Source organism: Flavobacterium flabelliforme (assembly GCF_017948675.1).
In the GTDB taxonomy this organism is placed as follows: Bacteria; Bacteroidota; Bacteroidia; order Flavobacteriales; family Flavobacteriaceae; genus Flavobacterium; species Flavobacterium pygoscelis.
This window is the reverse complement of sequence record NZ_JAGFBU010000002.1, coordinates 115,343-542,938: the sequence shown is the minus strand read 5'-3', so window position 1 is coordinate 542,938 and position 427,596 is coordinate 115,343. Positions and strand designations below refer to the sequence as shown.

Sequence of the window (427,596 nt, the reverse complement as noted above, 5' to 3'; positions counted from 1 at the left end):
ATCTTACTTAAAGCTACCTATTATATAATAGGTAAATCATTTTAAAGGCTTCTATCTTCTTTAATTATTGCTATTCTTGTCTTATATAGGTAAAATGGCACTAGAATTTACATTAATACTGTTTTGACACCTATATATAGGTAGGAGTTTCTTCTTAGGCACAATCAAATGTCAATATAATATCGCGCTAGGATTGCTATTGTTGTCTTATATATAGGTAAAGCAATACTACCATTTATAAAACTGCTATTTTTTTACACCTATATATAGGTAGGTATTTTTTTTCTTACCTATATATAGGTGTAGTAATCCTATTGAGCAGACTGTGATCTAGAATAGTAAATTGTTTGTTACGCCTAACCTCTTCTAAACGGCTGAGAAAAACAAAATCGCGTTAGGGATAGCAGCGGAAAGCCCACAGTTAAGTGAAGTATAACGGAACTTGACGAGGACTTGAAGCGAATAGCCCGACCCATTCTAAAAAAGAGGCTATAACCGAACTCGGATATAGCCTCTTTTTTAGGATGGGAAACGCCAAAAGGAAAATCAATCGAAACGAATGGCTTTTGTAAACACTACTTGATAATTAATTAGATTTAAAAAAATGTATTAAATAGTATCAGGTGTATTTTCATCTAAATCATTGTGATCATCTCCTCCTAAACTGTAATAATTATTTTCTTCGTCTTCACTACCGATTTGTTCGGCTTGGTCATCCAACTCAGCGCCTGGAACATCTAAATCTGCTCCAGAATTATCCTGATTAAAATCCTTTTCGTTAAAATCACCCGTATTACCTATCTCTACAGGCACTTTGTTTTTAGATATGTTTTCTGGATCTATGTCCGATTCTTTTTTTAATTGTTTGTAAATATCTTCACTTGGTGGGTACAAAAGAGAATCTGGAACTTTATTATCTCTATTTTTTTGCTTATCTAAATTCAATTTATTTTCTATATCATTCATCTTTCTATTGCTTATATTGATTTATAATACACTAAGTTAGGTCTTTTTTTCAAATTAAAAAGTAAAAAAAATAACATTTTAAAGATTTAAATAAGTAATTTTAAATATCTATAGAATATGCATTAAACTTCTCAACTATTTAAAACAATAAAAAATGAGCATAATAACAGACAACGTAATTCCAGGAAATGATGGTAAAAAATTCGGAACAAACGCCATGGAAGATAAAGATTTACTGCAAATCAAGACGATCCTATTAGAACTTGAGGGAATCAAGGAAGTGGTATTGAATATGGAAATTTTTCCAAGAGAATTTACCGTTTTTACTACTAAGATGATTCCTATTACAGAAATCGAGAATAAAGTTCGCGAAGTTGGATTTCACGCCATTCCAAAGGATTTATTTGACCTTTAAATAAATTAAATAATCCATAGGACAAATAATAATTAATACAATTATCATTTGTCCTTTTTATTTGAACATCGTAATATTGCAATATTAATATATACAAACTTGGGAACTACTAAATCAGAATGTTTTACTGAAGAACAAAATCAAATTGCTATATTGACTAAAGCAATAGGACACCCTTCGAGAATTGCAATTATAGAACATCTAATAAAAGTAGACAGTTGTATTTGCGGTGACATTGTAAATGAACTGCCTTTGTCACAACCTACCGTTTCTCAGCATCTAAAAGAGTTAAAAAATGCAGGGCTTATAAAAGGTACTGTTGAAGGAAATAAAATATGTTACTGCTTAAACAAGGAAGGTTTTAGTAAATTAAAAATTTTCTTTGACCATATAAATACCTATTTAGAAAAAAACAAAAATCAATGTTGTTGATTTATAAAATAATAAAAAAATGAAATTATCAGAAATTAAAACGGCGTTAAGTACATTAGAAAATGTTGCTTTTTTATTACCAAACGGTAACTTTGTTCCAGAACATTTTCACGTGACCGAAGTTGGGCTAATAACGAAACACTTTATTGATTGTGGAGGTAAAGTTAGAAAAGAAACTGTTGCGAATTTCCAATTATGGGATGCAAATGACGTTGATCATCGTTTGAAACCAAAGAAATTACTATCGATTATTGCACTTTCAGAAAAGATTTTAGGGATAGAAGACTACGAAATTGAAGTAGAATACCAAGCAGAAACTATTGGAAAATATGATTTGGGTTTTAATGGACAATCTTTTGTTTTAATCAACAAACAAACTGCTTGTTTAGCCGAAGATCAATGCGGTATTCCTGCATCTAAACCAAAAGTAAAATTATCTGAAATCACAAGTCAACCTAATAGTTGTACTCCTGGAGGAAGTTGTTGCTGATTTTTTAAATTAAAGAATGTAGGCGAATTCAATAACCTAAAGCAACAAATGATAAATTTTATATTTGTTGCTTTATTAAAAAAACAGAAGCGAATCAACCTAAAAGAGCGAATAATTACAAACTAACACTGAAATATTCTTTATATTATTTCAAATAAAATCACAAAATGAAATCATCTAAAAAAAGGATAAAATTTCTCGACAAATACCTAACTGTTTGGATATTTATCGCGATAATAATAGGTATTTCAATTGGTTATTTTATACCATCGAGTAGCACTTTCATTAATTCTTTTTCTAGCGGTACTACAAATATCCCTTTAGCAATTGGGTTAATTTTGATGATGTATCCTCCATTGACTAAAATCGATTTTTCGAAAATTACATTGATCTTTGAAAAACCAAAATTATTAGCCTCTTCATTTCTAATTACATGGATAATTGGTCCATTTTTAATGTTTTTATTAGCTACTTTCTTCTTAAGAGATTATCCAGAATACATGACAGGCTTAATAATTATTGGGATTGCTCCTTGCATCGCAATGGTTATTGTATGGAATGAATTAGCAGAGGGAAATAGAGAACTAACTGCCGGCCTAATTGGTATAAATAGTTTAATTCAAGTTTTCTTTTTTAGTTTATACGCCTATTTCTATCTAGAAGTTATGTTACCTTTATTTGGCATAAAAGGTTTAGCGCTGAACATAACAATTGCGCAAATTGCTACCACAGTAGGTATTTATCTTGGAATTCCATTTGCATTAGCTGTATTAAGTCGCTATAGCATTCAGAGGTTTATGGGCAAAAAGTGGTTTGATCAAAAATTTGTTCCATTCGTATCACCTATTACTTTATTAGCTTTACTTTTTACAATTGTAATTATGTTTAGTTTAAAAGGAGAGATGATTGTTGACTTACCAATGGATGTTGTACGAGTTGCAATACCATTAGTAATTTTCTTTACAATAATGTTTTTGTTGATGTTTCTAGTTTCAAAAAAGATTGGAGCTGACTACAGAGATAGTGTTGCACTTTCATTTACTGCTGCTGGAAATAATTTTGAACTTGCCATTGCTGTTTCAATTGGAGTTTTTGGAATCAACAGTGGGCAAGCATTTGCAGGAGTTATAGGGCCATTAGTAGAAGTTCCAGCTCTAATCCTTTTGGTAAATGTTGCTTTTTGGTTAAAGAGGAAATTGTATTAAATTTTCATTTACATCATATAAAATTTTACCAATTTTTTTATACTAACTAAATAAAAAGGAGACTAAAATTATAGGTGTAATATCAAATTTTAATGAGTTCCATACTAATCATTATTTTAAAGTTATCATAATATAATAATTCATTTCCACCTTTTAAGTCTGATTATAAGCAAATACAATATTGTTTATTACCAGACTTTCTCTATTTAAGCCTAATCTTAGGTTACAAAATCCGCTGCAACATATAACTAATATCATTTTTAACCAAAAAAACTAATTATAAAATAAAAAAAAGACTTAAAACATATTTATTTAACAATTTTTACAAAAAACTATTTTTATTTAACATTTTATTTAGATATTTGATACAACTAATCTTAAATAAACCAAAAATGAGAATTAAATTCAAATATTTTTTGAGTATTGTAATTGTATTTATTATGCAATTAACATTTGCTCAAGAAAGTAGGTTTTCAGGCAAAGTCACAGACAGGAGTGGACTCCCTATTCCGGGTGCCAATATTATAGTAAAAGGATCGAACATAACAACTCAAACTGATCTTGATGGTAATTTTACTGTAAACACTAAAAAAGGTCAAATCTTAATTGTTAGTTTCGTTGGTATGAAAACACTCGAAATTGCAGCATCTGCAGGAATGAGTGTAAAACTAGAAGATAATTCAAACCAATTGGATACCGTTTTTGTCGTTGGCTACGGAACACAAAGCAAGAAAAAATTAACAGATAACATTGCGCGTGTCACTGCAAAGGACATGGAAAACGTTCCAGTTGCCAATTTTCAGAATGCAATGGTCGGGAAATTAGCTGGTGTTCAAATCACACAGATTAATGGTAAAGTAGAAGGTGGTGTTAAAATGAGAGTAAGAGGTGTTTCTAGTATTTCTTCATCTCAAGAACCTTTGTATGTAATTGATGGAATGCCTCTCATAAACGATAATGAGAGCGGATCATCTGCACCTATCAACCCATTAATTTCTTTGAATCCGAATGATATTGAATCTGTTGAGATTTTAAAAGACGCCTCTTCGGCAGCTATATACGGAGCAAGAGGAACAAATGGAGTGGTTTTAATTACAACTAAACAAGGTAAATCAGGCAATACAAAAATAGCTATAAATACCTCAGCGGGTTGGAGCGAAGCAACTCATAAAATGAAATGGCTTAATGCCGCACAATATATAGAACTCTACACAGAAGCATCTGCTAATAGATATGGAGCAAATGATTTGTGGTTGACGGAGCCAGGTGGAGTGTTTGATGGATACTCTAACGGGAAAGATTGGAGAACTGGTCAGGTTGATACTGATTGGCAAGACTTAGCTTTAATAAAAGGATCTGTTCAGGATCATACTTTCTCTATTTCGGGAGGAGATAGTAAAACGGTATTTTTTCTCTCCGGGGCTTATAATAAAACAGAGGGAATTGTTCGAGGAAATAGTATGGACCGCTATTCTTATAGAGGAAATTTAGACCATAAAGTCTCTGACAAATTAAGAGTTGGTTTAAATACGAGTTTGAGTAAAACAAAAATTATCAGAATAGGATCTGATAATTCCTTTACTACTCCATTACAAGCAGTTGCGCAAACTCCATTAGCGCCTGCATATCTTGATGATGGTGTTACTCCCAATAATAAAACTACTTTGTATTATAACTTTTTGATGCAACAATACAACGGAAGTTGGGATGCTAATATTTTTAGAACATTAATGAATTCCTATGCAGAGTATAAAATAATTCCTGAATTAAGTTTTAGAACTGAATTAGGATACGACAACAACAACCAAACCGAAGAATATTTCGCAGGAAGTTTAACCGAATCTGCTTCAACAAATGGTTATGCCGATGCCAATGCTATTCAATCGGATAAGTATAGTATTAATAATTATTTTAATTACAATAAAACTTTTAAAGAAGACTACAAATTAGATTTAGTTGTGGGAATGAGTTTTGAAGAAAGCAGTCGAAAAAGACAATATGTTGCTGGAACTGGTTTTGCCTCAGATGATCTTCAAACTGTAGAAAGTGCTGCAGAAATTACAGCAGGTTCTTCTAGTAGAACTAAGTACAACTTTCTTTCTTATTTCGGAAGAGCAACCTTTTCTATTTTAGATAAATATCTAATAAAAGGAAGTTTACGTTATGATGGATCTTCTCGTTTTGGAGCAGCAAATCGCTACGGTGTATTTCCAGCGGCTTCTGTTGGTTGGATTATGTCTCAAGAAGATTTTTTAAAAGACAGTAATTTTATTAATTTATTAAAATTAAGAGGAAGTTTTGGAGTTACCGGAAATGCAGGTATAGGAAATTTTGCCAGTTTAGGTCTTTTTAACGGATCTTCTTATAATAAACAGTCTGCAATAAATCCATATCAATTGGTAAATCAAGATTTAAAGTGGGAAAAAACCAACCAAGTAGATGCTGGACTTGATTTTGCTTTTTTGAATAATAGAATTTCAGGTGAAATTGACTATTACGTAAAAAAAACAAATGATCTTTTGTTAAACGAACCTTTGCCAGGTACCTCTGGATGGAGTTCTCTAACACGTAACGTGGGATCTTTAACTAATAAGGGTTTTGAATTTGTGTTAAATACTACCAACATCAAAACCGATAAATTAACCTGGAAATCCTCTTTGAATCTAGCAACATTAGATAATAAAGTAACTAATTTACCTGGTGGCGATATCGTTTCTGGTCAAAACATCGTAAGAGTTGGAGAAACTATTTCCTCTTTTTATTTAGTAGAATATGCTGGTGTAGATCCTGCAAATGGAGATGCATTATTTTATAAAAATACTTTAAATAATGATGGCTCATTAGACAAATCCACTACAAAGAATTATAGTGATGCTCAAAGGGTAATTTCAGGAAATCCCTACCCGACATTAATGACAGGACTAACAAATACTGTGTTATTTAATAATTTTGACTTTTCATTTACTTTTCAGGGAGAATGGGGTGCCTCTATGTACAACGAAGCTGGGAAATTTCAATCTAGTAATGCTAGATACAAAGACAATCAAACCACAGATCAAATGAACAGATGGCAAAAACCTGGTGATATTACTAATGTACCCCAAGCAAGATGGGGCCGTAGTAATGGAGATCAAGCCTCTACTCGTTATTTAGAAAAAACTGATTTTGTGCGTTTAAGAAACCTATCCTTTGGATACACCTTACCTAAAACAATGATTCAAAAATTAGGTGTAGATAGAATTCGTTTGTACATGACGGGAGTTAATCTTTTAACTTTTACCAATTATAAAGGATACGATCCTGAATCATCTTATGATAATAATGGAGATTCAAACATTCAAAAAGGGATTGCATTTTATTCAGCACCTTCGGCAAAAACGATAATTATTGGATTAAATATTGACCTTTAATAAAATAGACATGAAAAAAGATAACTATAAAATAATTTTAGTAGCCTTTCTAGTACTCACTCTTGTAGGATGTGATGACAATCTTACTATCAGTCCTGAACAAGCGATAACAACTGATATGGCTATTAAAACTCCGTCGAATATTCAGAAAATTTTGAATAATGCTTACGGAGATGCTAGATCAAGTGCCTTATATGGAGGCGGAATTGCATTGGCATCAGAATTATTAGCTAATGATGGTGACCTTTATTGGGACGGTACTTATGTACAACCTTCTCAATATGATGAAAAAGCCATATTAACAGATAATAGTTTTGTAGAAAGTATGTGGTTAAGAGCCTATAAAATAAGCAATCAGACTAATGTAGTACTGGATAATTTAGCGGTTTTCACCAATGCAGCTGATAAGGACGTAGCAAAAGGGGAAGCAAAATTTCTTAGAGGTTTGGTTTATTTCGATTTAGTCCGTTTGTTTGGCAAGCCTTACGTAGCGGGTACAGCAAACAATCAGCTTGGTGTTCCTATTATATTAGAGCCTATTTTAGATCCCGCTAAAATCACTTATCCTTCTAGAAATACTGTAGATGAAGTCTATAAACAAGTACTTGCTGATTTAAAAGATGCTTACACCTTATTACCGGCAACCAATGGTGTATATGCAACAAAATATAGCGTAGCGGCACTTTTGGCACGTGTATATTTGCAACAAGGAGATTATGTAAATGCTCGCAATATGGCTAATATAGTAATTACCGATAGTGGTTCGGTTTTGGCTAATTCGTATTCAAAAGTATTTAATAATTCCGAAAATTCAACCGAGGATTTATTTGCTTGGCAAGTAAGCAGTCAAGATGCAAGCTCGAATGATTATAATGTATTTTGGGCAGGTTCAGATTTTGGGGGGCGCTCTGGAAATCCAGACATTAGTATTGAAAACCAACATTGGGATATTTATGATGATTCTAATGATCAACGTTCTAAATTCTTCTACGAGGCAGATAACTGGTGTACCACAAAATGGAAAAACCAGTACGGTAATATTCCTTTTCTAAGGTTAGCCGAAATGCATTTAATTCGTGCTGAATCTAATTTTAGAGAGGGTACTTCAATAGGTCTTTCTCCTTTAGACGACATTAACCTATTAAGGGAACGCGCTACTGCCAGTTTGTTTAATTCAGTTGACTTAGCCACTATTCTAATGGAAAGAAAAAGAGAACTTTCCTTTGAAGGATTTGCTTTGTTTGACGCAAAAAGATTAAAACAAAACATAGGCTCTCTTGCTTATAATGCAAATAACCTTGTTTTACCAATCCCATTAAGAGAAAGAGATGTAAATAAAAATTTAGTTCAAAATGATGGGTATTAAAAAATATCATTTAAAATAAAAATGAATTCTATGACGGGAACCATTTAAAATAAAAACCCCTTAAAGCAATTGTTTAAGGGGTTTTTATTTATCTAAAAAATCCGTTTAATATTTTAATTCAATTTAATGGTCTCCGTGATGCCTTCTAAAACTTCGAAAGCAATTTCAGCCATTTTATTCCCTTTTGTATCTAGTAAAGGATTCACTTCAACAAATTCGACACAAACCACTTTTTTTGTTTCTATAATTTGATTAATAATAGCAATAATTTCAAGGTGATCAAATCCTTTAGGCACAGGAGTTCCTGTTCCATAAGAAATCATATCACAATCCATCGAATCCACATCAAATGAAATATAAAAAACGTCACATTTTTCTAATTTTGCTAATGCTTCAGCTACACAATTTTGTAAACCTCTATAACGTACTTCCTCTACTTTATAGTTTTTGATTTGTAATTTTTCTATTTGCTTATCCTCTTCCTCTTCAGTGTCGCGAACACCAAAATAAATCAAATTTTCTGCAATTATTTTAGGTCCTTTACAACCTATATTTTTCATATTTTCCCAATGCTGTTGCGTTTCAGGAGCCACATTATTTGTATTTTCCGAAGTTAAATTATCCTCAGAAAGTGCTGCTGACAATGGCATACCGTGAATATTTCCAGATGGAGAAGTATATGGTGAATGCAAGTCTGCGTGAGCATCAATCCAAAAAACACCTATAATTTTTTCTGGATATGCATCCTTTATACCGCTTATAGTACCCAAAGCCGAAGAATGATCACCTGATAAAACAATTGGAAAATTATTTTCGTCCAAATTTTCTTTTACCGCATTGCTAACTCTCGTACACTGTTCTACTACGTGCTCAATTCTTTTTGCAAAAGAACTTTTGTTTTTATCATAGATAGATTGATTGTGGGTCTTTACATCATCAAATTTATATTGATTAAAATAATTACTATTTTTATTAATAGCTGCTATTTCAATTGCATCAATACCCAAATCAGATCCCCGAGTTCCAGCACCAATATCCGATCTGTTTTTTATTAACTTTATAACTTTGTCCATCAGCACAATTATTTAAAATCATTTAATGCTCTTTCAATAATACCTAAACATTCGTGAATCTGAGATTCGGTAATAACTAATGGTGGTGCAAATCTAATTTTATTACCGTGTGTTGGTTTAGCTAATAATCCGTATTCGCTAAACTTCATACAAATATCCCATGCTAAATCAGACTCCTCATCGCAGTTTACAACTATCGCATTTAGCAATCCTTTTCCTCTAACCAATGTGATTAATGGATTTCTAGAAGCAATTTCATTGAGCCCTTTTCTTAAAACTTCCCCTAAATACTGTGCGTTTTTCGCCAAATTTTCTTCTTTCACTACTTCTAGTGCTGCAATGGCTACTGCTGCTGCAATAGGATTTCCTCCAAAAGTAGATCCGTGTTGTCCTGGTTTAATAACATTCATGATAGCATCATTCGCTAAGACTGCAGAAACGGGATAAACACCGCCAGAAATTGCTTTTCCTAAAATAAGAATATCTGGTTTTACCTCAGGTTTATTTTCACAACCATTCTGGCAATCACAATTTCCACAAGTTGCCAATAATCTTCCCGTACGTGCAATTCCAGTTTGCACTTCATCGGCAATAAATAAAACGTTATGTTCCTCGCACAGTGCTTTTGCTTTTGCTAAGTAACCTTCTGTTGGAACATAAACACCTGCTTCTCCTTGAATTGGTTCTACTAAAAAACCAGCGATATTTTTTGTTGATTTTAATACCTGCTCTAAAGCCTCTGCATCATCGTAAGGTATCTTAATAAATCCCGCTGTGAATGGTCCAAAGTTTTTTCGGGCACTTTCATCATTAGAAAACGAAATAATGGTAGTGGTTCTTCCGTGAAAATTATTTTCACAAACAATAATTTGTGCTTCATTTTCAGGAATTCCTTTTACCTCATAAGCCCATTTTCTACATAATTTCAGTGCAGTCTCTACCGCTTCGGCACCGGTATTCATGGGTAATACCTTATCAAAATTAAAGTAATTAGTCACATACTCTTCATAAGGTCCTAACTGATCATTATGAAAAGCACGCGAAGTCAATGCCAAAGTTTGTGCTTGCTTAATCATTGCACCAACAATTTTTGGATGACAATGACCTTGATTTACAGCAGAATAAGCGGATAAAAAATCATAATATTTCTTTCCATCTACATCCCAAACATATACACCTTCTCCTCTTTCTAAAACTACTGGTAAAGGGTGGTAATTGTGAGCTCCATATTGGTTCTCTTTTGCTATCAATGCTTCAGATTTCGAAGAAAGATTTTGTTCTATGTGTGTCATGATATTTGGATTTTTATATAATAAAACACAAAAATAGTACTATTTTTCAATATGCCAATCATTATATTAATTTTGACTTTTTAAAATAAAAAAAACATTACTATTTATTTTAAATATATAAAAATTTAGTCATTTTAAATATAGTAAATCCACTTCAACATATCTTTAAAAAACAAATATAATCTGTACATTTATAGCTACATAAATACTTAAATTAAGAGTTATAAAACATGGATATATTAGACGAATTTGATATTAACATTATTAAAGAATTAGAAAAAGATGGAAGAATGGCCTACTCAGCAATTGCTTCTAATTTAAAGATTTCTAATACAATGGTTCACCATCGTATTAATAGACTTACTGAACAGGGGATTCTAACGGGTATTAAGCCCGTAATTAACGAAAAAAAAGTGGGTTATGACTGGGGTTCCTTCACCGGTATTACCTTGAATAAAGACCAAGATTCTAATAGAATTATAGAAGAATTAAAAAAAGTTCCTGAAATTACTGAGTGTTATTATATTACTGGATCTTTTACTTTATACATAAAAATAATTGCGAAAGATCATGAGCACATGCGCAAAATTCTCTATGAAAAAATAGATAATATTCCTGGTATTGCCAAAACAGATTCAATTATTGAATTAGGATGTGCCTTTAAAAGGAATGTATCGCTCTAAAACACTATTTTACTTTACAACCAACCAAAAAACCACCAATGAAAAAACTATTACACTCCAATTATTTTATAAAATTTTGTATGGCTCTACTTGTGTTTTTATCTTACAACACCGTGTCTGCACAAAATTCAAAAGGTAAATTATTCATTATTGGTGGCGGTAATCGATCTGATGCTTTGATGACACAATTAATCAAAATTACAGATTTAAAGAAAAAAGATTATGTAGTGGTATTGCCCATGTCTAGTGAAGAACCTGATAGCGCTTATATTTATTTTAAAGACCAGTTCCAAAAACTGGTTCCCAATCCTATTATTATGCTGAATTTTGATAAAAACACCGTAAATAATAAAGCGCTGAATGATTCCTTACAGCAAGCAAAATTAATATTTATAAGTGGTGGAGATCAAACTCGTTTTATGAATGTAGTCAAAAATACTCCTGTTTACGATGCCATTCACAAAGCTTATCAAAACGGAAGCACAATTGCTGGTACTAGTGCAGGAGCTGCGGTAATGTGCGAACACATGATTACAGGAAATCAAAAATTAGAATCAAAATACACTGAAACTTTTAACAACATTCGGTATGATAATCTAGAAACAACGGTAGGCTTAGGTTTAGTAAAAAATGTAATTATCGATCAACATTTTCTAAAGAGAAGTCGCTACAATAGATTGTTATCTGCATTGGTTGAATTTCCAGATCACATCGGAATTGGTATCGATGAAAGTACCGCCTTAATTGTACGCAACAAAGAAATTGAAATTGCTGGAGAAAGTGAAGTCATAGTGGTAAAAAATCCTGTGGGAATAAGCAAATCCAAAAAAGAAAATTTAGTGAGTATCAAAAGTTTAGAAATGGGTGTCTATACGGAAGGTCAAAAATTTAAAATCAATTAAAATGAAGTTTTTAAAAGAACATTTACCGTTATTACTTTTAGTTTTTTGTTTTAGTATCACTACTCTTTCACAAAAGTCAAATAGTAAAGAAATTGAAAGATTAGAAAAAATCGCTCAACAAGTCAGCATAATTAGAGACAATTGGGGAATTGCTCATGTTTACGGAAAAACAGATGCCGATGCAGTATTTGGAATGTTATATGCGCAATGCGAAGATGATTTCAAAAGGGTAGAAATGAATTATATCGAAAAACTAGGACGCCTTTCTGAGCTCAAAGGACAATCTGTTTTGTATAATGATTTAGAAATAAAACTTTTAATTGACACAGAAGAAGTCAAAGCAGATTATAAAAAAGCGGCACCTTGGTTAAAAAAATTATTAAATAGTTACGCAGACGCAATAAACTTTTATTTACACAAACATCCAGAGGTAAAACCTGCTTTACTTACCCATTTTGAGCCTTGGTTTCCTTTGCTTTGGACAGATGGTAGCATTGGTGCTATTAGTACCGCTGATCTTACTACTGGAGAATTGAAAAGTTTTTATTCTGGAAATACAGATAAAGTTGCTTACATCGAAAGAGAAAAAAACGTACAAACCGGTTCCAACGGATTTGCAATTGCCCCTTCAAAAACAGCATCTGGTAATGCTATTTTATATATTAATCCACACACTACTTTTTATTTTAGACCAGAAATACAAATGAGTAGCGAAGAAGGATTGAATGCTTATGGCGCTGTAACTTGGGGACAATTTTTTATTTACCAAGGATTCAACGAAAGTTGTGGCTGGATGCATACCTCATCAAATGTAGATGTAGCCGATATGTATGCAGAGAAAATAATCACCAAAAACAACAAATTATTTTACGAATACGATAGCAAGTTACTGCCTGTAATCGAAAAAATGATTACTATAAAATACTTAGAAAACGGACAATTAATTCCTAAAACTTTTAAAACCTATTATACCAATCACGGTCCAATAATGGCCAAAAGAGATGGGAAATGGATCAGTTTAAAATCGAATAACCGCTCGATGAAAAGTCTGGAACAAAGTTGGGTACGCACCAAAGCAAAGGGATTTGAGGAGTATAAAAAAGCTATGGATCTTAAAGCAAATACATCTAATAATACAGTTTATGCAGACAAAGAAGGAAATATTGCTTATTGGCATGGTAATTTTATTCCGATACGGGATAAAAAACTAAATTGGTCAAAAGTCATGGACGGCACTAACCCAGCAACGCAATGGAAAGGATTACATAATGTTTCTGAAACGGTACATTCCTATAATCCTACTAATGGTTGGTTACAAAATTGCAACTCCACACCTTATTCTGTAGCTGGAGAAAATAGTCCAAAAAAAGAAAACTACTTGCCGTACATGGCTCCTGATGGAGAAAGCTTTAGAGGTTTAAATGCAGTTCGTCTACTGAGTAAGGGTAAAGATTATACTTTAGACAAAATAATTGCTGACGGTTATGACACAAAGCTAACCGCTTTCGAAGTTTTAATTCCAGCATTACTTTCTGCTTTTGAAAAAAAAATCAAAAGTAACGATCCTCTTTATTCCGAATTAATTGAACCTATAAATCTATTAAAAAAATGGGATTATTACACCCACGAAAACTCAATCGCAAGTACATTAGCAATAGAATGGGCTTATAAATTAGATCCAATTATTCAAAAAGTATATGTCGATGAAGGTGAAATGGATCAAGTAGAAAACACACATAATTTTGCAAAAAATGCAGTTCCAGAACAACTCATTCCACAGCTACAGCTGGTTATAAAAGAGCTGACAATTAAGTTTGGAACATGGAAAATTCCTTGGGGAGAAATGAATCGTTTTCAAAGAAATTCAGGAGATATTGAACTCGTTTATAAGGATAGCCTTCCTAGTTTACCTATTGGATATGGTCCAGCAATATGGGGTAGTTTGCCTGCTTTCAAAAGTGCTTTTCAAAAGGACACTAAAAAACGATATGGAACCAACGGAAACAGTTTTGTGTGTGCGGTAGAATTTGGACCAAAAATAAAAGCAAAATCATTGTTAGCCGGAGGTAATAGTAGTGATCCTAAATCAAAACATTTTTACGATCAAGCAGAAAGCTATCGAGAAGGAAAATTCAAAGAGGTTTTATTTTACAAGGAAGATGTACAAAAAAATGCAGAGCGAACATATCATCCAGGACAATAATATTTATTTACTATAAGTTTTAAAAATACTTCTATAAATTAAAAAAATAAAAGTGTGAATTACCACAGCGATTAAATGTAGAATTTAGTAGTAATAAAAAAACTCGAAAAATATGAAAAAATCACTATTTGCCTTATTAGGTTTGTTTTTAATTTCTAACTTATCCTTCGCACAATTGAAGACAGTAAAATACAATGACGGAAATCAAAAATTAGATGGATTTTCAATTGCTCCCGTAAAAGGAAGTAAAACTAAGCCTGGAATTTTAATTTTACCGGCCTGGAAAGGGATTGATGCACACTCGAAAAGATCAGCAGAAAAACTTTTAAAATTAGGTTATTATGCCTTTATCGCAGACATTTACGGTGAAGGAAACTACCCAACAAATACACAAGAAGCCGGAAAACAAGCTGGTTTTTACAAAGCTAATGTGACTGATTACCAAAGACGCATTCAATTAGCTTTAGACCAATTAGTAAAATCAGGGGCCAATGCTGATAATATTGTAGTAATAGGCTATTGTTTTGGAGGAACAGGAGCGCTTGAAGTAGCGAGAGCAGGAATAAAAGCGCAAGGAGTAGTTTCTTTTCACGGAGGTTTAGGACGTGATGCTTCTCGCGTGAACAATCCAATAACGACTAGAGTTTTAGTATTACATGGTGCTGATGATCCTTACGAGCCCGTTGCAGAAATCTCTGCTTTTCAACAAGAAATGAGAGATACTAAGGCAGATTGGGAAATGATTTATTATGCCGATGCAGTACACGCTTTTACAGAGCCAGAAGCAGGAAACGATAAATCTTCAGGAGCAGCTTACAATGAAAAAGCAGCTACAAGATCTTGGGAACGTATGAAATCGTTTCTAAAAGATGTTTTGAAATAGTAGTTCAAAACTCTTTTTTTAAGGCAGTAAAAATTGTTTTTTTTAGTTAGTTAAAGAAATTTAAATAGCAAAATCAAACAATTTGTACTGCTTTTTTTTATATCTAAAAGCAAACCTAACAAAGAAGGATTTCTTGTTACCAAATTTATAAATTAGCCTATTATGTTACTAAACCACCTATAAAAAAAAACTACCAGAAGGAGTTTTAAATATATTTATTCCTATTTTTACCTTTTGCCGTTTACATATTTATCAATTTATAAAAAAGAAATGAAAAAAATCCCATTATTAAGTCTGTTTGCTATTTTAAGTTTAAGCTGTACCTCTCAAAAAAATAGCGTAGCTCATACTGATCCTACCAAGTATATGAATACAATTACCGCTGACGAACTAAAAACACATTTATATATCGTAGCTTCAGATGAAATGGAAGGTCGCGAAACAGGTTCAGCAGGTCAGAAAAAAGCAGGTATTTATCTTATTGATCAATACAAAAAAGATGGAATCTCATACCCTGCAAAGGCTTCTGATTTTTATCAAAAAATACCAGCTGCTTTCCTAAATGCCAAACGAAACGAGAACCTTCCCGATTCTGAAAATATTTGGGCCTACATAGAAGGATCAGAAAAGCCAGACGAAGTTTTAGTTATTTCTGCGCATTACGATCACGTAGGTGTAAAAAACGGCAAAATTTATAATGGTGCAGATGATGATGGCTCAGGAACTGTAGCTTTACTAGAAATAGCGCAAGCCTTTCAATTAGCAAAAAAAGAAGGTCATGGTCCAAAACGTTCTATACTTTTTCTTCATGTAACTGGCGAGGAACACGGCTTGCACGGTTCAAGATATTACTCTGAAAACCCATTGTTCCCTTTAGCAAATACAATAGCCGATATTAATATCGATATGATTGGTCGCCGTGATGATTCCCATCCCGATAGCAATAATTACGTATATGTAATCGGTGCCGATCGCTTATCTACTGATTTAGATAAAATTTGTGCTGAAGCAAACGCAAAATACACAAAGCTAAATTTAGATTATAAATACAATGATCCAAAAGATCCAAACCATTTTTACGAAAGATCAGATCATTATAATTTTGCCAAATTCGGAATTCCTTCTGTTTTTCTTTTCAACGGAGTGCATGCAGATTACCATAAACACACCGATACTCCAGATAAAATTGAATATGATGCCTTAGCCAAAAGAGCACAATTTGCTTTCGTAACCGCATGGGAATTGGCTAATAGAGAAAATAGACCCGTTGTAGATAAAAAGTAATATTTGGGCACCTCCTTATAACCACTTCCCGAACGATCGGCAAGTGGTTATAAGGTCGGGCTTTTCGCTACAATCTTTTTATGCTCCTTTCCTCCGCATAAAAAGGATTTTCACTACAATCCCTTGTGCAAAAAAAAAGTAGAAAAAAGTCTGTTTATAAATTCTTAGATTTTAACTTAACAAATAAGTTTTTCTGTTTGTCAGTAGTACTATTTCAAAAACAAAAAAATTTAATAGCTATCATTCAGATTTATGATTTTCTAAAAACTAAAAAAGCTTACATTCAAAATAATCAAAGCCTTGAAGCAATTCAAGGCTTTTTTAATACGAAACTTTATGGCACAAAAAAAGCCTCTCATTTCTGAGAGGCTTTTACTTTCTGGGTGGGAGACGGGGCTCGAACCCGCGACCCTCGGTACCACAAACCGATGCTCTAACCAACTGAGCTACAACCACCATAATGCTTAGCGGTGGCAAAGATACAACATAAGTTCACTTCTGCAAATAATTTTTTCAAAAATTTCAATCTATTTTTTACTAAATATGCTAAGGCATTGACTACCAAATATTTTTAGATATATTTTTTTTTTTCGAATTATTGAAAGTACATCACGATGCTTAAATTTTGATTTAAGAATTAATAATAATGACTCCAAATACAATTCGTTCTACTACTATATTTTACAACACATAAACACAAACACTTCAAAAATACTTTCATTATCCTCCTACCAATAATGAATAGGATAATATACAGTAAATCAATTTTCAATAATGTTAAGCATTGAAAATCTTATGTTAAGAAAATTAAATATCATTTTTTAACAATTAAATTTAGTACAAATAATAACATTTATAACTATATTTGTTGTTACAAATTATAACAAATTCGTTATGTCATTATTTTCTGATAATATTAGAGCATTAAGAGTGAAATATAAAATTTCACAAGAAAAAGTAGCTGAGAGCCTTATGATTACTCGTGGCCGATATGTAAAGTATGAAGATGGAACCTCTGAACCTCGTTATGAAATTCTGAAAAAAATTGCTCATTATTATCATATTAGTATTGACTTATTACTATCCGTTGATGTACGTGAAATTGATGTAAATGATTTATTAAAATTAGAAAATAACCGACTTATTCTACCAATTCAAGTAGATCAAATGGGCGAAAACTGCATCGAAGTCGTAACCCAAAAAGTAAAAGCAGGATACTTAAATGGGTACGCAGATCCAGAATACATCGAACAATTACAGCAAATATCTTTACCGTTTTTAGGTGTTGGTAAATACAGAGGTTTTCCTGTAGAAGGAGATTCAATGCCACCGCATCAAGATGGTGATATTATTGTAGGACGCTACTTAGAGCAATTAGGAGAAGTTTTAGGTGGCAAAACATATATCATTATCACACGATCGGAAGGAATGGTCTATAAAAGATTAAATAAAAACAGGAATGACACCTTGGTAGTTGCTTCCGACAATTTTTTTTATCCGCCCTACGAAGTCAAAGCTTCAGACATATTAGAAATCTGGGAATACCAATGCAGCATCGCTAGATCTGACAAAAGAAATGAAGCTTTAGAAAGTGATTCTATAAAAAATATGTTTGTAGAAATTAAAAATGAGATCACTGATCTAAAGAAGAATATGGTTCTAAAAAATTAATTAACAAAGTTAAGGCTAAGAGTTTTACTCCGAGTAAACAAGTGAGCAACTCCCCTATTATAAAAATGAAAAAGCAAGAATACGCAATAGTAGATATTGAAACCACAGGTGGAAATGCAAGTCATAGCAGAATCACCGAAATAGCAATTCTTATTCATGATGGCGAAAAAGTAATTGAACGATGGGAAACACTTATAAATCCAGAGAAAGAGATTCCGCCAGCTATTTTTGCACTCACAGGAATTACTAATGAAATGGTTAGTGATGCACCCATTTTTGAAATGATTTCGGATACCGTTTTTGAAATGCTATCCAATCGTATTTTTGTAGCACATAATGTCAATTTTGATTATTCTTTTATCCGACACGAATTAGAAAAATCGGGTATTAAGTGGACCGCTAAAAAACTCTGTACTGTAAGAGCTGCACGTAAGATCAAACCCGGATTGCCTTCATACAGTTTAGGAAGGCTTTGTAAATCTTTAGAAATAGATTTAGAAAACCGACATCGTGCTGGGGGCGATGCAGACGCTACGGCTATTTTATTTTCTAATTTATTAGCATGGGATTCGGAACATGAAATAGATAAAATGATTCAGAAGACCTCACAGGATCAAAGGTTACCTCCTAATTTACCAAGAGAAGACTTTGATCAATTACCAGAAAAAATTGGTATTTACTATTTTTATAACGAGCAAAAAAAGGTAGTATATGTTGGAAAAGCAATCAATTTAAAAAAAAGAGTTTCCTCCCATTTTAGTGGTCATAAAATCACTCCTCAAAGACAGAATTTCTTGCGTGACATTTACGCAATTACTTTTGAAGTTTGCGGTACCGAACTGATAGCACTCATCCTTGAATGTACAGAAATTAAAGATTTATGGCCTATTCATAATAAAGCATTAAAACGTTTTGAACCTAAATATGGACTTTTAGAATACGAAGCTAGAAATGGATACCGTTATTTAGCCATAAGTAAATTGGCTAAAAACCAAAACTGTATAGAAACGTTTGACGCGATTTATCCCGGAATTAATTTACTTCGTGAATTAGCCGAAAAGTTTGAAATAGATCAACGATTTTGTAAATACGGAAGTATGTCAGATGGTGTTTTTTCATTGCAAAATGATACTGCTATTTTGCCTGAAATTGAATCTCACAATGAACAAATTCAAATAGCACTAGACTCTTATTTAAACAGTAGACCTAGTTTTGCTATTATTGATAAAGGTCGAAACAAAGAGGAATTAAGTTGTATTTGGATAGAAAAAGGACATTTTTATGGCATGGGCTATTTGCCTTCTGACAATCCCATTTCAGATCTGTCTTACGTTAAAGATCATATTACACGATACCCTTCTAATCAATACATAATGCAAATTATAAATGCATTCGCTTTAAAATATCCCAGTAAAATTCTTTTTTTTCAAGCTGATTCAGAATGAAAGGAATATTAAAATATTTTTTTTCATACATAAATACAAATTCAAAATAGTGCTTAACCTTTTGAATGTTCTAAAACCTATTAAACCAAACAAAATCTCTTTTTTATAGAAAACGGTGTTAAATACACTTTGATTATCAAAAAAAAAATCCAATTCCTTTCATAAAAAGTAAAAAAACAAAGTGATCTTAAGAATTATTACGTATTTTAATACATATAATAATTACATTTAATTACTTTAGACTAATTAAATTATAGGATATAAAAATATTTAATGATTTTAAAATTTATCAACTATTCTAGAACATATTTGTGATTAAAGACTAAAAGAGCTGAAAGAACTATAGAGAAAGTTCATTATTCATTCTTTTACAAAAATACGTAAGGTTTTAAGATACTTAGAGTGGAATAGTTTTTGTTTTACAAGAACAGATTTAAAAATAAATAGCTACTTTAAAGTAGCGTTAAAAAGCAACATTTTGAAAAGAAGAACATTTATAAAAATAACCTCAGCAACTGGTGCAGGGATTATTGCCTCTAATACTTTTGGAATAAATTTAAAGATGAAACATACTGAAGAAAATGTAGAGAACTTAGTAATTGGATCTGGTTACGGCGGAGCAGTTGCGGCTTTACGACTTACTCAAGCAGGCAAAAAAGTAGTAATGCTAGAAATGGGATTAGATTGGGAAAAAGAAGGTGGTAAATACAAACCTTTTTCTAATTTGATTACTCCTAAAAATAATTCTACTTGGCTAAAAAAATCCACACAAGCGCCAATGATGAATATCGCTCACTTTAATAAAAAATTTACAGGAGTTCTCGACCGAATGGATTATGAGAATATAAAAGTATATGCAGGACGCGGAGTTGGTGGTGGTTCTTTAGTAAATGGTGGAATGGCGGTGCAACCTAAAAAATCATACTTTAAAGAAATATTTCCTAATTTGAATGTCGATGAATTCTGGGATAATTATTTCCCGTTAGCAAAAAAAGAACTTCAAGTTAATGAAATTCCTGAAGATTATTATGCACAAACTCCTTATTATAAGTTTGCTCGAGTTGGAGAAAGTGAAGCTCATAAAGCAGGTTTTGAAACGGTTAGAGTTCCCAATGTATATTCTTTTGATTATATGAAAAAAGAGGAAGGGGATGAAGTACCAAAATCTGCTTTGGCAAAAGAAGTAATTTATGGTAACAATCATGGAAAACAAAGTCTTGAAAAAACATATTTAAAAAAAGCAATTCAGACGGGATTATTGCATATTAATGACCTTCATCGTGTTGACTATTTTCAGGAAACAGAAAATGGATATGCAGTTTTTGTTGACGTGATTGATACGGAAGGATTAGTAGTAGCCAAGAAAACCATCAATTGTAAAAATCTTTTTTTGAATGCAGGAAGCATTGGCACTACTAAATTATTATTGACTTCTAGGTATAAAGGAAAAATGACCAATTTTGACGCTAGCTTGGGGAACGATTGGGGAAATAATGGCAACATTATGACGGGTAGAAACATGGTAAATACGCTTTTTAATCGCGTAGAAAATGAAACTACAAACACAAATCATACTACTGGGACAGGCTCTAAACAATCTACAATTCCTGTTTCAGGTATTGATAATTGGGAGGATAAAGAACATTCTTTCTTTGCAGAAATATCTCCTTTGCCAATGGGTGTGGAAGTTTATACCGCATTATATTTAGTAATTAATAAAGTGCCTACTCCAGGAACGATTTCTTATGATCCAACTGTTAATGACATTCAAATTAATTGGGAAAAGAAAAATTATAAACATACCGTTGAAAATGCCAAATATTTCATAAAAAAAATGAATAAAGCAAATGGCGGAACTCCAGCTGGATTACTCTGGAAAGGAGCCTACGGACCGGATATATGTTATCATCCTTTAGGAGGAGCAGTTCTTGGTAAAACAACAGATTTGTATGGAAGAGTAAAAGGTTACAAGAATTTATACATAACCGATGGCGCATTAGTGCCCGCTAGTATTGGAGTGAATCCTTTTCTAACTATCACTGCTATTGCAGAATATTGCATTAAAGAAATCATTAAAAACGATTATTCTGTTAGCACTAAATGATACAATTTAAAATAATGATTATCTGAATTAAATTTCAAGTAAACAATATTTTAAATCAACTATTTATAAATAGATAGTTGAGCTTATAAAATTTAAACAAATACTTTAAAACCCTAATTATACACAATAGTTAGGGTTTATTTAGATTTAAAAGTCAATGATAAAAACTTAAATTATTAGCTAACTAAATCCAAGTTTATTTATTTTAATAATAAAACTAATCTCATGTTAAGAATTGCTGAAGCCTATCTTGACCAAGTTTAGAATTTCCTCCTCTAATTAATGATTTGAAAAAAGTAATAATAGCAATTAATCGTACTAGCTATAAATCTTTCTTATTGGGATTTAAAGCTTTTGAAATCAAAAAAAACTATTTTTGAAAAAACATAATCAAGATTAAATAAACTCTAAAAAAAATCTGGATGTCTATAGAAAACATACCTGAAATTTATCTTAAAAACAAAAAAGGAACTCCTGACCTATTTGTTTACGATTTCAAAATGACAAACGAAATCGTTAAAATAAAAGTCAATTTAGGTATGAATATGTTTAGTTTTTTACAAGTAGGAAAAAAGCAAGTTCACTTTGCAGGAATATCAGTCGGTGTAAATAAAGAGCAATCATTGTTATTAAAAAAAGGGAATTGGCTTTGGACAGAATTACTAGATAATGAAGCTATTTACAACTGCAAACTTCTCTTTTTTTCTGAAAAAAAACTTCAAGAATTCTTAGAAAACCACACTTCAAATCAGGGAATTAGAAATGATGAAAAACCATTTTTTATTATTAAGAATGATGATTATATACTTTCATATCTCAATTCTTTATCAACCATTAGTCAAGCACCTACAATTTTCATGGAAAACTTACTTTCTATAAAATTTGAAGAATTAATGCTTTACCTATTACAAAAATATGGAAAACCATTTGAATCCTATCTCTACTCTCTGATCGTTGGAGAGACCTCAACATTTAAAAAAATTGTTGAAAGTAAAGTACATTCGAATTTAAAATTAGAAGAAATTGCATTTTTATGCAACATAAGCTTATCTACATTCAAACGTCGTTTTAGTAGTGAATACAATATGGCACCTGGAAAATGGCTATTGGAAAAAAGATTACAAAAAGCAAAAGAAATTTTAGAGCAAGGAGAATTAAAACCATCAGATATTTATTTAGATTTTGGATACAACAATCTGTCCAACTTTAGCATAGCTTTCAAAAATAAATTCGGTTGTAACCCAAGTCAACTTTCTCGTAAAGCTTTTTAAAAATTTGACCTTTTATCATAAGTTATTGAACTAAAACAGTAAGCGATTTTAGAAGCTTTAAACTTAAATTTGTGGTATTAAACTAACATTTAAAACACATATAATATGAACATTACATTAGCACAGGCTGAAAAAGCAATTGTAGCAGCCCAACAAAAATCTAAAGCAATTGATACAAAAATGAACATTGCAATAGTAGATTCTGGAGCAAATTTAGTAGCATTTGCAAGAATGGACGGCGCTTGGTTAGGATCTCTTGATATTTCTATTAAAAAAGCAAAAACAGCTCGTTTTTTTGATATGAATACTGGGATTATAGGAGAATTATCTCAACCTGGAGGTTCCCTATTTAATATCGAACATTCAAACAACGGATTAATTACATTTCCAGGTGGAATTCCAATAAAAAATGCACATGGAGAAATTATTGGAGCAATTGGAGTGAGCGGAAGTTCTGTTGAAAATGATCATGCAGTGGCCGAAGCTGGCGCATTAGCAATCTAAATAAAAAAAGGAGTATAATTAAATTTAATTATACTCCTTTTTTTTAATTCTCTTTATAAAAAAGAAATGAAGCTTTTATAAAATATTCGTTAATATCATTTTCTGTAATGTTTCTAGAAATATACTATCTAATGAATATTAAATACTTTTTTAAGCCCAGAAACAGTTCACAATCTGAGCTACAAATCAAAATGAATTTTACTTTAAGTCAGATAAGCTATTTACCGCTACATATCTTTCAACTGTAAAACCTTCGGCATGCTCTACTCCAGAAAGTCTTCCTAAATCTCTTGAACGATAATTTAAACTTTCTAAAAAGTTTTTACTCGTAATTGGCGATTCAGCTTCTTTTGAATTAGGGTCGTAAAATTGAGAACTGTAGGCCAAAATTGCTTCAATCTTTTTATCTGTAAAACCAGTTATATCTACGACAAAATCGGGTTCAATATTTTTCCATTGAATATAATGATATACAATTTTTGGTCGCCATGCTTTTTGCTGTTCTCCATCTAATTCAGTTTCTATTTTCATCAAACCAGATAAAAAACAAGCGTTAGAAACTAACTTACTTCCTTTGCCGTGATCAATATGTCGGTCATCGATAGCATTACACAATACAATTTCAGGTTGGTATTTTCGAATCATTTTGATAATTTCCAATTGATGCTTTTCATCATTCACAAAAAAACCATCTCGCATTTCTAAATTTTCGCGTGCTACCACGCCCAGAATTTTTGCAGCAGCATTTGCCTCTTGATCCCGAATAGCAGCAGAACCTCGTGTTCCTAATTCACCACGTGTCAAATCAACGATTCCAACTTTTTTTCCTAAGGAAATTTCTTTTAAAATAGTTCCGGCGCAACCTAATTCTACATCATCGGGATGTGCTCCAAAAGCTAATATATCTAATTTCATAATTTAATTTTTAATATATAATTTTCTATTCAAGAATTATTTTTCAGCAATTAATTAAACCAATTTTCAAGGAATAATAGTAGTTAATTATTAGAATCTCTATCTGAAATATTTCAAAATTCGTTGCAAATCAGTATCATTTAGATCTATGAAAAAAGAGAATCCAATTAATTACAACACCTTTTTCATTGTCATAGATTTATTAACACTTTCCTCCCACTCTTTTTCAGGATTACTATCTTTTGTAATGCCACAGCCTATATATAAATGAGCTTGTGAATCCTTTATTTGCATACAACGTAAATTTACAAACAAATCAGAACTTATAGTTCCTTTTGCAAAACTACAATTTAATTCACCCAAAAATCCAGTGTAAAAACTCCTATCGTAAGGTTCATTTTTTAAAATAAATTCTTTCGCAACTTCTTTTGGCAAACCACAAACTGCTGGTGTCGGATGCAATAATTTTATGACTTTTTCTAAACTTGAATCTGAATTCATCACTCCTGATACATCCGTTTTAATATGCCATATTGTCCCTGCTTTGATGCTATAGGGTTTGGTGAATTGTACAGACGAAGCTACCTTTTTAAGCCTTTCAACCAAATAATCAGTCACAAACTGCTGCTCTTCTTTTTCTTTTTCTCCCCAAATAATTTCAGACGAACCAGTATCTTTTTGCGTACCAGCTAATGAAATAGTTCCCAATTTATTTTCGCTTACTTTTAATAATTGTTCAGGAGTAGCACCAATCCAATTTCCAATTTTTGGATGATAAAAACAATACACAAAAGCAGTAGGATAAAGATTTACTAATTTTTTAAAAGTTTCGAACATATCAAAATTAGTAACTTCAACTTGCTCCGTTCGAGATAAAACAACTTTTTTGAAATGCTCTTCTTTTATAGCTTGAACCCCTTTTGCTACTAAGATTTCAAAATCTTTTTTTGCAAGAGCGTCTGGCAAAGTATCTTTTTTTGGATAAAACTGAATTTCTGTTTTATCCAAAAAAAAATGAGCTATTTCGGATTCATTTTCAGGAATCAAATAAGTTTTTGATCCATCAAAACTAGCCAAAACAAACCCTTTTTCGCCAAAATCATTGATTTCAAAAACAGAATCGTTATGTTGTAAAAAAACGGTTACTTGTTCTGAATTGGGTTTAGAATACAAAACGAAAGGAAGATTTTTCTCCAGTTGATTCTGAATTTTGCTTTCAATTGTTTCCATTATTTATCTTCACTTTTTCTTTTTGGTAAAATCATATTGGTTAATTTACATAGTGAAATTAGATTATTGCTTTCGTCAGTAATTCTTATTTCCCATAAGTGAATGCTACGTCCTTTATGAACAATTTTGGCAGTTGCAGTAACGATTCCGTTGCGTTTTGCTTTTAAATGATTCGCTGATATTTCTATTCCGCGCACTTCACTCACTTCTGGATTTACAAACAGCATCGAAGCAGCGCTTCCAACACTTTCCGCTAATGCTACTGAGGCACCACCGTGTAATAATCCAACTGGTTGATGTACCGCTGGTGTTACGGGCATTGTAGCTACTAAAAAATCTTCTCCTGCCTCAGTGTAAGTAATATTGAGCGTTCTCATTAATGTGTTTTCAGAAATAAGATTACAATAATTAAGTATTTTTTCTTTGTCAAAAGTCATGTTACAGTATTTTAATTGGTAAAATTAATTAAAAGATATGGTTGAAGACTCCAATTATATTTGTTATTCTAATTTCAATATAGATTTTACCTATTTTTACAAAAAAAACAAACTCAAATGCGTCCACAGATAGTATTATTTTTTATTGGAATGGTATTTTCTATTTGTTCTTGTCGCTCTGATTTTGAAACGGTAGCTAGTAACGGAAAGTTAGAGTTTTCTAGAGATACTATATATCTAGATACTGTTTTTACAAATATTGGTTCTAGTACCTACCGACTAAAAGTTTATAATAGAAGCAAAAATGATATTACAATTCCAAGTATACGATTAGGAAAAGGTCTGAATTCTAAATACCGATTATCCGTTGATGGAATGCAAGGAAACAATGGAAAAATCTTTAATAATGTTGATATACTTGCCAGAGACAGTTTGTATATTTTTATAGAAACCAACGCAAATAGTGCAGACGCAAACCCAAATGATTTTTTATACACGGATCAAATTCAGTTTGATAGTGGGAAAAATCTTCAAAATGTAGAATTGGTAACCCTTATTCAAGATGCCGTTTTCCTATATCCTAAACGTTATGCCGATGGAACGACTGAAACACTTCCTATTGGAGATGAAAAAATTGAAGGTTTTTATTTGGATGAAAATGATCCCATTAATGGAAACGAATTACAGTTTACCAAAAATAAACCTTATGTAATTTATGGTTATGCAGCCGTACCATCCAATAAAATAGCCACTTTTGAAGCCGGAACTAAAGTTTATTTTCATTCAAATTCCGGACTTATTGTTTCTAATAAAGGTTCGATACAAGTGAATGGAACCGTTTCTACAACAGAAAAAATGGAAAACGAAGTGACTTTTGAAGGCGATCGCTTAGAAACTGATTTTACAAATATTCCAGGACAATGGGGAACTATTTGGCTTACTGCTGGCAGCACTAACAATTCTTTCAATCATCTAACCATTAAAAATGCTTCCATTGGATTATTAATTCAAAACAATGATGGCTCAACAGTTTTAATCAAAAACACTCAAATTTACAACTCAACAAACTACGGAATTTTGGCGCAGACCGCAAAAATTGATGCGCAAAATGTAGTGATTAATAATTCCGGTCAAGCTAATTTAGCTTGTACTTATGGAGGTGATTACACTTTTACACATTCTACTTTTAACAATAATTGGAACAGCTCGCAGCAAGTTTCAGTTTATATAAGCAACTACATTACGGGTGCAATTCCCGAGGTTAAAGATTTGTCTGCAGCCACTTTTAACAACTGTATTATTTACGGATCTTATTCAAACGAAATGAGTTTGAATAAAAAAACAGGCGCTACATTTGAATATAAATTCAATAACTGCTTGCTAAAATTTGACAATACCAATACAAAATTCTCCACCAATCCAGATTATCAATTCTTTTCAGATCCATTGCATTACAACGGTATAATTTTAAACAAAGATCCCAAATTTTTTAAAATTTCAAAAAGCAAATTAAATATTGACCCAAGTTCTTCGGCTTTCGCAAAAGGGAATTCGGCCTATTTAATTCCGCTAGACGTTTTAGGAAAAACTAGAACTTTGCCTCCTGATTTGGGTGCGTATCAAAGTATGGAATTTCCCAAGTAAGTCACTCTTTATAAATGGTTCTTGATGTAAAATCAGAAACCTCAAATATAGATTATTGGTGTAATTTTTATTTAATTAGTATTGTTTTTATATAAATTTATTCTTGTTAATAATTTAATGATTAAATAACACAAAGGAATAATTGAGCTTCTTATATTAGCTAAAATTTGCAAAAACAATTTACTTACAATTACATTAACCAATAACCAAATGAAACAAATTTACTCGTTATTTTTTTTATTACTTTTTACAACAATTTTTGCTCAAGCACCTGCAGGATATTACTCTTCTGCAAATGGCAGTGGATATACGTTAAAAACTCAATTATACAACATCATAAAAGGGCATACTGTACTTAGTTACGGTGAATTATATGTTACTTACGAAACATCTGATGTTGATCATTCTTATGAAAATGACGGATCTGTTTTAGACATGTATTCCGAAAATCCAACAGGAACAGATCCCTATAATTTTAGCATTAATGCTACTCAACGTTGTGGATCAAGTGGATACGATGATGAAGGTGATTGTTACAACAGAGAACATATCATACCACAATCTGTATTTAATGAGCAATCTCCAATGGTTTCTGATGCGCATTTCATCACACCTACAGATGGAAAAGTAAACGGAATTAGATCTAATTATCCACATTCAAATGTAACAGTTCCAACTCTTGTAACTCAAAATGGGAGCAAATTAGGTCTTAGTACAACATCGGGCTATTCTGGTTTAGTTTTTGAACCAATAGATGAATTTAAAGGTGACATAGCAAGAATGTATTTTTACTTTGCAACGCGTTACGAGAATACAATTGCTAGTTATACCTATCCTATGTTTAACGGATCTTCAAAAAAAGCATTTACAACATCTTTTTTAAATCAATTGTTAGCGTGGCACAACCTGGATCCTGTAAGTGATAAAGAAATAGAACGCAACAACGCTATCTATGCGCGTCAAAATAATAGAAATCCCTACATTGACCATCCTGAATATGTTGCTGCTGTGTGGACTACTGAATTACCCGATACCGAAGCGCCTACTGCAGTTTCCGATCTCACCATAACTGCTTTAACTTCAAATTCTGCAACTTTGAATTGGACAGCGGCTACTGACAATGTTGCTGTTACTGGATATGACATATATGTAGATAATGTTTATAAATTTACTCAAAATGGCTTAACTTCAACAATTACAGGATTATTACCTTCCACTTCTTATAGCTTTTATATAATTACTCGAGAAGATGAAAGAAATTCATCAATCGCTTCTACAACTGCAATTGGAACTACCACTGCAACTCCAACAGGAGGTTCAGGGGCAACAGAGTTATTTTTCTCGGAATATGTAGAAGGCTCTAGTTTTAATAAAGCATTAGAAATTGCAAACTTCACAGGAGCAGCGGTAAATTTAGCGGGTTATTCAATAAAAAAACAAAGTAACGGGGCTGGAGCATGGACTACAGGATTTAATTTAACAGGAAGCTTGGCCAGCGGTTCCGTATTCGTAGTGGTCGACCCTCAAATAGCAGTTACTTGTTACTCGACTGCTAACGCAAACTTAATTTCTAATAATCAGGAAGCTTACAACGGAGATGATCCAATCGGATTGTTTAAAGATGGAGTATTAATTGACATTGTTGGAACATTCAACGGAGGAACTGCTAAATTTGGAACTGATGTTACTTTGAGAAGAAAACCTAGTATTGTTGCTCCAAATACTACATTTGATAAAATTGGTGAATGGGATCTCTATGGGAAAGATATTTGTGATGGTATTGGTAGTCATGCTGTAACCACTTTAGGAACTAATACTTTTGAAAGTAGTAATTTCAATATTTATCCAAATCCATCAAAAGGTACTATAAAAATAAAATTTGAAGATGCTAATGAAAAACATACCATCCAAATATTTACAATTTTGGGACAAAAAGTTTATGATAAAACTTTAAAAAATAGTCCTTTATCAACAATTGAAAATCTCCAAACAGGAATCTACTTTGTAAAAATAACCAACGAAAACACTACAGTTACTAAAAAAATAATTGTAAATTAAATCCTGGAGATAAAAGAGCGACATTTATTAATTTTGCTCTTTTATTTTAATTCTGTTTTTAAATAACGAAAAGCACATAGGATTTCAACAATTATAAATTCTATTATTTTTGGTACAACTAAAAAAAATATTTTAAACCTCACCTACTTTTTACTTGAAGTGAATTAAAAGCACTTTTTAATCCTAATTTGATATTTATAAACTGAAATTTAAATTTTATTTTTGAAATTTTAATCCTTGCTCGTACTATTTTTTTAAACTAAATTTGCACCTAAAATACAACAAACTACACAACAATGATCCATTTCTTTGAAAACCAAAGCAAAACTGTTTTTGCAGTACAAACGCAAAACGAAATTTCGGCTCAAGACATTTCAAAATTAAACTGGCTTTTTGCCGACTCAAATAAAATAGAAAAATCCGTACTCACGGATTTTTTTGTTGGACCACGTGCCACTATGGTGACACCATGGAGTACTAATGCCGTTGAAATTACTCAAAATATGGGGATTTCAGGGATCATTCGAATTGAGGAATTTCATAAAGTAACTGCCGATTTCACTGATTTCGACCCAATGCTTTCACAAAAATATACGGAATTAAATCAAGATATTTTTACGATAAATGTGCAACCAGAACCTATTTTAGACATTGATGATATCGATGCGTACAATAAAAAGGAAGGTTTGGCTTTAAGCCTGGAAGAAGTAGAATATTTGGATAATTTAGCAACCAAATTAGGTAGAAAACTAACCGATTCAGAGATTTTTGCTTTCTCACAAGCGAATTCAGAGCATTGTCGTCATAAAATTTTCAACGGAACATTTGTAATTGATGGCGAAGAAAAAGAAACCTCTCTTTTCAAATTAATCAAAAAAACATCTCAAGAAAACCCGAACGATATAGTTTCTGCATATAAAGATAACGTGGCTTTTGTAAAAGGGCCAAGAGTGCAACAATTTGCACCAAAAACCGCTGACAAAGCTGATTTTTACGAAATCAAAGAATTTGATTCGGTTATTTCACTAAAAGCAGAAACACACAATTTCCCAACAACCGTAGAGCCTTTCAACGGAGCTGCAACAGGCTCAGGAGGAGAAATTCGCGACCGTTTAGCAGGTGGACAAGGTTCATTGCCATTAGCAGGAACAGCAGTTTATATGACTTCTTATTCTCGATTAGAAGAAAATCGTCCGTGGGAAGATACCGTTCCAGAAAGACCTTGGTTGTATCAAACTCCAATGGATATTTTAATTAAAGCCTCTAATGGAGCTTCTGATTTTGGAAATAAATTTGGACAACCGCTAATTACAGGTTCGGTTTTAACTTTCGAACACGAAGAAAACAATCGCAAAATTGGTTACGATAAAGTAATCATGCAAGCAGGTGGAATTGGATATGGAAAATTAGACCAAGCGCTTAAGAAAAAACCACAAGAAGGCGACAAAATTGTTATTCTAGGTGGAGAAAATTATAGAATCGGAATGGGTGGTGCTGCAGTTTCCTCTGCAGACACAGGTGCTTTTGGTTCCGGAATTGAGTTGAATGCCATACAGCGTTCTAACCCAGAAATGCAAAAACGTGCGGCAAATGCCATTCGTGCCTTTGTAGAAAGTGACAACAATCCAATTGTTTCCATTCACGATCACGGTGCTGGCGGACACTTAAACTGTCTTTCAGAATTAGTAGAAGAAACAGGAGGGTTAATCGATCTAGATAAATTGCCAGTTGGCGATCCTACCCTTTCGGCAAAAGAAATAATCGGTAACGAATCTCAAGAAAGAATGGGATTGGTAATTGGTCAAAAAGACATTGATTTATTACAAAGAGTGGCCGATAGAGAACGTTCTCCAATGTACCAAGTAGGTGATGTAACGGGCGATCACCGTTTTACTTTTCAGTCAAAATCGACTGGTGCTAAACCAATGGATTATGCTTTAGAAGACTTCTTCGGGAGTTCTCCAAAAACCGTAATGAATGATAAAACAATTGCTTACAATTATGCTCCATTAGAGTATTCAGTAAGAAACATTTCGACTTACTTAGAACAAGTATTGCAATTAGAAGCAGTGGCTTGTAAAGACTGGTTAACCAATAAAGTAGACCGTTGCGTAGGTGGTAAAGTTGCCAAACAACAAACGGCTGGACCGTTGCAATTGCCATTGAATAATGTTGGTGTAATGGCTTTAGATTACCAAGGAATAGAAGGTGTTGCCACATCAATTGGACACTCTCCTATCGCCTCTTTAATTGATCCGGTTGCCGGTACACGAACTGCTATAGCAGAATCGTTGTCAAACATTGTTTGGGCTCCTATTAAGGATGGAATGAAAGGAATTTCATTATCTGCCAACTGGATGTGGGCTTGTAAAAACCAAGGAGAAGATGCTCGTTTGTACGCAGCGGTAGAAGCTTGTTCGGAATTTGCAATTGAATTGGGAATCAATATTCCAACAGGAAAAGATTCGCTTTCTATGAAACAAAAATATCCAAATGACGAAGTAATCGCGCCAGGAACGGTAATTATTTCGGCAGGTGGTAACTGTATCGATATTAAAAAAGTAGTAGAACCCGTTTTACAAAAAGACGGTGGTGCTATTTATTATATCAATTTGTCGCAAGACGACTTTAAATTAGGTGGTTCATCTTTCGCACAAACATTAAATGCAATAGGAAATGAAGCACCAACTATTAAAAGCGCAGCTTTCTTCAAAAATGCTTTCAATACCATTCAACAATTAATTTTAGATGATCAAATTCTTGCAGGACACGATATCGGAAGTGGTGGTTTAATCACTACTTTATTAGAAATGTGTTTTGCTGATGTGAATTTAGGAGCTAAAATAGATTTCTCTGTTTTTGAAGAAAAAGACATCATCAAGTATTTATTTGCGGAGAATATCGGAATCGTTTTCCAAGCGAAAGACAATGCCACTATCGAAGCTAAATTAAACGCTAACGGAGTTGCTTTCTACAAATTAGGAAACGCCACTACCGATGCTACTTTAGACTTCGGTCCTTGTAAATTAGATATTGCAAAATACAGAGACATTTGGTTTAAAACTTCGTTTTTATTAGACCAAAAACAATCTAAAAACGGAACGGCACAAGAGCGTTTCAATAATTATAAAAATCAACCGTTACAGTATACGTTCCCTAAACACTTTACAGGTAAATTACCTGTCACTTCGAGCGCAGTCGAGAAGCCAAAGGCAGCTATTATCCGTGAAAAAGGAAGTAATTCCGAGCGTGAAATGGCAAATGCAATGTACTTAGCTGGTTTTGATGTCAAAGACATTCACATGACCGATTTAATATCAGGACGTGAAAATTTAGAAGACATTCAATTCATCGGAGCCGTTGGAGGTTTCTCTAACTCAGATGTTTTAGGTTCTGCCAAAGGTTGGGCGGGAGCCTTTTTATACAACGAAAAAGCAAAAACGGCTTTAGATAATTTCTTCAAACGCGAAGACACTTTATCAGTAGGAATTTGCAACGGTTGTCAGTTGTTCGTCGAATTAGAATTAATCCATTCAGAGCACGAACAAATGCCGAAAATGTTGTACAACGACAGTAACAAACACGAAAGTATTTTTACATCAGTTACGGTACAAGAAAACAAATCGGTGATGTTGTCAAGCTTGGCTGGAGCGACACTAGGAGTTTGGGTTTCGCATGGAGAAGGAAAATTCGAATTGCCATTAGGCGAAGAGCGTTACAACATTGTTGGGAAATATGCTTACGAAGGCTATCCTGCTAATCCAAACGGTTCTCATTATGATGTTGCAATGCTTTGTGATATTACAGGACGCCATTTGGTGACCATGCCGCACATCGAGCGTTCTACCTACCAATGGAACTGGGCACATTATCCAAAAGATAGAAACGACGAAGTTTCTCCTTGGCACGAAGCGTTTGTCAATGCTAGAAAATGGATTGAAAACAATTAATATTTAGTTTTTTATATATGGAAAGCGTTCTCGAAAGAGAGCGCTTTTTTTGTGAAGTTTGTTTTCAAAATTGTTGTGGCATTACGCCTACGCAAAATAGGCAATTCGTTAAAATCTTTCTCATTCAAAAAAAATACGATTTATCTCATTGAAACCTATTCTAATTGGTATTTGATGATTTTCAATTTCATTACTATTCTTCACGCAAACTAGCAGAAATCAATCTGTTAATTTAAAAAATACAATTTGTAATATTATTTTTATAAATTAGCTAAACTAATAATGTACGATGACTGTCACATTAACACCTACAACTAAGCGAAAATTATATGAGAGACTTACTTTCCACATTGACATTAGGTTTATTTATTTGCTTTCAAACAATAATTGCTCAATCAAAACCTGAAAAGTATTATGGTATAAATTTTCAAGAAATCAGCAAACAAGAATTTGAAAAATCTGTAAAAAAAGAGAAATTTTTTAATTATAACCAATATGATATTGAAGATCATATTACTAAAATACTATATAAACGTAAAACGACAGGAAAACTAAATAATGAAGAATTATCATTGTTAAAAAAGGAACTTAGTAAAATTGGACCTTTAGAAAATGAAATTACTATATTAATTTTCTACCCAGGAAAAGATGAATGTAATAATAGATCGAATAGTTTAAGTATAGATTTTTTTAAAACAGAATACAAAAATAAACTTGATAGAATAACAAAATACAATCACTTTTGGATTTATAAAACTGATGAAGATTTAAAATATTATCATCCAGAAAAAATAAATTGGGAAAAGGATAACGATCGAGTAATTGAAAAGTTATTTTTCAAAATGCATTATCCATGTTTTAGTTCCGCAGTAGTAGATAGGTATGGTAATTATCGTTTGAACTTGGCTGAATTCTCAACTGACCAAATTGTAGATGATGTAAAAATAATCAAAAAAAATATCGCTAAAAAATCCATTCAATAATTTTATAAATTGAATCAAAATTCTTTCGTAGAAGTAAAACATTAAAAGTTCAATCTTTAATTGATTTTTATCCAAATCATTATGATACAATATAGATATCAATAGATAAAAGCATTAAATTTTAAGAGAAGAGTTTATTTGTTTTGACTTTATTCAAATTTTAATGATTTGAAAACAAGACACTTTAGAAAGATACTCTCCCTACTTTAAACATAAAATTTCATAAGTATTAAATGATTTGATACCATAAATAAATTTTAGATTAAATTATAATGTAAATAATAAAAATGATATTTAGATACGCAAGACATACTTATGATTTAGAGAAAATTGAAAAATTTTATTTAGAAGTCGTAGGACTAGAAAAAATTGGATCTTTTGAAAAACATAATAATTATAATGGAATTTTCTTAGGTCCTAAAAATGCTAATTGGCATTTAGAATTCACCACTTCAAGTGACCTACCAAAACGTAAGTTTGATCAAGATGATATACTTGTTTTTTATTTGAACTCTGAAATTGAATTAAATAAGATTAGGGAAACGATAAGAAAAAAGAATATAAAAACTGAAGTCTCTAAAAATCCATATTGGTTAAAAAATGGATTAATGATTTCAGATCCGGACGGATTTAATGTTATATTTTCGATCAAAGAACTTTACTTTAATTCCAATGATTATTTGACTAATTTAATCATTGAAAAAGGGATTAAAAACTGGAGTGACTTAATTGAGTTTACGAGAAAACTGGAATATGGAAGAAATTTAAACCGAGAAGATTTCTCACTAGTTCTTAAAGAAAAAAAGGGTACTTGTAGCTCTAAACATTCCTTTTTAAAAAAAGTTGCTGACCTAAATAATTTTCAAAACGTAAAACTCATCTTAGGTATATATAAAATGAACCATTTAAATACTCCAAAGATTGGAAACATACTATTAGATAATAGATTAGAATATATTCCAGAGGCACATTGTTACTTAAAATTAAATAATCTACGAATAGACATAACTAATAATAATTCTGATATTGAAAAGTTGCTACCTGATATTTTCGAAGAAATTGAAATTGAACCTGAACAAGTCAATGTTTTTAAAGTAAATTATCATAAAAATTACATAAAGATTTGGATAAAAGAAAACTTATTAAATAGGGACTTGGATAGCATTTGGCAAATTAGAGAACAATGCATAAAGAAACTGGAAGAATAGGATGCTAAAATTTATTGATCATAAAATTATCATTACGATTGATTTAATTGGAATTCATCACCCATTTATCAAAAGAATAAATTTCAATATTTCCTCTGTTGTCAAAATATAATCTGGTATCATATTTTGAATGGCATTATTCGGCATAAAAGGCATATCAGCTGATGTTGGATTCTGAACCACAACAGTACCTCCTGATTTCTGAATGGCTTGTAATCCCGCAGTGCCATCGGCATTGGAGCCTGAAAGTAAAATTCCTATTACATTACTGCTGTAAATTTCTGCAGCAGCTTCAAAAGAAACGTCAATACTAGGTCTGCTGTAATTTACTTTTTCAGAGCTATCTAAAGCCAGAGTACCATTTTTTTCAAATAGCAAGTGGTAATTAGAAGGAACTACATATAAAAAGCCAGGTTCAAAAGGCATTTTGTCCTCAATAAATTTTAATGGAGTTTTTGATTTTATCTTTAATAATTCTTCTAAAGTTACATCATCAGAATGTTTTCTATGAAGGACAATTACCAATGCAAAGGACCGTATTGCTGGCAAATTAGGCAATATATCCATAAGTACATGCAAGCTACCCGCAGAGCCGCCAATAATGAGAACTTTACAGTTTGCTGCTACTTTATTTTTCTCCATAATTTTTCTTTCTGCACTTGTTTGTATTTTCCTTGACCAATGGAGTATTTTATAGTCTCTTTGGTTCCTAATGCTAAGAAACCAAGTATAGAAAGACTTTGGTCAAATAAATTAATGGCTCTGCTTTGCAAATCGTTGTCAAAATAGATTAAAACATTGCGACAAAAAATCATATCAAATTCATTGAATGAGGTATCTGAAACGAGATTGTGTTGTGAAAAAACCATTTTCTTAATTAAATCTTCACTAAATTTTGCATTGCCATAATTGGCAATATAATAATTAGAAAAATCTTCTTGTCCTCCAGAATCTCTATAGTTTTCAGAATAATCTTTCATCATTCGCAACGGAAAAATTCCTTTTTTTGCCGTTTCTAAAACCTTCGAATTGATATCCGTTGCATACAATATTGATTTATGTAGCAAGCCAGCCTCATTTAATAAAATAGCCATAGAGTAAACCTCTTCCCCGCTAGAACAACCGGCATGCCAAATCCTTATAAAAGGTTTTGTCGCTAAAACAGGTAAAATTTCATTCCGCAAGACTTTATAAAAAGAAGGATCTCTGAACATTTCGGTTACATTCACCGTAATTTCATCAACAACTCTTTTGTAATAATCGGCTTCGTATTTCACTTTTGACAAAAAATCATAAAAACTGGAAAAACCATCTAACTGCATGATTCTATTAACACGTCTTTTTAAGGAAGCCCTAGAGTAATTTCCAAAATCAAAACCATAATATTCATAAACATCGTTAATAAAAGTATCTAATTCTATGTCCTCTATCATAATAAACTTAAATTTTAGATAAGGCTACAAGTAGTTTATCTACATCAACAGGTTTTGAGATATAATCATCCGCACCTGCTTCAAAGCATTTTTCTTTATCACCAGTCATCGCCTGAGCCGTTACTGCAATAATTGTTGTTGACTTGCGAGAAGGAATTTTTTTAATCAATGGAATAGCATCATAACCATCCATATCTGGCATCATCATATCTATTAAAACAGCATCGAAAATTTGATCTGTTTCTAAAAGTACTAACGCTTCTTCGGCACTCAAGCAAGAAAGACATTCATAAGATCTTGCACGTAACGTATTTACCAATGCAAAAATATTCCTTGGATCATCGTCAATAATTAAGAGTTTCTTCTTATTCATAAATTTAAATCAATTTTTAATTAAACTTTATCATACAACCACACTCTTAATAACGAAAGTAATTGGTCTATATCTACTGGTTTTGTTATATAATCTGAAGCGCCTGCTTTGATGCATTTTTCTCTATCGCCTGTCATAGCCTTGGCGGTAACTGCAATCAAAGGTAATGCTATCATTTTAGGATTGTTTCTAATTTTTTCGGCCGTTTCATAACCATCCATATTAGGCATCATCATATCTAGTAAAACAATATCAGTATCGGTATGTTCGGCTAACATTTTGATAGCTTCATTACCATCAAATGCTGTTATTACGTTCATCTTAAAAGCTTCTAAAGCTTTGGTGAGAGAATAGATATTTCTAACATCATCATCGACAATTAGAACTTTTTTATTATGTAAAATATTGTTGAGTTGATTTAACTTTTTAAAATTTTCTTTTTTATCATCGGTTCCTTTGTTCTCTTCCACCAAATGTAGAAAAAGAGAAACCTCATCTAACATTCTCTGATACGAATGAGCCGTTTTTACAATAATAGAATCGGCATATTTTTTAATTTTAACCTCCTCTTTTAGTGACAAACTTTTCCCTGTAAAAACAATTACAGGAAGATTTTCTAATCCAGGACTTTTCTTAACTCCTTCTAAAATCTCGTATGCTTGTTTATCGGGAATTCCCATATCAAGGATTACACAATCGATATCTTTTTTATTTAGCGCGTCTAAACCTTCAGAAACTTCACTTTTTATCTCCGAATTGATATTGTGATTTTCTAAAAAGAAAGCCAATGCTTTGGCATGTTTGGGATTGTCTTCTATAATTAAAACTTTTTGTGATTCCTTACTAATGATATGTTCTATTCGAGTAAAAACCTCTGGAATTCGATCAAAAGCAACCGGTTTATGAAGAAAGTCAACTGCACCTTGTAGCAAACTTTCCTGTTTTAATTTATGTGAGGACATAATATGAACAGGAATGTGCTTAGTTTGTGAGTGATTTTTTATTTCCTCTAATACTTCCCATCCACTTTTTATAGGCAACTCAATATCCAAGAGTATTCCAACTGGTTTGTATAAAATAGCAAACTTTAAGGCATAATCTCCTCGAACAGCCACAACTGTTTTATAGCCGTTTTGCCTGCTAAATGCTAAAAGTGATTTAGCAAAATTCATATCATCTTCGACAATCAAAATAACTTTATCACCAGATAAAATAGAATCTCTATCGTCTTCTATCTCCTCTGGAATTACTTCAGATATGTATTTCTTCTTAGTTTCTTTCTCTACTATAGTATTGTTTTCAGGAATACTTAGCAACGGTCTTTTATCAATTACTACTTTACTACTTTGAGATACAAATCGTGGCAAACATAAAGTAAAAGTACTTCCTTCACCTTCTACACTATTTAATAATATTTCGCCACTAAGTAATTTTGCCAATTCGCGACTGATCGATAAGCCCAAACCTGTTCCGCCATATTTTCTTTTGGTTGAACCGTCTGCTTGCTGAAAAGCTTCAAAAACGAGTGGTTGCATGTCTAACGGAATTCCAATTCCAGTATCTTTTACAATGAAACAGATTATTTTGTCATCATCAGTATTTATTTTAATCTCTAGTGTTACAGAACCGCGATTGGTAAATTTTAATGCATTAGAAATTAAGTTTTTTAGAATCTGTTCTAAACGCATTTTATCTGTTTTAAGAATAATAGGAGCTTCATTGGCAATAATTTCAAAGCCTATATTTTTTTCTTTGGCAACTTGCGTAAACAAACTAGATAAACCATCTGTTATTTCTTTCGTGGTAACATCTATAAACTCAAGCTCCATTTTTCCAGCTTCAATTTTAGATAAATCTAAAATTTCATCAATTAGTCCTAACAAGCTATTTCCTGAACTTTGAATTACTTGTGCAAATTCTATTTCCTCACTGTTCATACTCTGATTATTATTCTCTGATAATAACCTACTTAAAAGTAATATAGAGTTTAACGGAGTACGTAATTCATGTGACATATTAGCTAAAAACTCCGATTTGTAGCGGGTTGACAACTCTAAAGCTTCTGATTTTTTTAAAATTTCAGTATTTTTTTCTTCTAATAAAATACTGCGTTCCGAAAGCTCTTCATTGGTTTGTTCCAATTCTTCTTGTTGTACTCTTAATTCTTCTTCTGAGGCTTGTAGTTTTTCAGTTTGTGTTTCTAACTCTGCGTTCATTGACTCTAATTCACTATGCTGAATGCGTAATTCTTCAGATTGCGCCTCCGTTTCTTCTAGTAATTCGAGTACCCTTTTTCTATTCTGAGTAGATTTTAAAGCAATTCCAATATTATTACTAATAATTTTTAAAAACTCTAAATGCAAGCTAGTAAAACCAGTGATACTAACTAATTCTAGCGCTCCTTCTACTTTATTATCTATTAATGGTAAAGCAACAATATGAGTAGGTTTTATTTCACCTAAGGCATAACTAATTTGAATATCTTCAGATGGAACTCCTTTGATCTCTAGCAGTTTTCCCGAAACAATCGTTTGTCCAAGTAAACCTTCTCCTTTTTTAATTTGTGTTCTATTTTTGTTGGGAACGTAACTATATCCTGCTTTTGCAAAAAGTGTTTCTCCTTCTAAAACATAAAATGCACCCGCACTACTATTGGTGTAAACACACAAAAACTCGATAATATCGTTTGATAGTTCCTCAAGATTTTTATCTCCCAACATGACACTATTAAGATTAGCAATACCCGCTTGTAACCACTCTTTATCAGATAATAAAGTGAAAGATTTTTTTAAAGAAGTACTCATGTTATTTAGTGAATCACCAACACTTCCTAATGCGTCTGCCTTACTATCATCTACTTTGATATCATAATTGCCTTTAGCTATATTTACTGCAATAGTGCTAATAGCTTCAATCCTTTGAGCTGTTTCTTTATCTTTTTGCAACAATTCTTCTTGCAATTTAGCACGTTCTGTAAAATCTCTTAAAATACGAATTAAGAATATTACTGAGATAAAAAAGGCTATGATAAATGCTACAATAATTAGAATTAAACTATAACTACCATAATCTTGTGAACTCTGATTACGATCTTTTAATTGCGTTTGCTCATTTTTTTCTACTTGTTTAAAATTCTCTCTTAATTCGTCCATCAACATTTTCCCTTCATTAAGATCAAATGTTGCTGTCAATTTTCCAAGACGTTTTTTGTCAATTTGCTTATTGAGATATTGAAAATAATTGGCTCGGAGAACCTTTAATTCTTTTAGTGATTTTTGCTGTAAAGAATTGTTTTTTGTCAGATCATCGAGTTTGTTAAAATAGATATTTGATTCCAATTCGGCTTTTTTATACATATCAACAAACTGCTCGTTTCCTGTAATTAAAAAACCGCGCATGCTAGTTTGACCGTCCGTTAATACGGCTTCACCCTGATTCAAATTATAAATAATCTCTTGAGTATGATTGACCCAATAAACACTTTCTAATAATTTTTTTATACTAATATAAGACGCTGTAGAACTTACTACTAATACCAGCAATGAAATCGTAGAACTTATTAATAAATTTCTTTTAAAATTACTTCTCATAAATTTTAATCTAATTGTTTTGAATATCATGTTGTAATGGCAAAACCAGGATAAAACTAGCACCTTTGCCTAATTGACTTTTTGCAGTAATCAGTCCGTTGTGTTTTTCCATTATTTTTTTAGAAATGGCAAGTCCTATTCCGGTTCCTTCGTAAATAGAACGATCATTTAAGCTTTGAAAAATAACAAAAATTCGGTCCAAATAAATTTCATCAAAACCAATTCCATTGTCAGAAATAGTTATTCGGCAAAATTTACCTTCTGGTGAAGCTTGGCCTTCAAAATCCTTGGTTAAAATTAATTCTGAACTAATTTCTATAGTAGGAATAGCAACATTCCCTGAAAATTTGAGCGCATTTCCTATCAAGTTCTGAAACACTTGTCTTAACTGACTCGGAATACTATCAATTACGGGTAAATCACATATTTTTACCACGGCATTCTTATTTTCTATTTGATAATCAAAATCAGAAAGCACTTCTTGTAAAACTACATTTAAGTCTGTTTTTTCTAAAACCACTTTTGACGACAATCTCGAATAAGCTAGCAAATCACTAATTAAAGTTTGCATTCGCTCGGCCGATTTCATTGTCCGATTTACATAATCTATTGCTTTTGGATTGTCCTTTAAATATAAGTCTTTCAGAATTCCGATAAAGATTTGAATTTTTCGGATTGGTTCATTCAAATCATGTGAAACTACCCAAGAAAACTGCTGTAATTCGTGGTTTTTGAATTCTAATTCTTCATTTTTTAAAACTAATTCTTTAGTTCTCTCAATAATTTTCATTTCTAAATTATCTTGAGCTTCGGTTCGAATAGCAATTTCTTTTGAAAGTAAATCCTTCATCACTTTCAATTCGTTCTGCTGATCGTAGATTTTTATAAATGTTTTTACTTTTAGAATTAACAAATCCGAATCTACCGGTTTTGTTATATAATCTACAGCGCCAGTTTCGTAACCTTTAAAAATATATTTCTTTTCTATGTTAATTGCCGACAAAAAAATAACCGGTATGTCTTTTGTTTTTTTGTTGCCCGATAAAATCTTTACTACTTCAAAGCCATCGAGTCCAGGCATCTGAACATCCATTATAATCAGGCTATAATTAATTTTTAAAATTTTCTTAAGCGCTTCCTCACCAGATTCTGCAGTATCAACATCGATATTGTGCAATTCTAATGTTTTTTTTAAGGCAATTATATTTGCTACAATGTCATCTACAATTAATATCATTTAATATGGGAGGTAAATCGTATGGTTTAATTAAAGTAAAACCTTTCCGAAAATTGTTATCAAGTTTGAAAATAAATGAATTGAAAAAATTCATAAATCGTCCAAATTTATAAAAAAAATACAAAATATTCTTTCAAAACAGAGTAAGATAATTACATAATTCCCATGTTTAAAAGTCAAAGTTTACCTTAAATCTTATACTATTATTTTTAATTATTGAAACATTAAATAGATTCATTTACCAATTTAAAATTTATTACTCTAAGACCTTATATATTAAAAACAAAAGATTAAAAAAAAAAAAATCAACATACGCCTTTATTCTAATAGAGATTATAAGAGTAAAACAAAACCGAATTAATAAATCAATGCGTATTTTATCAAAATATCTCAACACTTTAGAGACAAAAAGTCATATTAAAATAAACAATTCGCAATTAGTCATTTAATAGCTTACTTTTGCAAAAAAATTAGCATTGTGAATTACTTATCAGTTGAAAATATTTCCAAGTCTTTTGGAGAAAGAACACTTTTTGAAAACATTTCTTTTGGGATTAACAAAGACCAAAAAATTGCCTTTATAGCCAAAAACGGCTCTGGAAAAACTACAATTATGAGTATCATTAATGGTTTGGAAGAATCAGATACAGGTCAAGTAGTTTTGAGAAAAGGAATTAGAATGGCATTCTTGTCGCAAAACAATAATCTGCAAGAGGAATTAACTATTGAAGAAAGCATTTTTGCGTCGGATAATGAGATTTTAAAGGTGATTGAAGCCTACGAAAAAGCATTAGAAAATCCAGAAGATGAAGAAGCGTACCAAAAAGCTTTTGACGGAATGGACCAGCATAATGCATGGGATTTTGAAACGCAATACAAACAAATCTTGTTCAAGTTGAAATTAGAAGATTTCAAACTGAAAGTAAAAAACCTTTCAGGTGGACAGAAAAAGCGTTTGTCATTAGCTATTATATTGATCAATCGTCCTGATTTATTAATCTTGGATGAACCTACGAATCACTTAGATTTAGAGATGATCGAATGGTTAGAAAGTTATTTTGCCAAAGAAAATATTACCTTATTTATGGTGACGCACGACCGTTTCTTCTTGGAACGTGTATGTAATGAAATCATCGAACTTGATAATGGGAAATTATACAACTACAAAGGGAATTACTCGTATTATTTAGAGAAAAAAGAGGAACGCATTGCATCTGAAAATGCGAGTGTGGATAAAGCACAAAACCTATTCGTAAAAGAATTAGAATGGATGCGCCGTCAACCAAAAGCGAGAACAACTAAATCTAAATCGCGTCAAGACGATTTTTACGATATTAAGGAGAAAGCACAAAGCCGTCGCCGTGAAAACAAAGTAGAGCTTGAAATAAATATGGAGCGTATGGGAAGCAAGATTATTGAGCTTCACAAAATCTCTAAAAAATTCAAAGATCATGTGATCATGGATAATTTTAGTTTCGATTTTCAACCCGGAGAACGTATCGGAATCATTGGTAAAAACGGAACGGGTAAATCGACTTTCCTAAATTTATTGACCGGTACTTTACCGCTTGATGGTGGAAAAGTAGTCATTGGAGAAACTATAAAATTAGGTTATTATACGCAAAGCGGTATTAACCCAAAACCAGGACAACGTGTTATTGATGTGATCAAGGAATACGGAGAATTTATTCCGTTGATGAAAGGAAAATTAATTTCGGCTTCACAGTTACTGGAACGTTTTCTTTTTGACGCCAAAAAACAATATGATTTTGTAGATCGATTGAGTGGTGGAGAATTAAAACGACTGTATTTGTGTACGGTTTTGATTCAGAATCCAAACTTTTTGATTCTGGATGAGCCAACAAATGACTTGGATATTGTGACGTTAAACGTGCTAGAAAGCTTCCTTTTAGACTATCCTGGATGTCTTTTAGTAGTGTCGCATGACCGTTATTTTATGGATAAAATTGTAGATCACTTGTTCATCTTTAGAGGTCAAGGAGTGGTAGAAAATTTTCCAGGTAACTATTCTGATTTTAGAGCCTATGAAGACAGTACTGATGTGGCTCAAAAAGAGGAAAATAAAGCCGAGAAGAAAGATTGGAAACAAAATAATCCTACTGGAAACTTAACTTTCAACGAGCAAAAAGAATATCAGAAAACGGAAAAAGAAATTAAGGATTTAGAAGCTCAAAAAATTTCGATTGAACAGCTTTTTGCAGAAGGAAAAGTAGCTGATGATAGTATCGAAAAAAAGGCAAATGAATTGCAAAATATCATAAACAAAATAGAAGCAAAAGAAGAACGCTGGTTTGAATTGAGTGCTAAGATGGAAGGATAAAACTTCTTATGTCCCAACACAAATAGTATTTCTATTTAGTATTAAAAAACCCAAATAATTTTAGTCAAAACTAAAGTTATTTGGGTTTCTTTTTTATAAAAAAAAGTTTTACTCGTAAGAAAAATGTTAATAAACTGTTACACTAATAATTAGTATGCCGTAATATCTTCTATATTTGGAACGCTAAAAAGAACGATAGTATCTTATAATCAATTCAATAAGGCGCTGAATTAGAAAACATCATTAATCATCAAATCAATTATTCAAAAAAATGCAAAAAATCATCATCCAATCGTTTCTACTTTTATTGCTTCATCAAATAGGAGTTGCACAGAACATCAAAGGTAAAATAATAGATGCCACTACTCAAGAAAGCATTCCCTATGCGAATATCAGAGTAAACGATTCTGAAAATTTAGTTTCTAATGCCGAAGGTTTTTTTACACTTTCAGAAAGTAATAGCTCAGAGCAAACAAAACTTAGTATTTCCTATTTAGGATATGCCAATCAGCAAATTAATGTGGCTGACTTGCAAAAATCAAATTTTATTATTCAACTTGTTCCCGCTGTTTATGAATTGAATGATGTTACTATATCCAACGTAAAACCAAATCCTGATCAGATTATGGCGAATGTCAAAGCCAACTTGAAAAGCAATTATGTAAGTGATGGTGCACCATCAAAAGACATGGTGTTTTACAGACGATCGGACTATTTCAAACCTAAGACAATTGATGTGGAAATAGAAAAATCAACAGGATTTACCAAACAAACCCTTCAAAAAGCAAATGCTGATATCAAAAATTTTTCTAATAATCTAATTACTCACCCGCCTAAAGAATTTACGGATATTCTTGGTAATTATTACACCACCAATGTAAAAAAAGAAAGCAAAACTTCATTCGTATCAAAATTAGAAGTTTTAAAAGCAACCAAGTTAAAAAATGAAGGTAGCGCTACTTCCTCTGAGGATTTAGAAAAAAAAGCGATGAATATGATGTTGCAACACCTTGATTCTACTAAATATTATCGAGTAAAAAGTGGACTTTTTGGCTCTCGTGATTCCATCTCTTTGCGAAAAGATTTTAATAGCAGAAAAAATAAAAAAATAGGTGTTGAAGCAACCAATCAGTTGACTAGCGCTAAAAGGAATATTACATCATTTTTGTCACAAAACAACTTTGCTCAGACCAAGAAATTTAATTTTATAACAGATCCAGATCTTTATAATTATACCTACGAAGGAACGACTTATTTTGCTGATAATGAATTTGCCTATGTTATAACCTTTAAACCTAGAAGAAGTAAAGCAAAGTTTTCAGGAAAATTATATGTTTCAGAAAACGACTATGCTGTATTAAGAGTAGACTATACCTTAGATGAAGGCGAGAAACTAGAGGGTTTTAACATGAAATTGCTATTGGGCATCAAAGTGTCTCAGAATGTGAGCAAGGGAACAATTATTTTTCAAAAAAAATCAGAAGGAAACGGCTATTATTTGCAATATGCAACAATAGATTCAGGAATGTATTTTTATGTGAATCGCCCATTAAAATTTATTGAGTTAGCCAAAGGAGAGAAAGATGTACTTTCACTTGACATGAAAATAGAGGGAAACGCAAACTCTACTACTGAATTCCTAAACATATCAAGATCAAAAATAGCTACTGAAACAATTGAAAAAATAAAAGAAGTTGACTTTAAATTTCTAAATGTAAAATCCTACGATGCTAGTATTTGGAAACAATATAATGCTATAGAACCACAAGAAGAAATGAAGCGTTTTAAAGCTATAAATTAATTATTTAAACTGCACAAATTCTGGATCATTAGTGCTTTATATAGTTTAAAAAAAAATTCGTTAATAATTGTAAAATATTAATACAGCAATTTTGCTATTTTTACAAAAATGAGAAAATTTGAAAATGTTAAAAATTTGATAAAATAAAAAGATGCTTCAACAATCAATTAGTCGACTTGAACATTTAACTGAAACAATTCCTGAAATTCTTAGTAAAATTGAAGATGAAATTTTTTCTAAAAAACACTCTGCAAATAAGTGGAGTAAAAAACAAATTATTGGACATTTAATTGATAGCGCTACAAATAATCATCAAAGATTTATACGTGGACAATTTGAAGAAAATCCAGAAATAAAGTATGATCAAAATAAATGGAATGAATATAATTTCTATCAAGAAATTGAAAAAGAACAAATAATTTCCTTTTGGAAAGTTTACAATAAACAACTCATTGAAATCATCAAAAGAATAACAAAAGAAAATTTAATACGAGAAATAAAAATTAACGATAAAAATTTGACTTTGGAATTTTTAATAATTGATTATGTTGTTCATTTAGAATATCATTTAAAGCAAATATTGAAAGAATAAAAAAGAAACGTAAAACATCCGTTTTCAGTAAGTAAGGCTTTAATGGGATTACAGTTTTTATTTATATCGTTACTTAGCATAAACACTCTACTTCTAAATTTTCCAACCATGGCAAACGAAGAGACAACAAGAAGTTTTAAAATCACTCAATAAAACAAATTATGAAAAAATACAATTCTAAATTTTTTCTAAATAAAGAAATTAAGTTAATACCAACTATTATTCTGGCAGGTATTGTATTTTTTTTCATATTTAAATTAGGAAAAGATTGCGCCAATTATGATAAAAGACATGCTAAAATTACAAATGAATTCAAGTAATTATTTACAGTATTTCGATAATTTATAATAAAAAACCACAACAGAATTAGATTAAGTTGTGGTTTTTTTATTGAATGTTATCTTTTCACCAAGGAATCGGATTGTAGTCTTTTAAGAATTTACCGCACCAATGTTTCCCTGTATTAATTCCGTCAAAAAGCGGATCCATTACTCGGGCTGCACCATCAACAATATCCAATGGTGGCTGAAAATCTTCCTCTTCTTGTTTCTTTTTGGCTAACTCAGCCGGATCTTCGTCAGTTACCCAACCGGTATCAACGGCGTTCATAAAAATTCCAACTTTAGCTAATTCTCCTGCTGCCGTGTGAGTAAGCATATTTAGCGCCGCTTTCGCCATGTTCGTGTGTGGATGACGCGCTTCTTTAAAAAAGCGATGAAACTTCCCTTCCATGGCAGAAACGTTTATAATGTGTTTTTTTCCTGTAATTTCTTTTTTCATCACTTCAGAAAGGCGGTTGCATAATACAAAAGGCGCTACCGAATTAACGAGTTGTACTTCGATCATTTCAGTAGTTTCTATTTGACCTAATTTCAATCGCCAACTATTTGTTTTCCTTAAATCGACTTGCTGCAAGTCGGCATCAAGTTCTCCTTCTGGAAAAACTTCATTTGCCACTAAGGCATTATCAAATGAATACGGAATTTGAGATAATTTAGCCGAAGCTCGCAAACCAATTCCAGGTTCTGGTCCGTGCCAAGTTACTGGCATATTTTGATTGGAAGAGGCGCCAGAAGTCAATATCTTCAATTCATCCAAACAATTCGTATGATCTAATAATAATTCTTGTGCTTGTTTGGGCAAATCAGAAAGTAAGCGTTCTTCATTCTGCATCAAATGAGTATAAAACCCTGCAGGACGTCGTACCGTTTGTGCCGCATTATTAATTAGAATATCCAATCTTTCGTATTTCTGTTCTATAAAATTGCAGAATATTTCGACACTTGGAATATGTCTTAAATCCAATCCATGTATTTTTAAGCGATGTCCCCAATCTATAAAATCGGGTTCTTTAGAAAAACGCAAAGCCGAATCCACCGGAAAACGAGTTGTTGCAATCACCGTTGCTCCACCGCGCAAAAGCATTAGTGTGATGTGGTATCCAATTTTAAGTCGAGATCCCGTAATTACTGCTACTTGTCCTTTTACATCGGCAGTTTGAAAACGTTTGGCATAATTAAAATCACCACAATCGGTACACATCGTATCATAAAAGTGATGCATCTTTGTAAATGGTGTTTTACATACATAACAATTTCTAGGGGTTTCTAATTCTAATTGCTCTTTGCTATTAAGCTCATTAAAAGCCAATAATTTTGGAGCTACAAACACACTAGCTTCACGAGCATAACGAATTCCGGTTTCTTTACGTGCCGTTTTATCTTGCTTTTCTTTCTTGCGTTTTGCCACTAATCTTCCGTCCTTTTTTCTGCGAGAAAGCTCATCACGATCTGGTCTCGAAAACTGTCCCGCTGCTTTTATCAAAGCTGTTCTTTGCTCTTTTTCAATATCAAATATTTGATCGGTATCAGTATTTAACTGTGACAAAATGGCGATACATCTGTCAATTTCATTTGAGGTTATAGCAATCGTAGGCGCTATTTCATCTTTCGTCATCATAAAAAACGGGAATTATTCTTAGTGTAAATTTCAAGTCGGCAAATATAGTTTTTTAAAAGTTTACGAGATCAGTTTAACTCATTTTCGAAAAGAATCACGCCATAACAAAAAATACTTTTTACCCATACTCTTGAAACAATCTGTCGTAATTAGTAAAATTTGTGTTTAATGTAAAGAATTCTCTGAGTATCTTCGCTTTTTTTTGTGCAACTCTGTGTAATAAACCTTTATGTTATTTCAAGTAAAATCATATCTAAAATTTCTTTGGCAGTCCAAAAACGAGCATGCAGTTCATTCTCCATTTGTCTTTAATTTATTGACAAAATGCTTTTATGATCGTAAAACAATACCAGAATATGAGGTTTTAAAAAAGTTTAGGAAATCACTTTTAGAAAACAAAAACACTATTGAAGTCACTGATTTTGGTGCCGGTTCCAAAGTTTTTAAATCTAATAAAAGAGAAATTTCAAAGATTGCTACAACTGCGGGAATTTCAACAAAAAGAGCCGAATTAATATACCGTATTGTAAATTATTTTCAACCATCCTCCATTTTAGAAATAGGAACTTCAGTAGGATTAGCAACTGCTGCACTTTCTCTAGGAAACAAAAAGGCACAAATCACAACTTTAGAAGGCTGCAAAAACACCTTATCTGTTGCGCAAGATCATTTGCAAAAATTAAAATGCATGAATATTGAATTTTTAAATTCAGAATTTAGTCATTATTTAAAAAATAACGATTTAAAATCTAAAACATTTGATCTTATTTATTTTGACGGAAACCACCAAAAACAAGCTACTTTAGATTATTTTGAAGCATTACTTCCTACAGTTACTAACGAAACGGTATGGATTTTTGATGATATTCATTGGTCAAAACATATGGAAGAGGCCTGGAAAATAATACAAAAACAGGATAAAGTTAGCGTAACGATAGACACGTTTCAATGGGGATTTGTATTTTTTAGAAGAGAACAACCAAAAGAACATTTCATCATTCGCGTATAGATTATTATATTTGCAATCTAAATATACTACATGGACATCAAACAGATCTTCGAGAATAACCGCAATTGGATTGCAAAAAAGCTTCAAAGCGACGAAAAATATTTTGACAAATTAGGCGACGGACAAACTCCTGAATTCCTTTATATAGGTTGTTCTGATAGCCGCGTTTCTGCCGAAGATCTAATGGGATTAGAACCTGGACAAGTTTTTGTACACAGAAATATTGCTAATATGGTTCCCAATACAGACCTTAATTCGATGTCTGTTATTAATTATGCCGTAACGAGTTTAAAAGTAAATCACATTGTAGTTTGTGGCCATTATGGTTGTGGCGGTGTACTTGCTGCCATGCAACAAGCCGATTTAGGAATTTTAAATCCATGGTTAAGAAACATACGTGATGTATACCGTCTTCACAGACAAGAGCTTGATGCAATAGAAGAGGAAGGTCAAAAATACAAAAGATTAGTAGAGTTGAATGTTCAAGAACAATGCATCAACGTGATTAAAACCGCTGAAGTTCAGAGAGCCAATAGACAACGCAATCTAAAAGTGTACGGATGGGTTTTTGATATTCACAACGGAGAATTAATAGATTTAAATATCGATGTTGATGCTATCTTTAAAGAAATTACATCCATTTATAAAATAGCGGATTAATAAAATAATCCTCTTCAATTAAAATTTACAACAAAGGCTGTTTCAAAATTATTGAAACAGCCTTTTATTTATTTATTCGTTATCGTAAAAAGGTAACCAAAAAAAAATGACAGCCATTACTGACTGTCATCTTCCTATTGAATTAACTATTCCTTATTCTTTAGCTTATTGTTTAGCTTTTTTCATTTCTTCTGATTTAGCTCCCATTCTATTTAGAGTGTACATCGGTGCAAATTTAATTTTTAAACCAGCAATTTTTCTATTGTCTTCAGAAGAAAGACCTTCTTTTTCTACTGTATTTTTTCTGCTATCCAACGCTTCATACATTGCTTTTACTTCATCCCAATCTTCACGAGAATATTTGTCTTTGTTGTTTTCTACAGTATGAACAAATTGTTGGTAAACACTATGAATATTAGCGGCATTTACCCAACCAAAATTCATATCATCACCTATTTTTCCTTCACCAAACAAAGCATTTCTCATTTGTTGTTTTGGATTTGCAGCAGCAACGGCAGCCATTTTTTGAGCTTCAACTTTAACTTTTAAAGCTTCATATTTTGCTTTACTAGCATCAATTCTTGCTTGAGATTCAGCATTATCTTTCATATCAGCTATAGCAACTTCAGCTTCTCCTACTCTAGTTTGGTATGAAGATTCAATACCTTCCCAATTTTGAGCTGCTTCAGCTTCAGCTACGTTTCCAAGAGAATCTACGTAAGTTACGTACGAATCAACTTTTTTCTTTGCTTGTTCCGCTTTTTCATCTTTACATGATGTAAATCCTATAGCCATTACTGCTAATCCTAATACTAGTTTTTGAGTTTTCATAATTTTTGATTTAATTAATTATTATGAAACAAATGTATATCAGATTGTGAAATATTCAATAATAAAACAATAATTATACAACTAATCTTAAAAATTGTGAAATAATACAAAAACTTAGTTGAATTATAAAAATATTAACTAAAATAATATAAAAGTTTATAACTTGTTTTAGCTTATGAACCACTAGAAAAATCATCTAAATCGCAGTATTAAACTAAACTTAATAATGTAGAAATTAAAATTCATTATTCTAAACAGTGTAACAAATTAAAAAAAAGACTACTTATTAATAGTTCAAAAGTTTTTGTACTTTTAAAATCTAAATTAATAGTAGCCTGAGCAAAGTCTAAGGTTAAAAATCATACATTCTAATGGCAAACCCGCTAATAAAAATAACGAATATCAAAAGAGATTTTGTACTTGGAAATGAAATCGTTTATGTTCTAAAAGGCATTGATTTAGAAATAAATAAAGGCGAATATGTAGCTTTAATGGGACCTTCGGGATCTGGAAAATCTACCTTAATGAACTTATTAGGATGCTTAGACACCCCTACTTCAGGGAATTACATTTTGAACGGAAAAGATGTAAGCAAAATGAAAGATGATGAGTTAGCCGAAATTAGAAACAAAGAAATAGGTTTTGTTTTTCAAACCTTCAACCTTTTACCTAGAACAACTGCCCTAGATAATGTGGCATTACCCATGATATATGCAGGTTTTTCTAAATCAGAACGCAACAAACGAGCTACCGAAGTTCTAGAACAAGTAAATCTTGCCGATAGAATGGATCACCAACCCAACCAACTTTCTGGAGGACAACGTCAGCGTGTAGCAATCGCTAGAGCTTTAGTCAACAAACCATCTATCATTCTGGCCGATGAACCTACCGGAAATCTAGACAGCAAAACCTCACTAGAAATCATGAAACTATTTGGTGACATTCACTCCAACGGGAATACCGTTATTCTAGTAACTCACGAGGAAGAAATTGCCGCTTATGCCAATAGAATCATTCGTTTGCGCGATGGATTAATAGAAAGTGATACCACAAAATAATTTTTTTTCAAGGAGCTAATCCGGCTATCCGCTACAATCTTTATTGCTCTTTCACGCCTCTAAAAAGGCTAAAATAGCAATAAAGGATTTTCACTACTATCCGGGCTAGGAACGAGTTGTAAAAAGAACTTCTATAATAGTAAAAAAGAGTTTTAAACTTTTACAGAAGGCTTAGTTTTAGTAATAAATCCATTTGAAGTTTCTTCTATTTCAAGAATCAAATTAATAGCCTAAATTTGATCCACAACACTAATTCAAAAAAATGAAAGTATATACAAAAACGGGAGACAAAGGAACGACAGCTCTTTTTGGAGGAACTCGAGTACCTAAAGACCACGCCCGAATAGAAAGTTACGGAACCGTAGATGAGTTAAACTCCCATATCGGATTAATTCGTGACCAAGAAATGAATATCCATTACAAAGAAATTTTAATCGAAATTCAAGATCGCTTATTTACAGTGGGAGCAATTCTTGCTACTCCACCAGAAAAAGAGGTCATGAAAAACGGAGAATTACGATTAAAAAAACTAGGAATAATTGAATCTGATATCGAATTATTAGAAAATGAAATTGACGCTATGGAAGAAGCCTTGCCGCCAATGACACATTTTGTACTTCCTGGAGGACACACAACTGTGTCATATTGTCATATTGCACGCTGTGTTTGCCGTCGAGCAGAACGTCTAGCCGTTCATTTAAGTCATAATGAACCCGTTGCCGAGATTGCAATTAAGTACTTAAACCGACTTTCTGACTATCTTTTTGTGTTGGCACGAAAGTTGTCTCATGACTTGAATGCTAACGAAGTGCAATGGATACCGAGGAAGTAAGTTTTCAGTCCTAAAGCTTTAAGAAAAGAGTAATGGTTTTTTAATTTTAGAGGTATTCAAAATGAAAAAATTGTTAATTTAAAGTCAAAAATCTGAAATCAATTTAAACGTTCTTAACTTTAACTAAAAATAAATCATTTTTTACTTGTCTCTTTCAGTAAAAATTTTATTTTTGCACAAAACTAAATCGACAACAAATGTATTGGACATTAGAATTAGCATCCTATCTTAGTGATGCCCCGTGGCCTGCTAACAAAGACGAACTTATTGACTACGCTATTAGAGCAGGAGCTCCATTAGAAGTAGTAGAAAACCTTCAATCTATAGAAGATGAAGGCGAGATATATGAATCAATGGAAGAAATATGGCCAGATTATCCTACTGACGAAGATTATCTTTGGAATGAGGATGAATATTAAAAGGTAACCCAATTAAAAAGTCTCTAAAGAGGCTTTTTTTGGTTTAAAGTCTCAAAATTAAAAAAAATAGAAATAAAAACATATCATGAGTTTCATAAATAGCCTTATTAAAGTCTTTGTTGGCGATAAGTCACAAAAAGATGTAAAAGCATTACAACCTTATCTTAACAAAATTAAAACGTTCGAAACTCCTTTAATGTCATTAACCAATGATGAACTTAGAGGACGCACCCTATTTTTTAAAGAAAAAATAAAACAAGATCGTTCCGAAAAAGATGCCAAAATTGCCTCTCTTAAAAAGGAAGTAGAAAGTATCACGGATATTGATAAAAGAGAAGACATTTACATCGCTATTGATGCTCTTGAAAAAGAAGCTTACGATATTTCTGAAAAAACTTTAATGGAAATTCTTCCAGAAGCTTTTGCTGTAGTAAAAGAAACAGCAAGACGTTTCAAAGACAATTCTCAAATTGTAGTTACAGCAACTCCAAAAGACAGAGAATTATCTGCCACAAAAAGCTACATTACTTTAGACGGAGACAACTCAGTTTGGAGTAACACATGGAGTGCTGCAGGAAAAGAAATTACCTGGGATATGATTCACTATGACGTACAATTAATTGGCGGAATGGTGTTGCACGAAGGAAAAGTGGCAGAAATGCAAACTGGTGAAGGAAAAACATTAGTGGCAACTTTACCATTGTACTTAAATGCATTAACAGGAAACGGTGTGCATTTAGTAACTGTGAATGATTATTTGGCAAAAAGAGATAGTACCTGGAAAGCGCCTTTATTCGAATTTCATGGTATGACTGTAGAATGTATTGACAACTACCAGCCCAATTCTGATGACAGAAGAAAAGCGTATGATGCAGATATAACTTACGGAACTAATAATGAATTTGGTTTTGATTACTTAAGAGATAACATGGCACATTCGCCAAATGATCTGGTACAACGCAAACATAATTATGCTATTGTCGATGAGGTCGATTCAGTATTAATTGATGATGCAAGAACACCATTAATTATCTCTGGACCAGTCCCTCAAGGAGACCGTCATGAGTTCATGGAAATGAAACCAAAAATCGAAAACCTAGTGGCGCTTCAACGTCAATTAGCAAACGGTTTTTTATCAGAAGCTAAAAAATTAATAAAAGAGGGAAATACTAAAGAAGGTGGATTCCAATTATTAAGAGCTTACCGAGCATTACCAAAAAACAAAGCATTAATTAAGTTTTTAAGTGAAGAAGGAATTAGACAATTGCTTCAAAAAACAGAAAACCATTATATGCAAGATAACAATAGAGAAATGCACAAGATCGATGAGGCATTGTACTTTGTTATTGAAGAAAAAAACAATCAAGTAGAATTATCGGACAACGGAATAAAATATCTTTCTGGAGATACTGATGCTGACTTTTTTGTACTTCCAGATATTGGAACAGAAATAGCTGCTATCGAAAAGAAAAAATTAGACAAAGACGTTGAAGCAGAAGAAAAAGAAAAATTATTTCAAGATTTTGGTGTAAAAAGTGAGCGTATTCACACTTTAACACAACTTCTAAAAGCCTACACTTTATTTGAAAAAGACACAGAATATGTGATCATGGATAATAAAATCATGATTGTAGATGAGCAAACGGGTCGTATAATGGATGGTCGTCGTTACTCTGACGGATTACACCAAGCGATTGAAGCTAAAGAAAATGTAAAAATTGAAGCGGCTACACAAACCTTTGCAACAGTAACTTTGCAAAACTATTTCAGAATGTACAACAAACTGGGTGGTATGACAGGAACTGCTGTTACTGAAGCGGGTGAGTTATGGCAGATATATAAATTAGACGTTGTAGAAATTCCTACGAACAGAGGAATGGCACGATTGGATAAAGAGGATTTTATTTATAAAACGACTCGTGAAAAATTCAACGCTGTTATTGAAGACGTAACAGAATTATCAAAAGCAGGAAGACCAGTACTTATTGGTACTACTTCAGTAGAGATTTCAGAATTATTAAGCCGAATGTTAAAAATGCGAGGGGTTACACATAATGTGTTGAATGCCAAAATGCACAAACAAGAAGCTCAAATTGTTGAAGAAGCTGGTAAACCAGGAGTAGTTACTATTGCAACAAACATGGCTGGTCGTGGTACGGATATTAAATTATCTGCCGAAGTAAAAGCAGCAGGTGGATTAGCAATTGTAGGTACAGAGCGTCATGACTCTCGTCGTGTAGACCGTCAGTTACGTGGTCGTGCAGGTCGTCAAGGAGATCCAGGAAGTTCACAGTTTTATGTTTCTCTTGAAGATAATTTAATGCGTTTATTTGGCTCTGAAAGAGTAGCCAAAGTAATGGACAGAATGGGATTGCAAGAAGGAGAAGTGATTCAACATTCGATGATGACAAAATCTATCGAGCGTGCTCAGAAAAAAGTAGAGGAAAATAACTTTGGTGTTCGTAAGCGTTTGTTAGAATATGATGACGTTATGAATGCACAACGTGAAGTAGTTTACAAACGTCGTCGTCATGCTTTGTTTGGAGAGCGTTTGAAATTAGATATTGCTAATATGCTTTATGACACCTGCGAATTAATTGTAGATCAAAATAAAGGAAGTAATAATTTTAAAAACTTCGAATTTGAATTAATTCGATATTTTTCTATTACTTCACCAGTTACCGAAAGTGAGTTCAATAAATTGAGCGAAATGGAGCTAACAGGAAAAGTATATAAAGCGACATTAGAATATTATACTGAAAAAACAGCAAGAAGCGCAAGAGAAGCCTTCCCTATTATAAAAAGTGTTTACGAAGATAAAAACAATCAATTTGAGCGTATCGTAGTTCCTTTTACAGATGGAATTAAATCGTTGAATGTGGTAACTGATTTGAAAATGGCTTATGATTCTCAAGGAACGCAACTAGTGGCTGATTTTGAGAAAAACATTACCTTAGCAATTGTTGATGAAGCATGGAAAAAACACTTGCGTAAAATGGACGAATTGAAACAATCGGTTCAATTAGCCGTTCACGAACAAAAAGATCCTTTACTAATTTACAAATTAGAAGCTTTTAATTTGTTTAGAGCAATGATTGACAACGTAAACAAAGAAGTAATTTCTTTCTTGTTCAAAGGAGATCTACCAGCTCAAGAAAATCAAAAAATTCAAGAGGCAATAGATGTTGCTCCAAGAGAAGATTACGAGTTGAGTAAAGATGAGATTCCTAATAGTGAAGCTGCAAACCGTGAAGCGGGAGAAACCCAACCACGCCAAGTTACGGAAACTATTACTAGAGATATGCCCAAAATAAATCGTAATGATAACGTTACGGTACAAAACGTGGCTAACGGACAAATACAAGAAATGAAATACAAAAAAGCCGAGAGCTTAATCGCTTCAGGACAATGGGTATTAGTGAACTAAAAACCCTTTTATTTCTAAACAATAAAAACTCCACTGCGCAAGTAGTGGAGTTTTTTTATGCTTTTTATTTAGGAGCTATTCCTGCCCTACGCTACAAAGCATTTGGTCTCCCACCCTTTTTTTAGGCGCTTGCAGGAGCTTCTTGCAGTCGCTCTGCAACCACCATAAAAAGCGGCAGGTTACCGCCATGCGTTTTTCGCTGCGGTCAGGGCTAGGGATTTTGTGCTAAATAAGTACGTTTACGTTTTTTTTTTAAAACGATCTTATCCTACAACAGTACATAATTGAGATACTTGTAATATGGTACGATTTTTAAGTAATTTATTACTATAATTTGAAAATCAATAGTGAATGTCACTTTCAAGATTTATATCGTAGAAGTTACCAGAGCTTATAGTTGTTTTCAGAAAAATATAAAAAAGAAATAGTCAGCAAAGCAAGATTCATTAAAAACCTAAAAAAAACAAATACACTCTTATAGTATTCTATTATAACCTCAGTGGTTGCTACTTTGGACAAAATGACTACAACCACTAAATAACAAAAGATTTTTATTTATCTAAATGGGACCAAACCACCTAGATTTCAAATACTAAAGATGCGGATAGCATTTTTTCTATCGAAAAAATTGTTCTTAGACGCAATGTTTTTTTGCAGCAGGAAATAATCAAAACTTTATCATTAGAAAAATATATTTATTCGAAAACAAAAATGCACATTTCATCGATTACCACAATATAAAACCAAATTCAACTAGTACAAAATATTTTATTATCGACATTAAAAATACTAATTATAAGATTTATACCTACACCAGTGAAGAAGATTATCACAAGCACAGAAACCACTTTGAAATTCCGAAGGCATTGAATCATCAATCCTACGCCAAGACCTTGGAATAATGTTCGGTGATAAAAAGCCTTTTAGCAAATGTTACGTGGACAGTTCACTATCACTAGTGCAGCTTTGTACTAAAAATACTGTTTTTATCCCTATATTCGTTTCGGCATAAAAAACGCTGCTACAAAGTCCAAACCATTGCATAACACCAGAAAAAACTTTACGATTCGCTAACGAAAAGTACTAATAAGATAATTTAAATGAAAAAAGCAGTACTTTATATATTCCTATTTTCATCAATAGTGCTGTTAGCGGATTGCTTGATGTACTTTTATTATCAAATAAGCTTTGCAGGTTACTACAGTGACATAGTTTTGTTTTGGCTTTGGCTTTTTACGAGCATAATAGTTATCGTTCTGTACTGGAGAAAGATAATGGTCAAACTATTTTTCATAATTATGGTATTAGCACTGATAGGAAGTATTGTACCAATGATGATTCCATTTTATGCGATACTACTATCAATGACGCCTTCTGGATTACAATTTGACAAACAATTAAACACAAAATATCGAGCGCAAATTGTGGGTTACAGCATAATGACACTGCCTCGCTTTGAACTGATTGAAAAAAAAGGAATACTCGAAAAAAAATTGCTTCACTGCACTGAAATCGACTTTCAAGGGTTTAAAGACGATAGAATAGCTGTAAAATACGAATCACAACTTCGTTCTGACCTTAGAATTAGTGAAGCTAAAGACATCGCTTTTAAATCTGAAACTGATAGTACGGTTACGCTAGCTCTTTTATACGGACAACCTACTATCATTATAACTTTTGATAAAACTACAAAACAACTAAAACAAAGAAAATAAATAAAAAAGCAAAATAATCAAGTACAATCACACAACATAAATTGAGTAAGATAGCGGGCTTTGTTCGAAAGCGAATTAGATGTGCTTTGTAAAAAATTAAGCTATTGTTGAATGTTTATACTTTTTACTCCATTACACAACATTACCACGCTGAAAACCTTTGAAATCAATTTCCATAAAAAAACAAAAAATCATTAAAAATAAAAATAATTTTAACCTTATGACACCAAAACAAGTAGTTAAACTCAGTAATATAATTGGAATTACAGCAATAATTCTTTTAGCTTATTGGGTTTTTACCTTTATAACAATTCAAGTTTTCGGATTGAAAGTCTTTAAAGAAAATATTACGGAAACTTTTTATTTAAGTGTATTGGCAATTCTTGCTTTAATGGTGGGTTCCCTAATTGTCAATGTAATGTTTAACCTTACTCGAATTGCTGAAAATAAAGACAGTTCAGAAAATAAGGCAAACACTAATAAAAAAACATATTTTTTTATTTTAGCAATTTTTCCTTTAATTGCACTTATATTATTCGGTGGAGACTATTTGACATCAAATAAAAAAGAAAAAATGCTAATAAAATCTGCAGAATCAATTCTTTCTAAGAACAAAACCAACACTGCTAAATTATTAAATTATGAATTTTCTGAAAAATATATCATTGAAACCACTGATATTTTAGAAATATACTCTAAAACAGACAAAAATTTTCCAAACGTAAATTTATTGGTAAAAGACACTATAAATGGCTCTCCTACTTATTTAGGATTTAATCGATACGAAAGTGGAAATTTACAGGATACAATTACGCCAAAAAAACAAAATTATATTTATAAAACAACTCAAATAGAACGCGAGTATTTAGACAAAATATTTAGCAGAAAAAGTAATGAAATAAGATACAGTAATCGCAATGGAGAATATGAATTGTTTTATCCTTATATTCAAGGTGAAAAAATAATTGTACTCTATTTTTCTGAACAGCAAAGATATGGGAAAATTGGAAGTTAAAAAGCTGCAATCTATCAAAAGCTTTCCCTTAAAGTTGGAGCTTTTGCTGAATTAGTTTTTTTAAAGTATTGCCGTTTCGGTATAAAATAAGCTTTAACAAAGTCCCTTTTCTCAGAACAAAAAAAGACCTTGTTAACAAGGATAACTATCATGTAACAGAACACGATAGGCGGATTTGTAATCCGTGCTAATTCCAACTAACTTTTCATGAGTTATTCTAAGCCTAATTTTTATCTCAAATTATTCTGAGATATATTATAAAACCCTTTAAATATTTTTAAAAACTAAATGAATGTTATTTAACGTTCTGAACATTAGCACAAAAAATATATTTACACTTGCAATAACGTAACTTTTAAGTTACTTTTAAAAAATGAAAGTATGTGAAGTGATTGCATATGAAAATTACTTTGAAGATTTCCTTCTTGAACAGACTAAAAAAGTTCAGGGTAAAATCTTTAAAATTATTGACGCAATCGAAACTTTAGAAAGAGTTCCATCGAATTATCTTAAATCAATGGAAGGAACAAATGGTTTTTATGAAGCTCGAATTCAATTAGGTTCGAATATTTGGCGCATATTTTGTTTTTTCGATAACGGAAAACTAGTAATCCTACTCAATGGCTTTCAGAAAAAAACGCAGAAAACTCCCAAAAATGAGATTGAAAAAGCGTTGCGATTAATGAAAAAATATTACGAAGAAAAAAACAAATAAATTATGGAAACTAAAAGTTGGAAAGACATTAAAGACAATGTTTACGGGGAAAAAGGAACCGAAAGACGTGACGAACTAGAGAGAGATTTCCAAGGTTTCAAAATTGGCTTGTTATTAAAAAAAGCTCGCGAAGAAAAACATTTAACACAAACTGAACTTGGAGGTTTAGTGGATAAAAAAAGAGAATATATTTCAAGAATTGAAAATAACGGAAGCAATTTAACATTAAAGACGTTATACGATATTGTAGAAAAAGGACTTGGTGGAAAAGTAAAAATACAAATTGAATTATAAAGCTACGTCTATTAACAGCTAGTGTTTAGTTACATTATTAGCAATTACATAATTTACAAAATAACTATTACATTTTGGAAGCAAGAAAGATAAAAAAAGTCGAAAGCTTCTTAGCTTCAGGACAATAAACTTTTAAGAATGTTTAATATTCAGCTAAAAGCTAGTATATTATAATTCTCAATTAACAAAATAACTCCCTATTTTCTTTACATTTGAAATCCTATTAAAAACAAAAAAATGTCCTGGAAAAGCGATCTTACAATTCATACCGATTTACTTCTTACTAAAGAAAAACTTTATGACACCTATAATTTTGAATGTTCGTTTCCTGAAAAGGAAAAAGAAAGCGCTGAATACGGAGCGTATTCATTCCTACTAAATAATAAATCAATTGTATTTCGTGCTGCTAAAATTACTCCAACCAAAATTGGGCAATTTGTAACTTTATGGAAAAGAATTGAAAAAGGACCAATTCAACCTTTTGATTACACTGATGCAATTGATTTAATTGTGATTAGCGTCCGAAAAGAAAATCGTGTTGGACAATTTGTATTTCCTAAAGCAGTCCTTTGTGAAAAAGGAATTATTGCGACAATTACTAAAGAAGGCAAAAGAGCGATTCGAGTTTATCCGCCTTGGGATGAAGCTATCAATAAACAAGCTCAAAAAACGCAACAATGGCAATTGGAGTATTTTTTAGAAATTCCAACTGATGAAAAAGTTAACATCGAACGCGCAAAAATGTTGTACGGTTTATAAAACTGATTTCGGATTGTCAATAAAATAACGCGTTTCGATTCTTTTGATATCTTTTATAGAATTTTTAGCCCAAGCCAAACGTTTTTCTAAAATTTCATCATCCGATAAATGCCAATCAATGTTCGTTTTACGCAACCTACTCGTTAAGTTTTGAATTATTATTGCAGCAGAAACTGAGATATTCAGACTCTCTGTAAAACCTACCATCGGGATTTTAAGAAAACCATCCGCACGTTTGAGAATTTCTTCTGACAAACCGTCTCTTTCCGTTCCAAAAAACAAAGCACTCGGTTTTGAAATATCAAAATCATCCATTAAGCAATCACCTTCATGAGGAGTCGTAGCAATGATTTGGTAACCTTTATCTTTAAGAGTATCTACACAATTCGTAATACTATCAAAAGTATTGATATCAACCCATTTTTGAGCACCCATAGCAATTTCCTTATCAATACTTTTACCGTAACGCTGTTCGATAACATTCAATTCTTGAATACCAAAAACTTCACAGCTACGCATTACCGCGCTAGTGTTGTGCATCTGAAAAATATCTTCAACAGCAATGGTGAAATGTTTCGTTCTAGTTTCCAAAACTTTCAGGAATTTCTCTTTACGGTTGTCAGTCAGAATATTTTCAAGAAAATTAAGGTAATCGATATCAATCATTAGAATAAGTTTTTTGGCAAAAATAGTAAAAAAGAGTAGCTTTATCACTTTAGAATTGGCTTGTTCAATCTTCAATTTTTATTTGTGAATAGAAATTGATTTATGAATTTTTGCAGAATTTGCGTGAGGGATAGAGGCGATATCCTTTTCTGTACTTTTTAGGCCAGCAAAGATAAAGCCAAAAGCCCGGTCGCTTTTGCGAACACGCCCAAATAAAAAAAATATGAAAAAGAAATTAGTAGTCTTAACGGGAGCGGGAATTAGTGCAGAAAGCGGAATTAAAACTTTTCGAGATAGTGACGGACTTTGGGAAGGTCACAACGTAATGGATGTTGCAACGCCGGAAGGTTGGCGTAAAAATCCAGCTTTAGTATTAGATTTTTATAATCAAAGACGCAAACAGCTCAAAGAAGTTGAACCCAATCTAGGACATCAAATTTTAGCGGAATTAGAAAAGGAATTTGAGGTGTATATAATTACTCAAAATGTAGATGATTTGCATGAGCGTGCTGGAAGTACAAATGTTTTACATCTTCATGGCGAATTATTAAAAGTGAGAAGTGAAACAAACCTAAATTATATTTTGGATTGGTATGAGGATTTAAATTTTGGCGATGTGGATGACGAGAAAAATCAATTGAGACCACATATTGTTTGGTTTGGAGAGGACGTTCCTGCGCTTGATCGAGCTTTGGAAATTACACAAAGTGCCGATTTTTTTGCTGTAATTGGAACTTCTTTACAGGTTTATCCTGCTGCTGGATTAATCGATTTTACAGCTCGTGAAATACCGATTTTTTATATTGATCCTAAGCCAATAAAAATCCCTAATCTTAGAAATCCATTGCAAGTAATTCCAGAAGTAGCCTCAAAAGGTGTTGAAATTATGAGAAATAAGTTGCGTTCTTTTATTTAAAAAACAAAAAACAGAGAAAGTAGGGCTTTATCTAATTCAAATGTTATAAATCATACGGCTATTTTCTAATATCTGCTTATATTTGCGACTTTCGAACAAACAACTAAACAATGACTACTTTAAACGAATTGAATGCTATATCACCAATTGACGGTAGATATAGAAACAAGACTATTTCACTGGCTCCATTTTTCTCTGAAGAAGCTTTAATCAAATACCGCGTATTGGTTGAAATTGAATATTTCATTGCTTTGTGCGAAACGCCTTTACCTCAACTTGCAAACGTAAACCCAGATTTATTTGAGAGTTTACGTGCTATTTACAAAAATTTCTCTACTGAAGATGCACTTTGGATTAAAGAAACGGAGAAAGTCACGAATCATGATGTAAAAGCAGTTGAATATTTCATTAAAGATGCTTTTGAAAAACTAGGTTTATCAGAATATAAGGAGTTTATCCACTTTGGATTGACTTCTCAAGATATAAATAATACCGCAATTCCGCTTTCGACAAAAGAAGCTTTTGAGAAAGTATATATGCCATCGTTGATCACTTTGACTTCAAAATTAAAGGATTTAAGCATCGAATGGGCGGCTATTCCAATGCTAGCACGCACGCACGGACAGCCAGCTTCTCCTACTCGTTTGGGTAAAGAAATTGGCGTTTTTGTAGAACGTTTAGAAGAGCAAATGCGTTTGTTGTTTAATATACCTTTTGCAGCTAAATTTGGTGGAGCAACAGGAAACTACAATGCTCATCATGTAGCGTATCCACAAATTGACTGGAGAAAGTTTGGTGGAAAATTTGTGGAAGAAAATTTAGGTTTGCACCACTCCTTCCCTACTACACAAATTGAACATTACGATCACTTTGCAGCATTTTTTGATGCGTTAAAAAGAATTAACACTATCATTATAGATTTAGACAGAGATATTTGGACGTATGTTTCAATGGAATATTTTAAACAAAAAATAAAAGCAGGAGAAATAGGATCTTCAGCAATGCCGCATAAAGTTAACCCAATTGATTTTGAAAATTCAGAAGGAAATTTAGGAATTGCTAATGCTATTTTTGAACACTTATCTGCAAAATTACCATTGTCAAGATTACAACGCGATTTGACAGACAGTACGGTTTTAAGAAACATAGGAGTTCCAATGGGACATACTTTGATAGCATTTGAAGCAACATTAAAAGGTTTAAATAAATTATTATTAAACGAACCTAAATTTCACGAAGATTTAGAGAAAAACTGGGCCGTTGTTGCCGAAGCTATTCAAACCATATTGCGTAGAGAAGCGTATCCAAATCCTTATGAAGCTCTGAAAGGATTAACTAGAACCAATGAGGCGATTGACAAGAAAGCCATTCATGGTTTTATAGCAACACTTGACGTATCGGCAGAAATTAAAGCAGAATTAATGCAAATTACTCCTAGTAATTTCTTGGGAATATAAATACTACATTTTCTAATTAAAATAATCAATTCCCATTAAAAAGAACAAAACACTTCTTTTTAATGGGAATTTTTCATTTAAATCGTACTATAAACGCTCGTTTTAACAAAACATACTGTTATAAAAAAAATATTTTATATATCTTACCAAAATACAGAAAACCATAAAAAAACGAATAAACGCCTATGAGTACCGCAGAAACAGTAGCAAATGTATCACTCCATTTAGAACCCTTAATTAGTGATTTAGGATTAATATTAATGACAGCTGCTGTTGCAGTTTTATTATTTAAAAAAATAAAACAACCGCTGGTTTTAGGTTATTTGATTGCTGGATTTTTAGCGGGAAATCATTTTGATTTTTTCCCTTCTGTAAAAGATTTAAAAAGTGTAGAAGTTTGGGCTGAAATTGGAGTAATCTTTTTACTGTTTAGCTTAGGGCTCGAATTTAGTTTTAAAAAACTAATGAAGGTGGGCGGATCAGCATCAATTACCGCGGTCACACAAATAATTGCGATGATTGCAATAGGATATATGGTAGGACAATGGATCGGCTGGAAACCCATGGACAGTGTATTTCTAGGAGTTATTCTTTCTGTTTCATCCACGACAATTATTCTCAAAACCTTTGAAGAACTAGGTGTAAAAACACAAAAATTTGCTGGAATAGTTATAGGTTCTTTAATTGTACAAGATATTGTTGCTATTTTAATGATGGTATTACTCTCAACTATAGCTGTAAGCCAACAATTTTCAGGAACGGAATTATTACTATCGGTATTAAAATTGATTTTCTTTTTAACCATTTGGTTTGTAGGAGGGATTTTTTTCATTCCCACTTTACTAAAAAAAGCAAAGAACATATTAACTGACGAAATGCTGTTAATAGTCTCTCTTGCTTTATGTTTAATGATGGTTATTCTAGCCGCTAATGTTGGTTTTTCTCCTGCTTTGGGTGCTTTTATAATGGGATCTATTATTGCCGAAACGACACAAGCAGAACATATTGAACATTTGGTAAAACCGGTAAAAGATCTTTTTGGAGCGGTATTTTTTGTTTCTGTAGGAATGTTAATTAATCCAGATACTTTATATGAATATGCTTTTCCAGTAGCGATATTAACAGTTGTAGTTATCATAGGACAATCGATTAGCTCAACAGCAGGCGCTTTACTTTCGGGTTTACCTCTAAAACAATCAGTCCAAACAGGAATGAGTTTATCTCAAATAGGGGAATTCTCTTTTATCATAGCCACACTAGGAATGTCGCTAAAAGTAACCAGTGATTTCCTCTATCCTATTGTGGTGGCAGTATCTGCAGTAACGACTTTTACGACGCCTTTTATGATTAAATTTTCCACTCCATTTTCTGAATATTTAGAAAAGAAATTACCACGAAGATGGATTAAACGAATTGAAAGATATAGTGCCAATGCACAGTCAATCAAATTAGTGACCAATTGGCAAATAGTGGTTCGCGCTTTTTTAACCCAAGTAATTATACACTCGGTAATTATCGTAGCAATGATATTGCTTTCTTCTAAATATATTTTACCATTGGTAGAAGTAACTCAATACGGAAATATCTTTGGCGCCTTAATTACTTTAGTAATAATATCACCTTTTTTATGGGCATTATCCTTACGACGTGTAGCAGTAAAAGAGGTGGCAATTTTAAGAGAAGAACGCAAATACCGCGCTCCAATTTTGATGATGATCTTATTGAGAATGGTTTTAGCACTTTTTTATATTGGCTTGTTACTTAATATCTTTTTTTCGCCTATAATTGCTTTCGTAGCCTTGATAGTAGTGGTATTTGGTTACTTTATTTTCCCTAAAAAACTAAATGCACATTACCATAAAATTGAAGATCATTTTCTAAGAAATCTAAATGCTAGAGAAATCAAAAAAGCAGTTAGAAGCCGAAGTGATTTAACACCTTGGGATGGACACATGTCTACTTTTGAAATTGCTCCAACTTCAAATGTAGTGGGAAAAACACTAGAAGAGTTACGAATTAGAGAGCAATTAGGTATTAATATCGCCTTTATCAAACGAGGTGAATTCACTATAAATATTCCCAATAAAAATGAGCGTCTGTTTCCAGGCGACGAAATTTGTATCATTGGAACCGATAATCAAGTCAAAGATTTTAAACTTTATTTGCATCAAAATGAAATTGAACTTCCTGAAATTATTGAAACTGATATTATCCTAAAGCAACTAGAAATTAAAGAAGAAGAATTTATAGGCGCTACAATTAGGGAATCACAGCTTCGTGAAAAAACAAATGCTCTGATTGTAGGAATTGAAAGAAGCGGAAAAAGAATTCTTAATCCCGAATCAAACATGATTTTAGAAAAAAATGATATTCTTTGGGTGGTAGGGAGTAAAAAATTATTAAATATATTTTTCAAAAATTAATAGTTTTATCTCCTTTTAATGAATCCTGTCACCCTATCTTTTTGTCTGACAGGATTTACTTTTCAATAAAGATTAGAATTAATCAATATTTTATATCTTTCCATCTCATAAAACAAACAAAACGACTATAAATCAACTAAATAGACTTAATCCTAAAGGACTTTATGCCAAAAAATAAAATATTAATCTTGTTTTCCCATCCCTTATTCGAAAAATCTCATGCGAATAAAGCGTTGGTAGAAAATATTCCCAATTCAGAAAACATCACTTTTCATGATTTATATGAGGAATATCCCGATTTTGATATTGATGTAAAACGCGAACAAGCATTGTTAAGTGAGCATGACATCATTATATGGCATCATCCCATGTATTGGTACAGTTGCCCGCCACTAATGAAGCAGTGGATTGACATGGTTTTAGAATACAATTGGGCTTATGGAAAAAAAGGGAAAGCCTTGCAGGATAAAATTATTTTTCAAGTCATTACTACCGGCGGAGATAAAGAAAATTATTGCGAAACAGGTAGTCATCGTTATAGTATTTTAGAACTATTAGAACCATTTAATCAGACGGCAAAAGTGTGTAACATGCTATATTTACCTCCTTTTGTCGTACATGGAACTCACAATATGACACAAGAGGATTATTCTAAAAACGGCATAGTTTATGGCTATTTTTTAGATTATCTAGAAAACAATATTATAGATTCTGAGGGAATTTTGCAATACCATTATTTAAACGAGTGGTTCGCAACAATACAAGTTTAATATGGAAACTGATTTTTTATTACAAGCAATCATCTATTTAGCAGCAGCCGTAATTTGTGTACCTATTGCAAAAAAATTAGGCTTAAGTTCTATTTTAGGATATTTATTAGCGGGAATAGTAATTGGTCCTTACGTACTTGGATTTATTGGTCAAGAAGGTCAAGATATTATGCACTTTGCTGAATTTGGGGTGGTAATGATGTTATTTTTGATTGGTCTAGAACTAGAGCCTCGGAAGTTTTGGAAAATGCGAAAATTCATTCTCGGTATAGGTTCTGCACAATTAGCAGGTACAACACTAATTTTATTCTTGGGATTCCTCTTTTTTATGGATTGGAATTGGAAAACAGGATTGGCTATTTCACTGGCATTAACACTATCCTCGACTGCAATTGTATTGCAAACCTTAAAAGAAAAGGGATTATTAAACACCTCATTAGGAAGATCCTCATTTGCAGTTTTACTATTTCAAGATATTGCCGTAATCCCTATCCTAGCTTTTTTACCACTTTTATCAACAGTTAATATTGATGTAACCAATGACGGACCCCAATCATTGATTGCGGGTTTTCCTAGTTGGTTACAAACGGTAATTGTATTGGGAATCATATCTACTATTTATTTTGCTGGCCGTTATGTTCTTGTTCCTATATTACACATTATTGCAAAAACTAGATTACAGGAATTATTTACTGCCTCTGCTTTATTATTGGTAGTTGGTGTTTCGTATTCCATGCAATTAGTAGGCCTAAGTCCTGCACTTGGTGCTTTTATGGCAGGAGTCGTATTGGCAAACTCAGAATTTAGACATGAATTAGAAGGTGATATTGCTCCTTTTAAAGGATTACTTTTGGGGCTTTTCTTCTTGGGAGTTGGCGCTTCCATAAACTTTCAATTAATTCTCAACGATCCTATTTTTATTTTTGTTTTTGGAGCCATTTTAACATTGGTAAAATTTACTGTTTTATTCTTTATTAGTAGATTTAATAAAAAAAAGACAGATCAAAATTTTCTCTTTGCTTTTGGATTGAGTCAAGCGGGAGAATTTGGTTTTGTGATCATGAGCTTCTGTATGCAATTGAATATCATTCCAACTATTCTAGCCAATCAAGTAATGGCTGTCATTGCCATGAGCATGGTAGCGACTCCTTTTTTGTTGTTAATAAATGAAAAACTCATTTATCCATTTACCAGAAATAGAGAAAGAGCTACTGGACCAAAAAAAGAAAATGATTATATAGATGAACCTACTCCCGTTATCATTGCAGGTTTTGGTCATTTTGGAAGTACTGTAGGACGGTTGTTAAAAGCCAATAAGGTAAAACTAACCATTCTAGATTACGATTCGGAGCGTATTGATTTATTAAGAAAAATGGGGTTTAAAGTCTATTATGGTGACGCCACACGATTGGAATTATTAAAAGCAGCGGGTTGTGAAAATGCAAAACTTTTTATAGCTGCAATTGATAATCCAACGGTCAATTTGCAAGTGATTGAAACCTTAAAAAAGCATTTTCCAAATTTAAAAATCCTAACACGTGCTCGAAACCGAAATGATGCCTATGAACTCATTGATCATCAAGTTAAACATATTTATAGAGAAACGTTATACAGTGCGGTAAATATGGGTGTTGATGCGTTAGTTGCATTAGGACATCGCAAATATTCAGCCACAAGACAAGGACAACAATTTATAAAATACGACGAAATTACAACTAAAAAATTAGCTGAAAAAAGGCACGATAAAATGGCCTATATGATTACAATGAAAGAGGAAGTAGATTTACAAGAACAACTTCTTAAGACTGATATTTATTCGCAAGTTGCCGCAACAAACCACAGTTGGGATAGCGAGCATCTAAAAAATAACTTAGCCGACAATAACGAATAACATGAAAGTTTCGCTTATTTTTTTAAATTTTAAAATGAAATTAAATAAAAAAGCATAATTAAAATCCAAAAGGGAAATTAATTATGCTTTTTTTTATACTTAAAAAATTATTTTACTGGAATATTAGCTAAAATTTCTAAAACAAATTTCCAGAATTTCTGAGAAGAGGTAATACTAGCTCTTTCGTCTGGTGAATGCGCACCGTGAATAGTTGGACCAAAAGAAATCATATCCATTTCTGGATAATTAGTTCCAAGGATTCCACATTCTAAACCGGCGTGACAAGCTACCACCTGAGGTTTTTCGTTATTTTGTTTTTCATAGATTCCAACCAAAACATCTAATATTTCTGATTCTGAATTAGGAGTCCATCCAGGATATGAACCTGAAAACTCTACTTCGCAACCCATCAATTCAAATGCAGAACGCAAAGCGTTAGCCAAATCGAATTTAGAGGTTTCAACAGAAGAACGTGTTAGACATTGTACAGAAAGTTGTCCATCGCCTAAAACTACTTTTGCTATATTATTTGATGTTTCTACCAGATTATCAAAATCGGCACTCATTCTGTAAACGCCATTATGAGCGGTGTACATCGATCTTACAAAATAAAACTGTGCAATAGACGGCATTACTTTAGCAGGAGCAACATCCATTTTTTCAAAAACAACTTCTAAATCAGGTTCTGTAGTTTTGAATTCTGTTTTTATTTCGTTTACAATTTGTTGCATATCAAAAACAAATGCTTCATCATAAACTCCCGCAATACTAACTTTAGCAGTACTTTCACGCGGAATTGCATTACGCAAACTACCTCCAATTATCTCCGAAATTTGCAATCCAAAATTATCAAAACCATCAAATAACAAACGGTTCATGATTTTGTTAGCATTCCCCAAACCTTTGTGGATATCCATTCCTGAATGTCCCCCTTTCAAACCTTTAACCGTAATGGTATATCCTACTGAACCTTCAGGAGTTTCCTCTTCATCATATTCTGCAGTTGCAGTTACATCAATTCCTCCAGCACAACCAATATCAATTTCATCATCTTCTTCAGTATCCATGTTCAACAAAATCTGACCTTGTAAAACACCTCCTTTAAGATTTAAAGCTCCAGTCATTCCTGTTTCTTCATCAATAGTAAACAAAGCTTCGATAGCAGGATGCGGAATATCGGTACTTTCTAAAATTGCCATGATAGCCGCAACTCCAAGACCATTATCGGCACCAAGAGTAGTTCCTCTTGCACGAACCCAATCCCCATCAACATACATATCGATTCCTTGCGTGTCAAAATCAAAAACGGTATCGTTATTTTTTTGATGCACCATGTCTAAATGTCCTTGAAGCACAATTGCTTTTCGGTTTTCCATTCCTGCCGTAGCCGGTTTACGAATAATTACGTTACGGATTTCATCTTCAAAAGTTTCCAATCCAAGGCTTTCGCCGAATTTCTTCATGAATTCAATTACGCGATCTTCTTTTTTAGAAGGGCGAGGAACAGCATTCAAATCAGCAAATTTATTCCAAAGTGCTTTTGGCTCTAGATTTCTTATTTCTTGACTCATTTATTTTAGTTTCAGGTTTTACAATTTAAGATTCCAAAGTTACAAAGTTTAAATTCTTTTTCAGTACTAATTGATATTGTAATTATATTTACATTTAGAAAAACATACTGTGAAACGCAAATACATTCTTCCTTTCTTTTTACTGTTGCAAATAGTACTCTTGAAAATCATTCCCTATTTTCCTGAAGTTGTAGAACATTATTATAGTAACGGAATCTACCCTATTATTTCTAAAATTGAACGAATTGTTTTAGGCATCATTCCCTTTTCTATTGGTGATATCCTTTATTTTGTACTTATTATTCTAGGAATAAAATGGCTATTTGCAAAAAGAAAAACGTGGAAATTAGATTGGAAAAATAATATTTTGGCAGTTTTAAGTTTTCTGTCTATTTTTTATTTTTGCTTTCATATGCTTTGGGGTTTTAATTATTACCGCCAACCTCTCTTTGAAAAAATGTCAATTGAGCGTGATTATTCTGATGCCGATCTTTTGGCTTTCACCAAAAAAATTATTGCTAAAACAAATGCTGTCCATAATCTGATTACTAAAAATGATAGTTTGAAAGTCGTAGTTCCTTATTCTCAAGAACAGGTTTTTAAAATGAGTTTGAATGGATATAAAATGCTTTCAAATCAATATGCATTCTTTGACTATAAAAATCCAAGCATCAAAAAATCATTATTCAGCTTACCACTAACTTATATGGGTTTTGGTGGATACTTGAATCCGTTTACCAATGAGGCGCAAGTAAATTATCTTGGTCCGATGTATAGTTTTCCGATGACAACTAATCATGAAATGGCGCACCAAATGGGTTTTGCCAGCGAAAGCGAATGTAATTTTATCGGTTTTCTATCTTGTGTAAATAATGAAGATTATTATATTCAGTATTCTGGCTATAGTAATGCTTTGCGTTATTGTTTGGGAAATTGGTACGCAAGAGATGAAAAAGTTTATGATGAATTATTAAAAACAGTTCACCCCGGAATTTTGAAAAATTATAAAGAAAGTGAACTTTTCTGGAAACAGTATGACACCATTATTGATGAAGGTTTTCATGCTTTTTATGATCAATTTCTAAAAGCGAATCAGCAACAAGACGGTTTAGAGAGTTATAGCAAATTCGTGAATTTGATGGTCAATTATTATAAGGAAAGAGAGTTTTGAAATCCTCTCCCCCAACCCCTCTCCGAAGGAGAGAGGAGCCGAAACTGGAATAAATTTATTGTATAATTCTAACTTAGAAAAAGAAAAAACAATTTATGATACCATCATGTAATCAGCATCGCTGAGATACTTTCTTCGTCAGTATGACAAAATAAAGCTATAGACTATTTTAAATAATAAGTAAAATTTAATTTTGAACTTGATTTTTGCTACTGATATTGACTTTTGAAATTGTTATCTACTTTTGAAATTGATTTTTGAAATTAAACCCTTTATATCTCGTCGCTAATAAAAGTCGTAAAACTTTTCTTTTTATAAGGTCTAATAATCAATCGGCCTTCACGATCAAAACGGATGTAATTGTAAACCCAATTTAGGAAAACCACGGCTTTATTTTTGAATCCGATAAGTGAAAATAAGTGAACAAACATCCAAACAAACCAAGCAAATACACCACTAAAATGATAATGAGGCAAATCGACCACGGCTTTATTTCTACCAATTGTTGCCATGGAGCCTTTGTCATTATACTCGAAAGCTTTGATAGGTTTGTTTTGAATTAATTTAAGCAAGTTTTCCCCCAATAATCTTCCTTGTTGCAAAGCAGGTTGTGCCATCATAGGATGTCCTTGCGGATAAGCTTCTGACTCCATAGAAGCAATATCGCCCAAAGCAAAAATATCGCTGTAACCCACCACTTGATTGAATTCGTTTACTCGAATGCGTTCTACTTTTTCTACCAATGATTTACTGTCTAATCCCGCAACGATTGCTCCTTGCACTCCTGCGGTCCATATTACGGTAGCGGTATCAAAAATCAAATCAGAATTAGTGGTTATTGTACGACCGTCGTAATTAGTAACACGAACATTTTTCCAAATTTTGACACCAAGATTCGTTAAAAACTTTTCTGCGGCAGCTGAGGATTTCTCACTCATGGTGTTTAGGATTCGGTCTCCGCTCTGAATCAAGTTGATTTGCATTTTGGCAATATCAAGATCGGGATAATCTTTTTGTAGAATCGCTTTTTTCATTTCAGCAAGAGCTCCAGAAAGTTCTACTCCTGTTGGTCCTCCACCAACAAGAACAAAATTAATAAGGCTGTTTTGCTCTGCTACATCTTTAGTTAGAACTGCTTGTTCGAAATTCTCTAAAATCAGACTTCTAATATTAAGCGATTGCGGTATGGTTTTCATCGCCATACTATTGCGTTCCATTTCTTTATTTCCAAAATAATTGGTTTTAGAACCCGTTGCTATTACCAGATAATCATAACTTAATTCTCCAATTTCAGCGATTACTTTTTTGTTTTTGGTATCAATTTCTTCTACATTAGTGAGTCTAAAATAAAAATCATCATATTCCTGAATTACTTTCCTAATTGGATAGGCAATAGAACCTGCTTCGAGTCCGCCAGTTGCGACTTGATACATCAAAGGTTGAAAATTATGATAGTTGTGTTTGTCTAACAGCACAACCTGTACTTTTTTATTTTTGAGTTTTTTGGCTAATGCAATTCCGGCGAAACCGCCACCTATAATCACTATTCTTGGTAAAGTTGAATTTGGGATATTCATATATATTGAGGATGCTGAAATTAAGAGTGGCTAATATACGAAGTAATATCCTCTTTTTTAATTTATCTCCGAAGGTGAGGCGAGTCTAGCCTTGAGAAAAAATAGATTTCTGATTGTAGATCAACGATTTTTGCTTGCAGATTTAAACTAATTATTAGGAACTTTTTTTAAATAATTTACTTTTATTAAAACGTGTAATGAAAATAAAATGATGTAATTAGCCCCGATTGTAGCGGCATCCCTTGCTGATGTTGTGCGGAGCAACAGCAACAGCGAGGATATAGCGTAAAGCGGGACAACTCGTTGTTAAGTATTAAAAAATTGGTGCTCCTAAAAAAAAGACTGTCCTTTGTAACAAAACCGATCATTGGATTACTAACGTATGTATGAGTGATAATCTAGAACATTCTTTTGTAAAGCAGTTGCGCGAAAATCAGAATATAATCCACAAAATATGTAGGTTATATACTAACGACGACGACGCTCACAAGGATTTGTTTCAAGAAATTACGATTCAGTTGTGGAAGGCATTTCCGAAGTTTAGAGGCGACAGTAAGTTTTCTACTTGGGCATATCGAGTCGCTCTGAATACGGCGATCACTTTGTATAGAAAAACCAAACGTTCTATAAACACAGTAGAATTTGAAGGGCGTCAACATTTTCTGAATGATGTAGAATACGATTATGAGGAGGAAGAACAATTAAAACTAATGTACCAAGCGGTTTACCAACTGAATGACATTGAGAAAGCGTTGATATTTATGTATCTTGAAGACAAAGATTATCATGAAATATCAGAAACATTAGGGATAAGCGAAGTAAATGCTCGCGTAAAAATGAATAGGATAAAAGGGAAATTAAAAAAAATATTAAATCCATTAGGAATATGAAAGAGCTGGATTTACTAAAAAAAGATTGGCAAAAGATTGATAATTCTTTTGTACAAGTATCGGAAACTGAGATTTACAAAATGATTCATAAAAAATCATCTTCCATTGTGAAGTGGATTTTTATAATTAGTATTTTAGAATTTATAGTTTTGAATTCGCTGAGCTATTTAATGCCGAATGAAAAAATAAGCGATTCTACAATTGTGGAGCTAGTAATTAGTATTTTAGATTATTTTAGCTACGGAGTGGCACTATTTTTTATGTATTTATTTTATAGAAATTACCGTTCTATATCCGTTACTTCGAATACAAAAAAATTAATGGAATGCATTTTAAACACCAGAAAAACAGTACGCTATTATATTATTTTTAATATATTGCTTGTATTTGTTATGTCAATAGTGGTGTTTTTTAATGAGTTTCAAATTGAATATGCCAACAACAATGGAGCAAAAATGATTTTCATATGCCTGTTAATGCTGTTTTTTATAGCACTTATAATTGGTGTTGTATGGCTTTTTTATCAATTAATTTACGGAATCTTATTAAAGAAGTTGAATAGAAATTATGTAGAATTAAAGAAAATTGATCTGTAAATGATTTCCTTGAATTACAAATTAAAATCTGCATTACTGTATTTCACAAGCTTCTTTTATTTAAATGAATGCTAGTTTTCATGCTTAATCACACTATTTTTACAATACTTTTATATTTTGTAAAGTTTAGACTAACAAACCTTGGCTATTTATTGGTTGTCTTTTTCTAATCATCTATCTTTGCATTCATAAAATTTTAAAAAATGATTAAGATTACTTTACCCGATGGGTCAATTAGAGAGTATGCTTCTGATGTAAGTCCAATGGATGTTGCGAAAAGCATAAGTGAAGGATTTGCTAGAAACGTGATTTCGGCTTCTTTTAATGGTACAACTATTGAGACCACTACTCCATTGACGACGGACGGAAATCTTACATTATACACTTGGAATGATGAGAATGGTAAGAAAGCTTTTTGGCATTCTACTTCTCACGTAATGGCACAAGTTTTAGAAGAAATGTATCCTGGAATTAAATTAACACTAGGACCTGCAATTGCCAATGGATTTTATTATGACGTAGATTTTGAAGATCATAAAATTACAGATGCTGATTTCAAAAAAATTGAAGACCGCGTTCTAGAAATTTCAAGAGGAAAGCACGAATTTAAATTACGTCCGGTTTCTAAAGCAGCAGCTTTAGAATTATACAAAGACAATGTTTATAAAACAGAATTAATTACTAATCTTGAGGACGGAACAATTACATTCTGCGATCATGATACGTTTACTGATTTATGTCGCGGTGGTCATATTCCAAACACTGGAATTATCAAAGCGATGAAAATTATGAGTGTTGCTGGTGCTTACTGGCGTGGTGATGAGAAAAACAAGCAATTGACACGCGTTTACGGAACATCATTCCCTAAACAAAAAGATCTTACAGAATATCTAGCATTATTAGAAGAAGCGAAACGCAGAGATCATAGGAAATTAGGGAAAGAGCTTGAGTTGTTTGCTTTTTCAGCAAAAGTAGGTCAAGGTTTACCATTATGGTTACCAAAAGGAGCTGCTTTAAGAGATCGTTTAGAGCAATTTTTGAAAAAAGCACAGAAAAAAGGGGGTTACGAACAAGTAGTAACACCGCATATTGGTCAGAAAGAATTATATGTAACTTCTGGTCACTATGCAAAATATGGTGCAGATAGCTTTCAACCGATAAGTACACCGCATGAAGGAGAAGAGTTTTTGTTAAAACCAATGAACTGTCCGCATCACTGTGAAATTTATAATGTAAGACCATGGTCATACAAAGATTTACCAAAACGTTACGCTGAGTTTGGAACTGTTTACAGATACGAACAAAGTGGTGAATTACATGGTTTAACTCGTGTACGTGGGTTTACTCAGGATGATGCGCATATTTTTTGTACTCCAGATCAACTAGATGAGGAATTCAAGAAAGTAATTGACCTTGTCCTTTATGTATTTGGTTCTTTAGGATTCGAGAATTTTACTGCTCAGATTTCATTAAGAGACAAAGAAAACAGAGAAAAATATATTGGTACCGATGAAAATTGGGAAAAAGCAGAGAATGCAATTATAAGCGCTGCAGCCGATAAAGGATTGAATACGGTTATTGAATATGGTGAAGCCGCTTTTTATGGTCCGAAATTAGATTTCATGGTCAAAGATGCTTTAGGAAGACAATGGCAATTAGGAACAATTCAGGTAGATTACAACCTACCGGAACGTTTTGATTTGACATACAAAGGTTCTGACAACGAATTACATAGACCTGTAATGATTCACAGAGCGCCATTTGGCTCAATGGAACGTTTTATAGCAATTTTATTAGAGCATACTGCAGGAAATTTCCCATTGTGGTTAATGCCAGAACAGGCTATAATATTGTCTTTGAGCGAGAAATATGAAATATATGCGAAAAAAGTTTTAGATTTGCTAGAAAATCACGAAATTCGCGCCCTCATAGATAACAGAAACGAAACTATTGGTAAGAAAATCAGGGATGCCGAAATGCAAAAAATCCCATTCATGCTGATCGTTGGTGAAGAAGAAGAGAAAAATGGAACAGTTTCTATCCGCCGTCATGGTCAGGAAGGAAAAGGAAATATTACAATTACAATCGATGAATTTGCTGCAATTGTAAATGATGAAATCAGCAAAACATTAAAAGTATTTACAGTTTAACTTAAATTATAAAGTCATAGCAATAAGAAGCAACAGAGGTTACCAACCTCGCGTAGAAAAAAAAGATGCCCATAGAATAAACGGCCTTATTCGTGGTATACAAGAAGTACGACTTGTAGGTGAAAACATAGAGCCTGGAGTTTTTAAACTTACAGAAGCTTTGCGTTTAGCAGATCAATTTGAACTGGATTTAGTTGAAATCTCACCTAATGCAGAGCCGCCAGTTTGTAAAATCATGGATTACAAGAAATTTGTTTACGAACAAAAGAAACGTGATAAAGTCCTAAAAGCAAAGTCTACTCAGGTAACTGTGAAGGAAATTCGTTTTGGACCTCAAACCGATGAGCATGATTACGAATTCAAGAGAAAGAACGCTGAAAAATTCTTAAAAGAGGGCGCAAAATTAAAAGCATTTGTTTTCTTTAAAGGACGTTCTATTATCTATAAAGATCAAGGTCAAATCTTATTATTAAGATTAGCGACGGATCTAGAAGAATTTGGTAAAGTTGAAGCGATGCCAGTTCTAGAAGGAAAGAGAATGATTATGTTCATTGCTCCTAAGAAGAAGAAATAGTCCTCCCCCAACCCCTCCGAAGGAGGGGAGAAAGGATAGGGAGTAAATAATAACACTTCTCGGCTCCCTCTCCTTCGGGGAGGGCTGGGGAGGGGAAAGATAAGTAAGTAAGAATAAATTAAAACACTAGGAAAAAATGCCTAAAATGAAAACCAAATCTAGCGCCAAGAAACGTTTTAAAGTTACTGGTTCTGGAAAGATTAAAAGAAAGCATGCTTTTAAAAGTCACATCTTGACTAAAAAATCTAAAAAACGTAAATTAGCATTGACTCACTCTGCGCTAGTTCACAAAACAGATATGAAAAGTATTAAACAACAATTAAGAATTATCTAATAAGTCTAAAGTTAGAAAGTCTTAAAGTCCAAAGTTAATTACTTTCGACATTTGACTTTTGACATTTGACTAAAGATTTCTTTAGGTTAAAACAATTTAAAATAACCTTGGAGTATGGCCATTAAGTGCTTTTGATTAAATTCAGGCCGCCTGCTACAAAAAAACAATAAAATTATGCCAAGATCGGTAAATTCAGTTGCTAAAAGAGCAAGAAGAAAAAAAATAATGAAGCAAGCCAAAGGTTTCTTTGGTAGACGTAAAAACGTTTGGACAGTTGCTAAGAACGCGGTAGAGAAAGCAATGTGCTACGCTTACCGTGACAGAAAAGTGAATAAAAGAAATTTCCGTGCTTTATGGATTCAACGTATCAACGCTGGAGCTAGATTGGAAGGAATGTCTTATTCTCAATTCATGGGTAAAGTGAAAAAGCATAACATCGAATTGAACCGTAAAGTTCTTGCAGATTTAGCTATGAATCACCCAGAAGCTTTCAAAGCAATACTTAATAAAGTAAAATAAACGTTTTATCAACATAATTTAGATTACTTACTTATATAAAAAACTCATTCGTTACGGCGAATGAGTTTTTTTTTGCTTTACAAAGATTATATTTGTTTTCATGAATAGTTTAATTTCCCACATCCAAAAGTTTATTCCTTTGAATAATGAAGAGGCCGAAATTGTGTTGTCTTATTTTAAAATCGAAAAATTTAAAAAGAAACAACTCTTATTACAAGAAAATCAAATCTGTAATAAACAATATTTCATTGTAAATGGGTGTGTTCGCTTTTACATTAATACTACAAAAGGAACTGAACAAACTACTCAATTTGGAATTGAAAATTGGTGGATAACCGACTATTTAAGTTTTCAATACCTAACGCCTTCCTCTTTTAATATTCAAGCCATTGAGAACATAGAAATACTTTCTATAGAGAGAAATTCATTTGAAGCTTTATTAGAACGATTGCCTAAATTAGAAAAATACTTTAGATTAGTACTTCAAAAATCTTTTGGTGCAGCACAAGTTCGTATTAAATATCTTTTTACGATGTCAGCCGAAGAGCGATTTCATCACATGAATGACTATTTTCCTGAATTTATTCAACGGGTTCCTCAATATATGATCGCTTCCTATTTGGATTTTTCTGCAGAATTTATGAGCAAAATTCGCTCCGGAAAAGTTTGATTTACTTTTCTTGAAGTACTTCAAGTTTTTCGAAAACATATTACCGCAACTTTGTAATGAATTTAAAAACACATTCATGATGCAAACAAGAGTAAACATTTTACAAACGCAACCAGAAGCTTATAAAGCAATGATGGGATTAGAAAAATATATTGCTTCTACGTCCTTAAGTTCTACTCATAAAGAACTCATTAAAATCAGAGCTTCTCAAATTAACGGCTGTGCTTATTGTATTAATATGCATACTAAAGAGGCTAGGAAAAAAGGCGAAACAGAACAAAGAATTTATCTATTGAACGCTTGGAGGGAGACTAATCTATACACAACTGAAGAACAAGCAATTCTTGCAATGACTGAAGAGGTGACTTTGATTCAAAATAAGCTATCTAAAGCAACTTATGAACAAGCAAAATCACTTTTTGATGAAAGATACATTGCAGAAATAATCATGATGATTACAACAATTAATGCTTGGAATCGTATAGCAATTGCAACAACAATGCCTCTTGATTAATTTTTTCTAAAATCCCAATCGAAAAGGTTGGGATTTAGTTTAAAAACATTTATTTATCGTCCTAAATACATAGATTTTTAATTAACCTTGTATTACAATTCAAAACTGAATTTATTTGAAAAATTTTTATTTTATAATAATAATAATAATAATAACCACAAGCAATCACAATCCTTATTTCAAAGCAATTGATAATGTAAGGTTACAATACGGTATGTGAATTAAAATAAATTCAAAATCTATAAAACTTATCAAGAAAGCACTCTTATAAAAAAGATAATAAAATTAGTAATTAAAGAAGACTTTTTGATTTCAAAATAAACCTGTTCTCTGCTAATATTTCATACTAAAACTTAACTAAATATTTTTTATATATGAAATAATAAACGTTATTTGGTTGCTATTTAAATTCTAACAAAGGATATGAAATTACTCTTTTCAATACTTTTTTTCTTTATTTTCTCCTTTGCTTTCCCCCAAGTCAAACTTCTTTCTTGGAATATTGAAAACCTTGGCAAATCTAAATCAGATTCTACGTTAACATTCATTGCTAAAACAATCAAGAACTACGATATCATAGCCATTCAAGAAGTAGTCGCTGGAGTTGGCGGCGCACAAGCAGTTGCAAAACTAGTAGAAAGACTGAATGGAACGGGAGTAAAATGGGATTATACTATTAGTGATCCAACTAGTAGTAGCGCTTATAAAACAGAACGATATGCTTTTATATGGAAAACAAATACTGTAAAGAAAATAGGAAAAGCATGGCTGGAACAAAAATACCATTTAGAGATTGATCGCGAACCTTACTACTGCACATTTCAATATCAAAATAAACAATTTACAGTAGTTAACTTTCATGCCATTACAAAAAACAGACAACCAGAAACCGAAATTAAATATTTTAAGTTTCTACCTAATGAATATCCTGACTTGAACTTAATTTTTGTGGGTGATTTTAATTGTCCTCAATCCCATACTGTTTTTAATCCTTTGAAAAAAATGGGATACAAATCTATTTTAGTAGGCCAAAAAACTTCGTTGAAAAAAGATTGTAAAATTGATATTTGTTTGGCTTCTGAATTTGATAATATGTATTTTAATGTTGCCCAAATTAAGCACCTTAATTCTGGAGTAATTCATTTTTACAAAAACTTCAACTCGCTTAATGAATCCCGAAAAATATCGGATCATATTCCTATTTGGTTTGAATTTTTATTAAATTAAAACTCTATTTAAAAATAGAATTGAGAATCTTAAAAAGTCAGTATAAATTATTTTACTAAAAAGGAATCATATACTCCAATGAATAATAAAAAAACTAAGTTTTCATTTTTTTCTTTCTTGCTGCTGGGAACAATACATTATTAAGAATTAAGCGGTAACCAGGTGAATTAGCATGTAAATCAAGTACAGTAGGCGGATCACCCACTTGATGTTGAAAATCTTCGGGATCATGTCCTCCGTAAAAAGTAAACATTCCTTTCCCTTTTTGACCGTGTATGTAGCGAGCTTCACCATTTAATTCACAACTTCCCATCACCAAGACATTTGATTTTATAAGTTCTGAATCAAAAGCAGTTGTTTGTCCCATAAAACCTTTAACAAGTTGGGTATGATTCTGACAAAGCATACTAGGAATAGGATCCCATTTTGCAGAAAATTCCATGAGTGTAAAATAATCTTTCTCCATCGGAATTTTTCTTTTTGTAGTCATATCTATATCTGAAAATTCATATATTTCAGGTCTTCTTTCTAAAGTAAAATCTTTGAAAGCGAAAGAATTATTATAATTTATCTTCGATTGATAATTGCCTTCGCTTGCATCACCATCAAACATAGCCTCACAAATATCAAGACCATCTGCTGCCAAGGCGATATCAAAACTATCTGTTGCGGAGCACATGGCAAACATGAATCCGCCACCAATTACAAAATCCCTAATTTTTTTGGCAACAGCTCCTTTTTCTTGCGACACTTTTGGATAGCCTAATTTAATAGCAAGTGCTTCAGATTCTTTCTTTTGATCAATATACCAAGGTACATTTTTGTAAGCACCATAAAACTTCCCGTACTGTCCTGTAAAATCTTCATGATGCAAATGCAACCAATCGTAAAGTAAAAGTTGATCACTTAAAACTTCTTCATCATATATAGCTGTAAAAGGAATTTCGGCATAAGTTAATACAAGAGTAACGGCATCATCCCAAGGTTTCTTTCCCTTAGGTGTATAAACAGCAATCTTGGGTGCTTTTTCTAAAAGAACAGATTCCATATTTTGAGAAGGACTCGCTATTTGGTTTAAAATACTTACTTGTTCTGCATCAGAAATAATTTCAAAACTTACTCCTCTAATTTGGCATTCTTTTCGGATTTCTGGCGCATCCGGTAGTAAGAAAGAACCGCCTCTATAATTGAGTAACCAACTCGCTTTGTAGTTCTTGTCGAGACACCAAAATGTAATTCCATACGCTTTTAAATGATTTTGTTGCGTAGTCTCATCCATTGGTACCAGAATAAAGGAACCTCTAACCGAAAAGGAAAGAAAAAGTATAAAAACCCATAGTGACTTTGTGAAAGACATTGCTATTTTTTTATTTCAAAGATAAACGAATTTACGGGACTACATAAATAAAAAAAACGCCCCTTATATCTAAGAGGCGGTTTTTTTTTAATAGGTTTAGCAGTTAAAACGGAACGTCACTGTCGTCATCCGAATCATTAAAATTACTACCAAAAGCCTCATTAGCTGACGGTAAATTTTTTGTAATAAAAGGATTGTCATCTTGGTTCATACTCGAAGGCAAATCATCATAACCACCGCTATGATCTTCTAAATTGTCAAATTTACCAAGGTGTCCAATAAACTTTAATCGAACATTTTCTATACTACCATTACGGTGTTTTGCTATCATTATTTCAGCTTGTCCAGCAGTTGGTGAAGCTTCATCATCATCCCATTCGTCAATTTTATAATATTCTGGACGGTATAAAAACGATACAATATCAGCATCTTGCTCAATCGCTCCAGATTCACGTAAATCAGACAGCAAAGGTCTTTTACTTGATCCACGGGTTTCTACAGCACGAGACAATTGCGAAAGTGCAATTACAGGTACATTTAACTCCTTTGCTAATGCTTTTAAGTTTCTAGAAATGGTAGAAATCTCTTGCTCTCTATTTCCTCCACCTTTTCCGTTTCCTCCAGCAGTCATCAATTGCAAATAATCAACAATAATAATACGGATTCCATGTTGCGAAACTAAACGTCTGGCTTTTGCTCTTAAATCGAAAATCGAAAGCGACGGTGTATCATCAATAAAAAGAGGTGCTTTTTCTAAATTCTTTACTTTAGTACTTAATTGTTCCCATTCATGTTTCTCTAATTTTCCTGTACGCAATTTCTCGGATGACAAACCTGTTTCGGATGAAATTAAACGAGTAATCAATTGTACTGAAGCCATCTCTAAAGAGAATAAGGCAACAGGCATTCCGAAATCTATAGCCATATTTCTAGCCATAGATAATACAAAAGCTGTTTTTCCCATTGCAGGTCTCGCTGCAATAATAATTAAATCACTTGGCTGCCAACCCGAAGTAATCTTGTCTAATTTATCAAAACCAGTAGCTACACCACTTAATCCTTCTTGGCCAGCAATTTCTTCAATACGTTTTTTGGCTTGTAAAACTAAACTCTGAGCAGTCTCAGAACTTCTTTTTATATTTCCTTGAGTAACTTCATATAATTTTGATTCTGCACGGTCTAATAAATCAAAAACATCGGTTGTTTCGTCATAAGAATCTTCGATAATTTCAGTTGAAATTCGAATCAAACTTCGTTGAATGAATTTTTGAAGTATAATTCTAGAGTGAAATTCGATGTGTGCCGATGAAGATATCTTTTGAGTTAACTGAATTAGATAAAAATCGCCTCCTGCTAATTCTAATTTAGCATTTTTTTTAAGTTGTGCAGAAACGGTTAATAAGTCAATAGGCTGTGTTTCTGTAAAGAGCTGAACAATAGCCTCAAAAATATGCTTGTGCGCTTCCTTGTAAAAAGCATCAGGTTGCAAAATGTCTATTACATCATCAACCCCTTTTTTATCAATCATCATCGCACCCAACACAGCTTCTTCTAAATCAAGAACTTGCGGCTGTAATTTGCCTTTTTCAAGACTAATTATAGTAGTTTTATCAACCTTGACAGGACTAATATTTCTAAAGTTTTCCATAAAGCGAAAGTAACAAAAATTAAAAAAAGATAACGTTTGAGTTGTTACAAATACATGTTCATAACTAACTATTTTTTGTTTATAACCCAAAAAAAATCCGCCTCATTAGTAAACGAGACGGATTATATATGCTACTAAATTATTTTACTCCCTGTAAACACCCATTTCGCAGTATTTTTCCATTCGCTTCTCAATCAGTTTCTCTGTTGATAAGTCTTTCAGTTCATTATATCCTTTCATGATATATTGCTCTACCGTTTTAAAAGCAGTCTCTCTATCGTAATGAGCACCACCTAATGGCTCAGGAATAATATCATCTACTAATTTTTGTCTTTTCATATCAGCAGAAGTTAATTTCAAAGCTTCCGCAGCTTGTTCTTTATATTCCCAACTTTTCCATAGAATAGAAGAACATGATTCTGGAGAAATAACAGAATACCAAGTGTTTTCCATCATGTAAACCTTATCTCCTACACCGATCCCTAAAGCTCCACCAGAAGCTCCTTCACCCACTATAACAGTGATAATAGGCACTTTTAAGCGAACCATTTCGAAAATATTTCTAGCAATAGCTTCCCCTTGTCCTCTTTCTTCCGCTTCTAATCCTGGATACGCACCTGGAGTATCTATCAAAGTTAGGACAGGAATTCCAAATTTTTCCGCCATTTTCATCAATCGCAATGCTTTTCTATATCCTTCTGGATTTGCCATCCCAAAGTTACGAAACTGACGCGTTTTAGTATTGAATCCTTTTTGTTGTCCAACAATCATAAATGATTGTCCATCAATTTTTCCTAAACCACCAATCATGGCTTTATCATCCTTAAAACCTCTGTCTCCAAAAAGTTCTAAAAAAGTATCGCCACATAAAGCGCGTACATGATCCATTGTGTAAGGACGACTAGGATGCCTTGAAAGTTGAACACGTTGCCAAGCAGTCAAGTTTTTATATATACTTCTTTTAGTCTCTTCTAGTTTTTTGTTGATTTGTTTGCAAGTATTCGTTACATCAACATCTGATTCTTGTCCAATAACTAGACATTTATCTAACTGCTCTTCTAATTCTTTTATAGGAAGCTCAAAATCTAAATATTCCATAGGATTTTTGCGTTTTTGTTTTATTTGGATTGGCAAATATAAAATTTTAAATCGTTCAAAATGGCTATTTGTCTATTTATGTGTAAAAAATCAATAGTTTAAAGTTACGATATCTTACTTTAATTTTTTCTTTTGATACTGTTTAATCACCCCGTTTAATATTACAGTTAATACAATTATTAAAGCACCGATGTAAAACTCAAAACTCATTTTTTCTTTTCCGCCAAGAATAAAATAAGCCAAAATGATTCCGTAAACCGGCTCTAAATTAGTTGTTAGCATAACGGTGTACGGCGTTAATTTTTGCATTACTTTGACAGATGCAGTAAAAGCATAGGCTGTACAAATAGAGGCTAAAATCAAAATTAAAATCCAGTTATTTGTGGTCAGAATAAAGAAATCTAAACTGAATTTTTGTTGGAACAAAAAGTAAATAGAGATAAAAAAAGCACCTGCCAAAAATTCATAAAAAGAAATTACCGAGGGTTCGTGATCTGCTATTAATTTTCCGTTCATCAAAGTGAATAAAACTCCTAATATTATTGCAGCCAAAGCATATAACATACCTGCTAAATAATTTATTTCTACTTTCATAATTAATGCCAAACCAGCAATAATTATCAATCCAAAGAAAACTTCATACCACAATACTTTTCTTCCATAAAAAAGAGGTTCTAATATGGATGCAAAAAAAGCACCTAATGAAAAAACAGAAAGTGTTATAGAAACATTAGATACATGAATAGCTTTGAAAAAAAAGATCCAATGCAGCGCAATTAGCAAGCCTACAAAAATTAATTTAAGGAATGATTTTAGTGGAATTTTAAATGATTTCTTTTTATAAACAAGAAAAAATCCTAGAAATACAGCTGCAAAAATCATACGATACCATACTAAAGCATCTGCTGTAATGGTGATTAATGCACCTAATATTGCGGTAAAACCCCAAATAAAAACAATTAGATGGAGATTTAAATAACTTTTTAAATTATCGTTTTGCATTTCGTAATAAATAAAGGGCTAATATTCCAAAAGCAATATTGGGTAACCAAACTGCTAAAAGTGGCGGAATACTAGACTTTTCAGCTAATACTCCAAAAATCTTATCAAAGAAAACAAAGGCAAAAGCTAAAGCAATTCCTATTGCTAAATTGGTTCCCATACCTCCTCTTCTTTTCATTGAGGATACTGCAACTGCTATAATCGTAAGGATAAATGCAGATACTGGAACACTGTATTTTTTATACAAAACAACTAAATAGACGTTGATGTTTGAAGAACCTCGTTCTCGTTCTTTCTTGATAAAAGCATTCAATTTGCCTAAACTTAAAGTTTCTGCTATATAAACTACTGGTGTTAAATCTTCTAAATCAAAACTGAAATTAGCTTTTTTCTCCGGTAATTTTTCAATTACGTCATTCAATTCTCCAACGGTCCTTTTTGAATAATCATACATCGTGTAATTTTTCTCTTTAGGATTCCATTGTATTCTGCTTGCAGTTATTTTATGAACTAATTTTTCATTTTTAAATTTTTCTAATGAGAAGTTAAAAGCCGTTTTAGAATCTGTATTAAAACTATTTACATAGATAAATTCGTCGTTGCTTATTTGTCGGTATATGTCGGTATTATCTCCCCGCATTGATTCCTTTCCACCACCTCTTAAATAGGTATATCTAAAATTATTAAATCCCTCACTAGCGGCAGGAACTACAAAAAATCCCATCAATAAAACAAAAACAGAAACTATCGAAGCCCCCATTATATAAGGTCTTAAAAATCGGGTAAAAGAAATCCCAGAACTTAAGATGGCTATAATCTCTGTGTCATTTGCTAATTTTGAAGTAAACCAAATAACCGATAAAAATAAAAATATTGGAAAAAGTGAACTAGCAAAATAAACTGTAAAATTGTAATAATATATTGCAATATCTAATATTGGAACTTTGTTCTCCAGTATTTTATTGATTTTCTCTGATACGTCAACAACAATTCCGATAGGGATAAACAACAATAACATCACTGTAAAAGTGGCTAAATATCTTTTTAAAATGTATTTATCTATTATTGTTAGCATATTTCTATTTGATAATTATTTCTTTTTCGTTAATCCTAAATCATTAGGTTGAAGATTTACAACCTTTGACTCATGTTTTTAACCATCATTTCTTTCCAAGGTTTAAAATCACCTGCTAAGATATGTTTTCTCGCTTCGCGAACCAACCACATATAAAAGCCTAAATTGTGTATGGTAGCAATTTGTTTTCCTAAATATTCATTAGCAGCAAACAAGTGACGTAAATATGCTTTAGTATATTCGGTATCCACGAAAGTGATTCCCATTTCATCAACTGGAGAAAAATCTGCCTCCCATTTTTTGTTTTTAATGTTGATCGTTCCGTTTGCCGTAAAAAGCATTCCGTTTCTAGCGTTACGAGTAGGCATCACACAGTCAAACATGTCGACACCCAATGCAATATTTTCAAGAATATTAATTGGAGTTCCTACACCCATTAAATAACGAGGTTTGTCTTCTGGCAAAATTTCACAAACGACTTCGGTCATTGCATACATTTCCTCTGCTGGCTCTCCAACTGAAAGTCCACCAATAGCGTTTCCTACTTGATTGCTATTAGCTATATATTCTGCTGATTGACGACGTAAATCTTTGTAAGTGCTTCCTTGAACAATAGGAAAAAAAGCTTGATCGTAGCCGTATTTCACAGGAACTTTATCCAAGTGATTGATACAACGGTCCAACCAACGGTGTGTCATGTGCATAGAACGTTGCGCATAACGATAATCACAAGGGTAAGGCGTGCATTCATCAAAAGCCATGATAATATCTGCTCCTATAGTACGTTGAATTTCCATAACATTCTCCGGAGTAAAAAAGTGATAAGAACCGTCAATATGCGATTTAAACTTCACTCCTTCTTCCTTAATTTTTCGGTTGGCCGATAGAGAATATACTTGGTAACCACCAGAATCGGTCAAAATATTGCGATCCCAGTTCATGAATTTATGCAATCCACCGGCTTTTTCTAAAATTTCAGTTTTAGGACGCAAATACAAGTGGTATGTATTTCCTAAAATTATATCTGGATTTATATCTTCTTTTAATTCTCTTTGATGCACACCTTTAACAGAAGCAACAGTACCAACTGGCATAAAAATTGGTGTTTCAATAACACCGTGATCAGTAGTAATAGTTCCCGCTCTAGCTTTCGATAATGGGTCTTTTTTTAATAAATCAAAATTCATCTATCTCTCTTATTATTTCTTATGTTTAGATTGTAATAGTTAATAATACCTTATTTTCATTAGGTATATTCTCTACTCTTATCCTAAATTCTTTTTTTCCCGACCTTTCGGGAGCGCAAAGATAGGTTAATTAGACAATTGGGAAATTAGATAACAGAAAATTTAATCAAGAATTGGGATTTACTTTTAAAATAAGATTCTGAACTACCATTTTACACTTATTTTAAGTGCTTTTGATAATCTTCTTTCTTTTTTTTTGAATAAAACAGTCGAAAAGGAATTTTCAAAAAAATAATCAATGTAAAAATAACTTATGTTTGCGTATCTATTAACCTAAAATTCATGTCATGATAAAAAAACTGCTCTCACCAAATGTTTGGTCTACAAATGCAACCGACTTTGCTTCCCTCCTTCTGAGAATTTCTTTAGGTTTATTAATGTTAAGTCACGGCATTCCTAAATTGATGAATTTAATGAATGGAGATATGCAATTTGGCGATCCAATAGGAATAGGAATTCCTGCATCATTGACTTTGACTGTTTTTGCAGAAGTTTTTTGCTCTTTACTACTCCTTTTTGGATTATGGACAAGGTTAGCATTAATTCCCTTAATTTTCACAATGATTGTAGCGGTATTTATTGTTCACATCAATGATGATTTAGGAACAAAAGAACCAGCATTTATGTACTTATTTGGTTACTGCGCACTATTTTTGTTAGGAAGTGGCAAATATGCAATTGATAGTCTCTTGAACAGAAAAAGATAAATTAAGCTATTAAAAATATAAAATTCTAGTTTATAAAACCTTAAAAGCATTGGTTAACAAGTGTTTTTAAGGTTTTATTAATTGTGCTGTTTTATAAACGAAATAATTTCATCAAAGCGATCAGAATATGGGTTAAAATATTGTAAAACCATTGGTACATGTTTCTTATTCAGATGTATTGGTGAAACATCCGGCTGAAAAAGTGTTAAAGCTTTTACAAAACGACTGTTAGCAATTTTAATAGAATTGTACGTTTTATCTCCTACGTAAATTAAAAATGGTGGGGAATTTTTGTCTAGAAAATAAATAGGAGAAGCATCTTTCCATTTTATAGGATCGGAGGTCCAAGTAGCGATATAATTGTCTTTTGTAGTTGGAGGATTTCCTTCTAAATAGTTTTTCATATCTAATCCTGCTGCATCGTTAAGGATAATTCCGGAAATACTTTTAGAATCTATTCCATATTTTGGATTCATAACAGCCAAAGCACCTAGATGACCACCGGCAGAATGACCAGTAATATAGAGCTGGTTTGGGTTTCCATTGTATTCTGAAATATTCTTTTGAACCCATTTTATAACCTCCGCTATTTGAGTGGTCATACCATCATAACTAGCTGCTGGACTTAAGGTATAATCTGGAATTACTGTAATTATGTCTTTACTAGCAAAGTTTCTACCTAGCAAATCATATGTTCCTTTCCTCCCGCTATTCCAATTTCCGCCATGTATGAAAATTAAAACAGGAAGTGGCTTTGCGTTCGCCTTTCGAGGAACAAAAATATTCATTTTTGGTATTGTATTGTTTTCGTCTGAAGATTGCAAATAGGAAATATTTGCATTTTTTTTCGAACTACAATTAACTAAAAGAAAAGTGCTAAATAAAATGATGATAGCTATAGAAAAACGCATATATTTTTTTTTACGAATATACCATTAAAAAATAGTCTATTAAAATTCTCCTCTTATAAGCTTTGAAAAATAAATGAATAAAACATTCTTTTTAATGCGATATAAGTCAGCTAAAACAAACTGAAATATAATTTTTGTTATGTAACAAAAGTTACTCAACATCACTCTATCATGTATTACTTTTGTAGTATTAAAATAGAATGGCTGGATTTTATAAAATTAACTTACAAAAAGAAAAAATAATGACAATCGAAAATTTAATTAAAGAAAAAGTAGGCACTATTGTGGATGTGCGCACGCATGAAGAATTTATGGGTGGTCATGTAGTAGATTCTATCAATATACCCTTAGGAGAAATTCAAGAAAGAATGGAAGAATTAGAAAATCTTAAAGCACCATTAATCCTTTGCTGTGCTTCAGGAAATAGAAGCGGGCAAGCACAACACTTTCTTTCTCAAAAAGGAATTGATTGCTACAACGGTGGCTCTTGGTTAGATGTTAATTATTATCAATCACAAACAAGCTAAAATATCATGATTAATGTTATAAAAAAAATATTGGGATTTGGACCAAGTGTAAACTATGATGAATTAATAAAAGCTGGCGCTATTATTCTAGACGTTCGTAGCAAAGGGGAATATTCTGGAGGTCATATAAATGGATCAATAAATATATCTGTAGATACTCTAAAGAATAATTTGGCAAAATTAAAAGATAAAAACCAAACTATTATTACGTGTTGTGCTTCAGGAATGCGAAGTGCCTCCGCAAAAAGTATCTTGAAATCAAATGGCTACACCTCTGTTTATAATGGTGGCGGATGGAGCAGTTTGAATAATAAAATTGGAAGATAAATAGATTACTTTATTATATAATTAAATTGCCTATTTGGTTTATAAATAAGCCCGCAAAATGCGGGCTTATTTGTGAATTATAATTATCTCTAGAATAAATATTACTTTTATTAATTATTCCATAGTAGGATAATCTGTATATCCCTTTTCTGTCGGCGTATAAAAAGTATTTTGATCCGGTGTACTTAACGGAGCATCGTTTTCAAAACGAGCGACTAAGTCTGGATTAGCGATGAACGGAACTCCATAAGCAACAAGATCAGCATATCCTTCTTCAAGAACTTTACTACCTGTTTCTTTTGTAAAACCTTTATTAATAATTAAGGTCCCGTTATAAAAAGGTCTGAAATGTTTTGCGACTTCATTGACTGCATAAGGAACGTCTTCTACAGGTGTAAATGGTTCCGTCAAATGAACGTAAGCTAAGCCGTAATCGTTCAAACGATTCACAATATATTCGTGTGTTGGAATTGTATCTTTATCCAACATCATTCCTTGCGCATTGTGTAAGCTAGGATTGAGTCGAACTCCAACTTTAGAATAGTCGATAACCCCTTTAAATGCATCTAAAATATCAAATAAAATTCGGGCTTTATTTTCCATCGAACCGCCATAATTATCGGTACGATGATTAGAATATCCGTTAAAAAACTGATGTAATAAATATCCGTTTGCAGCATGTAATTCTACACCATCAAAACCTGCACTCATAGCATTTTTAGCACCATTTGCAAAATCTAAAACAGTTTGCTTAATATCTTCAATCGTCATTTCTTTTGGCACAACGGTATCTACAAAACCATCGTTTGTATATGCTTTTGCAAATGGATTAATAGCAGAAGGAGCATGTGGTAATTCGCCATCATGCAAATCTGGATGCGATAACCTTCCGGTATGCCAAAGTTGAGCAAATATTTTTCCTCCTTTATCATGTACCGCTTTGGTAACTAATTTCCAGCCTTCAGTTTGTGCTTCGCTATAGATTCCAGGTACATTAATAAAGCCAACCGCTTTGGTGCTTACAAAAGTTCCTTCGGTTATAATTAATCCCGCTGTTGCTCTTTGTTCATAATATTTTGCGGTAAGTACGGTAGCAACGTTTCCTTCATTATTAGAACGACTTCGAGTCATTGGCGCCATTACTATTCGATTATTCAAAACGATATTCCCTAACGTGTAAGGTTGAAATAAAATTGATTTGCTCATGTTTTTTTTAATTAAAAATTAATGATTTATATGTTTTTTTTTTAGCAATTAGCGCTAAGAAAAGCCATAACAGACTGAATGTTTTCATTATCCTTATCCTTTAGAAAGAAATCGTTATAATTATCTGATTTTAAAGCAATTGAGAAAACTTTAGAGAAAGGAAACAAATTTCTTATCTTGGCTTGACCCATATCGACTGCTAAATCTATATTTTGAGACCATAAAATGAATATGACTTTACCAGTTGTCACTTTGGTTATTTTTTTGATCCATTCCTGTTCATAAAAAAAAGAGTCCGAAAATAAAACAACATCTGCTTCCCAACTCGCATCGATAGGACAATGTACTCTTTCTATAGTACCGTTAGGGTTTTCTGAATGTATTTTTAAATAGACTTCATTTAGCAAAACAGCATCAGTATCAAAAAGTAATACGGTGTGATACTGCGCAATTTTTGTGGCTACTAAAACAATAGTAGCTTTTGAAAGTCCTAGTACTGCAACTGTTTTTCTTTGTGGCATCGACTGCAATTTACAATGCAAATTTAGGATTGTTGCAGTATACTTTTCGTTGATCTAACACAAGAAATTTTATTGATTTAGGTCAAGAAAATTACATTCGATTGCTAATTTGTTTTCTTACCCGACTCAATGTTTCTGGTTTTAACCCGAGATAAGAAGCAATCATGTGTTGCGGAACTCTTTTTATTATTCCAGGATAAGCGATTCCTAATTTGATGTATTTTTCTTCGGCGGTTTCAGTTAATGCCGAGTTTATTCTTGCTTGATTAGCAATATAGGCATTTTGCAACAACAAGCGTTGGTATCTTTCAAACCTTGGTATTTTCTCCATCAAGGCTTCTCTTGCTTGGGTAGTAAATAAAAGTAACTCACAATCCTCAAGCGCTTCGATAGTATAAATAGAATTCGTATTGGTCAAAAAACTAGATAAATCTGTAATCCACCAACCTTCAATAGCAAACTGAACAATATGTTCGTTTCCTTTTTGATCTATAAAAAAGGAGCGCATAATACCTTTTTCTACAAAGGCATTGTAAATACAAATATCACCTTCTTGCAATAAAGTTTGTTTTTTACGCAACTTCTTAGGGATGAAAAAAGTTTTACAAACCTCCATTTCTTCCTGCGTTAAGGTAACTTTTTCCTGAATACTTTTGAATAATTGCTCAAACATAGTGGCAAGGTACTAAATACTCTAGAGCGTTCTCAAAATAGTACTATCAAAAAAGCAAAACCTTTAATAACTATTCATAAATCTAAAAATGGAAATATCCATAAATCAAAATATCTGATTATCTTTGTCAAGTCTAATTTTTAACACACAAATGAAACCGAACACACAACAATTAAACGATTTAACTATCCAAGTACGAAGAGATATTCTTCGAATGGTACACGCAGTCAACTCAGGTCACCCAGGTGGTTCACTAGGCTGTACTGAATTTCTTGTAACCTTATATCAAAATATAATGGAGCGCAAGGAAGGTTTTGAAATGGATGGTATTGGAGAAGATCTTTTCTTTCTTTCAAACGGGCACATATCTCCTGTATTTTACAGTGTTTTAGCAAGAAGCGGATATTTTCCAGTTTCTGAATTAGCCACTTTTCGTTTGATCAATTCTAGATTACAAGGTCACCCAACTACTCATGACGGTTTACCAGGAATAAGAATGGCTTCTGGTTCTCTTGGACAAGGATTGTCAGTTTCTATTGGAGCTGCACAAGCTAAAAAACTAAATGGTGACAACCATATCATTTACACGCTACTTGGTGATGGTGAATTACAAGAAGGTCAAAACTGGGAAGCAATTATGTATGCTTCTGCAAAAAAAGTAGACAATCTAATCGCTACAATTGATTTAAACGGAAAACAAATTGACGGTCCTACTGACGAAGTTTTAGCCATGGGAAGTATCAGAGCTAAATTTGAAGCTTTTGACTGGGATGTTTTAGAAATTAAAAAAGGAAACGATATAGAGGCTATTATTGCTGGTTTAAACGATGCAAAATCAAGAACTGGAAAAGGAAAACCAGTTTGTATTTTATTGCATACTGAAATGGGTAATGGAGTAGATTTTATGATGAATACACATGCTTGGCATGGTAAAGCACCCAATGACACACAACTAGAAATTGCTTTAGCTCAAAACTATAATGTTGGAGGCAATTCAGATTATTAGAATCCCCTTTTAGCCTTCCGCTACGGCGAGAGGAATAAAAAAAAATTACTTAAAAATATAAAACCCTATTTACCCTAAATAGGAATCCCCTGCCACGGCGGGGTTTAAGGGAGGAAAAATGAAAAAATATACAAATACAGGAAGTAAAGATACGCGTTCAGGTTTTGGCGCGGGAATGACAGAATTAGGTCAGAAAAACGAAAATGTGGTAGCACTTTGTGCCGATTTAATTGGATCATTAAAATTTGATGATTTCAAGAAAAATCATCCAGAGCGTTTTTTCCAAATTGGAATTGCAGAAGCAAATATGATTGGAATCGCAGCAGGATTAACCATTGGTGGTAAAATTCCATTTACTGGAACTTTCGCTAACTTTTCTACAGGAAGAGTGTATGACCAGATTCGTCAATCAATAGCTTATTCAGAAAAAAATGTGAAAATTTGTGCTTCACACGCAGGATTAACATTAGGAGAAGATGGTGCAACTCATCAAATTCTTGAAGATATCGGATTAATGAAAATGTTACCAGGAATGACTGTAATCAATACTTGCGATTACAATCAAACCAAAGCAGCAACGCTTGCACTTGCAGATCATCATGGTCCAGCCTATTTGCGTTTTGGACGTCCTGTAGTACCTAATTTCATGCCATCAGACGAACCTTTTGTAATTGGAAAAGCAATTGTTTTAACAGAAGGAACAGATGTAACTATTGTTGCAACAGGTCATTTAGTTTGGGAAGCATTAATTGCAGCTGAAGCATTAGAAGTACAAGGAATTTCTGCTGAAGTAATTAATATTCACACCATTAAACCATTAGATGAAGAAGCAATTCTAAAATCATTAGCTAAAACAAAATGTATTGTTACTGCTGAAGAGCACAACATTCTTGGTGGTCTTGGCGAAAGCATCTCTAGAGTATTAGCATTAAACGACCCAGCTCCACAAGAGTTTGTTGCTGTAAATGATAGTTTTGGAGAATCTGGAACACCAGAACAATTAATGGAAAAATACAAATTGAACAATCAAGCAATTGTTGAAGCTGTAGAAAAAGTAATGAAAAGAAAATAATTTTTTCATCTTAAAACAAAAAAAATCCAGTTCTTGCGAACTGGATTTTTTGTTTACTATTACCTTATTAATTAATTACATTTTATCAAATGTCTTTTTATTCTTGCTGGATCAGTTGCCTTTCCATCACAACCAGGAATTAAATTAAAAGGATATAATTTACCAGAAGGGTCTGTTATCTCTTTGCGAGTACTAATTCCGTCGCCATCATCATCGGTATCTAAAAAGTCAGGTATTCCATCTTTATCAGTATCATCAGGATTTATAGCGCCATCAGGTAATTCTGCTTTAGTCCACATATAACCATCCCCATCTAAGTCTTCCTGAAAAGACATAATTCCGTCAGGTATAGGAACAGCAACTTGACCAATATTTTGAAATTCATGATCCAAACGCTGCATTCCTAAAAGTTTAAAACTAAATACTAACGGAGAATAAGCTGGAATACTAGCATTTGCTGAATTATAATAAGCCAAACCAGAAGGTATAAACATTACTCCTGCACCAAAATCAGAATATGTGACAGTACCATCATCTTTAAGGGCACTATTACCTGTTTTAAATTGTGGAAAAACTTCTTTCCAACCTCTAATGTAACCAAATAAATTAGCTCGTTGCGGTTCGTATATAAATTCTTCAAATTTAGTTGACGTTTGATTTGTAACACCATTTACGACATCATTCCCTAAATATTCTCCTCTATAAGTGGTAAATACCTCATCCACATTTGTTGGAGATTCGCCAACACCCTCTCTTAAAACTAAGTAATACAGCTTATACACGATATTATGCAATTTCACTTCGCGATTAAGTAATTTAGGAAAAGAGGCATTATCTTTATACGACCATATAGAAGGTTGTGCACCTCCTGCTGGGATCTTTTTTATTGTTACGTCTTGATCTACTGTAACCTCTATATAATTCTCTTTTAAATATTTCTCAATATCATTTAGTTCAGTCGCATACTGCTTTGCATAATCTCGAGGAGGTATTATTTCAGGATTACTATTATTATCCTTAGAACATGAAAATAAAGACACGGTTGTAATTAATAAAATAAAATAATACTTAAATTTGTTCATTATAGCTAATTTTTTTAAGTGCGCAAGATACAATATTGATTGATTTTTGTAAACTATTTAACTCGGATTTTAGAAAATTTATGAGAATAGATAAATATTTATGGTGTGTTCGGTACTACAAGACCAGAAACATGGTAACTGAAGCTTGCAAAAAGAATCATGTAACCGTAAATGGACTCGTCGCCAAACCATCAAAAGAAGTGTTTCCTACGGACAAAATTACTTTTAGAAAGGATCAGATCACACAAATTATCACCGTATTGGATATTCCTGAAAATCGTCTAGGAGCAAAACTAGTAGATATGTATAGAAGAAATGATACACCTCCAGAAGTTTATCAGCATTTAGAGCTTCTTAAATTATCGAAAGAACATTATCGTAAAAATGGAACTGGTAGACCAACAAAAAAAGACCGAAGAGATATAGACGAATTTGGAAATGAAATTATTACCGAGGAAGAAGATTAAGTCTAAGTTCTAATTTTAAAAAAAAACATCAAAGAAAAAATATAATGAGCAAAAATATTATTTTAACACACCAGGAAATAGAACATAAAATAAGAAGAATTGCCTACCAAATTTACGAAACCTTTGTAGATGAAGAAGAAATTGTTATTGCAGGAATTGCGAGTAACGGTTATATATTTGCAAAAAAGATAGCCACAGCTTTAGAAGCCATTTCTCCTATAAAAGTTTCAATATGCAAAGTACAAATTAATAAGCAAAACCCACAATTGCCTATTGAAACCTCCTTAACACAACAAGAATATGCCAATAAAGGACTAATACTAGTTGATGATGTACTCAACTCAGGAACCACCTTAATATATGCAGTAAGACACTTTATAGACGTTCCTTTAAAGAAATTTAAAACTGCCGTTTTAGTAGATAGAAATCACAAAAAATATCCTGTAAAGGCAGATTTTAAAGGAATATCTTTATCAACTTCATTATTAGAACACGTACAAGTAGTATTTGACGAAGACGGTAGTAGTCACGCTTACTTAAGCTAACACACACATTACATCAAGCACAACCTGATCAATGGTTTTATTATCTACAACGACCTTATAATTTGCTTGATTGTAGTAAAAACTTCTTTCAAAGAGATGCATTGCAATAAACTCCTTCATTTCCACATCACTTTTGTTGGCGATAAGGGGTCTTTTGCTTTTATTAGAAGAAAGTCTATCATATAATGTATCGATTGAAGCCTTCAAATAAATAGAAACCACACCCTCTCCTATTAATAGTGTATGATTATTTGCATAACACGGTGTTCCTCCACCCAGACCTATTATAATTTCTTCGGGCGAATGCAATAACTCCACAAATAATTGATGTTCTAATTTTCTAAAATAAATTTCTCCGTGCTTCTCAAAGATTGTATTTATAGAAAGATTTGCTTTTTTCTCAATATATTCATCTAAATCAATAAATGCGATTCCGCTATCTTTAGACAATTTCTTGGCAATAGTCGACTTTCCGCAACCCATATACCCTAATAATATAATTTTTCTCATGCAATAAAACCCTAAAAACTAAGACGTTAAAAATTAATGTAAAAAAAAGTCAAATTTATGATAAAAATCCTTGGAAAACTTCAAATAAAGTCCTTATATTTGCACCCGCATTCAAGCAAAGATTATATGACTCGATAGCTCAGTTGGTAGAGCACATCACTTTTAATGATGGGGTCCTGGGTTCGAGCCCCAGTCGGGTCACAATTAAGTGATCAACACATATTTTCTTGAATGCATTGACTCGATAGCTCAGTTGGTAGAGCACATCACTTTTAATGATGGGGTCCTGGGTTCGAGCCCCAGTCGGGTCACAAAAGGTTGTTCGCTATGCGAATGACCTTTTTTATTTTTCGGCCACGTGGAGAAACGGTAGACTTGCCAGCTTGAGGGGCTGGTGCTCGCAAGGGCGTGTGGGTTCAAATCCCACCGTGGTCACGAATAATTTAAAATGCTCTTAAAAAAATCAAGTTTACTTGAATTATTTTAAGAGCATTTCTTGTTTTAAAAAACACATTATTATGGAATATTTAGCGATCATAACGAAAACCCGTAGAGATCCCAAAATTAAAATTACATTTGTCAAAGAAATAGAACTTTTCTCAAATGCAAAACTTAAAGCTTAACCATTGAAAAAATTACTTTTATTATTTATATTTTCAACTTTTTCTTTATTCGCACAACACAAAGGAATCATACTAGATCAAGAAAATAATTTACCTGTAGAAGGGGTTAGTGTTTACTTTAGTAAATCCTCTCCTCTAGAAATTAGTGATAAAAATGGAAATTATAATTTAATAACTCCTTCTGGTAATCACAAAAAAGACACCGTTTACTTTTCTCATATTGGATACAAAACCCAAGCAATCGTATTCAATAAATTAAAAGAAAACAATTTTACTCTTTTTCTAGCTACGGATGTGGAAAAAATGAATGAACTGATCGTTTATAGCCACAAGGTTTTACATCCACAAATTCATTTCACAAAATTAAAACCACTTAAGAATAAAATTAGTTCGTTTGGTTCTTTATTATTAAATGATAAAATTTATATAATTGGTGGTGACGGCTCCTTTCAAACAGATGCCTGGAAAAAAGTAAAATCTGAAAAACCAGATTTTACAATAGATGATTATTTGAATGAGCTAAAGTATCAATTCTCTAATAATATATACAAAGATAATTTACTCATTTATGATATTAAAAGAGACAATTGGGAAATCCCTGATCTAAAATTTCACAAAAGAGCGTATCATAATTTAAATTATTATGACAATAAAATTTATGTTTTGGGAGGAAAAAGAGTCTCTACCAACGGTAAATTTGAATATTTAGAAAACACCATTGAAGTTTTTGACACCAGCAATAATACAATTACTCTCGACAAAGCCAATCCGCACCAAGCCGTTAATTTTGTTTCCTTTACCTATACCAATAATATTATTGTGATGGGAGGTTCTACAAAATCAAATGATGATAAACAGAAAGTATATTCCAACAAAATACATTCTTACGACTTAAAAACAGGATATTGGTATGAGATTGGCACTATGCCAACAGCAAAAGAAACAAGTGGAGTACTGATAGGAGACAAAATATATTTAGTAGGAGGTTATAAAAACAAACCGCTAACAGAAATTGAAACCTATGATTTGGTTACCGGAAAATGGCAAAAAGAAGGCGATTTATTTTATGGAATTCAGAATCCAGCACTTACTTTTTATGAGGACACAATTTTTATCTACGAAAATGGTAAAATAAGTACTTACGATATAAAAACTAAGGTATTAAAAGAATTTTTAATTAACTTACCACTAAAAGGGTCTACTTTATATTATGCAGAGGACAACTTGTATTTATTAGGAGGATTTATAGAAAACGATTACTCAACCTATCCTTCAGACGAATTTGTAAAAATTGCAATTAGTGAATTTGCAAACACTAAAGTGAATAGATCTAAAAGATTATAAATTCATTTTTCAGGAAAGACAATAACACAAAAGCAATAGAATAGAAGTCAATAAGTGAAGAAAATTATTTAAAATAATTCATTAGCACAAAAAATTACATCGAAATCTTTTACAATTTAAATTGTTTTCCTTGTTCTGGAAAAATGATCTTCAATCCTAAATCATTTTGTTTTTTGATTTGTTCTTTAATTTTTAAGATGTTTTTTGCTGGCGGTTTTAGGTGAGTAATAATGATTTTAAACCCTTTCAAACTATCTTTTCCGGACAATTCTTCCAGTTTATGCAATTCATTAATTAAATAATTAGGAGTCAAATGGCCGAATAAAAATTGATCTGGTTGTTCATTTGGGAAAGAAACTTCGATAAACATTCCTTTCAATTGTTTGCTTTTAACCAAAGGTGCAATTGCCATCCATAAATTACTCAGATTATCACTTTTTTCAATTACATCGGGTCCAGTGTCTCCCAAATACAATGCATAACTATCTGCATTTTTAATTAAAAAAGCAGTACTTTCAAAAGGATTAACGTGACTTAAAGGAAATGCTTTTACTGTCATACTAGTATTTGTTATTGGTATTTCTTTACCAATATCTAAAGTTTGAAAATGATACATTTTTAATGGTTTTCCTGGACCATCATCTCCAAAATTGATCCATGTTTCATCATTAAAATAATGATTTTGCATCATTTTCATGCACCTATTTGTAGCGTAAACTGTTTTTGAAGAGTCTGCAGCCGAATTAATGATCAAACCAGAAACATGATCTAAATGCGCATGAGAAATAAAATATCCTTTTATATATTTCCTTAAAACTTGACTCGAGGAAACTTTAAAAACGTTGTTTTTAATTGCTTTTTCGATTCCAGAGTGTAATGTTCCCGCATCCAGACTGATGTAATCGTTCGTATTTTCTGGAGCGATTAAATAAGCCGATAAATTTTTTTCATCTATTCCTCCTTTTACTCCAAGAGGAACTACTTTGAAAGATGCATGCTCTTTTTTCTGAGAAAACCCATTTAAGGAAATTAATAATAAGCACAGCAAAAAACGTTTAAAAACAGTCATGTTTGTATCTTTATATTTTTACAAATTTCATCTATTACAACCAATAAACGGTATTATAACGTTCTAATTATTGCAAAACAAGAATTTTATATTTTAATATATAAATTCAAGTTTATCATTAAAAACTGTTTTTAAAAGAAACTACATCAAAAAAAAAGCGTTTTGAAATCAATCAAGACGCTTTTTTACAAAATTATTTTAAGGATACAGCTCCTTCTTTTTAACATATGAAAAGAGCAAAATTGTAAGCCAAATTGTGCGATTTTTACTTATTTCTTTCCTTTAGTAGCTCTTTTCAAATCATCACCTCCTGGAATTCTCATTTTGTCTGTAAGAATAGAAATTTCGTTTAAATCAAAATTACCTGTCAACGACATCAAAACAGTATCAGCATTTTTAGCGCCTTCAATAAACATCAGCAATTCTCTTATTTGAGAATCTGTAGTGCTCGATTTTACTAAAATCTTAATATTCTTTCCATTTTCATTTACTCGCATCAATTCCTCTAAACCAGCTGTTTTAATATACTTTTCAGCGGTCAACCTCATATCTCCTTCTACTTTAGCGCTTTTTGTAGTAAAGACTTTAAGATTGTCCAGTTTTTTAATCAAGTTTAAGTATTGTTGGGTTTCTTTATCAGAAGCATCCACTTTTACTTTACTCATTAAATCAAACATTTTTTTATTAACAATAATTGACGTTACATCTTCTTGACCGTCAAATTTATCAAAAGCGGCTTGCGAAAAAATCGAACTAGAAATAAAAACAAAAGCAATAGTCAGTAAACCGTTTTTTACTCTAGTTAAATGACGTTCTTTTTTGTTGTATTCTGCTGTTGCAGAAAAGTTTGTAATTATATTATTTGATTTCATTATTTATTTTATTTAAAATTAATTGTAATGGTTTTCTAAAATTTAAAACTCAGAAGTAGGATTGGGAACCGTCCTAAATATTCTGTTTTTGGTTTTTTGATACTCGTCAATATACTGTACACTTTCTATGCCAACATTTACATTATTTGATAGCAAATTCAAAGCTTTCTGAGTCGCTTCAAAAGCTTGTTTAGGATCGTCATAAGTTCCCAATTCATTGTTTTTGATTGAGGATTCAGTTCCAAACATATAAAACAAACCAATTCCTAAAACAACTACTATTGAAGCCGCTATAGATACCCAATAAAAATTATTTTTACCAATTCTTTTTTGAGTTTTAGGATTTTTAAAGATAGGTGTTTCTAAATTAGAATGTTCCTTTCTTGTCACTTCAAAATGTTTAAATATCGAAACATATTGCAGTAAATGAGGAGCTACTTCGGTAGAAGAAAAATAATTTTGCAATTCTTTCTCTTCTTCAATAGTAGTTTCACCCTCAAAATATTTATCTACTATTCTTTCTATTCTACTTAATTCCATAATCATGTGCATTTTTCATAAATTCTCTTATTGTTTTTCTAGCTCTAGAAAGTGTCACTCTAATTGTGTTCTCACTTATTGCTACAATTTTCGCTATTTCTTCATATTCGTATTGTTCAATATCGCGCAATTGAATAATTATTTGCTGCTTTTCTGGTAATTGAGCAATGCATTTCTCAACCCAATTTAAACTATCTAAATCTTCAATATTCTTACCTAATTCCGAATCAAAATCCTTGTCATGATCAGAATTTAACGGAACATTAGTCGCTCTCTTAGATTTTAATTGATCCAAACAATAATTTTTTGTCAAAGTCATAGCAAATGCTTCTACATTTTTATAAGTCGATACACTTACACTTTTGCTCCATAACTTAAATAAAACTTCCTGAGTTGCATCTTCTGCTTCTTCTTTGCTTACGAGTAATCGCTTTGCTAGTCGGAAGATTTTGTCTTTAAACGGTGTCGTTATCAGAACAAACTCGTTTTGATCCATAAAAGATAATTATTAGAGAGGTTTTACATTCAAGACGATTTCCATTTCTTTTTGTTACAAAGAAGAGAAAATAAAACTAAAGTTAGTATTTTTACGTTTATAATTGATATCGATATCCCCAATATGAAAAAAACAGTCCTACTTACACTCCTACTATTTATAGCCGTAATTAGTTTTAATAGTTGTCAAGACAATGACGATATTGCTCCGCCAGCGAGCTTAGAAATCCAAGATTTTATCTGGAAAGGACTTAATCAATATTATTTATGGCAAGAATATGTTCCTAATTTAAATGACAATCGTTTTGCTAACCAAAAGGAATTAAACAGTTTTCTAAGCAATTATCAAAACCCCGAAGACTTATTTAATGCGCTTCGTGTAGATAAAACGATCGATCGTTTTAGTTGGATTGTAGATGATTATTTAGAATTAGAAGGACAATTGCAAGGAACCACAAAAAATAACGGACTAGAATTTGGGTTAAGTTACAAAGCAGGAAGCAGTACGGAAGTATTTGGATACGTTCGCTATGTAATAAATAATTCAGATGCATCGAATAAAGATATTAAACGAGGTGATATTTTCACTGCTGTGAATGGTACTCCGCTGAACAACAACAATTATTTATCCTTACTATACGGTTCTAATGAAACTTACGTTCTTAGCATGGCTACGTTGAATGGAAACACCATAATTCCCAACGGAAAATCAGTTTCTTTGACAAAAACGGTATTGTCTGAAAATCCAATTTTAGTTAATAAAGTGATTACTTCAGGAGCACATAAGATAGGTTATTTAATGTATAATGGTTTTTATGGCGATTATGACATCAAGTTAAATGAAGCTTTTGGTGAACTAAAAGCACAAGGAGTAACAGATTTAGTTCTTGACCTAAGATACAATAGAGGTGGATCTGTGCAAACAGCCACTCGATTAGCGAGTATGATTAAAAAGAAAACTAAAGAAAAAGAAGTATTTGCAAAACAACAATGGAATACAAAAATCAATTCTTATTTTGAAGCTGAAAATCCTGATGCCTTGTTTAATTATTTTACCGACAAAATAGAAGATACTCCTATTAATTGTCTAGATCTTAATAAAGTATATATTTTGACCTCTAATAATACGGCCTCTGCGAGTGAATTGGTCATAAATGGATTAAAACCTCATCTTACTGTTGTTCAAATTGGCGATATAACTGTTGGTAAAAATGTAGGTTCGGTAACTTTATATGATTCCCCTACTTTTACTGATAAAAACAGAAACCCAAAACACCGTTATGCTATGCAACCAATTGTGTTAAAAATCGTAAATTCTGAAGGGTTTGGAGATTACTTTACGGGCTTAGTACCTAATTTTAAAGTAATAGAAACCGTAAGTACTTTAGGAACTTTGGGCGAAAGTACGGAACCTTTATTAAGTGTAGCTATAAATAAAATTACAGGAACAGGTAGAATGATCAATCAAAATAAAGTGGATCCATTTAAATATATCAATGATTCTAAATCATTAAATAGATTTCAAAACCAAATGTATATTGACAAAGCTCCAGAAGGACTTTTGAAAGCATTGGAACAAAATTAATAAGACAATAAAAAAAATAATTAACAGCTATTTATTATTTAAATTCTTTTAAAATTCAAACTAAAAAAAGGCCTCTTTTCAGTAGAAAAAGAGGCCTTTTTTTAGTTTGAATACTAGCTTAGATAATTGGATTAATTGTTTGAATAAAATCCATTTGGGCCCATACCAACTGTAACTGATTTTAATTCGGCACCTGTAGAAGAAAATATTTTTACTGTTCCTGCTGCAGTAAATCCGTTTACATTAGCAGAATAAATTTTACCATCAATAACATTAAAAGCATAAAAAGTAAAATAACCGCCATCAGGAATTGAAAACAATGGAGCTTCACTAAAACTTGTAGCATTCAAAGCCATTACATACGCATTATTACCTACAGTATAATATATTTTTTCTCCATCAATATCCATATTTTTTGCGTTTTTTAACACAGTAGATTCAATAGCAGTTGCTGTATCATTAGTAGTATTAATTTTATACAACTTACTTTTTTCAGCATTTCCAGATAAAACATATACAGATCCGCTTTTTTCCTCAATAGCGTTTACTCCGTTTTCAACCGTAATAGAACTCATTGCATTATTAATTTGAGGATTAATAACTGTTACACTAGTACCACTTCCGTATGCACCATTAGTAATGTATAATTTACCATTTGCAGTAATTATCTTCTCTACCACTTTATTTACAGCAATAACTTCTAAAAAATTGTATGTTTTAGCATCATAAACGTTTACTGACTTCGTTTTTGCATTTGTAACATATAATTTTCCGTTTAAAACAACACTATAACGAGGGTTTTTTATTTGGTCAGTTATAGTTGCAATGCTTTTAAAGGTATATCTATTGACTACTTCAACAGTATTTGAATTGTTTACAACAATAAATGCTTTATCCTCAGAAAAACTTAAGGATTGTACAACATCTCCTAAAGGTTTGTTGCTGTTTTCTATCCCAAAAATATTGTTTATAACAGCATAGTCATTAGAGATAAAAGATACAGAACCATTTGGTGTACCAAAATTACCTTCATTTAATACAATAACACCTTTGTCATAAGCGCCTAAAGGCATTTTATTTTCAGTTGTGTCATCATTAGTACAAGAAGCTAATAATAAAGCACTTGCAAAAATTCCAAGAAAAACATTTTTAAAATTCATTTTTTAATAATTAAGGGTTAAATAAAGAGTTAAATTTCTTCCAGGCATCAATCGGCTTGGTAAGGATTCATATATTTCATTCCAAAGATTAGCCACTTTAAAGCCAATTTTAAAGACATTTTTTTTACTGAAATTATAATCCATTCCTAAATTAGAAATAGTATAATCGCTTAAAATATTTTTTGGATCATTATCAGAAGTAGTAAAAACAGCACCTACAAACATAAATTGATAATAGGAATTAAACCTCTTGTAGGAATATGAACCAGCAGCGGTAGCTTTATGATAGGGAACATAAAAAAGTTGATTGTTATTTTTATCATCTAACGAAACAGTGTAAGAATAAGTTGCGTTAATCCCAAAGTTGTGACTATTGAAGTTCTTTTTCCAGGATCCCAAAGTTTCAAATCCATAAATAGAAACATTATCGGTATTAAAAGGAGACCAGTTTCCGGTGTTAGTGGGCAACCAGCGAATCATGTCCGTAATTTTTGAAGCGTAAAAAGTAGCACTTACATTAAAATCTTTGTATCTAAAATTATTACCCAATTCTAACTGATAGGAATTCTCCGGCTTTAAATCAAGATTACCACCCGTTTCCCAATACAAGTCATTAAAAGTAGGCACCCTAAAATTGCGAGAAATATTAAACTTAAACTGGTAAAGAGAAGAGAAATCGATAGTTGTACCCGCTGAAAAAAGCAAAGGACTTTTATAAACATCCGAAATCTCTTTTCGAGCACTCAATTCATAATTCCATTTCTCAGTAATGTATTGTTTCATTAAAACACTAATACCTCCTACTTGTCTACTATTATTACCTACTCCAGATCCAAATGCGTTACTTTTATTGTAATCGAATAGCGTATTCAGATTTATTTTAGAAGAAAATGCATATACAAAATCATATTTTGCAATAAAACTTTTCACTTCTCCGGAAGTAAAGTCTTCCTCTTCGATATCATCAAAATACTTATAATGCTCTGTAATGTAGGCGAGTTTCATATTAGAAACTGATTTGCCAAAAATACTAGTCCAAGCCAACAAATTTCTGGTATTAAAATCTTGGTATTTTGTTTTAGTAGCATTCGGCGAGGTTATAGAAAAATGACGTTCCCCATCATAACTCTCACTGTACAATTTAATGGTATTTTTAGCATCCAACTTATAACCAATGGCAGTACTAAAATTAGTATTATAGAACTCTCCGTTACTATTTTTACCTTGTTTTCCAATAAATTTATAATCATTATCAGAACTATTTCTGGTAAAACTAGCATTGGTACTCCATTTGTTTGTTGCTGCGGTAACCGCATAAATAGTGCTTAGTGTATTAAAATCACCATAATATACTTCTAAGTTATTTTTGAAAGTGTTACTAAATTTCAAATCATTATTTAAGTGAATTGTGCCTCCTATTGCACCACTGCCATAAACAACACTACCTCCGCCCGCTTTTACATCAATTGAATTATAGCCTCTTGTAGACACAGTGTTAAAATCTGTTTGACCTAATAACTGAGAATTAATATTAATACCATTCCAGACCACGGAAGTTTGTTGCGCAGTTGTTCCTCGAAAAGATGGTGATGAAACCATTCCTAAACCATTTTCTTTGAAATAAATAACTGAATTATAATTTAAAAGAGAGGTTAATGAAGATTGATTTTTACTAATAATAGAATCGTTCAATTTTAAAACGGACTGGGAACTTGAAAAGTTTTTAAGTTGCGTATCAGAAACCACTACTTCGTTGAGAGGTATTGCCGTTTTATTTTGAGCCAAAAGGAATTGGCTTAACAATATAATAGAAAGTAAACGAAATTTTTTAGTTGCCATAATTCCTGAACCTTTTTCCCGAAAGTTCGATATTAGTTATGAAAAAAGGCAGGTCTCCTGGCTTGCGTCTTATTGTTTACCTTCCCATTCGCACAAGCGAACAGTGGTTTGTAGATAACAACAAGCTTTATAGCTTACAGTTGCGGGAACAGCTCAAGATTTTTATTTTATGATTGCAATTTTTTGATTACAGAATAATTCTGAAATCTAAAATCGCTAATCTTCAATCACTTGATTCCCTTTTAATGTGTTTCACAAAAAGCAAATACACAACCTTAATACGGCAGCAAAGGTAAAATTTAATTCAGTTTTAAAACAAATTTGTAGAAACTATTGACTGGTTATTTAAATGAAACTAAAAAATATATCGTTACGCACTGATTTTTAGTAAATTACAATTCAATTTTTATCACATCACCAAAACCAACTTTGTTATTAAACGCCTCTTTTAGTGGTAAACTAGCTATTTTACAAAGAATACTTCTAATAACACCCGCATGGGCAACAATAACAACTGGTGCATTGTATTTTCTTTGAAGTTCATTTTCTAAAAAATCATTTACCCGATTGTATAAATCCACAAAAGATTCTCCGTTTGGAACAGCTACATTGACAAAATCGTTCATCCAGGGTGCAAAATCATCTGGAGGAATAGCATCCCAATTTTTCATTTCCCAATCTCCAAAATTCATTTCCATCAATCGATCATCTGTAATTATAACATTAGAAAGGTATTTAGCCAATTCCGTACAACGAAACAATGGACTAGAATATACAATTGCATCGGCTGGAATTTTATTTTTTATTGCTTCGAATAATTCTAAATACGGTTCTAAAATCTGAACATCGGATTGCCCATAACAGATTCCTTTTTCACAAACCGTTTCGGTGTGCCGTACTAAATAAACTTCCATAAGACAATAATTGAAATATAAAATACTACTTCACAAACTTGTTGGGTGGCTCCAAGACAATCTCCTGTATAGCCATCAATCCATTTTTGAAAATAACGCGCCATGAAAAAACGAGTGATGAAAATAGGAACTAAAACCAATAAGAATTGCCATTGAAAATAAGCTAATAGAATAAGTGGTAATAAACCAAAAAAGAAAGCACCTGCCACTTCACGCCAAGTATAATTTTGTGCTATAGGTTTGCTTTTACTTGTAGCATCCTCTCGCGAATATTCATGCGTAAAAACAATAGAAATTGCTGCTAATCTACTCAAAGAATGAGCCGAAACAAAAAGTAACAGAATTAGGATTTGATATTTAGTGTTGACGATCTCTACAGAAGAAACTATATCAGACAAAGTTTTAAACTTGAGTAAAAACAATAAAACTACCCCAATCGCTCCATAAGCCCCAATGGCGCTGTCTTTCATGATTAAGAGTATCTTTTCTTTAGTCCATCCGCCACCAAAACCATCGCATACATCAGCAAAACCGTCTTCATGAAAAGCACCTGTAACTAAAATAGAGGAAATCATAGAAAAAATCACCGCTATTTCTGGAGTCATTAAATAATTAAACAAACTAAAAATACCAAATGCCACAGCGCCAACAATCCATCCAATAATAGGAAAATAGCGAGAAGCTTTGTTTAAATAATCTGGATTATGATCTATGTTTTTGGGGCAAGGAATTCGGGTGTAAAACATCAATGCTGTAAAAAATATGTGTATCTCTTTTTTCATATTAGTATAAAAATCTCTTTGCTTTTTGGCTAAAGCCAATTAAATTTTCTATTTATAATGCAACATATAAAGATGTTAGCAGTTTTATTATTTTTAATTTACCTCCAGATTTATTGGGACGACTCTTAATTTATTTTTTAATATAGCTTTGAACAAATTTCATCTTATCCTAAATTATTTGTTATTCACTCCAGCAGTTTCAAAACTAGCCATTTCATTCAAAAAAGCCATAGCCGACTGGATAATTGGAAATGCAATAGCACAACCAGTGCCTTCACCTAAACGCAATCCCAATTGTAAAACGGGCTGAACTCCTAGATAATCCAGTAATTTAACATGGGCTTGTTCAGCAGAACAATGACAGAAAATAGCATTTTTGCTTATCTCTGGATTTTTTTGATGAGCAATTAAAAATGCAACACTGCAAATAAATCCATCCACTAGAATTAGCATGTTATTTTCATGAGCCGCTAACATTCCAGAAGCCATTTGTATAATTTCAAATCCGCCAAAATAAGCGAGTTTTTCCTCTAATTCTTCGGGTCCTGAATAATTATCTACCGCTGCTTGCAGTATTTTTTGTTTCTGAATTAGCTTCTCATCACTTACTCCTGTTCCTAATCCTACGCAATCTTGAAGTGGAATGTTTGTAATTATACTCATTAAAACCGAAGCTGTCGAGGTATTTCCAATACCCATTTCTCCAAAACCAATACAGTTACTACCTGTTTTTGCAATAGCATCCACTACCTCTGCTCCTTTAGAAAAACACAAACGCAATTCAGACGCACTCATTGCCGGTCCATGTAAAAAGGACTGGGTTCCTTTAGCAATTTTAGTTGTTGTCAGATTGGCATTCGGCGGAAAATCATAATTTACGCCAGCATCTACAATCGATAACTTGATATTATTTTGTTTGCAAAAAACATTTATTGCCGCTCCACCTTCAAGAAAATTAGTCACCATTTGACGCGTTACATCCTGTGGATACGCACTCACACCATGTACTGCGATTCCGTGATCAGCGGCAAAAACAACAATATTGGGTTGAATTATTTTTGGTTCCAGAGTTTGAAACAGCTCTCCTATTTGTTGGGCTAGTTTTTCAAGAATCCCTAATGAACCTAAAGGCTTGGTTTTATGGTCAATTTTATGTTGTAATGCATCCTTTATTGATCTAGACTCTGTTTGAGTTTGCTTAGTTACTCGCAATGACTCTGGATAGTTCACTGGAACTAAAATCTCTTCTACAAAAGGAGCTTTTGATTTTTGTTTCCAATTCAGTTTTTGTAACATCGGTTGATTATCATAATCCGTTGCCGGTTTGCCTACGCAAAAATATCCAAGCGGTTCTATATGTTCTGGCAATCCTAATAACTGCTTGAACTGATAGTAGTTTAGAATCGAAATCCATCCCATCGAATAACCTTGTTCTGTCAAAGACAACCATATATTTTGAGCAGCACAAACCGAACTAAATTTAATTGCTTCATTACTTCCTACGGTTCCAATGGTAAAATCATTCAAAACCGAACGATCGTAACAAATTACAAGTCCAAGCGGAGCTTCTTGAATTGCTTCTAATTTTAATGCCTTATAATCTTCCTTTTGTTGTGCGCTATCCGTTTGATTTGCTGCTTTAGTATCATAGTCCAAAAACAATTCTTTGACAGCTTTCTTAATTTCGTCCGACTTAATCAGATAATATTTAGTAGCATCTGTCAAACCCACAGAAGGTGCCAAATGTCCTGCTTGAAGCGCTTTTTGGATAACGGCATCAGGAACTTCATCAGTAGTAAAATGTCGAGTGTCGCGACGGGATTTTAAAATTTCATCTAAATAGGTCATCGTAATTTTTTTATACTCAATTATTCATTAAATTTCTAAACGAAATCTTCCCAAACTACAAAACAGTAGTCGTTGTAAGTTTTAATCGAAAACTTCGGAAGGGTGATCCTTTCTGAAAAAAGAGAGCAATTGAGAACCAAAGTATGAAATTCTCCGTTCTCCCCACAAGGATCAATTCCTTTTTCTTTTAGTTCTAATGCCAATTCCTTGGTTAAGATTTTCCCCAAATAGCTTTCGCCCATTATTGTATTGCAAGAAACAATCATCGTTTCGATACCGTTTTCGATCATTTCGTTAACCAATTTAATCCGATCTTGCTGCCACAAAGGCAAAATTGCTTTTAGACAAGCTGCTTGACATACTTTATCTTCCCAATCCTTATGAGCTTGTAAATCGATATCGCCAAAAACAGCGGCATCCAAATCATATTTTGTTTTAAGCATTTTTAAAGTACTGATAAACTTTGCTTCATAATCGCCCCAACTTGCGGGAATGCCTTCCAGAGGCAATTGCATTTTTTGGGCTTGTTGATTCAAAATTGACAAAGGCAATCCATGAGAACGGGATATTTGACCATTTTCGTTCATCATATTCAGCAATACTTTAGGGACTAAGCCTTCATTAACTGCCTGCATCATGGCATAGCAACTGTCTTTTCCACCACTCCAAGAAGTCAAAAAATTCATTATTATCCTTTTATTGTTACAGGAATTCCTGAAACCATTAACACCACTTTCTCCGCTCTTTTAGCAATATATTGGTTCATCCAACCTTGTAATTCGGTAAATTTTCGTCCAATGTGCGTTTCAGCATGAACACCCATTCCTATTTCATTGGTAACAATAATAATAGTAGCGTTTTCTTGATTTACGATTTGGTCAAATTCTGCTTTGGCTTGTTCTAAACACAAAGCCACATCATTTTTAGTATCTATAAAAAAGTTAGTCAACCAAAGCGTAACACAATCAACTATGGCAACATTTCCGGAGAAATCAATTTCACTCAGGTGTTTTTCTTTTTCAATGTTTATCCAGCGTTCGTCACGATCCTTTTGATGACGATCAATTCTTTTTTGAAAATCATCATCCCATTTTCTCGCTGTTGCTACATACATTGGCTTAGCCGATAATTCTTTTGCCAAATTCTCGGCATAACTGCTTTTTCCTGAGCGCTCTCCGCCGGTTATCAGATATATCATTATAGTTAATAATTATTAATTATTCAATAGATTTTTATCCCTGTGATAGGTTCTTATTCTGTGGTTTGTCATTTTTAAAATCATACGGACAATGACGACAACCATTACCACAGCAACTTCCTCTTTTCAAATGAAAGAAAGCTTTAAAAACATAATTTCCTTTCTCTAAATAGTAATCAATTCCTTCAATCAAATTATTGGATTTAGGCAACAATGCTGCCTTATTATGGAAAACGGTATCCGCATTCAATGTCGTTATATACTCATCAATTTTTTCTGAGCAGGATTTCTTGAAACAAATAGGACAAAGACAATCAATTGCGGTTGTAGGAACTAATAAAGGTGGGAAATCATTACACCAACAGCTACTCCCTCCTGCTGTATTTCCACAACCAAAGTAGGTAGCGCAGCTTGAACACTGTTTTTCTTTACTACCATTCATGTTGTAAAGATAGTATTTGTTGATTTTTTTTGGTTAAAAAATAAACAAGATTTTTTTGTAATTTCTTTTACCTTTGTCTTAATCATAAAATGGCATCATGAAGCTTACTTCTTATAAAATTCTTTTACTTCTTGTTCTTTCAACCTTCGTTAGTTGCAAAAAAACCGAAAAATCAGAAAACAAATCATTTTCAAACGCAAAAAATGAAATAGAATACGCCAGTAACTTAGCTATATTCAAGCAGGAAGGCTATTCGATAGTCAAGATAATCAACCCTTGGCCCAATGCTGATAAAGACTTTACTTACATCTTAAAAGAGAAGAACGTTGTAGTTCCTGATAGTTTACAAAAATACAATACAATTCAAGTTCCTTTACAATCCATAGTTGTTACCTCAACCACTATTATTCCTTATTTAGAAATGCTTGGAGTTGAAAATCATTTGGTTGGATTCCCACATACTGATTACATTTCTTCCTTAAAAACTCGAAAATTAATTGACAATGGTTCGGTTAAAAATGTAGGTCAAAACGAAAAATTAAACATGGAGCAATTGATCGAAATGAGTCCAGAACTTATTGTCACTTTTGGCATTGATAATAACAATCCAATGATCGACAATCTGCAGAAAAGTGGCTTAAAAGTATTGATTCAAGCCGACTGGATGGAACAATCACCGCTTGGAAAAGCAGAATGGATAAAATTGTACGGAGCTCTTTTCGGAAAAGAAAAAGAAGCTAAAACTCAATTTGACGATATTATAAAAAATTACAAAGAAGCTATGAATTTAGTTTCCACCAAAAAACCAACAGCAAACGTATTATATGGCTCGATGTACCAAGACCAATGGTATGTAGCTAAAGCCAACAGCTGGGTAGCACAATTTTTAAAAGATGCCAAGGCAAATTACCTTTGGGCAGATACCGAAGGAACAGGCAGCATTGGATTATCATTCGAAAAAGTATTAGAAAAAGCAAAAAACGCCAATTTTTGGATTGCTACAGGTCCTTTTAAAACGGTAGCGGAATTAGAAAATGTCAATCCGCATTACAGTCAATTTGATGCTTTCAAAACCAAACAAGTGTATACTTTTGAGGGTAAAATAGGAGCAACAGGAGGAACAATTTATTATGAATCGGCACCTAGCCGACCTGATTTAGTATTAAAAGATTATATCAAAATCTTCCATCCTGAATTACTTCCCAATTATACTTTTACCTTTGCACAAAAACTGAACTAAATTGGCCAATAAACAACGTAATATTCTTCTATTTTCCTTACTTGGTTTAGGATTCATCGTCTTGTTTTTTATAAACATCAGTTTTGGATCGATAAACATTCCTTTGAAGGAAGTATATAAAAGCTTAACCGGTGGACAGGCAAGCAAATCCACTTGGGAATACATTATCATTAATTACCGCATGCCTAAAGCGATTACAGCGGTTTTAGTTGGAATGGGTTTATCAATAAGTGGTTTATTAATGCAAACCCTATTTAGAAATCCGTTAGCGGGTCCTTATGTTTTAGGACTCAGTTCAGGTGCGAGTTTAGGAGTTGCAATAGTCATATTAGGCGCTGCACTAATGCCTCCATTTTTAGCAACCTTTTTAGTCTCCTCCTACGGAATTGTTTTAGCTTCTAGCTTAGGCAGTTTTGCTGTTTTATTAGCTGTTTTAACGGTTTCACATCGCTTGCGTGATACTATGGCGATCTTAATTGTTGGTCTTATGTTTGGTAGTCTCACCAGTTCAATCGTAGGAACACTGACTTATTTTAGTACTGCAGAGCAATTACAAAAATTTACTTTTTGGTCTTTAGGAAATCTCGGTAATTTATCTTGGACGGCTATCTCTATTTTATCCAGTTGCGTTTTGATAGGATTAGTACTCAGTCTTATTAGTGTGAAACCACTAAATTCGTTACTTCTTGGCGAAAATTACGCAAAAAGTTTAGGTATGAATTATAAAAAAGCGAGACTCATTATCATTTTTGCTACCAGTATATTAGCGGGAAGTATTACTGCTTTTGCCGGACCAGTGGCCTTTATTGGATTAGCGGTTCCTCATATTGCAAAATTAGTTTTTCAAACAAGCAATCACACTATTTTATTTTGGGGTACTATTCTTTTTGGAGCATTAATTATGTTAATTTGCGACAGTATTTCCCAACTTCCCGGAAGTGATATTACATTACCAATTAATGCGGTTACCTCTATCTTTGGTGCACCTATCGTAATTTGGTTATTAATTAGAAAACGTAAAATGATGAACTAATGAAAAACGAAATCATCTTACAAGCTTTAAAAATTAGCATTGGATATTCTCATAAAAAAGAAAAAACAATTATCGCCTCGAACATTGATTTATCTTTGCGCAAAGGGAAATTAATCGCTTTAATTGGGGCTAACGGAATTGGAAAATCTACTTTATTAAAAACAATAACGGGGATTCAAAAAACTATTACAGGAACTGTTTTATTAAATGGTACTAGTATTCACAATCTAGATTCTTTAATATTAGCCCAAAATCTCAGTGTCGTTCTTACAGAAAAATTACCACCAAGCAACCTTACTGTTTTTGAATTGGTTGCCTTGGGAAGACAACCTTACACCAATTGGATAGGAAAATTAACAGATCTTGATATAGCAAAAGTAGAGGAAGCAATGCTACTCACTCAAATTTCTCATTTGGCTACTAAAAAACATTTCGAAATCAGTGATGGTCAATTGCAAAAGGTTCTCATAGCAAGAGCTTTAGCACAAGACACGCCTTTAATCATACTAGACGAGCCCACCACGCATCTCGATTTATTACATAAAGTTTCACTTTTTAAACTACTAAAAAAACTAACACAAGAAACTGAGAAATGCATCCTTTTTTCTACTCACGATATCGATATGGCGATACAATTAAGTGACGAAATGATTATCATGACTCCTGAAACTGTGATTCAAGACGAACCTTGTAACTTTATTTCAAAAGGAAGTTTTAACACTTTATTCAATGATGAACATATTATTTTTGATCAAGAAAAAGGAAAATTTTTAATTGTTTAAAAATTATTTTTTCAATGAAATTTGACGTTTTGCTTCGCCAATTACAAAAGCAACAGAATTAGCGATATTAAAACTTCTTATTAAATTTGACATTGGGATCGTAAGATGATTCTCAAATTGAGATAAAACCTCCTCACTTAAACCTTTGCTTTCTTTACCAAAAACTAGCCAATCACCGTCTTGGAAATCCGTTTCTAAATATGATGTAGTAGCATGAGAACTCATTAGGAAAACACGCGATAAATCTGGTATTTGTGCTTTCCATTCGGCTACATTTTGATATTCTGTTACGTCAAGATGAACCCAATAATCCAATCCGGAACGCTTTAAGTTTTTATCATTTATCACAAATCCAAAAGGATGAATTAGGTGCAAACGACTTCCGGTTCCCACGCACAAACGACCAATATTCCCCGTATTATTAGGGATTTCAGGTTCTACTAAAACGATATTTAACATTTAGATTTTTGATTTTTGATTAACACTTTCTGATTCTTGATAGAGTTTGTTACCTTGATTTTTGACATTATCATTAAAATCCTCGACTTCTATCACTTCGCCAGCTTGTAAGTCATTAAGATGTACGTTGCCTATTCGGACACGAACTAAACGTAAGGTTGGAAATCCAACTGCAGCAGTCATTTTGCGTACTTGACGAAACTTTCCTTCGTTAACAGTAATTGAAGCCCAAGAAGTGGGTCCATGACGTTCGTCTCGTATTTTTTTTCCTCGCGCTCCAAAAGCGGGGATTTCAGTAATTAATCTCGCATCACAAGGTTTAGTAATATATTTAGTTCCATTAAAACCAATCTCTACTCCTATTTTCAGTTTTTCAATGGCTTCCTGATTGATGACTCCATCAACTTGCACATAATATTCTTTATCTACTTTTTTACTTCTAATGATTTCACTCATCATTCCATCAGTAGTTAGTAACAAAAGTCCTTCTGAATCTTCATCCAATCTCCCAATTGCCATAGTACCTTTTGGAAAATCATACAATTCTCCTAACAGTTTTTTTTTGCGTTTTAATTCATAAATGAACTGACTTAAATAACCGTAGGGTTTGTGAATAATGAAATGAGAATGCGACATTGTATTGTTTTTGGAATGCCCACAAAGATAGTTTTGTTTTGACTGAATTTAAAGTTCTATGGCTATACATTTGATGATTTTACCACAAAAAGATGTTAAATGATGAACAAAAGCGGGCTAAAATTTGTAATATTATACTAATTAAAATGATATTCATTAAAATTAAATAGTATGGAAAATAACAATTTAGGATCTAAAAAGACCAATAATAAGCAAAATACAAATGAAGGATTTAGTGGGGAAAACCTGCCAGAAGATTATAATCCTTCTGCACCAATTCTTAAAGAAGAAGTAGAAATTGATGCAAATGGCAATCAAAAAATTGTTCAAAGAGCGCGCAATGTAGATGGTAGTAATGCGCCATTGCCAGACGAAGAAGAAAGAACTTGGAATGAAAATGAAAGTGTAAGCCGTGGTGTTTCTACTGAAGAGGAAGCCATGAAAACAGTAGAAAATAAAGATTTAAATTCGGACATTACTGCACATCGTTATCCCAATTCACATCCAGACAATCATGAAGATAGAGGAAATATAAAGTTAGATGAATAACTTTTGATATTTTGTATTAGGAGCCAATAGAGATGAAAATTTTTATTGGCTTTTTTTTTGATAATTACATAAAACAATATTAATTAGGTTTTATGAAGTCAAATTTAATTGACTTTAAAACTAATGAAGTCCAAATTTGAACTTTATTTAAAGCGAAAGCTATTAATCTTATTTTATAAAAATCCTACAATTCATTTTATTCCTTACTTTTACTTTTCAAATTTATTTTCATGTCAACTCTAATCCCCTTTTTACTTCTTTTTATAATTGCACTTTTTTTAGGCATTTTCATTGGAAAATTGATATTTGCCGCTCGATTTCAATCGGAAAAAATTAGTTTGGAAGAAAAATTGATTGCTGCAAATTCACAAATCAATCAATTGAGAGAACAACTTACAAATGAAAAAATAGTATTTCAAAAACAGTTGGAAAACAGTATTCTAGAAAAAGAAACTATTAGAACTGAAAAAGACAGTTTAGCCATTCAGCTTTCTAAAAAAGAAGTTGATTTTGAGAATCTTTGGGAACGCAATAAAGAACAAAAAGAAGAAGTCGAAAAGCTACAGGAAAAATTCACAAAAGAATTCGAGAATTTAGCCAATAAAATACTAGAAGAAAAATCGAATAAATTTACAGAGCAGAATAAGGAAAATATGAAAAACATCTTGACTCCATTGCAAGATAAAATTCAGTTATTCGAGAAAAAAGTCGAGGATACACACAAAGAAAGTATAGATTATCATGCTGCTTTGCGCCAACAAATTCTTGGTTTACGCGAAATGAATATTCAAATGAGCAAGGAAACGATCAACTTAACCAAAGCGTTAAAAGGCGATAGTAAAATGCAAGGAAACTGGGGAGAATTAGTTTTAGAACGTGTTTTAGAAAAATCGGGATTAGAAAAAGGGCGTGAATACGAAGTGCAACAAGCTTTTACAACAGCAGATGGAAACCGTGTTTTTCCGGATGTGGTAATCAATTTGCCCGACGGTAAAAAAATGATTGTCGATTCTAAAGTTTCATTGACTGCTTATGAAAAATACATCAATGAAGAGGATGATAGTTTAAAAACAGGGTATTTAAAGGAACATGTTCTTTCTATAAAACGTCACGTAGAGCAATTAGGCAACAAAAATTACCACGATTTATACAAAATTGAAAATCCAGATTTTGTACTTTTATTTATTCCTATTGAGCCCGCATTTGCAATGGCGCTTAATGAAGACACTACTTTATACAATAAAGCCTTCGAAAAAAACATAGTCATTGTTACTCCAGCAACTTTGTTGGCTACTTTACGAACGATTGATAGTATGTGGACCAACCAAAAACAACAAGAAAACGCTTTGGAAATTGCAAGACAAGCGGGAGCTTTATACGACAAATTTGAAGGTTTTGTAAATGATTTGATTCGGATAGGGAAAAAAATTGATGAAACTAAAACAGAATATAGTGGCGCTATGAACAAATTAGTAGAAGGAAAAGGAAACCTAATTGTAAGCGTAGAAAAACTAAAAAAAATGGGGGCTAAAGCTAAAAAAGCACTTCCAGAAAGTATTATAAACAGAGCTGAAATAGATGAAAACCAACTTTTAAATTAAAGATGAAATGAAAAAATTTCTATTAATAGTAGTCGCAATAGCGGTTTTAATTACAGCATCCTATTTTGGATTTTTACACAATACTAATTACAGTGAAGGCGTTCGTTCTGGAGAATTAATTAGAGTAAGTCATAAAGGAATCCTCTTTAAAACATGGGAAGGCGAAATTAGTCAAGGTATTTCTGGGGCGCAAATTTTTTCGTTTTCTGTAATGGATAGCGAAAAACAAGTAATTGCCGATTTGAATCAAATGGAAGGTCAATATGTTCAGGTCAGCTATAAAGAACTCTACAAGACTTTTCCTTGGTGGGGAGATTCCAGGTTTTTTATCACCTCAGTTAAGAAAGTTAATTCTCCTTTTAAAATAAAATAAATGAATCCATTATTCAAAACGGTTGCCTCTTCGCATATTAGTATTTCGCAATTGATGTTACCAAGCCATTCTAACTTTAGTGGCAAAATTCACGGCGGCTATATTTTATCTTTATTGGATCAGATTGCGTTTGCTTGTGCATCTAAATTTTCAGGTAATTATTGCGTTACGGCTTCAGTAGATACTGTCAACTTTTTAAAACCCATTGAAGTTGGCGAATTAGTAACCATGAGAGCGAGCGTAAATTATGTGGGCAAAAGTTCGATGATTATTGGCATTAGAGTCGAAGCAGAAAATATACAAACCGGAGCAATTAAACATTGTAATTCTTCCTATTTTACGATGGTTGCAAAAGATAAAGAAGGCTTAAATATACCGGTTCCTGGTTTAATTTTATCTCACAAAAATGACATCAGACGATTTATCAATTGTATCAAACAAATTGGACTTAAAAAAGAACAAAATCTTCATGAGGAAGCATTTGATTACAACTCAAAAGAATCTATAGAAAGTTTAAAAAACTACAACGTTCAAATTGAATCATCACTACAATAACGTGCTAGAAATCAAGCTATAATTACATACTATTAGTTAATTTTTCGTAACTTTAATTAATCTAAATCATAGATTGTTATGAGAAAAATTACCATACTAGCATTATTACTCATTGCAACAGTAACATCAGGACAAGAAAAAATGGTTTCCTATGATGGAATCATAAATTTCGAAGCTTCAATACCTTTATTTGAAGAAGTTAAAGCAACCAATAATAAAACAACTTGTGTTTTAATTACCAAAACAGGAGAAATTATGTGTTTGGTTTCGATTAAAGATTTTAAATTTAAAAGAAATTTAATGGAAGAGCACTTCAATACTAATTATATTGAAAGTCATCGGTATCCAAGAGCAACATTTAAAGGTAAAATTGAAAAATTTGATTTAAAAAACGTAAACACCGATCGAACTACTTATCAAATAAATGGCAAAATAACTATACGGGGTTTGTCTAAAAAAATCCTAATCAAAGGCACATTAAAAAAAACCGAAAATGGTATCGAACTTATATCAGCTTTTCCTCTAAACACCGATGATTTTAATATAGAAATTCCATTTGTCGTGCGTACAAAAATTTCAAAAACCGTAAATACGCAAATTGCTTGTGTTTTTAAATAAATTTTCATTTACAAACAATCTTTCAAGGCCTGCTCTAAATTTTTAAATTTGAAATTAAAACCCGTCTGAAGTATTTTTTCTGATGAAACTCTTCTACCTGTTAGTACAATTATTGACATTTCACCCAAAACCATTTTTAAAACAATAGCTGGAACATTAGGCAACCAAATAGAATAACCAAAAATACGAGCCAAGGTTTTAGAAAAAATAGTATTATTTGTATTATCGGTAACTGCAGCATTGTAAGGACCAGACATTTCAGTATTCTGTATGGCTTGCAAATAAATAGTACACAAATCATCTACATGAATCCAAGGCATATATTGTTTTCCAGAACCTATTGCAGAACCCAATCTATATTTGAAAAGAGGAATCAGTTTTTGTAAGAAACCCTCATTTTTTCCCAACACTAATCCCGTTCTAATTTTTACAGTACGAATATTTAAATTCTCTATAAAATCGATAGAATCTTCCCATTTTTGGCAAACATATCCTAAAAAGTCATTAGCTGGCGCATCGTTTTCAGTACAAATTTCTTCTCCATTTACGGCTCCATATATTCCAACGGCAGAAGCAGAAATAAAAGCATCTAACTTTTTGTAGTGTTTTTTAAGAACCATATATAGGAGTTGAGATGATTTTTCTCTACTATCGATGATAGCAGCTTTTCGTTTCGCAGTCCATCTTTTCTCACCAATATTCTCTCCTGCTAAATGAATAATATAATCGGCTTTCAAAACGGCCTCTTCTTCAATAAACTGAGTTGCTACATCCCATTTATAATAAAACACATCTGTTTTGTTTTGCTTTTCACTTCGGCTCAATATCGAAACAGTATATCCTTTACTTAGTAATAATGCTGTCAAATGAGTTCCTATAAATCCTGAACCACCACTTATTAAAACGTTCTTTTTCATATTTAGCAATTTATTGCTTTTAATTGGCTTTTACTAATTCACAACACTTCATTTCTGAACAAAATAAATAGGATGTTATGCCCATTTTATACCAATATATAGCGTCTGATTTTTAATACTATAAAATTATATTAAATTTTGTTTAACTTTATTAAAATATAGTTAAACATTTATTACCTTTATACTTTAATTTGAAACACAAAAAATATGGCTACTAAAAAAACAATACTTACAAAAGACAAAATAGTTTCAATGTACATGGATTATGTATTAGAGCATAGCGAAAAACCAAAATCAGTTTATCATTTTACAAAAATGAATGATTTTACAGAAACAGAGTTTTACGCTTTTTTTGGTACAATAGAAAGTATCGAAAAAGAAATCTTCAAAATGTTTGTTGAAAAAACAGTGGAGTTACTTTCTAAAAATGCAGATTACGAAAACTATGATATGAAAAGCAAAATGCTAAGCTTTTACTTTACATTCTTCGAAATATTAACCGCTAACAGAAGTTATGTCGTTCTCGTTCTAAAAAATCAAGGCGATCAACTAAAAAAACTGATGCAGCTTTCTGGATTAAGAAATAGTTTTAAAAATTATTTAACAGAAATCATTACTGATGATTTTAGAACACAACAAGAAAAACTACAAAACTTTCAAGAGAAAGCATTTCAAGAAGCTTCCTGGATTCAGCTTTTATTAGCCCTAAAATTCTGGATAGAAGATGCTTCCCCTTCTTTTGAAAAAACAGACATCTATATTGAAAAATCAGTCAAAGCGACTTTTGAACTAATGAATATTACTCCTATAGATAGCTTAATCGACTTTGGAAAATTTATTTTCAAAGAAAAAATATACAACAAATAATGAAAACGATAGACTACATACCAACGTCAAAAATTGAAAGAGCTACAAAACTGGTGCAAACTGGTGCAAAAGTGGGCGTAAATTACTTGAAATATTACGGTGAGAAAATGGTCAATTCTGATTTGACTAGAGACAAACTCAACGAGGACAATGCTGAGGACATTTATGATGGTTTAAAAAGCCTAAAAGGAAGTGCGCTAAAAGTGGCACAGATGCTAAGTATGGACAAAAGTTTCTTGCCGCAAGCTTACGTAGAAAAATTTTCGCTTTCGCAATTTTCTGTACCACCACTTTCTGCTCCGCTCGTATTAAAAACCTTCAAAAATAATTTTGGAAAAACTCCTTACGAGATTTTTGATGAATTTAATGCCACATCGGTAAATGCAGCCAGTATTGGTCAAGTGCATGTAGCAACAAAAAATGGTAAAAAATTAGCGGTGAAAATTCAATATCCTGGTGTGGCTAACAGCATATCGTCTGATTTAGCGATGGTAAAACCTATCGCAATTAGAATGTTTAATTTACAAGGAAAGGATTCTGATAAGTATTTCAAAGAAGTTGAGGATAAATTAATTGAAGAAACCAATTATTTACTGGAATTAGAGCAAAGTCAAGAAGTGGTTGCTGCTTGCAAAAAAATAAAAAACCTTGTTTTTCCAGAATACTATCCTGAATTTTCATCGGAGAAAATCATTACCATGGATTGGATGACAGGCCTTCACCTTTCTGAATTCACCAAGAAAAACACCAATCAAGAAGTGTCTGACAAATTGGGGCAAGCCTTATGGGATTTTTATATGTACCAAATTCATATTTTGAAAAAAGTACATGCCGATCCGCATCCTGGAAATTTCTTAGTAAATGATAAAAACGAATTAGTTGCATTGGATTTTGGTTGTATGAAAACAATTCCAACCGATTTTTACATTCCTTATTTTGAATTAATCGACAAAAAAGTAATCAATAATGCAGAATTATTCAACACAAAATTATTTGAATTGGAGATTTTGAGAACCGATGATTCTAAAGAAGAAATTGCTTATTTCACCGAAATGTTCTACGATTTATTGTCTTTGTTTACGAAGCCTTTTCAAGAAGAAAATTTTGATTTTTCAGACGAAAGTTTTTTTGAAAGTATTGCTCAATTAGGAGAGCGTTTTTCTAAGGACACCAATTTGAGAAAAATGAATGGTAATAGAGGTTCGAAACATTTTATTTACATGAACCGAACTTTCTTTGGGTTATACAATTTGCTTTTTGACTTGAAAGCCAAGATTGTGGTAAATGAGTTTGAAAAATACAGATAGTGAAAAAGGAAAATCTGCCCTCTAAAATGTGTTTGGTTTGCAACCGACCATTTACTTGGCGGAAAAAGTGGGAAAAAGTTTGGGACGAAGTCAAATATTGTAGTGAAAAATGCAAAAGAAACAAAAAGGGTTAGTTTGGTTTAGAAATGATTTGAGAGTCAATGATAATGAATCATTGGCCAAGGCAATAGCGGAAAATGAAAATGTAATTGGTATATATTGTTTTGATCCTCGCCATTTTAAAACCACCAAATTCGGATTTAAAAAAACAGAAAAATACAGAGCTCAATTTTTAATTGAAACAGTAACCGAATTAAAACAAAATCTAGAAAAACTAAATATTCCACTTTTGGTTTATCATCAAAATCCGGAAGATTGTATTGCGGAAATGGTAATTGAAAATGAAATTCAAACTATTTATTTTCAACAAGAATGGACAACTGAAGAAACAGCAGTTTTGGAAAACGTAAAGTTAAAAGTTCCTATTTCAATAGAATTTAAACCAACGTTTAACCAGTTTTTATACCATCCAGAAGACGTTCCTTTTGAGATCGAGTTTATACCAAACGTTTTTACACAATTCCGAACGAAGTGCGAAAAATACAGTAAGGTTAGAACTGAATTTGTAGTTCAAGCCATGCCAAAAGAAAATTTAGAAGCAAATAAAACTCAGATTCCGACTCTTAAAGATTTAGGCTTTACTGCTTTTGATATCGATTCTAGAACGGCTTTTCCTTTTAAGGGTGGCGAAAATGAAGCCTTAAAAAGGATAGAACATTATTTTTGGGAAACGAATAAATTGGGCGTTTACAAATTGACTCGCAACGGATTAATAGGAACAGATTTTAGCTCTAAATTTTCACCTTGGTTAGCCAATGGTAGTATTTCGGCAAAAACGATTTATTGGGAAATTATTAATTATGAACAACAAGTCCAAAAAAATGATTCGACTTATTGGTTAGTTTTCGAATTGATTTGGAGGGATTATTTTAAATATATTTCGTTAAAAAATGGCAGTTCCATTTTTAAAATAGGAGGTATTTTAGACAAAGATTACGAATGGAAATCGAATCAAAATCAAATTAAAAGTTGGATAAACGGTACAACAGCAGAACCTTTTGTAAATGCCAATATGATCGAGCTGCAACAAACGGGATGGATGAGCAATAGAGGAAGGCAAAATGTAGGATCTTATTTTGCTAAGAATTTACATTTAGATTGGCGCATCGGAGCGGCTTATTTTGAATCGATGCTAATTGATTATGATGTACACAGCAATTATGGAAATTGGATGTATGTTGCTGGTGTGGGTAACGATCCTAGAGATCGAAAATTCAATATTCCTTTACAAGCTTCAAATTATGACGGAGAATCTAAGTTTAGGAAATTATGGTTGCAACAACAATTATTTTAAAGAGACATGAACACGAATAAGAAAAGTATAAATGTAGTTTGGTTTAAAAGAGACCTTCGTTTACAAGACAACGAGGCAATCTACAATGCAACAAAATCAGCAACGCCTACTTTATTACTTTATGTATTCGAAAAGTCTTTAGAAAACGATGCACATTATAGTGAAAGACATTGGAATTTCATCAAGCAATCGTTAGTTGACATGAACAAACAATTGGAAAATTACAACACTAGAGTTTTGTGTGTTTCCTCAGAAGTTATTCAAGTATTTAATATTATTGAAGAAGTATATCGTATTGAAACTGTTTATTCGCATCAAGAAACAGGTTTGAAAATTACGTATGAAAGAGATAAAACCTTCAAAAGATTTTGCAAAAACAACCAAATTAGTTGGATAGAGAATATTAACAATGGCATTTTTAGAGCGTTAAAAAACAGAACTAATTGGGTAACGAGTTGGGAAAATTACATGAACGAACCGGTTTTTGTTTTTAATCCAAAAGAGGAACAATTTGTAAACAACAGTGAAATTTCTGAATTGGAAAAAATGTTAGATAAAAGTGATCTGGAAACGATTCCGGATACTATTTTTCAAAAAGGCGGTTCAACCATGGCTGGAAAATATTTAAAAACTTTTCTTGATGAACGCTATCATCAATATAGTTATCATATATCTAAACCTTTATTAGCCAGAAAAAGTTGTAGCAGATTGTCTCCTTATATTGCTTGGGGAAATGTATCTACTAGACAAGTTTTACAAAAAGCAGCTACTTTCCGATTGACTTGTAGTGATAAAAAACAGATCGATTCCTTTGTATCTAGATTGACTTGGCAAGCCCATTTCATTCAGAAATTTGAAATGGAAGAAATCATGGAATTTGAAAGTGTTAACAAAGGTTTTCATTCTCTAAAAAAGAAACCCAACGAAAATTACATTGAAGCTTGGCAAAAAGGGCAAACTGGATTTCCGTTGATCGATGCTTCGATGCGATGTTTAAATGAAACGGGCTATTTGAACTTTAGAATGCGAGCGATGTTAGTGTCCTTTTTTACCCATAATTTATGGCAACCTTGGCAAGAAGCTACTTCGCATTTATCACAAATGTTTTTGGATTTTGAACCGGGAATTCATTTTCCGCAATTGCAAATGCAGGCAGGAGAAACCGGAATTAATATGTTACGTATATACAATCCAATAAAAAACAGTTACGAACACGATCCCGAAGGAGAATTTATAAAAAAATGGGTTCCTGAATTACAAAACTTGCCTAGAGCATTTGTACACGAACCCTATAAAATGACTTATTTAGATCAAAAATTTAATGATTTTGAAATAGGTATAAATTATCCAAAACCGATCGTAAATATGGAAAGAACTAGAAAATATGCAAGTGATTTTTTATGGAGTATGAAAAAAAATCCATTAGTAAAAGAAGAAGGTTTGCGCATATTAAAATTACATACCATGGCTGATATTGGAGATAGCGAATAGATTTTACAGAGATATAAAAATACATTTTAAATAAAAAAAGGAAATTGTGACAGAAAAGAAACAACTAACTGATTTAGAAAAAGACCGAGTTATAGAAATGGCTTGGGAAGACCGAACCACATTTGATGCTATTTTGCTACAATTTGGTTTAAAAGAGCAAGAAGTAATCGATTTGATGCGTACGGAAATGAAACCATCGAGTTTTAGAATGTGGCGCGAACGCGTTCAAGGACGTAAAACAAAACATGAAAAATTAAGAGATTTTAGAGAAGGACGTTTTAAGTGTAGTATGCAAAGACAAATTAATAACAATAAGATTGCTAAGCGCTAAACTTCTGGAAACTACTAATAAAACCAAATTATATTTATAATAACTATTTTAATAAAGATGAAAAACATAGTAATCATTGGCGGAAGCAAAGGAATTGGAAGTGCCATTTTGTTGCAACAATTAGAAAGCAATAAAGTGTTTAACATCAGTAGAAATGCGCCAGAAATAACACATCCTAATTTAAAACACTTCTCTTTAGATGTTTTGAAAGACACACTTCCGGAGATTGAAAACATAGACACTTTGATTTATTGTCCTGGTTCTATTAATTTAAAACCAATAGGAAGTCTAAGTATTGATGATTTCAGAACGGACTTCGAAATTAATGTCATTGGAGCGGTAAAGACGATTCAGAAATATTTACCTGTTTTAAAAAAAGGAAATAATCCGTCTATTGTTTTATTCAGCACCGTAGCGGCCAAATTAGGAATGCCTTTTCATGCCAGTATTGCTACTGCAAAAGCGGGTGTAGAAGGATTGGTAAAGTCATTAGGAGCAGAATTAGCTTCGGTGGTTCGCATCAATGCCATTGCACCAACAATCACAGAAACTTCTCTTGCTGCAGGAATTCTGAGAAACGATCGCATGAAAGAAAATATGGTAGAACGCCATCCGATGAAAGGGTATTTAAAACCCGAAGAAGTAGCTAATATGGCAAATTTTCTTATTTCAGAAAATGCAAAATCAATTTCAGGACAAGTATTTGAAATGGATTACGGAATTGTAACCTTCAAAATCTAAATAAACCACATTAAAAATAAAAAATAAAACCATGATTAAAGAAATGAAAAGCTACGAAAAAATAGAGCAATACGATACTGAAGTAACAGAAGCATTGGCCAGCAATTATAAAACTGTAATTGGTACGCTTGGAGAAGATGTAAATAGAGAAGGTCTAGAAAAAACACCAGAAAGAGTCGCCAAAGCAATGCAATATCTTACACATGGTTATGGTTTAGATCCTTTAGAAATTTTAAAATCAGCGATGTTCACAGAAGATCACCGTCAAATGATTATCGTTAAAGATATTGAGGTATATTCGATGTGTGAACACCACATGTTACCCTTTTTTGGGAAAGCGCACGTTGCATACATCCCGAATGGTAAAATTGTTGGCTTGAGCAAAATACCAAGAGTAGTCGATGCGTTTGCAAGAAGAATGCAGGTACAAGAAAGATTGACAGACCAGATTAAAAATTGTATTCAGGAAGCACTAGATCCTCTTGGAGTAGCTGTTGTCATCGAAGCACAACATATGTGTATGCAAATGCGTGGCATTCAGAAACAAAATTCGGTTACTACCACTTCTTCTTTTACAGGTGCGTTTGAAAAAAACAAAACTAGAAAAGAATTTATAAATTTGATTTCCAATAAATTAAGCTAATTTAGTAGCACAACATTACTCTTTTTTTGCTTGTTTAAAAGATTCAAAGCATATCTCACTGATAATTTGTAATTTATAGAATCGAAAAATCGCTTTACAATATTGAAAATAAAATTACTATGAAAATTCTCTTAACAGGCGCAACAGGTTATATCGGAAAGCGACTTTTACCACTATTGGTAGCCCAAGGACACGATATAATCTGTTGTGTAAGAGATAAAAATAGATTCTATTTTCCTATTGAGTTTAAAGATAAAGTTAGCGTTGTCGAAGTCGATTTTTTAAATCATGAAACATTAACCAACATCCCAGATAATATTGATGCAGCGTATTATTTGATTCATTCGATGTCTGGCTCTGCCTCCAATTTTGATGAGTTAGAGAGTCAATCTGCGTTAAATTTTGTAAACCGACTGAATGAAACTAACGCTAAACAGGTTATTTACTTGAGTGGTATTGTGAATGATACCTCATTATCCAAACATTTATCTTCTAGAAAAAAAGTAGAGGAAATACTAAATTCAGGTATATTTGACACCACTACATTGAGAGCGGGAATCATTGTTGGTTCAGGAAGTGCTTCGTTTGAAATCATTCGGGATTTAGTGAACAAACTGCCTGTAATGGTTACACCAAAATGGCTAAACACAAGATGCCAACCTATTGCAATTACAGATGTTCTCCAGTTTTTATCTAAATCATTATTTAATCCAGCGACTTACAATAAAAGTTTTGATATTGGTGGTCCCGATATTTTGACTTATAAAGAAATGTTGCTTGGTTTTGCCGAAGCAAAAAACCTAAAACGTTGGATTGTTACCGTTCCGATAATGACACCCAAATTATCTTCCTATTGGCTGTATTTTGTGACCTCAACTTCCTATAGATTGGCTTCCGCATTAGTTAGCAGTATGAAAGTAGAAGTAGTTTGTAGCGATACCCGAATTAATGAATTACTGGAGGTGACTCCAATGTCGTACAAACAAGCGCTATCTCGTGCTTTGATAAAAGTAGATGAAGATAAAGTAGCATCGAGTTGGAAAGATTCCTTAGTAAGTGGTCGTTTCACGAGTAATATGTCGGAATATTTAAAAGTTCCTAAAAAAGACTGTTTCATAGACCGTCGCAAAATGGAAATTATAGATCGCAATTTCACCATTAACCAAATTTGGTCTATTGGTGGAGATACGGGTTGGTATTATGGCGACTGGTTGTGGGATTTAAGAGGATTTATAGATAAATTATATGGTGGCGTTGGTTCAAGAAGAGGAAGAACAAACCGACACGATATTCATTCTGGTGATGCTTTAGATTTTTGGCGTGTATTATATGCCAATAAAGAAGAAGGCAAATTAATTCTTTTTGCAGAAATGAAACTGCCTGGCGAAGCTTGGCTAGAATTTAAGATTATTCACAATACCTTATACCAAGCAGCGACTTTTAGACCTAGAGGTTTTTGGGGAAAAGTGTATTGGTATTCTGTGTTACCTTTCCATGGGTTTATTTTTAAGGGAATGCTAGAGAAGTTAATCAAGTAATTAATTCAATGAACAAGATTGGGTTTATTTACGTGGTAAACTTAAACCCATTTAGTAATTATATTGAAAGGTAAATTATCTGCCAAAATTTATTAAACATATAAGACAAATAAGCATAAATGTGATTTTTTACCACCCAAAAAAGAAAGTTCAATTAAGTTTTTAAAAAAGTTTTGAGGCTCGAGCGTTAGAGATGATTTTAATTAACTCTAATTTGGAAAAAAATATAGATTGAAGTTGAGAAGTAGTATATTCTTAATATATCATTTCTTGAACTACGAATTATTTAATCCAAAGAATACATTAAAATCTGCGGTAATCTTTTAAATCCGTGTTTAAAAAAACTTATAATTCTTAAATCCTGCTTCACAAACTAACTCATTATGTAAAAAAACTTAAATGACTTATATGATAAAAATAATTGAAGTAAAAAATACTACTTTACAATTCCAGCCTTATAAGTGGCAATCGCACGATCTCTCGCCATAGCGTGCTCTACCATTGGTTTTCCGTATCCTAATTGGAATTCTTTGATCCATTTACGAACATACATTCCTTTTTCGTCAAATTTCTTTTGTTGAATTTCAGGATTAAAAACACGAAAGTAAGGAGCCGCATCGCAACCTGTTCCCGCCGCCCATTGCCAATTTCCTACGTTAGCAGACATTTCGTAATCTAATAGTTTTTCAGCAAAATACGCTTCGCCCCATTGCCACTGAATCAATAAATGCTTGCATAAAAAGCTCGCCACCACCATACGTACTCTGTTGTGCATATAGCCTGTTTCATTAAGTTGACGCATTCCTGCATCGACCATAGGATATCCAGTAGTTCCGTTGCACCAACGTTTGAAATCTTCCTCATTGTTGCGCCACTGAATTCCGTCATAAGCCGCTTTGAAGTTTTGAGTCACAACTTTTGGAAAACTAAAAAGAATTTGCATAAAAAACTCTCTCCAGATTAATTCACTCAAAAAAACATCGTTTTTATGAAAAGCCCAGTTCACTAATTTTCGGATGCTTACGGTTCCAAAACGCAAATGTGGAGATAAATAAGAGTTTTGATCTAAAGCGGGAAAGTCTCTTATATCTTGGTAATTGGTAATAAATTTGAGATTATGATCCTTTACTTTTATCGTACTTTCTTGAAAACCTATTTGTTCTAAAGTGGGGAAAATAAAAGTACTTTTATATAAATTAGAAAACGAAGCAACACAGTCATATTCAGGAACAGGAGCTAAAGTTTTGTATTTTTCTAACCATTTATTTTTAAACGGAGTATAAACGGTATAAGGTAAACCATCGGCTTTTGTGATTTCTTTTTCTTCAAAAATAACTTGGTCTTTAAAGGAATAAGCAATAGTATTGTTTTTTTCTAAAAGTTCGCAAATAGCAGTATCTCTTTGAATGGCATACGGTTCATAATCTTTATTAAAGAAAACTTCTTTGACATCAAATTCTTTTAAAAGAGCTTCCCAAACTTCAAAAGTCTTTCCTTTTTTTATTAAAATGGAACTTCCTTGTTCTAGTAATTGCGCATTAATTTTAGAAAGATTTTCGTGTATAAATCCAACTCTTGGATCATTATTTGGCAGACTATCCAGAATAGCATCATCAAAAATAAAGAGCGAAATTACAGGATATTTAGACTGTAACGCCTGAAATAATCCTACATTATCTTCCAATCGCAAATCACGTCGGAACCAAAAAAAAGAAACGGGTTGCTTGCTCATTATTTCGAATTAAACATTTTGTCAATGACTACACGACGGTGCTCAAATATAGATTTCAATTTGTTTTGTACTACTAAAGTATTCATGATTCTACCCAAAAAACCGAGAGGCAATCCGTAATGTACCACATCAGTCATTTTAGTTCCTGTTGGTGTAGCTTCAAAAAAATGTTTGTGGTGCCAAAAACTGTAGGGACCAAAACGCTGTTCGTCGATAAAGTAACTATGGTCTTTGACCTGCGTAATTTCAGTCATCCAAGATAAAGAAATCCCTAAAAGTGGCGTTACTTTATACTGTATTATTTGACCTGGATACATGTTTTTATCATCAAAATCGGTGATTTGAAAACCCATTTCTTTTGGTGTTATTTTTTGAAGATTTTTAGGGCTTGAAAAAAAAGACCAACATTCTTCAAGACTTGCATTTACATTCTGAACGGTTTCTTGTTTGTATATTTTCATGATTGATTTTTAAGAAAAATATTGATGAAATACGCGATTTGCGTGAGGGATAGTAGTGGAGCTCTTTTTATAACTGGCTTTTTGCCAGGTATAAAAAAGCGGGAACGGATAGCCCGACCTCGCTTAACTCCCGATTTTTCGAGGAGTTAAAGCGGGGTCACGCCTTGATAAAAATTTATAGTATTGCAAATCGAAACTTGCTATATAATTTAAACACAAATTGCGCAAATTAAGTCGCAAACTGTAATTTATACTAAAATGACTAGCTCAAAAACCGTTTAGATTTTATAGTACTTGAAAGGAACGAAAAGCATTCCGAAACATTCTCCGTGCTCTTTGCCAAGGTGTTTGTGGTGTACTTTGTGGGCTTTTCTAAGTCCAATTAAATATTTATTATTGGTGTGCTTGAACCATTTAAAACGTTGGTGAATCAATACATCATGGATCATGAAATAACACATTCCATAAAACATGATTCCCAAGCCGATGAAAAATAAGTAGTTTAAGCCACCTTCTACCCCATAATAAAAAAGTACGATGCTAGGAATGGCAAATATGACAAAGAAAATATCATTACGTTCGAAAACATTTGCGTATTTAGGTTGGTGGTGATCGGCGTGGAAATACCACATAGACCCGTGCATTACGTATTTATGGGTAAGCCAAGTAACACATTCCATTAGTAGAAAAGTACCGAAAAATATCAAAAAAAATATCATTTTTATGCGCTGTTTAATTTAAAAATTCCTTTAATAACAAGTCTTTTATTGAACTAAATTTAATTTATAAGACACGAAAGACTTGGCTAATAATCCTGCTTTTGTATAATTTGAAACCCGAATTCTTGCATTTCCTATCTCTTGATAAGGCGTATTTTCTAGCTTTTTTAGCAGTTTTTTGTAGTAAACAAAAGCAGTATAAACACCAAACTTAGCTTCTAGCGGAAGTTTGATAATACCTTCATAAGCGACTCTAAAATCCTCATTTATTTCGTTGATGATAGCCGTTTTAGCATTCTCATCAAATGAATTTAAATCTACGCCAGGAAAATAATTTCGGTTTAAAACCAAATTATCATCCTTTAAGTCACGAAGAAAATTCACTTTTTGGAAGGCAGATCCGAGTCTCATGGCTTCGTCTTTTAACAGATTGTAACGCTCGTTATCTCCAGAAACAAATACCTTTAGACACATTAGACCCACCACATCTGCCGATCCATAAATGTAGGCATCGTATTCTTCTTTACTATGATAATCCGATTTTATCAAATCTAATTTCATACTTCGTAAAAACGCTTGTATCAAATCGTCAGTGATATTATATTCTTTGACCGTTTGCTGAAAAGAATTTAATATGGGATTTAAACTGATTCCTCTATCAAAAGCTTTGTAGTAGTCCTCTTCAAATTCAGTAATAAGATCTTCCTTATCAAAACCATGAAAACTATCTACGATTTCATCCGCAAAACGAACAAATCCATAGATGCTATAGATGGCGTCTCTAATGCTTGGCGATAACATATAAACCGCCAAAGAAAAAGAAGTGCTATAGTTTTTAGTAACTAGCTTACTACACTTAAAAGATACATCATCAAATAATTGCTTCATATTATTGCTCTGAAAATTGTTTATTAATTAATTCCGACACTAATTTTCCAGAAATTAATGCAGGTGGAACTCCTGGTCCTGGAACTGTTAATTGTCCAGTGAAATATAAGTTTTTTACTTTTTTACTCTTCAGTTTAGGCCTTAAAAATGCAGTTTGTAATAGCGTATTTGCCATGCCGTAAGCATTTCCCTTATAAGAATTGTATTCAGATACAAAATCATTTTTGCAAAACGACTCCTTAAATATAATACTATTTTTTACACTTTGCTTGGTTAAAGTCTCAAAACGATCTATTATTTTATCAAAATATTCTTCTCTAAGTGCTTCTGTATCATTAATTCCGGGTGCTAATGGCACTAGAAAAAAACCAGATTCCATTCCTTCAGGAGCAGCTGTTTTATCGGTAACAGATGGAAAATTAGCATAAAACAAGGGCTCCGCAGGCCATTGTGGCTCATCATAAATATCCTTTGCATGTTGGTAAAAATCAACATCAAAAAACAAAGCATGATGCGAAATATTTTCTATTTTTTTGTTGAATCCTACGTAAAATAATAAGGACGAAGGTGCAAAAACGCGACTGTCCCAATATTTTTCTGAATAAGCACGGTGCTCTTGATCCAAAAGCGTTTCGGTATGATGGTAATCGGCACCACTCAAAATCAAATCAGAATAAATAGTTTCACCATTTACTACGATTGCTTTGGCAATTTTATCCGTTACAATAATCTTTTCTATACTGGCATTGGTAACAAACTGAACGCCCAATTCTGTGGCTAAACTTTCCATAGCGCGAACTACATCAAACATTCCTGTTTTTGGGTGCCAAGTTCCTAAACCAAAATCGGCATAATTCATAAAACTATAAAAAGAAGGCGTGTCTGATGGCTTTGCTCCAAGAAATAAAACAGGAAATTCTAGAATTTGAATCAGTCTTTTATTTTTGAATTTCTTGCGAACATCTTTACTAATGTTACTAAAAAACTGTCCTACTTTCATAGCCGTTTCTGGCGTGATCAGTTCTAATGGAGAAACACCTGGACGATACACCAATTCCTTAATAGCAATATCATAATTACTTTTGGCCTCAGCCATAAATTTTTTCAATTGTGTACCGCTTCCCTTTTCAATCGCTTCAAAAGAGGCAACAATTTCTTCTAAATTATCGGCAATAGTAATAAAATCGTCTATGCCGTAATACACGCGGTAGGCTGGTGATAATTTTATTAACTCATAGTAATCGTTTGTTTTTTTTCCAAAATCAGCAAAAAAACGATCGAATACATCCGGCATCCAGTACCAACTTGGCCCCATGTCAAATGTAAATCCTTCTCTTTTTAACTGTCTGGCTCTACCGCCAATACTACTGTTTTTTTCGTAAACGGTAACTTGATGTCCGCTTTTAGCCAAATAGCAAGATGCTGCCATAGCTGAAAATCCCGAACCTATAATAGAAATTGTTTGTTTCATTTGTTTAGCAAATATACAAAAAGATTAGACAAAAAAAAGTTAAAGTTGTTCTACTAAATCACCGATTGAATTAAAAATAGAAATAGTATCCGAAAGTCCCTCTCGATTTATAAACTCTACCATTCTCCCAATGTACCACAATTCTGTAGTATCATCCACTAATTCTTCTGACATTTTTTGAACATAGGAATCTAAAATATCTCTTTCTGGCTGTACCGTCAGATAAGACACATAAACAATAGAATCAAAATGCTTTTTCATGTCTTTTAAATTGTCTATTGGCATACTTTCTCCTAAGAAAATACTTTTATACCCGTGCAATAAAATTTCATAATTCAGATACATCAAACCCAACTCATGTATCTCATTCATTGGAAGTGATAAAACAAACACTTTATTTAATTTGGTCGGTTTTAAAACCTGCAGTTTTTCTGTATTTATCAGTAATTTTTGTTTAATCAAATAACTTATAAAATGTTCGTGAGCAGGAGTAATCGTATCTGATTGCCATAATAATCCCAACTCATTCATCAGCGGAATGAAAACTTGATGAAAAATTTCTTTGAATGACTTTTCAGCAATCAGCCAGTTATAAGTATTAAAAAAAAGCTCTTGATCAAAATTCATCATTGCCATTTTCAGCTCACTAATAGCATGGCTTTTGGCAGTTTTGTTAGAAATTATTTCTCGCACCAAAGAAGGAATTTTATCTTGTGGATACGTAGCTATTTTTGAAATTTTATAGCCATAATCGTGTAATAAGGTAATGTTTAGCAGTTTTTGTAAACTCGCCAAATCATATAATCGAATGTTAGTATCAGTACGCATGGGTTGCAAAATATCATATCTTTTCTCCCAAATACGTATGGTATGGGCTTTGATACCAGAAAGATTCTCAAGATCTTTAATACTGAACACGTTTTTTATATTATTGTTTATCATTACTTCATATTTATTAAACAAATGTAAAATAATTTTTATTTATAAACGACACATTCCACCTCAAACTTTATAAAAAAGTGTTATTTTTTTGAAAAAGGTTAAACAAAACCAAATAAAAAATACAAATTACTCATTTCTAATTAGTTGCGATTTGTAGTTTTAATTTCAACTAAAAACACTATCCAAAACCAAATTGCTATTAACTATTTCAAATTAAGTCATGAAATTTAATTGCAACATTAAAAGAGAGATTGCTTCAAAAAAAACTTTTTTTCTTACATTAGGTGTCTCAAAAATACCGCATGAAAAAGCTCACTAAAGAAGAGATCAGTCAGGAAATATTCGATTTATACGATGATTACGCGCACAATAAAATTGGAAGAAGACAGTTTGTCGAAAAACTATCACTATTTGCTGTAGGAACGCTTACACTTCCTTCGTTACTCAGTTTTATGACGCCTAATTACTTGGAATCTATTTTGATAAAACCCGAAGATCCTCGATTGAAATCAGCTTTCATCACTTATGATTCTCCACAAGGCGGTGGTTCAATCAAAGGGCTTTTATCACAATCATCAAAAACAAAAAACAAATTACCAGGAATTATAGTCGTGCATGAAAACCGTGGACTTAATCCATATATTGAAGATGTAGGTCGTAGAGCAGCTCTTGAAGGATTCATCACTCTCGCACCTGATGCACTATCGCCTTTGGGTGGTTATCCCGGGAATGATGATGACGGAAGGGAATTACAAAAAAAACGTTCTCGTGAGGAAATGCTCGAAGATTTTATTGCGGCCTATCACTATTTAAAATCCCATAAAAACTGCAACGGACAAGTAGGTGTTGTTGGATTTTGTTTTGGTGGTTGGGTAGCGAATATGATGGCAGTCAAAATCCCAGAATTAGGTGCCGCTGTTCCGTATTATGGAGGACAACCCACTGCAGAAGAAGCCCAAAATATCAAAACACCACTCCTACTACACTACGCCGGTTTAGACAGTCGCGTAAATGAAGGTTGGCCCGCTTTTCAAGCCATTCTCAATAAAAACCAAGTCGAAAACACAGCCTATATTTATCCCGAAGTCAATCACGGTTTTCACAACAACACCACACCTCGATATGATGAAGCAGCCGCAACACTCTCTTGGACAAGAACATTACAATTTTTTAACGAAAAACTAAATAAGAAATAAATTATGGCTACAGGATTTTTTGCATTACTAGACGATATCGGAGCAATTATGGATGATGTTGCAATGATGAGTAAAATAGCCACCAAAAAAACGGCAGGAATATTAGGCGATGATTTAGCCGTAAATGCCGAAAAAGCATCTGGTTTTGTTTCCTCCCGAGAAATTCCCGTTTTATGGGCCATTACCAAAGGCTCACTTTTAAACAAATTAATTATACTACCACTCGCTTTTTTACTAAGCTATTTTGTACCTTGGTTAATTACGGTAGTTCTTTTATTAGGTGCTGTCTATTTAGCTTACGAAGGTGCCGAAAAAATATACGAATACATTGTACCTCATCCAAAAGAAGAAACTACAACTGAAGATTTTGATCTCACGCCAGAAGAACTCTTAGTATTAGAAAAACAAAAAGTAAAAGCCGCCATAGTAACCGACTTTATACTCTCTATAGAAATTGTAATCATTGCTTTAGGCAGCGTGGTCGGAAAACCAATCACTACCCAAATTATTGTAGTTTCATTTGTTGCATTAGTAGCCACGATAGGCGTTTACGGAATTGTTGCAGCCATTGTCCGCATGGACGATTTCGGAATGCTACTCCTTACTAAAAAATCCAAAATCGGAAAAAAAATCGGGAAAATGCTAATTGGCTTACTCCCTATGGTTATCAAAGGATTGGCATTTATAGGAACTATCGCGCTGATTCTAGTAGCCGGAGGAATATTTATGCACAAGATAGAACCGCTACATCATTTACTACAAAACTTACCTTCGATAATTGGTGAATTTCTAGCCGGATTAATCGGCGGAATCCTCGCTTTTATAGTCGTAAAAGGATTTACAATGATTTGGAGGAAGATTAAAAAGAAGTAATCGCAAGAACTCAGAACATTGCGATTAAATTCTTTTGGGCGTTCCCTAAAGGTCGGGCTTTCCACTACAATCTTTTGTTTTTTTCTCAAAAACAAAAGGATTTCACTTTAATCCCTAACGCAAAATTGTGGTGAAATGAGGATTTAGTTTGTTATTGACGCTTTAAATAAAAAAGAATTGAGAAGGTCTTTATGCAAATACAAAATTAAGTATTGAAAAAGTAATATTGAAAATATTTAGTTTTTTACGGCTTTACGTATTTTTCTTTCAAAAGGATTGTGTATTATTGTAAATAATTATTATTTTTTCTTAAAAATTAGTCCAATATCTAAAAGAAAAGATATGTTTATTTATAATAAAAAATAAACTGTTAATAGTATAATCATCATTTCAAATATAAATTATCAATCTAAACTATTTATAATTTATAAATGTAATAAGCACAAAATTTGCTTTAATAAAATTACAGTAATTAAAAATGAATAATTTAACAGTCATAGATTTCTTTTGTGGTGCTGGAGGTTTTTCCGAAGGTTTCAAACAAATGGGTTTTGAAATTAAACATGGTTATGATCATTGGAAACCTGCTATTGATACATATAACCATAATTTTAATTTAGAATGTCAAGTAAAAAATATTTTAGATTTCAAGAAATCAATTGAAGAAATAGAAAATCTTCCTGACACTGACATAATAATCGGTAGCCCACCTTGTGTAAGTTTTTCAAGTTCTAATAAGTCTGGTAATGCAGACAAATCTCTAGGAGTTGAATTAACAGAAACATTTTTAAGAATAGTGGCAGTTAAGAAACATCAACCAAATTCCATTTTGAAAGCTTGGTTTATGGAAAATGTAGTAAACTCTAAAAGATACTTACAAACTCAATATACATTTAAAGATTTAGGATTAACTGAATGGGCAAATAAATACAGAATTAGTCCATTAAAAATTGCAATTGATTTATTTGAAAATACATCAGTAATAAATTCAGCTGATTACGGTTCGATTCAATCAAGAAAAAGGGTCATCTCAGGTGAAATTATTAAAAAGAAAAAATTAATCATTCCTCAACCAACTCATCAACAAAAAGATTCTCAACTTAATTTACCACTTTACAATTCTATTAGTTTAATTAAGAGAAACTTTCCCTCACCTTTTGAAAAAAAGAGTAAAGTTCTAATTAAGGATATTCAATATCCTATAGAACTTGAACAAGATAAAATCACAGATCATTTCTATGATACAGGTGTTTACGAAGCAGAATGGCGATTTTCCAAACATTGGAAAACAAACCATCCATTTATGGGAAAAATGTCATTCCCTGAAAATGTAAATAACCCAAGCAGAACGATAACAGCTACTAAAATAGCCAATTCAAGAGAATCAATAATTTATAAATCAGAAATTAACAGAACTGGAGATGGTGAATATAGACTTCCAACAGTAAGAGAAGCTTCAATAATCATGGGGTTTCCTATTACCTATCAATTCGTGGGCTCTGAAAATGCTAAATGGCGTTTAGTGGGTAATGCGGTTTGTGCTTCTGTAAGTAGAGCGTTTGCATCAACAGTATTAAGTACTCTAGGTATTAAACAGGAATTGAAATTAATTACTGATGGTATTCCTAATTTAAAAGGTGTATTAAATTTAAATAATTATTCCAGAAAAACATTTGACAATCCACCAATAAAAAACAAAAATGCTAGATGTAGATGGCAACCAGTAAAAGAAGGAAATCTGACAGTTACACTTTCAAATTACAATATTGAAAAAAACAATAAACCAGATGGAAAATGGAGAACGTCAATACAATATGGCACTGGAAAAGGATTTCCTATTCAGCATATAGAGGATGAATATTTTAAAAAACTTGAGTCTATTGTTTTAAAATTTAAAGGCGGGGCTAAATTTTTAGAACTCATAAATAACGGGTTTTCTGAAAAAATAGGTAGTGCTAACAAACTTCAAGAAATGTTTGAATTACAAAAGTCCATTGGAGATTTTTTGGAACCAACTCGTCTTGTAGATGAAGTAGGAAATATTATTCAAAAAACTATAATTGATGAACCAAACTTTGTCCAAATTGACACTACTATTTTTCTTAAAAAGATGGTGCCAACAAAACAACTTTTTGCTTTATATGCTATTAATAAAATAGCAACTATTGCTAATTCAAACTAAAAAATATGCCAATACATTTTATTGATAATTATGCTAAACAAAATTTAGAAGCTATCATTATTAATCAAGATGGAAATACCCTATTTGGTGAACTTTGGTTATATGAACAATTTCTTACCTTTAATAAAAATAAATTTGTTGAGGATGAAATTTGGTATTTTAAGCATAACTATAATTTATCAACTCATCCATCTAGCAAAAGAAAAGTTGAAGGGCAAGTTGATTTTCTTTTACTCTCTAAACAAGGATTGTTAATAATTGAAGTAAAAGGTGGGGGTCTAAGAGTTGACGAAAATGATTGCTATTTCTCTTCAGGTGAAGGTAAAGAATATGAAACTCAAAATCCATTTACTCAAGCTAAAGAATATGTCCATACTTTTAAAAAACTGATTGATTCTTCTGTTTTTGTTTACCGAGCAGTAGTTCTTCCACATGAAGCTGGTTTCATTTTAAAAAGTCCTCAGTTAATTGGTTATAGAGATATATTCTTTTCAAAAGCAGATATTTCTGGTTTGGATGATAGAGCAATTCAAAATATTTTTTTCAAGTTTATCAACGAATTAGGAAGAAAAGCAAGAATTAGAACGATAAAGGAACTATTCCCTAATTTAAGTGCCGAAGCTATTTCAAAAAAGGCTTACGAGCAATATCCTGAATTGAGTTCAAAAGAATTAAAACGATTAAAATCTGAACTTTTCCCAACACAAACCACTTACGGTTTTAATCCTGATAGAATAAATGCAGAATTAATTTTAAAAGAAAACTATGAAGTTTTAAAAGGTTTAAGTCGCAACAAAAATGTTATAATACAAGGAGCTCCTGGCACTGGGAAGACAGCATTGGCAATAAAGTTTTTAGCTGAAAATTTATTAAAACAACAAAAAGGCATTGTTTATTGTGCAAATAAATTCATTAGATCCAAATTAGAACATATTATCCTTAATGATTATCAATTAGACTCTAACAATATAAGTTTCAGAATATTTTCGGATGCAGTAACGCAAGAAAGTGTTGCAGCGGATATAGATTTTTTAATATTTGATGAGGCACAGGAATACTTTGATAAAGGATTATACGATTTTATCGAGAAATTAAATTCAAAATTAGGCAAACCTAAGATTTTAGTTTTATATGACCCTGATCAAGCAATTGCATCTAATCTGAAGGAATTAGCTTGGTATACAGATTTCTTTATTGAAATTGGATATACACACTATTATTTTGATGAGAATTATCGTTGCGCCCAAAATATAGAAATAGGAGAAATTTCAAATTGCTTATTGTATAATGAATATGGAAAAATAAAAAACAAGTATAAAAGCAGCTTGATTTGTGTTGATGATTTGAAGCAAAAGTTAGAATTATTTAGCTTTATTTTAAATGATGTAAATTTTACAAGTTCGGAAAAAATCATACTAATACATAGCAATTTAATTGAAGATTTTACAAAAATAGTAAGTGAATTCTTTTATAGAGATATTGAAGAATTAACAGAAGCCAACATTAATATTTCTTCAAATAAAGTTAGATATAGCAGCCCTATTAAATACAGAGGTTTAGAAAACGAATCGGTTTATTTAATTACTAAGGAATTAAATGACAGTACCAAAGTTCAAAATTATATTGGAGCAACTAGAGCGATGAATTCACTTAAAATTATATTATGGAAGTAATATTTAATAAAATTCATGATGTGGTTCTTGAGACTTTAGAAATTCAAGATAATAGACCTTATATTCTGGAAGTGATTGGTAAATGGTATTATAATTTTTTGATATCAAGCCAAGAAAAATTAACTCTTTACTTACCTAGTTATGATGAAAAGTTATTAAATATAATTTACGATTACGTTCGTCTATTTTCACTTACCTATAGACTTTTAAAAAAGAATCCAGTTTCGGATTTTGAAGGTACCTGTCTCTTAAATATCTTTGATTATAATATAAAAAGGAATAATTTTAGTTCTGGAAAATCAACAATTGACTTTGTGAAAAAGTCTGGTAATTTCTTGATATGGTCAGATAATATAGTAGTTGAAACAAATAGATTTTTGCCAATATTTCGTAAAGAACAAATTGAAAATTCCCATTGGCGTATCACATATAATACATTTAAATTATTTAAAAACATAAGTAATCAAAGATTGATAAATCATCCAATTTTAATTGATTTTAATTTTGATTTATGTCTATCAATTCATACTGGAGAACAAATTAGACATTATGAGTATATTCTTTTTAATACTTTAAAATATAATTATGAAATGTCTTTAGAAGAAGTTATTGAATATGAAGATGAAACTTGTAAACAAGACATTGTAAATCTAATTACACTAAAGTATCCTTATCACAAAAACATTCATGATTACCTGTCAAATATTGGAAAAAAGAAATTTGATTTAAATATTAATTCTCGCTTCTGTTACAATAATTTACAAGAGCATGATATTATTTTATTACCAGAGGAGATTAAACCTAACAATACTAACTTACCTGTATTAATTCCTGATTTTAAAATATTTGAGACTAATCATAATTTAGAAATATTTGAAATTTTAAGTAGTTTTAAAGTCCATTGGAATGAATATGAATTTAATAAATTTACTAATCCATTCCCAAAATATTGGTTTTTGTTCATTAATCCATCACTCCCAAAAGAGGACTGGTTTGAAATGTTTAAAATTGATTATCCTATTGTTGCGAAAAAACCAATAATTAATGAAATAAAAAAAATAATTTATTTATTACATGAATTGGACTGGGGTAAACAATTAATAAATGACATAAAAAAACCAGTACTATTGTTACCTGATATAAAAGGGACTCGAAAGAAAAAATTAGAGAAATCATTAAATTCATTTAAACACTATTTACATGATTTAAATAGTAGGGTACTTTTTATTGATAATAACGAAATTGATTACTACCTCAATGAAAAAAATATATTATTATTAGATGCCTTTAACATTATCAATCTAGTCAATATACTTTCAAAAAAATCTGATTTTAATGTAATAATTCCTGATTTCATATATTTTAATTATCAGCCTTGGATAAAATACCATATTTTAAATTATCAGTATGAACCATTATTGAATCCTATTAGAGAAGATACTGATGCTCAATTTTCTAACAACAAAGAAAAATATCAAAAATCTAAGTTAGAATTAATTCAAAATATAAAAAAAGATATAATAAATTACAGAAAGAAATACAAGCAAGAGAATATTGAAATTGAAATTGAAAATGTAAATATTGAAGGTGAGGATATTATTTTTTATAATGATGAAGAAATCGAGTTCAATAACAAAGTAAAAAAAGAAAGTGATAATAAGGAGTATATAATACATACCATTCAAGGTATAGAATATGTTGAAAAAGGAAATACTACTATTTTAATTAGAAAAAACACTCTTATTTCAAGTTGTATTTCTCAATTAAATATTGGTGATGATTTTATATTACAAAGTGAAGTCAGTTCCGCAATAAGTAGAGATAAATTAGTAGACAAACTTAGTAAAGTACCTGATTCAGTAATCGAATTTCAAATACAATTATCAAAGTATGACAATGTCTATAATACTCTAGACAAATTAGGTCTAGAATATATCCATAGTAGATATTTTAACCAAAAATATGTAATTGATTCAAAGGACTTTAGTTTGGATAAATTTATTCTTCCAAAGAAAAAAGAGCACTGGAAAATCATTTGTGAATTTTTAGGAATTAATTCAAATGATATGTTTCAAGCATGGATTGCCCATTATGGAAGAAAACATTTGAATGAAATAAAAAAAATATACAAACAAATATATGATTTGTGTTTGAAAAACAATTATTTAAGTGAGATTGAAAACCCTGATTTAATATCAAAAGCTTCTATATATATTGAAAATAATATTTCAATATTCGAAAACGATGAAGAAATTAACACAAAAGAAATAGCAAAATCAATTCTATCTTCTTTGACAAATGAAATAAATTTTCAAGAAGTAAAAGAAATTAAAAATTTAAATTGATGAATGATTTTAGAAAAAAAAGAAATAGTCTTGAGTTATTTGTTCGTGAGCAGATAATTGGACCTGGTGCTTTTAACAACCGCTTTTTCTTTATAGAAAAATGGGATACAAGTGAATTTAACGGAATTGACTTTAAAGTCAAAAATGTAAATCCAATAGATAACAAGAGTGAGGTTTTAGCTGAGGTTCCTGCTTATCAATATAGTTCTGCAATTCTTTTTCCTGAAACAAGGGTGTCAAAAGGATCGGAAACACAACTCAAAGAGAAATTTTCAGAATCGGATATTGATGGAGAAAATCCAGATACAGAGGATATAGAAAAGGGTGGAGATGATGATAGAAATATTGACAATACTGAGGAAAGTTTAGTTAGTAAACAACAGAACTATCCCAATTCATTTGGTCTCTCATTTGTTGTAGGTAAAGAAACTAATTTGCAAGATGATTTGACCGTGAGTGTTTCATTTAGAAAATATCATAATATAAATAAAAAGGAATGTTTTAGCAGTAAACTATCTTGTATAGTTTCTGAATATGATAATGAAATTGAAATTGCAATTGAGAATTACTTTAAACCCTTATTTACATCAATTAGAAAAAATAACAACCTTTTTATATGTCTTAATCAAGAAATTAATAAGAATAATATTTATGATGTAGATTATATTCATTTAAATAATTATTTCCAAGCAACTCTTTTAAAAACTATAGGTGATGTTTTCAAAACAGAAATAGTCGAACTAAAACAAAAAAATGGTGTTATATATTATGGTATTAAAGGTGATTATGATTTGCAGTTTTATTCAATTTCAGAATCAATAAATTATAGCGGTAATGAATATAAAAATGTAGCTTCACTTTATGATAACAGCATAATTAATTATATTAAAAGTAAACTAAAAGAAGATTTATCTAATTATTCATATTATAAAAAACTTATAAAGGAAATTGAAATATTCAATCAGTTAAAAAATTATGTAACGGATTTAAAATCTGTATATAAACCAAGAAATTCTTCTCCAATTTGGGAGGCAAAAACTTTTGAAAACATTTCAATCTCTTTACCAAAACATGATGGAACCAGTAAAATATTTAGATTAAATAATCAAGTTATCGATAATAACATTAAAGAGGTTTCAGATTTAATATATTCGGTACAATATATTCGTAAAAATGAAGAAATATTTGTTAAGATATTATTGATTAATAAGGCAAATATTATTCTTAAGGAAAATGAGCCTCCTCAATTAAACAAAAAAGATGAAGCAAACTTAAAGGCATATTTTGGTATTCAATTAAAAGTTGACGAGATTAAAGAAAATACACTAAAGCAATATAATCCTCCTCAATTATTAGATTTTGATGAAGAAGATAACTTTAATAAGCTACTATACAGAAATTTCCATGACTTTGGTGAAGGATACAACACATCTGTAAATTGGGGTAATGTTAACAAATGTAAGTTTATAACAACAGAATTTCTTCCAGAGCAAGAAACGCCAAAAGTAGATTTTAAACCAAGTAAAATTGTTAATGGAAAAATAGTTTCAAGAATTGAAAATGATTCTATTTTATCTATGCAATACCTTTCAACTTTATCCGACGTTACGGATAGTGATGTTTTACAGGGTTTAAAAGATTTTGTGAATGAATACAAAATTTGGATTGAAGAGAAACAAAAGAATCTTAATAATGAAAATTTACTTAAAGGAGAAGAAAAGGAACTCTTAAAGAAACAACTATTAGCTTGTGATAAAGATTATATAAGATTATTAAGGAACATTAAATTAATTAGTAATGATTCGAAAGCAATGGCTGCATTCAGGCTAATGAATACAGCTATGTTTATGCAATTACATCATAGTATTAAGAAACCCTTTACTCCTACTTCAAATACAGAAGAATTTTATAAAAATATAAATCTTGGAGGAAATGATTATAAATGGCGTTCATTTCAAATTACTTTTATTCTACTAAACATTGATGCATTTGTTAGACCAGATCTAGACGACAAAACTGTTGAAAACATATTTTCCAATGGTTGGCCTGAAAGAAATGAGATAGCAGATTTAGTTTGGTTTCCAACTGGAGGGGGTAAAACAGAAGCCTATTTAGGGATAATTGCATTCGTTATTGGATATAGACGTTTTACCAATGGTGAAAGAGGTACTGGAACAACCGTTTTAATGCGTTATACATTGAGGTTGTTAACATTGCAACAGTTTCAAAGAGCAACTATGTTAATTTGCGCATTAGAAGCCATCCGTAAAGATAGTTTTTCAATACCTAATTCTTATAGTCTAGGTGTTTCGAGAATTACAATTGGTTTATTTGTTGGTTCTGGCTCATTGCCTAATCAATGGAAAGGAACAGGTAATTCTAGCGATACAAGCATGGAGAAAGAACTTGAGAAAATAGCAGCTTGTATTGAAGGCGGCAAAAAAGTGAGTACAAATATACCATTTACTGAATGCCCATGGTGTGGCAGCGATTTATTTATTGATAAAGAATTAAGTAATGTTTCTCATACTAGTAAACCTTCACGAAATAATTATGGAATAAATGATCAATTAAACATTTGTTGCAATAATTCATCCTGTACTTTCAAGGGGATGGGAAGAAATAGACCTAGCAATGAATTTAGCCTACCTTTAAGATTATTTGATGAGGATATTTATAAGTACCCTCCGACACTACTTTTTGGGACGGTAGATAAATTTGCTGCTTTAGCAAATAATGTAACCACAAATACTTCAGAAAGAAATAAAGATTCTAGGAGATTATTTGGAAAAGGATACAATCATGACACTTTACCACCAGAACTAATAATACAGGATGAGTTACATCTTTTACTTGGCCCTTTAGGGTCAGCTGTAGGACTTTTTGAAAAAAGTATAGATTACTTATGTACAGAAAATGGTATAAAACCTAAAATAGTTACTTCTACAGCAACTACAAGAAATACAGATAAACAAATATTTGCTCTATTTAATAGACGATCTGAAATATTTCCAAAACAAGGAATAGTATCAGACGATTCGTTTTTTGCATATTATGAAAGATATATCGATGAAAATAATGATGAAAAATATATTTCAAATCGAAAATATCTAGGGATTTTACCTGTTGGTAAAACACAAGTTTGGATGCAATTAAGGATAGCATCAATTTCACTTACGCATAGATTAAAATATCTTAAGGAGTGTTATACAAATGATGAAATATTTGAAAAACCTGAGTTAATAAACGAGCATAAAGATGTGTTTGATTATTATCATACTGTTTTATCTTATTTTAATAGTCTAAAAGATGTTGGTAAGACACAATCACAATTAAGTCATTATTTACCCGGAGATGTAAATTTTGTTACAAAAAATACTGTCTTATGGAGCTTTTTAGATAAGCTAATTAGAAACGAAAGTAACATTGATTATTCAGAACTTACTGGAAGATTGACAGGTGAAGATGTAAAGTCTAATCTGTCAAACATTGAAAAAAAATGGAGTCTAATTTCAAATGATGGTAATACATTAAAATTAAATTCTAATAATCCTCCAGAGTTTGTGATATCTACAAATATGATTTCGGTTGGTATTGATGTATCAAGATTCAATACAATGATAATAAGTTCAATGCCCAGAAATATTGCAGAATATATCCAAGCTTCAAGTAGGGTTGCAAGAAGTAAAGAAGGAATTGTATTTACTGTTCATCATCCATTTAGATCTAGAGACATTTCACACTATCAAAAATACAAAGAATTTCACGAGAAATTTTACAGTTATGTAGAACCAATTTCAGTTACTCCATTTGCAAGTAAAGCAATGGAAAGATACCTAGCAATGTTTTTATCAGTTATGATTAGACATGATGAGACTTTGATGCTAATGAACAATGCAGATGCGTGTAATATTAGCAATATTAAAATTAATCAAATCAAAGCGATAATTATTAATCAAATTATTGAAATTGAAACCAATGCAATTAAACTAGACAATTATTTAAAATCAAGAACTCATAATGTAAAATCAAGTGTTGATGGTATTATATCTGAGGAAGAGTTGATAGATTTAAATAATAAAGTTGAAAGGCTTTTAAATAATTGGTTTATAAGATTACAAGGTAGTGAACCTATTCCTGAATTATCCTTTTATAAGAAAGATATGAATTTGAATTCTTTATTTATTAGATTAAGTGATAATAATTATCCTGATCACTGGAAGGTAGGTTATTCATTAAGAGAAATTGACCCATCAGTAGTAATAAAAACAGTTCAACAATAAAAATATGGCAGCAAAACAATATTTTGAAAATACACAAGCAAATGAAGCCATAAGTAAATTTAAACTTTTATCAGCTTATGGTGGCCCTGGTTCAATTGTACATACTGCATATGGTAGTATCATTATTTCATGTATCGAAGAATGGGGTTTTTTAAAAAAAATACTGGATATTCAAAAGGATGCAGTTGATACAGGAGTAAAAGAAAAGAATATAAAGGATTATGTTGTAAAACAAGCAAGACTAGAGAGAAACGGCAATATAGGTATTTCAAATGACGCCAGATTACTTGAGTCTTTAATAAATAGAAAAGGGTTAACTGAATTAAAATATTTAGTTCTTATTCCTGATATCGCTGTTCAAGATTTTTCTAATAAAATTAAAAATAGTGGAAATGAATTAGCAATTAATAGTTCTTTTATGCCAAAAGTATTTTTCGATAAAAGTAAACGCTACAAGTTTTACAAAGAATGGTATAATGAATGGTGTAAAAACAAGAAAAATGATGATCAATATGGAGCAAAATTCTTTCCTCCAAAACATAATACTGAAAATAGTATAGCAAATTTAACTCAAGATAATATTGTCCTAATATGTGATCATGGTCATATCAGTGATTTTCCATGGTCAAAATTTTTAAGATGGAGGACAGATTCTCCTATGGAAATAAATTCTGAAAAATCTATTGAATTATTTAAATCACAACCATGTTGTGGTTCAGATGACACTAGTACTGCCGTAATTAAAATTACTTCAAGTACAGCTAATGCATCAGGGTTCGATGGCAAATGGTTAAAGTGTGAAAACTGTGGTAGGCAAACCTCATTAAAAGGATTGATGAGTGTGAAAATTAAATGCTCAGGACACAAACCATGGGAAGCCATAACATCTAATAATGGTGAACTTAAATATCATTCTGGCAATTCTAATTCAAGGTCTAAAATGCCTCCATTAGAAAATTGTTCATCAACGAAAGCGATGAAGGTTGCCTTAACAACAGGAAATAATTTATACTATTCTAGAATGCTTTCTAGTATATATATGCCTGACGAATTATTCTTAGATGAAAAAACATTAAGCTTGAATTCTCTTGAAAGTGATTTGGAATTAGCTATGGATGATAAAAATTTCGAAGAGGCAATGAGAATAAATAGTATAATCACTTCGCTAAAGACTGAAATTCAAAATAATTCTTTAGTTGAAGAAATTCAAGATTCTGAAAAAGATATACGATATCGCTTCGAAGAATATAAAGCTTTAGCACTAAAAGATGAAGATGAAATAAATGTTGATAAAGTTGAGCATTTAAAAGTAAAAGATGTAACTGCAAACATTAGTGGTTCAGACTTAGAGAAGTATTTTTCAAGAATACTTAGAATAGATAATATGAAAATTACTTCAGCTCAACTTGATTTTTCAAGAGTTGTTCCTTTAGATTCTGATGCCGATAATATTAGCTCGAAAAATATTTTTAGCTCTAAACCTGATAGTGTTCGCGTATATCCGGTAGTTGAAAATTACGGAGAGGGAATCTTTTTTTCTTTTAATGAAGAACTAATTAATAAATTTTCAAATTCCAAAGGAATAGAATCAGTAAACGAAAATTTATATGAATTACATCAAAAGAGCGATACTTTTTCAGAAGGTGCTATTAAATATGGATTAGAGAATAATTGGCAGTTATATCTAGTACATACTTTTGCTCATTTAATTATGCGAGAATTAGAATTCAAATGTGGTTATCCAACAGCATCTTTGTCCGAAAGAATTTATGTCTCAAATGATGAAAAATACAAAATGTATGGTTGCATGATATACACAGCTGAAGGAGCTGAAGGAAGTATGGGAGGACTTATTGCGCAAACTAGACCACAAAACTTATTAAATTTAATTCAAAGTGCATTGATAAGATCAACTATATGTAATAGTGATCCTTTGTGTTGGGAATCTGATGGTCAAGGTTTATTTGAATTGAATTTTGCATCGTGCTTTTCATGCAGTCTTGTAAGTGAAACATCCTGTGAGCACAGAAATATTTATTTAGATAGAAGAATTTTAGTAGATGAAAATAATGGTTTCTTTAAAGAATTAATAAAATGAGTTTTTTTTCTAAAAATGAGAATTTCATTAAAATCAAGTTTCATAGTGATATGAGAGGAATGTCTTTAGAGCAGAAGATATTTCATTATAATACATATTTAAAAAAAGACACCTTAAAAAGATTAAAAGAGTATTTAAAAAGCTCTGAAGAAGAACTTGAAAATGATGATTTTAACAATGAAGATTTTAACTTATTTACTTCATCTCAAAATGAGTTACAAAATAAAACAAGAGATTATTTAGAAGTTATAGATTTATTAAAAGATTTTGAATTTGAATCAATTTTATACTCCATTTACTTTGAAGATTCTAATAAACAATTACTATCTGTCATTAGTGAACAATTAATTAAAAACAAACCAATTGATTTCCAAGATAAATTTTTGATTTTAGATTCAATAAAAAACAATGGAAATCTAACCCAAATTATTTTAACTGAACAATTAAATTTAACAAACAACGATTGGTTAGAAGAAAGTGTTAATCGAAATCCAATAGTAAAAAAACTAACGGAATGGATAGGATTAAAATTAATTGAAAGTAATACAGAATTTGAAATTAAGCTAGTATTATTTCATTACGCTAAATTTTGGAATACAAAATATTCAAGTCCTTATAATGAGATAAAAGGTGTTGTATTATTAAATGATTTAATTTCAACTTTAAAAAAAGAACTTCAAAATTTGAAAATAAATTTCAAAATAGTTTTAAATGAATTATATCTGATTCTTGACTCTTTACTTTTTAATATTAATCTACCTCCATTTTTAGAAAACGAATTCACTTTAAGAAACTCAAAAATGCCAGGATATGGGAAAAAGTTGAATGAATTTAATTTATTACTAGAACAATCATGTAAATATTTAGTTAATTATGATAAACTTTCTAATAAAGAGCTTTTTAAAAAATATTTTGATTCAGATGAATCAATTCAAAAATTGATTTTTGAAATTATTAAGAATAGATTTTCAAATGAATACATTCCAAATAGTAATGACATAAATTATTTTAATGAAAATTATTTACTGTCCACAAATGACAGTCAAAAATTAATTGAATTTTATATTCGAATTAATTATTTTTTTGAAATGAAAACTTATTGAATTACAAGCTCCAATGTATGATGACTATGCAATTAGTGAAATTTTATTTCATTGGCAATCACAAAATCAAACGAGAGATGATTTAGGTAAAGGATTGACTTACATTAATCATCAAAAACTTGGAAAAAGAATTTTATTATTCATTAGGGAACATTCGAAAAATCAATTTAACAATATAATGGGTTACGTTTTTATCGGCGAAGCAAAATTTATAGAATCAGAAGGTTCAAAACCAATGAACATAAAATGGCAATTAAATGAACCCATTCCAAATTATCTATGGAAGGAATCTGCTAAAATGTCTGTAGGATAATTTTAAAATCCAATCTTCTCCACAAAAAATAAATTTATCACAAAAAACCTCATTTTCTCTGTAAGGGATTAGAATAAACTACCTTACAAAGAAAATAATGGCTATAGAGCATAAGGTTCGATTGGTTGAAGAGTTGTTCGACCGTCTTGAAAAAGAAATTGCTGTATTCCAGTCAGAAACACATTTGCATTGTATTGCTGGATGCGGTAAGTGTTGTTCGACTCCAGAAATAGATGCCTCGCCATTAGAGTTTTTACCGTGGGCATTTCATTTATTTTTAAATGGAGAAGCCGAAGATATGTTGATGCAACTCCAACAAAAATCAGATTCCAACTGCCATTTATATCGTCCGATTTCTTTTATTGATAGAAATATGGGAAGTTGTAGCGACTATCGCTATAGAGGATTAATTTGTAGACTTTTTGGATATGCAGCCAGTAGAGATAAATATGGACAGCTCCGTTTAGCCACTTGTAAGATAATTAAAGAAGGCCAACAAGAAAACTACAACACCGCCGAAGAAGCGATCAGTAAAGGACTTTACGTTCCTGTTTTTACAGATTATTATATGCAACTGTCACAAATAGACAATAGACTCGCTACTACGCTACTTCCTATAAACCAAGCTTTGGCAACAGCCATAGAAGAAGTCTTGCATTATTACGCGTACAGACCGTTACCAAATGGTCTAGGAAATAGTGCTTAAAAGCAATAACAAAGTTAAGTTTGTTTAAGTTTTAATTTTACTTAAATCACTTAATGGTTAAAAATGCAAAACAGTATTGCAATTAGACGTAAAAAACCATAATGCAAAAACTCTAACTAACAATTCATTGTACAATTTTCTTCGCTAGAGCTTTAGCAGCAAAGTTGCTCATGTTTGTTGAGACGCTTCCAGCGTGACAAACTAAGGGTGATGTTTACCTATAAATTGAATTCTATTATTTGGCTGAAATAACTGAAAAACTGCTATTAGTTCTAAATAATTATTTCATTAAAAACTACTGTTGAATACGTCATAAAACAAAATCATATAGTTTCAACCAACAAAAAAAGCCCCAAACGGGGCTTTTTCGATATATATAATTCAAGTATTATTTACTCAAATACATTTTTCTTCTAGAGTATAATTCGTAGAATTGATCGTCTTTTAAGTCGTCAATAAACAAGATGCTTTTTCCTGTTGATTTCATTTCTGGTCCTAATACTTTGTTTACATTTTAAAACATGCGTAAATAGGATGATATAACTCATGAAATTTCTGAATTAAAAGTTAGTTAGGCCTATAGTTTTTTGGATAAATAAATTCAAATCAATGAGTTTTAAGAAATTATTTAAAAATTTATTTTTGTACGATAAATCGACTATATTTACCCAAAAAAATAAGCCTTAGAAAAATTTTAAGTGGCTTTACTTTTTTGCTTTTAAAAGTTCAAAGTAATCTTTTTGCATTCAATTATGTAATGCAGCAGGTAACAAAAGATTTAAAAGAAACAGATAAAAAACCTCATTTACTAAAAACTAAGCTTTGCAATAATTGTAGCAACAGATAATAATTCACATATTAAATAAATAAAAACAATGCAAAAAACTTCAAATGCTTTCGTAGCAGCTTCTTGGGTGGCCTTAGGGGCGGGAATGATCGGTTACTTAGTTGGACTATGGCGTTCAGAAATGTTACTAAATGAAATAGGCTACTATTTTACAGTTCTAATGTTTGGTCTTTTTTCAGTAATATCACTTCAAAAAAGTGTTAGAGATAGAATTGAAGGCTTTCCTGTAACCGATATTTATTATGGTATTTGTTGGTTTGGAACAATTTTATCTATCGTGTTATTAATCGTTGGACTATGGAACGCAACTTTATTACCAAGTGAAAAAGGATTTTATGGTTTTGCATTTTTATTGGCGATTTTTGGAGCGATTGCAGTTCAAAAAAACACAAGAGATAATATGACAATTACAGAACCAAAACAATAAATAGCTTATTCCTAATAAGAATACCAGCGCAGATAAAACTGATTTAGAAAAAACAAAAAGCCCCAATCAAGGGGCTTTTTCGATATATATATAATCCAAGTATTACTTACTCAAATACATTTTTCTTCTAGAGTACAATTCGTAGAATTGATCGTCTTTTAAGTCGTCAATAAACAAAATGCTTTTTCCTGTTGATTTTTTTAATAAAAATTGATTCATTAATCAGAACTCAAAATGAATTATCTTTGATAAATGAACAAGAAACTTTACATAATAGCAGGTTGCAATGGAGCGGGCAAAACAACTGCTTCGTTTACGATTTTACCTGATATATTAAGGTGTAAAGAATTTGTAAACGCTGATGAAATTGCCAAAGGTTTATCTCCTTTTCAACCTGAGAAAGTTGCCTTTGAAGCCGGAAGAATAATGATAAAAAGAATCAATGAACTACTAGATGCAGAACAAACATTTGCTTTTGAAACTACTCTAGCTACTAAAAGCTATAGAGGAAAAATTATAAAGGCAAAAAAGCAAAACTATAATGTAACTCTTTTGTTTTTTTGGTTAGAAAATGTAGATTTAGCAATTGAAAGAGTCAGAACACGAGTTCTTGAAGGTGGTCACAACATCGATACAGACGTTATAAAAAGAAGATATAAAAACGGTATTAAAAATCTTTTTGAAATTTATGTTGATATTGCGGACGAACTACTTATTTTTGATAATTCATTTGGAGTACCGGAGTTAATTGCTGAAAAATCTGTCGTTAGTGAAATGAAAATTTTAAGTCCTATTAAATTCAATAACTTAAAAAAAAATTGGAATGAAAGAATATAAGAGATCGCTGAACCAACAAAAAATAATTGATGGAATGAGCAAAGTATATGAAAAATTAATCGAATTCAAAAAGAAATCAAATAGTGAACTAGTCATTCTTAAGGATAATAAAATAGTTAGAGTAAAACCATAATAAATGCAAAAAGCCCCAATAAAGGGGCTTTTTCGATATATATAATCCAAGTATTATTTACTTAAATACATTTTTCTTCTAGAGTACAATTCGTAAAATTGATCGTCTTTTAAGTCGTCAATAAACAAGATGCTTTCTCCGGTTGATTTCATTTCTGGTCCTAATGCTTTATTTACATTTTGGAACTTGCTGAAAGAGAAAACCGGTTGTTTGATTGCGTATCCTTTTAATTGTGGATTAAAAGTGAAATCCGTTACTTTGTTGTGTCCTAACATTACTTTAGTAGCATAATTCACATAAGGTTCTCCATATGCTTTTGCGATAAAAGGAACCGTACGAGACGCTCTAGGATTCGCTTCGATGATGTAAACCGTATCATCTTTAATGGCAAACTGAATGTTGATTAAACCAACTGTTTTCAGCGCTAAAGCAATTCTTTTAGTATGGTCTTTTATTTGTTGCATTACAAATTCCCCTAAGTTGAACGGTGGCAAAGTCGCATTACTATCTCCAGAGTGCACTCCGCAAGGTTCGATATGCTCCATAATTCCTATGATATACACATTTTCACCATCACAAATCGCATCCGCTTCTGCTTCAATCGCTCCATCCAAATAATGGTCTAAAAGTAATTTGTTCCCTGGAATAGTTTTCAATAAATTGATTACGTGCTCTTCCAGTTCTTGTTTGTTGATTACAATTTTCATTCCTTGACCACCCAACACATAAGAAGGACGAATCAATAATGGAAAATCTAAAACATCCGCTAAAGCAGAAGCTTCGTCAGCCGTTTCAGCAATTCCAAATTGTGGGAAAGGAATGTTTAATTCGGTTAATAATTCAGAGAAACGTCCTCTATCTTCGGCTAAATCCAAAGCATCAAAGCTAGTTCCAATAATTTTTATTCCGTATTTAGATAGTTTCTCCGCTAATTTCAAAGCCGTTTGACCACCTAATTGCACGATAACCCCTTCTGGTTTCTCATGCTGGATAATATCGTAAATATGCTCCCAGAAAACTGGCTCGAAGTATAATTTATCTGCTGTATCAAAATCAGTAGAAACTGTTTCTGGATTACAGTTGATCATAATTGTTTCGTAACCACATTCTTTCGCAGCCAAAACGCCGTGTACACAAGAATAATCAAACTCGATTCCTTGACCAATTCTATTTGGACCTGATCCAAGAACGATAATTTTCTTTTTATCTGTAACTACACTTTCGTTATCTACGTAGCGTGTTCCGTCTGCTTTTTCTATTTCCGCTTCAAAAGTAGAATAGTAATATGGTGTTTTTGCTTTAAATTCTGCCGCACAAGTATCTACTAATTTAAACACACGGTTGATGTTCATCACGTCACGCAAACTGTGTACTTGACTTTCTAAACAACCCATCATGTGCGCAATTTGTCTGTCAGCAAACCCTTTTTGTTTGGCTTCTAACAACAATTCTCTTGGCAACGTTTCTACTTTATAATTTGAAATTTCTTTTTCTAAAGTATAAAGTTCTTCATATTGTTTCAAGAACCACATATCTATTTTAGTGATTTCATGAATACGACTCAAAGGAATTCCCATTGCAATTGCGTCATAAATCACAAAAACACGATCCCAACTTGCATAAGTCAGTTTCTCGATAATTTGTTCGTAGTTCGTGTATCCTTTTCCGTCAGCACCTAAACCATTTCTTTTGATTTCTAATGATTGCGTCGCTTTGTGTAACGCTTCTTGGAACGAACGTCCAATTCCCATTACTTCACCAACGGATTTCATTTGAAGTCCTAAAGTTCTGTCAGCACCTTCAAATTTATCAAAGTTCCAACGTGGAATTTTCACAATCACATAATCCAAAGTCGGCTCGAATAAAGCAGAAGTCGATTTGGTGATTTGGTTTTGTAATTCATCTAAATTGTATCCTAAAGCTAGTTTAGAAGCAATTTTTGCAATTGGGTAACCCGTCGCTTTTGATGCTAAAGCAGAAGAACGAGACACACGAGGATTGATTTCAATCGCTACAATATCTTCTTTATCGTCTGGCGAAACAGCAAACTGCACATTACAACCTCCAGCAAAGTTTCCGATGCTACGCATCATCAAAATCGCATAGTCACGCATTTTTTGGAAAGTCGTGTCAGATAAAGTCATCGCTGGCGCAACAGTAATCGAATCTCCAGTATGAATTCCCATTGGATCCATGTTTTCGATAGAACAGATAATTACCACATTATCGTTTTTATCTCTCAACAATTCCAACTCATATTCTTTCCAACCCATCAAAGCTTTGTCAATCAAAACCTCATGAATAGGTGACATTTCTAAACCGTAGGTAAGTTTTTCGTCAAATTCTTCTTTTTTATATACAATCGCAGCTCCAGTTCCTCCAAGGGTAAACGAAGGACGAATTACTAAAGGGAAACCAAATTCTTGTGCAATTTCTTTTCCTCTTAAATATGATGTACAAATTTCTGCAGGTGCAGAAGGTACATTTATCTTTTTAAGCAATTGTTTGAACTGCTCTCTGTCTTCGGTAATATTAATGGCATTTACATCAACACCTATCATTTTTACACCAAAATCCTTCCAAATTCCTTTTTCATCCGCCTCTAAACACAAGTTTAAAGCAGTTTGTCCACCCATTGTAGGTAAAACAGAATCGATTTGAGGATGTTCTTTTAGTATTTCAATAATAGACTTAGTCGTTAATGGCTTCAAGTAAACATGATCGGCCATAGTTGGATCGGTCATGATGGTTGCAGGATTAGAATTGATTAGAATAACTTCAATTCCTTCTTCATGAATAGAACGAGCAGATTGAGATCCTGCATAATCAAATTCGCACGCTTGACCAATTACAATAGGACCTGAACCTATTATTAAGACGGATTTTATCGATGTATCTTTTGGCATTTTGTAGTAATTATTGTGTTGTGTAGTTATTTTTTAAGGGTTTAAAGTACTTAAATTATACGACTTTAAACGCTGCTCTTTAGGCTTTATTTACCGATTAGGTATAAAAAAAGGCGATACTAAAGAAAGTAACGCCTTATTTATGTTTATACAAACATTATTTTTTGTGTCTTGGTTCACAAGAAACAGTCAATTTATGTCTTCCTTTAGCTCTTCTACGCGCAAGAACTTTTCTTCCATTAGCAGAAGCCATTCTGTCCATAAATCCGTGCTTATTTCTTCTTTTTCTTTTCGATGGTTGAAACGTTCTTTTGCTCATTGCTTTGTATCTTTAAAAACTTATTTATATCTTTCTTAATTCGGATACCTGTTACCCGAAATCCGAGTGCAAATATACAAAGACTTTTTTTCCTCACAAGTAGTTTTGTAAAAATATTTTCAATTCATTTTACTATATTTGTGATCTTAAAATAATCACACTATGTTTCACAGAAATATTAAACTTATTATCGCCGGACTTATCATTGCTACTGGCTTTTGGCAATTTACAGAAAGTAATATTGGTAACGGAATTTTCCTTATACTATTAAGTGCAATTCCTATTTTTCTTTACTTCAAAAATGAATTCATCTTATTAGCCTTCTTAAAACTAAGAAAACAAGATTTTGAAGGAGCTAAAAAATGGCTAGCATACATTAAAAATCCAGATACGGCTTTGGTAAGAAAACAACAAGGATACTTTAATTATTTACAGGGTATCATGTTGTCACAAACAAATATCAATCAAGCAGAGAAATATTTTAAAAAAGCAATCGAACTGGGATTGTCTATGGATATGGATTTAGCTGTTGCTAAATTAAACCTTGCCGGAGTAGCCATGTCAAGAAGAAGAAAGCTAGAAGCAACCACCTTATTGAATGAAGCTAAAAAGCTAGACAAACAAAATATGTTAAAAGAACAGATCACGATGATGAAAGATCAGATGAAAAAGATCTAAATAACAAAAAGGGCCAAATGCATTTCATTGGTCCTTTTTTGTTTTAATTCACATAAAGAATATCGCATCCTTTTCTGTTTTAACTTTTAGCATATTTTTTCCTGAAAATAGTAATTCACCACAATACTTTTAAACACGTTGAACATGGATCATTTTAAGACCGAAGAAGCCATTAGCAAATACAATAATTCTCCACAAGAAAAATTATCTGGACTTTCTCCTTCTCAGACTCATGAATTAATTCACAATCCATTAGGCGAAAATTCTTGTATTAAATTTAGTTCACACATCACTAATGAAATTCTAGACCAAATTCCTTTTTTTAGAACTGCTGAAGAACTTTTAAAGATTATTAAACGTGATGGATTCCTAAAAGTTACTCCACATGGCGCACTTCCTAAAAAAATTCTCGTAGAATTATACGATTTCAATTTTATCACTGACGAACACATAGCGTCTGGTATAAACAAGCTTTATAGAGAGGACGAATGCATCTCTTTAAAAACAGCTCGAATAGTTTGCGAATCCACCAATCTTGTTAAAAAAAGTAAAGGAAAATTACTCTTGACAAAAAATGGAGAAAGATGTTTGAAAGCTGAAAATCGCGTTGAATTATTTAAAGTAATTTATTTAATTTTTACCGAAAAATTTAATTGGGCTTACATTGATGGTTATACGAAAGAACCTGTTGGTCAATATGGCTGTTTATTTTCGATCTACTTATTGAAGATATTTGGAGATAAAGAAAATGCAACAAGCTTTTATGCTTCAAAATATTTACAAGTTTTTGAAAAATTCTTAACTCTATTCAACGACGATTACGTTTCCCCTGAAAAACAATTTAATAGTTGTTATACTGTAAGAACGTTTGAAAGATTTACAGAATGGTTTGGTTTTACTACGATAAATGGAATGAAAAATTTTTATGATCAAGAAAATGCAAAAATTGTAAAAACAGAATTACTTGATAAAATATTTGTCTTTGAATAAAATCATTAAGTCCGAAATGGTTTTAAAATATAGAATTTAACAACATTCTACTTTTCTACTTCCCTCTTCTACAGCAGATAATTTGTTGTAAAACCTTCTTTTCTAGGAATAAAAATAAAACTTAGATAGGTTGATTGGCAAAATAATCTAATTCAGCTCTTATCAAAAAGAAGAAATCCTCCTATAAATAACAAAGTAACCGCAAAAACTTTCTTTAATATTTTTTGGTCAATGTTAATCGCTAATTTACTTCCAAAATAACCACCTACTACAAATACTATCGAAATAATTATTGCAAATCGCCAATCGATATATCCAGCCTTATGATAATTAATCACTGCAAGCATGGTTACTGGAGGCAATAAAGCCGCTAAACTCGTTCCTTGTGCTTGCTGTTGTGTAAATCCCATCAGTAACAAAAGAGGAACCATAATTATGCCTCCACCAATTCCTATTAATCCGCTGAGAATACCAGCAGCTAAACCTATACACATCAATAAAACTATAGTTTGCATTGTCATTTTCATGTCATTTAAGATTAATAACCACTAAGTGGAATTTCTATTTGATATTTTTTGCCCTCCGCATTAATCAATTTTGCTTCTCTCAACCAAGGATTATGAATTTTCAAAATTTTATAATTGATACCTTGTCCTTTTGCAAAATCAGCTAAGTCTGTAATTGCACTATCAATTTCAATTTTTCTAGTAGGCAACACCGAATATAAATCCTCAGAAGCGATATTATATCCATATTTTGAGGGGTTATTCATAATTTCTTTTAAAGCTAAGATCCTAAAAACATATCTAGAAGTTTCTTCAGTAAGTAACAAGTCATAATAATTCGATATTTTCTGAATTGCAATTTGCTTATTAACACCTGCCATTCCACCATTATAGGAAGCAGCAGCCAAAGTCCAAGTACCTAATTTACCTTTAGCACTCAAAAAATAACTACAAGCAGCCTGTGTAGATTTGGCCAGATCATAACGCTCATCCACATTATCATTCACTTCCATACCGCGTTCTTTTCCTGTTTCTGGCATAAACTGCCAAATTCCTCTCGCTCCAGCTGGCGAAACCGCATTTACTAAACCACTTTCAATGACAGCTAAATATTTAAAATCATCAGGAATACCGTTTCTTTTCAAAATAGGTTCAATAATTTTAAAAGCACGATTGGCTCTTTTTATTGCTAAAATTGTAGAAGCATGTAAGTTTACATTGACCAATAATTCTCGATCAAATCGCTCTTTAACATCTGCAATATGCAATGGAGTGGGCTCGCCAGCAAAGTCTAATTTACTTGGAAAAGCAGACGTGTCAATGCTGTCAACTGTAGAATTTGTTTTTTTAGTTGTTGCAAAAACAAACAAGCCACTCAAAAAAATTACTGCAACAATTATTATGGTTTTGTGTATTCCTTTCATATTTTCTATGTTTTATCATTACTGATTAACGGCTACCCTATTTTGTTCCCAATATTATTTCAGGTAAATTTTCATTGAGCCATTTGTATTTATTTAAAATCATAATATGCGTTCCTCCTTTGACCACGATACAATCCTTGATATATTTTATAGGAAAAACATCATCTGCATCGCCATGAATGTGAATCACATTTTTATCAACCACGGTTCTATCCCAAAGAATTACTTGCTCTACCGACCACTGTAAATATCGAATATCTCTAACGGAAAGGAATTTTTCATACAATTCTAAACGCTTATTTATAGTTTCACCAAAGGAAAACTTAGCTAAATTCTCTAGATTCATTAGTAAACTCATTGGAATTAACTTGTAAGCTTTAGTCGTTTTGGCTAACTTAAATCTACGAGGAAACTCTAAATTACTTTTGACACTGGATATAATAATAACTTTTTTTACCTGTATAAAGCGAGCCATTTCTTGCACTAAAATTCCACCAAATGAAACACCAATGAGAACGGGATTAGGATGCTTTATCTTAGCTGCTATTCGTTTAGCATAATCCAACAAAGTTTCATTATCTAAAGGGATTTCCCATTCTAATAAGTAAATTTCAAAATCAGCTTCTGGAAGCTTAATTCGCTCGAAAATTGAAGTACTTGCGGCCAATCCTGGCATTAGATAAACAGGTATTTTACTCATAATTGTTTTAACGATTTTATAACAACATTCTGATTTTTTATCTCGATTTTTGTATAAAATTAATTTTTTTTATTTAAATTCATCCCACTTCACACCTTATATTACCAATAATTTATGAATACACAAATTTTTAAATCAGACACAAGAGGTACTGCTAATTTTGGTTGGCTAAAGGCAAATTTCTCTTTTTCTTTTGGCAATTATTTTAATGCCGATCGCGTACAATTTGGAATGTTACGAGTATTAAATGACGATACTATTGACGGAGGAACTGGCTTTGGCACACACAGTCACGCTAATATGGAAATAATAACTATTCCTTTAGAAGGCGGTCTAGAACATCGAGATAGCATGGGAAATGAAGGAGTCATTCGCTTTGGAGAAGTTCAGGTTATGAGCGCTGGATCTGGCGTAGAACATTCTGAAATGAACGCAAGCAAATTAGAAGAAGCAAAAACATTACAATTATGGGTATTTCCTGATCGAGAAAATGTAGCTCCAAGATACGACCAGAAATCATTTGATATTGAAAATCAAATCAATACCTTTGTAAATATTGTTTCGCCAAACGATCAAAATGATGGCAATGCACTTTGGGTTTACCAGAAAACCTTTTTCCATTTAGGAATTTTTGACAGTAACACTACAACCAATTATTCGGTTAGGATTACTAAAAATGGTGTTTATTTATTTTTAATTGAAGGCGAAATACTAATTAATAACCAAGTTTTGAAGGCAAGAGATGCCATGGGAATAACGGATTTTGATTCCGTTGAAATTCAGATTATTTCCAAATCAAAAATACTTTTGGTAGAAGTACCAATGAATTAGCGTTAATTATCATGGATGGATTAATCACTATTGACATTAAAGACAACACATTTGCACGACAATTTGAAACTACAGTAGAGGAAGGATTAGTTACTGTTGAATATTCTTTTCAAGAGAAGAAGATATTTCTAACGAAAATTAATACTCCAGAATCGTATGAAAATGAAGAGTTTATCACTAATTTTCTAAAAAATATAATGGAAATTGCGATAGAGCGAAAGTTCAAAGTAGTTCCAATTCTTCCAAAAATAGTGGTTTTCTTCAAGAAAAACCCAGTATATAAAGAATTACTTCCACCGGGAATTAGACTTTAGTAAAAAGGTGCCGTTCGAATGAGCTGCACCTTTTTTTTATAAATTGTTTAAAACAAAATCAATATCCTTTTTTACTAATCAGTTCCAGTTATCGCACCATTTAGTTCGTTCATTCTGTATGCTGCTGAAAAATCATTGTAGCTGTTATTTATTTGATAAAATCAACATCTAAAATCGTTAATAAGACACTCTTTTACAATAAAAAATAATACTTGTAATTTACAAGTAAATTTTAAATACCTTTGTAGTTGTTTAAACAACTATATTTATGGGAACAATTTTTTCAACAGAAAATTTATATACTATTTTGTCTGGAAGGACGCACTCCGCTTTTAACAGAGCGTTGTTGACTAATTTTAGAAAAAACAATATTTCGCTAACAAAAGAGCAATGGACTATTCTAGGTGTTTTGTGGAAAAATGAAGGTTGCACGCAACAAACATTAGCAGATCAAACTTCGACTGACAAACCCGGAATAACGCGTTTAATTGATCATTTGGAAAAAGAAAATTTAGTAGAACGGCATCCTGACGCAAATGACAAACGATTAAAATTAATTTTTTTGACTCCGAAAGGGAAATCAATTGAGAAGGAAGTAATGATTGTTGTCAATGAAACTCTTAAAAATGCGATAAGAGACATTGAACCAGAAAGGCTCGAAATCGTAAAGGAGACTTTTCTTCAAATTTATAATAATTTAGAAACAAAAAAATAAGATGAAAAAATATCTACTACTTTCCCTTTTTTCGCTTTTTACATTTGCTACTGGATATGCGCAAATAGAAATTTCAACTTCTTTACAAGAGGCGATTCATAAAGCTATTGAAAAAAACAGTTCGATAAAAAATAAAGAACTCGAAATTGAAAAACTGCAACTTCAGGAAAAAAGCGTTTGGAATAAATATATCCCAACGGTAGAAGCTAGTGCCATTTACTCCTATTTTGACAATAAATTGACAGTTGATCTTCCTGCCACGACCCTACCTATAATTAACATTCCGGTGTTTGGTGGAAAATCGACTTTTGATAATTACGGAAATATTTTTAATGGAAGTATAATGGCAAAAACGGTTTTGTTTAGCGGAATGCAAATTCCTAATGGTGCTAAGGCATTGAAGCAAAAAGCAATCGGAACAGAATACCTAAAAGAATCTGAGAAGGACATTATTATAAAAGACGTTATTAACACCTTTGACCAAATCACTTTATTAATTGAAGTTGAAAAACTTTTGAATGACAGTGAAAAGAGATTGCAAACTGAAACCAAAAGAATTTCTAAAGCAATCGAAGAAGGTCTTGCTATTCCTTATGATCGAGATAAAATAAAATTGGCCTCATTAGAATTGAAATCTAAAAGAATTGAACTAGAGGGAAAACGAAAATTAGTATATAGAAAAATACGCTATTTAACAGGCTATTCCGATTCAGAAATAAATAATGTTCAATACAATTTAGTTCCTTATTTAATTTTGGAAGAGAATTTAAGCACCGAAAACAAAAAAGAAATCAAAGCCTTAGAATCATTTAAAGTAGCCTATGAATATTTGCTAAAAAAAGAAAAAGGAACTTTTCTTCCTACTTTAGGTGCTTTTGGGGGCGTAACCCACAGCAGTGTATTTGATGCAAACTCAACAACTCCTGTAATTCCAGGCCTAAATACGCCTCTTCATTTACAGTTAAATGAGATCACGATAAGTCCAAATTGGATGATTGGTGCAGGAATAAAATGGGAAGTTTTTGCCGGTTTTGAAAGAAATCATAAAGTTCATGAAGCCAAAATAAATATTGAACAAGTACAAAACCAAATTGATGACACTAAAGAAAAATTACAATTGCTATTGGAAAACAATTATGTTAATTATTCGGTTTTGAATCAAAAAATAGAAATAGCATCACAACAAGAGAAAGTAGCCCATAACAATTTGAATTTAGCCATTAAACAATATAAAGAAGGTTTGATAAACATATCTGAACGTCTAGAAGCCGAAAACGATTCTTATAAAGCATCTTTAAATAAAATAAATATCCTAATAGAACAGCGTCTATCAGCTATTGAAACCATTATAGCCACGGGCGAATTAACAAAATATATAACAAATTAAAAGCCAGAATCCATGAAAAAAATAATCACTTTAGTGGCAATCGTAGTTTTGCTAATTGGCTGTGGAAAATCAAAAAAAGAAGCTCAAATTCAAGGGAAAGTAGAAAAAGAACAAATTTCGATAGTTAGTAAGGTTCCTGGGAAAATCGTCCAACTATTAGTAAAAGAAGGCGATTTGGTAAAAAAAGGAGATACACTTGCTATTCTGGATCTTCCAGAAGTTGATGCCAAAAAACAGCAGGCTGAAGGCGCGGTTACTTCGGCAAAAGCACAGTACAATATGGCTGTGAAAGGGGCTACTGAAAACCAAATTAAACAACTTGAAGCAAAAAAACAAGGCCTGAAAGAACAGTATGAATTTGCTCAAAAATCCATCAAAAGATTGAGTAATATGCTCAAAGATTCCTTAGTTTCACAGCAAACCTATGATGAAACATTTGCTAAATATCAAGGAGCACAAGCACAATACAATGCTGTTCAGGCAGAATTGAACGAAGCAAAGAAAGGTGGCCGAATCGAGCAACAAACGATGGCTCTTGGTCAACAAGACAGAGCTGTTGGCGCATTGCAAGAAGTACAAACCGCAGACAAAGAGCGTTACATTATTGCCCCTCAAGACATGAGCATCGAAACCATAACCCTAAACTTAGGCGAACTTGCATTGCCTGGATATACCTTGTTTAATGGCTATATTGCCGATAGTGTTTATTTTCGTTTTACGGTTGCAGAAAACCAATTAGGCAAAATAAAAAAATGGCAGGAAATACTAGTTCATATCCCCTATACTAAAAAAGACATAAAAGGAATTGTTACTACCGTAAAACAATTGGGCGCCTATGGAAACATTGCAACTGCCTATCCCGATTATGAAATGCAGGAAAGCTTGTTTGAAATAAAAATAACGCCTTCGAATAGTAAGGAAGCAAAAGACCTGATTACAAAAACCACCGTAACTTTATCCCTATAAATTATGCAAAATTTCTGGTCACTTCTTAAAAGAGAATTCAAACTCTTTTGGCAAAATAAAGTACTCCGATTGCTTTTTATTGGAGCACCGTTACTTTATGGTATTTTGTTAGGCTACGTTTATGGAAAAGGAAAAGTTACCGACTTACCGATCGTTGTAGTGGATGAAGACCGTAGCGAAATGAGCGCAAAAGCATTGCAGATGTTTGATGATAATGAAGTGCTTAATATCACCTCATTATTATACGACCAAAATAATCTTTCCCAAATTGCCATAGAAAAAGAAGCAGCATGCGTTGTAATTATTCCAAAGGGTTTTGAGAAAATGGTGTTGACCAAAAAATATCCAGAAATTGTAACTATCGTAAACACCTCAAATGTTTTAACGGCTAATTACGCTTCTGGTGCTTTGCAACTTTGTCTTGGAACATTAAAAGCAGGGGTTCAAATGGAAACATTACGCAAACAAGGAATACCTGAAAAATTACTAGCGACACAATATGAACCGTTTAAAACAACCTTTATAAAAAAGAACAACCGCAGCACTAACTATATGTATTTCCTTTGGCCAGGAGTATTAGCAGCCGTTTTACAACAAGTTCTTTTGCTGGGTTTAGCGTTGTCTTTTGCGTCAGAATACGAGAACGGCACATTCAAAAAATTAGTAAAAAAAAGCCCTTCTTTACTAAAATTGATGAGTGTTAAAATTATTCCCTATTTAATGATGAGTTTCGGACTTTGGCTATTGTTTTGGTTATTTACCTTTTGGTTCCGGATTCCTTTCTATGACAACCTGCTTCCGCTTACGTTTGTAGCAGGAATATTTGTACTTTCTGTGTGCTTCATAGGGATTTTAGTCAGTATTATGATTCCAAACCAGTTAAAAGCAACCGAGATTTTAATGGTAATTGCTACGCCAAGCTTTATTTTGAGTGGATTTACCTGGCCTTTAAGTCAAATGCCAGTCTGGGTTCAAGGCATTGCTAATTGTATCCCGCTAACTCATTTCCTAAAAGCATTTCGCATTTTGATTATTGAAGACGGAACGCTATCCCAAACTACTAGTTCCATTTGGAATATGGTTATCATTGGAACAATTTGCGGTATTCTATCCTATATTGCTTTGTACTTAAAAAGAAAAAGTGTTTTAAAAGAAATTTAATATCCTGATATATAAAAAGCAAAAGGCATAAGAATTTAACTTATGCCTTTTACTTTTGTACTTTGCCTGTTAGAGCTAAAGGATTATTTCTCTATTTCATTCATACTATCCATTTTCTTGTGCGCTAAGAAACCTGTGATATCTTCAAAATGCTCCACTACTCTTTTGTTTCCAAATTCGAAAACCTTAGTTGCTAAACCATCAAGAAAATCTCTATCGTGAGAAACTAATATTAAAGTTCCATCAAAATCGCGCAACGCATCTTTGATAATATCTTTAGTTTTCATATCCAAGTGATTGGAAGGCTCATCCAGAATTAACAAGTTTACGGGCTCTAATAATAATTTTATCATCGCCAAACGTGTTTTTTCTCCACCAGAAAGCACTTTCACTTTCTTGGTCACGTCATCGCCATGAAACATAAACGCACCCAAAATGTCTTTGATTTTTGTTCGAACGTCTCCTACCGCAATATCATCAATAGTTTCAAATATCGTAGCATTTTCATTTAATAACGACGCTTGGTTTTGAGCAAAATAACCGATTTGCGCATTATGACCAATCTCTAGACTTCCGCCATCGATTTCGATTTGCTTCATAATTGCTTTGATCATCGTTGATTTTCCTTCTCCATTTTTACCAACAAATGCTACTTTCTCGCCTCTTTCGATAACAATATTAGCATCTTTGAAAACCACGTGATCGCCATACGATTTGGATAAATCTTTTACAATTACAGGATATTGACCCGAACGAACTGCGGGTGGAAACTTTAATTTCAACGCTGAAGTATCAACCTCGTCTACTTGAACAATAACCAACTTTTCTAACATTTTTACACGCGATTGAACGGCATCTGTTTTAGAAAAAGTTCCTTTGAAACGATCAATAAAAGTTCTGTTATCCGCAATCATACGTTGTTGCTCGTCGTATGCTTTTTGTTGGTGCATACGGCGGTCTTTTCTTAGTTCTAAATAATGAGAATACTTCGCTTTATAATCATAAATACGTCCCATTGTCACTTCAATAGTACGATTGGTTATATTATCTACAAAAGCTCTATCGTGCGAAATTACTACAACCGCTTTGGCTGAATTAATCAAGAAATCCTCTAACCACTGAATACTTTCAATATCCATGTGATTGGTAGGCTCATCTAACAAAATTAAGTCTGGTTTTTGCAACAAGATTTTAGCTAATTCTATTCGCATTCTCCAACCACCTGAAAACTCAGAAGTTTGACGACTAAAATCTTCTCTAACAAATCCTAAACCAATTAATATTTTCTCAACCTCAGCTTCGTAATTTACCTCTTCGATAGCATAGAATTTCTCACTTAGATCAGAAACTCTTTCAATTAATTTCATGTAAGCATCACTTTCGTAATCCGTACGAATCGTTAATTGTTCATTGATTTCATCTATTTCTGACTTCATAGAAAAAATTTCTCCAAATGCTTTTGAAGTTTCTTCCATAACAGTTGCGCCATCTGTAGTTAATAAATGCTGTGGCAAATAAGCGATAACCGCCTCTTTTGGTGCCGAAATATTTCCAGTTGATGGCTTGCTTTGACCTGCAATTATTTTAAGCAGCGTCGATTTTCCCGCTCCATTTTTACCCATTAGGGCAATCTTATCATTTTCATTTATAGCAAAAGAAACATCACTAAAAAGTGTTGTGCCCCCAAATTGCACAGAAATATCGTTAACTGTAATCATTTTTATAAGTTAGAGATTAGAAATCAAAAAATAGAATCAAAATAGTGCCTAAAATTTGAAGGTGCAAATATAGAGTAAATAAGTAATTAGTTTTTATAAAATAAAAGCTTCTAAAAACAGTAATAAATTACCATTTTCAGAAGCTTTTGCAAATAAAAAAAAGGTTTTAGACTTGCTCGTTTTTTTGAATAGTATTCCAAATATGAGCATTAGTAACTCCAATATCTTCCGGGCTAAAAACTGGATCTAAACCTTGCTTTTTCTGTTTTTCATAGTCTTTTAGCGCTGCTAATGCTGGTTTTTGAAGTAAAATGATTGCAATAATATTAAACCATGCCATCAATCCAACTCCAATATCTCCAATATCCCATGCTAGTTTAGCTTGATTTATAGAACCATACATGATCACTAACATCATAATTATTTTAAGAACATAATTAAAAACAGGAGATTCAAATTTTCTTGTTAGGTAAGAAATATTTGTTTCTGCAATATAATAATAAGCTAAAATAGTTGTAAACGCGAAGAAAAACAATGCAATAGCTACAAAATAAGAACCAAAACCTGGAAAAACGCTATCCATAGCACTCTGCGTGTATCCTGGACCTACTGCAATATTTTGAGCACCAGAATATAAGAATTCAGAGGCACCTGCGATTCCAAAATCTGGATTATGCACATTATACTTACCGGTCATTAATAACATAAATCCTGTTGCAGAACACACTAATAAAGTATCAATATAAACAGAGAAGGACTGAACTAAACCTTGTTTCGCCGGATGAGAAACATTGGCAGCCGCTGCAATATGTGGAGCTGTTCCTTGCCCAGCTTCATTAGAATAGATTCCTCTTTTTACTCCCCACTGAACTGCTAAACCAAAAACAGCTCCAAAACCAGCTTCCATATTAAAGGCACTTTTAAAAACTAAGGCAATTACATCAGGAAGGTTCTTGAAATCAACTACTATAATTATCACCGCAATTAACATATACCCAATAGCCATGAAAGGAACAATATATTCAGTGAATTTTGCGATCCTTTTTACACCTCCAAAAACAATTGCAGCAAATATCAAAACAAGACCAACACCAGTAACCCATGTTTCTAAGTTAAAGGCATTTTTGATTCCGTCTGCAACAGAATTTGCCTGAACACCTGGCAAAAGAACTCCAGCAGAAATTACAGAAACAATAGCAAATAAAACTCCAAACCATTTAATTCCTAATCCGCGCTCGATATAAAATGCAGGACCACCTCGCAATTCACCTAAATGTTTTTCTTTATAAATTTGAGCTAAAGTAGCTTCGATAAACGCTGTACTCGCTCCTAAAAAAGCCACTAACCACATCCAAAACATGGCTCCTGGACCTCCAAAAGCAATTGCTGTTGCTACTCCTGCAATATTTCCCGTACCTACTCTACCCGCCAAAGACATTGATAAAGCTTGAAAAGAGGAAACACCCGAATCAGTGCTCTTACCATCAAATAACAAACGAAACATTTCTTTGAAATGACGTACTTGTAAAAAACGCGTTCTTACAGAAAAATAAAGTCCTGTTCCAAGACACAAAGCGATTAATGCATTACTCCAAACAAGTCCATTGATGACACTTACAAAATTCTCCATATAATTAATTCATTTATAATTATCATAAAACCAATAAAGGTTTGATTTTATTATTAATTTTCGATAAAACTATAACATACAGACAATAAAAACTAACTATGTGCAGTAATAAAACTAAAAAAATAATTAATTCTCTATAAATCAACATCTAATAGATCACCTTTATTTTAGTTTAAAGTTGTTTTTTTAACATATAAAACTCATTATGTAAAATTAAATCGGCAAAAATGAACTAAAAAAAAACTGCCCCATTTACAAAAATGAGGCAGTTCTAGATCGATGAGTTTTCTAAATTAAATTAGTCTTTCCTCCATTTTTTACTTTCTTCAAAAACATGCTCTAAAATAGCAGCTTCTCTTTCGTCGAATTCAACACCTCTACGAATCATTACTAATTTAGCAGTTTCAAATGCTTTTTTAGTAAGATAGGTTGTAAATCCAGAAGCACCTCCCCAAGAAAAACTCGGTATAAAATTACGCGGAAAACCAGTACCAAAAATATTAGCACTTACACCCACAACAGTTCCAGTGTTAAACATAGTATTGATACCACATTTACTATGATCACCCATCATTAATCCACAAAATTGAAGACCCGTTTTAGCAAATCCTTCTGTTTCATAACTCCATAATTTTACTTCTTCGTAATTATTTTTTAGGTTTGAATTGTTAGTATCTGCACCCAAATTACACCATTCTCCCACAACAGAATCCCCTAAATATCCTTCATGTCCTTTATTAGAATGTGCAAAAAGAACGGTATTTTTTACTTCACCACCTATTCTTGAATGCGGTCCTACTGTTGTGGCACCATAAACTTTAGATCCCATTTTAACAGAGGCATTGTCACAAAGCGCAAAAGGACCACGAACCATAGATCCTTCCATAATTTCAGCGTCTTTACCTATATAGATAGGTCCCGCAGAGGCATTTAGAGTAACAAATTCTAATTTCGCACCTTCTTCAATAAATATATTTTCAGGAGCAATCACATTTACACTTCTAGGAATAGGTTGTGATTTTCTATCTTCTGTTAAATATTTAAAATCCTCCTGAATTGCCAAATCATTTTTAGAAAAAATCTCCCAAGTATTTTTAATCGTAATACACTCGTCGTGGTATTCTATAATTTCGTAAGTATCAAAATCTACTTCTTCCTGCTCTTCGCTGGTATAAAAAGCAATGACTTCATCTCCTTTAAAAATAGCTTGATTCACCTCTAAATTACTAACCATTTCAGCCAAAACATCATTAGGAAGAAAAGAGGCGTTTATCATAACATTTTCTTCTAACTCTACCATAGGATATTTTTCCGACAAGTATTCTTCGGTTAATGTAGTTGTAGTAGAACCCAAACGCATTTCCCATTTTTGACGAATGGTCACGATTCCGATAAGAATATCAGCAACAGGTCTTGTAAAAGTAAAAGGTAATAAGGCATTTCGTGCAGGTCCGTCAAAAAGGATATAATTCATAAAACGAATTTATTTATAGATTTCTTAGTTTTAAACTTTTTAAATGCAAAAATAATTATAAAAATGCGTTATTTTAATACAATTAGTACTAAAATTCACTTCACATTACTTATTATTAATAAAAAAAGCCACGCTTCCCAGCATGGCTTAATTATATAGATAAACAAATTAAAATTATTTAACGTGCTTAGCGTATTTAGTTTTAAATTTATCAATACGTCCTGCAGTATCGATAAGTTTAGATTTACCTGTGTAAAAAGGGTGAGAAGTTCTAGAGATCTCCATTTTCACTACTGGGTATTCAACACCATCGTGAGTAATTGTTTCTTTAGTATCTGCAGTAGATTTAGTGATAAAAACTTCGTCATTCGACATGTCTTTAAATGCAACTAATCTGTAATTTTCTGGGTGCGTTCCTTTTTTCATCGTGTTAATCTTTTTTTATTTGTTGGCTACAACTTGTTTTGAAGCTTTTCCTCTAACAGAAAAGGTATAAACTCATTATAACTTTTTGTTTTACAATATTATTTTGAGTTTGCAAATTTACAATTTATTTCCAATAACCAACTATATGCATGACTTTTTTTATATAATTGTAAAAAGAGATTTTTACACCGCCATATATTGGGAATTGTTATATTTGTAGCTTAATAAATATAAGTATAAATATGGAAAAGAAAATATCTCCTGCGAAATCTGGACTCCAATACGGCGTTTTATTCGGTGTAATAATGGTATTAGAGTTTGTTATAATGTACATTATCGGCATGAAAGCCCTTGTAGGAACAAGTGCAGGTTTGATTGTAAATATTGCCAATTATCTAATACTGCCATTTGTCTTTATTTATATAGGATGTAATAATTATAAAAAAAACATCAATAATGGATTTATTTCTTTTGGTGAATGTTTGAAAACTGGTGTGTCAATCACCTTTATCGCAGCACTTATATATGCTATTTTTAGTATTATCTTCAATTTAATTTTTCCAGAATTCATAGATGAGATGATTTCCATTTCAAGAAGTGAAATGATCAAAACAACTCCAAATATTACAAGTGAACAATTAGAATTAGGTTTAGGAATGATTAAAAAATTCATGAACCCATATATTGTTTTTCCAGCTACTCTTGCAATGTATTCCTTTTTCGGATTAATATATTCATTGATTGTTGGTGCATTTGTAAAGAACCAAAACCCGCAAAGCATATAAATTAATGAATTTATCCATACTTATACCGCTTCTTAACGAAGAGGAATCGCTACAAGAATTATACACTTGGATCATCAAAGTGATGCAAGAAAACAACTATACCTATGAAATTATTTTCTTAGATGATGGTAGTACGGATAATTCTTGGGCAATTATTGAAGGTTTTGCTCAAGAAAACAACTTTGTAAAAGGTGTTCGTTTCATGAAAAACTTTGGCAAGTCGCAAGCACTACATGCTGGTTTTGCAAAAGCTAAAGGCGATGTAATTATTACCATGGATGCCGATTTACAAGATAGTCCAGAAGAGATTCCGGGATTATATGAAATGATCGTAAACGGTAAGTATGATTTGGTTTCTGGCTGGAAAAAGAAACGCTACGACTCCGTTGTTGCCAAAAACTTACCCTCAAAATTATTCAATTGGGCTGCAAGAAAAACATCGGGAGTAGAACTCAATGATTTCAATTGTGGGCTAAAAGCTTATAAAAATGTTGTCGTAAAAAACATCGAAGTTTCTGGTGAAATGCACCGTTATATTCCTGTTTTAGCTAAAAATGCCGGATTTGGAAAAATTGGTGAAAAAGTAGTGCAACATCAAGCCAGAAAATATGGTGAAACTAAATTTGGTATGGAACGTTTCATCAATGGTTTCCTGGATTTAATTACGATTTGGTTTCTTTCTCGGTTTGGAAAACGTCCCATGCATTTATTTGGTGCTATAGGTTCTTTGATGTTCATAATTGGATTTATGTTAGCAGGATTTATTGGTATCTCTAAATTATACCATATGTACAATGACATGAGATACAGCCTTGTAACAAGTAACCCTTGGTTTTATATTGCATTAACATCAATGGTTTTAGGAACTCAATTATTCCTAGCTGGTTTCCTTGGAGAAATAATATTACGAACCAAAAATAACGAAGAGCGCTACAAAGTATCTAGAGAAGTGAATTTTTAGTTAATTTCATACAACTGAAACTTAGAAACAAATGCTTTTTGCATATTTAGCACTAAATTATCGTTTTTTTTAAAATACAGAATTTCGTTTATTAATGATCGAAAATAGGATTGCATGTAATATATTTTCTAAAGAGATGGTTGTTTCCTATTACATAAAAAGCTAAAATTTTGTTCTAATATCTTTCCTCAGGTGTAAAAGAGAGGTTTAGATTACTATTGTAGCTTTGCTAGTATTGAATCTAAGTTTGAAGACTATTTGTCTTGTATTATATTCAAATAATTAAAAATCAGTATCTAATTATCAACAAACATTTTGCTGACAACACAGACAATACCAACAAAATAAAGAGAGAAAAAAAGTTATACAAAAAGTTCATAAATGCCTAGCAAGTCTTGATTGGTTTGAATAAACTATTTACTGTTTTTCAACCAAAGATTTAAAAATCTAAAAACCTTGGGAATTACAAATAGTTCTTGAACTAAAAATTATTAAAAATGGAGATTAAACAAAATATATTAGACGCAGTAAATGAATGGCTTACACCAACATTTGATAATGAAACTCACATTGCCATTAAAGAGTTAATGACTACATCACCTGCGGAATTAGAAGAGAGTTTCTATAAAAATTTAGAATTTGGAACAGGCGGAATGCGTGGTGTAATGGGAGTTGGAAACAATCGTATCAATAAATATACGCTTGGAAAAAGCACACAAGGCCTTTGTAATTACATGCATGAAGTATTTCCTAACAAAAAATTAAAAGTTGCTATTGCTTATGATTGTCGCCACAACAGTAAAACTTTAGCAAAACTTGTAGCAGATGTTTTTACTGCTAATGGAATTTCAGTGTATTTATTTTCAGATTTACGACCTACGCCAGAATTATCTTTTGCCGTAAAATATTTAGGTTGCCAAGCAGGAATCGTTTTAACAGCTTCACACAATCCACCTGAATACAATGGTTACAAAGTATATTGGGAAGATGGGGGCCAAATTGTACCTCCAGAAGACAAAGGTATTATTACGAGTATTGAAAATTTAAATTACAATGAAATTAACTTTACAGCTAACGAAGATTTGATTCATTATATAGACACAGAAGTCGATAAAGCTTTTATAAAATCATCTATTCAAAATGCGAGCTTTAACACGGATGCTGCAGCCAAAGAAAATTTAAAAATCGTTTTTACCTCCTTACACGGAACCTCTATCACTTTGGTTCCTGATACTTTAGCGCAAGCTGGATACACCAATGTGCATATCGTACCTGAACAAGCGGTTCCTAATGGCGATTTCCCTACCGTAAAATCTCCAAATCCAGAAGAGCCAGAAGCATTGGCTATGGCGATTGCATTGGCAGAAAAAACCAATTCGGATATTGTTATAGGAACAGATCCAGATTGTGATCGTTTAGGCGTCGCCGTTCGAAACAATGAGGGTCAAATGATTTTGTTAAACGGGAATCAAACTATGATCTTGATGACTGCTTTTTTATTAGAACAATGGAAAAAAGCGGGAAAAATTAACGGAAAACAATTTGTAGGTTCTACAATTGTTTCTACTCCTATGATGATGGAGTTAGCGACTAATTATGAAGTAGAATGTAAAATAGGATTGACTGGCTTTAAATGGATAGCCAAAATGATAAAAGATTTTCCAGAACTAGAATTCATAGGTGGCGGTGAAGAAAGTTTTGGTTTTATGGTAGGTGATGCTGTTCGTGATAAAGATGCTGTTGCTGCTACTTTATTAATTTGCGAAATGGCAGCTCAAGCAAAAGCAAAAGGAAGTACCATTTACAAAGAGTTAGTCAAATTATACGTAGATAATGGATGCTACAAAGAGCATTTAGTTTCGTTGACCAAAAAAGGAATGCATGGCTTAGAAGAAATCAATCAGATGATGATTGATATGAGAGAGAATCCAATAAAAGAGATCAACGGACAACGCGTTATAATGGTAGAGGATTATCAGTCATCAACTGCTAAAAACTTACTAGACGACGAGATTACTACATTACAAATTCCAAAATCAAATGTTTTAATCTATTATATTGAAGACGGTTCTAAAATTTGCGCCCGTCCTAGCGGAACAGAACCAAAAATAAAGTTTTACATTAGTGTAAACACGGAATTACATGCGGTAGAAGATTTCAAGGAAGTAGAAGAAATCTTAGACAATAAAATAAAAGACATTATTGCAGCAATGCAACTGAATTAATTATAAAATATTAATTTTTCTGACAGACCCGACCCATTATATAAAAGGTCGGGTCTTGATGGTAAAAAACAAACAATGAGCAATTTCAAAAAGATATTTCCTTTTATAATTCCCTATAAAAAATACGCTTACTTAAATATATTTTTTAATGTTTTGTATGCGCTTTTTAGCACACTTTCCTTCATGGCATTGATACCCATGATGCAGGTTTTATTTGACCAAACAAAAAAAAATACTATCGCTCCTATTTATAACGGTTTTATAAATACCAATCATTTTTTTGAGGATATAAAACTCTATTTTGAAAGTACAAAACTCTTTTTAGAAAACTATCTAAGTTACTTTATTACCACAACAACAGCAACACAAGGCGTAGGTTATACATTGTCTATAATGGTTGCGGTTATTATTTCGATTTTTTTATTGAAAAATCTTTTTGATTATCTGGCTATGTTTTTTATTACCTTTTTACGAAATGGTATTCTAAAAGACATGCGAAATGCTATGTATAAAAAAACCATCAATTTACCCTTATCCTTTTTTTCTGAAAAGAGAAAAGGTGATGTTATCTCTAGAATTTCTGCTGATGTAAACGAAGTGCAAACTTCCTTTTTGTCTATACTAGAACTTGTTGTAAAAGAACCTCTGACCATTGTTTTTACCATAATTGCTATGCTTTCGATAAGTGTAAAACTAACCTTATTTGTATTTATTTTCATCCCAGTTTCGGGTTATATCATATCATTAATAGGAAAGCAATTAAAAAAACAATCAACAAAAGCACAACAAGAACAAGGTATTTTCCTATCTACGATTGAAGAAACCTTAGGGGGATTAAAAGTCGTAAAAGGATACAACTCAGAGAATCATTTTTATAAAGTTTTTCAAGAATCTACTCAACGTTTTTTTAATTTATCCAACAGCATTGGAAACCGTCAGAATCTAGCTTCACCTGCGAGTGAATTTATGGGAATTATGGTTATCGCTATCTTATTATGGTATGGCGGACAAATGGTTTTGATAGAAAAAACTTTAAATGGAGCTTCCTTTATTGCTTACATGGGACTTGCTTATAACATTCTTACACCAGCAAAATCAATATCTAAGGCTTCATATTCTGTAAAAAGAGGAAACGCAGCGGCAGAGCGAGTTTTAGAAATTTTAGAACAAGAAAATACCATTACTAGTAAAGTTAATGCGATTAAGAAAGATTCTTTTGACACAAACATTGTCATCAAAGACATCAACTTTAAATACGAAAATGAGAATGTTTTGAAAGATTTTTCATTGGAAGTAAAAAAAGGACAAACCATTGCACTTGTAGGCCAATCGGGTAGCGGAAAAAGTACTATTGCTAATTTGCTAACCCGTTTTTACGATGTTAATGAAGGGACTATATGTATTGATGGAGTTGATATTAAAGACATGAATCTACATTCTCTTCGTGATTTAATGGGACTGGTTACACAAGATAGCATTTTGTTTAATGACACTATTAAAGCCAATATTGCTTTAGGAAAGCACGATGCCACAGATTATGAAATTATGGAAGCGCTAAAAATTGCTAATGCTTACGAATTTGTAAAAGACCTACCTCTTGGAATTCATACCAATATTGGTGATAGCGGAAACAAACTTTCGGGTGGACAAAAACAACGTTTATCTATCGCTCGTGCCGTTTTGAAAAATCCTCCTATCATGATTTTAGATGAAGCTACATCAGCCTTGGATACGGAAAGCGAAAAATTTGTTCAAATTGCGTTAGAGAATATGATGCAAAACAGAACATCTATTGTAATTGCGCACCGACTTTCGACCATTCAAAAAGCCGATTTAATTGTGGTAATGAAAAAAGGAAAAATTGTTGAGCAAGGCAAACATGACGAACTTATGGCAATGAATGGTAATTATAACAAGTTAGTCTCTATGCAATCTTTTGAATAACTTATTTTTAAGAAGTATTTTTTTTATTTAATTAAAATCTAATACCATGTACATCCATAATCCAAACATAAAACTACCTGAGGATCCAAATACTATTATTTGGAAGTATCTCGATTTGTCAAAGTTTCTGGATTTACTGATGTCTCAAAAACTATTCATGTCTCGATCTGATAAATTTGAAGATCAGTACGAAGGTACTTTCAGCGAGCCTACATTTGAAGAAATAAAGAAGCTTTCTATTGACAATCCTTCTTTTTTAGATTTTTATAAAAGTCATAGAGAAAAAGTAGCCATTAGCAGTTGGCATATTAATGAGTATGAATCGTTTGCTATGTGGCAAATTTTCACTCAAAACAGTGAAGGTTTAGCCATACAGTCTACTATAGGAAGGCTACAAAAATCGCTTATTCCCGAAACAAATTTCAACCAATACATTGGGGAAGTAAACTACATTGATTACAAGAAAGAACATATTCCTTTTGACGATATGTTCTTTCCTTTTTTATTCAAACGTAAAAGCTTTCAATATGAAGGTGAAGTACGCGTTATTACTGATATTGGCGACAATCAATTAAGGATAAATGAAGGATTGAAAATCAATGTTAATATTAACGAGCTGATTGAAAAAATATACATTCATCCTAAATCTGAAAACTGGTATAAAAACCTAGTTATACAATTAGTAAAAAAGCTGAATTTCGATTTTACAATAGAAAAATCAGATTTAGAAAGTGATATTTTAATTTAGAATTAATCCTAAACCGGTTCGTAGCTTACTATCTTCCATTCTTTATTGGATAGATCAATGTAGTAGTAATTTACAGCATCATTTTTATCAAATTCACCATTTTTATTAGTGTCTTCAACTGTTCTATAATACAATCGATTTTTAGATGTTATTAATTTCCAATCGATTAATTCCTGAAAATCAGTAGATATTTTAGTAAATCGTTCTCCGCTAATATCACTCAAATACAATGCTTTGATATCACTGGTATCTAATTTGCCATCTTTGTTAGTATCCATATCTACCATAGTATATACCATGACATGATTGTTAGTTTTATCAGCTACAGACTTTAAATAAGTTGCGGTTTGTATTAAAACTGGTTTATCAGTTAACTTCCTAATAGAATCAGAATCAATTTTTTGGAATTTAATGTTTTGTAAATAACCCGTAATTTCAAATTCTCCATAATTAGAAATCGTAAAACTCAAGTCATTTACATTTGACGAACCATAGCGTGCTTTAATTCCTTTTTCACGAATGCTTAAATCAGCAACTGGATGCAATAAGTAATCTGTTCCATCCATTTGTATTGGCAAATCAGCAATTTGAATTTGAGATGAATCTTTTCGAACTGGATCTTTTGCTTTAGCGGTTTGATCGTAAGTTACTTTAGGCTTTTCTACCTCTTCCTTACAACTTGCTAAAAGTAAAACTGCTATTCCTATAAATGTAAATTGTATTTTTTTCATATTGTAATACTATTAATATTCAAATGTAATCATTTTTAAAAAATGGTACGTGCATTAAAACTTGATTTAACTTAATAAATAGCTGTACGGCTTGCTAACTTACGTTCTTTTTTTTTATTATAACTTTGCAGTCAATTTTAAATTAAAGACACGGGTAGTCATATAATTTGGAATGGCATATTGATTTTTAGAATACACATCCCTTACCCAAGTATTTGTAATCGCATTTTGATTGTTAAAAAGATTAAAAATCTCTAAACCTAAAGTCAATTCTTTAAAACTATTCAGCCAAAGTGTTTTTCTTTTTTCAGTATTAGAATCAATCAAAACTTTAGAAAAACCTACATCTACTCTACGATAGTCATTCAATCTATTTTGATATAAATAAGGATTCGTGTATGAAGGTGATCCTCCTGGTAATCCTGTATTATAAACTAAATTTAAGTATAATTTTAAACTTGGAATTGTTGGCATATAATCTTGAAATAACAATCCAAATTTTAATCTTTGATCCGTAGGTCTGGCAATATATCCTTTTTCTTGACTATTTTCCTGGGTTTTTAAATAACCAAAACTAATCCAAGATTCCGTACCTGGGACAAACTCGCCATTTAACCTTAAATCTAATCCCTGTACATAAGCTGTAGCATCATTATTAGCGGCATATCGAATTCGAACATTGTCTATTGTGTAGGTATTAACATTGGTTAATGATTTATAATACAACTCGGAAACTAGTTTAAAAGGACGGCTCCACATCTTGAAACTGTAGTCATTCGCTAACACAATATGTACGGATTGTTGTGCTTTTGTATTGGTTTGAACTACGGCTTGGGCATTTCTTAATTCTCTGTAAAACGGAGGTTGGTGATACAATCCTCCAGATAATCTAAATACCATATCTTTTTGCCAATTCGGTTTTATAGCAATTTGTGCCCTTGGACTAAAAGTAGTTTGAAATTTACCTATTTCGTTATCTCCTAAAACATTCCAACTCTGCGCCCGAACGCCAGCATTATAAAAAACTTCACTAGAACCAATAAATCCTTTTAAACTCCATTGAAAATAACCAGAAAATCTATTAATAGAGTTAAAATTAGTAGCTCTTACATTTTGATAAGGAATAAGTGGTCCGGTATAGGAAGAATAAGGCTGATCATTTTTAGGCAAATTAATCATAGGAGGATTTATAGAAAAACCTGCTGAATCGATTACCTCCCACTCAATGATACGATCTCTTATGGACTCTCTAGTATATTTAATTCCCCATTCTAATTGACTATTTTTCCAATCCTGAAAACCCTTAATTTCTGTATTTACAATTAATGCATCCAGATCATTTCTGGCATGATTGAGCTGCGAACCAATCCCTCTTGTATAACCCACTTTCCCAAAACTTTCGGAACCCAAACTCGAATCAACTTCACCAAGTTTGTACTGTGCCAAAACATCAAAATATTCCTGTTCAATTGTATGAAATATAGAACCTATAAATTTCAAAGTAAAGTGATCATTGGCGTTGTATGTAGTCTTAAAAGCTCCAAAATAAGTATCGTACTTGTCCTTTTCTTGACCTTCATAAAAAACAGTCAAAACCATTGGTTTATCAATTGTTCCAAAATTAGTTTGTCGCGTCAAGGGTTGATATTGATACTTATTTTGAGAAATGTTTCCTAAAAAACTAAATTGCCATTTTGCAGATGCTACATAATTAATATTCGTTTGAAGATCCGCAAAAGAGGGTTTAAAATTGGTTTGTGTTTCTTGACTTTTGACTAATAGACTATTATTGCGATACCTAACCCCCGTAATAACAGACCATTTTTTATTTTGAGAAACACCATCTACAAATACGCTTCCGCCAAGGAAACTCGCTTCAATACCAGAGCTGAATTTTATAGGTTTTCTATAAGTAATATCTAAAACTGAGGATAATTTATCTCCAAATTTAGCTTGAAAACCACCCGCAGAAAAATCTACATTTTGTACTAAATCAGTATTGGTAAAACTAAGACCTTCTTGTTGACCAGATCGAATAAGAAAAGGGCGATAGACTTCAATTTCATTTACATAAACTAAATTTTCATCATAGTTTCCTCCACGAACTGCATATTGAGTACTTAATTCATTATTAGAATTGACACCTGGTAAAGTTTTCAAAATATTTTCGACTCCTGGGTTAGCTCCTGGAATTCTTTTAAGCAATTCTGGCTCAATATCAATCCCATTTTGAAATAGCTTTTTAGAAGTACCGTCAACCAAAACTTCACTCATTTGTTCCTCTTGATCACTCATTACAGGATTAAACTCTTTAGTTTCGTTGGTAGCTAAAGTAAGGTAAACTGTAACTTTTTTTAGAGACACATGAGAAAAAACAACTGTTACTTTTTGATTGGCAGGAACTTTTAGCTCATAAAATCCATCATAATTCGATTTTGTAGTTATTGAAAGACAAGAAATATTAACATTCTCTACTGGATGATTATTTTTGTCTAAAACAATCCCTTTAATCCTAGCTGTCTGACCAAAAATCATCAGACTTAGTGAGAATAAAAAAATAGTAAAGAATTGTTTTGTACTCAAAAGTGATTATTTTTTTTGATTTCTAAAAAAATGCGTTTCAAAGGTAGTCGAATTTCCTACATTATCTATTACAACAACTTTTAAATCATTTGCACCTTCGGCAACGATTCCATCAGCAAAAAAGTGAGTTAATTTTCTGGTTTTATTGTCATATTCCATCAAAATCCACTTTCCGTTCAAATAACCGTTATAGGATTTTATACCAGACAATTCATCATATATAGATAACTGCAGTGTTTTTTGAGCACTTATCCATTTCCCTTCAATTGGAGTTGCTATACTAATTTTTGGTGCAATAGTATCAATTGCCAATTTATATTTACCTAATGTTTTAACTTTTGCACTAAAAACATTGTCTTTTTTATAAGTCGAATTATAACTGATTTTATTACCATCTATTCTACCAATAAACATTTTTTCTTTTTGAACTGCTGTAGATTTAGTGTCTTCAATACTAACCGTAAAATTAGTATGAGCGGGAACAGTATCGTCGTGTAAAATTAAAGTGTCATTTTTTACCCCAAAATTAAATTCAAAATCATCATAAAAAGTTCCAGCAGGAAAAAACACGGACATCCCACCTAGAGCAAAATTCATATCTTTATTCGCCTTTATGTAATAATTAGATTTTGACGGTTCTGCGTCTATAATAGTCGATAATAAATCATATTGTACCGGAATAGTAATACTTCTTTTATTACCGTAAAAATCGGATACTTCTATACGATACGAGGAGTTTAAATTTGGAGAAACTTGTAAAATTCCTTTATTCTCATCCGTTTTGATAATACTTAAATTATAGGGGTTTTTCATAAAAAGTTTCTGAACCCTTTGTTGCATTTTCTTATATCTTGGATAATCAATCAATGCGTTAATATATCGCATTTCATCAAATGAATAGGTGTTAAATTCATATCCAAAATTAGGTTTTCCATTATAAAAAGATTGCACCTTATAAACACCGTTATTGTTGAACGAAACGTCATCGGTATCATAAGTAGTAATTCCAAAACCTATTGCGCCATTGGATACCACTTTCTCAGATAAATAAGTGCCATCATTTTGAAGAGTCAAGTTTAGCAGTAAAGGCCTTTTAGCCCGATTAACCGCTGTTTTAGAATCTAAAGGATACACATAAACACTAGAAATTATTGGTTTTTTAGTATCCTTAGTCAATTGATCAAAACCAAAAAACATTGGGTTAATAACAAATTCGGTTTTTGTATCTCGAAATTCAAAATGCAAATGAGGTCCTTCTGAAGATCCAGTATTACCAGAGAAAGCAATGATTTGGCCTTTTTTAACGGGCAGTTCACCAGGCTTTAAAAACATTTCAATCTCAAAATTTTCTTCTTTATAATGTGTAGCCTTAATGAATTTTTCTATTTCATCATTCGCTAATTTTAAATGACCATAAACAGAGGTATAGCCGTTGGGATGATTAATATAAATTGCTTTTCCGTTTCCAAAAGTAGATATCTTAATTCTAGAAATATAACCATCAGCTACTGCATATACATTTAAACCTTCCTTTTGCTGTGTTTTTAAATCAAAACCAGCATGAAAATGATTGGGACGTAATTCACCGAAGTTTCCTGACAATTGCATCGGAATATCTAAAGGCGCTCTAAAATAGTCTTTAGGATACTCTACTTGTGCAAAAACAGAGACACCAAAAAATAAAATAAATACAGAAAATTTCATTGTTTTACATTTTTGCTAAGATAAAAAAAGTATTCAAAACCCCACTAAAAAAAAAAGAATACAACTATTTGTAATACTGATGTTTAACTAATTTTATGCAAAAAAAATAATAAAATATTGTAAAATTAAAAAGGAATACTAACTTTGTATGATTATGTAATGAATTAAGATATATAATGAGTGTAATTGCAGATATTATTGATACTCTTGAAAATAAAGTCGAAAAACTTTTCATTAAAATGAAAAATTTGGAACAAAACAATCAAGAATTAGAAAAGGAATTAATAAAAAATGCATCCCAAATACAAATTCAATTAGAAGAGATTGAAGCCTTGAAAAAGCAGTATGAAACACTTAAGATAGCCAATTCATTATTAGGCAGTGACGATAATAAAAGAGATACAAAGCTTAAAATAAATTCATTAATTCGCGAAATTGATTACTGTATAGCACAGCTATCAGATTAATAAAAGATATGGACGAAAAGCTTAAAATTAAAATATCAATAGCCGACAGGGTTTATCCGTTAACGGTAGATCCCTCTCAAGAAGAAGGACTTCGAAGTGCTTCGAAAAAAATTGATAAGATGATAAAGCAATTTGAAGAAAATTACGCTGTTCGTGATAAACAAGATGTTTTGGCAATGTGTGCCCTACAATTTGCTTCACAAACAGAACAAAAACAAATTGATAACGCCATTGATGGAGAAGCAACCATTGAAAGAATTAAAAAAATCAATGCTGTTTTAGATCAATATCTCGACAAATAAACGTTCTTTACAAAAACTAAGATACTGCCTACATTAGTTCACATTTGGTAAACTCAACACTAACAATTTAGAATGAGCAAATCATCACTACTAAAGCATGCCACGCTTCGGCGAGGAAACTTGAACAGTGAGTTAGCTCAAAACTTGTCTTTTCGAGTTTATTCAAGCAATTAATGTAGGCTTTTTTTATATATAAATTTTAACAAACATGGACAACATATTAACGATTATTATTGCAGGAATTATAGGTATTGTAGCGGGTTTTGCAATCGCCAAATTAATAGAAAAAAGCAATATCTCTAACTTAATTAAAAATTCTAAAAAAGAAGCAGCATCTATCCTAAGAGACGCAAACCTTGAAGCAGAAAACATAAAGAAAGATAAAATACTTCAAGCCAAAGAAAAATTTATCGAGTTAAAGTCTGAACACGAACAAGTAATTTTATCCCGCGATAAAAAAGTAGCTGAAATAGAAAAAAGAGTACGTGATAAGGAATCCCAAATTTCTAATGAATTATCAAAAGCAAAGAAAGTAAATGACGATTTTGAATCTAAAACTGCTGAGTTTACCGCAAAAATTGAAAATTTAGATAAAAAACAAGCTGAAGTAGATCGTTTACACAAAAGCCAATTACAACAACTAGAAGTTATTTCTGGTTTGTCTGCAGAAGAAGCCAAAAATCAATTAGTAGATGGTTTGAAAGCTGAAGCTAAAAGTTCTGCAATGTCTCATATTCAGGACACTATTGAAGAGGCTAAACTTACAGCACAACAAGAAGCTAAAAAAATCATTATTAATACCATACAACGCGTTGGTACAGAAGAAGCGGTAGAAAATTGTGTTTCTGTATTTAACATAGAATCAGATGATGTTAAAGGACGAATTATTGGCCGTGAAGGTAGAAACATTCGTGCATTAGAAGCCGCAACTGGAGTAGAAATCATTGTTGATGACACGCCAGAAGCAATTATCCTTTCTTGTTTTGACCCTGTACGTAGAGAAATTGCCCGTTTAGCATTACACAAATTAGTAACAGATGGTCGTATTCACCCAGCGCGAATTGAAGAAGTAGTTGCTAAAACGGCTAAACAAATTGACGATGAAATTATTGAAGTAGGAAAACGTACTGTGATCGATTTAGGAATTCACGGATTACACCCCGAATTAATAAAAGTGGTGGGCCGTATGAAATATCGTTCATCTTACGGACAAAATTTATTACAACACTCGCGCGAAGTATCTAAACTTTGTGGAATTATGGCAGCCGAACTTGGTTTAAACGTTAAACTGGCTAAAAGAGCTGGTTTATTGCACGATATTGGTAAAGTGCCGGATGCAGAAAGTGATTTACCTCACGCTTTATTAGGAATGCAATGGGCTGAGAAATATGGTGAAAAAGAAGAAGTTTGCAACGCTATTGGAGCGCATCACGATGAAATCGAAATGAAATCTTTACTATCACCAATAGTACAAGTTTGTGATGCCATTTCTGGAGCAAGACCAGGCGCAAGAAGACAAGTTTTAGACTCTTATATTCAACGTTTAAAAGACTTAGAAGAAGTTGCTTACGGTTTTAGCGGTGTTAAAAATGCTTATGCTATTCAAGCTGGTAGAGAACTACGTGTTATTGTAGAAAGCGAAAAAGTTTCAGATGATAATGCGGCTACCTTATCTTTTGATATATCACAAAAAATACAAACAGAAATGACATATCCAGGGCAGGTTAAAGTAACAGTAATTCGTGAAACAAGAGCTGTGAATATTGCTAAATAAATTATAATTTCATTTATTGAAACTTAAAATTCCAAATTCCAGTCAAATGGTTTTTGGAATTTTTATTTTCTAGGATGATAGGTATTCATCACTTCTTTTAAAAACCTTCGATCCAGATGCACATAAATCTCTGTAGTTGTAATAGACTCATGCCCTAACATCAATTGAATAGACCGCAAGTCGGCACCATTTTCTAAAAGATGTGTAGCAAAAGAATGACGGAATGTATGAGGACTGATTGTTTTATTTAAATTCACTACTACAGCTAAGTTTTTAATAATAGTAAATATCATAGCACGCGTTAACTGTCTGCCTCTGCGATTTAAAAATAAAGTATCCTCAAATCCTTTTTGTATAGTAACATGATTTCTACTCGTTTCTCTATACATCTGAATGTAATTTTGAGTAATTTCACTTATTGGAACGAACCGTTGTTTATTTCCTTTACCCGTTATTTTGATAAAACCTTCTTCAAAAAATAAATCTGAATTTTTTAATGTTATAAGTTCAGAAACACGAAGTCCACAACCATAAAGAGTTTCTAGCATTGCACGGTTGCGCTCTCCTTCATTAGAATTCAGATTAATAGCCTCAATAAGCGTATCTATTTCCTCTACGGTTAAGGTATCTGGAAGTTTACGACCCGTTTTAGGAGAATCTATAAGCTCTAAAGGGTTATCAACTCGCAAATCTTCAAATATTAAGTAATCAAAAAAACTCTTAAGACCTGAAATTATTCTGGCTTGTGAACGTGGATTAACTTCTTTTGAAACACTATAAATAAATTGTTGCAAGGTTTCTTCCTTAATTGCAATTGGTGAAATTTCGATTTCGTTCTGATTTAGAAAAAGACAAAGTCGCTCTATATCATAGGAATAATTTTCAAGTGTATTTTTAGACAAACCTCTTTCGATTCTTAAATACGACTGATATTTCTTTATGTACTTTTTCCAATCCATAAATACAAAGAAACACTTTTTTAAGGCATAAAAAAACCTCTCAGTTGAGAGGTTTTTAAAATAATTTCTAGGAAAATTAGAATTTAAAATTCATTCCTACATTAAGTGAAGAAAATGATCCACCATCAAGAGAAATTCCTTTGTATCCTAAATAAACTTCTACTTTTTCTGTTTGGAAACCAAATTTTGGTTGGTAGTATACACCACCATTACCATCACCTTTACCAACATTAACAGCATACCCTAAATCTGCACCTAAAAATAGGTTGTCAGCTACAGAAAATTGAGCTGTAGCAGCTACAGGAACAAAACTAGCAGTTGTCGTTTTTGTTTCAACAGGACCAAAACCTAAATTAATACTTGTTGTTTTACCCAAATAAGCACTATAACCAGTAGTAGCTCCAACTTTAAAACCATCTGCTACATTCCATAAATAAGCAACATCTGCACCTACATTTAAAGAATACGCATCTTTGAAATCTCCCATTGGTAAACCAACATGAGCTCCTACCTTAAACTGACCTTCTTGTGCATTTGCAAAACCAAATGCCATAACTGCTACAGCAGCTAAAATAATTTTTTTCATTTTATTTTTTTTAAATTTAACAACCCAAATATATAATTAATCTTGTTAATTTTTTAATTAACTCTGTTAAAAAATAATTATATTTTATAGTTATTAAACCTAGAAAGATAAAACTAAGTCATTCTAATAAAACAAATTATGATAAAAAAGAGATAATACAACATTAAAATAGTGATTTTAGAAGTAGAAAAAACACAATAATTTTAAGTTTATAGAGTTTTATACTCGAATCGAAATTTTAATAAATAAAAAAACAAATTATGAAAAAAATAATCATCTTAGCAGCTGTATTAACATTCAGTTTTACAGCTTTACATGCACAAGCTGTCAAATTTGGATTTAAAGGAGGGTTGAATTACGCCAATCAAACCGGAAGTGATATTACAGTAAATAGCAAAAATTACAAAACAGATGCTATAACTAGTTATCATGCAGGTTTGCTAGTAGAATTAAAACTAACAGATGGTTTTGCAATACAGCCTGAATTATTATATTCCACTGAAGGCGCTACGTACAAAAATGCAATTGAAGATTTTAAAAATGAATTAGGCTATTTGTCTATCCCAGTCATGGCTAAAATAAGTTTAAATAAAGCCATTAGTTTAGATCTTGGACCACAAGCTTCATTTTTAGTAAGTGAAAAAAATAAATTTGATGCAAAAAATGCAGAAACTTTTGAGTTTGGCGTAGCTGGTGGATTAAGTTTAAACATTACTGAAAACTTTTTTCTGCAAGGACGTTATGTATTAGGACTTACAGATGCTTCGAAAGAGGCTCAAGTTAAGAACTCAGTACTTCAAGTTTCAGCAGGTTTTAAATTCTAATAAAAAATATTTAAATATAGATAAAACCGTTACATAATTTGTAACGGCTTTTTTTTATCGATAACAGTAATAATCCTCTAATTTTATTAATAATGCTCTTTATTAAAGAGTAATTTTTAAATGAAATAAATTTGATAAAAATTAAGGAATAACTTTTAGAAAATAGTTTCAAGCAAGTTTTTAGTATGTTTCAGAATACAACTAATTCTTTAATACTGATGATTAAATGGAATTTCAGATATAAAAAAAATGATTCAAATTACATTATAGGATGCAACTATTTATGAATTTAAAAATTATTTGAATTACTTTTTGAAAGATTAATCGTGTAAATAAAAAAAAACATGAAATTAGATTAAAAAAGAAATCAATACCAGTAACCTTATGTGTTATAAATCAATGATTTAAAAATAATATAGTATTTTACTTTCAAAAAATTGAAGATTTAACATTAAAAAGTAATAAAAATAAGATCTTTATATCTACCTTTGCAAAAATTTTGCACAGAGCAAAAGATATCAAACAACAAAAATTAATAATTAAGATGAAAAAGATTTTTTTAATTGCAGTAGGATTTTTCGCTTTCCAAGCAGCTAACGCACAAGAAGATGCTTCTTACAAACCAACAACTGGTACACTTACAACTGAAGTACTTTTAACTGGTGGATTAAACGCAGCTAATTTTGATTTAAATGGTGGTGGTGTTAAATTCAGATATTTCTTAAAAGATGATTTAGCTTTTAGAGTTGGTTTAGGTTTGGATAATGAAAAAACTGAAGCTATTGCTGGTACACTTACAACTACTAAAAAAACAGCAGCAAACACAGTAAAATTAGGTGTTGAAAAGCATTTTGCTGGAACAAACAGATTGTCTACTTATGGTGGAGCTGATTTAATGTTAGGTTTTGGAAAAAACACTACAGATGCTATTTTTGACAATGGGAACTACAATAAATCTGAACAAAAAAGTTCAGGATTTGGAGTTGCAGTTTTTACTGGTGCAGATTACTACATCGTTAAAAAAGTATACTTAGGAGTTGAAGCTGGATTAAGCTTTATGACTGAAAATTTAAAAGATGCTAAAAATTCAACAAAAGTTGGTAACGTTACAAACACTACAACTACTCCAGGTAGTAAAGGGAACACGTTAGCTACTGATGTTTTTGGTGGAGTTAGACTTGGATACCAATTCTAGTCCTAACAATCATTATATTAAATCCCGTTCTGAAAATTCAGAACGGGATTTTTTTTATATAAACAATTAATATCCTCCTAAGAAAAAAAGATTAGACATTATTCATAATTAAAGCAGGAACAATTAAGAGAGATTACAATTTAAGTCTTAATTTTATTTAACATTCTAAGAATGCTACTTAATTTATTAAGAAATCAATGTTTCAAAAAATATTTTTTTTTTAGTAATGGAGATATTTTTTTTACTTTTACAAGAAACACTTTCTATGAAAATATGCATTATCAACGGACCCAATTTAAACTTGTTAGGAAAACGCGAGCCAGCCGTTTACGGAAACCAAACTTTTGAAGAATATTTTACAATGCTTCAAATACAATTTCCAACTATTGACTTCTCTTATTTTCAGAGTAATATTGAGGGCGAATTGATCGATAAAATTCAAGAGTACGGATTTTCATTTGATGGTATTATACTGAATGCTGGAGCCTATACTCATACTTCTATTGGAATAGGTGACGCTGTAAAATCAATTACAACTCCAGTTATAGAAGTCCACATTTCTAATACTTTTTCTCGCGAAAGCTTCAGACATCAATCTTACATTTCTGGAAATGCCAAAGGTGTTATTTTAGGCTTTGGTTTAAAAAGTTACCAATTAGCAATTCAATCTTTTTTATAAATTATTACTTATAAAATAGAATAAATTATTAAAATAAAATTAGATCTTTTTTCAAAATCTAGGTAGAATTTTGCTTTAATCATTAGGTTCTACATGAATTAGCACATGGCCTAATTCTGGTATTCTTTCTCGTAATGTGTCTTTTAATTTATGAGCAAGGAAATGCCCTTCTTTAACCGTAATTGTAGAATCTACGGTTGCATGCAAATCAACATGATATTGCATTCCGGCTTTTCTAATAAAACACTTTTCAGTATCAATAATTCCTTCAACTTCTAAGGAGACAGCTCTAATTTGAATAATTAGATCATCATATAAATGCTCATCCATTATTTCGCCTAATGCAGGTCTAAATATCTGATAACTATTATACAAAATAAAACCAGATGCAAATAGTGCTGCCCAATCATCAGCAGCTTCATATCCTTTACCTAAAAATAAAGCAATTGAAATTCCTAGAAAAGCTGCCACAGAAGTTATGGCATCACTACGATGATGCCAAGCGTCAGCTCTAAGAGACGAACTATTCGTTTGCACGCTTCTTTTCATGACTACTCTAAAAGAATATTCTTTCCAAATAATAATGCCTCCAAGAACTATTAACGTCCAAGGTTTCGGCAACTCATGTGGCGTCTGAATGTTTATAATGCTTTCGTAAGCAATAATTGTAGCCGAAGTGATTAAAAAACCGACTACCAAAAAAGTTATTAGTGGCTCTGCCCTTCCGTGTCCATAGGGATGATTTTTATCTGCTGGTCTACTAGAATATTTAATTCCAAACAATACTAAGAAAGAAGCAAAAATATCAGTAGTTGATTCAATTGCATCTGCAATCAAGGCATAAGAATTTCCAAAAAAACCAGCCAAACCTTTAATAATGGCCATACAAGTGTTCCCAATGATACTAAAATAGGTAGCCTTTATTGCAGTTTGTTCGCTTGACATGCTTTTATTATGTGAGGTATTAAAACTAAAATCGTTTAAGTAAACCGAATTCGATTTTAAATTCAAATTCTATAGGTTTACTTAAACGAAATTTTATATAATTAATGTTATTTAGGCACGAATAATCTGTGCTCCAATAGCTCTCAATCGTTCATCTATTAGTTCATATCCTCTATCGATTTGTTCAATATTTTGAATAGTACTCGTTCCTTTTGCCGAAAGCGCAGCTATTAATAATGAGATTCCAGCACGAATATCTGGTGATGACATTGTAGTTGCTTTTAATTGTGATTTAAAATCATGGCCCATAACTACAGCACGATGCGGATCGCACAACATAATTTTAGCTCCCATGTCAATTAATTTATCAACAAAAAACAATCTGCTTTCAAACATTTTTTGATGAATTAAAACATCTCCTTTTGCCTGAGTTGCCACTACAAGAACTATACTCAATAAGTCTGGCGTAAATCCAGGCCAAGGTGCATCTGAAATAGTTAATATAGAACCATCAATATCCGTTTTTACTTCATACCCATTAACGTGAGCAGGAATGTAAATATCATCTCCTCTGCGTTCTAATGTAATCCCTAATTTTCTAAATGTATTCGGAATTAATCCTAGATTATCCCAGCTTACATTTTTGATAGTAATTTCTGATTTTGTCATAGCTGCTAGACCAATCCAGCTTCCTATTTCAATCATATCTGGAAGAATTCGGTGTTCACAACCTCCCAAACGCTCTACTCCTTCAATTGTCAACAAGTTAGATCCTACGCCAGTAATCTTAGCACCCATAGAATTTAACATTTTGCACAACTGTTGTAAATAAGGCTCACAAGCAGCGTTATATACTGTAGTCATTCCTTTTGCCAGAACGGCTGCCATAACAATATTAGCAGTTCCAGTTACCGATGCTTCATCGAGTAACATACTCGCACCTGTTAATCCTTCTGGAGCTTCTACACCATAAAAATGATCTTCTCTGTTGTATCTAAATTTAGCACCAAGATTAATAAATCCTTCAAAATGGGTGTCCAATCTTCTGCGACCAATTTTATCTCCTCCAGGTTTTGGAATATATCCTTTACCGAAACGTGCTAAAAGTGGCCCAACAATCATAATTGAACCTCTCAACGAGCCGCCTTCTTTCTTAAATGCTTCTGTTTCTAGGTAACTCATATTCACTTCATCTGCTTGAAAAATATAAGAACCTGAACCATTTTTTTGGATTTTAACGCCCAAATTACCCAAAAGAGTGATTAGTTTATTAATATCGATAATATCAGGAATATTATTAATAATTACTTTCTCAGGTGTCAAAAGAACAGCACACAATATTTGCAAAGCTTCATTTTTGGCTCCTTGTGGTGTAATTTCACCTTTTAGACTAATACCGCCTTCTATTTTAAAAATTCCCATTTTTTTAAGGTTATGAGTTTATTGTTTAAGGCATTATATTACTACTTAGATTAAGAGTGATTTTTGCCTAAACTGTGTTACAAAGGTTTTCTGTTTTGATTTTTATGCGTTGGATTAGGTTTACCCGTTTTTGAATTCTTATTACTTAGAATTTTAGGCTGACCTACCGGTAAAATTTTATTAGAAACTCGTTTATTAGTTCTCAATAAATCTGTGGTATTCAATAACTCCTCACTACTTTGAAGCAAATTCAATTTCCCATCAGAGAGCTCGTATAAATGTTCAAAAATCACATCGTCTTTAACGGTGTCTTTGTTCCAACTTAAATAAGATTTCTTCATGTGATTGGCAATCACTTTGACCAAAGCACTTTTCATATCTCCATCTTCCCATTTATTTGCCACATCAATCATGTATTTTATGTTATTACCATAATACCTGTATTTTGGGAAATTTTGTGGGTAGTTTAAAACATCTGGTTTGAGTTGTAAAACTTCACGAGATGGAATTGGATAAGGAGAATCTGCTACCAATTTAAAATCAGACATTATAAAAAGCTGATCCCATAATTTATGCTGAAAATCAAGAACATCACGCAAATGAGGATTCAAACTTCCCATAACTTGTATAATGTATTTGGCCGCTTTGTTGCGCTCTACATCATCTTTTATTTGAGTTGCTTGATCAATCAATTTTTGCAAATGTCTACCGTATTCTGGAATAATTAAATGCGATCGCTCTGCATTGTATTCCAAATGATGAACAATATCATTTGCATTTTCTTTAATGTACTTTGAATTCATATTGGAATTTATGTTTTTTATTCAACTGACTTTTGAAACGATTTATGAATTAAAATCGGTTATGCCAATTAAATTATCTTAATTATTTAAAGGGAAATGATACCTTCAATAGTTGAAACTTCTAGATATTTATCTACTATCTCTTGAGAATCTTTCATAGTAACATCAACAGAAATACTAGTGAATTTTCCAGTTTTAGATTTTTTGGTATTGATAACTGCGCCCATGCAATCAAAAGCAGCTTCTACACGCGCTATATTATCATTTTCTGTAGGTACAATAAATTTGAATAAATAGATTGCTGGCCAAGTATTACTCAAATCCAACTCTACTTTTAACCTATCATAGAACTCTTTAGTCTTGTTATCCATAGTGTTTTTAAAATATTAGCAAAGATACTGTTTCAAACCTATATTATGAATTTTGAAATATAATTTTTTAACTAATCCCATTTAAAACAAATGATTTTTTCAAATTCCAATTAGTTTAAGTAAATTTGCGCCTTATTTTTTAAAAGTGCAAACAAAAATCATAGTTATTATTGGCGGTCCTGGAACAGGTAAATCTACTATTATCGACGGATTAGTCGCGAAAGGATATTGTTGCTATCCCGAAATTTCTCGGGAAGTTACTTTGGAAGCAAAAAAACAAGGAATTGAACAGTTGTTTTTAGAAAAACCTTTATTATTCAGCGAGTTATTGCTGGAGGGAAGAAAAAAACAATTCGTAAATGCCTACAATGAATCACATGATGTGGTGTTTATAGACAGAGGAATTCCTGATGTGCTTGCCTACATGCACTATATTGGAGATAGTTATCCAGCTAGCTTTGATACTGCGTGCCGAGAACATACTTACTCTAAAATTTTTATTCTTCCACCATGGGAAGAAATTTACATCAGTGACGAAGCGCGTTATGAAAACTTTGAACAGGCAAAATTGATCAATACCCATCTTATAGAAACCTATAAAAATTACGGTTATGAATTAATAGAAGTTCCAAAAGACACCATGGATAACAGAATTATTTTTATATTAGATGAAATTTCAAAATAATCTAACTTTCTTAGTTATTTATGTTTTAAGGTGTTTTTAAAGGAACTGAAATCTGTATTATATGCCCGAAGCACTAGCCTTACTCCAAAAGTATTGGAAACACGATAAATTTAGATCGCTTCAAAAAGAAATTATCACAGCTGTTTTAGACGGTAATGATACTTTTGCTTTAATGCCAACTGGAGGCGGAAAATCTATTTGTTTTCAGATTCCGGCTTTAATGAATGATGGAATATGCTTAGTCATTTCGCCATTAGTTGCGCTGATGAAAGATCAGGTTGCAAATTTGCAAAAGCGCAATATAAAAGCAATTGCATTAACTGGTGGCATACGTTCCGAAGAATTAATCGATTTACTAGACAATTGCCAGTTTGGTAATTATAAATTCTTGTATTTATCTCCAGAAAGATTACAATCAGATTGGATTTTAGAACGTATAAAATCTTTACCTATAAATCTAATTACTATTGATGAAGCGCATTGCGTTTCACAATGGGGTCATGATTTTCGCCCCGCTTACTTAAAAATTTCAGCAATAAAAAAACATTTTCCAAAAACACCTTTTTTAGCCCTTACAGCAACCGCAACTCCAAGAGTTAAAAAAGACATTATCACTGCGCTAGGATTACACGAGCCAAAACTATTTGAAAAATCATTTGCAAGAGAGAATATCGCTTACATGGTTTTTGAAGTAGAAGATAAACTTTTTAGGATAGAACAAATTCTTAAAAAAAACCCACAACCTTCTATAATTTATGTTCGAAACAGAAAATCATGTTTAGACATCTCCTCACAATTGCAATCTTTAGGATTTAAAGCTACCTATTATCACGGTGGACTTTCGTCTAAAGAAAAAGACAAGAACATGCAATTATGGATGAATGAAGAAGTTCAGGTTATTGTAGCAACAAACGCCTTTGGAATGGGGATTGACAAAGCCAATGTAAAAGCAGTTATCCATATTCAATTACCCGAAAATATGGAGAATTATTACCAAGAAGCAGGACGTGGAGGCCGAAATGGAGAAAGAGCTTTTGCAGTATTGCTAACTAGTTCCTCGGATATTATCCAAGCTGAAAGTCAATTTATAAATGTACTTCCAGATAAAAAATTTTTAAATTCAGTTTACATTAAGCTTAACAATTATTTTCAAATTGCTTATGGAGAAGGAATCAATGAGCAGTTTACTTTTAATTTGCATCACTTTTGTTTAAAATATGAATTTCCTACCCTAAAAACCTATAACGCATTGCAATTTCTTGACCGCCAAGGAATCATCACTTTATCACAGGAATTTTCTGAAAAAATAACTTTACAATTCCTTATTCCGTCCAAAGAAGTAATTCGATACATGAGTTTGAATCAAAATGATGAAGAAATTATTTTGGCTATTCTACGAACCTATCCTGGAATTTATGAAATGCAAACGGCTTTTAACTTACAATTAATTGCAAAAAAATCGAATCATAAAGAATCTCAAGTATTAGCTGTTTTACATAAATTGAAAGAAAAAGATATCATAGCATTTCATTCTAAAAATAATGATGCTACTATAGTGTTTAATGAAGTTCGAGAAGATGAGAGAACTATCAGTCGGGTTTCGAAACACTTAGAAAACCAAAATCAGTTAAAAAAAGAGCAACTTCAAGCGGTAGTTCATTATATTAACGAGAAATCAGTTTGTAAAAACAAATTGATTTTAGATTATTTTGGAGAAAAAACAATGGTGAATTGTGGTATTTGCTCGTATTGCATCACTAAGAAAATTCAGAAAAAAGATTTTACATCGCTTGGTAAAGAAATAATTCAATTATTACAATCGGAAGATTTAAATTCAAGAGAAATTCAAAATAAGACTAAAAATAGTCCAGAGGAAGTTATATTTGTACTTCAAGATCTATTAGAAAATAACACAATTTTGGTAAAGCCAAATAACAAATACACACTAAAATCATAATGGAAAAATTACGAATTGTATTTATGGGTACTCCAGAATTTGCAGTAGGAATTCTAGATACTATACTTAAAAACAACTATGAAGTTGTAGGGGTTATTACCGCTGCAGACAAACCTGCTGGCCGTGGACAAAAAATAAAATATTCAGCAGTAAAAGATTACGCCTTAGCCAATAACCTCCCTTTATTACAACCTACAAACTTAAAAGACGAGGATTTTTTATCCGAATTAAAAGCGCTACAAGCCAATTTACAAATTGTAGTCGCCTTTAGAATGTTACCAAAGGTAGTTTGGGAAATGCCTTCACTAGGAACTTTTAACCTTCATGCCTCACTACTTCCTAATTATCGCGGTGCAGCACCCATAAATTGGGCAATTATAAATGGTGAAACAAAAACTGGAGTAACTACTTTTTTTATAGATGATAAAATTGATACTGGCGCAATGATTTTGAGTTCCGAATTAGCGATTCAGGAATCAGAAAGTGCAGGTAATTTGCATGATAGACTTATGGAACTAGGAAGTCATACGGTTATTGACACTTTAAAATTAATTGAAAAAGGAAATGTAGCAACTATCATTCAGAAAGAAGACTCAGATATTACAACAGCCTACAAACTCAATAAGGAAAACTGCAAAATTGATTGGACAAAATCTGCATTAGAAATTAATAATCTAATTAGAGGTTTAAGTCCATATCCTAGTTCTTGGTGCTTTTTTGCTGATAAAAACGAAGAATGGAACGTAAAAATATACGAAGCTAATCTTATTAACGAGGAACACCAGTACGCTATCGGAAGCATAATTTGCACTAAAAAAGAAATGAAAATTGCAGTTAAAGATGGATTTATTCAAATTTTACAATTACAATTTCCAGGAAAGAAGAAAATGAGCACCTCAGAATTACTGAATGGAATATCATTTTCTGAAGAGGCAAAAGTGCACTAAAGTCAATAAAAATGGGATTTTTTTAACTTTATTAAGAAAAAAAGCATTCATTTATCAACAAAAAAAATAAGTTATCAACAAAATAAATTAAATTAACACAAAACGCTTGCAAGGAACGTATTTCCTACTAAATTTGTGTATTAACAATTTGTATAACCAACAATTAATAACTATTTATTATGAACAAATCAGAATTAATCGATGCTATCGCTGCTGATGCAGGAATTACAAAAGCTGCAGCAAAATTAGCTTTAGAATCATTTTTAGGAAATGTAGGAGAGACTTTGAAAAAAGGTGGAAGAGTATCTTTAGTAGGTTTCGGATCATGGTCTGTTTCTGCTAGAGCTGCTAGAGATGGTAGAAATCCTCAAACAGGAAAAACTATTCAAATTGCTGCTAAAAATGTAGTTAAATTTAAAGCAGGAGCTGAATTAGAAGGTGCAGTAAACTAATTCTATTCGCTTCTATATAATCTAAACCTTCCATATGGAAGGTTTTTTTATACTTTTTAACGATTTTATTTGGCAGTATTATAATAAAAAACTTAAATTTATTAAAAAATAAAATCCTATGATTACAGATAAATTAAAAAAAGGCCACTTACTTATTGCAGAACCAACAATAATAGGTGATTTATCATTCAATAGATCAGTGATTTTATTAGCTGACTATAATGAAGAAGGATCTGTTGGTTTTATAATCAACAAGCCCTTAAAATATACCATTCATGATTTAATTCCAGAGATTGATGCGCGTTTTAAAATTTATAATGGGGGCCCAGTAGAACAAGACAACCTTTATTTTATACATAACATTCCAGATTTAATTCCGAACAGTATTGAAATTTCTAATGGTATTTATTGGGGAGGTGATTTCGAATCTACCAAAGAACTTATCAATAGAGGAGAAATCAGTAATGACAATATTCGTTTCTTTTTAGGCTATACAGGATGGCATGAAAAACAATTAGAAAGCGAAATGGAAAGTCACTCATGGATCATCAACTCCAATAGATATGAAAATAAAATAATAGGCAAATCTGCGACTCATTTTTGGAAAGAACAAATCAAAGAATTGGGTGGAGAATATCTTATATGGCTAAATGCGCCTGAAAATCCTTATTTAAATTAACTAGCGCTTATCATTTCATTGAGTTTCCCTAATAACTGCGTTGCTCTATTGATTACAAAACTCTTCTTACGATATTTAGTTATCGGTTGAATTCCTTTTATAACATTAGTCACAAATAATTCATCTGCTTTTTGTAGATCAAATGGAGAAATAATCTCTTCTAAAACCTCTAAACCTTCTATTTTTTTTGCTAAGACAAGTATTTGTTTTCTCATAATTCCGTTCAAACAACCCTCAGAAATTGGTGGTGTAATCAACTTATTACCCAATACCATAAATACATTTCCTTGTAGTGCCTCAACAACATTTTTACTATCATTTAATAACAAACAGTTATCTAAACTATTTTCATCAGCAAATATGCTTCCCGTAATATTAATGATTTTATTAGTTGTTTTAATTGACGAAAGTAGCTGTTTTGTAATATAAAAATCTTTGTACAAATCTACTTCATAATGCTCTTTTTCGATAAAATATAAACTATTATCTAGTACTGAGGTATGAATTATAAAGGATACTGTATTATTTTGTGGCAAATAATATCCGCCGTCATTTCTATAAACAGTAATTCTGGCTCTAGAAGACTTGCCAAAATTATTTTCGCTTGAAGTTAAAAGAATTTGTTGTTCAAAATATTCCATTGTAAAATTCATAGGAATCTCCATTCTAACAACTCGCATCGAAGCCATTAATCTAAAATAATGATCTTCAAGAAAAAGAATTTTATTGTTTACAATTTTAACTGTTTCGAACACACCGTCACCATATAAAAAAGCACGGTTATGAGTTAGTACATTGGTATCCTGTGATACAATAGATCCATTAAAATTAATCATAAAAAAAGCCCTAAATAATATTCAGGGCAAATATAAGTCATAAAATATGATTTTACTATACAGAACCAATTAGATGTTTTAAATCTGAAATTTGATTTTCCCAAAGTAAAGTAGCTTCTTCGAGTTCGTCTTTTTCTGCAAAATCGACTACCATTAAAGAAACGTCTTTAGTAAGCTCATCTACTAAGATGTGCAATTCAAAAAAATACTCTGTATCTTTTCCTTTATCATCTACCCACTTAAATTTTACTTTTTCACCTGTTTTCTTAGAAGCTAATCTAGCCTTTTCCTCAGAATCATTCCAAATAAAAGTAAAAAATTCACCACGAGAATTAACATTGTCGGCAAACCATTCCGACAAACCTGAAGGAGTGGATATATATTGATACAATAATTGAGGCGAAGAATTTATAGGAAACTCGATTTCGTAACGTACTTTCTGATCCATGAGATGCTTTTAATTTTTCCGAAATATATAGAATATAACTACAAAAAAAAAACATTTACAAAAATATTTTTTTTTCTTCAAAATATGTTTGCACGCTCTAATATAATTTATATATTTGCACCCGCATTCAAGGACAACAAAACTTGAATATTTGGCGAGGTAGCTCAGTCGGTTAGAGCGCAGGATTCATAACCCTGAGGTCACGGGTTCAACTCCCGTCTTCGCTACGAAAACAAACCCTTAAACAACAACTGTTTAAGGGTTTTTTGATTTATATTAATTTTTAATTTATTAAAAATTAATTAATAAAATTAAACAAATCTTATACTATTTTAATTATGCGCTCGCTTAATCAAATACCAGTTTAAGCAAATCTCAACAATGCTTTCTTTTTTAAAGTAGTTTTCCAAAAGAACCAAAAGGCAACATAATCTTCATAGATTGTTCTAAAAATATTTTATTAAAGAAGTTTAAGTATTAAACATTTCGCGCTTCAAAATGCTCTTATTATAACGCAAATGAATTTATTTGTATTGATTTAAATTCTAAACTATAACTCATAAAATAATAAAAAACATTTATTCAAGTAATATCTACAAACAATTAGTATTCCTATATAAAAAGTATACTATAAAAAATAACTACATCTAGTATTACGCAATTTACCCTAAAACAAAAAAAACCAACTGAATTAGTTGATTTTTTTATTTTCATTATTTGCATATTAGTTTACTAAAATAATTATAAAGGAATATTTCCGTGTTTGCGATTTGGAGTAATACTCACTTTATTTTCTAACATACTAAACGCTTTTATTAATTTTTTTCGTGTGTCTTGTGGTAAGATCACTTCATCGACAAAACCACGTTGCGCTGCAGTGTATGGATTAGCAAATAAATCAGCGTATTCTGCTTCTTTTTCCAACAGTTTGGCTTCATGATCAACTGCTTCATTGATTTCTTTTTTAAAGATAATTTCAGAAGCACCTTTTGCACCCATTACAGCAATTTCAGCAGTGGGCCAAGCAAAATTCATGTCGGCTCCAATGTGTTTAGAATTCATTACATCATAAGCTCCACCATAGGCTTTCCTGGTAATAACAGTCACTCTAGGAACTGTTGCTTCACTTAAAGCATATAATAATTTGGCTCCATGAACAATAATTCCATTCCATTCTTGATCTGTTCCGGGCAAAAATCCAGGGACATCAACTAATACCAACAAAGGAATATTAAAAGCATCGCAAAAACGAGTAAATCGAGCTGCTTTTTTAGAACTGTTTACATCTAGACAACCCGCTAAAACCATAGGTTGATTGGCGATTATTCCGATACTCCTACCACCTAGCCTACCAAAACCAACAATTATATTTTCAGCATAATTTTTATGAATTTCAAAAAAAGAATCTTCATCAATAATTCCGCTTATTACAGCGTGCATATCATAAGGTTTATTTGGGTTTTCAGGTACAACATTTAATAATTTTTGCCTAATTTCATCCCCTAATTCATAAGGCAAACTAGGTGGAACTTCTTTATTGCTCTGTGGCAAATAACTCAACAATCTTTTTAAATCCTCTAAACATTCCACATCATTAGTTGATGTACAATGTGCCACTCCTGACTTGGTAGAATGAGTACTAGCACCTCCTAATTCTTCTGAAGTTACCGTTTCGTTAGTCACTGTTTTTACAACATTAGGTCCAGTAACAAACATATAACTTGTGTCTTCAACCATCATGGTAAAATCAGTCATAGCGGGAGAATAAACAGCTCCACCTGCACAAGGCCCCATAATGGCCGAAAGTTGCGGAATAACTCCTGAAGCTTGTACGTTTCTAAAGAAAATATCGGCATAACCACCTAAGGAACGAACTCCTTCTTGAATACGTGCTCCACCAGAATCATTCAGTCCGATCATAGGAGCGCCCATTTTGACCGCCATATCCATCACTTTGCATATTTTTTCAGCATGAGTTTCCGACAAGGAACCCCCGAAAACTGTAAAATCTTGAGCGAAAATATAAACTAATCTTCCGTTGATCGTTCCGTAACCTGTAATTACACCGTCCCCATAATACAATTCTTTTTCCATTCCAAAATCAGAAGTACGATGGGTAACCAACATTCCAATTTCTTCAAACGAACCTTCATCCATTAAATAAGCAACACGTTCTCTAGCGGTTAGTTTTTTATTAGAATGTTGTTTTTCGATACGCTTTTTCCCTCCACCTAAATGCGCTTCAGCAATCTTATTGTTTAATCTATCTATTTTATCTTTCATAGGATTTTTTTTAACGCTAATTCACCAATTTTCATCTATTTTTCTACAATAAGAAGAGTCATTTTTTTAGAATAAAATAGATTTCCTTATTTCTGATTATCAATTTTAATTTGGTAATCTAACGATTTTTTGATCTTTCAAATACTGCTTCATCGCCAAGAGAGCAGCGATTTCAGCCTCTTTATTCATTTGTTTTTTCAATAGCTCCGCATTATAATATTTCTTTACAAAATGAGTATCAAAATTTCCGGAACGAAAAGCTTCATGTTCAAATACAAATTTTCCAAAAGGCAATGTAGTTTGAACTCCTTCTACTTGATAATTATCAATTGCTTTTACCATCAATTGAATGGCTTCTTCACGAGTTGCTCCATACGTAATTAATTTGGCCAACATTGGATCATAGTAAATAGGAATATCCATGCCTTGCTCAAAACCATTATCCACACGAATATTCTCACCAACAGGCAATTGATACACATCGAGATGACCTACGCTTGGCAAAAAGTCATTCATAGGGTCTTCGGCATAAACTCTTAATTCTAAAGCGTGTCCTTTAATTTGTAAATCTTCTTGTTTTATTGCAAGTGCTTCTCCTCTTGCTACTTTAATTTGCAGTTCGACCAAGTCCGTTCCTGTAATCCATTCGGTAACGGGATGTTCTACTTGCAAACGCGTATTCATTTCTAAAAAGTAGAAATTATTATTTTCATCCAATAAAAACTCTACTGTTCCCGCTCCTAAATAATCACATGATTTAGCAACTAAAACAGCCGCTTCACCCATTTTTTTTCGTAATTCTGGAGTTAAAACGGAAGAAGGCGCTTCCTCAATCACTTTTTGATGACGACGCTGAATACTACATTCTCTCTCAAATAAATACAAGATATTTCCATGGCTATCTGCCATAATTTGAATTTCGATATGCCTTGGTGACGCCACATATTTTTCGATAAAAACAGATCCGTCACCAAAAGCAGCAACAGCTTCACTAATGGCACGGTTCATTTGAGACTCAAAATCGCTTTCCGTTTCTACCACTCGCATTCCTTTTCCTCCACCACCAGCCGATGCTTTAATCAAAATAGGGAAACCAATTGTTTTTGCCTCCTGTTTTGCTTTATCAATATCTGTTATTGCTTCGTCAACACCAGGAACCATAGGAATATTGTACTCCTTAACCGCATCTTTAGCTGCTAATTTGCTTCCCATCACTCGGATGGCTTTAGATTTTGGACCAATAAAAATGATATTGTTATTTTCACATTCTTCGGCAAAATCAGCGTTTTCGCTCAAAAATCCATAACCTGGATGAATAGCATCAACGTTTAAATTTTTAGCAACTTCAATAATTTTACTTCCTAATAAATAAGATTCATTTGATGGCGATTCACCAATCCAAACGGCTTCATCAGCAAATTTTACGTGAGGTGCATTTCTATCTGCTGTAGAATAAATTGCAACTGTTTTAATTCCCATTTTTTGAGCAGTTTTCATCACTCTAATCGCGATTTCCCCTCTATTTGCAACTAATATTTTTTTCATTATTCTTAAATTTTTATTTTTTGCCACAAAGGCACTACATCACAAAGTTATTTTTTATTTATTGAGTAGCTATTTAGTAAAAAGATGTAAATCATAAATGCTTTATAAAAATCTTAGTGTTTTTTGCGTCTTTGTGACAACATTCTATTCAAACTCAATCAATAATTGTCCTTTATCCACCGCATCTCCAATATTAACTGAAATTGATTGGATGATTCCATCGCGCGGAGAAAGGAAACTATTTTCCATTTTCATGGCTCCAAGAATAATTAGATTATCGTTGACTTTTACTTCTTGACCAATTACAACGCCAATCTCTAAAATTAGTCCGGGCATTGGGGCTTTGATGAAGTTTACTTGTTTGGCAAGACCGACTTCAAAACCCATTTCTTTGATTAATACATCTAATGGATTTGAAATTACGACGCTGTAAGTATTGTTATTTACTTTAACTGTGTAACTCTTTTGATGAAAATCAGCAGCAAGAATTTCTGCTTTGTAAGGTTTGTTTTCGTGTAGTATGTGAAATTTATTGTCTTCCACAGAAACCGAATCTAATAGCGAAACACTTTCCTTTTCAATATCAAAATGAAAAGTGTCATTTACATTTACTTTATAACCCATACTCATAAGTACATTTTTTATTGGATGTAAAAATAAGGAAAGTAAATGTTTAAGGGGTTTAAAAAATATATTTTTATGCTAATTTAATATAGTTCTTTTGATATAATTTTACAAAACTAACAATCCAAATTCTCTTAAGGTGTTAATTGGTTTAGAATACCAGAAGAGTTCAAAATCTTCCAATTCATTCTCAAAATCCGTTTTAACCTCTTGAAAAGTATAAACCTTTGTATTTGAAACTGATATTTTTTGCAACAATCCTAAAAGCCATTCGCCTTCTAATTTACCCGTTTGAATACTAAAAGTTTCTTTTTTGTCGTGAAAAGTTAGCATTGCCATTTCCCAAGAATTTCCTTTTTTAGTTTTTGTAAAATATTCAACGCTTGGTTTTCCGCCTATCCAAACCAATTTAGCTGTTGATTTTGTATTAAAATCACTTTGTTCTTGTAAAGCATCAAAAATAAAATCTTGAGGTATTTTTGTTTTCGGAATTTTAAAATCGAACCAATCTTGCAATTCGTAATCAAAACAGATTCCGTGCATGAAATTAAACAAGGATTTCTTGAGTCCAAAACTAAATTTATCGTGATCAATCCCTGTATTATCAATATAATTGATATCATTATTAGCAAAAGTTCCTATTGTTTCTGTTTCCTTTACTACACCAAATTTTTCTGGATACATTCCTACGGGGCTGTGCGCTGTCATCGCAAATTGATGCCAAAATCCAGATTGCAACACACCTGCTTCAAACAACTGACGCACCATTTCTAGACTATCAATAGTTTCCAGAACAGTTTGAGTGGGATAGCCATACATCAAATAAGCATGCACCATTACACCCGCTTCAGTAAAATTTCTTGTCACTTTTGCAACTTGCTCTACCGTTACGCCTTTATCAATAAGTTTTAAAAGACGATCCGAAGCGACTTCTAAACCTCCAGAAACGGCGATGCATCCTGAAGCTTTTAGCAACAAGCATAAATCTTTAGTAAAACTTTTTTCGAATCGAATATTTGTCCACCAGGTTATAGATAGTTTTCGACGTAAAATTTCGAGTGCTAAAGCGCGCATCAATGCAGGCGGTGCTGCTTCATCTACATAATGAAAACCATTTTGTCCTGTTTGTGCAATTAACTCTTCCATTCTATCGCACAATAAACTTGCCGCAACAGGTTCGTAAATTTTTATGTAATCTAGTGATATATCGCAAAAAGTGCATTTTCCCCAATAACAGCCATGCGCCATGGTAAGTTTATTCCAACGTCCATCACTCCACATTCTATGCATTGGATTCACAATTTCGATTACCGAAATGTATTTATCTAAAAGTAAATCAGAATAATCTGGAGTTCCTACTTGCGATTGTTTATAGTCTGCTTGGGTCGAATTGTTTTTATAAACCACTTTTCCCTCTTCTAACAGGAAAGTTCGTTTGAAAGTTCCTGATTCTTGACTATTTTCTTTTTGTTTTTGTAAACTTGCAATCAATTCTTCTATTGGAGTTTCTCCATCATCCAGAGTGATAAAATCAAAAAACTCAAAAACACGAGCGTCTGAAAGGGAACGCAATTCTGTATTAGGAAAACCACCGCCCATTGAAATTTTAATATTTGGATAATGGGTTTTTACCCATTGTGCTGAACGAAAAGCTGCATATAAATTTCCTGGAAAAGGAACCGAAATCAAGAATAATGTGGGCTGAATATTTTCTATTTTCTCTTTTAATAGTTTGAATAAAACCTCATCGATATAAGTCGGTTTTTCTTGTAAAGCTGCGTATAATTCATCGAAAGAATTGGCACTACGCCCCAATCGTTCAGCATACCGACTGAAACCAAAATTTTCATCAATGCATTCTACAATATAATCGGAAATATCTTCGAGATATAAAGTGGCTAAATGTTTGGCCTTATCCTGGCATCCCATAGTTCCAAAAGCCCAATCGAGTTCCTCTAATTGCGCAAAACGAGAAGCTTCTGGCAGGAAATCTTCTTGACAAATTTGTAAAGCTAATGTTGGATTTTTTCCTTGTAAAAAAGCAATAACTGAATCTATTGTTTTTATATATTCTTCTTGTAAAGCAAAAATTCGTTTGCAGTTTTCGGTTGTTGGTTGCTGAATTTCAAATTGAAATAAAGCAGTTAATCCCTCTTTTGAAAATAATTTTAAAATTACCTCGATTCCTAAATCTGCTTGAACAGATTCTATATTTTTGGTATTCAAAAAACCTTTTATATAAGCAGTTGCTGGATAAGGAGTATTCAGTTGTGTAAAAGGAGGCGTGATCAGAAAAAGTTTGGTTTTCAAGAGAAATTATTTTGTACAAAAATAAGAGATATTTATATTCTTTTAGTGAAAAGAATTAAGTGGATTTGTTTTTAAATAACATTTAATACACTTTACTATTATTTAACTAAACTATAAAGTTTATAATTACCATTTAAAGTGAATTGTAATTACTCAATCTTCAAATGATGTAGTTTAAGGCTTGATTTCCCTAAGATATTTTAAAAATAATCATTCATTATGTACATAATCTAAAAAAAATCTAGAATAAGATGAAATTAATTTTCACTATTACTAAAATCCGATACTTATTTTGATGAAAAGAACAAGCAGAGAAGTTTAAATAATAATTACACTACATTTTTCATATTTTAATAGACATTCCTCATTTTTTTTGTATTTTTTTTTTGTTGTTTAATTTTAAAACCGTAAAATTACAAAAAATTAACATTAAATTAATACTGCCATTATCACTCTTTCAATTTGAAAATTAAATTTAAAAATAGCAATCATTTAGACGACGATACCCTTTGGAGTAATGTAAAAATGGGTGATGAGAAAGCATTTTCACATCTGTTTGAAAAACACTACGCTCATTTAATTCGTTACGGTAATTCATTATCTCCATTAAAAGATAAAGTACAGGATTGTGTTCAAGAAGTTTTTACAGACATTTGGATTTATAGAGAATCAATAAGTGAAAGTATTGTCGTAAAAGCTTATTTATTATCTAGCGTTCGCAAAAGAATTGCAAGACATCAAGAACGCGATCGCTTTTTTGGAAAAACAACTTCTATTGATACTATAGAATTTCTATTAGACTTCTCAATAGAACACGATCTTATTGCAGACGAAACAACTGCTAATAAAGTTTTTAATTTAAACAAATTATTAAACGAATTACCCTCTCGTCAAAAAGAAGCTTTATACCTTAGATACCATCAAGGTTTAAGTGTAGATGAAATCGCCTCTACCCTTGATGTAAATTACCAGTCTGCAAATAATTTGCTTTATCGAGCAGTTTTGAACCTAAGAAAAGATTGGAAAGACATTATTTTACTTTTTTTAGCAGTTACAACAAGTCTTCTTTAATATTTTTTTGATTTATATAAAAAAAATCACAATTAGGTGAGTATATAATAAAAAAACTGTCCTTTATGTTTTTGTAATCCATACTGAATTGATGCAAGAACGAAATAATTATATAGAAATAGAAGATTTTTTATCCAACGAGTCCTTTAATCTTTGGGTTAAATATCAAATTGATGAACAAAACTGGGAAGAATGGACTTTAGAAGATCCTAAAAGAGCCAAATTAGTTGAGGAAGCTCGTCTTTGGATTTTAGCTATGAAAGTTTCTGAACCAACTTTGAATCAAAAAACTATTGATATTGCGTTAGAGAAAACTTGGGGAAAAATTAATAAAAAAGAAAAAAATATAAACATATTTCAAAAATCACCAAAAAAGTTTTTGGATAACAAATGGATAAAAAGCGTCGCAGCAGTTTTTATATTAGGCTTAATAAGCAGCTGGTTCTATAACAATACTATTTTAAACACTACTTCTACACCTATATATAACGAACTCATACAAGACAATAAAGAAGGATTAGTCGAGCAAACGAACAACTCAAGCAAACCTCAAATTATAACGTTGTCGGATGGTAGTTCTGTTTTGTTGCAACCTAATAGTAAATTAAGCTATCCTAAAACATTTGTAGGCAATGAACGCAAAGTATATTTAAGTGGTGAAGGCTTTTTTGAAATTAGCAAAAATCGCAAAAAACCATTTTTTGTTTACGCGAATGAAATTGTTACCAGAGTTGTTGGAACCAGCTTTAGAATACGAGCGTATGACAACCAACCTGACATTGAAGTATTAGTTCACACCGGCGAAGTAAAAATAAAATCAAACCAATCGGTGACAAAATCTAATAATCAAGAAGTAGTTTTGTTTCCTAATCAAGCGCTCCAATTTTCTCGCAAAAATTTGACATTTAACAAAATAAACGATATAAAAACGGACCGAACATTAATTCAAACTACTGATAATATCGAGCAATTAAGTTTTGACTTCAAAGACACACCTGTTAACCAAATTCTAAAAATAATTGAAGAGGCTTATTTAGTTCAAATTGATTATCCAAAAGACAAATTAAAAAATTGTTATCTAACCACATCACTAAACGACCAACCGCTACCAGAGAAACTTAAAATTATATGCAAAAGTCTCGGTAACAACACTACTTATGAAATGAATGGAAACCAAATTATTATTACATCCAAAGGATGCGACTAACTTTAATGCCTATGTGAAATTAATAAAAAAAGCGCCGAAAATGCTGTAACATTCTCGACGCCTAAATAGAATCAAATTGTTCCCTGTAAAGTTCAATTTGTGTGTTCAAAATACCCGTTAAATAGTATTAATAAAACAAACCAAAATTATGAAAAAAACTGTTGTCAAACAACGATTACTCCATCGAATCATGAAAATAACATTAATTCAATTTGTTCTTGCATTTGTGTTTTCCACCATCACGATGGCCAACAGTGTTAATGGACAGAAAAAACTAGACACTAAAGTTACTGTTAGCATCGCAAACATGAGTTTAGAGAACGCTTTATCAAAACTAGAAAAAACCGCTAAAGTAAAATTCTCTTACAATTCGAGAATTAGTCAATTAAACCAAAAAGTAACTGTAAATGCTACTGGCGAAACTTTATCAAATATCCTAAGCGATTTATTAAAACCACTTAATATAGGATATAGTGAAGTAAGCGATCAAATTATATTACAGAACAATGCTACACTAACGGGAGAATTTACAGGCTTTGATGCAATCCCAACTTTAATTGAAAAATTAACTGTAGCTCCTATTGTAAAAGGTAAAGTAGTAGACCAATCAGGTCTTCCTTTGCCAGGTGCAACTATTACAGCAAAAGGAACAAATAAAAGTGTTTATTCTGATTTTGATGGAAACTTCTCTATCGATATGCCAGAAAACAGCACAAGACTTGTAGTTTCTTTCGTTGGTATGGAGACACAAGAAGTAGCTATCAAAACTACGCCTCTAACTATTGTCTTAATTGACAAAGAGCAAAGCTTAAAAGAAGTTGTAATTACAACTGGTTACGAAAAAACATCTAAAAGAACTTTTACAGGAGCTATTAGTAAAATTACCGGAAAAGAGTTAATGGTAGAAGGTGTTATTGATGTAAGTAGAATGATTGAAGGTAAAGCAGCGGGTGTAACTGTTCAAAACGTTACCGGAACTTTTGGTACTGCTCCAAAAATTACCGTTCGTGGATCGTCTTCTATCTTTGGAGATACAAAACCATTATGGGTAATTGATGGAATTGTACAGGAAGATATTGTCAATCTTTCTTTTGCAGATTTAGCTTCTGGAAATTCAGAAACTTTATTAAGTTCTTCTATTGCTGGTTTAAATGCAAGTGACGTATTAAGTATAGAAGTACTTAAAGATGCGTCTGCAACATCTATCTACGGATCTAGATCTTTAAATGGTGTAGTAGTTGTAACTACTAAACAAGGAAGAAGAGATTCGCCTTTAAATGTTACTTATTCACTAGACCAAACTGTACGCACTGTTCCTAGCTACAATCAGTTTGATATATTGAATTCTCAAGAAAACATGAGCATTTTAAAAGAAATGGAATCAAAAGGATTTTTAGAATTACCTTCAATAGCACAATCACGTTATGGAGGAGTTTACAATATTCTTGCTAGAGCTGTAAACACTTATGATGTGACTTCAGGTGCCTTTGGTGTAAAAAACGATACTCCTAGTAGAAATGAATTTTTAAAGAAATACGAACTAGCAAATACTGATTGGTTTAAAGTTTTATTTAGACCTTCAATGACACAAAATCACTCGTTGAGTTTTTCAGGTGGTGGAAAAAATAACGCATTCTTTGCTTCCTTAGGATTTTATTCTGATCCAGGATGGACAGTAGCTGATAATGTACAGCAATTGACTTCTAACTTGAAGAATACTTTTTACATTAATGATAAGTTAAACTTAACATTATCTACACAAGCTTCTGTTAGAAACCAACAAGCGCCAGGAAGTTATGACAGTCTTAGAGACGGAGTTAGCGGAAGCACTACTAGAGATTTTGACATCAACCCATTTAGTTATGTATTAAATACAAGTAGAACTTTACGTCCTTATGACGATAATGGAAATTACGAATATTATAGAAACAATTGGGCTCCATTAAATATAGTTGAAGAATTAAAAAACAACTATATGGACATCAAGGTTAAAGATATTCGCTTCCAAGCAGACTTAGCCTACAAAATATCTCCTAAACTTACTTATAACTTAACTGCTAATGCACGTTATGCCAATACAAGTAGAGAACATAATATTCTTGAAAGTTCTAATATCATTGGAGCCTATAATGCTGATGAAACTACTATTGTTAGAGATGCAAATATCTTTTTATATGAAGATCCTAATAACTTGCTTGCGCCTAAAGTATCAGTATTGCCTAATGGTGGTATGTTAAGAAAATTTACAAATGATCTTACTTCATATAACATCCGTAACAGTTTCAGCTACAAAAACATTTTTAAAGATGTAAATGAGTTTGAAGCTTTATTTGGACAAGAGTTACGTTCTGTAGATAGAGGTAGTGATAATTTTACTGCATACGGATTACAGTATGACAGAGGTTTAACTGCTTTTACAGATCCTAGAATCTTAGAGAAATTAATCAACGGAGGTGAATCTTATTATGGATTCAACGAAGAAAGAGAAAGAACTGTTGGTTTCTTTGGTAAAGTAGGTTACACTTACGATCGTCGTTATACAGGATCTTTAACAGGACGTTATGACGGATCAAACAGACAAGGAAACAGTAATTCTTCTAGATGGTTGCCAACATACACTTTTAGTGGTAAATGGAATTTAATGGAAGAATCTTTCATGAAAGATGCTAAAAATATTAACACATTAGCTTTAAGAGGATCTTATGGACTTACTGCAACTGCGGGACCAGCTACTAACTCACTTGCTATTTATAAAAGTTTCATTACTAACCGTCTAAATTTAGGGGATAGAGAAACTGGATTAAACATTGACCAACTTCAAAATGGTGACCTTACATGGGAAAAACAATTTGAAACTAATATTGGTTTAGACTTAGGTTTATTCAATAACAGAGTACAATTTACAACAGATATTTACAGCCGTAAAGCTTTTGATTTAGTTGACTTTGTAACTACTTCTGGTATTGGTGGACAAAAATTAAAGCAAGGAAACAATGCTGACATGGAAACTAAAGGTATTGAGTTTTCTGTGAATACAAGAAATCTTAATGACACTAGATTAAAATGGTCTACTAGTTTTAATTTCTCTATTTACAACCAAGAAATCACAAAACTACAAAACAATCCAAGTGTATTAGGTTTAGTTGATGGTACAGGAGGAAATACAGTAGGTCATCCAAGAAATGCTTTGTACTCTTACCAATTTACAGGTTTAAACAACCAAGGTTTACCAACTTTCGTAATGGCTGATGGTGAAGATGATAATATTGCTGGTGCTAATTTTCAAGATTCAGAAAACGTAACAAAATACTTGAAATACGAAGGATCTATTGAACCTAACAAATCAGCAGGTTTGTCTAATACATTTACCTATGACAACTGGTCTTTAAATATCTTTATAGTTGCTGCAGGAGGAAACAAAGTTCGTTTGAACCCAATCTACTCTTCTTCTTATGATGATTTAACGGTGTTTACTAAAGAATTCACTAACCGTTGGATTAATCCTGGTGATGAGGCTTATACTAATATTCCTGTAATTGCAGACAGAAGATTAATAGCAAATTACGCTTCTGATGGCAAAAGTTTAATAAGAGCATATAATGCTTACAATTATTCTGATGAAAGAGTAGCAGACGGAACTTTCGTAAGATTGAAAAACGTTTCTATTAGCTATGAATTCCCTAAAGATTTGAAGAAAAAATTAAACCTTAGTACCTTCTCAATGAAAGCATCAAGTGCTAATCCTCTTTTAATTTATTCAGATAAAAAACTGAATGGTCAAGATCCAGAATTTTATAGATCTGGTGGAGTTTCTCAGCCAATTACGAGCCAATACACATTCTCATTAAACGTATCATTTTAATTAAATAAAATATGAAAAAATTAAAATTAACCTTATCCCTACTAATTTTAGTAGGACTCAGCAGTAGCTGTGACGATTTCTTATCTGAAGTTCCAGATAATAGAACACAACTCGATACGCCAGAAAAAATTTCTGAAATATTAGTAAATGCTTATCCAGAATCTAATTATATGGAGTTTGCTGAGACTATGTCTGATAATGTTTATGATAGTGGAGATCTAACAAAAACAACGATCAAGAATAGCCAAATGTACAATTGGGAAATGGTTGACGATACTGATAGAGAAACACCTTCAGCCTATTGGGATGCTTGCTATACTGCAATTGCTCACGCTAATCAAGCTTTAGAAGCTATTGAAAAACAAGATAATGATCCTAAACTAAACCCACAAAGAGGAGAAGCTTTATTAGCTAGAGCTTACTCTCATTTCATGTTGGTTACATTCTTTTCTCAGCGATACAATCCTGCAACTGCCAAAACAGATTTAGGTATTCCTTATATATTGAAACCAGAAACTCAACTGATCAAAAAATACACAAGAAACAGTGTTGAAGAAGTTTTTGCTTATATAAAAGCTGATATCGAAAAAGGATTGCCATTAGTTACAAGCAACTACAAATTGCCAAAATTTCACTTTAATAAAGATGCTGCTAATTCATTTGCAAGCCGTTTTTATACTGTAGTAGGTGATTGGAACAAAGTGCTTGAGGTATCTAATGAGCTAGGCAATCTTCCGCAAACTAAGTTAAGAGACTATCAATCTTACTTAGACGAACCGGATTATGATAAAGGAATAAGAATGTATTCTGACGCAAGTGCAAATACCAACTTACTTATTGTTTCTGCCTCTTCTATCTATTCTAGAAGTTTTGCTTCAAATAGATTTCAGTTGACTGGAGCAGATAGAAATGAACTTTTTGGAGCCAATACAAATCTAATTAACAAAGCATTTCTATACAGACCATTATCCTATAACGGTCAGGTAACTATTTTCGTTCCTAAATTTGCTGAGTACTTCAAATACACGAATGCGAATGCTGGAATTGGTCTTCCATACGATGCATTGGTACTATTAAGTAATGATGAGCTTTTCTTGAATAGAATAGAAGCGCACGTAATGAACAATCAATTAGATGTTGCTAATGCAGAGCTAGATTATTTCTTATCAGTACGCGTTAAACTTTACAATCCTACAACTGATAAAATTACTCAAGCAAAAGTGGTAGCTAAATATCCTGTTGTTGCTAATGAATATACTCCTTTTTACACGATGACTGATGTTCAAACTTCATACATTAAAGCATTAGCAGAAATCAGAAGAAGAGAATTCATCCATGAAGGTTTAAGATGGTTTGATATAAAAAGATTTGCTTTAAAAGTTACGCATAAAACTTACAATCAAGCTGATAAAGTTTTAGAGAAAAATGACTTACGCAAAGCAATTCAAATTCCATTAAACGTTACAAACACTGGAGTAGAAAAAAATCCACGTTAATTAATTTAACTATTTATAATTATGAAAATAAATAAACAATATAAAATAATCACACTAGTATGCTCCGTGTTATTATTAACAGCTTGCGCAAGTGAGGATCCTCTTAAGGAAAGTCAGTTAGATGTATCAATTCCTGCAAAAACGGATTTAGATCGTTATATTGATGCTAATTACGTGAATGATTACAATATTAATGTACAGTACAAATGGAATCAGAATGTAGTAGATAACAATCGTTTTTTGTTTCCTCCAATTCAAACTAAAGTACAACCTGCTTTAGAAATTGTTAAAAAAATCTGGTTAGATACTTACAAAACTGTTGGAGGACCTGATTTTGTTAAAAAAATTGCTCCTAGAGAACTAGTTTTGGTTGGAGGAATAAACTTGAACACAACAGGAACGATTACTTTAGGTTTAGCAGAAGGTGGATTAAGAATTACATTGTTTGAAACGGACAATGTAAATAAAAGAGATCGTGCAAACGTAAAACGTTTCTTAGCTACAATTCAACATGAGTATATTCACATTCTGAATCAAACGAAGCCTTTTGATGAAAAAACACTTGCGAAAATAACTCCAAGTGGCTATACTTCAAACTGGTATGAGACACCAACTTCTCAAGCTAGAGAAGAAGGATTCATTACGGATTATGCAAGATCGAATACTAGTGAAGATTTTGCAGAAATGGCTGCTCAAATGTTAATTAATTCTAAAGCAGAGTATGCCGCGATCCTAGCTGGAATAACTAATCAAACTGCTGTTGCGAATATTAAAGCAAAAGAAGCTGTAGTTGTAAAGTATTTTAAAGATAGTTTCGGAATTGATTTCTATAAACTTAGAGATGAAGCAGAAAAAAATACCAACTTCGTTATAAACAATTAGTATAAAAATAGGAGCTTTAATTACTAAAGCTCCTATTAAAAACCTATTTAACTTTAACAAAAACATGAAAAACATGAAACTAAAAAATATAATTAATTACCTTTTGGTTGCTTTATTAGCGATTCAATTGGTCTCTTGTGATAACAAGGAGAGTTTAGACTCACCCTTTAACGCTACTCCTACAGAACGTTTAAATGCTAGAGAAAAAGAACTAGATGATTTATTGGCTTCTTCTGAATTTGGTTGGAAAGCCGTCTATTTTACTGACAATACACAGTTAGGAGGATTTACACATCTTTTCAAATTTAAAGATGGTAAGGTAGATATGGCCTCTGATTTTGATAACGATACCTCTATATTTGCTAGTGAGTATGATATTGTTCTAGGAAGTACAGTTAGTTTAGTATTTACAACAAAAAACAGAATTCACTTATTATCTGATTCTAATAGTTTCCCAACTGCGGCATTAAGAGGAAAAGGATACAAAGGAGATTTTCAATTTTTGTATTACGGACAAGATAACGGACAGATCATTTTTAGAACTAATCGTACTTTTCAAGAATTACGTTTTGTAAAAGCAACTGCTTCAGACTGGACCGATTTAGCAAAAAGTAGATTAATGGTTGCTAACGTAATTGGAGAATCAACAAGACCTTTATTCCGTTTATTAGAAACTAATGACGGAACTAAAATAAGCCAATTTGATTTTACATTTACTTCAAATTCAAGATTTGCAACTTCAAATTCTATTGAAACTGGTTCAAGCCTAACCAATAATATTGGTATTGCTTACACACCAACTGGGATTACAGTTAGTCCAGCGGTTAAAGTAGGAAACCAAGAGTTAACGACTTTTACTTATGATCCTGCAACTGGAAACTTTAATGCAACTGGTACAGGTGGTGTTACGGCAAGTATAAAATATTCAGCTAAACCTTTAGTATTAACAGATGATTACAAAATGTTTTTACCAGGAAACCCATACATTTATTTTGGATACTTTGTTGGTGATTACATAGAAGATGCACCAACCAACTCTGATCTTTTTGTTTCTTTATTAAATCAAGCAAACACTGGATTACCTGTAGGGAAAAAATTAACTGATATTTATGTTTATTTAAATCACCCAACATTGGGATCTTTCATTAACTATTATTTTGAAAACGGCTCTTTTATTAGACATTATGTCGTAATAACTGAAGATGCAGTTAACAAAAAAGTAATTTTAACAGACGACGGATTTGGAGCTGGTGGAGCATATCCTCCATTATCTTTCATTAGACCTATTGATGCACAATTGTTAGATACTAATGGAATTTATGTCAAAAAAGAAAAATTCAAACTTGGATATGGCAATGATGTATATACTTTAACGGCATCTCAAAATCCTTTTAGGATGTCAGTTTGGAAATTATAATACCATTTTTTTGATTAGTTGAAAAAGGTTGCCCCTCAAAAGGCAGCCTTTTTTTTTTGAATATAATTAATGCGATTGAAATCATAACAGACAATAAATCAACCAAAAAAATACTAAAACAATCTCCACAGTTCACAAAGGTTTCTTAAACTAAAAATTATACCTTTAGATTTCTTATTTTAGCATCAAATAAACTTTATTATGCCAACGGACTGTATCACCTATCAAAATTCAGGATATTTTTCTTCCTTGATGAATGATTATTTAGATCAAAAAAGTAACTTAAACTCTTTATACCATAGATTTCCAAAACTTGAAAATTTTGAAGATCAAATCCTTGAAAAGCAGAAAAATTTTGACAATGATTCTCGAAAAACTTTAGTTGCAGTTTTAGAGAAACAATATTCAAATGTTGACACCTCTGTTTTAACAAAGCAAAATATAGAAGCACTATCACTTAATAACACTTTTACAGTAACCACTGGGCACCAACTAAATTTATTTAGTGGCCCCTTGTATTTCTTATACAAGATTATTTCGACGATTAATTTAACAAACGAATTAAAAGCAAAGTATCCTACAAACAATTTTGTTCCTGTTTATTGGATGGCGACAGAAGACCATGATTTTGAAGAAATTAATTATTTTAATTTTAAAGGAAAAAAATTCCGTTGGAATACTGAAAGTTACGGACCAGTTGGTCGATTATCAACTAAAGGATTAGAGGATTTTTTTGAAGTATATGCGCTTGAATTAGGTTCAAGTATCAATGCCGAAAAAATAAAAAAAATGTTTACTGATGCGTATTTAAACCATGACACTTTAGCCAATGCTACCAGACATTTGGCTAATGCATTATTTGGAACTTATGGTCTTGTAATTATTGACGCAGACAATCCGGACTTGAAACGCGCTTTTATGCCTTACGTGAAAGAGGAATTGTTACATCAATCTTCCCATAAATTAGTTTTAGCAACGGCTGAAAAATTAAAAGACTACACTGTACAAGTTAATCCACGTGAGATCAACTTATTTTATATTGAAGACACTTTGCGCGAACGTATCGTTTTTGAAAATGGCAAATACAAAGTAAACCATACAAAAATTGAATTTTCTGAAACTGAAATTTTGGAATTACTAGAGAATCATCCAGAAAAATTCAGCCCTAATGTTATTATGCGTCCTTTGTATCAAGAAGTGATTTTACCTAATTTATGTTACATTGGCGGTGGTGGTGAAATTGCGTATTGGCTGGAACTAAAGTCTTTCTTTGACGCTGCAAAAGTTACTTTTCCTATACTTCTATTGCGAAATTCAGTTCTATTAGCTACTGAAAAACAAGCTAAAAAAGCAGATAAACTCGATTTGAAGTGGAGTGATTTATTCTCTAAACAAGATTCCCTAATCAATAATAAAACAAAAGAACTATCTGAAATTTCAATTGATTTAGCTAATTTAAAAAAACAGCTGCAAGAACAATTTGAAAGCTTATATAAAATAGCAACAAAAACAGACGAATCATTTATTGGAGCTGTCAAAGCACAAGAGGCAAAACAAAATAAAGGACTAGACAATCTAGAAAAACGCCTACTTAGAGCCCAAAAAAGGAAACTAAACGACGTTTTGCAACGTATTATTGATTTACAAAATGATTTATTTCCAAACCTAAGTTTACAAGAGAGACAAACTAATTTTTCTGAATTTTATTTAGAAAATGGAGAAAACTTGATTCCGATGATTATCAATCAATTAAAACCGCTACAAAACAAATTTGAAGTAATTGTACTATAATTTTATTTGAAGTAGTAAATAAAAATAACTTACATTATTGAACAAAAAAGTTTACTTTTGCACAAAATCATAAAAAACAATAAATAAGATGGCTACTAATAGAACTTTTACAATGATCAAACCGGATGCTGTAGCAAACGGACACATCGGAAACATACTTGCAATGATCACAAATGCAGGTTTTAAAATCGTTTCTTTGAAATTAACGCAATTAACTATTGCTGACGCACAAGCTTTTTACGAAGTTCACGCTGCAAGACCTTTCTACGGAGAGTTGGTTGAATTTATGTCAAGAGGACCAATCGTTGCTGCTATTTTAGAAAAAGACAACGCTGTTGAAGATTTTAGAACTTTAATTGGAGCTACTAACCCTGCAGATGCTGCTGAAGGAACTATACGTAAAGCATATGCAACTTCTATTGGAGAAAATGCAGTTCACGGTTCTGATAGCGATGAAAATGCAGCTATCGAAGGTGCATTCCATTTTGCTGGTAGAGAGCAATTCTAGATTTTAGATTGTTGATTAACGATCTTTGATTTCAGATTTGAAAATCTTTATATAAAAAAATCCCGTTTCCAAAAGAAACGGGATTTTTTTATACCTACTAAAACCTGAAATCAAAACCTACATTCTAAAATCAAATTTTTATCTCAATACCACATCCTTAACGACGTCTCTTCTTAATTCTTCATTAATCATCGATACAATTTTAGATTTTCCATGACTTAATTCTTCTCGTAATACTGACGAAGTCAATTCTACATAGAGCGTACTACCCTTTAAAACTACATTATTAGTATAACTATTTACTCCATTCCCCATTAAGTTTCTCCAAGCCTCTTTTACATCAATTTGATCCATCCCTGGCTGCAATTTATTAACATGTATAATTTGTTTTAAAACATCACCAATCGTACTTTGATTATTTAGTCTCTTTGCCATCTCCTAATAAATTTATTGCTGTTGCTTTCTTATAATGATATTCTATTTTATCCTTATTTAACAAAACCAATTCGGATGCTGAAAGTGCTATCAATTCCTCACTCCATTTCATATAGGAAGTAGAATAATCTAAAAATACTTTATCATCAGCAAAACGAACTACTACATTTTCAAATGTATCATTTACCAAAAAAGTTCCATCTAATTGTGGCATCACTTTTTTGCGTATCCCTTTATTATTCTTTATTTCAAAAAAATCGTAACTCTCATTTATCTTATAATCCTTGTCGCTCCCTTTATCAAAAGTGACTTTCTCAATTTCCCAGTAACCGTTTAAGTTGACAATGTCAGCTGATTGAATCTTTTGTTTGCAAGCAACAAATAGTAATGAGATAAATAAAATTCCAAAAATCTTTTTCATAATTATAGTAGTTTTTTTTTAAGGAGCTATTCCCGCTGTCCGCTATATCCACGCTAAAAAGCGTGGGATGTCGCTACCATCAGGGCTAGGGAAATTGAGAACTAATGCTGTTTTTATTTCAACTACAAAGTTAAACTTATTAAGCGCAAACAAAACAAAAAAAGGGACAAGACAAGCTAGTATTTTGCTTATTTATATTCTAAAAAAATATTGAAATATATAATTTATTTTATGACTCAAATAACATATCAAAACCTGGTTATTTTCAGAATAAAAAAAACACATTTGATCTAATTTCAAATGTGTTCTTTTATTATAAAATTATGACGCTATTCCTATTTAAAAGGATATCATCTATTACCGAAATTGTAAAACTTATAATATATAAAAATATAATAATTAGCTAAATGATTTTTTTTTTAAATTTTATGAAACACTACTTTTTCCTAGTTCTGTTAAACAATCCAAAAACAAAAAGCAATACTCCAATTACCATTAATAAATAATATAAATTTACATTAGTATCTTTATTTGAACTGGCTAAAACGAAACAAATAACACTACCAAAATAGAGATACATTGTTGGAATATTTTTTAAAGAAGAAAAATTCATTGTATTATTTATTTAAAAAATGAATCTACAAATTCATATTTATTAAAGACTTGTAAATCTTCAATTCCCTCTCCTACACCAATATATTTCACTGGAATTTTAAATTGATCAGATATTCCTATTACAACCCCACCTTTTGCAGTTCCATCCAGTTTAGTAACTGCTAAACAAGTAACTTCTGTCGCTGCAGTAAATTGCTTGGCTTGTTCAAAAGCATTTTGACCTGTAGAACCATCCAAAACCAATAATACATCATGTGGCGCGTCTTCTACTACTTTTTGCATTACGCGTTTTACCTTAGTCAACTCATTCATTAAGTTCACTTTGTTATGCAAACGTCCTGCAGTATCAATAATTACAATATCTGCATCTTGAGCAACTGCAGATTGTAAAGTATCAAAAGCAACCGAAGCAGGATCACTGCCCATATTTTGTCTTACAATAGGAATACCTACTCTATCTGCCCATATTTGCAATTGATCAATTGCTGCGGCACGAAAAGTATCTGCAGCACCAAGAACTACTTTATAACCTGCTTTTTTGAATTGATAAGCTAATTTACCTATTGTTGTAGTCTTGCCCACTCCGTTTACACCAACAACCATTAAAACGTAAGGCTTAGTTTGAATTGGAATGACAAATTCTGTTGCTTCACCCGAGTTAGTTTCAGATAACAAACTAGCGATTTCTTCTCTTAAAATCTGATTCAGTTCTTCGATACCTAAATATTTATCTGAGGCAACACGATTTTCTATTCGAGTAATAATTTTAAGGGTAGTATTAACACCTACATCTGAAGCAACTAAAATTTCTTCTAGATTGTCTAAAACATCATCATCTACTTTCGATTTACCAGCGATAGCTTTCGATAACTTAGAAAAGAAAGTAGTTTTTGATTTTTCGAGCCCTTTATCTAAGGTTTGCTTTGCTTCTTCGCTAAAGATTGGGTCCTTTTTTTCTGACGAAAATATTCTTTTAAAAAAACTCATTGTATGAATAGTATTAGGAATGAAGTATTTGACTCAAGAGAACAAATACGTTTTCTAACGGTAAATATAGAAAATAAAAAAGCTACTTCCGAATGAAAGTAGCTTTTCTATATAGTGCTAATTGAATATTATTTCTTTTTCAAGAATTCATCAACTGATTCTGGAGACATAATAGATTCTACGAATGTATATGCACCTGTTTTAGGAGATTTCACCATTTTGATGGCTTTTGATAATCTCTTTGAAGCTGTTTGTAACGATGCTACGGTTTTCTTTGCCATGATTCAAATGTGTATTTAAAATTTTAAAAAAATCTTCAAATGCAAGCATCTGGATTTTTCAGAAAATTTCTAATTATTATTTAATTTCTTTGTGAACTGTTACACGTTTCAAAACTGGATTAAATTTCTTAATCTCCAATCTGTCTGGTGTATTTTTTTTGTTCTTAGTAGTGATGTATCTTGAAGTTCCTGCAACACCTGATGTTTTGTGCTCAGTACATTCTAAAATTACCTGGATTCTATTACCTTTCTTTGCCATCTTGCTATTTTTTTTCTTTGGAAGGGATTATTTGATAAATCCTTCTGACTGCGCTTTTTTCAAAACTGCAGAAATTCCATTTTTATTAATTGTTTTTATCGTAGATGCAGCTACTCTTAGAGTAATCCATCTATCTTCTTCTGGAAGATAAAAACGCTTTTTAACTAAGTTCACAGAAAATTTTCTCTTAGTTTTGTTCATAGCGTGAGAAACGTTATTTCCTACCATCGCTCTTTTACCTGTAAGGTCACAAACTCTTGACATTATACTTATCTTTTATCGTTATTCAAAATCAGGGTGCAAAGAAAAGAAAAATAAACCTATTTACCAACATTATTATTACACATTTTTTAAAATTTCTTTTTGCAAGAGCTCTAAACTTTTAAAAACCGCTCTATCTATCACTTTTTCACGGGGTTGGCCAAAATTAAATTCTTCAACAATTATTTGCGTTGGTGTTGCCAATGCGATAAAAACTGTCCCAAGTTCCGCATCTGAATCTCCTTTTGACGGTCCTGCATTTCCAGTTGTCGCAATCGCATAATCGGTGTTCATTATTTTTTTTACGCTCAAAGCCATAGCAGAAACTACCTCTTTACTAACTACAGAATGTTCTTTTATCAAACTTTCGGAGATTCCTAAAACATTAATTTTAACCTCCGTTGCGTACGAAACAACCGCTCCTTTAAAGTACTGAGAAGAACCAGAAACTGCAGTTAAAACTTCGGCAATTTTACCGCCAGTACAACTCTCGGCAGTAGAGAGCGTTTTGTTTTGTTTTTTAAGTATTCTTCCAATAACAAACTCGATAGTTTCTTCTTCATCAAACCCAACAATAATATCATTAATGATAGCATCCAAAGATTTTATATTTTCTTCCAGCGCTTCTTCTAACCTTTTTTTATCTGTTCCTCGTGCTGATAATCTTAAACGAACTCGACCCAAGGCAGGCAAATAGGCTAATTTTATAAATTCTGGAAGATTATTTTCCCAATCTTCAATACGTTCCGCCACCATACTCTCTCCTTGACCGTAGGTTAGAATTGTTCTATGAATAATGTACGGACGTTTGTACTCTAATACAACCTTAGGTATAATTTGATTTTCTACCAAGTATTTCATTTCAAAAGGAACTCCCGGAAGCGAAATGAATACCGTATTTTCCTTTTTCATCCACATTCCAGGCGCTGTACCTACTTCATTATGAAGCACTGTGCATTTTGACGGAACTAATGCTTGGTCTTTATTCATTTGCGTTATAGGACGCTTATAAAAACCTTCAATGATTTGCGTAACATGAGCGAGCACTTGTGAATTTACTACTAATTCATCTTCAAAATAATCACAGAATGTCTTTTTTGTAACATCATCTTTAGTAGGTCCCAAACCGCCAGTGACAATAACCAAATCTACTTTATTTTGAAGCGCTGCAAACGTATCTAAGATATGATTTTTGTCATCGCTAATCGAAATCATTTCATTGATCTCAACACCAATTTTATCTAATGCTTTTGCGATAAATCCAGAATTTGTGTCGACAATCTGACCTATTAAAATTTCGTCTCCAATCGTAACTATAGTTGCTTTCATTTTGTTTTAAATTTTAAGTGGTGTGAAGAAAAATCAAGTTTAGGAGATTTTATCTAGAATAAAAGATACCATACTAATGATTATTAAAAAAACTATTGCTATATTAAAATACAGATATTGCACTTTCCTTTCTAACCGAAAATCTTGAATTCCTAATGATTCGATAGTACCAATAATACCCTGCTGTTTTAAAATCAAATCAATTTCATTGTTGTTTTTTTAAAATAGAAAATACCTAATACTTTCTGATATAAATAATTGTTCTGGATCATAGTAATAATCTATTTCCCGACGCTGCAATTCACCTTCAAAAATAATATTATCCTGAAATAAAACATACAACTTAAAATGCTCTTGAAACTTGACATTTATAGTGTTTGACATTTATAGTTATTGTTTTTTTTTTGAAACTAATTGAATCAAAAAGAGAAATGTACTCAATCGTACATTTCTCTTTTTTTTGCGTGAGGGATAGTAGTGAAAATCCTTATTTTATGAAGCGATAGCGCAATAAAATAAGATTGCAACGTATAGCCCGACCGTTCTGTAATGAGAATGAAAGAATGGTCACGCCCAACTATTACACATCAAAGTCTTTTTTAATTTCTTTGATCGCTTCTTTTACTTGTAATTTAACACTTTTAAAAGTTTCTTTGATATCTTTCTTTTTACCTTCTGACTTGGTCCAAGCCTCGATTTGAAGAATTTCTTCGAATGCGACGTTTAAGCCCATTAAATCTAACGTTGGTTTTATCTTGTGCGCATAAGCATAAGCATGCTTATGGTCTTTCTTTTTAATCCCTTCTTTGATTTGCATTAAATCTTCTGGAACTTCTGTTACAAACAAGGTTAGAATTTCATTTACAAATTCGGGATCATTGTCTGAAAGTGCGTACACTTTTGAAAGGTTGTAATTTATAGCCATTATTTTACTTGTATTCTAAATAGTTGTTGTCCTTCTAAAAAGCCTTCTAAAACGTCATCGGATTTCACAGAGGCAACTCCTTCTGGAGTTCCTGTAAAAATTATATCTCCAATTTTTAATGTAAAAAACTGCGAAACATAAGATATTAACTCATCAATTTTCCATAACATTAAATTAGAATTACCGATCTGAGCTGTTTCATTGTTTTTCTTCAATTCAAAAGTAATATTTTCTAGGGAATTAAATTGATTTTTCGGTAAAAACTCACCTATAACTGCCGAACCGTCAAATGCTTTCGCTTTTTCCCAAGGCAATCCTTTTGCTTTTAATTGATCTTGTAAATCGCGTGCTGTAAAATCGATTCCAACACTAATTTCTTCGTAATATTTGTGAGCAAATTTAGGTTCGATATACTTTCCTACTTTACTTATTTTGACAATGATTTCAATCTCATGATGTACATCATTGGAAAATTCCGGTATCACAAACGGATGCTGTTTTAACAAAACGGCCGAATCTGGTTTCATAAAAACAACCGGTTCCGTAGGTCTCTCGTTCTTTAACTCTTCTATATGATTGGTATAATTTCTACCGATACAGATTATTTTCATTTTCTATTTTTTAGATCTTAACTGCTATAAATTGGCACTAATCTTTAGTAATTCAAAGCGTGAATAACTTGTTGTTATCAACTACTTTTTGGTGTTTAATTTTCTTAATTTAATAGCTGTCAAAACTTTTTTGGTATATAAAGGAAAATCGGCATTTTGTATCCAACTAAAATAACCAGGTTCGGTTTCTAATACTTTATTCACCTTTACCCCTTTGTGTTTACCAAAAGTAAATACCTCTTCGTTATCTGCATCAAAAGCGATCATTCCTGCAAAGTCAGCAATTTTTTTTCTGGTGGTAAACTCTGATAATAATTTCATGTCGTTTTCCAATTCTGGATAACGATCCAATTGTGCTTTTAGAATTTCGTAAGTCGCCATGGTATCTGCTTCTGCTGAATGCGCGTTTTCAAGCGATTTTCCACAGTAGAATTTAAGCGCTGCACTTAATGTTCGCTCTTCCATTTTATGAAAAACAGTTTGAACATCTACTGAGACTTTTCCTTTCATATCAAAATCGACTCCTGCACGCAACAATTCTTCTGCTAGTAACGGAATATCAAATCGATCCGAATTAAACCCAGCCAAATCACTGTCTTTAATCATATTATGTACCTGAGAAGCGAGTTCGTTAAAGGTAGGTTCATTCGCTACTTTTTCGTCAGTAATACCATGAACAGCGGTAGTTTGGGCAGGAATTGGAATCGTAGGATTCACCAACCATGTTTTACTTTCTTTATTTCCGTTTGGAAAAACTTTAAATATTGATATTTCTACAATTCTATCCTTTCCGATATCAATTCCTGTAGTTTCAAGATCGAAAAAGCAAATTGGCTTACTGAGTTTAAGTTCCATTTTTAATTTTTGTATAATTACAAATATAGAAATTTGGGTTTAATTTTATTTAAAGTTTCCCTTTTAAAGTTTAAAAAATCACAAAAACAAAAACCCGACTCATTCTTGAAAACGAGTCGGGTTTAAATTTTATTACTATTCTTTTTTAAAAATCTCTATTCACGTCAAAAGCTTCAAGATATTCTGCTACTCGTTTCACAAAACTTCCACCTAGCGCTCCATCTACAACTCTATGATCATAACTATGCGATAAAAACATTTTTTGACGGATTCCAATAAAATCACCTTCAGGAGTTTCGATCACTGCTGGCATTTTACGAATAGCTCCAAGAGCAAGAATACCCACTTGAGGTTGATTTAAAATTGGTGTTCCAAAAACACTTCCAAAAGTACCAACATTCGTAACCGTATAGGTTCCTCCTTGCGTATCGTCTGGCTTAAGTTTTCCTGCTTTTGCACGACCACCTAAGTCATTTACGGCTTTTGCCATTCCAACTAAATTTAACTGATCTGCATTTTTGATAACAGGAACAATTAAATTACCGTTAGGCAAAGAAGCTGCCATACCCAAGTTTATATTTTTCTTTTTGATAATAAAATCACCATCAACAGAAATGTTCATTCCAGGATAATCTTTTATTGCTTTTGCAACGGCTTCCATAAAAATTGGAGTATAAGTCAACTTCTCTCCTTCTCTTTTTTCGAAAGCATTTTTATTTTTTTCTCTCCATTTAACAATGTTTGTCACATCAACTTCGATAAAAGACTGTACGTGAGCCGATGTTTGCACAGAAGCGACCATATAACCCGCAATAAGTTTGCGCATTCTATCCATTTCAACTATTTCATCACCACCACTTACAGATACTGGAGCTGCTTTTTGAGCTACTGGAGCCGCAACAGTTTTTGGAGCTGAAACAACTGGAGCTGAAACTACCTGTTGATTAGCTCTATTTTTTACGTATTCTAAAATATCATTTTTAGTAACTCTTCCTTCTTTACCTGTTCCAGAAATTGCAGCTAGTTCGGCCACAGAAACTCCTTCTTCTTTAGCTATATTTTTAACTAAAGGCGATAAGAACTTCTCAGAATCAGAAAAATCAACAGGAGCAGCAACACTTTCTTTTGCAGCTTCGACCATTTTTGTCACTTCAGCTACAGCTGCAGGAGCCGTGGCTTCCTTAACTACAGACACAAGTTCTCCTCCTTCGGTTTCAATTATTGCAATAGTCTGACCTACTTGTACGAGATCATCTTTTCCAAACAATTGCTCAATTAGGATCCCAGAAACTTCACTTGGCACTTCGCTATCCACTTTATCAGTAGCTATTTCAAGTACCGCTTCATCAGCTTCAATCTTATCTCCAACTTGTTTCAACCAATTTGTAATGGTTGCTTCTGCTACACTTTCTCCCATTTTAGGAAGTTTTAATTCAAATCTTGCCATATTATTAACCTAAAAGGTGATTTTGATTTTCAGTTTGCGAAATTACTGAATATTTCAATTATAAATTACATTAAATGCATTTTTTTACGGTATTTTAATAACCTCGCCTCTTTCATTACTATTGTTGCTTCCTATTAAAAAATTAGCGTTTTTAGGTATAATTTTGAAGGTAAATCCTTTATTTCTTGCAGATTCAAGAAATTGAATACTTTCTTTAAAAGAAATAAAATTAGTATCTAAAATAATTTCAGGTCGTTCTTCAGTGTTTATTAGAGACGAAATTACCGCTTTTTCTTTTTTTAAATCGTAAAAAGTCACTTTATTTTGTAAAATTGAATTCAATTTATCCAATAATTCTGAAGAGTAAGAATACAAAAGAAAGGATTTTGGTTTAGCCTTATTTTTAAGTTGCTCTTTATTTTTTTTTGAAAACGAAAAAAGCAGTATTCCAATCTTCATGAAAAGATTAAAAATAACAGATCCAAAAATATTAGCACTAAAATGTTTTTTATAAAAGTAATACATCGCTTGCTGAAAACGTTTCATATAAGTACCATCTTTTATTGTGCTTTCTCCTTTATAATGAATTACAGAAGTTTCGTGAAAATAATAATTTGACTTTCCTTTTTTTGCAATTACGTAAGAAAGATCGATATCATCTGAATACATAAAGCAGTTCTCATCAAATCCGCCAACTTCTACATACAAATTTCTTTTCATCAACATAAAAGCGCCAACTAATACATCTACTTTTCCTGTTTGATTTTCATCTAAATGTTCGGCATAATACCTCCCTAATAACTTTGATTTTGGTACTATTTTATACAAACCCATAATTTTGGTAAAAGCTACCCAAGGAGTTGGAACACCACGCTTACTTTCGGGCAAAAATTGTCCAGCGCCATCAATCAGTTTACATCCTATAATTCCTGTTGTATCAATAGAATCTGAAGTATCTAGTGACCGAGCGAAAGTCAAAATTTTAGAAAAAGTATCCTCAGCAACGACAGTATCTGGATTAAGAATACAAATATAATCTCCTTTTGCATGAGCGACACCTATATTATTCCCTTTAGAAAATCCTAGATTCTCCTTATTCTGAATGAGCTTTATATGTGGGAAAAGCTCCTTTAGCATTGCGCAGCTATCATCCTGCGAATTATTATCAACCACAATAATTTCGCTATCGATTTCTAAAAGCGCACTTTGTACGCTTAACAAACAGAGTTCAAGAAAATAACGAACATTATAATTAAGAATAATGACAGATAACTGCATTTTAAAACATAGATTTAAACTTGATAAAAGAGAATGCTACAATAAAATAGTATTAAAAAAGCAGCAAATAAGCGCTTGCAATTTAGCATTAAGAATGAGTCAAATACATCTAAATTGATGTTGTTTTTTCTACCAATTTATTACAATTATTCAAACATTAATATTCCCACTGACGCGTTTTGTTTAATTCTTCTTGTTCTTTGATAATTTCAGCTGGAATTACTTTTAGAAATGAGCAATGTTGTTCAATTGCATATTCTACTTTCTCTACAATTTCATCAATGGTATCGTTATCGTAATCAATATCTAAAGGTTCTTTGATGATAAAAGATTGAAGAATTCCTTTCTTTTTCATTCGCAATCCTTTTTTATCAAACGAGCGACGAAAGCCATCAATTACTATAGGTACAACGATTGGTCTGTGCTGTTTTATAATATGAGCGGTTCCTTTGCGAACAGGTTTAAAAGACTTTGTCGTTCCTTGAGGAAAAGTAATTACCCAACCGTCATTTAAGGCTATTTTTATGTTTTCGGTATCGTCCGGATTAATGTCTTTTTTTTCTTTCACATCTACTCCTTTTGCGCGCCAAGTTCTTTCTACTGATATAGCTCCTGCGTATGCCATTATTCTTGGCAATAATCCAGCACGCATCGTTTCTTTTGCCGCAACATAATAAATATTCATCTTAGGTTGCCACAGATAACACACATTTTTAATGGTATCATCACGACCACTAAGACTTGCATTAAAAACATGAAACATAGCCACAACATCAGCAAAATAAGTCTGGTGATTGGAAATAAAAAGCACGTTGGTTTCTGGTAAATCTCTTATAATTTCTGAACCTTCAATTTGCAATTCATTGAATCCTCTATATCTTTTGTGCGTAATTGCCCCAAAAATTCGAATTAACCATTTTTTTATAAATAATATATGTCCGAAAGGATTTCGTTTAAACAATCCCATAAATTTATTAATTTTTAAAAATTTAATTTACAATATTACGAAAATAATACTTGATGACTTTTACCAGTACGAATAATAATTAGAAATCAAATTTACGATTTCAAAACCCCATTCAAAACATCTTTTAATTCGCTTAACATCATTGCTGTTGCACCCCAGACAATATGATTTTCAATTTTAAAAGCTGGAATATTAATGTTCTCAGAATAAGAAGTTTTAACATTTGTATTTACAACTATACTCTCACTCAAAAAAACGGACAATGGCAGTTCGATAATATCGGCAACTTCTGAAGGTTCTTGAATAAAGGTGAGTTCTTCTTTACTAATTCCCAAAAAAGGATGAACCATAAAGTTACTCGGCGGAATATACAATTGGGTAAATGCTTTTACAATTTCAATTTTTGCAGGTAGAACACCAATTTCTTCTTGCGTTTCTCTAAGCGCTGTAAAAGCAAAATCAGGATCGTCTATTTCATATTTCCCGCCTGGAAATGCAATTTGTGCCGAATGTACGCCTTTATAAGAGTTCCGAACTATAAGTACAAGATGAGGAATTCCTTGTTTAGGATAAAAAAGCATCATTACAGCAGCAATTCTAGCATCAGCAGTTTTTAAATCAAGGTTTTTTAAATCTTTTAAACGTTCTAAAGGTGCCATTTTCTTATGCGCCTCAAATGCAGGAAGTGGTACATCAATTAATTTGGGAACAAACTGTAAAAATTCTTGAAAATCCATAATCAAAGTCTATTTTTGCAAATTGAAATTTAATTCTAAAAGTAGTTAGAAAATACATTTACACCAATTTTCTAACATCAAAATTAATTTATAATGTATAGCAAAGAAGAAACTCAACGATTAAAACGCGAATTCTGGATTGAATTTGCCCAAAAATATCCTCGCAAATGGGTTTTGTATGATACTAAAATTAAAGATTTCTCTTTTAAATTTTATGTTGACAATAAAAAAGCTCAGGTTTTAATAGACATTGAACATCGAAATGATGAAAAAAGAATTGCCTATTTTGAGAAACTAGAAGCGCTAAAAAACATTCTTGAAGACGAATTTATCAAAGATTTAGTTTTCGAAAAAGAACACACCTTGGAAAGCGGAAAGACCATTAGTCGTATTTGGGTAGAAAAGTTAGGTGTTGGTGTTAGTAATAGAAAATACTGGGATGAAATTTTTGAATTTTACAACGATAAAATGAATGCCCTTGAATCCTTTTATTTGGAATATGACTCCTTTATTAAAGATATAGAGGTTTTATAAAAAAGAAAATCATCTTGGCGCTTTGCGTATATTGAGAGCTTCAGTACTGCATCTTTTCTGACAAAACACAACTTCTTGCGAAAGATAAACGTCAATTATGCACTTTTCTCGCAATAGAGCAAAACGGCTGTTAGCGGATAGTGCTTTTAAATTGCTGAATTTCATCATAATCGTTAATTGCTAAAATATCTATTAAGTGAAGCCAGCGAATTTTTCCTTCTTTGTAGTAATTTACTAACTGTTTTTCGGCAATTTTAATTTCATTTTTTACATTTTGCTCAAAATAAATGGTAATGGTTTCATTTTCATTTTCCATTATGATTCGTAAAACATTTTCTACTCCATTCGATAAAGCGTTGTCGTATTCAGTTTTACCTGTCGGTTTCCATTTCCCCTTATAATCTCCTGCGTATATTTCTATTTTTTTAATTTTTTCAATTTCATATTCGATTTTGTCTACTTTAATTTTACTTTCGTGAAATTCAATCGTTCCTTCAAAATACCCTTTTAACTTTTCATACTTAAATTGGACAAAAAGTTTTATAAAAATTCCGCTTAAAACTAAAAGGCAAGCAATAATTCCAAATGTAGCAGCGAAGGTTGTATTAATATTTATCTTCTTAAATAGTATTCCAATTAGGCTTGGACAAACAAATAGTAATGCTAAAGTATTAATTATAAAACTTCTTCCGATATATAATTTATCAACTTTATTAAAGATTTTAAATTCTACCATTTCATAAATTTTCTTATTATTCGGTGTGCTTTTTTAGCATTTCAGCTATTTCAGGCTTGGAATGGAAGATTTTCTTTTCAATTTATTGTCAATTACATATTAAAAATAGTGTACATAATAATGCTATTACCATAATTTATGTACAATTGCTTTCTGTTTTTCTGTTTTTTTCTTGTAATTATAGACAGTGTACAATCGACTCCTTCATTGTCTTTACAAGTAAACGTATATACTAAATCAGTATCATTTTCTTCTTTAGGCAAATAATCTACAATTTCAAAAAGTTGAATAATTTGAGAGTAAACTACAATTCTACTTTTATTGGTATCTAATGTAACTAAGATATTGACTGGACTTAAATCCGACCATTTACCCCATTTTCCTTTTTCATTTTTCTCTAAAACACTAAATCCTGCTGTTTTAAACTTATAATTCTGTGAATAGGAATGCTGCAATCCTAAAATTAGAAAAAGAATAACAATGTATGTTTGTATTTTACTCATTTTTTTAAAATTGAAAATTAACAATCTCTTTTCTGGCAGTTTCAAAATCAGAAATCATTTCCTGAATAATTTCAGCAGCCGGTTTTATTTCTCGAATAATTCCCGCTATTTGTCCTATTTCTAATTCTCCTTCAACTAAATCTCCTTCAAACATTCCTCTTTTGGATCTTGCTCTTCCTAACAAAGTTTGCAATTCTTCTTTCGTCGTTCCTTTTTGATATAAATCCTGAACGTCATGGTAAAACTTATTTTTAATCAACCTAACGGGAGCAAGCTCTTTTAATGTCAATTGAGTTCCACCTTCAGAAACCTCGATAATGGTCTCCTTAAAATTTTGATGTGCGGATGATTCTACAGAAGCAGCAAATCTGCTACCAACTTGTACGCCATCAGCACCTAAAGTCATTACCGCCAACATACCACGGCCAGAACCTATACCACCAGCAGCAATTAATGGAATTTTAATTTTTTCTTTTACCATTGGAATCAAGGTTAAAGTAGTGGTTTCTTCGCGCCCATTATGACCTCCAGCTTCGAATCCCTCAGCAACAATTGCATCTACTCCAGCATCCTGAGCTTTTAATGCAAATAAAGAACTACTCACAACATGCACCACTGTAATTCCATTTTCTTTCAAAAACGAAGTCCATGTTTTAGGATTTCCAGCAGAGGTAAAAACAATTTTAACGCCTTCCTCGACAATAATTTTCATTATTTCTTCGACATTGGGATACAACATAGGAACATTTACCCCAAAAGGTTGAGTAGTTGCTTTTTTACATTTTTGAATGTGTTCTCGCAAGACTTCAGGATACATAGAGCCGGCACCTATCAATCCTAAACCACCTGCATTACTCACAGCACTTGCTAATTTATAACCACTATTCCAGATCATTCCTCCTTGAATGATTGGATATTTAATTTTGAAAAGTTCGGTGATTTTATTCATCTACTATTAAGCTATTACTTTTTAAATATTTTTCCGTTTTTAGAAAAATCAACTGATTCCATTTTATAAAGATACATTCCTTTTTCGAGCGATTTTAATGAAATCGAAGCGGATTCTTGGCTAACTTGTTGTTCTAAAACTTTCTTTCCCGCGAGCGAATAGATAAAAATAGTTCCTTTTTTAAATAGTTCAGGCAAAGAAATCACAACAAAATCACTAGTCGGATTAGGATAAACAATAAAAGAATCATTGGATACAGAGGTTGAATCATTTGCCGTATTGATAGCCAATTGAAAATTGGGAATTCCATATCCATATTGATTGTTGGGCTTTAAGAACTGATCCGAGGACTTGAGTATTAAATCCCTAATTTGTTGGTTTGTCTTTTCGGGAAAAGCTTGCCATAAACACGCTACCATTCCTGCCATTACAGGTCCCGAAAAAGAGGTGCCGTTTGCCGTTACAATGTTACCAAAAGCATCAGATACTACTGTAGCTTGACCTTGTGCCATTACTTCAGGCTTAATCCTACCATCAAAAGCAGGGCCTATTGAACTAAATGAAGCTCTATTTTTAGATGAATTTACGGCACCCACTGAAAGTACCGAAATTGCATCTGCAGGAATAGAAATATAAGGGTCTGATGTACCACCGGAATTACCTGCCGAAGCAACAACAATCATACCTTTACTAAACGCAATTTCTGCACCACGAGACATAAATGAGGTAGCTCCATTCATATCTTTATAAGCATAATTATACGCTTTATTATCAAATTCAAAATATCCTAAAGAAGTAGTAATAATATCAACACCTAAACTATCTGCTTTTTCTGCAGCTTCAACCCAAAGTGATTCTTCTACAGGATTTTCTGAAGTATCATCTTCGGTTATAAACAAATAATAAGAAGCATCCGGCGCAGTTCCTACTAACGAATTCTCTTTATAACCGCCCATTGTTGATAGCACAGAAGTTCCGTGAGAAACACCGGTATAAAAGTCATTATCTCTTGAAACAAAATTATAACCTCCTAAAATTTGATTGTTATCTCGTAATCTTTTAAAAGGTTGCGTGGTGTTTACTCCTGGAAAACCAGCATCCATAACGGCAATAATTTTACCAGAACCCGTATGATTTAATTGATGTAAAACATCCCCATTGAGCATTTTTATTTGATTCGAAGAGGAACCGTATGCATAGTCAATTTTCGAACTTTTAGTTTTACTTGATGATTTGATTTTATTCATCTTAGCTATTTTGCCCGCCTGATTTAATGTCTTATCCGCAAAGTCAATTTTACTAACGAAAGGGAGCTGAGTCAATGTATTGATATCTGCCTGCGAACCGCGAACATGAATAGCATTCAACCATTTTGATTTTGCCATGACCGTAATTCCTGAACTTGCTTTAACAGAATTAATAAAAGAGGCTTCTATTGGAATGTCTTTAAAATCTAAAGCTATCTTTTGATTTGATCTTCTTTCTAAGGCTCTTTGAGAAAGCATTTTGGAAGGCGAATCAAAATAAATTTGAGCATTGCTCTTCGCATTAAAATAAACCCAAGCATCTTGTTGAGAAAAACTAGAAACTGTAACTACGAAAAATAGGAATAGATAAAATTTTCTCATAAACTGCTCGATTTTTATTTTTTTAAATAGGATCGTTATCGTTACAATCTACCAATTATTATATTTTTTAAATAGTACTTTAAAATTATAACGCTAAGAAATAACGCCTGAACCGATCAATTCATCTTCTGAATACCAAGCTGCAAATTGTCCTTCTGTTATTGCGGATTGTGGTTCCTCAAAAGCAATGTACATTTGGTTTTCAAACTGGTATAAAGTAGCTTTTTGCAACGGTTGTCTGTATCTAATTCGAACCATATATTCAGCACTTTCTCCATTGGCTAAAGCCAAATCTTTACGAATCCAATGTACTTCGTCTTTTTCTATACGCAACACTTTCTTGAATAATCCAGGATGCATACTTGTTAATCCTGTATAAATTGTATTGGTTTCAACATTCGTCGCAATAATAAATAACGGATCCGTTGTACCACCAACATTTAATCCTTTACGTTGCCCAATTGTAAAATAATGAGCACCTTGATGTTTTCCTACCACTTTACCCATTTCAGGAGTGTAAGGCAGTTTTTGAGCGGCTGTATTTAATTCTTCTTCAAGAGTTAAACCAACTTGCTTTTCAACACTGTAAATAGGATCGTTTTTATCTATTTGAATAATAATGCCGTCTTTTGGTTGTAGTTTTTGTTGCAAAAACTCTGGCAAACGCACTTTACCTATAAAACATAATCCTTGGGAATCTTTTTTCTCAGCCGTAATCAAATCCATTTGCGCAGCAATTTCTCGTACTTCTGGCTTGGTTAATTCACCAATAGGAAATAGTGATTTTGCTAATTGCTCTTGCGATAATTGACACAAAAAATAAGACTGATCTTTGTTGACATCGGCACCTGCTTTAAGCTGATAAACCGTTTCTCCATTTACATCAATCTCTGTTTTTCTGCAGTAATGTCCGGTAGCCACATAATCGGCACCTAGACTTAAAGCAATTTTCATAAAAACATCAAATTTTATTTCACGGTTACAAAGTACATCAGGGTTTGGAGTTCTCCCTTTTTCGTACTCGTTAAACATATAGTCGACGATTTTCTCTTTATATTCTTCGCTTAAATCAACTGTTTGAAATGGAATCCCTAACTTTTCTGCTACTAATAATGCATCATTACTATCCTCTAACCACGGGCATTCGTTAGAAATAGTCACTGAATCGTCATGCCAATTCTTCATAAAAAGACCAATAACTTCATATCCTTGTTGTTGCAACAAATAAGCTGCAACACTTGAATCTACTCCTCCTGAAAGTCCTACAACAACACGCTTCATCTTCAAAAAATTATATTTTAATAAGGGCACAAAGTTACAAATATTTAAAATAGAAAAAGAGTCGGAATAAAGAACGATACAATCTTTTTTTTAATTTCAAAATAGAAGTATCAGTAGCTTTTTAAAAAATACAATTCAAAAATTTCAGAAATAATTTAAAACAAAAAACCTTCATAATTTAATTTCTGAATATGATAAAAGTCATACAAATTGAACCCTACACGGCGGTATCTTTGTTTAGTGAAAAAAGCAGTACTCATATTAGCCTTACTCTTACTTCTAAAACCAGTATTACCGGTTGTAGATTATGTTGTTAATTATGATTATATCTCAAAAGTACTTTGCGTTAATAAAGATCGTCCTAAAATACACTGCAACGGAAAATGCCATTTAATGAAAGAATTGGCTAAAAATTCCGAAAGTGAAAACCCGATTTCTAATAATAAAAAAATTACTTCTCAAGAAACTGTATTCGTGTTTTTTCAAGAGATTAATTCATTTGTAATTACACCACTTTATTTTCTTAAAACTAAAAGAGCAATAAGTAATTATTCTAATTTGTATTCTTACAAAAGCATTCCCGTTGTTTTTCACCCACCAACCGTTATTTCATAAATTTTAAAAAGTGCAGTTCTTCGACAGATTTATAAAATCTGCTAAAGGGTGCGGTTCCTCTTGTTTGAAAGAAAAATTCTTTTCAAACTGATTCCTTATAAACTTAAATAAAAATAAAATGAAATTTCAATTAAAAAATATAGCCCTTCTTTTAATTACCGCAATCACTTTTTCTTCCTGCACAAATGATAATGAAACCCCTTTTGTAGCCAATGAATTGCAAGGGATAACAAAGATTCAAGAAATTACAAACGACACTCATATTGTAGAATTATATTCCGCTACAGGAAGTTTACAACAAGGATACAACGCCATTTCTCTTCGAATTAAAAATAAAATAACTAATGCATACGACAAAAATGCAACCATTACTTGGGCTCCATTAATGCAAATGACAACTAAATCTCATGCTTGTCCTTATTCTGCCGTTGCAAAAACAGTTGGAAAAGAAACTTTATATAATGGCTATATTGTTTTTCAGATGGCCGAAAACACTATGGAACATTGGTCATTAACCGTAAATTATACTATAAATGGTGTTGCATTTACAGCAAACAAACAAATTAGCGTTCCTGCTTCCGCGAAGCAAAGAGTTACTACTTTTACAGGAACAGATGGTACCAAATACATTGTAGCACTAATTGATCCTGTAACCCCAAAAGTAGCTACAAACGACATGACTGTTGGTGTTTTTAAAATGGAAACTATGTTGTTATTTCCTGTAGTTGATGGTTTTAAAGTAAAAATTGACCCAAGAATGCCAAGTATGTCAAATCACGGATCGCCTAATAATATTGATTTGACACAATCAATTGCAGACAAGTTATATCATGGAAAATTATCATTGACCATGACGGGCTACTGGAAAATTAATCTGCAACTTTTGAATGCTAATAACGAAGTTTTGAAAGGGGAAGCAATTACAGATTTAGTTCCTGCAAGTAGCATTTACTTTGAAGTCGAATTCTAAAAAACCTCATCCGTTTAAAAAGCACGATTCAAATTTATTTTACTTAGACAAATTTGCCACCATTTTTTGATTTTAATTTAATTAAAGTTACAAACTATTATTTGTGCCTTAGTGTCGTTATGGCAAAATAAAAACAATACAATTACAAATCGTGGTAAGAATTTTTTCTTAAATCAAAAAGACCAAAAATCAACTTTTGGTCTTTTTATTAACCTTTTCAATATGAAAAAGATAATACTTCTGATGGTTTTACAATGTTTAGCCACAGTTTCGATTTACGCCCAAGAACAAACAAAAGATACTATTACTCCAAAGGATTTAAATGAAGTTATTGTAATTGGTAAAAAGGCAGAATTAAGTCAAAAACAATCCAAACCATTAGCCACAATAGACGAATATTTACAACAATCTGGCAAAATCGAAATGATCAAAAGAGGTAGTTATGCTTGGGAACCAATGATCAATAACATGGCGACCGAACGAACTTTAATCACAATTGATGGGATGCGCATTTTTGGTGCTTGCACGGATAAAATGGATCCAATTACTTCTTACATCGAAGTTTCTAATTTAGCAGAGGCAACTATAAAATCAGGACAACAAGGCGCTTGTCATGGCGCTACAATTGGTGGCGCGATCGATTTAAAAAGAAACCGAAGTAATTTTGCCGACTTGGGTTGGAAAGCAAGTGTAAACACAGGTTATGAAACCAATAACAATCAGAAAATCTTGGGAACAGCCATTAATTATGTCAATAAATCCTTTTATATAGATACCGATTTTATGTATCGTGATGCTGACAATTATAAAGCTGGTAACAATCAAGAAGTATTGTTTTCGCAATATCGAAAATTCAATATTTCGACCACTTCTGGTTTTCTTTTCAATAAAAACAAACTCATCGAAGGATCGATTATCTATGATAAAGCTACTGATGTAGGTTACCCAGCACTTCCTATGGATGTTTCTTTGGCGGAAGCTTTAATCACCTCACTGAAATTTGAGTATGCTCCAAAATCAGCTAGAATAGATAAATGGGAAACTAAATTATATTACAATACCATTACCCATAGAATGGATGATACCAAACGTCCCGCAGTGCCTATTCACATGGATATGCCAGGTTGGAGTGATACGTATGGATTTTATTCGAAAGCAAAAGGAGTCCTGGATAAGCATCATTTTACAGCCGATTTAAATTCGTTTTATAATCGCTCTATTGCCGAAATGACGATGTATCCTACAGATCCAAACGAAAACTTGATGTTCATGTTTACTTGGCCTGATGTACGAACTTTTTACGGAAGTTTATTTTTAGAAGACAACATCGTTTTGAATACTAATTCGAGTTTAAAATTCTCCGGAAGCTTAGCAAACCATTTCAATAAAGTGGCAGATCAATTGGGTTTAGAAAGTTTACAGATTTTTTATCCTACAATGAAGGATAGCAAAAGCCGAATTTTGAAAAGTATTTCCTCTAATTATTCATACACCAAAAATGGTTTTGTATATGGTTTTGGATTGGCTTATGGCGAACGTGCTCCATCGGTTTCAGAAGGATATGGTTTCTATTTATTTAACAGTTTTGACCGCTATGATTACATTGGAAATCCAGGACTGAAAAATGAAAGTTCAATAGAAGGAAATGCTTCTTTGGGTTATGCCAACAAAAAATTCTCAGCAAAACTCACCTCTTCTTACTTTCATATTTCAAATTATATTATTGGAAAACCAGATGCAACACTTATTCCTATGACTATTGGCGGCAGTGGTGTAAAAATTTACACGGCTTTAGAGTATGCAACTATTTTCAACACTGATTTGAATTTGGAATACCAAATAAACGATCGTTTTAAAGCAAAAGGGCAATTAGTCTACAATTATGGAAAAGACTTTGAAGATAAAAATTTACCTTTCATCAGTCCGTTGCGTTATTCCGCTACTTTAAATTATAAAAAGAATCAGTTTTCCTCAGAAATTATGGTACAAGGAAATGCTACACAAACACAATACAGTCCTTTTTATGGTGAAGACCGTACACCAGATTATGCTATTTTAAATATTGCAACTAGTTATTTATTTGTAGTTGATGGAAGCAAATTGAATGTAAAAGCGGGAATCGAAAATATATTAGATACTTATTATTCTACGTTCTCCGATTGGAATTCTATTCCTAGAAAAGGAAGAAACTTCTTTTTGAATGTCACTTTCTCGTATTAATAACTTTATGAACTTAAAGAAAATCAAATGGTTTACAGCAACTCTTTATTATGCCAAATTGCACAATTTCCACAGATTCACTATGGAAAATTGTGTGATTTTTTAAATCTAAGATAGGAAGATTAACTATTTTAGTTATTATAGCTGTAATCATACTTTACAAAACCACCTCGATTTTCTTTTCTTTCGATGGATTGCTGTACGATTAAATTCGCAACCGTAGTCATATTGTAGAGTTCAAAAAGTTCGGTACTAATTTGGTTATTTTCAACTTTAATTTTTAATTCTTCTTGCCATTTCAACAATTTTTCTTGTGCTTTAAAAAGATCAGCATCAAAACGGACAATTCCTGCACTTTGTCGCATCAAAAGCTGTAATTCACTTTTTAAATTAGTTAGATATTCTGAATTTACACTAGGTTTTAATTCTATTTTGAATTCCGATTTTACATTATTTGCTATTTTATTTTCTGAAGAATTTTGAGCTAAATAATGGTATATTTTATCTGAATACACTAACGCTTCTAATAAAGAATTTGATGCCAATCTGTTCGCTCCATGCAATCCTGTTCTGGAACATTCTCCGCAAGCAAATAAGTTTTTCACATCTGTTTTTCCGTTTTTATCTACACCAATTCCGCCACACAAGTAGTGTTGCGCTGGGATTACTGGAATCCAATCTTTGGCAATATCGATTCCGTTATTTTTGCATCTCTCATAAATCATCGGAAAATGTTTAACAAAAGCTTGTATATCTAGATGTGTACAATCTAGATAAACACATTCCTCAGCTGATTTTTTAAGTTCTAAATCGATGCTTTGAGAAACGATATCGCGTGATGCTAGTTCACCTCTTGCGTCATAATTTAGCATAAATCGATTTCCGTTTTTGGTACGTAAATAAGCACCAAATCCGCGAACAGCTTCGGAAATTAAAAACTTAGAACCGATCGTATTTTCATATAATGCAGTAGGATGAAACTGAATAAATTCCATGTCTCTTATTGCTGCATTTGCTCTGTAAGCCATTGCAATTCCATCAGCAGTTGCAATAATAGGATTGGTCGTATGACCATACAGATGTCCTATTCCGCCAGTAGCAAGTAAGGTATAATCGGATTGAAAGGTAATAATTTGATTGGTTTTCTGATTCAAAGTAACTGCACCAATACAGCATTTATTTTCTGTAATTACGTCTAAGGCAAAATGATGATCTAGAACAGTTATATTCTCTTTTTGATGTACTTGTTCTAAAATAGCGCGTTCAATTTCGTAACCTGTTTGGTCTTTATGATGCACCACTCTATTTTCTGAATGTCCGCCTTCTTTACCTAAATCAAAATTCCCTTTGCTATTTTCATCAAATTTAGCTCCCCAATCCATGAGTTCTTTTAACCGTTTTGGACCTTCAGTTACCACCATTTCAACCACATCAACATCGCACAAACCATCCCCACAGATTAAGGTATCTTCAATGTGCTTTTGGTAGGAATCATGTACTTCGTCAGTAACAATTGCAATTCCGCCTTGAGCGTATTTAGTGTTGGATTCATCAACAGTTGACTTGGTTATAATCGTCACTTTTTTATCTGGAAATCGATCTGCAATCTTGATGGCAAACGTCAATCCAGCCACGCCAGAACCGATAATTAGGTAATTTGTAACTATCATTATTTAGACAATTCAAGCATACGTTCGATGGGAAGTAACGCTCTTTTTCTGATGTTTTCTGGCACCTCAATTTCGGGAGTTTCATTGAGCAAGCAATCATATACTTTTTGAAGGGTATTCATTTTCATATAACCACATTCACTGCAAGCGCAGGTATTATTATCTTTGGCAGGAGCTGGAATTAAAATTTTATGCGGCACTTCTTGTTGCATTTTATGCAGAATTCCTGCTTCGGTCGCTACAATAAATTTAGTGTTAGGATTTGTTTTCACATAATCAATCATTCCCGCTGTAGAACCAATATAGCTCGCTGTTTCTAGAATATGCGTTTCTGATTCTGGATGAGCAATAATGGTTGCTTCGTGATGCAATTTATGCACTTCAATCAATTTATCTAGAGAAAATGCTTCATGAACTACGCAAGAACCGTCCCAAAGTAACATGTCACGTCCGGTTTTACTAATGATATATTTTCCTAAGTTTTTATCTGGTGCAAAAATAATAGGTGTGTCTTTTGGAATTGATTCTACAATTTTCACTGCATTTGATGACGTACAAACAATATCACTTAAGGCTTTTACCTCAGCAGAACAATTCACGTACGTAATCACGATATGATCTGGATGTTGATTTACAAATTTCTCAAATAAATCCGGCGGACAAGATTCTGCTAAGGAGCAACCCGCTTTTAAATCAGGAAGAATTACTTTTTTAGTTGGATTTAATATTTTTGCAGTTTCGGCCATAAAATGTACGCCTGCAAATAAGATAATATCGGCATCGACTTTCATCGCTTCTTGAGATAAACCTAAACTATCACCCACATAATCAGCTACATCCTGAATAGCAGCTTCTTGATAGTAATGAGCCAAAATAACTGCATTTTTTTCTTTCTTTAAGGCCAATATTTTTTCTTGGAGCGTATTCATTTTTCTACTAGATGTTTATATTTTTATAAATTAACTGCTTCAATATTTTTTTGAAGTGTTGTTTTTAGCGCAGTTATAAAAGTGAATAAATGATCTACTTCTACATGATCCATAATAACAATTTTATACCATTGATTATTTCCATCATGTTTTTGCGGAACTAAATCGAATTTTCGAACCAAGTCAGCAGTAATATTATGTGCTTCAATAGTTACAATATTCATAAAAGGTTCTCTAAAATAATGTACGTTCAAAGCCTCTAATTGCTCACAAAGCCATTCGGTTCGCATTTGTAAAACCCTAATTTTTTCACACCAACCAAAAGGACCATAAGTAAATAATATCATCCAAACGGCTACTGCATTTGCTCCAGATCGGCTGCCGCAAAGTGTCAAATCCATTCCTTCAACATATTCAGCTTCCTTAGTAAGTACATTTTCTATTAATCCTTTTCTACAAATAAAAATACCCGTTCCGTACGGAGCTTGAAGCATTTTATGTGCGTCAATAGTAATCGAACTGATTTTAGGATTTTCAAAATTGATCATGCTTTCCTTATTACTAAATGGGTAAACAAAACCGCCGTAAGCAGCATCAATATGAAGTTTATAATGGAGCTTATATTTTTCTAAGACTTGTGTATAATCATCTGGATTTTCTACAGCACCAAACATCGTAGTTCCCATATTTGAGACTACAATAAAGTATTTTTTCCCTTGAGTTTGAGCAGCAACGATCTTTTTTTCTAAAACAGAAACATCAATCAAGCGCTTGTCAAAACTAACAGGAATTTTCAGCCAATCTAACATCAATAAATTCGCCGCTTTAGGAATAGAATAATGAGTATCTTCTGAAGCGATGATAACAATTTCTTCTGGTTTTGCATCAAAATTATTGACAAAATAATTGCGATACATCCAGATAGCCTGAATATTAGCTTCGGTTCCTCCTGTTGCAATATAGCCATCAAAGGAGTTTATTTCTGCCTTAAAAACATCGACAGCAAGAACATTTAGTACTTCTCTTTCGATTTCTTGTGTTCCTTTGAATGCTTTTTCTGAATCACCATAAGTATGACAACCTATATGATTTGGATTGGCTACGTAAGTTTGTAAAATGGGTGCATCTTTTAAAAAAGAGGCTTCTTCATTAAAGACTTTTCCGTCTAATTTAGATGCTGGATACCCTAAAGAAGTATCATGAGAAAAGTTGACATTCTCACTTAATGCGCGTTGAATTCGTACGCTTCTTTCATTAAGTGTATTTTTTTTCCAGAAATACATAATTATAAATTTTATCAAATTTACTTTCTATTACGATTAGAAAACATGATAAATGTTAGGTTTTAAATTTAAAAAACGGAAAAAAAAATTTGAATACTAAATGAATAATAGTTTTAAAAAAAATACAATCAATTACAATTCAATAAGTTGGAAATACAATTAATAATAAAAGAAACGTATGTTTAGAAGTTGACAGATCTTTTCCATCAACTATTTGTTTAATAAAATAGAATAACTTAAAAACTAAATAATCTGTAATATCTAATGAAAAAAAATACAATTTAGATCTCTAATAACGCAAAAAGGTATCACCAGATTTAATTCCTAAAGCTAGCTCTTCAAGATTGGTGTTTTGCAACATAAAAGCCAATTCATTTCTAATAGATTTAAACTTTTCATGAACGGGACATGGATGATCTTCCGAACAATAATTTAAACCTAAACCACAGCCAGTAAAAACTCGATCCCCGTCTAATGCCGTTACAATTTGAGCAAGTGTAATTTCGCTCATCGTTTCTCTTGAAATTTCAAAACCGCCTCCCACTCCTTTTATGGATCGGATAATTGCACTACGAGATAATATTTGCAAAATTTTTGCCGTAAAAGCCTCTGGTGAATCGATTTTCTTGGCAATATCTTTTAATCCTACTCTATTATTTTGATAGGATTGAGAAGCTATAAAAATAGTAGCTCTAATGCCATATTCACAGGTTTTAGAAAACATAGTTATCTTATTACAAAATTGGTATAAAAAAGTATTATTTACCACAAATAATACTATGGATACGTTTTATTGTTGTTGCTTATATCCAAAAAACATCATCTTCTTTTTCTTGAAAAGCTTCATGAGTATGAATTTCGCTAATTTTAGTGAGTTGTTCTGAAGTGGCTTCATTTTGAATTTCTGGAAATAAAATGCGTTCCTCAAAGCGAATGTGTTTTTCAAGTTCTTCCTCAATACGACCTAATGCTTTCTCTAAATCGCTTGTTTGACTAAATAACCTTTTTAGACGTCTGTGATCTGTTAAGGCTTGTTTTACTAATTCATTTGAAGAATCAAGTACGGTGAAAATATACTTTTCTTCTAATATAAAATGAGGTTCTAAGTGGGTACTAAAAAACCAGTCTGCATAATTCTTGATGCGTTCTAATTCAATTTTTTTAGAAAAACCTGTTCGTATTTTCCAGCATAATTGCAAACCATGGTGATGATCATGACTTAATGGTTGTAATTCTATAGCTCTTTTTAAAGGTCTATTTGAAATCATATTATAAAAATTTAAATCGCCCATAACGAATAAAAAAAACCAAAATTAAAGTACTTTTATACTAATTCTGGCAGCTGATCGTATGTGAAAAACCATGTTCAGTAACCTGTTGTGATCATTTGTAAGTTTGGGTCGATAATTATCAGTAAATGATGGCTCACATAAATTTTATTACAATTTCAAAGATACGCTTTCAAAAAGACATTTTCATCTTATTTCCCTCTAAACTGCACTTTAATATTTGCAGTTGAAAGATTTACCTTTTCAATTTCTTTATTAGAATATCCTAACTCCTGTAATGTATTCGCACCATTCATAAAATGTTGAATATAATAATTGCCTTTATAATTTTGTTTTTCAAGATAGGTAACCATTTGTTTCATTTGATTTTCGTTGATCAAATCAGAATGCACTGTCGTTCGAACTTCAAAAGTTAGTCCGCTTGCAATCAATAAACGCAATGATTTTTCAAAAGGATTAAACAAATCAGATTGTGTTATCTTTTCAAAATGTGCTGGCATTGCTTTAAAATCAAGTGCAACATAATCGATCAATTGGTTTTTTAGCAATTCTTGTAAAACAGCTGGTTTTGATCCATTAGTATCTATTTTTACCAGAAAGCCCATTTTTTTAACTTCAGCGATAAGCTTTATACTACTTTTATGCAACAAGCATTCGCCTCCACTAAAAACTACAGCATCTAACAAGTTTTTACGAGAACTCAGAAAAGCAAGTGCTTTCTCGAGAGATATTGTACCTTTTCCTAATACAATTTCAGGATTATAACAATAAAGACAACGCATATTACAACCTGTAAACCAAAGAATACAGGCTGATTTATGCGCATAATCTAATAGCGTAAAAGGAGTTATGCTATAAATAGGAGTACTAACATTTTCCTTCATTGAAATGAGTTCGTTGTTTGTGTTCTCCTTTTTTTCCAATATTAAAACTTTCTACAGGTCTGTGATAGCCCATTACGCGGGTGTACACTAAACATTTTGTTCTTAGGTGTTGCTTTTCTTCTAAAATTGGGTTTGTACTTGTTTTCATAATTTGTTATTTAAAGTTATTGGGTTAATTTAAAATTTTAGTCTCTCTCGGATGACAATACTTTTTTAAACAGACATTTTTACATCTAACAGCTCTTTTTCTATAAGTACTGCATCACAGGATGGACAATATTCGTGTTCTCCAGTTAAATACCCGTGCACTGGACAGACACTAAAGACTGGCGTCACCGTAATATAAGGCAGTTTAAAACTGGATATTACTTTCTTGACAAACTGCTTGCAAGCATCTGGCGAGCTGATTCTTTCGCTCATATATAAGTGCAATACCGTTCCTCCGGTATATTTGCATTGTAACTCATCTTGTAAAAACAAAGCTTCAAATGGATCTTCGGTATAATTTACAGGAATCTGAGAACTGTTGGTGTAATAAATATTTTCTTCCTGTCCTGCCTGATAAATATCTGGAAAACGTTTTTTATCTTCTTTGGCAAAGCGATAAGTTGTTCCTTCGGCAGGTGTGGCTTCTAGATTATAAAGATTTCCTGTTTCTTCTTGAAATTCCTTCATTCTATTTCTGATATGCTCTAAAATTTCAGCAGCAAATTCAATTCCGCTACTAGAAGTAATTGTATCCGTATTCTGAGTGAAATTTAATATCATTTCGTTCATTCCGTTGACACCAATGGTCGAAAAGTGATTTCTAAAATGTTGTAAATAACGTTTAGTATACGGATACAAACCACGATCATACATTTCCTGAATGAACATTCTTTTTTTCTCTAAAGTAGATTTTGATATATATAATAATCGATCTAAATGTTGGTATAACTCCGCTTTATTTCCTTTGAATAAATAACCCAAACGAGCCATATTAATGGTAACTACACCAATGCTTCCCGTCATTTCGGCACTTCCAAAAAGTCCGTTTCCTCGTTTTAATAATTCCCGTAAATCCAATTGCAAACGGCAACACATACTGCGTACTGCATTGGGTTTATAGGCATTTGGATTTTCGACTTTATTGCCATTTTCGTCTATGTTGTATTGACTTCCAATAAAATTTTGAAAATAAGAAGAACCTATTTTAGCGGTATTTTCAAAAAGCAAATCGGTATTTTCTCCTTCCCAATCAAATTCTTCGGTAATATTTACGGTTGGAATTGGGAATGTAAAAGGTTGTCCGTTGGCATCGCCCTCCGTCATTACGGTGTAATATGCTTTATTTATAAGATTCATTTCTTTCTGAAAATGCTCGTAGCGCAAATCGGTTAGTTTTGTAACACCGCGTTCTTTGGCTCTAGCCAAAACATTTTCATTCGTATTTTTTTCAAAAAAATGCAAATCATATTTGGTTGGTATCTGTGTTTTTAAATCTTCTGGCACTACCCAATCTAAAGTGATATTTGTGAAAGGAGATTGTCCCCAACGTGCCGGAACATTAAGGTTGTAAACAAAGCTTCGAACGGCTTTTAAAACCTCATCAAAATCGAGATTATCCTTGAAAACATAAGGCGCTAAATAGGTATCAAACGAACTAAAAGCTTGCGCTCCTGCCCATTCGCTTTGCAAAATTCCAAGAAAATTGGCCATTTGACCTAATGCTTCTCTAAAATGCGAAGGTGCTTTGCTTTCTACTCGTCCGCGAACCCCATTAAATCCTTCGTTGAGTAAAACTCGCAAACTCCAACCGGCACAATAACCCGTTAAACAATCTAAATCATGAATGTGAATATCTCCATTTCGGTGTGCATATCCCTCTTCTTTAGTATATACTTTATCGAGCCAATAATTAGCAATAATTTTTCCCGCTACATTATTTACTAAACCCGCATTAGAATAGGATGTGTTCGCATTAGCATTAATTCTCCAATCCGTTTGTTCGATATATTCCTCAATAGTTTGCGTACTATCTACATAAGTTGTGTCTTCATTTAAACCAGCTACATGCTCGCGTTGTAATTTTCGGGTGTGCCGAAACAACATAAAGGAACGCATGACATCAAAATATTTCTTTGAAAAAAGTTTTTTCTCGATTAAATCTTGAATTTCCTCTACAGACCAAGTTTCCTTAGAGGCTAATTCCAAAAGTAACTCTTCAAAAATGGTCTCATCAACTGCTACGGAAACACTATTAAAACTTTTGTCAATAGCGTCTTTTATTTTAAAAGGTTCAAAAGGCTTGTATTCGCCATTTCGTTTGATAACATATTTTTCCATAGCATTGGTTATTTTTTTTGGTTATTTCTTAGTTCATTTTTCCTCTAAGACACTAATTTGCAAAGGTTTTTTTATTATTTCAGTTAAAAAAAACCACATAGAATCATAAGAATTTAAAAATAAAAAAGGCTCTTATATTGAGTAGAAATCTCCACTCTTATAAGGAAATCATTGCTAATTTGGCCTTAATTATTATTTATCTATGTTTCTATGTGGCTTAGAAGTACTTCAAAGACTCGCTACATTAGTTTATTCAAGTAGCTGAATTTAATTTTTAGTTTCGTTTCTTCGCACTTAATTATTTATTCTTGAGCTGCAAATTTTTGTTCTAAAAGTGCTGCTGCTGGGAATAAAATATTGTTTTCTAAATGAATGTGTTTGTGTAAATCCTGTTCGAAATCTGACAGCATTGCAAAAGTTACTTTGTATGTACTGCATCCGTCAGCTGGTGGTGTATAATTATTAGTTAGTTCCGCAATTTTTACAAAACGATCTCCTTCTGCTTCATGTTCTGCCATCATCATTGCAATTGGATTTTTGACTGTTCCAAAATGAGGTGCTGCAATAGTTTCGTCTGTCAGACTAGCTTTAGCCATTTTTTTAATAAAAGGAAATAGCATCAATTCCTCTTTTTTCATGTGTTGTGCTAATTCGCCGGCACATCCTTTGAAAAGCTCGTTTATTTCGAATAATTCTGGATGAGCAGCTCCATGTACTTTACAAAGTTTATCTAGAAAAGGAAGTAAAATTTGTGTTTTCTCTTCTACGTAACGGTGATGTGTTTTCTCTATATAATCTGCTAATAAGTCTAACGGCCATGATTTAAAATCGATTCCGCTATCATTTTTAGTTGTTAAAACTGCTTCTAACTCTTCTTGTATTACCTCTGTGTCAATATTTTTTTTATCACAAGCTTCTTCTATAGTTCTGTTTCCTTTACAACAAAAATCTATTCCGTATTTTGAAAAAACTGCTGCAGTTCTAAAATCTTTTGCTACATATTCTCCGATTGTTATTTTTTCTAAAGTTTCCATATTTATATTTTTATGTTCAAATGTTTACACAAATTTAGTATTATTTTAAATAAAGGACAAATTTATCCTGTTTAAAATTATAAACTATTTTAGTTTATAAAAATATAGCTATCAATGTATTACGAATTGTATTTTTTATTATTTTATAAATAAATATTTTATTCAATAAAATTAAAAAAAATGATTTTTATCATGTTTTAAAAATATTTTATGACATTAATTTGCACTATATAAATAAAAGACATTTTTGTCCTTTATATAAAAACAATTTTTATTAACTAACAAAAACTGATAATTATGCTTTCAAAATCACAAGCAAGAGCATTTTTTTTGGGAGGAACATTAGTCACCTTTTTAATCTTTATAGGATTGACTATTTATTCGTTCATGCCCCGAAACGATCAAACCAACTACAAGAAGATAACAAAAGAAGTAGTAAGAGGAAAAGAAATTTGGGAACACAACAATTGCATGGGTTGCCATAGTATTATGGGTGAAGGTGGTTATTATGCACCAGAATTGACTAAAGTCCTGGAACGTCGCGGCGAAGGTTATGTTAAAGCCGTTTTAATGTCGCCAGTACCTTGGGGTCCAAAAGGAAGAAAAATGGTCGCTTATAAAATGAGTGAAGCAGATGCCAATGCAATGGTAGCTTACTTTGAATGGATTGGTAAAATAGATTTGAATGGTTTTGATAGAATCGTATCGCCATTAGCAAAAGATGAAGAATAATTTAAAAATACTTAAAAATGAAATATAAATCACAAAAAGTAGCTTACTGGTTTTTTGCCTTGTGCATGCTTTTGTTCTCGCTCCAGATTGTCTACGGATTCATTATGGGTTTTGATCGTATAGGAATACAGGGTTTACACGAAATCATTCCTTTTAACACAGCAAGAGCTGTACACACTAATTTACTAGTAGTTTGGTTATTAACCGGATTTATGGGAGCTGCTTACTACATTATTCCTGAAGAAGCCCAAACCGAATTAATCAGCGTTAAATGGGCATATGTACAATTAATATCCTTAGCTATTGTAGGTGTAGTAGCCATTGTTGGCTTTCACTTTAACCATTGGGAAGGAAGAAAATTTCTTGAGATTCCAAGAGAATTAGATTACTTAGTTGTAGTTAATGTTTTACTTTTCTTAGGTTTAATTCTTGGAACATTGTTTAAGGGAAAACGTCAGACAACGACGGCATTGATCCTAACGATGGGCTTGTTTTTTGCAGCTTTACTTTACATTCCGGGAATGATCTGGTTTGATAGCCAAGTGATGGATTCATTCTTCCGTTGGTGGGTAGTTCACTTGTGGGTTGAAGGAGTTTGGGAATTAATTATGGGAGGTATTCTTTCGTTCTTATTAATCAAATTAACTGGGGTTGACAGAGAAGTTATTGAAAAATGGTTGTATGTAATCGTTGGTCTTACTTTCCTTTCTGGAGTTCTAGGAACTGGTCACCACTACTACTACATCGGTGTAAATAAAATATGGTTGGTTGTTGGTGGAATTTTCTCAGCATTAGAACCTTTAGCTTTCTTAGCCATGGCATTATTTGCTGTAAACATGTACCGAAAAGGTGAAAAAAGTCATCCCAACAAAATTGCATTATTCTGGACTATTGGTTCTGCTATCGTTTCCTTTGTAGGTGCAGGTTTATTAGGTTTTGCTCATACTTTACCACAAACTAACTTATACACACACGGTACATTAGTTACTGCAATGCACGGTCATTATGCTTTTTGGGGAGCTTATGCAATGATTGTTTTAGCAATTATAAGTTACGCACTGCCCAATTTAACAGGTCGTAAACGCTATGAAAGCGCTCAAGGAATGGCTGCGTTTTGGTTAGCAAATGTTGGAATGTTAGGAATGACAGTCGCATTTGGTGTTGCAGGTGTTGTACAAGTATATATGGAACGTAAAATGAAAATGGACTTCATGGACGTACAAAATGAAATCAGTATTCACTTTGTTGTATTGCTTATATGTGCCACTATGTTTACTACCGGAATTGGCTTATTCATCTATGATTTCGTTAAATACGGAAGACCAACAGATGAAGCTTTAGAAGCAGATAATCAAAATCTATAATAAGCTATTATTAAATTCAAAATATTACAAACATTAAAAAAATAACTTACCGGAAAAATACCTGAGGTTATTTTAAACAATGTCTGTTGAACAAAAATTTCCAGAATGCTTTAACTCCCGTTTTTTAGAATTGCATTTCAGAAAAAACAATTGTTATTGTGTTCTGGTTTTTTTTTAAAAACTAAAACAAAATGTTAGAAAACACACCTTATTATCACGCCGTTGGTAAAGAAATAGATGTCTTTAACCATGCATACCAAAATAAAATTCCTTTTTTATTAAAAGGACCTACTGGTACAGGAAAATCACGCTTTGTTGAATTTATGGCTTATCAATTAAAAAAGAAGATTATCACAATAAGCTGTCATGAGGAAACTTCTTCTACTGATTTAATTGGGCGATTTATCATCAAAGGAGCAGAAACCGTTTGGATTGATGGTCCATTAACTACTGCCGTAAAAGAAGGAGCTATCATTTATCTCGATGAGGTTGCGGAAGCACGACCTGATGTCATCGTGGCTATTCACTCATTAACCGATCATAGAAGAGAATTGTTTATAGACAAATTAGGAGAAACCGTTAAGGCTCATGAAAACTTTATGCTTGTAGCCTCTTTTAACCCTGGTTATCAGCGCGGTTTTAAAGAATTAAAACCTTCTACACGTCAGCGATTTATTGCAGTTTCCTTTGATTATCCAGAACCGAAAATTGAAATTGAAATCTTGATCAAAGAAACTCAAGTTGAACCTGAAATTGCTAAAAAATTAGTTTCCATTGGAAATAAAATCAGAAATCTAACTGAATTAGGTCTTACCGAAACTGTTTCTACAAGACTTTTAATAGATGCTGCAAAAATAATTCACAGTGGTCTTCCTAAACGTTTATCGGTTCATGTTGCCATTGTAGAACCTTTATCAGACGATTTACAAACGGTTCAAGCATTGAAGGATTTATGCGATCTAATGATATAAATCTAAGGAAAATTAACCGTTTTTAGTAGTTATATGAATGCTGAATTGGTTACTTTTTTTTTAATAAATACTTCGTAAAAAACATAGTGTCTTTGAGCCTTATTAGCAAAAAAGTTCACTGTGTTACAAAAAGGAATACGCAACACTGAATACTTAAAAAATGGGATTCGAATTAGACGAATATATAGTTGGGAAATTCTTTAAACACTTAAAGAAAACTAAAAAAATAAGTCCCGAAATTCTTGCTAGAACAGTTACGCTGCATGCGATCAAGCCAAGATTGACAATTTTAGCTAGAGCGCTGACAGGAAATCCAATTGAAATCTTTCCCGCAGAACGCGAAGGAGGCTATAAAAATAATAATTTCTTCTTACCCATTTCCTTTGCAGAATTGCCTACAAAAGAAGACAACCTTACTTTCTATTTATTCCGTGTTTTATATTTAAGTATCCAACAACGTTGGAACTTGAATTGGAATTCAGAAGAAAAAGAGCCCACTTTAGAACTTTCACAAAAAAAAGCGTTAGAATCTTCAGAGGTCATATTAGCCATTTTATTTGATGAATTCTCTATTGATAAAAAGTTTCATAACCAATTAATTCAGCATTTCTCAGCAAAAGCAACTCAAAAGACAGCTGCTGATTTTTCTTGGATTTATGGAAAATGGATGCAAAATGATAACGAATCAAAATCAGATAACATCCTTCAGAATTTCTCAGATCTGACCAAAAAAGGAAATGATAATAAACCACTAACAACTTTAAAATCCAAAGCAGTCGAGGAAGTAATTACCGTTGAACTTGATAAAAAGCAACAAGAAGATTATGTATTACTTCACAATTTTGAAAAAGCAGAAACAGCTGAAGAATTCAACGGAACTTGGCGTGATTTTGATGGTTCTGACGAATTAGAAGACCATCAAGAAGCACTGGAAGAATTAAATATGAAATATACTGTACGAGTTGATGATACAGCGCATTCTGTATATCAATCGGATTTTGTGGAGAATACTTCTATCTCTGAAAGTGCCGAAATTGATGCAAAAGGATTTCACCTTACGTACAGCGAATGGGATTTTAGCAAACGCATTTACAAAGAAAATTTCTGCAAAGTGTATCCTAAATCACAGCAGAAAACAGACAATGATTATTACAAAAAAACGATTTCAAAAAACGCTTCTACCTTAATAGGTTTACGCAAAATGTTGTCTAATGTAAACAACCGCATGCAACAGCAAAAACGTCAATTACAAGGAGATGAATTTGATATTGATGCCATTACAGATTTATATGTTGATGTACATTCAAAAAGAACTCCATCCGAAAACGTGTATATTTCAAACCGAAAAAAAGACAAAGATTTGTCTATTTTGATTCTTTTAGATATCAGTTTATCTAGTGACGGATATGCTGCTGGGAATCGTGTGATCGATGTAGAAAAAGAAGTTTCTATTCTCTTTGGAGAAATTCTAAATGAATTTAATATCGATTTTTCAATTGATAGCTTTTACTCGAAAACCAGAAACTTCTCTACTTACTTAACCGTTAAAGATTTTGATGAAAATTGGAATGTTGCTAAAAATAAAATTGGAGCGGTAGAACCAAGTGGTTATACCAGAATAGGTGCTGCACTACGACATGCAGGTGCTAGATTGGACACTAGAAATACCAAAAATAAATGGGTCATCTTAATTTCTGATGGTAAACCCAATGATTACGATAAATACGAAGGAAAATATGGTATCAATGATGTCAAACAAGCGCTTAGAGAATTAAATCAAAGAAATATTAATTCCTATGCTTTGGCCATAGAAGCCCAAGCCAAATATTATTTACCTCAAATGTTTGGGCAAAATCATTACCAAATATTAACAACTCCCGTAGAGCTTTTACAATCTCTAGTGAAGTTGTACGAAAAAATTAAACATCAAAAATAATTATATTATGAACGATACTTGCCCCACTAAAACCCTTCCTGAAGGTCATCCCATTCGAGTATATTTTCAAGAAAATGACATTATTCATACTCTTTTAGAAGAATTAACTGCAACGAATCCAGCAGAAGAACTACAGAAATATACTAACATATTCAATCAATTATATACCATCGAAAAACGATTTGCAAGAAAAGAAAATCAGCTCTTTCCATTTTTAGAAAAAAGAGGATGGAACGGACCTTCGCAAGGTATGTGGTCTTTTCATGATAATCTAAGAGAACAGTTCCGTTTGATTCGATATTACCTTAAAACCAATAATCCAGAAAAAATTAATACCAATACTCCGTTTTTAGTAGATGGCATTTACCGATTATTGAATGTCGAAGAAACCGTTTTATTTCCTAATGCACTTGATTTATTAGAGGAAAAAGATTGGATAAAAATGCGTGCTGGTGAAGAGGAAATTGGTTGGATGCTATCCAAAAATCCTGCCGCCTATCCTAGTCAGAAATACATTCATCCTAGCGAAGATTTTACACAAAGGGAAATGCCTTTTTCTCTTGAAAATACTTCTCATTATGATGAAGGTTATATGACAGTAGAGCAAGTCAATCTACTTTTTAGAACGCTACCCTTAGATCTTACTTATGTAGATGAAAATGACAAAGTAATATTCTATAACCGCGGTGAAGAACGTGTTTTCCCTAGAAGTGCAGGAATTATAGGTCGAGAAGTAAAATTTTGTCATCCACCAAAAAGCGTAGATACTGTATTAAAAATTTTGGATGAGTTTAGAAAAGGAACTAAAAGCGAATCTTCCTTTTGGATTAATTTTAAAGAAAGACTGATTTACATTCGCTATTTCGCAGTAAGAGACGCTGATAAAAACTACAAAGGCGTGATTGAAATGTCTCAAGATATTACTGATATTAAAAAGATTGAGGGAGAAAAACGATTACTAGACTGGGAATAAAGCAATAACAAAAATGGAAACACTTAAAATCAATTATAAAAATTTATATTTTCCACCAGGAGGAATTTTGATGTGGATTATAATATTTCTAGAGCTCATCACTTTCGGGATGGCTCTTGTTGTTTTTGCAATGTACGGCAGTGAAGAACCAGAAATTTTTCATCAATCTCGCCTGCAATTAAACAGCACTTTTGGTGCTATTAACACTGTTTTTTTGCTGACAAGTGGTTTTTTTATGGCCAATGCCGTAGTTGAATTTAAAGCAAAAAACGTAAAAAAATCATCCTTTTATTTTAAGTTAACAATGCTTGGTGGATTGCTATTTCTAATTCTTAAAAGTGTAGAATATTATCATAAAATTGATTCTGGAATTACGCTAGAAACCAATACTTTTTTTGCCTTTTATTGGCTGTTAACAGGATTTCATCTCATTCATGTAATTATGGGATTAGTAATTTTGATCTGGACGAATAACGGAATGATGAAAAAGAACTCTGATACAGAAGTGGTAGACGTTGAAGCTTGTGCTGCTTTCTGGCACATGTGCGATTTGATTTGGCTTTTATTATTCCCAGTTCTTTATTTAATTTTTTAATCATGAAAAAAACACTATTATTTAACTACGGATTATTAATTTTACTGACAATTAGTACCGCTGTAATATCAAATTTTGTTGCTATAAAGTCATTAGCTATTGGTCTGATTATGGGATTATCAGCATTAAAATTCATGTTGGTTTCCTTTGAATTTATGGAATTAAAAAAAGCCAATTTATTCTGGAAAGTGAGTTTAATTTTTGTATTATTTTTAATTGTCCTTTCGGTTGTTTTTATTTCAAATTAAGAAGTAAAAAAAAGGATGAAAATATGACAAATATCATGATAAAGGACGAAAACATCTTCTACTTTTACACTATAAATCAAGATAAATACAAACCTAATTATTATGAAAACTCAATTCAAATTAACTGAAAAAAGCAAGCTAATTGTTATAGCATTATTTCTTGCTTTCGGGCTTTTCTCTTGCTCTAAAAATCAAGAGAAAGATGCTAAGTATTATGAAAGCATAAAAGTAGATGGACAAAAAACTGCAGAACTTACTGCTCCACCCTTTGTACCTAAACCAGTTGGTGATCGCGCTGCGATGAAACTAATTGTTAATATGGAAATTAAGGAACAAGAAGGAGAAATGGTTGATGGTGTAAAATATACCTATTGGACATTTGGAGGTTCAGTTCCTGGAAGCTTTATTAGAACTCGTGTGGGTGATGAAGTAGAATTTCATCTAAAAAACCACCCTGATAATAAAATGCCTCACAACATCGATTTACATGCAGTTACAGGTCCAGGAGGAGGAGCTACTTCTTCACTTGTTGCACCAGGACATGAAAAAGTTTTTAGTTTTAAAACATTAAATCCTGGTTTGTATGTGTACCATTGCGCAACTGCTCCAGTAGGAATGCACATTGCCAACGGAATGTACGGTTTAATTTTAGTTGAACCAGAAGGTGGTTTGCCTCCAGTTGATAAAGAATACTACATCATGCAAGGTGATTTCTATACCAAAGGTGCTTATGGAGAACCAGGAAATCAACCATTTGATATGAATAAAGCCATCAAAGAACAACCTGATTATGTTGTGTTTAATGGAAAAGTTGGAGCTTTAACTGGTGATAAATCATTAACAGCTAAAAAAGGAGAAACAGTTCGTATCTTTATGGGTAATGGTGGTCCTAACTTAGTTTCGTCTTTTCATGCTATTGGAGAAATATTTGACAGAGTGCATGTAGAAGGTGGAGATTTAATCAACAAAAATGTTCAAACTACCTTAATTCCAGCTGGTGGTGCTGCAATAGTTGAGTTTAAAGTAGATGTTCCTGGAACATTCATTCTTGTAGATCACTCTATTTTTAGAGCATTTAATAAAGGAGCTTTAGGAATGTTGAAAGTTGAAGGAGATGAGAACAAAAAAGTATATTCTGGTACCATCCAAGAAGGAATTTATCTTCCAGAAGGAGGAACAATTCAAAATATGCCTAAAGAAAACGGTGCATCAAAAGCAGTTGTAGTAAAAACAGTTGATCAGCAAATTGCTTCAGGTAGAGAATTGTACGGAAGAACTTGTTTTGCTTGCCACCAATCAGAAGGACAAGGTGTACCCAATGCTTTCCCTCCTTTAGCTAAGTCCGATTTCTTAAATGCTAATACTGACCGAGCAGTAAATGCAGTATTACACGGATTAAGTGGAGAAGTTACTGTAAATGGTAAAAAATTCAATAATGTTATGACAAGTCAAAACCTTACTGATGATGAAGTTGCAGATGTGTTGACTTACGTGTACAACAGTTGGGGAAATAATAAAACAGTAGTAACTCCAGCTAAAGTAAAAGCGCTAAGAGCAAAACCTGCACCAAAAGCAAAAGATATTCACGAATAATAAATAATACAATTAATAACAATAAATAATTACAAAATGAAAAAGTATATTTTTACAATTGCAATGATGGCAATGGCTTTTCAAGGATACAGCCAAAGTGCCGATAAAGGAAAAAAAGTCTATAATCAAGTTTGTGTAGCTTGTCACCAAGCTACAGGTTTAGGAATTCCTGGAGCTTTCCCTCCATTGGCGAAGTCAGATTATTTGAATAAAGATACTAATAGAGCAATCAAAGGAGTTGTAAAAGGACTGAAAGGACCTATTACAGTAAATGGCAAAAAATTTAATGCCGAAATGCCTGCTCAAGCATTAAGCGATCAACAAATTGCAGATGCAATGACTTACGTTTACGCTAGTTGGGGAAATAACAAAACTGTTGTAACACCAGCAATGGTAAAAGCACAAAGAAATTAATAAATAGTAAAAAAAATAGCCATGTTGAAAAAGAAAATAGTTTTGTCATTATTTCTATTACTGATAGCAACATCGCTATGGGCTCAAGAAGCTAAAATGGTTGCTGTAGAAAGGGGAACATTCGTTCCCCTCTATGGTGCCAGCAGTAAAGAACCAGTAGAAGTAAAAAGTTTTTACATTGATGTATATCCAGTAACTAATGCTCAGTATTTACTGTTTTTAAAAAAATATCCAGAAAATTCACGTTCAAAGATTAAAGGAATTTTTGCTGATAAAAGTTATCTATCGCAGTGGGAAAGTGATTTTAGTTACGGAAAAAACAATTTAAGCAATGCACCTGTAACAAATATTTCTTGGTTTGCAGCCAAAAAATACTGCGAATGCCAAGGAAAAAGATTGCCCACTATGGATGAATGGGAATACGTTGCAATGGCAGATGAAAAACGAATCGATGCACGCACAAAAGAGAGCTTTAACAAATACATCATGTCATGGTATGAGAAGCCAAATACTTATGCTAATCCTGTAGGAAAAACATTCAAAAACTATTGGGGTGTTTATGATATGCATGGATTAGTCTGGGAATGGACTTCTGATTTCAATAGTATTTTCCTTTCTGGAGAATCCCGAAAAGACAAAGACTCTGATAAAAATTTATTTTGCGGAAGCGCTTCGGTAAATGCAACCGATTTAATGAATTATGCTGCTTTTATGCGATACGCCTTTAGAGGAAGTCTAAAAGCAAAATATACAACCAAAAATTTAGGATTTCGATGCGCTAAAGATAAAAAATAGCTCATAAAACTAAAAATCAAAAAAAATGAAACCAAATAGCTATTACTCCACTTTTTTAGCAATGAAAAAAACAAACCTAAAATCTAGTTTGCGATATACAAATTTTCTTTTTCTTGTATTTGCTTTACTTTTACTATCGTTACAATCTTGTAATAATAAAAAGGAAACTGCCCAAGCAAACGAAAAGCCAATATCCGATTTATCCATATACAACCTTCCTTCTCAATGGACCAATCAAGATGGGAAGAACATGGAGATGAAAGATATGAAAGGCAAAGTATTAGTCATGGTTATGATTTATACTTCTTGTAAAGCTGCTTGTCCTAGACTTGTTGCAGATATGAGAAATATTGAGCAAAGAATTCCTCAAAAAATAAAAGAAAATGTACAATTTGTATTAGTGAGCATTGATCCAACGGTTGATACTCCTAAAAGACTAAAATCATTTGCTATTGAAAACAAAATGGATGGAGATCAATGGGTTTTCTTACGCTCTACAGAAGAAAACACAAGAGAATTTGCAGCAGTTTTAGCTGTAAATTACAAAAAAATTGCTCCTGTAGATTTTTCGCATTCAAATATTATTAGTGTTTTCAACGCAGATGGAGAATTAGCTTACCAGCAAGAAGGCCTGGGAGTGAATTCAGATCAAACCATAAACAAAATTACAGAAGAAGCTGAAAAGCTAAACTAACTCACAATGAAATCATTCAAAATAATCAGTTTATCATTTTTAACAATGATAAGCGCAGCTACTTACGCCCAAGAATTTGATGCCAATTTACAATTAAGACCTCGTTTTGAATATAGAAATGGCTATAAAAACCTAATGCCGAACGGAGAAAATGCCACATCATTTGTATCTCAACGTTCCCGTATTAATTTTAATTTCAGTCAAGAAAGATTAAAAACTAAATTAACTATTCAAAACGTACGTACTTGGGGAGATGTTGCTACTACAACAGCAGCTGACAAAAATGCAATTTCAGTTTTTGAAGCCTGGGCACAATATGATTTAAGTTCAGAATGGTCAACACGCATTGGTCGTCAGGTTATTGCTTACGATAACCAACGCATTTTTGGAGAAATTGATTGGTCTCAACAAGGACAAAGTCATGATGCTGCCTTAATATCTTTTCATCCTAAAAACAATCAATTGGATTTGGGTGTGGCACTAAATGCTAATGCAGAAAACCTACTTGAACCTAAAACACCATATACTACAAATTACAAAACGATGCAGTATGCTTGGTATCACACGCAACTCAACAAAATTGGTATGAGCTTATTGTTTTTGAACACAGGTTATCAGTTTCAAAAAACACCAACAGATTTAGCTGTTGATTACAAACAAACCTTTGGAACCTATTTAACGTTCAAAGAAAAAAAATGGGATACTAATTTAGGGATTTATGGTCAATCGGGTAAAACTGCTACTAAAAAAGTAAATGCTTTGTATGCAGGAGCTTATGTTGGTTATGCTTTTACAGAACAATTTAAAGCGGGCTTAGGACATGAATTCCTTTCCGGTAAAGATCAAGATGATAGCAGTTTAAACAATAAATCATTTACTCCAATTTTTGGAACAAACCATGCATTTAACGGCTTTATGGACTATTTTTATGTAGGAAATCACCAAAACAATGTTGGATTAAATGACACTTATTTAAAACTAAATTATACTTCGAATAAATGGCAATTTGCGCTAATCCCTCATTATTTTAATGCTCCAAGTGTCGTTTTAGATACTGATGGTTCAAAAATGAATACTTATTTGGGAACAGAAATTGATTTTACCACCACATATACCGTTCAGAAAGATATAGTTGCTTCGGCAGGATATTCTCAAATGTTCGGTTCATCAACCTTAGAAAGAGTAAAAAATGTAACAAATGCAGCACAGACAAACAATTGGGTTTGGGTAATGGTTTCGTTTAGTCCCAGAATTTTTACTTTAAAATAATACTTCTTTATTAATTCAAAAAAAACGGCATTCCCTTTTATGGAATGCCGTTTTTATATTGACTATTTTAGAGTTACCGTTACTACAGAAAGACTGCTTACACAGTAATTAAAAAGAGTTATATTGTATAAAAAATTACTTTTTAATTTTTACAGCAGGCTCAGCAAAGCTCATATTTGTTTCTTTTACCAATTTACCTTTTTCAAAAAACTGCCACATACCCTCTTTCTTACCATTAACAAATTTACCTGTAGAAGCGATATCTCCATTAGCATCTCTAAAAGTAGCGATACCATTATATACATTATTTTTATAGTTTGATTCTTCTAAAAGAGTTCCTTTTTCAGTATATTTTTTATAAAAACCATTTTTTAAATTATTTTTATAAACAATTTCCTCCGCAACCTTACCACTGATATAATATACGGTACGAACACCTTCTAGTTTGCCTTTACTGTAGTTTTCAGTTGTCATTATTAAATTTGAATTTAAATGGTAATATTTCCATTCGCCTTCAAAAAGTTTATTGACTACCTTTCCTTCACTAACTTTATTATTTTTTTGATCATAGAAAATAGTATAAGCAACATTGTCTTTTGAGTTAAATTCTCGAGTTGCTATTAAAGAACCTTTCTTTGTATCATCAAAAAAATTAAAAACACCTATTTCTTTTCCGTGATCAAAAGTACCCTCATATCTGGGGCGCTTAGACTCATCGTATTTACCTTTCCATAAACCATGTTTCAATCCTTTTTCATCTAATTTATTATAATCTGTTACCTGGGCGTAAACACTATAATTGAATAGCATCATAGTTATAAACAGATATACAAAGTATACTTTTTTACTTTTCATATTATATTTATGTTATTAGACAAATTTAACTACTTTTTACTAGATAAAGCTAAATCTTAAAAAAAGAGAAATATTAAATGAAAAATACTTTTTATGTTTAACTTTTTTTAATATATGCAAAACAAAAAAATAGCATTTTATTAGAATTCATGATGAAATAACAACTAAATAGCTAAATAACAGTACTTAAACAAAAGCAAAAGAAATCATAAAGTATATTTTTTGTTTAAAGTTTTTTATAATTTTATAAACAAAATAAACGCATTTTATTAAATTTTATTAAACAAAAAACAAACAACATGAAAAATTTAAGTAAATTTAAAGCATTCGCACTACTGTTATTTGCTGTAGCTTTTGTCTCTTGTGACAATAGCGATGATCCAACTCCTATGCCTGTAGACAATACTATAACAGGAATAGCGGTTCAAAACCCAAATTTAAAAATTTTAGTACAAGCATTAACAAAAGCTGATTTAGCTACAACACTTAAAGGTGCGGGTCCTTTTACTGTTTTTGCACCAACTGACGCAGCATTTACAGCATTTTTAAAAACAACTCCCTACGCAACTATAAATGATGTACCAAAAGAGGCACTTACACAAATCTTATTAAACCACGTAGTTAGCGGAGCAGTAAAGTCAAATGCATTAACTACTGGCTATATCAAAACATTAGCAAAAGGAAATGCTTCAACAACAAATAATTTAAGTATGTATGTTGATCTTAGTTCAGGAGTAAAACTGAATGGTGTTTCTAATGTAACAACTGCAGACATAATAGCTTCTAATGGCGTTATACATGTTGTAGATGCTGTTATTGGACTTCCTACAGTAGTTACTCACGCATTAGCGAATAAAAACTTCACCTCACTTGTTGGCGCACTTACAGGAGCAGGACAACCAGATTTTGTTGCTACTTTATCAGGAGCAGGACCATTTACTGTATTTGCACCTACTAACGCAGCTTTTACAGCTTTAAACGCAGAGTTAGCGCCAGGAGGAATACAAAGTGTTTCTGCAGCTGATCTTACAAAAGTATTGCAATACCACGTTGTAAGCGGAAATGTTTTAGCAGCAACATTAACAGAAGGTCAAATGGTAACTCCAATTCTAACACCAGCACAAAAATTCACAATTCAATTAGCTAGTGGTGCAAAAATTAAAGACGCAAACAATAGAATTTCTACAATTATAATAACTGATGTACAGTGCTCTAACGGTGTTATACATGCTATTGACAAAGTATTATTACCAGTTCTATAATTAAATAAGAGAAGTTATTATTTCTTAAACACAATAAATTACACACAAAAAAAAGGATCTTAAACTTAACGTTTAAGATCCTTTTTTCATTTAAAAATTATAATTTATAACCGAATTGCTTATTTATAGAACCATTATAATTATTTAAAGCACTACTACAAATACATACTGTCTTACTGATCAATCTCTATTATCTTTGAATACACAATGACAATCTATTCACAATTCAAAGCTATTTGAATTAGAAAATACTTTATAACAATTTTAGTCAAATTTAAAACAAACAAGTCTTCTCAATAAAAAAACTCCTTCACTGTTACTTATTTTTTTTATCTACTAGAGACAGCAAGCCATAAAAAAAAGTCAACTGAATAAAACTGATTTTATTCAATTGACTTTCTAATAATTTAAAAGACTAATTATTTCTTCTTTTTGTCTAATGCTTTTTGAGCTTCAGCTTGTTCCATAACTTCTTGCAGTTTTTTCTGGAACTTACCTTGTTTTTTAGGCTCTTTTAATTTGTTTTCTTGTATTTGAAGGTGAATCTTGTCGCTATCGATAAAGTATCTTTTGATGACAATCATAATACCAATAGTAATCAAATTCGAAATAAAGTTATACAAACTCAATCCGGCTCCATAACTATTAAAGAAAATTAACATCATTAATGGCGAAACATAGATCATGATTTTCATCATCTTAGCCATATCTGGCATCCCTTCTTGCTGTGGCGCTGCCATTTGTTGATCTCCAGAAGTCATTTTCATGTAAAAGAAAATCGCTATTGCTGCTAATATTGGAAACAAACTAATATGGCTTCCGTACATAGGAATATTAAAAGGCAATTTGATCACTTCATCAAAAGAAGATAAATCGTCTGCCCATAGGAAACTTTTTTGTCTTAACTCAAATGCTGATGGAAAAAACTGAAACGATGCATACATAAAAGGAAGCTGAATCAATGCTGGAATACAACCCGCCATAGGATTTACTCCTGCTTTATTGTACAACTTCATTGTTTCTTGTTGTTTCTTCATTGGGTCTTTTTTGAATTTCTCTCCCAATTCTGCAATTTCAGGTCGCAATACTTTCATCTTAGCTTGCGATAAGAAAGATTTAAAAGTAATAGGCGACATCGCTATTTTAATAAGAATAGTAAAAACAATAATTGCAATACCATAAGAGATATAATCACTTAAAAAACCAAATAACGGAATAAATATAAATTTATTAATCCATCCGAAAATTCCCCAACCTAATGAGATAATTTTCTCCAAATTTTTATTGTAATGTTTAAGAGTTTTATAATCCGTTGGACCAAAATACCAACTCATTTTGTGATCTAATTCTCCACTTGTAAAGGCTAAAGGAATATTAGCTTTAAATTGCTTTGTAAAGACAGTATCTATTTTATCGTCTTTCACTAAATTAACAGACTTAACTTTAGCTGTTTCTAATGGTGCTTTTGACAAAAGAATAGTAGAGAAAAAATGCTGTTTGAAAGCGATAAAAGTTGGCTTTTCAAGATCTTGTTCTTCCGTTTGTCCTATACCTGCATAAGAAATTTTTCCATCTTTGTGTTCAGAATAGATCTCGTTGTAACGATTCTCGTAAGAAATACTTTTTTCATTACGGTAAGCCTTTAAATCCCACTCTAAATCTAATGGCTTTGAAGTATTCAAAACCTTATTTAATCCTTGTGAACGAATATCGAAATCAATCATATAGTCGTTAGGCTTTAGAATATATTTGTATTCTAAAAATTCGCTAGGACCAGCTTTCAACTTCATAGACAATACTTGATCTGCTCCTATTTTTTCTAAAGTAGGCTCAAAATATAAATCTTTAGAATTCAAAGTACGGTTATCACTAGTCAACAACTGAATGTTTAAATTAGCATTGTTGTTCTTGATTAATTCAACTAATTGACCTGAACCTTTTTTAAATTTCTCGAATTTTTTTAAAGTTGCTTCTACAATGTAACCTCCTTTGTTTGCAATAACCAACTTTATTACTTCATTTTCAATAGTAGTAACACCTGCTTTTGCAGAAGGAAGTGTCGCTGAATAAGCAAAATTTCCAAGGTTTTTTTGCAATTGAGCTAATTGGGTAGAATCGCCAGTTGTTGCAACTGCAATAGTAGCATTAGCAATAACTTTAGCTTCTAACTCTTTGGCTTTAGCTGCCTTAATAACCAGTTCTTTTTGTGCTTTTTCAGCAGCTACCACTTTCGGGTCTGGTTGATTTTGATACATGATAAAAATCAAAATAGCAAAAATTAATACAAAACCTATAATCGAATTGCGGTCAAATTTTTTTTGTTCCATTGTAATTAAAAAAATTTTTAAATTTAAAGTGTACTGAAACGAAATCGCTTCTAGTTATTTTTTCTTTGATTGAACTGCTGCTGCCACAAAATTCACAAAAATAGGATGCGGATTCGCTACCGTACTTTTATATTCTGGATGGTATTGTACCCCAATAAAAAACGGATGCTCTTTTATTTCGACAATTTCAACCAATCCTGTATCTGGGTTAACTCCAGAAGCAATTAATCCTGCGTTTTGCAATTGTGCCACATAATTGCTGTTGTATTCATAACGATGACGGTGACGTTCCGAAATAGTGTCTTTCCCGTATATTTTATAGGCTAATGAATCTTGTTTTATGTCACATTTCCATGCTCCTAAACGCATCGTTCCGCCTTTGTCTGTAATTGTTTTCTGCTCTTCCATTAAGTTTACAACAGGGTGTGCCGTTTGCTCATTCATTTCTGTAGAATTAGCATCAGCCATACCTAAAACATTTCTAGAATATTCAATAATTGCCATTTGCATACCCAAACAAATACCAAAGAAAGGAATTTTATTTTCACGAGCGTAACGAACTGCTTCTATTTTACCTTCAATTCCTCTTTCTCCAAAACCTGGAGCAACAAGTATTCCATCTAAATTAGCAAATTTTTCGCTCAAATTAGTAGCATCAATATGCTCAGAATGTATTGATATTACATTAACTTTAGTTTCATTAGCAGCACCAGCATGAATAAACGCTTCTAAAATAGATTTGTAACAATCTTGCATTTCTACATATTTACCAATCAATCCAATATTTACTGTGTGTTTTGGATTTTTCAATCGCTTTAAAAAGATGTTCCAATTTTTTAAATCTGGAGCTGCTTTTTTAGGCAAATCTAATTTCTTTAACGCCACAATATCAAGTCCTTCTTCTAACATAAGATTAGGGACTTCATAAATAGTAGCTGCATCTATAGATTGAATAACGGCTTCCCTTTTTACATTACAAAACAAAGCTAATTTATTTCGTAATTCTTCTGACAATTCATGTTCTGTTCTACAAACTAAAATGTCCGCTTTAATTCCGCTTTCCATCAACGTTTTTACAGAATGCTGTGTTGGCTTTGTTTTTAACTCACCAGCAGCAGCTAAATAAGGAACTAAAGTCAAATGAATTACAATAGCATTATTTTCGCCTAAATCCCAAACCAATTGTCTAACAGACTCGATGTAAGGCAAAGATTCTATATCACCAACCGTTCCACCAATTTCAGTAATTACAATATCAAAGTCACCTGAATTACCAAGCAACTGCATTCTATCTTTTATTTCATTGGTAATATGAGGTACTACTTGTACCGTTTTACCAAGAAACTCTCCTCTTCTTTCTTTTTCAATAACCGAAAGATATATTCTACCAGTGGTAACATTATTGGCTTGTGAAGTAGGAACATTCAAGAAACGCTCATAATGTCCTAAATCTAAATCGGTTTCTGCACCATCGTCAGTAACGTAACATTCCCCATGTTCATAAGGATTTAATGTTCCTGGATCTACATTAATATAAGGGTCAAACTTTTGAATAGTTGTACGGTAACCTCTTGCTTGTAACAATTTTGCCAAAGAGGCTGCAATGATCCCTTTCCCTAAAGAAGAAGTCACACCGCCTGTAACAAAAATATATTTCGTCTGATTCATTCTGTTGTTGTTTGTGTTGTAGTTGTGTAAAAAAACGTGGCAAAAGTACGAATTAAATTAGAGAAATTGCCAAATAGATAATGAGAAAATAAAGAGATAATTTAATTAGAAATTTTATACTAGGAACATAAAAAAAAGCTACTTCATTTTATATTGTATCCTAAATTTCAAAAATCAGTTTATGAATTTGGTTTTGGATACTTTTTCTTAATGTTTCTGATTAATTCCTCTAAGCCATTAAGTTTCAATTCATATATTAATTTCAATTGTTCTCCTAATTCTCCTTTTGGAAAACCTTTATTGCTATACCAAACGATGTAATACTCCGGAATATCTATAAGAAACCAACCTTCGTATTTTCCGAAAGGCATTTTTGTATGAGCTAATTTTATAAGTTGTTGTTGGTTTTGATCCATTTTATAAAAAGAAAAAAGAAGTAAGATTAAAGATTTCCTTTACACTTACTTCTTTTTTATATAATTGATTATTATTTCCAGTTAAAAGTAATTCGCTTTTCAACCTCTGGATGTAAACTTAAAAATACAGGACAAGTCATTGCTGCTCTTTCAAGAATCGTTTTGCTTTTTTGATCATTGGTTCCTTGCATCTGAAAAATAATTTCAATAGAACCAATACGTCTTGGTTCTGCATTCATAATCTTTACAACTTCTGCAGTCGAACCTTTCAAATCCACTTCTAAATCTCTTGATTTGATTCCCATTATGGTCATCATACAAGTTGCCAAAGCATTTGCAACTGTATCCGTTGGAGAAAAAGCTTCTCCTTTACCATTATTATCTACCGGTGCGTCTGAAAGAATTTCAGTTCCCGATTGTAAATGAATTGAAGATGTCCTTAAATCTCCTAAGTAAGTTACTTTTGATGTCATTAGTTTGCCTCTTTAATAGTTAAATCAGTATCGTAGTACAAAATATAAATTCCTTTATTTGCATAACCGCCACCTTCTTTTTTATAAAATTCAAATTTATTATCTACTTGCTCTGTGGCAGTATTATCAATAGTTTCTTGATATTTTTTATCTTGTGCCAAACGCATCATAGTATCAAAAGTGATATCAAATCCTCGAGTTGCAAAAACATTTGGGTCAATTTTATTTTTCTTCTTAAATTCTTTTTCAAAAATCAGTGCTTCTGGAGATTCATTTTCACGATTGACAGAAGGATAAGTCAACTTTAGTTTTGCAAGGTTTGCAATACTTACTTCATCTGTATCTAAAGTTTCATTAGGCTCTAATATAACCAGCTGAACCTTATAAGTTGTCATAGCGCTTAACATTGCTGCTATTGTTGATTTTATCATTCCTGTGTTTCCCGTTTCCATTACAACATAGTTTATCTTATCGAGCACAAATAAACTTTTTAAATTTTCTGCAGAAACCGCACCATTCTCAGTCAAAGTCGAGAACTTAACATCTTTATGATTCTCCTTGATAAACTGAATAATAGAAAGTTTCTTTTTATCGACCACAGCAATCATATTCCCATTTTTAGAACGCATATAATCAAACATAGCATTTTTCACAGCATCTGGAGAGGGAACTGATTGATACACATTTGCAAAAGACACTACTTGATCTTTTGATAAAGGCGAAATTACAGGAACTTGGTTTTGCATTAATAATTCGGCTGTTTTCTCCACATTACTTTGATAAAATGGTCCAATAACAACATCTGAATTTTGCAAATTATTATTCTTTACAATTGCACTAACCAACGAACTATTTTTGGTTTCTTGAGAATCATAAATAGCAATATCAATAGGAAGTCCTAAAACTTTAGCGGAATCTATAGCCATTAGTGCTCCCGCATAAAAATCTAAAGTCATATTAAGAAACTTATCCTTTTTTAAACGTTTTGCAGTCGAATTTAGCGTATCACCTTCAATTTTAGCTATATTAAAAGGTAATAGTAGCGCTAGCTTTTTTCTAGCAGTTGTTGCGTTTTTAGACAAAGCAACGTAGTCTTTTTTAACTTCCTGAGTAACCACTACTGAACTAGGAATTTTCAAAATCATACCCTCGATCACACCTTCTAATAAAGTAGGATTAATTTTGATAAGTTCTTCTTGGTTCATGCCAAACATCTTAGAAAGTCCATACAATGTCTCTTTAGGCTTTACAATATATTCTTGAAATGTTTTCTTATCAACTACTTGTACTGGAGCGGCTACTACAATCTCCTTTTTAGATTCTGCAATTACAGGAGCAACCTCTTGTTTAGGTGCTTTGCCTTTCACTAACAATTTAAAACCTTCAGGCAAATTAGAAACAACCTCAGGATTTTTTCGCTCTAATTCTTCTATTGTGATTCCGTATTGTTTAGCAATAGAATACTTTGTTTCTTTTGGTAAAACAAGATGATATATTGCTTTTTCTGGGGCTTCAGCAGTGCTTTTTATATTCTTTTTTGATGGGATTATCAAAGTTTGACCAATTTGCAAACCCTCTTTTTCAAGAAATGGATTAGCTTGTTTCAGTAACTCGTCAGAGATACCATATTTTTTTTCAATACCATACAAAGTCTCCTTCGCTACTACTTGATGCGACACCCCTTCCGGAGTAGTCTTAGCTGGAATAGCAAAAGGCAGTTTTACAGATATCGACGGAATCAACAAAACACTTTTAGGTTTTAAACCTGCTTGCGCATCCGGATTCAGTTGGTAAATATCGTTAGGAGTTACATTGTATTTCTCAGCAATCTGACTAATTGTTTCTCCTTTTTCAACTTTATGTGTTATCGTCTTTTGAGCAAAAGCTCCGCAATTAAACAACAAAGTAGTCATACAAATTGCAAAAAAATGTTTCATCTTATTTATTTATAAAAATTATTCAAATCAGTAACAAAAATAACGGTATCAAATTTTATTCCAAAAATTTGATACCGTTTATACAAAGAACATTCTGAGAATGATGTTCTACAGAAGATAAAAATCTAAATTATTCCCACTCAATAGTTGCTGGTGGTTTAGAGCTTATGTCATACACTACTCTATTGACACCTCTTACTTTATTGATAATATCATTTGATACTTTCATCAAGAAATCATAAGGTAAATGAACCCAGTCAGCTGTCATACCATCTGTAGATTCTACAGCACGTAAGGCTACTACTTTTTCGTAGGTACGCTCATCACCCATTACTCCTACACTATTTACAGGAAGAAGAATTGCGCCAGCTTGCCATACTTTATCGTATAATCCCCAAGATTTTAATCCATCGATAAATACAGCATCTACATCTTGTAAAATTTGTACTTTCTCCGGTGTAATATCTCCTAGAATCCTAATGGATAATCCAGGTCCAGGAAAAGGATGCCTTCCTAATAATTCAGGATCAATTCCTAGTGACGCTCCTACTCTACGTACTTCATCTTTAAAAAGCATACGTAAAGGTTCCACAATTTTCAATTTCATGTAATCAGGTAAACCCCCTACATTATGGTGTGATTTTATCGTTGCCGATGGCCCTTTAACAGAAACGGACTCAATAACATCAGGATATATGGTTCCTTGTGCTAACCATTTTACATCTTTAATCAGTTGAGATTCATCATCAAAAACTTCAATAAAAACACGTCCAATTATTTTACGTTTGGTTTCTGGATCACTAACTCCTGCTAACTCAGATAAGAAACGATCGCCTGCATCTACTCCTTTTACATTTAAGCCCATTCCTTTGTATTGATCTAATACACTTTGGAATTCATTCTTACGGAGTAATCCATTATTAACAAAAATACAATATAAATTTTTTCCAATAGCTTGATGCAATAAAACTGCCGCTACGGTAGAATCTACGCCTCCCGAAAGCCCAAGAACTACTTTATCATCTTGCAATTTCTCTTTAAGTTCAGCCACCATGTCTTCAACAAAAGCATTTGGCGTAAAATTTTGAGGAACTTCAGCAATTTTAACTAAGAAATTCTCTAACATTTTTGAGCCATCCGTAGAGTGAAAAACTTCTGGATGGTATTGAATTGCATAAGTAGTTTCGCCTTCAATTTTGTAAGCTGCAAATTCTACATCGTGAGTACTTGCTAGTTTTACGCCATTTGTAGGCAAAGCTTTTATACTGTCGCTATGACTCATCCAAACCTGACTGTTCTCTGAAACTCCTTCAAAGAAAACTTCATCCTGTTTTATAAAAGATAAATTAGCCCTACCATATTCTCTTGTGTTTGAAGCCGCAACTTCGCCACCACTAAAATGAGCTAAATATTGCGCTCCGTAACAAACGGCAAGCAAAGGTAGTTTTCCTCTAATTTGAGATAAATCCGGATGAGGCGCATCTTCTGCTCGCACAGAAAAAGGGCTACCTCCAAGAATTACCGCTTTATAAGATGATAAATCAGTTGGAAAATTATTGTATGGGAAAATTTCGCAGAATATATTTAATTCGCGAACTCTACGCGCAATAAGCTGTGTATATTGCGATCCGAAATCTAAAATAAGTACGTTGTGTTGCATGCGCAAAAATACTTTTAATATTTTGAATTGAAAAATTGAATTTTGAAAATATTCAATTTATTTTATCAAAGTTTAATTTATAAGGTTTTTGACTCTATCATAAATACGCTAACATCAAAAAACTTTATACTAAAGAAATGATTTCAAAAAAAATAAATAGTTCTTTTTACAAAATCAAAATTTATAAAAACTCCTCAAATTAGTTATCAACATGAATATATAAAAAAGACCTCTGAATCAAACTCAGAAGTCTTTTTTTTAACTCTTATAATTTTAAAAATTACTCTTTTACTAATATTATAGTTGCTTTAAAGCCAGTTCCAAGATTCCATTGACTAGCAGAAATCAATCCGCCTTTATCATCATAGACTTTAAATTCTGCTGTATTGGGCCCAGAACTTCCTTGGTTTAACGCTTCAAAATCAATTTTATTAAATCCTTTTTCTAATACAATTTCAAAACCTTTAAATTCACTATCCAAGTTTACCTGATACTGTATCACTTTATCATTAAGATATACTCGGATCTGATCTCCATCTACATATGCAGCATCACGATACATAACCTTTGCAGTAGTTGAACCTGTTGGGTAACTTCCTAAATTTTGATTTTTTCTATACACAATACCCTCAGTATTATCCTCTTTTTTGTTCCATTTATCTCTATAAACATCTCCAGGATTAATAAACTCATTCTTTGGAATCATTGAAAAATTATTCGCAGGAGCTATAGTACCCGTTGGTTTTGGGTTAGGATTAAAAATTTCAGGATTTTTAAACACGTTTGGTTTTGTAATAGGAGGAATATCTAACTTAGGTGGTGTTTCTTTTTTAATTTTTGGAGCATTATTTTTAGGTGGAATCGCTTTAAACTTAGAGTTGAATTCACTCTGAGCGTATCCACTTAAAGACATTGTAATTATAATAAATAAGAATAAAATCCTTTTCATAACTTTCAAATTAATTTAACTGTGCTTGTATATTTTTAAAAATAAAAAACATTTACCATTTAATCACAAATCATATTGTATTTTAACTTTCATTTATAACTCAAAAGACTCGTTTTTATTGCAATTTCTAGCAGAAATAACTATTTGATGCAAAACAAAAATCAAATTTTTAAATTATAAATCTATATTCTTTATTTATGATTTTTCTCTAAATTGCAAAAAATATACCAAAAACGAAATTTAAATCCATAAAATCTAAAATCCTCTAAAAATCAAGCAAAATGAAAAGACAAAACATACTTACAGGCTCTCCTTGGGAAGAAAAAATGGGTTATTGTCGCGCAGTACGAATAGGAAATACTGTTGAAGTATCAGGAACAGTAGCTATAATTGATGGTGTAAATGTAAAATCAAACGATGCACACGCACAAACACTAAATATTTTAGAAAGAGTAGAAAAAGTACTAGAAGAACTTCACGTAAGTATGGAAGATGTTATTCGCACAAGAATATTTACTACTGATGTTTCCTTATTTGAAGAAATAGCAAGCGCTCACGCTAAGTTTTTTAAAAACATAAAACCAACTACTGGTTTTTATGGCATCAAGCAACTTGTAGCACCTGAATATTTAGTAGAAATAGAATTTACTGCAATTGCTAATGAAAAATAGTAATTCGATTGAGATTATAATACTTTTGCAAAAAACACATTTCCATTGACCAAATGATTTTAGAAAAAAGCAAAAACACTTTATTTACTGCTCTCAAATGGATCATCATTTGCACTATAATAGGTATTCTTTCTGGATCAGCTTCCGCATTTTTTTTAATAGCTTTAGAATGGACTACTCATTACAGAGAAGAGAATAATTGGATAATTTGGTTCTTACCTTTAGGCGGTTTACTCATAGGATTAAGTTATTATTACTGGGGACAGTCAGTTGTAAAAGGTAATAATTTATTAATAGAGGAATACGAAAATCCACAAAAAACAATTCCATTAAAAATGGCTCCTTTAGTGCTTTTTGGCACTTTAATCACTCATCTTTTTGGAGGTTCTGCAGGTCGTGAAGGAACAGCCGTACAAATGGGAGGAGCCATTGCCGATCAATTTACAGGTCTTTTTAAACTTGACAAAAGTGACAGAAAAACAATTTTAATTTTAGGAATAAGCGCTGGATTTGCCTCTATTTTTGGAACGCCTTTAGCAGGAGCATTATTTGCTTTAGAAGTGGTTATCTTTAGCAAAATGAATTTAAAAAGTGTGCCTCTTTCTTTTTTAACCGCTTATGTTGGCTACTACACCGTTGAAATCTGGCACGTAAAACATACGATTTACTCGATTCCATTTGTTCCAGAAATGAGTTTAACTACTTTATTCTGGATCTTTCTTGTGAGTATCTTATTTGGTTTAGCAGCGATGTTGTTTTCTAGAAGTACGCATTTATGGGGGGATTTATTTTCTAAAACTATCGCCTATCCACCATTTCGCCCTTTTGTGGGTGGAATCATTTTGGCAACAGCTTTATTTTTTATTGGAACTTCAAAATATACAGGTTTAGGAGTTCCTGTGATCGTAGAGGCATTCTCCACTCCTAATGCTCCCTATGACTTTTTGATGAAAATATTATTTACTGGTTTTACTCTAGGCGCAGGTTTTAAAGGTGGTGAAGTAACCCCTTTGTTTTTTGTAGGTGCAACTTTAGGGAGTGCTTTATCTCTTATTGTACCGCTACCAATAGCGCTATTAGCAGGAATGGGATTCGTAGCAGTATTTTCTGGAGCCACACACACACCAATTGCTTGTACCGTAATGGGATTGGAACTATTTGGACTTGAAAGTGGCTTATTTATTGGTTTGGCATGCCTAATTGCTTACTTTTTTTCAGGATCAGTAGGCATCTATAAAACCCAAATTGTAAAAGGACCTAAATACCATTTATATCAAAAATTTAAAAGAAAAGAAACAGACCTTTTATAATAGGTGAAAATCGTGTTAATGATTTCAAGATTAGCGTAAAAAAATGTAATTTCGCACTCTATGAAAATACAAGACATTCAAGCGATTCAGTTGTTATTATCAACTCCAAAAAAGATTGCCATAATCCCACACCGAGGTCCTGATGGGGATGCGATGGGTTCAACCTTAGCACTATATCATTTTTTAATAAAAAACAATCATCAACCGGTTGTGGTTTCTCCCAATGAATTTCCAGACTTTTTGGCTTGGATGCCTGGATCAGAAACCGTTAAAATATTTGAAAAAGACAAAGAAAACTGCACAAAAATACTCGAAGAAGCAGAACTTATTTTCACTTTAGATTTTAATGCTTTGCACCGTACAGGTGAAATGGAATACGTTTTAGAAAAACTTACAGCTCCATTTATTATGATTGATCATCACCAAAAACCGGATGATTACGCTGCTGTTACGTATTCTGATACATCATTTGGTTCTACTTGTGAAATGATATATAACTTCATTTCCTTTCTTGGAAAAAAAGAAGACATTGACAAAACGATCGGAACATGTATTTACACTGGAATTTTAACTGATTCAGGTTCTTTCCGTTTTCCAAAAACAACCGGAAACACTCATAGAATTGTAGCTGAATTAATTGATTTGGGGGTAGAGAATACAGAAATTCCAACGCTACTTTTTGACAATAGCGGTTTTGAACGCTTGCAATTATTAGGTAGAGCGCTTCAAAACATGAAAGTCATAACAGAACACAAAACAGCATATACGACTCTGACTCAAGAAGAATTAAATTTTTTCAATTATGTAAAAGGAGATACAGAAGGAATAGTAAATTATGGATTAAGCATTAAAGGAATTCATTTCGCAGCAATTTTCATTGAAAATAAAGAAGAGAAAATAATTAAGATCTCTTTCCGTTCACAAGGGGAATTCGATGTAAATCAGTTTGCTAGAGATCATTTTCAAGGTGGTGGACACCGCAATGCCGCTGGAGGAAAATCAGAATTAACAATGCAAGAGACAATACAGAAATTTGAAGATTTAGTCATGAAAACAAGCTTATAAACTAATGAAAAACATTAAAATAATTACCTTTACTCTTTTAGTACTCGCATTCGTTTCTAGCTGTAAACAACATCAAGAAGCCAGAAGACCTATTTCGCAAGCTTCGGGTAGCTTTATGAAAAAATCAATAGTGCGAAATAAAAAACTAGTTGCTACTGAAGAAACTCAAATTAAAGATTTAATAAAAAGCAATCCATCTGTAAAATATTTAGCTTCTAAAAAAGGATATTGGTATACTTATGTAGCACAAAATAAATTAGATTCTCTTACGCCTAAAAAAGGAGATGTAGCCTTTTTTGATTATGAAATCAAAGATTTACAAGGAAATATCATCTATTCAGAACTAGAACTAAGACCACAAATTTATTATGTTGACAAACAAAATATCATGATGGGTTTGAGAGATGGTATCAAATTAATGCGTAAAAATGAAGAAGTAAATTTTCTTTTTCCATCAAATATGGCTTACGGTTACCACGGTGATGATAAAAAAATAGGTGTTAATCAACCTATAATTTGTACTGTTACACTACGTGATTTTAAATCTGAGGTAGCCTACAAAAAACAAAATCAAATAAAATTAAAAACACCTGCAGTAACGCCGCAAGTTCAAGAGGCAACTCCAATAACAAACAAACCAAAAGACACTTTAAACTAATAAAATTAAACTTAGAAATGAAAAAAAAGATCTTATTCCTACTACTTGTAATTGCTTCGTTTTATTCTTGTAAAGAAAATCACAACAATCTTCCAGACGGATTATATGCAAAAATTGAAACTAATAAAGGAGATATAATTGTAAAATTAAATTTCGAAAAAGCACCTATAACTGTTGCCAATTTTGTGGCCTTAGCTGAAGGAAAAAATGAATTTGTTACCAATGAGAATTTAAAAAACAGACCTTTTTTTGACGGATTAAAATTTCACCGTGTAATCAAAGATTTCATGATACAAACTGGCGATCCTTTAGGTACAGGATCTGGAGATACTGGTTATAAATTTAAGGATGAATTTTCAGATTTACAATTTAACGATGCTGGTGTTTTAGCAATGGCTAATAATGGACCTGCTACAAACAGCAGTCAATTTTTTATTACACATGTTGCTACACCTTGGTTAGAAGGAAAGCACACTATTTTTGGTCACGTTGTAGAGAACGGAATGGACAATGTAAATAAAATAGAACAAGAAGATTATATCAATAAAGTAACCATTATTAGAAATGGAGAAGCCGCAAAAAAATTCAATGCGGTAAAAGTATTTAATGATTATTTTTCGGTAGAAGCAGAAATCCAAAAGAAAAAAGCTAGTATTGACGCTGAAAACAAGAAGGTTTACGATGAAAAATACAAAAGTGTTCGAGAGGCAAAAATTGCTTATTTCGATAACTTGAAAGCAAAAGCAATAACAACGCCATCTGGTTTAGAATATGTAATTACAAAGAAAAGTGGCGGAAAAAAACCTGCAAAAGGAGCAAATATTTTCATTCATTATGCAGGTTTCCTAGAAGATGGAGAGTTGTTTGATGCAAGTGTAGAAAGTGTTTCTAAAAGCTTTGGTAAATACGACGAAAACAGAGCGGCTCAAAATGGTTACCAACCGATTCCTTTTCAAGCAGGTAAAAAAGACGGCATGATTCCTGGTTTCATTGAAGGTATTGAACAATTATTTTTTGGAGATAAAGCTGTCATTTTTATTCCTTCTCGTTTAGGATATGGAGCAGCTGGAGCTGGAGGAGTTATTCCGCCAAATGCCAACATAATCTTTGAGATTGAATTATTAGAAAGAATGCCCCAATAATAAATTAGATTTAGTATTTAAAAAAGTTACATCATTAAATTATAAAAAAATGAAATTTAAAATTCTATTTTTATTGTTTCTAGGAATGGCTAACGTACATTCTCAGGCAAGTAAAAAAACAACTACTGCAAAAAAACCAGCAACTGCTGTAAACAAAGCCACAAAACCTGTTGCAAAAAAACCTGCTGTTATTGAAGGAATTTTTGCTACAATGGCAACCAACAAAGGAAATATCACTATTGAACTAGAATACAAAAAAGCACCAGTAACGGTGGCCAATTTTATTGCACTTTCTGAAGGAAAAAATACATTTGTTACTGACGAAAAATTAAAAGAAAAACCTTTTTTTGATGGTTTAAAATTTCACCGTGTGATTAAGGATTTCATGATTCAAGGCGGAGATCCATCTGGAAATGGTTCTGGAGGACCAGGATACGCATTCAAGGATGAGTTTACTGATTTAAAACACGACAAACCAGGAATTCTTTCTATGGCCAATTCCGGACCAACTACAAACGGAAGTCAATTTTTCATTACACATAAGGAAACACCTTGGTTAGATGGAAAACATACTGTATTTGGTCACGTGACTGAAGGGATGAATGTGGTAAATAGCATCGAACAAAATGATGTTATTACAAAAGTTACCATCATTAGAAAAGGCGCCGAAGCACAAAAATTTGATGCGCCAAAAGTATTCTCCGATTATTTCAACAATAAGTCAGAAGAACAAAAGAAAAAGGACGCTACTCTTGCTGAAAACAAAGCCAAACAAGCTGCTGTTCTAGCCGAGGCTAAAAAAGCATATTTAGAAAAATATGGTTCTGTTGTAGGAGCAAAGGCTGCTTATCTTTCAACTGCAAAAGCAACCGCTACCACTACTCCATCAGGACTAATGTACAAAATCATCAAAAAAGGGAGCGGTGTAAAACCAGCAGACAAAAGCACTTTCTTTTTTCACTATGCTGGCTATTTTGAAGACGGAACATTATTTGACAGTAGTTATGAAGAGGTTACTAAAGAATTTGGAAAATATGATGCAAATAGAGCCGCACAAAACGGATATCAAGCTTTCCCTTTTGAAGCAGGTAAAAAAGATGGAATGATTCCTGGTTTTATAGAAGCATTAGCAACAATGTCTTACGGAGAAAAAGTAATAGCATTTCTTCCAGCTAATTTAGCCTATGGAGAAAGAGGTGCTGGTGAGGTAATACCGCCAAATACCAATTTAGTATTTGAATTAGAAATGTTTGAAAAACAACCTACTTCAAAATAATAAATCTAAAATAATACCAAATAAAAAAACCGATAGTTTAACGCTATCGGTTTTTTTATACCTTATTATTACTTATTTTTTTACTGGAAATTTCCAATCAAATTCGTCTTTTTGATTGATAATAGCGCCTATTTCAAACTTAACAACTTCATCAAATTCAGTTTGAAAAATAATCCAATTTTCTTCATTAAAATAATTTTCAAAAGTATCAAACTCTTCTTGAGTAAACTTAATTATCCCTTTAGCCGTTAGATCTTTCTTAACATCTTTTATTTTTTTATCAATAATTTTATTTCCAAAAAGTTCTAATTCAGGACTCGATGCCACCATATAACCCAATCTAAAATCTTCCTCTACATAAAAAGTCAAACGTATTTTTTGCTTATTGTAAGCATAAATCACATTATCATCTTCGTCTTTGTAATTGCGATCTGGCTTACCATAAATTGCCGTTACATCATTTTGTTTCATTCCGAAAATGAGTTTATCAATTCCGTTTTTTGGGTTTATTATCATCTGTAGCTCTTTATTATTATTTACTGTATTGCACAAAAACCATTTTTACACAAATAAAAAGGAATCCTGCTTGTTTATTGAACCACAAAGTTCGCAAAGTTTTTTACATAGTTTCTATCTTTTTCAAAAAAGAATTTAAGCATACCTATCAATTTACATCTTTACAATTATTATTTGGGCGTGACCTTACTTCCACTAGCGTTACAGTAAGGTCGGGCTATTTACTACAATCTCCTCATTTACTGAGGCAAATAAGGAGGATTTCCGCTTCTATCCCTCACGCAACTTAAAAAAGTTTCTATACTATTTTAAAGAAATCTAGTGTATCTAAAACCTCCTTTTTCTTAATATTTTTCCTAATTTAGATCCGCAAAACAACAAACCAGTTTGTTGCATAAAATAACACGAAACTTAAACTAAAAAAATGAAACTACTACACAACTACTTCCTACTCTGTTTCTTGCTGATTAGCATAATTCCATCTTATTCTCAAAAGGAAAAATCAAAAGAATTTAAGGTAGATTTCGAAAAATTCACTTTAAAAAATGGCCTACAAGTCATCTTACATGTTGATAGATCAGATCCTGTTGTTGCAGTTGCCTTAACCAGCCATGTAGGTTCTGCCAGAGAAAAAGTAGGTAGAACTGGATTTGCCCATTTATTTGAGCACCTTCTTTTTTTAGAATCGGAAAACTTAGGCAAAGGAGGTTTAGATAAAATGAGTGCAAGAATTGGTGGTGAGGGAGCCAATGGATCCACAAGTAGGGACCGTACAAATTATTTTCAAACGGTACCTAAAGATGCATTAGAAAAAATGATTTGGGCAGAAGCCGATAAATTAGGATATTTTATCAATACAGTGACCGATCCTGTTTTAGCAAAAGAAAAACAAGTTGTAAAAAATGAAAAAAGACAGAGTTACGACAACAAACCATACGGGAATACTTTCTCTGTAATTTCTAAAAACTTGTACCCAACAACTCATCCTTACAACTGGGATGTAATAGGCTCATTAGAAGATTTACAAAATGCTACTTTAGAAGATGTAAAAAGTTTTTACAATCGTTGGTATGTTCCCAATAACGTAACATTAACCATAGCTGGAGATTTTGATGTAAATCAAACTAAAATATGGGTTGAAAAATACTTTGGGGAAATTAAAAGAGGAGAAGCAATTCCAAAAATGGAAAAACAAGCTGTAACTCTAGCAGAAACAAAAAAATTATACTACGAAGATAATTTTGCACGCCTACCACAACTAACATTGACATGGCCTTCTGTATATGAATATCATCCAGACAGTTATGCGTTAGAGGTTCTAGCAACATATCTTTCTACTGGAAAAAAAGCTCCTTTATACCAATCTTTAGTTGAAGATAAGAAACTAACCGACGCTGTTGCTTTGTACCAATACAATTCTGAAATAGCAGGTCAATATATGCTAAGCGTTACTGCTTTTGAAAAAACAAATTTAAATGAAGTAATGGATGGTATCAACCAAGGCTTTAAAGAATTTGAAGCAAAAGGAATATCAGAGCAAGACTTAAATCGTATAAAAGCAGGACAAGAAACTGCTTTTTACACCAATTTATCTAGTGTTCTTGGCAAAGGATTTCAGCTAGCACAATATGAGATTTTTGCTGGCGATCCAGGCTACATTACTCAAGATGTAAAAAATATTCTTGCAGTAACTCCCGCTGATGTTATGAGAGTATATGAAAAATACATCAAAGGAAAACATTTTGTAGCAACTAGTTTTGTTCCAAAAGGAGAAGCTAATTTAGCCTTAAAAGGTTCAGTTTTAGCCACTGTTGTCGAAGAGAAAATTGTTGACGGAAAAGAAGATGCATTTGATGCAAGTGTTGCTGCAACCTACCAAAAAACACCTTCATCATTTGACAGAAGTGTGGAACCAGCATATGGAGAAAGTCCAGATGTAAAACTTCCTACTGTATGGAAAAATAATCTATCCTCTGGATTAAAACTCATCGGTATCGAAAATCACGAAGTTCCTCTTACTCAATTTCTATTGCAAATCAAAGGTGGAATGTTATTAGAGGAAAAAAATAAAATTGGTGTTTCAAATATGTTGGCAGAGCTGATGACAAAAGGAACAAAAAACAAAACTCCTGAAGAACTTGAAAACGCCATTGAAAGCCTTGGTGCTACCATTAAAGCTTACGCAACGGATGAAGGAATTTTTATTTCTGGAAATTCATTAGCAAAAAATTACAGTGCAACTATGGCATTAGTAGAAGAAATAATAATGCAACCTAGATGGGATTTAAAGGAATTTGATCTAATTAAACAAAGTACTTTAAGCACAATTCAACAGCAAAAAGCAGAACCTAACAGTATTGCAAAAAATGAATTTAAAAAATTAATTTACGGAAAAGAATCTATTTTATCTCATAATAGAATTGGAGAAGAGCAGACTTTAAAAAACATCTCAATAGATGATTTAAAAAAGTTTTATGCTGCTAATAGCTCTCCATCAGTTTCTATTTTTCAAATTGTTGGTGATGTTTCACAAAACGAAGTAACTAAATCATTAGCAAGTTTAAATAAAAACTGGAAAGCTAAGAAAGTTATTATTCCTGCAGTAAAAACTCCAGATGGAATAGCAAACTCTAAAATATACTTTTACGATGTTCCTGGAGCAAAACAATCCGTGATTAGAATCGGTTATCTTGCTCTAGCTGCAACTGATGCTGATTTTTATCCAGCAGAAATAATGAATTACCGTTTGGGTGGCGGTGGTTTTGCATCACAACTTACGCAAGAGTTACGTGAGGGAAAAGGATATACTTATGGTATTGGATCTTCTTTTTCTGGTTCTACAAATAAAGGTGCTTTTGTTATTGGGAGCGGAGTACGTTCTAATATAACATTTGAATCAGTTAGTTTGATAAAAGAAATAGTAGAAAATTATGGTAAAAAATTCAACGATAATGATCTAGAAGTTACTAAAGGATATTTGATTAAAAGCAATGCTAGAGCTTTTGAAACATTGGGTGCAAAACTAGGAATGTTATATGATATTAGCAATTACAACTACCCAAATGACTATGCTAAAAAACAAGAAGATATTGTAAAAAACACTTCTATATCTGATATAAAAAGACTTTCTGAAAAATATTTGAATGCGGATAAAATGATCTACTTGATAGTAGGAGATGCAGCAACGCAATTGAAAAAATTAGAGGAAATAGGATTTGGTAAACCTATACTTCTGAATGAATCAGTAACAAAATAATTCAGATTTACAATAGTAGTATAAACGGGTATTACTATTAATTTTTAGCCCAGATCGAAGTAAAAAGCCCGGACTAAAAAATAATAATTTTTCTTGTCTTGAAAGAGCTCTTCCCGATACATCGGAAAGAGCTCCTTTCAGGATTTAGAAAAATATTTTATTTTAGGAGGACTTGTAACGAAGCGCTGGATGAGCTTCTAAAAAAATTACTCCGCCATTTCATCGTAACGCTGAGGAACTTGTGGATCGTAAAGAGCACATTTAAATTCCTCCATCACACCAACTAGCGTATCCATGGTCTTACCTTCGGTGCCGTAACAGTCAATTTTTATACTTTGTGGTGTTGTTCTTACCTGAAAAGCACCTACTCCGTCAGTGTTTTTCCAACTTTTATCATCTACTTTTTCCCATTTTGAGAAAACAGATGCAATTCTGTTCAAAATAACCTGAACAGGAAGTGGTTCTAAACCTTCAATTTCGGGTTGTTCCTCGCTAATTGCCTCGTAAACTTCATGATGGTTTAAATAAATTCCCTCAAGATAATTCCAAAAAAGTAATTCGTACATGTTTAAATAGTTGAATATTGAACATGGATAGATTTAAAATCCAACCATAAGCAATGGTTAATTAATATTCGAATGTTCCGTATTCGCTTGTAATTGTTAGTTTTTTTGTTTCAGATTCAGTTACTCTACCCACAATTTGTGCCTCAACATTAAATGATTTAGAAATCGCAATAATATCTTCAGCTACATTTTCTGGAACGTAAATTTCCATTCTATGTCCACAATTAAATACTTGATACATTTCTTTCCAATCTGTTTTAGATTGTTCTTGTATCAATTGAAACAAAGGTGGAACTGGAAATAAATTATCTTTTATGATGTGTAAATTCTCTACAAAATGTAAAATTTTAGTTTGTGCTCCTCCACTGCAATGCACCATTCCGTGAATTTCATCTGAACTGTACTTATCCAAAATCTTCTTGATTATTGGTGCATAGGTTCGTGTTGGTGAAAGCACTAATTGCCCAGCGTCAATAGGAGAATTAGCTACTTTATCTGTCAAGTTTACTTGTCCTGAATAAATAAGATCTTCCGGAACTGCTGCATCATAACTTTCTGGGTATTTTTTTGCCAAATACTTACCAAAAACGTCATGTCGAGCAGAGGTAAGTCCGTTACTTCCCATTCCGCCATTATAACTTTTCTCGTATGTAGCCTGACCAAAAGAAGCCAATCCAACAATTACATCACCTGCTTTTATATTGGCATTATCAATTACTTTACTTCGTTTCATCCTAGCGGTTACCGTAGAATCAACAATAATAGTTCTCACAATATCACCAACATCTGCTGTTTCGCCACCTGTGGAATGAATAGTAACACCAAAAGAATCTAATTCTTTAATCAGCTCTTCTGTTCCATTTATAATTGCAGAAAGAACTTCGCCCGGAATTAAGTTTTTATTTCTACCAATAGTAGATGAAAGCAAAATATTATCTGTTGCCCCTACACACAAAAGATCATCAATATTCATGATTAATGCATCTTGTGCAATACCTTTCCAAACTGAAATATCACCAGTTTCCTTCCAATACATATATGCTAAGGAAGATTTGGTTCCTGCACCATCAGCATGCATTATTAAACAGTAATCATCATCCTGGGTTAAATAATCGGGAACAATTTTACAGAAAGCTTGCGGAAACAATCCTTTATCAATATTTTTTATGGCATTATGCACATCTTCTTTCGCAGCAGAAACACCGCGAAGTGCATACCTTTTTGAAGTATCTGAACTCATGTAGTATAGTTGTAAATCCTGCTTTTAGGCAGATAGTTGTGGGGCAAAGATAATTATTTTTTTGGGTTTTGCCTATCGAGTCAGAGTAAGAGTTTACTGAAATCATAGCCTTATTTTAACGCCAAAAAAAAACACCTATTTGATAAGAAATAGGTGTTTTTATATTTTTTAAATTTATGTTATTCCCAATCTGGCATACTTGCATTAGCGAATAGTATTGTTCTTGAAACTCCAGTTGTAGTGTTAGCAGCCGGTGTATATTTTACAATATTTTTGGTCGATACTCCGTCATTAGAAGTATTCATTATAATTAGTTCGGCCTCATTGGGAGAATACCTCACATCCAAATCAACTGTTCCTGCAGGTTTCTCTAGTGAGATTTCGCTAGCAGTATTGGAACTAAAAACATATTGAAACACTCTAGTATCCAACTGTCTATAATTAGCATCTTCGTATCCAGAAACATCTCTTGTAAACACTAATTTTTGTCCTGTTATAGAAAAATTTAGACCTCCCATTGCTCCTGTTGTCCCAGACCAAACTTGAGAGAGAAGTACTCCAGTAGTACTGATTACATAAATTTCAGCATTGTAACCGTTGCTATCATTTACTTTTAAAGCAATTTTAGAACCATCATTACTCCAGTCGCATTCTGAAATAAATTTTCCATTTGGAGTTTGATAAATTTTAGTTAATCCACTTCCGTCACTATTGATTCTATATAATTTATCGAAGTACGGATAAATGATCTGACTACCCGATGTGTTCCAAGAAAAATTAAGGAAATCAGAATTAAATCCAGCAATAGGAATCGAGTTGGTTACTTTAAAAATTCCTGAACCATCTGGATTCATAGTATAAATATGATTTTGTGCACCGCTGGCTCTAATGAATGCAATTTTTTTAATTTGATTGTTTTTCCTAGGTCTCCAGCTATTTACATCTAAACTGGTCAGTCTTAATTGAGTTCCAGAATCATCACCAGAATAAATCACATTATTCTCAAAGCTCTTTTTTACAAATAAAAATCTAGCGCTACTAAAAGCAGTAGTGGTAAAACTGCGAACTGCGCTCAAAACAACTGGATTAATCCCATCTGAAACAGAAACCTGCCAATAATATTTTGTACTATAATTTAATCCTTTTAAAGTAAAGTTTGTTTTAGAAATATTAGGATAAATGACAACATCATCACTATTTTCTTTTCTTAAGCTAATTTCGTATTTCAAACTGTCTTTTTCAATATCTGTAGCAGTCCATGTTAAATTCAAATCTAATGTTTGATCTGTAGCATTGTCTAAAGGTTTAATTAACACTGGAGTAGTTGGAGGTTTATTGTTTGTTGTTGATAATTTAAGTTCGAAAACTATTTTTGACGTTTTATCGGTATTTACCGTTGCAGCTTCAAATTTTACAATGTAACCCTCTTTTTGAGCTTCAAATGAATAATCACCAACTTTCACATTATTAATAACAAACTTTCCTTCATCGTCAGTAAAAACAATACTAGTATTTGGGTTTGAAAAGACCTTAACATTCGCCAATGGTTTAAAATCAATTGCGCTCACCACTTTTCCTTCTACTGTCCCGTAATCTTCTCCAGTAAATTTTTCTTCACTACAAGAAAACAGCATTAAAAATAAAGTTAATAAAGTAATTTTGAGATAAGTATTTTTCATCAGTATAGAATTAAAATTATTAATGAGCTAGAATTAATTGATTTTGAAAACATTAAAAACCTTTCGTAACACGAGATTTTCTTATATTAGAAAGATAAATAGTTACTCCTAAACCAAAACGATAATAATAATCATCTCGCACTCCTCTTTTTATATAATCGATATTATCACTAAAATTTAGATTTTGCTCACCATACAATTTTATACCTAAATTATCGGTCGCCATATATTCGATACCAATTCCATATTGAACTTTAGCATGTAAGTTTTTGAAGGCTTTATTCATTCCAAATCCACCTCCAGCAAACACATAGGGACTTAATTTGTCTTTTGGTAACAAGATAAACTCTGTATTTAAATCGTAAGTTAAATAACCAACATCTAATAATTTTTTATTGGCTAGTTCAAAAATATTAGTAGATGCACTTAAGTTAAAAGAAGGAGTTAAAAAATACTTTAAAGCACCTCTTCCCATGAGTCTTAATTCAGGGTTGCTATAATCTCCGTCCATTAATGTAGTACCACCTGATATTTCAATTCCAAATTTTGATCTTCTTTGTTTTAAATTACGACCATATATTGCTGTAACATTTGCTTCTTCATTCTCATTCTTATAATTTTTCAAAAGAGATTCCTTGGCTGGCACAGAAAGATCAGCTTCCCAAATTCCATCTTTAATCCCTTCTAAAACCAAAGTAGAAACTGCTTTTTCTATAGCTTCTGTTACTGCCATTTGAACAGGTTCGTTGGTCGTATAACCCGTTTCTACTTCTAACAATCTTTTAAAATTGACATATTTAAATAGACTTTGATCGATAGCTTGAGAAAGTATCGTTTTAGAAATATAAACCGATTTTAAAATTTTACCATTAGCCGTTGAAACCATTCTAAGATAAATAGTAACTCGGTCTTGTCTGTATTTTACTGCGCCTCCAGTACCAAAATAACGCGCACCAAAACCCCCAGTAATAATATTAGAATCGTAGGATATAATTCCTCCTTCGAGTAAAACTCCTGCATACAATAAGGGTGTAATTTGTGGCACATTAGGATCTACATCTTTTGCATACTCTTGTCTTGTGGAACGAATAAGATTTCGTTCTTGAAGTAAGTTTCCGATATTTTCGCGTTCAATAGGAATGAACCATTTAGAATCCTCTAAAGCCTTAATTAATATAGATGTGGCTCCTTGTGTAACGGCTGTACTAAAATTACTTCCGTTTTCAGAAGCTTTGTACTGACCAGTTTGATCTCTAAATTTATAAATCCCTACTACAATTTGTTCTTTAGCTTTAGGTAGCTCTTTCAAAAGTGTAGTTGCTGGAGTAATTTCTCCAATTATAGCTTTTTCTGTTCCAGTAGGTTGATTATAATAAGCACCGCAACTAGAGATGAAAAAAAAAATCATCAACATTAAGTAGGTATATAATCTCATATTATCGATTTGGAATGATTACTTGTGTCTGTGCTCCTGTTTTAGTATCTAAAATATCAACGGTTAAACCTCCTGAAGAGGGATAAACCTCAACAGATAAACTACCAAAAGTATAGGAGCCTATTTTTATCCCGTCATTACCAAACTGCTGTTTGAATAAAGAACTCGAAATTTGGCTCAACAATAAAGAATTTAAACTTGCTGTAAATCTTTCTAATTCTGTTTGTTGCACTTGCGCAACTGATTTATCTGTAAATTTATTTTGAGATTCAGCAGAACTAGCTAACCACTGATAATTAAAAGTATCACCTCCAAAAGCAGGATTTTTAGGTTTATAAACTAAATCTTGTGCTTCTACTGATTGAAAACCAAGAATAAAAGTCATAATAAGGAATAACGTTTTCATATTTAACAGGATAAAATTAATACTGAGTAAAATATTTACTTTGCTTTTCTAAATTTTTTAAATATAAATAGGTGGCATAAATAGATTCTTCGGCCATCTCTTTTAGATATTCCTCATCAGGCCTAGCCAAAAACTCATAAATAACTTCGTTATCTATGCTGACGACTATTTTGGTATTTCTGGCAAAGCTAAATTCCTCATTTAGCGTAATAACTTTTTTTGAATTGACTTTGTATTGATTATATAAATAATAATATACATCATAAAAATCTTTCCCAACTTTAGTTTTGGTATCATCTGAAATAATGCCTATTAACTCAAATCCATCTGAAGGAATTACAATAACTTCCTCTTTTTTTTTTGGTCACCAAGAACTACTCTATCTTTTCCAATTAATTGCTTGTTTTCATTATAAAAAAGCAATAAAACTATAACCTCATCACCATTAGATAAATTAACTTGTGTATTAGATAAATTTTTATTCTCACTTGGATTTAAAGAAAAAAATCCTTCTTGAATGTTATCAGAATGATTATCGTTTAAATTATTATTTTTAATAACCGACAACTTATAAGAATAACTTTGAACGATGTCTGATAGATTTTCTGCAGTTCCAGTTACTTTAATAATCCCATCTAAATTTTCAATATCTATTTTAGCCTTTACAACGGTATTTGTTGTTTGAGAATAGGAGATTGTTTCGCTAAAAAGCAATACAAACAATGAAAAGTAACATCTCAAAATTTTCATAATTTAGTATGGTTTATTACTGTGACAGCAGCACCATTTCCAGACTGGATTATGGTCATATTCTTTGAAATTGAATTAGATCCAAAATTTATAATATTTTGATCATTTCCTTTTTGAAACAATTCAGTGGTTATATCATAATTAGAATAAGGAACATAGTCCTGTACTCTATTATTATTTCCTTGTTGAATTACTTTTTGATAAATTGAATTTGCATTTTTGTCAATAAACAATTGATTATTGTTGCCTTGTTGCGTTAGTGATGCTTCAATTTTAGTTGCTGAAAATTTAGAATTTATTTTATTATTATCACCTATTTGTTGTACTTGAACGGTATTAATAATTTGTTGATGAATTAAATTGGTATGCGATTTAGTACTATAAAAATTAGAATTCATAGAAACAATTCCTTCTTTTGTATCTATCAATGCAATTGGTTTTTCATTATATGGAGCAGTAATACTTTCTTTTTCTTGCGCGAAGCAAAATTGAAAAGAAAAGAAAAGAAAAATAATGATATTTATAGATAGCGTTTTCATTAGTTCCTATTTTTATATAAAGAAGGGACAACTTAATTAGCTGTCCCTATCTTTATGAAGTTTAACTAGTTACTTTGTGTTACGTTAGACACATTATAACTACCTTGTTGTGACACTGCATTCATGTTACCAGAGCTAAATCCGTTTTGATTTGTATAAGATTTGTTCCAATTTCCTTCTTGCAAAATGTTATCACGGTTTTTAAAACCAAGTTGAGTAGTTTCAGCTATATTGTCATTACCATATTGATAATGATTTGCTTCATTTCTTGCAGAAGCAGAAGCCGCTTGTGAAGTACTATTTTGACTAATTTTTGAATCATTACGCAAACCACCTTGACTAGTGTAAGCTAAATTAAAATTACCCGTTTGAGTTTGTACAGCTACGTTATCACCATGAGGATTAACTGGCACTGCAGAACTTAAAGGATTCATCATAGGAAAAGTACCTACAACAGGAAGAGGATTATTTCCTGAAGTTCCTTGATCTATAGTAGCTTTATTGTCTTTACCAGTTTGAGTTTGAGTAGCGGTATCATGTCCTTTTAAAGCTGGATATGAAAAACCAGTTTCATCTTGCCAGATTGTAGCATCATTTCTATCTCCTACTTGTTTTTGTGTCGCTTTGTTATCCCAGTTATTTTGAGAAATAAAAGCACGGTTATCATTTCCTTTTTGATCGATGTCTGCCATGTTTTTTGATGAAATATTAACACCACTTCCCATAATCTGACCAGGATTTACACCTTGATACACAAATGCATCATTGTTATTTACCGTTTGTTTAATTTTAGAACTTTGAGCCGTTCCAATTTGATGAACTAACGCATTTTGTGAAGTTCCAAGTTGGCCTACTAAACTTGAATTCGCTCCAGCTGATGGACCCGGTTGTGCATAAGATACAGCTCCTACAAATAGCATCGCGGAGATGCTTAAAATTACTTTTTTCATAATAAATATATTTAATTGGTTGTTAATACAAATTATCATGTAGGTAATAAAAAAGGGATTGGGGGAAATCTCTTTATTCATAATAAATAACAAGATTATTTTTATAAATAATTGCTTCTTGTTTGATTATTACATTTCAAAGATAGCAAAGTAGAAAACAAAAAAACAAACATAAGTAGCTGTATTTAAAACATTTAACTTAATACTCGATAAACTACAATTCTATAACGATGAACTACCTCATTTGTAAAATAGGATATCAGAAAAAATTTACGATACGATTTTTATTCAAATAAAAAGGAGTATTCTCCTTGATTTAATAAAATATTACTTACTTTTTTTTAAATAAATATAGATATTTTTTTTTAAAAACATTTATAATCATTGATTTATACATTAGGATTTTGAGCGAAAACAATTTGTGATGATAAGCCCTATTTTTATGTAAATGATAAAGAATTTAATGCTATTTATCCATAAAAAAAGCCTCTCCAAACGGAAAGGCTTTTTACTATTATAGGAAATTATTATTTTGTAAATAATAATTCTCTGTATTTAGTTAATGTCCAAATTTCATTATCAACCAATAATTCTAATTTGTCACAGTGACTTCTAATAACTTCAAAATAAGGTTTTACTTTATTACAATACGCTTCTGCCATTTCTTGCGCATTTGTCAACGTATTTGCTTTTTTTCTCTCATTTGTCATTTCGGCAACCTTCGAATTGATTCCTTCAATATGACGTGAAATCTGCTTGATTAAAACAATTTGTTCTTTAGCAATAGTTTCAAAATCATCTCCAAAAATATCTTTTAATCCTTTTACATTTGTAATTAACGTATTTTGGTAACGGATAGCAGTTGGTATAACATGATTTTTTGAAATATCTCCCAAAACTCTACCTTCAATTTGAATTTTCTTAGTGTATTCCTCCAATTCAATTTCGTATCGCGCTTCTACCTCTACATGGTTCATTATATTTAACTCTGAAAACAAATCTAATGATTGCTTAGATATTCTAGCTTTTAAGGCTTCAGGAGTAGTTTTAAAATTACTTAATCCTCTCTTACCTGCTTCAATCTCCCATTCTTCGCTATATCCATCGCCTTCAAATAAGATTTTCTTAGAGTGTTTGATGTATTCTCTCAATACATTGAAGATTGCATCATCTTTCTTCATGTCTTTTGATTCAATCAAAGCATCCACTTCTTTTTTAAAATCTCTTAACTGTTTTGCAACAATTGCGTTTAAAGTGGTCATTGAATTAGAACAATTTGCGGTAGAACCTACTGCTCTAAACTCAAATTTATTTCCTGTAAAAGCAAATGGTGATGTTCTATTTCTATCTGTATTATCTAATAGAACATCTGGAATTTTCCCTACAACGTTCAATTTTAAGTCTGTTTTTTCTTCTGGAGATAATTTTCCAGCAGTTACACCTTCTAATTCTTCTAAAACTTTCGTTAATTGTCCACCAATAAAAACAGAAATAATTGCTGGTGGTGCTTCATTCGCTCCTAATCTATGATCATTACTTGCCGATGCAATAGCTGCTCTTAGCAAAGATTCATTATCATGAACTGCTTTAATGGTATTAATGAAAAAAGTTAAAAATTGTAAATTACTCATTGGAGTTTTACTTGGACTCAACAAGTTTATACCTGTATCAGTAGCTAATGACCAATTATTATGTTTACCAGAACCATTTACGCCTTTAAAAGGTTTTTCATGAAACAATACTTTAAAAAAGTGACGTTCTGCCACTTTTTGCATCACATCCATCAATAAGCAATTGTGGTCAACTGCAAGATTGGTCTCTTCAAAAATTGGAGCTAACTCAAATTGATTTGGTGCCACCTCATTATGACGTGTTTTTACAGGAATTCCTAATAACATACATTCTTGCTCCAAATCTCTCATGTATACAAGAGCACGCGTTGGAATAGAACCAAAATAATGATCGTCTAATTGTTGTCCTTTTGCAGAAGTATGACCCAATAAAGTTCTACCAGTCATCATAAGATCTGGACGAGAATTAGCTAAAGCACTATCAATCAAGAAGTATTCTTGCTCCCATCCTAAAGTTGCAGTAACTTTTTTTACATTTTTATCAAAATATTTGCACACTTCTGTAGCTGCTTCATCCATAACGGTTAATGCTCTTAAAAGTGGCGTTTTAAAATCTAAAGCTTCTCCAGTATAAGAAATAAAAACAGTTGGTATACACAATGTCGTTCCAAAAATAAATGCAGGTGAAGTAGGATCCCATGCGGTATATCCTCTGGCTTCAAACGTATTTCTAATTCCACCATTTGGAAAACTAGAGGCATCGGGTTCTTGTTGCACTAATTGTGCTCCGCCAAATTTTTCAACAGGATCACTTCCGTCAGGAAAAGTTTCAAAAAAAGCATCATGCTTTTCAGCAGTTATACCTGTTAAGGGTTGAAACCAGTGTGTATAATGAGTTACTCCTTTAGAAAGTGCCCATTCTTTCATACCCATGGCAATATAATCGGCTAATTTTCTATCAATTTTAGTTCCATGCTGAACAGCACCTTGAACTCCTTTAAAAGCATCCGAAGTTAAGTATTGCTTCATTGCTTTGTCATTAAAAACATTAGATCCAAATAGAGTTGATTTTCTATCTGATTCTTCAAATTTAACTGGTTTTCTCGTAGATGCTTCTCTCAAAGCTTGGAAACGTAATGTTGACATAAAATTGATTTTATTTTGTTATACCCCTGTTATTTGATGCAAATATAATTTATTTATCACTTTTATAACTCCATACCTCCTTTTTTTTAGGGTTGAAATTGAATTTTTATTAAATTCATAAAAAAAACTTCTCTATTTTGTCTCTTTATATAAAGTTGAAGCTATTTTTTTTGCACAATTATCTAAAATACAGCAAAAATATTCAGGCTCAACTTTCCTAAAATATGTATCAGAATTAAAAAAGCAAAAAGTATCTTTACACAAGATATTTAAATACCTGTAAATTATGATTGTCTGGATTTGTTTTTTAATCGCTGTTTTAATTTTTTTAGCACTTGATTTAGGAGTTTTTAATAAAACACCACATGTTATCAGCACAAAAGAAGCTGGAAAGTGGACTGCTATTTGGGTAGCTTTGTCCTTTATGTTCTCTGGTGTAATATATTGGTTATACGGAAGTGATTTAATCGCCAATCCTGATGGATTAAAACCCGCAACCGCCTCTATAAAATTCATAACAGGATATTTGATTGAATTATCTTTAAGCATTGACAACATATTTGTCATTGCGATAATATTTGCAGCTTTCAAAATACCCCAAAAATACCAACATCGTGTTTTGTTTTGGGGAATATTAGGTGCAATCATATTTAGAGGTTTAATGATATTTTTTGGCGTAATGTTGATCAATAAATTTTCTTGGATGACCTATATTTTTGGTGCCTTCTTGATCTATACTGCTATGAAAATGTTGTTTAGCGGAGAAGACGAACAATTTCAGCCAAAAAAATCATTTGTGTATAAAAGCCTAAAGAAAGTAATGCCCATATCTAACCATATGGATAAAGAACATTTTTTTGTAAAAAGAAGACATATTACTGCGGCAACACCACTTTTTGTAGCTCTAGTTGTTATAGAAGTAATGGATGTCGTTTTTGCAATTGATAGTGTTCCTGCAATTTTAGCGATAACCAACGATCCTTTTTTAGTTTTTAGTTCTAATATATTTGCGATTTTGGGATTGCGATCAATGTACTTTTTCTTGGCGAATATGCTGGCAAAATTCAGTTATTTAGAATACAGTCTCATTGCTATTTTGAGTTTTGTAGGACTTAAAATGTTACTGCATGAATTCATTAAATTACCAGAATGGGTGTCATTAGCTTTTATAGCCGTTTCGCTAATTCTCGGAATCGTAATTTCTTTACAAAAAAGCAGTAAAGAAAGTATCGAATAGATCTATAATAAAAAAGGGAAATCTTGCGATTTCCCTTTTTTATTATATTGTCAATGACAACTACATATCTATTTTTTTTATTTCTCCTTTAGAAATATTTAATGCTGAAAGTACTGAGTTAATATCATTTTTATTCATGGTCTTAGCATAGCCATTTGGTACTATTACAATTCTGAAGGTTTGATTCTTAGTCCAACTTGCGTCTAAGGTTTTTAAATTAAAATTAGCAGAAAGATAAATTTTAGCATCAAATTTAGTATAGTCAAAGTTGTAATTAAGAGAACCACCATCATTAAAATAATAGGTTTGAGGCATTAATTTCCAAACATCCTGACCATTCACAACATCATACAAGTGATAAATTAAAACAGAATCCGAATTAAATATTGGTGGATCAAACACAACCAAACTACTAAAATTATTACTAGAATTAAAAGAGGTTGTAACCTCAAAAACTTCTGTTCTTGGCGTATTAACAATTGGAGCATCATATACTTCTGTAACTTCACAACTTTGTAGTGTCATCATCCCGATGAAAACTAAAAATAAGGTAATTTTTTTCATAATTTGTAGTTTTTATTTATTCTTTAAAACTCTATTCACGAACTGTGCCAAAAATTATTCCGAATAAAAAGCCGATATTAAAATCAAGAAAAATAAAAACATAAATAATTAAAATACAGTAATTTAAAAACAAAAACCTATTCTGAAAAATTATTTTTAAAATGGAATAATAACAAATTAAAGGGATTAATTTTATAATATTTTTAATCACTACAGCAACATATTTAGTTATGTGTAAGAAATAGAATCCAAGCTCAATTAACTAGAATATATTTTTGATTTAAAATCAAAAAAAAGGCCGCATGATCATTAGATGAATGCGGCTGTTGTAGTCTAAATTCTTAATCAAACAATTCGTTTAGCCAATGTTTTTTCTTTTGCTCTCTATAATAGTTTTGTTGAGACTGATTGCCAAAAGAGGGCTGACTGACTTGAGTAGTACTGTGCGGCTCATTTATAGAACGCTCTATTATTTTATCTAGCTCGCCTCGATCCAGCCAAATACCTCTACATTCTGAACAATAATCAATTTCAATCCCTTGTCTCTCTGACATTACAAGAGGAACTTTACAAGTTGGACAATTCATAGTAATTTTATTTTAGTTGTTTATTAAATCATTCTTTTTTGGAAAAGCAACAGAAATTAAAACAGAAATAAGCAAGATTCCTGTTATTACCAATAGCGAGTAGCTAATTGGTATTTTATAAAGATCTACAATAGTCATTTTGATCCCTACAAAAACTAAAATTGCAGATAAACCATATTTTAGGTAATAGAAATATTTAGTGATTCCAGCTAATGCAAAATACAAGGCTCGCAAGCCTAATATTGCAAAAACATTAGAGGTGAAAATGATAAAAGTATCATTTGTAATGGCAAGAATTGCGGGTATCGAATCTACTGCAAAAATTAAATCTGTAAATTCGACAATTAGAAGCACTACAAAAAGTGGTGTCGCAAAAGTTTTGCCTTGCAGTTTAACAAAAAATTTACCTCCGTGAGATTCTTCAGTTACAGGATATATTTTTTTAAATAATCGTACCAAAGGATTTTTATCCGGCTGAATATCTTCATCTTTATGAAAAAGCATTTTAATCCCTGTAACCACAAGTAGTGCTCCAAAAAAATAGATTATCCAATGAAACTTATTAATTAGAGCAACACCTGCAAAAATAAAAATAGCACGCATTGCCAAAGCACCCAAGATTCCCCAAAATAAAACTTTGTGTTGGTACTTTACATCTACTTTAAAATAAGTAAAAAGCATTATAAACACAAAGAGATTATCAATGCTGAGTGATTTTTCTATCACATATCCTGTAAGAAACTCTACTGCCTTTTGCTCTCCCATGAAAACATAAATGCCGTAATTAAAAATTAAGGCGAGTCCTATCCAAACGGCACTCCAAATTAGCGCTTCTTTTATTTTTACTTCATGTGATTTACGATGAAAAACGCCTAAATCTAAGGCTAACATAAAAAAAACAAAGCCTAGAAAACATATCCAAACAAAACTATCAATTACCATATCTTTTTTTTAAAAATTTTAATTAAATTTTAGACGCTAAGCGCCACTCCATAGTTTATTAAGAAAACCAATTAGCTCATCCAACAACCCAGAAAATCCTTTTTGAGAAATAAAATCTATCAGATACGAGAGCAACGGCAATAAAACGGCCAAAAAACCAATTATAAGAACTATTAAAACAAACGCTATAAATATTAAAAACAGCTTGAGTTTTTTATTGTTTATTAGACTTGTTATAAACGCTTGTTTGTTAAAAACCACTTTTTCATCAGTATAGAATTTATACTTATAACGATTCTTTTTATAATAGTTTTGGTGTTTCTCATTTTTATAATAGTTGTTCCTTTTTTTAAAAAAGTCATTAAAATCCATGAGTAGTATTTTAGTTAATAAACACAGTTATTTAGCATTACAAAGTATAATGCAGTTTAAGTGATTGAAAAAATCAACCACTATTTTAAAAATCAGCGTGTATTAACTAAGCTTTGGCGGTTGCCAAACAGAAAAGAAAGGTTTTTGTAATCCTTTACTAAAATAGAAATGATTGTGATCTGTAAGATGTCCAACCATAGAAGAAAACTCCATTACAAAAACAATCTGGTGTTCTTCATTAACTTCATTATCAAAGTCGATTGTGTCTGAATGCAAAGTATCCTCTGCACTACACTCTATCAATGAAGTATTAGAATTTTCTTGAAAACAAATATCAAAACACAAGAGCACACTCATTAAGAGTACGATAGCGGCAAATATTTTTTTTCGATTAATTTTCATGCGGCAAAAATAATTAAAAAGTGATCTGTTGGTATTCTTATAGTCGAGAATTTGGAATTATTTAACAACATTGCAATAATCTAAGTTCTTTTGGATTTGACTTTTAAATCAATTCAAAAATTACGAGAATATTTTAAAACAAAAAATCCCGACACAGATCGGGATTTTTGTTTTATAAATTTTATTAAAACAGGAAGAGAATAATTCTCTCCTTACATATTCCTTCTATATTGTCCACCTACTTCAAATAAAGCAGAAGTAATTTGTCCTAATGAGCAAACTTTAGTTGCTTCCATCAAATGTTCAAATAAGTTTTCATTTTTGATGGCCGCTTCTTGAATATCATTCAACTGTTGCTTCACTTTATCTTGATTAGACTGATGCAAATTATTCAACATCGTAATTTGATATTGTTTTTCTTCCTCAGTAGCACGAATAACTTCCGCAGGAATAACCGTTGGAGAACCTTTAGAACTTAAGAAAGTATTCACACCAATAATTGGAAATTCTCCTGTATGTTTTAAAGTTTCATAATACAAGGATTCTTCTTGAATTTTACTTCTTTGGTACATCGTTTCCATGGCACCAAGAACTCCACCACGTTCTGTAATTCTATCAAATTCTGCTAAAACTGCCGCTTCTACAAGATCTGTCAATTCTTCGATGATAAAAGCACCTTGAATTGGATTTTCGTTTTTGGCTAATCCTAATTCTTTATTTATAATCAATTGAATTGCCATTGCACGACGCACTGATTCTTCTGTTGGCGTTGTAATTGCTTCGTCATACGCATTGGTATGTAATGAATTACAATTGTCATAAATTGCATATAACGCTTGCAAAGTTGTACGAATGTCATTAAAGTCAATTTCTTGTGCGTGCAAAGAACGTCCAGATGTTTGAATATGATATTTCAACATTTGCGCTCTTTCATTAGCTCCATATTTATTTTTCATGGCTTTCGCCCAAATTTTGCGCGCTACACGACCAATAACAGCATATTCTGGATCTACTCCGTTAGAAAAGAAGAAGGACAAATTAGGTCCAAAATCGTTGATATTCATTCCGCGACTCAAATAGTATTCTACGTAAGTAAAACCATTAGAAAGCGTAAAAGCCAACTGCGTAATAGGATTCGCTCCTGCTTCGGCAATATGATAACCCGAAATAGAAACCGAATAAAAATTTCTTACATTTTTAGTAATGAAATATTCTTGTACGTCTCCCATTAATCGCAAAGCAAATTCTGTTGAAAATATACAAGTGTTTTGCGCTTGATCTTCTTTTAGAATATCCGCCTGAACTGTTCCACGAACTTGCGAAAGTGTTCTTGCTTTTATTTCATTATACACTTCCAAAGGTAAAACTTGATCTCCTGTTACTCCTAAAAGAAATAAACCTAAACCATTATTTCCTGCTGGCAAATCTCCTTGATAATGAGGCCTAACTACTCCTTTTTCTTTGTATATTTTATTTATTTTTTGCTCAACTTCTTTTTCTAATGCATTTTCCTTAATATAGTACTCACATTGCTGGTCTATGGCTGCATTCATAAAAAATCCTAACAACATAGGAGCTGGCCCATTAATCGTCATACTTACCGAAGTCATTGCATGCACTAAATCAAAGCCAGAATATAATTTTTTGGCATCATCTAAACAACAGATAGAAACTCCTGCATTTCCAATTTTTCCGTAAATATCAGGACGCACATGAGGATCATTTCCGTATAAAGTCACACTATCAAAAGCGGTTGACAATCGTTTGGCTGGTAATCCAGCACTTACATAATGAAAACGTTTATTGGTTCTTTCTGGTCCACCTTCACCGGCAAACATACGAGACGGATCCTCGCCTTCACGCTTAAAAGGATATAAACCTGCAGTAAAAGGAAATTCTCCAGGAACATTTTCTTGCAGACACCAGCGTAAAATATCGCCCCAAGCTTGATACTTTGGTAAGGCAATTTTCGGAATTTGAGAATGCGAAAGGGACTCGGTATGTGTCGCCATTTTTATTTCTCGATCTCGAACTTTAAAGGTATAAACTGGATTTTTGTATTTATTTACTTTTTCATTCCAAGTCAATATAATTTCCCAATTGTAAGGATCTAAATCCATTTTTACTTTCTCAAATTGATTTAGTAATAGATTTAGGAAAATTTTATTTTCTGCAACTCCTTGTTTTTCTGATTCTAGCGCGCTTGGTAAAACAGATTCATCATCGATTCCTGCTTTATTGATTGTAGGAACTTTTCCAGAAACGGTCTCTAATGTTTTAAAAATACCGTATAACTTTTGAGCAACTTGCTCTTGACTTACTGCTGTTACATCATATTTGCGATTGCTTTCAGCAATTTCAGATAAATAACGCGTTCTATGTGGAGGAATAACATATATTTTCTCACTCATTTCACGCGTAATTTGGAACGTAGATTTCAAATCAGAATTTGTTTTCTCATGGACTTTATCCATAATCGATTTGTACAACGTATTCATTCCAGGATCATTAAACTGTGAAGCTATTGTTCCAAAAACTGGCATTTCATCTGGATTTACATCCCACAAATTATGGTTGCGTTGGTATTGTTTTTTAACATCTCTAATCGCATCTAAAGCACCTCTTTTGTCAAATTTATTTAGTGCTACTAAATCAGCAAAATCAAGCATATCGATTTTTTCTAATTGTGTTGCAGCACCAAATTCCGGAGTCATTACATATAATGAAACATCAGAGTGATCCATAATTTCGGTGTCCGATTGACCAATACCAGAAGTTTCAAGGATTATAATATCATATTTGGCCGCTTTAATAACTTGAATTGCATCGGCAACATATTTAGACAAAGCCAAATTGGATTGACGCGTTGCCAAAGAGCGCATATAAACTCTAGGATTATTAATAGCATTCATTCGGATTCTGTCTCCTAATAAAGCACCTCCCGTTTTACGTTTAGAGGGATCTACAGAAATTAAACCAATTGTTTTTTCTGGAAAATCAATAAGAAAACGACGCACTAATTCATCAACCAAAGAAGATTTTCCTGCTCCACCTGTTCCTGTAATTCCAAGAACTGGGGTTTTGCAATCTTCGTTCATTTTTATAATCGCTTCTAAAGCTGGTTTAGCGACCTCAGGAAAATTTTCTGCGGCAGAGATTATTCTTGCAATTGCGGTTGGATTCTTAGACGCTAATTCATCCAACTCATTTGTCAATTTATCACCCGTAGGAAAATCAGATTGTTGCACTAAATCGTTGATCATTCCTTGCAATCCCATTGCCCGACCATCATCTGGCGCATAAATACGAGTAATCCCATAATCTTGTAATTCAGCGATTTCTGAGGGTAAAATCACTCCGCCTCCGCCACCAAATATTTTTATTTGAGGTGCTCCTTTTTCTTGAAGCAAATCGTACATATATTTAAAATATTCATTGTGTCCTCCTTGATAGGAAGTAATAGCAATAGCATTTGCATCTTCTTGAATTGCAGTATTTACTACCTCTTCTACACTTCTGTCGTGTCCTAAATGAATGACTTCAACACCTGTAGATTGTATAATTCTACGCATGATGTTGATTGCTGCATCGTGACCATCAAAAAGAGCGGCTGCAGTTACAATTCTTACTTTATTAATGGGGATATATGGTTTTTGTTGTTCCATTTTATGAATATGATAATTTAAGTCCGCAATTTACAATTTTATTTTAAAGATTATCTGAACTATTGCATGCTTGTTCATAAATCAATTCTTTTTTGTTCTACTAAAATGGGCTATCTTTCTTATTATAAGATTATAAAAGGAATACAGTAGAAAACAATCGTCACTAGATAGCTATAATAATAGGAATGTTACTTTAAAAATATAGTTTTTTTAAACAAGAATTGTTTTATAAATTTGAAAAATATTAAACCTATTTAAATTTTAAAAATATGAAGAAAATCTTCCTTATAATTCTTTTACTAAATGTTATTACTAGTAATTCTTTTGCTCAAAAAGCAGATACAGAAAAGAAAAAAGTAAAAATCACTATTCCGAAATCAGACTTTTACAAAAACATCAAAACCTATAATATCATTATTCAAGGCGACGATACTTGGGACAAGAAATACGCAGACAAGAATAAAATGACTTATGAAAAAAACACAACAAAAAACACAATAGAAGATTATACCAAAAAAGACACTATAAATCCTGACGTACGTGTTTTAATGGGTTACAAAGGACCCACTTATAAAAAATCAAGCAATGGACAATTTGTTTTAGATGGTGATTTTAAATATCTTGTTTTAGGAAAAAATAATGAAATTATTTATGAAAAAGGAGCTAATGCTACCATGTATTCGCCTACTTTTAATGGAAAAGCATATCAGAGTTTGACGAATGATTTAAATAATATAGCCTACAAATACTTAAATGACAATAATATTATTTCAGTTGAGAAAGAGTACTCTATAAATTATGGTATTTTTGAAAAAGTAGAAGAATTTCCAGAATTAGTTGAATTTAATACTAAAACAACAGAATTTCTTGGTAAAATAGAAGCTAATACTTTAGACAAAAATTACTTAACCGATTTAGAGAAATTTTATTTAGGATATATAGGTAAAGAATATAAAAAATTAAAAGTAAAGGATTATAACAAAGTTGTATATCTTAATTTATCACTTACAGCTTTATTTCTATCCAACTTTGATAAATCAATAGAGTATCTAGAAAACGCAAAACAAGGCGCCGGAATGATGAGTATGTGGCCAACCTATACCAAAGAAATTATTGATGGTTTTGTTACTGTAAATTCTTCTATAAGCGGAGCAAAAGTGGCTAATTTATCTTATGATTCTGCATACCAGATTAACATAGATGGTACTGTAACGCAAAGTGGAAGAACCCAAACTGGTAAACTTAAAGTAGATCGCTTTCCTAATCTTGCTGAAGGAAGCATTTTAAATGATAATGATCCCACAGAAGCTAAAGTTTGGATTTATAAGGATAATGGCGAAGTTGACTTTATTAAAGTGGATGACAAAACTTCTATAAAAACCAATGATGGTGTTGAGTTAATCTTTATACCTTATAATAATAAATTTATTCTAGTAGAAAAGACAAACGATTCTTGCTACAAAAAATTTGAATCTAGTTCTGCAATAATCTATTGCAAGCAAGGTGACAAATATGTAATAAAGAAATAATATATATTTCATAAAATCATTAGCAACTTGATAAAAGGGATTTAACTTCGTTAAATCCCTTTCTTTTTATAAGACATTTAATATTTACAAAAAAAGAATTAAACTCAGATTATAAACCGTTAGTATCATTAAAAATGCTATAAAAACTTTTAATGGCTTTATTTTTGAATAAGTAGTATTTTTACAAACGCCAGAAGGCAATATTAATGAAATAAATAATTTTACGATGAAAAAAGTTTTGATTTTAATGGTGGCTGTTTCTCTTTCGAGTTGCGCTGAGATGCAACAAGTGATGAACCAACTTCCGCAAACACAAGGAATAAACGGAATTGATATAGCTGGAGGATTAAAGGAAGCGTTGAATAACGGAATTACAAAACAAGTTACAAAACTTACCGCTACGGATGGTTTTTACAGAAATGAAGCTGTAAAAATTTTACTTCCGGAAGAGTTAAGAAAAGTGGATGCTGGGTTAAGAAAATTAGGACTTAGCTCGTTAGCAGATGAAGGACTAAAAGTTTTAAATCGCGCTGCGGAAGATGCCGTAAAAGAAGCAACTCCAATTTTTGTTGATGCAGTCAGAAACATGACTTTCATGGATGCTAAAACAATATTAATGGGAAGTCAAAACTCTGCGACAAATTATTTACAAAACAGCACTTCGACGGCTTTGTATGGCAAATTTAGTCCGGTGATAAAAAATTCATTTACAAAAGTAGGCGCAGACAAAGTTTGGTCAAATATTATTAACAAATACAATAGCATTCCGTTGGTTAATAAAGTAAACCCAGATTTAACGGATTATGTAACTAATCAGGCAATGAATGGCGTTTTTAAAATGGTCGCTGTTGAGGAAAAAAATATTAGAACCAATATCAATTCTAGAACATCTGTGTTGTTACAAAAAGTCTTTGCAATGCAAGATTCTAATAGGTAATTTACAATGAATTCAAACTGATGCAGGAAACACCGTATTAAAGTTAATTTACCTTAAAAAAACTTAACGTATGTACAACAAACTAATAACATAATCTTAACAGCAAGAGATTCTATTATGTATGATCTTTGCCATGTAATAAACTGGTTATTTATTATTTTTGGTTTTGGTTAGTTAAAGAATTGCCTGCATTTTTTAAATGCAGGCATTTTTTATTTAGTAGTATTTATAAATGACAATACTGTAGCATTAAAAGCATTAGGTTGCTCTACATTGACCACATGACCACAATTCTCTATAACAAAAAGTTTAGAGGATTTATAGTGACTCTCTACTACTTTTCGAACCGAAGGTAAAAACATATAGTCCTCTTCTCCCATTACATAAAGCGTAGGAATATTTAATTCAACTTGGCGAAACCATTTTAATATTGGATTGATCTCTGCAGTTAACTTAAACCATTTGATAAATTCTTTTTGATATAATTTTTTAGCTTCATTAATAAAAAGTAAGCGCGATTGTTTGTGATTTTTTTTTGGCATTATTACAAAAGCAAACAATCGATATAAAACTAAATAGGGCAATACATATTTAAAAACATTGCCTAAACGCATTAAAACTTGGGAACGAAAATTCATTTTTAAAATGGCTCCTCCTAAAATCATACTTTGCACACGTTCGGGATACATTTCTGCTAAATGTCTGATTAGAATAGTACCCAAAGAAATTCCAACAAAATGTGATTTCTGAATTTTCAAAAAGTCCAAAACCTCTAAAATATCATTAGCTAAGGCCGTAAAAGTATATTTTTGTTTGAAAGCCGTTTTTAAAGTAGTTTTCGATTCACCATGTCCTCTTAAGTCTAGTAACAATACATTAAATTGTTTTTTGAAGTCACGAATTTGCTTGAACCAGATAGACGAACTTCCACCAGCGCCATGAACAAAAGTAACCCATTGGTCACTTTTTTTATTCTCATATATGGTATAATTAATCACGTCTTTTTTTTGTAAAAATAGGACTTTAATTTTAAATCCCAATTCTCCTTAAAACATTGCTTCTTACATGTCCAAAAAGAAAGTATTACATGTAAATCAGAATTATATTTTTTAATGTAATTGCTTAAAATACGCAAAAGCTTTCAGCAACCTACTGCCATGCCAGGAGAACATCTCTCCATCTACGAGAATAGTCTTGGCCTGAGGCGCATTTTCATTTATTTCATCTACATGCTTTTCTTGAAAAGGATAAGGTTCTGAAGAAAGAAATACCAGATCTGGATTGTTTTCCAAGGCCATATTTTGAAGTTTTATTTCTGGATATCGTGCTCTATTACTGTAGCAATTTTCAAAATGATTTAATTTTAATAATTCATCAATAAAAGTACCTGATCCAGCAACCATAAAAGGATCTTTCCAAATAAAATAAGCTACTTTTTTTACGGGAAAATCTTTGATAAACAACTTAAAATCATTCCAAGCAAAAGCAATTTTATCATTCCATTTTTTTGCTTCTGTTCTGCAATTAAAGAGTTGTCCAAAATCTGAAATCATCTTAAAATTATCTTCAATTGTAATAATATCTGTTACCCAAACTGGGCAAATTTTTTGCAATTCCGCTACAATTTCTTTTGTATTCTCCTCTTTATTACAAATGATGATATCCGGTTGTAACAATCGGATTTTTTCATAATGCACTTTTTTAGTTCCACCAACTGCTTTTATAGTCGATTTAAGAGAATAAGGATGCACACAAAATTTAGTAATTCCGACAATTTTACTTTCTAAACCTAAATCACACAACAACTCCGTTTGCGAGGGAACAAGTGAAATGATTCGCTTAGGCGAAGTTACAAAGGAATGTGAAGTTCCCAATTGGTCAACAAATATTTTTGGTGTCAATTTATTGCTGTTTTAGAAAGAAGTTATTTTTTTTCGAAATTGAATCGAATGCAAAATTAAAAAGATGACGTTTAATTCATTCTTTCAAATCTTATTTTTATACTAAAATGTAAAATTGCTGTTCATTATCTCTTCCATTTCCTGTTGCATTTTTAGCGCTTCTACTCTTGCTTTTTCTGCATAATCTAAACCGTTTGAAGCATAAATAATTCCTCTAGAAGAATTTATAAGCAAACCCACATTTTTATTTAGTCCGTATTTACAAACTTCAGAAAGACTTCCTCCTTGTGCTCCTACTCCTGGAACTAGTAAAAAACTGTCTGGTACAATTTTTCTAATTTCAGTAAAATATTCTGCTTTTGTAGCGCCCACAACGTACATCAAATTTTCTGAATTTTTCCAAGATTTAGATACTTCAAGCACTTTTTTATACAATTCTTTAGGTTGTGAATCATCAGAAACAGTCAAAGTCTGAAAATCAAAAGCACCTTCATTAGAAGTTAACGCTAACATAATGGTATGCTTGTTTTTGAAAGCTAAAAAAGGTTCTACGGAATCTTTGCCCATATAAGGCGCAACTGTTACACTATCAAAATTTAAATCTTCAAAAAAAGCTTTGGCATACATGGAAGAGGTATTTCCAATATCACCTCTTTTTGCATCGGCAATTGTAAACAGTTCTGGGTACTTTTCATTAATATAATTGATTGTTTTCTGTAAAGAAATCCATCCTTTTATACCATAAGCTTCATAAAAAGCAGTGTTGGGTTTATAGGAAACGCACAAGTCGTACGTTGCATCTATTATTCCTTTATTAAATTCGAAAATAGGATCTTCTAATTCTAATAAATGAGTTGGTATTTTACTTAAATCAACATCTAATCCTATGGTTAGAAATGATTTTTTACGTTTAATTTGATCTATTAATTGTTGTGTTGTCATTTTTATGTAGTTGTGCTGCAAAATTACAAACATAGTATGGATAACCTATAAATATTAAAATAAATTTTCAGTTAGAAACACCACGCTGCAACCTAACTCAAAATTACTAGGTTAATTCCTGACTGACTTATCTGTCTTAGTTAAAAAAGATTGTGTATAAAAAAGCAATAACCTGAATCGCTCAATCGTAGAAAGTGCCTAAAATAAAAATCAATTTAAGGCACTTCTTTATTTTGATTTATTTGAGTTAAAATCTATTGAATTTAAAAAGAAAATTAATGTTAAAAAAACGTAAAATTAACAGTTGTTGATTAAATCAAAAAAACACGCAAATAAGAGAAGCATAAAGTATAAGATACTAAAAATCAAAAGATATCATTTTGTAAAAAGACATAAATAATTCAAAACAAAACCTTTTGAAGTGTAAATTCATACAAATATTGAATCAGAATGATTGTAAAAATGAAATTAGATGTAACATTTTTATATCTTTACTCATTAATTACTATTTTATGAAGATCTATTTAAAATTTGATTACGTCCAACTGACGAAAAAAATTGTTCAAGAAAAATTATCTGAACTAGGTTATAAGTATAATTTTATTGGTTTTGGCGAATTCAATTTTTTAGAAAAAGTACCTTCTGCAAAAATAGAAGAGCTTACTACTACCTTTCGCGAATATGGAATTGAAATAGTAGAAAGTCAAAAAAGTGTTTTAGTTCAAAAAATAAAAGATGCTATAGTTGAAATGGTTCACAGCGAAACTCCTTTAAACATCAAAAGCTCTGTTTATATTGCCGATAAATTAAATCTTAGTTACGCCTATTTATCGAATGTTTTTTCGGAAGTAACCTATACTTCTATTGAAAACTTTATTATCATTCAAAAAATAGAATTGGCAAAACAGTTAATGATTAATACACCACTTAATTTAACCGAAATTTCTATTCAATTAAATTATTCTAGTGTAGCCCATTTAAGTACGCAATTCAAGAATATGACTGGAATGACACCTTCGTCATTTCAAAAAATCATCCTAAAACGAAGAGAATTATCCAACAAAAAACAATAGCTAAACTAATTACAAATATGACTACTGATTATATAAACATTTGCCTTGCTGACGATGATGAAGACGATAGATTGTTTTTTACAGATGCATTTGATGAATTAAAAATTAACACTAAAGTTACCACTTTCAATGACGGTGTAGAACTGATGGATTATTTAAATGATGAAGATTCCGTTTTGCCAAACGTATTATTCTTAGATTTAAACATGCCAAAAAAGAATGGTGTTGAATGTTTGTTAGAAATTAAGAAAAATGAAAAGCTAAATGATATTGCAATCGCTATTTATTCTACCTCTTCCTCTGAAGAGCATATAGAGGAAACCTTTATCAATGGTGCTAATATCTACATCAAAAAACCAAATGACTTCGAGAATTTAAAAAAGATTCTTTCTGAGGTTGTAACTATTAATTGGCAATACCATACTTCTGGTTTAAACAAAGAAAATTTCTTAATGAGAATGTAAATGAAACATATCCAACTTCATAAATCACCTCTATTTCTAAAAATTATTTTTGTCATTTCGGTAGCAATTATATTTTTTATTGGTGGTATTACTTTCAAGCATATTACGGTATTAAAAAAATCGTCTGCTTATGTAAGTAATAGTTATGAGGTAAATATTGAACTTGAGCGCTTATTGTCTTGTATTAAGGATGCGGAAACCGGTCAAAGGGGTTATTTATTGACGAGAGATAAAAAATTCCTTAGACCGTATCACAATTCTGGCGCATTAATCAAAAAGTCTTATCAACGCATTTCAGAGTTAACTGCCAATAGCAGGACGCAACAAAGCAACTTAAAAAAACTTCAATACCATATTAATAGAAGGCTAAATTATTTATCTAAAAATCTATATTTAATTGAGCAAAAAAATTATAAGATTAAGACACTGGATTCTAATTTTGTAACGGGGCAAAAAGCAATGGATTCTATTCGATATAGGATACAATCTATGATAATTACCCAAAAAATTCTATTAAAAAATAGACAAAAGGATTATGAATCAACGATGAATTATACTCCGCTATTAATCTATTTAACACTTATTATAACTTTAATTTTGATCACGATTGCATTTGTCAAAATGAATCGAGATCTGATACTGCTTAAAAACACAATTGACACTCTTACAATTGCAATAGAAGCCAATAAACTTTCTGAAATAGTGGGCAATTTTGGCAGTTGGCAATTGGACATCGAAACCTTTAAATATTCTTTTTCTGATAACGAGTATCGACTTTTAGGGTGTGAACCTCAGTCTTTTGAAGCCAGTAAAGAGGAATATTTTAAATTCATTCACCCCGATGATTTAGAATCAGTTAAAGAAAGTGTAAAAAATGTTAGTATCAATAATGCTTTCATACCCATAACCTACCGCATAATTAGAAAAGATGGTGAAGTAAGATATTTTAAAGACAAAGGACAAATTGTTTCCTTTTCTTCAGATAAAAAAACTTTCATCGGTACGACTAGAGACATTACTTCTGAGATTAATGATCGCATTACTACTGAAGAACGCAACAGAGAGTTAGAAAGTAATAATAAAGAGCTTAGTGCTTTCAATTACATTGCCAGTCATGATTTACAAGAACCTTTACGTAAAATAGAAACTTTTATTTCCCGTTTAGTAAGTAAAGACTACGACAATTTATCCAGTTCTGGTCAACAATACATTTCTAGTATTCAAAAATCAACCAATAGAATGCGAGTTCTTATAGAAGATTTACTACAGTTTTCTAGAACCAATAAGATGGAAAAAACATTTGAAGAAGTAGATTTGAATACTCTTCTTGAAAATGCAAAACAGGAACTCGCACAAATTATTGAAGATAAAAAGGCGAAAATAGAAAATAGTGCCTTACCAATTTTAAAAGTAATTCCGTTCCAAATGCAACAATTATTGATCAATTTGATTGGGAATTCATTAAAATACAGCTCGCAAGACAGAACACCAATAATAAAAATAGACTATTCTAAAGTAATTGCTAACGAAGAAGAATTGCTTCCAGAAACGCATCATAAATACCATCGCATCATCATTAAAGATAACGGAATTGGTTTTGATCAAGAATACGCTAAAAATATTTTTGTGCTTTTTAATAGACTTCATAATAAAAATGAATATCAAGGAACTGGGATTGGTTTAGCCATTTGCAAAAAAATAGTAGAAAACCATAAAGGATTTATTTTTGCAAAAGGAATTGTTGATAAGGGATCTGATTTCATTATTTATTTACCCGCAGAATAAGTACTTAGCAACATCATTTATAATTGCAAATAATCTTTAACAAACAAAAAACTGTTTTATAAATGAGACACAATTTGCATAATAACTTTGATTTTCAAGAGATTTTATATAGAATTGAAAAATTATCTTCCGATTCTAAACCACTTTGGGGAAAAATGAATGTCGAACAAATGGTAGCACATTTAAACGCATTTCTTGAAACAGCATTAGATATTAACAATCCCAAAAGAATGTTTATTGGAAAAGTAATTGGAACATTTTTTAAAGCAAGATATATAAGTGAAAAACAATTTTCTAAAAATTCTAAAACACACAAGAATTACAAATTTTCGGATGTAAGAGATTTTCAAAAAGAAAAAATAAGATCCATTGATTTGCTAAATCAATTTTACAAAGGTGGAATATCAAAATGGACTACAAAACCGCATCCCTTTTTTGGCCACTTAACTGCAGAAGAATGGGCAATTGTACAATGGAAACATTACGACCATCATTTAAGACAGTTTGGAGTGTAGAAAAAAGGATTAGTTTCTTAGATTTTAAGGAAAAGGAAAACATTGAGTTTCATTTATGTTCCGTTCTTATTGTCGTTGCAATTAGTTTTTTTGTAATTAAATAAGAATCTTATACTTTCGCTTTTTTGATCACAAATCTACCTTTCTTAAACAAAAATCATTTATATTTTTTCTAAACCTACAACTACCTAACTTATAATAGCATTTTTGAACTATTGTAGTCTTCAAAAAATTCTTATTTCAGTTTTGAAAGAATAAAACCTTTAAATTCTGTAAGATATTTTTAAATGGATGTAACATATTTTTAAAGATCTAAACGGAACTTTGCATCATACTTTTTTATAAAATAAAAAGTATAATATCTCATTAAATCATCCATTTGATTTAAAAAACAAACATGAAAAACATATTGAATATCAAAAAAGTATTCACTGCATTAGCAATATTTTCAGGAATAGTAATAGTTGATGCTCAGGAAATAGAAAAACAGGATCAAACATTTCTCTATGAAATTGGTTTGGCAACAAGCAATACAGACATAAGTTTAGGTTACGAACATTTTAATAATTATGCAGTGCTTACAAATCAAAACGTTAAAGAGGGATTAAGTCAAGTTTCGCTGAAATTAGCTTACAGATTTAAATTATAACACCATCTTAAATGAAAACAATTAAAATACTATTAAGCCTTGCTATAATTACACTTAGTTTTAGTTCTTGCAAAAGTGATCAACAAAAAAAAGCGGAAATAGTTACCAATAATTACGTTCGATTTGTAGACTCTGTTACGAACATTGGCAGAATTAATGCTATTGAGAATTGGAATGCAATTGCAAAGAGTTATGATAAAAAATCAAACGAACTCAATATTGAAATTGACAAACTGGAAGACGTTACTATTTATGATAAAAAAATAAATCCAGCTACCGCAAAATATGAAAATTTTAGAAATCTAGCTTTTGAAAAGAAGTTAGAGCAAAAAAAAGATTCCCCATCAAAATAAAGAATTAGTTAGTTATCCAAAAAAAACCAGCGAGAACTCATTTCCGCTGGTTTTTTATTTATATTATATTTCAATATTTTATTTAGAAAACTTCGCTGGCTTCCTTTAATTTTTCCATGTTGTTCACTAATTGCAACTCGTCAATTAGTTTCTGGATTTTTCCGTTCATTACACCATCCATATCAAAAACATCCATACCAACTCTGTGATCCGTTACACGACCTTGTGAATAATTATAGGTACGAATTTTTGCAGAACGGTCACCCGAGCTTACTTGCGATGTACGTTTTACAGCGTCTTCGGCTTGTTTTTTTGCTAATTCTTGTTCGTACAAACGAGAACGTAAAACACCAAAAGCTTTATCCTTATTCTTGTGTTGCGATTTTTGATCTTGACATTGTGCCACTAATCCTGTAGGAATATGCGTCAAACGAACTGCCGATTTAGTTGTATTTACCGATTGTCCTCCTGGTCCTGACGAACAGAAAAAATCGACACGCACATCATTCATATCAATTTGTACATCAAACTCTTCCGCTTCAGGAAGCACCATCACAGTCGCTGCCGAAGTATGTACACGTCCTTGTGTTTCCGTTTGAGGAACACGTTGTACGCGGTGAACACCAGCTTCAAATTTCAAAGTTCCATATACATCTTCACCAGTTACTTCAAAAATAACCTCTTTGAATCCGCCAGAAGTTCCTTCATTCATATCTACAACCGAAGTTCTCCAGCCTCTATTTTCACAATATTTGGTATACATACGAAATAGATCTCCTGCAAAAATACTAGCTTCATCCCCACCCGTTCCGGCACGAATCTCCACCATAACATTTTTTGCATCCTCAGCATCCTTAGGAATCAACATAAATTTGATTTCCTCCTCTAGAGTTGGCAATCTGTCTTTGGCTTCATCCAGTTGCATTTTGGCCATTTCGGTCATATCTGCATCACTATTATCAGCAATTATTTCGTTTGCTTCATCAATATTGGCCATCAAAACCACGTATTCATCGCGTTTTTCTGCCAAAGCTTTTAAACTTTTATACTCTTGATTCAATTGCACATAACGTTTCTGATCCGAGATTACATCTGGTTGAATGATTAAATCCGAGATCTCATCGAAACGTTGTTTTACTATTTGAAGTCTATCTAACATTTTCTGTTCTTTTATTGGAGTGCAAAATTACGAAATTTTTATTTATAGTTCGATACTTGCTCTTTTCAATTTTTCTCCTTTACTATAAATGCAGTTTTAGGAGCTATTTCCTGCTTTCCGCTTGTATCTTTTATTATAGTTTTACGCTAGCGCTCCAAACTAAAATAAAAGGATATCGCTGTAATCAGGGCTAAGGTTTTATAATAACTAAACTAGTATCAAATGGGGAGTACTTGTTAATTTCTAACAAGAGTTTTCATTTTAATATTTAATTATAGTGGTGTAAAAATAGTCTACGATAAACAATAATTTATTCTCCATTTTTAAGAAAAATACATTCCTTACAATTTAATTATTAAAAGATAAATGAAATTGAAAAATAAAGTAAGTTCTTATACTACCTTTGGTTTGCTTTTAAAAAAATAAATAAGTAAAAAAATAGTTCCTATGCCTACAGTAATTACTTCTAAGAATGACGATGAAGAGAACTATTCCTCTCAATTATTAACAGCAAATAAAAATCTAGCGTTACAAATTATTGAAACAAAAACACGTGAAGCGCAGTTAGTTATAGCTAATGCTAAACTTGTTTTTCAAAATAAAGAAAAAGAAAATCGCGCCGCTGAATTAGTCATTGCTAATCAAGAATTAGCTTTTCAGAATCAAGAAAAGCAGAATCTAGCAGAAGAACTAATTGTAGCTAACACGCAACTTGAGTTTCAAAATAATGAAAAGGAAGATCGTGCCGCTGAATTAATCATTGCTAATCAAGAATTAGCGTATCAAAATAAAGAAAAGCAAAAACGAGCGGAAGAACTAATTGTAGCCAACACCGAACTTAAGTTTCAGAATATTGAAAAGGAAAACCGTGCCGCCGAATTAATTATTGCTAATCAAGAACTAGCTTATCAAAATGAAGAAAAGCAAAAAAGAGCGGAAGAATTAATTATAGCCAACACCGAACTTAAGTATCAAAACAAAGAAAAAGAAAAACGTGCTGCTGAATTAATTATTGCTAATCAAGAACTAGCCTTCCAAAATCAAGAAAAGCAAAAACGAGCAGAAGAATTAATTGTAGCCAACACGGAATTAGGGTTTCAAAATAAAGAAAAAGAAAAACGTGCAGCCGAATTAATTATTGCAAATCTTGAACTTGCCTACCAAAATCAAGAAAAACAAAAACGAGCGGAAGAATTAATTGTAGCCAACACCGAACTAGAATTTCAAAATAAAGAAAAAGAGAAACGTGCCGCCGAGTTAATAATTGCCAATGAAGAATTAGCGTATCAAAATCAGGAAAAGCAGAAACGAGCTGAAGAGCTAATCATTGCCAACGAGGAGCTAGAATTTCAAAATAAAGAAAAAGAAAAGCGTGCTAACGAATTATTAATTGCCAATAAGGAAATAGAATCGTTTACCTATATTTCTAGTCATGACTTGCAAGAACCTTTACGAAAAATCCAGTCTTTTTCTGGAAGAATCTTTGTAGAAGAGTATGACAATTTATCTGCAATGGGTAAATATTATGTAGAAAGAACAAAGCTTTCTGCCTTGCACATGCAAACGCTTATAAATGACCTACTTGCCTATTCAAGAACAAATACAACACAAAGAAAATTTGTAAATAGCGATTTAAATCAAGTAGTGAATGAAGCGTTAGAAATGCTCAAAGAAGAGCTACAAGATAAAGACGCTACGATAGAGATTAAAGATTTGTGTGAGATAAATATCATTCCGTTTCAATTTAGACAACTGATTCAAAATTTAATAAGTAACTCCCTTAAATTTTCAATTCCAGGAAAAAAACCACATATTGTAATCATGTGCAATTTCATCAAATATGATCCAACAACTGCTATTGATTATATATTAAAAAAAGATTACTACCATATCACTATAAAAGATAATGGAATAGGATTTGAAGCAGAATATAAAGATAAAATTTTCGAAATATTTCAACGTTTACACGATAGAAAAGAATACCCAGGAACAGGAATTGGACTAACGATCGCAAGAAAAATAATTGAAAATCACCATGGACTTATCACTGCTGAAGGAAAAATCAATGAAGGCGCACAATTTGACATTTACATTCCTGCTCAACAGTAATTATTTAAAATAAAACTAACCAACTTACTTAATTCTAGTTCTAAAATTAGTTTAGTTATATCGATTGTAATTTTTATCTTATAAATTTTATAATTTGAATTTAAATAAATAGTAATTTTGAGACTCCGTATTTTGAAATGTTTATTAATAGAGAAAATTGTATTAGTATTATTTTTGAAAATTATAGTGGTATTATATATTTCTCAATTTAGAGAAAAGAGAAGTATTTAGATTTACTAATTAGTCAAAAAAATTGAAAGAAAAAGTAAACGAAGATCATAAAATAATTTCAGTGCCAAGCTTACTTCAAATTGGCTACTATTTATTTGGAATTTTATTCTCCTTAGGACTAACTTATTTGATATACAGTTCAAAAACAAATCCTAATGAGGGTCAAAATGAGGTTGTAAAAGGCGTTATAGTATTTATATTCTTGTCCATGGTACTGGCTTGTACTTATATGCTTTTGCGTTCAAAAAAGATTGTGCTTACAAATAAAAATTTAATACTATCGTATCCGTTACTATTCTACTCTAAAAAGATAGAATTTAAAAATATAAAAAAAGTAACTGAAGACAATTATAAAATAAAAAGCTCTCATAATTTTAGTCAAATAGATATATATAGCGGTCTAAAAATCACTATTGAATTTTTTGACTCTAAAAAAATTGTAATTAATTCTATGGAAATAACGAATTACAATTTGATGTCAAAGAATTTAAAAAATACGACTAGACCCTATTTTAAAATAGTATTACAAGATAAGAGTCAAAAGAATTTTCAAGGATATGGATGTTTATTAGTTTTAGTTATAGTGACCTCTGGACTACTAATTTCCTTATTTTAAAATAACATTACTGCGAGCTTATAAGCTCTAGTTTGCAATTTAGATAGGCTGGACGATGTCTTTTTCCTATTTTTGTTTTCACTTTAAACCTTCTAATTTCAAATCTATGAAAAATAAAATTGCATTACTCGTATTTCTTGTAGCTTTTAGTGCTTGTAAAAAAGTAGATTCTGAAGCAAATGAAAAAGATAAAATCAAATTAGCGCATTGGCTTTTAGGAAATTGGGAAGACAAATCAGTAGATGGTTCACTCACTGAAAATTGGTCAAAAGTAAATGACAGTACGTATCAAGCTACTTCTCACTTTATAAAACTAAAAGATACCTTGCACTATGAAACCATTCGCTTGCAACAAAAAGGCGAAACACTAACCTATATAGCAACTGTACAAGGACAAAATGATGACAAGCCTGTTGCTTTCAATCTAATAACAGCTACCGATAAACAATTGGTTTTCGAAAATCTAAAAAATGATTATCCACAAAAAATTAGCTACACTCACATTTCAAAAGACAGTTTAGTTGCTGAAATTTCTGGAATACAGCAAGGAAAAGCAAGTAGCGAGAAATATAAAATGGGTAAACGTAAGTAACGTATCGACTTTGAATCATATCTTTTTACTTTTGCCTTCCTTAAATTTAATTAATATTAAAAACCTTGTTAACAACAGTGAATAAAGCACTTAAATAAATAAGACGAACTTTTCAGGATAGATTAAAAATCTGCAATATGGTGTTTAATCTCCTAATAATTATATTGGAATCCTATTCTCAATTAATAGAAAAACAGGAAGCATAAGCCGTTTACATTGATTGGGATTTTATACTTTATGTACAACTAGTTTCGTAGTTAGAAAATTTGTTAATAATTTAAAAATTACGCCTCTTAAATCGCAAGCATTGGCAAGCATCAAGACTTAAGGCTGTAATTGCGCCGCAGATTCAAAAATGAAATCAAATTGAAAAATTACGAAAACTTACGCGATACTCTTTTATTTTATGGAGTTGATTGTCACCAACCCTATTATGTATCTTCTGGTAACACCATTTTTGAATTTCCTGACAAAAGCTTTCGGATGGATTTTTATTCCATTTGTATCTGTATCAATGGAGAAATCACTATCGAAATAAATAATAAACTCTATACGATAACAAAAAATAGTTTTTTCATTTCTGCCCCATCAACCATAGTTCGTTTTAAAGCTGTAAGTATAGATCTTGAAATTAAATTACTGTTTTTCGAAAATAATTTTTTACTTAAAAATATGGCTAATCCATTTTTTATAGAAAAACTATCACTGTTCCAACACTCCTATTACAGTGTAATTAATTCGAATGAAGTAGAAGCCGAAAAATTGCATAATATTCTTAATTACTTAAAGGAACAGTCTAAAAGGAACGGAAAATTTGTAGAGGATATTATACGCACAATCATTGTAAATCTGTTATTGGAAGCCGCCCATATTATAGATCAATATAAAACTCAATCTACGGAAAATCATCCCTTAAACAACAGTTTGTTTTATAAATTTATGACATTAGTAAATGAAAATAGTAGTAAACATAAAGAAGTTGACTTTTATGCCAATCAATTATTCATCAGCAACAAACACTTGATTGTTTTGTCAAAAAAAGCAACTGGGAAAACACCACATCAAATTATAGATGAAGCTTTATTAAAAGAGGCTTTTGTTTTATTAAGCACACCAGAACTCACGGTCTCAGAAATTGCTTACCGTCTTCAGTTTAATTCCAATTCTGCTTTCGGACGATTCTTTAAAAGGTATACTACCATTTCGCCTTCTGAATATAGAATCCGAGAAGACGTTTAGAATTTAAGGTTAGATATGATGAATTTGGGGATATAAGTTAATTTAAACATAACGGTAAATTTGTTCTAATCAATAAAAAAATTAAAGAACATGAAACCAAATACTTCAAAATTTGATAAAATACTAAATGCTTCAGAACAATTTGGGAAAGTAAACCACGAACCCGATTCCAGTAAAGAAGTACAAGTGAACAGCCAACAAAAAACGATGCCTTTTTCTGATCAAATCGGAAATTACCAACGAAACAAAGGCATTCCCTCCGCATCTTTCGACAAAAGCAAAGTATATATTGTGGGAAGTGGAATTGCAGGAATGTCTGCAGCTTATTATTTTATCCGCGATGGACGTATTCCTGGGGAAAATATTGTTTTCCTAGACCAATTGTCTGTTGACGGTGGCTCTATGGATGGTGCTGGAAATGCCAAAGATGGATATATTATACGTGGTGGACGTGAAATGGATATGACCTATGAAAATCTGTGGGATATTTTTCAAGATATTCCTGCTCTAGAATTGCCAGAACCTTACAGTGTTTTAGACGAATATCGATTAGTGAACGATAACGATCCTAATTATTCAAAAGCCCGTTTAATTCATAATCAAGGACAAATAAAAGATTTTAGCAAGTTTGGTTTAGAAAAAAAAGACCAATTGGCAATCGTCAAGTTATTGATGAAGAAAAAAGAAGAATTGGATGATTTAACTATTCAAGATTATTTTAGCGAATCGTTTTTAAATAGTAATTTTTGGTTTTTTTGGCGTACTATGTTTGCCTTTGAGAACTGGCATAGTTTGTTAGAATGTAAGCTTTACATGCATCGCTTTTTACATGCTATAGATGGTATGAAAGATTTCTCTTGCCTGGTTTTTCCAAAGTATAACCAATACGACACCTACATAACGCCATTGAGAAAATTTCTTGAAGGAAAAGGAGTTAAAATTGAGTTGAATACATTAGTAAAAGACTTAGATATTCATATTGATACAGAAGGAAAAGTAGTGGAAGGAATTATTGCTGAAAGAGATGGTAATGAAGTAAAGATCCCAGTAGGCAAAAAAGATTATGTGATTGTAACCACAGGTTCTATGACAGAAGACACTTTTTATGGTGATAACAAAACAGCACCCGTAATTGCAATTGACAACAGCACTAGCGGACAAAGTGGCGGCTGGAAACTTTGGAAAAATTTAGCTGCAAAATCTCCAGTATTCGGTAAACCAGAAAAATTCTGTTCCAATATTGAAAAATCTGGTTGGGAATCTGCAACATTAACTTGCAAACCATCCGCTTTTACAGAGAAATTAAAAGAACTTTGCGTTAACGATCCCTACTCAGGAAAAACAGCAAGTGGCGGAATTATCACCATTACAGATTCTAATTGGTTAATGAGTTTTACTTGCAACAGACAGCCTCATTTTCCTACGCAACCCGATGATATTTTAGTAGTTTGGGTATATTCTTTGTTTATGGATAAGGAAGGTAATTACATTAAAAAAACAATGCCACAGTGCACAGGAGATGAAATTTTAGCGGAGCTATCTTATCATTTAGGAATTATAAATCAGCTAGATAACGTAGTAGAAAACACAATTGTTAGATCTTCTTATTTACCGTACATTACCTCTATGTTTATGCCAAGAGCCCAAGGTGATCGTCCAAGAGTTGTTCCCGAAGGTTGTAGCAATTTAGGTTTAGTAGGACAATTTGTAGAAACAAACAACGATATTGTTTTCACGATGGAAAGTTCGGTAAGAACAGCAAGAATAGCGGTTTATAAATTATTGAATTTAAACAAACAAGTTCCTGATATCAATCCACTACAATATGATATCCGACAAATATTAAAAGCAACTCAATCGTTAAATGATTACGAACCTATTTTCGGAGAAGGAATCCTAAGAAGAGTGTTAAAAGGAACTTATTACGAACATATTTTGGTGAATACCGATGAAGAAAAAGAAGAACACGAATCTTTTTTCGCAGAACAATTAAACAAATTTCAAGATTGGATGAAAGAATTAAAAGTTTAAAAAAATAGACTCCAAAAACGGATTTGTAATTACTCAATCCCTTCTTTTTTCAATTTAATAATTATTTCAAATTAAAAACTAGAAAGATGAGTTTTAAAAATGTAACGCTATCACATAATGGTGTTTTGATATCCCACAATAAGAGGATTTGCAATGCGTGAAAACAATAATAAACTACACTAAAACAAAAAAGCTACAAGAAAATATTTCTTGTAGCTTTTTTTAGTTACAAACTAAAAATCTATATTTTAGATAAAATATTGTAATCCTGCTGCTTGAATACCCCAAAATTTGCTACAAACGCTGGGCAAACAACATAAATACACAATCCAATTCATTACCAGAAATAGAGCGATGTGGCTAACAAAAGTAAACCCAGCAAATTATCAGAACCGATATAGCAAATGTGATGAAGCGCGTTCCTAGCAATCATTAATTCGTGTATAACTCTCTAAAATTTCATTTCGATACCAAGTTCTAAATTCCTAATTTGCGGCTTCAAATAATTAGTATCAAATGAAGGTCTGTATTGCCGAAAAACCAAGTGTAGCAAGAGAAATAGCATCTGTATTAGGTGCCAATACCAAACACGATGGCTATTATGAAGGGAATGGTTATGCGGTGACCTACACTTTTGGACATTTATGCACCTTAAAAGAACCCAACGATTATAAACCACATTGGAAAAGTTGGGATTTGAATAATTTGCCCATGCTACCTGAAAAATTTGAGACCAAAGTAGTAGAAAACTCTGGAATTCAAAAGCAGTTTAAAATTATAAAATCTTTATTTGACAAAGCCACATTAGTTATCAACTGCGGTGATGCTGGACAAGAAGGAGAACTCATACAGCGCTGGGTGATGAATGAAGCGCAATACAAAGGCGAAGTGCAACGCTTGTGGATTTCATCCTTGACAACCGAAGCCATTAAAGAAGGTTTTCAAAACTTAAAGCCATCTGCTTTATACGATAATTTATATTATGCTGGATTTTCTAGAGCCATTGGCGATTGGTTGCTGGGTATGAATGCGACGCGTTTGTACACCGTAAAACATGGTGGTTACAAACAAGTTTTATCTATTGGTCGCGTACAAACGCCAACATTAGCCATGGTAGTAGATCGGTTTAAGGAAATTGAAAATTTTAAACCACAACCCTACTGGGAATTACAAACTTTATATAGAGAAACACTTTTTAGTTATGAAGAAGGTCGTTTTACAAACAAAGAAGACGGGGAACTTTTAGCCAATAAAGTCAAGGAAAGTGATTTTGAAATTATTGCTGTCGAAAAAAAGAACGGAAATGAGTTTGCTCCTAAGTTATTTGATTTAACTGGATTACAGGTCTATTGCAATACCAAATTTGGGTTTACAGCAGATGAAACTTTAAAAATTGTACAAACCTTATATGAACAAAAAGTAGTTACGTATCCTAGAGTAGACACCACTTTTTTACCAAGCGATATTTATCCGAAAGTGTCTGGTATTTTACAGAATTTAACTAATTATGGCGAATTGACACAACCATTATTAGGAAAAAAAATTAAAAAATCACCTAAGGTTTTTAATGACAAAAAAGTAACAGATCACCACGCAATTATTCCAACAGGAGTTCAAAATAAGTTGCAATACAATCAGCAACAGGTTTATGATATTATTACAAGACGTTTTATTGCCGTTTTTTATGATGATTGTTTGGTAGCCAATACCACCGTTTTGGGAAAAGCAGCCGATGTAACTTTTAAAACCACTGGAAAAGAGATCTTAAAAAAAGGATTTCGTGTTGTTTTTGATACTTCGACTCCGCTCAGTACTAACTCAAAGGAAAAAGAGGCTGATATACTTCCTAGTTTTATTGTGGGCGAAAAAGGCCCGCACCAACCTTCCTTTTTAGAAAAGGAAACAAAACCACCCAATCAGTTTACAGAAGCTACTTTACTTCGCGCCATGGAAACAGCCGGAAAACAAGTGGATGATGAAGATTTACGCGAATTGATGAAAGAAAACGGTATCGGACGTCCATCAACGCGAGCTAATATTATAGAAACTCTTTTTAGGAGACAATACATTATTCGTAATAAAAAACAAGTATTGCCAACACCTACTGGTATTCAATTGATTGATACGATTCAGAATGAATTAGTCAAATCGGCTGAACTTACGGGTTCTTGGGAAAAGCAATTAAAAGATATAGAGAAAGGAAACTATAGCGCTGGTTCTTTTATCAATAATATGAAACGCATGATTGAAGTCTTGGTCGATGAAGTGCGTAGTGAAAAGCGACACGCCAATATTTCTCACGCACAAGCTCCTCAGAAAGAAGTCGTCAAAGCAGAGAAAAAGAAAGCGGCAGGAATTTTGGCAGAAATTTGTCCGAAATGTAAAAACGGTTCTCTTATAAAAGGAAAATCAGCTTACGGTTGCAGCAACTATAAATCGGGATGTACGTTTGTGCTACCTTATATATTTGCTGATAAAAAAATCTCCGAGAATCAATATTTAAGATTGATTCAAAAAGGGGCTACAGTAAATTTAAAAGACTTTAAAACTGAAACTGGAGTTGTTGAGGGTTTACTCCGTTTTGATGAAAACTTCCAAATTAAATTAGAACCTAAAAAAACAATTGCTTCTAGTCCAGCAGATCAATCCAAATCTGCTTCGGATGTATTGATTTGTCCAAAGTGTGCAAAAGGAAGTATTTTAAAAGGCAAAACTGCTTATGGCTGTAGCCAATATAAGTTGGGATGCGATTTTAAAGTAACTTTTGATGAAGTCAGGTCAAAACTAAAAGATCAAAAACCTACAAAAGAAATTGTTCATACAATCCTAAAAAATAGTGCTAAATAACTGACTCCAAGTAAGTTTTATGCTCCTATAAATTTTTATACTTCTCAGATTATTAGAGTGAATTGAAGTTAATAAAGACCTTTAATAATCTCTACAAATGTTAAATATTTAAAACAAAACACTGATTTTCATATAATTAACAATCAATAAGATTTATTATTGATATTTAATCTAAATAAGCTTTGTGGATTCAAAATGAGGTTTTATATTTGCATCGTTATTTTTAATTATTCCAAATAAAGAATCATGAGCAATCAAATTAAAGTCCTTTTCATCTTATTATTAACATCATTTTACATACAAGCACAAGAAACCGGAATTATCGAAGGTAGAATACTTTCTGCCGATGGATTTCCGCTAAAAGGAATTGCTATTAAATTAGGCAAAGAAGCAAAAACTACTGAAACTAATGATAATGGTGAGTTTAGTTTCAAAAATTTTCCAATAGGAAGCCATACTATTACATTAGATGGTATCGGAATGAAGAGACAATCTAAAGAGATTAAAGTTTTACCAAATCAAACTAATTTTGTGGAGTTTAAATTAATCGAAGAAATTACCGCTTTAAAAGAATTGGTAATTAGAATTAAACAAACCCCAAATAAGAAAAAAGAAACTGTTTTATCTGGTTTGAATATTAAACCAATTGATTTGCCACAGAGTCTTCAAATTATAGGACATCATGTTATTGAACAACAACAGTCGGTACGATTGAGCGATGTAATCAAAAATATAAATGGTGTTTATGTTGGTTCAGCACGTGGAGGCGCATCAGAAACCTTCTGGTCTAGAGGATATGATATGTCTTCGAACAATATGTTTAAAAATGGATTCCGTTTGAATAGCGGTTCGATGCCGGAAGTTTCTTCGCTTGAAAGAGTGGAAGTACTTAAAGGAAGTGCTGCCTTATTATTTGGTAACGTTGCTCCAGGTGGTATCGTAAACATGGTTACCAAAAAACCTTCATTTAAAAGTGGTGGTGAAATTAGCATGCAAATTGGAAGTAATTCTTTCTATAAGCCATCAATTGATATTTATGGTCCTTTAGACAAACATATTGCATACCGTTTTACCGGTTCTTACGAGAACTCTGAAAGTTTTAGAGACGTGGTGAAAAAAGAACGTTACTATATAAATCCATCTGTGCTTTTTAAAGCGAGTGATAAAACAGAAATTGTATTACAAGGAGATTATTTACATGACAATTGGACTCCCGATTTTGGAACAGGTATTATTGGAAAAACTATTGTTGATATTCCAAGAAATACTTACTTAGGTGCTGATTGGTCTAATGGGCAAACTAGACAAGCGAGTGTTTCTGGATTAGTAAAACATGAGTTCAATGAAAATTGGAAATTGAATTTTAATAGTTCATTTCAAAACTTTGAAAGAACATCAAAAGGAACAGAACGTGTTCAACCAGCAGCAAACGGTGACTGGGGTCGTCCATTAGGTCAAAATAAAAATTCAGAACAAATTATTGGAGAACAATTTAGCGTACAAGGTAATTTTCAAACTGGTAGCGTAAAGCATCAATTGTTTACTGGAATTGATTTTGAAAATTCTTTTTCTCAAGGATATACATACACTTTTACACCAAATACTTATGGTAGTGGAAATATATTTGACCTTGATAATTTCAATCAAGGCGGAGCAATACCAGAAGGGACAAATACTAAAATTGTAAAAACAGATACCAACCGTTTCGGAATCTATGCACAAGATTTAATTTCTCTTACTGAAAAATTTAAAGTACTTGCAGGAATTCGTTGGTCATGGCAAGAAGCGCAAGCAACTAGTCAAGATTTAACTAAAACTCCTATAGTAATAAAGGAAGATGCAAAACGTATTGATCAAGCCTTTACTCCAAAAATTGGTTTAGTATACCAACCTACTAAAGACATGTCGTTGTTTGCTAGTTATTCCAACTCGTTTACACCAAACTCAGGAACAACAGTAGATCTAAAAGTAATTAAACCATCTATAATTGACCAATATGAATTGGGAATTAAGAAAGATTTCTGGAGAGGTTTCTTGAGTACAAATGTTACTTTATACCAAATTGAGAACAGTAATTTAGCACAAACTGCTGAGTTTAAAGCAGACGGATCAAGCAATACTGATTCCTCTATAAAAGTATTAAGTGGTGCAACAAAAAGTAAAGGAGTTGAACTAGATATTACAGCAAGACCTACAGAAGGTTTAAGCATTATGGCAGGATACAGCTACAATGACATGCGTTATACTAAAACTTCAGGTCTTCAAGGAAGTGCTATTGAAGGTGATCGTTTGACAAGAACACCTGCAAATACAGCTAATTTAAGTTTCTTTTACACATTGCCTTCCGGAATATTAAAAGGATTATCAATTGGTTCTTCTGCAAATTATATCGGGAAACGTGTTGGCGGATGGAACAACCAATATAAATCAAGCGAACCAAATGGTATATTTGATAGAGAAATTCCTTTAGATGGTTACACAACAATCGATATTTCTGCTGGTTACCAATGGGGGAAATTTTCAATCTTATGCAAATTATCTAATATTACAGATGAGTTAAATTATACGGTGCATGAAAACTACAGTGTAAATCCAATTGCTCCTCGTCAAGTAATGACTTCATTAAAATATAAATTTTAAGAAAACTTAAAATAGAATTATAAAAAACTTTTTTCTGTAAGGTCACAAATTGATCTTGCAGAAAAAAGTTTTTATTTTTTATATCAGAATAAGTTATTTTCGCAAATAGAAATCGAACACATAAAATGAAAAAGAAAAACTTCCGTAATTTACATAGAGATTTAGGCTATTTTTATATTGGTCTTATAATTTCCTTTGCCTTTTCTGGATTGATGATGAATCATAGAGATTCTTGGCATCCGGAAAAATATACAACGGAAACTAAAATGATTCAGGTGCAACTTCCAAAGGAGAACCAAATAAATGAAAAATTTGCTGAAGCGTTGGGTGTAAAATTAGGAATCGATGATAAACTCCGAAAACACAGCATTAAAAAAGGGAGTTTGAAAATTTCGTTTGAAAATCATGATCTAGAAATTGACCTAAAAACAGGAAAAGGGGAAATGGTAACTTTTATAAAAACACCAATTATTAGTCAAGCGATGAAATTGCATAAGAGCACTTCTAATTTTTGGATATATTATTCTGATATTTTTGCGTTGAGTTTAATCGCAATAGCATTAACTGGAACTATAATGATTAAAGGCGGAAAATTCAGCTTTAAAGAACGGGGTTGGAAACTAGCTTTAGCTGGAGTTTTATTTCCCTTACTATTCTTATTTTTATTATCTTAGTAGAAACAAGTACTGCTAAAATAATTTGCCAAATTACAAATAGAAAACAATTATCTACATTGAAATATGAAGCTCTCTCTAAAAAATTTACTTTGCCTTTTTGTGTTATTATTATCTACTTCTTGTATTTCTAAAAAAAATAGCAAACTTAGGACGAACAACCAATTCAATGAGAAATATAAAGAAAGCGTAAAATCTTTCACAGGAACATTAGACGCCACCCAATACAAAGAAATTAGAGCTTTATTTGAAAAGGAATTAAACACTACTTTGCCCCAAGATAAAAACATATTAATAAATTACAGTCAGAAAGCAGAAAATTGTATTTCACCAGAAATAAATAAAAGAAAAAAATCAATTCAAATTGACAATAAAATAAAAATTTCCCAATCAATCAGTGCCCAAAACAATACTATTGATTTCTTCGTTTATATGGAAGATAACTTTGATAAAGAGAAAGTAAATTTTATTTTAGACTCAGGATTTTTCTATAATAAAGTATTTACGCTTCACGAAAATTGTGCTGCTTTCTTTATTCTCAAATCTAATGGAGATTTCATGAAATTTTATGGTGAAGATTATTACAGTCAAGTTATCTACTTTTTAAAGAAAAAGTAATTTTTTACTATACCTTTCAAATAAAAATAAAAAATCCCAATTCTGAATAATCAGAATTGGGATTTTTTAATATCTAAAATGTCCAAAATCTATTTCAATCCAGCTAAACTTTGCTCGATCGTTTCAATTTTAGCAAGTGCATCCGCTTCTTTTTGTCTTTCGTTTGCCAAAACTTTTTCTGGTGCACCAGCTACAAATTTCTCATTTGCCAGTTTATTTTGAACTGATTTCAAGAAACCTTGCGTGTAAACCAACTCTGCAGTTAGTTTTGCTATTTCAGCCTCTACATCTATACTTCCGGTAATTGGAATAAAATATTCATTTGATTTTACTCGGAACGATAAAGCGCCATCCACTTTGTCTGAGACATATTCTAATGTAGTAATATTGCCTAATTTGGTTACAACCGAATCAAAATAAGTCGAAGTTTTATCATTATTAATCGCTTTCAATTCAATTGCATCTTTGAAAGGAATATTCTTGTCTTTACGAATTGTTCTAATACCTGAAATTACTTCAATTGTATTATCAAAATCTGTAATTAGATTGGCGTTAAATGGTTTCATTTCTGGCCAAGTAGAAACGATTAAAGCTTCCTCGGTCGTTCTTTCAGCTAAAATTTGCCAAATTTCTTCTGTCAAGAAAGGCATAAATGGATGCAATAACTTCAAGTTGTTTTCCAACATTTCAATCGCTTTCGCAAAAGTTACGCTGTCAATTGGTTGCTGGTAAGCTGGTTTTATCATTTCTAGGAACCAAGAACAGAAATCATCCCAAACCAATTTATAAATTGCCATTAAAGCATCAGAAATTCTATATTTCTCAAAATTATCTTCAATTTCTAAAAGTGTTTGTTGCAATTTGGCTTCATACCATTCTATTGCTACTTTAGAAGATTCCGGTTGCGCAATAACATCTGAAACTTCCCAACCTTTAATTAATTTGAATGCATTCCAAATTTTATTGGTAAACGCTTTTCCTTGGTTACACAAGTCTTCATCAAACATAATATCGTTTCCAGCAGAAGCGCTCAAAAGCAAACCTACACGAACTCCATCGGCACCAAATTTCTCAATTAAATCTAATGGATCTGGTGAATTCCCCAATGATTTAGACATTTTACGCCTTTGTTTGTCCCGAACTAAACCTGTTAAATATACATTTGTAAACGGTTTTTTATCGGTATATTCATACCCTGCAATAATCATACGAGCCACCCAGAAAAACAAAATATCTGGACCAGTTACTAAATCATTCGTAGGATAATAATATTTAAAATCTTCGCTTTCTGGATCCATAATTCCTCCAAAAACAGACATTGGCCATAACCAAGAAGAGAACCAAGTGTCTAAAGCATCTACGTCTTGTGTAAGATCAGAAATTTGAAGTTCATGGTTAGCCGTTTTTTCTTTGGCTAATGCCAAAGCTTCTTCAACAGATTCAGCCACTACAAAATCTTCTTTTCCGTCGCCGTAGAAATAAGCAGGAATTTGTTGTCCCCACCACAATTGGCGAGAAATATTCCAATCGCGAATATTATTCAACCAATGCGCATAGGTATTATTAAAACGCGCTGGATGTAATTTAATATCGCCATCTACCAAAACAGATTGTATCGCTGGTTTTACTAAATCCTCCATTTTCAAGAACCATTGGTCTGACAAACGAGGTTCGATCACCGCTTTTGTTCTTTCAGAAGTTCCTACTTTATTCAAGTGAATTTCCGTTTTTGCCAAAGCACCAATCGTTTCTAATTCTTTTGAAACTTCTTCACGAACTACAAAACGGTCTTTTCCTTGGTAATGCAAACCAAAACTATTTAGTGTAGCATCTTCATTAAAGATGTCTACTATTTCCAAATTGTGTTTTTCACCCAAAGCCTTGTCATTCATATCGTGAGCAGGCGTTACTTTTAGGCAACCTGTTCCAAATTCGATATCTACATACTCGTCTTCGATAATAGGAATAATTCTTCCGCAAATCGGAACGATGGCTTTTTTTCCTTTCAAATGAGCAAAACGCTCGTCATTAGGATTGATACAAATCGCAGTATCTCCAAAAATGGTTTCTGGCCGCGTTGTAGCAATTGTCAAAAAGTCTTCGGTTCCTTCAATTTTATATTTTAGGAAATACAATTTCCCTTGTTGTTCTTCATAAATAACTTCTTCGTCAGACAAAGTCGTTTTCGCTTCTGGATCCCAGTTTACCATTCTGTAGCCGCGATAAATTAATCCTTTGTTGTATAAATCCACAAAAGATTTTATAACAGATGCTGACATATCTGGATCCATTGTAAACTTGGTTCTCTCCCAATCGCATGAAGCACCTAGCTTTTTAAGTTGATCTAGGATAACACCACCGTATTTATCGGTCCATTCCCAGGCGTGCGCCAAAAACTCTTCGCGAGTTAAATCATTTTTATTGATTCCTTCTGCTTTTAATTTGGCTACCACTTTTGCCTCAGTAGCAATTGATGCGTGATCCGTTCCAGGAACCCAACAAGCGTTGAATCCTTTTAGACGTGCTCTTCTAATCAATACATCTTGAATGGTATTGTTCAACATGTGACCCATGTGCAAGACTCCAGTTACGTTTGGTGGAGGAATTACAATGGTATAAGGTGTTCTATGATCTGGCTCCGAATGAAAATAATTGTTTTTCATCCAATAGTCATACCATTTATTTTCTATATTTTTAGCGTCAAATTGTGCAGGGATAGTCATATAAAGCAACTGTTAAAACCAAAATTATACTTTGGTCTGATATTTGTAATTTAGATAGGGAACAAAAGTAAATAATTATGTACACTATAAAAAGATAAATAAAAATTTGTGCATTAATTAAAAGAAACTATTTTTACTAAATGATTCAAAACAAATAAAAATGAAAAAAACAATAATTTTATTCGCATTAGCATTAATAAGTAGTATTGGTTTTGCTCAAAATGGACCTAAAATCGTATTCTCTGCGCCAGACAACACAATTGATTATGGCCGAGTTACCAAGTCCGAAAATGGCACACGTGATTTCATTTTTACAAACACAGGCAACGCTCCATTAATCATCACCAATGTACTTTCTACGTGTGGATGTACGGTTCCAACAAAACCAGATGAGCCAATAATGTCCGGTAAAACAGGAAAAATTACAGTAAAATACAATATGGCTCCCGGACCTATTAGAAAAACAATAACTGTTGAATCTAATGCCGTAAATTATGATGAAGGAAGAGTGGCTATAAAAATAAAAGGAGAAGTAATTTCTAATTAATTTTTAAAATTTATCCAACCAAAAATGCTTCTGAAAATTTTCAGAAGCATTTTTTTTTATAAAACATCTTCTAATTGGAATCTGAATTTCAATACTTTATCTTCTCTTTCAATTTCTAAATTGATCCATTTATCGGTTTCCGATCTAAAAATGGCATTTATATGTTCTAAGGTCAGTTTATAAACTGTCTCGTGATTAATCTTAATAATTACATCTCCTTTTAGAAGTCCTGCTTTTGCCGCCGAAGAATTCTTACGAACATGTGCAATTTCATAAACAGGTTTCAATTGAAATTTATATTTGAAATCAGATTTTGTTGTATAAACCTCAGATTCATTAAACTTTGATGCTAATGGAATGGTTTCCATTGGTACTGTTTCTTGAACCCATTGCAATCCGTTGTGTTGCACTTCAATTCCACTTTTATTATAACTGAAATTGCTAGAAAAATTACCATTCTTTTTTAAAAATAGCTTTTGATTTTTATAATCAAAAACGACATTAAATCTCTTCATCACTTCACCGCCTACAGAACCCATTCTATCTGTAACCATGGTAACGTTTTTGATTGAAATAGAATCAGGAAAAGCAGCAATAAGGTTTTTAAATTCAAACTCTGCCAAATTAAATTTTTCAATTTTACCTCGCTTACCTTCAATATCACCACTAAATCCTTTCCCTAAGAAATCGTCAAAATTTTTCTGAGGAATAGCAATATTTTTTGAAGAATCTTCAAACAACCAGACGGCATCACTATTACCAATATCAATTAATAATTTGACTTCACTCTCTTGAGCATTCAACGTGATTTTACTTTTTAAGTATGGTTTTGATTTCTCTATGGTGATTGGAATTGTGCTAAACTTTTTCTGAATCTTATTTTGATTTTTCTGAATGTCCCTGTAAACAATTATGTGTTTTTTTCGATAATTGATTTCGACTAAATTATTCCTAAAAAAAGGATTTCCAATTATACCGTTTACCGGAATCCCTATGTGAGAAGATAAATTGAACTCAGGATCTAAAACTATATATAGCAAATGACTACTCATTTTTAAGCCACCACATTCTAAAACATTGTTTTGCGATTTTAATCCTTCAACAGCCGTTTGATTTCCAAGTCCACGCAAAATCACTTTCTCTACGTTTATAAACCGAAAATCTTTTTTTTCTTCTAAACTAAAAAGTATAGTTTCAGAAACTCCCGTGTCTAGCAAAAAATTGAGTTCAGTCCCATTTACTTTGATAGGCACAAAAATTAAATTATTTATTATTTTAAAAGGTATTTTTACTCTATTAACTCCTTCTTCAAACAAAAAACCTTGTTGCCCGTAGATCGGAACAATTAATAAAGAAATTAGAACTAAAAAAAGCACTTTAAGCATTGTGATTCATTTACATAAAAATAGGAAATTAATTGATTCAAAAATGTAGATTTAACAATATATACACTTTTTATTTGCAATAAATTCCGAAAAAAAATCGCAAATTTGCAATTCAATAATCAAGACTATGCCAAAAATATCTAACAAAGGCAAATTAATGCCAGAATCGCCAATACGTAAATTAGTTCCGTATTCAGAAATAGCTAAGAAAAAAGGGAATAAAGTATATCATCTAAACATTGGACAACCGGATATCAAAACTCCTGAAGTTGCCATGGCAGCTGTCAAGAACATAGATTTAACGATTCTTGAATACAGTCATTCTGCTGGTAATGAAAGTTACAGAAAGAAATTAGCTGCTTATTACACCAATCAAGGTATTCCTGTAAATACAGAAGATATTATTGTTACAACAGGTGGATCAGAAGCATTAATGTTTGCAATGGGAAGCACAATGGATCAAGGGGATGAAATTATTATTCCTGAACCATTTTATGCTAATTACAATGGTTTTTCTACTGCGTCAGGAATTAATGTAATCCCTGTAATCTCAACAATTGATACTGGATTTGCATTACCAGCAGTTGCAGATTTTGAAAAACTGATTACACCTAAAACTAAAGCTATTCTTATTTGTAATCCTGGAAATCCAACCGGATATTTATATTCTAAAGAAGAAATTATGCAATTGGCAGCATTAGTCAAAAAGCATGATTTATTTTTAATTTCTGACGAAGTTTATCGTGAGTTCACTTACGATGGTGATATTCATTATTCAGTGATGAATGTTCCAGGACTTGAAGAACATGCAATTATGATAGATTCGGTATCAAAAAGATACAGCATGTGTGGCGCTAGAATAGGATGTATAGTTTCTAAAAATAAGGAATTAATGGCTACGGCAATGAAATTTGCACAAGCAAGATTAAGTCCACCTACAATTGAGCAAATTGCAAGTGAAGCAGCTTTAGAAACGCCACAAGCTTATTTTGATGAAGTAATTTCAGAATACAGAGAACGAAGAGATACTTTAGTTGAAGAACTAAATAAAATTGAAGGTGTTATTGTAAGCAAACCAAAAGGAGCTTTTTATTGCATTGCACAATTACCAATTGACAATGCAGATGCTTTTGCACAATGGCTTCTAGAAAGCTATGATTTGAATGGCGAGACTGTAATGGTTGCTCCAGCTGCTGGCTTTTACTCTACTCCTGGAATGGGATTAAATCAAGTTCGAATTGCTTATGTTTTAAAGAAAGACGATTTAATTAGTGCCGTAAGAATATTAAAAGCAGCGATTCCTGTTTATAATGCATTACAAACTAAAGCATAATAGATTAAAAATTCTCAATTCCTACTAATTAGAAAGGAGAATAAATTATTACAAAGGCAATAATCGCAAGGTTATTGCCTTTATTTTTAATTCAAAAATAAAACTAGCACAAGAATATTTTTGTTTGATTTGTTGTTTATTTCATTCTGCATTTTAATAAAACAAAAATAGGTTTGCCATTAAATAATTCAACCTATAGAAATTCTTTAATTTTTATTATTTACCTTTACGCTTTAAATAAATTTACCCAATATAATAGTTCCTTTTAATGATAAATAAAGAAGAATTTCAAGACGAAATAGGAGATAATCACATTAGTTTATCCGCAAAAAACCCAGTGAGAGATGATGCTTTTGCCATTTCAGATGATGAGAAAATTGAAAAAATAAAAAAAGACGTTGAGAGTATTTTGCTTACACTAGGAATGGACTTGACAGACGATAGTTTAAAAGGCACGCCCAATCGTGTTGCCAAGATGTTTGTAAAAGAAATTTTTGGAGGTTTGAATCCGGAAAGAAAACCAAAAGCATCTACTTTTGACAACAACTACAAATACGGCGAAATGCTTGTAGAGAAAAATATCATTGTATATTCTACTTGCGAGCACCATTTATTACCTATAATAGGAAGAGCACATGTGGCTTACATTTCTAATGGAAGTGTAATTGGTTTATCAAAAATGAACCGAATTGTAGAATATTACTCTAAAAGACCTCAGGTTCAAGAGCGTTTGACGATGCAAATTGTACAAGAGTTACAACAAGCATTAGGAACCGAAGATGTTGCTTGTGTGATTGATGCCAAACACCTTTGCGTAAACTCAAGAGGAATCAGCGATATCGAAAGTAGTACTGTAACATCAGAATTTGGTGGAAAATTTAAAGACAGCGTTACTCGAAGAGAGTTTTTAGATTATATTAAACTAGAGACTAAGTTCTAAATTACTTTATTCGTCATTAAACAATAAACCCTAGCCCTGATTGTAGTGGAAATCCTTTTTTTTTTTTCTTAAAAATAAAAAGATTGTAACGCAAAGCAGGAATTAGCTCCTAAAAAACAAACTAAATGCCTTTATACGAAACGCAAACACTCAAAATATACAATTCTCTTTCGGGAGAAAAAGAAGTATTTAAACCAATTCATGAAGGAAATGTGGGAATGTATGTTTGTGGACCTACCGTTTACAGCAATGTTCACCTAGGAAACGTTCGAACTTTTATGTCTTTTGATGTGATCTTTAGGTATTTACTACACTTGGACTATAAAACTCGTTATGTGCGTAACATTACTGATGTTGGTCATATTGTAGATGATGTGGATGAAGGTGAGGATAAAATTGCTAAAAAAGCACGTTTAGAGCAACTAGAACCCATGGAAGTTGTACAGCGTTATACGGTAGATTTTCATGATATCTTAAATGCTTTTAACTTTTTGCCACCCAGTATTGAGCCAACAGCAACTGGACACATAATTGAACAAATTGAAATTATCAAAAAAATTATTGATAATGGAATTGGATATGAAGCGAACGGATCGGTATATTTTGATGTGGTAAAATTCAACAAAACCAATCATTACGGACGCTTAAGTGGTCGTAATATTGAGGATATGTTGGCAAACACCCGCGATCTTGATGGTCAAAGTGACAAGAGAAATCCACAGGATTTTGCACTTTGGAAAAAAGCAGAACCACAACACATCATGCGTTGGCCTTCGCCTTGGAGCGATGGTTTTCCGGGTTGGCATTTGGAATGTACTGCTATGAGCACTAAATATTTAGGCAATCATTTTGACATTCATGGTGGCGGAATGGATTTGAAATTCCCTCATCATGAATGTGAAATTGCTCAAAATGAAGCTTGTACTGGGCAAACTCCGGTAAATTATTGGATGCATGCCAATATGCTTACCTTAAATGGTAAAAAAATGGCTAAATCTACTGGTAACAATATTTTACCAAGGGAAATATTGACTGGAGATAATACTATTTTAAGCAAAGCTTTTTCAGCTTCAGTAGCACGTTTTTTTATGTTGCAAGCTCATTATAGAAGCATTCTTGATTTCTCTGACGATGCAATTGTTGCTGCAGAAAAAGGGTACAAACGTTTGATGGAAGCAATTAGTTTGCTAAAAGAAATAAACGCAAATACAAAAAGTACTATTGATATAGCAGCATGGAAACAGTCTTGTTATGATGCCATGAATGACGATTTTAACTCGCCAATCTTAATTGCACAATTATTTGAAGGTGTAAAATATATCAACTTATTAAACGATGGCAAAGAAAGTTTAAATCTAGCCGATTTAGAGCTATTTTCTAAAGCAATGAATGCGTTTGTATTTGATGTATTAGGACTGGAAGATGAAAAAGTATCCGATAGCAATAACGACAAATTAGAAGGAACAGTAAATATCCTAATCGAAATGAGAAAACAAGCAAGAGACAATAAGAATTTTGCTTTGTCTGATCAAATTAGAGATCAATTGATAGCGTTAGGAATTCAATTGAAAGATGGTAAAGAAGGAACTACTTTTAGTGTTTAAAACTTCTTTTATAAGATTAAATCTAAAATACTAAAGGCAATTATCTGATATATGATTTCAAAAATTCTTATTTTTCCTTTTGTATTGTTAGTTCGGTTTTACCAAACAGCTATTTCTCCTTTTACTCCGGCTTCTTGTAGATTTGAACCTACTTGCTCCAGTTATATGATACAAGCGTTACAAAAACATGGTTTGTTATATGGTGGATTTCTAGGCTTAAAAAGGATTGTAAGTTGCAATCCATGGGGAAGAACCGGTTACGATCCCGTTCCAGAAAAGAAGTGCAAGCACGAACATTAACCTTTTATTGGTACGAACTTTTCTTTTATTTTTTATTTTTACACCAGATTAAAAAAAAACAACCTTACATGACACATGCTTTGAATATCGTTTGGAATCCTTCAGAAGGAATAGATTTAGGCTTTTTTATGATTCGTTATTACAGTTTAATGTTTGTAATTGCTTTTGGATTAGGCTGGTACATCATGAAAAACATCTTTGAACGTGAAGGTGAATCGATAGAAAAACTAGATTCGTTATTTATCTGGACCGTTTTAGCTACCTTAATAGGAGCTCGATTAGGTCACGTTTTTTTTTACGATTGGGAATATTATCGCAATCATTTAGTAGAAATTCTTTTACCGATTAGAGAAAATCCAAATGAATCTTTATTTAATATTATTCAAGGTTGGGAATTTACTGGATTTCAAGGACTAGCAAGTCATGGCGCAGCTATTTCGATCATAATTGCAATGTATTTTTACAGTAAAAACGTTCTAAAAAAACCACAATTGTGGATTTTAGATCGTGTTGTTTTAGCAGTTGCTAGTGGAGCAATTTTTGTGCGTTTAGGTAATTTTTTTAATTCAGAAATTATAGGTCACGTTACCAAATCACCTTTTGGAATAAAGTTCATTAGAGATCATTTTAGTCCCATGGATGCAGTCAATGCTACGCAAATACCCAATCCAACTGCGGCTTATGCTGCAATAGCAAATGATCCTAAGTTTTCTGCTTTGCTTGATCAAGTTCCTGCAAAACATCCAACTCAACTTTATGAAGGTTTTTGTTATATCTTCGTTTTTGCCATATTATTTTTCTTGTATTGGAAGACAGAAAAAAGAAAATATACAGGATATATTTTTGGAATGTTTTTAGTATTGTTGTTTACCGTTCGCGTAATAGTTGAATCCGTAAAAGAAAGTCAAGGCGGTTTTGAGAGTGCTTTGGGCTTATTATCAACTGGCCAATGGTTAAGTATACCTTTTATACTTGTAGGACTGTATTTTATCTTTACAGCACAGAAGGAAGTCACTAATTAAACATATATTCACAATATAAAAAAGCGTTATCTGGAAACAGATAGCGTTTTTTTTATGATTGAAATCTTTCTGATCAACATTAAACTTTAGCATCAATTTAGTTTACTTATACTCACATAAATCTTAACGTTCTTAATTGTGGTTTACAACAATTAAATAATAGAATACTGATAGTAATAATCTAGTCAAGAAAGAAATTTCGTGATACTGAACAGCATTAAATAGACACAATTGTAGCATAGCAAAACAGTAAACATTATGCAACGCACATCTTCGTAAATAATCCTATAATTATTCATCAATCTATTTTTAACTAACAATACCTCTTAAAAGAAAAGTATTCTATTTAAGATCAGCATTATTATTTCGTTAAGAGAAACATTAAAATGAATAATTTGTATCTATTTAAGCCAAAAAAAAAGAGATTCAACTTTCGTTGAATCTCTTTTTTAAAATCTATGTAAAAAACTAATTAAGCTTCTTTATGTGTAATTTCAACCTTTTCTTTATCTTCTTTAGAGATCGTATCAACAAGGATTGGAGTTGCAATAAATAATGAAGAATAAGTTCCTACTATAATACCGATCAACATAGCAAATATAAATCCTCTAATTGATTCTCCTCCAAAAACAAACATGATTAATAATACAACAATCATAGTCAACGATGTATTGATTGTTCTTGACATCGTTGTATTAATAGATTGATTAACTATTTCAGCAAATGTACCTTTAGTTTTACCAGCTAAATATTCACGAACCCTATCAAATACAATAACAGTATCATTCATAGAATATCCAATTACCGTAAGAATAGCAGCGATAAAATGCTGGTCAATCTCCATACCAAAAGGCATAAATTTGTAGCATAACGAATAGATTCCAAGTACAAAGATAACATCATGCGCAACAGCAGCAATAGCACCTAAACTATATTGCCATTTTCTATAACTAATCATTAAGTATAAAAATACAATTGCCATTGCTCCAAGAACAGCCCAATAAGCATTTGTTTTGATATCTTCTGCAACAGTAGGACCAACTTTAGAAGCTTGTAAAATACCTACTTTTTTTCCATCATAAGCGTTAACGAATTTATCATAAGTTAATCCAGCAGAATAATGTTGTTTTAGATTTTCAAACAATAATTTATTTACCTCTTCGTCAGCTTGAATACCTGGCTCTTGAACTTTGTATTTTGTTGTAATTTTTAATTGATTATCACTACCAAAAACTTTTACTTCGGCACTACCATCAAAAACTTTTTCTAGTTCTGCTTTTACCGTTTCTGTTTCAATTGGTTTCTCAAAACGGATTTGGAATGTTCTTCCTCCTACAAAGTCTGTTCCTTCATCAAGACCATTAATTGCTAATGAAGTAAAACTGATGATAACAATACAAATTGAGATTAAGTACGTCCATTTTTTCATTCCTAAGAAGTTGAAATGGAAGTTTGTGAAAATATTTTTTGAGAATTTAGTAACAAATGTCAGATCATTCTTTCTGTTAATATTCCAATCAATAAAGATACGTGCGATAAAAATAGAAGTAAATAACGATGTTATAATACCAATTAATAATGTAGTAGCAAAACCTTTAATTGGTCCAGAACCAAAAATAAATAAAACAGCTCCAGTTAAAATGTGTGTAACATTCGCATCAGTAATAGATGACATTGCACCTCTCCAGCTGTAAGATGTCTTAATCGCTTCCTCGAGTGTTCTACCAGCTCTTAATTCTTCTTTTGCTCTTTCATAGATAATAATATTCGCATCTACTGCAGTACCCATTGTCAATACAATACCAGCAATACCAGGCAAAGTTAATACAGCTCCAATACTTGCAAGAATACCAAATAAGAAAAGTAAGTTAACCGCTAATGCAATATTTGCAAACCAACCTGCTTTACCATAATAAATCATCATCCAAAGTGATACAATAAACAAACCTAAAATAGCTGAGTTTGTACCATTATCAATTGCCTCTTGTCCTAAGGATGGCCCTACCACTTCTGACTGAACAATATCAGCAGCAGCTGGTAATTTACCTGCTCTTAAAACATTCGCTAAATCTTTAGTTTGTGTAACATCAAAAGCTCCAGAGATTTCAGATCTTCCACCTGATATAGGTCCGCTAGAAACTCCAGGTGCAGAATAAACTACATCATCAAGTACAATAGCAATATTACTTTTTTGAGTGTAAGCTCTTCCTGTTAATTCTTCCCAAGATTTAGCACCTTGACCGTCCATTTGCATAGAAACAGCTGGTTTACCTAATTGATCAAAAGTATCTTTAGCATCCGTAACAACACCACCACTCATTGCAGGAATATTATCTCTATTTCCTCTTAAAGCGTATAATTCTACAGCATCTACTGCTTTTCCTTTTTCATCTTTAATCGTAGATGTTATACCCCAAACAAATTTAGCATAACGTTGATCTCCAGCTAATAAAATTCTAATATCAGCTCTTTTAAAGTAACCATTGATAACAGCAGTATCTTTTGGTGAGAAAAGACCTAAAACTGGACCACCACCTTGAGCGATAATTTTGTCTAGTAAAGGATTATTTCCTTTTTTAGCAACTGCTGTGTCTTTTGCATCAGCTAATAAAGCGCTTAATGAATCCTTAACAACAGGTTTTACTTCAGTAGTTTTGATTTCAGTTTTTTTCAATGACTCATTAGCAGCCATTATAAAATTACCAATTTCTTCTATTTTATACGTTTCCCAAAACTCTAATTGAGCAGTACTTTGTAATAATTTTTTAATTCTGTCTACATCTTTTGCTCCAGGCAATTCAACTAAAATTTGTCCTGAATTTCCTAATTTTTGAATATTAGGTTGTGTAACACCAAATTTATCAATACGTTTTCTTAAAACTCCAAAAGCGCTTTCTACAGACTCGTCTACTTTTCTAGAAATAATTTTCTTTACTTGCGCATCTGTCATTTGAAAATCTACTCCACCTTCACCTTGTAAACTTCTGTTTGCAAAAATATCAGGAGAGGCTAGTTTTACAGTTCCATTTGAATTGGCATCAAAAGCATCAAAGAATGCATCTAAATAGGTTTGGTTCCCTTTTTTATTTGCAGTTGCATCAGCTAAAGACTTATTGAAAACTGGGTTTTTAGAATTATTTGATAATCCTTTTAAAATATCTTTAACTGATATTTGAAGAATAACGTTAATTCCTCCTTCTAAGTCAAGACCTTTATTGATTTGTTTGTCACTAACTTCATTGAAAGTGAAATTGGTAAAACCAAGATTAAATACTTTCTCCTTACCAATAGAGTCTAAATATTTAACTTCTTTCTCAGAATCACCATTAGCAAAAGATTTTGCATCGTTTTTTACTTTACTTGCCACAAAAGTGAAAGAAAGTTGGTAAATACTTACCAATGCAAATAGAATTGCGAAAAATTTAATAAGTCCTTTATTCTGCATTATTACTAAAAATTAATTATTTTTTATTTATTTATTTTTGCTTTAAACCCTATATAGCAACAACTTAGATTACTTTCTTAAATTAAAAAACTATCTAAAATGTTGCTTCATTTTTTTTAAACCGAGCAAATATATAATTAACGACAAGATTAACCAATTTATTTATTAATTAATCTCAAGAAAAAAGACTGCAAAGTTGCAGTCTTGTATTTCTTTTATGTAATTTTTATACCAAAATCGATTTTAAAGCGTCATTCATTTGTCTAACAGCATCTGCACTTTTAGCAAATAAAGTTTTCTCAGCATCATTAAGTTCAATAGAAAGAATTTCATCTACACCATTTTTACCAATAATACAAGGTACTCCGATACAAATATCATTTTGACCATATTCTCCTTCTACAAAAACAGAACAAGCGATCATTTTCTTTTGATCATTTAAAATACTATCTACTAAAAAAGCAACTGATGCTCCAGGCGCATACCAAGCAGATGTTCCTAAAAGACCAGTAAGAGTTGCTCCACCAACCATTGTATCGGCTGCCACTTTTTGCAATTGTTCTTCCGAAAGAAATTGTGAAACTGGAATTCCATTATACGAAGCCAAACGTGTTAAAGGAATCATAGTTGTATCACCATGCCCACCAATAACCATTGCTGAAATATCATTTGCTGGTTTGTCTAAAGCCAAAGATAAATAAGTTCTAAAACGAGAACTATCCAAAGCACCACCCATACCTATAATTCTATTTTTTGGCAATCCTGTAGATTTTAGCGCCAAGTATGTCATTGTATCCATAGGATTAGAAACAACTACAATAATAGTATCTGGAGAATGCTTTAATACATTTTCTGCTACCGTTTTTACAATTCCTGCATTGATCCCTATTAATTCCTCACGAGTCATTCCTGGTTTTCTAGGAATTCCAGAAGTAATTACCACTACATCACTCCCTGCTGTTTTAGAATAATCATTTGTAACTCCAGTTACTTTGGTATTAAAACCTGTATTTGTAGCACACTGCATAATATCAAGTGCTTTACCCTCAGCAAAACCTTCTTTTATATCTAACAATACTACTTCGCTAGCAATTCCTCTATAAGAAATCACATCTGCACATGTCGCCCCTACATTTCCTGCTCCTACAATGGTAACTTTCATTTTTTAAGTTTTTTGGTTGTTTGTTACTCTAGTTAATATTATATAAAACCTACTTTATTCTAAAATAAAGTAGGTCTATCTCATTTGCTATGCGTCGATTTTTGCGTAAACTGCATTTTTTTCAATAAAATCTCTTCTTGGCGGTACCTCATCTCCCATCAACATTGAAAAAACTCTATCTGCTTCTGCCAAACTATCAATAGTTACTTGACGCAATGTTCTAAAATTAGGGTCCATTGTAGTTTCCCACAATTGCTCTGCATTCATTTCTCCAAGACCTTTATAACGTTGAATTCCTGCGCTTCCGCCCATTCTTTCATTCGCTTGATCACGTTGAACATCATTCCAAGCGTATTCTTTTTTATTTCCTTTTTTAACTAAGTACAAAGGAGGTGCTGCAATATATATGTGTCCTTGCTCTATTAACTCTTTCATAAATCTAAAGAAGAATGTCAAAATCAAAGTAGAGATGTGACTTCCATCGACATCGGCATCACACATAATAATTACTTTGTGGTAACGTAATTTTGAAATATTCAAAGCTTTACTATCTTCTTCAGTACCAACAGTCACACCAAGTGCAGTAAATATATTACGAATCTCTTCGTTTTCAAATACCTTATGATGCATTGCTTTTTCGACGTTCAAAATCTTACCACGCAGTGGTAAAATAGCTTGAAAAGCACGATCACGACCTTGCTTTGCTGTTCCTCCTGCCGAATCTCCCTCGACAAGATATACTTCACATTTTGCTGGATCTTGTTCTGAACAATCAGATAATTTTCCTGGTAATCCACCGCCACCCATTACGGTTTTACGTTGTACCATTTCACGTGCTTTTTTAGCAGCGTGTCTTGCTTGAGCCGCAAGAATAACTTTTTGAACGATGATACGAGCATCATTTGGATTTTCTTCCAAATAGTTTTCAATCATTTCCGAAACTGCTTGTGAAACCGGAGAAACTACTTCTCTGTTTCCAAGTTTTGTTTTAGTTTGTCCCTCAAATTGTGGCTCTTGAACTTTTACCGAAATAATTGCAGTTAATCCTTCACGGAAATCATCTCCTGAAATATCAAACTTCAACTTATCTAACATTCCAGAGGCATCTGCATATTTCTTTAAAGATCTTGTAAGACCCGTTCTAAAACCTTGCAAGTGCGTTCCTCCTTCATGCGTATTGATATTATTTACATAAGAAAAAATATTCTCTGTATAGCTCGTGTTGTAAATCAGTGCCACCTCAACAGGAATCTCTCCTTTTTCATGATCCATAGAAATAACATGCGCAATTATTGGCTCACGATTTCCATCTAAATAACGAATATATTCTTTAAGACCTTCGTCAGAATGAAAAACTTCTGAAACAAAATTACCGTCTTTATCTTTTTCTCTTTTATCTGTAAAAGTAATTGTAATCCCTTTGTTCAGGAAAGATAATTCACGCATACGAGCAGATAAGGTATCATAAGAATACTCTATTGTCTGTGTAAATATACTTGGATCTGGATAAAAAGTTACAACAGTTCCTCTTTTCGTGGCATCACCAATTTGTTTTACTGGATATAATGCTTTTCCTTTTTCATATTCTTGCTCGTAAACTTTTCCGTCAGCACTATGAACTGTAGCGCGCAAGTGTTTTGACAAAGCATTTACTACAGAAACCCCAACACCGTGAAGTCCTCCAGAAACTTTATATGAATCTTTATCAAATTTTCCACCAGCACCAATTTTAGTCATTACAACCTCCAATGCTGATACACCTTCTTTTTTATGAATTCCAACTGGGATACCACGACCATTATCTTCTACGCTAATAGATCCATCTTCATTTATATCAACAATGATTGTATCACAATGACCACCCATTGCTTCATCGATAGAGTTATCTACTACTTCATAAACTAAATGGTGCAGACCTCGAACACCTACATCTCCAATATACATCGATGGACGCATTCTAACATGCTCCATTCCTTCTAATGCTTGAATACTATCTGCTGAATAACTGTCCTTCTTAATTTCTTCGCTCATATTTTTCCTTCTAAAAAAATGTAATTTTTGTCTAACACGCAAATATATAAAAACGCAAACTAGATAACCGTTAAAATACCTTATTAAGCCTTTAAGTTATTAACATTTTATCAATTTGTTTTCACTAAATACCCGAAATTAAAGCTTTCTAATAAAATTAAAATTTTGACATTACAAATAACTGTTTGTATTTTTGCTACATGAATGATAACTTCACCACTGAATATTTCGGAATAGGCATACAAAACGGTAAAACTCCAGAAAATTTAGGCGTTCTATGGCGATCTGCGCAAAACTTAGGAGCGAGTTATATTTTCACCATCGGAAATAGATATGCAAAGCAGGCTTGTGACACTCATAATGCTGTAAAATCTATGCCCTATTTTCATTATGAAAATTTTGAAGACTTTTACAAAAACCTTCCTAAAGGAGCTCGTTTAGTAGGCGTTGAATTAGACGAAAACGCAGAAGATTTAGAAACTTTTGAACATCCAAGACGCTGTGTTTACTTGCTTGGCGCAGAAGATAATGGACTCACCAAACAAGCGATTGAAAAATGTCATTTTTTAGTAAAATTTAAATCCCAAAAAAGCTTAAATGTATCTGTAGCCGGGAGCATTGTTCTTTATGACAGAGGCATAAACAAACCTAGGTCTTAATAATCGATTGAGATTTAAAATATAAAAAAGCAATAAAAAAATCTTTAAATTAGACACAAGTCTAGATAGAAAACCAGATTGATTTATTTAGCTGTTGTAAGCTCTGATTTTACGTGAGCTGCATTAGCTCTACCACTTGGATCTAGATTTTCTTGCCATTTCGGAATCCACTTTCTCACCGTTTGAGCAGCACTCGTTTGTGGAAAATGTTTATTAAAAATACAACGATACAAATAAGCTTCCTTGGTGGTTGGTGCATTATATAAAAATTCAACTGCCGCTCCTGATAATTGCTCATCTGTAACTTGCGAAGAACAATACGTTATCAACTCATCAATCCAATTGTATCCTACGCCATCCGAAAACTGTTCTTTTTGCCTCCAAAGTACCTCTTGTGGCAAATAGGGATCTTCAGGAGTATCAAATGCTTTTCTTAAAATATATTTTTCTTTATCAGCGTAGGTTTTAGGCATTTTTTCTTCTGCCTTGATACGAATAGCCATATCCAAGAATGCTTTGTCTAAAAAAGGCACTCTTGTTTCTATACCGTGAGCCATAGTCGCTTTATCCGCTCTTAAAAGATCAGCAGTAAATAATTTCTGAACTCTTTCTATTGTTTCTTTTTGAAAATCTATTGCTGTTGGCGCATTTCTAAAATACAAATATCCTCCAAAAATTTCATCGGCTCCTTCACCAGAAAGCACTACTTTTATTCCTAAATCCGCAATCGCTTTTGACAAAAAATACATAGGAACACTAGCGCGAATAGACGTTACGTCATAGGTTTCCAGATGCCAAATTAATTTATCCAAGATTTCTATTCCTTCTTGTACAGAGAAATAAACCTCATGATGTTCTGTACCTAAAAAATCAGCTACTTTTCTGGCTGCCTTTGCATCCGGCGCTTCAGCATCTAATCCTATTGAAAAAGATTGTAATTTTTTTCCCGATTCCGCTAATAATCTCGAAGCAATTGCTGACGTAAGTGATGAGTCTAATCCTCCTGAAAGCAAAACTCCTACCGGAACATCACTCATTAAACGCTTTCGAGTAGCTTCGATGAGAGTTTCTCTAATAAGATTTAAATTTAAATCTTGATCAGCCTGTAAATAATCTTCATAATCCGGTTTGTAATATTTTACGAAACCGGTTTTTGGTGTATAATAATGTCCTGGAGGAAAGGTCGAAAATGTTTTACAGTGATCTGCAATGGGTTTCATTTCAGAAGAAAAATAAATTCGCCCTCTTTCATCTAAACCATAATACAAAGGTTTGACACCCAAAGGATCTCTGCCGGCAATAAAATCATTACCATCAACTACTACAAATGCCCAATCACCATCTAACATGTTGCAGAAATCATATCCAAATTTTTCATATAAATGAACAATTACTTCAGAATCTGACTTAGTTCTAAAAACATGGTCTTTTAAAACACCATCTCTTAATTGCTGGTGATTGTATATTTCGCCATTATGAACCATATATGCTTTTCCAGAACCTTTTATGGGTTGTTTTCCGGATTGCAAATCAATAATAGACAAACGTTCATGACTTAATACGTGTCCGTTTTCTGTAATATAAATATCACTTTCGTCTGGCCCACGATGTGACATTCGTTTGGAAAGTTCTTTAACAAGTTCCCCATCTTTTCCCTTCCCAATAACTACTAAAATTCCACACATAATTAAATCTTTATTAATAACTCCACTTATTTTTATTACACAAATATGCATTATCAACTACAATAAACAAATACAAATACTTATTTTACTTATAATTAACAATTAAAATCATAAATTTAAGTGAAAAATGAAATTAACAATGTTAGATTCTTTTTATCATTTAAACTTAAAACTTTTATCACAAACATTATTTACTAAAACGAAAGAAATATAAATGTAATTATTAAAATATATTGAAGAAATTATTTTAATAAAAAAAACGCTCCCATTAAGGAAAGCGTTTTCTAAATTATATATTTCAAAAGTAAATTATGCTTTTGCATAAGCATCATCATGCACACTGGCAACCGCTCTCCCAGAAGGATCATTCATATTTTTGAAAGCTTCATCCCATTCTAAAGCGATTTTCGTACTACAAGCAACACTTGCTTCCTGAGGCACACATAAAGCAGCAGCATCACTTGGAAAATGTTCTGCAAAAATAGAACGATAGTAATATTCTTCCTTAGAAGTTGGTGTTTGTAATGGGAATTTATATTTCGCATTGGCTAATTGCTCATCAGACACTTCCTTAGATACCACTTCTTTTAAAGTATCTATCCAACTATAGCCAACTCCATCACTAAATTGCTCTTTTTGTCTCCATGCCACACTTGGTGGCAACATATCTTCAAATGCTTTACGAACTACCCATTTTTCCATGGGATGTTCTTTGTTGATCATTTTATCTTGTGGATTGATACGCATCGCTACATCCATAAATTCTTTATCTAAAAACGGAACACGCCCTTCTATTCCCCAAGCTGCTAAACTTTTGTTAGCACGCAAACAGTCATACATGTGCAGTTTTCCTAATTTACGTACGTTTTCTTCGTGAAATTCCCTTGCATTGGGCGCTTTATGAAAATAAAGATAACCTCCAAACAACTCGTCGGCTCCTTCGCCTGAAAGAACCATTTTGATTCCCATTGATTTAATAACTCTTGCCATTAACCACATAGGAGTTGACGCTCTAACAGTAGTCACATCGTAAGTTTCTAAGTTGTAAATTACATCTCGAATGGCATCTAAACCTTCTTGAATTGTAAATTTTATTTCGTGGTGAATGGTGCCAATATGATCAGCAACTATTTGAGCTGCCGCTAAATCAGGCGAGCCATCTAATCCTACAGAAAAAGAGTGCAATTGTGGATACCAAGCATCAGCAACATCACCTGACTCAATACGTTTTTGAGCATATTTTTTGGCTACAGCCGAAGTAATAGAAGAATCTAAACCTCCTGAAAGTAAAACACCGTAAGGCACATCGCTCATCAACTGTCTGTGAACAGCGGCCTCAAGCGCCACTTTAATATCTGAAATATTAGTTTCGTTATCTTTTACGGCATCATAATCAACCCAGTCTCTTTTGTACCATTGTACAAATTCTCCGTCTTTGCTTGACATATAATGTCCCGGAGGAAACAATTCTATTTTAGTACAATAGCCTTCTAACGCCTTCAACTCTGAAGCTACATAAAAAGTTCCGTGTTGGTCCCAACCAATATACAATGGTATAATTCCCATGTGATCACGCGCCACAAAGTATTCATCTTTATCAACATCATAAATAGCAAATCCGAAGATACCATTCATCTCATCTATAAAATGAGGTCCTTTTTCTTTGTAAAGTGCCAAGATAACTTCGCAGTCACTTTCGGTCTGAAAGTTGTATTTCCCTTCAAATTGTTTGCGCAATTCTCTGTGGTTATAAATTTCACCATTGGCAGCTAAAACTAGTTTGCCATCTTGACTTAACAAAGGTTGTTTCCCAGAAGCTGGATCAACAATTGCCAATCGTTCGTGAGATAAAATTGCTTTTTTGTTGCTAAAAACTCCACTCCAGTCTGGTCCGCGATGGCGAATAATTTTAGACATCTCCAACACTTGTGGTCTTAAGGTTTCTGCTTTTTGTTTTAAATCGAAGGCACATACTATTCCGCACATAACTATATATTTTTAAATGTTTTATTTATTTTGATAAGGCAAAGATGCAATTACACTTATAATTACAAAACACAAATACCTATTTCAGTTATAAATTGAAACAAAAAATACTAATTAACGCAGTATATATAATTTACAACCTACGAAAACGCCTCTGCAAATTATAAACTATCATTTTTAACAATTTATCTAGTTTACTTTAGCTCCTTTTAAGTAAGTTGCTTTAGGAAGTATTTTAACAATTTGATCTTCATTTACCTTCATTAAGTCCTGATCGAAAATTACAAAATCAGCCCACTTTCCTACTTCTAAGCTTCCTTTTTCTTTTTCTTCAAAGTTTGAATAAGCAGCCCATATTGTCATCCCTTTCAATGTTTCTTCTCTGCTCAGAGCGTTTTCTATTTGGAATCCTCCTTTAGGATAATTTTTGCTGTCTTTTCTAGCCACAGCCGCATGAAATGTCAGCATAGGATTTACTTGTTCTACAGGGAAGTCAGTTCCTAATGCTATAATTCCTGCTTTTTGTAGTAGCTTTTTATAAGCATAAGCATTTTTCAATCTTTCTTTTCCTAATCTTTCTCCGGCCCAATACATGTCAGAGGTAGCATGAGTAGGTTGTACTGAAGGAATAATACCTAATTTAAAATAATCAAAATCTTGCTCTCTTATAATCTGAGCGTGTTCAATTTTCCAACGGCGGTCTTTTTTTCCTCTCAAAACTTCTTTATAAATTTTCAATAAAACAGTATTGGCAGAATCTCCTATCGCGTGCGAATTCAATTGAAAATCTGATGCTGCAATTTGTTTTGCAATTCCTTTTAACTCTGAAGGAGACGATAACAAAGCACCATATTGTTTAGCCATATCCGAATATTCTTTATGAAGACAAGCGCCACGAGAACCTAAAGCACCATCACCAAAAAGCTTAAAAGAACGCACATCTAAAGAATTGGTTTTGTAAATTCCTTTTTTCAAATACAGATCAATATTTTTTTGATTGGCAGAAATCATGGCATAAACATTAATTTTCAAAACCTTTACTTTTTGTAAACTATCAATCAAGTGAATAACATCAGGGTCTAAACCGGCATCATTCACGGTAGTTAATCCATAATGAAACATGTTTTTTTCAGCATCTACTAAAGCTGCAATTTGAGTTTTACGATTTGGTTTTGGTATTATTTTAAAAACCAAATCCATGGGATTATCGATTAAAATACCAGTTGGTTCTCCATTTTTAATTTCAATTTGACCACCCACTGCTTTCGTATCTTTAGTAATTCCTGCCAATTTTAATACTTTACTATTCACAATTATAGCATGCCCATCAATTCTATTTAATACTACAGGAATATCAGGGAATTCTGCGTCTAACTCTTCTTTTGTAGGAAATTGTTTTTCTACCCAATTGTTTTGGTCCCAGCCATTACCAACAATAAAGTCTGATTTTTTTACTTTTTGAAAAGCCTTTATGCGAGCAATTACTTCTTTCATACTTCGAGTACCTCGCAAATCTACTTCTTGTAAACTTAAACCAAAACCATAAAAATGACAATGGGCATCTATTAGTCCTGGATAAATAAACTTTCCTTTTGCATCAATTGTATTTTTAGATTCATACACGTTTTGAATTTCAGAGTCCGTTCCAATGGCTACAATTTTCCCTTCACTAATTGCCATCGCTGTAGCGGTACTAAACGTTTTATCAACGGTATAAATTGTGGCATGTGTAATTATGGTATCTACAGTTTTTTTTTGGTTTTGATTACAAGAAAAAACTAAAAATAAAGAAAGAAGTAGTGTAATTTGTTTCATTGATTTGATTTTTTTGAGTTTAAAAAATAAGGAACTTATGCTATTTCTTGTATCGTGTATTTTGTATTATTTATTTCAAATTCAAAACCAACCTTATTCCCCATCAGATGTTTTCCTAGCGGAGATTGAGGTGATAGCGCAATAACATTGATTCCGTCAATAGTGATTTTTGGTAAAGCCAAACTAAGATACAAGTAAATTCCGTTGGCTTTGACTAAACTTCCAACAATAATATTTTCAGCAATAGTTAGCGCATCTATTTTATCTAAAACTGATTTTTGAGTGAGTACTTCTCGTAATTTAGAATTAAGTTTTTCTTGTTCAATATGCATCATAGACAAAGCTGTTTCGTGTTTATCTCCAGCAGAACCTTTAGCGTCATTTTTAGAATCTTCCGTTAATGCTGCAATCATGTCTCTAAAAGCATCTATTTTGTCTTGTACCAATTGTACATAATAATTATAAATTTTTTGTTTGAATGTCATACTTTTTACATTAAAATTTTAATACAAATCAAGAACTATCGGATTTTTTTTTTCTCTTCTTAACTCTAAAAAACAAAGTTAGCCTATTATTTGAGAGGTACACAATTTTTCTAAAACCGAGTCTGCTTCATTATGAAACTTGAATAAGAATCTCTAACTTTACAAATAACTATTAACTTATCAAAAAGACTATGAGAAAATCTAGAATTATTGCCACGGCAATCTGCGCACTTATGATGCTTTTATCTAATTCTATAAATGCACAAAAATTTCCAGACTTAGACAAAAGCCCTCTGGATGCTGCTTGGTTCCCTAATGATTACAAAGATGCAAACAAAACTGTACGAGTGCTATACAGCCGACCTCAACTAAAAGGACGTAGTCTTAGCGAACTAGCTCCTAATGGAAAAGTGTGGAGAACGGGAGCTAACGAAGCTGCTGAAATAAACTTTTACACAGATATGTATCTTGGAAAAACTAAAATAAAAGCGGGAGTTTATACTCTTTATACGATTCCAGGTGAAAAAGAATGGACCGTGATTATAAATAAAGACAAAAATGTTTGGGGTGCTTATACCTACAATGCAAAAAATGATGTCGCTCGGTTAAACATTCCTGTAACAATAGCAGATGATTATATTGATGCATTTGCCATGGTTTTTACTAAAACGGATAAAGAGATCGTACTTAATTTAGGATGGGACAAAATGAGAGTCGCTATTCCTTTTACAAAATAAAGACTACTCTAAAACAAAACAGGCTACCCAAAAGGTAGCCTGTTTTGTTTTTATGCTGTTTAAAAAATAATTACTCTAAAAATCAAATTTATAATTAGCACCCAAAACCAATTGAAAACCTTGTACAGGATAATTTTGCCATTTTTGGTAACCACTATTTGTAATGTTATTTGCTCTAATAAATCCTGTTAATCGATCACTATAATTGTACCCTAAATTAGCATTTAAATCAAAGTAAGATTTTAAAGTTACAATACCTTCCTTATACATTGGTTGAAAATCTATTACTGTAAAATCTTTTCTCTCTCCAACATAAAAAACATTTACACCAGCGAACCATTTTTTAGTAATATTAAAATCAAGATTTGAATTTACTTTTACTGTTGGCAAATTCCAAGCTTCATTTTGTGAAGCATTTTTAAAACTGCTAAAACTTCCGTTGACACCAAAGGTCACATTATCTGAAAAATCAGCTTTCAATTCGCCATAAAAACGCAAAGTTCTCATGTCATCATAAACTACCTGAAAGGAGTTTCCATATTCATAATTCTCATTACTTGGGTTTTCATCATGAATATTACTTTTAAACAACGCTTTATTTCTCTCGTTTGTATAAGAACCTCTAACATTGTAACTAACATTATTAGATAATTTACCTTTTAACCCTGCAAAAATATCATATTGCTGGTCTGTAGGGGCAACAAATAATGTTGGTGATAAAAACGGATTTACACCCACAAAATCTTGATATGAATTTTGTTTTAAATCACCTTCAGCCCCAGCGTAAAAAATCATTAAATCTCCCACGACTTTATAGGAAGCATTGAACTTTGGATATACTAAAAACTTATTATTACTATTTTGATTATCTAGGCTGTAAAAAATAGCAGCACCAATGGTAAGTGTCCAGTCTTGTTCTAGCATTACAAAACTTGGAGAAACTCCAAAATTAGTAAAACCATATTTTAAAGGCTGTACATTATTGAGGTAGTTTTTTTCAAAACTTCCACCAACATAATCCACAATAAAATCTGTCTTAACAGCACTATCCATTACATCAAAAGCTACCGTTGGCTTAATAAAAAATCTATTCTCGGAAGAATTAAACATATCTGTAAAATGATTGTACTTCAAGCTTACTTTATTTACAATACCGTCACTAAACGCAACATTACCACCTAATGAAATAGTAGTGTAAGCTTGTTTTGGATCAATACTGTTTATCAGACTTCTTCTATCATCCAACGAAAGTGTATTAGCAAAATTAACTGGCAGTCCGTACCAATTATATATTTGGTTTTGCATTCCTAAATCTAAATTCCAAGATATATCTTTTTGATTCGAACCGTACATTAAATCGAGTGAAGTATCGTAAAATCGATCGTCTAATCGAGCTTCTTTAATGCCTCCTTGCGAAGAGTGATGTCTAAACATACCACCAACATAATCCGTATTACTCAGATCGTGGTTCACGAATAATTCTCCTATTAAAGTTCCGTAATTACCCAAACCTAAAGTAGCGTAATTCTTGAATAAATGTGCTTGTTTTTCTTTTTCAACACCTTCTGCTTTTCCTTTTGATGGAGTAAATGTTGAAGCAACAGGAAAAGAAAAAATAGTATATTTTACCACTTCTTTCTTAGTATTCCCCTCATCATCTAACTCTCCCACTTCCTTCACTTTAGAAGCATCTGAAATTTTTGGAGTATAAGGTTTTACGACATTTACAGTTTCATTTCCAATCTGTTCTTTCTTTTGAGCAAATGAAAATTGAGAAATCAATAAAAATAAAATCCCTAATCCAACTCTACTTGAAATACAAGGTGCTAAAAATGTTAATGTATTATTTGGTACCATTTTAATTTTTAAATCTTTAAATGTCATCTTTTATTTTTTTTTATTTTAAGTATAATTTTTATACTTTATTTTAAACTTCCCATTCTCCCTTGGCAACAAATTTTGTTTTGCCGCCAATATTTATATCATACTGATTATCTGCTAAACTCCCCTTGAAATGAATCTGTGAAGGTCTATTAATAAAATCACCTTGATAATTGATGGTATTAATTTCTGATTGATGATACTTTAAAAGAAAAGCTTGCAAACAAGAGCTAGCACTTCCTGTGGCAGCATCCTCAATAAGTCTATTGTTCTCTACACACAGCATTCTGCTACTAATTTTATTATCTTCTACACAAAAAAAGTAAAATGCTCGGTGATCCGTTTGACAATTTTCACGCAACCATTTATCCATTTTGTCCTGATTAAGAACTAGATTTTTTAATGCTTGTATATTTCTAACTGGAACAAGTACAAATGCACTTCCTGTTGTTACTTCTTGAATAGGAAATTCTGTATCTAAATCAGCTGAACTTAAATTAGTAAATGACAGAAAATCCTTTGCTGAAAATGTTGCTAGAAACTCGGGCTGTGCTGCTTGCAACCAAACTAAATCTTCTTCTTGTCGAACAGAAATGGGCCCAACAGGAACCAAAACAGTAATATCTTGACCGCAGTTATCTATTATCTTATTCATCAGTAACCACGAAGTACCAATTATGGGATGACCAGCAAATTGCATTTCATGTTGTGGCGTAAAAATTCTAATCGTTGCTATTTCATCTTTTATAGCAGTAATAAAAGTACTCTCTGCAAAATTTGTTTCACGTGCAATCTGCAACATCTGAGCGTCAGTTAAACTCTCCGCATCTAAGAAAACGGCCAATTGATTTCCTTTATATTTTTCTTCTGCAAAAACATCTACTATGTAAAAAGGTATTGTCATTAGAGGATTATTTTGACTTTAATTAGGTTGAAACAAATACTAAATTTTAAACATCATCAATAGATTAGAAATTACTTTCCTACTGACGAATTCGTTTTAGATTCTTCTGTTTTAATAAAATCTAATGTTGTTTTAGCATCAGCAACCACATCAGAATAATCAGTAAAGTTTTTAATCACATTCTCTAATATATAAGTTGCCTGAAAACTATCTTTTAATCCGTAGAAATTTTTCGCCATTAAAACCAAGCCTTTTGCACCAAAATATTTATAACTAGAATAATTTTTAGCTAATTTTTGAACTGCTGTATTAGAGGCATCATAATTTCCTTCTTTATTTTTAAAATAAGCATCATAATACAAAGCCTCTGCCGCTAGTTCTCCTTTGGCAATAGTCATTAATTTAGCATAAGCTACTTTTGCTTTTGCTTCATCACCACTTTCTATAGCAGCTCTTGCAACAATAATTTGGGCATCACTTTTTACTTTATCATCGGTTTTAGGATTCGTCAAAACTTTTTCAGCATATAAGACTGATTTTGGATAATCCTTCATCGCATAATACGATTTCATCAAATTTGATTGTGCATACGTGACATTCTGCGCTACATCTCCTTCACTTTCTAAACGCAATAAAACAGGAATGGCTTTGTCTGTTTGTTTATTTTTTAGAAAAACTTGAGCTAATCGGGATAACGATTGTTCTGTAAATTCGGTAGTCGATTGCGCTATTACATATTCATAATAAGGAATTGCTTTACTTTCAGAACCTTCACCAAAATAAGATTGAGCTAGAAAATAATTCGCTTTTAAAGCATGAATTCCTTTAGGAAACTGATTGATATAACTGGTAAAGCCAGTAATTGCTTGTTTGACATTATTTTGCTGAAATTGTTTTTCAGCAGCTTCATAAGTATCATTATCGAGTTCAACATCTGTTACTGCAACAAAATCTAAAGTTCGAACCCAATTGGCATATTCGTCTACTCTACCGCTGTCTACATAAATCAAACGGGCTGTAGCAACAGCTTCTAAAGCTTCTGGTGTACGCGGAAAATTTGCAGCAACATTCTTGAATTTCAATAATGCTTGCTCATATTTATCAGTATTGTAATAAACTAATCCTTGACGCAAAACTGCTCTTGATGTAAAAGATCCTTTTTTAAATTCGACATTTAATCTTTCATAGGTTTTTATTGCCAAATCGTTTTTATTTTCAGCAACATAGGTATTAGCCAATTCAAAAAGTGCATCATCTTTGTACTCTGATTTTGGATATAATTGAATAAAGGAATTCAACTCCTCAATTTTTTTATCCATTTTTGACATAAATCCATAAGAAATAGCTTTTTGAAAATAAGCATAATCAGCATCAATACTTTTTGATTCTATTACCTTATTGTAAGCATCCACAGCTTGACTGTATTTTGAAGTTACAAAACGACAATCTGCCAAACGCAAATAAGAATCACTCAAACGAACTTTATCAGATGAGGATTTTTCGATCTGAGTTTGAAAATAATTTCCCGCCTGATCGTACTCTTTTAGTTTAAAATAAGTGTAAGCAATATTGTAATTGTAATTTTTAAATTCTGGTGTTTTTGATGCTTGAGTTGATCCAGCAAACTGTTTGTAACTTAGTAAAGCTTCTTTAAAATCATTCAGAACATATTCCGTTTCTCCTTTCCAAAAAAGAGCTCTAGTTGTAAAAACAGGATCTTTTTGCTCTGTTGTAGCCTTAACAAACATCTTTAAAGCATCATTATAGTCACCATCATTATATAATTCTAATCCTCTGTAAAACAATACTTTTTGATAAGCTAATTTATTTTCTGCTGCTTTATTTTTTTCTAATAAAACGAGTGCTTCTTTATAATTTTTTGATGAAATATAAGAGTCAATTACTAATTTCTCCACCTCTGAACGATTGGCATTATTGGGATATTTAGTTAAAAAAGCTTGTAAGATTGAAGGCACACTTTGATACGAATTACCCAATTCATAACTCAGCTTTGCATAATTTAAAGCAGCGTCTTCTTGAATTGCTAAATCATAATCCATTTCGGATGCATTTTTAAAAGCATTTAATGCTTGTGGCTTTTTATCCGTATTTAAATAGCTTTCGGCTAAATGATAATAGGCATTTTGCGCAACAAAATCTTTTCCTCCAATGATTTTATTGAATTGAGAAATAGCATTTTCATACTCTTTTTGTTGGTAATAAGCATATCCTAACTGGTAATAATCGGTATTGTTCCATTTTCCTTTTTTACCTTTATAGGCTACTAAATAAGGAATAGAAGCATCATATTTTTTAAGATTAAAATAACTTTCCCCAATGATTTTATTTAATTCAGATTTTTCCATGGCGTTTGAGTTTGCCATCGCTTTTTGACCTAAATCTATTGCTTTCTGAAAATTACCCAATTTAAAATTCATATCTGCCTGATAATACGAAAGTTTCTCCTTGTATTTCTCCTCGCCCGAAACTTCATCAAAATACTTGGTTGCTTGCTTGTAATCGTCTCCTTCATAAGCCATAAAACCTAAGTAATATTTGGCTTGAGATCCATATTCCTTAGAGTTTACTACTTTATTAAAATAGGTAGTTGCCTCTTTTTTCTTTTTGGCGTTGAAGAAGCTATATCCTTTTTGAAAATTAAACTGATCTCGGTCACTAGAACTCAAACTGCTCTCATCTACTTTATCAAACCACTGTAGGGCTTGAGGATAATTACCTTGGCTAAAATGATAATGCGCTACCTCTATATAGGCTTGATTTTGCTTAACACTTGTTGGATAATCCGATACAAATCGCTCCATCAATTCATCAGCGTTAGACTGATTGGTACGAATGGCGCAATTTGCAGCATAATAGGCACAATCTGATTTTAATTCTTCGGTAGTTGCGGTTTCTTTTACTTTATCAAAAATTAATTGAGCCGAAGCATATTGTTGATCTTTGAACAAATAAACTGCTTTGTTAAAATCTTTTAATTCATGGGTATAAATAGTTGATTTTTGTGCCGAAACAGCAACGGTTATAATAAAACAAGAAAAGAAGTACAACCAGGAAAATTTACGCATTGTGATTTTATTTTAATAATTCAAATATATTATATTCCACACTCTATAACGAATCAAAATTAACTTTTATTATGATACCAAATTTTACAGATGGCTTTTTTGCGTTTTTAAGCATAGCATTCTTAGTATCAAATATCCTGCCTAACAAATAATACTTTTAATTTTTTAAATTCTATAGAATACAATAGAATTTATTTTGAATAGAACCGTTATCTTATTACTTTTACCCCATAAACAAAAGCAAATTATGTCACAATCCGTACTGTCTTTAAAAAATGTAACTATTTATCAAGAAGAAAAAACTGTTTTAACAGAAGTTAATCTGGAGGTAAATCATGGAGAATTCCTTTACATCATAGGAAAAACAGGTTCTGGAAAAAGTAGCTTAATGAAAACTTTGTACGCTGATTTAACTTTGACTGAAGGAGAAGGATCGATTGTCGGTTTTGATTTAGCCACCTTAAAAGAAAATGACATTCCTTTTTTAAGAAGAAAGATAGGCATTGTTTTTCAAGATTTTAAATTATTACCAGATCGCAATATTGATGACAACATGCTTTTTGTCCTAAAAGCAACAGGTTGGACAGATATTGAAGACATGCAAAATAAAATTGAAGAAGTTTTAAATAAAGTAGGAATGAGAGATTTTGGCAGAAAAATGCCACATCAACTTTCAGGAGGAGAACAACAGCGTGTTGCTATTGCTCGTGCACTACTAAATGATCCCGAACTAATTCTTGCTGATGAACCTACAGGAAATCTTGACCCACAGACAAGTGTAGAAGTTTTAGAGGTTTTAAAGAAAATTAATGCCAATGGAAAAACCATTATTATGGCAACTCATGATTATGCTTTATTAATGAAATTTCCTTTCAAAACATTGAAATGTGAAGACTCTAAGATTTTTGAAGTGATACAGCAGAGAACAGCATAATGCTCTCCATTCTTATTCCGATATACAATTACAACGTTTATCCTTTAGTTCAGGAATTACATAAACAATGTTTGGAATGTGGAATAATTTTTGAAATTCTGTGTCAGGATGATGCCTCAAATTCACCACTAAATCAGATCAACGAAGCGGTAAATTCCTTAACCAATAGTTCTTTTGTTGCTTTAAAAAAAAACATTGCCCATCGTGAAAATAGAAATTCATTGGCTGCAAAAGCAAAATATGATTACTTGTTATTTATCGATGGCGACTCTATAATTATTTCCCCAAATTACATTCAAATTTACATTTCTAATCTATGTAATTTTGAAGTTATCTATGGCGGAAGGATACATCCTAAAAAATGTCCAAGTGAAAATCAGAAATTACGATGGAAATACGGGCGTTTTACTGAAGATAAAATAGCTATCAATAGATCAAAAAAGCCTTATCAGTCCATACTCTTTAACAATACGATTATTAAAAAATCATGTTTCGACAAAGTGAAATTTGATTCTGATTTAAAAAAATACGGTCACGATGATACCCAACTTTCCTATCAACTAAGTTTACTAAAAATAAGCGTCTTGCACATAGATAACCCAATTAAACATGGCGCAATTGATACCAATTTGGAATATATTATTAAAACGAAAGAATCGCTAGAAAATTTACTTTTACTATACGATGATCAAAAAATAGATCGTGATTTTGTGCGATTAATAAAGCTGTATGTTTTTATAGAAAAAACTAAAGTAAAATTTATAATTACTAAAACATACTCCGTTTTCAGCAAATTCATTTTAAAGAATCTTATTGGAGAAAATCCTAATTTACTTGTATTTAATATTTTCCGAATAGGCTATTTGTGTTCCATTTCAAGCAAAAAACAAGGTATTATTGGTGGTAGAAACGAATAATTTAATATTAATTCTTTTCTTGATTATAAAATATTCAACTTGATTAATTTACAAAAAAATCTCAATCAAAAGTCACTATAAAATCACCTATTTTTGTTGTCTTAATAAAAAAATAAATGCCTTTATTCTCCGTTGTAATTCCACTTTTTAACAAAGAAAATTTTATTCAAAATACTTTAAACAGTGTTTTGAATCAAACTTTTAATGATTACGAGATAATTATTATCAACGACGGATCGACTGATAAAAGTGAACAAATAGTTGAGGAATTCAATGATTCTAGGATTATTTATTTATCAAAATTAAACGAAGGCGTTTCGGCAGCAAGGAATTACGGAATTCAACATTCAAAAGGAAAATACATTGCATTTTTAGACGCTGATGATTTATGGTTACCATCTCATTTATCCGCATTAAAATCTCTTATTGACAGGCATCCAGAAGCTGGAATTTTTGCGTCACGCTATAAATTAATTTTCCAGAACCAAAGTATTTACACTCCGAATTATCAAAATATTAATGCGGAATACAGCGGAATTATAACTGATTATTTTGAATCGAGTTTGCATTATGCTGTTGCAACCTCCTCAAGCGTTGCTGTTCCTAAAAGCGTTTTTGAAAAAATAGGAAACTTTGATACTGCAATAAATATTGGAGAAGATATGGATATGTGGATAAGAATTGCATTAGAATATTCAGTAGTTATTGGCAACTCCGTTACTGTATCTTACTTGCATTTCGTAACGGATAGTTTATCTAAACAATCTATTTTTAATAAAAAAACAAAAGATTTTAGTTTTTATAAAGAAGCTGAAAAACAACATTCCACTCTTAAAAAATACCTAGATTTATATCGGATAGAATATGCGCTGCAATACAAAATGGCAAATAAAAAAAACATTGCCAAAAATTTATACCAACAGATTAATCCAGAAAACATCAGTTTAAAAAGTAAAATACTGTTTTACACACCCAGAATAATTTTAACTTTTCTCAAAAAAATCAAAATCATCCTGCGCAACAATGGTATAGAATTTTCTATCTATCACTAAATAATTTATAGGCTATAAATTGATCAAAATCTCTGATATAATCATCTTCATCAAATACTGCCGAAGCGATTACTAAACAAACACTACCAGAAGAAAAGTTATTGAGTTCTCTCCAAATTCCTTGATTTATTAACAACCCTTCAAAAGGTTTATTTAATGTAATTGTTCGTTTTTCTTTTCCATCATTAAGTACCACATCAAAGCTGCCACTTAGCGCGATAAGAAACTCTTTTTGTGTTTTATGTGAATGTCCTCCGCGTTTTGCTGCACTTGGCACATCATATAAATAGTAAACTCGCTTCATTTCAAAAGGCAAAACATCATGTTCAATAACAGATATATTTCCGCGATTATCTTCAATTTTTGGAATCGAAATAAATTCTACATTCATTTTTTATTCGGTTTTACTTTTTAGTAACGTTATCCATTTTTGAGAAATTTTTTCCGATGAAAATTTAGCTACAGATCCTTTTGTATTTTCTTTGCAATAGGTATAAAGTACTTTTTCATGTAGCATTCTATTCATTGCGATTTTCAAAGCTTCAAAATCCTGATTGTCTACTAAAAGACCATTTTCTTCATTCGATATTAGTTCGCTTGGTCCCGTTTTACAATCAAAAGAAATTACTGTCGTACCAACAGATAAAGCTTCTAAAATAACCATTGGAAACCCTTCATATTTACTTGTTAAAACTAAAAAAAGAGCTTCTTTACAATAAAATAAGGTATTTTCTTTAAAACCCAAAAGATGAATATAATTTGAATATTGACTTTCTTGAATCAGTTTTCGCAAACGGTCTTTCTCCTCTCCTTCTCCTATAATTACTAAATGAATTTCACTATTTGGCAAATCACTTTTACAATAGGTTGTAATCAATTGATCAAATTGCTTCAATGACACTAATCTTCCTATTGCAAGACAATATTTAAAAGGCAAACTAGCTTCCGAATTCATTATTTTGTTGTTAACATTTGAAATTACAATCCCTTTTTCAAAACCATATTTTTTTTTGATTATAGCATTTATTTCACTCGAAACTGACACAATCTTAAAAGCTTTACTAAAAATTTGATTTGCCATTACTTTAGTTGACGTAAAATAATGTTCTAAAACACTACTGTGAATCGTATAAATAAATTTAAAACCAGAATAGAGGTAATATAAAAAAACCAATTCCATCAACGGATTGATACGGTACCTAAAATCTATGATGTAGTCAAATTGTTGTTTGTTTAAATATTTTTTCAGTTTGAAGTATTTCTGAAATTTAGAATATTTCCCAAAATTAATTAAAGTACCATAATAAGGATAAGCTACTTTATTTTCTAAAACGATAACGTGAACCTCAAAATAGGAATCTTGTAACAACTGCGATAACGAACTAAAGGCACGCTCTAAACCGCCATCAGCAAGTGTATATCCTATGAGCGCTATTTTAGTCGTTTTGCCTTGCTTTACCAACATTGAATTATTATTTTCGTAACAAATATAAAACTCCTACCTCAACTTAATGCACAAAAATCCGCTAGTTACCGTAATTTGTTTGTGCTATAATCACGCATCATTTGTTGTTGAAGCTTTAGATTCTGTAATTAACCAAACTCATAGCAACGTAGAGCTAATTATAGCAGATGATTGCAGTACCGATAACTCTCAAAAAGTTATTGAAAGCTGGCTGAAAAACCACTCTGATATTCCGTTTATTTTTAATACTCAAAATAGAGGAAATACTAAAACCTTTAATCAGTGTTTAAAATTAGCTAACGGAGAATATATAATAGATCTTGCTGCTGATGATGTATTACATCCAGAATGCATCACAAAACAATTGAAAGGATTTGCTGAAAGCACGTATAAAAATCTTGGATTAGTATATGGTAATGCGGAATGGATTTCAGAAAAAGGGCAACACATTCACGACTATTTTGAAACTGACAAAAATAGAAAAGGAGTTGCTCTACAACCTACTGGTAACATTTATATTAATTTATTAAATGGTAAAACAAAACTTTGCTCCGTAGCTGCTTTAGTAAAACGAGAAGTTTTTGACAAGCTCAATGGTTACGATGAGAATTTAGCCTACGAAGATTATGATTTGTGGATTCGGGCTTCAAGAGTTTATAATTTTGATTTTGTCGATGAAATTTTAGTTCAGAAAAGAAAGTTGAATAATTCTATGTACACTTTATTGCTACAAAAAAACAATTCGAAAACACGTCGTTTCAATTACTCGACTTATCTTATTTTGCAAAAGGTTTTTATTTTAAATCAAAACAAAGAGGAATTTAAGGCCATGCTGAAACGCATTCGAGTAGAAATGAAAATAGCTTTTCACACGCGTGATTTTTTATTGCTCACTAAGTATGTTTTTCTAGATTTGAAGGTTAGAGCAAAAACTTTGTACTAACTGATGGAGCGCTATAAATAGTTTTAATTATTAAAATTTATTTCTAAAATTTGCTAAATAGCTTTTAATATCTATTCTTTTATCAAATTCTATATAAGATAAATAAAACGAATAAAAACAAAGTATAATCAAAATCCAAAAAGAATTAGGATAATCAATCCAAAAAACAACTATAGAAGCTAAAACCCCTAAAATTATTGATTTACAGATAATTATAAAAGTATTTTTTCTGAAATTAAATTCAAATTTCTTATTAACAATATAATAAACATACAAACCATAAAGAACGTAATTTAGCAGTAAGGCCAGACCAATACCTACTAAACCTAAATAGTTATAGAATAAAATAGTAAATCCAATATTCATTGTATCTGACAATAATTCTTGCTTAAAATACAATTTCTTTTCCCCTTTTGCTAAAATTATAAAAGCAAGTGGCCACATTATCGCCTTAATAATTATGGCTAATAATGCCAATTTAAGAATCAAAACTACTGCAATAAAATCTCTAGAATACAATATTCTAATTACAAAGGGCGCTAAAAGATAAAGTACTAAAATAAGTGGCGTAATAAGCAATAAGCCCACTTCAATTTGATCATTCACCAAGTCTTTAACTTTTGCATTATCTTTTTGTACGATGGTCAATCGAGGATAAAAATCAGTACACATAGCATTAAAAATCAGCCCAACATAGCTAATCAGTATCGTAGAAGCAGCGACATACAATCCTAAAACAGACTCAGAAACATGCTGAAAATTGAAATAAAGTTTAAGTAAGTAAGCCGTTATTTGCCCGAAAATTACATTTACAGAGAGTAAAAACCCCAATTGTATCATATCCTTACCGCGTGATATCGTTTCTTTTATACTTACTTGAACCGGAATTACTTTAATCTTTCTTGAAAAAAACCAATTTACTAGATAATTCAAAATGGCAGACAAAAGCAAAACAGCTACAATACCATCTAATCTAAATAAATAATAGATAGGAATAGTAATTAGAGTTAATACAACCGAATAGACAACCGAGGAAAAAGCGATTTTTTTTATGGAGCGAGTGCCTTGCAAAAGCACCATTTTATGGACTGCTAAACTGGAGAAAATTAAATTAAAAGACAAAACGTAAAACCAATTAGCATATGCTTCTGATCCAAAAGTCCAAATACTTAAATTATTTGCAAGTACAAAAGTCACTAAAAAACCAAAAAATCCTGTCACTATAGCAGCTCTTTTAAGGACTACAACTGTTCTTGAAAATTCTTCTATATCATTCTTAGAATGTGATAATGATACCATTCGTACACCACTTATACTAATACCAAATCCTGTTACAGCAGTAATTATAGACATCATATTTTGTAAAAGTCCTATAATACCAACGCCGGTAATTCCTAAAAACAAAGCGACAAATTTAGAGCCAACCAACCCAACAAGAATTTTTAATACTTGTGAAAAGCCAAAAACTCCTGTGGCTTTTAAAATGGTTTTCTGTGATTCCTTTCTTTCTATTTCCACTTTTATTTAAATACTACTTTGTACTAGATCCATTCATTTACTTTTTTTATAATAAAACTCACCTGCTCTATAGTTAAAGTTGGATTTAATGGCAGACTCAATACTTGATCATGAATTTTTTCGGTAATAGGAAAAGATAAATTATTAAAAGAGGCTAATGCTTTCTGTTTGTGAGGAGGAATTGGATAATGAATAACCGTTTCTATTCCATTCTCAGTCAAATAACTTTGTAATTCATTCCTGTAAGGAGTACGAATTACAAATAAATGAAAAACATGACTTACCGAATTATCATAAAACGGCAATGTAATTTTATCGTTTTTTATTTCTGATAAATAACGTTTTGCAATAGCACGTCGTTTATCATTATCGGCCTCTAAATAAGGCAATTTTATATTTAAAAAAGCCGCTTGTAATTCATCTAATCTTGAATTTACACCTGCAAAATCATTGTAATATTTGGTTTTAGAACCATAATTTCGAAGAGAACAAATTACTTTAGCCAATTCAGAATTGTTTGTTACTACTGCTCCTGCATCGCCTAATGCACCCAAATTTTTACTTGGATAAAAACTATAAGCAATGGCAGCTTCTTGATTTATTGTTTCTGTTTTTTGATTTGCTTTTGCACCATGAGCTTGCGCAGCATCTTCTACAACAACTAAATTATGCCCAGTAGCAATGGTATTTATTGCATCCATATCAGCTAATTGTCCGTACAAATGAACTGCTAAAATCGCCTTAGTTCTAGAATTGATTTTATCACTAATTAAGTCTGGATTGATATTATAGGTTTCTATTTTTGGCTCGACCAAAACCGGAACTAAATCGGCTTGTAAAATAGCCAAAATACTAGCGATATAAGTATTTGCGGGTACAATAACTTCATCGCCTTTTTGCAATTTACCTAAAACAATATATGCTTTAAAAAGCAACACTAAAGCCTCTAATCCATTGCCTGTACCAATACAATGTTTTGCGCCGCAATAGTGAGCAAATTGGGTTTCAAATGTTTTAACTTCATTTCCTAAAACATACCAACCGCTTTCTAAAACTGATTTTAATTTTTCATGAAAAGCAGTTTCAAAAGGTTCATTTATCTTTTTTAAATTTAAAAATGGTATCATATCAGATTCATTTTATAAAAATCCTGACTATAAACGGAACAACCCAACTCTTCTTTTTGTTTTAAAAGTCCAGCATGATATCCGCTTTCAATGTCTTCATTTACAATACCCATATCAAAAAAAAGCTTTCCTTCTTGCTTATATTTTTGTATCAAGTTGATGAATAAAAAATCTAAAGCACGAAGACTTTCCCCTCTATTGGTAGTTGCGCCATACTGAGACTTAACAGTTGTAGGAGTTTCAAATAGGGTAATTCCAGCAATAATTTCATTTTCATGATACACTGAAAATTGCTTGATATTATCTGGAAACCTATTTTTTAATTGGGTTATTTCGGCTAAAGTATGAACGGGTTTTGCATTGTATTTTTCTTTTAGACGAGGCTCTAATATTAATTGCCAAAAAGCATTTAATTGCTGTTCTTCGACTAAGTCTAAATCGTCCATTTCTATTTTTCTAAAGTGTTTTAATTTACTTTTTGAAATTTTTAGAGGCAGACTTAGATTTATAGCTAAATTCATTTCCTTTTTTAATACAAAGGCTCCTTTTTTAAATAAGAAAAAATCAGCTTCTTGATTTCCCCTATAAGTGTAAAAAGAGGGAATTGGCTTGTAATAGAAATATAAAAATCCTTTTTGCTTCAAAAAAGATAACAAAGCTTCAATAATAGCTGCTACTTGCTCAGCATTTATTTTAGACGAATATATTAATCCACCATAAGTCAGGCCTTGATGGGAATAAACAGAATCCCCTTCACGATTCGCAGGTAAAACAGCGACCAGTTTTTGATCATCGTAGACCATCAATGAGAAATCATTAAATCGATGTTTATGGTATTCCATAAAATCACGATGAAATAAAAAAGTTGCGTTTTTGGCTTGACCAATAAAGGCATTCCAGTTTAGATAATCGTTTTCTTGGTATTGTTTAAGAGAATAGTTTTTCAATATTTTATTTTAAACTTAGTGAAAGTGACCATTTTTTTATTTGTTTTCTAAAGTAGGTAAATACCATCTAAATTTTACAGCCATCAAACGCACAGAGATAATAACCAATGAGGTAGTCAAGTATAAAATATCATTATCTAAATTTAATTTTCGAAGTAAGAAGAAGACAGTTCCTCCTAAAATACATATGGTAGCATAGATTTCTCTTCTAAAAATAACGGGGATTTCGGTACATAAAATATCACGAATCACACCTCCAAAACACGCAGTCATTGTCCCTAATGCAATACAAATAACAGGATGAAGTCCGGTGTTTATTCCTTTTTCAAGACCTATCAATGTAAACACACCCAATCCGATGGTATCAAACAAAAACAACGAAGTACGCAATTTATCGAATTTTTTTCTAAAAATAATCGCCAACACAAAGCTAATTCCTATAACGTAAACATACTTTAGATCCAGCATCCAACCTACTGGAGTTCTTCCTATTAATACATCTCGCAGGGTTCCGCCACCAACCGCAGTAACAAATGCAATAATAAAAACCCCAAAAGGATCCATCTTTTTATTCATAGCGGTTAATGCGCCCGACATGGCAAATGCCATTGTACCAATGATATCCAGTATTTGAAACATTTATTTTGGAAGTTTGAGTTTTGAAAATCGTACAAAAATAACTAAAATACGCGTCAAATCAGTTGGAAACTCTCTTAATTAAAGATTCTACTTATTCTAAATAAATATTCGAACCCGATCACAAAAACTGGATTTTCTCTGTGTATATTTGTAGCTACTAATTAAATAGTTGAAAGCTTTGAAACAAATCACTTCGATACAAAATTCATACATAAAATCTTTAGTGCTATTACAAGAAAAAGCGAAGGCGCGCAGACAATCGGGAACTTTTTTGATGGAAGGAAAACGTGAAATTGCTATAGCCATAAAAGGAGCTTACGAAATAGAAACACTACTGTTTTTTCCAGAAATATGTTCAGAGTCAGAAGCTCGTGAATTATCAAATAATGCGGAGCTGATAGAAATCAACAAAGAAGTCTATCAAAAACTCGCCTATCGAGATACCACCGAAGGGATTTTGGCTATAGCCAAAACAAAAGCACTACAATTATCTGATTTAAAATTATCAGATAATCCATTAATACTTGTTGCCGAAGCGCCAGAAAAACCAGGAAATATTGGTGCGTTATTAAGAACTGCCGATGCGGCAAATCTAGATGCAGTAATCATTGCCAATCCAAAAAGCGATTTATACAACCCTAATATTGTGCGTTCTAGCGTAGGTTGCCTTTTTACGAGACAAATCGCCACGGGAACAACATCAGAAATAATTGCTTTTTTAAAAGAACGAAACATCAATTTTTATTGTGCTACGTTACAAAATTCGACTGCATACCACACACAAGACTATACTGCTCCAACAGCATTAGTAGTGGGCACAGAAGCTACTGGTTTAACCCAAGAATGGCGAAAAGAAGCAACACAAAACATCATCATTCCTATGCAAGGTGAAATCGATTCTATGAACGTTTCTGTTGCTGCTGCAGTTTTGATTTTTGAAGCCAAAAGACAGAGAAATTTTAAATAATTAATTTTAAATTAAAAAAGATGAGAAAAAATATCTTAGCCTTATTATTAATCGCTTTTAGTGTGAGCACTTTTGCACAAATGAGTTCGACACAAGTCGACGAATTAGTAAATCGCACTTTAAAAACTTTTAACGTTCCCGGAATTGCAGTTGCCATTGTCAAAGATGGAAAAATTGTTCACGCTGAAGGATACGGTGTTAAATCTATTTTGACCAAAGAAAAAGTAGATGCCAATACACTTTTCGGAATAGCTTCAAACAGTAAAGCTTTTACCAGTGCAGCTTTAGCTATGTTAGTAGATGAGGGCAAAATGAAGTGGGACGACAAAGTCATTAAATACCTTCCTAATTTCAAAATGTATAATGATTACGTCACTAATGAATTTACGATTCGTGATTTACTAACCCACCGCAGCGGATTGGGTCTTGGTGCGGGTGACTTAATGATTTGGCCTGATGGAAGTAATTTTACAGCACAAGACATTATTCAGAATTTACAATATTTAAAACCAGTTTCCGCTTTCAGAACGCAATATGATTATGACAATTTACTTTATATAGTCGCTGGCGAAGTTATTCACGTTGCTAGTGGTTTAAGTTGGTGTGATTTTATCGAGCAACGCATTATGAAACCATTAGAAATGAATAACAGTGCGGCCTCTTTTTTACGACTAAAAGATACCACCAACATTATAGCTCCTCATGTGCCTATAGATGGAAAACTAAAAGTTATCAAGCGCTATCAAAATCAGCTTTTTGATGCAGCAGCCGGAATTTATTCCAGCGTAAATGACCTAAGCAAATGGACAATTATGCAAATGAATAACGGACAATATGGAGCAGATAAAAAGCAATTATTTTCAAAAAAAGAACACAACGAAATGTGGCAATTGCAAACTATCATTCCGGTAAATGCTAGACCACCTTATAATACCCATTTTAGTGGTTACGGATTAGGATGGTTTTTGAGTGATGTAAAAGGATACAAACAAGTAACTCATACTGGAGGATTAGAAGGAATTGTTACTCAAGTTACCTTACTGCCTGAATTGAATTTAGGAATTATTGTTTTGACTAATCAGCAATCTGGTGCGGCATTTAGAGCGATAACAAATACCATAAAAGATAGCTATTTAGGGATACAACCAGAAGATTATGTTGCCAATTACAGCAAGAGTTTAAAAGAAAATGAGGAATCTGCAGATAAAAAAACAGAAGCTGTCTGGGCGACAATTGCTACCAACAAAAAAAATAAAGTAAAAGAAGATTACAAGAGAATTTTAGGAACCTACAAGGACAATTGGTTTGGCGAAGTAGCGATTTCAGAAAAGAAAGGTAAATTATATTTTGCTTCCAAACGTTCGCCACAACTTACCGGTGAAGTTTTTTTCTATAAAGAAGGTAATTATGTTGTAAAATGGAACAATACTTATTTTCATGCCGATGCTCATTTATTTTTTGAATATGACGCAACAGGAAAAGCAGCTCGATTGACAATGAAAGCCGTTTCTGAACTAACCGATTTTAGCTATGATTTTCAAGATTTAGATTTTAGTAAAATAGACTAATGTTTTGATAAATTGTAATTTAATATTTAAGCATTGAAAAGCGTTTTTCCTTGCATATCTCCTAACAAATTTCTATTTTTAGGAATTGAATCCTACCCGTATGATAGAAATTGATCTAGAAAAAGAAAATAAAGCAATTGCTCAAGAATATAAAGAATTACTGCGAATAAGCTATCAAACACTAAGTGATGAGGATAAAAAACTCATTCGCAAAGCATTTGATGTAGCTGTAGAAGCGCACAAAGACCAACGAAGAAAATCAGGTGAAGCTTATATTTTTCATCCCATTGCTGTTGCTAAAATTGTAGCCTCAGAAATAGGATTGGGAGCAACCTCTATTGCTGCCGCATTGCTACACGACGTTGTAGAGGATACACCAACTACAGTTGAGGATATCGCCAATATGTTTAATCCAAAACTTGCTCAAATTGTAGAAGGACTTACAAAAATAGCATTGGTTCAAAAGGATTTAAACATCTCTATGCAAGCAGAGAATTTTAGGAAAATGATATTAACGTTGAATGATGATGTTCGCGTTATTCTGATAAAACTTGCCGACCGTTTGCACAATATGCAAACCATGGAATCGATGCGAGAGGACAAACAAGTCAAAATAGCCTCTGAAACACTATACATTTACGCACCTTTAGCGCACAGACTTGGCTTATACAACATCAAAACAAAGTTGGAAGACTTAGGTCTTAAATATACAGAACCAGCTATTTATAATGAAATTGTTAGCAAAATACAAGAAACCAAAGAAGAACAAGACGATTATATAAAATCTATTTCTGATGTACTTAAAAAGTCATTAGACGACGAAGGTGTCGAATACATAATAAAAGGGCGACCAAAATCGATCTATTCGATTCGTAGAAAAATGCATGCTCAAAACGTAAGATTCGAAGAAGTCTATGATAAATTTGCACTTCGGATTGTATACAAATCCAACACCCACGACGAGAAATTTATTGCTTGGAAAATATACTCTATAGTCACGGATCATTATAGACCGAGTCCAAGCCGTTTACGAGACTGGATTTCTTCACCAAAATCTACAGGTTATGAAGCCTTACACATTACTGTAATGGGACCTAAAGGACGTTGGGTAGAAGTGCAAGTACGAAGTGAACGTATGGATGAAATTGCAGAGAAAGGATATGCTGCACATTACAAATATAAAAATGGCGCTACAGAAGAAAGTGGTTTAGATGTATGGCTTAATTTATTGAAAGAAGCTTTAGAAAACTCTGAATCAAATGCAGTAGATTTCGTAGAAGATTTTAAAATGAATTTATATTCAAAAGAGATCTTTGTATTTACACCTAAGGGTGAAATTAAATCACTTCCTAAAGGGGCAACCTCACTCGATTTTGCTTTTAGCATACACTCGGAAATAGGAATTCGCACAAGAGGAACACGAGTAAACGGAAAATTAGTGCCTCTTAATTTTGAATTAAAAAGTGGTGACCAAATAGAAGTCATTACTTCACAACATCAAAAACCAACCATCAACTGGCTTGATTATGTAACAACTTCGAGAGCTAAAACAAAAATCAAAAATGTTTTAAACGAAAACACTAAGAAAATTGGTGAAGAAGGAAAAGAACTCCTAACTCGAAAATTAAAACACTTAAAAATAACGTTAAGCGAGCAAGTTATTAATGAATTGGTTAACTTTTTTAAATTAAAAACGAGTTTAGATCTATTTTACAGAGTTGGAGTTGGAGCCATAGAAAATCAACAATTAAAAGATTATGCTGCTCAAAAGAGCAATACCTTCATCAACTTTTTCAAAAATAAAATGAAGCGTTCTCCTAGCTCTCAGGCTATTGAGGACATACAAAGACCAGTAATAAGCAGCAACTATGACATGCTTGTTTTTGGGAAAGAACAAGATAAATTAGATTATAAATTATCGCCTTGTTGCAATCCAATTCCTGGAGATGAAGTTTTTGGATTCGTTACGATTAACGAGGGAATAAAAGTGCATAAAAAAGATTGCCCTAACGCGATAGGAATGCAATCTAATTACGCTTATCGAATCATGCCTGCCAAATGGATTGACTCATCGCAAGAAGAATTTAAAGCAATCATTAACGTTACAGGAATGGATGTTTTAGGACTTACCAATCAATTGACAAAAGTAATTTCAAACAATATGCATGTCAATATTCAAAGTATAGCTTTGAATACCGACGCTGGAATTTTTCATGGTCAAGTTACTGTAATTGTACAGAACAATACGATCTTGAAAAAAATGATCAGTAACATCAAAAAAATTGATGGTGTAGATAAAGTAACTCGCGAATACAAAACATAAAAATTTGTTTATTTTTTATCTTTTAACCTAGAAAAAGGACAAACTTTGAACTTAACAAACGGGAAACTTTAATCTTTAAACTAAAAAAATTACCTTTGCCAGTATATGACACTCATTTCAATAGATAACACGAAAAACCAAGAAATTGTAAAAAATGTTTTTACAATGTATCTTGAAAATAAAGGACATCGTAAAACCCCTGAGCGTTATGCAATACTTCAGGAAATTTACGACAGCGAAGAACATTTTGATGTAGAGAATCTCTATATCAAAATGAAAAACAAGAACTATCGTGTGAGTAGAGCAACGCTTTACAACACCATCGAATTACTTCTTGACTGTGCTCTAGTTCGAAAACATCAGTTTGGACAAAATCAGGCTCATTATGAGAAATCGTACTTTGATAAACAGCACGATCACATTATTATGACCGATACAGGTGAAGTAATTGAGTTTTGTGATCCCAGAATTCAAACTATTAAGAAAACAATTGAAGAAATTTTTGATATAGAAATCACCAATCATTCTTTGTATTTATATGGTGTAAAAAAACAAAAAAAGAACGAGGAACAAGACGGTTCCGAAATATAAAAATTAACTACAAATAACACACAGAATGACCGTAGATTTATTACTAGGATTACAATGGGGAGATGAAGGAAAAGGAAAAATTGTTGATGTTCTAACTTCAAAATACGACATTATTGCTCGTTTTCAAGGCGGACCAAACGCAGGACATACTTTAGAATTTGACGGAATAAAACACGTACTTAGAACCATTCCTTCTGGAATTTTTCACGGAAACAACATTAACATCATTGGTAATGGTGTTGTAATTGATCCTGTAGTTTTTAAAAGTGAGATTGATGGTTTGGCTAAATTTAATTTAGACCTACAATCTAAATTGATCATTTCAAGAAAAGCTCATTTAATCTTACCTACGCACCGTTTATTAGACGCAGCTTCGGAAGCTTCTAAAGGAAAAGCAAAAATTGGATCTACGCTTAAAGGAATAGGGCCAACTTACATGGACAAAACTGGTAGAAACGGAATTCGTGTAGGAGATATCGAATTAGAAGATTTTGCTGATCGTTACAGAGCTTTGGCTGATAAGCATGAAGCGATGATTGCTTTTTACGATGTTGATATTCAATACAACTTACCGGAATTAGAAAAAGAATTCTTTGAAGCAATTGAAGATTTAAAAAAATTAGATTTTATCGATAGTGAAGAATATTTACACCAAGCACAGAAAGCAGGTAAATCTATCTTGTGCGAAGGTGCGCAAGGGTCTTTATTAGATGTAGATTTTGGAACATATCCATTTGTTACTTCTTCTAATACTACTGCTGCAGGTGCTTGTACTGGTTTAGGAATTGCGCCTAACAAAATCAAAGAAGTTTTTGGAATTTTCAAAGCTTATATCACTCGTGTTGGTAGCGGACCCTTCCCTACTGAGCTTTTTGATGAAGATGGTGCAACAATGGCAAGAGTAGGAAATGAATTTGGATCTGTAACAGGAAGACAAAGACGTTGTGGTTGGTTAGACTTAGTAGCGCTTAAATACGCGATTCAAGTAAATGGTGTTACCCAATTGATGATGATGAAAGGTGATGTTCTTTCTGGATTTGAAACACTAAAAGTATGTACGGAATACAATTATAAAGGAGAAAAAATTTCTCATTTTCCTTATAACATCGAACCAGAAAATGTAACTCCTGTTTACCAAGAGTTCAAAGGATGGAAACAAGATTTAACTGGTATGACAACGTATGATGAATTACCGCAAGAGCTTAAAGAATATATTGAATTTATAGAAAAAGAAGTTGAAGTTCCTATTAAGATTGTCTCTGTAGGACCAGACAGAAAGCAAACGATTCTAAAATAAGATTACTAACGCTCTGATAATTCAGAGCGTTTTTTTTTTAAACAATAGCTTTTTAATTAAGATCATAAACCTACTCCACTCTAAATTTCAAATTTATTTTGGCTATTTAGTAAATTGATGACGATTAACAAATACACTCCTTAAGTTATTATTGTGGTCTGAAATAAACAGCTACAATATTGCTCTAGAATACTCTTTTAAACAAAATCCATTTCACATGAAAAACCCCGTAATTAACATACAAAAAACCGAAGTCCTTTCTAATAACCACTATATTTTAAATAAAGTAACATTTGATTATCAAAAGAAAGATGCATCATGGATCACTCAAAAAAGAGAAGTGTATGATCGTGGCAATGGTGCAGCTATTTTGTTGTACAACACCAAACAAAAAACAGTTATTCTTACCCGACAGTTCCGATTGCCTACTTACTTAAACGGGAATGCATCGGGAATGATGATTGAGGTTTGTGCGGGATTACTAGATCAAGATAATCCAGAACAATGCATCATAAGAGAGACTGAGGAAGAAACAGGATACCGAATTACTGCTGTACAAAAAGTAATGGAAACTTATATGTCGCCAGGTGCCGTGACAGAAATTCTATATTTGTTTGTAGGACACTATGACGAAAGTCTAAAAGTGAGTGAAGGTGGTGGATTAGAAAGTGAACAAGAAAATATAGATGTTTTAGAAATGTCCTTTGAGGAAGCTTATGCTAAAATCGAATCGGGTGAAATTAAAGATGCCAAAACAATCTTGTTATTGCAACATGCCAAAATAAAGAATCTTGTTTAATGAGCAAAACAACAAAAGGCATTTTATTTGCATTGCTAGCTACGTTTTTATGGTCGGTAAACATGGTTATTGCTAGTGGCGTAAAAGAACATATTCCGCCAATAGGCTTGGTTTTTTGGCGTTGGACAGTTGCTTGTGTTGTACTTACTCCTTTAGCTTTGAGAGCGACTATTATAGATTTTAAAATTATAAAAAAACACATTAAATATCTCTTATTAACTGCAATATTAGGTATCTCAATCTTTAACACTTTAATTTACTTTGCCGGAAAAACCACGAGTGCTTTTAATTTATCCTTGATGGCTATCTCGATTCCCTTATTTATTATAGGGATTTCTAGAATTGTATTTAAAGAGAAAGTTTCGAATCTAGCTATAGCGGGAATTATAACTATAATTACAGGAGTTTTAGTACTTATTAGTAAAGGTTCATTAGACGCATTGCTTCGTATTAACTTTGCATTTGGAGATTTATTAATGCTTCTCGCCTGTTTTTTCTTTGCTTGTTATACTCTTTTAGTTAGAAAAAAGCCAAAGGAATTAGAGCCTAAAGTGTTTTTATATTCTGTATTCGTAATTGGTACCTTGATACTGCTGCCTTTTTACCTCTGGGAAAATACTTATCTCGAAAAAGTAGTAATCGATTCAAAGACACTTCTTATTATCTCCTATGTTGGCATATTCGCTTCGTTAGTTTCTTTTTACTTATGGAACGAAGCCATCGGATTAATTGGCACATCAAAAACAGCTGTTATTTATTACTTGATTCCAATATTTAGTGGCATTCTCGCATATTTTTTTCTAGGCCAATCTATTGAATTTATACAAATTATAAGCATGGCTATTATAGTATTGGGACTAATAATTACCAATAAAAAATAATTAGAAAACAAAAAGCAGTATAATAATACATACTGCTTTTTGTTTTAACTTGTAAAATGAAAAGACCTATTTATTAGGTTGTGGTGTCATTCTTAAATATGGTTTTATTCGTTCGGAACCTTTTGGAAATTTTGCCGCAATATCTTCATCTTTAATTGATGGTGAAATTACAACAGGATCACCGTCTTTCCAATTCGCTGGAGTGGCTACACTATAATTTGCAGTTAGCTGTAAACTATCAATTACACGTAACAATTCATCAAAATTTCTACCCGTAGAAGCTGGATACGTCAGTGTTAATTTAATTTTTTTATCGGGTCCAATTATAAAAACAGAACGAACTGTAAAACTTTCACTGGCATTGGGATGCATCATATCATATAACATAGCAACATGCTTATCCTCGTCGGCAATGATAGGAAAATTTACAGTAGTATTTTGAGTTTCATTTATATCCTTAATCCACTCCATGTGAGAAGCTACACCATCAACACTCAAAGCAATAACTTTTACATTTCGTTTTTGAAATTCAGGATAATAGTTTGCTACTGTTCCTAATTCAGTAGTACAAACTGGAGTAAAATCAGCTGGATGTGAAAACAATATACACCATGAATCTCCCAGCCATTCATGAAATTTTATTTTTCCTTGTGAGGTCTCTGCTTCAAAATCAGGGGCAATATCGCCCAATCGTACTGTTGCCATACTCATTTATTAATTTGATTAATATTACGGTAAGTTATTGAATTTAAATTGATAAAGAAAAATATAAACTTAAAATTCTACTCGTTTTACTTAAAAACAAAAAAAAAGTAATAATAAAATTAGCCTTAGGAATACTAAACTCATAGCCCTGATCGCAATGGCATCCTTTTATTTCCTATTAAGACGAAGGAAGAATAGGAAATAAAAGATATAATGGAGAGCAGGAATAAGCTCCAGAAAAAAATTTATATTAGGCCTGTTTTTTCTTTAAGTTAGGCAAAAAGAAAGCTATGATCCCGATTAGAGGCAAATAAGCACATAAATGATATACATAAGTAATACTGCTATGATCTGCTAAATTTCCTAACAAAGCGGAACCAAGACCGCCCATTCCGAAAGCAAAACCATAAAACAGACCGGAAACCATACCCAGTTTTTTAGGCAATAATTCTTGTGCATAAACCAAAATTGCTGGAAATGCCGAAGAGATAATTGTACCGATTACTACCGATAATACACCTGTCCAGAATAAATCTACAAATGGCAACAATAATGTAAACGGAGCGGCTCCTAATACAGAAAACCAGATAACATATTTTCGGCCAAATTTATCTCCTAAAGGACCTCCAATTAAGGTTCCTAAAGCACACGAAGCTAAAAAGAGAACCAAGTGAAATTGAGCATCTTGAACAGATAAATTAAATCTCTCCATCAAATAAAAAGTAAAATAACTAGACATACTAGCCATATAAACAAATTTTGAGAATATGAGCACCATCAAAATTACTACCGAAATTACAATTTGATTTTGAGACAAATTCGGCAAATCGATTACTGCTTTTTTGGTACTTCTTAAACTGAGGTGATTTTGATACCAAAGTGCTATTCTGCTCAAAACTAATAATCCGATGACTGCCGCTACAAGAAACCAAATAATGTAGTGTTGCGCATTAGGCACAACGATTAATGCCACTAACAAAGGTCCTAAAGCTGTACCAGCATTTCCGCCCAACTGAAATATAGATTGTGCTAAACCACGCTTTCCTCCAGAGGCTAAAAAGGAGATGCGAGAAGCTTCTGGATGAAAAATTGAAGAACCAATCCCTACTAAAACAACCGAAAGAATAATCATAGAAAAACTAGCTGCGTAAGACAAAGAGATTATTCCGAGTGCTGTAAAAATCATTCCGAAAATCTGAGAAAAAGGTTTAGGCCTTTTATCGGTGTACAAACCTACCAAAGGTTGCAAAATCGAAGCTGCTAGTTGATATGCTAATGTAATTAAGCCTATTTGAGTAAATGTTAAATTATAATTGTCCTTTAAAATAGGATAGGCAGCAGGAATTACTGCTTGTAATAAATCATTAATCAAATGCGCAAATGCAATTGAAAATAATATAGGATAAACTGTTTTTTGTGCAGTAGAAACGCCATCAATAGTTGATGCGTTTGTAGAGGATAAATTCATTTTTTTTTAATAAAATACATTAATACTGCTTCAAATAAGATTTATAGTTGAAGTACAAAATACCAAAAAATTAAGGTGATGAAAGAAAGTGGAATTCCAAAACCAATCATCATGCTACTCAATTTAGGTTTTAATCCGTGAGTCGTTGCGAGAATGCTCCCGGTAATCATTGGAGCCATTGCAGATTCCATAACAGCTACGTCTATCGTTTTTGAATGCTGCTGCAAAATTACAACATACAGTAAATAGATGAAAGCCGGAGTGAGTATTAATTTAAATAAAAGTCCCAATCCTAAATATCTCCAATGCTGACTTCTTCTATCAAACTGTAATTGCAAACCAACAGAAAGCATCGCTAATGGTGTAATAACACTTCCTGTTTTTTGAAGAAAATATTGAATGTATTCGTGAAAATCAACATTTAAAAAATTCATCAAACAAGCTATCACAAAAGTGATGAATGGTGGGAAAATAGCAATTTTTTTTGCGATTTCGAGACCATTTGGCTTTCCAGTAGAGTACAAAGTAGCAATCAGAATAGAAACCGTAGAAAGCACAACAAATGAGCCAGGTTGATCTACTAAAATAGCCGTTTTTAACCCTTCCTCTCCATACAATGCTTCGATGATTGGATACCCCAAAAAAGAGGTGTTTCCTAAACCAGCTGTAATAATTAAACATCCTGTAAGTTTACGAGACCATCCGAGCTTTTTACCTAAAAGACTAAAAAACAGATAAGAAGCTGCAAATCCAAGCCAAGCTACTCCAATGGGATATAACAGTTGGTTATTCCATACGATTTTAGGTATATAATACAATGCAATAGCAGGAAGACACAAGTAAATTACAATCTTATTTAAAAGTTTGTAAATTTCCGTAGGGAAGCCCTTTAACTTTTGAAGAAAAAGACCTAGAAATAAAAAAATAAAAATTAATGCAAAGTTATACATGATACACAATTGATTGCAAAAATACTATTTATATATCTCCTAGAAATAAAGAAAAACAGAAATGAATAATAATTACATCATTGCCATTTATAGTATTAATAATAATGATATTGGTAAAAAAGCATTGTCTCCTTTTATAATTCTTATTTTAATTGAACAAAAAAAAGAATCCTTTTACTAGGTAAACAATGACTTGATATAGGATGCTTTTTTTGAAACTGTTTATGTTTTCACTACTTTTACTTTTCAAATCATCCATTTTGCAAAACAAAAAATCACATCCTAGCGCTTTGAATGAAAAAGCAGGAATTGCTCCACCAGAAACTACTAGTTTAACTTCTATTGGAACAATTCAGCATTTTAGAAAAATACAACCTTCAGCAACTGCATTAGTTGAAGGTATTTTAGCGGGAAACATAACTGCTTTGAGTCGTGCCATTACTTTAGTGGAGAGTACAAATAACAATCACTTAAGCAAAGCCAATGAAGTAATTAATGCTTGTTTACCACATTCTGGGAAATCGATGCGAATTGGAATTACTGGTGTTCCCGGTGTAGGTAAAAGTACTTTTATTGAAGCCTTTGGTAAATTTTTGACCAATCAAGGAAAAAAAGTAGCGGTTCTTGCTGTTGATCCTAGTAGCACCATAAGTCATGGTAGTATTCTGGGTGATAAAACTCGTATGGAAGAATTGGTTAAAGATAAAAATGCTTATATCCGTCCGTCTGCTTCTGGTGAAACATTAGGAGGTGTTGCTCGAAAAACTCGTGAAACAATTACACTTTGCGAAGCGTGTGGTTTTGATACTATTATTATAGAAACGGTTGGCGTTGGCCAAAGCGAAACCGCTGTTCATAGTATGGTAGATTTCTTTTTATTGCTAAAAATAGCGGGTGCTGGAGATGAATTACAAGGCATAAAACGGGGTATTATGGAAATGGCAGATGCTATTGTAATTAATAAAGCCGATGGTGATAACATTAAAAAAGCGCAGTTTGCTAAAATGGAATTCAATAGAGCATTACATCTTTTTCCAGCAAAAAAATCAGGATGGATTCCTAAAACCTCCACTTGTAGCGCTATCACTCAGGAAGGCATTCCAGTAGTTTGGGAAATAATTCAAAAATTTCTAGCATTGACTAAAGAAAATCAATCCTTTTTTGAAAAAAGAAAAGAACAAAATCAATATTGGATGCTGGAAACCATAAATGAGCAATTAAAAATAAATTTCTACAACCAACACGAAATACAGAATCTTTTAGAACCTACAAAAAAAGCGGTGCAAAATAATGAAATATCACCATTTGCAGCCGCTCAAAAATTATTAAAATTGTATCAAAATTCTAAAAACAATCCGCAGAATACGGACTAGTTTCTATTTCTTTTTCTTGATATCTCTTAGCTTATATTTATTTTCTCTATATAAATTACCTGCAGTAATCACATGCGCTAAAGCATCTTTTGCCAATTCAGGATCTAATTTTACTGGAATTAATGTAGTATCATTTTTAATTTTAAATTGCAAAGGTTGCAAATTAGGTTGCATAATGACAACTTGATCCTCAATTCTAAAAGCATTGATATCATTAAACTGCATGATTGACCTACCTTTTGTTGTTGCCTTTATTTTAGTTAAATTTCTCCCCACCATAGGAGTTTCAAACTCAGCGCCTAAATAACTTAATAATGTAGGCGGAATGTCAATTTGACTCGCTAATTGATCGTATTTTTTTCCTTTAGGAACATTTGGACCAATTATTAAAGCAGGAATATGAAATTTATTGATTGGAACTAAATTTTTACCAAATGTTCTGGTGTTGTGATCTGCTATCACAATAAAAATAGTGTTTTTATAATACGGTTCTTTTTTAGCCATTTCCATGAATTTTCCAATCGAGAAATCAGCATATTTCATGGCATTGTTCACCGTTGCAGCTTTCTGATCGTATCGTTTTATTCTTCCTTCGGGATATTCAAAAGGTTCGTGATTGGATGTAGAAAACATCAATGAAAAGAATGGTTTGTCTCCTTTAGATTTAAAATAATCGTTGGCCTTAACTACTAAATCTTCATCAGAATAACCCCAAGTTCCTTTGAAAGCATATTTTTTACCATCAGCATCAAAATCATCTTGATCTACAATATCCTCAAAACCATTTCCGTTAAAAAAAGAAGCCATATTGTCAAAATTAGACATTCCTCCATAAATAAAACTGGTTTCGTATCCTTTGCGTTTTAAAGCTTCTGCCAAAGTAAAAAACCCTTGTTGTGAATTACCTAATTTCACCACACTTTCTGATGGAGATGGAAGAAATCCTGTAACTACCGCTTCTATCCCTCTCACACTACGCGTGCCCGTACAATATAGATTTGTAAACAATAAACCTTCTTTAGAAAGTTTATCAAACTCCGGTGTTAGGGGTTTTCCACCTAAAATTCCAACATATTCTGCACCTAAACTTTCTTGTAAAAAGATAACTAAATTGTACGGTCTTTTTAAGATGGTGTCTGGAGTTTGAACATGCAAAAAAGGAATAGCTGGATCTGTAAATTGAGTCACATCCATGTATTTTTTTACACGTGCTGTGGCTTCTGCCTCCTCCATTTTACCATACATTTTTGTATTTCCTTCGTTCTTAATTGAATAGGCAGCAAATGCAACAGTATAAAAAGAATTTAATCCTAAGCAATTGGTCAATTGATCTGTAGAAAAAACTGCATTGCTGGCATTAATAGGTCTTTTAGAAGTCAAACTAGAACGTGCTCCAAAAAAGAGTAAAAAGAGCACTAATGGAAAGAGTAGTAATTTGAATTTATAATCTGAATAATGAGTATGAAAGAGAACTTTTCCTTTTTTCAGAGCAAAATACAATACAACACCCAGAATTAAAAAAGTTACTATAATGGAGGTCAAATAGCTTTTTAGCAACATTCCAACCACTTCTTTGGGATATATTAGATAATCTAAGAAGATTTTGTTGGGACGTGTATCGTATTGCTTTACAAAATCTGGAGTAGCAAGCTCGACAAAAAGAATCAAAAATAGAAATAAAATACTATAGAAAGGCAGGATTTTATTAACGAATTTAATAGCATTATTTGGAGTAAATGTAACTAAGAGCGCTGGAAGAAAGGATAAATAACTCAAAAGAATTAAATCCATTCGTAAGCCAATTGGAAAGATATACCAGTAATTCTCCGTTTCTACTACTCGATCTTTGAATAAGAAAAATAAAAACAACCGACTCAAAGTCATAATTAGCAATCCAATTGCCATAAAGTTAAAAACAGGTTTTAAAAAAGCTAATTTTTTCATTAAGAGGAAATTATTATATTTTATAAATGGATATTAATTTTAAACAAAAATAAACAGAATAAAAGGAATATGATTCTGTTATATAATTAAAACAAAAAATAAAAGCCAATCATAAACAAACCAACACTCCAATTCCTCAGACTTCATTTTGTTCATAATCAGCTTTTTACATTATTTTTGATATACTAATTTGTTTAGTAAAAACTATTCTTTTTCGTAGCGCTCCATTTCACGATCGTAAAAATCATTTGCAAGAACAATTAATCCTTCCATTTCTGCATTTAATTCTCCTTCATCTAGATCTTCAGCCTCTTCAATAAACTCTACCTCATCGTCTTTCAAATTGATTATAAATCTTGGATAATCGAGATGTATTATAAAAATGTCTTCTGGGAAGTCAGTATTGTCACCTAGTAAAAATTTTGGTAATTCCATAATATATTTTATTTATTAATGTCTTTAAATTGTCCTTCTAAAATTAATTTTTTTGTTAGTCTTGCAAAGCGAATATACAAAAATATAGCCGCAGCTGTAAGTCCAGCCGAAAGTCCAATCCAAATACCGATGGCTTTCAAATCAGTGTACAATCCTAAGTAAATTGAAATTGGAAATCCGATAACCCAATAAGCAACGAAAGTAATGTACATAGGCATTTTTACATCTTGCAAACCCCTTAACGCTCCTAAAACAACCACTTGTATTCCGTCAGAAATTTGAAAAAATGCAGCAACAAATAATAGTTGCGAAGCGATTAAAATAACTTCTTTGGTTTCTACAATATGCTTGATATCATTGACATCAACGAAAATTCTAGGTAAATATTGGTAAAAAACAATAAAGATAACAGCAAAAACAATTTCTAAGAGTATGGCTAGTAAAAATATGGAGCGTGCTACGAGTTGTAATTTCACATAATCCATTAATCCTTTTTGGTTTCCTACTCTAATCATTACAGCAACACTCAAACCCATTGCAAACATAAAAGTTAGAGAGGCTAAACTTAGCGCTATCTGATTCGCGGCTTGGCTAGTCGTACCTAGAAGTCCTGAAAGCCAAATAGCTCCTGTAAACAAAGCTACCTCAAAAAACATTTGCATAGAAGACGGTAAGCCTAAATTAATAATCTTATTCAGCATTTTTTTCTTAATCTCTTTAAAACTGAAATTTTCAAAATAAGGATGAAATTTTGGTTTTCTAATCAAACTATAATGCATATAAACCAACATTACGATACGAGAAACAATGGTACCAATTCCGGCTCCAACAATTCCCATTTTAGGAAAAATCCAAATACCATAAATTAAAAAATAATTGATCACCACATTGACTACATTACCTATAATAGTGGCCCACATAGAATATTTTGTCTCCGACTTACCATCAGCAAATTGCTTGTAGGCTTGGTAAATTATCAAAGGGACTAGAGAAAAAGCAACAATATCAAGATAAGGTTTGGCCATTTCGACCACAATATCCGGCTGACCCATCAAGGAAATCAAAGGTTTAAAAAAGAAAATAATCAAGAATAAAGTAAATCCTAAGATCGTACATAAAAACAATCCGTGATGAAAAACACTCCTTCCTTCTTCTATATCATTTTTACCATCCGCTTCTGCTGCCAATGGCGTAATCGCAGTAGAGAAACCAATGCCTAATGATAAGGCTATAAAAACAAAACTATTTCCTAAAGAAACCGCTGCTAGTTCTGTTGGACCTAATTTTCCAACCATTATATTATCAACAATACCAACAATGGTATGTCCTAGCATTCCTAAAATAATAGGATACGCTAATTTTAAATTATAAGAAAACTCTTTGGTGTACTGGGATAAATTCACTTGCTTTTTTTTAAAGTCGACAAAGGTAAGCAGAAGCAATGAATTGTATCGATACAATTGAAAATATAAGCTACTATTTTAAAAATTATCTCATCCAAACAAGTAATTCTATAACAAAGGCTTCAAATTGTATAACTATTTCGAGCACTAACAATTTTACATTTGTACCGTTGTGTTTGACACACTAAAATAAAAAAATTAGAATAAAATTTAAAAAGAACAATTATGAAAATTTCAGGAAAAATTAAAATCGCAGTAGCATTTACAATGGCAGTAATGTTTTCAAATCAAACTCAAGCTCAAGAAACTAATAAATTAGAAAATTACGATCAAGGTTTCCGTTTAGGTGTTGGTCTTAACGCTGGTGTACCTACAAACGAAGATGTTTACAACTATTCAATAGGTGGAGATGTAAGACTTCAGTACGACTTAACAAAAAGATATTCAGCAACATTAACTACAGGTTTTACAAACTTATTCATCAATGATGGTGTAAAAGATCTTGGATTTATTCCTGTAAAGTTAGGATTTAAAGCTTTCGTATGGGAAGATCAATTTTATGTATTAGGTGAAGTTGGTGGTGGTATTGCTGTAACTAACGGATACAAACAAGACACTTACTTATGGTCTCCAGGAGTTGGATTTGCTGGAAAAGATATTGATGTAAGTTTGCGTTATGAATCATACACAGAGTATGACACGAATCAAATTGCTTTACGTATCGCTTATGGTTTTAAACTATAATCTATTTTTGATTAAAAAAAAATGCGCTGATCTCAGCGCATTTTTTTTTGTTTATTCTTTATCTAACATTTCTTTGTAAACGGCTATGTTTGCTCGTATTTTATCATCCATTTCGGGCTCTTTAATATCGGTATATTTTTGCATTTCTTCCCAAATAATTTTTCCTACAATGTAACGCGCCATTTCTTTATCATCAGCTGGAATTACATACCAAGGTGCCTCTTTAGTTGCGGTTTTATTTATTGCTTCTTCATAATACTCCATATATTCCTCCCAGTGTTCTCTTTCTTTTAGATCACCAGTCGAGAACTTCCAATTGTGTTTCCCTTCTTCTAAACGTCGCAACAATCGTTGTCTTTGCTCTTCCTTACTTAAATGCATAAAGAATTTCAGAACTATAATTCCGTTTTGAGTAATGTGCTTTTCAAAATTTCTAATTTGCTCCATTCTATTTTCCCAAAACTCGGGTGTAATGTCTTCTACCTTTTCTATTCCAGGCAAATTCTCATTCAGGATATATTCTGGATGAACACGTGTTACTAAAACATTCTCATAATGAGTTCTATTAAAAATCGCAAATTTTCCCTTTTCAGGTAAAGCTAAATAGTGTCGCCATAAATAGTCATGTTCTAGTTCAGTAGAATTTGGAGTTTTAAAACTACTAACCACAACTCCTCGTGAATTAAACCCTTTAAAAACTTCGCGTATCAAACTGTCTTTTCCAGAAGTGTCCATTCCTTGCAAGCAAATCAGTACACCATATCTATTGTGCGCGTACATAACGTCCTGCAATTCGCTTAACTTGGCAGTTATTTTCTCTAATTTATTTTCTTTTTTTTCATCGCTAGCACCAACTTCTAGATTAGTTGGTAGTGCAGACAATTTAATCTTGTCAACCACTTTAAAATCATCTGGATTTATAGATTTCATAGGAAATAATTTATCTTTATAAACTCAAATATAGCAAATTTTAAGGAGCTTTTTCCTGCTGTACGCTATATCTTTTGCTTCGCCAAAAAGGCTAAAGCAAAAGGATACCGCTGCCATCAGGGCTAAGAACCCATTTTCAAAACTGTACCAATGGAAAAATTTAAAATCGATTTATTATTTCAAATCATCGGAATTGGCTCTGCTTCTGGACTTATATACAAAAACAATACACTCTGGATTATTGGTGACAATAGTGGTTTTCTTTACGAATACAATATAAATTCAAACGAATTAAATCGGCATCCATTAATCGAAAATCCAACTGAAAATATTCCTAAAAAAGACAAACCCGATTTTGAATCTATCACCAACCAGGATGATAACCTCTATATTTTTGGTTCAGGATCGACTGACAAAAGAAATAAAAACATACAAATAGATTGGACTACTAAAAAGATAATAGCAACCAACGATCTCTCTAATTTATATAAACTGATGCAAAGCGTTGGTAAAATAAATCCCGAAGATTTTAATCTTGAAGGCGCTATTTACGATGGTAAAACTTGGTATTTTTTCAATCGAGGAAATGGAAGCGCTGCCAAAAATGTACTTTTTACCATTAAAGGAGAAAGTATAACGAAACCATCTAGCATTCTTTCAAACGAATATAGCCTTCCAAAAATAAAAGGTGTTCACACGAGTTTTACAGATGCAGTACTAGTGGAAAACAGCATCTATTTTTTGGCAACAGCCGAAGACACAGTTTCTACTTATGAAGACAGTGAAGTATTAGGCAGTATTATAGGAAGCATCGACCTGACAACCATGAAAATAAAATTCACAAAAAAAATTAGCAACACTAATAAATTTGAAGGATTAACGTTGTACAGTCATTCGAGTACTAAAATTGAATTTTTACTCTGCGAGGATAAAGACACAGCCATTTTAGAAACAGCCATTTATAAATTAACACTTTTTCTACAAAAGTAAAAATAAGACCTATTGTAACAATTAAAAAAGGAATAAGACTAACTAATAAAATCAACACTTAAAAGATGAAAAAAATATTTTTTGCATTAGCATTCGCCTCCTTTTTTTGGAGTTGTAAAACTGGAGGAACTGCCGTTACAGATACTAAATCTGCTACAGAAACCGTTGCCGTTTCTATTAACTTAAACGACATTAAAGACGACAAAGTAATGGTTGTCGTTACCTCACCAAAAATAACAACCGATGAAGTAACGTACAGCATCCCTAAAATTGTTCCAGGAACCTACTCTATTGATGATTATGGCAAATACATCGAGAACTTTAAAGCTTTTGACAGTAAAGGAAATATCCTTACTACAACTAAAGTTGACGATAATACATGGAGCATTAAAAATGCTAAAGCAATTGCTAAAGTAACTTATTTAGTAAATGACACCTTTGATACCGAAAAAGGAAGCGGATTCGGAAATAACGATATTTTTTCTCCAGCAGGAACAAACATCGATGCAGGCAAAAATTTTATGCTAAACATGCATGGTTTTGTAGGTTATTTTAAAGATAAAAAAGACCTTCCTTATCACGTAACTATTTCACATCCAGAAACACTTTGGGGCGCAACTTCTATGACTGATCTTGATGCAAGCAAAACAAATGATCTTTTTGTTACATCGCGTTATGCTGAATTAGTAGAGAACCCTATAATGTATGCAAAACCAGATTATACAACTTTTACTATTGATGGCATGGAAATCCTTATTGGAGTTTATTCTCCTACAGGAATTGTAACTGCTGAAAGCATCACTCCAGAAATGAAGACTATGATGACGGCTCAGAAAACGTTTCTAGGTAAAGTAAATGCTACTAAAAAATACAGTGTTTTATTGTACTTATCTACAATGACTCCAGATGACGCTAAAGGTTTTGGCGCACTAGAACATCCTACCGCAACAACAGTAGTTTTACCAGAAATGATGCCAAAAGAAGAATTGGTAAAGTCGATGATAGATGTAGTGTCACACGAATTTTTTCATATTGTTACTCCATTATCGATTCATTCTAAAGAGATTCATAATTTTGATTATAATGCCCCAAAAATGTCAGAACATTTATGGATGTATGAAGGAGTTACAGAATATTTTGCTAATTTATTCCAAATCAATCAAGGCTTAATTTCTGAAGAAGATTTCTTGACTAGAATAGCAGAAAAAATAGCTCATGCAAATGCAATGAATGACACAATGCCGTTCACGACAATGAGTGCGAATGTTTTGAAAGAACCTTACAAAGCTCAATATTTAAATGTATACGAAAAAGGGGCTCTTATTGGGATGTGTCTGGATATTATTATCCGAGAAAAAAGTAATGGCGAAAGAGGGATTCTTGATTTGATGCAGAAATTATCTAATGAATACGGACCATCAAAACCATTTAATGACAACCAACTTTTTGCTAAAATAACTGCGCTAACCTATCCTGAAGTGGGAACATTCCTAACAACATATGTATCTGGAAGCACTCCTATTCCTTATGATATCTATTTAGCCAAAGTAGGTATTACAAAATCTATCACAAAAACAGCAGCCAATGTTTTCTTAAAAGGACAAGTTCCTTATATAGCTGTTGATCAAAAAACAAAAGAAATCAGTGTGAAACCAAATATTGAACTCAATGATTTTTATAAAAATTTAGATTTAAAAGGCGGAGATATTATTGTATCTATTAACAACAAACCTTACTCACTTACGAATATTTATGATATGATCACTAGCAGCCAAAACTGGAAAGAAAACGATGCGATCACTATCAAAATAAAAAGAAACGGCGTAGAAAAAGTAATCAAAGGGAAAGTAAAGCTTCCTTACGAACAAAAAGAAGGCCTTAACGCGTCTGATGCAACAAAAAAAGCTTTAAAAGAAGCTTGGTTAAAAGGATAAATTATAAAAAAGTATATCAAATCCCAATTTAGAAATAGATTGGGATTTTTTTTGTGAAATTTGATACTATTACCAACATCTTTCCAACAATTTTCTTTATTTTGCGGCAAAATTTAAACCGCTAAGAAATCGTCAAGATTGATCTTGAAGCCTCAAGGAATATCATAAAATGGCGAAATCGTGTTCCAAATAAAACCAAATTTAAACTTAACATGAAAAAATCGATTATTGCGCTCGTTACACTATCATTATTATTCGCTTGTGCTAAAAATGAGCCTAAAGGGAATTTACACATTACAGGGAATATCAAAGGATTAAAAAAAGGAACGTTGTATATCAAGCGAATTGTAGATACTACTTTAGTAGTCTTAGACTCAATTAATATTGACGGCACTTCTACTTTTGAAAGTAATTTAGATCTAAAATCTCCTGAAATGTTATACATGTCTCTCGATCGTGGTACCACTAATTCATTAGATAACAATATTCCTTTCTTTGCCGAGCCTGGAAATATGACGATAGAAACCACTTTAGATCGTTATTTATTTGATGCTAAAGTTACCGGATCAAAAAACAATGAAATATTTGAAGAGTATAAAAAAATTAATAATAGTTTCACAGACAAGAATCTTTCTATGATTGAGGCTAGATTTAAAGCTATTAAAATTCAGAATCTAAAAGCCGCAGATAGTATCACTACCCTTCAAGATGCCAATCTTAAAAGAAAGTATTTGTTTGCAGCAAATTTTGCATTAAACAATAGAGATTACGAAGTAGCTCCTTATATCGCACTATCGGAGATTTACGATATTAATGTAAAGTATTTAGATACAATTCAGAAAGCAATGTCTCCAAAAGTAGCACAATCGCTTTACGGAAAAAAACTAACAGAATATGTCGCACATTCAAAACGTCAAAAATAATTTATTTGATTCTTAAAAATAATTTATAAAAAAACCATCTTGCTATAACAAGATGGTTTTTTAGTTTTAAGCTCTTAATGTTTCAAAAGATCAATTAGAAAACTATACTAAAATGGTAATTCTATTGCTATTGAAATACTATTAATGATTATTATTTGCTAAGTGCAGCAATAAACATACCTACAAAAATTAATAGATAAAGTGAAAAAATGATTACTGTCATTATTCCAATAAACTTATAATGTGATTTCAAATACCCAAAAGAAGTAGCTAAAGTTTCAGAATCATTATTCTTCAATGCTAGTTTAGCGTTAGAAGCAAATTTATTTAAATAATATACCGGAAAGAAGTAGATTGCCGCAATTATCAAATAAATAACAGTAATCATAATCCCAAAGGAAGCACCCATCATTCCTACAGCAGGATTAATTTTTGCCATTGCTGCAAATAGCGTACCCGCGAATAATGCTATTACCACTAAGAAAGCAATCCCTATATATCCTATAATAGATAAGAAATAAGCCCACTTAGCTGTTTCCTTTAAAAAGTCTTTAGCAGACACGTTTAATTTCATTTCGAAACTTTCAATTACTGAATTCTCTTCCATAATTTATTTTATTTGGTTAAGCGCCAAATTTAACAAAAAAACTATGACAAACTATTAAACTGAAAAAAAAATCGAAATAAAACAAAAAACCACTTAACTTTCGTTAAGTGGTTTTATTTAAGAGCCGGCGGAGGGACTCGAACCCACGACCTGCTGATTACAAATCAGCTGCTCTAGCCAACTGAGCTACGCTGGCGACTCATTACGGGTGCAAATATAAGACTGAATTTCTTTTTTCCAAAACAAAATCGAACTTTTTTTTGCTTTTTTTTTACTACAATTCGTTGATTTTAGCAATCAATTGATTAGCAGTTTGTTCCAATTCAACATTGATTTGTTTGAAGTGAGATTTTTTATCTTCAACCTTTTTTGCGTTCACTTTTGTGATCAAAACATCAAAAGCAGCAATTGCTTCGTCAATTAAAGCATTAGTTTCTGTAGTCGGTTTTCCTGTAGTAGAAATTTCGAATAAGTAAACTGCTTCAATAATATCTCCTAAAACGTAGTTGATGTCTTTTTTTAAATTTTTAACGTTTGCCATTTTTATTTTTTTAAAATTTGAATTTTAATTTGCGTCTGCAAAAGTACACATAATCTTTCTATTACCGACTATGAAATGTAAATTTCTAAAATAGAAGCTTTTCCATTGAGAATGAATTCATTCATAGCAGCAGGAATCAAAATGGTGTCTCCTTTTTTATATTGTAGTTTAATGTGATCCTTTTCAATTTCAAAAAATCCCTCAACACACATATATACAGTAAAAGTTTCTGCTAATTTCACAACTTCCATTGTTCCGTCAAGCGATATAAAATTTGTGGTAAAGTAAGGACAATCTACTACCACATTAGATTCATTGGTGTTTTTAGTAAATTCTTTTTTGGTTTGTACTTTTTTATAGTTTATTGCTTCTAAAGCTAAGTCAACATGTAGTTCTCTTAAAAATCCTTTATCGTCTACTCTATCAAAATCATACAAACGATAGGTTATATCAGATGTTTGCTGAATTTCTGCCAACAATAAACCCGCTCCTATAGAATGAACAGTTCCGCTTTCTATGAAATAAGCATCACCAGACTTTACGTTTACCTCATCTAAAATTGAAAGTAATGTTTTATTTTTGAGATTTTCTAAATAGGTATTAGAGTTAGAATCTTCTTTAAAACCTACAATAATACGCGCCTCTTTATCTGCTTGAATTACGTACCACATTTCAGTTTTACCAAAAGAATTGTGTCGTTTTTGCGCTAAACTATTATTAGGATGAACTTGGATTGACAAATCCTCGCGAGCATCAAGGTATTTAAAAAGTAACGGAAATTCAATACCAAAACGTTCGTAAACTGCCGTACCTAAAATTTCCTTTGGGTATTCTTTAATTAAATCTATAAAAGATTTTCCTTTCCAGATTCCATTTGAGATAACACTAACATCTTCTTTTACGGTAGAAATCTCCCAGCTTTCGCCGATAGTGCTTGAAGTAAATGATTTATGAAGTACTGATTTTAATTGCTCTCCGCCCCAAATTCTTTCTTTAAAAATAGGCTCAAATTGTAAGGGATAAAATTTCATGTTATTTTATTATAATGCAAAGATGCAAAATCAATCTTAAATTCAACCAATACTATTTGATTCAATTATTATAAATCGAATAAGTTCGAGAAAGCTTTAGCGTTCAATATTGCTAATACATTATATCTAGGATACTAATTTTTTGATCGCTGTTAACGCCTTAGGAATGTGTTTTGCGGCTAACATACTATCAAAAATCATTTGAATAATTCCGTCCTTATCGGTAACATAAGTAACTCTTCCTGGCAACAAACCAAACATCCCAGAAGGAACACCAAATGATTTTCTTATTTTCTTATCTAAATCAGACAAAAGAATAAACGGCAATTTGTATTGACTACTAAATTTTTGATGGGAAGCTGAACTATCACTGCTGATTCCTATAACCTCAGCACCTAGGTCTTTAAAATCTTCGTATTGATCTCTAAAACTACAGGCCTGAGTAGTACATCCTGGCGTATTATCTTTTGGATAAAAATAAATAACTAAAGGTTTTTGACCAACTATAGAATTACTATCAAAATCTACTCCATTCGCATCTTTTGCTGTAAAATGCGGAATTTTATCTCCTACTTTTAATTCCATTGTTCTCCTTTATACGTTACGAAATTACGAGGAGTTTCATAAAGAACTACTTCTAAATCAAACTCTGGTTTTATTTTTTTTCTAATTTTATCCCAAATTACAACTACTATATTTTCAGCAGTAGGGTTTAAATCCTTAAATTCTGGAACATCAAGATTTAGATTTTTATGGTCAAATTGATTTTCAACATCTTCTTTGATTATATCGCTCAAAAATTTGACATCCATAACATAACCCGTTTCAGGATCTATAGCACCTGTTACACTAACGATCAATTCGTAGTTATGTCCATGAAAATTAGGATTATTACATTTACCAAACACAGCATCATTTTGTTCGAAAGTCCAATCTTTCCTGTGTAATCTATGTGCCGCGTTAAAGTGTGCTTTTCTTGAAATAGTAACTTTCATATTATAGAATAAATTAGCTGTTTTAGAATCTTTCTTCTATTGACAAAGGACTTTTATTTTCTTCTAGAAAATGATAAAACTCGTCAAAAATAATTTTAAACCAAACGGTGTATAATTCAGGATGAGTCAACATATCTGTTTTAACCTCTTCAATTTTCATCCATTTCCAGTTTTCTACTTCTTCAGGATTAACTACAGGAGCATCATTATAATAGCCAATCATGACATGATCTAATTCGTGCTCGGTTAAACCATTATCAAAAGGAGCTTTGTAAATAAAATGAAAAAGCTCTTTAAGTTCTGTCTTAAAACCCATTTCTTCAAACAAACGTCTGCTTCCTGCTTGAATATTTGTTTCCCCATCGCGTTGATGACTGCAACAGGTATTTGTCCACAATAAAGGAGAATGATATTTTTGATGTGCACGTTGCTGCAACATGATTTCGTTTTTACTATTCAATACAAAAACAGAAAAGGCACGATGCAAAACTGCTTTTTCATGCGCCTCAAGCTTAGGCATTAATCCTATTTGCTCATCATTTTCATTAACTAAGATTACGTTTTCTTCTGTCATATAAATGTATTTCCTGCCAAAAATACAAAAAAGAAAATTAGGGATCTAGGCTTTAACGTTCTGTTTCATTTTGTTCAAGTTGAACAAATATTTCATTCAATTAATTCTCGAATTATCCCATACTTCTTAAAACTAAATCTATTATAAAACACACAACAAATTAAATTTGCCGCAACAACAACTGCATCATGACACGAATTGAAAAACAGTACTATTACCTATTAAATTAGAAGATTAATTTAAAGTACCATTTTCTAAAAAATCTAAATATCCTACCATTTTTGAGATTAATAGAAACCATAATAATATCAATAAGAGTAAAACAGTTCTACAACAACTACTTTTTTATTATTTCTAAAACCAAAACAAGTCTTTAGACGTAAATAGAAATAGTTAAACCTTACTTAAATCATTATTAAATTACAAAGCGAGAGGGTTATAAAAACCGAGCAAGGCTTTACATTTGTATTAAAGTAAGCGTTAGCACGAATGAATTCTAAAACAAATACTAGAGATAAACTCTGCTAATTTTAAAATCAACAATACAATAATTATGAAAACAATAACCCATTTTTTAAGTCTCTTATTTTTGCTTCCTTTATTCATGTTCACTGCTTGTGGCCAAACATCTGCAAAGCAAAAAGATATAAAAAAAAGTATAACTATGGAAAATACGATCAAAAAACCAGGAAACCCTTATTATTCTAACACGGATACAACGCAACTAAAAGTTACGGATGCCGAATGGAAAAAAGTTTTACCAGAAGACGTTTATGAAGTATCGCGCAATGCCGATACAGAAAGACCATTTACTGGAAAATATTGGAACACTGATGATAAAGGAACTTATTATTGCGCAGCTTGTGGCAACAAATTATTTCGCTCTGGCGCAAAATTCTCTAGCACTTGTGGGTGGCCAAGTTTCTTTGAGCAAGAAAACAGAAATAGTGTGGTTTTTAAAAATGACAATTCCTTAGGAATGCAAAGAACAGAAGTGCTTTGCGGAAGATGCCACGGACATTTAGGTCACCTATTTGATGACGGACCGGAACCAACCGGAAAAAGATATTGCATGAACTCTATTGCACTTGACTTTGTACCTGATTCTAAATAATATGAAAAAGCTATTACTAGTATTTGTGCTTGCGAGCTCAAGTTTGTTTGCACAGAAAAATAACTCCGATAAAAACACAAAACAATCTTCTATTGAAACCATTACTTTAGCTGGTGGTTGCTATTGGTGTGTTGAAGCTATTTATGAAAACTTAGATGGAGTGAAATCAGTTGTTTCAGGATATGCGGGAGGAACAACTGTAAATCCAACTTACGAAGAAGTATGTACTGGAAAAACGGGTCATGCAGAAGTTGTACAAATTACCTTTGATAAAAACACCACTAATTTAGATGAAATTTTCAATGTTTTTTTCACAGTACACGATCCAACAACACTCAATCGTCAAGGTGCTGATGTAGGAACTCAATATCGATCTGCTATTTTTTATAAAAACGAAGAACAAAAACTTGCAGCTCAATCTATAATAAATGCACTCAAAAAAGCAAAAGTTTACGATAGTCCCATTGTAACCACATTAGAACCTTTGAAACAATTTTACAAAGCAGAAAATTATCAACAAAACTATTATGCTAATAATAAAAGTGAGCCTTATTGCAAATTAGTGATACAGCCTAAAATAGAGAAATTTGAAAAATTATTCAAAGATCGATTAAAAAACAAAAAGAAATAAACGAATAAAACCGTCTCACAAAACAGTAAGACGGTTTTTTTATACTTTTTATTTAACAAATTTACTTTTAAAAGAAATTCGTTTTTAGTTAATTCTATTGTTTCTTTAAAGTGGCAGCAATCATTAAAGCGCATTTTTCACCATCTATAGCCGCTGATATGATACCGCCAGCATAACCTGCTCCTTCTCCACACGGATATAACCCCTTTATTTGTAAATGTTCATACGAATAAATATCTCTTGGGATACGCACCGGTGATGAAGTTCTAGATTCTGGCGCATGAAGAACGGCGTCGTTTGTAAGATATCCACGCATTGATTTGCCAAATTCTGTAAAGCCTTCTCTTAAAATTTGAGTTAAAAAACCAGGAAAAACTTGTCCCATTTCTATAGATGTAGTTCCAGGAACGTATGATGTTTTGGGTATATCTGAAGACACTCGGTTTTGAGTAAAATCGATCATTCGTTGTGCTGGTACTTTTTGAGTTTCCCCGGCTAAATGCCATGCTTTTTGCTCAATACTTTTTTGGAATTCCATTCCAGCCAGAGCACCAAATTTAGCAAAAGGTTTAAAATCTTCTAATTTTAATTCGATTACAATTCCGGAATTAGCCGTAACCTGATCTCGTTTAGACGGAGACCAACCATTCGTAACTACTTCACCCTTACTTGTTGCACAAGGCGCTATAACACCACCTGGACACATACAAAAAGAATACATCCCACGACCATTAACCTGCTTCACAATAGAATATGGAGCTGGAGGCAAATGCTCGCCACGATAATCACAACTGTACTGAATACTATCAATCAAGGATTGTGGATGCTCCGCTCTTACTCCCAATGCAAAAGGTTTTGCTTCTATGAATACTTTCTTTTTATCTAATAATTCATAAATATCACGAGCGGAATGTCCCGTTGCAAGAATTAATTTATTAGCCAGAATAGTTTCTCCTTTGTGAGTAACTATTCCTTGAACTTCATTATTTTTAATTAAAATATCTGTTAACTTAGTTTCGAATAAAACTTGCCCACCAAATTCAATAATTTTCTCTCGAATATCCTGAATAATTTGAGGTAACTTATTGGTTCCAATGTGCGGATGTGCGTCTACTAGAATATCTGGAGTAGCACCAAAAGCTACAAACAATTCCAAAATTCGGGTGACATCACCTCGTTTTTTAGAGCGCGTATATAGTTTTCCATCAGAATAGGTACCTGCGCCACCTTCACCAAAACAATAATTAGAATCTTCGTTTACCACATGATCTACATTAATAGCTTTTAGATCACGACGGCGACCGCGAACCTCTTTACCTCGTTCAATTACAACTGGCTTAAGCCCAAGTTCTATTAACTGTAAAGCAGCAAATAATCCAGCTGGACCTGCTCCAACAACGATTACTTCTTGCGCATTAGAAACATTTTTATAATCAGGAAGCCTAAATTCAGTTTCATGAAAAGGTTCTCCTTTTAAATAAACCGATACTTTTAAATTTATTTTTATAGATTTCTGACGTGCGTCTACGGAACGCTTCAAAATAGAGACATGCTGAATTTCATTGACCGAAACTTTAATATGTTTCGCCAAATAGTCTTTTAGCAACAATTCGTTGGCTGCTATTTCGGGAGTAACTTGTAAAAGAAGTTCTTGTGGCATTTTTTATTTTTTAATCTTTATTTTCTCAATCAGTTTATTCAAATATTGAAAACAAAGTACAAAAGTAGTATTTTGAAGTGAAATTAGTTATTGAATGAGAAATGCTTTTTTAAAATAGACTTTGTAACTTTGGCAATTAAAACATAACAACTTATATAATTTCTATAAATATGTCTCGAAAAATAAAATTAATTTGGGATTTCCGTGGACCTGCTTCCTCAAAAACAGCTGAGCACCATGAAATTCATTTAAAAGAATACATCGCCATTGAAAAATTTCCGTTAGATATTACGGGTTTTGAAATAATCAGCGAAATGTTTGCTATTGCCTTTATGGTAGTAAATGAAGAAAATATGATTGCTGTTCGTGACACTTTGAAACCACATCGAGGAGAAGTTTATGAAGGATAATATCCAATAAAAAAGAACCAAATTTCAACATGATATAATGTTTAAATTTGGTTCTTTTTTATATAATATGATATCTTAATTTGCCACTTCACTAATAAACTTGATACGCATTAATCGCAATTCATCAAGATCATAATCGCCATCAAATTCTTTCAACGCTGATTCAATGCTATCAGACTCCGATTCCATATAATAATCATGAATTTCTTCTTGCTGATCTTCATCAAGCATATCATCAATCCAGTATTTAATATTCAGTTTTGTACCTGAATAAACAATTTGCTCCATTTCTTTGATTAAAGCATCCATATTGATCCCTTTTGCAGAAGCAATATCATTAAGAGGTAATTTACGATCTATATTTTGTATAATATAAAGCTTGTTTACAGAATTTACTCCAGTAGACTTAACAACTAGATCCTCTGGCCTTATAATGTCATTTTCTTCAACATAGCGACTGATTAACTCCAGAAATTCTTTACCATATTTCTTAGCTTTACCTTCTCCAACACCATGAATATTAATCATTTCTTCTTGAGAAATAGGATATTTCAATGCCATATCTTCCAATGAAGGATCTTGAAAAACTACAAACGGAGGAACGCCCACTTTCTTAGCTACTTTTTTTCTTAAATCCCTAAGCATACCCATCAAAACTTCATCTGCAATTGCCGATGATTTAGAAGCAGTAACAATAGCTTCGTCAACCGTTTCGTTGTATTCGTGATCCTCAGACATCATAAAAGATTGCGGGTTTTTAATAAAGTCTAATCCTTTATCTGTAATTTTCACAATTCCATAAGTCTCAATATCTTTAGATAAATATCCAGCAACTAAAACTTGTCTTAACAATGCCATCCAATACTTTTCATCATAGCTTGCTCCACACCCAAAAAAAGATTGGACATCTGTTCTATGTGCTTTTATAACTGCGTTTACGCGTCCTATTAAGGTAAAGACAACCTCTTTTGATTTATATAAATGTTTGGTATCGCGTACAACTTGTAACAGTTTTACGACTTGATCTTTAGCTTCAATTTTGGTTTTCGGATTGCGAACATTATCATCCATATCGGCACCTTCGCCAGTTATGTCATCAAATTCTTCTCCGAAATAATGAAGTAGGAACTTTCTTCTTGACATCGAAGTTTCGGCATAAGCCACCACTTCTTGCAATAAAGCGAAACCTATTTCTTGTTCAGCAACAGGTTTGCCAGACATGAATTTTTCTAGCTTTTCTACATCTTTATAAGAGTAATAGGCAAGACAATGCCCTTCACCACCATCTCTTCCTGCACGACCAGTTTCCTGGTAATAACTTTCTAATGATTTTGGAATATCATGATGAATTACAAAACGCACATCTGGTTTATCAATTCCCATACCGAATGCGATAGTAGCCACAACAACATCTACATCTTCCATCAGGAACATATCTTGATGTTTGGCTCTAGTTTTAGCATCTAAACCGGCGTGATAAGGAACAGCACTTATTCCGTTGACTTGCAAAACCTCAGCAATTGCTTCTACTTTTTTGCGACTCAAGCAATAAATAATTCCTGATTTGCCTTTATGTTGTTTGATGAAACGAATAATATCCGATTCAATATTTTTTGTTTTGGTGCGTACTTCGTAATATAAATTAGGTCTATTGAATGAGGCTTTAAAAGTTGTCGCATCAGTCATATCTAGATTTTTCAAGATATCTTCTTGAACTTTTGGAGTAGCAGTTGCGGTTAAACCAATAATAGGAACATCTCCTAATTGTTTAATTATATGTTTTAGATTTCTATACTCTGGTCTAAAATCATGTCCCCATTCCGAAATACAATGGGCTTCGTCAATTGCTACAAAAGATATCGTTACATTTTTAAGAAAACTCACATACTCTTCTTTAGTCAACGATTCTGGTGCTACATAAAGCAACTTTGTCAATCCAGAAGTAATGTCTTTTTTTACTTGAGCAATCTCTGTTTTGGTAAGGGAAGAATTTAAAACGTGAGCAATTCCGTTTTCTGAAGACAAACTTCGGATGGCATCGACTTGATTTTTCATTAAAGCAATCAAAGGAGAAACTACTATTGCAGTCCCTTCTCGAATTAAAGCTGGTAATTGATAACAAAGTGATTTACCGCCTCCAGTAGGCATAATCACAAAGGTATTCTGTGGATTCAGTATACTTTTTATGACTTGTTCCTGCAATCCTTTGAATTGGCTAAAGCCAAAATACTTCTTTAATTCTTTATGTATGTCAATTTCGTTTGGATTCATTCTTGATTATGTGGTATTTTGTATAAATTTGCAACACCTAAAGGTACAAATTTCTTTTACACATACAAATTTTAATTATTCTGTTTTGATTACTAAAGAAAATATATTGGCTAGCGCCAAAAAAACAATCCTATCTGAAAGTGAATCTATTGCCAAACTAGCTGACTTTGTGGATGCAAACTTTATAGAGGCCGTACAAAAAATCTACAATTCTAAAGGAAGATTAGTAGTAACGGGTATAGGAAAGAGTGCTATTATTGCACAAAAAATGGTTGCATCATTCAATTCTACTGGCACTCCAGCACTTTTTTTGCACGCATCCGAAGCTATACATGGCGATTTAGGCATGATTCAAAGTGAAGATGTAATTATTTGCATTTCAAAAAGCGGTAACAGTCCAGAAATAAAAGTATTGGTTCCTTTATTAAAAAGATTTGGAAACACACTTATTGCAATAACGGGAAACATGACTTCGTTTTTAGCCAAAGGTTCTGATATTGTATTAAATACTACAGTAGATGGAGAATCTTGTCCAAACAACTTAGCTCCTACAAATAGCACCACGGCACAATTAGTAATGGGTGATGCGCTTATTGTTTGTCTTATGGAAATGCGCGATTTTAAACCAGAAGATTTTGCTGTTTATCATCCAGGAGGTGCTTTAGGAAAAAAACTTTTACTACGCGTAAAAGACATGTTAGAACACAGCTTAAAACCTATGGTTGCACCAGAAGCTTCTATAAAAAAAGTAATTTTTGAAATTTCAGAAAAACGATTAGGAGTTACTGCAGTAGTCGAAAATGATAAGGTGATAGGCATTATAACTGATGGTGATATTAGGCGAATGTTAAATGACATAGATACTTTTGCCGATTTGACTGCAAAAGACATTATGACAATCAATCCAAAAATAACAACATCTGAAGCTATGGTTGTGGAAGCATTAAACATAATGGAGGATTTCTCTATTACTCAATTAGTAGTAGTAGATAATGGGGACTACAAAGGCGTATTACACTTACATGATATTTTAAAAGAAGGAATCGTATAATGGCTAAAAAAAACTTAAACGAAATGTCGTTTTTAGACCATCTTGAAGAATTAAGATGGTTATTGGTTCGAAGCACAATTGCCATATTAATTTTGGCCACTTTCACTTTTTTTGTAAGTGATTATATTTTTGATGTGATCATTTTTGGGCCTACAAGTCCCAATTTTGTGACTTATCGCTTTTTTTGTGACTTATCCAACCAATTGGGTTTTGGTGAAACAATATGCGTAACTGAAATGCCCTTTATCATTCAAAATACGAATATGGAAGGTCAGATCAATGTTTTGATTTGGACTTGTATTACGGCAGGATTCATTCTTGGATTTCCATTCATATTATGGGAAGTTTGGAAATTTATCAGCCCAGCTTTATATACAGCAGAAAAGAAAAATGCAAAGTTATTTATATTTTCATCCTCTTTGCTTTTCTTTTTAGGTGTATTATTTGGTTATTTTGTGATAGTGCCTATGTCGGTTAATTTCTTTGCCACATTTACTATAAGTAATGTTGTAAAAAACCAATTTAGTGTAGATTCCTATATTGGAATGGTAAAAACTAGTGTTATTGCTTGTGGTTTATTTTTTGAGTTACCAATTATCATTTATTTCTTGACTAAATTAGGACTTGTAACTCCACAATTTTTAAGAAAATATTGGAAATATGCCGTAATTGTCATCTTAATCGTTGCTGCAATTGTTACCCCTCCAGACGTAGTAAGTCAAGTAATCGTAACAATACCTATGCTTATCATTTATGAAGCAAGTATCATAATCTCTAAAATAGTAGTAAAAAATAAAAACAAAATAAATGGCTGATATAATAGAAGAATTCAATGAATACCGTTCAAAGATGAACGAAAAATTATTGGCAGACAATAATAAAATCGTAAAAAGAATCTTTAATCTAGACACCAATGCATACGCAGCAGGCGCATTAGATGTAAAAACAAAAGAATTACTAGGATTAGTAGCTTCAGCCGTTTTACGTTGTGATGATTGCGTAAAATATCATTTAGAAACTAGTTTTAAAGAAGGCGTTACCAAAGAAGAAATGATGGAAGCTATGGGAATTGCAACACTTGTGGGCGGAACTATAGTGGTGCCTCATTTAAGAAGAGCCTATGAATTTTGGGAAGCATTAGAAAATAATTAGAAAATTTTTTCCGTAGAAAATTCAAAAATTGAAGTTAAAAACTAAAACCAAAGAAGCGAATTTCGTTTCTTTGGTTTTTAGTTAACGATTAAACCTAAAAACATGAAATTAAGAGCCGAAAATCTAATTAAAACTTATAAAGGACGTAGTGTTGTAAAAGGCATTTCGGTAGAAGTAAATCAAGGGGAAATCGTTGGGCTTTTAGGTCCTAACGGTGCCGGAAAAACCACTTCTTTTTATATGATTGTTGGCTTAGTAAAACCAAATTCGGGTAATATTTATTTAGATGATCTCAACATAACAGATTATCCAATGTACAAAAGAGCCCAACAAGGAATTGGATATCTAGCACAAGAGGCTTCTGTTTTTAGAAAATTAAGTATTGAGGACAATATCCTTAGTGTTTTACAACTAACAAAATTATCTAAAGCGGAACAAGTTGCAAAAATGGAAAGCTTGATAGACGAGTTTAGTTTAGAGCATATTCGCACCAACCGTGGCGATTTACTTTCTGGAGGAGAGCGCCGTCGTACAGAAATTGCTCGTTGTCTTGCTACAGATCCTAAATTCATATTATTAGACGAACCATTCGCAGGTGTTGATCCAGTTGCCGTAGAAGACATTCAACGTATTGTAGCCCAATTAAAAAATAAAAACATAGGAATTCTTATAACAGACCATAACGTACAAGAAACCTTGGCCATTACAGACAAAACTTACTTAATGTTTGAAGGTGGAATCTTGAAAGCTGGAATTCCAGAAGAACTGGTAGAAGATGAAATGGTACGTCGTGTTTATCTAGGACAAAATTTCGAATTGAGAAAGAAAAAACTAGAGTTCTAGTGTTCAATTTTTATTAATAACCGTTATATCTTCCACTTTATGAATTCAGAAAACGAACCTTCAGAAGAAACTAAAAGACAGTGGCATCAAGATCCTTCTAATTGGATTTTGGGAATTTTTTATTATAATAAAGAGGACAAACGTATTTTTCCACCTAAAAGAATTCAATGGATGGGTTGGACAATTAACTTTGCTAATCCAATGTCAGTTAGTGCAATTTTGATTTTATTACTACTTATTCTTAGCCTAGCCACTTTAAATAATTAAAACCTAATCTACGGTAATAAACTGCAGTTGTTTTAAATCTCCATTATAAATATTTACGTCAACATTCCCTTTAATACCGGGCAGTGTTGCTTTCTCTGTAAATTGCCAAAAAAGCCAATCGGCCCCAATTTCTTCTCTATAAAAGTTATAATTTGCAATCCAAAAAAGATAATCGGAAAACTCCTCTTTCAAAAAATCATCATAATAACGCTCGCCTGTATAAATAATAGGTTTTACTCCATAATGCGCCTCTACCGCTTTTAACCATCTTTTCAATCCAATTTTAAGATTAGTAATAGATTGGTTTTTAGGCAATCTTTCTATGTCTAAAACGGGTGGCAAATCTCCTTTTTGAAGGCGTACCGTGGTAATAAAAAGTTCGGCTTGTTCTAATGAATTTTCATTTGGACGGTAATAATGGTAAGCTCCTCGAATCATTTTATTAGCTTTGGCACCAATCCAATTTTCTTTAAACTGATAGTCCTGTCGGTCCTTACCCACTGTAGCACGGATAAAAACAAAATCTAAGGGATATTTTTTCTCTAAAACACCCAAATCCGACCAATTTATATTTCCCTGATACTCAGAAACATCAATACCGATACTTTTGCCTTCGTGTTTCTCTAAAACTTGAAAGTTTCGAACGTCAGAAATTCGTTTTTCTTCGCTATTTGCTTTGGTTATTTTATTTGATTTAAAACCTAAATAGTAAGCAAAACCATTGCGATAATGAAAACCAACACCAATTACTAGCGCTAACAGGCAAGCTACAAGGATATACCGCAAAAACTTTACAGAAAAAACACTCGTTTTTTTCTGAGGTTTACGGACTGCCGCAGTTCTCTTTCGAACAACTTTTTTTGCCATTCAAACTAATTTTTGAGCACTTTATTATTTATTACTGAAAGCAAAACGTATAGAAGAATCAATAAAGGAATCCCTAAGTATTGAAAGAAAATTAACAACAACAGCGACAGTATTAAAAAGACGATCTGAATCGTATTTTCTTTAAAACTAAACTTCTTTATTTTTAAAGAAAATAATGGTATTTCTGCATTTAGCATATAAGCGCTTAGTAAAGTAATTACCAATAAAAACCATTGATTTGTCAGCAATTCAATAACAAATAAGGATTCAGCATATTTCAATACCAATGGTAAACTTAAAATAAAAAGAGCATTCGCGGGTGTTGGCAAACCAATAAATGAATCGGTCTGACGAGTATCAATATTAAAATTAGCCAAACGGTAACATGATCCTAAAGCAATGATGAATCCTAAATAAGGAAAAATCTGCAGATGTCCAGCAACCAGAGGTGATGAATGACTGATCATCATTTGAAACATCACTAAACCTGGTACTACTCCACTAGTAACCATGTCTGCTAAAGAATCTAATTGCAAACCAAGTGGACTAGAAACTTGAAACAATCGAGCAAAGAAGCCATCAAAAAAGTCTAAAAATATTCCGAGACAAACAAAATAAAAGGCCATTTCAAAGTCTTGGTTAAAAGCAAAAACCAAGGCAATACAACCCGAAAAAAGGTTGAGTAATGTAATTAGATTGGGGATATGTTTTTTAATATTCATAGTTTATTTTTTAAATTTTAAAAATCTACTCTAGCACCATTGAAAATGTCATCAAGGTTGGCAAATTTAGTATAATAAGTGAATGAGAAGTACGTTTTTTATTAGAGTTTTTAATTAGCATCAAAAAACGTTTCTATTTTAACTAACAGATAATTCATTTATTGTAAAAACAGATAAGAAAAATCAATTTCGTAAAGCATTATTTTCCAAAAGAAAGAATTATGCTCTATAAATAGTATATTTTTGATGCTTACTTAAATAATACCCGTTTAAAATAAAATCTTTGAAAAAAAGCGTCATATTACTCTTGCTTTTTAGTAACATAGTTACTTACAGTCAGAGCGTTCGAAAATACTCTAATGAGTTTATGAATATTGGTGTAGATGCTGCAGCATTGGGTATGTCTAATGCTGTTGTGGCTTGGACAAATGATGTGAATTCTGGATATTGGAATCCAGCTGGTTTAGTACAATTAAAAGATCACCAAGTGTCTTTTATGCACGCCAACTACTTTGCTAACATAGCACAATATGACTATTTAGCCTACGCAAGTCCAATAGATAATCGCAGTGCATGGGGCATTTCTTTAATCCGTTTTGGCGTTGACGACATTTTAAACACTACCGAATTAATTGACAGTCAAGGAAACATTGATTACAATCGCATCAGTCTTTTTTCTGCTGCAGATTATGGTTTTACATTTTCATATGCAAGAAAACTTCCTGTTCCTGGCTTTCAATATGGAGTTAACGCCAAAGTAATTAGACGAATTATAGGAAAATTTGCAAATTCATGGGGATTTGGTTTTGATGCAGGAGTTCAGTTTGAGAAAAACAATTGGCACTTTGGACTACTCGTTCGAGATATTACAACAACCTATAATGTTTGGAATATTGACGAGAAGGAATATAAAAAAATAGCGAATGCTATTCCTGGAGAAAACCAAGATTTACCAGAAAGTACTGAAATCACAGCTCCTAAAGCACAATTAGGAATAGCCAAAAAATTTATCATTAGATCCGATTATAGCATTTTGGCCGCAGCCAATATGAACATGCAATTTAATAAAACCAATGATCTTATTTCGACCAACTTAGTTAGCATTGATCCTGCATTGGGCCTGGAATTTGGATATACTGATTTAGTTTTTGTAAGAGCTGGAGTTGGTAATTTTCAGAAAGTACAACAATTAGATTACACAGAAAAAATAGGTTTTCAACCCAATATTGGATTGGGATTTAAATATAAAGGGATTCAAATCGATTACGCATTAACAGATTTAGGCAATCAAAGTGCTGCATTGTATTCTAATGTTTTTTCAATAAAAGTAGATTTGGGAATGTTTAGAAATTAATATTCATTTACTTAAACTTTACAATACAGAAAGTGTTTTTGTATTTTTGTGCATGTATATAAATTCAAAAAAAGATAAAAAACATTACTTGTTTTATAAAAACTAATTTCACCCTTTGGGTTAAGAACATACTAATATGTCTAAATATTTCTCTACAGCAAAAAGAATTTCAACTGCATTATTACTATTACTTTCATGTACTTCCATTACCAGTTTTGCACAAAACATGATTCTTTCAAAGGATGCGCATGTTAGCGTAATTACATGTGGAACCGGAAATGAATCCTATTCCCTTTTTGGTCATACAGCTATAAGAGTAGAAGATCCAGCAAATGCATTTGATTTCGTTTATAACTATGGCGCATTTGATTTTAATACTCCGAATTTTGTCATGAAATTCGTTAAAGGAGATTTACAGTATTTTGCGGTAGCCCACTCCTATACTGACTTTATTAATGAATATCAATATGAAAAAAGATCTGTTTATGAGCAGGAACTTAATATTCCGCTAGCTTTGAAACAAAAACTATTTGACAACTTGACTGTTTCTTTGTCTACCGGAGAAAGTCATTATACTTATAAGTTTATTGATAAAAATTGTACTTCTATGGTAGTTGATATCATTAATGAAACCCTAAATACTAAAGCTATAGTAAAAAAAGAGGATACTAATACTAGTTATAGAGCCATTTTATACCCTTATTTCGATGGGCATTTTTATGAAAAACTTGGAACAAGTGTTATTTTTGGAAGAAAAGTTGACAAGATGGGAACCGAACTTTTTTTACCTTTAGAACTGCAAAAAAGTCTCAAAAAAGCTACTTTTCAAAATCACTTACTAGCTCCCATCAACAAAACCGTATTAGAATTTAAAAATGAAACACCATTTTCTTGGTGGAACAATCCTTATACGTATATACTGTTTCTTATGTTTATCGTTTTTATAAATAAAAAAAGTGTGAGTTTATTCTACCTCAGCATTATAGCTGTAATTGGTTTTTTCTTTGCTTTCGTTGGCTTTTACTCTCAACATTTAGAATTGGGATACAATTATAATATATTGTTGTTTAACCCTTCTTTATTAGCATTACTCTATTTTTATTGGAAAAAAGATAAAAAAGCTATTTATAGATTGGCGCTTATAAATATAATTTGCTTGGTTGTTTATTTGTTTTTTATCATTAACAAAGTGCATTTTATTTTAGTATTACCGTTAGTAATTACAAACGGGATTCTTTTAGTGAGAATAGCGATTCAAAATAAAAAGAGAATTCCCATAATCATTTAAGACGCTTTAGAAATAGAGCCAATTATTGACCTCTATAGAATAAAACGGTTGTTATAGTCTTAAAAGCAATATTCATATCTAAATAGATACTACGGTGTTTGATGTAATAAAGATCGTATTGTAACTTTATCAAACTGTCATCAATCGTTTCTCCATAAGAATAATTTACTTGTGCCCAACCCGTAAGACCTGGCTTAATTATATGTCTAGTTTCATAAAAGGGCATTATTTCGGCAATTTCTTTGACAAAAAAAGGACGCTCCGGACGTGGACCAATTACACCCATTTCCCCTTTCAAAATATTTATAAATTGCGGAAATTCATCTATTCTGGTTTTGCGTAAAAATTTGCCAAAAACAGTTATTCTTGTATCATTAGATGACGTAAAAACAGCTCCGTTTGTTTCAGCATTTTTTACCATAGTTCGAAATTTCAAGATTTCAAAAACGACTCCGTCTTTACCTACTCTTTCTTGTGTATAAAACAAACGTCCTCTATTTCCTATGGCATTCCCAAACACTATTAATGGCAATAAAAACAACCCGATTAGCAATCCAGACAACGAAATTACAATCTCAAAAGCGCGAGCAATTAATAGGTATAATTTATTTTGATTGCTTCGACTAAATGGAAAAAAACGGTAAAAATCTCTAGACATATATTGCACCGGGATTCGTTGCGTTTTACTTTCATAAACTTGAGTGTATTCTCTAATAATACTTCCAGACTCTAATAAATGTAATAAATGTTGGTATAATTCAGGCGTGATGCCTTCTGTTTTTTGAGAGGCAATAACAATTTCGGAGACACTATTTTCTTTCACGAAAGTGAATAAATCCTCTGTCTTAATATTTTGAACATAATGATAATCTCTTATTTCACTCTCGAATGCATCTGTATTAACGAAACCAATTATTTTGTAATGAGGATCTATATTTTCAAGTCCTAAAATCAACTCTTGAACTTGATCTTGGTCGCATATTAATATTGCTTTTTGAAAAAAACGGGTGGAGGCCAGAAAATTAACATACAACATACGCCAAATCACTAATGCCAAAAACATTACGATAAAAAACAATAAAATTTGTAGCCGACTGCTAGGTAGTTGTGGTGAAAAAAAAGGAGTTAATAGATAAACCAATACGGTTGTTGAAACAGTAATAAGCGTACTTTTTAGAACTTGAAACTGATTACTCGCTACTTGCAAATTATACATTTCGAAAATAGTACCAAATGCATTAATGTAAATTGCTAAAACAATAGTCCAATAATAATTGGTGCTGGAGATCACAAAATAATCGAAATCAAAAACTTTTGAAGTAATAAATAATGCGGACAAAACAAACAGAACGTCAAAAAGACGCAAAATCATCTTTCGTTCTGATATTTCAAAATGCATTTTATCTACTGAAAACATAGTTTGTTTTTATAATAATATTAGGTTAGGCTTTAGCTAAAGTTAAGACTAATAATTCCTTTTAACCAAAGTAAAATCATCTAATTGCTTGGAATCCGTTTTTTGGGTAAACCCAACTGCACATTTAATAGTGCTAAGGAATAAACGAATGCGGGTGCGGCTATCCTCATTGCAGCATGATTGATTGTTAAAAACCAGAAAAAAACAAAGCACAATAAAAACATATTGAAATTATTCTGCAAAAATAAAACCAAAGGGGTAACTACCAAAATCAATAAGGCAAATATACCCAAAGTACCATGTTCGGCCAGCATACGAGTTATCTCATCATGAGATGCCGCTTTTATACCGGTTTCTGCTTTACGAACTTCGGTACCTTTCCCTACGCCAACACCAAAAATAGGATTTTTTAAAAAAATATCAATTTCACTTCTAGCTATTTCTTCTCGACCCGTAAATTGACTTTCTTTGACTCTTCCGGCGGCATCTTGATTGGAATATCGTTTATTAATTAATCCGTCGGTTTGAAATGAAGTATAGGTCCAAGTTGCCATCATAGCAAAACCTAAGAAAACCATAATATAACTCAATTTAAACTTTCCAGCTTGATTTGATTTAAAATATAAAAATATTAGTAATAAAAGAATCATTAAAAAACCCGTAATCATTCCGCCTCGTGAAAAAGTCAACATCCCACGATACATAATATTAAGAGCAATAAATAAGTTAATTATGATTTGCAATTTGGTTTTAGAATCCAATATGAATCGTGAAAAAAATATAAACATTCCTAATCCCAAAATAGTAGCTACTTGGTTAGGACCAAAACCTCCAGAGGTTTCAAAATTAGATTCTGTACCTGTTATGACTTCTTGAAGATTGGGTGTGTATAAAATTAAATATATCACACAACTTAAGATAGGCAAGCCCATACTGAGTAAAACCGTATTTATTTCATCTAATGAAATTTTCCTTCCCATAGTATATAAAGAAGCTACTCCTAGACAAACGGGACCTGAAATATTAAAAGCGATTGCTTTACGAATATTTGTATCAAAATTTAAGGCATAAGTAGAAATAATAATACTAGGAACTAATAGAAGAAGAAATATCCAATATGGGAGAGCTTGTTTAGAAAAACTACTAAAATACATTCCTAATAAAATAAAAACAATCACACCATACTTAGAAATCTCATACAGCGGATTCCCATCAGTCATTCTCAAGAATACTTCACTCCCAACAACATAAGCAGCTGCAATAAGTGCTTCGTTATTTCTATTTTTATTTTTAATAATATAATATAGTCCAAAAATAAAAATAGAATATCCATATATCTTTGAGGTAAAAGGAACTATAAATCCTAATGCGCCCACAACTACATGGAAAAGTATTAAATAAAGATAAGATTGATCCTCTTTTTTCATTTACAACTATTTTGCAACCAATTTATATATATTTTAATCACGGACTCTTCACTGTAATTCTCCACAATTGTTTTGTAGAGTGCCAAACCAAAGTATATTTGTAATTTATCATTTGCAATCAACTTTACAATCGAGTCGTAAAAAACCTCGATTTGATCCGACTCTACAAGAAAGCCATTTACATCCTTTTGAATCACTGTAGAAACATCGCCAACATTAGTAACAACAACAGGCTTTTTATGCAAACCGTATTCTAAAAGTGAAACTGGTAATCCTTCTGATTTCGAGGTAAGAATGCAAATGGAAGCCTGATCTATAATATTTCCAACATCTTGCTTACTGCCGTAAAGGAACACCTTTTTTTCTAAATTAGAAGCGACTATTAAAGCCTTAATTTCACGAGAATAATCATCTAAGAAATCTTTACCTACCAAATGAAAAGTCCAATCAGGATGAGAAATTTTTAGCTTTTTGGCTACTTCAATCAAAAAATAATGATTTTTTTGACTTCTTAAATTAGCGAGACATACTATTCTCTTACCAGCAATTCCTTTTAAAATAGTTTCCGAAGGGGTTTTATTTTCACATCCCACAAAATTAGGAAGGAAAATAATATTTGCTGTTTTTAATCGCTGTTTACACCAACTTTTAAGATTATTATTGACCACTACCACTCCTAAAAAAAACGGAATTAGCACTCTTAAAACTCGCGTAGGTCTTTTAGATAAGAATTCACTATTCCCATAATGATCGTGCCAAATTAATTGTACACGAGGATAAACTAATTTGAGTAAAAAAGCCAAAAAGAAAGAAGAAGAATGTGCCTGAACAATTGTAATATTATTGTTTTTAATGTAGGAACGCAGTCTAAATAAGGAAGCGATATCTAGCGTACTTTTTCTGTTTAAAAAAAAATAAGCAACTTCCTTTTCGATCAAATTCACAAGAGGACCCTGTTTCCGAGTTGTAATTAAACCTGAAAATTCAATTTCTTTAGACAAAGCATTAGCATAGCTTACCGCCATCCGTTCTGCACCTCCTGCTTCTAATGAATCTATTAATTGAATAATTCGCATTTATTAATTTTTCTATTCTAAAGATTTAAATATAGGAGTTTAGAATAAATTGAAATTACTACTTCTTGCTATTTAATAAAACAACAATATATTAACTCTTTTCAAAAATAAAAAAAGTTCACAAAGAAAAAACTCTGTGAACTTCACTATGTAACAATTTATATTTTTCTCTTATTTATCTAACAATTGAAATGTAGAATTCATACTTTTAAATTCGGGAACAATTTTTTTCATCTGCATGACAACATCTTCTTTTCCGAAGAAATTGGCCTTATGAATCAAATCGTCGATATCCTTTTTTAACGTTTCAAAATCATCTTGAATGTCTTCGGCAATCATAATTTTCTCATGATAAGTAGGCAATGTTTTTGAAGTATCATTTAGTAATTCTTCATATAATTTCTCACCAGGTCTTAAACCAACTATTTTAATTTTAATATCCTTTTCAGGGATAAAACCAGCTAGTTTAATCATCTTTCTCGCTAAATCTATAATTTTAACCGGTTTTCCCATGTCAAAAATATAAATTTCGCCTCCGTTCCCCATTGCGCCTGCCTCTAAAACTAATTGACAAGCCTCAGGAATAGTCATAAAATACCTAATTATGTCTGCATGTGTGATGGTAACAGGACCACCTGCTGCAATTTGTTTAGTAAATAAAGGCACTACAGATCCATTAGATCCTAATACATTACCAAAACGAGTCGTGATAAATTTTGTAACCTTTTCTCCTTCTATTTTTTGATTTGCAGCATGTAATGATTGTACGTATTTTTCGGCAATTCTTTTGCTAGCTCCCATAACATTACTCGGATTCACAGCCTTATCTGTAGAAACCATTACAAATTTATTGACTTTATACAAACAAGATAAGTCTGCTATATTTTTCGTCCCTTCAATATTTGTCAGAATAGCTTGTGAAGGATTTTGCTCCATCAAAGGAACATGCTTATATGCTGCAGCATGAAAAACAACTTGTGGAGTGTATTTTTTAAAAACAGTATTCATCGCCTCTTTATTTCTTATATCTGCCACTAAAGAAATAATTTTTGTAGTCGAGTTTAAAAGTTCTGTTTCTAATTGCAAATGATGCAAAGGGGTTTCTGCTTGATCTAAAAGAATAATTTTTTTAGGTTTAAAAAGCAAAACTTGTCTTGCGATTTCACTTCCTATCGAACCGGCAGCACCAGTAATTAAAATCGTTTTTTCTTTTAATTGTTTTGATATTAGTTTGCTGTCAAGTACAATTGGTTTTCTATCTAACAAATCCTCAATTTGTATTGTTTTTACTTTTTGAGAGATTTCTTTTTGGTTTTCCCAGTTGGTAATCAAAGGTACGATGTAGACTTTGTAATTGAATTCTAAACATTGATCAATTATAACCAATTGTTCCTCTTTTGTCAAACTTTTGTCTGCAATAATCACCGCTTCTGCACCTATAGAGCGCATTAAAGTGGGTAGCTTTTTCTTTTGAACCAATATCGGTAAATCTAACATCCTTTTAGAGGCGTTCTGATTGTTTTTGTCAACAAAACCCACAATCTTAAATCGAGTTGGAGTTTCAAACTTCAGTGCATTAGCAATTGATATTGCATTAGCATCTGTTCCGTATATGATTGTTCGAGATAATTTGACATTGTATTTCTCAGAAAAATATAGCTCGAATACTTGTTTTACGATAACACGATACAAAAACAATCCACAAAAAGAAAGTACCATGTTTATAAAAAGTGCTGTATTTAAGAAAATCTTATCGTCATAAATTTGATCATAAATTATATTTGACGACAAAAAAACTACAAACACTAATAATTGCGAAAATAATAATTTCACTGCATCAATAAAGGAAGAGTGTCTTATAATTCCAGAATAAGTTCTGAAAAGCCAAAATGCAAATAAGTTGAATCCAATAAGAGAAAAAACATAAAGAGATTTATTGCCTAAATAAATATACGGCAATCCCATACCGTTGATAATAAACTTTGTAAAAAAAAAGGCTAATAAGAGAATGGATAGATCAATAATTACTATTATCCATCTTGGTAAATATCCTAAATTATGAATATTAAAATTCAAATTATCTCTTGAAAACAAGAGGGACTTTAAGGCTTCCTTATCAAATTTTTTATCGGTATTCAAAGTAATTGTGTTTATTAGGATTAGTGCCCTTTAGGATTTCAAAATTAAGATTTAATGTATTGAAAAAAAAATCTTATTAATAGATTTTTTCATTTTTAACAAATAATAAAATCTACAGATAATTAAGTGCTTCACTAAAAAAATTAACTATTGAACAAGTTCATCACAATATTTTTAATTCTTGTTTTATTTTCATCAGAAAGTATTGGTCCTGAAGGCAAACAAAGACCATTTTCAAAATGGATTCCGCATTTTTCGTTCCAAAATAGGTATACTTACTAAAAATAGGTTGCAAATGCAATGGTTTCCACAACGGTCGTGACTCTATATTTTCTTTAATAAATGCTAATCGCAGCATTTCTCTATTTATTCCTTTTGTTTAATTAGTCCCAAAAGATATTCTCCATAACCTGATTTAACTAATGGTTCTGCAAGATCTTTCAATTGCTGCTCACTAATGAATCCCTGTCTCCAAGCAATTTCTTCAATACAACCTATTTTCAAACCTTGACGTTCCTCGATTACTTGGACAAATTGTCCTGCTTGCATTAAACTATTAAAAGTACCAGTATCCAACCAAGCGGTCCCTCTGCTTAAAATACCTACTTTTAAAGTTCCTTTCTCCAAATACACTTTATTAACATCGGTAATTTCATATTCGCCACGTGCACTTGGTTTAATGTTTTTGGCAATTTCAACTACTGAATTATCGTAAAAGTACAACCCTGGAACTGCATAATTTGATTTTGGTTTCGAGGGTTTTTCTTCAATAGACAGCGCGTTTAGCTCTTTATCAAATTCAACTACACCGTATCGCTCTGGATCTGATACATGATATGCAAAAACCACTCCACCATCCGGTTTAGTGTTCGATTTAAGCAATTGATCCATATTAGCACCAAAGAAAATATTATCGCCTAAAACTAAGGCTACATTATCCTTTCCTATAAACTCTTCTCCTATCACAAAAGCTTGCGCTAATCCATTAGGAATTGCTTGCTCTGCATAACTGAATTTGCATCCAATTGCACTTCCATCTCCTAATAATTTCTTAAAATTGGGCAAATCATGTGGTGTAGAAATAATTAATATTTCGCTTATCCCTGCCATCATTAAAGTTGACAATGGATAATAGATCATAGGTTTGTCATATACCGGCATCATTTGCTTACTCATTGCCAAGGTGAGTGGATGCAAGCGTGTTCCTGAGCCTCCGGCCAATATAATTCCTTTCATAGTTGTTTGATGTTTTTGCCACAAAGGCACTAAAACTCTGATTTTTTTAGACTGAGAAATCTTGAATATGGTAAATAATAAATAATAAAAATGATGCTTTTGAAAATTTATCACTTAATAATTCAACTCTTTTACCCAAAATTAAACACATTAAGAATACTGTTTTTGGTAATAAGTTGCGTATTCCCCAGAAGTAACGTTATTCAGCCAGGTCTCATTTTCCAGATACCAATTTACCGTTTTTTCCAATCCTTGTTCGAAAGTAACAGAAGGTTTCCAACCCAATTCTTTATTAATTTTTGTAGCATCAATAGCATATCTTAAATCATGTCCTGGACGGTCTTTTACATAGACAATCAATTGTTCTGAAGTTCCTGAAGTTCTTCCTAGCTTTTCATCCATTATTTTGCAAAGTAGCTTAACCAAATCTATATTTTGCCATTCGTTGAAACCACCAATATTATAAGTACTGTGATTCACTCCTTCATGGAAAACTAAATCTATCGCTACAGCATGGTCTTCTACAAACAGCCAATCGCGGGTATATTTTCCATCACCATATACTGGCAAAGGTTTTTTTTGAATAATATTGTTAATAAATAACGGAATTAATTTTTCAGGAAAATGAAAAGGTCCGTAATTATTCGAGCAGTTTGTCAATACATACGGAAAATCATAGGTTTCGCCATAGGCTCTCACAAAATGGTCCGAACTTGCTTTTGAAGCAGAATAAGGAGAGTTAGGATCGTAAGCCGTAGTTTCTGTAAACAAACCTTTTGCACCTAAGCTACCATATACCTCATCTGTACTGATGTGGTAAAAACGCTTATGCTTGCTATTGTCCTTCCAGATCATTTTGGCAGCGTTTAATAAATTCACGGTACCAATTACATTTGTTTTTACAAAAGATAATGGATCAGTGATGGATCGGTCCACATGAGACTCTGCAGCAAGATGTAACACCCCATCAAATTGATGCTCTGTAAAAAGGGTATCTATAAAAGTTGCATCTACAATATCCCCTTTTACAAAGGTGTAATTTGGTGCGTCTTGAATATCCCTAATATTTTCTAAATTGCCTGCATAGGTTAAAGCATCTAAATTAAAGATCTTATATTCTGGGTATTTATTTACAAAACGTCTTACAACGTGCGAACCAATAAAACCAGCACCTCCAGTGATTAAAATCTTTTTCATTTCTATTTATTTTTAAGAATTTTCGAATTAATAAAAATTAATTATTATATGGAAATTGTTTAAAGCTTTCTTTTGGATTTTACGAATAAATTTGAAAGCTAAACTAATTTATTTTTACAATTCTTTCTTATAAATTTTTTACAAGTTCGTATTAAATCTTAATAAATTCATACATTTCTTCAAACTCTCTTTGTATTCTGGAACTGATACACCAAAGACAGTTTTGATTTTACTTTTATCCAATAATGAATAAGCAGGCCTTTTGGCTGGAGTTGGATAGTTAGAGGCTAGTATTCCATTAACATCACATTCAAAACCTCCAATTTCTTGAATTGCCACAGCAAAGTCATACCAGCTAATTTCACCTTCATTCGAAAAATTATAGATACCAGGTTGCCAATTTTTGTGTTGGATGATAGTCATGATGGCTTCTGCTAAATCAGCTGCATAAGTAGGACTTCCGATCTGATCATTGACTACATTCAGGCTTTCTCTTTCCTGCATCAATCGAGACATTGTTTTAACGAAATTATTTCCAAAACTCGAATAAACCCATGAAGTACGGATAATTATTGCATTTGAGTTTTGCTCTAGACATGCTTTTTCACCAGCTAATTTAGTAAAACCATATACATTAATAGGATTCGTTTCTGCTGTTTCGGTTAGCGCCACAGCTGAGTTTCCATCAAAAACATAATCTGTAGAAACATGTATTAATTTACAATTATTAGCATGACTCCACATAGCCAAAACGGCTACCGACTGATGGTTTAACACATCCGATAGCTCTACTTCAGTTTCTGCTTTATCTACCGCAGTATGAGCAGCACAATTAATAATAATTTGCGGATTGATTTCTGTTAATTTAAACTCTAGATTAGTTAAATCACATAAGTTTAATTCTTGGTAATCCGTAAAAACCCAATCATATTGAGTTTTATTTATTGCTATTTGTCGCAACTCTGAACCTAATTGCCCATTTCCTCCTGTTACTAATATCTTTTTCAATATATTTATCTTTCTAATTTTAGATCACCATTAAAGATTATAAATAACAATAATTTTATTAAAAACTTAAATCAACATCCTTAAAACCAGTTAAAATTAGATCTTTCTCAGAAACAATTACTTCTTTAGGGTTAACTTTCCAGTCAATGGATAAAGTTGAATCATCATATCGAATTCCTCTTTCACTTTCTTTGTGATATACTTGATCTACTTTGTACATCACAGAGGCCGTTTCGCTCAAAACTGAAAATCCATGTGCAAAACCAGGAGGAACCATTAATTGTTTTTTATTTTTTTCACTTAAAATCACACTAAAATACTCACCATAAGTTGCAGATTCTTTTCGTAAATCAACTGCTACATCCAGAATTTCACCTTGTAAAACTCTAATTAATTTTGCTTGAGCAAAAGGGTTGATTTGAAAATGTAAACCACGTATTACTCCTTTAGTAGAAAATGATTGGTTATCTTGTATAAAATTATAATCAACACCGTATTCTTCTAATTTTAATTTATTAAATGCTTCAAAAAAATAACCCCTATCATCAGTAAAGATTTCTGGGGTTATAATTAGCAAATCTTTGATTGTAGTTAATTCAATCATCATATTTATATAATTAAATAAAATCTGTATTTATTGTCTTTATCTTTTAAAGAAACAATTTACTGCTTTTTTGATTCTATTCCGATCAATCTCTTCCAAATTCGAACCCGATGGAACACACAAGCCTTTTTTAAATAAATCTTCCGCTACATTATTGCCATAATATGGATATTTCTCGAATATAGGTTGTAAATGCATAGGTTTCCAGAGTGGTCTAGATTCGATATTATCTTTATCTAAAGCTATTCTGAGTTTTTCTGCATCAATGCCTTTAGTCTCATCAGGTTTGATTGTAATGGCTGTTAACCAATAATTGGCAAAATAATCATCATTAGGTACTTTAAAAACAGTTACTGCATCAATATCTTTGAATAAATCTACATAAAACTCATGCATATTTCTTCTAAGTTGCACATGCTTATCAAGCACTTGCATTTGACCACGACCAATTCCTGCGCATATATTACTCATTCTATAATTGTATCCTATTTCTGAATGTTGATAGTGTGGAGCATCGTCTCTGGATTGGGTAGCAAAAAAAACAGCCTTATCTTTTATTTCTTTGGTAGGCGCTACAATTGCACCACCGCCTGAAGTAGTGATAATTTTATTACCATTAAAAGACAAAACACCAACATCACCAAATGTCCCACATTTTTGGCCTTTATAAGAACTTCCTAATGCTTCTGCACTATCCTCTAGAACTGGAATATCGTATTTATCAGAAATCGCTTTAATAGCTTCTACTTTGTATGGAACTCCATACAAATGCACAGCCACAATAGCTTTTGGTTTTTTTCCTTTAGCTAAACGATCAATAATTGCATTTTCTAATTGAATTGGACAAATATTCCATGTTTCTTCCTCACTATCTACAAAAACAGGAGTTGCACCCAAATATAAAATTGGATTAGCCGAAGCCGAAAAGGTCATACTCTGACAAATCACTTCATCGCCTGCCTTTACGCCTAATAAAATAAGACCTAAATGTATCGCAGCTGTACCAGAACTTAGTGCTCCTACATGCGACTCACTTCCTAAATACTCCTCTAGATCCTTTTCTAAACCGTTTACATTTGGTCCTAAAGGTGCTACCCAATTCGTATCAAAAGCTTCTTGTACGTATTTTTGTTCATTTCCTCCCATGTGCGGTGAAGAAAGCCATATTTTTGGATTATTCATTTTATGTATCTAAATATTGTTTTGAAAATTATTTTTATATCCCCTAAAAAATTATGATTATAATAATAATCCAAATTCATTTTTACTTTATCTGGAAAAATTACCTTATCATAATATTCTGAAGGATCAATTTTAGTTCTTAAGATTAGCTCCTCATTAAAATATTTTAGTGAAGCATTGCTAGTTAAACCCGGCTTCATTTTTAATATATTTTTTTCCTCATCATCTAAAATATTATAATATTTTACTACATCAGGTCTTGGACCAACAAAACTCATTTCACCTCGTAAAATATTATATAATTGAGGCAACTCATCCAATTTTGATTTTCTCAAGAAATTTCCAAATCCTGAAATATAACCTGTGTTAGAGTTAATTGTTTTAATTTTAAAAATAGTAAATGCCTTCCCATACTGTCCAATTCTTATCTGAAAAAAAAAGCCATTTGAATTTAACAAAAATAAAACAAGTATTAGCCAACAAAGACCTATCAATAGAATTAAAGAAAAAACAACATCAAAAATTCTCTTAACTATCAATTTAAAGGAATATGAATTATTTATAAAATTGTCTAAAGTTACAATTTATTATACAAAGGAAAGAAAGAGGAATCTGTTTTATCCAGTTTTTCAAGACCTCCTTTTTCTCGTAATTTTGATGCCTCTTCAACTAATTGGTCATAAATATCTGGTCTCAAAATCTTTCTTCCTGTATAATATTCTACAACATCTGTAGGGAAAAATGCTTTTTTATACTTGAAAATCCCATCTTCGAAACCATATCCACCTCCTAAAACATAATATTTTTTCCCTTGTGACCTTCCCCAATTTAGTGCCTCAACTTTTAGAAAATCGTTTGGTCGTTTATCAAAATATTTATCATCAGTTCCTCCAAGAAAGGAGTAGATGGTGTCATCTGATACTAACAATAACTCTGATGATATAGCTATATTTTCATAATAAATAGTACAAATTGAGACATAATCCTTATTATCGATAATGAACTTAGTAAAATTGCTTAGTGAATAAAAAAACTTAGCATTAGCATTCGTTCTTTTCATTGTCTCAATATATATAGTATAAAATTCTAAAATATTGGCAGGTTCAATACTGTGATAATAAATTGTACTAGATAGATTTTCTTTTTTAGCTTTATTAACGTTTTTTCTAACTTTATGGTCAAAAGCTTTCCATTGTATCTCTTCATCAATTATCTTTCCTTTAATATTAAGCATTGTAGAAAAAGTATCCCCTGAATACAATTCTTGATTACCAGAGAGATTAAACCTTATGAACTCTGTTATTACATTATTCTTTAGATACCATTGATCAACAGACTGCCAAAACTTTTCAATCTCTAAATTTTTGATATTTTTTGAGAAAATTGGCCCTGTATAACCATAAGGAGTTATAAAGTCAAAATAGTCTGTACTATTCCCTCCAATGCTGATTTTTTTTAAATGGCCGGTCATAAAGACTGTTGCTTTGCTATGATCTGATTCAAAAAAAAAGCAAATCAAATCATCTAACCCATTACTAAAAACAGTAATATAGTCTAACAAATAGTAAGGTTCATTTATATCCAAGGACTGAAGAAGTTGTTGATATTTTTTTAACCCCTCTGGAGAATTTAATTTTAGAACACTAAGCATTTAATATTTTTTTTAATTCTAAAACCATAGCATCAATATCTGCCACAGTAACGTCTTGATGAATTGGGAAGTTAATTATTTTTTTTGCCAAAGAATTAGCTGCCTCATAAGGTGAATTATCCAATTCAGTAATCATTGTATGATACAAGCTAACCATTCCAAATCCCTTTTCATTCATTTTGTGATAAAGCGTTGTTCTATCAAAATTTTCTACAATCACAGGTAAGGTTTGTGGACAAATACCCTCATTTAATTCCTTATAAATCACATCTATTCCATTAACATCTTTTAAAAGACTTACGAGATAATTATAGTTAAATCTTCTAATTTTGTAAATTGAAAATAAGTCATAATTCAATTCTAAGAATGGATTACTTTCATTTACAATATCTTGTTCTGGATTATTGCTAACTAAAACCCCTCCAGTTGCTACAGAAAGCAATTTGTGTAAGGAATAAAAAGAAAAAGAGCCCTTTCTTCCACAACTACCACCTACTAAATCCGTAAGCCATGCGTGTGCACAATCTTCTACAAAAAAAACATTCTTTTCAATTAACCAATTTGTTATTTCGTTGTATTTTGAGTCTATAAAACCAAAATAATGAACTAGTAAAACCAAATGACTTTTATCTTTAGATAAATGGTTCTTTAAATCATTAAAATCAATTTCTAAATGTAAACCTAAACCATAAAATTCAAATTTCATTCCTGAATTTAAAACCGAGTCAAATATTCCACTACCTTCATTTGAAGACCAACCAATATAAGAGGGTAGTAAAATAGTACCTTCAGGATTTACACTTTTATACTTTTCAATAATACTACTCCAGGCATTTCGTGCAGATTCTGTATAGATCCACTGTCTTTTGTACTTATCTGTATCTTGAGCTTTTTTTGTTATCATAATTAAATATTTAATTCCATTCGTATTATTGTATCTATAAATTTGAATCTAACATCATCATTAGAATTTCCCAAGAAATATAGATTTTCAAGTTTTAGAGTTTTTAAAAGAAATGGTAATTGATCCATTAAATCATCGCAATAATTATTTCTAATGAAAATATCATTATCAATTATACCTAGCTTAGAATTATTTTTTCCATAAACAATATCTAAAAAATAAAAACCGTACAATTCATAGCAAGCTTTAAATTGAGAATAATTTTGAATATAAACTTTAGAAATTTTCTTTTCTAATTTAAAATTAATTTTAGATAATGAAGTAGAGCTTAGTTTTTGAAATCCAAGTTTTGAATACCAATTAAAAGCAATAGTATTACTTTCGTAAACATCTAATGCAACTTTTTTTAGTCCATTCTCTATAAAATAATTTTTGCAGTAATCATATAATATCCGTCCAATACCTTTATTTTTATACTCACTATTTACTGAAATTATATTTAAAAACGCAGTAGATGTACTTTCAAAAATTTTATATTCTGCATATCCTGCTATTGTATTTTTATCCCAAAGAACAAAATACCTGTAAGGCGAGAATGGGTTTTCTAATTCAGATGAAATAAAATCTACAATACCTTTTGCTCTATATATGGAAGGAATTAGATAGGTGTTATCAAAAGAAATTCTAACTAAATTAACAATTTCGTTAACATCTTCTTTTACCAAAAGTCGAATATTATATTTTTCTTTCATCATCTAAATTTTGCATTATAGACTCGGGATCAACTACTATATTTTCTGATGCTACCACTTTCATAACCGTTTTATATAAAATCATACAATCAAGTTTAAATGAAATGTTTTCTACATAATAAACGTCAAGACTAAGTCTATCATCCCACTTCACAGTATTTCTTCCATTTATTTGAGCCCAACCTGTAATACCAGGTCTTATTGTATGCCTTAAACGCTCCACTTCTCTATAAAAAGGTAAGTATCTTAGAAGTAAAGGTCTTGGACCAATTAAACTCATCTCCCCTTTTAGGACATTTATTAACTGAGGAATTTCATCTAAGGATGTTTTCCTAACAAAACTACCTATTGGAGTTAATCTTTTTACATCTGGTAACAATGCGCCATGCTCATCAACTTTATCATTCATAGTTTTGAACTTTATAATCTTAAAGCTTTTTTCATCTTTACCTGGTCGCAACTGAAAAAAAAATGGTTTGCCGTCATTAGCAAAAAACAAACCTATCCAAATTACTATAAAAATTGGACTCAATAATAATAGTCCAAAAAATGCGAATAAAAAATCGATTACTCGCTTAAAAAAAAATTTATACATTACTCTATTTTACAAATTTAAAACTAACTGTTAACTATTTCTTTATATTTTTCCAATGTTTTCTGCCAAAGCTCTTTTTGTTCAAATTTATTTTTAACAAAATCTCTACTCAAAAGTGCCATTTCTTTAATTTTAGTAGGTTCGCTTATACATAATTGCATCTTTTCTTCTAGATCTTTAGTATTTCTACTTTCTACTAAAATTCCATTTATGCCATCACCTATAACCTCTTTACATCCTACGATATCTGATGAGATAGAAGGCACGTTCATTGCACCAGCTTCCATCAAAACAAGACAAAGTCCTTCTCTATAGGAAGGAAATGTAAAAATATTCATGGTCATAAAAAATGGTCTTACATCACTTTGAAAACCAGCAGTGATGATATTTGGATTTTTATTAATTTCTTCTAAAGTTTCCTCTTCTAAAGGATCTAAAGAATTTTCATAACTTCCTACCAACAATAGTTTTACATTGCTATTTTTAAGGTTTACTTCCTTAAAAGCTGCAACTAATTCATTTATACCTTTATCGCCAACTAATCTTCCTACAAAACCATATACAAAATCATCTTCTTTAATACCATAATTGGATCTTATTGACTTCAAAGTTGGAATTTTAGAATCAAAATAATTTAAATCAATACCATTAATACTACCATTCCAGATCAAATTGATTTCTTTTTTACAAATCCTATCAGTAACAAGTGCCTCTTTTACTCCTTGGCTGACGGCAATAACATCAGTGGCAAAAAAACAAGAAATCTTTTCCATAGCCATCAACATTCTTTTCTTATTTCCAAACTCTCCACTGTATCGCAAACCGTGAACGTAATAAATCCGTACAGGAACAAACGTGATCCAAGCTGCAATCATAGAGAGCAAACTTGCTTTTGGTGTATTTCCATGAACTACTTCTGGTCTTTTTTTCAAGAAAAGAAAAATTAGTCTAAAAAGACTAATTAAATCATTCCACAAAGAAATCTCGCGTTTCATTGGTATTGCATTTCCTTTTACATCATGTGAAGCACTCATTTGTTCTAAAAAAATACCTGGTGAGGAAACTAATTCAATATCGAAAAATTCCTTTAGCACAAAAATTTGTCCTTTAAAAAAGGGCAGTGAATCAGAAACTGTTGTAATAATAAAAAAAGACTTTTTTTTATCTATCATAAATATTTTTTAAAACCATAAGACTATCTACTTTTTTTTGCAAAGCTAATTTTCATCAATCAATTAACTTATTGTTTTTATATTTTTTTACATTATCCAGAATAACTTTAACATCATATTTACTAGAATTTTTATAATAAAAACCACTTTTTGGATTTTTCCAAATAGCATTCGTAATAGTGATAGTTCCTGTAGGATTTTGTAAAGAGGTATCGTCATTTATTGAGGTACCAAAAGAATAATTAGATCCTTCATCAGTATAATTAATCACATTTACCCTAACGTTCTTTTTAGGATTATTTTTACTCGAAAATGTATTTAAATTAATCCCTAAACCTCCTGGATTGTTGAAAGTATATATGTTACTTAAGGTTATGTTGTTTAAAGTTTCAGAATTTAAACTAGGCTCAATTTGTATACCAGTCATAGGAAGCGTTCCAGAAGTGTTCGCGATAAAAACAGAATCTACAAGTAAATTATTAGCGGAGGTTATAGATATACCGTCTCTACGAGCATTATCTATAAAACCATTCTTTATAATTATATCTGAACTAACAGAGCCATTTTCTGATCCAATAAAAACACCATCCCCCCAGGTACTATTTATTTTAAAATTATTAATTTCAATATTAGAGCTATTTAAAATGCAAATACCTGCACTCCATTCACCAGTTTGTGGTACTATTTCCTTTTTACTACCTGTGATTTTGGCATTATAAATTTTTACATTGGAAACATTATAAATTTTTACAATATCACTTAATCTTCCCTTAGCAGGTCCTTTATAAAAAATTGCTGAATTTTTATTAAAAAATATTCTACTATTTGAAGGAATAACAAGCCCTTTAGCATTAATTAAAATTGGAAAATTAGGCATGATAATAATTTTGTATTTATTTATAGCCTTTTGTAGTATATCTGTATAATCTATAGTTGCAGTTCGATTCGGGTTTTTCGGTAAAATTCTTTCTAATTTATAGGCATTCTTTGGGAATGGAACATCCTTATATCCTTTGTAATAATTCTTAACCACTACTTTATTGGGCACGGAATACGAATTATTTTGAGCGCCGACTAATTGCGAGATTAGAAAAAAGCTTAAAACTATTTTAAAAATAAATGTAGTCTTCATAATCTATCTATTACCTGGTTTGAAAAAATATAAAGATCAAAATTAGAAACGCAACCGAAAGGGTTGCCTTAGCACTTATCCTGTTTTTATCTACCTTGAACAGCGGAGCAAATAAAAACGGAATCACACACCAAGACATCACTCCCCATCTATCAGAATAAGGGATTTGGAACATCATAAAAAACAAAGAGCTAATTGCTATATAGTATTTCAATAAATTTGTATAAGACTCATTATTTTGTTTTTTATTCAAATAAGCAAACAAGAGTAAAAAAACAGTATTGAAAGCAACAAACTGAGGCTTAAATCCTATCGTATAATCAAAATCATTATCTTCTAAGTAAACACTTCTTCTTTCATCTATTAACAAAAAGCCTAAAAAATAGTCCTTGAATGACAAGATACTAATACTGGCTGCAGCCAAAAAAACAGTCAATGCGTACAGTAAGTAATAATATTTTATTTTTATATTTTTAAAATAAAAAACTATTAGATAAAGAAGAATTGGGATTATACTGGTAAAGTGAAAACATATTGACAACAACAAAAGCAAAATCCATTTTGCCTTTTTTTGTGGATAAATGGCTCTAGAGGTTATTGCTAGTACAAAAAATGAAAGAGAAACCCCTTGTCTAATAATATTTATTCCGAGTGACTCAAAAAAGAATAGACTGACTAAACAAAAAACGGATAGATAAAAATTTGAATTATAAAAATGAGTGTGTTTTTTTAACGCGTAAAAATAAATGGATATGAATAAAAAACCCATAAAAAGCAGAAATACTTGAGGATTTTCAGAGAAAATATTTAAAAACCAATATATCAAACCAACTGTAACATCGGTTCCATAAGTAATATGATCATAATTTTCATATTGGTAGTGATACATGTGCGTATCAGTACCAATATCAATACCCCTTAAGCCAAATAAAAGCACATAAGAAAGCAGTATTAAAAGCACTAAATAACCATCTAAATTTCTATAATTTTTTTTAAAAAAATCTAAGTTAAGTGCCGTAAATAAACCAAACAAAACGGACAGTCCATAAATGATGTAAAATATATTTTTATAATCAGCCACTTATGATAGAATCTAATTGTTTTTTGAAATTTTCTTTTTGAATTACTGTTAATTGCTGAAACCTTCTATTGAGTAGAATGTGTTCTTTTTTAAGTTTTTCTAACATAAAATATAAAACATATTTTAAATAAGAACTAAAAATTATTTTTGACTTCTTAATTTTGTAAGTCTCCGAAAACTTAGTCTTTCCTTGAATCATTTTCAAGTGTTTTCGAGAATTATTACTACTATCTTCTCTATAAAAAAGAAGAGGAACATTTAAATTTTGAAAGTGGTACTTCTCAACTAATCGATACCACAATTCCATATCTTCCATTTGTATAAATCCTTCTTTATAAGGATTTTTTAATAATACTTCTTTTTTTATCATTACACTAGGATGAATAGGAAAAACACCATTCAAAACATCATTTTTATCCCGAACCATCTTAGATTCTTTATATCCTAAAATGCGATTGTCTTTGTCTATACTAACGGCATCACTATAGACTATATCAATTTTAGGATTACTTTTTAAGAGTTCTAATTGCTTGGCTATTCGATCAGGGAACATAACATCATCTGCATCCATTCGTACAAAATAAGTTCCTTTTGAAAGCTGAACCATTTCATTTAACCTATAAATCAACCCTTTATTAACACCGTCGTTTATAATCTTAATTCTAGGGTCATTGTAAGATTTCATTATTTCTAATGATTTATCGGTTGATCCATCATTTACTAATAACAATTCAAAATCATTATATGTTTGCTGTAATACAGAGTCTATGGCTAATTTAAGATAACTTTCAGCGTTATATATGGGAATACCAACTGATATTAACATGTTCTTTTATTATTATTTTTTATGAATAGTAAGCAGTTTATCTCTTTATTTTTACTTGTGTTAATTTGTCTTTTATCATATTTATGTACTTGTCATCGTTATAATAATTATCAAAATTACTACAATATACCTCTCTAATTTTACCTATTTCAATGGTTTTTTTATTAAACTCAATAATACTATTTGAAATTTCTTGTATACTATTTTTTTCTAAATTACATTTTATTGAATAATTTCCTAGTTTAATATTTTCTTCGAAACTATTTACTACGTCTGTGTAGATAGGAATAATTCCAGCCGCAAGATAGGAATTCATTTTAGTGGGTGTCGCCACATTATTTATGGGATCATCTTTTCTAAGTAAGAAACCATATTTATATTTTTTAAGTTCATCTTGTAATTCTTCTAATTTAACAAACCCAATGGAGACATTTTTTAAATTATATTTTTCAATAAGCGCTTCTCCCTCTTCTTTTTGACCTGTCAAAAGGGTTAAGGTAGCAGATTGATCAAATTCATAAACGTTTTTAAAAACTTGCAGACTTTCATCAATACATTGCCACCCATATAAAGCGCCGGCATATACAAAACTTAACTTTTCGTATTTCTTTTCGACTTCAAAGGACTTTAGATCTAATAGCTTATTGTAACAAGGGATTATAAGTGCTTTATCCTTTAAGTCTAAATTATATTTTTTTTCGTAAAAAACTTTCATCTCTTCAGAGACAAATAAGAATAAATCCGTTTTTTTAAACGATTTTTTCTCGTAATAAGTCAAATATATTTTTCCTAATTTAGCCCTAAGCGTATAGTTATATAATAGCTCATATTCTTCGGGACCAATACCTTGATACCAATTGATATAAAAATATTTTTTCTTTTTATCCTTAAATTTCAACTGTCTCTGATCCCCTACACGAATTGTTACAATAATATCTATATCAGCATCTACTATTGGCTCTTGTGAAATTACTATTTGACAACCCTCAAATGATTTAATTATCAAATCAGTATAATATTGCGTCGCCTCGTTCATGGCACTTTTAGGCAGAAAAAAAAATGCTTTCATTTTTGTCATTTTAGTAGTCCATTACTAAATAGACTATTGATTTTTAATATAAATTTTTTTTTATCTTATTTCAAAAAAAAAAAACTTTCCCCTTTAAAATAGAATTACTGTGTACAATTGGATTACTATCTTGTTTGGTTGAACTTTCTTTTAAAATCTAATAGCATTGCATCAGATTTTAATTTTCTTTCAACTAAGGAAATTTCGTAATTCACCTCATAATCGAGTTGTTGTACAAGCGTAACTAATTCATTTATATCAAATGGTTTTTTCCAAAGTTTAATTTCAGGTACTTGTTCCGTAAGAATTTTTAATTTAGGTTCAATTTCTATACAGATAACTGGTTTTTGCAAAAGCGCACCAATTATTGCTCCATGGTAACGAGCACTAATAAATCCATCAAAATCATTTAATTTATTTAAAAAAATTTCAATTGAGTATTTTTCAGGATCCCAAATTAAGGTATTTTTATTTTTCAGTTCCTTAATCCAATTTTTGTCTTTGGAAGGAGCGAAAACAATAAACTGTAATTCGACTTCCGAATAGGATTCATAGAATTCAATAAGATTATGAATGTATTTTTTTCCTGACTCTTCCCAATCCCAGTCTCTAACAATAATCCCTAACTTTCGTTTAGTAGAAGTAGATTCTTTTTTATTTACATTAAGTAATTTAAAATAGGAAGAAAAAACTACATCAGCGCCTAAATTGGCATCAACTTTCCACTGATCACAATAGCTTTTAGATACCTCATCTCTTACTCCAACATAATTTGCAGCAGCAACTTTTTCCTTAGCATTCGAAATTGCTTTCTGGTTGTCATAAAATGGACCAATACCAAATCCTAAAAAAGCAATTTTGGAGCAATTTGATTGGTTCTTAAAAAATATACTTCTTATTTTATTTTTTAAAATTTTAGGATTATTAACAGCAATTATAATTTTTTCAAAAACAGAAGTAGTATTCATTTCCTGAAAGGCAAAAAATTGTGTTCCTCCACCGTAAACTTCCCAATCTGGCAAAAAGTGTGGCTTTAAATAACTGCTATTCACTAAAAGCTTGTTTGCATACTGATTAGGTTCTCCAACAAAGTTTAATTCTATATTTTGAAATTCTTTTAAAAAGAAATTTTCGAAAACGCACATTAATAAATCGTCACCAAAATTTGTTTCTCCGTAGGCTCCTACTACATTAATTTTAATCATTTTATATTTTATTGAAGAATCATTTTTTTTCTCAATAATTCTGTCTTTAAAACCTCATAAGACAGTTCTTGAGTTTTTTTTCCTTTCTCTAAAGATTGAACAGCGGCAATGGCAGCTACTTGACCTAATGCCATATAAACAG

Annotated in this window: 382 protein-coding genes, 6 tRNA genes, 1 pseudogene and 1 riboswitch (1 of these 390 running past the window's edge); of the genes and pseudogenes, 201 read left to right on the top strand and 188 right to left on the bottom strand. The window is 32.0% G+C overall.

What is annotated here, in order from left to right; translation table 11 throughout:
• Positions 1–609: 609 nt before the first annotated feature.
• Complete coding sequence (locus J3S90_RS08765; RefSeq protein ID WP_210645857.1) at positions 610–966, bottom strand: hypothetical protein; 357 nt, start codon at positions 964–966, stop codon at positions 610–612.
• A 154-nt stretch (positions 967–1,120) separates the two neighbouring features.
• Here J3S90_RS08765 and J3S90_RS08760 point away from each other — a divergent pair, with 154 nt between their 5' ends.
• From J3S90_RS08760 to J3S90_RS08735, 6 genes are all read left to right on the top strand, one after another.
• The gene (locus tag J3S90_RS08760) at positions 1,121–1,381 is read left to right on the top strand and encodes a heavy-metal-associated domain-containing protein (protein ID WP_210645856.1); all 261 of its coding nucleotides are present in this window, start codon (positions 1,121–1,123) and stop codon (positions 1,379–1,381) included.
• Between the two features lie 99 nt (positions 1,382–1,480).
• Positions 1,481–1,813 carry an ArsR/SmtB family transcription factor gene (locus J3S90_RS08755; RefSeq protein ID WP_210645855.1) on the top strand — a complete coding sequence of 111 codons (333 nt, stop codon included), beginning with the start codon at positions 1,481–1,483 and terminating at the stop codon, positions 1,811–1,813.
• A gap of 19 nt (positions 1,814–1,832) precedes the next feature.
• A complete protein-coding gene (locus tag J3S90_RS08750; RefSeq protein ID WP_210645854.1) occupies positions 1,833–2,303 on the top strand; it encodes a DUF6428 family protein in 471 nt (156 codons plus the stop codon).
• Between the two features lie 167 nt (positions 2,304–2,470).
• Positions 2,471–3,508, top strand: a complete 1,038-nt coding sequence (gene arsB / locus J3S90_RS08745) for an ACR3 family arsenite efflux transporter (protein WP_210645853.1) — start codon at positions 2,471–2,473, stop codon at positions 3,506–3,508.
• A 392-nt stretch (positions 3,509–3,900) separates the two neighbouring features.
• A complete protein-coding gene (locus tag J3S90_RS08740; RefSeq protein WP_210645852.1) occupies positions 3,901–6,918 on the top strand; it encodes a SusC/RagA family TonB-linked outer membrane protein in 3,018 nt (1,005 codons plus the stop codon).
• Between the two features lie 10 nt (positions 6,919–6,928).
• Positions 6,929–8,284 carry a RagB/SusD family nutrient uptake outer membrane protein gene (locus tag J3S90_RS08735; protein ID WP_210645851.1) on the top strand — a complete coding sequence of 452 codons (1,356 nt, stop codon included), beginning with the start codon at positions 6,929–6,931 and terminating at the stop codon, positions 8,282–8,284.
• Positions 8,285–8,397: 113 nt separating this feature from the next.
• Here the strand turns inward: J3S90_RS08735 and rocF are convergent, their stop codons facing one another.
• Positions 8,398–9,357, bottom strand: coding sequence for an arginase (rocF, locus tag J3S90_RS08730; protein ID WP_210645850.1), 960 nt, complete (start codon positions 9,355–9,357; stop codon positions 8,398–8,400).
• Positions 9,358–9,365: 8 nt separating this feature from the next.
• On the bottom strand, positions 9,366–10,649 hold the full coding sequence (gene rocD, locus J3S90_RS08725; protein ID WP_210645849.1) for an ornithine--oxo-acid transaminase: 1,284 nt from the start codon (positions 10,647–10,649) through the stop codon (positions 9,366–9,368).
• Positions 10,650–10,879: 230 nt separating this feature from the next.
• Between rocD and J3S90_RS08720 the strand changes: the two genes are divergently transcribed.
• The 5 genes from J3S90_RS08720 (at position 10,880) to J3S90_RS08700 (ending at position 16,604) form a co-directional block, all read left to right on the top strand.
• Positions 10,880–11,332: an Lrp/AsnC family transcriptional regulator gene (locus J3S90_RS08720; RefSeq protein ID WP_188051262.1), complete on the top strand. Its 453-nt coding sequence runs from the start codon at positions 10,880–10,882 to the stop codon at positions 11,330–11,332.
• A gap of 38 nt (positions 11,333–11,370) precedes the next feature.
• Positions 11,371–12,234 carry a cyanophycinase gene (locus tag J3S90_RS08715; RefSeq protein ID WP_210645848.1) on the top strand — a complete coding sequence of 288 codons (864 nt, stop codon included), beginning with the start codon at positions 11,371–11,373 and terminating at the stop codon, positions 12,232–12,234.
• 1 nt (position 12,235) lies between these two features.
• Positions 12,236–14,437, top strand: coding sequence for a penicillin acylase family protein (locus J3S90_RS08710; protein WP_210645847.1), 2,202 nt, complete (start codon positions 12,236–12,238; stop codon positions 14,435–14,437).
• Positions 14,438–14,549: 112 nt separating this feature from the next.
• On the top strand, positions 14,550–15,320 hold the full coding sequence (locus tag J3S90_RS08705) for a dienelactone hydrolase family protein (RefSeq protein WP_210645846.1): 771 nt from the start codon (positions 14,550–14,552) through the stop codon (positions 15,318–15,320).
• Positions 15,321–15,590: 270 nt separating this feature from the next.
• Positions 15,591–16,604, top strand: coding sequence for a M28 family metallopeptidase (locus tag J3S90_RS08700; RefSeq protein ID WP_210645845.1), 1,014 nt, complete (start codon positions 15,591–15,593; stop codon positions 16,602–16,604).
• A gap of 381 nt (positions 16,605–16,985) precedes the next feature.
• Here J3S90_RS08700 and J3S90_RS08695 read toward each other — a convergent pair.
• Positions 16,986–17,061 (bottom strand) — tRNA-His (locus J3S90_RS08695).
• A 437-nt stretch (positions 17,062–17,498) separates the two neighbouring features.
• On the opposite strand from J3S90_RS08695, the gene J3S90_RS08690 reads away from it, so the two are divergent.
• The 5 genes from J3S90_RS08690 to J3S90_RS08670 all read left to right on the top strand — a co-directional run bounded on the left by J3S90_RS08690 (position 17,499) and on the right by J3S90_RS08670 (position 23,599).
• A complete protein-coding gene (locus J3S90_RS08690; protein ID WP_210645844.1) occupies positions 17,499–18,275 on the top strand; it encodes an XRE family transcriptional regulator in 777 nt (258 codons plus the stop codon).
• 65 nt (positions 18,276–18,340) lie between these two features.
• Positions 18,341–19,720 (top strand): exonuclease domain-containing protein, encoded by a 1,380-nt coding sequence (locus J3S90_RS08685; protein WP_210645843.1) that lies wholly within the window; start codon positions 18,341–18,343, stop codon positions 19,718–19,720.
• A gap of 478 nt (positions 19,721–20,198) precedes the next feature.
• Positions 20,199–21,824 carry a GMC oxidoreductase gene (locus J3S90_RS08680; RefSeq protein WP_210645842.1) on the top strand — a complete coding sequence of 542 codons (1,626 nt, stop codon included), beginning with the start codon at positions 20,199–20,201 and terminating at the stop codon, positions 21,822–21,824.
• 422 nt (positions 21,825–22,246) lie between these two features.
• Positions 22,247–23,095 (top strand): helix-turn-helix domain-containing protein, encoded by an 849-nt coding sequence (locus tag J3S90_RS08675; RefSeq protein WP_210645841.1) that lies wholly within the window; start codon positions 22,247–22,249, stop codon positions 23,093–23,095.
• A 105-nt stretch (positions 23,096–23,200) separates the two neighbouring features.
• Positions 23,201–23,599 carry a GlcG/HbpS family heme-binding protein gene (locus J3S90_RS08670; protein WP_188051253.1) on the top strand — a complete coding sequence of 133 codons (399 nt, stop codon included), beginning with the start codon at positions 23,201–23,203 and terminating at the stop codon, positions 23,597–23,599.
• 198 nt (positions 23,600–23,797) lie between these two features.
• On the opposite strand, the gene bshB1 is transcribed toward J3S90_RS08670, so the two are convergent.
• From bshB1 to J3S90_RS08655, 3 genes are all read right to left on the bottom strand, one after another.
• Complete coding sequence (gene bshB1, locus J3S90_RS08665; protein ID WP_188051252.1) at positions 23,798–24,514, bottom strand: bacillithiol biosynthesis deacetylase BshB1; 717 nt, start codon at positions 24,512–24,514, stop codon at positions 23,798–23,800.
• A gap of 171 nt (positions 24,515–24,685) precedes the next feature.
• Positions 24,686–25,744 (bottom strand): chorismate-binding protein, encoded by a 1,059-nt coding sequence (locus tag J3S90_RS08660; RefSeq protein ID WP_210645840.1) that lies wholly within the window; start codon positions 25,742–25,744, stop codon positions 24,686–24,688.
• Entirely contained in the window at positions 25,744–26,181 is a 438-nt protein-coding gene (locus tag J3S90_RS08655) for a PaaI family thioesterase (protein ID WP_210645839.1), read from the bottom strand. The genes J3S90_RS08660 and J3S90_RS08655 overlap by 1 nt, the downstream gene beginning before the upstream one ends.
• A 117-nt stretch (positions 26,182–26,298) precedes the next feature.
• On the opposite strand from J3S90_RS08655, the gene J3S90_RS08650 reads away from it, so the two are divergent.
• The 5 genes from J3S90_RS08650 to J3S90_RS15930 all read left to right on the top strand — a co-directional run bounded on the left by J3S90_RS08650 (position 26,299) and on the right by J3S90_RS15930 (position 36,024).
• On the top strand, positions 26,299–27,825 hold the full coding sequence (locus J3S90_RS08650) for a hypothetical protein (protein ID WP_210645838.1): 1,527 nt from the start codon (positions 26,299–26,301) through the stop codon (positions 27,823–27,825).
• 210 nt (positions 27,826–28,035) lie between these two features.
• Positions 28,036–29,883, top strand: a complete 1,848-nt coding sequence (locus J3S90_RS08645) for an endonuclease (RefSeq protein ID WP_210645837.1) — start codon at positions 28,036–28,038, stop codon at positions 29,881–29,883.
• 296 nt (positions 29,884–30,179) lie between these two features.
• Complete coding sequence (purL, locus tag J3S90_RS08640; RefSeq protein ID WP_210645836.1) at positions 30,180–33,833, top strand: phosphoribosylformylglycinamidine synthase; 3,654 nt, start codon at positions 30,180–30,182, stop codon at positions 33,831–33,833.
• Positions 33,834–34,162: 329 nt separating this feature from the next.
• The gene (locus tag J3S90_RS08635) at positions 34,163–34,816 is read left to right on the top strand and encodes a hypothetical protein (RefSeq protein WP_210645835.1); all 654 of its coding nucleotides are present in this window, start codon (positions 34,163–34,165) and stop codon (positions 34,814–34,816) included.
• Between the two features lie 287 nt (positions 34,817–35,103).
• Positions 35,104–36,024: a VOC family protein gene (locus tag J3S90_RS15930; RefSeq protein ID WP_236023912.1), complete on the top strand. Its 921-nt coding sequence runs from the start codon at positions 35,104–35,106 to the stop codon at positions 36,022–36,024.
• A 57-nt stretch (positions 36,025–36,081) separates the two neighbouring features.
• On the opposite strand, the gene J3S90_RS08625 is transcribed toward J3S90_RS15930, so the two are convergent.
• Genes J3S90_RS08625 through J3S90_RS08605 form a run of 5 tightly spaced genes read right to left on the bottom strand, consistent with a single transcriptional unit; the run spans position 36,082 to position 42,657 of the window.
• Positions 36,082–36,666: a chemotaxis protein CheB gene (locus tag J3S90_RS08625; protein WP_210645834.1), complete on the bottom strand. Its 585-nt coding sequence runs from the start codon at positions 36,664–36,666 to the stop codon at positions 36,082–36,084.
• On the bottom strand, positions 36,648–37,457 hold the full coding sequence (locus J3S90_RS08620) for a CheR family methyltransferase (protein WP_210645833.1): 810 nt from the start codon (positions 37,455–37,457) through the stop codon (positions 36,648–36,650). The genes J3S90_RS08625 and J3S90_RS08620 overlap by 19 nt, the downstream gene beginning before the upstream one ends.
• Positions 37,458–37,464: 7 nt before the next feature.
• Positions 37,465–37,830, bottom strand: coding sequence for a response regulator (locus J3S90_RS08615; protein WP_188051243.1), 366 nt, complete (start codon positions 37,828–37,830; stop codon positions 37,465–37,467).
• Between the two features lie 20 nt (positions 37,831–37,850).
• Positions 37,851–41,420, bottom strand: a complete 3,570-nt coding sequence (locus J3S90_RS08610) for a response regulator (RefSeq protein WP_210645832.1) — start codon at positions 41,418–41,420, stop codon at positions 37,851–37,853.
• A 10-nt stretch (positions 41,421–41,430) separates the two neighbouring features.
• Positions 41,431–42,657, bottom strand: a complete 1,227-nt coding sequence (locus tag J3S90_RS08605) for a hybrid sensor histidine kinase/response regulator (protein WP_210645831.1) — start codon at positions 42,655–42,657, stop codon at positions 41,431–41,433.
• A 478-nt stretch (positions 42,658–43,135) separates the two neighbouring features.
• Here J3S90_RS08605 and J3S90_RS08600 point away from each other — a divergent pair, with 478 nt between their 5' ends.
• The 3 genes from J3S90_RS08600 (at position 43,136) to J3S90_RS08590 (ending at position 47,391) form a co-directional block, all read left to right on the top strand.
• Positions 43,136–44,998, top strand: coding sequence for an ATP-binding cassette domain-containing protein (locus J3S90_RS08600; protein WP_188051240.1), 1,863 nt, complete (start codon positions 43,136–43,138; stop codon positions 44,996–44,998).
• A gap of 271 nt (positions 44,999–45,269) precedes the next feature.
• Positions 45,270–46,799, top strand: a complete 1,530-nt coding sequence (locus J3S90_RS08595; protein WP_210645830.1) for a carboxypeptidase-like regulatory domain-containing protein — start codon at positions 45,270–45,272, stop codon at positions 46,797–46,799.
• A gap of 151 nt (positions 46,800–46,950) precedes the next feature.
• Positions 46,951–47,391, top strand: a complete 441-nt coding sequence (locus tag J3S90_RS08590; protein ID WP_210645829.1) for a DinB family protein — start codon at positions 46,951–46,953, stop codon at positions 47,389–47,391.
• A gap of 405 nt (positions 47,392–47,796) precedes the next feature.
• Here the strand turns inward: J3S90_RS08590 and J3S90_RS08585 are convergent, their stop codons facing one another.
• A complete protein-coding gene (locus J3S90_RS08585) occupies positions 47,797–49,347 on the bottom strand; it encodes an SDR family NAD(P)-dependent oxidoreductase (RefSeq protein WP_210645872.1) in 1,551 nt (516 codons plus the stop codon).
• A 232-nt stretch (positions 49,348–49,579) separates the two neighbouring features.
• Between J3S90_RS08585 and J3S90_RS08580 the strand changes: the two genes are divergently transcribed.
• Both J3S90_RS08580 and J3S90_RS08575 read left to right on the top strand, forming a co-directional pair.
• Positions 49,580–50,359: an O-methyltransferase gene (locus tag J3S90_RS08580; protein WP_210645828.1), complete on the top strand. Its 780-nt coding sequence runs from the start codon at positions 49,580–49,582 to the stop codon at positions 50,357–50,359.
• Positions 50,360–50,389: 30 nt separating this feature from the next.
• Positions 50,390–51,019, top strand: a complete 630-nt coding sequence (locus J3S90_RS08575; RefSeq protein ID WP_188051235.1) for a carbonic anhydrase — start codon at positions 50,390–50,392, stop codon at positions 51,017–51,019.
• Between the two features lie 165 nt (positions 51,020–51,184).
• On the opposite strand, the gene J3S90_RS08570 is transcribed toward J3S90_RS08575, so the two are convergent.
• Positions 51,185–51,850, bottom strand: coding sequence for a DUF6565 domain-containing protein (locus tag J3S90_RS08570; RefSeq protein ID WP_210645827.1), 666 nt, complete (start codon positions 51,848–51,850; stop codon positions 51,185–51,187).
• Between the two features lie 371 nt (positions 51,851–52,221).
• Here J3S90_RS08570 and J3S90_RS08565 point away from each other — a divergent pair, with 371 nt between their 5' ends.
• From J3S90_RS08565 to J3S90_RS08525, 9 genes are all read left to right on the top strand, one after another.
• Entirely contained in the window at positions 52,222–52,908 is a 687-nt protein-coding gene (locus J3S90_RS08565; RefSeq protein ID WP_188051233.1) for an ABC transporter ATP-binding protein, read from the top strand.
• Positions 52,909–53,170: 262 nt separating this feature from the next.
• On the top strand, positions 53,171–53,740 hold the full coding sequence (locus J3S90_RS08560) for a cob(I)yrinic acid a,c-diamide adenosyltransferase (RefSeq protein ID WP_210645826.1): 570 nt from the start codon (positions 53,171–53,173) through the stop codon (positions 53,738–53,740).
• A gap of 197 nt (positions 53,741–53,937) precedes the next feature.
• The gene (locus tag J3S90_RS08555) at positions 53,938–54,159 is read left to right on the top strand and encodes a DUF2795 domain-containing protein (RefSeq protein ID WP_007138072.1); all 222 of its coding nucleotides are present in this window, start codon (positions 53,938–53,940) and stop codon (positions 54,157–54,159) included.
• A gap of 85 nt (positions 54,160–54,244) precedes the next feature.
• Entirely contained in the window at positions 54,245–57,586 is a 3,342-nt protein-coding gene (gene secA, locus J3S90_RS08550) for a preprotein translocase subunit SecA (protein ID WP_210645825.1), read from the top strand.
• A 1,298-nt stretch (positions 57,587–58,884) separates the two neighbouring features.
• A complete protein-coding gene (locus J3S90_RS08545) occupies positions 58,885–59,301 on the top strand; it encodes a hypothetical protein (protein ID WP_210645824.1) in 417 nt (138 codons plus the stop codon).
• 220 nt (positions 59,302–59,521) lie between these two features.
• On the top strand, positions 59,522–60,316 hold the full coding sequence (locus tag J3S90_RS08540; protein WP_210645823.1) for a hypothetical protein: 795 nt from the start codon (positions 59,522–59,524) through the stop codon (positions 60,314–60,316).
• Positions 60,317–60,689: 373 nt separating this feature from the next.
• Positions 60,690–61,031: a type II toxin-antitoxin system RelE/ParE family toxin gene (locus J3S90_RS08535; protein WP_210645822.1), complete on the top strand. Its 342-nt coding sequence runs from the start codon at positions 60,690–60,692 to the stop codon at positions 61,029–61,031.
• 3 nt (positions 61,032–61,034) lie between these two features.
• The gene (locus tag J3S90_RS08530; protein WP_210645821.1) at positions 61,035–61,325 is read left to right on the top strand and encodes a helix-turn-helix domain-containing protein; all 291 of its coding nucleotides are present in this window, start codon (positions 61,035–61,037) and stop codon (positions 61,323–61,325) included.
• A gap of 237 nt (positions 61,326–61,562) precedes the next feature.
• On the top strand, positions 61,563–62,084 hold the full coding sequence (locus J3S90_RS08525) for a MepB family protein (RefSeq protein ID WP_210645820.1): 522 nt from the start codon (positions 61,563–61,565) through the stop codon (positions 62,082–62,084).
• Here J3S90_RS08525 and J3S90_RS08520 read toward each other — a convergent pair.
• Positions 62,079–62,750, bottom strand: coding sequence for a TrmH family RNA methyltransferase (locus J3S90_RS08520; RefSeq protein ID WP_210645871.1), 672 nt, complete (start codon positions 62,748–62,750; stop codon positions 62,079–62,081). The genes J3S90_RS08525 and J3S90_RS08520 overlap by 6 nt on opposite strands.
• A gap of 223 nt (positions 62,751–62,973) precedes the next feature.
• Between J3S90_RS08520 and J3S90_RS08515 the strand changes: the two genes are divergently transcribed.
• The 5 genes from J3S90_RS08515 (at position 62,974) to J3S90_RS08495 (ending at position 70,207) form a co-directional block, all read left to right on the top strand.
• Entirely contained in the window at positions 62,974–63,666 is a 693-nt protein-coding gene (locus tag J3S90_RS08515; RefSeq protein WP_210645819.1) for an SIR2 family NAD-dependent protein deacylase, read from the top strand.
• Between the two features lie 110 nt (positions 63,667–63,776).
• Positions 63,777–65,123, top strand: coding sequence for an adenylosuccinate lyase (gene purB / locus J3S90_RS08510; protein WP_188051224.1), 1,347 nt, complete (start codon positions 63,777–63,779; stop codon positions 65,121–65,123).
• A gap of 185 nt (positions 65,124–65,308) precedes the next feature.
• A complete protein-coding gene (locus tag J3S90_RS08505) occupies positions 65,309–67,546 on the top strand; it encodes a cation:proton antiporter domain-containing protein (protein WP_210645818.1) in 2,238 nt (745 codons plus the stop codon).
• Between the two features lie 164 nt (positions 67,547–67,710).
• A complete protein-coding gene (locus J3S90_RS08500) occupies positions 67,711–68,316 on the top strand; it encodes an NAD(P)H-dependent oxidoreductase (protein WP_210645817.1) in 606 nt (201 codons plus the stop codon).
• Between the two features lies 1 nt (position 68,317).
• Positions 68,318–70,207, top strand: coding sequence for a monovalent cation:proton antiporter-2 (CPA2) family protein (locus J3S90_RS08495; RefSeq protein WP_188051221.1), 1,890 nt, complete (start codon positions 68,318–68,320; stop codon positions 70,205–70,207).
• 107 nt (positions 70,208–70,314) lie between these two features.
• Here the strand turns inward: J3S90_RS08495 and J3S90_RS08490 are convergent, their stop codons facing one another.
• Positions 70,315–71,778 carry an aminoacyl-histidine dipeptidase gene (locus J3S90_RS08490; RefSeq protein ID WP_210645816.1) on the bottom strand — a complete coding sequence of 488 codons (1,464 nt, stop codon included), beginning with the start codon at positions 71,776–71,778 and terminating at the stop codon, positions 70,315–70,317.
• Positions 71,779–71,887: 109 nt separating this feature from the next.
• On the opposite strand from J3S90_RS08490, the gene J3S90_RS08485 reads away from it, so the two are divergent.
• Positions 71,888–72,949, top strand: a complete 1,062-nt coding sequence (locus J3S90_RS08485) for a DUF3810 domain-containing protein (RefSeq protein ID WP_210645815.1) — start codon at positions 71,888–71,890, stop codon at positions 72,947–72,949.
• Positions 72,950–73,221: 272 nt separating this feature from the next.
• On the opposite strand, the gene J3S90_RS08480 is transcribed toward J3S90_RS08485, so the two are convergent.
• Positions 73,222–74,526: an NAD(P)/FAD-dependent oxidoreductase gene (locus tag J3S90_RS08480; protein WP_210645814.1), complete on the bottom strand. Its 1,305-nt coding sequence runs from the start codon at positions 74,524–74,526 to the stop codon at positions 73,222–73,224.
• Between the two features lie 386 nt (positions 74,527–74,912).
• Here J3S90_RS08480 and J3S90_RS08475 point away from each other — a divergent pair, with 386 nt between their 5' ends.
• The 9 genes from J3S90_RS08475 to J3S90_RS08435 all read left to right on the top strand — a co-directional run bounded on the left by J3S90_RS08475 (position 74,913) and on the right by J3S90_RS08435 (position 82,000).
• The gene (locus J3S90_RS08475) at positions 74,913–75,416 is read left to right on the top strand and encodes an RNA polymerase sigma factor (RefSeq protein ID WP_188051217.1); all 504 of its coding nucleotides are present in this window, start codon (positions 74,913–74,915) and stop codon (positions 75,414–75,416) included.
• The gene (locus J3S90_RS08470; protein WP_210645813.1) at positions 75,413–76,012 is read left to right on the top strand and encodes a hypothetical protein; all 600 of its coding nucleotides are present in this window, start codon (positions 75,413–75,415) and stop codon (positions 76,010–76,012) included. The genes J3S90_RS08475 and J3S90_RS08470 overlap by 4 nt, the downstream gene beginning before the upstream one ends.
• 203 nt (positions 76,013–76,215) lie before the next feature.
• Entirely contained in the window at positions 76,216–78,162 is a 1,947-nt protein-coding gene (thrS, locus tag J3S90_RS08465) for a threonine--tRNA ligase (protein ID WP_210645812.1), read from the top strand.
• Between the two features lie 16 nt (positions 78,163–78,178).
• On the top strand, positions 78,179–78,736 hold the full coding sequence (gene infC, locus J3S90_RS08460; protein ID WP_370566874.1) for a translation initiation factor IF-3: 558 nt from the start codon (positions 78,179–78,181) through the stop codon (positions 78,734–78,736).
• A gap of 136 nt (positions 78,737–78,872) precedes the next feature.
• A complete protein-coding gene (rpmI, locus tag J3S90_RS08455; RefSeq protein WP_022827375.1) occupies positions 78,873–79,070 on the top strand; it encodes a 50S ribosomal protein L35 in 198 nt (65 codons plus the stop codon).
• A gap of 174 nt (positions 79,071–79,244) precedes the next feature.
• A complete protein-coding gene (gene rplT, locus J3S90_RS08450) occupies positions 79,245–79,589 on the top strand; it encodes a 50S ribosomal protein L20 (protein ID WP_121365987.1) in 345 nt (114 codons plus the stop codon).
• Positions 79,590–79,689: 100 nt separating this feature from the next.
• Positions 79,690–80,259 (top strand): Crp/Fnr family transcriptional regulator, encoded by a 570-nt coding sequence (locus J3S90_RS08445; protein ID WP_188051214.1) that lies wholly within the window; start codon positions 79,690–79,692, stop codon positions 80,257–80,259.
• A 79-nt stretch (positions 80,260–80,338) separates the two neighbouring features.
• Positions 80,339–80,773 carry a carboxymuconolactone decarboxylase family protein gene (locus J3S90_RS08440; protein ID WP_210645870.1) on the top strand — a complete coding sequence of 145 codons (435 nt, stop codon included), beginning with the start codon at positions 80,339–80,341 and terminating at the stop codon, positions 80,771–80,773.
• Positions 80,774–81,196: 423 nt separating this feature from the next.
• Positions 81,197–82,000, top strand: a complete 804-nt coding sequence (locus J3S90_RS08435) for an endonuclease/exonuclease/phosphatase family protein (RefSeq protein WP_210645811.1) — start codon at positions 81,197–81,199, stop codon at positions 81,998–82,000.
• A gap of 94 nt (positions 82,001–82,094) precedes the next feature.
• Here J3S90_RS08435 and J3S90_RS08430 read toward each other — a convergent pair whose 3' ends face one another.
• The 6 genes from J3S90_RS08430 to tgt form a co-directional block, all read right to left on the bottom strand.
• Positions 82,095–83,357 carry an asparagine synthetase B gene (locus J3S90_RS08430; RefSeq protein WP_210645810.1) on the bottom strand — a complete coding sequence of 421 codons (1,263 nt, stop codon included), beginning with the start codon at positions 83,355–83,357 and terminating at the stop codon, positions 82,095–82,097.
• Positions 83,358–83,460: 103 nt separating this feature from the next.
• A complete protein-coding gene (gene dnaB, locus J3S90_RS08425; RefSeq protein WP_210645809.1) occupies positions 83,461–85,005 on the bottom strand; it encodes a replicative DNA helicase in 1,545 nt (514 codons plus the stop codon).
• 144 nt (positions 85,006–85,149) lie between these two features.
• Positions 85,150–86,103, bottom strand: coding sequence for an acetyl-CoA carboxylase carboxyltransferase subunit alpha (locus J3S90_RS08420; RefSeq protein WP_210645869.1), 954 nt, complete (start codon positions 86,101–86,103; stop codon positions 85,150–85,152).
• A gap of 114 nt (positions 86,104–86,217) precedes the next feature.
• Positions 86,218–87,105 carry a DMT family transporter gene (locus J3S90_RS08415; protein ID WP_188051210.1) on the bottom strand — a complete coding sequence of 296 codons (888 nt, stop codon included), beginning with the start codon at positions 87,103–87,105 and terminating at the stop codon, positions 86,218–86,220.
• Complete coding sequence (locus J3S90_RS08410; protein ID WP_210645808.1) at positions 87,092–88,180, bottom strand: LptF/LptG family permease; 1,089 nt, start codon at positions 88,178–88,180, stop codon at positions 87,092–87,094. The genes J3S90_RS08415 and J3S90_RS08410 overlap by 14 nt, the downstream gene beginning before the upstream one ends.
• 56 nt (positions 88,181–88,236) lie before the next feature.
• The gene (gene tgt, locus J3S90_RS08405) at positions 88,237–89,367 is read right to left on the bottom strand and encodes a tRNA guanosine(34) transglycosylase Tgt (protein WP_188051208.1); all 1,131 of its coding nucleotides are present in this window, start codon (positions 89,365–89,367) and stop codon (positions 88,237–88,239) included.
• Positions 89,368–89,714: 347 nt separating this feature from the next.
• Between tgt and J3S90_RS08400 the strand changes: the two genes are divergently transcribed.
• The gene (locus J3S90_RS08400) at positions 89,715–90,134 is read left to right on the top strand and encodes a DoxX family protein (RefSeq protein WP_210645807.1); all 420 of its coding nucleotides are present in this window, start codon (positions 89,715–89,717) and stop codon (positions 90,132–90,134) included.
• Positions 90,135–90,211: 77 nt separating this feature from the next.
• Here J3S90_RS08400 and J3S90_RS08395 read toward each other — a convergent pair whose 3' ends face one another.
• Positions 90,212–91,045 carry an alpha/beta hydrolase gene (locus J3S90_RS08395; RefSeq protein ID WP_210645806.1) on the bottom strand — a complete coding sequence of 278 codons (834 nt, stop codon included), beginning with the start codon at positions 91,043–91,045 and terminating at the stop codon, positions 90,212–90,214.
• A 242-nt stretch (positions 91,046–91,287) separates the two neighbouring features.
• On the opposite strand from J3S90_RS08395, the gene J3S90_RS08390 reads away from it, so the two are divergent.
• Complete coding sequence (locus J3S90_RS08390) at positions 91,288–91,572, top strand: rhodanese-like domain-containing protein (RefSeq protein ID WP_210645805.1); 285 nt, start codon at positions 91,288–91,290, stop codon at positions 91,570–91,572.
• Positions 91,573–91,578: 6 nt separating this feature from the next.
• On the top strand, positions 91,579–91,899 hold the full coding sequence (locus tag J3S90_RS08385) for a rhodanese-like domain-containing protein (RefSeq protein WP_210645804.1): 321 nt from the start codon (positions 91,579–91,581) through the stop codon (positions 91,897–91,899).
• A gap of 114 nt (positions 91,900–92,013) precedes the next feature.
• Here the strand turns inward: J3S90_RS08385 and J3S90_RS08380 are convergent, their stop codons facing one another.
• From J3S90_RS08380 to J3S90_RS08370, 3 genes are all read right to left on the bottom strand, one after another.
• Entirely contained in the window at positions 92,014–93,105 is a 1,092-nt protein-coding gene (locus J3S90_RS08380) for an alkene reductase (RefSeq protein ID WP_210645803.1), read from the bottom strand.
• Positions 93,106–93,146: 41 nt separating this feature from the next.
• Positions 93,147–93,626 carry a hypothetical protein gene (locus J3S90_RS08375; RefSeq protein ID WP_210645802.1) on the bottom strand — a complete coding sequence of 160 codons (480 nt, stop codon included), beginning with the start codon at positions 93,624–93,626 and terminating at the stop codon, positions 93,147–93,149.
• Between the two features lie 91 nt (positions 93,627–93,717).
• On the bottom strand, positions 93,718–94,299 hold the full coding sequence (locus tag J3S90_RS08370; RefSeq protein ID WP_210645801.1) for a Crp/Fnr family transcriptional regulator: 582 nt from the start codon (positions 94,297–94,299) through the stop codon (positions 93,718–93,720).
• Between the two features lie 151 nt (positions 94,300–94,450).
• On the opposite strand from J3S90_RS08370, the gene J3S90_RS08365 reads away from it, so the two are divergent.
• Positions 94,451–95,305 (top strand): transketolase, encoded by an 855-nt coding sequence (locus J3S90_RS08365; RefSeq protein ID WP_210645800.1) that lies wholly within the window; start codon positions 94,451–94,453, stop codon positions 95,303–95,305.
• 118 nt (positions 95,306–95,423) lie between these two features.
• Positions 95,424–96,377: a transketolase family protein gene (locus J3S90_RS08360; protein ID WP_188051200.1), complete on the top strand. Its 954-nt coding sequence runs from the start codon at positions 95,424–95,426 to the stop codon at positions 96,375–96,377.
• 71 nt (positions 96,378–96,448) lie between these two features.
• Here J3S90_RS08360 and J3S90_RS08355 read toward each other — a convergent pair whose 3' ends face one another.
• Entirely contained in the window at positions 96,449–97,459 is a 1,011-nt protein-coding gene (locus tag J3S90_RS08355; RefSeq protein WP_210645799.1) for an FKBP-type peptidyl-prolyl cis-trans isomerase, read from the bottom strand.
• 80 nt (positions 97,460–97,539) lie between these two features.
• Between J3S90_RS08355 and J3S90_RS08350 the strand changes: the two genes are divergently transcribed.
• Positions 97,540–97,926, top strand: a complete 387-nt coding sequence (locus J3S90_RS08350; RefSeq protein WP_188051198.1) for an RNA-binding S4 domain-containing protein — start codon at positions 97,540–97,542, stop codon at positions 97,924–97,926.
• A gap of 44 nt (positions 97,927–97,970) precedes the next feature.
• Positions 97,971–98,471, top strand: a complete 501-nt coding sequence (locus tag J3S90_RS08345) for a phosphoribosyltransferase family protein (RefSeq protein ID WP_188051197.1) — start codon at positions 97,971–97,973, stop codon at positions 98,469–98,471.
• On the opposite strand, the gene J3S90_RS08340 is transcribed toward J3S90_RS08345, so the two are convergent.
• On the bottom strand, positions 98,463–98,981 hold the full coding sequence (locus J3S90_RS08340) for a shikimate kinase (RefSeq protein ID WP_188051196.1): 519 nt from the start codon (positions 98,979–98,981) through the stop codon (positions 98,463–98,465). The genes J3S90_RS08345 and J3S90_RS08340 overlap by 9 nt on opposite strands.
• A gap of 128 nt (positions 98,982–99,109) precedes the next feature.
• On the opposite strand from J3S90_RS08340, the gene J3S90_RS08335 reads away from it, so the two are divergent.
• The 4 genes from J3S90_RS08335 to J3S90_RS08320 all read left to right on the top strand — a co-directional run bounded on the left by J3S90_RS08335 (position 99,110) and on the right by J3S90_RS08320 (position 100,948).
• Positions 99,110–99,182, top strand: a tRNA-Lys gene (locus tag J3S90_RS08335).
• 37 nt (positions 99,183–99,219) lie between these two features.
• Positions 99,220–99,292, top strand: a tRNA-Lys gene (locus tag J3S90_RS08330).
• A 41-nt stretch (positions 99,293–99,333) separates the two neighbouring features.
• Positions 99,334–99,416, top strand: a tRNA-Leu gene (locus tag J3S90_RS08325).
• 191 nt (positions 99,417–99,607) lie between these two features.
• Positions 99,608–100,948: a Kelch repeat-containing protein gene (locus J3S90_RS08320; RefSeq protein ID WP_210645798.1), complete on the top strand. Its 1,341-nt coding sequence runs from the start codon at positions 99,608–99,610 to the stop codon at positions 100,946–100,948.
• Between the two features lie 109 nt (positions 100,949–101,057).
• On the opposite strand, the gene J3S90_RS08315 is transcribed toward J3S90_RS08320, so the two are convergent.
• The 4 genes from J3S90_RS08315 to J3S90_RS08300 form a co-directional block, all read right to left on the bottom strand.
• A complete protein-coding gene (locus J3S90_RS08315; RefSeq protein WP_210645797.1) occupies positions 101,058–102,017 on the bottom strand; it encodes an MBL fold metallo-hydrolase in 960 nt (319 codons plus the stop codon).
• 269 nt (positions 102,018–102,286) lie between these two features.
• Positions 102,287–102,889 (bottom strand): DUF4252 domain-containing protein, encoded by a 603-nt coding sequence (locus tag J3S90_RS08310; protein WP_210645796.1) that lies wholly within the window; start codon positions 102,887–102,889, stop codon positions 102,287–102,289.
• Positions 102,890–102,931: 42 nt separating this feature from the next.
• Positions 102,932–103,429, bottom strand: a complete 498-nt coding sequence (locus J3S90_RS08305; RefSeq protein WP_210645795.1) for a hypothetical protein — start codon at positions 103,427–103,429, stop codon at positions 102,932–102,934.
• A complete protein-coding gene (locus J3S90_RS08300) occupies positions 103,416–103,925 on the bottom strand; it encodes an RNA polymerase sigma factor (RefSeq protein WP_210645794.1) in 510 nt (169 codons plus the stop codon). The genes J3S90_RS08305 and J3S90_RS08300 overlap by 14 nt, the downstream gene beginning before the upstream one ends.
• A gap of 123 nt (positions 103,926–104,048) precedes the next feature.
• Here J3S90_RS08300 and J3S90_RS08295 point away from each other — a divergent pair, with 123 nt between their 5' ends.
• Positions 104,049–105,509, top strand: coding sequence for a S41 family peptidase (locus tag J3S90_RS08295; RefSeq protein WP_210645793.1), 1,461 nt, complete (start codon positions 104,049–104,051; stop codon positions 105,507–105,509).
• Positions 105,510–105,640: 131 nt separating this feature from the next.
• On the opposite strand, the gene J3S90_RS08290 is transcribed toward J3S90_RS08295, so the two are convergent.
• The 8 genes from J3S90_RS08290 to J3S90_RS08255 all read right to left on the bottom strand — a co-directional run bounded on the left by J3S90_RS08290 (position 105,641) and on the right by J3S90_RS08255 (position 113,692).
• Entirely contained in the window at positions 105,641–106,669 is a 1,029-nt protein-coding gene (locus tag J3S90_RS08290) for a YncE family protein (RefSeq protein ID WP_210645792.1), read from the bottom strand.
• Positions 106,670–106,672: 3 nt separating this feature from the next.
• Positions 106,673–108,508, bottom strand: a complete 1,836-nt coding sequence (locus tag J3S90_RS08285) for a TonB-dependent receptor plug domain-containing protein (RefSeq protein WP_210645791.1) — start codon at positions 108,506–108,508, stop codon at positions 106,673–106,675.
• A gap of 30 nt (positions 108,509–108,538) precedes the next feature.
• Positions 108,539–108,801: riboswitch (cobalamin riboswitch) on the bottom strand.
• Between the two features lie 99 nt (positions 108,802–108,900).
• Positions 108,901–109,422 carry an alpha-ribazole phosphatase gene (cobC, locus tag J3S90_RS08280; protein WP_210645790.1) on the bottom strand — a complete coding sequence of 174 codons (522 nt, stop codon included), beginning with the start codon at positions 109,420–109,422 and terminating at the stop codon, positions 108,901–108,903.
• Complete coding sequence (locus J3S90_RS08275) at positions 109,407–110,204, bottom strand: adenosylcobinamide-GDP ribazoletransferase (RefSeq protein WP_210645789.1); 798 nt, start codon at positions 110,202–110,204, stop codon at positions 109,407–109,409. Before J3S90_RS08275 ends, cobC begins: the two co-directional genes overlap by 16 nt.
• A 174-nt stretch (positions 110,205–110,378) precedes the next feature.
• On the bottom strand, positions 110,379–112,052 hold the full coding sequence (cobT, locus tag J3S90_RS08270) for a nicotinate-nucleotide--dimethylbenzimidazole phosphoribosyltransferase (RefSeq protein ID WP_210645788.1): 1,674 nt from the start codon (positions 112,050–112,052) through the stop codon (positions 110,379–110,381).
• Between the two features lie 35 nt (positions 112,053–112,087).
• Entirely contained in the window at positions 112,088–112,738 is a 651-nt protein-coding gene (locus tag J3S90_RS08265) for a Dph6-related ATP pyrophosphatase (RefSeq protein WP_210645787.1), read from the bottom strand.
• A 2-nt stretch (positions 112,739–112,740) separates the two neighbouring features.
• Positions 112,741–113,250 (bottom strand): bifunctional adenosylcobinamide kinase/adenosylcobinamide-phosphate guanylyltransferase, encoded by a 510-nt coding sequence (gene cobU / locus J3S90_RS08260; protein ID WP_188051183.1) that lies wholly within the window; start codon positions 113,248–113,250, stop codon positions 112,741–112,743.
• 34 nt (positions 113,251–113,284) lie between these two features.
• The gene (locus J3S90_RS08255; protein WP_210645786.1) at positions 113,285–113,692 is read right to left on the bottom strand and encodes a DUF5522 domain-containing protein; all 408 of its coding nucleotides are present in this window, start codon (positions 113,690–113,692) and stop codon (positions 113,285–113,287) included.
• A gap of 97 nt (positions 113,693–113,789) precedes the next feature.
• On the opposite strand from J3S90_RS08255, the gene J3S90_RS08250 reads away from it, so the two are divergent.
• The 3 genes from J3S90_RS08250 to J3S90_RS08240 are packed head-to-tail and all read left to right on the top strand — an operon-like array spanning position 113,790 to position 116,747.
• Positions 113,790–114,932 (top strand): ABC transporter substrate-binding protein, encoded by a 1,143-nt coding sequence (locus J3S90_RS08250; protein WP_210645785.1) that lies wholly within the window; start codon positions 113,790–113,792, stop codon positions 114,930–114,932.
• Between the two features lies 1 nt (position 114,933).
• Positions 114,934–115,965, top strand: coding sequence for an iron ABC transporter permease (locus J3S90_RS08245; protein WP_210645784.1), 1,032 nt, complete (start codon positions 114,934–114,936; stop codon positions 115,963–115,965).
• Complete coding sequence (locus J3S90_RS08240) at positions 115,965–116,747, top strand: ABC transporter ATP-binding protein (protein WP_210645783.1); 783 nt, start codon at positions 115,965–115,967, stop codon at positions 116,745–116,747. Before J3S90_RS08245 ends, J3S90_RS08240 begins: the two co-directional genes overlap by 1 nt.
• A 3-nt stretch (positions 116,748–116,750) precedes the next feature.
• Here J3S90_RS08240 and J3S90_RS08235 read toward each other — a convergent pair whose 3' ends face one another.
• Both J3S90_RS08235 and J3S90_RS08230 read right to left on the bottom strand, forming a co-directional pair.
• Positions 116,751–117,206 (bottom strand): tRNA (cytidine(34)-2'-O)-methyltransferase, encoded by a 456-nt coding sequence (locus J3S90_RS08235; protein ID WP_210645782.1) that lies wholly within the window; start codon positions 117,204–117,206, stop codon positions 116,751–116,753.
• Positions 117,207–117,842: a pseudouridine synthase gene (locus J3S90_RS08230; protein ID WP_210645781.1), complete on the bottom strand. Its 636-nt coding sequence runs from the start codon at positions 117,840–117,842 to the stop codon at positions 117,207–117,209.
• Between the two features lie 171 nt (positions 117,843–118,013).
• Between J3S90_RS08230 and J3S90_RS08225 the strand changes: the two genes are divergently transcribed.
• From J3S90_RS08225 to J3S90_RS08205, 5 genes are all read left to right on the top strand, one after another.
• The gene (locus tag J3S90_RS08225; RefSeq protein ID WP_210645780.1) at positions 118,014–118,391 is read left to right on the top strand and encodes a hypothetical protein; all 378 of its coding nucleotides are present in this window, start codon (positions 118,014–118,016) and stop codon (positions 118,389–118,391) included.
• Between the two features lie 230 nt (positions 118,392–118,621).
• Positions 118,622–119,992 carry a DNA recombination protein RmuC gene (rmuC, locus tag J3S90_RS08220; RefSeq protein ID WP_210645779.1) on the top strand — a complete coding sequence of 457 codons (1,371 nt, stop codon included), beginning with the start codon at positions 118,622–118,624 and terminating at the stop codon, positions 119,990–119,992.
• A 7-nt stretch (positions 119,993–119,999) separates the two neighbouring features.
• The gene (locus J3S90_RS08215; RefSeq protein ID WP_188051174.1) at positions 120,000–120,365 is read left to right on the top strand and encodes a 6-phosphogluconate dehydrogenase; all 366 of its coding nucleotides are present in this window, start codon (positions 120,000–120,002) and stop codon (positions 120,363–120,365) included.
• A complete protein-coding gene (locus J3S90_RS08210) occupies positions 120,366–120,920 on the top strand; it encodes an acyl-CoA thioesterase (RefSeq protein WP_210645778.1) in 555 nt (184 codons plus the stop codon).
• A gap of 78 nt (positions 120,921–120,998) precedes the next feature.
• Positions 120,999–121,538 carry a YceI family protein gene (locus tag J3S90_RS08205; protein ID WP_210645777.1) on the top strand — a complete coding sequence of 180 codons (540 nt, stop codon included), beginning with the start codon at positions 120,999–121,001 and terminating at the stop codon, positions 121,536–121,538.
• 8 nt (positions 121,539–121,546) lie between these two features.
• Here J3S90_RS08205 and J3S90_RS08200 read toward each other — a convergent pair whose 3' ends face one another.
• Positions 121,547–122,455 carry a TIGR01777 family oxidoreductase gene (locus J3S90_RS08200; protein ID WP_210645776.1) on the bottom strand — a complete coding sequence of 303 codons (909 nt, stop codon included), beginning with the start codon at positions 122,453–122,455 and terminating at the stop codon, positions 121,547–121,549.
• 207 nt (positions 122,456–122,662) lie between these two features.
• Between J3S90_RS08200 and J3S90_RS08195 the strand changes: the two genes are divergently transcribed.
• The 9 genes from J3S90_RS08195 (at position 122,663) to J3S90_RS08155 (ending at position 130,787) form a co-directional block, all read left to right on the top strand.
• Positions 122,663–123,322, top strand: a complete 660-nt coding sequence (locus J3S90_RS08195) for a TetR family transcriptional regulator C-terminal domain-containing protein (RefSeq protein ID WP_188051170.1) — start codon at positions 122,663–122,665, stop codon at positions 123,320–123,322.
• Positions 123,322–124,629 (top strand): ABC1 kinase family protein, encoded by a 1,308-nt coding sequence (locus J3S90_RS08190; RefSeq protein WP_210645775.1) that lies wholly within the window; start codon positions 123,322–123,324, stop codon positions 124,627–124,629. Before J3S90_RS08195 ends, J3S90_RS08190 begins: the two co-directional genes overlap by 1 nt.
• Complete coding sequence (locus J3S90_RS08185; protein WP_188051168.1) at positions 124,629–124,763, top strand: DUF2256 domain-containing protein; 135 nt, start codon at positions 124,629–124,631, stop codon at positions 124,761–124,763. The genes J3S90_RS08190 and J3S90_RS08185 overlap by 1 nt, the downstream gene beginning before the upstream one ends.
• Positions 124,739–126,043 carry a DASH family cryptochrome gene (locus tag J3S90_RS08180; protein ID WP_210645774.1) on the top strand — a complete coding sequence of 435 codons (1,305 nt, stop codon included), beginning with the start codon at positions 124,739–124,741 and terminating at the stop codon, positions 126,041–126,043. The genes J3S90_RS08185 and J3S90_RS08180 overlap by 25 nt, the downstream gene beginning before the upstream one ends.
• A gap of 6 nt (positions 126,044–126,049) precedes the next feature.
• Positions 126,050–127,534, top strand: a complete 1,485-nt coding sequence (locus tag J3S90_RS08175; protein ID WP_210645773.1) for a cryptochrome/deoxyribodipyrimidine photo-lyase family protein — start codon at positions 126,050–126,052, stop codon at positions 127,532–127,534.
• Between the two features lie 46 nt (positions 127,535–127,580).
• Positions 127,581–127,865 carry a TIGR03643 family protein gene (locus J3S90_RS08170; protein WP_210645772.1) on the top strand — a complete coding sequence of 95 codons (285 nt, stop codon included), beginning with the start codon at positions 127,581–127,583 and terminating at the stop codon, positions 127,863–127,865.
• Positions 127,866–127,922: 57 nt separating this feature from the next.
• Positions 127,923–128,606, top strand: coding sequence for an SDR family NAD(P)-dependent oxidoreductase (locus J3S90_RS08165; protein WP_188051164.1), 684 nt, complete (start codon positions 127,923–127,925; stop codon positions 128,604–128,606).
• A 31-nt stretch (positions 128,607–128,637) separates the two neighbouring features.
• Positions 128,638–129,249, top strand: coding sequence for a GTP cyclohydrolase I FolE (folE, locus tag J3S90_RS08160; protein ID WP_236023911.1), 612 nt, complete (start codon positions 128,638–128,640; stop codon positions 129,247–129,249).
• Positions 129,250–129,368: 119 nt separating this feature from the next.
• Positions 129,369–130,787: an SDR family oxidoreductase gene (locus J3S90_RS08155; RefSeq protein ID WP_210645771.1), complete on the top strand. Its 1,419-nt coding sequence runs from the start codon at positions 129,369–129,371 to the stop codon at positions 130,785–130,787.
• A gap of 436 nt (positions 130,788–131,223) precedes the next feature.
• Here J3S90_RS08155 and J3S90_RS08150 read toward each other — a convergent pair whose 3' ends face one another.
• From J3S90_RS08150 to J3S90_RS08125, 6 genes are all read right to left on the bottom strand, one after another.
• A complete protein-coding gene (locus tag J3S90_RS08150) occupies positions 131,224–132,519 on the bottom strand; it encodes a cryptochrome/photolyase family protein (RefSeq protein ID WP_210645770.1) in 1,296 nt (431 codons plus the stop codon).
• On the bottom strand, positions 132,519–132,980 hold the full coding sequence (locus tag J3S90_RS08145) for an SRPBCC family protein (RefSeq protein WP_210645769.1): 462 nt from the start codon (positions 132,978–132,980) through the stop codon (positions 132,519–132,521). Before J3S90_RS08145 ends, J3S90_RS08150 begins: the two co-directional genes overlap by 1 nt.
• A 278-nt stretch (positions 132,981–133,258) precedes the next feature.
• Positions 133,259–133,699, bottom strand: coding sequence for a sterol desaturase family protein (locus tag J3S90_RS08140; protein WP_210645768.1), 441 nt, complete (start codon positions 133,697–133,699; stop codon positions 133,259–133,261).
• 45 nt (positions 133,700–133,744) lie between these two features.
• Entirely contained in the window at positions 133,745–134,587 is an 843-nt protein-coding gene (locus J3S90_RS08135) for a phytoene/squalene synthase family protein (protein WP_210645767.1), read from the bottom strand.
• A gap of 1 nt (position 134,588) precedes the next feature.
• Positions 134,589–136,058 (bottom strand): phytoene desaturase family protein, encoded by a 1,470-nt coding sequence (locus J3S90_RS08130; RefSeq protein ID WP_210645766.1) that lies wholly within the window; start codon positions 136,056–136,058, stop codon positions 134,589–134,591.
• Between the two features lie 39 nt (positions 136,059–136,097).
• On the bottom strand, positions 136,098–137,000 hold the full coding sequence (locus tag J3S90_RS08125; RefSeq protein ID WP_188051157.1) for a MerR family transcriptional regulator: 903 nt from the start codon (positions 136,998–137,000) through the stop codon (positions 136,098–136,100).
• Between the two features lie 302 nt (positions 137,001–137,302).
• Here J3S90_RS08125 and J3S90_RS08120 point away from each other — a divergent pair, with 302 nt between their 5' ends.
• From J3S90_RS08120 to J3S90_RS08060, 13 genes are all read left to right on the top strand, one after another.
• Entirely contained in the window at positions 137,303–138,196 is an 894-nt protein-coding gene (locus J3S90_RS08120) for a dienelactone hydrolase family protein (protein WP_210645765.1), read from the top strand.
• 3 nt (positions 138,197–138,199) lie between these two features.
• Complete coding sequence (locus J3S90_RS08115) at positions 138,200–139,069, top strand: DUF808 family protein (RefSeq protein WP_210645764.1); 870 nt, start codon at positions 138,200–138,202, stop codon at positions 139,067–139,069.
• A 478-nt stretch (positions 139,070–139,547) separates the two neighbouring features.
• Positions 139,548–141,251 carry a DNA cytosine methyltransferase gene (locus tag J3S90_RS08110; protein WP_210645763.1) on the top strand — a complete coding sequence of 568 codons (1,704 nt, stop codon included), beginning with the start codon at positions 139,548–139,550 and terminating at the stop codon, positions 141,249–141,251.
• Positions 141,252–141,256: 5 nt separating this feature from the next.
• On the top strand, positions 141,257–142,924 hold the full coding sequence (locus J3S90_RS08105) for an NERD domain-containing protein (RefSeq protein WP_210645762.1): 1,668 nt from the start codon (positions 141,257–141,259) through the stop codon (positions 142,922–142,924).
• Positions 142,915–145,269: a hypothetical protein gene (locus J3S90_RS08100; RefSeq protein ID WP_210645761.1), complete on the top strand. Its 2,355-nt coding sequence runs from the start codon at positions 142,915–142,917 to the stop codon at positions 145,267–145,269. The genes J3S90_RS08105 and J3S90_RS08100 overlap by 10 nt, the downstream gene beginning before the upstream one ends.
• Positions 145,269–149,552 (top strand): helicase-related protein, encoded by a 4,284-nt coding sequence (locus tag J3S90_RS08095; RefSeq protein ID WP_210645760.1) that lies wholly within the window; start codon positions 145,269–145,271, stop codon positions 149,550–149,552. The genes J3S90_RS08100 and J3S90_RS08095 overlap by 1 nt, the downstream gene beginning before the upstream one ends.
• 4 nt (positions 149,553–149,556) lie before the next feature.
• The gene (gene drmB / locus J3S90_RS08090; protein ID WP_210645759.1) at positions 149,557–151,650 is read left to right on the top strand and encodes a DUF1998 domain-containing protein; all 2,094 of its coding nucleotides are present in this window, start codon (positions 149,557–149,559) and stop codon (positions 151,648–151,650) included.
• The gene (locus tag J3S90_RS08085) at positions 151,647–152,753 is read left to right on the top strand and encodes a hypothetical protein (protein ID WP_210645758.1); all 1,107 of its coding nucleotides are present in this window, start codon (positions 151,647–151,649) and stop codon (positions 152,751–152,753) included. The genes drmB and J3S90_RS08085 overlap by 4 nt, the downstream gene beginning before the upstream one ends.
• Positions 152,754–152,766: 13 nt before the next feature.
• The gene (locus tag J3S90_RS08080; protein ID WP_210645757.1) at positions 152,767–153,066 is read left to right on the top strand and encodes a DUF3427 domain-containing protein; all 300 of its coding nucleotides are present in this window, start codon (positions 152,767–152,769) and stop codon (positions 153,064–153,066) included.
• Between the two features lie 97 nt (positions 153,067–153,163).
• On the top strand, positions 153,164–153,772 hold the full coding sequence (locus tag J3S90_RS08075) for a YkgJ family cysteine cluster protein (RefSeq protein WP_210645756.1): 609 nt from the start codon (positions 153,164–153,166) through the stop codon (positions 153,770–153,772).
• A gap of 875 nt (positions 153,773–154,647) precedes the next feature.
• Positions 154,648–155,046, top strand: coding sequence for an inner membrane protein YiaA (yiaA, locus tag J3S90_RS08070; RefSeq protein WP_210645755.1), 399 nt, complete (start codon positions 154,648–154,650; stop codon positions 155,044–155,046).
• A 252-nt stretch (positions 155,047–155,298) separates the two neighbouring features.
• Positions 155,299–155,883, top strand: coding sequence for a zeta toxin family protein (locus J3S90_RS08065; protein WP_210645754.1), 585 nt, complete (start codon positions 155,299–155,301; stop codon positions 155,881–155,883).
• Positions 155,870–156,016, top strand: a complete 147-nt coding sequence (locus J3S90_RS08060; RefSeq protein WP_170151315.1) for a hypothetical protein — start codon at positions 155,870–155,872, stop codon at positions 156,014–156,016. The genes J3S90_RS08065 and J3S90_RS08060 overlap by 14 nt, the downstream gene beginning before the upstream one ends.
• A gap of 53 nt (positions 156,017–156,069) precedes the next feature.
• Here the strand turns inward: J3S90_RS08060 and carB are convergent, their stop codons facing one another.
• Both carB and rpmH read right to left on the bottom strand, forming a co-directional pair.
• Positions 156,070–158,922, bottom strand: a complete 2,853-nt coding sequence (gene carB, locus J3S90_RS08055) for a carbamoyl-phosphate synthase large subunit (protein WP_210645753.1) — start codon at positions 158,920–158,922, stop codon at positions 156,070–156,072.
• Positions 158,923–159,079: 157 nt separating this feature from the next.
• Positions 159,080–159,241 carry a 50S ribosomal protein L34 gene (rpmH, locus tag J3S90_RS08050; protein WP_007136275.1) on the bottom strand — a complete coding sequence of 54 codons (162 nt, stop codon included), beginning with the start codon at positions 159,239–159,241 and terminating at the stop codon, positions 159,080–159,082.
• A 162-nt stretch (positions 159,242–159,403) separates the two neighbouring features.
• On the opposite strand from rpmH, the gene J3S90_RS08045 reads away from it, so the two are divergent.
• Complete coding sequence (locus tag J3S90_RS08045; RefSeq protein ID WP_188051149.1) at positions 159,404–159,919, top strand: DUF2892 domain-containing protein; 516 nt, start codon at positions 159,404–159,406, stop codon at positions 159,917–159,919.
• Positions 159,920–160,063: 144 nt separating this feature from the next.
• Complete coding sequence (locus tag J3S90_RS08040; protein ID WP_210645752.1) at positions 160,064–160,909, top strand: hypothetical protein; 846 nt, start codon at positions 160,064–160,066, stop codon at positions 160,907–160,909.
• 152 nt (positions 160,910–161,061) lie between these two features.
• Here the strand turns inward: J3S90_RS08040 and J3S90_RS08035 are convergent, their stop codons facing one another.
• The 3 genes from J3S90_RS08035 to J3S90_RS08025 are packed head-to-tail and all read right to left on the bottom strand — an operon-like array spanning position 161,062 to position 163,038.
• The gene (locus J3S90_RS08035; RefSeq protein ID WP_317192530.1) at positions 161,062–161,436 is read right to left on the bottom strand and encodes a sulfite exporter TauE/SafE family protein; all 375 of its coding nucleotides are present in this window, start codon (positions 161,434–161,436) and stop codon (positions 161,062–161,064) included.
• Positions 161,437–161,447: 11 nt separating this feature from the next.
• Positions 161,448–162,338, bottom strand: coding sequence for a lytic transglycosylase domain-containing protein (locus tag J3S90_RS08030; RefSeq protein WP_210645751.1), 891 nt, complete (start codon positions 162,336–162,338; stop codon positions 161,448–161,450).
• Between the two features lie 37 nt (positions 162,339–162,375).
• The gene (locus tag J3S90_RS08025) at positions 162,376–163,038 is read right to left on the bottom strand and encodes an alpha/beta hydrolase (protein WP_210645750.1); all 663 of its coding nucleotides are present in this window, start codon (positions 163,036–163,038) and stop codon (positions 162,376–162,378) included.
• A 114-nt stretch (positions 163,039–163,152) separates the two neighbouring features.
• Here J3S90_RS08025 and J3S90_RS08020 point away from each other — a divergent pair, with 114 nt between their 5' ends.
• The 6 genes from J3S90_RS08020 to J3S90_RS07995 all read left to right on the top strand — a co-directional run bounded on the left by J3S90_RS08020 (position 163,153) and on the right by J3S90_RS07995 (position 168,412).
• The gene (locus J3S90_RS08020) at positions 163,153–163,869 is read left to right on the top strand and encodes a pirin family protein (RefSeq protein ID WP_210645749.1); all 717 of its coding nucleotides are present in this window, start codon (positions 163,153–163,155) and stop codon (positions 163,867–163,869) included.
• An 11-nt stretch (positions 163,870–163,880) separates the two neighbouring features.
• On the top strand, positions 163,881–164,183 hold the full coding sequence (locus J3S90_RS08015) for a GNAT family N-acetyltransferase (RefSeq protein WP_223151108.1): 303 nt from the start codon (positions 163,881–163,883) through the stop codon (positions 164,181–164,183).
• Positions 164,184–164,451: 268 nt separating this feature from the next.
• Positions 164,452–164,898 carry a MarR family winged helix-turn-helix transcriptional regulator gene (locus tag J3S90_RS08010; protein WP_188051143.1) on the top strand — a complete coding sequence of 149 codons (447 nt, stop codon included), beginning with the start codon at positions 164,452–164,454 and terminating at the stop codon, positions 164,896–164,898.
• Position 164,899: 1 nt separating this feature from the next.
• On the top strand, positions 164,900–166,285 hold the full coding sequence (locus J3S90_RS08005; protein WP_210645748.1) for a TolC family protein: 1,386 nt from the start codon (positions 164,900–164,902) through the stop codon (positions 166,283–166,285).
• 12 nt (positions 166,286–166,297) lie between these two features.
• Complete coding sequence (locus J3S90_RS08000) at positions 166,298–167,251, top strand: HlyD family secretion protein (RefSeq protein ID WP_210645747.1); 954 nt, start codon at positions 166,298–166,300, stop codon at positions 167,249–167,251.
• A 3-nt stretch (positions 167,252–167,254) separates the two neighbouring features.
• A complete protein-coding gene (locus tag J3S90_RS07995) occupies positions 167,255–168,412 on the top strand; it encodes an ABC transporter permease (protein ID WP_210645746.1) in 1,158 nt (385 codons plus the stop codon).
• A gap of 83 nt (positions 168,413–168,495) precedes the next feature.
• On the opposite strand, the gene J3S90_RS07990 is transcribed toward J3S90_RS07995, so the two are convergent.
• The 4 genes from J3S90_RS07990 to J3S90_RS07975 form a co-directional block, all read right to left on the bottom strand.
• Positions 168,496–170,130 carry an ABC-F family ATP-binding cassette domain-containing protein gene (locus tag J3S90_RS07990; protein WP_210645745.1) on the bottom strand — a complete coding sequence of 545 codons (1,635 nt, stop codon included), beginning with the start codon at positions 170,128–170,130 and terminating at the stop codon, positions 168,496–168,498.
• 166 nt (positions 170,131–170,296) lie between these two features.
• Positions 170,297–171,760, bottom strand: a complete 1,464-nt coding sequence (locus J3S90_RS07985) for an alanine/glycine:cation symporter family protein (protein WP_210645744.1) — start codon at positions 171,758–171,760, stop codon at positions 170,297–170,299.
• Positions 171,761–172,058: 298 nt separating this feature from the next.
• The gene (locus J3S90_RS07980; RefSeq protein WP_188051137.1) at positions 172,059–173,234 is read right to left on the bottom strand and encodes a GlmU family protein; all 1,176 of its coding nucleotides are present in this window, start codon (positions 173,232–173,234) and stop codon (positions 172,059–172,061) included.
• A gap of 174 nt (positions 173,235–173,408) precedes the next feature.
• The gene (locus J3S90_RS07975; RefSeq protein ID WP_188051136.1) at positions 173,409–173,660 is read right to left on the bottom strand and encodes a type B 50S ribosomal protein L31; all 252 of its coding nucleotides are present in this window, start codon (positions 173,658–173,660) and stop codon (positions 173,409–173,411) included.
• 242 nt (positions 173,661–173,902) lie between these two features.
• Between J3S90_RS07975 and J3S90_RS07970 the strand changes: the two genes are divergently transcribed.
• The 5 genes from J3S90_RS07970 (at position 173,903) to J3S90_RS07950 (ending at position 180,323) form a co-directional block, all read left to right on the top strand.
• Entirely contained in the window at positions 173,903–174,445 is a 543-nt protein-coding gene (locus J3S90_RS07970; protein WP_210645743.1) for a DUF4199 domain-containing protein, read from the top strand.
• Positions 174,446–174,449: 4 nt separating this feature from the next.
• Positions 174,450–175,406, top strand: a complete 957-nt coding sequence (locus J3S90_RS07965) for a glycosyltransferase family 2 protein (RefSeq protein ID WP_210645742.1) — start codon at positions 174,450–174,452, stop codon at positions 175,404–175,406.
• 497 nt (positions 175,407–175,903) lie between these two features.
• The gene (locus tag J3S90_RS07960) at positions 175,904–177,631 is read left to right on the top strand and encodes a phospho-sugar mutase (protein WP_210645741.1); all 1,728 of its coding nucleotides are present in this window, start codon (positions 175,904–175,906) and stop codon (positions 177,629–177,631) included.
• Positions 177,632–177,706: 75 nt separating this feature from the next.
• Entirely contained in the window at positions 177,707–179,575 is a 1,869-nt protein-coding gene (locus J3S90_RS07955) for an ABC transporter ATP-binding protein (protein ID WP_210645740.1), read from the top strand.
• 46 nt (positions 179,576–179,621) lie between these two features.
• Positions 179,622–180,323: a hypothetical protein gene (locus J3S90_RS07950; RefSeq protein ID WP_188051131.1), complete on the top strand. Its 702-nt coding sequence runs from the start codon at positions 179,622–179,624 to the stop codon at positions 180,321–180,323.
• Positions 180,324–180,331: 8 nt separating this feature from the next.
• On the opposite strand, the gene J3S90_RS07945 is transcribed toward J3S90_RS07950, so the two are convergent.
• The 3 genes from J3S90_RS07945 to J3S90_RS07935 form a co-directional block, all read right to left on the bottom strand.
• Positions 180,332–181,054, bottom strand: a complete 723-nt coding sequence (locus J3S90_RS07945) for a hypothetical protein (RefSeq protein WP_210645739.1) — start codon at positions 181,052–181,054, stop codon at positions 180,332–180,334.
• A 117-nt stretch (positions 181,055–181,171) separates the two neighbouring features.
• Positions 181,172–183,589, bottom strand: coding sequence for a TonB-dependent receptor (locus J3S90_RS07940; RefSeq protein WP_210645868.1), 2,418 nt, complete (start codon positions 183,587–183,589; stop codon positions 181,172–181,174).
• Between the two features lie 54 nt (positions 183,590–183,643).
• On the bottom strand, positions 183,644–185,341 hold the full coding sequence (locus J3S90_RS07935) for a M23 family metallopeptidase (protein ID WP_210645738.1): 1,698 nt from the start codon (positions 185,339–185,341) through the stop codon (positions 183,644–183,646).
• A gap of 176 nt (positions 185,342–185,517) precedes the next feature.
• Between J3S90_RS07935 and J3S90_RS07930 the strand changes: the two genes are divergently transcribed.
• The 3 genes from J3S90_RS07930 to rny all read left to right on the top strand — a co-directional run bounded on the left by J3S90_RS07930 (position 185,518) and on the right by rny (position 187,884).
• On the top strand, positions 185,518–185,808 hold the full coding sequence (locus J3S90_RS07930) for a hypothetical protein (protein WP_210645737.1): 291 nt from the start codon (positions 185,518–185,520) through the stop codon (positions 185,806–185,808).
• An 8-nt stretch (positions 185,809–185,816) separates the two neighbouring features.
• A complete protein-coding gene (locus J3S90_RS07925; protein ID WP_121926008.1) occupies positions 185,817–186,110 on the top strand; it encodes a cell division protein ZapA in 294 nt (97 codons plus the stop codon).
• Positions 186,111–186,318: 208 nt separating this feature from the next.
• Positions 186,319–187,884 (top strand): ribonuclease Y, encoded by a 1,566-nt coding sequence (gene rny / locus J3S90_RS07920; RefSeq protein ID WP_188051127.1) that lies wholly within the window; start codon positions 186,319–186,321, stop codon positions 187,882–187,884.
• Positions 187,885–187,946: 62 nt separating this feature from the next.
• Here rny and xerD read toward each other — a convergent pair whose 3' ends face one another.
• Both xerD and J3S90_RS07910 read right to left on the bottom strand, forming a co-directional pair.
• Positions 187,947–188,843, bottom strand: coding sequence for a site-specific tyrosine recombinase XerD (gene xerD, locus J3S90_RS07915; RefSeq protein WP_188051126.1), 897 nt, complete (start codon positions 188,841–188,843; stop codon positions 187,947–187,949).
• Positions 188,844–188,919: 76 nt separating this feature from the next.
• The gene (locus J3S90_RS07910) at positions 188,920–189,429 is read right to left on the bottom strand and encodes a hypothetical protein (protein WP_210645736.1); all 510 of its coding nucleotides are present in this window, start codon (positions 189,427–189,429) and stop codon (positions 188,920–188,922) included.
• 260 nt (positions 189,430–189,689) lie between these two features.
• Between J3S90_RS07910 and J3S90_RS07905 the strand changes: the two genes are divergently transcribed.
• The 3 genes from J3S90_RS07905 (at position 189,690) to aroQ (ending at position 192,127) form a co-directional block, all read left to right on the top strand.
• On the top strand, positions 189,690–190,253 hold the full coding sequence (locus J3S90_RS07905; protein WP_210645735.1) for a porin family protein: 564 nt from the start codon (positions 189,690–189,692) through the stop codon (positions 190,251–190,253).
• Positions 190,254–190,797: 544 nt separating this feature from the next.
• Positions 190,798–191,448, top strand: a complete 651-nt coding sequence (locus J3S90_RS07900) for a hypothetical protein (protein WP_188051123.1) — start codon at positions 190,798–190,800, stop codon at positions 191,446–191,448.
• 265 nt (positions 191,449–191,713) lie between these two features.
• Positions 191,714–192,127, top strand: a complete 414-nt coding sequence (gene aroQ, locus J3S90_RS07895; RefSeq protein ID WP_188051122.1) for a type II 3-dehydroquinate dehydratase — start codon at positions 191,714–191,716, stop codon at positions 192,125–192,127.
• A gap of 75 nt (positions 192,128–192,202) precedes the next feature.
• Here the strand turns inward: aroQ and J3S90_RS07890 are convergent, their stop codons facing one another.
• From J3S90_RS07890 to J3S90_RS07875, 4 genes are all read right to left on the bottom strand, one after another.
• Positions 192,203–193,072 (bottom strand): cation diffusion facilitator family transporter, encoded by an 870-nt coding sequence (locus J3S90_RS07890; protein ID WP_210645734.1) that lies wholly within the window; start codon positions 193,070–193,072, stop codon positions 192,203–192,205.
• Positions 193,073–193,183: 111 nt separating this feature from the next.
• Positions 193,184–194,494 (bottom strand): UDP-N-acetylglucosamine 1-carboxyvinyltransferase, encoded by a 1,311-nt coding sequence (murA, locus tag J3S90_RS07885; protein WP_210645733.1) that lies wholly within the window; start codon positions 194,492–194,494, stop codon positions 193,184–193,186.
• Between the two features lie 77 nt (positions 194,495–194,571).
• The gene (locus tag J3S90_RS07880) at positions 194,572–195,297 is read right to left on the bottom strand and encodes a DUF4290 domain-containing protein (protein WP_188051119.1); all 726 of its coding nucleotides are present in this window, start codon (positions 195,295–195,297) and stop codon (positions 194,572–194,574) included.
• Positions 195,298–195,383: 86 nt separating this feature from the next.
• Positions 195,384–195,668: a DUF493 family protein gene (locus J3S90_RS07875; RefSeq protein WP_188051118.1), complete on the bottom strand. Its 285-nt coding sequence runs from the start codon at positions 195,666–195,668 to the stop codon at positions 195,384–195,386.
• Between the two features lie 145 nt (positions 195,669–195,813).
• Between J3S90_RS07875 and J3S90_RS07870 the strand changes: the two genes are divergently transcribed.
• The 5 genes from J3S90_RS07870 to J3S90_RS07850 all read left to right on the top strand — a co-directional run bounded on the left by J3S90_RS07870 (position 195,814) and on the right by J3S90_RS07850 (position 200,388).
• Positions 195,814–196,353, top strand: a complete 540-nt coding sequence (locus tag J3S90_RS07870; RefSeq protein WP_188051117.1) for an AAA family ATPase — start codon at positions 195,814–195,816, stop codon at positions 196,351–196,353.
• Between the two features lie 61 nt (positions 196,354–196,414).
• On the top strand, positions 196,415–198,310 hold the full coding sequence (locus J3S90_RS07865; RefSeq protein WP_210645732.1) for a RecQ family ATP-dependent DNA helicase: 1,896 nt from the start codon (positions 196,415–196,417) through the stop codon (positions 198,308–198,310).
• Positions 198,310–199,257, top strand: a complete 948-nt coding sequence (fmt, locus tag J3S90_RS07860) for a methionyl-tRNA formyltransferase (RefSeq protein ID WP_210645731.1) — start codon at positions 198,310–198,312, stop codon at positions 199,255–199,257. Before J3S90_RS07865 ends, fmt begins: the two co-directional genes overlap by 1 nt.
• Before the next feature lie 179 nt (positions 199,258–199,436).
• Positions 199,437–199,709: an HU family DNA-binding protein gene (locus tag J3S90_RS07855; RefSeq protein WP_026706853.1), complete on the top strand. Its 273-nt coding sequence runs from the start codon at positions 199,437–199,439 to the stop codon at positions 199,707–199,709.
• Positions 199,710–199,827: 118 nt separating this feature from the next.
• Positions 199,828–200,388: a YqgE/AlgH family protein gene (locus J3S90_RS07850; protein WP_188051114.1), complete on the top strand. Its 561-nt coding sequence runs from the start codon at positions 199,828–199,830 to the stop codon at positions 200,386–200,388.
• Here J3S90_RS07850 and J3S90_RS07845 read toward each other — a convergent pair.
• Positions 200,385–201,224 (bottom strand): aminotransferase class IV, encoded by an 840-nt coding sequence (locus J3S90_RS07845; RefSeq protein ID WP_210645730.1) that lies wholly within the window; start codon positions 201,222–201,224, stop codon positions 200,385–200,387. The two genes, J3S90_RS07850 and J3S90_RS07845, sit on opposite strands and share 4 nt — an antisense overlap.
• 55 nt (positions 201,225–201,279) lie before the next feature.
• Positions 201,280–201,672, bottom strand: coding sequence for an START-like domain-containing protein (locus J3S90_RS07840; RefSeq protein WP_188051112.1), 393 nt, complete (start codon positions 201,670–201,672; stop codon positions 201,280–201,282).
• Between the two features lie 153 nt (positions 201,673–201,825).
• Between J3S90_RS07840 and J3S90_RS07835 the strand changes: the two genes are divergently transcribed.
• Positions 201,826–201,899: transfer RNA gene (locus J3S90_RS07835), tRNA-Met, on the top strand.
• Between the two features lie 514 nt (positions 201,900–202,413).
• Here J3S90_RS07835 and J3S90_RS07830 read toward each other — a convergent pair.
• The 4 genes from J3S90_RS07830 to J3S90_RS07815 form a co-directional block, all read right to left on the bottom strand.
• Positions 202,414–203,955 carry an acyl-CoA carboxylase subunit beta gene (locus J3S90_RS07830; protein WP_210645729.1) on the bottom strand — a complete coding sequence of 514 codons (1,542 nt, stop codon included), beginning with the start codon at positions 203,953–203,955 and terminating at the stop codon, positions 202,414–202,416.
• A gap of 105 nt (positions 203,956–204,060) precedes the next feature.
• Positions 204,061–205,500, bottom strand: coding sequence for an acetyl-CoA carboxylase biotin carboxylase subunit (gene accC, locus J3S90_RS07825; RefSeq protein WP_210645728.1), 1,440 nt, complete (start codon positions 205,498–205,500; stop codon positions 204,061–204,063).
• Positions 205,501–205,644: 144 nt separating this feature from the next.
• On the bottom strand, positions 205,645–206,130 hold the full coding sequence (locus J3S90_RS07820; protein WP_210645727.1) for a biotin/lipoyl-containing protein: 486 nt from the start codon (positions 206,128–206,130) through the stop codon (positions 205,645–205,647).
• Between the two features lie 102 nt (positions 206,131–206,232).
• Complete coding sequence (locus J3S90_RS07815) at positions 206,233–208,434, bottom strand: B12-binding domain-containing radical SAM protein (RefSeq protein ID WP_210645726.1); 2,202 nt, start codon at positions 208,432–208,434, stop codon at positions 206,233–206,235.
• A gap of 462 nt (positions 208,435–208,896) precedes the next feature.
• Between J3S90_RS07815 and J3S90_RS07810 the strand changes: the two genes are divergently transcribed.
• The 8 genes from J3S90_RS07810 to J3S90_RS07775 all read left to right on the top strand — a co-directional run bounded on the left by J3S90_RS07810 (position 208,897) and on the right by J3S90_RS07775 (position 220,668).
• On the top strand, positions 208,897–209,505 hold the full coding sequence (locus tag J3S90_RS07810) for an RNA polymerase sigma factor (protein ID WP_236023910.1): 609 nt from the start codon (positions 208,897–208,899) through the stop codon (positions 209,503–209,505).
• A 91-nt stretch (positions 209,506–209,596) separates the two neighbouring features.
• Positions 209,597–210,712 (top strand): FecR family protein, encoded by a 1,116-nt coding sequence (locus tag J3S90_RS07805; RefSeq protein WP_210645725.1) that lies wholly within the window; start codon positions 209,597–209,599, stop codon positions 210,710–210,712.
• A gap of 148 nt (positions 210,713–210,860) precedes the next feature.
• On the top strand, positions 210,861–214,574 hold the full coding sequence (locus J3S90_RS07800) for a SusC/RagA family TonB-linked outer membrane protein (RefSeq protein WP_210645724.1): 3,714 nt from the start codon (positions 210,861–210,863) through the stop codon (positions 214,572–214,574).
• An 11-nt stretch (positions 214,575–214,585) separates the two neighbouring features.
• Positions 214,586–216,070 carry a RagB/SusD family nutrient uptake outer membrane protein gene (locus J3S90_RS07795; RefSeq protein WP_210645723.1) on the top strand — a complete coding sequence of 495 codons (1,485 nt, stop codon included), beginning with the start codon at positions 214,586–214,588 and terminating at the stop codon, positions 216,068–216,070.
• Between the two features lie 21 nt (positions 216,071–216,091).
• Positions 216,092–216,952, top strand: coding sequence for a zinc-binding metallopeptidase (locus J3S90_RS07790; protein ID WP_210645722.1), 861 nt, complete (start codon positions 216,092–216,094; stop codon positions 216,950–216,952).
• A 73-nt stretch (positions 216,953–217,025) separates the two neighbouring features.
• Entirely contained in the window at positions 217,026–218,369 is a 1,344-nt protein-coding gene (locus J3S90_RS07785; protein WP_210645721.1) for a DUF4302 domain-containing protein, read from the top strand.
• Positions 218,370–218,570: 201 nt separating this feature from the next.
• On the top strand, positions 218,571–220,160 hold the full coding sequence (gene bshC / locus J3S90_RS07780; RefSeq protein ID WP_210645720.1) for a bacillithiol biosynthesis cysteine-adding enzyme BshC: 1,590 nt from the start codon (positions 218,571–218,573) through the stop codon (positions 220,158–220,160).
• An 88-nt stretch (positions 220,161–220,248) separates the two neighbouring features.
• A complete protein-coding gene (locus J3S90_RS07775; RefSeq protein ID WP_121924310.1) occupies positions 220,249–220,668 on the top strand; it encodes a nucleoside-diphosphate kinase in 420 nt (139 codons plus the stop codon).
• Between the two features lie 138 nt (positions 220,669–220,806).
• On the opposite strand, the gene J3S90_RS07770 is transcribed toward J3S90_RS07775, so the two are convergent.
• From J3S90_RS07770 to J3S90_RS07700, 15 genes are all read right to left on the bottom strand, one after another.
• A complete protein-coding gene (locus J3S90_RS07770) occupies positions 220,807–221,103 on the bottom strand; it encodes a DUF721 domain-containing protein (RefSeq protein WP_210645719.1) in 297 nt (98 codons plus the stop codon).
• Positions 221,084–221,524: a hypothetical protein gene (locus tag J3S90_RS07765; RefSeq protein ID WP_188050244.1), complete on the bottom strand. Its 441-nt coding sequence runs from the start codon at positions 221,522–221,524 to the stop codon at positions 221,084–221,086. The genes J3S90_RS07770 and J3S90_RS07765 overlap by 20 nt, the downstream gene beginning before the upstream one ends.
• Before the next feature lie 621 nt (positions 221,525–222,145).
• A complete protein-coding gene (ftsY, locus tag J3S90_RS07760; RefSeq protein WP_188050243.1) occupies positions 222,146–223,126 on the bottom strand; it encodes a signal recognition particle-docking protein FtsY in 981 nt (326 codons plus the stop codon).
• 128 nt (positions 223,127–223,254) lie between these two features.
• The gene (locus J3S90_RS07755; RefSeq protein ID WP_121924307.1) at positions 223,255–223,407 is read right to left on the bottom strand and encodes a DUF4295 domain-containing protein; all 153 of its coding nucleotides are present in this window, start codon (positions 223,405–223,407) and stop codon (positions 223,255–223,257) included.
• A 76-nt stretch (positions 223,408–223,483) separates the two neighbouring features.
• The gene (gene rpmG / locus J3S90_RS07750; RefSeq protein WP_016988713.1) at positions 223,484–223,666 is read right to left on the bottom strand and encodes a 50S ribosomal protein L33; all 183 of its coding nucleotides are present in this window, start codon (positions 223,664–223,666) and stop codon (positions 223,484–223,486) included.
• Positions 223,667–223,693: 27 nt separating this feature from the next.
• Complete coding sequence (gene rpmB / locus J3S90_RS07745) at positions 223,694–223,930, bottom strand: 50S ribosomal protein L28 (protein ID WP_007805815.1); 237 nt, start codon at positions 223,928–223,930, stop codon at positions 223,694–223,696.
• Between the two features lie 75 nt (positions 223,931–224,005).
• On the bottom strand, positions 224,006–225,256 hold the full coding sequence (locus J3S90_RS07740; protein WP_210645718.1) for a CinA family nicotinamide mononucleotide deamidase-related protein: 1,251 nt from the start codon (positions 225,254–225,256) through the stop codon (positions 224,006–224,008).
• Between the two features lie 219 nt (positions 225,257–225,475).
• Entirely contained in the window at positions 225,476–225,640 is a 165-nt protein-coding gene (locus tag J3S90_RS07735) for a hypothetical protein (protein ID WP_210645717.1), read from the bottom strand.
• Positions 225,641–225,836: 196 nt separating this feature from the next.
• On the bottom strand, positions 225,837–226,181 hold the full coding sequence (locus J3S90_RS07730) for an Hpt domain-containing protein (protein WP_210645716.1): 345 nt from the start codon (positions 226,179–226,181) through the stop codon (positions 225,837–225,839).
• Entirely contained in the window at positions 226,181–226,792 is a 612-nt protein-coding gene (locus J3S90_RS07725; RefSeq protein WP_210645715.1) for a fumarylacetoacetate hydrolase family protein, read from the bottom strand. The genes J3S90_RS07730 and J3S90_RS07725 overlap by 1 nt, the downstream gene beginning before the upstream one ends.
• A gap of 81 nt (positions 226,793–226,873) precedes the next feature.
• Positions 226,874–227,647, bottom strand: a complete 774-nt coding sequence (locus J3S90_RS07720; protein ID WP_210645714.1) for a 3'-5' exonuclease — start codon at positions 227,645–227,647, stop codon at positions 226,874–226,876.
• 145 nt (positions 227,648–227,792) lie between these two features.
• Positions 227,793–229,094, bottom strand: coding sequence for a dihydrolipoamide acetyltransferase family protein (locus tag J3S90_RS07715; protein ID WP_210645713.1), 1,302 nt, complete (start codon positions 229,092–229,094; stop codon positions 227,793–227,795).
• 84 nt (positions 229,095–229,178) lie between these two features.
• On the bottom strand, positions 229,179–230,372 hold the full coding sequence (locus J3S90_RS07710; protein WP_210645712.1) for a glycosyltransferase family 2 protein: 1,194 nt from the start codon (positions 230,370–230,372) through the stop codon (positions 229,179–229,181).
• A 157-nt stretch (positions 230,373–230,529) separates the two neighbouring features.
• Positions 230,530–231,339 carry a lysophospholipid acyltransferase family protein gene (locus J3S90_RS07705; protein ID WP_188050235.1) on the bottom strand — a complete coding sequence of 270 codons (810 nt, stop codon included), beginning with the start codon at positions 231,337–231,339 and terminating at the stop codon, positions 230,530–230,532.
• 92 nt (positions 231,340–231,431) lie between these two features.
• Complete coding sequence (locus tag J3S90_RS07700; protein WP_210645711.1) at positions 231,432–232,076, bottom strand: NUDIX hydrolase; 645 nt, start codon at positions 232,074–232,076, stop codon at positions 231,432–231,434.
• A 93-nt stretch (positions 232,077–232,169) separates the two neighbouring features.
• Here J3S90_RS07700 and J3S90_RS07695 point away from each other — a divergent pair, with 93 nt between their 5' ends.
• On the top strand, positions 232,170–232,610 hold the full coding sequence (locus J3S90_RS07695; protein WP_210645710.1) for a DUF4268 domain-containing protein: 441 nt from the start codon (positions 232,170–232,172) through the stop codon (positions 232,608–232,610).
• 130 nt (positions 232,611–232,740) lie between these two features.
• Here the strand turns inward: J3S90_RS07695 and J3S90_RS07690 are convergent, their stop codons facing one another.
• From J3S90_RS07690 to mnmA, 5 genes are all read right to left on the bottom strand, one after another.
• Positions 232,741–233,346 carry a hypothetical protein gene (locus tag J3S90_RS07690; RefSeq protein WP_210645709.1) on the bottom strand — a complete coding sequence of 202 codons (606 nt, stop codon included), beginning with the start codon at positions 233,344–233,346 and terminating at the stop codon, positions 232,741–232,743.
• A 92-nt stretch (positions 233,347–233,438) separates the two neighbouring features.
• Entirely contained in the window at positions 233,439–233,849 is a 411-nt protein-coding gene (locus J3S90_RS07685) for a hypothetical protein (protein ID WP_210645708.1), read from the bottom strand.
• A gap of 4 nt (positions 233,850–233,853) precedes the next feature.
• A complete protein-coding gene (locus tag J3S90_RS07680; protein ID WP_188050230.1) occupies positions 233,854–234,798 on the bottom strand; it encodes an NAD(P)H-dependent flavin oxidoreductase in 945 nt (314 codons plus the stop codon).
• Between the two features lie 14 nt (positions 234,799–234,812).
• A complete protein-coding gene (locus J3S90_RS07675; RefSeq protein ID WP_210645707.1) occupies positions 234,813–236,426 on the bottom strand; it encodes a S8 family peptidase in 1,614 nt (537 codons plus the stop codon).
• Positions 236,427–236,519: 93 nt separating this feature from the next.
• A complete protein-coding gene (gene mnmA, locus J3S90_RS07670) occupies positions 236,520–237,707 on the bottom strand; it encodes a tRNA 2-thiouridine(34) synthase MnmA (protein WP_210645706.1) in 1,188 nt (395 codons plus the stop codon).
• Between the two features lie 210 nt (positions 237,708–237,917).
• On the opposite strand from mnmA, the gene J3S90_RS07665 reads away from it, so the two are divergent.
• The 3 genes from J3S90_RS07665 (at position 237,918) to J3S90_RS07655 (ending at position 241,512) form a co-directional block, all read left to right on the top strand.
• A complete protein-coding gene (locus tag J3S90_RS07665) occupies positions 237,918–238,322 on the top strand; it encodes a hypothetical protein (protein WP_236023909.1) in 405 nt (134 codons plus the stop codon).
• 118 nt (positions 238,323–238,440) lie between these two features.
• Positions 238,441–239,292 carry a hypothetical protein gene (locus J3S90_RS07660; RefSeq protein WP_210645705.1) on the top strand — a complete coding sequence of 284 codons (852 nt, stop codon included), beginning with the start codon at positions 238,441–238,443 and terminating at the stop codon, positions 239,290–239,292.
• Between the two features lie 222 nt (positions 239,293–239,514).
• The gene (locus J3S90_RS07655; RefSeq protein ID WP_210645704.1) at positions 239,515–241,512 is read left to right on the top strand and encodes a TonB-copper family protein; all 1,998 of its coding nucleotides are present in this window, start codon (positions 239,515–239,517) and stop codon (positions 241,510–241,512) included.
• Between the two features lie 131 nt (positions 241,513–241,643).
• On the opposite strand, the gene nadB is transcribed toward J3S90_RS07655, so the two are convergent.
• The 9 genes from nadB to ric form a co-directional block, all read right to left on the bottom strand.
• On the bottom strand, positions 241,644–243,182 hold the full coding sequence (gene nadB, locus J3S90_RS07650; RefSeq protein WP_210645703.1) for an L-aspartate oxidase: 1,539 nt from the start codon (positions 243,180–243,182) through the stop codon (positions 241,644–241,646).
• Positions 243,182–244,111 (bottom strand): quinolinate synthase NadA, encoded by a 930-nt coding sequence (gene nadA / locus J3S90_RS07645; protein WP_210645702.1) that lies wholly within the window; start codon positions 244,109–244,111, stop codon positions 243,182–243,184. The genes nadB and nadA overlap by 1 nt, the downstream gene beginning before the upstream one ends.
• 23 nt (positions 244,112–244,134) lie before the next feature.
• Positions 244,135–245,394, bottom strand: a complete 1,260-nt coding sequence (locus J3S90_RS07640) for a pyridoxal phosphate-dependent decarboxylase family protein (RefSeq protein ID WP_210645701.1) — start codon at positions 245,392–245,394, stop codon at positions 244,135–244,137.
• A gap of 289 nt (positions 245,395–245,683) precedes the next feature.
• A complete protein-coding gene (locus tag J3S90_RS07635; protein ID WP_188050222.1) occupies positions 245,684–246,118 on the bottom strand; it encodes an RrF2 family transcriptional regulator in 435 nt (144 codons plus the stop codon).
• 79 nt (positions 246,119–246,197) lie between these two features.
• Positions 246,198–246,662: a hemerythrin domain-containing protein gene (locus J3S90_RS07630; protein ID WP_188050221.1), complete on the bottom strand. Its 465-nt coding sequence runs from the start codon at positions 246,660–246,662 to the stop codon at positions 246,198–246,200.
• Between the two features lie 212 nt (positions 246,663–246,874).
• Positions 246,875–247,567: an anaerobic ribonucleoside-triphosphate reductase activating protein gene (locus tag J3S90_RS07625; protein WP_210645700.1), complete on the bottom strand. Its 693-nt coding sequence runs from the start codon at positions 247,565–247,567 to the stop codon at positions 246,875–246,877.
• Complete coding sequence (gene nrdD / locus J3S90_RS07620; protein ID WP_074517139.1) at positions 247,551–247,715, bottom strand: anaerobic ribonucleoside-triphosphate reductase; 165 nt, start codon at positions 247,713–247,715, stop codon at positions 247,551–247,553. The genes J3S90_RS07625 and nrdD overlap by 17 nt, the downstream gene beginning before the upstream one ends.
• Positions 247,716–247,780: 65 nt before the next feature.
• Entirely contained in the window at positions 247,781–249,892 is a 2,112-nt protein-coding gene (locus J3S90_RS07615) for a ribonucleoside triphosphate reductase (RefSeq protein WP_210645699.1), read from the bottom strand.
• A 302-nt stretch (positions 249,893–250,194) separates the two neighbouring features.
• Positions 250,195–250,926 (bottom strand): iron-sulfur cluster repair di-iron protein, encoded by a 732-nt coding sequence (ric, locus tag J3S90_RS07610; protein WP_210645698.1) that lies wholly within the window; start codon positions 250,924–250,926, stop codon positions 250,195–250,197.
• Between the two features lie 297 nt (positions 250,927–251,223).
• Here ric and J3S90_RS07605 point away from each other — a divergent pair, with 297 nt between their 5' ends.
• The 12 genes and pseudogenes from J3S90_RS07605 to J3S90_RS07550 all read left to right on the top strand — a co-directional run bounded on the left by J3S90_RS07605 (position 251,224) and on the right by J3S90_RS07550 (position 262,510).
• Entirely contained in the window at positions 251,224–251,658 is a 435-nt protein-coding gene (locus J3S90_RS07605) for a c-type cytochrome (RefSeq protein ID WP_188050216.1), read from the top strand.
• Between the two features lie 17 nt (positions 251,659–251,675).
• Positions 251,676–253,022 carry a cbb3-type cytochrome c oxidase subunit I gene (locus J3S90_RS07600; RefSeq protein ID WP_210645697.1) on the top strand — a complete coding sequence of 449 codons (1,347 nt, stop codon included), beginning with the start codon at positions 251,676–251,678 and terminating at the stop codon, positions 253,020–253,022.
• Positions 253,023–253,213: 191 nt separating this feature from the next.
• Positions 253,214–253,993, top strand: a complete 780-nt coding sequence (locus J3S90_RS07595; protein WP_210645696.1) for a CbbQ/NirQ/NorQ/GpvN family protein — start codon at positions 253,214–253,216, stop codon at positions 253,991–253,993.
• A gap of 160 nt (positions 253,994–254,153) precedes the next feature.
• Positions 254,154–255,929: a nitric oxide reductase activation protein NorD gene (locus tag J3S90_RS07590; protein WP_210645695.1), complete on the top strand. Its 1,776-nt coding sequence runs from the start codon at positions 254,154–254,156 to the stop codon at positions 255,927–255,929.
• Between the two features lie 7 nt (positions 255,930–255,936).
• Positions 255,937–256,902: a DUF438 domain-containing protein gene (locus tag J3S90_RS07585; RefSeq protein WP_210645694.1), complete on the top strand. Its 966-nt coding sequence runs from the start codon at positions 255,937–255,939 to the stop codon at positions 256,900–256,902.
• Between the two features lie 13 nt (positions 256,903–256,915).
• A complete protein-coding gene (locus J3S90_RS07580) occupies positions 256,916–257,497 on the top strand; it encodes a cytochrome c oxidase subunit 3 (protein WP_210645693.1) in 582 nt (193 codons plus the stop codon).
• Positions 257,498–257,499: 2 nt separating this feature from the next.
• Entirely contained in the window at positions 257,500–257,745 is a 246-nt protein-coding gene (locus tag J3S90_RS07575) for a cytochrome C oxidase subunit IV family protein (protein WP_210645692.1), read from the top strand.
• Between the two features lie 102 nt (positions 257,746–257,847).
• Positions 257,848–259,338 carry a copper-containing nitrite reductase gene (nirK, locus tag J3S90_RS07570; protein ID WP_210645691.1) on the top strand — a complete coding sequence of 497 codons (1,491 nt, stop codon included), beginning with the start codon at positions 257,848–257,850 and terminating at the stop codon, positions 259,336–259,338.
• Positions 259,339–259,428: 90 nt separating this feature from the next.
• Positions 259,429–259,752: pseudogene (locus J3S90_RS07565) on the top strand (c-type cytochrome); the annotation flags it as partial.
• A 21-nt stretch (positions 259,753–259,773) separates the two neighbouring features.
• Positions 259,774–260,547, top strand: a complete 774-nt coding sequence (locus J3S90_RS07560) for a formylglycine-generating enzyme family protein (protein WP_210645689.1) — start codon at positions 259,774–259,776, stop codon at positions 260,545–260,547.
• Positions 260,548–260,608: 61 nt separating this feature from the next.
• Positions 260,609–261,241: an SCO family protein gene (locus tag J3S90_RS07555; RefSeq protein WP_210645866.1), complete on the top strand. Its 633-nt coding sequence runs from the start codon at positions 260,609–260,611 to the stop codon at positions 261,239–261,241.
• 6 nt (positions 261,242–261,247) lie between these two features.
• On the top strand, positions 261,248–262,510 hold the full coding sequence (locus J3S90_RS07550; RefSeq protein ID WP_210645688.1) for an alginate export family protein: 1,263 nt from the start codon (positions 261,248–261,250) through the stop codon (positions 262,508–262,510).
• A 135-nt stretch (positions 262,511–262,645) separates the two neighbouring features.
• On the opposite strand, the gene J3S90_RS07545 is transcribed toward J3S90_RS07550, so the two are convergent.
• Positions 262,646–263,365 (bottom strand): toxin-antitoxin system YwqK family antitoxin, encoded by a 720-nt coding sequence (locus J3S90_RS07545; protein ID WP_210645687.1) that lies wholly within the window; start codon positions 263,363–263,365, stop codon positions 262,646–262,648.
• Positions 263,366–263,664: 299 nt separating this feature from the next.
• On the opposite strand from J3S90_RS07545, the gene J3S90_RS07540 reads away from it, so the two are divergent.
• Positions 263,665–264,627, top strand: a complete 963-nt coding sequence (locus J3S90_RS07540) for a fasciclin domain-containing protein (RefSeq protein ID WP_210645686.1) — start codon at positions 263,665–263,667, stop codon at positions 264,625–264,627.
• A 419-nt stretch (positions 264,628–265,046) separates the two neighbouring features.
• On the opposite strand, the gene yidC is transcribed toward J3S90_RS07540, so the two are convergent.
• The 7 genes from yidC to J3S90_RS07505 all read right to left on the bottom strand — a co-directional run bounded on the left by yidC (position 265,047) and on the right by J3S90_RS07505 (position 274,057).
• Positions 265,047–266,954, bottom strand: coding sequence for a membrane protein insertase YidC (gene yidC, locus J3S90_RS07535; RefSeq protein WP_210645685.1), 1,908 nt, complete (start codon positions 266,952–266,954; stop codon positions 265,047–265,049).
• A gap of 54 nt (positions 266,955–267,008) precedes the next feature.
• Positions 267,009–268,622 carry a CTP synthase gene (locus J3S90_RS07530; protein ID WP_210645684.1) on the bottom strand — a complete coding sequence of 538 codons (1,614 nt, stop codon included), beginning with the start codon at positions 268,620–268,622 and terminating at the stop codon, positions 267,009–267,011.
• 179 nt (positions 268,623–268,801) lie between these two features.
• Complete coding sequence (locus J3S90_RS07525) at positions 268,802–269,038, bottom strand: DUF3820 family protein (protein ID WP_188050202.1); 237 nt, start codon at positions 269,036–269,038, stop codon at positions 268,802–268,804.
• 71 nt (positions 269,039–269,109) lie between these two features.
• Positions 269,110–269,511 (bottom strand): OsmC family protein, encoded by a 402-nt coding sequence (locus J3S90_RS07520; RefSeq protein ID WP_210645683.1) that lies wholly within the window; start codon positions 269,509–269,511, stop codon positions 269,110–269,112.
• Complete coding sequence (locus J3S90_RS07515; protein ID WP_210645682.1) at positions 269,511–271,448, bottom strand: LysM peptidoglycan-binding domain-containing protein; 1,938 nt, start codon at positions 271,446–271,448, stop codon at positions 269,511–269,513. Before J3S90_RS07515 ends, J3S90_RS07520 begins: the two co-directional genes overlap by 1 nt.
• A gap of 130 nt (positions 271,449–271,578) precedes the next feature.
• The gene (guaA, locus tag J3S90_RS07510) at positions 271,579–273,108 is read right to left on the bottom strand and encodes a glutamine-hydrolyzing GMP synthase (RefSeq protein WP_210645681.1); all 1,530 of its coding nucleotides are present in this window, start codon (positions 273,106–273,108) and stop codon (positions 271,579–271,581) included.
• Between the two features lie 280 nt (positions 273,109–273,388).
• Positions 273,389–274,057, bottom strand: a complete 669-nt coding sequence (locus tag J3S90_RS07505) for a hypothetical protein (protein ID WP_188050198.1) — start codon at positions 274,055–274,057, stop codon at positions 273,389–273,391.
• A 281-nt stretch (positions 274,058–274,338) separates the two neighbouring features.
• On the opposite strand from J3S90_RS07505, the gene J3S90_RS07500 reads away from it, so the two are divergent.
• From J3S90_RS07500 to J3S90_RS07475, 6 genes are read left to right on the top strand one after another with little or no spacing between them, the layout of a single operon-like run.
• Positions 274,339–274,728 carry a RidA family protein gene (locus J3S90_RS07500; RefSeq protein ID WP_210645680.1) on the top strand — a complete coding sequence of 130 codons (390 nt, stop codon included), beginning with the start codon at positions 274,339–274,341 and terminating at the stop codon, positions 274,726–274,728.
• Between the two features lie 53 nt (positions 274,729–274,781).
• A complete protein-coding gene (locus J3S90_RS07495; protein ID WP_210645679.1) occupies positions 274,782–276,038 on the top strand; it encodes a voltage-gated chloride channel family protein in 1,257 nt (418 codons plus the stop codon).
• A 60-nt stretch (positions 276,039–276,098) separates the two neighbouring features.
• Positions 276,099–277,103, top strand: coding sequence for a DHH family phosphoesterase (locus J3S90_RS07490; protein WP_210645678.1), 1,005 nt, complete (start codon positions 276,099–276,101; stop codon positions 277,101–277,103).
• A gap of 4 nt (positions 277,104–277,107) precedes the next feature.
• Positions 277,108–277,761, top strand: coding sequence for a gliding motility-associated peptidyl-prolyl isomerase GldI (gldI, locus tag J3S90_RS07485; protein ID WP_210645677.1), 654 nt, complete (start codon positions 277,108–277,110; stop codon positions 277,759–277,761).
• A gap of 17 nt (positions 277,762–277,778) precedes the next feature.
• Positions 277,779–278,903, top strand: a complete 1,125-nt coding sequence (locus tag J3S90_RS07480) for a peptidylprolyl isomerase (RefSeq protein WP_210645676.1) — start codon at positions 277,779–277,781, stop codon at positions 278,901–278,903.
• Positions 278,904–278,952: 49 nt separating this feature from the next.
• Positions 278,953–280,179 (top strand): peptidylprolyl isomerase, encoded by a 1,227-nt coding sequence (locus tag J3S90_RS07475; protein WP_210645675.1) that lies wholly within the window; start codon positions 278,953–278,955, stop codon positions 280,177–280,179.
• Positions 280,180–280,251: 72 nt separating this feature from the next.
• Here the strand turns inward: J3S90_RS07475 and J3S90_RS07470 are convergent, their stop codons facing one another.
• On the bottom strand, positions 280,252–280,695 hold the full coding sequence (locus J3S90_RS07470) for a hypothetical protein (RefSeq protein ID WP_210645674.1): 444 nt from the start codon (positions 280,693–280,695) through the stop codon (positions 280,252–280,254).
• A 424-nt stretch (positions 280,696–281,119) separates the two neighbouring features.
• On the opposite strand from J3S90_RS07470, the gene J3S90_RS07465 reads away from it, so the two are divergent.
• Positions 281,120–283,951, top strand: a complete 2,832-nt coding sequence (locus J3S90_RS07465; protein WP_210645673.1) for a M16 family metallopeptidase — start codon at positions 281,120–281,122, stop codon at positions 283,949–283,951.
• Positions 283,952–284,157: 206 nt separating this feature from the next.
• Here the strand turns inward: J3S90_RS07465 and J3S90_RS07460 are convergent, their stop codons facing one another.
• The 10 genes from J3S90_RS07460 to J3S90_RS07415 all read right to left on the bottom strand — a co-directional run bounded on the left by J3S90_RS07460 (position 284,158) and on the right by J3S90_RS07415 (position 294,233).
• Entirely contained in the window at positions 284,158–284,517 is a 360-nt protein-coding gene (locus J3S90_RS07460) for a hypothetical protein (protein ID WP_210645672.1), read from the bottom strand.
• A 61-nt stretch (positions 284,518–284,578) separates the two neighbouring features.
• A complete protein-coding gene (locus J3S90_RS07455; protein ID WP_210645671.1) occupies positions 284,579–285,757 on the bottom strand; it encodes an AIR synthase related protein in 1,179 nt (392 codons plus the stop codon).
• Positions 285,758–285,936: 179 nt separating this feature from the next.
• On the bottom strand, positions 285,937–287,436 hold the full coding sequence (locus J3S90_RS07450) for a carboxypeptidase-like regulatory domain-containing protein (protein WP_188050187.1): 1,500 nt from the start codon (positions 287,434–287,436) through the stop codon (positions 285,937–285,939).
• A 52-nt stretch (positions 287,437–287,488) separates the two neighbouring features.
• The gene (locus J3S90_RS07445; protein WP_210645670.1) at positions 287,489–288,871 is read right to left on the bottom strand and encodes a CsgG/HfaB family protein; all 1,383 of its coding nucleotides are present in this window, start codon (positions 288,869–288,871) and stop codon (positions 287,489–287,491) included.
• Position 288,872: 1 nt separating this feature from the next.
• The gene (locus tag J3S90_RS07440) at positions 288,873–289,277 is read right to left on the bottom strand and encodes a curli assembly protein CsgF (protein WP_210645669.1); all 405 of its coding nucleotides are present in this window, start codon (positions 289,275–289,277) and stop codon (positions 288,873–288,875) included.
• Positions 289,278–289,293: 16 nt separating this feature from the next.
• On the bottom strand, positions 289,294–289,581 hold the full coding sequence (locus J3S90_RS07435) for a CsgE family curli-type amyloid fiber assembly protein (RefSeq protein WP_317192531.1): 288 nt from the start codon (positions 289,579–289,581) through the stop codon (positions 289,294–289,296).
• A 32-nt stretch (positions 289,582–289,613) separates the two neighbouring features.
• Positions 289,614–290,027, bottom strand: a complete 414-nt coding sequence (locus J3S90_RS07430; protein WP_210645668.1) for a hypothetical protein — start codon at positions 290,025–290,027, stop codon at positions 289,614–289,616.
• Positions 290,024–290,566 (bottom strand): hypothetical protein, encoded by a 543-nt coding sequence (locus J3S90_RS07425; RefSeq protein ID WP_210645667.1) that lies wholly within the window; start codon positions 290,564–290,566, stop codon positions 290,024–290,026. Before J3S90_RS07425 ends, J3S90_RS07430 begins: the two co-directional genes overlap by 4 nt.
• Before the next feature lie 65 nt (positions 290,567–290,631).
• Positions 290,632–291,516 (bottom strand): hypothetical protein, encoded by an 885-nt coding sequence (locus J3S90_RS07420; protein WP_210645666.1) that lies wholly within the window; start codon positions 291,514–291,516, stop codon positions 290,632–290,634.
• A 527-nt stretch (positions 291,517–292,043) separates the two neighbouring features.
• Complete coding sequence (locus tag J3S90_RS07415; protein ID WP_210645665.1) at positions 292,044–294,233, bottom strand: glutamine synthetase III family protein; 2,190 nt, start codon at positions 294,231–294,233, stop codon at positions 292,044–292,046.
• A gap of 286 nt (positions 294,234–294,519) precedes the next feature.
• Here J3S90_RS07415 and J3S90_RS07410 point away from each other — a divergent pair, with 286 nt between their 5' ends.
• Entirely contained in the window at positions 294,520–295,470 is a 951-nt protein-coding gene (locus tag J3S90_RS07410) for a TerC family protein (RefSeq protein WP_210645664.1), read from the top strand.
• Positions 295,471–295,530: 60 nt separating this feature from the next.
• On the opposite strand, the gene J3S90_RS07405 is transcribed toward J3S90_RS07410, so the two are convergent.
• From J3S90_RS07405 to J3S90_RS07385, 5 genes are all read right to left on the bottom strand, one after another.
• Positions 295,531–296,034, bottom strand: a complete 504-nt coding sequence (locus J3S90_RS07405; protein WP_210645663.1) for a hypothetical protein — start codon at positions 296,032–296,034, stop codon at positions 295,531–295,533.
• Positions 296,035–296,375: 341 nt separating this feature from the next.
• Positions 296,376–296,621 carry a TFIIB-type zinc ribbon-containing protein gene (locus tag J3S90_RS07400; RefSeq protein WP_210645662.1) on the bottom strand — a complete coding sequence of 82 codons (246 nt, stop codon included), beginning with the start codon at positions 296,619–296,621 and terminating at the stop codon, positions 296,376–296,378.
• A 12-nt stretch (positions 296,622–296,633) separates the two neighbouring features.
• The gene (locus J3S90_RS07395) at positions 296,634–297,563 is read right to left on the bottom strand and encodes a TerC family protein (RefSeq protein ID WP_210645661.1); all 930 of its coding nucleotides are present in this window, start codon (positions 297,561–297,563) and stop codon (positions 296,634–296,636) included.
• A gap of 474 nt (positions 297,564–298,037) precedes the next feature.
• Entirely contained in the window at positions 298,038–298,337 is a 300-nt protein-coding gene (locus J3S90_RS07390) for a hypothetical protein (RefSeq protein WP_210645660.1), read from the bottom strand.
• Between the two features lie 212 nt (positions 298,338–298,549).
• Positions 298,550–302,002 carry a methylmalonyl-CoA mutase family protein gene (locus J3S90_RS07385; protein ID WP_210645659.1) on the bottom strand — a complete coding sequence of 1,151 codons (3,453 nt, stop codon included), beginning with the start codon at positions 302,000–302,002 and terminating at the stop codon, positions 298,550–298,552.
• 269 nt (positions 302,003–302,271) lie between these two features.
• On the opposite strand from J3S90_RS07385, the gene J3S90_RS07380 reads away from it, so the two are divergent.
• Positions 302,272–303,531 (top strand): hypothetical protein, encoded by a 1,260-nt coding sequence (locus tag J3S90_RS07380; protein ID WP_210645658.1) that lies wholly within the window; start codon positions 302,272–302,274, stop codon positions 303,529–303,531.
• A 226-nt stretch (positions 303,532–303,757) separates the two neighbouring features.
• Entirely contained in the window at positions 303,758–304,468 is a 711-nt protein-coding gene (locus J3S90_RS07375) for a DUF4197 domain-containing protein (protein ID WP_210645657.1), read from the top strand.
• A 212-nt stretch (positions 304,469–304,680) separates the two neighbouring features.
• Here the strand turns inward: J3S90_RS07375 and J3S90_RS07370 are convergent, their stop codons facing one another.
• The 3 genes from J3S90_RS07370 to pyrF form a co-directional block, all read right to left on the bottom strand.
• The gene (locus tag J3S90_RS07370) at positions 304,681–305,466 is read right to left on the bottom strand and encodes an alpha/beta fold hydrolase (protein ID WP_188050171.1); all 786 of its coding nucleotides are present in this window, start codon (positions 305,464–305,466) and stop codon (positions 304,681–304,683) included.
• Between the two features lie 111 nt (positions 305,467–305,577).
• The gene (locus J3S90_RS07365) at positions 305,578–306,369 is read right to left on the bottom strand and encodes an ABC transporter substrate-binding protein (protein WP_210645656.1); all 792 of its coding nucleotides are present in this window, start codon (positions 306,367–306,369) and stop codon (positions 305,578–305,580) included.
• A 102-nt stretch (positions 306,370–306,471) separates the two neighbouring features.
• Entirely contained in the window at positions 306,472–307,311 is an 840-nt protein-coding gene (gene pyrF / locus J3S90_RS07360) for an orotidine-5'-phosphate decarboxylase (RefSeq protein ID WP_210645655.1), read from the bottom strand.
• A 512-nt stretch (positions 307,312–307,823) separates the two neighbouring features.
• Here pyrF and J3S90_RS07355 point away from each other — a divergent pair.
• From J3S90_RS07355 to J3S90_RS07330, 6 genes are all read left to right on the top strand, one after another.
• Complete coding sequence (locus J3S90_RS07355) at positions 307,824–308,384, top strand: helix-turn-helix domain-containing protein (protein WP_188050169.1); 561 nt, start codon at positions 307,824–307,826, stop codon at positions 308,382–308,384.
• Between the two features lie 17 nt (positions 308,385–308,401).
• A complete protein-coding gene (locus tag J3S90_RS07350; RefSeq protein WP_188050168.1) occupies positions 308,402–308,848 on the top strand; it encodes a response regulator in 447 nt (148 codons plus the stop codon).
• Complete coding sequence (locus tag J3S90_RS07345) at positions 308,849–310,633, top strand: CHASE3 domain-containing protein (RefSeq protein WP_210645654.1); 1,785 nt, start codon at positions 308,849–308,851, stop codon at positions 310,631–310,633.
• A 62-nt stretch (positions 310,634–310,695) separates the two neighbouring features.
• Positions 310,696–311,148, top strand: coding sequence for a DUF1569 domain-containing protein (locus J3S90_RS07340; RefSeq protein WP_210645653.1), 453 nt, complete (start codon positions 310,696–310,698; stop codon positions 311,146–311,148).
• A gap of 397 nt (positions 311,149–311,545) precedes the next feature.
• Positions 311,546–311,797 (top strand): hypothetical protein, encoded by a 252-nt coding sequence (locus J3S90_RS07335; RefSeq protein WP_210645652.1) that lies wholly within the window; start codon positions 311,546–311,548, stop codon positions 311,795–311,797.
• A gap of 11 nt (positions 311,798–311,808) precedes the next feature.
• Entirely contained in the window at positions 311,809–312,150 is a 342-nt protein-coding gene (locus J3S90_RS07330; protein WP_210645651.1) for a hypothetical protein, read from the top strand.
• Positions 312,151–312,232: 82 nt separating this feature from the next.
• Here the strand turns inward: J3S90_RS07330 and prfA are convergent, their stop codons facing one another.
• Positions 312,233–313,309, bottom strand: a complete 1,077-nt coding sequence (gene prfA, locus J3S90_RS07325) for a peptide chain release factor 1 (protein ID WP_188050163.1) — start codon at positions 313,307–313,309, stop codon at positions 312,233–312,235.
• A gap of 447 nt (positions 313,310–313,756) precedes the next feature.
• Between prfA and J3S90_RS07320 the strand changes: the two genes are divergently transcribed.
• The 9 genes from J3S90_RS07320 to J3S90_RS07280 all read left to right on the top strand — a co-directional run bounded on the left by J3S90_RS07320 (position 313,757) and on the right by J3S90_RS07280 (position 326,906).
• Positions 313,757–315,418, top strand: a complete 1,662-nt coding sequence (locus tag J3S90_RS07320; RefSeq protein ID WP_210645650.1) for a sensor histidine kinase — start codon at positions 313,757–313,759, stop codon at positions 315,416–315,418.
• A gap of 253 nt (positions 315,419–315,671) precedes the next feature.
• On the top strand, positions 315,672–316,265 hold the full coding sequence (locus J3S90_RS07315) for a hypothetical protein (protein ID WP_210645649.1): 594 nt from the start codon (positions 315,672–315,674) through the stop codon (positions 316,263–316,265).
• 106 nt (positions 316,266–316,371) lie between these two features.
• Positions 316,372–316,857 carry a DUF6265 family protein gene (locus J3S90_RS07310; RefSeq protein ID WP_210645648.1) on the top strand — a complete coding sequence of 162 codons (486 nt, stop codon included), beginning with the start codon at positions 316,372–316,374 and terminating at the stop codon, positions 316,855–316,857.
• Positions 316,858–317,223: 366 nt separating this feature from the next.
• The gene (locus J3S90_RS07305) at positions 317,224–318,096 is read left to right on the top strand and encodes an AraC family transcriptional regulator (RefSeq protein ID WP_188050156.1); all 873 of its coding nucleotides are present in this window, start codon (positions 317,224–317,226) and stop codon (positions 318,094–318,096) included.
• 90 nt (positions 318,097–318,186) lie between these two features.
• Positions 318,187–320,127, top strand: coding sequence for an oleate hydratase (locus J3S90_RS07300; RefSeq protein ID WP_210645647.1), 1,941 nt, complete (start codon positions 318,187–318,189; stop codon positions 320,125–320,127).
• 516 nt (positions 320,128–320,643) lie between these two features.
• Entirely contained in the window at positions 320,644–322,974 is a 2,331-nt protein-coding gene (locus J3S90_RS07295; RefSeq protein ID WP_210645646.1) for a type IA DNA topoisomerase, read from the top strand.
• Positions 322,975–323,220: 246 nt separating this feature from the next.
• The gene (locus J3S90_RS07290) at positions 323,221–325,614 is read left to right on the top strand and encodes a TonB-dependent siderophore receptor (protein WP_210645645.1); all 2,394 of its coding nucleotides are present in this window, start codon (positions 323,221–323,223) and stop codon (positions 325,612–325,614) included.
• A gap of 125 nt (positions 325,615–325,739) precedes the next feature.
• Positions 325,740–326,288: a PepSY-associated TM helix domain-containing protein gene (locus J3S90_RS07285; RefSeq protein WP_210645644.1), complete on the top strand. Its 549-nt coding sequence runs from the start codon at positions 325,740–325,742 to the stop codon at positions 326,286–326,288.
• 66 nt (positions 326,289–326,354) lie between these two features.
• Positions 326,355–326,906 (top strand): hypothetical protein, encoded by a 552-nt coding sequence (locus J3S90_RS07280; protein ID WP_210645643.1) that lies wholly within the window; start codon positions 326,355–326,357, stop codon positions 326,904–326,906.
• Positions 326,907–326,995: 89 nt separating this feature from the next.
• Here the strand turns inward: J3S90_RS07280 and J3S90_RS07275 are convergent, their stop codons facing one another.
• Positions 326,996–329,629, bottom strand: coding sequence for a valine--tRNA ligase (locus J3S90_RS07275; protein ID WP_210645642.1), 2,634 nt, complete (start codon positions 329,627–329,629; stop codon positions 326,996–326,998).
• 160 nt (positions 329,630–329,789) lie between these two features.
• On the opposite strand from J3S90_RS07275, the gene J3S90_RS07270 reads away from it, so the two are divergent.
• Positions 329,790–330,176: a DUF1573 domain-containing protein gene (locus tag J3S90_RS07270; protein ID WP_210645641.1), complete on the top strand. Its 387-nt coding sequence runs from the start codon at positions 329,790–329,792 to the stop codon at positions 330,174–330,176.
• Between the two features lie 56 nt (positions 330,177–330,232).
• Here the strand turns inward: J3S90_RS07270 and J3S90_RS07265 are convergent, their stop codons facing one another.
• A complete protein-coding gene (locus J3S90_RS07265) occupies positions 330,233–331,561 on the bottom strand; it encodes an aspartyl protease family protein (RefSeq protein WP_210645640.1) in 1,329 nt (442 codons plus the stop codon).
• 127 nt (positions 331,562–331,688) lie between these two features.
• On the opposite strand from J3S90_RS07265, the gene J3S90_RS07255 reads away from it, so the two are divergent.
• The 5 genes from J3S90_RS07255 to lgt all read left to right on the top strand — a co-directional run bounded on the left by J3S90_RS07255 (position 331,689) and on the right by lgt (position 336,760).
• Complete coding sequence (locus J3S90_RS07255) at positions 331,689–332,894, top strand: pyridoxal phosphate-dependent aminotransferase (protein WP_210645639.1); 1,206 nt, start codon at positions 331,689–331,691, stop codon at positions 332,892–332,894.
• A 268-nt stretch (positions 332,895–333,162) separates the two neighbouring features.
• Positions 333,163–333,834, top strand: coding sequence for a GTP cyclohydrolase I FolE (gene folE / locus J3S90_RS07250; RefSeq protein WP_188050146.1), 672 nt, complete (start codon positions 333,163–333,165; stop codon positions 333,832–333,834).
• Between the two features lie 125 nt (positions 333,835–333,959).
• Complete coding sequence (gene cysS / locus J3S90_RS07245; RefSeq protein ID WP_210645638.1) at positions 333,960–335,438, top strand: cysteine--tRNA ligase; 1,479 nt, start codon at positions 333,960–333,962, stop codon at positions 335,436–335,438.
• A gap of 51 nt (positions 335,439–335,489) precedes the next feature.
• On the top strand, positions 335,490–335,738 hold the full coding sequence (gene yidD, locus J3S90_RS07240; protein WP_188050144.1) for a membrane protein insertion efficiency factor YidD: 249 nt from the start codon (positions 335,490–335,492) through the stop codon (positions 335,736–335,738).
• A 68-nt stretch (positions 335,739–335,806) separates the two neighbouring features.
• Positions 335,807–336,760: a prolipoprotein diacylglyceryl transferase gene (gene lgt / locus J3S90_RS07235; protein WP_210645637.1), complete on the top strand. Its 954-nt coding sequence runs from the start codon at positions 335,807–335,809 to the stop codon at positions 336,758–336,760.
• Between the two features lie 472 nt (positions 336,761–337,232).
• On the opposite strand, the gene secDF is transcribed toward lgt, so the two are convergent.
• The 3 genes from secDF to gyrB form a co-directional block, all read right to left on the bottom strand.
• Entirely contained in the window at positions 337,233–340,205 is a 2,973-nt protein-coding gene (secDF, locus tag J3S90_RS07230) for a protein translocase subunit SecDF (protein WP_188050142.1), read from the bottom strand.
• A gap of 226 nt (positions 340,206–340,431) precedes the next feature.
• Complete coding sequence (gene mdh, locus J3S90_RS07225; protein ID WP_210645636.1) at positions 340,432–341,367, bottom strand: malate dehydrogenase; 936 nt, start codon at positions 341,365–341,367, stop codon at positions 340,432–340,434.
• An 87-nt stretch (positions 341,368–341,454) separates the two neighbouring features.
• A complete protein-coding gene (gyrB, locus tag J3S90_RS07220; RefSeq protein ID WP_188050140.1) occupies positions 341,455–343,398 on the bottom strand; it encodes a DNA topoisomerase (ATP-hydrolyzing) subunit B in 1,944 nt (647 codons plus the stop codon).
• A gap of 200 nt (positions 343,399–343,598) precedes the next feature.
• On the opposite strand from gyrB, the gene J3S90_RS07215 reads away from it, so the two are divergent.
• The gene (locus J3S90_RS07215) at positions 343,599–344,057 is read left to right on the top strand and encodes an RNA methyltransferase (RefSeq protein WP_210645635.1); all 459 of its coding nucleotides are present in this window, start codon (positions 343,599–343,601) and stop codon (positions 344,055–344,057) included.
• Positions 344,058–344,140: 83 nt separating this feature from the next.
• Here J3S90_RS07215 and asnB (J3S90_RS07210) read toward each other — a convergent pair whose 3' ends face one another.
• The 4 genes from asnB (J3S90_RS07210) to J3S90_RS07195 form a co-directional block, all read right to left on the bottom strand.
• Positions 344,141–345,742: an asparagine synthase B gene (gene asnB / locus J3S90_RS07210; protein ID WP_210645634.1), complete on the bottom strand. Its 1,602-nt coding sequence runs from the start codon at positions 345,740–345,742 to the stop codon at positions 344,141–344,143.
• Between the two features lie 309 nt (positions 345,743–346,051).
• Entirely contained in the window at positions 346,052–347,728 is a 1,677-nt protein-coding gene (asnB, locus tag J3S90_RS07205) for an asparagine synthase B (RefSeq protein WP_210645633.1), read from the bottom strand.
• A gap of 189 nt (positions 347,729–347,917) precedes the next feature.
• Positions 347,918–349,543 (bottom strand): amidohydrolase, encoded by a 1,626-nt coding sequence (locus J3S90_RS07200; RefSeq protein WP_210645632.1) that lies wholly within the window; start codon positions 349,541–349,543, stop codon positions 347,918–347,920.
• Between the two features lie 35 nt (positions 349,544–349,578).
• Positions 349,579–350,028, bottom strand: coding sequence for a hypothetical protein (locus J3S90_RS07195; protein ID WP_188050136.1), 450 nt, complete (start codon positions 350,026–350,028; stop codon positions 349,579–349,581).
• A 191-nt stretch (positions 350,029–350,219) separates the two neighbouring features.
• Here J3S90_RS07195 and J3S90_RS07190 point away from each other — a divergent pair, with 191 nt between their 5' ends.
• Positions 350,220–350,765: a DUF2911 domain-containing protein gene (locus J3S90_RS07190; RefSeq protein WP_210645631.1), complete on the top strand. Its 546-nt coding sequence runs from the start codon at positions 350,220–350,222 to the stop codon at positions 350,763–350,765.
• A gap of 75 nt (positions 350,766–350,840) precedes the next feature.
• Here the strand turns inward: J3S90_RS07190 and J3S90_RS07185 are convergent, their stop codons facing one another.
• The 3 genes from J3S90_RS07185 to J3S90_RS07175 form a co-directional block, all read right to left on the bottom strand.
• The gene (locus tag J3S90_RS07185) at positions 350,841–352,649 is read right to left on the bottom strand and encodes a TonB-dependent receptor (protein WP_236023908.1); all 1,809 of its coding nucleotides are present in this window, start codon (positions 352,647–352,649) and stop codon (positions 350,841–350,843) included.
• 43 nt (positions 352,650–352,692) lie between these two features.
• A complete protein-coding gene (locus tag J3S90_RS07180; RefSeq protein WP_210645630.1) occupies positions 352,693–353,550 on the bottom strand; it encodes a PhzF family phenazine biosynthesis protein in 858 nt (285 codons plus the stop codon).
• A gap of 71 nt (positions 353,551–353,621) precedes the next feature.
• On the bottom strand, positions 353,622–356,636 hold the full coding sequence (locus J3S90_RS07175) for a tetratricopeptide repeat protein (protein ID WP_210645629.1): 3,015 nt from the start codon (positions 356,634–356,636) through the stop codon (positions 353,622–353,624).
• A gap of 247 nt (positions 356,637–356,883) precedes the next feature.
• On the opposite strand from J3S90_RS07175, the gene J3S90_RS07170 reads away from it, so the two are divergent.
• The 3 genes from J3S90_RS07170 (at position 356,884) to J3S90_RS07160 (ending at position 359,539) form a co-directional block, all read left to right on the top strand.
• A complete protein-coding gene (locus tag J3S90_RS07170; RefSeq protein WP_188050132.1) occupies positions 356,884–357,570 on the top strand; it encodes a cell division ATP-binding protein FtsE in 687 nt (228 codons plus the stop codon).
• Complete coding sequence (locus J3S90_RS07165) at positions 357,570–358,487, top strand: glycosyltransferase family 2 protein (RefSeq protein ID WP_210645628.1); 918 nt, start codon at positions 357,570–357,572, stop codon at positions 358,485–358,487. The genes J3S90_RS07170 and J3S90_RS07165 overlap by 1 nt, the downstream gene beginning before the upstream one ends.
• Before the next feature lie 116 nt (positions 358,488–358,603).
• On the top strand, positions 358,604–359,539 hold the full coding sequence (locus J3S90_RS07160; protein WP_188050130.1) for a glycosyltransferase family 2 protein: 936 nt from the start codon (positions 358,604–358,606) through the stop codon (positions 359,537–359,539).
• Here the strand turns inward: J3S90_RS07160 and J3S90_RS07155 are convergent.
• On the bottom strand, positions 359,526–359,930 hold the full coding sequence (locus tag J3S90_RS07155; RefSeq protein WP_210645627.1) for a sugar 3,4-ketoisomerase: 405 nt from the start codon (positions 359,928–359,930) through the stop codon (positions 359,526–359,528). The two genes, J3S90_RS07160 and J3S90_RS07155, sit on opposite strands and share 14 nt — an antisense overlap.
• A 3-nt stretch (positions 359,931–359,933) precedes the next feature.
• Positions 359,934–361,004, bottom strand: coding sequence for a glycosyltransferase (locus J3S90_RS07150; RefSeq protein ID WP_210645626.1), 1,071 nt, complete (start codon positions 361,002–361,004; stop codon positions 359,934–359,936).
• A gap of 46 nt (positions 361,005–361,050) precedes the next feature.
• On the opposite strand from J3S90_RS07150, the gene J3S90_RS07145 reads away from it, so the two are divergent.
• Positions 361,051–361,947, top strand: coding sequence for a glycosyltransferase family 2 protein (locus J3S90_RS07145; RefSeq protein WP_210645625.1), 897 nt, complete (start codon positions 361,051–361,053; stop codon positions 361,945–361,947).
• A 30-nt stretch (positions 361,948–361,977) separates the two neighbouring features.
• On the opposite strand, the gene J3S90_RS07140 is transcribed toward J3S90_RS07145, so the two are convergent.
• Genes J3S90_RS07140 through J3S90_RS07125 form a run of 4 tightly spaced genes read right to left on the bottom strand, consistent with a single transcriptional unit; the run spans position 361,978 to position 366,178 of the window.
• Positions 361,978–363,465 carry an oligosaccharide flippase family protein gene (locus tag J3S90_RS07140; protein WP_210645624.1) on the bottom strand — a complete coding sequence of 496 codons (1,488 nt, stop codon included), beginning with the start codon at positions 363,463–363,465 and terminating at the stop codon, positions 361,978–361,980.
• 23 nt (positions 363,466–363,488) lie between these two features.
• On the bottom strand, positions 363,489–364,592 hold the full coding sequence (locus tag J3S90_RS07135; protein ID WP_210645623.1) for a DegT/DnrJ/EryC1/StrS family aminotransferase: 1,104 nt from the start codon (positions 364,590–364,592) through the stop codon (positions 363,489–363,491).
• A complete protein-coding gene (locus tag J3S90_RS07130) occupies positions 364,589–365,539 on the bottom strand; it encodes a GNAT family N-acetyltransferase (protein WP_210645622.1) in 951 nt (316 codons plus the stop codon). Before J3S90_RS07130 ends, J3S90_RS07135 begins: the two co-directional genes overlap by 4 nt.
• A gap of 36 nt (positions 365,540–365,575) precedes the next feature.
• Positions 365,576–366,178: a trimeric intracellular cation channel family protein gene (locus J3S90_RS07125; RefSeq protein WP_188050123.1), complete on the bottom strand. Its 603-nt coding sequence runs from the start codon at positions 366,176–366,178 to the stop codon at positions 365,576–365,578.
• Between the two features lie 178 nt (positions 366,179–366,356).
• On the opposite strand from J3S90_RS07125, the gene J3S90_RS07120 reads away from it, so the two are divergent.
• The 7 genes from J3S90_RS07120 to J3S90_RS07090 all read left to right on the top strand — a co-directional run bounded on the left by J3S90_RS07120 (position 366,357) and on the right by J3S90_RS07090 (position 374,604).
• Positions 366,357–367,145, top strand: a complete 789-nt coding sequence (locus tag J3S90_RS07120; protein ID WP_188050122.1) for a TrmH family RNA methyltransferase — start codon at positions 366,357–366,359, stop codon at positions 367,143–367,145.
• Between the two features lie 20 nt (positions 367,146–367,165).
• Positions 367,166–368,713 carry a serine hydrolase gene (locus tag J3S90_RS07115; protein WP_210645621.1) on the top strand — a complete coding sequence of 516 codons (1,548 nt, stop codon included), beginning with the start codon at positions 367,166–367,168 and terminating at the stop codon, positions 368,711–368,713.
• Between the two features lie 100 nt (positions 368,714–368,813).
• Positions 368,814–371,036, top strand: a complete 2,223-nt coding sequence (locus J3S90_RS07110) for a RelA/SpoT family protein (protein ID WP_188050119.1) — start codon at positions 368,814–368,816, stop codon at positions 371,034–371,036.
• A 105-nt stretch (positions 371,037–371,141) separates the two neighbouring features.
• Entirely contained in the window at positions 371,142–371,627 is a 486-nt protein-coding gene (locus tag J3S90_RS07105; protein ID WP_188050117.1) for a Fur family transcriptional regulator, read from the top strand.
• A 25-nt stretch (positions 371,628–371,652) separates the two neighbouring features.
• The gene (locus J3S90_RS07100; protein ID WP_210645620.1) at positions 371,653–372,924 is read left to right on the top strand and encodes an adenylosuccinate synthase; all 1,272 of its coding nucleotides are present in this window, start codon (positions 371,653–371,655) and stop codon (positions 372,922–372,924) included.
• Between the two features lie 217 nt (positions 372,925–373,141).
• Positions 373,142–373,723, top strand: coding sequence for an NUDIX domain-containing protein (locus tag J3S90_RS07095; protein WP_188050113.1), 582 nt, complete (start codon positions 373,142–373,144; stop codon positions 373,721–373,723).
• Positions 373,723–374,604, top strand: coding sequence for a DMT family transporter (locus tag J3S90_RS07090; protein WP_210645619.1), 882 nt, complete (start codon positions 373,723–373,725; stop codon positions 374,602–374,604). The genes J3S90_RS07095 and J3S90_RS07090 overlap by 1 nt, the downstream gene beginning before the upstream one ends.
• A gap of 66 nt (positions 374,605–374,670) precedes the next feature.
• On the opposite strand, the gene J3S90_RS07085 is transcribed toward J3S90_RS07090, so the two are convergent.
• The 3 genes from J3S90_RS07085 to J3S90_RS07075 all read right to left on the bottom strand — a co-directional run bounded on the left by J3S90_RS07085 (position 374,671) and on the right by J3S90_RS07075 (position 377,727).
• Entirely contained in the window at positions 374,671–375,309 is a 639-nt protein-coding gene (locus J3S90_RS07085; RefSeq protein WP_210645618.1) for a peroxiredoxin, read from the bottom strand.
• A gap of 250 nt (positions 375,310–375,559) precedes the next feature.
• On the bottom strand, positions 375,560–376,777 hold the full coding sequence (locus tag J3S90_RS07080) for an MFS transporter (protein ID WP_210645617.1): 1,218 nt from the start codon (positions 376,775–376,777) through the stop codon (positions 375,560–375,562).
• A 41-nt stretch (positions 376,778–376,818) separates the two neighbouring features.
• Positions 376,819–377,727, bottom strand: coding sequence for an AEC family transporter (locus J3S90_RS07075; protein WP_210645616.1), 909 nt, complete (start codon positions 377,725–377,727; stop codon positions 376,819–376,821).
• A gap of 224 nt (positions 377,728–377,951) precedes the next feature.
• Between J3S90_RS07075 and meaB the strand changes: the two genes are divergently transcribed.
• The gene (gene meaB / locus J3S90_RS07070) at positions 377,952–379,100 is read left to right on the top strand and encodes a methylmalonyl Co-A mutase-associated GTPase MeaB (RefSeq protein ID WP_394369403.1); all 1,149 of its coding nucleotides are present in this window, start codon (positions 377,952–377,954) and stop codon (positions 379,098–379,100) included.
• A gap of 3 nt (positions 379,101–379,103) precedes the next feature.
• Here meaB and J3S90_RS07065 read toward each other — a convergent pair whose 3' ends face one another.
• From J3S90_RS07065 to J3S90_RS07055, 3 genes are all read right to left on the bottom strand, one after another.
• Entirely contained in the window at positions 379,104–381,044 is a 1,941-nt protein-coding gene (locus tag J3S90_RS07065) for an LTA synthase family protein (protein WP_210645614.1), read from the bottom strand.
• A 204-nt stretch (positions 381,045–381,248) separates the two neighbouring features.
• Positions 381,249–381,479 carry a hypothetical protein gene (locus tag J3S90_RS07060; protein ID WP_188050099.1) on the bottom strand — a complete coding sequence of 77 codons (231 nt, stop codon included), beginning with the start codon at positions 381,477–381,479 and terminating at the stop codon, positions 381,249–381,251.
• A gap of 8 nt (positions 381,480–381,487) precedes the next feature.
• Positions 381,488–382,882, bottom strand: a complete 1,395-nt coding sequence (locus tag J3S90_RS07055; RefSeq protein ID WP_210645613.1) for an MATE family efflux transporter — start codon at positions 382,880–382,882, stop codon at positions 381,488–381,490.
• A gap of 225 nt (positions 382,883–383,107) precedes the next feature.
• Between J3S90_RS07055 and J3S90_RS07050 the strand changes: the two genes are divergently transcribed.
• Positions 383,108–383,626 carry a hypothetical protein gene (locus J3S90_RS07050; protein ID WP_188050095.1) on the top strand — a complete coding sequence of 173 codons (519 nt, stop codon included), beginning with the start codon at positions 383,108–383,110 and terminating at the stop codon, positions 383,624–383,626.
• 51 nt (positions 383,627–383,677) lie between these two features.
• On the opposite strand, the gene J3S90_RS07045 is transcribed toward J3S90_RS07050, so the two are convergent.
• Positions 383,678–384,556, bottom strand: a complete 879-nt coding sequence (locus tag J3S90_RS07045; protein WP_210645612.1) for a PPK2 family polyphosphate kinase — start codon at positions 384,554–384,556, stop codon at positions 383,678–383,680.
• 150 nt (positions 384,557–384,706) lie between these two features.
• Between J3S90_RS07045 and J3S90_RS07040 the strand changes: the two genes are divergently transcribed.
• The 3 genes from J3S90_RS07040 to J3S90_RS07030 all read left to right on the top strand — a co-directional run bounded on the left by J3S90_RS07040 (position 384,707) and on the right by J3S90_RS07030 (position 388,403).
• The gene (locus J3S90_RS07040) at positions 384,707–385,546 is read left to right on the top strand and encodes a DUF6929 family protein (protein ID WP_210645611.1); all 840 of its coding nucleotides are present in this window, start codon (positions 384,707–384,709) and stop codon (positions 385,544–385,546) included.
• A 65-nt stretch (positions 385,547–385,611) separates the two neighbouring features.
• Positions 385,612–387,480 (top strand): M61 family metallopeptidase, encoded by a 1,869-nt coding sequence (locus J3S90_RS07035; protein ID WP_210645610.1) that lies wholly within the window; start codon positions 385,612–385,614, stop codon positions 387,478–387,480.
• A 212-nt stretch (positions 387,481–387,692) separates the two neighbouring features.
• A complete protein-coding gene (locus J3S90_RS07030; RefSeq protein ID WP_210645609.1) occupies positions 387,693–388,403 on the top strand; it encodes a DUF4369 domain-containing protein in 711 nt (236 codons plus the stop codon).
• Positions 388,404–388,554: 151 nt separating this feature from the next.
• Here J3S90_RS07030 and J3S90_RS07025 read toward each other — a convergent pair whose 3' ends face one another.
• The 7 genes from J3S90_RS07025 to idi form a co-directional block, all read right to left on the bottom strand.
• Positions 388,555–389,010 carry a hypothetical protein gene (locus J3S90_RS07025; RefSeq protein WP_188050085.1) on the bottom strand — a complete coding sequence of 152 codons (456 nt, stop codon included), beginning with the start codon at positions 389,008–389,010 and terminating at the stop codon, positions 388,555–388,557.
• A gap of 122 nt (positions 389,011–389,132) precedes the next feature.
• Positions 389,133–389,206 (bottom strand) — tRNA-Thr (locus tag J3S90_RS07020).
• Positions 389,207–389,284: 78 nt separating this feature from the next.
• Complete coding sequence (locus J3S90_RS07015) at positions 389,285–389,551, bottom strand: hypothetical protein (RefSeq protein ID WP_188050083.1); 267 nt, start codon at positions 389,549–389,551, stop codon at positions 389,285–389,287.
• A gap of 68 nt (positions 389,552–389,619) precedes the next feature.
• Positions 389,620–390,582 carry a type I phosphomannose isomerase catalytic subunit gene (locus tag J3S90_RS07010; protein WP_210645608.1) on the bottom strand — a complete coding sequence of 321 codons (963 nt, stop codon included), beginning with the start codon at positions 390,580–390,582 and terminating at the stop codon, positions 389,620–389,622.
• A 126-nt stretch (positions 390,583–390,708) separates the two neighbouring features.
• Positions 390,709–391,167, bottom strand: coding sequence for a peroxiredoxin (locus tag J3S90_RS07005; protein ID WP_210645607.1), 459 nt, complete (start codon positions 391,165–391,167; stop codon positions 390,709–390,711).
• Positions 391,158–391,577, bottom strand: coding sequence for a 6-pyruvoyl trahydropterin synthase family protein (locus J3S90_RS07000; protein WP_210645606.1), 420 nt, complete (start codon positions 391,575–391,577; stop codon positions 391,158–391,160). The genes J3S90_RS07005 and J3S90_RS07000 overlap by 10 nt, the downstream gene beginning before the upstream one ends.
• A gap of 22 nt (positions 391,578–391,599) precedes the next feature.
• Complete coding sequence (gene idi, locus J3S90_RS06995) at positions 391,600–392,151, bottom strand: isopentenyl-diphosphate Delta-isomerase (protein ID WP_210645605.1); 552 nt, start codon at positions 392,149–392,151, stop codon at positions 391,600–391,602.
• Positions 392,152–392,704: 553 nt separating this feature from the next.
• Here idi and msrB point away from each other — a divergent pair.
• Both msrB and msrA read left to right on the top strand, forming a co-directional pair.
• Positions 392,705–393,265 carry a peptide-methionine (R)-S-oxide reductase MsrB gene (gene msrB / locus J3S90_RS06990; protein ID WP_210645604.1) on the top strand — a complete coding sequence of 187 codons (561 nt, stop codon included), beginning with the start codon at positions 392,705–392,707 and terminating at the stop codon, positions 393,263–393,265.
• 1 nt (position 393,266) lies between these two features.
• Positions 393,267–393,896: a peptide-methionine (S)-S-oxide reductase MsrA gene (gene msrA, locus J3S90_RS06985; protein WP_210645603.1), complete on the top strand. Its 630-nt coding sequence runs from the start codon at positions 393,267–393,269 to the stop codon at positions 393,894–393,896.
• Positions 393,897–393,990: 94 nt separating this feature from the next.
• On the opposite strand, the gene J3S90_RS06980 is transcribed toward msrA, so the two are convergent.
• Entirely contained in the window at positions 393,991–395,556 is a 1,566-nt protein-coding gene (locus J3S90_RS06980; RefSeq protein WP_210645602.1) for an NAD(P)/FAD-dependent oxidoreductase, read from the bottom strand.
• A 170-nt stretch (positions 395,557–395,726) separates the two neighbouring features.
• Between J3S90_RS06980 and J3S90_RS06975 the strand changes: the two genes are divergently transcribed.
• On the top strand, positions 395,727–395,966 hold the full coding sequence (locus J3S90_RS06975; protein ID WP_210645601.1) for a hypothetical protein: 240 nt from the start codon (positions 395,727–395,729) through the stop codon (positions 395,964–395,966).
• 75 nt (positions 395,967–396,041) lie between these two features.
• Here the strand turns inward: J3S90_RS06975 and recQ are convergent, their stop codons facing one another.
• Positions 396,042–398,237, bottom strand: coding sequence for a DNA helicase RecQ (recQ, locus tag J3S90_RS06970; protein ID WP_210645600.1), 2,196 nt, complete (start codon positions 398,235–398,237; stop codon positions 396,042–396,044).
• An 85-nt stretch (positions 398,238–398,322) separates the two neighbouring features.
• Here recQ and J3S90_RS06965 point away from each other — a divergent pair, with 85 nt between their 5' ends.
• From J3S90_RS06965 to J3S90_RS06945, 5 genes are all read left to right on the top strand, one after another.
• Positions 398,323–399,288, top strand: coding sequence for a KpsF/GutQ family sugar-phosphate isomerase (locus J3S90_RS06965; RefSeq protein ID WP_210645599.1), 966 nt, complete (start codon positions 398,323–398,325; stop codon positions 399,286–399,288).
• Positions 399,288–400,103: a twin-arginine translocase subunit TatC gene (gene tatC / locus J3S90_RS06960; RefSeq protein WP_188050063.1), complete on the top strand. Its 816-nt coding sequence runs from the start codon at positions 399,288–399,290 to the stop codon at positions 400,101–400,103. Before J3S90_RS06965 ends, tatC begins: the two co-directional genes overlap by 1 nt.
• Positions 400,096–400,440 (top strand): carboxymuconolactone decarboxylase family protein, encoded by a 345-nt coding sequence (locus J3S90_RS06955; RefSeq protein WP_188050062.1) that lies wholly within the window; start codon positions 400,096–400,098, stop codon positions 400,438–400,440. Before tatC ends, J3S90_RS06955 begins: the two co-directional genes overlap by 8 nt.
• Positions 400,441–400,542: 102 nt before the next feature.
• Positions 400,543–401,283, top strand: a complete 741-nt coding sequence (gene lptB / locus J3S90_RS06950) for an LPS export ABC transporter ATP-binding protein (protein WP_188050060.1) — start codon at positions 400,543–400,545, stop codon at positions 401,281–401,283.
• A gap of 39 nt (positions 401,284–401,322) precedes the next feature.
• Positions 401,323–401,550: a DUF5808 domain-containing protein gene (locus J3S90_RS06945; protein WP_210645598.1), complete on the top strand. Its 228-nt coding sequence runs from the start codon at positions 401,323–401,325 to the stop codon at positions 401,548–401,550.
• 3 nt (positions 401,551–401,553) lie between these two features.
• Here J3S90_RS06945 and J3S90_RS06940 read toward each other — a convergent pair whose 3' ends face one another.
• Together J3S90_RS06940 and J3S90_RS06935 are read right to left on the bottom strand one after the other, a co-directional pair.
• Entirely contained in the window at positions 401,554–402,417 is an 864-nt protein-coding gene (locus J3S90_RS06940) for a glycoside hydrolase family 25 protein (RefSeq protein ID WP_210645597.1), read from the bottom strand.
• Positions 402,418–402,422: 5 nt separating this feature from the next.
• Positions 402,423–403,139, bottom strand: coding sequence for a CDP-alcohol phosphatidyltransferase family protein (locus J3S90_RS06935; RefSeq protein ID WP_210645596.1), 717 nt, complete (start codon positions 403,137–403,139; stop codon positions 402,423–402,425).
• A 283-nt stretch (positions 403,140–403,422) separates the two neighbouring features.
• Between J3S90_RS06935 and J3S90_RS06930 the strand changes: the two genes are divergently transcribed.
• The gene (locus J3S90_RS06930; RefSeq protein WP_449536178.1) at positions 403,423–404,493 is read left to right on the top strand and encodes a putative type IX sorting system protein PorV2; all 1,071 of its coding nucleotides are present in this window, start codon (positions 403,423–403,425) and stop codon (positions 404,491–404,493) included.
• Positions 404,494–404,629: 136 nt separating this feature from the next.
• Positions 404,630–405,781: a lipoprotein N-acyltransferase Lnb domain-containing protein gene (locus tag J3S90_RS06925; protein ID WP_210645595.1), complete on the top strand. Its 1,152-nt coding sequence runs from the start codon at positions 404,630–404,632 to the stop codon at positions 405,779–405,781.
• Between the two features lie 22 nt (positions 405,782–405,803).
• Here the strand turns inward: J3S90_RS06925 and J3S90_RS06920 are convergent, their stop codons facing one another.
• The 21 genes from J3S90_RS06920 to J3S90_RS06820 form a co-directional block, all read right to left on the bottom strand.
• Complete coding sequence (locus tag J3S90_RS06920; protein ID WP_210645594.1) at positions 405,804–407,198, bottom strand: exopolysaccharide biosynthesis polyprenyl glycosylphosphotransferase; 1,395 nt, start codon at positions 407,196–407,198, stop codon at positions 405,804–405,806.
• An 80-nt stretch (positions 407,199–407,278) separates the two neighbouring features.
• Positions 407,279–408,625 carry an O-antigen ligase family protein gene (locus J3S90_RS06915; protein WP_210645593.1) on the bottom strand — a complete coding sequence of 449 codons (1,347 nt, stop codon included), beginning with the start codon at positions 408,623–408,625 and terminating at the stop codon, positions 407,279–407,281.
• On the bottom strand, positions 408,622–409,701 hold the full coding sequence (locus tag J3S90_RS06910; RefSeq protein WP_210645592.1) for a glycosyltransferase family 4 protein: 1,080 nt from the start codon (positions 409,699–409,701) through the stop codon (positions 408,622–408,624). Before J3S90_RS06910 ends, J3S90_RS06915 begins: the two co-directional genes overlap by 4 nt.
• Positions 409,702–409,872: 171 nt before the next feature.
• Positions 409,873–411,840: a polysaccharide biosynthesis protein gene (locus tag J3S90_RS06905; RefSeq protein WP_394369402.1), complete on the bottom strand. Its 1,968-nt coding sequence runs from the start codon at positions 411,838–411,840 to the stop codon at positions 409,873–409,875.
• A 366-nt stretch (positions 411,841–412,206) separates the two neighbouring features.
• Positions 412,207–413,076, bottom strand: coding sequence for a glucose-1-phosphate thymidylyltransferase RfbA (gene rfbA, locus J3S90_RS06900; RefSeq protein ID WP_210645591.1), 870 nt, complete (start codon positions 413,074–413,076; stop codon positions 412,207–412,209).
• Between the two features lie 150 nt (positions 413,077–413,226).
• Complete coding sequence (gene rfbB / locus J3S90_RS06895) at positions 413,227–414,273, bottom strand: dTDP-glucose 4,6-dehydratase (protein WP_210645590.1); 1,047 nt, start codon at positions 414,271–414,273, stop codon at positions 413,227–413,229.
• Between the two features lie 138 nt (positions 414,274–414,411).
• Positions 414,412–415,281: a dTDP-4-dehydrorhamnose reductase gene (gene rfbD, locus J3S90_RS06890; protein WP_210645589.1), complete on the bottom strand. Its 870-nt coding sequence runs from the start codon at positions 415,279–415,281 to the stop codon at positions 414,412–414,414.
• 58 nt (positions 415,282–415,339) lie between these two features.
• The gene (gene rfbC / locus J3S90_RS06885) at positions 415,340–415,888 is read right to left on the bottom strand and encodes a dTDP-4-dehydrorhamnose 3,5-epimerase (protein ID WP_210645588.1); all 549 of its coding nucleotides are present in this window, start codon (positions 415,886–415,888) and stop codon (positions 415,340–415,342) included.
• A 36-nt stretch (positions 415,889–415,924) separates the two neighbouring features.
• On the bottom strand, positions 415,925–417,067 hold the full coding sequence (locus J3S90_RS06880; protein ID WP_210645587.1) for a DegT/DnrJ/EryC1/StrS family aminotransferase: 1,143 nt from the start codon (positions 417,065–417,067) through the stop codon (positions 415,925–415,927).
• Positions 417,064–417,606 (bottom strand): sugar transferase, encoded by a 543-nt coding sequence (locus tag J3S90_RS06875; protein WP_236023906.1) that lies wholly within the window; start codon positions 417,604–417,606, stop codon positions 417,064–417,066. The genes J3S90_RS06880 and J3S90_RS06875 overlap by 4 nt, the downstream gene beginning before the upstream one ends.
• Positions 417,607–417,644: 38 nt before the next feature.
• On the bottom strand, positions 417,645–418,718 hold the full coding sequence (locus J3S90_RS06870; RefSeq protein ID WP_210645586.1) for a GNAT family N-acetyltransferase: 1,074 nt from the start codon (positions 418,716–418,718) through the stop codon (positions 417,645–417,647).
• Entirely contained in the window at positions 418,711–419,622 is a 912-nt protein-coding gene (locus tag J3S90_RS06865) for a DegT/DnrJ/EryC1/StrS family aminotransferase (protein ID WP_210645585.1), read from the bottom strand. Before J3S90_RS06865 ends, J3S90_RS06870 begins: the two co-directional genes overlap by 8 nt.
• A 2-nt stretch (positions 419,623–419,624) precedes the next feature.
• A complete protein-coding gene (locus J3S90_RS06860) occupies positions 419,625–420,377 on the bottom strand; it encodes a GNAT family N-acetyltransferase (protein WP_210645584.1) in 753 nt (250 codons plus the stop codon).
• On the bottom strand, positions 420,358–420,969 hold the full coding sequence (locus tag J3S90_RS06855; RefSeq protein ID WP_210645583.1) for a sugar transferase: 612 nt from the start codon (positions 420,967–420,969) through the stop codon (positions 420,358–420,360). Before J3S90_RS06855 ends, J3S90_RS06860 begins: the two co-directional genes overlap by 20 nt.
• Before the next feature lie 23 nt (positions 420,970–420,992).
• Complete coding sequence (locus tag J3S90_RS06850; protein ID WP_210645582.1) at positions 420,993–422,141, bottom strand: glycosyltransferase family 4 protein; 1,149 nt, start codon at positions 422,139–422,141, stop codon at positions 420,993–420,995.
• A 55-nt stretch (positions 422,142–422,196) separates the two neighbouring features.
• Positions 422,197–423,273 carry a right-handed parallel beta-helix repeat-containing protein gene (locus tag J3S90_RS06845; protein WP_210645581.1) on the bottom strand — a complete coding sequence of 359 codons (1,077 nt, stop codon included), beginning with the start codon at positions 423,271–423,273 and terminating at the stop codon, positions 422,197–422,199.
• Positions 423,274–423,283: 10 nt separating this feature from the next.
• Positions 423,284–424,354, bottom strand: a complete 1,071-nt coding sequence (locus tag J3S90_RS06840) for an EpsG family protein (RefSeq protein WP_210645580.1) — start codon at positions 424,352–424,354, stop codon at positions 423,284–423,286.
• Positions 424,347–425,180 (bottom strand): glycosyltransferase family 2 protein, encoded by an 834-nt coding sequence (locus tag J3S90_RS06835; RefSeq protein WP_210645579.1) that lies wholly within the window; start codon positions 425,178–425,180, stop codon positions 424,347–424,349. Before J3S90_RS06835 ends, J3S90_RS06840 begins: the two co-directional genes overlap by 8 nt.
• 37 nt (positions 425,181–425,217) lie before the next feature.
• Positions 425,218–426,249, bottom strand: a complete 1,032-nt coding sequence (locus tag J3S90_RS06830; RefSeq protein ID WP_210645578.1) for a glycosyltransferase family protein — start codon at positions 426,247–426,249, stop codon at positions 425,218–425,220.
• Between the two features lie 125 nt (positions 426,250–426,374).
• Positions 426,375–427,454: a polysaccharide pyruvyl transferase family protein gene (locus tag J3S90_RS06825; protein ID WP_210645577.1), complete on the bottom strand. Its 1,080-nt coding sequence runs from the start codon at positions 427,452–427,454 to the stop codon at positions 426,375–426,377.
• An 8-nt stretch (positions 427,455–427,462) separates the two neighbouring features.
• A protein-coding gene (locus tag J3S90_RS06820; RefSeq protein WP_210645576.1) for an FAD-dependent oxidoreductase crosses the window boundary here: on the bottom strand, positions 427,463–427,596 show its end. It continues 1,525 nt past the right edge of the window; 134 of the gene's 1,659 nt are visible here — the last part of the coding sequence; its start codon lies beyond the right edge, outside the window — the gene reads right to left on this strand; its stop codon occupies positions 427,463–427,465.

Excerpts from the sequence above, each read along its gene's own strand:
- J3S90_RS08765 (WP_210645857.1), bottom strand. The coding sequence starts at position 966 with ATGAATGATATAGAAAATAAATTGAATTTAGATAAGCAAAAAAATAGA.
- J3S90_RS08760 (WP_210645856.1), top strand. The coding sequence starts at position 1,121 with ATGAGCATAATAACAGACAACGTAATTCCAGGAAATGATGGTAAAAAA.
- J3S90_RS08750 (WP_210645854.1), top strand. The coding sequence starts at position 1,833 with ATGAAATTATCAGAAATTAAAACGGCGTTAAGTACATTAGAAAATGTT.
- arsB (WP_210645853.1), top strand. The coding sequence starts at position 2,471 with ATGAAATCATCTAAAAAAAGGATAAAATTTCTCGACAAATACCTAACT.
- J3S90_RS08740 (WP_210645852.1), top strand. The coding sequence starts at position 3,901 with ATGAGAATTAAATTCAAATATTTTTTGAGTATTGTAATTGTATTTATT.
- J3S90_RS08735 (WP_210645851.1), top strand. The coding sequence starts at position 6,929 with ATGAAAAAAGATAACTATAAAATAATTTTAGTAGCCTTTCTAGTACTC.
- rocF (WP_210645850.1), bottom strand. The coding sequence starts at position 9,357 with ATGGACAAAGTTATAAAGTTAATAAAAAACAGATCGGATATTGGTGCT.
- rocD (WP_210645849.1), bottom strand. The coding sequence starts at position 10,649 with ATGACACACATAGAACAAAATCTTTCTTCGAAATCTGAAGCATTGATA.
- J3S90_RS08720 (WP_188051262.1), top strand. The coding sequence starts at position 10,880 with ATGGATATATTAGACGAATTTGATATTAACATTATTAAAGAATTAGAA.
- J3S90_RS08715 (WP_210645848.1), top strand. The coding sequence starts at position 11,371 with ATGAAAAAACTATTACACTCCAATTATTTTATAAAATTTTGTATGGCT.
- J3S90_RS08710 (WP_210645847.1), top strand. The coding sequence starts at position 12,236 with ATGAAGTTTTTAAAAGAACATTTACCGTTATTACTTTTAGTTTTTTGT.
- J3S90_RS08705 (WP_210645846.1), top strand. The coding sequence starts at position 14,550 with ATGAAAAAATCACTATTTGCCTTATTAGGTTTGTTTTTAATTTCTAAC.
- J3S90_RS08700 (WP_210645845.1), top strand. The coding sequence starts at position 15,591 with ATGAAAAAAATCCCATTATTAAGTCTGTTTGCTATTTTAAGTTTAAGC.
- J3S90_RS08690 (WP_210645844.1), top strand. The coding sequence starts at position 17,499 with ATGTCATTATTTTCTGATAATATTAGAGCATTAAGAGTGAAATATAAA.
- J3S90_RS08685 (WP_210645843.1), top strand. The coding sequence starts at position 18,341 with ATGAAAAAGCAAGAATACGCAATAGTAGATATTGAAACCACAGGTGGA.
- J3S90_RS08675 (WP_210645841.1), top strand. The coding sequence starts at position 22,247 with ATGTCTATAGAAAACATACCTGAAATTTATCTTAAAAACAAAAAAGGA.
- J3S90_RS08670 (WP_188051253.1), top strand. The coding sequence starts at position 23,201 with ATGAACATTACATTAGCACAGGCTGAAAAAGCAATTGTAGCAGCCCAA.
- bshB1 (WP_188051252.1), bottom strand. The coding sequence starts at position 24,514 with ATGAAATTAGATATATTAGCTTTTGGAGCACATCCCGATGATGTAGAA.
- J3S90_RS08660 (WP_210645840.1), bottom strand. The coding sequence starts at position 25,744 with ATGGAAACAATTGAAAGCAAAATTCAGAATCAACTGGAGAAAAATCTT.
- J3S90_RS08655 (WP_210645839.1), bottom strand. The coding sequence starts at position 26,181 with ATGACTTTTGACAAAGAAAAAATACTTAATTATTGTAATCTTATTTCT.
- J3S90_RS08650 (WP_210645838.1), top strand. The coding sequence starts at position 26,299 with ATGCGTCCACAGATAGTATTATTTTTTATTGGAATGGTATTTTCTATT.
- J3S90_RS08645 (WP_210645837.1), top strand. The coding sequence starts at position 28,036 with ATGAAACAAATTTACTCGTTATTTTTTTTATTACTTTTTACAACAATT.
- purL (WP_210645836.1), top strand. The coding sequence starts at position 30,180 with ATGATCCATTTCTTTGAAAACCAAAGCAAAACTGTTTTTGCAGTACAA.
- J3S90_RS08635 (WP_210645835.1), top strand. The coding sequence starts at position 34,163 with ATGAGAGACTTACTTTCCACATTGACATTAGGTTTATTTATTTGCTTT.
- J3S90_RS15930 (WP_236023912.1), top strand. The coding sequence starts at position 35,104 with ATGATATTTAGATACGCAAGACATACTTATGATTTAGAGAAAATTGAA.
- J3S90_RS08625 (WP_210645834.1), bottom strand. The coding sequence starts at position 36,666 with ATGGAGAAAAATAAAGTAGCAGCAAACTGTAAAGTTCTCATTATTGGC.
- J3S90_RS08620 (WP_210645833.1), bottom strand. The coding sequence starts at position 37,457 with ATGATAGAGGACATAGAATTAGATACTTTTATTAACGATGTTTATGAA.
- J3S90_RS08615 (WP_188051243.1), bottom strand. The coding sequence starts at position 37,830 with ATGAATAAGAAGAAACTCTTAATTATTGACGATGATCCAAGGAATATT.
- J3S90_RS08610 (WP_210645832.1), bottom strand. The coding sequence starts at position 41,420 with ATGAGAAGTAATTTTAAAAGAAATTTATTAATAAGTTCTACGATTTCA.
- J3S90_RS08605 (WP_210645831.1), bottom strand. The coding sequence starts at position 42,657 with ATGATATTAATTGTAGATGACATTGTAGCAAATATAATTGCCTTAAAA.
- J3S90_RS08595 (WP_210645830.1), top strand. The coding sequence starts at position 45,270 with ATGCAAAAAATCATCATCCAATCGTTTCTACTTTTATTGCTTCATCAA.
- J3S90_RS08590 (WP_210645829.1), top strand. The coding sequence starts at position 46,951 with ATGCTTCAACAATCAATTAGTCGACTTGAACATTTAACTGAAACAATT.
- J3S90_RS08585 (WP_210645872.1), bottom strand. The coding sequence starts at position 49,347 with ATGACGAAAGATGAAATAGCGCCTACGATTGCTATAACCTCAAATGAA.
- J3S90_RS08580 (WP_210645828.1), top strand. The coding sequence starts at position 49,580 with ATGTTATTTCAAGTAAAATCATATCTAAAATTTCTTTGGCAGTCCAAA.
- J3S90_RS08575 (WP_188051235.1), top strand. The coding sequence starts at position 50,390 with ATGGACATCAAACAGATCTTCGAGAATAACCGCAATTGGATTGCAAAA.
- J3S90_RS08570 (WP_210645827.1), bottom strand. The coding sequence starts at position 51,850 with ATGAAAACTCAAAAACTAGTATTAGGATTAGCAGTAATGGCTATAGGA.
- J3S90_RS08565 (WP_188051233.1), top strand. The coding sequence starts at position 52,222 with ATGGCAAACCCGCTAATAAAAATAACGAATATCAAAAGAGATTTTGTA.
- J3S90_RS08560 (WP_210645826.1), top strand. The coding sequence starts at position 53,171 with ATGAAAGTATATACAAAAACGGGAGACAAAGGAACGACAGCTCTTTTT.
- J3S90_RS08555 (WP_007138072.1), top strand. The coding sequence starts at position 53,938 with ATGTATTGGACATTAGAATTAGCATCCTATCTTAGTGATGCCCCGTGG.
- secA (WP_210645825.1), top strand. The coding sequence starts at position 54,245 with ATGAGTTTCATAAATAGCCTTATTAAAGTCTTTGTTGGCGATAAGTCA.
- J3S90_RS08545 (WP_210645824.1), top strand. The coding sequence starts at position 58,885 with ATGGTATTAGCACTGATAGGAAGTATTGTACCAATGATGATTCCATTT.
- J3S90_RS08540 (WP_210645823.1), top strand. The coding sequence starts at position 59,522 with ATGACACCAAAACAAGTAGTTAAACTCAGTAATATAATTGGAATTACA.
- J3S90_RS08535 (WP_210645822.1), top strand. The coding sequence starts at position 60,690 with ATGAAAGTATGTGAAGTGATTGCATATGAAAATTACTTTGAAGATTTC.
- J3S90_RS08530 (WP_210645821.1), top strand. The coding sequence starts at position 61,035 with ATGGAAACTAAAAGTTGGAAAGACATTAAAGACAATGTTTACGGGGAA.
- J3S90_RS08525 (WP_210645820.1), top strand. The coding sequence starts at position 61,563 with ATGTCCTGGAAAAGCGATCTTACAATTCATACCGATTTACTTCTTACT.
- J3S90_RS08520 (WP_210645871.1), bottom strand. The coding sequence starts at position 62,750 with ATGATTGATATCGATTACCTTAATTTTCTTGAAAATATTCTGACTGAC.
- J3S90_RS08515 (WP_210645819.1), top strand. The coding sequence starts at position 62,974 with ATGAAAAAGAAATTAGTAGTCTTAACGGGAGCGGGAATTAGTGCAGAA.
- purB (WP_188051224.1), top strand. The coding sequence starts at position 63,777 with ATGACTACTTTAAACGAATTGAATGCTATATCACCAATTGACGGTAGA.
- J3S90_RS08505 (WP_210645818.1), top strand. The coding sequence starts at position 65,309 with ATGAGTACCGCAGAAACAGTAGCAAATGTATCACTCCATTTAGAACCC.
- J3S90_RS08500 (WP_210645817.1), top strand. The coding sequence starts at position 67,711 with ATGCCAAAAAATAAAATATTAATCTTGTTTTCCCATCCCTTATTCGAA.
- J3S90_RS08495 (WP_188051221.1), top strand. The coding sequence starts at position 68,318 with ATGGAAACTGATTTTTTATTACAAGCAATCATCTATTTAGCAGCAGCC.
- J3S90_RS08490 (WP_210645816.1), bottom strand. The coding sequence starts at position 71,778 with ATGAGTCAAGAAATAAGAAATCTAGAGCCAAAAGCACTTTGGAATAAA.
- J3S90_RS08480 (WP_210645814.1), bottom strand. The coding sequence starts at position 74,526 with ATGAATATCCCAAATTCAACTTTACCAAGAATAGTGATTATAGGTGGC.
- J3S90_RS08475 (WP_188051217.1), top strand. The coding sequence starts at position 74,913 with ATGAGTGATAATCTAGAACATTCTTTTGTAAAGCAGTTGCGCGAAAAT.
- J3S90_RS08470 (WP_210645813.1), top strand. The coding sequence starts at position 75,413 with ATGAAAGAGCTGGATTTACTAAAAAAAGATTGGCAAAAGATTGATAAT.
- thrS (WP_210645812.1), top strand. The coding sequence starts at position 76,216 with ATGATTAAGATTACTTTACCCGATGGGTCAATTAGAGAGTATGCTTCT.
- rpmI (WP_022827375.1), top strand. The coding sequence starts at position 78,873 with ATGCCTAAAATGAAAACCAAATCTAGCGCCAAGAAACGTTTTAAAGTT.
- rplT (WP_121365987.1), top strand. The coding sequence starts at position 79,245 with ATGCCAAGATCGGTAAATTCAGTTGCTAAAAGAGCAAGAAGAAAAAAA.
- J3S90_RS08445 (WP_188051214.1), top strand. The coding sequence starts at position 79,690 with ATGAATAGTTTAATTTCCCACATCCAAAAGTTTATTCCTTTGAATAAT.
- J3S90_RS08440 (WP_210645870.1), top strand. The coding sequence starts at position 80,339 with ATGCAAACAAGAGTAAACATTTTACAAACGCAACCAGAAGCTTATAAA.
- J3S90_RS08435 (WP_210645811.1), top strand. The coding sequence starts at position 81,197 with ATGAAATTACTCTTTTCAATACTTTTTTTCTTTATTTTCTCCTTTGCT.
- J3S90_RS08430 (WP_210645810.1), bottom strand. The coding sequence starts at position 83,357 with ATGTCTTTCACAAAGTCACTATGGGTTTTTATACTTTTTCTTTCCTTT.
- dnaB (WP_210645809.1), bottom strand. The coding sequence starts at position 85,005 with ATGGAAAACTTTAGAAATATTAGTCCTGTCAAGGTTGATAAAACTACT.
- J3S90_RS08420 (WP_210645869.1), bottom strand. The coding sequence starts at position 86,103 with ATGGAATATTTAGATTTTGAGCTTCCTATAAAAGAATTAGAAGAGCAG.
- J3S90_RS08415 (WP_188051210.1), bottom strand. The coding sequence starts at position 87,105 with ATGCAAAACGATAATTTAAAAAGTTATTTAAATCTCCATCTAATTGTT.
- J3S90_RS08410 (WP_210645808.1), bottom strand. The coding sequence starts at position 88,180 with ATGCTAACAATAATAGATAAATACATTTTAAAAAGATATTTAGCCACT.
- tgt (WP_188051208.1), bottom strand. The coding sequence starts at position 89,367 with ATGAATTTTGATTTATTAAAAAAAGACCCATTATCGAAAGCTAGAGCG.
- J3S90_RS08400 (WP_210645807.1), top strand. The coding sequence starts at position 89,715 with ATGATAAAAAAACTGCTCTCACCAAATGTTTGGTCTACAAATGCAACC.
- J3S90_RS08395 (WP_210645806.1), bottom strand. The coding sequence starts at position 91,045 with ATGCGTTTTTCTATAGCTATCATCATTTTATTTAGCACTTTTCTTTTA.
- J3S90_RS08390 (WP_210645805.1), top strand. The coding sequence starts at position 91,288 with ATGACAATCGAAAATTTAATTAAAGAAAAAGTAGGCACTATTGTGGAT.
- J3S90_RS08385 (WP_210645804.1), top strand. The coding sequence starts at position 91,579 with ATGATTAATGTTATAAAAAAAATATTGGGATTTGGACCAAGTGTAAAC.
- J3S90_RS08380 (WP_210645803.1), bottom strand. The coding sequence starts at position 93,105 with ATGAGCAAATCAATTTTATTTCAACCTTACACGTTAGGGAATATCGTT.
- J3S90_RS08375 (WP_210645802.1), bottom strand. The coding sequence starts at position 93,626 with ATGCCACAAAGAAAAACAGTTGCAGTACTAGGACTTTCAAAAGCTACT.
- J3S90_RS08370 (WP_210645801.1), bottom strand. The coding sequence starts at position 94,299 with ATGTTTGAGCAATTATTCAAAAGTATTCAGGAAAAAGTTACCTTAACG.
- J3S90_RS08365 (WP_210645800.1), top strand. The coding sequence starts at position 94,451 with ATGAAACCGAACACACAACAATTAAACGATTTAACTATCCAAGTACGA.
- J3S90_RS08360 (WP_188051200.1), top strand. The coding sequence starts at position 95,424 with ATGAAAAAATATACAAATACAGGAAGTAAAGATACGCGTTCAGGTTTT.
- J3S90_RS08355 (WP_210645799.1), bottom strand. The coding sequence starts at position 97,459 with ATGAACAAATTTAAGTATTATTTTATTTTATTAATTACAACCGTGTCT.
- J3S90_RS08350 (WP_188051198.1), top strand. The coding sequence starts at position 97,540 with ATGAGAATAGATAAATATTTATGGTGTGTTCGGTACTACAAGACCAGA.
- J3S90_RS08345 (WP_188051197.1), top strand. The coding sequence starts at position 97,971 with ATGAGCAAAAATATTATTTTAACACACCAGGAAATAGAACATAAAATA.
- J3S90_RS08340 (WP_188051196.1), bottom strand. The coding sequence starts at position 98,981 with ATGAGAAAAATTATATTATTAGGGTATATGGGTTGCGGAAAGTCGACT.
- J3S90_RS08315 (WP_210645797.1), bottom strand. The coding sequence starts at position 102,017 with ATGACTGTTTTTAAACGTTTTTTGCTGTGCTTATTATTAATTTCCTTA.
- J3S90_RS08310 (WP_210645796.1), bottom strand. The coding sequence starts at position 102,889 with ATGAAATCAAATAATATAATTACAAACTTTTCTGCAACAGCAGAATAC.
- J3S90_RS08305 (WP_210645795.1), bottom strand. The coding sequence starts at position 103,429 with ATGGAATTAAGTAGAATAGAAAGAATAGTAGATAAATATTTTGAGGGT.
- J3S90_RS08300 (WP_210645794.1), bottom strand. The coding sequence starts at position 103,925 with ATGGATCAAAACGAGTTTGTTCTGATAACGACACCGTTTAAAGACAAA.
- J3S90_RS08295 (WP_210645793.1), top strand. The coding sequence starts at position 104,049 with ATGAAAAAAACAGTCCTACTTACACTCCTACTATTTATAGCCGTAATT.
- J3S90_RS08290 (WP_210645792.1), bottom strand. The coding sequence starts at position 106,669 with ATGAATTTTAAAAATGTTTTTCTTGGAATTTTTGCAAGTGCTTTATTA.
- J3S90_RS08285 (WP_210645791.1), bottom strand. The coding sequence starts at position 108,508 with ATGGCAACTAAAAAATTTCGTTTACTTTCTATTATATTGTTAAGCCAA.
- cobC (WP_210645790.1), bottom strand. The coding sequence starts at position 109,422 with ATGGAAGTTTATTTAGTACGGCACACCGAAACGGTTTGTGAAAAAGGA.
- J3S90_RS08275 (WP_210645789.1), bottom strand. The coding sequence starts at position 110,204 with ATGAAAAAAGAGATACACATATTTTTTACAGCATTGATGTTTTACACC.
- cobT (WP_210645788.1), bottom strand. The coding sequence starts at position 112,052 with ATGACCTATTTAGATGAAATTTTAAAATCCCGTCGCGACACTCGACAT.
- J3S90_RS08265 (WP_210645787.1), bottom strand. The coding sequence starts at position 112,738 with ATGAATTTTTTGACTTCTTGGAGTGGTGGAAAAGACAGTTGCTATGCC.
- cobU (WP_188051183.1), bottom strand. The coding sequence starts at position 113,250 with ATGATATATCTGATAACCGGCGGAGAGCGCTCAGGAAAAAGCAGTTAT.
- J3S90_RS08255 (WP_210645786.1), bottom strand. The coding sequence starts at position 113,692 with ATGAATGGTAGTAAAGAAAAACAGTGTTCAAGCTGCGCTACCTACTTT.
- J3S90_RS08250 (WP_210645785.1), top strand. The coding sequence starts at position 113,790 with ATGAAGCTTACTTCTTATAAAATTCTTTTACTTCTTGTTCTTTCAACC.
- J3S90_RS08240 (WP_210645783.1), top strand. The coding sequence starts at position 115,965 with ATGAAAAACGAAATCATCTTACAAGCTTTAAAAATTAGCATTGGATAT.
- J3S90_RS08235 (WP_210645782.1), bottom strand. The coding sequence starts at position 117,206 with ATGTTAAATATCGTTTTAGTAGAACCTGAAATCCCTAATAATACGGGG.
- J3S90_RS08230 (WP_210645781.1), bottom strand. The coding sequence starts at position 117,842 with ATGTCGCATTCTCATTTCATTATTCACAAACCCTACGGTTATTTAAGT.
- J3S90_RS08225 (WP_210645780.1), top strand. The coding sequence starts at position 118,014 with ATGGAAAATAACAATTTAGGATCTAAAAAGACCAATAATAAGCAAAAT.
- rmuC (WP_210645779.1), top strand. The coding sequence starts at position 118,622 with ATGTCAACTCTAATCCCCTTTTTACTTCTTTTTATAATTGCACTTTTT.
- J3S90_RS08215 (WP_188051174.1), top strand. The coding sequence starts at position 120,000 with ATGAAAAAATTTCTATTAATAGTAGTCGCAATAGCGGTTTTAATTACA.
- J3S90_RS08210 (WP_210645778.1), top strand. The coding sequence starts at position 120,366 with ATGAATCCATTATTCAAAACGGTTGCCTCTTCGCATATTAGTATTTCG.
- J3S90_RS08205 (WP_210645777.1), top strand. The coding sequence starts at position 120,999 with ATGAGAAAAATTACCATACTAGCATTATTACTCATTGCAACAGTAACA.
- J3S90_RS08200 (WP_210645776.1), bottom strand. The coding sequence starts at position 122,455 with ATGAAAAAGAACGTTTTAATAAGTGGTGGTTCAGGATTTATAGGAACT.
- J3S90_RS08195 (WP_188051170.1), top strand. The coding sequence starts at position 122,663 with ATGGCTACTAAAAAAACAATACTTACAAAAGACAAAATAGTTTCAATG.
- J3S90_RS08190 (WP_210645775.1), top strand. The coding sequence starts at position 123,322 with ATGAAAACGATAGACTACATACCAACGTCAAAAATTGAAAGAGCTACA.
- J3S90_RS08180 (WP_210645774.1), top strand. The coding sequence starts at position 124,739 with ATGCAAAAGAAACAAAAAGGGTTAGTTTGGTTTAGAAATGATTTGAGA.
- J3S90_RS08175 (WP_210645773.1), top strand. The coding sequence starts at position 126,050 with ATGAACACGAATAAGAAAAGTATAAATGTAGTTTGGTTTAAAAGAGAC.
- J3S90_RS08165 (WP_188051164.1), top strand. The coding sequence starts at position 127,923 with ATGAAAAACATAGTAATCATTGGCGGAAGCAAAGGAATTGGAAGTGCC.
- folE (WP_236023911.1), top strand. The coding sequence starts at position 128,638 with ATGATTAAAGAAATGAAAAGCTACGAAAAAATAGAGCAATACGATACT.
- J3S90_RS08155 (WP_210645771.1), top strand. The coding sequence starts at position 129,369 with ATGAAAATTCTCTTAACAGGCGCAACAGGTTATATCGGAAAGCGACTT.
- J3S90_RS08150 (WP_210645770.1), bottom strand. The coding sequence starts at position 132,519 with ATGAGCAAGCAACCCGTTTCTTTTTTTTGGTTCCGACGTGATTTGCGA.
- J3S90_RS08145 (WP_210645769.1), bottom strand. The coding sequence starts at position 132,980 with ATGAAAATATACAAACAAGAAACCGTTCAGAATGTAAATGCAAGTCTT.
- J3S90_RS08140 (WP_210645768.1), bottom strand. The coding sequence starts at position 133,699 with ATGATATTTTTTTTGATATTTTTCGGTACTTTTCTACTAATGGAATGT.
- J3S90_RS08135 (WP_210645767.1), bottom strand. The coding sequence starts at position 134,587 with ATGAAGCAATTATTTGATGATGTATCTTTTAAGTGTAGTAAGCTAGTT.
- J3S90_RS08130 (WP_210645766.1), bottom strand. The coding sequence starts at position 136,058 with ATGAAACAAACAATTTCTATTATAGGTTCGGGATTTTCAGCTATGGCA.
- J3S90_RS08125 (WP_188051157.1), bottom strand. The coding sequence starts at position 137,000 with ATGATAAACAATAATATAAAAAACGTGTTCAGTATTAAAGATCTTGAG.
- J3S90_RS08120 (WP_210645765.1), top strand. The coding sequence starts at position 137,303 with ATGAAAAAGCTCACTAAAGAAGAGATCAGTCAGGAAATATTCGATTTA.
- J3S90_RS08115 (WP_210645764.1), top strand. The coding sequence starts at position 138,200 with ATGGCTACAGGATTTTTTGCATTACTAGACGATATCGGAGCAATTATG.
- J3S90_RS08110 (WP_210645763.1), top strand. The coding sequence starts at position 139,548 with ATGAATAATTTAACAGTCATAGATTTCTTTTGTGGTGCTGGAGGTTTT.
- J3S90_RS08105 (WP_210645762.1), top strand. The coding sequence starts at position 141,257 with ATGCCAATACATTTTATTGATAATTATGCTAAACAAAATTTAGAAGCT.
- J3S90_RS08100 (WP_210645761.1), top strand. The coding sequence starts at position 142,915 with ATGGAAGTAATATTTAATAAAATTCATGATGTGGTTCTTGAGACTTTA.
- J3S90_RS08095 (WP_210645760.1), top strand. The coding sequence starts at position 145,269 with ATGAATGATTTTAGAAAAAAAAGAAATAGTCTTGAGTTATTTGTTCGT.
- drmB (WP_210645759.1), top strand. The coding sequence starts at position 149,557 with ATGGCAGCAAAACAATATTTTGAAAATACACAAGCAAATGAAGCCATA.
- J3S90_RS08085 (WP_210645758.1), top strand. The coding sequence starts at position 151,647 with ATGAGTTTTTTTTCTAAAAATGAGAATTTCATTAAAATCAAGTTTCAT.
- J3S90_RS08080 (WP_210645757.1), top strand. The coding sequence starts at position 152,767 with ATGTATGATGACTATGCAATTAGTGAAATTTTATTTCATTGGCAATCA.
- J3S90_RS08075 (WP_210645756.1), top strand. The coding sequence starts at position 153,164 with ATGGCTATAGAGCATAAGGTTCGATTGGTTGAAGAGTTGTTCGACCGT.
- yiaA (WP_210645755.1), top strand. The coding sequence starts at position 154,648 with ATGCAAAAAACTTCAAATGCTTTCGTAGCAGCTTCTTGGGTGGCCTTA.
- J3S90_RS08065 (WP_210645754.1), top strand. The coding sequence starts at position 155,299 with ATGAACAAGAAACTTTACATAATAGCAGGTTGCAATGGAGCGGGCAAA.
- J3S90_RS08060 (WP_170151315.1), top strand. The coding sequence starts at position 155,870 with ATGAAAGAATATAAGAGATCGCTGAACCAACAAAAAATAATTGATGGA.
- carB (WP_210645753.1), bottom strand. The coding sequence starts at position 158,922 with ATGCCAAAAGATACATCGATAAAATCCGTCTTAATAATAGGTTCAGGT.
- rpmH (WP_007136275.1), bottom strand. The coding sequence starts at position 159,241 with ATGAGCAAAAGAACGTTTCAACCATCGAAAAGAAAAAGAAGAAATAAG.
- J3S90_RS08045 (WP_188051149.1), top strand. The coding sequence starts at position 159,404 with ATGTTTCACAGAAATATTAAACTTATTATCGCCGGACTTATCATTGCT.
- J3S90_RS08040 (WP_210645752.1), top strand. The coding sequence starts at position 160,064 with ATGGATCATTTTAAGACCGAAGAAGCCATTAGCAAATACAATAATTCT.
- J3S90_RS08035 (WP_317192530.1), bottom strand. The coding sequence starts at position 161,436 with ATGAAAATGACAATGCAAACTATAGTTTTATTGATGTGTATAGGTTTA.
- J3S90_RS08030 (WP_210645751.1), bottom strand. The coding sequence starts at position 162,338 with ATGAAAGGAATACACAAAACCATAATAATTGTTGCAGTAATTTTTTTG.
- J3S90_RS08025 (WP_210645750.1), bottom strand. The coding sequence starts at position 163,038 with ATGAGTAAAATACCTGTTTATCTAATGCCAGGATTGGCCGCAAGTACT.
- J3S90_RS08020 (WP_210645749.1), top strand. The coding sequence starts at position 163,153 with ATGAATACACAAATTTTTAAATCAGACACAAGAGGTACTGCTAATTTT.
- J3S90_RS08015 (WP_223151108.1), top strand. The coding sequence starts at position 163,881 with ATGGATGGATTAATCACTATTGACATTAAAGACAACACATTTGCACGA.
- J3S90_RS08010 (WP_188051143.1), top strand. The coding sequence starts at position 164,452 with ATGGGAACAATTTTTTCAACAGAAAATTTATATACTATTTTGTCTGGA.
- J3S90_RS08005 (WP_210645748.1), top strand. The coding sequence starts at position 164,900 with ATGAAAAAATATCTACTACTTTCCCTTTTTTCGCTTTTTACATTTGCT.
- J3S90_RS08000 (WP_210645747.1), top strand. The coding sequence starts at position 166,298 with ATGAAAAAAATAATCACTTTAGTGGCAATCGTAGTTTTGCTAATTGGC.
- J3S90_RS07995 (WP_210645746.1), top strand. The coding sequence starts at position 167,255 with ATGCAAAATTTCTGGTCACTTCTTAAAAGAGAATTCAAACTCTTTTGG.
- J3S90_RS07990 (WP_210645745.1), bottom strand. The coding sequence starts at position 170,130 with ATGATTACAGTTAACGATATTTCTGTGCAATTTGGGGGCACAACACTT.
- J3S90_RS07985 (WP_210645744.1), bottom strand. The coding sequence starts at position 171,760 with ATGGAGAATTTTGTAAGTGTCATCAATGGACTTGTTTGGAGTAATGCA.
- J3S90_RS07980 (WP_188051137.1), bottom strand. The coding sequence starts at position 173,234 with ATGAATTATATCCTTTTTGACGGACCTGCACGAAATGCCTTATTACCT.
- J3S90_RS07975 (WP_188051136.1), bottom strand. The coding sequence starts at position 173,660 with ATGAAAAAAGGAACGCACCCAGAAAATTACAGATTAGTTGCATTTAAA.
- J3S90_RS07970 (WP_210645743.1), top strand. The coding sequence starts at position 173,903 with ATGGAAAAGAAAATATCTCCTGCGAAATCTGGACTCCAATACGGCGTT.
- J3S90_RS07965 (WP_210645742.1), top strand. The coding sequence starts at position 174,450 with ATGAATTTATCCATACTTATACCGCTTCTTAACGAAGAGGAATCGCTA.
- J3S90_RS07960 (WP_210645741.1), top strand. The coding sequence starts at position 175,904 with ATGGAGATTAAACAAAATATATTAGACGCAGTAAATGAATGGCTTACA.
- J3S90_RS07955 (WP_210645740.1), top strand. The coding sequence starts at position 177,707 with ATGAGCAATTTCAAAAAGATATTTCCTTTTATAATTCCCTATAAAAAA.
- J3S90_RS07950 (WP_188051131.1), top strand. The coding sequence starts at position 179,622 with ATGTACATCCATAATCCAAACATAAAACTACCTGAGGATCCAAATACT.
- J3S90_RS07945 (WP_210645739.1), bottom strand. The coding sequence starts at position 181,054 with ATGAAAAAAATACAATTTACATTTATAGGAATAGCAGTTTTACTTTTA.
- J3S90_RS07940 (WP_210645868.1), bottom strand. The coding sequence starts at position 183,589 with ATGATTTTTGGTCAGACAGCTAGGATTAAAGGGATTGTTTTAGACAAA.
- J3S90_RS07935 (WP_210645738.1), bottom strand. The coding sequence starts at position 185,341 with ATGAAATTTTCTGTATTTATTTTATTTTTTGGTGTCTCTGTTTTTGCA.
- J3S90_RS07930 (WP_210645737.1), top strand. The coding sequence starts at position 185,518 with ATGAGTGTAATTGCAGATATTATTGATACTCTTGAAAATAAAGTCGAA.
- J3S90_RS07925 (WP_121926008.1), top strand. The coding sequence starts at position 185,817 with ATGGACGAAAAGCTTAAAATTAAAATATCAATAGCCGACAGGGTTTAT.
- rny (WP_188051127.1), top strand. The coding sequence starts at position 186,319 with ATGGACAACATATTAACGATTATTATTGCAGGAATTATAGGTATTGTA.
- xerD (WP_188051126.1), bottom strand. The coding sequence starts at position 188,843 with ATGGATTGGAAAAAGTACATAAAGAAATATCAGTCGTATTTAAGAATC.
- J3S90_RS07910 (WP_210645736.1), bottom strand. The coding sequence starts at position 189,429 with ATGAAAAAAATTATTTTAGCTGCTGTAGCAGTTATGGCATTTGGTTTT.
- J3S90_RS07905 (WP_210645735.1), top strand. The coding sequence starts at position 189,690 with ATGAAAAAAATAATCATCTTAGCAGCTGTATTAACATTCAGTTTTACA.
- J3S90_RS07900 (WP_188051123.1), top strand. The coding sequence starts at position 190,798 with ATGAAAAAGATTTTTTTAATTGCAGTAGGATTTTTCGCTTTCCAAGCA.
- aroQ (WP_188051122.1), top strand. The coding sequence starts at position 191,714 with ATGAAAATATGCATTATCAACGGACCCAATTTAAACTTGTTAGGAAAA.
- J3S90_RS07890 (WP_210645734.1), bottom strand. The coding sequence starts at position 193,072 with ATGTCAAGCGAACAAACTGCAATAAAGGCTACCTATTTTAGTATCATT.
- murA (WP_210645733.1), bottom strand. The coding sequence starts at position 194,494 with ATGGGAATTTTTAAAATAGAAGGCGGTATTAGTCTAAAAGGTGAAATT.
- J3S90_RS07880 (WP_188051119.1), bottom strand. The coding sequence starts at position 195,297 with ATGAATTCAAAGTACATTAAAGAAAATGCAAATGATATTGTTCATCAT.
- J3S90_RS07875 (WP_188051118.1), bottom strand. The coding sequence starts at position 195,668 with ATGGATAACAAGACTAAAGAGTTCTATGATAGGTTAAAAGTAGAGTTG.
- J3S90_RS07865 (WP_210645732.1), top strand. The coding sequence starts at position 196,415 with ATGCCCGAAGCACTAGCCTTACTCCAAAAGTATTGGAAACACGATAAA.
- fmt (WP_210645731.1), top strand. The coding sequence starts at position 198,310 with ATGGAAAAATTACGAATTGTATTTATGGGTACTCCAGAATTTGCAGTA.
- J3S90_RS07855 (WP_026706853.1), top strand. The coding sequence starts at position 199,437 with ATGAACAAATCAGAATTAATCGATGCTATCGCTGCTGATGCAGGAATT.
- J3S90_RS07850 (WP_188051114.1), top strand. The coding sequence starts at position 199,828 with ATGATTACAGATAAATTAAAAAAAGGCCACTTACTTATTGCAGAACCA.
- J3S90_RS07845 (WP_210645730.1), bottom strand. The coding sequence starts at position 201,224 with ATGATTAATTTTAATGGATCTATTGTATCACAGGATACCAATGTACTA.
- J3S90_RS07840 (WP_188051112.1), bottom strand. The coding sequence starts at position 201,672 with ATGGATCAGAAAGTACGTTACGAAATCGAGTTTCCTATAAATTCTTCG.
- J3S90_RS07830 (WP_210645729.1), bottom strand. The coding sequence starts at position 203,955 with ATGAAAGATAAAATAGATAGATTAAACAATAAGATTGCTGAAGCGCAT.
- accC (WP_210645728.1), bottom strand. The coding sequence starts at position 205,500 with ATGAAAAAAATATTAGTTGCAAATAGAGGGGAAATCGCGATTAGAGTG.
- J3S90_RS07820 (WP_210645727.1), bottom strand. The coding sequence starts at position 206,130 with ATGAGTATGGGTTATAAAGTAAATGTAAATGACACTTTTCATTTTGAT.
- J3S90_RS07805 (WP_210645725.1), top strand. The coding sequence starts at position 209,597 with ATGCAAGAACGAAATAATTATATAGAAATAGAAGATTTTTTATCCAAC.
- J3S90_RS07800 (WP_210645724.1), top strand. The coding sequence starts at position 210,861 with ATGAAAAAAACTGTTGTCAAACAACGATTACTCCATCGAATCATGAAA.
- J3S90_RS07795 (WP_210645723.1), top strand. The coding sequence starts at position 214,586 with ATGAAAAAATTAAAATTAACCTTATCCCTACTAATTTTAGTAGGACTC.
- J3S90_RS07790 (WP_210645722.1), top strand. The coding sequence starts at position 216,092 with ATGAAAATAAATAAACAATATAAAATAATCACACTAGTATGCTCCGTG.
- J3S90_RS07785 (WP_210645721.1), top strand. The coding sequence starts at position 217,026 with ATGAAACTAAAAAATATAATTAATTACCTTTTGGTTGCTTTATTAGCG.
- bshC (WP_210645720.1), top strand. The coding sequence starts at position 218,571 with ATGCCAACGGACTGTATCACCTATCAAAATTCAGGATATTTTTCTTCC.
- J3S90_RS07775 (WP_121924310.1), top strand. The coding sequence starts at position 220,249 with ATGGCTACTAATAGAACTTTTACAATGATCAAACCGGATGCTGTAGCA.
- J3S90_RS07770 (WP_210645719.1), bottom strand. The coding sequence starts at position 221,103 with ATGGCAAAGAGACTAAATAATCAAAGTACGATTGGTGATGTTTTAAAA.
- J3S90_RS07765 (WP_188050244.1), bottom strand. The coding sequence starts at position 221,524 with ATGAAAAAGATTTTTGGAATTTTATTTATCTCATTACTATTTGTTGCT.
- ftsY (WP_188050243.1), bottom strand. The coding sequence starts at position 223,126 with ATGAGTTTTTTTAAAAGAATATTTTCGTCAGAAAAAAAGGACCCAATC.
- J3S90_RS07755 (WP_121924307.1), bottom strand. The coding sequence starts at position 223,407 with ATGGCAAAGAAAACCGTAGCATCGTTACAAACAGCTTCAAAGAGATTA.
- rpmG (WP_016988713.1), bottom strand. The coding sequence starts at position 223,666 with ATGGCAAAGAAAGGTAATAGAATCCAGGTAATTTTAGAATGTACTGAG.
- rpmB (WP_007805815.1), bottom strand. The coding sequence starts at position 223,930 with ATGTCAAGAGTTTGTGACCTTACAGGTAAAAGAGCGATGGTAGGAAAT.
- J3S90_RS07740 (WP_210645718.1), bottom strand. The coding sequence starts at position 225,256 with ATGAAAGCAACTATAGTTACGATTGGAGACGAAATTTTAATAGGTCAG.
- J3S90_RS07735 (WP_210645717.1), bottom strand. The coding sequence starts at position 225,640 with ATGTCAAACACTATAAATGTCAAGTTTCAAGAGCATTTTAAGTTGTAT.
- J3S90_RS07730 (WP_210645716.1), bottom strand. The coding sequence starts at position 226,181 with ATGGCTATAAATTACAACCTTTCAAAAGTGTACGCACTTTCAGACAAT.
- J3S90_RS07725 (WP_210645715.1), bottom strand. The coding sequence starts at position 226,792 with ATGAAAATAATCTGTATCGGTAGAAATTATACCAATCATATAGAAGAG.
- J3S90_RS07720 (WP_210645714.1), bottom strand. The coding sequence starts at position 227,647 with ATGGAACTTAAACTCAGTAAGCCAATTTGCTTTTTCGATCTTGAAACT.
- J3S90_RS07715 (WP_210645713.1), bottom strand. The coding sequence starts at position 229,094 with ATGGCAAGATTTGAATTAAAACTTCCTAAAATGGGAGAAAGTGTAGCA.
- J3S90_RS07710 (WP_210645712.1), bottom strand. The coding sequence starts at position 230,372 with ATGCAGTTATCTGTCATTATTCTTAATTATAATGTTCGTTATTTTCTT.
- J3S90_RS07705 (WP_188050235.1), bottom strand. The coding sequence starts at position 231,339 with ATGGGATTGTTTAAACGAAATCCTTTCGGACATATATTATTTATAAAA.
- J3S90_RS07700 (WP_210645711.1), bottom strand. The coding sequence starts at position 232,076 with ATGGATTTTCAAGAATTTTTACAGTTTGTTCCCAAATTAATTGATGTA.
- J3S90_RS07695 (WP_210645710.1), top strand. The coding sequence starts at position 232,170 with ATGTATAGCAAAGAAGAAACTCAACGATTAAAACGCGAATTCTGGATT.
- J3S90_RS07690 (WP_210645709.1), bottom strand. The coding sequence starts at position 233,346 with ATGGTAGAATTTAAAATCTTTAATAAAGTTGATAAATTATATATCGGA.
- J3S90_RS07685 (WP_210645708.1), bottom strand. The coding sequence starts at position 233,849 with ATGAGTAAAATACAAACATACATTGTTATTCTTTTTCTAATTTTAGGA.
- J3S90_RS07680 (WP_188050230.1), bottom strand. The coding sequence starts at position 234,798 with ATGAATAAAATCACCGAACTTTTCAAAATTAAATATCCAATCATTCAA.
- J3S90_RS07675 (WP_210645707.1), bottom strand. The coding sequence starts at position 236,426 with ATGAGAAAATTTTATCTATTCCTATTTTTCGTAGTTACAGTTTCTAGT.
- mnmA (WP_210645706.1), bottom strand. The coding sequence starts at position 237,707 with ATGAAGCGTGTTGTTGTAGGACTTTCAGGAGGAGTAGATTCAAGTGTT.
- J3S90_RS07660 (WP_210645705.1), top strand. The coding sequence starts at position 238,441 with ATGAAATTTCAATTAAAAAATATAGCCCTTCTTTTAATTACCGCAATC.
- J3S90_RS07655 (WP_210645704.1), top strand. The coding sequence starts at position 239,515 with ATGAAAAAGATAATACTTCTGATGGTTTTACAATGTTTAGCCACAGTT.
- nadB (WP_210645703.1), bottom strand. The coding sequence starts at position 243,182 with ATGATAGTTACAAATTACCTAATTATCGGTTCTGGCGTGGCTGGATTG.
- nadA (WP_210645702.1), bottom strand. The coding sequence starts at position 244,111 with ATGAATACGCTCCAAGAAAAAATATTGGCCTTAAAGAAAGAAAAAAAT.
- J3S90_RS07640 (WP_210645701.1), bottom strand. The coding sequence starts at position 245,394 with ATGTATTTCTGGAAAAAAAATACACTTAATGAAAGAAGCGTACGAATT.
- J3S90_RS07635 (WP_188050222.1), bottom strand. The coding sequence starts at position 246,118 with ATGTTTTCTAAAACCTGTGAATATGGCATTAGAGCTACTATTTTTATA.
- J3S90_RS07630 (WP_188050221.1), bottom strand. The coding sequence starts at position 246,662 with ATGATTTCAAATAGACCTTTAAAAAGAGCTATAGAATTACAACCATTA.
- J3S90_RS07625 (WP_210645700.1), bottom strand. The coding sequence starts at position 247,567 with ATGAAGGAAAATGTTAGTACTCCTATTTATAGCATAACTCCTTTTACG.
- nrdD (WP_074517139.1), bottom strand. The coding sequence starts at position 247,715 with ATGAAAACAAGTACAAACCCAATTTTAGAAGAAAAGCAACACCTAAGA.
- J3S90_RS07615 (WP_210645699.1), bottom strand. The coding sequence starts at position 249,892 with ATGGAAAAATATGTTATCAAACGAAATGGCGAATACAAGCCTTTTGAA.
- ric (WP_210645698.1), bottom strand. The coding sequence starts at position 250,926 with ATGGAAACTTTAGAAAAAATAACAATCGGAGAATATGTAGCAAAAGAT.
- J3S90_RS07605 (WP_188050216.1), top strand. The coding sequence starts at position 251,224 with ATGCTTTCAAAATCACAAGCAAGAGCATTTTTTTTGGGAGGAACATTA.
- J3S90_RS07600 (WP_210645697.1), top strand. The coding sequence starts at position 251,676 with ATGAAATATAAATCACAAAAAGTAGCTTACTGGTTTTTTGCCTTGTGC.
- J3S90_RS07595 (WP_210645696.1), top strand. The coding sequence starts at position 253,214 with ATGTTAGAAAACACACCTTATTATCACGCCGTTGGTAAAGAAATAGAT.
- J3S90_RS07590 (WP_210645695.1), top strand. The coding sequence starts at position 254,154 with ATGGGATTCGAATTAGACGAATATATAGTTGGGAAATTCTTTAAACAC.
- J3S90_RS07585 (WP_210645694.1), top strand. The coding sequence starts at position 255,937 with ATGAACGATACTTGCCCCACTAAAACCCTTCCTGAAGGTCATCCCATT.
- J3S90_RS07580 (WP_210645693.1), top strand. The coding sequence starts at position 256,916 with ATGGAAACACTTAAAATCAATTATAAAAATTTATATTTTCCACCAGGA.
- J3S90_RS07575 (WP_210645692.1), top strand. The coding sequence starts at position 257,500 with ATGAAAAAAACACTATTATTTAACTACGGATTATTAATTTTACTGACA.
- nirK (WP_210645691.1), top strand. The coding sequence starts at position 257,848 with ATGAAAACTCAATTCAAATTAACTGAAAAAAGCAAGCTAATTGTTATA.
- J3S90_RS07560 (WP_210645689.1), top strand. The coding sequence starts at position 259,774 with ATGTTGAAAAAGAAAATAGTTTTGTCATTATTTCTATTACTGATAGCA.
- J3S90_RS07555 (WP_210645866.1), top strand. The coding sequence starts at position 260,609 with ATGAAAAAAACAAACCTAAAATCTAGTTTGCGATATACAAATTTTCTT.
- J3S90_RS07550 (WP_210645688.1), top strand. The coding sequence starts at position 261,248 with ATGAAATCATTCAAAATAATCAGTTTATCATTTTTAACAATGATAAGC.
- J3S90_RS07545 (WP_210645687.1), bottom strand. The coding sequence starts at position 263,365 with ATGAAAAGTAAAAAAGTATACTTTGTATATCTGTTTATAACTATGATG.
- J3S90_RS07540 (WP_210645686.1), top strand. The coding sequence starts at position 263,665 with ATGAAAAATTTAAGTAAATTTAAAGCATTCGCACTACTGTTATTTGCT.
- yidC (WP_210645685.1), bottom strand. The coding sequence starts at position 266,954 with ATGGAACAAAAAAAATTTGACCGCAATTCGATTATAGGTTTTGTATTA.
- J3S90_RS07530 (WP_210645684.1), bottom strand. The coding sequence starts at position 268,622 with ATGAATCAGACGAAATATATTTTTGTTACAGGCGGTGTGACTTCTTCT.
- J3S90_RS07525 (WP_188050202.1), bottom strand. The coding sequence starts at position 269,038 with ATGGATCAAAACCAACAACAACTTATAAAATTAGCTCATACAAAAATG.
- J3S90_RS07520 (WP_210645683.1), bottom strand. The coding sequence starts at position 269,511 with ATGACATCAAAAGTAACTTACTTAGGAGATTTAAGGACATCTTCAATT.
- J3S90_RS07515 (WP_210645682.1), bottom strand. The coding sequence starts at position 271,448 with ATGAAACATTTTTTTGCAATTTGTATGACTACTTTGTTGTTTAATTGC.
- guaA (WP_210645681.1), bottom strand. The coding sequence starts at position 273,108 with ATGCAACACAACGTACTTATTTTAGATTTCGGATCGCAATATACACAG.
- J3S90_RS07505 (WP_188050198.1), bottom strand. The coding sequence starts at position 274,057 with ATGAAAAGGATTTTATTCTTATTTATTATAATTACAATGTCTTTAAGT.
- J3S90_RS07500 (WP_210645680.1), top strand. The coding sequence starts at position 274,339 with ATGAAAAGACAAAACATACTTACAGGCTCTCCTTGGGAAGAAAAAATG.
- J3S90_RS07495 (WP_210645679.1), top strand. The coding sequence starts at position 274,782 with ATGATTTTAGAAAAAAGCAAAAACACTTTATTTACTGCTCTCAAATGG.
- J3S90_RS07490 (WP_210645678.1), top strand. The coding sequence starts at position 276,099 with ATGAAAATACAAGACATTCAAGCGATTCAGTTGTTATTATCAACTCCA.
- gldI (WP_210645677.1), top strand. The coding sequence starts at position 277,108 with ATGAAAAACATTAAAATAATTACCTTTACTCTTTTAGTACTCGCATTC.
- J3S90_RS07480 (WP_210645676.1), top strand. The coding sequence starts at position 277,779 with ATGAAAAAAAAGATCTTATTCCTACTACTTGTAATTGCTTCGTTTTAT.
- J3S90_RS07475 (WP_210645675.1), top strand. The coding sequence starts at position 278,953 with ATGAAATTTAAAATTCTATTTTTATTGTTTCTAGGAATGGCTAACGTA.
- J3S90_RS07470 (WP_210645674.1), bottom strand. The coding sequence starts at position 280,695 with ATGATAATAAACCCAAAAAACGGAATTGATAAACTCATTTTCGGAATG.
- J3S90_RS07465 (WP_210645673.1), top strand. The coding sequence starts at position 281,120 with ATGAAACTACTACACAACTACTTCCTACTCTGTTTCTTGCTGATTAGC.
- J3S90_RS07460 (WP_210645672.1), bottom strand. The coding sequence starts at position 284,517 with ATGTACGAATTACTTTTTTGGAATTATCTTGAGGGAATTTATTTAAAC.
- J3S90_RS07455 (WP_210645671.1), bottom strand. The coding sequence starts at position 285,757 with ATGAGTTCAGATACTTCAAAAAGGTATGCACTTCGCGGTGTTTCTGCT.
- J3S90_RS07450 (WP_188050187.1), bottom strand. The coding sequence starts at position 287,436 with ATGAAAAATACTTATCTCAAAATTACTTTATTAACTTTATTTTTAATG.
- J3S90_RS07445 (WP_210645670.1), bottom strand. The coding sequence starts at position 288,871 with ATGAGATTATATACCTACTTAATGTTGATGATTTTTTTTTTCATCTCT.
- J3S90_RS07440 (WP_210645669.1), bottom strand. The coding sequence starts at position 289,277 with ATGAAAACGTTATTCCTTATTATGACTTTTATTCTTGGTTTTCAATCA.
- J3S90_RS07430 (WP_210645668.1), bottom strand. The coding sequence starts at position 290,027 with ATGAAAATTTTGAGATGTTACTTTTCATTGTTTGTATTGCTTTTTAGC.
- J3S90_RS07425 (WP_210645667.1), bottom strand. The coding sequence starts at position 290,566 with ATGAAAACGCTATCTATAAATATCATTATTTTTCTTTTCTTTTCTTTT.
- J3S90_RS07420 (WP_210645666.1), bottom strand. The coding sequence starts at position 291,516 with ATGAAAAAAGTAATTTTAAGCATCTCCGCGATGCTATTTGTAGGAGCT.
- J3S90_RS07415 (WP_210645665.1), bottom strand. The coding sequence starts at position 294,233 with ATGTCAACATTACGTTTCCAAGCTTTGAGAGAAGCATCTACGAGAAAA.
- J3S90_RS07410 (WP_210645664.1), top strand. The coding sequence starts at position 294,520 with ATGATTGTCTGGATTTGTTTTTTAATCGCTGTTTTAATTTTTTTAGCA.
- J3S90_RS07405 (WP_210645663.1), bottom strand. The coding sequence starts at position 296,034 with ATGAAAAAAATTACCTTATTTTTAGTTTTCATCGGGATGATGACACTA.
- J3S90_RS07400 (WP_210645662.1), bottom strand. The coding sequence starts at position 296,621 with ATGAATTGTCCAACTTGTAAAGTTCCTCTTGTAATGTCAGAGAGACAA.
- J3S90_RS07395 (WP_210645661.1), bottom strand. The coding sequence starts at position 297,563 with ATGGTAATTGATAGTTTTGTTTGGATATGTTTTCTAGGCTTTGTTTTT.
- J3S90_RS07390 (WP_210645660.1), bottom strand. The coding sequence starts at position 298,337 with ATGAAAATTAATCGAAAAAAAATATTTGCCGCTATCGTACTCTTAATG.
- J3S90_RS07385 (WP_210645659.1), bottom strand. The coding sequence starts at position 302,002 with ATGGAACAACAAAAACCATATATCCCCATTAATAAAGTAAGAATTGTA.
- J3S90_RS07380 (WP_210645658.1), top strand. The coding sequence starts at position 302,272 with ATGAAGAAAATCTTCCTTATAATTCTTTTACTAAATGTTATTACTAGT.
- J3S90_RS07375 (WP_210645657.1), top strand. The coding sequence starts at position 303,758 with ATGAAAAAAGTTTTGATTTTAATGGTGGCTGTTTCTCTTTCGAGTTGC.
- pyrF (WP_210645655.1), bottom strand. The coding sequence starts at position 307,311 with ATGACAACACAACAATTAATAGATCAAATTAAACGTAAAAAATCATTT.
- J3S90_RS07355 (WP_188050169.1), top strand. The coding sequence starts at position 307,824 with ATGAAGATCTATTTAAAATTTGATTACGTCCAACTGACGAAAAAAATT.
- J3S90_RS07350 (WP_188050168.1), top strand. The coding sequence starts at position 308,402 with ATGACTACTGATTATATAAACATTTGCCTTGCTGACGATGATGAAGAC.
- J3S90_RS07345 (WP_210645654.1), top strand. The coding sequence starts at position 308,849 with ATGAAACATATCCAACTTCATAAATCACCTCTATTTCTAAAAATTATT.
- J3S90_RS07340 (WP_210645653.1), top strand. The coding sequence starts at position 310,696 with ATGAGACACAATTTGCATAATAACTTTGATTTTCAAGAGATTTTATAT.
- J3S90_RS07335 (WP_210645652.1), top strand. The coding sequence starts at position 311,546 with ATGAAAAACATATTGAATATCAAAAAAGTATTCACTGCATTAGCAATA.
- J3S90_RS07330 (WP_210645651.1), top strand. The coding sequence starts at position 311,809 with ATGAAAACAATTAAAATACTATTAAGCCTTGCTATAATTACACTTAGT.
- prfA (WP_188050163.1), bottom strand. The coding sequence starts at position 313,309 with ATGTTAGATAGACTTCAAATAGTAAAACAACGTTTCGATGAGATCTCG.
- J3S90_RS07320 (WP_210645650.1), top strand. The coding sequence starts at position 313,757 with ATGCCTACAGTAATTACTTCTAAGAATGACGATGAAGAGAACTATTCC.
- J3S90_RS07310 (WP_210645648.1), top strand. The coding sequence starts at position 316,372 with ATGAAAAATAAAATTGCATTACTCGTATTTCTTGTAGCTTTTAGTGCT.
- J3S90_RS07300 (WP_210645647.1), top strand. The coding sequence starts at position 318,187 with ATGAAACCAAATACTTCAAAATTTGATAAAATACTAAATGCTTCAGAA.
- J3S90_RS07295 (WP_210645646.1), top strand. The coding sequence starts at position 320,644 with ATGAAGGTCTGTATTGCCGAAAAACCAAGTGTAGCAAGAGAAATAGCA.
- J3S90_RS07290 (WP_210645645.1), top strand. The coding sequence starts at position 323,221 with ATGAGCAATCAAATTAAAGTCCTTTTCATCTTATTATTAACATCATTT.
- J3S90_RS07285 (WP_210645644.1), top strand. The coding sequence starts at position 325,740 with ATGAAAAAGAAAAACTTCCGTAATTTACATAGAGATTTAGGCTATTTT.
- J3S90_RS07280 (WP_210645643.1), top strand. The coding sequence starts at position 326,355 with ATGAAGCTCTCTCTAAAAAATTTACTTTGCCTTTTTGTGTTATTATTA.
- J3S90_RS07275 (WP_210645642.1), bottom strand. The coding sequence starts at position 329,629 with ATGACTATCCCTGCACAATTTGACGCTAAAAATATAGAAAATAAATGG.
- J3S90_RS07270 (WP_210645641.1), top strand. The coding sequence starts at position 329,790 with ATGAAAAAAACAATAATTTTATTCGCATTAGCATTAATAAGTAGTATT.
- J3S90_RS07265 (WP_210645640.1), bottom strand. The coding sequence starts at position 331,561 with ATGCTTAAAGTGCTTTTTTTAGTTCTAATTTCTTTATTAATTGTTCCG.
- J3S90_RS07255 (WP_210645639.1), top strand. The coding sequence starts at position 331,689 with ATGCCAAAAATATCTAACAAAGGCAAATTAATGCCAGAATCGCCAATA.
- folE (WP_188050146.1), top strand. The coding sequence starts at position 333,163 with ATGATAAATAAAGAAGAATTTCAAGACGAAATAGGAGATAATCACATT.
- cysS (WP_210645638.1), top strand. The coding sequence starts at position 333,960 with ATGCCTTTATACGAAACGCAAACACTCAAAATATACAATTCTCTTTCG.
- yidD (WP_188050144.1), top strand. The coding sequence starts at position 335,490 with ATGATTTCAAAAATTCTTATTTTTCCTTTTGTATTGTTAGTTCGGTTT.
- lgt (WP_210645637.1), top strand. The coding sequence starts at position 335,807 with ATGACACATGCTTTGAATATCGTTTGGAATCCTTCAGAAGGAATAGAT.
- secDF (WP_188050142.1), bottom strand. The coding sequence starts at position 340,205 with ATGCAGAATAAAGGACTTATTAAATTTTTCGCAATTCTATTTGCATTG.
- mdh (WP_210645636.1), bottom strand. The coding sequence starts at position 341,367 with ATGAAAGTTACCATTGTAGGAGCAGGAAATGTAGGGGCGACATGTGCA.
- gyrB (WP_188050140.1), bottom strand. The coding sequence starts at position 343,398 with ATGAGCGAAGAAATTAAGAAGGACAGTTATTCAGCAGATAGTATTCAA.
- J3S90_RS07215 (WP_210645635.1), top strand. The coding sequence starts at position 343,599 with ATGAATGATAACTTCACCACTGAATATTTCGGAATAGGCATACAAAAC.
- asnB (WP_210645634.1), bottom strand. The coding sequence starts at position 345,742 with ATGTGTGGAATTTTAGTAGTTATTGGGAAGGGAAAAGATGGGGAACTT.
- asnB (WP_210645633.1), bottom strand. The coding sequence starts at position 347,728 with ATGTGCGGAATAGTATGTGCCTTCGATTTAAAACAAAAAGCAGAAACC.
- J3S90_RS07200 (WP_210645632.1), bottom strand. The coding sequence starts at position 349,543 with ATGAAACAAATTACACTACTTCTTTCTTTATTTTTAGTTTTTTCTTGT.
- J3S90_RS07195 (WP_188050136.1), bottom strand. The coding sequence starts at position 350,028 with ATGACATTCAAACAAAAAATTTATAATTATTATGTACAATTGGTACAA.
- J3S90_RS07190 (WP_210645631.1), top strand. The coding sequence starts at position 350,220 with ATGAGAAAATCTAGAATTATTGCCACGGCAATCTGCGCACTTATGATG.
- J3S90_RS07185 (WP_236023908.1), bottom strand. The coding sequence starts at position 352,649 with ATGACATTTAAAGATTTAAAAATTAAAATGGTACCAAATAATACATTA.
- J3S90_RS07180 (WP_210645630.1), bottom strand. The coding sequence starts at position 353,550 with ATGACAATACCTTTTTACATAGTAGATGTTTTTGCAGAAGAAAAATAT.
- J3S90_RS07175 (WP_210645629.1), bottom strand. The coding sequence starts at position 356,636 with ATGCGTAAATTTTCCTGGTTGTACTTCTTTTCTTGTTTTATTATAACC.
- J3S90_RS07170 (WP_188050132.1), top strand. The coding sequence starts at position 356,884 with ATGTCACAATCCGTACTGTCTTTAAAAAATGTAACTATTTATCAAGAA.
- J3S90_RS07165 (WP_210645628.1), top strand. The coding sequence starts at position 357,570 with ATGCTCTCCATTCTTATTCCGATATACAATTACAACGTTTATCCTTTA.
- J3S90_RS07160 (WP_188050130.1), top strand. The coding sequence starts at position 358,604 with ATGCCTTTATTCTCCGTTGTAATTCCACTTTTTAACAAAGAAAATTTT.
- J3S90_RS07155 (WP_210645627.1), bottom strand. The coding sequence starts at position 359,930 with ATGAATGTAGAATTTATTTCGATTCCAAAAATTGAAGATAATCGCGGA.
- J3S90_RS07150 (WP_210645626.1), bottom strand. The coding sequence starts at position 361,004 with ATGTTGGTAAAGCAAGGCAAAACGACTAAAATAGCGCTCATAGGATAT.
- J3S90_RS07145 (WP_210645625.1), top strand. The coding sequence starts at position 361,051 with ATGCACAAAAATCCGCTAGTTACCGTAATTTGTTTGTGCTATAATCAC.
- J3S90_RS07135 (WP_210645623.1), bottom strand. The coding sequence starts at position 364,592 with ATGATACCATTTTTAAATTTAAAAAAGATAAATGAACCTTTTGAAACT.
- J3S90_RS07125 (WP_188050123.1), bottom strand. The coding sequence starts at position 366,178 with ATGTTTCAAATACTGGATATCATTGGTACAATGGCATTTGCCATGTCG.
- J3S90_RS07115 (WP_210645621.1), top strand. The coding sequence starts at position 367,166 with ATGAGAAAAAATATCTTAGCCTTATTATTAATCGCTTTTAGTGTGAGC.
- J3S90_RS07110 (WP_188050119.1), top strand. The coding sequence starts at position 368,814 with ATGATAGAAATTGATCTAGAAAAAGAAAATAAAGCAATTGCTCAAGAA.
- J3S90_RS07105 (WP_188050117.1), top strand. The coding sequence starts at position 371,142 with ATGACACTCATTTCAATAGATAACACGAAAAACCAAGAAATTGTAAAA.
- J3S90_RS07100 (WP_210645620.1), top strand. The coding sequence starts at position 371,653 with ATGACCGTAGATTTATTACTAGGATTACAATGGGGAGATGAAGGAAAA.
- J3S90_RS07095 (WP_188050113.1), top strand. The coding sequence starts at position 373,142 with ATGAAAAACCCCGTAATTAACATACAAAAAACCGAAGTCCTTTCTAAT.
- J3S90_RS07090 (WP_210645619.1), top strand. The coding sequence starts at position 373,723 with ATGAGCAAAACAACAAAAGGCATTTTATTTGCATTGCTAGCTACGTTT.
- J3S90_RS07085 (WP_210645618.1), bottom strand. The coding sequence starts at position 375,309 with ATGGCAACAGTACGATTGGGCGATATTGCCCCTGATTTTGAAGCAGAG.
- J3S90_RS07080 (WP_210645617.1), bottom strand. The coding sequence starts at position 376,777 with ATGAATTTATCCTCTACAAACGCATCAACTATTGATGGCGTTTCTACT.
- J3S90_RS07075 (WP_210645616.1), bottom strand. The coding sequence starts at position 377,727 with ATGTATAACTTTGCATTAATTTTTATTTTTTTATTTCTAGGTCTTTTT.
- meaB (WP_394369403.1), top strand. The coding sequence starts at position 377,952 with ATGTTTTCACTACTTTTACTTTTCAAATCATCCATTTTGCAAAACAAA.
- J3S90_RS07065 (WP_210645614.1), bottom strand. The coding sequence starts at position 381,044 with ATGAAAAAATTAGCTTTTTTAAAACCTGTTTTTAACTTTATGGCAATT.
- J3S90_RS07060 (WP_188050099.1), bottom strand. The coding sequence starts at position 381,479 with ATGGAATTACCAAAATTTTTACTAGGTGACAATACTGACTTCCCAGAA.
- J3S90_RS07050 (WP_188050095.1), top strand. The coding sequence starts at position 383,108 with ATGAAAATTTCAGGAAAAATTAAAATCGCAGTAGCATTTACAATGGCA.
- J3S90_RS07045 (WP_210645612.1), bottom strand. The coding sequence starts at position 384,556 with ATGAAATCTATAAATCCAGATGATTTTAAAGTGGTTGACAAGATTAAA.
- J3S90_RS07040 (WP_210645611.1), top strand. The coding sequence starts at position 384,707 with ATGGAAAAATTTAAAATCGATTTATTATTTCAAATCATCGGAATTGGC.
- J3S90_RS07035 (WP_210645610.1), top strand. The coding sequence starts at position 385,612 with ATGAAAAAAATATTTTTTGCATTAGCATTCGCCTCCTTTTTTTGGAGT.
- J3S90_RS07030 (WP_210645609.1), top strand. The coding sequence starts at position 387,693 with ATGAAAAAATCGATTATTGCGCTCGTTACACTATCATTATTATTCGCT.
- J3S90_RS07025 (WP_188050085.1), bottom strand. The coding sequence starts at position 389,010 with ATGGAAGAGAATTCAGTAATTGAAAGTTTCGAAATGAAATTAAACGTG.
- J3S90_RS07015 (WP_188050083.1), bottom strand. The coding sequence starts at position 389,551 with ATGGCAAACGTTAAAAATTTAAAAAAAGACATCAACTACGTTTTAGGA.
- J3S90_RS07010 (WP_210645608.1), bottom strand. The coding sequence starts at position 390,582 with ATGAAATTTTATCCCTTACAATTTGAGCCTATTTTTAAAGAAAGAATT.
- J3S90_RS07005 (WP_210645607.1), bottom strand. The coding sequence starts at position 391,167 with ATGGAATTAAAAGTAGGAGATAAAATTCCGCATTTTACAGCAAAAGAT.
- J3S90_RS07000 (WP_210645606.1), bottom strand. The coding sequence starts at position 391,577 with ATGAAAGTTACTATTTCAAGAAAAGCACACTTTAACGCGGCACATAGA.
- idi (WP_210645605.1), bottom strand. The coding sequence starts at position 392,151 with ATGACAGAAGAAAACGTAATCTTAGTTAATGAAAATGATGAGCAAATA.
- msrB (WP_210645604.1), top strand. The coding sequence starts at position 392,705 with ATGAAAACAATAACCCATTTTTTAAGTCTCTTATTTTTGCTTCCTTTA.
- msrA (WP_210645603.1), top strand. The coding sequence starts at position 393,267 with ATGAAAAAGCTATTACTAGTATTTGTGCTTGCGAGCTCAAGTTTGTTT.
- J3S90_RS06980 (WP_210645602.1), bottom strand. The coding sequence starts at position 395,556 with ATGCCACAAGAACTTCTTTTACAAGTTACTCCCGAAATAGCAGCCAAC.
- J3S90_RS06975 (WP_210645601.1), top strand. The coding sequence starts at position 395,727 with ATGTCTCGAAAAATAAAATTAATTTGGGATTTCCGTGGACCTGCTTCC.
- recQ (WP_210645600.1), bottom strand. The coding sequence starts at position 398,237 with ATGAATCCAAACGAAATTGACATACATAAAGAATTAAAGAAGTATTTT.
- tatC (WP_188050063.1), top strand. The coding sequence starts at position 399,288 with ATGGCTAAAAAAAACTTAAACGAAATGTCGTTTTTAGACCATCTTGAA.
- J3S90_RS06955 (WP_188050062.1), top strand. The coding sequence starts at position 400,096 with ATGGCTGATATAATAGAAGAATTCAATGAATACCGTTCAAAGATGAAC.
- lptB (WP_188050060.1), top strand. The coding sequence starts at position 400,543 with ATGAAATTAAGAGCCGAAAATCTAATTAAAACTTATAAAGGACGTAGT.
- J3S90_RS06945 (WP_210645598.1), top strand. The coding sequence starts at position 401,323 with ATGAATTCAGAAAACGAACCTTCAGAAGAAACTAAAAGACAGTGGCAT.
- J3S90_RS06940 (WP_210645597.1), bottom strand. The coding sequence starts at position 402,417 with ATGGCAAAAAAAGTTGTTCGAAAGAGAACTGCGGCAGTCCGTAAACCT.
- J3S90_RS06935 (WP_210645596.1), bottom strand. The coding sequence starts at position 403,139 with ATGAATATTAAAAAACATATCCCCAATCTAATTACATTACTCAACCTT.
- J3S90_RS06925 (WP_210645595.1), top strand. The coding sequence starts at position 404,630 with ATGTCTAAATATTTCTCTACAGCAAAAAGAATTTCAACTGCATTATTA.
- J3S90_RS06920 (WP_210645594.1), bottom strand. The coding sequence starts at position 407,198 with ATGTTTTCAGTAGATAAAATGCATTTTGAAATATCAGAACGAAAGATG.
- J3S90_RS06915 (WP_210645593.1), bottom strand. The coding sequence starts at position 408,625 with ATGAAAAAAGAGGATCAATCTTATCTTTATTTAATACTTTTCCATGTA.
- J3S90_RS06910 (WP_210645592.1), bottom strand. The coding sequence starts at position 409,701 with ATGCGAATTATTCAATTAATAGATTCATTAGAAGCAGGAGGTGCAGAA.
- rfbA (WP_210645591.1), bottom strand. The coding sequence starts at position 413,076 with ATGAAAGGAATTATATTGGCCGGAGGCTCAGGAACACGCTTGCATCCA.
- rfbB (WP_210645590.1), bottom strand. The coding sequence starts at position 414,273 with ATGAAAAAGATTTTAATCACTGGAGGTGCTGGTTTTATTGGTTCGCAC.
- rfbC (WP_210645588.1), bottom strand. The coding sequence starts at position 415,888 with ATGATGATTGAATTAACTACAATCAAAGATTTGCTAATTATAACCCCA.
- J3S90_RS06880 (WP_210645587.1), bottom strand. The coding sequence starts at position 417,067 with ATGAATAATCCAAAAATATGGCTTTCTTCACCGCACATGGGAGGAAAT.
- J3S90_RS06870 (WP_210645586.1), bottom strand. The coding sequence starts at position 418,718 with ATGCTTAGTGTTCTAAAATTAAATTCTCCAGAGGGGTTAAAAAAATAT.
- J3S90_RS06865 (WP_210645585.1), bottom strand. The coding sequence starts at position 419,622 with ATGATAACAAAAAAAGCTCAAGATACAGATAAGTACAAAAGACAGTGG.
- J3S90_RS06860 (WP_210645584.1), bottom strand. The coding sequence starts at position 420,377 with ATGATGAAAGAAAAATATAATATTCGACTTTTGGTAAAAGAAGATGTT.
- J3S90_RS06855 (WP_210645583.1), bottom strand. The coding sequence starts at position 420,969 with ATGTATAAATTTTTTTTTAAGCGAGTAATCGATTTTTTATTCGCATTT.
- J3S90_RS06850 (WP_210645582.1), bottom strand. The coding sequence starts at position 422,141 with ATGATAGATAAAAAAAAGTCTTTTTTTATTATTACAACAGTTTCTGAT.
- J3S90_RS06845 (WP_210645581.1), bottom strand. The coding sequence starts at position 423,273 with ATGAAGACTACATTTATTTTTAAAATAGTTTTAAGCTTTTTTCTAATC.
- J3S90_RS06835 (WP_210645579.1), bottom strand. The coding sequence starts at position 425,180 with ATGTTAATATCAGTTGGTATTCCCATATATAACGCTGAAAGTTATCTT.
- J3S90_RS06830 (WP_210645578.1), bottom strand. The coding sequence starts at position 426,249 with ATGAAAGCATTTTTTTTTCTGCCTAAAAGTGCCATGAACGAGGCGACG.
- J3S90_RS06825 (WP_210645577.1), bottom strand. The coding sequence starts at position 427,454 with ATGATTAAAATTAATGTAGTAGGAGCCTACGGAGAAACAAATTTTGGT.